The organism is Pseudonocardia sp. DR1-2 (assembly GCF_023717215.1).
Lineage (GTDB): Bacteria > Actinomycetota > Actinomycetes > Mycobacteriales > Pseudonocardiaceae > Pseudonocardia > Pseudonocardia alni.
The window spans coordinates 455,039-911,046 of record NZ_JAMQOF010000001.1 but is presented as its reverse complement, the minus strand read 5'-3'; the positions used below and the strand labels follow the sequence as shown (position 1 = coordinate 911,046).

The following is a 456,008-nucleotide window of genomic DNA, read 5'->3' as shown; positions in this document are numbered from 1 at the left end:
CCGGTGCCGGCCGTGGTGGAGACCGCGATGTGCGGCGGGTTGGCCGGGTTCTCGGACTTGTTGAAGCCCTCGAACTCGTTGACGTTGCGGCCGTCGTGCGCGACCGAGATGCGCGCGCCCTTGCAGGCGTCGTGCGAGGAGCCGCCGCCGATGGAGACGAACGAGTCGCAGTTGTTCTGCTGGTAGAGGCCCACAGCGTCCATGACGTTGTAGTCCTTGGGGTTCGACTCGACCTTGTCGTACAGCACGACCTCGAGGCCGTGGTACTTCATCGACTCGACGATCTTGTGGACGATGTCGGTGCCCCGCAGGCCCGACGTCATGACCAGGGTCTTCTTGAAGCCCAGCTTCAGGGCCTCCGGGCCGATGAGCTCGTGCGACCCCGGACCCATGAGCGCACGGGGGAACGGGTGGAACTCCTTGATGGGGAACGGCTTGAGCAGCTCGTCTACCTGCATGTCAGCCCTTTCTGAGGCAGGTGGATGGGTCGAGACCGCACGCTATGACCCCTGTGGCCGCGGGCACAGGGGTGATCGCCATTACCCCTCGGGAGACCGGGCAGGTTCCCCCTCCGAACGGAGGGGCGCAGGGTGAGGTCGCCCTCGACCCGGTCGCCGGGGAGGACGTGGCAGTAATGCCAATGTATGGCAACAGGGATCGTTCGGCAACAGTTCGCCCGGCCGGTCCGGGGTAGTGTCGGCTCGCCGACGGTTCGTGCCGGCCCGACGACGGGGCGTCACGAGGCAAGAGGGAACCCGGTGGGAATCCGGGACTGCCCCGCAGCGGTGAACGGGAACGACCGCCGTCAACAGCACTGGGAGTGATCCCGGGAAGCGACGGCCAGTAGGTCTGCGCAGTGCGCCCGTGAGTCCGAAGACCTGCCGCCGGTGCGTGCGCCGTCCGGCGTGCGCGGATCCGTGGCCTCGCGGGAGGGCCGGGCGGACGACCGGGCACCGTCGTGCCCGGCGGTCGCAGGCGCCCCGTGCCGGCGACGGGTCCTCCACCGCACTCGCGAGGAGAGAGGGCCGTGAGCATTCCTTCCAGCAGCACCATCGGCAGCACCGTCCTGGGGTACCCCCGGATCGGACCGGACCGGGAGCTCAAGCGGGCGACCGAGGCGTACTGGGCCGGGCGGACCGACGCGTCCGCACTGCGCGACGTCGCCGCCGGGCTGCGCCGCGACACCTGGACCGGGCTGCGTGACGCCGGGCTCGGCTCGGTGCCGGGCAACACGTTCTCGTTCTACGACCACGTCGGAGACACCGCGCTGGCGGTCGGGGCGGTGCCGGAGCGCTTCGCCGGCGTCACCGACCCGCTGGAGCGGCTGTTCGCGATGGCCCGCGGCCGCACCGGCGCCCCCGCCTGCGAGATGACCAAGTGGTTCGACACGAACTACCACTACCTGGTCCCCGAGGTCGGCCCGGACACCCGGCTCGCGCCGGGCAGCCGCAAGGCCCTCGACGAGTTCCGCGAGGCCCTGCGCTGCGGGATCACCACCCGTCCGGTGCTGGTCGGGCCGGTGACCTTCCTGCTGCTGTCCAAGCCGGCCGGCGGTGCACCGGAGGGCTTCCGCCCGCTGCACCTGCTCGGGCCGCTCGTCGAGGTCTACCGCGACCTGCTCGCCGAGCTCGCCGAGGCGGGCGCGGAGTGGGTGCAGCTCGACGAGCCCGCCTTCGCCGCCGACCGGACGCCGGAGGAGGTCACGGCGCTGCGCCGGGCCTACGACCGGCTCGCCTCGGCGACCCGGCGGCCCAAGATCCTCGTCGCGTCGTACTTCGGGGAGCTGGGACCCGCCCTGCCCGCGCTCGCCGCCACGGCCGTCGAGGGGCTGGCGCTCGATCTCGTCGCGGGGGCCGCCGACCTCGATTCCCTCGACCCGGCGGTCCCGGGGCTGGACCGGAAGGTGGTGCTGGCCGGCGTCGTCGACGGGCGCAACGTGTGGCGCACCGACCTGGACCGGGCGCTGGCGACGGCGCAGCGGCTGGTCGGCGTCGCGGGGCGGGTCGAGGTCTCGACGTCGTGCTCGTTGCTGCACGTCCCCTACGACCTGACCGCGGAGACGGCCCTGCCCGGCGACGTCGTCGACATGCTGGCGTTCGCCCGGCAGAAGGTCGCCGAGGTCGTGCTGCTCGGGCGGGCCCTGCACGAGGGCCCCGACGCGGTCGCCGCGGACCTCGACGCCGCACGGGCCGTCCGGGAGCGGGTCGCCGCCACCGCGCGCCGCGACGAGCGGGTGCGGTCCCGGCTCGACGCGCTCGGCCCCGACCACTACCGGCGCGGTCCCGGCGACGTCCGGGCGAAGGTCCAGCGCGAGGCGCTCGGCCTGCCCGTCGTCCCCACGACGACGATCGGCTCCTTCCCGCAGACCGCGCAGATCCGGCGCGACCGGGCCGCGCACCGCTCCGGCACGATCGACACCGGCACCTACACCGAACGGATGCGCCAGGAGATCGTCCGCGTGGTGCGGCTGCAGGAGGACATCGGGCTCGACGTCCTGGTGCACGGTGAGCCCGAGCGCAACGACATGGTCCAGTACTTCGCCGAGAACCTCGACGGCTTCGCCACCACCGACCACGGCTGGGTGCAGTCCTACGGCTCGCGGTGCGTGCGCCCGCCGATCCTGCACTCGGACGTGTCCCGGCCCCGGCCGATCACGGTGGAGTGGGCGCGGTTCGCCCAGTCGCTGTCCGACGCGCTGGTCAAGGGGATGCTGACCGGCCCGGTGACGATCCTGGCCTGGTCGTTCGTGCGTGACGACCAGCCCCTGGGTGACACCGCCCGGCAGGTGGGGCTGGCCCTGCGCGACGAGGCACTCGACCTGGAGGCCGCCGGGATCCGGATCATCCAGGTCGACGAGCCCGCACTGCGGGAGCTGCTGCCCCTGCACGAGCGGGACCGGCCCGCGTACCTGGACTGGGCGGTGGACGCGTTCCGGCTGGCCGTCGGCGCCGTCACCGACGCCACCCAGATCCACACCCACCTCTGCTACTCCGAGTTCGGTGAGGTGGTGGGGGCGATCGACGGGCTCGACGCCGACGTCACCACCGTCGAGGCGGCCCGGTCGCGGATGGAGGTGCTGGCCGACCTCGGGCCGGGTGTCCCGCGCGGGCTCGGCCCGGGCGTCTACGACGTCCACTCGCCCGAGGTGCCCGGCACCGACGAGCTGGTCGACCAGCTCGGTGCGGCGCTGCGCCACATCGGACCGGACCGGCTGTGGGCCAACCCGGACTGCGGGCTGAAGACCCGCGGTGAGGCGGAGACGGTGGCGGCCCTGACCAACCTGGTCGCCGCGGCCCGCCGGGTCCGGGACTCGGCGACGACCGGCTGACCCCGTGTCGCGACGCCCCGCGGCTCCCCGGCCGCGGGGCGTTGCTCACGCCACCGTTGATTGAACAGATGGTCAGATGTAGTCATATGGGGTGATCGCACGAAAGATGGCCGCGCTGCTCGCGGCCGCCGCCCTGGTGCTGACCGGCTGTGGCGCCGGCACCGGCGCCGGCGGCACCGGGACCCCCGACCCGGCCGGTGAGCTGACCGTGGCCCTGCAGTTCCCGCCGCGCGCCGACTACGCCTTCGACGCCGACGACGGCGCCCGGCTGCAGTCCCTCGGCGTCGCCGAGACCCTGACCACGGTCGACGCCGACGCCCGCCCGGCGCCGATGCTCGCGACGGCCTGGGAGCAGCAGGGCAACGCCTGGCGGGTCACCCTGCGCCAGGACGTGCGGTTCCACGACGGCACCCCGCTCACCCCGGACGCCGTCGTCACGGCGCTGCGCTACGTCGCGGGCGTCGAGGCCCCGCCGCGGGCGATCCGGGGCATCGGCTTCGCCGTCACCCCCGACGGCGCCGACGCCGTGCGGATCACCACCACCGAGCCCGACCCGGTGATGCCGCTGCGCCTGTCCAGCGGCAACCTCGGCATCCTCGCGCCCGCCGCCTACGCCGGCGGCGGGGCGCCGGCCTACCTGCGCACCGCGACCGGCCCGTTCGTGCTGGACTCGGTCAGCGGCGCCGACTCCGCGCAGCTGGTCCGCAACGACGACTACTGGGGCGAGCCGGCGGGTGCCGCCCGGGTCACCGTCCGCTACGTCGAGGACCCGCAGGCCCGCGCGCTGGCGATCCAGGCCGGCGACGTCCAGTTCGCCGAGGGGCTGCCGCAGGCCCAGCTGGCGCAGGTCCGCGCCGCCGGCGCCGAGGTCGTCGAGTACCCCAACGCGCGCACCGTGCCGCTGCAGCTCAACCAGTCCGCGACGCCGTTCTCGGACCTGCGGGTCCGCCGGGCCGTCACCGCGGCGCTCGACCGCCCGGTGCTGGCCCAGCAGGTCCTCGCCGGTGGGGCCGCACCCGCGGCCGACCTGTTCGGCGCGGCCGTGCCCTGGGGCGAGACCGCGCCGCCGCCCGGGGCCGACGTCGCCCGCGCCCGGCAGCTGCTCGCCGAGGCCGGCTACACCGAGCAGAACCCGCTGACGGTGCGGCTGTGGACCTTCCCGAACCGGCCCGAGCTGCCCGCGCTGGCGAACGCGATCCAGGCGATGCTCGGTGCCGCCGGGGTGAAGGTCGACATCACCGTCGGGAACTACGAGGCCCAGGAGCCGAAGGTCCTCGCCGGTGACTACGACATGTTCCTCAACTCGCGCAGCTACCTGTCCGACTTCCCGGACGCGGCGAGCACGCTGACCTCGGACTACACCTGCGACGGCAGCTACGCCATCGACCAGTACTGCAACCCCGCCTACGACGCGCTGGTCGACCGGCTCAACTCCACCGAGGACCCGGCGGCCCGCCAGCAGCTGTTCGGAGAGGCCGCCGCGATGCTGACCCGCGACGCCGTCGGCGTCATGGTCGTGCACCCGCGCAACACCGCCGTGCTGCGCGGCGCCACGGGCTTCGTCCCCGACCCGCTGCAGATCCGCCCGGTGCTGCCGCAGCTCTCCCCGACCACGGGGTGATCGGGCTCCTGCTGCGCCGGCTCGCCGTCGTCGGGCCGGTGCTGCTGGCCGCGTCGGTGCTGGTGTTCGCGCTGCCGCGGCTGGTCGGCGTCGACCCGGCGCGGGCGGTCCTGCGGGCCCGCAGCGCCGAGGCGGTGCCGGACCCGGCGACCGAGGCGCGGCTGCGGTCCTCGCTGGGGCTGGACGCGCCGGTCACCGAGCAGTACCTGCGCTGGCTGGGCGGGGTCCTGCGCGGCGACCTCGGCCACGGCTACGTCGCCCGGACCCCGGTCGCCGGGCAGATCGCCGACGCCGCGGCGGTCTCCGGGCTGCTCGCGGTGCTCGCGCTCGCCCTCGCGGCGGTCGTCGGCATCCCCGCCGGGGCCTACGCGGCACGCCGGCCCGGCGGACTGCTCGACCGGTTCCTCGGGCTGGGCACGGTCGCCGGGGTCGCGGTGCCGGAGTTCGTGCTCGCCCCCTGGCTGGTGCTGGTGTTCGCGGTGTGGGCCGGGGCGCTGCCCGCGCTCGGCTGGGGCGACCCCGCCCACCTGGTCCTGCCGGTGCTGACCCTCGCCGCCTACCCGGGGGCCCTGGCCGCGCAGCTCGTCCGCGCCGAGACCGCCGGGGTGCTGGCCCGGCCGCACGTGCTCGTCGCCCGGGCCAAGGGCCTCGGTGCGCACCGGGTCCTGTGGCGGCACGGCGCCCGGCTCGCGACGACGTCGGTGACCGCGCTGGCCGGGATGTTCGTCGCCGGGCTGCTGGGTGGCTCGGTGGTGGTCGAGGTCGTGTTCGGCATCCCGGGGCTGGGGCGGCTGCTGCACCGGGCCGTCGTCGCGCAGGACCTGCCGGTGGTGCAGGCGGGCACGCTGCTCGTCGTCGCGGTCGCGGTGGTCGCGGGGGTGCTGGTGGAGGTGCTGGCGACGGCGCTGGACCCGGTGCTGCGCTCGGCGGGGTCACGGTGAGGCCCCGGGTGCGGACGGGGTGGTGGGTCGCGGCCGGGGTGGCCGCCCTGGCCCTGGCCGCGCCGGCATTCCTGCCCCACCCCGACGCCGTCGACTTCGCCGGGATGCTCGCCGGGCCGTCCGCGGCGCACCCGCTGGGCACCGACCAGCTCGGCCGGGACCTGCTCGCGCGCACCGTCCACGGCGGACGGCTGACCGTCGGGCTGGCGCTGTCCGCGGTGCTGGTCACCGGGGTGTCCGGGGTGGCCGTCGGGTCGCTCGCCGCGGTCGCGGGCCCGGTCGGGCGAGCGGCGATGCGGGTGGTCGACGTCCTGGCCGCGATCCCGGTGGTGCTGTTCGGGCTGCTCGCCGCGGTCGCGCTGGGTCCCGGCGTCGGGTCGCTGCTGGTGGCGGTCACGGTGATCGCCTGGACCCCGTTCGCCCGGCAGGCCTACCTGCTCGCGCTCGCCGAGCGGCAGCGGGAGTACGTGACGGCGGCGGTCGCCCTCGGCGCGGGGCCCGGTCGGGTCCTGACCCGCCACGTCGCGCGGAACCTCGTCCCGCCGCTGGCCGCGCACGCCTGCGTCCGGTTCGCGAGCACCCTGCTCACCGTCTCCGGGCTGTCCTTCCTCGGGCTCGGCGTCCAGCCGCCGACCGCGGAATGGGGCGCGATGGTGGCCGAGGGCCGCGAGTACCTGTTCGGCGCGCCGCAGGTGGTGCTCGTGCCCTCGCTGGCGGTCGTGCTGACGGCCGGGACGGCCCTGTGGTGGGGACGCCGGTGGGAACGGGTGGGTGCCCGGTGAGCTCAGGCCGCGTGGACCTGCCCGCCCGCGGGGTCGAGGGGCCTGCCCAGCTCGGGGAACCAGCGGAACGCCTCCGGCCTGCCCTCCCAGTCGCAGCCGGCGCACTCCGGGCCGTCGTGCGGGTGCTCGTCCACGATGCCTCCCGATCGTTGTTGCCATCACTGTGCAACAGAGCGTGTCGGGGTGTGAACCCTCCGGTCGGAGGGGCAGGGTGAGGGACGTGGGCGACGGGGACGACGTGGACGACGTGGACGACGTGGCCGGGTTGCTGAGCGCGTACCTGGCCGACCCGTACGCGGGCTGGAGCATGGGTGCGCCCGGCGCGATCGCGGAGTTCGTGCGGACCCCCGACGAGCCGGTCGGGTCGTCCGGGCGGGGCACGGTCGTCACCGCGCGCGGCGGGATCCGGATCGAGCCGCACCCGTCGACCCGGCCGCTGGCCTACCGGACGCCCGTCGGCCCGCACGAGCACTGGAACCACGCGGTCGCGCTCTGTCTGCCCGCGCCCGCGGCCCGCGGGGCCGCGCGGACCGCCGTCACCGTGCTCGGGCCCGACCGCTCCGCGCTGCGGCGGGCCGACCGCGACGCCGTGCTCGTCGACCTCGGGCTGGGCACGACCACGGTGGACGCCTGCGTGCGCACGGCCGACCCCGACCTGCTCGGGCTGCTGCACCGTGCCGCGGGCGGCCCGCTCGACGGCGCGCTGACCACCGCGCTGGTCGAGGCGGGCCCGCACCGCGTGTTCACCACCGCGCTCGGCCGGGTCGAGGTGTACGCCGCGATCCCGCCGCCGGAGGGTCGCTCCCCCGACGGGCCGCACACCCACCTGCTCCCGCACGTGCTGCGCGAGGGCCGCACGCACGCGGCGACCGTGCCCGTGCCCGCCGGTCACCTGCCCTGCGCGCACCTCTACCCGGCGCACCCGCTGACCGACCTCACCGGGCGTCCGATCCCGTTCGACCCGACCCGGGCGGCCGCCTTCGACGGGCTGCTGGAGCGGTTCGGGGATCCGGACCAGTGGGCGGTGACCGCCGGGGTGGTCCGGGCGGTCGCGGCGGGGGAGGCGCCCGGGCCGCGTCCGGCGACGGCGCCCGGCCGGGCCGCGCAGGCGGTCGCGCTGCGGGTGCTCGCCGTCGCCGGTGGGGCGGACCCGGCCGTGCTCGACGCCTGGCGCGGCCGGACCGGCGCGGACGGGCTCCTCGACCCGAGCGGCGACCGCAACGCGGGCTGACGGCCCTCAGCCGATCCCGGCGTACCCCGGCCGGCCGGTCGCCCGCCGGTGCTCGACGCCGTCGAGCACCAGTGCGACCTTGTCCAGCACGTGCTCGCGCGGCTCGTTCATGATCGCCTCGACGCCGGGGCGGACCTGCTCGTCGAGCGAGTCGAGGTAGGCCCGGGCGGGGTCGGACAGATCGCCGGGGCCGCCGCCGGGCCCGCGCACCCAGCGGGTCTGGTGGGCGCCGTCGGCGACGATGTCGAGCACGGCGTCGGCCACCCGCACTGCGGCCGACGTCCCGAAACCCGCGCCGTGCAGGGCCGCGACGATCCGCCGCATCCGGTCCCCGGCGACCGCGCTGAGGTCCGCCCCGAGGTCCTGGATCAGGCCGGAGTAGCGGAGCAGCAGGTCGAACGTCAGCGCCGCCTCGGCCTCCAGGAACGCCCGCCAGCCCTGCGTCGTGTCCGGCAGGGCGGTGCGGGCGAACACCAGGGCCACGGCCGCGGCGGCGATCTCCTCCAGGCCGTCGACGTAGCGGTAGAGCGTGCCCGGCGCGACGCCGAGCCGGTCGGCCACCGCCGCGACCGACAGCCGGTCGACACCGACCTCGACGGCCGCCTCGACGATCTCCTCGCGGGTCAGACGGGGCTTGGGTCCCGGACGGTTGCCCGCCCGCGCACCGGAGGTGGGTGTCACTCGACGACCGTACGACGGAGGGGATTGCGAACGCGATTCATGGATAGCTAAGGTTTGCCTTACTGAACGGAGGTGGGCCGTGCTGATCCGATCGACCGTCCTGGTCGTGGCAGGGGTACTCGTGCTCGCGGGATGCGGGGCCGGTGACGGCGGCGCCCCCGTCCGGGGCGCGGCCGCGGACGCCGCGTTCCCGGTGACGGTGGTGCACGGGCAGGGCGAGGCCGTCGTGCCCGCCGCGCCGCAGCGCGTCGTCGTGCTGGGGGCGGGCGACGCGCAGATCGCGAGTGCTCTGGGTGCCCCGGTCGTCGGCGCGGTACGCAACCCCGCGTCGCCGGACGGGTCGTGGCGCGGGGTCGACCCGCCCCTGCCGGCCACGGTGTCCACGCTGGACTCCCTGGAGCCGGACCTGGAGGCCGTCGCCGCGCTGCGGCCGGACCTGATCCTGATGACGACCGCCCAGCCGACGTTCGCCGCGGTCTACCGGCGGATCGCGGACATCGCGCCGACCGTCTCCTACCGGACGGCGCTGCTGCAGGACCCGGGTGAGGACCTGACCCGGATGATCGGCGCCGCGCTCGGCCGTCCGGAGGCGGCCGAGGAACTGATCGCACGCTCGGACGCGCAGCTGACACGGTTCCGGGCCGAGTTGCCCGCCGGGCGCAGCTACGTCTTCGGACAGTACGTCGGCGGGACCGCCTACCTGGTGACGGCCGCGGACGGACCCTCGGTGCGGTTCTTCGACCGCATCGGACTGCGGCTCCCACCCGCGGTCGCCGCGCTGCCGCCGTGGCAGGCCGGCATCTCCCAGCTGCCCGACGAGCAGCTCGGCCTGCTCGACGTCGCCGACGTCGCGCTGATCGGCGTCCCGACCGGGGCCGACGGCGCCGCGCTCACCGCGCGACCGCTGGTCGCCCGCGGACCGCTCGTCCGCGAGGGCCGGCTGCACCTGGTGTCCACCGACGTGGCCGCTCTGCTCCTGACGCCGAACCCGGCGTCCACCCCCGCCCTGATCGAGACCCTGCGTCCGCTGCTGGAGGCATCGTGACCACCCTGACCGACCAGGTCGCCCCGCCGGCGGCCGCACCACCCGATCCGCCGTCCGGTCCCCGGGCCGAGGCGTCGGCGCTGTCCGAGCTGCTGCGCCCGGTCGCCGGCCGGATCCGGGTCGCGCAGGTACTGGCTGCGGTCGGCGCCGTCGCGGGGCTGGTCCCGTTCGTCGCGCTGGCCGGGCTCGCCGACGCGCTGCTCGAGCCCGGGCCGGTGGACCGCGGGGCGGTCACCGGGGCGGTGTGGCTGATCGTCGTCGGTCTGGGGGCCCGCGGCGGGATCACCGGGCTGGCCCTGGCGATCACCCACTTCGCCGACGTCCGGCTGCAGGCGGTGCTGCGCCGCCGGATGACCGCCCACCTGGGACGGGTGCCGCTGGGCTGGTTCTCCGAGCGCACCTCGGGGGTGGTGCGCAAGGCCGCCCAGGACGACGTGCACGACCTGCACCAGGTCGTCGCCCACCATCCCGTCGAGTGGGTCGCGGCCTGGGTGCTGCCGCTCGCCGGTGTCGGCTACCTGGCCTGGCTGGACTGGCGGCTGGCGCTGCTCGCGCTGGTCACGGTGCCGTTCTACGCCGCGGCCTACGCCTGGATGATGCGTGGCTACGCCGCGAAGGTCGAGCAGATGAACGCCGGGAACGCCCGGATCAGCTCCGCGGTCGTCGAGTTCGTGTCCGGCATCGCGGTGGTCAAGACCTTCGGCCAGGCCCGGCGCGCGCACCGCGGCTACGCCGACGCCGCCCGCGACTTCGGCCGCTTCTACGCCGAGTGGGTCGGCCCCATGCTGCGGCTCGAGGCCCTCTCCACGATGGCGATCTCCGCACCCGTCGTGCTGCTCGTGTCGTGTGCGGGGGTGCTGTGGTTCGTCGACGCGGGATGGGTCACCCCGGTCGAGGCGATGACCGGGATCCTGGTCTCGCTGGTCGTCCCGACGACGATCACCGCCCTCGGCTTCGGCGCCGCCAACCGGCGCACCGCTGCCGCGGCCGCGCTGCGCATCCACGACCTGCTCGCCACCCCGGTGCTACCGGTCCCCGCCGCGCCACGCGTCCCGGACGGGCACCGCGTCGAGCTCGACGGCGTCCGGTTCGCCTACCCCGGCGGCCCGGAGGTCCTGCGCGGGATCGACCTCGACGCCCCGGAGGGGACGGTGACCGCGCTGGTCGGGCCGTCCGGTGCGGGCAAGTCCACACTGGCCACGCTCGTCGCCCGGTTCCACGACGTCACCGCGGGTGCGGTGCGGATCGGCGGCGTCGACGTCCGGGAGATCGCGCCCGAGGTGCTGTACCGCCACGTCGGCTTCGTCCTGCAGGACGTGCAGCTGGTGCACGGCACCGTCGCCGACAACGTCCGGCTCGGCAGGCCCGATGCGACGGAGGACGAGCTGCACGCCGCCTGCCGGGCCGCGCGGATCCACGACCGGGTCCTCGCGCTGCCCCGCGGCTACGACTCCGTGGTCGGGCAGGACGCGCTGCTGTCCGGGGGCGAGGCGCAGCGGGTGTCCATCGCCCGCGCGCTGCTCGCCGACACCCCGGTGCTGGTGCTCGACGAGGCGACCGCGTTCGCCGACCCCGAGTCCGAGGCCGAGATCCAGGACGCGCTGTCGGAGCTGGCCCGCGGTCGGACGGTGCTCGTCGTCGCGCATCGGCTCTCGACCGTCGTCGGCGCCGACCGGATCGCCGTGATCGACGGCGGGGTCGTGTGCGAGTCGGGCACGCACGACGCACTGCTGGCCCGCGACGGTCGCTACGCCGCGATGTGGGCCGCCCACCGGGCTGGGGAGGAGCTCTCGTGATCACCGACCTGCTGTTGATCCTCGGTCCCGCCCACCGGCGGCGGCTGTTCGGCTACCTCGCGTGGGTGACCGCGTTCGGCGTGGTCCAGGGGGTTGCGACGGTCCTGCTGGTGCCGTTCCTGGAGGCGCTGCTCGCCGGGGACACCGCGGCCGCGCTCGCCTGGACCGGGGCGCTGCTGGTGGCCGTCGTGGCGGCCTGCGTGCTCTACAACGTCCAGGCCATGGCGGGGTTCGGCGTCGCGCTGGTGGTGCTGACGACACTGCACGAACGGGTCGGCGACCACGTGTCCGCGCTGCCGCTGGGCTGGTTCTCCGCCGAGCGGGTCGGCAGGCTGTCCCGGATCACGACCGGTGGGACGATGACCGTCGCCGGGCTGTTCGCGCACCTGCTCACGCCGCTGGTCGTCGCGGTCGTGACCCCGGCGACGATCGTGCTGGCGATGCTGCTGTTCGACCCGCTGCTCGCGCTGGCGGCGCTGGTCTGCGTGCCGGTGCTCTGGCTCGCGTTCCGGGCGTCGGCGTCCTGGGTGGGGCGCGGTGACGCCCTCGACGACGCGGCCGCGGTCGAGGCGGGCAACCGGGTCGTCGAGTTCGCCCGCACCCAGCGGGTGCTGCGGGCCTTCGGCCGCGGCGCCGCCGGGCACCGGCCGCTGGAGGACGCGATCGACGCCCAGCAGCGGGCCGGCCGCCGGTCGGTGTGGCTGGCGACGGCGGGCATCGTCGCGGGCGGGTTCGCGGTGCAGGTCGCGTTCAGCGCACTGATCCTGACGGGCACCCATCTCGTGCTCGGCGGGTCGCTGGACTCGGTCCGGATGGTCGCGCTGCTCGCGCTGGCCGCCCGGTTCACCGGCCCGCTGGCCGAGGTCGGCGACTACGCGGGCGTCGTCCGGATCGCCCGCAACGACCTGGGCCGGCTGGTCGCGGTGCTGCGCGAGGAGCCGTTGCCCGAGCCGCACTGGTCGGCGCAGCGGCACGAGCGGGGCGCCGTCGAGCTGGACGGGGTCGGCTTCGGCTACGACCCGTCGACGCCGGTGCTGCGCGGGGTCACGCTGCGGGTCGCGCCGCGTGAGACGGTCGCCCTGGTCGGCGCGTCCGGCTCGGGCAAGACCACCGTGACCCGACTGGTCGCGCGGTTCTGGGACGTCGACTCCGGCACCGTCCGGGTCGGAGGGGCCGACGTGCGCGACCAGACCACCGAGGACCTGATGGCCCAGCTCGCGCTGGTCTTCCAGGACGTCTACCTGTTCGACGGGACCCTGGAGGACAACGTCCGCCTCGGCCGCCCGGACGCCTCCGCCGCCGACGTCGCGGAGGCGGCCCGGCTGGCCGGGGTGACCGAGATCGTCGAACGGCTCCCCGACGGCTGGGCCACCCGGGTCGGCGAGGGCGGCACCTCGCTGTCGGGCGGGGAGCGCCAGCGGGTGTCGGTCGCTCGCGCCCTGCTCAAGGACGCCGACATCGTGCTGCTCGACGAGGCCACCGCCGCGCTCGACCCGGAGAACGAGCGGTTCTTCACGGAGTCGATGAGGGTCCTGGCCCGGCGAAGCACCGTGCTGGTGATCGCGCACCGGCTCCCGACGGTCGTCGCGGCGGACCGGATCGTCGTGCTGCACGACGGCGGGATCGCCGAGGCCGGGACGCACGCCGAGCTGCTGGAGCGCGGCGGCCGCTACGCCGCCTTCTGGGAGTCCCGCCGCCGCGCCCGCGGCTGGCGGCTGATCGGATCGGAGACCCCGTGAGCCAGGACCTGCCCGCGTACGCGCTCTGCCGGGTCGTCGGCGTCGAGCCGCTGACACCGCGGATGCGCCGGATCACCCTCGCCTCCGACGACCTGCTCGGTGCCCGGCCGGTCGCACCCGACCAGCAGGTGAAGATCTTCCTCGCCCGCGACGGCGGCGTGCCGGAGATCCCGGCCGCGCCGGAGGACGGCAGCGGCGTCGCGGGCTGGTACGTCCGCTACCTGGCCGTGCCGGAGGAGCGACGGCCGTGGATGCGGTCCTACACGGTGCGGGCGCTGGACCCCGACGCCGGCCGGATGGTGGTCGACTTCGTCCTGCACGGCGACGGCGAGCCCGGCGGCGGGCACGCCGGCCCGGCGAGCCGCTGGGCCGCCCGCGCCGCGATCGGCGACGTCGTCGGGGTGCTGGGGCCGGCCGTCGCCGGGTACCGCAGCCCGGACGGCGAGCCGGTCCGGCTGCTCGTCGGGGACGAGACCGCGCTGCCGGCGATCGCCGCGATCCTCGAGCAGCTGCCGCCGGGGACCCGGGCGGTCGCGGTGGTCGAGGTGGACGGCCCGGCCGAGGAGCAGGAGCTGCCCGGGGCCGACGTGCACTGGGTGCACCGCGGCGGCGGCTCGCTGCCCGACGCGGTGCGCGCGGTCGAGCTGCCCGAGGGGCCGGTGTTCGCCTGGGTCGCCGGGGAGGCCTCGGCGGTGCGGGCGGTCCGCCGGCACCTGGTCGGCGAGCGAGGGCTGGACAGGCGGCGGGTCGCCTTCACCGGGTACTGGCGTCGTGATCTCACCCAGGACGACGCCCCCACCGAGCAGGACATGGCCGACGTGGCCGAGCAGCTGCCCGCGCCGGACGGTGCCGCCTCCGGGTGAGCGAGGACCCCGGGCCGGTCGGCGCGGGCGGCCCTCAGGCCTCCGCGGCCGGTTCGGGCGCACCGGTGGCGGACCACCGCTGCTCGACCCGGCCGAAACGCCACACCGCGATCGCGACCAGCCACGCGACGACGAACAGGCCGACGATGCCGTAGCCGGCGTCGTCGAGCGGGACGTCGGCGATCGCGACGAGCGGCCCGGAGGTGGTGCCGGTCTCCTGGACGAGCACCCCGACGAGCTCGATGGTGCCGATGACCAGTGCGACCGCGACGGACAGCCCGGTGATCGTGATGTTGTAGTAGACCTTGCGCACCGGCCGGGCGAACGCCCAGCCGTAGGCGACGTTCATGAACACCCCGTCCACGGTGTCGAGCAGGCTCATCCCGGCGGCGAAGAGGACCGGCAGGACGAGGACCGCGTAGAACGGCAGTGCGAACGCCGCGGCGCCCCCGGCGAGGACGAGCAGCGTCACCTCGGTCGCGGTGTCGAAGCCGAGGCCGAACAGGAAGCCGATCGGGTAGATGTGCCACGGCCTGCGCACCGCGCGGGTCAGGCCGCCGAGGAAGCGGTTCATGACGCCGCGCTTCGCGAGGTGCTCCTCGAGCTCGGCCTCGTCGTACTCGCCGCGGCGCATCCGGCGGAACACCCCGACGATCCCGACGAGCACACCCAGGTTGACCAGGCCGATGATCCACAGGAAGACGCCGGAGACCGAGGACCCGACGACGCCGGTCACGGCGTGCAGGACCGAGCTGTCGTCGCCGACCTGCCTCGCCAGCGCCCGTACACCCACGCCCAGCAGGAACGTCAGTCCGAACACGACGGTGGAGTGCCCGAGGGAGAACCAGAACCCGACCGACAGGGGCTTGCGACCGCCGTCGGCGAGCAGCTTGCGTGTGGTGTTGTCGATGGCGGCGATGTGGTCGGCGTCGAAGGCGTGCCGCAGCCCGAGGGTGTAGGCGAGCACCCCGATCCCGACGCCGAACACCCCGGTGGCCCCGAGGCTGTAGTGCGCCGGGGCGACGAGGAACACGAGCACCCCGAACCCGGCGAGGTGCAGCAGCGCGACGAACGCGGCCATCCCGGCCAGGGAGCGGCGGTCGTGCCGGTCGAGATCGGCCCGGAAGCGGCGGGCGGGGGCGGAGCGGGGGACGGACATCGGTGGCTCTCCTGGGCTCGGGGGCCGGCCGGCGCGGTCGGTGTCGTGACCCCGTGACGGTGCGCCGTCCACCCCGCGTTGTCATGGCTGTTGCCCGGGAATGGCGACAGAGGTCCGCGTCTGTCGGGTTGATCCCTCCCCGGAAGGTCAGGTCCGCGGGCCGGGCCGGTCACCCGGCCCGGCCCACCCCCTCAGTCCCAGTCCAGCGACCCACCCGTCCGGTACTCGGTCACCCGCGTCTCGAAGAAGTTCTTCTCCTTGCGCAGGTCCATGGCCTCGCTCATCCACGGGAACGGGTTCTCCGGCTCCCCGAACAGCGGGGCGAGCCCGATCTGCTCGGCCCGCCGGTCGGTGATGAACCGCAGGTAGCGCTCGCAGGACTCGGCGGTCAGGCCGAGCATCCCGCGGGGCATGGTGTCGCGGGCGTAGGCGACCTCCAGCTCGCACGCCTCGTGCAGCATCGTCCGGATCTCGGCGGCGAAGTCGGCCGTCCAGAGGTGCGGGTTCTCGATCTTGATCTGGTTGATGCAGTCGATGCCGAAGTTCAGGTGGATCGACTCGTCCCGCAGGATGTACTGGTACTGCTCGGCGATGCCCACCATCTTGTTGCGCCGGCCGAGCGAGAGGATCTGCGCGAACCCGGTATAGAACCACATGCCCTCGAACACCACGTAGAACGCGACGAGGTCACGCAGGAACGCGCGGTCGTTCTCCGGGGTGCCGGTCCGGAAGTCCGGGTCGGACAGGGCCCGGGTCCAGCGCAGCGCCCAGGCGTCCTTCTCGGTGATCGAGGGGACCTCGCGGTACGCGTTGAACAGCGCGCCCTCGTCGAGCCCGAGCGACTCGCACACGTACTGGAACGTGTGGGTGTGCACGGCCTCCTCGAACGACTGCCGCAGCAGGTACTGGCGGCACTCGGGGTTGGTGAGGTGGCGGTACACCGCGAGCACGATGTTGTTCGCGACCAGCGACTCCGCGGTGGCGAAGAACCCGAGGTTGCGGGTGAGCATGAGGCGCTCGTCGTCGGTGAGCCCGCCGGGGGAGCGCCACAGCGCGATGTCGGCCTGCATGGCGACCTCGGTCGGCATCCAGTGGTTGGCGCAGCCGGCCAGGTACTTCTCCCAGGCCCAGGTGTACTTCAGCGGCAGGAGCTGGTTGACGTCGGCGCGCGCGTTGATCATGCGCTTGTCGTCGGCGTCGATCGGGGCGGCGCCGCGGGCGATCTCGCCCAGGCCGCTGGCGTTCTCGGTGCTTCCGGTGGGCTGCAGAGTGGTCACTGGCAGGCCTCGCAGTCGGGGTCGTCGACCGAGCAGGCACGGCCCGGATCGAGGTCGGGGGCGGTGGCGGGCACGGCGGTGATGGGCACGGCGGTGGCCGGGACCGCGGGCACCCCGGCCGTGGGCGACGCGGCGGGGGCGGCGGCCGGGGTGCTCGGCACGCCGGTCAGCCGGCCGTCGGTGCCGGTGAGGGTGGACTTCTCCACCGACGTCGCCGCGCGGGTGCGCAGGTAGTAGGTGGTCTTGAGCCCGGAGCGCCAGGCGAGGCGGTAGAGCTCGTCGAGCGCCCGGCCGCTGGGGGCGGCGAGGTAGAGGTTCAGCGACTGTGCCTGGTCCAGCCACTTCTGCCGGCGCGAGGCGGCGGCCACGAGCCAGCGCGGCTCGATCTCGAACGCGGTCGCGTAGAGCTCCTTCAGGTCGGCGGGGACCCGGTCGATCTCGGCCAGCGACCCGTCGAAGTACTTGAGGTCGGCGACCATCACCTCGTCCCACAGCCCGCGGTCCTTGAGGTCGCGGACCAGGTGCGGGTTGATCACCGTGAAGTCGCCGGACATGTTGGACTTCACGTACAGGTTGAGGTGGATCGGCTCGATCGACTGCCCGACCCCGCAGATGTTCGAGATCGTCGCCGTCGGGGCGATGGCGAGCACGTTGGAGTTGCGCATCCCCTGGGTGCGCACCTTCTCCCGCAGCGCGTCCCAGTCCAGCGTGGACGACCGGTCGACGTCGAGCTCGCCGTCGCCGCGGGCCGCGGCCAGCAGCTCGAGCGAGTCCAGCGGCAGGATCCCGCGGCTCCACAGCGACCCGTCGAAGCTGGCGTAGCGGCCGCGCTCGACCGCCAGGTCCGACGAGGCGGTGATCGCGTGGAACGACAGCGCCTCCGCGCTGCGGTCGGCGAACTGCACCGCCGCGTCGCTGCCGGGCGCGATGCGCCGGGTGAACAGCGCGTCGGAGAAGCCCATGAGGCCCAGGCCGACCGGGCGGTGACGCAGGTTGGACCGGCGGGCCTCGGGAATCGTGTAGAAGTTGATGTCCACGACGTTGTCGAGCATCCGCACCGCGGTGGTCACCGTGCGGCGCAGCTTGTCGGCGTCGAGCCCGTCCGCGGTGACGTGCGCGGCGAGGTTCACCGAGCCCAGGTTGCAGACCGCGACCTCGCCCTCGTCGCCGGCACGGGTGTTGAGGGTGATCTCGGTGCACAGGTTCGACGAGTGAACCACGCCCGCGTGCTGCTGCGGGCTGCGCAGGTTGCACGGGTCCTTGAACGTGATCCACGGGTGCCCGGTCTCGAACAGCATGGTCAGCATCCGCCGCCACAGCTCGACCGCGCGCACCGTGCGGTGCACCCGCACCTCACCGCGCGCCGCGGCCGCCTCGTAGGCGCGGTAGCGCTCGGCGAACGCGGTGCCGTAGAGGTCGTGCAGGTCGGGGACCTCGTCCGGGGAGAACAGGGTCCACTCGCCGTCGGCCTGCACGCGGCGCAGGAACTCGTCGGGCACCCAGTTCGCGGTGTTCATGTCGTGGGTGCGGCGACGGTCGTCGCCGGTGTTCTTGCGCAGGTCGAGGAACTCCTCGATGTCGACGTGCCACGTCTCCAGGTAGGCGCACGCGGCGCCCTTGCGCTTGCCGCCCTGGTTCACCGCGACGGCGGTGTCCCCGGCGATCTTGAGGAACGGCACCACGCCCTGGGAGACGCCGTTCGTGCCCCGGATGTGCGCGCCGAGCCCCCGGACCGGGGTCCAGTCGTTGCCCAGCCCGCCGGAGTACTTCGCCAGCAGCGCGTTGTTGCGGTAGCCGCCGAAGATCGACTCCAGGTCGTCGTCGACGGTGGTGAGGAAGCACGACGACAGCTGGGGGCGGGTGGTGCCCGAGTTGAACAGCGTCGGGGTCGAGGCCATGAAGTCGAAGCTCGACAGCAGCTCGTAGAACTCGACCGCCCGCGCCTCGCGGTCGACCTCGCGGACCGCCAGCCCCATCGCGACCCGCAGGAAGAACGCCTGCGGCAGCTCGAAGCGCACGCCGCGCTCGTGCAGGAAGTAGCGGTCGTAGAGGGTCTGCAGGCCGAGGAAGCCGATCTGCAGGTCGCGCTCGGGGCGGATCGCGGCGGTGACCCGGTCCAGGTCGAAGGTCGCGAGCTCGGGGTCGACCAGGCCGATCGCGATGGCGTGGCGCAGGTAGTCCTTCGTGTAGGCCGCGTACCGCCCGGCCATCGTCGCGTGGTCCGGGGTCTCCCGGGCGCCCGACAGGTGCGACACGGCCTCGGCGCGCAGCCGGTCCAGCAGCAGCCGCGAGGCCACCAGGGAGTACGCGGGCTCGCGCTCGACCAGCGTGCGCGCGGCCAGGACGAGGGCCTGGGCCAGCTCGTCGGCGGTGATGCCGTCGTAGACGGTGCGGTCCAGCTCGGCGAGCACCCTGTCCGGGGTCACGTCCTCGACGCCGGCGCAGGCCTCGTCGAGCACCGCGGCGACGCGGACCCGGTCCAGCGGGGCCCGGCTGCCGTCGGGGTGGGTGACGTGCACGACCGGGGCGTCCGCGGCGGCGGTGTCCCCGCCGTCGTGCGCGCGGGCCCGGGCCTGCTGCTCGCGGTAGAGCACATAGGAGCGGGCGACCTTGTGGTGGCCTCCGCGCATCAGGGCGAGCTCGACCTGGTCCTGGATCTGCTCGACGTGCACGGCGCGCGCCGGGTGCCGGGTCAGCGCCGCGACGACCTGGTCGGTCAGTCCGGCCACGAGGTGGTGCAGCCGCGACGACGCCGCGCCCGAGTCCCCCTCGACCGCCAGGAACGCCTTGGTCGTCGCCACCGAGATCTTCGTGGCGTCGAACCCGGTCTCGGACCCGTCGCGCCGGATGACGCGCAGGGCCGGTGGTGCTGCTGCCGGTGCAGCGGTGGAAGCCGTCACGGGCTCTCTCCTCGCGAGTCGCCGTCCCTCCGGGGGCGGGCGCGGTACGAGGAGGCGGTGGGTCGGCGTGTCGTCGGCGGCCCACCGCACCCTGGCGCCGTCCCACGAGGCCCCGGAGCAGCGCGCGCCGGTCGGCACGCGCACCGGTGGCAGGTCTTCGGACTCACGGGCGCACTGCGCAGACCTACTGGCCGTCGCTTCCCGGGATCACTCCCAGTGCTGTTGACGGCGGTCGTTCCCGTTCACCGCTGCGGGGCAGTCCCGGATTCCCACCGGGTTCCCTCTTGCCTCACCGGCCCGTGCGGACCGGTGAACCACCAGCGCCCCGGACACTACATCTGGGGTTCGGACACGATCGACCCCCCTATCGGTTCCGGTTTCGACGGCCATCGAGTCACGCACGGTGAACGTCGCCGGTCACGGGCCCGGCGGTCCCTTCCGCTCGACGGGTCCGCGCGGATACCGTCGGCCGCACTGTTGCCACCGTTGTGCAGGAGAGTGCGATGACCACCGGAACGGACCTCGACGCCGAGCACTGGCTGCGCCGGTGGGACGCCCAGCAGGAGCGCTACATCCCCGACCGGGAGGAACTGTTCGCGCTGGCGCTCGACGTCGTCGACCGTCTCGCCGGCACCCCCGCCCGGCTGCTCGACCTCGCCTGTGGGCCCGGGTCGTTCGCGGCCCGCGCGGCGGCGCACTGGACCGGGGCCGAGGTGGTCGGCGTCGACGTCGACCCGGTCATGCTGGAGCTGGCCCGGCGGACCACCGGCGAGCGCGTCCACTGGGTCGACGCCGACCTCTCGCGTCCCGGGTGGACCGACGCCGTCGGCGGCGGGCCGTTCGACGCGGCCGTCTCGGCCACCGCCCTGCACTGGCTGCCCGAGCACGCGCTGCCCGGGCTCGCGCAGCGCCTCGCGTCCGTGCTGCGCCCCGGCGGGGTGTTCGTGAACGTCGACACCCTGCTCGCCGACCCCGCCCGGCCGCGCCTGGCCGAGCTGACCCGGACCCTGCGTGTCGAGCGCACCGACCGGGGACTGGCGACCGGTGAGGACTTCCGGACCTGGTGGGACGCGCTCGCCGACGAGCCCGCCCTGGCCGACGGGTTCGCCGAGCGGGAGCGCCGCTTCGCCGACCGGGTCACCGGCGGGTCGTCGCTACCGGCCTGGGAGCAGGCGCTGTCCGGCGCCGGGTTCGCCGAGGTCGGGACGCTCACCCAGACCTTCGACCGGCGGACCCTGGTCGCGATCCGCTGATCACCCGAGCCGGGCGCGCGCGAAGTTCGCCCAGGCGAACGTGTTCGGCCGGGCCGCCTCCAGTCCGGTGAGCCCGGCCGCCACGCCGACGTTCCAGTCCCGCACACCCCACACCAGGGCGCCCGACTCGGCGCGCAGCAGACCGAGGATCCGGGCGAACGCGTCGGTGCGCGCGGCGTCGTCGGTGGTGGCGACAGCGGCGTAGTAGAGGCGGTCGATCTCCGGGCTGCGGTAGCCGGTGAAGTCGTAGGTCGGGGTGCTGGTCAGCATCCGGCGTCCGATGTAGTCCGGGATCGGCAGCGAGCCGGTGCTGTTCTGGGAGAACACGCCCTGCTGCCGGATGGCCCGGAAGTAGCCCGACGACGGCAGCGGCCGTGCCGTGACCCGCAGCCCGACCTCGCCGAGCTGGCGCGCGACGAGTGCGGTGGCGGCGTCGAAGGTCGGGTCGGCGCCGCTGGTCTGCAGCTCGATCGCCGCCCCCTGTGCCCCGGCCTCGGTGACGAGCGCGCGGGCCCGCGCGACGTCCCGCGCCACCGGGCCCACCCCCGCCGGGTGGTAGCGCAGTCCCTGGCCGAACATGTCGTCGCCGACCCGGCCGCGCCCGAGCAGCACGACCCGCACGAGCTCCTCGCGGTCGATGCCCAGCCGCACCGCCTCGCGCAACCGCGGGTCGGAGAACGGTGCCCGGTCCACCCGCATCACCAGGAACTGGCTCGCCGAGGCCGGCGCGGACAGCGCCGAGGCGCGCTGTTCGCCCCCCAGCCGGGCGGCGCCGGTGGGGGTGAGGTCGTGGGCGTAGTGCACCTGGCCGGACAGCAGGGCGCCGATCCGGGCGGCCTCGTCGTCGACGGGCAGGAACTCCAGCTCACGTACGCCGGGCGCGCCGTCCCAGTGGTCCTCCGACGCGGTGTAGACGGTGGACCCGCCCGGGGTGAACGACGCGAGCCGGAACGGCCCGGTCCCGTTCGGACGGTCGAACGACGTCGTCCCGGCCTTGACGATCTCGGTACCGGGCGCGCCCCAGGCCAGCGGGAACAGCGTGTTCGGCCGGGTCAGTACCAGCTCGACCTCGCTCGCCGACACCGCCCGCGAGGCGGCCGCGTCGAGGTCGCGGAACAGGGTCGCGGCGATCGCGGTGGTCGCCGGGTCGGTGATGCGGGCCAGGGTGGCGAGCACGTCGTCGGCGGTGAGCGGGGAGCCGTCGTGGAAGCGGGCCGCGCGCAGCCGGATCCGCCACCGCCGCCCGGTCGCGTCGCTCTCCCAGGACTCGGCCAGCCGCGGCTCGGGGGTCATGTCCTGCGACCACCCGGTGAGGGTGTCGAAGCACGCCTTGGCCCGGGCCTGGTCGACGTAGAGCGGCAGGACGTGCGGGTCCAGCGACTCGCGCGAGCCGCCGGTCGCGAAGGCGACCCGCAGCCGCTCCTCGCCCGTCCCGCCGCCGGAGCAGCCGGTGAGGGCGAGCGCGGCGACGCCGAGCGCGCCGGTCAGCACCCGGCGCCGGGACAGCTCGGGCGGGGTCATCCGGCGGCCCGCCCGGTGTCCGAGGCGCGCAGGCCGGGGGTGAACACGTGCCCGTCGAGGGCGGCCGGGCGGGGCGCCGTACCCGGTCCGCCCGCGCGGACCCAGTCGGCGACGGCGTCGGTCGTCGCAGCGTCCAGGACCGCACGCAGCCACACGGGCCGCGCACCGGCCCGTCGCGCGACCGGGGTGGGTCCGACCACGACGACGTCGGAGTCGGCGCACGGGCCGAGGCACTCGCTGGTCCGCAGCCGCGCGTGGCCCTCGATGCCCCGGGTGAGCCGGTCGAGCAGCCCGTCGTGGTGGGGCCGGTCCAGGCCCGGGTGCTTGCGACCGGAGCCGCAGCAGCATCCCCGGCAGACGGTGACGGCGGACAGCGCAGACATGATCCGACCCTACGCGACATATGACGGATTGTTCAGACGTCAAGGATGACAATCAGGTGAGTGCGGCCACCGCCACGCGGGAACCCTCCGGTCCCACACCCCGGACACCAGGAGATCCCCATGAGCCACCACGTCCTCGAGGCCGCCGGCGTCAGCACCCCGGCCACCGTCGTCGAGAAGCTGCACGACGCCGCCCGCGCGAGCACCGCCTGCGCCTCGGCCATGGTCGCCTCCGGCGGCATGGAGACCGAGGTGCTCCTCGCCCTCGACGCCGCCGACCTCTGTACCGCGGCCGCGAGCGTGCTCGGCCGCCGGACCGGGGACAAGGCGGTCGGCGAGGCCGCCGCGTCGGCCGCCGCGCTCGCCTGCGAGGCCAGCTCGGCCGCCTGCGGCGCGCACGCCGACCACCACGAGCACTGCCGGCTGCACGCCGAGGTCACCCGGGAGACCGCGCAGCTGCTGCGCGAGCACGCGGGCGCCTGAGCGCTCCGGCTCAGCCGGCCGGGACCGGCTGCGGTGCCGCGGCCACCCGGCCGTCGACGAGGGTCACGACCCGGTCCGCCGACGCGACGGCGACCGGGTCGTGGCTGATCAGCAGCACCGCGGTGCCGTCCTCGCGGCAGACGCGCCGCAGCTCGGCGAGCAGCAGCGCGCGGTGCCCGCCGTCCAGCGCCGAGGTGGCCTCGTCGGCCACCAGTACCGCGGGCCCGGCGAGCAGAGCCCGCGCCACCGAGGCGCGCTGGAGCTGACCGCCGGACAGCCCGCCCGGGCGGCGCGCGGCTGTCGCGGCGGGGACCCCGAGCCGCTCCAGCAGCGCGACGGCGGCGGCGCGGGCGTCGGCCGGGGACCGCCCGCGCAGCAGCACGGCCGGCCGGGCGACCTGGTCGAGGACCGGGCGGTGGTCGAGGAACGCGGACCGGCAGTCCTGGTGGACGTACTGCACGGCGCGCCGGTCGCCCGCCGGGTCCCGGCCGCCGACCCGGACGGTCCCCGAGCAGGGGGTCAGCCCGGCCAGGGCCCGGCCGAGCGTCGTCTTGCCCGCCCCCGAGGGCCCGGTCAGCGCGACGAACCCGCCCCGCCCGACGGTGAGGTCCACCGCGGACAGCAGCTGTGCCCCGCCCGCGGCCCGGACCCCCAGACCCGTCACCTCGAGCATCGCCCCGACCGCCGCCGGTGGTGGCGGAGACGCGGTCGGGGCGGGTGCACCGAGCAGCGCGGCGGCCGGGCCGGTGCGCACGACCCGGCCCGCGGCGAGCTCCAGCAGCGTCACCGGGACGGCGGCGGCGAGCCTGCGGACGGCGTCGAGGTCGTGGGTGAGCAGCACGAGCGCCGTGGAGCCGGCGGCCAGCACGGCGAGCCGGTCGAGCACCGCGTCGGTGGTGACCGGGTCCAGTCCGGTGGTCGGCTCGTCGAGGACGACGACGGCCGGCCCGGTCACCAGCGTCTGGGCCAGCGCGACCCGCTGCTGCTGCCCGCCGGAGAGCCGGTGCGGGTGGCGGCGGAGCAGGTGCGGCTCGGCTCCGAGGCCGGCCCGCTCGCAGGCCTCGGTGACCGCCCGGGCCCGGGCGGTCCGGTGCCGTCGACCGCGACCGTGCACGGTCGCGGCGAGCTCGTCGAGGACCGGCCCGACCCGACGCACCGGGTCCAGGACCCGGCCCGGGTGCTGCGGGAGGTGCCCGACCCGCCCGGCGCGGCGCGTCCGCAGCTCCCGCGGGGCGACGCCGAGCAGCTCGGCGGGCCCGATCCGTACCGACCCGTCGAGCGCCACCCCGGTGGCGGCCTCGCCGAGTACCGCCAGCCCGAGCGTCGACTTCCCCGCCCCGGACGGCCCGACGACGGCGAGCACCGCACCCGGCGCGAGGTCGAGGTCGACGCCGTCGAGGAGCACCGTCCCGTCGACGGTGCGTGCGGTCAGCCCGCGGACCGACAGCGCGCTCACACGACCGCCCCCGTCCGGTCCGCGAGCCGGTCCACCAGCACGTTCGTCCCCGCGGCGAGCGCCACGAGCAGACCCGCCGGCACCAGCAGCGCGTACGGAGCGAGGAACAGCGACGCCGCGTTCTGCTCGATCACCACCGCCCAGTCGACGGTGTCCGGTGGCAGCCCGACCCCGAGGAAGCTCGCGCTGGTCAGCACGGTCAGCACGAGCACGCCGCGCGTCCCGGCGTCGACGAGCACCGGCCCGGCGACGAACCGCCCGGTCTCGGCGAGGTGGATCCGCCACCACCGCTCGCCGTTCTGCGTCATCGTCTCCAGCGCCACCCGCCGCGCGGGGGCCCCGGCGGCCCCCCGGACCACCCGGACGACCGCGGGCAGCTGCAGCAGCGCGGTCGCGACCAGCAGCCAGCCGACACCGCGCCGTCCGGTGCCGGCGAGCACCAGCAGCACCAGCAACGACGGCAGGACCAGCAGTACGTCCAGCGTCCGCTGGGTGAGCAGCACCGCCCACCGGCGCCCGGACGCGGCGAGCACCAGCCCCAGCGGGACCCCGGCCGCGTAGGCCAGCACCAGCGTGCCGACGACGAGCGTGACGACGGTGGTGCCACCGGTGAGCGCGAGCGTCAGCACGTCGCGGCCCAGCGCGTCGGTGCCCAGCGGGTGACCCGGCCCGGGCGGGAGCAGCGCGCCGGACCCGCCCGGGACCGGGAGCAGCGGCGCGAGGACGGGCCCGGCCACGGCGCACAGCAGCGGCACCCCGGCGAGCAGCGCGGCGACCGCGGTCGTCACCGGCACCCGGCTCACGGCTCGTCCTCCCGTACCGGGCTCAGCCGTGCGGTCGCCGCGTCGGCCACCAGGTTGACCGTGATGGTGACGAGGGCGGCGAGCAGCGCGTAGCCCTGGATCAGCGGGATGTCGCGGTTCTGCACCGCGTCGACCACCCCGGCCCCCACCCCGGGCAACGCGAACAGCGCCTCGACGACGACGACCCCGCCGAGCGTGCCCTCGACGATCCGGGCGAGCTGCTGCACCGACGGCGCGAGCCCGCCGGGGAGCACGTGGCGCAGCAGCACGTCGCGCTCGGGCAGGCCGAGCCGGCGCAGGTGGGTGACGTGCGGTGCCCGATCGGTCTGCAGCACGCCCTGGCGGATCTGGCGTGACAGCCACCCCAGCTGCGCCGCGACCAGCACGACGACCGGCAGCACCAGCACCGCCGGGCTGAGCAGGGACCCGCCGCCCGCGGTCGCGGGGAGCCAGCCGAGCTGCAGCGAGAAGAGCCCGACCAGCAGCAGCCCGGTCGCGAACTGCGGGGCGGCCTGCAGCGCCGACACCGTCGCCGTGGAGACCCGGTCCACGACGCTGCCCGGCCTGCGTCCCGCCGCGGTGCCGACGGCGACGCCCAGCGGGACCATGACGGCGAGCCCCAGCGCGGCGAGCAGCACGGTGCTCCCGAGCCGGTCCGCCACCTCGTCGACGACGGGCCGCCCGGTCACCAGCGAGGTCTTCAGGTCGCCCGTGACGAGCCCGCCGAGCCAGTCGCCGAGCCGCTCCGCGGCCGGGAGGCCGGTACCCAGCTCGGTGCGCAGCCGTTCCACCTGCTCGTCGGTCGCGTCGGGCCCCAGGACGACCTCGGCCGCGTCGCCGGGCAGCAGCGTCGTCAGCGCGAAGATCGCCACGACGGCGGCGAGCAGCTGGGCGGCCGCGACCGCCACCCGTCCGGCGGGGGACCGTCCGCCCCGGGCGTCGACGACGGGCGGGGCCGCGCCGGTGCTCATCCGGCGGCGGCCTTGTCGAAGCGGCCCCACAGGTGGCTGTTGGGCTTGGCGGCCTCGATCCCGGTGACCCCCGCGGCGACACCGACGTTCCAGTCCGACAGCGCCCACACCAGTGCCCCCGACTCGTCGCGCAGCAGGGTCTGGATCCGGGTGAGGTCCGCCCCGCGGGCGCTCTCGTCGGGGTTCGCGACGGCCTGGGCGTAGAGCCGGTCGACCTCGGTGCTCCGGTAGCCGGTGTAGTTCGAGTTGTCGGCGGACGACAGCCGGCGACGCCCGATGAAGTCGGGGATCGGCAGCGCCCCGGTGCGGGTGAACGACGCGACCCCGGAGGTGCGGACGGTGGTGAAGTAGGTCGGGGCGTCGAGCACCCGCGGGGTCGGGGCCAGGCCGATCTCGCGCAGCTGCTCGGCGACGAGTGTGGCCGCGGGCTGGAAGTTCGGGTCGCTGCCCGAGGTCTGCAGCTCGAACGCCAGCCCCTCGGCCCCGGCCTCGCGCAGCAGTGCCCGGGCGCGCCCGACGTCGCGCGGGGCCGCCGTCGCACCGGCCGGGTAGTACTCCAGGTCCGGCCCGCCGAACAGATCGGCACCGACCTGCCCGGTGTCGAGCAGGATCACCCGGACCAGCGCCTCGCGGTCGATGCCGAGCCGCACGGCCTCCCGCACCCGTGGGTCGGCGAACGGTGGCCGGTCGACCCGCAGGTTGAGGAACTGGGTGGTCGACTGCGGTGCGGCGAGCAGGGTGGCCCGCCCGCCCTGGGCCTCCACCTGGCGGGCACTCGCCGGACGCAGGTCGTGGGCGTAGGCGACCTGGCCGGACAGCAGCGCCCCGAGGCGGGCCTGCTCCTCGTCGATGGGGGTGAGCTCCAGCCCCGGGGCGGGCGGGGCGCCGTCCCAGTAGGCGTCGTTGCGGGTGTAGACGGTGGGGCCGCCGGGGGTGAAGGACACGAACCGGAACGGCCCGGTCCCGACCGGTGTGGCGAACCCGGTGGTGCCCGCCGCGACGATCTCGCTGCCGGGCGCGCCCAGCCAGAGCGGGAAGGTGAAGTCCGGCGCGGTGAGGACGACCTCGACCTCGCGCGGTCCGGCGGCCCGGCTCGCGGTGAGGTCGACCCGGGCGAACAGCGACGCGGCCGAGGCGGTCGTGGCGGGGTCGGCGATGCGCCGGAAGGTGAACAGGACGTCGTCGGCGGTCAGCGGGCGGCCGTCGTGCCAGCGGGTGTCACGCAGCCGGATCCGCCAGCGCGTGCCGGTGGCGTCCGGCTCGACGGACTCGGCCAGCCGGGGCTCGGCGGTCATGTCCTGCGACCACCCGGTGAGCGTGTCGAAGGTGGCCCTGGCCCGGACCTGGTCGACGAACTGCGGGACGACGTGCGGGTCGAGCGACTCGCGGGAGCCGCCGCCGGGGAAGGCGGCGCGCAGCCGCTCGGAACCCCCGCCGGTGCCGCCGCCGCAGGCGGCGAGGGCGGGGACCGCGGCGAGCGCGGCGGCGCCGCCCAGGAAGGTGCGTCGGGTCAGCTCCACGGGTGCTCCTCAGGCGGTGGTGGCGGTGCTGGTCGTGACGGCGCGCGGTTCGAGCCTGCCGGTGCGCTGCATCCAGGCGATGACGGCGGCGCCGACGAGCCCGATCGCGAGCAGGACGGCGAACGGGATCCAGCGGCCGGCGCCGTCGGGATGGCGGTCGAGCAGGTTCCCGACGGCGGTGTTGCTCACCGCCACGACGGCGGCGGAGACGAGGTAGTACCAGCCGTAGTAGGTGCCGGCGAGCTGCTCGCTGCCGACCCGGGGCAGCAGCGCGAGCGAGAACGGGTTGGTCATCGCCATGCCGACGGTGAACACGACCGTGCCCGCGAGGACCGGTGTGACCGCGAGCAGCCCGGCCGCGGTCCACTCCCCGGCGGGCGCGGTCGGCACGAACGGCGCCGCGACACCCAGCGGGACGAACCCGGCGCCCATCAGCACGAGCCCGGCGGACATCGTGCGCCCGTCGGTCCAGCGGGCGCGGCACCACGCGGTGATGCGGACCTGGCCGAGGATGCCGACGAGGGTCGACACGACGAACACCGCGCTGACCGCACCGGCGACGCCGGACACGCGCTGCGCCTCGACCGGCAGCACCAGGTACAGCTGGTTGAACAGGGCGAAGTAGCCGGCCCCGCCGAGCGCGAACAGCAGGAACCGGCCGTTGCCGACGACCTCGCCCCAGCTGCCGAGCAGCCCACGGTCCTGCGGCGGCGCCGGACGGGCGGGCAGGACGAACAGCTGCGCGACGGTCAGGACCGTGAACACGGCGCACGCCACGGCTGCGACGAGGCGGAAGTCCACCGCGAGCAGCGCGGCGCCGAGCAGCGGCCCGAGCAGGGCCCCCGCATGGCCGAACACGTTGAACACGGAGAAGACCTCGGCGCGGCGATCGCCGGCCTCGGCCATCAGGTAGGCGCGCACCGCGGGGTTGAACAGCGCCCCGGCCAGCCCGGTCAGCACCGCGGCGGCGATCAGGCCGGGCAGGGAGTCGGCGACGACGAACAGCCCGAACGCCACGATCCGCAGCGCGCACCCGACGATGATCACCGGACGGCAGCCGATCCGGTCCGCCGCCGAGCCGCCGACCAGGAACATCCCCTGCTGCGACAGGTTGCGCAGGGCGAGGACGAGTCCGATCGTCGCCGCCGCGTAGCCCAGGCTCCCCATGTGGGTGGCCAGGAACGGCAGCACGAGGTAGAAGCCCAGGTTGATGCCGAACTGGTTCACCACGAGCATCCGGCTCGGCGCGGTCAGCTCGCCGAAGGAGCGCAGCACGACGTACCCCCCCCGTCGGTTGATCACCTGAACGGGATCACATACGTCCCTGCGGACACAAGTGCCACTGATGCGCACCTGCCGATCGGATGCAGCGCGGTCAGCCGAGGCGGGCGCGGTGGAACCGGGCCCAGGTACCGGTGTCCGGGCGGGCCGGTCCGACGCCGGACAGGTCCGCGGTGACGCCGACGTGCTCGTCCCCGACCGACCAGGCGGTGGCGTCGGTGCGCAGCAGGAGCTGGGCGCGGCGCAGGGCGTCGGAACGGCGGGCCTCGTCCCGGGCCCCGGCGGCGACCGCGAGCCGCGCCCGCCCCTCGGGGCCGCCCCCCCCCGCGTCCCCCCCCCCCGCGGTCACCCACGACACCCGCCGCGGGATCTCCCGCTACCACTGGACCGGCGACCCGCGGTGGATGCTCTACGAGCAGGACACCGACGGCAACGAGGACTGGCACCTGTACCGGGTCGACCTCGACGCCCCCGGGGAGCCCGCCGTCGACCTCACGCCGATGGCGCCGGGCTCGCGGGTGTTCGGGGTCGAGCCGTCCCACGAGCGGCCCGGCACCGTGCTGGTCTGGATGAACCCCGACCCGATGTCGATCGACATGTTCCGGGTCGACCTCGCGACCGGCGAGGCCACGCTGGAGCTGGCCCAGCCCGGGCTGCGCGAGACCTGGCTGACCGACCGCGAGGGGCGCCCGGCGTTCCACTCGGTCATGACCGCGGCCGGCGACTACGAGATCTCCGCGGTCGACCCCGACGGCGGGCGACGGCTGCTGCACACCGTCGGCGGCCCGGAGCACCCGGTCGGCGTGTACCCGCAGATGGTCACCCCCGACGGCACCGGTCTGCTCCTGGGCCTCCACCAGGACTCCGACGACCTGCGGCTGGTCCGGATCGACCGGGCGACCGGCGAGCAGACCGTGGTGTCCGCGGTCGAGGGGAGGAGCCTGGACACGCTGGGGATGCTCGGCCCCGGCCTGCCGCAGACGCTGCTCACCGACCGCGCCACCGGCGAGGTCGTCGCCGCCCGGTACGTGGGGGAGCGGCCGCACCTGGAGATCCTCGACCCGGAGTTCGTGCCGGTGTTCGAGGCCCTGTCCGCGCTGTCCGACGGCGTGCTGGAGTCGGTCTCCTCCGACGAGTCCGGGCGGCTCTGGATCGCCGGGTACACCCACGACCGCGAGCCGGGCGTGTACCGGCTTTACGACCGTGCGACGGGGCAGAGCCGGGAGCTGTTCCGCGGCCACCCGCACCTCGACCCGGCCGACCTCGCACCGATGGACGCGGTGTCGTTCACCGCCCGCGACGGCCTCCCGCTGCACGGCTTCCTGACCCTGCCCGTCGGCACGACCCGGCAGGACACCGAGCGCCTGCCCCTGGTCCTGGTCGTGCACGGGGGGCCGTGGGCGCACGACACCTGGGGCTACGACCCCGAGGTCCAGTTCCTGGCGAACCGCGGGTACGCCGTGCTGCAGGTCAACTTCCGGGGCTCCACCGGCTACGGCCGCCGCCACCTCACCGCCGCGATCGGCGAGCTCGCGGGCGCGATGCACGACGACCTGATCGACGCCTGCGACTGGGCCGTCGGGCAGGGCTGGGCCGACCCGGACCGGATCGGCATCTACGGCGGCTCCTACGGCGGGTACGCCGCGCTGGTCGGCGTGACCGTCACCCCGGACCGCTTCGCCGCCGCCGTCGACTACGTCGGCATCTCCGACCTTGCCAACTTCATGCGGACCCTGCCCGAGTTCGTCCGGCCGTACCAGGTCAACGCCTGGTACCGCTACGCGGGCGACCCGGACGTGCCGGAGCAGGCGGCCGACCTCGCGGCCCGCTCGCCGATCACGATGGTCGACCGGATCCGCACGCCGCTGCTGGTCGCCCAGGGCGCCAACGACGCCCGGGTCGTGCAGGCCGAGTCGGACAACATCGTGGCCTCGCTGCGCGAGCGCGGGGTGCCGGTGGAGTACCTGCTGGCCACCGACGAGGGGCACGGCTTCGCCAACCCGGAGAACCGGATCCGGCTGTTCCGGGCGATGGAGCGCCACTTCGCCGAGCACCTCGGCGGCTCCGCCTGAGCCCGCCGTTTCGCCGCTCCGGCCCGGGGTAGCCGTCCGGGGACAGGGTGTCGGGCGACACGTCGGCGCACGCCGGCGGGACGGAGTGGACATGGCTAAGCAGGTGGCAGCGGTCTGGGTACCGGTGACCGACATGACGCGGGCGACCGCGTTCTACCGGGACGTCCTCGGCCTGGCCGTGACGATGGAGAGCGACGACTGGACCGAGCTCGACGCCGGCGGCCTCACCATCGGGCTCAACGGCCGGGAGACCGCGGAGACCGCCGACCACGGCGGTGCCGTGATCAGCTTCCACCCGGAGACGTCCATCGAGGAGGCCCTCGACGACCTGAAGCAGCGCGGCGGCCACGTCCAGGGCGACATCAGCGAGCACTCCTGGGGCCGGATCTTCCCGTTCCGCGACACCGAGGGCAACGACCTGCAGTTCTACACGCCGCCCGCGAGCTGACCCGGCCGCTCACGCCGCCAGGTCGGCCTCCAGGGCCTCGGTGAGCAGCGCGACCAGGGCCTCGCGCTGCACGTCGGCCGACGACCCGGACACGTCGTCGGCGCCGTCGAGCGCCGCCGCCGCGAGGCCGGCCTTGGAGTCGATCAGGTCGGCGATCCGGGCGTCGATCGTCTGGGCGGCGAGGATCCGCCACGCGGTCACCGGTTCGGACTGTCCGATCCGGTGGCTGCGGTCGATCGCCTGGGTCTGCTCGGCCGCGGTCCAGGACAGCTCCGCGAGCACGATGTTCGAGGCGACCTGCAGGTTCAGCCCGACCCCTGCCGCGGTCAGCGAGCACACCGCCACCGCGACGCCCGGGTCGTTCACGAACGCGTCGATGTTGCGCTGGCGCACCGACGGCGTCTGGTCGCCGCGGATCGAGGAGTACCGCACGCCCTGCTTGGCGAAGGTCTGCTCGGCGGCGTCCATGACGTCGACGTGCTTGGCGAAGAACACGACCTTGCCCGCGCTGCGCGCGATCTGCACCGCGTAGTCCGCCGCCAGCCCGGCCTTGGCCCGGCCGAGGCGGCGCATCATCGTGAACACGTTGTCCCCGGAGCCCGCCTCCGCGGCGTCCTTCTGTTCCCAGCCCGCGACGTCGCGGACCAGGCCGTGGTCGATGCCCTCGACCATCGGGCCGGACCGGCGGGCGGCGAGCGCGGCGGTGTAGCGGGCGACCATCCGCCGGGCCAGCGCCTTCTCCGCGGCCCGGATGGACCGGCCGGTCGGGCCGTCGATCTCGACGGGCAGGTCCGCGATGCGCCGGGCCGGGATGTCCGCGGCGACGTCGATCTTGCGACGGCGCACGATGCCCATGTCGACGACGCACTGGCGCGCGGCGCGCTCGAACAGCCCGTCGGCCGGGGTCATCCCGGTCGCGGTGAGCCTGTCGAGCAGCTCGGCGCGGGGCTTCGTCGCGTCGATCCAGCCGAGGAACTGCCAGATGGCGAGGAAGTCCTCGACGTCGTTGATCAGCGGGGTGCCGGTCAGCGCCATCAGCAGCGGCCGGGGGATGAACGCCCGGATCTTCTCGGCGATGTCCAGGACGTGCTTGGACCGCTGGGAGGTGCGGTTCTTGATGAAGTGCGCCTCGTCGACGACCATCCCGCGGAACCCGAAGTCGCCCAGCCAGCCGATGTGCCGGTCGAGCACCTCGTAGTTGACGACGACGATGTCGGCGAAGCCGTCGACGGAGTCGCCGTTGCCCTGGATCGCGGTCGCGGCCCGGCGCGGCGCCCACAGCGCGGCCTCGCGTACCCAGTTGGTCTTCACCACGTTCGGCACGACGACCAGCAGCGGGTAGGCGTTCGCGGCCTCGGCCGCGCGCAGTGCCTGCGCGGTCTTGCCCAGGCCGGGCTCGTCGGCGAGCAGGAAGGTGCGGTGGCCGTTCTCCGCGGCGGCGACGAGCTCCGCCTGGTGCGGCATCAGCTCCCGGCCGCCCGGGACCGGGCGGGTCGAGGGCTCGGGCAGCTCCATGCACGCCGGTGCGCCGGCCCCGGCGCGCTCGAAGGAGCGCAGCAGCGGGCCGAGCAGCTCCCAGCCGGTCAGCGGCGTCGGGCGCGGGCCGCTCGGCGGCGCGGCGGAGAAGTCGGGTGCGAGGAACGGGTTCGCCATCTGCCGGGCCACCACGGACTGCGGCACGACCTGCGGCTTCGCCGGGACCAGCGGGACCTCGACGGGCTCCGGTTCCGGCTCGGGCTCGTCGACCTCGATCCCGGCCGAGCGCAGCATCTCCCGCTTGAGCGCGCGCGCCGAGTCGGAGACGACGGCGTCGTCGGCGAGCAGGGCCAGCAGGCCCGCGTCGCGGACCGCGTCCATCGCCAGTGCCTTCGCGATCTCGTCGAGACGCTGCAGGGTCTCGGCCCGCTTCGCGTCGTCGTGCCGGTCGCGGACCCGGGCCCGTTCGTCGCGCAGCAGCAGCGCCACCGTCTGGAACTTGGTGCGGGTGGCCGGGGTGACCCGGCCGGTCCGCAGGGCGGTCCGCACCTCGCGTGCGGCCCCGGTCAGCACCGACATCACGTCGTTGCCGCGCGGGCGGCGACGTCGCTGGGGGGTGCCCTGGCGAGCCCCGGTCCGGGGCCGGCCTCCTCGCGCCACGTACTGCTCCTGTCGACGTCCTGCGGCGCCGGTCCGTGGCCGCGTCCCCGGGGGGCCGCGGCCGGACGTGCTCGACGTGACGAAGGGCCGGATGGCCCCTCCGCACCACGAACCGGCCGGTGGGGGATCGCAGTCACGGAGGTCGGCGGTCCGGCTGCGGGAAGCGCCACAGGCCGTCGACGGTGTCCGGGACCCGCCGTACGACCCGGCTGTGGAACACCCGGGACGGTCGGCAGATCTGATCCGGTTCCCACCCTACCCCGGGCGGGCCCGTACGGCGCGTGACACACCGGTGGCGGACGACACCACCCCCGCTACCGGTCCGGGCCGACCGGTCCCTCGATGCGGAACAGCCGACGCGCGTTGCCCTCGGTGAACAGGTCGCGGTCGGCGGCGGCGAACCCGTCGAGGAACCCCGCGACCTCCGCCCGCGACGGGTGCTGGAAGGGGTGGTCGGTGGAGAACAGCAGCCGGTCGGGCGTCGTCACCGCCAGCGCGTGCCGCAGGTGCGCGGTGTCGAGCATCCCCGAGCAGGTGAGCACGATGTTCTCGCGCACGTACTCGGGTACCGAGCGCTCCAGCCCGGCGACCCGGGCGACGCCGTTCGCGCGGTCGGCCCAGTAGGGCAGCAGCTCGCCCCAGTGTCCGAGTACGACGGTCAGGCCGGGGTGCCGGTCGAACGTGCCGCGGGCGATCAGGCGCAGCACCGCGACGGCGGCCTCCACGTGCCAGCCCCACCCGAACGTCGCGAGCGCCAGGTCGGTGGTGTCGCCGAACCCGGAGTAGGACGCGTCGCGCACGGCGGGCGGCGGGACCTGCGGGTGCACGAACACCGGCAGCGCGCGTGCCGCGGCGACGGCGAACAGGTCGTCGAGGCGGGGGTCGTCGAGCAGGATGTCGCCGCTGCGGCCGTAGACCATCGCCCCGACCAGGCCCAGGTCGGCGGCGCGTTCCAGCTCGGCCGCGACCGCCGACGGGTGCGCGGTGGGCAGGGTCGCCATCGCACGCAGGCGCCGCGGGTGGTCGGCGACGGCCGCGGCGGCGGTGTCGTTGAGCTCGCGGGACAGCGCGACCGCGTCCGCCGGGTCCAGCGGTCCGGTCGACGGCGGGGCGACCGAGAGCACCTGCAGGTCGACGCCCTGGGCGTCCATCGCGGCGAGCCGGCCCGCGCCGAGGTCGTGCAGCTGCGCGAGGTGGTCGCCGATGTCGTTGAGGGCCGTGCTCGGGTCCCGGCGGTGCGGTGGCAGGGCGGCCAGTGCCGCGTCCAGCGCGGGGGAGGTCCAGTGCTCCTCGACGGCGATGATCGACATGGGTGCTCCCGCGGCTGACGGAGGACCGGCCGCGCGACCGCGGCGCCGACGACGATGGTGCCACCGTGGCGGCGGCGGGGGCTCAGCGCCCGGTGGTCCCGCCCGGCGGGTCGACGCTCAGCAGCCGCAGCGCGGAGTCGATCTCCGCGGCGAGCCGGGCCGCGTGGTCGGGGCCGCCGGAGGCCAGGCCACGGGCCTGGGCCACCCGCAGCGCGGCGAGCGCGACCGCGGCGAGGACCGGCGCGTCCCCGGCGGGTGCCCGGTCGGCGATCGCCGCGGCCAGCGCGGACTCCTGCTCCAGGAGGACCGCCATCTGCCGCGCCTGCAACGCCGGGTCGTGGTGGGCCAGGTGGAGTGCGGTCCGGGTGTCCGGGTCCCCGTCGTCGCCGGCGAGCACGCCGAGCGCGGCCTCGCGCACCGCGTCGAGCACCGGCTCGTCAACGGGTCGGGCGCGGAACGCCTCGACCAGGTCGGCGGCCCGGGCACGTACGACGGCGAGGACCGCGTCCTCCTTGCTGGGGAAGTGGTTGAAGAACGTCCGCACCGACACCCCGGCCTCGTCCGCGATCATCTCCACGGTGACGCCGTCGAGGCCGTGACGTTCCGACAGCCGGACCGCGGCGGAGCGCACCCCCTCGCGGGTGGCGAGCTTGCGCCGCGCACGCACACCGGGCGAGGGGGGCCGGTCGGAGGTGTCCATCCCGGGCATCCTGCCCTCCGGCCGGCGAGGCCTCAGCCCCAGGTCACGGGCAGCGCGTGCACACCGAAGATCAGCATCTCGTTGCGCAGCGGCACCTGCCCGGCCTCGACGGCCAGGCGCAGCGCGGGGATCCGGGTGAACAGACGCTCGAAGCCCACCTGCATCTCCACCCGGGCCAGCTGGGAGCCGATGCACTGGTGCACCCCGTGCCCGAACGCGAGGTGCGGGACGCGACGGCGGGACAGGTCCAGCTCGTCACCGGCCTCGACGGTGCGCGGGTCGCGGTTGACCTCCGGCACGGCGACGACCACGGTCGACCCGGCCGGGACGGTGACCCCGCCGACCTCCAGGTTCTCGGTGGCGACCCGGCTCACACCGAGCTGGATGATGCTGAGGTGGCGCAGCAGCTCCTCGACGGCGTCGTCGATGCGGTCGGGGTGCTCGCGGAGGAAGGCCAGCTGCCCGGGGTTGCGCAGCAGGGCGAACGCGCCCAGCCCGAGCATGTTCGCCGTCGTCTCGTGGCCCGCCCCCAGCAGCACGAGCGCGATGTCGACGAGCTGGTTGTCCGGTAGCGGCGGGTCGGTGTCGTGCACGAGCCCGGACAGCAGGTCGTCGGCCGGGTTCTCCTTCTTGTGCGCCACCAGCCCGGCCAGGAAGGTGTACAGCTCGCCCAGGGCGCGGGCCCGGTCGGCGTCGGACGAGGCGGAGCTGAGCCCGACCGTGGTGTTCTCCTGGAACCGGGCCCGGTCGGCGTAGTCGACGCCCAGCAGCTCGCAGATCATCTGCGACGGCAGCGGGAGCGCGTAGGCGGCCACCAGGTCCGCGCCGGGGCCCGCGGCGAGCATCGCGTCGATGTGCTCGTCCGCGATGGCCCGCATCCGCTCGGTCAGTGCCCGCATCCGGCGCACCGTGAACTGGCCCTGCAGGAGGCGCCGGATCCGGGTGTGCTCGGGCGGGTCCATGAAGACGAACATGCCGTCGGTGCGCTCGACGTCGGCCGGCCGGACCGGCTCGCCCCGCTCGGCCGCGGCGGCGAACTCGGCCACCTCGTGCGGCTGCAGGGCGGTGGCGTCCTTGAAGCGGACGCGGTCCGAGCTGAACCGGGTGTCGGCCAGCACCTCGCGGGCCTCCCCGAAACCGAGGACGAGGAACGCGCGTGCCCCGTTGCGGAGCTCGACGGTCTGCACGGCGCCACCACCGCGGCGGGCGGCCAGCCCCGGGGCGGGGTCGAACGGGCATCCGGGAGGCCGTTCGAGCAGGTCCTCGGGCACGATGCTGCGCAGCCCGACCGGCGAGCCGGTCGTGTCGGTCGTCCCGGGCGCGGCGGAGTCACTCGACATGGGTCTCCCTGCGGTGGGTCGGTCGGTCCGTGGAGGGGCGCCGCCGACGCTACCAACTCGTTGCACGGTGTGCAGCGAAATCGGAGCCCGGGTCAGCCGCGCAGGATCCGCGGGATCGCCTGCCGCACCGCGGCGAGGTCGGTGAGGACCTCGACGGCGCCGGCCGCGGTCAGCTCGTCGACACCCGCTCCGCCGGTGCGCACCGCGTAGGCGGGGTGCCCGGCGGCAGCGGCGGCGCGCACGTCCCACTCGGAGTCGCCCAGGACGAACGCGGTCGACCCGGCGACCCGGCGTACCGCCGCCTTGACCAGATCCGGGTCGGGCTTGGTTCGGCGCGCGTCGGACCGGGTGAGGCAGGCGTCGGCGAGGGTGCGTCCGTCGAACAGGTCCAGATAGGCCTCGACGTGCTCGGGATCGCCCGAGCTGGCCAGCACCACCTTCATCCCGAACCCGTCGCGCAGGTCGACGAGCAGCTCCGCCGCCTCGGGCAGGGCGACGACCTCGCCGAGCAGCGGGTCGAACTCCTCCTTCCAGGCGGCGCGGGCGTCGTCGCCGTGGGTGTCCTCGAACCCCTGACCGGCGACGGCGGGGACCAGCTGGTCCCCGCCCATCCCGACCGCACGGTGCAGCCGCCACAGCGGCACCGTGACGTCGAACCGGCGCAGGGCGCGGGACCAGGCGATGGTGTGGTGGTAGTTGGTGTCGACGAGCGTGCCGTCGACGTCGATCACCGCGGTGTCGGGGGTCGTCATCCGCGCGGGGTACCCACGCGCCCGGCGTCCACGCGGCGCCGGCCGGTGAGGTCGGACTCCGCGCGCCGCGCGGGTGTGGTCCGGCGCCCGGCGGGTACCCCGTGCGACACCGAGGACGGGATGTGCGCAGATGCCGCAGGTACGGGTGAAAGCCGTCGGCACCGACGCGGCCACGACCGACCGGGTCGTCCTGCTGGAGGAGACGTCCGGGGCGGGGCGGATCGTCGTCGTCGCGGTGGGGGAGGCCGAGGCGCTGGCCGCGGCGGCCGCGCTGGAGGGGGTGCAGAGCGCCCGCCCCGGTACCCACCGCCTGATCGGCGCCGTGCTGCGCGCCGCGGGCCGCCGCCTGGTCCGGGTCCGCGTGCACACCCTGCGCGACGCGGTGTTCCACGCCGAGCTCGACCTCGACGACGGCACCCGCGTCGACTCGCGCACCAGCGACGCGGTGGTCCTGGCGCTGCTGCTCGGCGCCGACATCGTCGTCGCCGACGCGGTGCTGACCGTGGCCGGGGTCGACCCGTCGACGGTCGTGGTCGAGGGGCTGGGCAGCGGCTCCGGCGAGCTGGAGGCGTTCCGCCGGTTCCTCGACACCGCCACGCCCGACGACTTCGACGGGCCGCCGCGCTGACCCCGGCGGCCACGCTCAGGCGACCGGCCTGCCCGCCCCGCCCGCGCCGACACCCGGCCCGGCCTGCGGGAGGGCCGGCGCACCGGCGTCGCGCAGCAGGTCGGCGAGCCCGCCACGGGCCCGGCCGCGGGTGCGGGCGCTGGTCCGCACCGTCGCGGGCGCACCCGCGACGACCCGGTAGCCGCCGGCCCGCAGCCGGGCGACGAGCCCGTGGTCCTCGCCGCAGGCCAGCGGCGGGAACCCGCCGACCGCGGCCCACGCGTCGGCGCGCACGCCGAGGTTCGCGCCGTACACCGGGTAGTCGGGCGGCGCGGGCTCGCCGGGCGGGCGCGGCAGCCCGGGCACGTCGAGCACCACCCCACCGGCGACGGCGTCGGCGCCGGCCGCGGCCAGCGCCAGGTGTGCGGCGACCCAGCCGGGGGCCACGGTGCCGTCGGCGTCGGTGCCGAGCAGCCAGGTCGTCGCCGGGGCGGCGCCGTCGGCGGCGAGCAGCGCGGCCAGGGTGACGGCGGCGAGCTGACGGACCGCCCCGATCGTGACCGGCCCGGCGACCTCGTGCGGCCGCGGCGCGGACCGGCAGCCGGGCAGCGGGGCCACCCCGGCGGTGGGTTCGAGCACCGTCACCCGCACCCGGTCCGCGGCCGGGTGCGTCGCGGCGGCGGCCCGGGCGAGCGCGGCGGTGGCGTCGGAGCAGCGGTCGGCGACCACGCACAGCGCCCGCGCGGTGAGCCCGGGCGTGTGGTCGAGGGCGGTCAGCACGGACCGGACGCAGGCGGTGATGGTGCCCGCCTCGTCGTGGGCGGGGACGAGCACGCCCGCGGCGGAGGGTGCGGTCCCCGACCGCGCGGTCCGGCTCACCGGCGCCGGACCACGTGCAGGAGGAACTGCTCGTCGGTGTGCTCGACGAGGGTGTCGAAGCGGTCGTCGGCCAGCACCCGCGCGTGCACGGTGGCGGCGTCGGCGGGCGCCTCGGCGGGCCACTGCCGCCAGTGCACCAGCACCAGGTCGCCGCCCGGCACCAGCGCGCCCGCGATGCGGTCGAGCACGGCGCCCACCCGCGCGGCGGGCAGGTAGTAGAGGAACTCGGCGAGGACGACGAGGTCGACGCCGCCGGGGACCGCCCGGTCGTCGTCGACGTCGGCCGCCAGGACCTCGACGCCCGGGGTCCCGCCGAGGGCGTCGGTGGTGGCGGCGACGGCCTCGTCGACCACGTCGGAGGCCACCACCCGGTCGCAGCGCGCCGCCAGGTCACGGGTCAGCTCGCCGAGCCCGCAGGCAGGTTCGGCGGCCAGCGCGTAGCGCTCCCGCGGCAGGCAGGCCAGCAGCACGTCGCGCTTGCGCCGCTCGTAGAACGACGTGCGCACGGCCCAGGGGTCGGCGCCGTCGCGGTAGAGACCGGCGAACAGCTCCGGTGGCGCCCCCGAGGGCGGCGGCTCCCGGAAGTAGACCTCGTGACCGCCGTGGAAGTGGGCGAGCGTCGCCGCGGACAGGACCGCGCGGGTCCCGCCGGGCGGCACGGCGGACTGCGAGGCGTGCGCGGCGATCGCGCGGCGCTTGGCGTCCCGGTCGTCGGCGGACAGCGTCAGCCGGTGGGCGCGGTCCCACGGCACGCCGGGATCGGTCGGCGCGATCCGGGTGCGGGCCCAGATCGGGAACCCGAAACCGTGCGCGGTCACCGGGGCCGCCGCTGGGCAGGCCCGGCCGACCGCGGCGTGGTCGGGGTGCGGGTCGCCCCGCCACGGGCTCGCCCACGCGTCGGCGCCGGCGAGCAGCCCGGTCAGCGGACCGACGAGCCGGTCCTCGTGCAGGGCCGAGTCGGGCAGCCCGAGCCGGTGCACCGTCGCGGGCACGCCCAGCTCGGCCAGCGCCGCGTCGAGCTCGGCGCGGCGGGTGCGGGCCAGCCCGGCCCGGTCGATCGACCCGACCTCGGGCAGGGCGGCCTCACCGTCGCTGGCCAGGACGATCTCGACGGTGCCGCCCGCGGCGACGACCCCGCGCATGAGCCCGGCCGCGCCGAGGGTCTCGTCGTCGGGGTGGGCGCACACCACGACCAGGCGGCCGAACGACGACGGGTCGAGACCGCGCCGGGCGAGGGTCGCGGCCGCGTCCTCCCAGACGTCCGGGGACTGCACGGGCTCCATCAGGTCGCCGGGGTGACCAGGGCGCGCCCGAGGGCGGCGAGGTCGCGTCCGCCGTGGTGCTGGCGCAGGTAGATCTGCAGGTCCGCGAGGCGTGCGGTGAGCAGCGGCGACCCGGCCAGCACGGCGACCCCGGCGATCTCCGGGGCGGCGTCGAGCACGCTCCGGCACGCCCGCTCCACCGCGGCCCGCACGGTGGCCACCGCGTCGTGGTGGGCGGTGGCCGGGTCGGCGTCGATCCGGGCCGCGGTGACGGCGAGCAGGGCGTCCGCGGCGGCGACGGCGGCGTGCACCGCCCCGAGCGCGGCCAGCCGGTGCGGATCCGGGTCGGCCGTGCGCAGCGGCGCCGCGACGTGGTCGACGATCGCGGCCGCCGCGCCCAGCCACACCGCGGCGACCCCGGCGCCGCCGTGGGCGAACCCGGGACGGTCGGTGTAGGCGTCCGGTCCGCCGACCACGGCCTCGGCCGGCAGGGGCACGTCGTGCAGGACGACGTCGTGGGTGTCGCTGGCGGCCATCCCGGCGGCGCGCCAGGCCGTCACCCGTTCCACCTGCGGGGCACGCAGGTCGAGGTCCACGAGCCGGGTGCCGGCTCCGGCCCCGGACCCGGCGACGACGAGTGCCCGGTCGAGCAGGTGGGTGCCCGAGCAGAACCGCACGGTGCCCGACAGACGGAGCCCGTCGTGACCGCCGTCGAGGCGGGCCCCGCCGCCGGACCGCGACGCCCAGACCCCGTAGCCGGCGTCCGGGACGGGGGAGCGGTGGTGGTCGGCGAGGATCGCGACGGCGTCGGCGTGCCCCTCGGCCAGCCGCGCGACCGGCAGGTCGCGTCGTGCGATCCGGGCCAGCCGCGCCCACCGGGTCGCGGTCGCCCCGGAACCGGGCAGCGGGAGGTCGAGCCCACCGCCGGCGACGGCGGCGGCGAACGTGGCCCCGGCTCCGCCCGGGAACGGCTCGGCGGGGCCTGCGGGTGCGGGCACCGGGTCCAGGACGCCGGTGGCGGGCCCGGATCGGCCACCCCGGTGGTCGGCGCCGGGGACGTCGGGTCGGTGGTCGAGGCTCACGGGCTGCCGTATGTCCGGTCCCGGCGGGTCCAAACCCGACCGCGGGGCGGGGGGCTCAGCCGTACAGCCGCCGGTGGGCGAACCGCACCGCGCCGCGGTAGAGCACCCCGGTCGCCCCGGACGCGGCCAGCGCGGCCCGCGCCGCGTTGGCGCCGGGCCCGCCGTGCACCGCGCCGCCCGGGTGCGCCGACGCCCCGGCCAGGAACAGCCCCGGCACCGGGGTGTCGGCGCGGCCCAGGCCCGGCACCGGGCGGAACACCAGCTGCTGGTGCACCGCGGAGGTGCCCGCGGTGATCGCCCCGTCGACGAGGTTGCCGTCGCGGCCCTGCAGGTCCGCGGGCCCGGCGACGGCGCGGGCCCGCACCCGCGACCCGAACCCCGGCGCGTGGTCCTCGACGACCTGCTGCATCCGGTCGGCCCAGCGCAGCACCTCGTCGCGGCCCCAGCCCAGGCCGCGCGGCACGTGGGTGTAGGCCCAGGCGGACTCGGTGCCGGGCGGGGAGCGGGTCGGGTCGGCCGTGGTCATCTGCCCGAACAGCAGGAACGGGTCGCGGGGCAGCCGGCCGGCGGTCAGGTCGGCGGCGTAGCGGCGCAGGCCGTCGACGTCGGCGCCGAGGTGCACGGTGCCCGCCGACCGGGCACCCGGCGCGGTCCAGGGCACCGGCCCGTCGAGCGCCCAGTCCAGCTTGACCGTGGAGAAGTCCCACTCGAACCGGGCGAGGTCGGCGACGAAGCGGGCTGGCAGGTGCTCCTCCCCGACGAGGTCGCGGTAGAGGCGGGGCGCGTCGACGTCGGCGAGCACCGCCCGGCGGGCGAGGACCCGCCGGCCGTCCGCGTCCACGACGCCGCAGGCCCGGCCGGACGGTCCGACCAGGACGGTCCGGATCGGCCGTCCGCAGTCGATCCGCCCGCCGCGGGCCGTCAGCCGGGCGACGAGCGCACCGGTCAGGGCCCCGGCCCCGCCCGCCGGGACCGGAAAGCCGACACGCTGGCCGAGCATCGCCAGCAGCCAGCCGTAGGCGGCGCCCGCCGCGGAGTCCGGCCCGAGGTCGGTGTGCAGGGCGTTGCCCGCCAGCAGCAGCGGGGCGGCCCGGCCCCCGAAGTGCTCCTGGGCCATCCGCGCCACCGGCTGCACCAGCATCCGGGCCAGTCGCAGGGCGTCGCCGGTGCCGAGCGTGCGCAGGAGCCGGGAGGCCGGCCGGACCGGGGGGAACGGGCGGAGCGCGGCGGCGACGACGTCGTCGCCGATCCGGTCCCACTGCGCGACCAGCGCGCGCCAGGCGTCGCCGTCGCCGGGGTGGTCGTCGTCGAGCGCGGCGGCGGTGTCGTCGAGGCGGCGGTGCAGCACCGCGCACCGGCCGTCGGGGGTGGGGTGGGCGAGGACGGTGGGGGCGTGGCGCCACTGCAGCCCGTGCGCGCCGAGGTCGAGCTCGCGCAGCACCGGTGAGGCGGCGCCGAGCGGGTGGAACGCGCTGGCCAGGTCGCTGACGAAGCCCGGCGCGGTGATCTCCGCCGAGCGCACGGCGCCGCCCGGCGCCTCGGCGGCCTCGCAGACCAGGACCTCCCAGCCGGCGTCGGCGAGCAGGTTCGCCGCGACGAGGCCGTTGTGCCCGGCCCCGACCACGACGGCGTCGACCCGTTCGGTCACCCGGTTCCCCCTCCCGTGCCGGCGGCCCGCGCGGGGCGCCGTGCACCGCGCTACCCGGGTCCGCGGGGGTCATGCCCGTCACGATCGGCATCCGCTGCTGGTGGGCGGGTAGCCGCGCCGTCACGCCGGACCGACCGGTGCCGCACCGCCCAGAGGACGAGTATGCCCACCCAGTCCCAGCACCACTCCCACGGCCACGCGGTGTTCCCCTGGCCGCAGCTGCTGGTGGTCGTCGCGGCGTTCCTGCTCCTGCTCTACGGGCTCCTCGGATTCCGCTACAGCGGACTTCCCGGGCTGCCCGCGGCGAGCGGGGAGCTGCTGGGCATCGGGGTGGACCCGCTGCGCGACCTGGTGCACCTCGTCCTCGGCGTGGCCGGGCTGCCGTGCGCCACGCGGCTGCCCTGGGCGCGGGGCTTCGGGGTGGTGCTCATGGTCCTGGGCACCGCCGAGGTCCTGCTCGGGCTCCTGACCGGCGTGCTGCGGCTGGTCCCGGCCGGGCCGTTCGCCACCAACACGGGTTCGGTGCTGGTGGGGGTCCTGCTGCTGGTGCTGGGCGCGGTCGCCGTGTTCGGACGCGCGTTCAGCGACGCCCCGTACGCGGGTCTCCAGCGCGCGGTGGAGGCGGCGGGCCGCCGGGTGACGGGGCTGCGCGACCGCAGCGTGCACGCGGGCACCGACGACGTGGGAACCGAGGACGGGGACCCCGCGGCGTGGACCGACGAGCCGGCCGGTGACGGCGACCGGCCCGGCGGGCGCGGCGCCGCCCGCGGGCCGCGGTGAGGCGGGCGGGGCGGGCGCGCGCTGCCGCGGCCTCAGGCGTCGAAGGGGAGCGTGCACCGCACGACGGCGTCGTACTCGACCAGTCGGTCCATCGCGGCCCGCGTGGTCTCCGGGGCGGCCCGGTCGCGGTGGGCGACGACGAACCGCTGACCACGGGTTCCCGGCGCACCCCGGTCCGCGGCGGAGAAACGCAGGAACGCCTCGGCGACCTCGCGGTAGCGGCGCCGCGTCGCCTCGTCGCCGACCTGTGTCGCGAGCCAGGCGACGTACGGCTCGAGGCGGTTCGTGACGCCGTCGGCTGGGCCGGCCGGGTCCTCGGTGACGGGCTGGGGCTCCATGGCGGTCCTCCGGTGGTGGGGGTGTGACCGCCGACGCCTACCCGCCGGCCGGACGCCCATGCCGGTTTCGCCGGGAGGCGGCCGGGTAGCCGGCGCCCGCACCACCGGCGACACCGAGGAGGACCCCATGCGTGCCCTGACCTGGCACGGCCGCCGCGACGTCCGGGTGGACACCGTCCCCGACCCGGTCGTCGAGCAGCCCGACGACGTGGTCGTGCAGATCACCAGCTCCGGCCTGTGCGGCTCCGACCTGCACCTCTACGAGGTGCTCACCCCGTTCCTGTCGCCCGGCGACGTCCTCGGCCACGAGCCGATGGGTGTGGTGGCCGAGGTGGGGCCCGCCGTCACCGAGCTGTCGGTCGGCGACCGCGTCGTGATCCCGTTCAACGTCAGCTGCGGGCACTGCTGGATGTGCGGGCGCGGCCTGCAGTCCCAGTGCGAGACCACGCAGAACCGCGACCAGGGGACCGGCGCGTCCCTGTTCGGCTACACCGCGCTCTACGGTCAGGTGCCCGGCGGACAGGCCGAGTACCTGCGGGTGCCGTTCGGCAACTCGTTGCCGATCCGGGTGCCCCAGGGGCCGCCGGACGACCGGTTCCTGTTCCTGTCCGACGTGCTGCCGACGGCGTACCAGGCCGTGCAGTACGCCGCGACCCCCGCCGACGGGACGCTGGTGGTGCTGGGGCTCGGACCGATCGGGGACATGTGCACCCGGATCGCCGCCCACCTGGGCGTGCGGCAGGTGGTCGGCGTCGACCTCGTGCCCGAGCGGCTGGCCCGGGTCGAGGCGCGTGGGATCCCGGCGCTGGACCTGAGCCACGGCGACGACGAGGTGCTCGGCGCGATCCGGTCGATGACCAGGGGCCGCGGTGCCGACGCCGTCATCGACGCGGTCGGCATGGAGGCCCACGGGTCCCCGGTCGCGGCCGCCGCACAGAAGGTGGTGGCCGCGATGCCCTCCGGGCTGGGCCGCACGGTCATGGAGACGGCGGGCAGCGACCGCACCGCGGCGCTGGAGCTGGCGATCGGCGCGGTGCGCCGGGGCGGCACGATCTCCCTGTCGGGGGTCTACGGCGGCAGCGCCACCCCGCTGCCGATGCTCACCCTGTTCGACAAGCAGGTGCAGATGCGGATGGGTCAGGCCAACGTGTGGCGGTGGGTCCCGGACCTGCTGCCGCTGCTCGGCGACGACGACCCGCTCGGCGTCGACCACTTCGCCACCCACCGGGTCCCGCTGGAGGAGGCCGCGCAGGCGTACTCGATGTTCCAGGACAAGACCGACGGTGCGGTGAAGGTGCTCTTCACCCCCTGAGCCCGGCACCGCCCCCGACGTCCGGTTCCCCGGGGCACGCTCCGCGCCCCGGGGAACCCGGTCAGCGGGCCTCGTCCTCGCGGTGGTCCTCGGCGAGCGCCTCCGCGCGGGCCTCGGCTCCGGTCCGGCCCGCGTAGCCCTCGTCGCGCCCGGCGACGCGGCCCACGAACTCGCCCGACGCGCCGGTGCCGGTGGTGGACGCCGCGTCGCCGTCCTCCCGGGGAAGGCCGCCGGTCTCGCGGGAGTTGGCCAGGTTCGGGTCGGGCTCGACGTCCTCGGCCGGGCCGCGTCCGCGCAGCCGGTCCACCAGTCGTCCCAGGAAGGAGGTCATACCGGGGGGTACCTCCGCGGGCCGCGTCCACACCCGCCCCGGCCGGGCGGGCGGCGAACGGCCGGGTGTGGAGCGCTCCACTGCTACGGTGACCGCCTCCCCGGATCGGACAAGGAGCACGCCGTGGCCGACGCCGCCCGCCGCCCGGCCCGACGGGCGGGCCGCCGCCCCACCCTCGACGACGTCGCGGCCGCCGCCGGGGTCTCCCGCGCCATGGTGTCGATCGTGCTGCGCGGCGCCCCGGGGTCGCGCCCGGAGACCCGGGAGCGCGTGCTCGCCGCGGCCGAGCGCGTCGGCTACCGGCCCGACACCCGGGCCCGGCTGCTGGCCAGCGGTAGCTCGCGCCAGCTCGGCGTCGTGCTGGGGATGTCCGGGCGCTTCCACGCCGAGCTCCTCGACGGCCTCTACGACGCCGCCGCGGCGTGCGGCTACGAGCTGTTCCTGTCCGCGCTCACCCCCCGCCGCGACGAGCGCACCGCCGTGGAGACGCTGCTCGACCTGCGCTGCGAGGCGGTCATCCTGCTCGGCTCGGGGCTCGACGGCGTCCCTGTCCTGGCCGGTCGGCTGCCGGTCACCGTCGTCGGCTGGCGGGTGCCCGACCCGGGCGTCGATGTCGTCCGGACCTCCGACACGGCCGGGCTGCGGCTGCTCACCGACCACCTGACCGGGCTGGGCCACCGCCGGATCGCCCACGTCGACGGCGGCCCCGGCCCGATCGGCGCCGCGCGCCGGACGGCGTTCCGCACCGCGCTGCGCCGGCACGGCCTGGCCGCGCACGGGCTGGTCGTGCCGGGCGGGGACAGCCTGGAGGCCGGGGTGCGCGCCGCCCGGGAGCTGCTCCGCCTGCCGGCGCTGCCGAGCGCCGTCGTCGGATTCAACGACGACGTCGCCGCCGGGCTCGCCGAGGGGCTCGGGGCGCACGGCGTCCGGGTCCCCGTCGACGTCTCGGTCACCGGCTGGGACGACAGCTCGCTGGCCCGGCTGCCGGAGCAGGGGCTGACGACGTTGCGGCAGGATCCGGTCGAGCTGGCCCGGCTCGCCGTGGAGCGCAGCGTGGCCCGACTGCGCGGCGAGGAGCCGGAGCGTCGCGAGATCGTCCTGGACCCCGAGCTCGTGGTCCGCGGCTCGACGGCGCCCCCGCCCGCGGCCTGACGCCCGGCGCGCGCCCGGTCGGAAGCATTGACGCGGTGCCCTTAGAGCGCTCTAATCGTTGCTATTGGAGCGCTTCAACCACCCGGCTGCGAGGAGGCCCCCATGACGGCGGTCGAGTACGACCCGTTCGACCCGAGCTTCTACACCGACGACCCGTTCGGGACCTACCGGCGGATGCGCGACGAGGAGCCGGTCCACCACAGCGAGCGGTACGGCTGGTACGCCCTGACCCGCTTCGACGACGTCCGCGCCGCCATCACCGACGCCGACACCTTCCTCAGCTTCGAGGGGATGGACATCGACGACTCGCGCCTCGAGCACGTCCCGCCGGGGTCGATCGGGTCGATGGACAACCCGCGCCACGACCAGGTCCGCCGGGTCGTGCAGCCGTTCTTCGTGCCGCGGCGGATCGCCCGCCTCGAGGAGGGGATCCGCGGCGTCGTCCGCGAGCTCGTCGGTTCCTGGGCCGGGCGCGACCGGGTCGACGTCGGCCGTGAGCTGGCCTGGCCGATGCCGTTCGACGTGTTCTTCCACCTCATGGGCTTCCCGAGCCGGGCCGAGGCGGACGACGCCGAGCGCGCCCGCCGCGAGCAGCTCGAGCACTGGAGCCACGAGCTGAAGGACCGGATCCCCGGCACCCCGCACCTGGGTCCGAAGGCGAGGGCCGCCACCCCGAAGGTGCAGCAGTACTTCGTCGACGTGCTGGAGTCCCGTCGCCGGGCCGGCCGTGACGACCTCATCACCTCGATGGTCACCGCCGACGTCGACGGCGAGCCGTTCGTCCCGGGGGAGATCACCCCGACCTCCGAGATCAGCGGCCTGATGATGATCCTCTTCCTGGGCGGGGTCGAGTCCACCGCCGGGCTGGTGACCACGCTGTTCAAGCTGCTCGCCGAGAACCCCGACCAGCTGGCCCTGTTGCGGGCGGACCCGTCTCTGGTCCCGGCCGCGGTCGAGGAGGCGATGCGCTGGGCGACCCCGCTGCAGCTGACCGCCCGCACCACCAGCCGCGAGGTGGACCTGCACGGCGTCACCCTCGCCGCGGGCTCGCGGGTCGTGCTTGTCCCCGGCGCCGCGAACCGCGACGAGCGCCGCTTCACCGACCCCGACCGGTTCGACGTCACCCGTCCACCGGGGCGCCACGTCGGCTTCGGCGAGGGCGTGCACGGCTGCCTCGGCGCGCCGCTGGCCCGGCTGGAGGCGCGGATCGCCCTGGAGGAGGCGCTGCCGCTGCTCGGCGACTTCGCCCTGGACGGGACGCCGCGGTTCTACGCCAGCTCACCCAACATGTACGTCTGGAAGTCGATGCCGCTCGCACTCGCGGCGCCGGTCCCCGACGCCGCGGCCGTGCCGGAGCCGCGCCGCCGCCCGCGGACGGGCGCCGAGGCCGAGACCGAGGCGACGGTCGTGGCCAAGGAGGCCGTCTCCGACGGCGTGGTCGCGCTCGTCCTGCAGGCCGCCGACGGGTCCCCGCTGCCGGCCTGGCAGCCCGGCGCCCACGCCGACCTGCTCTGCGGCGGGGCCGGCGCCCGCCAGTACTCGCTGTGCGGCGACCCGGCCGACACCACCACCTGGCGGCTGGGCGTGCTGCGCGAGGACGCCGGGCGCGGCACGTCGCGGCACGTCCACGACGCGCTCGCGGTGGGCGACACCGTGCGGCTGCGCGGCCCGCGCAACAACTTCTCGCTCGCCTGCTCCCCGCGCTACCTGTTCGTCGCGGGCGGCATCGGGATCACCGCGATCCTGCCGATGGTCGCCGCGGTGGACGCGCTGGGCGCCGACTGGCAGCTCGTCTACGGCGGCCGTCGCCGCGCGTCGATGGCCTTCCTCGACGAGCTCGCCCGCTTCGGTGACCGGGTCGTCGTCGCCCCGCAGGACGAGGTCGGCCTGCTCGACCTCGACACCCTGCTCGGCACCCCGCGCGAGGACACGCTGGTCTACTGCTGCGGCCCCGAACCGCTGCTGGCCGCGGTCGAGCAGCGCTGCGTGGCCTGGCCGGACGGCGCGCTGCACGTGGAGCGGTTCAGCCCGAAGCCGGTCGGCGAGCCGGCCCGGGCGGAGGCGTTCACCGTCGAGCTGGCCCGCACCGGGGTGAGGCTGGAGGTCCCGCCGGAGCGGACGGTGCTCGACGTCGTCGAACGGGCGGGGGTGACGGTGCTGTCGTCGTGCGCCGAGGGGACCTGCGGGACCTGCGAGACCCGGGTCCTCGACGGCGACGTCGACCACCGCGACTCCGTGCTCGACGACGCCGAGCGGGCCGCGGGGGACTGCATGATGATCTGCGTCTCCCGGGCCCGCTCGGCGCGGCTCGTGCTGGACCTGTAGCCCCCCGGTGTCCTCAGCCCAGGTCGACCCAGGCGCGCTTGTCCACCGACTCGGCGACGGCGTCCAGCACCCGGGCCGCGGCCAGCGCGTCGTCGATCGTCGCGCCGCCCGACCGGCCCTCGGCGATCCCGCGCACGAACGCGGCGCACTCGGAGACCTTGAGGTCGTCGAAGCCGGTGGGGTTGCCCGCCCCGGGCTGGAACAGTGCGAAGTCGCCGTCGCCGGGGGCGGCCGCCCAGGTCGTGGCGGGCTGGTCGACGTACGACCCGCCCGCGGCGACCACGAGCTCGCCGGGTCGCCGGAAGTCGAACGACAGGTACCCGCGGGTGCCGTGGATCTCGAAGCCGTAGTCGTTCTGGTCGCCGACGGCGACCCGGCTGGCCTCCAGCGTCACGATCGCCCCGCCGACGGCGCGGCCCAGCACCGAGACGAAGTCGAGGTTCTCGACCTCGCCGGTGGGGGCGTCGGCGGCGGCACGGACGTACTGGCTCGCCCCGGCGGGGGCGACCGGGCGGCGGGGGACGAACCGGTCGCCGTCGGCCACGACCGCACCGAGGTCGCCGACCAGGTGACGGATGAGGTCGACGCCGTGCACCGCGAGGTCGTTGAGGACCCCGGAGCCACCGTGCTCGCGAGTGAACCGCCAGCTCAGCACCCCCGACGGGTCGGCGGCGAAGTCGGTGAGCAGCCGGAACCGGGCGTGCGTGAGCGTGCCGAGGCGGCCGTCGTCGATCAGCCGCCTCGCCCGCGCGACGGCCGGCACCATCCGGTAGTTGAACCCGACGGTCGCCTGCACGCCCGCCGCGCGCACCGCCCCGGCGACGGCGGCGGTGTCGGTGGAGGACAGCCCGACCGGCTTCTCGATCCAGAGGTGTTTGCCCGCCTCGGCGACGGCGACACCGACCTCGCGGTGGGTGCTGTTCGGCGACGCGACGCTCACCGCCGCGATCGAGGGGTCGGCGACCAGCTCTCGCCAGTCGGTGACGGCGCGGGCGAAGCCGTAGCGGGTGACGTGGTCCGCCCCGGCGGCGGCTACCGGGTCCGCGACGGCGACCAGGCGCGGCCGCAGCGGCAGGTCGGTGACGTGGTGCGGCAGCCGGGCGTACGCGCGCGCGTGCAGGTGGCCCATCCACCCCGCGCCGACGACGCCCACCCCGATCTCGCTGGTCATGCGGTTCCCTCCGGTTTGACGGCCAGCACCGGGACCGGGCTGTCCAGCAGCAGTCGCTGCGACACGCTGCCGAGTAGCGCCTTGCTGACCCGGCTGCGCCGGCGCAGCCCGATGACGAGCCGCGCCACGTCTCCGCGCTCGGCGATCTCGTCGAGGACGGCGTCGACCGGGTCCCGGTCGCCGGGGCCGTTGCGTTCCAGCACGGCGGCCGCGGCCGGGAGCGGTCCCAGCGGGTCGAGCGTCAGGTTGACCACGACCAGGTCGGTGCCCAGCCGGTCGGCCTCGGCGGCCCCGGCGGCCAGGGCGGCGGCGCCCTCCGGGCCGGCGGCGACGGCGACGAGCACGCTCATGTGCACTCCGTTCCTGTCGGGCTCACGCGTAGCGGGTACGGAACTCGGCCTCGAGCTGCTCCAGCGACCGTCCGCGGGTCTCCGGGACCACCCGGTACACGAAGACGAGCGCGGCGAGCCCGAGGGCGACGAAGACGAAGAACGAGCTGGCGATGCCGATCGCGGCGACCATCGGCGGGAACAGCAGCGCGACCAGCGCGTTGGCGATCCACAGCACGAACACGCTGATGCCGATGGCCAGGCTGCGGATCTTCAGCGGGAAGATCTCGGACAGGATCAGCCACACGAGCGGGCCGATGGTGCCCTGCATGGAGAACACGAACAGCACGACGAACACCAGGACGAACCAGGCCTTGGCGGTGCCGTCCGGCAGCAGCAGCGCCGACAGCCCGACGAGCAGGTGGAAGGTGGTGGTGAGGGCGAACCCGCCGAGCAGCATCGTGCGGCGGTCGATCCGGTTGATCAGCAGCAGGCCGACGGTGACGCCCAGCACGGAGAACAGTCCGTTGAGGGTGTTCGCGACGACGGCGGCGTTCGCCGAGAAGCCGGCGTCACCCAGCAGCTGGGTGCCGTAGTACATGATCGAGTTGATGCCGGTGGCCTGCTGGAAGATCCCCAACCCGGCGCCGATGAGGATCAGCCGGCGGATCCAGCGCACCCCCAGGTCGGTGGCCCCGCCGGTGCGCGAGGTCCGCTCCTCGTCGGCGAGCCGGTGCACCTCGACCATCTCGGCGCGGGCCCGCTCGTCGGAACGGACCTGGCGCAGCACGGCCAGCGCCTCCTCCTCGCGGCCGCGGGAGACCAGCCAGCGCGGGCTCTCCGGCATCCGCAGCATCCCGACGAACAGCACGATCGCGGGCAGCAGCGCGACCAGCAGCATGACCCGCCAGATCGAGTCGACCTCGCCCCAGACGCTGTAGATGGCCGCGTTCACCACGAACGCGGCGAACTGGCCGGAGACGATCATGACCTCGTTGCGGGTGACGAGACCGCCGCGGCGCTCCACCGGGGCGATCTCGGCGAGGTAGACCGGGACGGTGGCCGACGCGCCGCCGACGGCCAGGCCGAGCACGAACCGGAAGACGGCGAGGACCTGCCAGCTCGGGGCCAGGACGCAGCCGACGGTGCCGACCATGAACACCAGCGCGAGCAGCAGGATGTTGTGCCGCCGGCCGTGCCGGTCGGACAGGGACCCGCCGACGATCGCGCCGACCGCCGCCCCGAAGATCAGGATGCTGACGACGAAGCCCTCGGTGACCGGGGTGAGCCCGAGGTCCCGGCTCATCGGCTCCAGGGCGCCGTTGATGACGCCGGTGTCGTAGCCGAAGAGCAGCCCGCCGAAGGTGGCGACGACCGTGATCAGGCCGAGCCGCGACGAGTGCGGTCCCCGGGTGTCGGGTGGCAGTCCGGCGGGGGCGCCGGTCGCTCCGTGCGTGGTCATGGTTCCTCCACGTCGAGGGTGCGCGGCCGGGCCCGGGCAGGTCGGGACCCCGGACGGCCGCGGACGGTGTCCGGTACACCGGCGCCGGGTGGCCGCGGGCGGCCACCCGGCGGGTGGGGTCAGGTGTTGGTCGGGAAGCCGAGGTTCAGCCCGGCGTGGCTGGGGTCGAGCCAGCGGGTGGTGACGACCTTGCCGCGGGTGAAGAAGTGCACGCCCTCGGTGCCGTGGGCGTGGGTGTCGCCGAACAGCGAGTTCTTCCAGCCGCCGAAGCTGTAGTAGGCCATCGGGACGGGGACCGGCACGTTGATGCCGATCATGCCGACCTCTACCTCGTTCTGGAAGCGGCGGGCGGCGCCGCCGTCGTTGGTGAACAGGGCCGTGCCGTTGCCGTAGGGGTTGGCGTTGATCAGCTCGACGGCCTCGGTGTAGGTCTCGACCCGCACGACCGACAGCACCGGGCCGAAGATCTCGTCGGTGTAGACGCTCATGTCCGGGGTGACGTGGTCGAGCAGGGTGGGGCCGACGAAGAAGCCCGACCCGTCGGCGTCGAACTCGCCCTGCCTGCCGTCGACGACGACGACGGCGCCCTCGGACTCACCGGCGTCGATGTAGCCCGACACCCGCTCCTGGGCGGCGCGGGTGACCAGCGGGCCCATGTCGCAGGAGCGGCGGCCGTCGCCGGTGCGCAGGGCGCGGGCCCGATCGGCGATCTTCGAGACCAGGGTGTCGGCGATGTCGCCGACGGCCACGAGCGCGGACACGGCCATGCAGCGCTCGCCCGCGGAGCCGAACCCGGCGTTGACCGCCTGGTCGGCGGCGAGGTCGAGGTCGGCGTCGGGCAGCACGACCATGTGGTTCTTCGCCCCGCCGAGCGCCTGGACGCGCTTGCCGTGCGCGGTGCCGGTCTCGTAGACGTAGCGGGCGATCGGGGTGGAGCCGACGAAGCTGACGGACTTGACGTCCGGGCTGGTCAGGAGCGCGTCGACGGCGGTCTTGTCGCCGTTGAGGACGTTGAACACGCCGTCGGGCAGGCCGGCCTCGGACCACAGCTCGGCGATCCACAGCGCGGCGGAGGGGACCTTCTCCGAGGGCTTGAGCACCACGGTGTTGCCGGTGGCGATCGCGACCGGGAAGAACCACATCGGGACCATCGCCGGGAAGTTGAACGGGCTTATGATCCCGACGACGCCCAGCGGCTGGCGGACCGAGTGCACGTCGACGCCGGTGGAGGCGTTCTCGGTCGCCGAGCCCTTGAGCAGGTGCGGCATCCCGCAGGCGAACTCGACGACCTCCTGGCCGCGCGCGACCTCGCCGGCGGCGTCGGAGAGCACCTTGCCGTGCTCGGCGGTGATCAGCGCGGCCAGCTCCGGTGCGCGGGCGTCGAGCAGCTCGCGGAACCGGAACAGGATCTGGGTGCGCTTGGTGAGCGAGGTGTCGCGCCAGGCCGGGAACGCGGCCTTCGCGGCGGCGATCACCGCGGCTGCCTCGTCGGCGCTCGCGAGGGGCAGGTGCGCGGTGACCTCGCCGGTGGCCGGGTCGGTGACCTCCGACGTCCGCCCGGAGGTGCCCTCGACCCGCGCTCCCGCGACCCAGTGGTGGAGCGTCTTCTGCAGCGTGCTCGTCATGGTCCTCTTCTCCCTCAGCTGCTCGGGCGCAGGAACGGGCGCTGCGTCGCCTTGTGCTCGTCGTAGACGGTGCGGGCGGCTCGGGTGGAGTCGAGACCGCTCACCTCCGACACCGGGACATCCCACCAGGACCGCGAGTCCGGCGCTCCGACGAGCGGGTCGGTCTCGACGTGGATCACGGTGGAGTCCTCGGCGGCCTTGGCGGTCTTGACCGCGTCGGCGAACTCGCCGGGGGTGGCGACCCGCAGCACACGCAGGCCGAAGCTCTCCGCGTTCGCCGCGAGGTCCAGCGGCAGGACGTCGCCGTCGAGCCGGCCCGAGCGCGCCGAGCGGTAGCGGTAGCGGGTGCCGAACCGCTGGGAGCCCAGCGACTCCGACAGCGCACCGATCGAGGCGAACCCGTGGTTCTGCACCAGCACGGTGATGATCTTGATGTCCTCCTGGACGGCGGTGGCCAGCTCGGTCGCCATCATCAGGTAGGAGCCGTCGCCGACCAGGACGAACACGTCCCGGTCCGGGCAGGCCAGCCGGACGCCGAGCCCGCCGGCGACCTCGTAGCCCATGCAGGAGTAGCCGTACTCGACGTGGTAGCCCTTCGCGTCCCGGGTCTGCCACAGCTTGTGCAGGTCACCGGGCATCGACCCGGCCGCGCACACCACGACGTCGCGCGGGTCGGACAGGTCGTTGACCATCCCGATGACCTCGCCCTGGGTCAGCAGCCCGCCGGCGCCGGCCGCCGGGACCGCCGGGTGGTAGGCGGTGTCGACGGTCGCGGTCCACGCGGCGTCGAGCCGGGTGTACTCCGCGACGTAGTCCTCGTCCACGCGGTGGCCGGCCAGCAGGGCGGTCAGCTCGGTGAGGGTCTCCCGGGCGTCGGCGACGACCGACACCCCGGAGTGTTTGACCGCGTCGATGGGCGCCACGTTGACGTTGACGAACCGGACGTCGGGGTGCGCGAAGGCGGTGCGGCTCGCGGTGGTGAAGTCCGAGTACCGGGTCCCGACACCGATGACCAGGTCGGCGTCACGGGCGATCGCATTGGCCGCGGTGGTGCCGGTCGACCCGATCGCGCCGAGGCACTGCGGGTGGTCCCAGACCAGCGTGCCCTTGCCGGCCTGGCTCTGCCCGACCGGGATCCCGGTGGCCGCGCAGAACGCGGCCAGCGCCGCGGTGGCGCCGCTGTAGTGCACCCCGCCCCCGGCGACGACGACCGGCCGCTCCGCCGAGCGGATCAGCTCCGCGGCGCGCTCCACGGCCCAGGTCTCCGGGCGGGGCCGGGCCACGTGCCAGGTGCGCTCGGCGAACAGCTCCACCGGCCAGTCGTGTGCCCGGGCCTGGACGTCCTGCGGGAGGCAGACGGTGACCGCGCCGGTCGCGGCGGGGTCGGTGAGCACCCGCATCGCCGACAGCAGAGCGGCGGGCAGCTGCTCCGGGCGCCAGACCCGGTCGAAGTAGGCCGAGACGGGCCGGAACGCGTCGTTGACGGTGACGTCGCCGGCGTCGGGGCGTTCCAGCTCCTGCAGCAGCGGCGACGCCGCTCGGTCGGCGAAGGTGTCGGCGGGCAGCAGCAGCACCGGCAGCCGGTTGATCGTGGCGAGCGCGGCGCCGGTGACCATGTTGGTCGCGCCGGGCCCGACGGACGAGGACACCGCCCACGTCCGGAGCCGGTCGCTCGCCCGGGCGTAGGCGACGGCGGTGTGCACCATCGCCTGCTCGTTGCGGCCCAGCACGTAGGGCAGCAGGTCCGGCTCGGTCAGCTCGGCCTGCAGCAGCGCCTGGCCCAGCCCCGCGACGTTGCCGTGGCCGAAGATGCCGAAGCAGCCCTCGAACAGCTTCTGCCGCACGCCGTCGCGCTCGCTGTACTGCGCGCCCAGGAACCGCACGGTCGCCTGGGCGACGGTCAGCCGGACGGTCCCCCCGGTCGCAGCGCTCATGTCAGTGGCCTCCGTGTCCGGTGAGACGGGGATCGACGGCCTGATCCGCCCACGTGCCGCGGACCCAGGCCTGGTCGGGGTGGTCGGTGATCCGCCAGGCGCGTTCCTCGCCGGGGCCGGCCATCACGTTGAGGTAGTACATGTCGTGCCCGGGCGCCGCGGCGCACGGCCCGTGCCAGCCCCACGGGATGAGCACGGTGTCGCGGTCGTGGATCTCGACGGTGATGTCGATGTCGTGTCCGGGGGAGCTGGACGTGCGGTGGAACCCGAGACCGGGCTGGCCGGCCGGACCGGGTGCGACCTCGAAGTAGTAGATCTCCTCGAGCTCGCACTCGTGCGCGGTCGTCTCGTCGTGCTTGTGCGCGGGGTAGCTCGACCAGTTGCCGCCCGGGGTGACCACCTCGACGCAGATGGCCGACGCGGCCTCGAACACCCCGGCCGCGCCGAAGTTGCGCACCTGCCGGGACGACTGCCCGGCGCCCCGCAGCTCGACCGGCACGTCGTCGCGGGGGCCGTACCGGAACGGCAGCGCGACCTCGGTGCGGGCGCCGCAGAGGGCGAATCGGCCACCGCCCGCGGAGGCGACGGTGACCGACGAGCCCACCGGGAGGTAGGCGAAGTCGGTCGGGCCCTCGAACACCCCGGCCCGGCCGGCGAGCTCGTGGGTCGTGCCGTCGCAGGTCACCGTCGCCGACCCGGACAGCGGCACCAGGAACATCTCCTCCCCGCCGGTCCCCACGACCCGCGACCCGCCCGGGTCGAGCGCGAGGATGCGCAGCGAGGAGTGCTCCCATCCCGCGGACCCCTGGGTGATCTCGAGCTCCCAGCCGTCGCCGGGGGAGCTGCCGGCGGGGCGGACGTAGCCGGTCACGCCGCCTTCACCTCCTGCGGGCGCACCAGCGACACCGCGGTGTCGACGGCCGCGGCCACGTCGCCGTCCTCGGGATACAACAGTGCGCGGCCGACGATCAGCCCGCGCACCGACGGCAGCTCCAGGGCCGCCTTCCAGGACGCGTAGGTCTCCTCGGGACGGGTGGTCGGATCACCGCCCAGCAGCAGGGTGGGCAGCGTCGTCGACTCCATCACCCGCTCCATCTCCTCGACCACGGGCAGCTTCATCCAGGTGTAGGCGCTGGACGCGCCGAGGCCCTGTGCGATGTGCACCGAGCGGATGACGGCCTCGGGGGACAGGTCGTTGACCACGCGGCCGTCGATGCGGCGCGACAGGAACGGCTCCACCATCGCGACCAGCCCGGCCCGGTTGGCCTCGCTGACGACCTCGGCGCAGGTCTCCAGGGTCCGGACGCTGGCCGGATCGGCCAGGTCGATCCGGGTCAGCATCTTGATGGCCTCGAAGCCGGCGTCGACGGTCCCGCGCACGTCGTAGCCGGTGAGCCGGTCGTCGAGCTCGAAGCTCGCGCCCTGCAGGCCGCCGCGGTTCATCGACGACACCACGACCTTGCCCTCCAGCGCACCCAGGAGAAGGAGGTCCTCGAGGATGTCGGCGGTGGCCAGCACGCCGTCGACGCCCGGGCGGGCCAGCGCGGTCCGCAGCCGGTCGAGCAGCTCCGGGCGGCTCGCCATCGCGTCCGCCCGGCCACGGGCGGCCAGCGCGCCGCGGGCCGGGTGGTCGGCGGCGACGATCATCAGCCGGCCGTCGGCGGGGACGAACGGACGGCGCCGTCGTGCCGCCAGCAGGGCGGGGATGCGCTCGGGCGCCGAGGCCCGGATCTCGCGGACCTCGTCGTAGTCGCGCGCGAAGCTCACGACGCCTCCTTCTGGTTCGGGTCGCCGCCGGCGAGCAGGACGTCGATCTCCGCGGCGGTGGGCATGGCGGTGGAGCACTCCAGGCGGGATGCGACGATCGCGCCCGCCGCGTTCGCCCGGGCCAGCACCGTCTCCAGCGGCCAGCCGGCGAGCAGGCCGTGCGCGAGCGAGCCGCCGAAGCTGTCGCCGGCACCGAGGCCGTTGTAGGGGGTGATCGGGATCGGAGGGCTCACGACGCGCTCGGTGCGCGACTTCGCGAGCACCCCCTCCGCGCCCTGCTTGACGACCGCCAGCCCGACGCCCGCGTCGAGCAGCGCGTCGGCCGCCCGTTCCGGGTCGGTCTCGCCGACCGCGACCGCGCACTCCTCGCGGTTGCCGACGGCCACGGTGACCTGGCCGAGGATCTTCTGCACCTGCTCGGTCGCTGCGGCGGGGGAGTCCCAGAACATCGGCCGGTAGTCCAGGTCGAGCACCGTCGGCCCGCTGCTCGCGGCCCGGGCGGCGAGCGCCTCGTGGTGCGCCGAGCGCGAGGGCTCCTCGGACAGCCCGGACACGCTGAGCCAGAACAGCCCGGCCGCGGCGATCGCGTCCCGGTCGAGGTCGGCGGGGGAGACCTGCAGGTCCGGGGCGGAGGGCCTGCGGTAGAAGTACAGCGGGAAGTCGTCCGGCGGGAGGATCTCGCAGAACGTCACCGGCGTCGGGAACGCGGAGTTCGTCACGACGTGCCGGTCGTCCACGCCCAGCCGGTTTAGCTCGCGACGCACGTAGCGGCCGAACGGGTCGTCACCGACCCCGGTGACGATCGCGGCACGCCGCCCGAGCCGGGCCGCGGCCACCGCGACGTTGGCGGTGGTGCCGCCGAGGAACTTCCCGAACGAGGTGACGTCCTCCAGACCGACACCGACCTGCAGCGGATAGATGTCCACCCCGGCGCGGCCGAAGGTGAGGATCTCAGCGGGGGCGTTCATGGTCCTCGGTGACCTCTCGTGGGCGGTGTGCGGCGGAACGGGCGACAAGGAGAACGGTAGGCCGCGTGCCCGCCGCGGTCAACAGTTTGTACAGACATAAGGACAAGCGAACCTGGGCCGGTAGAGTGGTGGACATGGCCACCCGCTCCGACGCCGTCCAGGTCGACGTCCGCCTCGACCGGACGAGTCCGGTGCCGCTCTACCACCAGCTCTCGCAGGCCATCGAGGCCGCGATCGACAACGGCGACCTGCGCCCCGGGGACCGGCTCGAGAACGAGCTGTCGCTCACCGAGCGCCTCGGGCTGGCCCGGCCGACCGCGCGCCAGGCGATCCAGGAGCTCGTCCGCAAGGGGCTGCTGGTGCGCCGCCGCGGTCTCGGCACCCAGGTGGTGCGCCCGGCCATCCACCGCGACGCCCGGCTGACCAGCCTCTACAGCGACCTCGCCTCGGGCGGGCGCGAGCCCGACACCCGGCTGCTCTCGCACGACACGACCACACCGACGGCGGCCGGCATCGACCTGGGCGACGTCATGGCGCCGGACGCGCCGCTGCACGTCGTCCGCCGGCTGCGGTGGGCCGACGGCGAGCCGCTGGCGATCATGACCAACTACGTGCCGGCCCGCTTCGAGCTCGACGACGTCGCCCTGGCGGGGCGCAGCCTCTACGACCTGCTCCGTGAGCAGGGGGCCCAGATCGCGATCGCGCACCAGACGATCGGGGCCCGCCTCGCCGACGCCGAGGAGGCGGGACTGCTGGAGCAGCCCCGCCCGCTGGCGTGCGTCACCGCCGAGCTGATCGTCTACGACGACGCCGGCGCCCTGGTCGAGGTCGGGCGGCACCTCTACCGCTCCGACCGCTACACCGTGCAGACCTCCCTGGTGGTCTGAGCACGGACCGTGCGGTGCTCCGGCCGCTCTCAGCGGCCGAGGGCCGTGCGCAGGTTCTGCACGCTGGTGTGCACATCGCCCGCCGGGCCGACGCCGGTGGGCGGGCCGTGCAGGATGGTGTCCTGCTCCAGGACGTGCCAGCCGTCGTAGCCGTGGGCGTCGAGGGTGGTGAGCACCCCCTCCAGGTCGACGTCGCCCTCGCCGAGCGGGCGGTACATGCCCGCGCCCACGGCCTCGGTGTAGGTCAGACGGCCGTCCTGCACCTGGCGGGCCAGGCCGAGGTCGACGTCCTTGAGATGGGTGTGCGCGACCCGTCCGGGGGCCTGGCGGGTCAGCTCTGCGGGGTCGGTGCCGCCGATGAGCAGGTGCCCGGTGTCCAGGCACAGCGCGATCGACGAGCCCTCCAGGACGCGCGCGACGTCGTCGCCGGTCTCGACCATCGTCCCGACGTGCGGGTGCAGCACGGCGACGACGCCGCGGGTCGCGGCGTACTCCGCGATCCGGTCCAGATGGGACAGCAGCAGTGCCCAGCCCGCGCCGTCGAGCTCGGGGCGCGAGTCGTAGCCGGTGCCGCCGGAGTCGGCGGACAGCACCAGGGTGCCGGCGTGCGCGGCGTCGTAGCCGGCGAGCAGCGCCTCGACGCCGGGCAGCGGGTCGTGGCCGGGCACGTGCAGCAGGGTCGGGGTGAACCCGCCGACGGCGGACAGGCCGTGGGCCTCCAGGGTCGCGGCCTTGGCGGCGGGCGCGGCGGGCAGGAAGCCGTCCGGGCCGAACTCGGTGGCCGACAGCCCGACCTCGCGCATCTCGGTGAGCACGCGCTCCGGATCGAGCTGGAAGCCCCAGCCCGGGACCTCGCAGACGCCCCAGGAGATGGGGGCGCCGGCGATCCGGGGACCGGTGGGACCGTTCATCGGACGACCTCGGAGAGGCGCACGGTGCGCCGGGACTGCAGCGATGCGGTGGCGGCCTCGGCGATCCAGCCCGCGGCCATGGCGTCGGCGACGGTGCACGGTGAGGGCGTGGTCCCGGCGACGAGCTCGGTGAATGCGGTCAGCTCGGCGCGGAAGGCGGGGGCGAGCCGGTCCATGAAGAACGCGTGCGGGGTGCCGCCGGGGAAGGTGACGCCCGGCTCGACCGAGCGCAGCGGCAGCCCGGCGTCGAGGCCGACGGCGACCGAGTCGGCGTCGCCGTGCAGCTCCAGGCGTACGTCGTAGCCGCGCGGGTTGTGGCGGGAGTTGGAGACCACGGCGTGGCTGCCGTCGTCGAGGGTCAGGATCGCCTGCGAGGTCGAGGCGTCGCCGATCTCGGCGAACACCGGATCGCCGTGGGTGTCGCCGGTGGCGTACACCTCGACGACCTCGCGGCCGGTGACCCAGCGGATCGCGTCGAAGTCGTGCACCGAGCAGTCGCGGAAGATCCCGCCGGAGACGCGCAGGTACTCGGCGGGCGGCGGGGCGGGGTCCAGGGTCGTGGCCCGGACCGTGTGCACCCGCCCCAGCTCACCGCCCGCGACGGCGGCCCGCGCGGCGGCGTAGCCGGCGTCGAAGCGGCGCGGGTAGCCGATCTGCACCCGATCGTCGCGGCCGGCCAGCTTGGCGGCGAGCGCGACGGCGTCGTCGATCCGGCCGGCCAGGGGCTTCTCGCAGAACACCGGCAGCCCGGCCTCGACCGCGGCGAGCAGCAGCTCCGGGTGCGCCGGGGTGGCGGCGGCGATGACGACCCCGTCGACGCCGGAGGCGAGCAGCTCCTCCGGCGAGCCCGCGGTGCGGGCGCCGACCTGCGCGGCGACGGCATCGGTGACGTCCGGGCGGGCGTCGTTGACGACCAGGGTGTCGACGGTGTCCAGCCCGGCCAGGGTCCGCGCGTGGAACGCGCCGATCCGGCCGAGGCCGATGAGTCCGATTCTCATGAGGTGTCCTTCGGGTCGTTCGTGGTCGGGTCGGTCGCGTGGCTCAGTCGTGGGCGCCGACGACCTGCTGGTCCCAGTCCAGGACGGAGCCGGTGACCACGCCGGAGCGGTCCGAGAGCAGGAAGACGACGGCCTCGGCCGCGTCCTGGGGTGCGGCGAGGCGGCCCATCGGGAGCCGGGCCGCGGCGCGCTCGCGCCAGTCGTCGCCCGCGCCGTGGAAGCGGCGCTGGGTGGCGTCCTCGCCCTCGGTGTCGGTCCAGCCGATGGCCAGGCCGTTGATCCGGATGCGGTCGAAGCGGTGCGCGTGCGCGGCGTTGCGGATCAGCCCGGCGAGCCCGGCCTTCGCCGCGACGTAGGGCGCGAGCACGGGGGCCCCGCCGTGTGCGGCCTCGGACACGATCGCGACGACGGTGCCCGGGGTGCCGCGGCGCACCATGTCGGCGACGGCGGCCTGCATCAGGAAGAACGGGCCGCGCAGGTTGACCGCGACGTGGGCGTCGAACAGGTCGGGCGTGGTGTCGAGCAGGGTGCCGCGGTCGGTCAGCCCGGCCGCGGTGACCAGGCAGTCGACCCGCCCGAACTCCGCGACGGTGGTGTCGACGGCGGCACGGCAGGCCTGTGGGTCGGCGACGTCACCGGGCACGGCCAGTGCGCGTACGCCCTGCTCGCCGAGCTCGGCGACGAGCTTCTCGCCCGGCTCCGGGCGGCGGCCGGTGACCACGACGCCCGCGGCACCCTCGCGGGCCGCGGTGCGGGCGCAGGCGGCGCCGACGCCGGTGGTGCCGCCGGCGACGAGCACGACCCGGCCGTCGAGCAGCCCGCTCACGAGTACACCCCGCGGCGGCGGGCGACCTGCCCGGCCAGCACGTCGTCGAGCCGCTCGGGGGTCCAGCCCTCGCGGACCGCGCGCAGCAGGACGTCGGCGGGCGAGGGCGGGGCGAGCTTGTCGACCGGCGGGTCGGCGTCGAGGTCGGTGGGGAAGGCGTAGCCCTCGGCGGCCGCGGCGACGGCGTTGGCGAGGAGGTCGTCGGCGACCCCGGCGGACCGCATCGCGGTGAGCGCGCCGAACACGGCGCGGGCGACGACGCCGCGGTCGACGCTCTCCATCGCCCGGCCGAACGCCGAGGAGACCTGCAGGAGGTTCGCCGTCCGCCGGACGTCGGCGGAGCGGTTGTGCCCGGCGCCGTGCAGGAGCGCGGGGTTGAAGAACACGGCATCGCCGCGGGACAGCGGCAGCTGCACGTGGTGCTCGGCGAAGTAGGCGCGGAAGTCCTCGCGGTCGGCGACGAGGTAGCCGTGCGGGAAGGTCTGCGAGCCGGGCAGGTACATCGTCGGTCCGGTATCGACCGGCATGTCGGTGTGCGCGACGGCGCCCTGCAGGGTCAGCGCGGGGGACAGACGGTGGACGTGCGCGGGGTAGCGGGCGGCGCCGCCGGCGTCCATGAATCCGAGGTGGTAGTCGCGGTGCGGGCTCTGCGCGGCCCCGCCCGGGTTGACCACGTTGACCTGGGAGGTCACCTGGTAGCCCGGACCGAGCCAGGCCTCGCAGACCAGCGCGGTCGCGGGGTTGGCGTAGTAGGCGGTGAACGCGGCGGGCGCGCGCACCGCGAGCTTCTCCAGGGCGTTCCAGATCCGGTCGTTGGCGCCCGCGGTCGCGAAGTGGTCGCCGACCGTCGCGCCGGACGCGCGCTGCTCGGAGACGATCGCCTCGAACTCGGCGGTGACGGGGTCGAGCTCGGCAGCGGGGAACGCCCCGGCCAGCACGACGACGCCCGGCCCGTCGGCCAGCGCCCCGGCGAGCTCGGCCTGCACGGCGCGACGCCCCGCGGGGCCGGTGGCGGCCTCGGCGACGAGCGCGGCGGCGTCGTAGACCGGGACGCCCTGGTCGATGTGCCGTGCGCGGGGGAGCGCCGCCGGATCGGCCGGGCGCTCGACGTGGGCCCGGAGGTCCTCGACACGGGCGTCGGCCGGGTCGAGCCAGGCGGCAGGGGTGGGGGTGACGGTGCGGGTCATACCGCTCTCCTCGGGCTCCGCGGTGAGCTACCGGTGGGCGCTTTAAAGCGCTTTAATGGTCCAAGTCTGCGACGCGAGGGAGATCATGTCAAGACAAAGTCCGGGGGTGGGGCGTCCGCGGCTGGCCGACGTCGCCGCACGGGTCGGGTTGTCCCCGGCGTCGGTGTCGCTGGTGCTCCGTGGCGCCCCGGGACCCAGCCCGGCGACCCGTGCGCGGGTGCTGGCCGCGGCCGACGCGCTCGGCTACCGGCCCGACCGCGCGGCGAGCATGCTCGCGAGCCGGCGCAGCGGCACCGTCGGCGTCGTGCTGGACATCCGTTCGACCTACCACGCCGAGCTGGTGGAGGAGCTGCTGGCCCTCGCCGAGCGGCGTGGCCGCGACCTGCTGCTGGGCGCCCGTTCCCCGGCCCGTGACGAGCGCCGCGCAGTCGAGTCCCTCGTCGACTCCCGCTGCGAGGCGTTGGTACTGCTCGGCAGCGACGCCCCGGCGGACCGGCTCGCCGAGCTGGGCGCGACGCTGCCGGTGGTGGCGGTCGGGCGGCGGCTGCCCGGTGCCGGGGTCGACGTCGTCCGGGTGCCCGACGACGACGGTGCCGCCGAGCAGACCCGGCACCTGCTCGACCTGGGACACCGCGAGGTCGTGCACGTCGACGGCGGCGCGGGCTCGATCGCCGCGGAGCGCCGCGACGGCTACCGGGCGGCGATGCGTGCCGCCGGGCTGCCCGGTCGGGTGGTGGCCGGCGGGCACGGCGAGGCCGACGGCGCCCGTGCGGCCCGCACCCTGCTGGCGGGGGAGTCCCTGCCGACCGCGGTCGCGGTGTTCAACGACCGCTGCGCGGTCGGCCTGCTCGACATCCTGGCCCGGGCCGGGGTCGACGTGCCCGCCATGGTGTCGGTGGCCGGCTACGACGACAGCCCGCTGTCCCGGCTCGCGCACGTGGACCTGACCACGGTCAGCCAGGACGTCCCGGGCACCGCCGAGCACGTGCTCGACCTGCTGGCCGAGCGGCTCGACGGCGGCCGGGACGCCGCGCGCGAGGTCGTCCTCGCACCGCGGCTGCTGCCCCGCGCCAGCACCGCCCCACCCCGGAGCTGAGCACGGCGGACGGGCCGCCCGCGCGTTCCGCGGAACGCGGTCGGGGCCGAGAGGACCGGCCCGGGGCGGCGGTCCCGTGCCCTCAGTGCACGGGCGCCGGCAGGCGCGGGTGCGGTGCCATCCCGGCGGCCGCGTAGGCGGCGTCGATCAGCTCCGCGTTGGCGACGGCGTCGTCGAGGTCCAGCGGGAACGGCACCCCCTCGCGCAGATGCGCCCGCAGAGCCTCCAGCTGGTAGAGGTAGGTCGGCCGGGTGCCGAGGTGCTCGGTGCGGGTGGTGCCGTCGACGGTGACCTCCACCCGGTCGTCGCGGGTGGGCAGGCCGAAGTTGCGGGCCAGGACCTCGCCGCGGTCGCCGACCACCCGGGCCGGCAGCGCGAACCCGTCGGCCTCCATGTCGCAGCGCGCCCGGCCGGTCGCCCCGCAGGGGAACTCCAGGTCCGCGGCGAGGCGGGCGTCGACGCCGGGCGAGCGCTGCGTCGCCTCCGCGGCGGTCACCCGCGGCTCGCCGCCCAGGACGGCGCGTCCGAGCGTGCGCTGCACGTGCAGGGCGTAGCAGCCGATGTCCATCACCGCGCCGCCGGCGAGGTCGGCCGACCAGCGCGGGTCGTCGTCGGCGGGGGCGGGCATCTCGAAGGTCGTCTCGACCCGGCGCACGGTGCCGATCTCGCCGGACGCGGCGATCTCCACGAGCCGGCGGAGCACCGGGTGGTGCACGTGGTGGAAACCCTCGACGACGACCACCCCGGCCGCCCGCGCCGCGGCGGCGACCTCGCGGGCCTCCTCGGCGTTGGCGGCGAACGGCTTCTCGCTCAGCACGTGCTTGCCGGCTGCGATCGCGGCCAGGTTCCACGGCCCGTGCAGCGCGTTGGCCAGCGGGTTGTAGACGACCTCGACGCACGCGTCGGCGAGCACGGCGCCGTAGTCGTCGTGCACCCGCTCGACGCCGTGCTCGGCGGCGAAGGCCTCGGCGCGCCCGCGGTCCCGTGCCGCGACGGCGACGAGCCGGTCACCGGTGACGGCCGCGGGGTCGACCAGCGCCTCGCGGGCGATCCGGGCTGCCCCCAGGATCCCGATGCGCAGCGGCTCCATCAGCGCTTCAGCTCGTGGGCGAGCTCGGCGAGCTCCTGGCCGCCCGCCATCTCGGCGGTCAGCTCCTCGAGGGTGACCTCGGAGCGCTTGCGGTCGAGCACCCGGCGACCGAGTTTCAGGATGATGAAGTGGTCGCCGACCATGTAGGCGTGGTGCGGGTTGTGGGTGATGAACACGACGCCCAGGCCCGCCGCGCGGGCGGCGGCGGTGTACTTGAGCACCACACCGGACTGCTTGACGCCCAGCGCCGCGGTCGGCTCGTCGAGGATGAGCACCCGGGCGCCGAAGTACACGGCGCGCGCGATCGCGACGCACTGGCGCTGGCCGCCGGACAGCGTGCCGATCGGCTGGTTGATGTCCTTGACGTGGATGCCCATCTTGCGCAGCTCGGTGTCGGCGATCTCGCGCATCCCGGTGATGTCGAGCGGGGCCAGGGGATAGTTGCCCTTGCGCAGCTCGGAGCCGAGGAAGAAGTTGCGCCAGACCTCCATCAGCCCGACGACGGCGAGGTCCTGGTAGACCGTCGCGATGCCGAGGTCCAGCGATTGGCGCGGCGAGGAGAACGTGGTGTCGCGCCCGTGCACGGTCAGGGTGCCCTCGGAGTGCGGGTGCAGCCCGGACATGATCTTGATGAGGGTGGACTTGCCGGCGCCGTTGTCCCCCAGCACGCAGGTGACCTCGCCGGCGTTGACGGTCAGGTCGATGCCCTCGAGGGCGCGGATGGCGCCGTAGGTCTTGCCCACCCCGCGCATCCGCACCAGGGGCTCGCCCGCGCGCAGGTCGGAGGCGGCGTTCTCGGTGATCGTGTCGGTCATCTCGGGCTCACTTCCGCGTCGTCGCGTAGTTCTTGATGTAGAGGTTCAGCACGACCGCGAGCAGCAGCATCGCGCCGAGGAAGGCGTAGAACCAGTTGGGGTCGAAGCCCGCGAACACGATGCCCTGGGTGGTCATGCCGAGGATGAACGCGCCGATCGCGGCGCCGATCGCGGAGCCGAAGCCACCGGTCAGCAGGCAGCCCCCGACGACCGCCGCGACGATGTAGATGAGCTCGTTGCCGACACCGAGGCCGGACTGCACGGAGCTGAAGTTGAACAGGATGTGCATTCCGAGGATCCAGCCGACGAAGCCGACGCCCATGAACAGGCCGATCTTGACCTTCTTCACCGGGACGCCGACGGCACGGGCGGACGGGGCGTTGCCGCCGACCGCGAAGATCCAGTTCCCGAGACGGGTGCGGAACAGGATCCAGGAGGCGACCGCGGCCAGCCCGAGCCACCACAGCACGGTGACCTTGACCGTCATGAAGCCCAGCGGGATGTCCGAGGCGAAGATCGCGTGCGCGGAGGCGAAGCCGTCCAGCTCGGAGGCGTTGTCGGTGGCCACCGTGCCGGTCACGGCCTTGGTGACACCGATGTTCGCGCCGCGCAGGACGAAGAACATCGACAGCGTGATCAGGAAGCTCGGGATGCCGGTGGTGACCACCAGCCAGCCGTTGATGAAGCCCACCAGCAGCGCCGCCACCAGGCTGAGCACCACGCCGACCCACATGTTCAACGAGAGCTGGTAGGTGAACAGCGCCGCGGTCAGCGCCGAGGTGGTGACCCCGACCCCGGACGACAGGTCGAACTCGCCGCCGATCATCAGCAGCGCCACGCCGACGGCAACGATCCCGATCGTCGAGGCGGCGTAGAGCACGGTCGCGAACGAGTCCAGCGTGCGGAACGGCTCGGCGATCGCGAAGAAGAACACGAAGATCACGACGGCGGCGATGATCGTCCCGAACTCGGGGCGGGTGAACAGCCTGGCCGAGAGCGAGCGGGACTGCGGTGCCGCGGGCGCCGGTTCGGCCGCGGGCGGGGTCGGGGTGGACGCGCCGGCCTCGCCGGCGGCGGTGGGTGTGCTCATGGGAGGCTCCTGGTCGAGGCGGACGTCCGGGGGCCGCCGGTGCGCGGGCCGCCCCCGGACGCGCCGGGTCAGCGCTTGTTGGCCTGGGTGTAGGGCAGGATCTGGCCGATGTTCGAGCTGTCCACCAGCGACGGGCCGGTGAGCACGGGCTTGCCGCCGCCGAGGTCGTTGCCGTTGGACAGGTTCAGCCACAGCGACTCGACGGCCATGTAGCCCTGGACGTAGGGCTGCTGGTCGACCGAGAAGAGGATCTTCCCGTCCTGGATGGCCTTGGCCGCGTCCTGGTTGAGGTCGAAGGTCGCGATCTTCGCGGTCGAGCCGGTGCCCTCCTGGGCCTGCATCGCGGCCAGCGCGATCGGGGCGCCGAGCGTGACGATGTCGGTGATCGACTTGTCCTCGGAGAGCTTGGCGTTCAGCGTCTGCTGCACCGACGGCAGGTCGGCGCCGTTGACCTGGATGTTCTCGGTGTTCGGATACGCCTTCTTGACGCCCTCGCAGCGGGTCTCCAGCGCGACCGAGCCCTGGGCCTGGATCACGCAGAGGACCTTGCCGCCGGGGTTGGTCTGGGCGAGTTTCTGGCCGACGGTCTGGCCGGCCAGGCTCTCGTCGGACCCGAAGTACATCTTCGCGCCGGCGGCCTTGTACTGGTCGATGCCCTGGTTGAAGGCGACGACGGGGATGCCCGCGTCGGCGGCCTTCTTGGCGACCGGGACGACGGCGTCGGCGGAGGAGAGGGTGACGGCGATTCCGTTCACCTTGGAGTCGATGGCGTTCTGGACGAGTGTGGCCTGCTCCGGGCCCTGCTCGTTGTTCGAGTACTTCAGGTCGATGCCGTGGGTGGCGGCGGCGTCCTCGGCCCCGGCGCGGATCTTGTCCCAGAAGGTGTCGCCCGCCTGCTCGTGGGTGATCATCGCGATCGTGTAGCGCTGTCCCTGGGTCGCCGCGGCGTCGTTCTGCGCGCCTCCCTGGCTGCTGCAGGCCGTCAGTCCGAGGACCAGCGACGCTGCGGCCAGTCCGGCGCCGATCTTCCGAATACTCCTCATCGAGCATCTCTCTCTGTGATCGCGACGCGGGTCGACCGGTCGCGGCGAGTGTGGCGGTCTCCCCCGAGGGCCCCGATGTCGGAGGGTGATGCGGACCACGCATAGATGTACGCTCACCGCTCTGTCTCGTCAATGGTTTGTCAGGACAAACTGACGCCCTCATCAGAAATGGGGAGTGCCGTGCCCGACCCGGTCGGCGTCCGCGTGGATCGCGGCAGCCCGGTGCCGCTGTACTTCCAGGTCGCGAGCCGGCTGCGGGCGATGGTGGAGTCCGGCGAGCTGCCCGCAGGGTCCCGCCTGCCCGGCGAGGCCGAGCTCGTCGGGTGCACCGGGGCGACCCGTCCGACGCTGCGCCGGGCGGTGTCCTACCTGGTGGAGCAGGGTGTGCTGGCGCGCAAGCGCGGCGCCGGCACCCGGGTGCTGCCGCCCCCGACGGCACGGCCCGCCGACCTGACGAGCCTGCACGACGACCTGCTGCGCGCCGGCCGGACGCCGGCGACGGTGCTGCGGCGCTGCACCACCGGGCCGGTCGACGACGGCGTCGCGCGTGCCCTCGGGGTACCGCCCGGCACTGTCGCCGCCCGCATCGAACGGCTGCGCCTGGCCGACGGCGAGCCGCTGGCCCTGCTGACCAACGTCGTGCCGGTGTCGGTCCTCGCACCGCGCGTGGAGGACCTCGTGGCGCACGGGCTCTACGCGCTGCTGCGCGCCGCCGGTCACGCTCCGCGACGGGCCCGACAGGTCGTCGGGGCCCGGGCGGCGACCGCGGACGAGGGGTCCGCGCTCGACGAGCGGCCCGGCGCGCCGCTGCTGACGTCGGTGCGCACCGCCTGGGACGACTCCGGGCACGCCGTCGAGTACGGCACGCACCTGTACCGGCCGAGCCGCTATGCCATCGAGGTCACGCTGCCCGCCGGGGCTGTCGCGCCGGCTCCGGTCTGACGGCCGTTCAGCGCGCGGGGCCGGTCGTGCCCCGCACCACCAGGTGCGGATCCAGCACCAACTCCACCGGCCCGGCCGACGGATCGTCGAGCCGGGCGCGGACGGCGTCGACCGCGCCCCGGGCCAGTGCGGCCGTGTCCTGGCGGACCGTCGTGAGGTCGACGTGCGCGAGCCGCGACACCCGGTCGTCGTTGTAGCCGGCGACCGACATCCGCCCGGGGACCTCGACCCCGGACCGGCGCAGCGTGTCCAGCAGCCCGATCGCGCACCGGTCGTTCCCGGCGACGACCGCCGTCGGCGGCGCGGGGTCGCCGGGCCCGCCGGCCAGCAGGCGGTGCGCGGCGGCGATGCCGGCCTCCTCGTCGTAGGCGCCGGGCAGGACGCGCACCTCGTCGGCGAGCCCGGCGGCGGTCATCGCGGCGGTGTAGCCGTCGCGGCGGGCCGCGGCGTTGGCGCCCGGGCCGCCGTCGACATGGGTGATCCGGCGGTGACCGGCGGCGATCAGGTGCTCGGTGACGGCGCGCAGGCCTGCCTCGTCGTCGGTGTGTGCGCTGTCCACCCCGCGCACCCCGCGCCCGACGACGACGAGTGCGGTCCGCCGGGCCAGTGCGGTCAGCTCCGCGTCCGGGGCCTCGGGGCCGAGCAGGACCAGCGCCTCGCAGCGGTGGGCGAGCAGCTCGTCGACCGCGGTCCGCTCGTCGTGTCCGGGGGTGCGGGCGCTGAGCAGCACGCCGTAGCCGTGGCGGCCGGCCTCGGCGTAGAGGCACTCGATCAGCGCCGCCTCGAACGGCTCGCCCACCGTGGTGAGCACGCCGATGGTGCGGCTGCGCCCGCGGGCGAGCAGCCGTGCGGCGCTGTCGGGGGTGTAGCCCAGCTCGGCGGCGGCGGCGCGCACCCGGGTCCGGGTCGCCTCAGAGGCTCCGGGGCGGTCGCGGAACACGATCGACACCAGGGCGCGCGATACCCCGGCGCGCGCGGCGACATCGGCCATCGTCGGCCGCCGCCGCGGCGCGGCCGAGCCGGGCGCGTCGACCGGGTCGGTGTCGGGCACGGGGCCTCCCGTTCGGACCGGGCGCCGGATCTTTGTCTTGACATAGTCGGCAACGCATCGGATAGTTCCCGCCGGAGCGTACTAGCGCGCTCTAGTGGACCGCCGGTGGTGACCCCGCCGGCCACCCGACGATCGGGAGAGACAGCGTGGTTACCCCTTCCAGGATCACCGTCGGTTCGGCACCGGACTCGTGGGGCGTGTGGTTCCCGTCCGACCCCGAGCAGACGACCGCGGACCGCTTCCTGCGCGAGGTGTCCGGCGCCGGGTACGACTGGATCGAGCTCGGCCCCTACGGCTTCCTGCCCACCGACCCGTCCGAGCTGGCCGACGCGCTGACCACCCACGGACTGCGCGTCTCGGCCGGGACCGTGTTCGAGCACCTGCACCGGCCGGACTCCTGGGAGGACGTCTGGAAGCAGGTCACCGACGTCGCCGCGCTGACCCGGGCGGTCGGCGGCGGGCACATCATCGTCATCCCCGAGCCGTGGCGCGACCACAGGACCGGTGGCGTGCTGGAGAGCTCCGAGCTGACCGCCGAGCAGTGGCGCGCGCTCACCACCGGCATGGACGAGCTGGGCCGGCGCATCCTCGACGAGTACGGCCTGCACGTGCAGTTCCACAGCCACGCCGACTCCCACGTGGGTCACCAGCGCGACATCGAGCGGTTCCTCGCCGACACCGACCCCCGGTACGTGAACCTCTGCCTCGACACCGGGCACGTGTCCTACTACCGCGGGGACAACGTCGACCTGATCCGCCGCCACCCCGACCGCATCGGCTACCTGCACCTCAAGCAGGTCGACCCGGCCGTGCTGGACCAGGTCGAGGCCGAGGACCTCACCTTCCCCGAGGCCGTGCGCCGCGGCGTCATGTGCGAGCCCCCGCACGGTGTGCCCGCGATGGAGCCGCTGCTCGAGGCCGTCGCCGCGCTCGGCCGCGACCTCTACGCGATCGTCGAGCAGGACATGTATCCCTGCGCGCCCGACGCGCCGCTGCCGATCGCCCGGCGCACCCACGCCTACCTCGCCGGCTGCGGGAACCGCGCCGTCGAGATCGGCACCCCGCGGGTCTGAGCCGGCCGGCTCGACCCCCGCCCGCACCGAGCAAGGAGGCTCACCATGTCCGAGCTGCGCGTCGCCGTGATCGGCGTCGGCAAGATGGGCGCGTTCCACGTGGACTCGCTCGCCCACCGTGTCCGGGGTGCCCGGGTCACCGTCGTCAGCGATGCCGACGCCGACCGGGCCTCCGAGGTCGCCGCCGCCGTGGGCGCGCGGGTCGAGACCGACCCGCTCGCCGCCGTCGCGGCGGACGACGTCGACGCCGTCGTCCTGGCCAGCCCCGGGTCCGCCCACGAGAAGCAGGTGCTCGCCTGCCTGGAGGCCGGCAGGCCGGTGCTCTGCGAGAAGCCGCTGACGATGGACGAGCCGAGCGCGCTCGCCGTCGTCCGCGCCGAGGCCGCGACCGGCCGCCGGCTGGTCCAGGTCGGGTTCATGCGCCGGTTCGACCCCGAGTACGCCGCGCTGCGGGAGCTGGTGGTCTCCGGTGAGATCGGCGAGGCGCTGATGCTGCACTGCGTGCACCGCAACCCGGCCGTGCCCGACACCTTCACCTCGGTGTTCGCGATGGCCGACTCGGTCGTGCACGAGGTCGACTGCACCCGGTTCCTGCTCGGTGAGGAGATCACCGCGGTCACCGCGCTGAAGCCCCGTGCCACCGGGTCCTCGCCCGAGGGCAACGCCGACCCGATGCTGGTGCTGTTCGAGACCGGGTCCGGCCGCCTGGTCGACGTCGAGTCCTTCGTCCGCACCGGGGTCGCCTACGAGGTCCGCACCGAGCTCGTCGCCGAGCGCGGCCAGGCCACCATCGGGCTGGACCAGAACCTCGTCCTGCGTTCCGCGGGACGCTGGGGCGGGTCCATCGCGCCGGACTTCGTCGTCCGCTTCGGGCAGGCCTACGACACCCAGATGCAGGCTTTCGTCGACGCCGCCGCGCAGGGCACCGTGACCGGCCCCGGCGCGTGGGACGGCTACGCCGCCGTCGCCGTCTGCGCCGCCGGCGTCGAGGCCGTCATCACCGGCCGTCGAGTCGAGGTACGGCTGGGGGAGCGGCCGTGAAGCTCGCCCTCGACCCCCAGATGTTCTACGCGACCCACTCGGTGCTGGAGCTGCCCGACGTCGTCGCGCGAGCCGGGTACTCCTGGATGGAGCTCTCGCCCAAGGACGACTTCGTCCCGTTCTTCCGGTACCCGCGGGCCGACGATGCCACCGTCGCGGCCCTGCGCAAGCGGGCCGCCGACGCCGGCGTCGGGATCGCCTCGGTGCTGCCCGTGCTGCGCTGGTCCGGGCCCGGTGAGGACGAGCGGCAGGCCGCGGTCCGGGCGTGGAAACGGGCCATCCGGATGACCGTGGACCTCGGCGTGGACGTCATGAACTCCGAGTTCAACGGCCGCCCCGAGTCCCCGGAGCACGCGGAGAGCCAGTTCCTGCGTTCGTTCGAGGAGCTCGCCCCGATGTTCGAGCGCGAGGGCGTGACCCTGGTGCTCGAGCCGCACCCGGACGACTTCATCGAGGACGGCCACGCCGCGGTGAACCTGGTCCGCGGACTCAACGCGGACTGGGTGAGGTTCCTGTACTGCACGCCGCACACCTTCCACCAGGGCAACGACCCGGCGGGCATCATCGGCGCGGCGGGGGACCGCCTCGCCTACGTCCACCTCGCCGACACGCTCGACCACACCGCGTCGCACGGGCTGCGCTACATCGTCAACCCGCCCGGCTCGACCGTCCGCGTGCACCAGCACGCCGAGATGGGCCGCGGCGAGGTCGACTTCGACGCCGTGTTCGCCGCCCTGGCGGCGAACGGGTTCGACGGCGTGGTGTCCAGCTGCGTCTTCGGCTGGGAGGAGCAGGCCACCGAGATCAGCGTGCGGCAGCGGGAGAAGGCCGTCGCGCTGGTCGAGAAGCACTACGGCGCCGACCGCCGCCCGGCCACCCGCTGAGAGGTCCGGCCGGGGGCGAGCCCGTGCTCCAGCGGCAGCCCCCGGTCGGCGACGACGTCCTTCATGACCAGCGTCGAGGACAGCCGCTGCACCCCGGGCAGGGTGGTGAGGCGCTCGTCGTAGAGCCGCTGGAACGCGGGCAGGTCCCGGGTGATGATCCGCAGCAGGTAGTCCGGGTCGCCGAACAGCCGCTGGGCGGCGACGACCTGCTCGATGTCCTCGACGGCCGACTCGAACGCCTGCACCGTGTCCTGCACGGCTTCGTGCATGGTCACGAACACCAGGGCGTCGAAGCCCAGGCCGAGCCGGTGCGCGTCGAGGTGGGCGCGGTAGCCCGCGATCGCCCCGGAGGACTCCAGGGCACGCAGCCTGCGGTGGCACGGCGACACCGACAGCCGCACCCGTTCGGCCAGCTCGGTGACGGTCAGCCGGCCGTCGGCCTGCAGTTCCGCAAGAATCTTCCGGTCGATCGCGTCCACGGAGAGAATTCTTGCACCACCCGGGGCGTGCGGTGGAATCATCGGGAACACCTGTCGGCGCATCCTGCCTAGCGTCGGGGCATGCCGATCGGAAGCGTGCTGGGGTTCTCCGGCCTGTCGTTGCTGCTGGTCCTCACACCCGGTGCGGACTGGGCGTACATGATCCGCGCGGGGCTGCGCGGGCGGACGGTGCTGCCGTCGCTGGCGGGTCTGCTCAGCGGGCACCTGGCGCTCGCCGCGCTCGTCGCGGCGGGGATCGCGGCGGTCGTCGCGCGCCGGCCAGAGGTCCTCACCGTGCTCACCGCCGTCGGTGCCGCGTACCTGCTGGTGCTCGGCGCGACGACGCTGCTCCGCCCGGCCGGCCCCGCCGCCGCGGCCGTGGACCGCGGCGGGTCCGGGCTCGGCGACCTGGTCCGCGGCGCCGGGGTCAGCGGGCTCAACCCGAAGGCGTTGCTGCTGTTCCTGGCGCTGCTGCCGCAGTTCACCGACCCGGCCGCCGCGGTCCCCGTCGGCGGGCAGATCCTCCTGCTCGGCCTCGTGCACGTGCTGGGCTGCGCCCTCGTCTACACCGGCGTGGGCGTCGGCGCCCGCACCGTCCTGGCCGCGCGGCCCGCCGCGGCGCGCGTCGTGTCCCGGGTCGCGGGCGCCGCGATGGTGACCCTCGGCGCCGTCCTGCTGGCGTCTCAGCTCATTACGGTGTAATCCTGTAATCATCGATGCAGGAGGTGCGCGATGACAGGACGAGGACGTGGACGGGGCGGCTGGCAGCAGGCCGACCTCCCCCCGGCCGACGACGCCGCGGCGTGGTTCACCGGACGGCTGCCCGACGGGTGGTTCACCGGCGCGCCGGAGGTGACGGTCGACCGGGACGAGATCGTCGTGGTGGGGGAGCTGCCCTCGCCGGGCGGCGACCACCCCGACACCGATGCGGGACGGGCGGACGCCGCGGCCGCCGAGACCGGGCGGATCTCGCGGTTCCGCGAGGAGACCCGGGACCGGCGGATCGAGATCGCCCGCGAGGCCGAGAGCCGCTACCGGCGCAAGGTCGCCTGGGGCGCGCGGATCGGCGGGACGCGCGAGCTGTTCACGACGATCTCGGTGCCGGTGATGACCCGGCTGCGCCAGCCCGAGCGGGCGGTGCTCGACACCCTCGTCGACGCCGGCGTGGCCCGGTCCCGGTCGGACGCGCTGGCCTGGTCGGTGCGGCTGGTCGGGCGGCACGCCGACGAGTGGCTGACCGAGCTGCGCGAGGCGATGGGACGGGTGGAGGAGCTGCGCTCCCGGGGCCCGGAGTGACCCCGCGCTGAGACGGTCGGCCGCTGCCGCTCGCCCGGACGTCGCGGCGGCTGCGGCCGTCCGTCGCAGCTGCGGGGCCGCCCGTCCCCTCGACCCGTCCCGTCGCGTGTGAGGGCGGTGCCGGCGGGACACGTCCCGGTCATGTCGATCCTCGCGTGCGCACACCGGGCCCTGACCCGCCGTGCGCGGCCGGGCCGGGCGTCGGACCTGTGCTACTCGTGCATGCGCCCGGTGCAGTTCTGCGCCTGCCCGCCCCGCACCGCCTGCTGAGACCCGGCCGGTCTCACCCGACCCGCAGCACGTCACGCCGCGGGTCGAACTCCACTGCGCCCGTCGCGTGCAGCTCGCGCAGCCAGCCCGCCATGGGCCACCACCCCCAGCGGTCGTGGAACAGCCGGGCGTTGCCGACGATCTCGGCGATCCGGGCCGGGTCGGTCCGGGCCGGCGGATGGTGCTGGTGGTACGCGTGCGCCCCGCCCACCCACACCAGCTCCAGCCCGCAGGAGAGCGCGAAGTCGGTGTCCTCGCCGCCGTAGCCGGCGTAGTCCTCGCAGAACCCGCCGCCGGCCCGCCACGCGTCGGCGGTGACGGCGAACGACAGCGACCAGAACAGCTCCCGGCGCGGCTCGGCGACCAGCGCCCCGTCGGCCGGCGCCGGGCGCGCCGGGTGCGGGTCGGTGTGGTGGTGCAGGTCCCGCTCCGGCAGCACCCCCGCCGGCAGGTAGGTGACCGGTCCGCACAGCAGTGCGTCCGGGCGTCGTGCCGCGGCGCGGAGGTAGCCGTCGACCAGGCCGTCCCCGGGCAGGCAGTCGACGTCGAGGAACACCAGCAGCGTCGCCCCGCCGGCGAGCGCGGCGCCCGCCCCGGCGTTGCGCGCCGCCGCCAGCGGCAACGGCCCCGGCGCGGGCACGGTGAGCACCCGGGTCGGCGGGCCCGCACCGTCGGTGGCGGGCTCGGCACCCATCCCGACGACGACGTGGGTCACCGGCGGTCCCGCGGCGAGCACCCGGCGCTGGCGGGCGAGGTGGCCGGCGCGGCCGCGGACCACGGTGACCACGGCGACCCGCGCTCCGGGCGCGCTCACCCGGCGATCCCGTCGAGCACCGCGGCCGCGCGTTCCGCGGCCCGCCCGTCGGACCAGCGCGACCAGCCCGCCCCGCCGCGGGACACCGCCTCGTCGAGCACCCCGGGCCAGTCGGCCGGTGCGGGCCAGCGGTCGCGGACCGTGGCGAGCCCGGCCGCCCGCAGCACCGCGCCCGTGGCGACCTGCTCGCCGTAGGGACGCTCGGCCGGGACGATGACGGCGGCGCGGCGGGCGGCGGCGATCTCGGCGACGACGTTCTGCCCGGCGTGCCCGACGACGACGTCGGCGTCCTGCAGCTCGGCCCACACCTCGCCCGTCCACCCGGCGCAGGCGAGGTTCGGCGGGGCGTCGCGCAGCGCGCCGGTCAGGCCGCCGGCGACCCGCCAGGTCCAGTCGGGGGTGGCGGACGCCGCGGCGGCGAGTGCGGCCGGGTCGGCGCCGCCGTCGCCGCCGCCGGTCAGGACCAGCACCCGGCGACGGCCCGGACCCGGGCGGGCGGTGCGGTCGTCGTAGCGGGACAGGCCGCCCAGGTGCACCGTCCGGCCGCTCAGCTCCGGGCGCCACGGCCGCGGCGGGTCGGCGGGCCACGGCGCGAGCAGGACCTCCGCCAGGTCGTAGGCGGTGCGGTGCGCCCGGTCGAGCCGTTCCCCGGGCTGCGCGACGACGGCGACCGGCACCCCGTGCAGCCGGGCCAGCAGCGCGATCTCCACCGACACGTCGGCGACGAGCAGCCGGGCCGGGCCCGCGGCGAGCAGCGCCGAGACCGCGGCGGTCCGGGCGCGCAGACCGTCGTGGTGGCGGGGCACCCAGTGCAGCGTCCCGCCCGCGGTCACGTCGGCCGTGTCGGCCGTGTCGGCCGTGTCGCCGTCGCCGGTGTCGCCGCCGCCGGTGTCGAGGGGCAGCTCGTGCCAGGCGCCGGGCCAGCCGTGCGGGGCGGGCCGGGACCCGACCCCGACGACCGGGGTGCGGCAGTGCGCGGCGATCGCGGCGGCGCGGTGGGCGTGCCCGCTGCCGTGGTGGTGCACGTAGTAGACGATCGTGCCGGCCGTGGCGCCCGGGCCGGTGCCGCCGGTCATGCCGCGGCCAGGGCCCGGTAGAGCCGCTCGTAGCCGTCGATCATGACCTCGGCCGAGCAGGTCGCCTCGGCGTGCCGGCGGGCGTCGGTGCGCGAGAGCAGCGACGCCGCGCGGATCGCCTCGGCCAGCCCCTCGACGTCGCCGGGCTCGGCCAGCACCCCGCTGAGCGGATCGACGATCTCGGGCAGCGCCCCCCGGGCGAACCCGGCGATCGGGGTGCCGCACGCCAGCGCCTCGGCGACGACCAGGCCGTAGGGCTCGTCCCAGCACGGCGACACCACGGCGACGGTCGCGTCCCCGACCAGGCGGGCCAGCGCCCGGTGGTCGAGGTGGCCGACGTAGTCGACGCCGTCACCGAGCAGCGGGGCGACGCAGGAGTCGAAGAACGCCCGGTCCGGGCACGGCCCGGCCAGGCGCAGCCCGGTCCCGGCCAGCCGCGCCGCCCGGATCGCCTCCACCGGGCCCTTCTCAGGGACGACGCGGCCCGACCACACCGGGACCCCACCGCCCGGCCCGTACTCCCAGGCCGCGGTGTCGACCCCGTTGCGGACCACCGTCGCGCGGGCACCGGTCGGCGCCCAGGCGCGCGCGGTGTGCGCGCTGACCGCGGCGAACCGCAGCCGCTGCGGGTCGCCGAGCCGCACCGCGGACTCCATCCACGGCGTCGGCGGGGTGTGCAGCGTGGTCAGGACGGGGGCGTCGAGGGTGTCGGCCAGCGCCAGCGGCAGGTAGTGCAGGGAGTTGTTGTGCACCACGTCGTAGCGGCCGCGTTCGCGCGAGAGCGCCAGCAGCAGCTCCAGGTAGGAGTGGTGCTCGGCGAGGAACCACTCCGGCGGCATGCCGACGTCGCTGCGGGCGGCACCCGAGATCGGGGGCAGCACCGCCATCTCCCGCACCCGCAGTCCGGGGTCGGAACCGGGCGCGCCGAAGACGGTCACGTCGTGACCGCGGCGTCGCAGCCGGGACGCGAGCCCGGCGGTGTGCGCCTCGAGCCCTCCCGGGAACGGTTCACGGATCGGGTAGCGGGCGGAGGCGATGAGGGCGATCCGGGCGGTCACCGGTGGAAGGCGGGCGGGGTCATGGGTCGACACGCTCCGAGGCTCGTAGGGCGGAACCGTGCGAGCTGGCGGCTGAACCCGGACGTTCCACCGATCATGCGGTGCCCCGGGCCCCCCCACAACTCGACCTTGGGCCCCCGGCCCGGCTACAGCCCCAGCAGCTCCAGCGTGTCGGCGTGCCGGGCCAGCCCGGCGTCCACCCATCCGGGGTGCGTGGCGTACCAGGCCCGTTGCGCGGCGGCGACCTCGTCCTCGCCGATCGCCCGGTCGGAGACGCACCAGTGCGGGCGCGGCGGCGTGTCCAGCCCGAGCGCGTCGACGACGTCGGCGCGCAGCGGGGACCGGATCCCGCCGAGCAGGGTGCGTCCGGGGTCACACACGACGCCCGGCATCCCGGCGGCGTCGAGGATCCGCCCGGCGAGCAGCATCAGCACCCCGTTGCCGGGGTGGTTGAGGGTGTGCGCGGCCGCCGCCCCGAACCCGGCGATCGCGTCGGACACCCCGGCGTCGGTGTCCCGGGCCTCCCGCCGGGCGAGCTCGGCGATCCCGCGGCGGCCCACCTCGCGCAACGCCTCCGGCGTCGGCGGCGGCCCCGGCTCGCGTCCCGCGGCGGCCGCGAGGGCCCGCAGGTCGTGGTAGGGCACCCCCGGCGGGACGGCGGCCGGGTCGGCCGCGTGGCGCACGATCGCCGACCACGGGTGCAGCGCGGGATGGCGGATCACCGGCCAGCGCACGACGACCGCCCCCGGCGCCAGCCCGGCGGCGACCTGGGCGGTGCCCAGGGGCAGGTCGCGGTAGTCGTCGCGGACCGGCTGGGACGCCAGCAGCCGGGTCCGGGACAGCAGCCGGCGCAGGTGGGGCAGGTCGTCGGCGGTGAGCTCGTGCACCGGCGGGATGCGCACGGGGGTGACCGGCAGGCCGTCGACGCCGGCGAGCAGCACCCGGACCGACTCGGCCTGGCAGTTGCCCCACACCAGGGCGAGCGGTCCCGGCGGCGGGGCCTCGAGGCCGTAGAGGACGCCGTAGTGGCGGCGGCGCGGATCGGTCACCCGGTCATCGTGACCCGTGCGGTTGATCCGCGCCCGGACGGGCATCCCGGGGGACCCGAGGAGAGGAGCCGTCGCGTGCGCGTGGCGTCCGTGCCCACCGCCCATCCCTACGTGGCGTCGCTGCACCACCCCGAGGTGGTCCGGCTCCCGGACCCGCCGGTCCCGGGTGCCCGTCCGGGGGTGTGGTGGCCCTCGCCGTGGCTCGACGCCGACCATCTGCGCGCGCACGCCGCGGACGTCGACCTGCTGCACGTGCACTTCGGCTTCGACGACCGCACCCCCGACCAGCTCCGCGCACTCGTCGCGGCACTGGGGGAGACGGGTGTCCCGCTGGTGCTGACCGTGCACGACCTGCGCAACCCGCACCACGCCGACCCCGCGCCGCACGCCGCGGCCCTCGACGTGCTGGTACCGGCCGCCGCCGGGCTCGTCACGCTGACCCCGGGGGCCGCCGCGCGGATCCGGGAACGCTGGGGGCGCGAGGCGCTGGTGCTGGGGCACCCGGCCGTCGTCGGGCCGGAGTGGCTGCGCCGTCCCCGGCCCCGCCGCGCCGACGGGTTCGTCGTCGGTCTGCACGCCAAGAGCCACCGCACCAACGCCGACCCGGTCGGGGTGGCCCGCGCGCTCGCCGCGACCGCCCCGCCCGACGTCCGGCTGCGGGTCGACGCGCACGACGACGCGCGTGGCCGCGCCGTGGCGCACGCGCTGCGTGACGAGCCCCGCCTCGAGCTGCGGGTGCACCCCCCGTTCGACGACGACGCCCTCCACACCTACCTCCAGGAGCTCGACGTGTCGGTGCTCCCGTACCGGTGGGGGACCCATTCCGGCTGGCTGGAGGCCTGCCACGACCTCGGCACGACCGCGCTGGTGCCCGACGTCGGACACTTCCGGGAGCAGGCGCCCTGCCTGACCTACACCCTCACCGACGACGGCCCCGACCGCGCCTCGCTCGGCGCCGCCGTCGCACTGGCGCACCGGACCCGTCCGGCCTGGCGGGCCGACCCCGTCGACCGGGAACGGCGCCGCGCCGAGGTCGCCGACGCCCACGCCCGCGAGTACCGCCGCGTCCTGGCCGGGGTGGCGCGGTGACCGTCACCGTGCGGGTCGTCGCGCCCGGGGCGTCCGGCCACGGCGTGGTCCGGCACGCCGCCGCCGTCGCCGCCGCGGTGGTCGCCGACGGCGTGGTCCCGGTCGGTTCCGGCCAGGCCGACCTCACCCACGCCCAGTTCACCGACGCACTGTGGGGTGCCGGGGTCGCCGCGGCCGCCGACGCCTTCGTCGCGCAGGCGGAGGTCCTGCCACGGCCGCTCGTCGTGACCCTGCACGACCTGCCCGGCGCCGACCCCGACCCGGCCCGCGACGTCCGCCGGTCCGACGGCTACCGGCGCGTGGTCGCCGTCGCCGACGCGGTCGTCGTGTCCGCGGGGCACGAGGCCGACAAGGCCCGCGCGCTCGGCGCGGCCGACCCGGTGACCGTGGCGCTGCCGCTGCCGGTCGTCGTGCCCGCCGAGCAGGCCCCGGGCTGGGCGGGGCGCCCCACGCTCGGCGTGCTCGGGTTCGTCTACCCCGGCAAGGGGCACGAGGCCGTGATCGACGCGGCGGCGGCGCACCCGGACCGGCCCGCGGTCGTCGCCGCGGGGGCGGTGTCCGACGGGCACGACGAGCTCGCCCGGTCCCTCGCCGGGTACGCCCGGTCCCGCGGGGTGGACTGGATCCTCACCGGACACCTGGAGCCGGCGGCGCTCGCCGCGGCCGCGGCGGCGGTCACCGTCCCGGTCGCGCCGAGCCGCACCGTCAGTGCCAGCGGCTCGCTGCTGGCGTGGCTGGCCCACGGCCGCTACCCGCTGGCCGCGGCCGGTGCCTACGCCCACGAGGTCGACGCCGCGGCCCCGGGCGCGGTGGCGCTCTACGACGACGACACCCGCCGCGACGCCCTCGTCGCCGACGCCCTGACCCGGCCCGGCGCGACCCGCGGCCCGGTCCCGGACTGGCCGGACGCCGGGGCCGGGCACGCCGCCCTCTACCGGAGGATGGTCGCCCGGTGAGCGTGCCGGGGAACCGCTGGGACCTGCTCGCGCCGCACATCGGGCCGCCGCCGTCGGTGGGGGTGGTGGTGTGCCACTACCGGCAGCCCGCACAGCTGGCCCGGACCGTCGCCGCGCTGCAGACGCAGACCCGACCGCCGGTGTCGGTGGTCGTCGCCGACGACGGGTCCCCGGAGCCGCCCGACCCGGCCGCGCTCGCGGGGCCGGTCCCGGTGCGGGTGGTGACCCAGGACGACCGCGGGTTCCGCGCCGCCGCCGCGCGCAACCGCGGCGCCGCGCAGGTCGAGGGTGACGTCCTGGTGTTCCTCGACGCCGACACCGTCCCCGGGCCCGGCTTCGTCGCAGCGCTCACCGCGCGGATCGCGGCCTGCCCGGACGTGCTCGCCGTCGGGCGTCGCCGGCACGCGGACCTGTCCGGCACCGCCCCCGGCGACGACCCGGCCGCCGCGCCGCAGCTGCCCGACCCGGCCTGGCTCGCCGACGGCTACCGCCGCACCCGCGACCTGCTCGACGCGTCGGGCACGGACTGGCAGCTGGTCATCAGCGCCGTGCTCGCCCTGCACCGCAGCCTGTTCGACGACCTCGGCGGCTTCGACGAGCGCTACGTCGGCTACGGCGGCGAGGACTGGGACCTGGCCTACCGGGCCTGGAACAACGGTGCGCTGCTCGTCCACGAACCGGATGCGGTGGCCTGGCACGACGGCCCCGACTGGGGCGGCCGCCCGGAGGACCACGACGCCGCCGGCGGTGGCAAGGACGGCGAACGCATCCGGATCGCCGCGCTCGTCCCCGACCCCGGCGTGCGCGGCGCACCGCTGCCCGGCGCGGTTCCGGACGTGCTCGCCACCGTCGACGGGGACGCGCACGGGTGGGAGCTGGTGGAGATCGTCGACGCGGTGCTGAACCAGACCCATCGCGACGTCCGGGTCCGGCTGCCCGGCGGCGACCCGCGGCTCGACGAGCTCTACCGCGGCGTCGCCGACACCGGCCCGTGGAGCCCCGACCGGCTGCGCCGCGCCCGGGCCCGGCTGCACGTCCACGCGCCGCTCCCGCCCGACGCGCTGGCCCGTGCCATGGACCTGCTCACCGGCCACGACCTCGGCCGCGTCGGGATCGCCGGTCCGGACGGGCGGACCCTGGCCGTACTCGTCTCCACCCGGGCGGCGGGCCGGGCCCGGCGCGGGCGGGTCGACGACGCCGTCGCCCAGCACCGGGAGGGCGTCGCGACTCTGCTCGCCGGGATGCCGTAGCCCTACGGAGGCCCGACCGCCCCGGATGGCCCTAGCCTCGCCGGCATGACCGCACCCGCTGCCTCCCCGGTCCGCGGGGCCCGCCGCGCGATGATCGTCGCGGTGGTCGCCTCGCTGCTCGTCGCCTCGCTCTGCGGGATCGTCGCCCTGCTCGGCGGTGGCTTCGGTGACCTGCAGGCCCGGATCGTCGCGACCACCCTGATCGTCGCCGCGTTCGGCACCTCGGCGCTCTGCCACCTCGCCGTCGTCACCCGCGCCGTACGGGCCCTCGGGTTCGCCGGACTGGCGGCGAGCGTCGGCGCCGCGGGAGCCGCGCTGTGGCTGGTCTGGGGCGGCGACGGGCTCCTCGAGGGCGACGGCGACGGCTCGGTGCTGAAGAGCCTGCTGGTGGCGACGATCGTCGCGATCAGCCTGGCACACGCGAACCTGCTCCTCCTGCTCGCCGAGCGGCGCCGCACCGTGATCCGTGCGGGCCTCGGGCTGACGCTGGCCGCGATCGCCGTCGTCGCGACGATGCTGGCGCTGCCGGTGATCACCGACGGCGAGGTCGGCGACAGCGAGTGGTACTGGCGCTGGTTCGGCGTCGCGGGGATCGTCGACGCGCTCGGCACCATCGCCCTGCCGGTGCTGGCCCTGGTCCTGCGCGGCCGGGGGCACGAGCCCGCCGCCACCGGGACCCGGCCCGCGTCCGACGGGAACACGGCCACGCGGGCACCGGCCCACGGCACCGCGTCGGCCGGTGCGCGGGCCGACGCGGCGGATCCGGCGGCACCCCCGGCCGCGGTGACGGGTTCCGACGGCGCCGGGGGCGACGGTGTCGGCAGCCCGAGCACGACGTCGGACGTGGCGCCGGTCCGGATCGTGCTCGACCTGCCCGCGGACCTGGTCGCCCGGCTCGACGCCGCCGCGGACGGGCAGGCGCGGGACGCCGCGGCGCTGCGCGTCCTGCGGAACGCCCTCGTCCAGGGCTGACCCGCCGGATCCACGCCGGTTCCGGTGCACCGCACCGCACCGCACCGCGGCCCCGGCGCGTCGCCGGTGCCGGTCAGGCCGGGGTGTCCCTGCCGCGGTCACCGTCGTCGGCCCGGTCCAGCCGCGCCCGCCGCTCCTGCTCCCGGCGGCTGTACGCGGCCTGGCGGACCGCGCCGTCGTCGGCGAACCCGGAACCCAGTGCCCCGGCGACCGTCCCCATGGACGTCGACAGCCAGGCGATCATGATCCAGTCGTCCGGACCGGACTCGCGCATCAGGGTCGAGGCGAGGTAGTCCGGCGGGATGACGAGGACCGCCGCGACCAGGGCCAGGACGAACAGCAGCGCGAACATCACCAGCACCCCGCACGCCACGGTGATCACCGTCGAGAGGTTCGACAGCAGCATCTCCTCGCGCAGCGAGCGGTGTCGCCGCGACTCCCACAGCCGGTTGTCGAGGATCAGCCACGCGGTCATCCCGACCAGGGCGATCAGCATGACCGTCACCTGCCGGGCGGTCCCGAGCGCGGTCGCCAGCTCCCAGATGTTGGAGTAGAAGATCCCGAACGCCGCCCCGGCCGCTGCCGCGGCGATGGCGGGGGACAGGCTCGGCACCAGCCGCCACGGACGGTTCGCGCGGACCATCCCGGCCAGCAGCCGGACCCGCCCGCGGAGCCCGGTCAGCGCGAGGCGGATGTCGATGTCGTCCTCCACCCCGCCGCTGCCGGCATCGGAGTCGTCCGCGCGCCCCCGGTCGCGGTCGCGGTCCTGGTGGCGGTGGTCGCCGTCGGTTCCGGCGCGGGTCCCCGGGTCGATCCGGGTCAGTGCCCCCGCATGACCGGTGTCCGGCGCTCCGCTCCCCTCGGCGCCCGCGCGGTCGGGGCGCACCAGGTGCCCGGTCACGAGACGGACCACCGTGTCGCGGCACCGCCGGTACTGGTTGATCGCGCCCAGCGCGGGCAGCGACACCAGGCCCACCCGGTGCCCGGTCCCGCCGTCGGCGACGACCGGGTCCGCCCCGGAGCGGCGCGGCAGGTCGGTGAGCAGCACGACGGCGTCGGCGCCGTCCCGCTCGCGCACCCGGTCGCCGATGTCGAGGGCGGGCAGCGCGCCGCGCTCGTCCAGGACGATCGGCTCGTCGGCGAGGCGGACCTCCCAGCGGGCGTCGTCGTGCTCCTCGAGCGCGGCGGGCAGGTCGCGGACGAGCCGGTGGGCGAGCTCGGTCGGCAGCCCGGGGTCGGCGACGAGGTCGAGCACGGTGGTACGGGTCGCGTCGGTCACGGCGCGCGAGGCTAGTTGCCGTCGGTCGCGGTCGGGTGGTGGGCGGTCGGGCGGTGCGGTCTCCCGCTCGAACGTGTGCTCGTACCGGTGCGGAGGAGGGGCCCGACTGCCCGGGGCGGGTCGGGAGGGGGACGGGGCTGTGGGGCCGCCACCGCCACCGATGGTGCCGGTCAGGACCCGGCGCGCAACCACCCCGCGGCGATCGAGGCCAGCGGCTCCAGCTCCTTGTACTCCGCCACCTCCGGCGGCAGCGTCTCCAGGACCGACGTGAGGCGCTCGCGCCAGGCCGGTACCCGCGCGACCTCGTCGAGCGGCAGCAGGCGGACATCGATCAGGAACAGCACCGCGCCGGTCAGCGGCAGCCGCACCAGGTGCTGCACCTCGGTGCGCAGGTGGATCTGCCGGCCGGGGTCGGTGAGGTCGAGCCGGGTCCGGGCGGGCTGCCACAGCGGGGCGGCGTCGAGGGAGAGGTCACGGCGGTCGTCGGGCTGCAGCCCCCAGTTCAGACGGCGGTAGGCCTCACCGGGGTGCAGGTGCAGCAGGAAGCGTTCGGCGCGCTCGAACACCCCGCCGGGACCGTTGCCGGGGACCGGGCCGTGCAGCTCCCGGAAGCTCATGCCGGCGTCGAACCCGAGCGACCAGACCGAGGCGAACGCGACGGCACCGGCGTCGAGCCACAGCGCGTCGTCGCGGGCGCCGAGCACCACCACGTCCTCCGCGACGAGCCGGGACACCCAGCGCAACGGGTGCTCGGGCAGGGTGGCGTCGTCGCCGAACACGAACTCCTGGTCGGTGCCGGTGGCCGCGTCACGGAACCGCCAACCGCCCGTTCCGCCGGTCCGGCCGGGGGCGCGGGTCAGGGTGCAGGTGCCGGGTTGCTCGGCGGCGAGGCGCCCGAGCAGGTACAGGCAGGCGTCCCAGCAGGACGCGCGGGCGTGCGGCGCGGCGACGAAGCGCGCGGGTCCACGGTCCAGGATCGACGCGCGCTCGGCGGCGACGGCGGGACGGTCCGGGCCGTCGTGCACGATCCGCGCGCCCCAGGAGCCGGCCTCGGTACGGCGCTCCACCCCGGCCGGCTCGACGTTCGCGCTGATCCGGTAGGTCGGGTGCGGCAGCGGGAACGGGTAGTCGTCGACGCCGGTCACAGGTCCAGCTCCAGTGCCGTCCCGGCGGCGCGGGACACGCAGAGCGCCATCCGGTCGGCGCGCTCGTCGGCGGTCAGGACCATGTCGCGGTGCTCCACCCGGCCGTCGACGACGGGTGTCACGCACTCGCCGCAGACCCCGCGCCGGCACATCGCGGGCGCGGCGACCCCGGCGCGGTGCACGGCGTCGAGCAGGGTCTCGCGGGCACCGACCTCGACCGTGCGGCCGCTGCGGCGCAGCACCGCACGGAACGGGGTACCGGGCCCGGGCCCGGGGACGAACGCCTCGGCGTGGACGCGGGCGTCGACCCAGTGCGCGGCGCGGGCGGTCCGCGCGGCCGCGGCGATCAGACCGGGCGGGCCGCAGGTGTGGACGTGGCTGCCGAACGGGGCCGTGGTCAGCAGCCGCTCCAGCGCGGCGTGGGCCTCGACGCGACCGGTGGCCTCGACCAGCCGGTCCCCGCAGAGCGCGCGCAGCTCGTCGCGATGTGGCGCGGGACCGGGGCGGTGGACGGTGAGCACCGTGAACGGGTTACCCCAGAACGCGTGCCAGCGGGCGTGGGACAGGACCGCGGTCACCCCGATCCCGCCCGCGACGAGCAGGTGGTGGCGTGCGGTGTCGACCGGCGGGAACGAGCTGCGCGGCGTCGTCGCCACGACCGCGTCGCCCGGGACGAGACCGTGCGCCCACACCGAGCCGCCGCGGGAGTCCGGACGCCGCGCGACCGAGACGTGCCAGCGGTCGGGTGCGGGGGACGGCGCGGTCAGCGAGTAGGAGTTCCAGCGGCCCGGCGCCCACTCGACGCCGATGTGGCCGCCGGGCGGGGCCGCGGGCAGCGGCCCGGTCCCCGGTGCGGCGGCGAGCTCCAGGGAACGGACGCCGGGCGCGGCGTCGGTGACCGCGGCGACCCGCAGGTGCACGGCGGGCCGGGTCACGGCGCCCGCTCCGGGGTGGGCGCGCCGAGGAACGCCGCGAGCCGGCGCGAGTGGTGCCCGGCGACGTGCAGCACGAGCCGGCAGCCGGGGCAGGCCACGGCGTCCCCGACGTCGGCGTGCACGACGACGCGGTGGTGGCAGTGTCCGCAGTGCACCGTCCGGTCCCGGGTGGAGCCGGTGATGTCGGTCGGGACCAGGACGAGCTCCTCGTCGAGGGCGCCCCGGTGCAGCGCCGCGGCGCGCACGGCCTGCACGACGGTCTCGGGGCCGGTGACCAGGATCCGGGTGCCGGTGACCAGCGTCGCGAGCTCCCGGTCCAGCAGGCCCGCCGCGTCCCCGCCGACGGGCAGCCGGACCAGGCGGTCGGCGGGACCGAGGTCGGGATCCGGCGCGGACCCGGCGACGACGACCAGGTGCGGCGCGTCGCCGCGGCCGGCCGGGCCGGCGTAGCGCGGCACCGTGGTCCGGCTCGGTGCGACGTGCGCGGACGGGGCGGCCGCGCCGGTGCGCAGCGGGCGGAGGGGATCGGCCATGACGGACGCGATGCTACGAGCGTCGGGTGAACGGCGGACGGCGCCCAGCGAATGCGCGGGTCGCCATTTCTGGTGAAACTGGCGGGGAGTCGGTGACGATCTCGGCGCCGGCGCGATGCACTGCGTGAAGCGCCCGCACGCCGGAGAGGGGGACGTCATGGACGGCACGTCGTACCGCCCGCGGCACGCCCTGCGTGAGACCCCGCCCACGATCGCCGTCCCGGCGCAGCGGGGCGCCCCGCGGGGCGAGGCCCTGACCCGGCCGGACGTCGACGGCCACCGCCCCGCCGCACCGCAGCAGGAGGTGTCCGCCCACCGGATCGCCGTCCCGCAGCCCCGCCCGATGCCGCCGACCACCGCGCCGCGGCACGGCACCGCGCCCTGGTGGGCGGCCGTCCCCGCACCCCGCGACGGAGCGGACCCCGCGCCGCCCGCCCCGGCCCCGGAGCGGCCCTGGTTCACCCCGGCCCCGGTCGTCGTCGAGCCCGCCGCCGGGCCCGGCGCCGACGGGAGGCTGCCCGGCTTCCCGGCCACGCTGCTGCCGCGCCGCCGTCGTCCGCTCGCGGTCGGCGCGGGCCTGGCCGCCGGGATCGCCGGGATGCTCGTCGTGTTCGCGGTGGTCGTCGGCGCCGCGGGTGCGGCGGGCCGCGGGATCGACGACGCCGCCACCGCGACGGCCGCGGTCGGCGACTGGCGCGCCGCGGGTGGTCAGGTGCACGTCACCGCGATCACCGAGGCCCTGCGCGACATCGCGCGTGCCGGGTCCGGCGGCGGGACCGTCGCGCTGGCCGAGGCCTGCCGCGACCTGCGCGACGAGGTCGCCTCCGCGCAGGCGTACCCGGCGATCCCGGACGCCGTCGCCCAGGTGTACTGGCGTGACGGGCTCGCCGCGGGCGCCGACGCCGCCCGGCACTGCATCGCGGGCGCCTCCCTCGGTGACCCCGGGCTGCTCGGCGACGCCGCCCAGGAGCTCAACGGGATGAGCACGCAGCTGGGCGCCGTCGCGGACCGGCTCACCCTGCTGTCGGGCGGCTGACCCCGCGGGCACCGCGGACCGTGCGCATCCACCCCACGACCCGCATGATCACGCCATGACCACCATCGCGATCGTCGGTGCCGGACCGGGACTCGGCGCGGCGACGGCCCGGCGCTTCGGGCACGAGGGGTTCGACGTCGCCCTGATCGGACGGCGCCGCGACCGCGCCGAGGCGCTGGCCGCCGGACTGGCCGACGACGGCGTCGCCGCGCACCCCTTCACCGCCGACGCCCGTGACCCCGCCGCCCTCGCCGCGACGCTGGAGCGGGTCGCGGAGACCGTCGGCCCGGTCGAGGTGCTGCAGTACAGCCCCGCACCGCAGAAGGACTTCCTGCGGCCGCTGCTCGAGACCACCCCGGCCGACCTCGTCGGACCGGTCGAGATGTCGGTGTACGGCCCGGTCGCGGCCGTGCACCAGGTGCTGCCCGGGATGCGCGCGCTGGGCCGCGGCACGGTGCTGTTCGTCAACGGCGGCAGCGGGGCCCGGCCGTCGTCGCGGGTGGCGGGCACCTCCATCGCCTTCGCCGGGCTCGGCGCGTTCGCGGCGATGCTGCACGACGAGCTCGCCGGCGACGGCGTGCACGTCGCCCAGCTGATCGTCCCCGGCGCGATCGAGCCCGGGCACCCCCGCAAGGACCCCGCCGCACTCGCCGCGACCCTGTGGGCGCTGCACCGCGACCGGCCCGCCGGGTTCCGCCATCTCGCCGACGACCTCTGAGCGCTCCCCGACGGGTGTGGTGTGGGCGTTGCGGCGGGCACCGGGGCTCCTGCGCCGCTAGGGTTCCCGCCGCAGGTCGACCGGTACGAACGGAGTGGGTCATGGATTCGGGGTCGCAACCGGCCGCGCGCGCCGAGAACCGTGGGGCGCGGCGGGACCCGGCGGGGGGCGGGCTGCTGAGCCCGTCGCCGACGGCCCCGGCCGCCAGCCGCGGCACCGTCATCGGCAACGGGCTCACCTGGCTGGCGGCGTGGAGCCTGCGGGTCGCGCTGATCGCCGTCGGACTGGTGATCGTCGGCTACGTCATCGGCATGCTGTGGGTCGTCGCCTGGCCCGTCGTGCTCGCGATCCTGCTGGCCACCGTCCTGCGTCCGCCCGCGGCGCTGCTCATCAGGTGGCGGGTCCCGGCCGCGGCGGCCTCGGCGATCGTGCTGCTCGTCGGCATCGCCGCGGTGACCGGGCTGTTCGTGAGCATCGCGCCGTCGATCGCCGGGCAGACCCAGCAGATCACCTCCGGGGTGATCGCGGCGCTCGGGCAGATCCAGCAGTGGGTGTCCGGGCCGCCGCTGAACCTCGGCGACAGCCAGATCGGTGACATCGTCGACCAGGTCACCCGGCAGCTGCAGCAGAGCGCCACCGCCATCGCCGGCGGCGTCCTGACCGGGGTGTCCACCCTGGCGTCCGGGCTGATCTCGCTGGTGCTGGCGCTGGTGCTGACGTTCTTCTTCGTGAAGGACGGGCCCCGGTTCCTGCCGTGGCTGACCTCGATCACCGGGCGCAGCGCGGGCGGGCACATCGCCGAGGTACTGCGCCGGATGTGGGACGTCCTCGGCGGCTTCATCCGCGTCCAGGCACTGGTGAGCCTCATCGACGCCGTGTTCATCGGCATCGGCCTGGTGCTGCTGGGCATCCCGCTGGCGCTGCCGCTCGCCGTGCTGACCTTCATCGGCGGGTTTATCCCGATCGTCGGTGCGGTCGTCGCGGGCTCGCTGGCCGTGCTCATCGCGCTGGTCACGCAGGGCTTCGGCACCGCGGTCGCGGTGGCGGTGCTGGTCGTGGCGGTGCAGCAGATCGAGGGCAACGTGCTGCAGCCCTTCCTGCAGGGGCAGAGCCTCAAGCTGCACGGTGCCGTCGTGCTGCTGGCGGTGACGGCGGGCGGGTCGCTCGCCGGGATCGCCGGTGCGTTCCTCGCGGTGCCGGTCGCGGCCGTCGTCGCGGTCCTGCTGCGCTACCTCGGTGAGCAGATCGACCTGCGGGACCGCCGGTTCGCCGGTGTGGACGACGTCGCCGCGGGCACCCCCGTCACCGCCGCCAACGGCACGGCCCCGGCCTCCGCCGCAAGCGGCACCGAGACCGGCACCGGCACGACGACCGGGACCGGGGACGGGAGCGAGACCGTCGGGGGCGGCGCCGTGCCCGCCCCACCGGACTCCGCCCGTCAGGACGGCGGCTGACCGACCCGCCCGGGCAGCCGGTCGGTCCCCAGCATCCGGTCCATCATCCGGAACCGCAGCACCACCCACATCAGGGCGAACCAGCAGACCAGGACCGGCAGCACCACCAGGAACACCGGCCGCGCCGCGCCGGTGAGCCCGAAGTACGACGACAGCGCCGGGGTCCCGACCACGCCCGCGAACACCACGGTCAGGCCCAGCACCAGCCAGGCCGGGCGACGGTCGGACACCGGCGCCGTCCACGCGGCGAGGAACCGGTGCGGCGGCAGCAGGAACAGGATCAGCACGAACGACGCCAGCCCCACGAACGTCGACAGCCCGGTCTGGGCGCCGAGCGTCGCGGCCGCACCGGCGAAGTCGGCGTCGGTGCCGTAGGTCAGCCCGGTGTAGCTCTGGAACTGCTCGATCACCTGCGCCGGGGTCTGTCCGCTGGTGAAGCCCTGCAGGATGCCCTGGTAGAGCACCGTGTAGACGACCGTCCCCGCCGCCGCGGTCACCACCGACGCCGGCACCACGAAGCGGGCGAGGTTGCTCAGCAGGTCCGGGTCCGGCTCGGACGGCGTCGCCCACAGCGTCAGGAACAGCGTGGGCACACCCACGGTCAGCAGCGTCAGCCCGACCTGGGTGGGGGAGTAGGGGAACCCGAGCCCGAGCATGGTCACGGCCATGATCACCAGGCCCTGGGTGGCGACCCGGGTGAGGAACACGTACATCGACACGGCGATGCCGTCGATGATCCGGCGGCCCTCGGTGCGCGCCGGCAGCAGCGCGGCGAACGAGTCGTCGACGAGCACGATGTCGGCGACGTCGCGGGTCACCGCCGAGCCGCTGCGCATCGCGACGCCGACGTGGGCCCGCTTGAGGGCACGCGCGTCGTTCACCCCGTCACCGAGCATCGCGACGTGCGCACCGCCCCGGCGCAGGCTCGCGACGACCCGCTCCTTCTGCTCCGGGGTGACCCGCCCGAACACCGTGGTCCGGGCGACGAGCGCGTCGAGCGCGGCCCGGCCCCCGGCGGAGTCGTCGAGCTCCTCGATCTCGGGCCCGGCGACCGCCTCGCCCACGTCGAGCCCGGCCTTCGCCGCGAGGGCGGCGACGGTGCGCGGGTCGTCGCCCGAGAGCACCTTCACCGCGACCCCGTCCGCGGCGAACCGCTCCAGGGCGTCGGCGACGCCGGGGCGCAGCTCGTCGGACAGCACCACCAGCGCCACCGGCTCCAGGCCGGGCAGGGCGGGACGGCCGTCGTCGTCGCGCAGCCCGGCGCCCGCCCGCGCGGCCCGGGCCAGCAGCAGCACCCGCAGCCCGGCTGCGGCGCGGGCCTCCACCCGGTCGGCGACGGCGTCCGGGTCACCCAGATGCGGCGCGAGCGCGTCCGGGGCGCCGAGCACGAACGCCTCCCCGCCGGTGGTGACCTGCCCGGACCAGCGCAGCGACGAGGTGAACGCGACCTCGTCGCGCAGCTCCCACGGCGTGCCGGGCAGCGCCGCGGCGAGCGCGGCGGAGGTGAGGTTCGGGTCGGCCACCGTCGCCGCGAACCGCGCGAGCACCGGCCCCGGGTCGGTCTCGTCGAGCGGGTCGAGCCCGTCCAGGCGCAGCGCGCCGGTGGTCAGGGTGCCGGTCTTGTCGGTGCAGACGACGTCGACGTGGGTGACCGCCTCCACCGCGTTGACCTGCTGCACCAGCGCACCGCGCCCGGCCAGCCGGGCCGCGCCGCGGGTGTAGGCGACGGCGATCAGGAAGAACAGGCCGTAGGGGACCAGCCCGGACAGCACCGCGGTGATCTGCACGACCCGCAGCAGCGAGAACCCCTCCAGGAACGCCTGGGCCAGGATCGCGCCGCTCATCAGCACGACCAGCACCATGGTCAGCCGGACGACGAAGTCGATGCGCCGCTGCAGCGGTGTCGCCTCGGTGGTGTCCGCGCGGGCCTGCAGCGTCAGCCGGCCGGCGTAGCTGTCGGCGCCGACGGCGGACGCGCGCTGGCGGGCGGTCCCGGCGACGCAGTGGCTGCCCGAGCGCAGCAGGTCGCCGGGGGTCCTGACGACCGGGTCGGACTCGCCGGTGAGCAGCGACTCGTCGGCCTCGGCCCGCCCGGTCAGCACCGGCCCGTCGACGACGACCTGCTCGCCCGCCCGCACCACCAGCACGTCCCCGGCGACGACGTCGGCGGCCGGCACCCGCTGCTCGGCCCCGTCCCGCACGACGGTGACCTCCGCGGCGTCGAGCAGCTGCAGCCGGTCCAGCTTCCGCTTGGCCCGCATCTCCTGCACCGCCCCGACGACGGCGTTGACCAGGCCGAGCCCGACGCTGGTCAGGGCGTCGCCGTAGCGGCCCAGCACCAGCAGGACCAGGCCGATCGCGAACAGGATCGTGTTGTAGGAGGAGAAGACGTTGGTGCGCAGGATCCGCCCGTAGCCGCGCGTCCCCGCGGTCACCGGCGCGTTCGTCCGGCCCGCCCGGCGCGCCGCGGCGACCTGCGCCGCACTCAGCCCCTGGTCGGCCGCCGCCTCCACGATCCCGGCCGCCACGCCGTCCCCTCCCCGCCGTCGGTCCCGTGCGTGGCGATCATGACAGGCCCCGATGTGTGCCGACTGTGCGTGGGCTGAGGGCTCACCAGCGTTCCAGGCCCCCGCGCTTGACGAGCTGGGCGGCGATCACGTTGCGCTGGATCTCGTTCGTGCCCTCCCCGACGATCATCAGCGGGGCGTCGCGGAAGTACCGCTCGACGTCGAACTCGGTCGAGTAGCCGTAGCCGCCGTGGATGCGCACCGCGTCGAGGGCGACCTCCATGGCGGTCTCGGAGGCGAACAGCTTCGCCATGCCCGCCTCCATGTCGCACCGCTGCCCGGACTCGTACCGCCGGGCGGCGTGCAGGATCAGGGTCCGTGCGGCGGTGATCTTCGTGGCCATGTCGGCGAGGTGGTTGCCGACCGACTGGTGCTGCCAGATCGGCTTGCCGAACGACTCGCGTTCCCGGGCGTAGGCCAGGGAGTCGGCCAGCGCGGCGTCGGCGACGCCGAGTGCGCGCGCGGCGACCTGGATCCGGCCGGTCTCCAGGCCCTTCATCATCTGGGCGAAGCCGCGGCCCTCGGTACCGCCGAGGACCGCGTCGGCGGGCACCCGCATGTCGTCGAAGGACAGCTCGCAGGACTCGACGCCCTTGTACCCGAGCTTGGGCAGGTCACGGGAGACGGTGAGCCCGGGTCCGTGCTCGACCAGCAGCACCGAGATGCCGCGGTGGCGCGGTTCGGCAGCCGGGTCGGTCTTGCACAGCAGCGCGATCAGCCCCGAGCGCCGCGAGTTGGTGATCCAGGTCTTGGACCCGTTGATCACGTAGTGGTCGCCGTCGCGGCGGGCGTGGGTGGTCATGGCCTGCAGGTCCGAGCCGCCGCCGGGCTCGGTCAGGGCCATCGTCGCGCGCAGCTCACCGGTCGCCATCCGCGGCAGGTACCGGTCCTGCTGCTCGCGGGTGCCGAAGGCGACCAGCAGCTTCGCGACGACGGTGTGCCCGCCCATCGCGCCGGCCAGGCTCATCCAGCCACGGGCCAGCTCGGCGGTGACCAGGGCGTAGCAGGGCATCGACACCGGGGCCTCGCCCCACGGCTCGGGAACGGCGAGCCCGAAGATCCCGAGCTGCTTCATCTGCTCGATGAGCTTCTCGGGATAGGTGTTCGCGTGCTCCAGTTCCCGCACCACCGGGCGGACGTCCCGGTCGACGAAGTCGCGCACCGTCTCCACGACGGCCTGTTCCTCGGTGGTCAGTTCCTCCGCGCCCGCTCCCATGTGTGTGAGCATCGGTCATCGGCGGGGCCGGCGCGAGACCGGGAGACCCGTCGTGCGCGACGGAACATCGGCGGTGCCCGCACCGTTGTAGCCGTCGAGACCCGATACAGGGAGGTTCAAGCCTGATGACCGAGACCGCGATCCTCGCCGGTGGGTGTTTCTGGGGTGTCCAGGAGCTGCTCCGCGAGCGCCCGGGCGTCGTGTCCACCCGGGTCGGCTACTCCGGCGACCCGAACACCCCGAACGCGACCTACCGGCGCCACGGCGACCACGCCGAGGCCGTCGAGATCGTCTTCGACCCGGAGCGGATCTCCTACCGCGAGATCCTGGAGTTCTTCTTCCAGATCCACGACCCGTCGACGAAGGACCGGCAGGGCAACGACATCGGCCGCAGCTACCGCTCCGCGATCTTCTACACGAGCGAGGAGCAGAAGGCGGTCGCCCTGGACACCATCGCCGACGTCGACGCGTCCGGCCTCTGGCCGGGCCGCGCGAGCACCGACGTCGAGCCGGCCGGTGACTTCTGGGAGGCCGAGCCGGAGCACCAGGACTACCTGCAGAAGTTCCCCTACGGCTACACCTGCCACTTCCCGCGCCCGAACTGGGTGCTGCCGCGGCGGGCGGCCAGCACGAGCTGACCCACCACCGCTCCCACCACATCCGGACCGGCCCGCGACCCGACGTCGCGGGCCGGTCCGGCGTGGTCTGCGCCGGACGGGGCTAACGACCGGCTCGCGGACGGCGAGGTCGCCGGGGACGGACGCGGGTCGCCCGCGTCGCTCCTCCGCACAGATCGGATCCCCGCCGATGACCCAGCCCCATCACCCGTCGGACCCGCACCGGCTCCACCCCGCCGGTCCGCAGCCGGTCGGACCCCCGCCCGCCGGTGACGCCGGGTACGGCGCACCCGCCGGGTACGGAGCTCCGGGGCCGCAGGCCCACCCGGCGCCCGGTCCCCACAGCGGCCCGGGCACGGGACTCGACCCGTGGCGCCCCGGCGAGCTCGCGGCGCCGCCGCACGCCCCGGTCGGGCTGGCGATGAAGCGCCGCAACCCGGTCGCGGTGTGGCTCGGCCTGCCGCTGATCACCCTCGGCATCTACGGGCTCGTCTGGTACTACAGGATCCACCGCGAGATGGCGGAGTTCGACCCGCGCCGCCAGGTGCCCGTGGCCGGGCCGCTGCTGGTGCTGCTGTTCCTGGGCTGGACGGTCGTGGCGCCGCTCGTGTCGTTCTACAACACGGGGCAGCGGATCGCCGACAGCCAGCGCTCCGCGGGCCTGCCCGTCACCTGCAGCCCGGTCGTCGGACTGCTGCTGTGCTTCGTGTTCGGCCTGCAGACCCTCTACTACCAGATCGAGCTGAACCGGGTGGTCGACGCCTACCGGGCGCCCGAGGGCACCCGGATCGTCCTGCCGGGCTGACCCGCGGACCGGGTCGGTGCGGCTCAGGCCCGGCCGTGGGCCTCCGCGCGGTGCCTGCGTTCCACCGACCCGTTCACGACCTGCACCTTGTCCCCGACCTGCAGGGTGTCGAAGAACCGCTGCGCGTCGCGGGCGCCGAGCTTGACGCAGCCCGCCGACTCGCGGCTGAGGTCGCCGCCGTGGAAGGCGATCCCGCCGTCGGCGAAGAACACCGACCACGGCATCCGCGCCGGGCGGCCGTCCGGGCCGGGGAACTCGCCGCTGCGGTGGTCGGCCTCCTTGCGGTACACCCGGAACGAGTGCCCGACCGGGGTGGCCTTCCCCTCGCCCCCGGTGGTGACCCGGAACGGTCCGCCGGTGACCTTCCCGTCGCGGACGAGCCACGCCTGCCGCGTCTCCAGGTCCACGCACGCCCGCACCGACGCCGCGCACGGTGTCCCGGGGACGGCGGGCTCGGCGTGGGCCTGTGTGGCGACCCGGCTCTGCTCCGGGTCGGCGGTGGCGATCGCGGTGCCACCCAGCCCCACCCCGGCCACGAGCACGAGCCCGGTCACCAGAACGCCACGACGGCGACGGAGCCGCTCGGTCCGGGACATGCCCACCTCCACGTCACAGATCACCCACCCGGGTGACATCGGGGCAGACGCCCGTCGGAGTGCCGCGGTTGCCCGGGCGCGCCCCGCGGCGGCGAATGGGCTGCGGTGCACGGCGAACGGGTGGGTGGCGGGCCCGGCGGCGGATCGTTGCGCGGCCGACCGCCCGGGTACGGAAGGGGACCGCACGGCGTCCGGTGGGCGTGATCTCCGTCCCGGGGGATGTCACGGGGCGATAACGGGGGTAGTCCTCGGTGATCGCCCCCTCACCCGCGGTGGTGGGGAGGATCCGTCGTGACCGACCCCAGGAGGAACGATGCGCGCAGCCGACCCGCCGGGCTCCGAGCCGGGACCCGCTGACCGGCTCCGTCGTCGGGCGTCCCGTCGCGAGGACCTGCTCGCGGTGGTGCTCGGGCTGCTCGCCGCCTGCGGGCTGGTCGTGGCGTGGCTCGCCGGTGCCGCGGCCCACGGGTCGGTCCTGGAGCGGGGCGCGGTCGAGGCCCGCGAGCGCGTGCCGGTCGCGGCGACGGTCACCGCGCGGGCGAGCGCGGTGGGCGACCTGCAGACCGGCCAGCAGTCGCTCACGCTGAGCTGGACCGGCCCCGACGGGCTGCCGCACTCGGGCGGCAGCACGCTGCCCGGCGTCCACGACGTCGGTGACCGGGTGCCGGCCTGGGTCGGCACCGACGGCCGGCTGGCGCCGCCGCCGTCGACCCCCGCCGACGCCGTCACGGTGGCCGTCGCCGCCGGGTTCCTCACCGCCGTGGTGTGGGCCGCCGTGGTGTGGGTCGCCGGGCGGCTGGTCTTCGCCTGGAACGGGCGTGCGTTCGCCCGTGCCTGGGCGGAGGACTGGGCGGCTGTCGAACCCGCGTGGTCGGGCCGTCGCACCCCCTGAGCCGGGCGCCCGGGCCGGCCGGTCGGGCCGGGGTCAGAACATCAGCCGCCGCACCCGCTCGGGGTGGATCACCAGCCGCACCTGGTCCTCGGCGAGGATCGCCGCGAGGTCCGCGGCGCGCGCGGGGTCGTCGAGGTCCCAGTAGCGCTGCGCCAGCCGCTGCGCCAGCGCGTGTGCCCCGTCGGTCTCGACGGTCGTGGAGCCGTCGACCGCGACCCAGCGCTCGCGTTCCCCGACCGGCGCGGCGACGACCAGCGAGGCCCGCGGGTCCCTGCGCCTGCGGCGGATGTGCAGCGACTCCGGCCCGGTGAACAGCTGCACGGTGCCGTCGTCGGTCGCCTCGAACCAGACCGGGCGGGGCTGCGGCGGCACCGGGCCGCCCGCGACGCTCAGGAAGCCGTGCAGCGGGCGGGCGAGGAAGACGCGGTCGTCGTCGGTGAGAGCGGTGCGGCTGTCGGTGGTGGGGGTGTCGGTGGTGGGCATGGGTCCACGACACCACCTCGGCGCGGACGACGACATGGGTGAGACGCCGGAACTCCTGTCCGGTCGTCTAACCTCGGTGCGGTGGACCCCTTCGGTGACCTGGTCCGCGGGCTGCGGTCGCACGGCTCGCTGTTCGGCAGCACCACCCTGACCCCGCCCTGGTCGCTGCACTTCGTCGACGGCGCACCGCTGACCCTGTGCGCCATGCTGACCGGCGCGGGGTGGATCCTCGTCCCCGGCGCCGACCCGGTGCGGCTGGCCGCGGGGGAGACCGCCGTCGTGCGCGGCCCGGCCGGTTTCCACGTGGTCGACGAGGTCGGCACCCCGGCCGAGCCGATCGTCTGCGGCGTGGACTGCGCGACGCCCGACCAGGGCGGCACCCGCCACCGGCTCGGCTGGCACGACCCGGCGCCGGCGCCGGGCAGCGACGCGAGCACCCTGATCACCGGGGCCTCCCCGGCCGGGGGCGAGGTCGGCGCCCGGCTGCTCGACTCGCTCCCGCCGGTCCTGCGGGTCGGTGCCGGCGGCAGCGGGGACACGGTGCTCGACCACGTGGCCGCCGAGGTCGCCGTCGACGCCCCCGGTCAGCAGGTTGTGCTCGACCGGCTCCTGGACTGGCTGCTGGTCTGCACCCTGCGCGAGTGGTTCGACCGGCCCGGCGGAAGCCGTCCGCGGTGGTGGACGGCCCAGCACGACCCGGTGGTCGGGCGGGCGCTGCGGCTCCTGCACGCCGACCCCGCCGCGGCCTGGACCGTCGCCGGGCTCGCCGCCGCCACCGGTGTGTCCCGGGCGACCCTGGCCAAGCGGTTCACCGACCGGGTGGGCGAGCCGCCGCTGACCTACCTCACCGGCTGGCGGATGACCCTGGCGGCGGACCTGCTGCTCGCCGAGCCCGGCGCGACGCTGGCCGGGATCGCGCGCCGGGTCGGGTACGCCGACCCGTTCGGCTTCAGCGCGGCCTTCACCCGGGTCCGCGGCGTCACCCCGAGCGCGTTCCGCCGGGGTGAGCGGCAGCGCGCACGGCACGGTGACCGGGTGGATGCTCCGGACGGGGTGAGCGGCTAGCCTGCGGCGCCGTGACGACCCCGCCGACGGTCCGGCTGGCCAACCTCGACCTCAACCTGCTCGTCTCGCTGCGCGAGCTGCTGCGCGAACGCAACGTCACCCGCGCCGCCGCCCGCATCGGCATCTCCCAGCCCGCCGCCAGCGCGGCCCTGTCCCGGCTGCGCCGTCACTTCGACGACGACCTGCTGTCCCGCCACCCCGGCGGCTACGTCCTCACCCCGCTCGCCGCCCAGCTCGTCGAGCAGGTCGAGGGCGTCTGCTCGGCCGCCGAGCGGCTGTTCGGCACCGGCCACGGCTTCGACCCGTCGAGCGCCCGGCGCGGGTTCACCCTGCTCGTCGCCGACTACACCGTCGCCGTGCTCGGGCCCGCGCTGTCCGCGGCGGCGGCCCGGCGCGCCCCCGGCGTCGAGCTGCGGCTGCGGCTGGTCCGCGAGTCCTTCTCCGCCGACATCGGCGAGACGATACGGCTCATCGACGGCCTCATCGCCCCGCCCGCCGCCCGCTTCGAACGGCCCGAGCTGCGCTCCACCGCCCTGTTCGACGACCGCTGGGTCTGCGTCGTCGACGCCGGCAACCCGGTCGCCGCCGGGCCGGACCCGACCCTGGACCTCGACGAGCTCGCCGCAATGCCCTGGGTGGTGCCGTTCGCCCCGGACCGCGGCATGTCGGCGGCCGCGCCGATGACCCGCCAGCTCGCCCGGCTCGGGGTCGAACCCGACATCAGGGTGCGGGTGGAGAGCTACCTGTCGGTGCCCTACCTGGTCGCCGGGACCGACCGCGTCGCGCTGCTGCAGGAGCGGCTCGCCCGCCAGGTCGCCGACCGCCTCGGGCTGGTCGTGCTGCCCTGCCCGGGCGATCCCGGACCGATCCGCGAGCGTCTCTGGTGGCACACCGACCTCGACCCGGACCCGGCCCACCGGTGGCTCCGCGAGCTCATCGTCGAACTGTCGGCCACCCTGTAGAGCTGCGACTATTCGTCCGGTCGATGGTCCGGCAGGCGAACGTTCTATTTCCGGGGCGGCGCGCGCCGTTCCTAGTGTGTGAGCCATGCCTCACCCGCTGACGCCCCTGCCGGTCCACACCGTGATCCGGGACGCCCCACTGCGCGCCGGCGACCCCGCCGAGCACGCGGTGACCGCCGACGTCTGCGTCGTCGGCTCCGGCATCGCCGGGCTCTCCGCCGCCGTCGAGTCCGCCCGCCTCGGCCGCGACGTCGTCCTCGTCGACGCCGCCCCCGTCCTCGGCGGGCAGATGGTCAACTCGCTGATCGGGCTGTTCTGCGGGGTCTACGGCAACGGCCCCGAGTTCCGGCAGCTGACCCACGGCCTGTTCGACACCATGTTCGCCGACCTCGAGGCCGGCGGGGACCTGTTCCGCCGCACCGGCCACACCCTCACCGTCGGCTACGACGAGGTGCGCCTCGGCCGCTGGGTCGAGGACACCGTCCGTGCCCACGGCATCCGGGTCCTCACCAACGCCACCCTCACCGGCGTCGAGCGTGACGGCGACCGTGTCCTCGGCGCCCGCTTCGCCACCCGCTACGGCGCCGTCGACGTCACCGCGGCCGGGTTCGTCGACGCCAGCGGCGACGCCGCGCTCGCCTGGGCCGCGGGCCTGGAGTGCCGGCTGCCCGACCGGGAGATCTACGGCAGCCAGCAGCTCGTCGTCGAGCACCTGGACACCAGTGCCGCACCGGAGCCCGGCGAGCTCGCGGCCCGGGTCGCGGCCAAGGCCGACCAGTACGGCCTGCTCCGTCGCGACGGCCTCGCCTTCTACTTCCCCGGCCGCGACACCGCGGTGCTCAACATGACCCACATCGAGGCGCCGCTGGACCCGATCGCCGCCGCCGAGGCCCAGCTGGAGGGCAAGGCGCAGGCCGACCGGGTCGTCGAGTTCCTGCGCGCGGAGTTCCCCGAGGTGTTCGGCAAGGCCACGGTGCGCTCCTACGGGCTGCCCGGCCGCCGCCAGACCCGCTGGATCGCCGCCGCCCACCAGCTCACCGTCGAGGAGGTGCGCGCCGGGGTCCGCTTCGACGACGCCGTCGCCCGCACCGCCTGGCCGATCGAGCTGCACGACAGCCCCGACGGCTACGTCTGGGAGACCTTCGACGCCGACCACCTGCACTACGTGCCGCTGCGCTCGATGCTGCCGCCCGCCGCGTCGAACCTGGTCGCCGCGGGCCGTTGCATCGACGGCGACGCCGCGGCGCTGTCGAGCGTGCGCGTCATGGGGCCGTGCGCGGCGATGGGCCACGCGGCCGCGCACGCCCTCGACCTCGCCGGACCGCAGGGCAGCCTGCACGACGTGCCCTCCGACGCCCTGACCGACCGGATCCGGGAGAACGTCGGGGACTGACCCGTCCCACCGCCACCACCACGAGGAGACAGGCAACGATGCCCGGAGGCGCCCCGTGATACTCACCGACGACGACCGCAGGATGCTCGACGGGGCCGAGGGGCCCGCCGTCGCCGCCGCGATGGACCTGCTCACCCGCTACGCCGAGGCACTGGACGCCGAGCGGCTCTGCTCGGTCCGCAACGTGGCCGGGACCGCCACCCAGCCCTCCCCGCTCAAGGCCCGCCTCGTCGCCGAGGGCGGCTGGGACCGCGCCTTCTCGGTGATCAACCTCGACAGCGACGAGACCCACGAGATCCCGCCGATGGCGGTGCCCACCTGCCAGCTCCAGCAGGGCTTCGGCGCCGACGCGGCGGCCGTCGCGCCGTACCCGGCGCAGTTCGTGGAGCTGCAGGCCGACGCGGAGACCTTCTACGGCCGGCGCGGCGTCTCCATCCTCGCCACCTGCACGCCGTACCAGGTCGGGAACCTCCCGGTCCGCGGCGAGCACTGCGCCTGGATGGAGTCCTCCGCGGTGGTCTACGCCAACTCGGTGCTCGGCGCCCGCACGAACTGCGAGGGCACCGCGTCGACCGGCGCGGCCGGCCTCACCGGGCGCGTCCCGTGCTGGGGCAACCACCACGACGAGCACCGGCGCGGCACCCACCTGGTCCGGGTCGACACCCCGGTCGGCGGGTTCCTCGACTGGGGCCTGCTCGGCTACTTCACCGGTGACGTCGTGCAGGAGGCCCGCCCGGTCGTCACCGGTGACCTCGCCCTGCCCGACCTCACCGACCTCAAGCACTTCGGCGCCGCGGCCGCCTCCTCCGGCGGGGTCGAGATGTACCACGTCCCCGGCGTCACCCCCGAGGCCCCGACGGTCGAGGCCGCGTTCGGCGGCGGTGTCCCGGCCGACGCGGTCGTCTACGGCGCCGCCGAGCGGGCCGCCACCTACGCCCGGCTCAACGACCAGGGCACGAGCACGCAGGTCGACTTCGTCCTGCTCGGCTGCCCGCACGCCTCGCTCGACCAGATCCGCGACGTCGCCCGGCTCCTCGACGGCCGCAGGCTGCACGACGGCACCTCGCTGTGGATCATGGCGCCGCGGGCGCTGGCCGCGGTGGCCGAGCGCAGCGGCTACACCGCCGTCATCGAGGCCGCCGGCGCGAAGGTCCTCACCGACTCCTGCCCGGCGATGTCCCGCCTGGCCCCGCCCGGGACCCGGGTGTTCGCCACCGACTCTGCCAAGCAGGCCCACTACCTGCCGGCGATCCTCGGGATCGAGGCGTGGTTCGGCACCACCGAGGACTGCGTGCAGGCCGCGGTCACCGGCCGCTGGTCGGGTGAGCTGCGATGACCGCGACGGTCGGGACCGTCCTGCGCGGACGGACCGTGGTGCCCGGCGTGGTCACCGGCGAGGCGCTGGTGTCGCCCGAGACCATCTCCGGCTGGGGCGGCATCGACCCGGCGACCGGCACGATCGTCGAGGCCCGGCACGCCCTGCAGGGCGTCTGCTTCACCGGGAAGATCCTCGTGTTCCCCGGCGCCAAGGGGTCCTCGGGCTGGTCGGCGTTCTTCCAGAGCACCCGGCTGCTCGGCACCGCCCCGCTCGGGATGGTCTTCACGGTCACCACGACGAAGGCCGCGCTCGGCGCCGTCGTCACCCGCGTCCCCGCCCTGGCCGACCTCGACGCCGACCCGGTGCAGGTGCTGCGCACCGGCGACCGCATCCGGCTCGACGCCACCGCGGGCACGGTCGAGCTGCTGGCCAGGGCGGGGGAGGGGACGTGAGGCTCGCCGTGCTGCCCGCCGACGAGCTCGCCCCCGGCGAGCACCGCGTCGTGCGGGTCGGCACCCGCTCGATCGGCGTCTTCCGGGTCGGCGACGACTACTACGCCCTCGCCGACCACTGCCCGCACCAGGGCGGCCCGCTGTGCCGCGGCTCCGTCGCCGGGGCCCCGGTGGCGACCGGTCCCTCGGACGTGCGGCTCGACGAGGGCCACGTGCTCGTCGCCTGCCCCTGGCACGGCTGGGAGTACGACGTGCGCACCGGCCTCTCCTACCAGCCCGGCGACGCGCCCGCCCGCAGCCTCCCGGCGTCGGTCGAGCCGGGTCCGCCGGGCATGACACCCGGTCCGTACACCGCCGAGACCTTCGAGGTGACCGTCGAGGACCGCTGGGTGGTCGTCGACACCGGCCGCCGTCCCACCACCGAGGAGGCGTCATGACCAGCACCGCACCCGTCACCGGCCGGGCCCCCGCCCGGCGTCGCGCCCGGACCCCGATCGTCGACGCCGACATCCACCCGGTCGTCACCGCCGACCGGCTCGCGGCCGCGCTGCCCGAGCCCTGGCGGCGCCGGTTCCTGCGCTTCGGGCTGCGCGGCGCGCCGCCGCCCGCGGTCTACCCCCGGGTCCGGCACGGCGGCATGCGCCGCGACTCCCATCCCGAGGCGGGCCCGCCCGGCAGCGCCGTCCGGCCCCCGGGCAGTGACCTGGACCTGATGCGCAGCCAGCTGCTCGACCCCTACGACGTCGTCGCCGGGGTGCTCATCCCGATGCAGGGCCACACCGCGGGCGCCGAGGAGCCCGCGTTCGCGGCTGCGCTGTGCCGCGCGTACAACGACGTGCTGGTCACCGACTGGCTCGACCCCGAGCCGCGGCTGCGGGCCAGCATCTGCATCCCGCACGAGTCGCCGGCGGAGGCCGTCGCCGAGATCGAGCGCCGCGCCGCGGACCCGCGGTTCGTGCAGGTCCTGTTCCCCAGCGGCACGTTCCTGCCGTGGTCGGACGCCAAGTACCGGCCGATCTACGCCGTGGCCGCCGCGCACGGGCTGCCGGTGGCGATCCACCTCGGCGGCACCGAGGGCCACCGCGGGGACGGCTGGCCGTCGTTCTACCTGGAGCAGCACGCGTGGTACGGCAACGCCGTCGCCGTCGCGCTGACCGGGCTGGTCGCCGGCGGCGTCCTCGAGGCGGTGCCGGACCTGCAGTTCGTGCTCGTCGAGGGCGGGGTGTCCTGGCTGCCGTCGCTGCTCTGGGGGCTCGACGACGCCTGGGAGCTGTGCCGCGACGACGTCCCGTGGCTGACCCGCCCGCCGTCGGAGGTCGTGCGCGAGCGGGTGTGGTTCACCACCCAGCCGATCGACGAGCCGCCGGTGCCCGCGCACCTGGCGACGACCTGGGAGCAGACCGGGATGACCGACCGGATCCTGTTCTCCTCCGACTACCCGCACTGGGACTTCGACGATCCGATCACCGCGCTGCGGGTGCTGCCCGCAGCGCTGCGCCGGCCGATGGCGGCCGCCAACGCCGCCCGCCTCTACGGCCTGACCCTGCCCGGGAGCGAGGCATGAGCGCCGACCCGCCCGAGGAGTTCTTCGACGCCGACACCCACGTCGCGCCGGCGTCGTTCGCCGACCTCGCGGAACTGCTCAGCCCGTACTGGCGCGACTACGCGGCGGGCGCCGCCCTGCGCGCCGACCCCGTCCAGGGTGGCGCCTACCCGCCCGCTTTGGTCGACGGGCCCGCCCCGCACGACGTCGCGGCCCTGCGTGCCGCGGTCCTCGACGCGCCCGCACCCGGGGGCGGCCGGGTCGGTACGGCGGTCCTGACCTGCACCACCGCGTTCGACGTCAGCCGCAACCACGCCTTCGAGGCCGCCCTGTGCCGGGCGGTGAACACCTGGACCGCGCAGCGGTTCCTCGACCACGAGCCCCGCGCCCGCGGCTCGGTCGCGGTGCCGCTCGGCGACCCGGCCGCGGCCGTCGCCGAGATCGAGCGCTGGGCGGACGACCCGCGCTTCGTGCAGGTGCTGCTCCCGGTGCGCGGACACGACCTGCGCTGGGGGCACCCGGTGTTCCGGCCGGTCCTCGCCGCGGCCGCCGCGGCCGGGCTGGTCGTCACCCTGCACGCCTGGGGCCGGGTCGGCAGCGCCCCGACCACGACCGGGTTCACCCACACCTACCTGCAGGACTACCTGTCCCACGGGCAGGTCGCCCAGTCCCAGCTGGTGTCGCTGGTCGCCGAGGGCGCCCTCGGCGCTCTGCCGGGGCTGCGGGTGACCGTCGCCGAGTGCGGCTCGTCCTGGCTGCCGCCGCTGCTGTGGCGCCTGGACAAGGAGTGGCGCGGCATCCGCCGCGAGGTGCCGTGGGTGGACCGGATGCCGTCGGAGTACGTCCGCGGGCAGGTCCGGTTCACCACCGCGCCGGTCCACCTGCCGCGCGACCCCGGCGAGCTGCACGACGCCCTGGACGTCCTGGGCGCCGCCGGGCTCCTGCTCTACGCGGGTGACCACCCGCACCGCCACGGCGACGGGGTGGCCCGTCTCCTCGCCGCCCTCGACCCCGCCGCCCGGGCCGCGGTCACCCACCACAACGCCGCTGCGTGGTACCGCGGCACGGACACCGTCGCCGCACCCGCGCCGTCCCTCGCGTCGACCCAGCACGCACCGGAGGTCCCCCGATGACCCGCACGACGACCCGGCTCGCCGCGGTCCTGCTCGCCGCCTGCCTCGTCCTCGCCGGATGCGGCGCGGGCGGCGGTGAGGACGGCCGCGACCGCATCACCTTCCTCAACATCCTGCCGATGGAGTCGCTCGGCTACGCCGCCGAGATGATCGCCGACACCAAGGGCTTCTTCGCCGCCCACGGTCTCGACGTGACCTTCGAGGCCACCCAGGGCTCGGCGCCGGCCATCCAGACCCTGCTCGCCGGGTCCGCGGAGATCTCCCGGATCGGCGACATCGAGACGATGGTCGCCGCGGGCGAGCGCGGCGCACCGCTGGTCGCGATCGGCGGCGTGGTGCACAACGGGCCGCTGCGTCTGGTCTCCTCGCAGCGGGCGCCGGTCACCGACGCCGCGCAGCTGCGCGGCAAGCTGGTCGGGACGCCGTCGGAGGGCGGCACCAGCTCGATCACCCTCGACCTCGTCGCCGGGTCGGCCGGGATCGCCCCCGCCGAGCTGCGCCGCCAGGTCGTCGGGCTCAGCCCCGGCGTGTTCGACCTGGTGAACACCGGCCGCGTCGACGCGTTCATCGTCTCGCTCGACACCGCGATGCTGCTGCAGGCGACCCGGCCCGAAGCCGTCGTCTACGACCCCAACGACGCCATCTCCGCCGGGTCGCAGATCTACGCCACCTCGAAGGCCACCGCCACCGACCCCCAGGAGCAGGACAAGCTGCGCCGCTACCTCGCGGCGATCGCCGACGCCACCGCGTTCATCACCGCCGACGAGGGAGGCGGCTTCGCTGAGACGATGCAGCTCATCGGCTCGAAGTACCAGGTCTCGGCGCTGGACCGGCCCGAGGTCGCCCGCGCCGCGCTCGCCTCCTATGTCGACGGCTACGCGGCGGGCCAGGGCCCGACCGGCATCTCCCCGCAGCGCTGGCAGGCCACCTACGACGAGGTGTCCTCGGTCGGTCAGGTCCCCGCCGGCCTGGACCCGGCGCAGTGGCTCGACGCCGGCCTCAACGGCACGGAGGGCGCCCGATGAGCACCCCGACGACACGACGGTCCCCGGCAGCGGAGCAGGAGACGAGCATGACCCAGGAGACAGCGACCCAGGCGACGGCGACCCGTTCCGGGGTGCACGCGGCCCCGACCGGGGGCGCGGTCGGCCTGCGGGTGTCCGGTGTGGACAAGGTGTACCCGACCCGGCGTGGGGAGGTGCGCGCACTGTCCGGGATCGACCTGGACGTCGCCCGCGGCGAGTTCGTCTCGCTGGTCGGGCGCTCGGGCTGCGGCAAGACGACGCTGCTGCGGATCCTGTCCGGCCTGCTCGCCCCGTCCGCGGGGCTGGTCGAGGCGGGCGGACGGCCCGCGTGGGCCGCCGGCCGTCGTGACGACGCGGTCTTCGCCGAGTTCGGCCTGGTGTTCCAGGAGGCGAACCTGTTCCCGTGGTTCACGATCACCGACAACGTCGCGCTGCCGCTCAAGCTGCGGGGGGTGCCGCGTGCCGAGCGTCGCGCCCGGGCCGCCGAGCTGTGCGCCACGGTCGGGCTCGGCGGGTTCGAGGACTCCTACCCGCGGGAGCTGTCCGGCGGCATGCGCCAGCGGGCCGCGATCGCCCGCGCCCTGGCCTGCGACCCGTCGGTGCTGCTGATGGACGAGCCGTTCGGTGCGCTGGACGCCCTGACCCGCGACCGGATGAACCTGGAGCTGCAGCAGATCCACGCGGTCTCCGGCGCCACCGTCGTGTTCGTGACCCACTCGATCCCCGAGGCGGTGTTCCTGGCCGACCGGGTCGTGCTGCTGACCCCGCGCCCGGGACGCATCCGGTCGATCACCACGATCGACCTGCCCCGGCCGCGGTCCGCGGCGACCGAGACGACACCGGAGTTCGGCGCGCTGGTCGCCGGGCTGCGCACCGAGCTGGACCGGGAGGACTGAACCGATGACCACGACCGAACGGCCCGCTCCGGCGACCGACCCCGCCACCCCCGTCACCGACCCCGGCGGCCCCGAGAAGGAGTCGCCCTGGCTGCGGCGCCTGCCGTGGATCTCCGGGCCGGTGCTCCTGCTGCTGCTCGTGGGGGCCTGGCAGTTCACCGTCTCGGTGGTCGGGGTCTCGGAGTTCATCCTGCCCGCACCGGCCGCCGTCGTCGGCGCGCTGGGGGAGCTGCTGGCCGACCCGGCGATCTGGGGCCACATCGGCGTGACGCTGCTCGAGGTCCTCGTCGGGTTCGGCGCCGCGCTCGTCGCCGGTGTGTGCGTCGGCGCACTGCTCGGGCGGATCGAGTGGCTGCGCCGCGCGGTGCAGCCCGCCCTGGTCGCGCTGCAGGTGGTGCCCAAGGTGGCGTTCGTGCCGATCTTCGTGATCTGGTTCGGCTTCGGCCCCACCTCGAAGATCATCATGGCCGGGCTGCTCGCGTTCTTCCCGATCATGCTCAACGTGATGCTCGGGGTGCGCTCGGTCGAGCGCGGGCACCGCGACGTCATGACCGGGCTGGGCGCCTCGCGCTGGGCGACGTTCCGGAACCTGGAGCTGCCCGCGACCCTGCCGTACGTGTTCGCCGGCGCCGAGGTCGCGATCGTGTTCTCGGTGATCGGCGCGATCGTCGGTGAGTACCTGGGCGGCAGCGCCGGGCTCGGCTACCTGGTGGTGTCGAGCCTCAACGCCCTCGACGCGCCCCGTCTGTTCGCGGTGATCGTGCTGCTCGCGGTGCTGGGGTCACTGCTCTACCTGATGGTGACCACCGCGAAACGCCTGGTCATCCCGTGGCACGAGTCGGTGAACACCGGGGTCTGAGCCGCAGCGCCCGCACGCCGACGCCGCCGGGGTCACGCCCCGGCGGCGTCGCGGGCCCAGCCGGTCAGCAGCGGTACGACGACGTCGAGTGCGGCCGGCTCGCGGGCCCACCCGACGTGCGGGCGTGCCGCGGGCACGTCGAGCCGGTGGCGGGTCACCGTGGCCGCGCCGAACATGCCCAGCAGCGCGTCGACCGAGGCGGGCGGGGCGAGCCCGTCGCGCTCGAACCCGATCCCGAGGACCGGCAGGTGCACCGCGGCGATCGACGGGGTGTGGTCGACCCGCGGCGTGCCGAACGCGAGCCGCCCGGTGCGGGCCCACCGGCCCCAGTCGCGCATCTGCCCGCGGGCCTCCCGCCCGGCGAAGCCGACCCGGTCGCCCGGGAAGTGCCCGATCAGCATCGCCGCGGCCACGACGGCCTGGGTCCGCAGCAGGTGGGCCGGCCCCCAGACCCGCCAGTCGACGCTGCCCGACCCGACGAGGGCGACACCGTCGACGCGGTCGGGGTGCCGTGCGGCGTACGCGGTGGCGAGGTGCCCGCCGAGGCTGTGCCCGACGACGAACACCGGCGCGCCGGGCCGCTCGGTGTGCACCGCCTCGACGGCGGCGGCGAGGTCGCCGACGAGGTCGTCGTAGCCGAAGTCGTGGCGGCGCCCGGGCGGGGGAGCGGGGCGTGCCTGGTGCCCGCGCAGCTCGGTGACCGCGGCGGCGACGCCGGCGTCGGCCAGCGCCCCCAGCAGCGGGGTGTAGAACGACGCCCGCATCCCCATCGCGGGCACGACCAGCAGCACGGGCGCACCGGGGTCGGGCACCGGGTGCAGGGTCAGCTCCAGCGGTGCCGGGGCCGGGCGGTCCAGGACGGTGGTGACGGGCACGCCGGTGATCCTCTCCCGGCCGCCCGCCGGGTCAGGCCGGGGCCCCCGCCAGGGCGCGCAGGCCGGCGTCGAACACGGCCATGGCCTCGTCCACCAGCTGGGTCAGCGACGGCGAGCGCGGGTCCGTGCCGTGGTCGCCCAGCCAGTGCTGCACCGCGACGCGCAGCCCGGTCACCGCGGCGGCCGCGGCGAGGGTCGGGTAGAGGTCGCGGGCCGGGTCGGACCCGGTCCGGGCGACGACGGCGTCGGCCAGCGCCCGCTCCTGGGCGGCGAACGCGGCCATCTGGTGCGCGACGATCGTCGGGTGCCCCCGCAGCGCCCGCAGTGCCTGCACCCGGTCGAGGTAGCCGGGGTCGGTGACCACGGCGCGCAGCGCGTGCCGCAGCGACTCGGTGACCGGCTCGTCGTCGGGGCGGGCGGCGAACGCGGTCAGCAGGGTGTCCGCCGACGACGCGTAGCCCGCGACGACCGCCTCCTCCTTCGAGGTGAAGTAGTTGAAGAAGGTGCGGGGCGCGACGTCGGCGGCGTCGGCGATCTGCTCGACGGTCACCGCGTCCGGGCCGTGCGTGCTGCACAGCCGCAGTGCGGCGCCGGCGAGCGCGGCCCGGGTGGCGGCCTTCTTGCGCTCGCGACGCCCGGGGGCGGCCTGCTCAGCCACGGTCGGCCCCCGTCCGCTCGCGCTCGGGCGCCTCGATGACCGAGACGAGCTCGTGCCGGCCCGGATGTCCGTCGGCGGTGCGTGTGGTGCCGTCGGCGGGTGTGCCGGCCGACAGGTCGACGTCGAGTCGGAGCCCGTCCGCGCCGACGGTCACCCGGCGCGCGGCCGGACGGCCCTCCCAGCGGTACACGGTGGACACGATGCCGGTGGCGACGCAGATCCGGTAGTGCCCGTCGGCGTCGGCGCGGGTGCGGCCGAGCTCGTCGCCGGTGCTGTCGAGGACGGTCAGCACGGCGCCGCCCGCCGGGGCGCCGTCGGCCCGCACGAACCCGTGCAGCACCGGACCGGTCGGCGGGGCCGGGGTGGTGGCCGGGGCACCGGCCGCAGGGTCGGCGGGCTTGGCGATGTCGAGGGTGTCGCGCAGCGGGACCTCGCGCAGGGCCAGGATCGCCAGCAGGGCCAGGAAGGCCAGCGGCGCGGCCACCAGGAAGATCATCGAGGTGGCGTGGCCGTAGGACTCCATGACGATCGAGCGCACCGGCTCGGGCAGGTCGGCCAGGTGCGGCACCTGCCCGCCGCCGACGGCCGCCCCGCCGTCGACGCCGGCGTCGGCCAGCCCGGCCGCGGTCCGGGACCCGACCACGGAGGCGAGCAGCGCGCCCAGCCCCGCGACGCCGGCCGAGCCGCCGAGCGAGCGGAAGAACGTCACCGTGGAGCTCGCGGCGCCCATGTGCCGCAGCGCGACGGTGTTCTGCACGGCGAGCACGAGGTTCTGCTGCGTGGTGCCGACGCCGATGCCGACCAGTGCCATCGCGACCGCGACCAGCCAGTACGGCGCGGTCGAGGAGATGACCGCCGCCCCGAGCGCCAGGCCCGCGGTCAGCGAGACCGCGCCGCCGACGAGGTAGCGCTTCCAGACGCCGGTGCGGGTGATCAGCTGGCCGGCCACGTTCGACGCGCCGAACATGCCGACGATCATGGGCAGGGTGAGCAGTCCGGCCTCGGTGGCGCTGGCGCCCCGGGCGAGCTGGAAGTACTGGGACAGGAAGATGGTGGAGCCGAACATCGCGACGCCGACGAACAGGCTCGCGACGGTGGCGAGCACGACGGTGCGGTCGCGGAACAGGAACGGCGGCACGACCGGGTCCTTGGCCCGTCGCTCGACGACGATCGCGCCCACCAGCAGCACCAGGCCGGCGCCGATCAGGCCGAACGAGGTCGGCGAGGCCCAGCCGAACTGCTTGCCGGCCAGCGAGGTCCACAGCAGCAGCGCCGACACCGCGGCGGCGATGAGGGTGGCGCCCAGGTAGTCGATGCTGGGGCGCTCGCCGTCGGCGCGGACGGGGGTGGGCACGTTCAGGGTGCGCTGCAGCACGAGCAGTGAGAGCGCGGCCAGCGGGACGCCGACGAAGAAGCACCAGCGCCAGCCCAGCGGGGAGTCGACGATGATGCCGCCGAGCAGCGGACCTCCGACGACGGCGATCGACATGATCCCCGAGAGGTAGCCCATGTAGCGGCCGCGCTCGCGCGGGGTGATGATCGCCGCGATCACGACCTGGGTCAGCGCCTGCAGCCCGCCCATGCCGAGGCCCTGCAGCACCCGGAAGCCGATGAGCTGCCCGGTGGAGACCGCCAGCCCGCAGAGCAGCGAGCCGATCAGGAAGATCCCGATCGCGGCCTGGACCAGCAGCTTCTTGGAGTAGAGGTCGGCGAGCTTGCCCCAGATCGGGGTCGAGGCCGTCATCGCCAGCAGTGACGCCGAGACCACCCACGTGTACTCGGCCTGGGTCCCGCCGAGGTCGCCCAGGATCCGGGGCAGCGCGTTCGACACGATCGTGCTGGACAGCACGCCGACGAACAGCGCCATCAGCAGGCCGGTCAGGGGGAGCAGTACGTCGCGGCGGTGGGCCGCGGCCTCCTCGGGGGTGCGCACGGGGCGGGTAGTTGACGTCACGCAACGAGTCTGGCCCAAAGATGCAGACTGTGCAACTTTGCCGAACGTGCGTCGGCGCACACCGTGCACCGATGCGGCGCGGCGGCCGGCTCAGCCGCGGCGGGGGAGCACGACGGTGACGGTGCTGCCCCGGTCCGGCGCGCTGCGGACCTCCAGGGTCCCGCCGGCGTCGGCCACCGCGCGGCGGACGAGCAGCAGCCCGATGTGGCCGGGCGCCGGGCCGCGGGCGGGGTCGAAACCGGTGCCGTCGTCGGTCACGGTGAGCCGGGCCCGGCCGGCCGCGACGTGCAGGCCGACCTCGACGGTGCGGGCACGGGCGTGCGCGCGGGCGTTGCGCAGCAGCTCCGAGGCGACGCGGTGCAGCAGGACCGCGCCGCGGTCGTCGAGTGTCCCGGCGGGGTCCCCGGTCGTGACGACTGCCGCGGGCGGGTCGCCGCCGGCGGCGAGCGCGGCCAGCGCGGCGGGCAGACCGGCGGCGTCGACGTCGGCCGGGTGCAGGGCGTCGAGCACCGACCGGATCCGGACGACGCCGTCGCCGACCGTGGCCCGGGCCCGGTCCAGCAGCTCGGGCCGGGCCGGGGCGAGGTCGAGCATCAGCCCGGCGCCGGCCAGGGTCGGCAGCACGTCGTCGTGCAGGCGGCGGGCCAGGTCGCGGCGGGCGAGCTCGCCGGCGGCCAGCCCGTACAGGGCGGCGTCGCGGCGCTCGGTCCGCTCGCGCTCGCGCCGCCGCGCCAGCGCCACCGACAGCGGCAGGACCGCGGCCGCGACGAGCAGCATCCCGGCCACCGCGGGTGGCAGCAGCAGCCCCACGGCGTGCGCGGTGGCCCCGTCGACGTCGACCGGGACGTAGACCTCCAGCCGGGCCGGGCGCCCGGCACCGTCGGTGAAACCGAGGAAGACCTCGCGGAGCCCGTCGCCGTGCTCGTAGCGGTGCTCGCCGTCGTCGGGGACGGGGAGCACCACCGCGGCGCCGCCGTCGAGCCGGGCGGCGAGGACGGGATCGAACCGGCGGGTCAGACCCTCGATGCGGGCCTCGTCGGAGAACACCAGCCGCGCCGTCGGGCCCTCGACCAGCCACACCTTGACCCGGCTGACCATCCCGGTCGCCCGGAACGGCGCGAGGTCCGCCAGCAGCCGTTCGCGCCCGGCGGTCCCGGCGGTGGCGAGGTCGCGGTCGGCCAGGCCGACGACGACGGCCGTCGCCACCCGTCGCGACACCTCCTCGGCGCGCCGCTCGGCCTCGGCGTGGGCCAGCCACCAGACCCCGGCGGCGACCAGCGCACACACCAGCGCGACCGCGGCGGCGGTGACGACCGCGTGCCGCGCCAGGGTGCGGGCCAGCAGCCGCCGGTCCGGACCGGCGACGACGTCCGGGCCCGCGGTACCGGGTGCGCTCACGGCACGGGCTGCCCGGCGGCCCGGGGGACCGGCTCGCCCCCGGGGTCCAGGGCGACGAGCCCGAGCCGCTCGGCGGCGACGACGGCCTCCAGCTGCGAGCGGGCGCCGAGCTTGCCGAGCAGCGCGCGGACGTGGTCGCGCACGGTGTGCGGCGACAGCCGGTGCGCCGCGGCGATCCGGGTGACGTCGTGGCCCCCGGCCAGCCCGCGCAGCACGTCGAGCTCGCGTGGGGTCAGCCGCGGCAGGGTCGCCCCGGTCGCTTCGGACGCCGCGGCGGACGGGTGCGCGGTGCCGCCCGCGGCGACCGTCCGCACGGCGGCGACGATCCCCGCCAGCGGGGTCTGCTTGCCCAGGAACCCGGCCGCGCCCGCCTCGAGGGCCTCGCGGGCCGGACCGGGCCGCGGGTGCGCGGTGAGCACCAGGGCGCGGGCCCCGGCGGCGTGGACGTCGCCGAGCAGGGTCAGGCCGCCCCCGGGCAGGCGCACGTCGAGGACCACGACCTGCGGCGCCCGCCGGGGGTCCCCGCCGGCCAGGGCGGCCCGGGCGGCCGCCGCGTCGTGCGCGACGCCGACGACCTCCGCGTCACCGTGGACGGCGAGGCCGAGCGCGAGCAGGTCGGTGTACGACCGGTGGTCGTCGACCAGCAGCACCCGCAGCACCTGCGCGCACCCCCTCAATTCTCGGGAGATCAGGACGTCCTCGCCAGAGGTTAGCCTCCCCTCGCTCGAAAAGGGACCGACCCGGCGAACCGGGCGGATCCCCCATGCACCCCGGAGGACCACGTGACCCCATCGACGACCCGACCGACCCGGCGCGGCGTGCTCACCGGCACCGTCCTGGCCGCCGCCCTGCTCGTGGCCGGCTGCGGCGGTGCCCCGGCCGACCCGGCCCCGGCGGCGGGCGACGGGCCGCGCACCCTGACCCTGTACTCGGGGCGGGAGGAGGACCTGGTCGGCCCGCTGCTGGCGCAGTTCCAGCAGCAGTCGGGGATCACCGTCGACACCCGCTACGGCTCGACCACCGAGCTCGCCGCGCAGCTCGCCGAGGAGGGCGCCGCGACCCCCGCCCAGGTGTTCCTCTCCCAGGACGCCGGCGCGCTGGGCGCGCTGGCCGGGGCGGGCGCCTTCGCGCCGCTGCCCGAGGAGGTGCGCGGCGCGGTCACCGCGCCCTACACCGCCACCGACGGCACCTGGACCGGGCTGACCGGCCGGGTCCGGGTCGCGGCCTACAACACCCGGGTGCCCGAGGCCGAGGTCCCCGCCGACGTCACCGAGCTCACCGACCCGCGCTGGCGCGGCCGGGTCGGCATCGCCCCGACCAACGCCTCGTTCCAGGCCTTCGTCACCGCGCTGCGCGTCCAGGAGGGCGACGACGCCGCCCGCGCGTTCCTGGAGGGACTGCGCGCCAACGAGGTACAGGTCTTCCCGCGCAACACCGCGATCCTGGAGGCCGTGGACAGCGGCGTCGTCGACGTCGGGCTCATCAACCACTACTACGTCGCCGCCGCCGAGACCCCGCCCGCGAACACCGCGCTGAAGTTCGGCGCGCCCGGCACCGCCAGCGCGCTGGTGAACGTCACCGGCGCCGGGGTCCTCGCCGGGGCCGCGGAGTCCACCGAGGCCCGGGAGCTGCTCCGGTTCCTGGTGTCGCCGCAGGCCCAGGAGTACTTCGCCCGCGAGACCGGCGAGTACCCGCTGGTGGCGGGCGTCGCCGGGCCCGCGGGGATGCCCGCGCTGGCCGACCTGCGGGCGCCGCGGCTCGACCTGGCCGACCTGGAGGACCTCGACGGCACGACGCAGCTCATGACACAGGTCGGGCTGCTCTGACCGTGCTGCTGCGCCGGTCCCCGCCCCGCACCGCGCCGGCCGGCCCGCCGGCCCCGGTGCGGCGCCGGCGACGACCACCCCGTGCCCTGCTGGGCGCGGCGGTGGTCGTCGCCGCGTGCGCCGCGCTGCCCCTGGTGTGGCTCGTCGTCCGGGTCGCGGGCGCCGACCCCGGGCGGGTCGCCGCGCTGCTCGCGCGCGAACGGACGCTCACCCTGGCGCTGAACTCGGCGGTGCTGGTCGCCGTCGTCGGCGCCGGCTGCCTGCTGCTGGGCCTCGCCACCGCGACGGCGCTGGTCCGCGTGCGGCTGCCCCGACCCGGGCTGTGGTGGGTGCTGGCCGCGCTGCCGCTGGCCGTGCCGTCCTACCTGCTCGCGTTCGCGGTGCTCGCGGTCCGGCCCGAGGCCCGCGGTCTCGGCCCGCTGGCCGTCGTGCTGGTGCTGGCCTGCACGCCGTACGTGACGCTGCCCGCGGCCGCCGCCCTGCGCGCCGCCGACACCGGGCCGGAGGACGCCGCCCGCACCCTCGGCCTCGGCCCGGTGAGCGCGTTCTGCCGGGTCACGCTTCCGCAGGCGCTGCCCGCCGCGCTGGCCGGGACGCTGCTCGCGGCGCTGTACACCCTCGCCGACTTCGGGGCGCCCGCGCTGCTGCGCTACGAGTCGTTCACCTGGGCGGTGCAGGCCGCCTACGAGGGGACCGTCGACCGGACCGGCGCGGCGGTGACCGCGCTGGTCCTGGCCGCCGCGACGCTCGGCCTGGTCGCGGCCGAGCGGGCCGCCCGGCGCCGCTTCACCGGGGCCAGGGCGGGCACCGCGCCGACCGCGGCCGCACCGGTGCGGCTGCGCCCGGCCGCCGGCGCCGCGGTCGTCGCCGGTCTGGGCGCGGTCGCGGCGGTGACGCTGGTCGGGCCGCCCGCCGTGCTGGTCGGCCGGGTCGTCGCCGCCGGCGGGGTGGACGCCGACCTGCCGCGGCTGGCCGTCGCGGCGGGGTGGACGCTGCTGCTGTCCGGCGCGGCCGCGCTGCTGGCGGTGGCGATGGCGCTGCCGGTCGGGGTGCTCGCGGCCCGGTACCGGTCCCGCGCGGTCGCCGCGACCGAGTCGGTGGCCTACCTCGGGCAGGGGCTGCCGGGGGTCGTCGTCGGGCTGGCCCTGGTGTTCCTGTCCCTCGTGCTGGTCCCGGCGCTCTACCAGACCGCGGCGGTGCTGGTGTTCGGGTACGCGATCCTGTTCCTGCCCAAGGCGCTCGGTGCGACCCGCGCGGCGGTCGAGCGGGTGCCGGTCGAGGCCGAGGAGGTCGCCCGCACCCTCGGCCGGACGCCGTGGTCGACCTGGTGGTCGGTGACGGCGCCGCAGGCCGCGCCCGGGGTGGCCGCCGGCGGGCTGCTCGTGGCGGTGACGGCGATGAAGGAGCTCCCGGCGACGCTCATGCTGCGCCCGACCGGGATCGACACCCTGGCCACCCGGTTGTGGTCGCAGACCTCGCTCGGGGCCTTCGGCGCGGCCGCCCCCGCGGCGCTGGCGCTGCTGCTGCTGGCGTGCGTCCCCGCGGCGCTGCTGGTCCGGGCCACCGCGGGCGGGCCGGGAGGAGAGCGATGAGGACCGGGTTGTCGGTGCGCGGGGTGCGGGCGGGCTACGGCCGGGACCCGGTGCTGCACGGGATCGACCTCGACGTCGCGCCGGGTGAGCTGGTGTCGGTGCTCGGCGCGTCGGGCAGCGGGAAGACGACGCTGCTGCGGGTGGTCGCCGGGCTGCACCGGCCCGCGGCCGGGACGGTGCACCTCGACGGCGACGACGTCACCGCCGTCGCGCCGGAGCGGCGCCGGGTCGGGCTCGTCCCGCAGGAGGGGGCGCTGTTCGCGCACCTGACCGTGGCCGGCAACGTCGGGTTCGGGCTGCGTCGCGGGCCCGGCCGGCGCCCGGCCGCCGCCGCGCGCGGGCGCGTCGCGGAGCTGCTGGCGCTGGTCGGCCTGACCGCCGAGGCCGACCGGCTGCCACACGCCCTGTCCGGCGGGGAGCGCCGCCGGGTCGCCCTGGCCCGGGCACTTGCGCCGGACCCCCGGGTGGTGCTGCTCGACGAGCCGTTCTCCGCGCTCGACGCCGGGCTGCGCGAGCAGGTCCGCGGGGAGGTCGTCGCGGCGCTGCGGGCCGCGGACGCCACCGGGGTGCTCATCACCCACGACCGGCGGGAGGCGCTGGCGGTCAGCGACCGCGTCGCCGTTCTGCACGACGGCCGCCTGGAGCAGACCGCACCGCCGCGCGAGCTCTACGCCGCCCCCGCCTCGGCCCGGGTCGCCGGCTTCGTCGGCGACGCGGTGCTGCTGCCCGCCCGGGTGGCGGACGGCACGGTCACGACCGCGCTGGGCGCCGCACCCTGCCGCACCGCGGACGTCCCGGCGGCACCGCTGGTGGCGGTGCTGCGCCCCGAGGAGCTGGAGCTGGCCGGCGCCGACGGTCCCGGCGCGCCCGCCCGGGTCGGCACCGTCGACTTCGTCGGCGACGCCGTGCTGGTCACCGTGCTGCTCGACGGACGGGTCCCGGACCGGGGCACCGTGGTGCGGGTGCGGGCCGGGACGGACCGGGTGCCGCACCCCGGCGACCGGTGCCGCGTGCGGTCGCGGGGTGCCGTGCACGTCGTGCCCGCCGTCCCGGGACCCCGCTGAGCGGGACCCCGGGGCCGGGCTCAGGCGGCGGCCGGCTCGTCCGGCCGGGCGGCCAGCTTCGCCAGCCGCTTCTCGGTCGGCCAGCGGACGTTCCACGCCCACCCGAGCTTCTCGAACAGCCGGATCGTCCCGGCCGAGATGTCGATCTCGCCGCGGCCGACGCCGTGCCGGGCCGAGGTGGGGTCGGCGTGGTGCAGGTTGTGCCAGGACTCGCCCATGCTCGGGACGGCGAGCAGCCAGACGTTGGTGGAGCGGTCCCGGGCCCGGTACGGCCGCTCACCGACGAGGTGGCAGATCGAGTTGGTCGACCACGCGACGTGGTGCGACACCGCGACCCGGACCAGCCCGGCCCAGAAGAACGCGGTGAACGCGCCCCACCAGGACCAGGTCAGCAGGCCGCCGACGACGCCGGGCCCGAACACGGAAAGGATCGTCAGGACGGTGAAGCCGCGGTGGACCCGGTCGATGTCGGGGTCGGCGAGCAGGTCCGGGGCGAAGCGGCGCTGGTCGGTCAGCGACCGGTCGAAGATCCAGCCCATGTGGGCGTGCCAGAAGCCGCGGACCAGCGCGGCGGGGGAGGTGCCGTAGCGCCACGGCGAGTGCGGGTCGCCCTCGGCGTCGGCGTAGGCGTGGTGACGGCGGTGGTCGGCCACCCAGTGCCGGACCGGCCCCTGGACGGCGAGGCTGCCCGCGACGGCGAGCGCGATCCTCAGGGGCCGGTTCGCGGTGAACGACCCGTGGGTGAAGTAGCGGTGGAAACCGACGGTCACCCCCAGCATGGACACGACGTAGAGGCCGAGTGCGAGGCCGGCGTCGAGCCAGGTCAGACCCCAGCCCCATGCGAGCGGGACCGCGGCGACGAGCGCGACCGCCGGGACGATCGCGAACGCGTAGACGAACAGGTGCGGAACGGGATGCCGGAGCCGGTCGGAGAAGTCGGAGCGCGGCGCGGGCCGGGTGTCGGTCACACCCCCCGATGGTTCCGGCTCGCACCAGAACGGACAGTGGGGACAGCCCCCCTCACGCACCGTGAGTGGGGACTCCTCAGGCCGTGGCGGGCTGGGCGGCCTCCCGCAGCAGCGGCTTCACGCGCTCGCCGAACTTGGTGACGCCGTCGACGAAGTCGGGCCAGGTGAGCAGCGCCCCGTCGATGCCGGTGGTCGCGGCGATCTCGTCGAGCTGGGCCGCGACCCGCTCGTAGGAGCCCTTCACCACCGGCAGTGACAGGAACGCCATGTTCCCCTCCGAGGCGGGGCGCTCCAGCGACGCCAGCAGCTGGGCCGAGGTGCCGTCCGGGTTGGTGTCCAGCGACGCCCCGGTGGTCATGTAGCTGATGGCCTCGAGGTCGGCGTTCTCGACGATGTGCGCGCACAGCCGGTCGGCCTCGTCGTCGGTCTCCTCGGCGATGATGCAGTACAGCGCGTAGGTGCCGACGTCGCGGCCCGCCTCGTCGCCGAGCCGGCGCACCCCGGCGGCGATGTCCCCGACCTTCGAGCGCTCGGCCATGATGAAGTTCCGGTCGCCGTGCTCGGCGGTGAACGCCTGGCCCGCCGGCGACTGGCCCGCGCAGACGATCGTCGGGGTGTGCAGCGGCTTGGGGCGCATGTCGGCGTCGTCGAAGGAGAAGAACTCGCCGGAGAAGGTCGCGGTCCCCTCGCTCCACAGCGCGCGCAGCGCCCGGACGTACTCGGCGGCGTAGGCGTAGCGGCGTTCGAAGTACTCGTCGCCGGGCCACAGCCCCATCTGCGTGTACTCGGGCTTGTTCCAGCCGGTCACGATGTTGAGCCCGCAGCGTCCGCCGGAGATCTCGTCGATCGTCGCGACCATCCGGGCGGCCATGATCGGGTGGGTGGCCAGCGTGGTCACCGACGGGTAGAGCCCGATCCGCTCGGTCACCGCGGCGAGCCCGCCGAACAGGGTGAACGACTCCAGGCACTCGCCCCAGAAGTCGCTCGGCCCGCCCGCCCCGCGGTGCTTCATCATCGAGAGCACGAAGTCGAGGCCCTGGCGCTCGGCCTCCTGGGTGATCGCCACGTTGTGGGCGAAGCTCGGCCGGTACTGCGGGCTGCCGGTGGACAGGATGTAGCCGTTGGTCGCGTTCGGGATGAAGACGCCGTAGTGCACTCAGACCTCCGGGGTGGACAGCTGTGTGACGGTGCTGGGCAGGTCGGCGACGTCGGCGTACTTGGCGTCGAGGTCGGCCAGGTTGCGGGCGTGGACGCCGGCGTCGCGGTCGGCGCAGGCGTCGTCGACGACGACCGGGCGGAACCCGGCGGCGAGCGCGTCGGTGGCGGTGGCGCGGACGCAGCCCGACGTCGACACCCCCGTGACGACGACGGTGTCGACCCCGCGGGCCCGCAGCGTCGCGGCGAGCGAGGTCCCGGCGAAGGCGGACGCGTGCTGCTTGGCCAGCAGCGCCTCGCCCGGCGCCGGGTCGAGGACGAGCCGGCCCCAGTCCCCGGGGGCGCCCTCGGCGAAGCAGGACAGGGCGGGGACCTTCGCGGCGAAGAACCCGGCGTCGGCGAGGTCGGCGGCGTAGCGCACGACGGTCCAGACGACCGGGTGCCCGCCCGCGCGGGCCGCGGCGACCACGGCGTCGCAGCCGCCGGTGACGCGCTCCGCGGTGGCGGCGTCCCCGAGGAAGAAGGGCCCGTCCGGCTCGGTGTAGGCGGCCACGAGGTCCACCACGACGACGGCCGGTGCCGCGCCCCAGCCGACCCGGCCCGAGAACGGCGCACCGTGCGGTCCCGCCCCGGCCCCGGTCACCGGCGGTCCCCGGTCATCACGGCGCGGGCGTTGGCGATGTGGCTGACCATCACCGCGGAGGCCCAGCCGCCGTCGCCGGCGCGCAGTGCGGCGACGATCTCGGCGTGGTGGGCGAGGCTGCGGGCCAGCGACGCCGCGTCGTAGGTGTGGAAGGTGCGCAGCACGACCGGGGCGTGCACGACGCCGGCCAGCGCGGAGGCGAGCGCGGGGGTGTCGGCGATCTCGAGCAGCCGGGCGTGGAACCGCCGGTTCAGGGCGACCAGGGCGTCGAGGTCCTGCCCGGGGCCGGGGCCGCCGACGGCGAGCATGCGGCCGGCGAGGTCGTCGAGCTCGTCGAGGTCGGCGGCGGTCGCGCGGGCGGCGGCCAGCGCGGTGGCCCGCGGCTCCAGCGCGGTGCGGACCCCGAAGATGTCGTCGAGGTCGGCCTCGGAGAACGTGGCGACCCGCGCACCGCGGTGCGGGTGCAGCTCGACCAGCCCCTCCGCGGCGAGCCGGGACAGCGCCTCGCGGACCGGGGTGCGCGACACCCCGAGGCGGTCGGCGAGCTCGACCTCGCCCAGGTGGGCGCCCGCGGCCAGCGCGCCGGTGAGGATCTCCTCGCGCAGCGCAGCCTGGGCGCGCTCGGAGGCGCGCCGGGGGGTCGTGTCGACCATCGTCACCTCCGGCGTCGGGCTGTATGCAACCTACGAGTGCCGCCGGTCACGCACAAGGCTCCACCTGTTGTTACGTCCGGATGACGGGCAGAGTGGACGACACACGTGTACACAATCCAGCTCGACGAAGGGACCCCGCCGTGGCCGACCTCCTCAGCCGACCCGGGAACCGCCGGGCGCGCCTGCGTGCCCTGCTCGACGCCGGCACCCCGGTGCTCGCCCCCGGCGCCTACGACGCGCTGTCCGCGCGGCTGGTCGAGCAGGCCGGGTTCGACGTCGTCTACATGACCGGGTTCGGGACGACGGCCGGGCTCCTCGGCCGGCCCGACGTCGGCCTGCTCGGGGGTGCGGAGATGGCCGCGCATGCGGGCAGGCTGGCCGACGCCGTCGACCTGCCGCTGATCGCCGACGCGGACACCGGCTACGGCAATCCGCTCAACGTCATCCGCACGGTCCGCGACTACGAGCGGGCCGGGGTCGCCGCGCTGCACCTGGAGGACCAGGTCATGCCCAAGCGGTGCGGGCACCTCGCGGGCAAGCAGGTGGTGCCCGCCGCGGAGATGGCCGCGAAGGTGCGGGCCGCCGTCGACGCCCGCACCGACCCGGACCTGCTGGTGATCGCGCGGACCGACGCCGCCGCCGTCGACGGGCTGGACGCGGCGATCGACCGGGCCCGCCGGTTCGCCGACGCCGGCGCCGACCTGCTGTTCGTGGAGGCGCCGACGTCCGAGCGCGACATCGAGACCGTCGCGACCGCGCTGGCCGGGCACCGGCTGGTGTTCAACTGGGCCGAGGGCGGCCGCACCCCGCCGCTGTCGCGCGACCGGCTCGCCGAGCTCGGGTTCGCCCTGGTCCTGTTCCCCGTGGGCACCCTGCTCGCGGCGACGGCCGGGATGCGGGAGCTGCTGGAGCGGCTGCGGGCCGAGGGCACCCCGGCGTCGCTGATCGACCGGCTCGGCGGCCTCGACGCGTTCGCCGAGCTCGCCGGGATCGGGGAGGTCCGTGAGCTGGAGCAGCGTTACCGCGCGGAGGGGGAGTGAGAGTTCCCGGTCGCCCCGCGCCGTACACGTCCCGCTACGGAAGGGTTGGCGATACACGGTCAGGAGTGGCGGGTCGATATGTCGTCCACCACACTCAGGAGAGATGACCTTGCCGACCTGCGGACGTCGACCGGAACGGGCGGGCGGGCAGGGTCCCGGAATCGCCCCAGGCGGTGGATCGTGCAGCAGAACACTCCCCGGCTCCGCATCTGCGAACGATGCTGGTCGTCGGTCGCGGACGGCTCGGTCTGTCGGATCTTCCGGCACTCCGACCCCGCGACCCCGCTGGAGAGGCCCGCCTTCTCCTACCGGCACCTCGACGGTGACCCGGCGTGCAGCGGGGCGCAGCAGCCCGAGCTGGAGACGGGGTGGGCCGCGTGAGCGCACCCCCCGTGCCGGGACGCGCGCTGCGCCCGGTCCCCGCGCCGGTGCCCGCCGCCCGGACCGCGTTGTCGCCGGTCGACCCGCTGCCGGTGTCGTCGGGTGACCTGGAGCGGCTGCGCGAGAACCTCGGACGCGTGCTGGCCGGTCTGCGCTGGCCCGCCCACCGCTGGCAGGTCCTCGCCGAGGCCGAGGCGTGGGGGGTGAGCGGCGTGGTCCGCCAGCAGCTCCTCCCGCTGCCCGACGGGCGGTACCCGTCGTTCGAGGCCGTCGTCGAGGTGCTCACGGCCGCGGCGCGTGGCCGGCTGCGCCCGGTGCCGGTCCGGCCCGCGATCGGCGCGGACCGGCTGCACCCCGCCGAGCGGGCCGGTGTCCCGCCGCGCGTGCCGCGTGCCCACGGCAGGCCCGCACCCGCGCCGGGGCACCGCCCGGCCTGACCTCCGACGGGGCCGTGCGACCGCCCCGGACGGTGGTGGGTGGGGCCGAGTCGGCCGGGGTCGGCGGTCCCGAATCCGCCGGCCCCGGCCGGGGCGACCACCCGTCCGCTCCCCAGCGACGGGTGGTGGGTCCTCGGGGTGCGTGGCCCGCGACGAGGCGGGTGCGTGCCGGTGGCTCACGCGAGGTGATGTATATCACGCGGAACGGCCGGATTGGTCCGGTTTCCCCGAACCGGGCGACGGTATCGATCAAGCCCTCCGTGCGCGTGTAGACCCCGGAGCACCGGGAAGGCCGCGCGTATCCGGGCCCGGGCGGGCCCGGCGCGGCGAGGAGGCGGACGTGGCGGGGCAGACGGCGATCGGACTGGCGGTCGAGACGGCGGGACCGGGGGTGCGGCTGGTCCGGGTGTCCGGGCGGCTGGACCGTGCGGGGGTGGAGGCGCTGGCGCGGATGCTCGACGCGCAGGCGCGGTGCGGCCGGACCCCGGGTCACGTCGTCGTCGACCTCTCCGGGGTCAACGCCTTCGACGGGCCCGCCACCGAGCGGCTCGGTGCGGTCGTCGCCCGCTCGCGTGCCGACGGCGTGCGGCTGCACCTGGCCGGGTGCGGCGGCCGGGCGGAGCTGCTGCCGCTGCGCGCCCGCCAGGTCCTGCAGCGCTGCAGCGCCTTCCCCTCCGCCGAGGTCGCCGTCCGGACGCTGACCGCGGCCCGTGCCGACACCGCCGGTGGAACCGGGACCGTGCCCGGGCCGCGCCGGGCCGGCGACGACCGCACGGGTGGCAGGCCGGTCTCGGCCGGTACCTGACCCCGACCGGCCCCGGGCCGTCAGCCCGCCGCGTCGAGGGCGCGGCGCACGGCGGCCGCGCCGTCCTCGTCGAGCTCGCCCCAGCACCGCAGCCGGGACAGCCCGCCGTCGGGGAACACGTCCAGACGCAGGTGGGTGGCCGGTGCGGCGCCGGGCAGCAGGAAACGGTGCCGGGTGTCGGGCTGCACCCGCTCGCGGTCGCGCAGCACGGTCCACGACCCGCCGGTGCGCTCGTCGCGGGTGCTGATCGAGACCCAGCCCGGCGCGTTCCCGACGAACCAGGTCGTGTCGACCTCCACGTGCCGCGGGACCCCGCCCGCGGCGAGCGCGAACTCGACCCAGTCGTTGCCGCCGTCGCGGCGCCGCGCGTTCTCCCAGCCCTCGCCCATGTGCCGCGCCTTCCCGGGCAGCAGCAGGTTGCCGGGGGAGGAGTAGAACTCGTCGGAGCAGCCGGTGACGTGCCCGCCGTTCTCCGCCGCGAGCAGGTCCACGGTGCCCTCGAGGAACCGCGGGTCGGGCAGCACCCGGCCGAGCACCCGGAACCGGGCGATCCCGCCGTCCGGGTGCATGATCAGCCGCAGGTGGGTGGCCCGGCGGGTGTCGGTCACCGGATAGACGTTGGCGGTGTGCCCGGCGCACGCCGAGCGCGGCACGATCTCGTGCCAGGGCGCCTTCTCCAGCTCGTCGGGGGAGGGGTGGCCGTCGACGGCGGTCGCCTCGACGGCGATCTCCGGCGGGTAGTTGCCCTTGAACCAGGAGGTGTCGACGACGACGTGGTCCACCACGCCCGGCGCGCCCAGGCGGACCAGGGCCCAGTCGTGGCCGGGCTCGCGGCGGCGCCGGGTCTCCCAGCCGTCGTAGACCTTGCCCTTCAGACCGAACTCGTCGGGGTCGAAGCGCGGCGGGGCGGCGGTGATGAGGTTCTCGCGCTGGGCGAAGAACTCGTCGTTCGCGGCGACGACCGAGCCGCCGAGCGCGCGGGAGGCGAGGTCGATGAGCGAGGGGTCGGTCACGGTCTGCTCCTGATCATCGGGCGGGTGGGGGACGGGTGGTCGGTGGCGATCCGGGCGCCGAGCAGACGCAGCAGCTCGGCGGCGCGGTCGACCGCGTCGCGGTGGTCGAGGGCGGTGTCGGTGAGGGCGTAGGTCGCGACGAAACCCGCGGCCCGCAGTGCGGCCGGGCCGAGGGTCACCTGCCCGGCGACGGCGACGACCGGGGTCCCGGCCGCGCGGGCGGCGGCGGCGACCCCGGCCGGGGCCTTGCCGTGCAGGGTCTGGGCGTCCAGCCTGCCCTCCCCGGTGACGACGAGACCGGCGCCGGCCAGCTCGTCGCCGAAGCCGGTCAGCTCCAGGACCGTACCGACACCGGGTGCGACGCGCGCCCCGCAGACGGCGGTCAGCGCGAGCCCCGCCCCGCCCGCGGCACCGGCGCCGCGCGCCGCGGCGAGCGCGTCGGCGTCGGTGCCGGTGGCGGCGGCGAGCACCCGTACCCAGCGGGCCAGCGCGTCGTCGAGCGCGGCGACCCCGGCGGCGTCGGCGCCCTTCTGCGGGCCGTAGACGGCCGCGGCGCCGTGCGGGCCGAGCAGCGGGTTGTCGACGTCGGCGGCGAGCCGGACCCGCACGGCCGGGTCCCGCAGCCGTGGGTGCAGCCCGGCCAGGTCGAGCCGGTCGGCCCGGGCCAGCGCCGCGCCGCCCCGCCCGACCTCGGCGCCACCGGCGTCCAGGACCCGGGCGCCGAGCCCGCGCAGCAGCCCGGCGCCGCCGTCGGTGGTGGCACTGCCCCCGAGCCCGACGACGACGTCGGTGCACCCGGCGTCGAGCACCGCGGCGAGCACGGTGCCGAGCCCCTCGGTGCCCGCGCCGCCCGGGGCGCGCTCCCCGCCGGGCAGGACCGCGAGCCCGGCCGTCGAGGCCAGCTCCACCAGCGCGGACACGCCGTCGCGGGCCCAGACGGCCGTCAGCGGAGCCCCGGTGGGGCCGGTCGTGGCGGTCGTGACCGGCTCCCACCCGGCGGCGAGAGCCGCGGCGACGGTGCCCTCGCCGCCGTCGGCGACCGGGCAGCGGCGCACCGGACGGCCCGGGTCGACGTCGGCGATCCCGGCCGCGAGCGCGTCGGCGACGGCGGCGGCGTCCAGCGAGCCCTTGAACTTGTCCGGGGCCAGCAGGATCGCGCTCACCGGCGGTGGGCCAGCGCGGTGGGGGCGTCGGCGGGGGTCTCGGCGAGGTCCTCGAACTCGGTGACGGCGTCGATCTCGGTGCCCATCGCGATGTTCGTGACCCGCTCCAGCACCACTTCGACCACGACGGGCACCTTGTGCTCCGAGGCCAGCTGCGACGCCCGGCGCAGGGTCGTGGCGATCTCGTCGGGCTCGGTGACCCGCAGCCCCACGCAGCCCAGCCCCTCCGCGACGCGGACGTGGTCGACGCCGTAGCCCTTGGGCAGCCCGGTCAGCTCCTCGTCGGCGTGCATGTTGTCGAAGGCCAGGGAGACCTGGAAGTCCATGTCGAACGCGCGCTGTGCCTGCCGGATCAGGCCCAGGTAGGAGTTGTTGACCACGACGTGCACATAGGGCAGTCCGAACTGGGCGCCGACCGCGAGCTCCTCCAGCATGAACTGGAAGTCGTAGTCGCCCGAGAGCGCGACGACCGGGGTCGACGGGTCGGCGACGACGGCGCCCAGCGCGGCCGGGATGGTCCAGCCGAGCGGTCCGGCCTGACCGCAGTTGACCCAGTGCCGGGGCCGGTAGACGTGCAGGAACTGGCCGGCCGCGATCTGGGACAGCCCGATCGTCGTCACGTAGCGGGTCTCCGGGCCGAAGACCCGGTTCATCTCCTGGTACACCCGCTGCGGCTTGATGGGGACGCAGCCGAAGTCGGTGCGCCGCAGCAGCGTCGCCTTCCGCTCGCGGCACGACTCCGCCCACGCGCTGCGGTCCGGCAGCGTCCCGGCGTCGCGGCGGCGGCGGGCCTCGGCCAGCAGGACGCGCAGCGCGGCCCCGGCGTCGGAGACCACGCCGTAGTCGGGGGCGAACACCCGCCCGATCTGGGTGGGCTCGATGTCGACGTGCACGAACCGGCGCCCGCGCCGGTAGGTGTCCAGCCCACCGGTGTGCCGGTTGGCCCAGCGGTTCCCGATCCCGACGACGACGTCGGAGGCCAGGAAGGTGGCGTTGCCGTAGCGGTGCGCGGTCTGCAGCCCGACCATCCCCGCGGCGAGCGGGTGGTCGTCGGGGATCGTGCCCCAGCCCATCAGGGTCGGCACGACCGGGACGCCGAGGATCTCGGCCAGCTCGACGAGCTCGGCGGAGGCGTCGGCGTTGACGATGCCGCCGCCCGCGACGATCAGCGGCCGTTCGCCCTCGGCGAGCAGGTCCAGCACCCGCGACGCCTGCGGGCCGGTCATCGCGGGGCGGTGCACCGGCAGCGGGGCGTAGGTGTCGGGGTCGAAGTCGATGACGGTCTGCTGCACGTCGATCGGCAGGTCGATCAGCACGGGACCGGGCCGGCCGGACCGCATGAGGTGGAACGCCTGGGCGAACGCGCCCGGCACCTGCGCGGCCTCGCGCACGGTCATCGCCATCTTGGTGACCGGTGCCGCGATGGCCGCGATGTCGACGGCCTGGAAGTCCTCCTTGTGCAGCCGCGCGACCGGCGCCTGCCCGGTGATCGCCAGGATCGGGATCGAGTCCGCCGACGCCGAGTACAGCCCGGTCACCATGTCGGTGCCCGCCGGGCCGGAGGTGCCGATGCAGACGCCGATGTTCCCCGGGCGCGCGCGGGTGAAGCCCTCGGCCATGTGCGAGGCGCCCTCGACGTGGCGGGCCAGGACGTGGCCGATCGTGCCGCGGGCGCGCATCGCGGCGTAGAAGGGGTTGATCGCCGCACCCGGCACGCCGAACGCCTGCGTGGCACCCTCGGCCTCCAGGATGCGGACGGCGGCCTCGGCCGCGGTCATCCGGGTCATGACGACTCCCCGTTCAGGCGGCGGACGGTGCGGTGCAGGGCGGAGTGGTCGAGGCCGCCGTCCCCGGCGGCCCGGGTGGCGGCGACGAGCTGGGCGACGAGCGCGGCCACCGGGGCGACCACCCCGGCCTCGCGGGCGGAGTCGGCAACGATGCCCATGTCCTTGTGGTGCAGGTCGATCCGGAAGCCGGGGGCGTAGTCCCCGGCCAGCATCTTCGGGGCCTTCTGGTCGAGGACCTTCGAGCCGGCGAGCCCGCCGCCGAGCACACGGACGGCGGCGTCGAGGTCGGCGCCGTGCGCGCGCAGGAACTCGATCGCCTCGGCGAGCAGGGCGATGTTCCCGGCGACGATCAGCTGGTTCGCGGCCTTGACGGTCTGCCCGGCCCCGGACGGGCCGACGTGCACGACGGTGCTCCCGACGACGTCGAGCAGCGGGCGGGCGGCGGCCACGTCGGCCTCCTCCCCGCCGACCATGATCGACAGGGCGGCGTTCTCGGCGCCCGCCTGGCCGCCGGAGACCGGGGCGTCGAGCATCCGCAGGCCGCGCTCGGCCGCGCGGGCGGCGAGGTCACGGGCGACGTCGGGGCGGATCGTGGAGAAGTCCACCACCAGGGTGCCGGGCTCCGCGGTGTCGAACACGCCGCCGTCGCGCGTGCAGACGTCGACGACGTCGGGGGAGTCGGGCAGCATCAGCGCGACCACGTCGGCGCCGGTCACCGCCTCGGTGACCGTCGCGGCGGCCCGGCCTCCGTCGGCGGCGAGGGCCTCGGCCTTCCCCGTGCTTCGGTTGTGGCCGACGACGTCGTGCCCGGCTTTCACGAGGTGGCGGGCCATCGGGCCGCCCATGATCCCGAGGCCGACGAAGGCGATGGTGCTCATGCGGGGGCTCCTTCCCTGGTCAGCCAGCCGAACGGGTCGGCGGTGACGGGCTTGTACTCGAGGCTGACCGGGCCGTCGTAGCCGGCGGCGGCGACCCGGGCGAGCAGGTCGGCGATCGGCAGGTCCCCGGTGCCGGGTTCGCCGCGGCCGGGGGCGTCGGCGATCTGGACGTGGCCGATCCGGTCGGCGTGGCGGTCGATCGCGGCCGCGGGGTCGTCGCCGTTCACGGCGAGGTGGTAGACGTCGAGCAGCAGCCGCAGGTGCGGCGACCCGACCCGGTCGAGCACGGCGACGGCGTCGTCGGCGGTCTTCAGGGGGTAGGCGCCGACGCCGCTGACCGGTTCGAGCAGCGCGACGGCGCCGATGCGGGCGGCCGCGTCGGCGGCCAGTGCGAGGCTGCGGACGGCGGTCTCGTCCTGGACGCGCGGGTCCAGGTCGTCGCGCCGGTTGCCGTGGAGGGCGTTGAAGCCGAGCGTGCCGAGCCGCTCGCCGATGCCGACGGCGACGGCGACGTTGTCGGCGAACTCGCTCGCGCGGGCCGGGTCGGACAGGATGCCGCGCTCGCCCGCGGGCATGTCGCCCGCGGTGAAGTTGAGCCCGGTGAGGGTGACGCCGGCGTCGGCGACGGCGGTGACGAAGGCGTCGACCTCGTGGTCGCCGGGCACGGAGTCGGTGAACGGCCACCAGAACTCGACGGCGTCGAAGCCGGCCGCCGCGGCGGCCGCGGGCCGGTCGAGCAGCGGCAGGTCGGGGAACACGATGGAGCAGTTGACGGTGTAGCGCACTTCAGGGGCCTCCTCGGTCCTCAGGCGGGCTCGGGCAGTCCCCGGTAGGCCCGCCACCCGCCGTGGGCGGTGATGTCGGTGAGCTCGTCGCGCTGGCGCTCCAGCACACCGGGCCGCAGCCCGACGGCGAGGACGTCGCGGCCGTCGTCGAGCTCGATGACGGTGAGCTCGAGCTCCGGCGGCTCGTCGGGGAGGAAGTCGGTGCGGATCGCCGAGAGCGGGACGTCGTAGATCTCCCCGGCCAGCGGCACGCCCCCGGAGGGGTCCTCCAGCAGGGCCGGGAACTGGTCGCGTACCGAGTACATGCGGTAGTGCGGAGCGGTCCGGACCCCGCCCAGGAACGGGTGGGCGGACACGTTGTGGTGGAGCCGGCCGCCGCGCATCGCGTCACCGGAACAGAAGAGGGCAGTCACCGGAGCCTCCGATCATTCCGCAATGCGGAAAAGTGATTCCGTTGTGCGGTGTGAATCGGACCACGGCATCGGGGGGCTGTCAAGCATCGTCGTCGGCGGCGACCCCTTGACGCTTGCGTGACCGGCGCCATAGCGTGATTCCGCAACGTAAGAGATTCGTTTCACATCGCGGAAATCAGCGCGTTACGTTGGACGCGCCACGACGTGGGAACCGAGGTGGCCCCGATGACGGGACCCGGAACGAGCGACCGATCCGCAGCAGCGCCGACCGGTGAGCGGGTGGCCGCCGTGCCCGTCACGCAGGACGGCGCCGACGCACCGAGCCCCCGGCTCTACAACCGCGACCTCGCGCCGACCACCGTCGAGGGACGGTCGTGGAAGGCCTACAACATCTTCACCCTGTGGGCCGTCGACGTGCACAGCCTGGGCAACTACGGCTTCGCGCTCGGCCTGTTCGCGCTCGGCCTCGGCGCCTGGCAGATCCTGGTCTCGCTCGGCATCGGCGCGCTGGTGCTGTTCGTGCTGCTCACCGTCGCCGGGTACATGGGCTACCGCACCGGGCTGCCGTTCCCGGTGATGAGCCGGATCGCCTTCGGCGTGCGCGGTGCCCAGCTCCCGGCCCTGGTGCGGGGCGCGGTCGCGATCGCCTGGTTCGGCATCCAGACCTATCTCGCCACCCGGGTGCTCGTCGTGATGGTCCTGGCCGTGGCGCCGTCGGCCGGTGCGCTGGAGCAGGTGTCGTTCCTGGGGCTGTCGGTGCTGGGCTGGATCTGCTTCGTCGTCCTGTGGGTCGTGCAGGTGGCGATCCTGCTGCGCGGCATGGACGGCATCCGCCGCTACGAGGCCGTCGCCGGCCCGATCGTGCTGGTGACCCTCGCCGTGCTCGCGGGCTGGGTGCTGTGGCAGACCGGTGGTGACATCGCGCTGTCGGTGCCCGAGCCGCTGACCGGCGGGGCGATGTGGGTGCAGATCCTCGCCGGGGCGTCGCTGTGGACGGCGATCTACGGCACCTTCGTCCTCAACTTCTGCGACTTCACCCGCGGCGCGGTGTCCACCGGAGCGGTCCGGCGTGGCAGCTTCTGGGGGATCCTGCCGAACACCCTGTTCTTCGGTGTCGTCGTCGTGGTGCTGGCGGGCGGCCAGCTGCGGATCGGCGGCCAGGTGATCTCCAGCCCGGCCGACGTCGTCAACACCATCCCCAACACCCCGCTGCTGCTGGTCGCCTCCGCGGCGCTGCTGATCCTGACGATCGCGGTCAACCTGATGGCGAACTTCGTGGCCCCCTGCTACGCCCTGTCGAACCTGTTTCCGCGGGTGCTCGACTTCCGCCGGGCCGGGGTGGTGAGCGCGCTGATCGGGCTGATCATCCTGCCCTGGAACCTGTACGACTCCCCGGTGGTGATCACCTACTTCCTGGGTGTGCTCGGTGCGCTGCTCGGCCCGCTGTTCGGGATCGTGATGGCCGACTACTGGCTGGTGCGGCGCGGACGCATCGACGTCCCCGCGCTCTACACCGAGGCGAGCACCGGCGCCTACCACTACCGCGGCGGGGTCAACCGGCGCGCGGTCGCGGTGTTCGTGCCCTCCGCGGTGGTCGCCGTCGCCGTCGGGTTCGTCCCCGCGCTGGAGCCCGTCGCGCCGTTCAGCTGGTTCCTCGGCGCCGGGATCGCGGCGCTGCTGACCGTGCTCGTCGCCCCGCGCGGACGGACCCACCACGCGGTCTCCGGGGAGTCGCTGGCCGTCGCACCGACCGGGGGGCACTGATGCGCGTCGTCGTCGTCAACGTCAACACCACCGCGTCGGTGACGGAGGCCATCGCCGCCTCCGCCCGCTCCGTCGCGGCGCCGGGCACCGAGATCGTCGGGCTGACGCCCCGGTTCGGCGCCGAGTCGGTCGAGGGCAACCTGGAGAGCTACCTGGCCGCGGTCGGGGTCGCCGACGCCGTCGCGCGCTACGCCGCCTCCGGCGAGCGGTTCGACGCGGTGATCCAGGCAGGCTACGGCGAGCACGGCCGTGAGGGCCTGCAGGAGATGCTCGACGTGCCCGTCGTCGACATCACCGAGGCCGCCGCGACCACCGCGATGTACCTCGGCCACCGCTACTCGGTGGTGACCACCCTGGACCGCACCGTGCCGCTGATCTCCGACCGCCTGCTGCTGGCCGGCCTGGACCGGCGCTGCGCCTCGGTGCGCGCCTCCGGGCTCGCGGTGCTGGAGCTCGAGCAGGACCCGGACCGCGCGGTCGCCGCGATCGTCGAGCAGGCCCGGGCCGCGGTCGAGCAGGACCACGCCGAGGTGATCTGCCTCGGCTGCGGCGGCATGGCCGGGCTGGATGCGAAGGTGCGCGCGGAGACCGGGGTGCCCGTCGTCGACGGGGTGCAGGCCGCGGTCACCGTCGCCGAGTCGCTGGTCCGGCTCGGCCTGACCACCTCGACGAGCCGCACCTACGCGGCGCCCCGTACCAAGAAGATCACCGGATTCCCCCTGGAGATGTCATGACCAGCTACGACCTGGTGGTCCGCGGGAAGCGGATCATGACCACGGCGGGCGAGCAGCCCCGCGAGATCGGCGTGACCGGCGGGCGGATCGTCGCCATCGAGCCGCTCGGCAACGGCCTCGACGGGGCCCGGGTGATCGACCTCGCCGACGACGAGGTGCTGCTGCCCGGCCTCGTCGACACCCACGTGCACGTCAACGAGCCCGGCCGCACCGAGTGGGAGGGCTTCGCCTCGGCGACCCGGGCCGCCGCGGCGGGCGGGGTCACCACGATCGTCGACATGCCGCTGAACTCGATCCCGCCGACCGTCGACGTCGCGGCACTGGAGGTGAAGCGCAAGGTCGCCGAGCACCAGGCGTTCGTCGACGTCGGGTTCTGGGGCGGCGCCGTGCCCGGCAACCTCGGTGACCTGCGCGGCCTGCACGACGAGGGCGTCTTCGGGTTCAAGTGCTTCCTGCTGCACTCCGGCGTCGACGAGTTCCCGCCGCTCGACGCCGACGAGATGGAACGCGACATGGCCGAGCTGGCCACCTTCGACGCCGTCATGATCGTGCACGCCGAGGACTCCCGGGCCATCGAGAAGGCCCCCACCCCGCACGGCGCGAAGTACGACACCTTCCTGCGCTCGCGTCCGCGCGGCGCGGAGAACCTGGCGATCGCCGAGGTCATCGAGCGGGCCCGCTGGACCGGGGCACGCGCGCACGTGCTGCACGTGTCCTCCTCCGACGCGCTCCCGATGATCGCGACCGCGCGGCGCGACGGCGTCCGGATCACCGCCGAGACCTGCCCGCACTACCTCACGCTGTTCGCCGAGGAGATCCCCGACGGCGCCACCACGCACAAGTGCTGCCCGCCGATCCGCGAGGCGTCGAACCGGGAACTGCTGTGGGAGGGGCTGCTCGACGGGACGATCGACTGCATCGTCAGCGACCACTCGCCCAGCACCGCCGAGCTGAAGCTGCTCGACTCCGGGGACTTCGGGCTCGCCTGGGGCGGGGTGTCGTCGCTGCAGCTGGGGCTGTCGCTGGTGTGGAGCGAGGCCCGCCGGCGCGGCATCGGGCTCGCGCAGGTGGTCCAGTGGATGGCGTCGAAGCCCGCCGACCTGGTCGGGCTGCGCTCCAAGGGCCGGATCGCGCTCGGCTACGACGCCGACCTCGCCGTCTTCGCCCCCGACGCCGCCTTCGTCGTCGACCCGGACCGGCTGCACCACAAGAACAAGGTGAGTGCCTACGCCGGCCGGTCGCTGTCCGGCGTGGTCCGGCGCACCGTCCTGGGCGGTCGCGACGTCGACGTGTCCGGTGAGCCGCACGGCAGGCTGCTGCGCCGCGGCTCGGTGGAGCGGATGACGGGTGCACCCGGCGCCCCGGACGGCACCGAGGTCCCGGCCGCACCGCCCGAGCAGGGCTAGACTTCCGTCATGCGGAAGAACGATCCCGACAGTCGCGTCGGTGCCGCCGCGGACGTCGCCGCGGCGGCACCGGCCCGCTCGGGGACCGTGCAGTCCGTGGAACGGGCCGTGGACCTGCTGGAGGCGATGGCCGACGCGGGTGGCACGGTCAGCCTGTCCCACCTCGCGGCCACCTCCGGGCTCCCGCTGCCGACCATCCACCGGCTCGTCCGGACCCTGGCCGGGCGCGGCTACGTCCGCCAGCAGTCCTCGCGCGAGTACGCCCTCGGCCCCCGCCTGGTGCGCCTCGGCGACACCGCCGGACGCCTGGTGGGCATGTGGGCGCGCCCGCGGCTCGCCGGCCTGGTCGACGACCTGGGGGAGAGCGCCAACCTGGCGCTGCTGGAGGGGAACCAGGTCGTCTACGTCGCCCAGGAGCCCGGCCGTCACTCGATGCGGATGTTCACCGAGGTCGGGCGACGGGTGTCGCCGCACTGCACCGCCGTCGGGAAGGCGCTGCTGTCCCGGATGCCGGTCGAGCGGGCGCGGGAGGTGCTGCGGCACACCGACTTCGTGCGGCACACCGACAACACGATCACCTCGCCCGAGGAGTACTTCGCCGAGCTCGACAAGGTCCGTGCCGCCGGGTACGCCGTCGACGAGGGCGAGCAGGAGCTGGGGGTGCGGTGCGTGGCCGTCGCGCTCGACGGGCCGCTGCCCGCCGCGGTGTCCATCTCCGGCCCGACGACCCGGATGACCGACGCGCTCCTCGACTCCGCCGTGCCGAAGCTGCGGTCCGTGGCCGACGCGCTGGTGGCCGAGCTGGCCCGGCAGGACGCCGCAGGGGTCTGAGGCCGGGCCTCCTGTCGGCGTCGGCCACACCGCGGCCGACGCCGTCGGACTCCGACGGGCCCGACCATGATCGGAGATCCGGAAGGGATCGGTGCCACTGCCGGCACCGATCCCTTCCGAGTCCTCGATCACCACGGGGATGCGGTTCGCGATCGCCACCGGAACGGAGCGAACGGGCCCGGCCGGGGCGCCGCGGCCGGATGCTCCGGCGATGACCGAGAGCCCGGACAGCGGCCACGACATCCCCTCCGCCGGTCCCTCCGGCGTGGCCGGAGGGCTCGCCGCGTTGCTGGTCCGGCAGGCCGGCGTCATCAGCCGGGCCCAGGCCATCGCCTGCGGTATGTCGGGGCGCACCGTCGCCCGCCGGGCGTCGACCGGGGCATGGTGCGTGATACACCCCGGGGTCTACCTGGTCGCCGGGCACCGACCGGGACACGAGAGCAGGGTCCGAGCGGCGGCGCTCTGGGCGGGTCCGCGGGCGACGTTGAGCGGACCCGCAGCCGCGTTCTGGCACCGGATGCTCGACGAGCCACCCGGCACGATCGGGTTCACGGTCCCGCGCACGATGCACCGGGTCCCCGCCCCCGGGGTGACGCTGCGGAGGCGGGTCCTGGACCCGGCCGACCGGACGGTCCTGCACGGCGTCGCGGTGACGACGCCGACGTGCACCGTGCTCGAGACCGCCCCGGTGGCGGGACCTCGCTTCCTCGACCGCGCCCTGCAACGTCACGTCGGCTTCGCCGAGCTGCACGCGGCCTACTGCCGGCACATGGGTGCCCGCGGGAACCGGGGGATGGGGGAGCTCCTCGTCGCATGCGCCGACCGTGCCGACTCGGTGGCCGAGCGCCGGATGATGCGGTTGCTCCGGGAGGCGGGTGTGACCGGGTGGGTGCACGGCCACCGGTTCGGCCCGTGGACGCTGGACCTGGCGTTCCCGGAGCGCAGGCTGGCGATCGAGGTCGACGGCTGGGCCTGGCACGTGGACGCCGAGCGCTTCGCCGCGGACCGGCGCAAGGGCAACGCGCTCGGCACCGCGGGGTGGGTCCTGCTGCGGTTCACCTGGGCGGACCTGACCGGAGCACCGGAGCTCGTCGTGCGCCGTGTCCGTGAGGTCCTGGCCGCCGCAGCGTGACCGGCCCCTGACCGGCAGCGGTGATCGTCGTCCCGGAAGGGATCCGTGCCACGGACGGCACCGGACCCTTCCGGAACGACGATCATGCCGCGGCGCTCAGTCGTCCCTGACCTGGGTGCCCGGCTTCGCCGTGACCGGCTCGTAGGACTCGGGGCCCAGCACCTCGCCCGAGGCCAGGATCCGGATCTCCCCGGTCTGCACCAGCACCGGCGGGCCCGCCGCGACGACCGACGGCGCCGACGGCCGGCCGGGGGCGAACACGTTGAAGAACAGGTTGAGCAGCACCGCGACGATCGCCGCCGAGCTGATGCCGGAGTGGAAGATCGTCGCGAACCAGTCCGGGAAGTTCGCCCAGAAGTCCGGCGAGACCACCGGGACCAGGCCGAACGCCACCGACGCCGCGACGATCACCATGTTGTTGGTCCCGCGGTACTCGACGGCGGCGAGTGTCCGGATCCCGCTGGCGGCGACCGTGCCGAACAGCACGATGCCCGCCCCGCCGAGCACCGGCTGCGGGATCGCCGAGAACACCGCGGACGCCATCGGGGAGAGCCCCAGGACGAGCAGGAGCAACCCCCCGGCGGCGACGGCGAACCGGCTCCGGATCCCGGTCAGCGCGACGAGCCCGACGTTCTGGGCGAACGCCGTCGCCGGGAAGGAGTTGAACACCGGCGCGACCACCGAGGCAGCCATGTCGGCGCGCAGCCCGTCGCCGACCCGGCGGGCGTCGACCCGGGTCTCGACGACCTCGCCGACCGCGAGGATGTCGGCGGTGGTCTCCACCATGATCACCAGGACCACGATGACCATCGAGACGGTCGCCCCGACCGTGAACAGCGGGGTGCCGAAGGCGAACGGCGCGGGCAGCGCGGCGACGCTCGCCCCGCCGACGCCGGAGAAGTCGCTCAGCCCGGCCACCAGTGCGACGACGGTCCCGACCAGCAGCCCGAGCAGCACCGACAGCCGCGAGAGCACCGCGATCTTCCCGGCGACGACCACCACCAGGAAGGTGAACCCGGCCAGCGCGATCGAGGGCAGGGCGGCGAACTCGGGGTTGGGCACCGTCGCCCCGCCCACGGTGACGGTCTCCCGGCCGGTGATCCAGCCGGTCGCCACCGGCATCAGCGACAGCCCGATCACGGTGATGATCGACCCGGTCACCACCGGCGGGAACAGCCGTACCACCCGGGCGAAGAACGGGGTGATGAGAAGCCCGACCGCGGCCGCGACGATCACCGCGCCGTAGACGGTGCGCAGGCCGTCGGTGCCGTCGTCGCCGACGATCGCGATCATCGTCGACACCGACGCGAACGAGGTGCCCTGCACCAGCGGCAGCTGCGATCCGAAGAACGGTAGGCCGAGGGTCTGCAGCAGGGTGGCGAGCCCGCTGACGAACAGCCCGGAGGCGACGAGCACGGCGCTCTGCGCGGGGGTGAGCCCGGCCGCACCGCCGATGATGATCGGTACCGCGATCACGCCCCCGAACATCGCGAGGATGTGCTGGACGCCGTAGCCGAGCGTCGGCCCGATGCCGAGCCGTTCGTCCTCCGGACGTACTGCCTGTTCCGTGCTCATGGCGGATCCCCTCGGTGGGAGTGGCGGGTCAGACGGAGGACGGCACGTCGGTCCACGCCTCCGGCGCCGGGGTCACGCCGTCGCGGACGACGGTGCCCTCGATCAGGCCGTAGGGGCGGTCGGCGGCGTGGAAGACCTCGTTCGGGTTCTTGAGCCCGAACGGCGACAGGTCGGACAGGAAGTGGTGCTTGTTGGGCATCGCGAACCGGATCTCGGCGACGCCGTCGCAGGCCTCGATCGCGGCCCGGCCCATCTCGTAGAGCGACTGCTGCAGCGCGAGCGAGTGGGTGGTGGCGAACGCCGACAGCATCGCCGCGCCGATCGCGTCGTAGGCGCCGTTGAAGTCGATCCCGGCGGCGACGGCCTCGGGCAGGTAGCGCCAGCGCGCGGTCACCGAGGTGGCGAGGATGCGGTCGTCGGTCTCGACCAGGGTGGTGTAGCGGTCGCGCGGGAAGCCGTGGAACTCGCTGCCGGTGGACTTCAGCACGGTCAGGTCCTTCAGCCCGGCGGTGACGTGGGTGGCGCCGCCGGTCTTCTGCACCGTCGCCAGCCGGGTGGCCCGGCCCTTCCGGACGAACGAGTGGTCGTGCCCGGCGCCGTCGACGACGATCCGCTCCCACTCGTACAGCTCGGCCTGCCAGAGCCCGCCGGTGATCCAGTCGAACTCGCCGGTGAAGTGGTCGCCGAGCAGCAGCAGGAACTCCTCGGGCGAGGTGATCCCGTGCTCGGAGGCGAAGGCGTACACCACGTTCTTCTGGGTGTCGGTGGCGACGACCTTGGAGTTGTCGCCGGTCAGGTAGCTGCTCTCCAGGGCGGCGCCGCGCAGCTGGCTGGTCACGTTGAGGTCGGTGATCTCGTGCCGGGCGGTGTCGCGCACGACCCGCACTACGCGGACCTCCGCCTTGCCGTACTTGTTGTCGCCGAGGTGGACCGAGACGGACATGATCAGCTCCCGAGGTAGGTGGAGTAGGAGTAGGGCGACAGCAGCAGCGGGACGTGGTGGTGGCGGTCGGTGCGCTCCGGGCGGAACGCGATCGACACCTCCGGGAAGAACGGGCTCGGCGTCGTGAACGTGATCCGGTGCAGCACCCCCGCGGTGAGCGTGGCGGACTCCGGGGCGCGCCAGCGACCGTCGTCGTCGGTGGTGCCCGACGCCAGCACGGTCCCGTCCGCGCCGGTCAGGGTGACCGGGACGCCGGTGGCCGGGCGGCCCGCCGCGGCGTCGAGGACGTGGGTGGAGAAGCTGCTCATGCCAGCACCTGCCGCATCCGCAGGGCGGTGATCTCGGCCAGCTGACCGGCGGCCTCGGCGCGCTCGGCGGCCGGGTCGTTGCCCAGCCTGCGCTCCAGCTCGGCGAGGATCTGCCCGGCGTCGCGGCCGGCGGCCCGGATCAGGAAGACGTGGCCGAAGCGCTGCTCGTAGGCGGCGTTGCCGGCGGCGAGCCGGGCGGCGGTGTCCGCACCGGTGTCCACACCGGACTGTTCGGAACGGGAGAACGCGGCGCCGTCGGAATGGGCGCCGCCGGGGCGCTCGCCGATGCGGGGGTGCCCGGCCAGCGCGGCGTCGATCTCGGCGCTGTCCAGGGCGAGGACCGCCTTCTCCGCCGCGGCGACGGCGTCGTCGACGCTGCCGTAGGGGCGACCGGCCAGCAGCCGGTCCGCCCACCCCGGCGAGGTGGCGCAGGCACGCAGGGCCGGGCGCAGCTCGTCGGGTGGGGCGGTGTTGAGTCGGTCGAGGGTCAGGTCGTCCGGCATGGGTCCTGCTTCCGTACTGGTCCGTGAAGTTTCACGATGCGGAATCGTGGTTCCGAAGTGTCATCAGTGTTGGTTTCGCGACGGCAGGGTGTCAAGGGTCACCCGGCCGAACGGCCCTGCCGGAGCACGCGGGACCGGCGGACCATCCCCGGTCATGGCCACCGAGACGCTCACCACCGGCTGGGAGCCGGACAGCCCGGTCGGCGACAGCCTCGCGCGCCGGTTTGTGCACGCCTACGCCGACCGGACCACCGCCATGGCGGCCCGGTCCGGCGGGCGGGCGCGACGGGTGGCCGGTGCCGTCCTGGCCGACCCCGGGTCCCCGTTCGGCTACGACAACGCGGTCGTCCTGACCGCCCCGCCGGGCCCCGGCGACCTGCGCCGGGTGCTCGACGACGCGGCCGGGTTCTTCCCGCCGCACCGCTGGTGGGTGCTGCTCTCGCTGTTCGCGCTGCCCGACCTGGGCGGGTACGGGCTGGTGCGGGTCGGCCATCCGCCGCTGATGTTCCGCCCGCCGGGACCGCTGCCGCCGCCCCCGCCGGGCCTGCGGATCCGGACGGTGCCCGACGCCGACCCGGCCGACTTCGAGCGCGTCCTGGTCGCCGGCTACGGCCTCGCCGAGGTGGGGCGGCCGGCCGTCGCGGACCCGCGGTCCGCGGACCTGCTGCACCTGGTCGTCGGGTACGCCGGGGACGAGCCGGTCGCGACGGCCGGGGCGGGCGTGCACCACGGCGTGGTCGAGGTCGACTGGGTGTCGGTGCTGCCGGAGCACCGGGGCCGCGGGTTCGGCGGGGCGGTCACCGCGGCCGTCTGCGCGGCCGCGCCCGGGCTGCCGTCGCTGCTGATCTCCAGCGACGACGGCCACCCGGTCTACCGCCGGCTGGGTTTCTGGGACCTGTTCCGCACGACGATGTGGGAACACCCGCCCTCCTGACCGGTCGCCCAGCGTCCCCGCCCGCCCTCGCCCGTCGCCACCGTCGTCACGGGGCCGCCGTCCGCCCCGGCCACCCCGTCCACCACGGTGGCCGGTCCGGCGCGGGGACGCACCCGTCGTGCCCGGATCGTCACGCAGTCGTCCCGGCCGGTCCGCCGGCCGTCACGCGGCGCCCGGATCGTCCGGGGCCGGTGTCACGCAGTCGTCACCCGACGGCAACCGGCGCCGTCGTTGCGGAACGCAGCATTCCTCAGCGGTGGTCCTCCGACCCGGCCACCGTGGGGGCATCGATGACGCAGGAGATGGACCGGACCGCGGCGGCGCCGGCGGGAGCCGCGCGCGAGACGCTGGAGGACTACACGCTGCGGTTCGCGCCGCGCAGCTACCGCCGGTGGTCGCCCGGCGTCGTCGGGGTGACCGCGCTCGGCGGGATCGCCTACCTCGCCGACTTCGCGATCGGCGCGAACATCGGCATCGCCTACGGCACGGTCAACGCCCTGTGGGGCATCGCCGTGTTCGCGTTGGTGATCATCGCGACCGGGCTGCCGCTGGCGTACTACGCGGCCCGCTACAACCTGGACCTGGACCTGATCACCCGCGGCAGCGGCTTCGGCTACTACGGCTCGATCCTGACCAACGTCATCTTCGCGACCTTCACCTTCATCTTCTTCGCCCTCGAGGGCTCGATCATGGCCCAGGGGCTCGAGCTGGGCCTGGGGCTGCCGCTGTGGGCGGGCTACGCCGTGTCCACGGTGATCATCTTCCCGCTGGTCGTGTACGGGATGTCGCTGCTGTCCACGCTGCAGGTGTGGACGACGCCGCTGTGGCTGGTCCTGATGGTGCTGCCCTTCGGCTACCTGCTCCTTGCGCACCCGGACTCGGTGTCGACGTTCCTGGCCTACCAGGGCGAGGACGGCGCGGGCGCCCCGAGTCTCGGCTCGGTCATGCTCGCCGCCGGGGTGTGCCTGTCGCTGATCGCCCAGATCGCCGAGCAGATCGACTACCTGCGGTTCATGCCACCCAGGACCCCGGAGAACGCCCGCCGCTGGTGGGCCGCGACGCTGCTCGCCGGACCGGGCTGGGTGCTGTTCGGGGCGGCGAAGCAGGTCGTCGGGCTGTTCCTCGCCGTCTACCTGATCGCGAACCTGGCCGACGGCGCGACGGTGGCCAACGAGCCGGTGCACCAGTTCCTGGCCATCTACCAGGAGCTCATGCCCGCGTGGCTGGCCATCACCCTGGCCGTGGTGCTCGTCGTCATCAGCCAGATCAAGATCAACGTCACCAACGCCTACTCCGGCTCGCTGGCCTGGACCAACTCCTTCACCCGGGTCACCGGCACCTACCCCGGGCGGCTGGTGTTCCTCGGCGTCAACCTGGTGATCGCGCTCGTGCTGATGGAGGCGAACATGTTCGACTTCCTCAACGCGATCCTCGGGTTCTACGCCAACATGGGCATCGCCTGGATCGTCGTGGTCGCCACCGACATCGTGGTGAACAAGTACCTGCTCGGCATCTCGCCGAAGGTCCCGGAGTTCCGCCGCGGCATGCTGTACGCGGTCAACCCGGTCGGGTTCGGCTCGGTGGTCGTCGCGGGCGGGCTGTCCATCGCGGCGTTCTTCGGGCTGCTGGGCCAGGCGATCGCCCCGTTCTCGCCGCTGGTCGCGATCGTGCTCGGGGTGGTGCTGCCCCCGGTGATCGCGCTGGCCACCCGGGGCCGCTGGTACCTGCGCCGCACCGACGACGGCATCGACCTGCCGATGCTCGACGAGCACGGCAACCCCTCGGCCGTCACCGTGCCGTGCCACGTGTGCGGTCAGGACCTGGAACGACCGGACATGGCGGCCTGCCCCGCGCACGACGCCTACGTGTGCTCGCTGTGCCTGAGCACCGACCGGACGGGCGAGCACCTGCTCCCGGCCCAGGTGTGACCGCCACCGGTGGGGGGAGCGGCACCCGGCCCCTCACCGGTGCCGGTCACCCGACGGCTCAGGAGGCGGCGCGGACCGCCTCGGCGAGGCGGCGGGCGGCGGTGACGGCGTCGTGCGCGACGGCCGTCGCGAGCGCCCCGCGTCCCGGCAGCGGGGACAGGCTCCAGCCGTCCCCGCAGGTCGCGGGGACCTGCTCGCGGGCGGGCCCGACCAGGACCTCGGTGCCCAGGACCCGGTGCCCGGCGAGGTGGGCGGGGGAGGCGTCGAGCAGCGGGTCGCCGATCTCCTGGGTCTGCACCAGCAGCGGCCGGCCGGGCGCGGGACCGTTCCCGGCGGCACTGCACTCGGTGACCCGGACGGTCCCGCGGCAGCGGCCCGGCCGCTCCCCGGTGCGGCCGGCGACCAGCAGGTCCCGGGCGCGCAACGCGGCGGTCGGGGCGAGCACCACGTCGAGCACGGTCTCGTGGTGGGCCCGCCCGGTCACCACGGTCGGCTCCGGCAGGTAGGTCAGCGACCCGCCGTCGCCGACGCTGCAGCGCAGCACGGTCCGGCTCGGCCGGGCCGCGCGGTCGGCACTGCGGCCACCCGGCAGGGCGACGGCCGCGGCGACCCCGGTCAGGGTCAGGTGCGCCCCCGCGCCGACGGTCACGGTGAGGGTGACGTCGTCGCCGGCCAGCGGGGTCGAGGCCGACCCCACCAGGTGCACGACGGCGTCGGACCGGCTCGCAGCGGTGACGCCACGACGGGGGACCAGGGCCAGCGGGGACTGCGCCCGCAGCGTCGTGACGACCGACCGGCCCTCCCGCGCGACGACCACGAGCTCCGCGCAGGCCAGCACCTCAGACGCTCGCCCGGACCGCGGCGACCTGCTCGAGGACCCAGGCACCGACGTCGCCGGCGCCCGGGTCCTCGACCAGCGACTGCGCGATCACCGGCAGCTCCCCGCGGATGCGTGCGGCGTCGCCGGTCATGACCCCGAGGTCGGCGCCGACCAGCGGCGCCAGGTCGGTCTTGTTGATCACGAGCAGGTCCGCGGTGGTGACGCCGGGGCCGCCCTTGCGGGGCACCTTGTCCCCGCCCGCGACGTCGACGACGAAGATCTGCCGGTCGACCAGGCCGCGGGAGAACACCGCGGTGAGGTTGTCCCCGCCGGACTCCACGAGCACCAGGTCCAGGTCGCCGAAGCGCTCCTCCAGCAGCTCGACGGCGTCGAGGTTGGCGGTGATGTCGTCGCGGATCGCGGTGTGCGGGCAGCAGCCGGTCTGCACGGCCTCGACCCGCTCCGGCGGCAGCACGGCGTTGCGGCGCAGGAAGTCCGCGTCCTCGGTGGTGTAGATGTCGTTGGTGACCACGGCCAGGCGGACCCGCTCGCCGAGGCTGCGGGCCAGCGCCGCGACCAGCGCGGTCTTGCCCGACCCGACCGGGCCGCCGATGCCGATCCGCACCGCGCGGCCGCCGGCCGGGGCCGGGTCGTGGTGGTCGTGGTCGGTGACCGTCGGGTCGAAGCTGATCACATGACCGTGGCCGTGCCCGGTCTGCCCGGTCGGCGGGCTCTGTTCAGGAGGCAAAGAGACGCACCCTCTCGCGGTGGTGGTGGACGTGGGACTCGGCCATGAGGTCGAGGACCGGCGCGCCGGGCGCCGGGAGGTCGGCGGGGTCGCCCGCCGCGAGGGCCGCGGCCTCGTCGACGACGACGGCCAGGTCGTCGTCCAGGGCGACGAGCGCGGCGTTGACGGCGAACGGGTCCAGCCCGAGCAGCCGGACCGCCGCCGACGCGGGCCCGGAGACGGCGAGGTAGCCGACGCAGCGGGCCGCGGCGGACGGGGACTCGCCGGCGACGCCGACGACGACGCCGACGAGCAGCGGGTGGTGCGGCCGCCGGTCGACCGCGACGAGCGTGTCGAGCTCCGGCGACGGCCACGCCGCCCGCGCCGCCCGCAGGGCTGCCTTCCCCTGCACCCGCGACGCCTCGCGCTGCGCGAGCGACGGCGTGCGCGCGTCGAGTGCCGCGTCCAGCGCCCCGAGCCGGTCCCGGCCCGCGGGGTGCGCGGCGGCCGCGGCGACGCAGGCCGCGACCCGGCCCGCGGTGCGCAGCCGCCCGCGCAGGAACGCGTGCAGCGACGCGACGTCGGTGACCAGCCCCCGCTCGGCGGCCTCCTCCAGCCCGCCGGAGTGCACGTGCCCGCCCCCGGGGAACCGGGCGTCGGCGAGCACCAGCGACGCGAGACCCGCCATCAGAACAGGAAGTACCGCTGCGCCATCGGCAGCTCGCTCACCGGCGCGGGCTCGACGACGGCGCCGTCGATCGTCACCTCGAACGAGTCCGGGTCGACGCGCACGTCCGGGGTGGCGTCGTTGCGCAGCATCCCGGCCTTGCGCACCGAGCGGGTGTCGGCCACCGGCACCGCGGGCGTCGCCAGCCCGAGCCGCTCGGGAACGGCCGCCTCCAGCGCGGACGGCGCCATGAAGGTGAGCGAGCCTAGCGCGGCGGGGGTGTGGGCGTAGCCGAACATCGGGCGTCCGTAGACCGGGCCGGGTGTGGGGATGGAGGCGTTCGCGTCGCCCATCTGCGCCCACACCGCGAAGCCGCCCTTGAGGACGACCTCCGGCCGCACCCCGAAGAACTTCGGCTCCCACAGCACCAGGTCGGCGAGCTTGCCGACCTCGACCGACCCGATGTGCTCGGCGGCGCCGTGGGCGAGTGCGGGGTTGATCGTGTACTTCGCGACGTAGCGCTGCGCACGCAGGTTGTCCGCCCGCTCGGAGTCACCGGGCAGCGGGCCGCGGGCGGCCTTCATGACGTGTGCGGTCTGCCAGGTCCGGATGACGACCTCGCCGATCCGGCCCATCGCCTGCGAGTCGCTCGACATCATCGAGATCGCGCCCAGGTCGTGCAGCACGTCCTCGGCGGCGATCGTCGTCGGGCGGATGCGGGACTCGGCGAAGGCCAGGTCCTCGGGCACCGACGGGTTCAGGTGGTGGCACACCATCAGCATGTCGAGGTGCTCGTCGAGGGTGTTGACGGTGTGCGGGCGGGTCGGGTTGGTCGACGACGGCAGCACGTGCGAGGTGCCGACGACCTCGATGATGTCCGGGGCGTGCCCGCCGCCGGCGCCCTCGGTGTGGAAGGCGTTGATCGAGCGGCCGTCGATCGCGGCCAGGGTGGACTGCAGGAACCCCGCCTCGTTGAGGGTGTCGGTGTGGATCGCGGCCTGCACGCCGGTCTCCTCGCACACCCGCAGACAGGCGTCGATCGCCGACGGGGTGGTGCCCCAGTCCTCGTGCAGCTTGAACCCGCCCGCCCCGGCGCGCAGCTGCTCGTGCAGCGCCTCGGCCGAGACCGTGTTGCCCTTGCCCATCAGCAGCAGGTTCACCGGCTGGTGGTCCATCGCCTGCAGCATCCGGCCGATGTTCCAGGGGCCGGGCGTGACGGTGGTGGCCTTCGACCCGTCGACCGGGCCGGTGCCGCCGCCGAACAGCGTCGTGACCCCGGACGCGAGCGCGGTCTCGACCAGCTGCGGGCAGATGAAGTGCACGTGCGCGTCGATCGCACCGGCGGTGAGGATGCGCCCGTTGCCCGCCAGCACCTCGGTGCCGGGCCCGATCACCAGCGCCGGGTCGACCCCGTCCATCGTGTCGGGGTTGCCGGCCTTGCCGATGCCGACGATCCGGCCGTCCTTCACCCCGACGTCGGCCTTCACCACGCCCCAGTGGTCGAGCACGACGGCGCCGGTGATCACCAGGTCCGGGCAGTCCGCGGCCAGGACGGCCGCCTGCCCCATCGACTCCCGGATCACCTTGCCGCCGCCGAACATGACCTCGTCACCGGACGCCGGGCCGCGCGAGCGGTCCTCGGTGACCTCGATCAGCAGGTTCGTGTCGGCGAGCCGGACCCGGTCCCCGACGGTCGGGCCGTACAGGTCGGCGTAGCGCGCGCGGTCGATGTTCACTGCTCGTAGCTCCGCTCGTCGAGGGCACCGGCCCGCTCGGGACGCAGGCCGGGGACCCGGCGCGCCCCGGCGATCGGCACCAGCGTCACCTCGCGCTCCACCCCGGGCTCGAACCGCACCGACGTCCCGGCGGGGACGTCGAGCCGGTGTCCCCACGCGGCGTCGCGGTCGAAGGACAGGCCGGGGTTCGCGGCGGCGAAGTGGTAGTGCGACCCGACCTGCACCGGGCGGTCCGCGGCGTCGACCACGGTCAGCGTCAGCCGGGGGCGGCCGGGGTGCAGCTCGACCGGCTCGGTGCCGACGAGGATCTCGCCGGGGATCACGCGATCGGCCCGTGGACGGTGACGAGCTTCGTGCCGTCCGGGAAGGTGGCCTCCACCTGCACCGAGTCGAGCATCTCCGGGACGCCGTCGAGGACGTCGTCGCGGGTCAGGACCTCACGGCCGCTGCTCATCAGCTCGCTGACGGTGCGGCCGTCGCGGGCGCCCTCCAGGACGTGCTCGGTGATCAGCGCGACCGACTCCGGGTAGTTCATCCGCAGACCCCGCTCGCGACGCCTGCGGGCGACGTCGGCGGCGACGTGGACGAGGAGCTTGTCGCGCTCGCTCGGACTGAGGTGCATGCCCCGCATTGTGTCCGGTCCCGGGTTGCGACGGGATTGCCGGGAGGTTCCGAACGGTGTCCCGCCGGGGGCCCGATGTCCGGGTCGACTGTCGGAACCTACGAAAGCCCCGCGACGAGCGGCCCGGGGTTCGTCGGAGACGGCGGTGCCGGGCGGTCCCGGCCCGGGCGCATGGTGATGCAGGTCGCAATCCGGCCCCCTCCGCGCGCCCTGCCCCGTCACACCCTCCGGCTCCCATCGAGGTCACCGATGCGCCTGCGCCGATCCACCGGCCGAACCACCGATCCCGCCCACCCCGTCCACCCGGTCGACCGGGTGCCGCCCGCCGGACGGCTCGCCGTCTACGGCATGCAGCACGTGCTGGCGTTCTACGCCGGTGCCGTCGTCGTGCCGATCCTGCTCGCCAACGCCATCGGTCTCGACGAGCGCCAGCTCATCCACCTGATCAACGCCGACCTGTTCACCTGCGGCATCGCCTCGATCCTGCAGTCGGTCGGGATCGGCCGGATCGGGGTGCGGCTGCCGCTGCTGCAGGGCGTCACGTTCACCGCGGTCTCGCCGATGATCGCGATCGGGCTGGCCGCGGGTGGTGGCACCGCCGGGCTCACCACCATCTACGGCGCGGTGATCGTCGCCGGGCTGGTGACCTTCCTCGCCGCGCCCTACGTCGCGCGGCTGCTGCGGTTCTTCCCGCCGGTCGTCACCGGCACGGTGATCACCGTGATCGGGCTGGCGCTGCTGCCGGTCGCCGCGACCGACGCCGTCGGCGGCGCGAACGCCCCCGACCCCGGCAACCCGCTGTACCTCGGGCTCGCCCTCGGCACGCTCGCGGTGATCGTGCTGATCCAGCGGCTGTTCCGCGGCTTCCTCGCCACCGTCGCCGTGCTCGCCGGGCTCGTGCTCGGGACGCTGGCCGCGGTGCCGTTCGGCCTGGTCGACCTGTCCGCGGTGGGGGAGTCGGACTGGGTCGGGGTCACCACGCCGTTCCACTTCGGCTGGCCGCAGTTCTCGATCGCCGCGATCCTGTCGATGATCGTCGTCATGATGATCACCGCGGTCGAGACGACCGGTGACGTGATCGCCACCGGCGAGATCGTGGACAAGAAGGTCGGACCGGACGACGTCGCCCGCGCCCTGCGCGCCGACGGCGCCGCCACCACCCTGGGCGGTGTCCTGAACTCCTTCCCCTACACCTGCTTCGCCGAGAACGTCGGCCTCGTCCGGCTCACCCGGGTCTCCAGCCGCTGGGTGGTCGCCGCCGCGGGCGGTTTCATGATCCTCATCGGGCTGGTGCCGAAGGCCGGGGCGCTGGTCGCGGCCGTGCCGCACCCGGTGCTGGGCGGGGCGGCGCTGGCGATGTTCGCGACCGTCGCCGTCGTCGGGATCCAGACGTTGTCGCGGGTCGACTTCCGCGACCACCGCAACGTCGTCGTGGTCGGGTCCGGGCTCGGGGTCGCGCTGTTCGTGACGGTGCAGCCGGACGTGGCGCAGGCCCTGCCGCAGTGGGCGGGCATCGTGCTCGGCTCCGGGATCACCGCGGGCAGCGTCGTCGCGATCGGGCTCAACCTGCTGTTCTTCCACACCGGGCGCCGCCGCGGCGCCGCCCCCGCGACGGCCGGCGGGGACACCGTGACCTTCGACCGGCTCGCCGCCGCCGACGCCGGGGAGTTCGCCGCGGTCCTCGGACGGCTGTTCGAGGGCCCGACCGCGGTGCCCGGGAGGGTGCACGCCCGCGGCCCCTTCGCCGACGCCACGGCGCTGCGCGCCGCGGTGCAGGACGAGCTGTTCGCCGCGCCGCCCGAGGAGCAGCGGGCGCTGATGGGCCACTACCCCGATCTGGGCGGCCTGGTGGGCACCGGCTCCGCCGCGCCGGCGTCCGCCCGCGACGGGGGCACCGCGACCACGGGCGCCGGCGCGGCGGCACTGCGCGACCGGGCCGGTCTGGCCCTGCTCGACGGCGACGACCGCGCCGAGCTCGGCCGGCTCGCCGCGGCCTACCGGGAGCGGTTCGGCTTCCCGCTGATCGTGTGCCTGCGCGACGCCGGGGACCGCGGCGCCCTGCTCGCGACCGCGCGGCGCCGGCTCACCCACCCGCCGGCGCAGGAGCACGCGGCCGCGCTCGTCGCCGTCGCGACCGTCGCCGGGCACCGCTTCGACGACCTCGTGTCCGGCTGAGCGTCCGGCCGGGCCGCCCGGCCGGCGCGGGACGTCCGCGCCGGCGCCGGAACGCAGCCGGGAGCCGGGCCGGTGCCGCCGCCCCGCCGGTGCCCGCCGCTGAGCCGCCGTCAGCGCGAGCGCAGCGCCAGGTAGAGGTCGACGCGGTCGGCGAACGACGACGGGTCGCGCCCGGTCAGCTCCGCCACCCGGCCGATCCGGTACCGGACGGTGTTGACGTGCAGGTGCAGCCGGGCCGCGGTCCGGTTCCACGACCCGGACTCGTCGAGGAAGACCTCCAGGGTCTCCAGCAGCCCGGTGCCCGACCGCGCGTCGTGGTCGAGCACCGGGCCGAGGACCTGGGCGGCGAAGCCGCGCCGCACGTCGTCGGGGACCCCGGCCAGCAGCGCGACGTGCGAGGTGATCTCCCCGGCCCGCACCGAGGTCACCGGGCCGGACCGGCCCGCCGCCAGCCCCGCGGCGTGCCCGGCCTCGGCGAGCGCACCGGACAGCGCGTCCGCCGCCGACGGCCGCGACACCCCGGCCGAGAGCCGTCCGCCGGCCAGGCCCGGTCCGAGCCGGTGCACCGCGGCGAGCACCTGCTCCACCGGGTCCGGGGCGTCCCGGGCCCCGGGCACCGCGACGACGGCGACCGCGTCGCCGCCCTGCACGCCGACCGCGGCCGGGCCGGTGCCGACCAGCGCGTCGAGCAGCACGGTGTGCGCGGTGTCGGCCGGGTCCGCGACGCCCGAGGCGCGCAGCACGACCACGGCGAGGGTCCCGTCCGGCTCGACCCCGGCCTGGCGCAGCCGCACCCGGGTCTCGGGGCGGTCCCCGGTGTCGGCGGCGATCCGGGCCAGCGCGTCGTCGGCGATCGGGCGGGCCACCGCAGCACCCTCCCGGCGCCGGGACCGGTCCAGCGCGGCGATCGCGGCCAGCTCGCCGACGGCGTCGACGGCGTCGGTCCCCGCCTGCGCCGTGCCCGGCGGCAGCTGCGCCGCGACCAGCCAGCCGGTGGCCCGGGCCGTCCCCGGTGCCGCGGGCACCACCAGGTGCGCCGCACCCGCCGGGCCGGCCGGGACGGTCACCGGCAACCGGCCCGCGGTCAGGAACCCGGCGACGACGGCGTCGCGCTCGGCCTCGGGCAGGGCCGGACCGGCGAGCAGGCCGCCCGCCGCGGTCAGCACCCGGCAGACCAGGCCGGTGCCCGCCGACACCGCCGCGGCGAGGTCGGCCAGCTCCGCGCCGCCGGCGAACGCGGCGAGCAGCCGCCGGTGCCGGCCCAGGGTGTGGGCGAGCCGGTCCCCGCGGGCCGCGGACAGCGCCCCGATCACCGCCTCGGTCACCGCGCCGAACGACACGTCCACCGGCACCGCGACCAGCACGAGGTCGTGGCGGCGGCAGGCGTCGACGACGTCGGCCGGGATGTCGCCGAACACGGCCTCCCCGGCCACCAGCGCCGCCGCCCCGGACCGCGCGACCGCCGCGACGAACCGCTCCGAGTCCGCGGGCGTCCGCCGCCACACCAGGCCGGACACGACCAGCTCACCGCCGCCCAGGTAGCGCGACGGGTCGGGCAGGTCGGTCGGGTACACCCAGCGCACGGACCGGTCCAGGTCGGCCGCCGAGCCGTGCAGGACCCGCAGCCGCAGCTCCGGGCGAGCGACGAGCTCCGAGAGCAGCATGGGAGAAACCTACAACTCGGTGCGCCGCGGGGGACCCCGATTCGTCACGGCGGTGCCTTCTCCCGGTGACCGGCGCGCGGTGCACTGGGTCCATGCAGCAGCCGAGCGCCGGCCGGACCGCACACCGGATCGCCATCGAGGGTGCCCACGTCGTCACCGTCACCGGGGAGGAGCTCCCCGGCGGGCACGTCGTCGTCGAGGGGGAACGGATCGCGGGCGTCGGGCCCGGTCCCGCCCCGGCGGGGTCCTACGACCGCCGGGTCGACGCCCGCGGCTGCCTGCTCACCCCGGGCCTGGTCAACACCCACCACCACCTCTACCAGTGGGTGACCCGCGGGCTCGCCGTCGACCACACGCTGTTCGAGTGGCTGACCACGCTGTACCCGGTGTGGGCGGGCATCGACGAGCACGCCGTGCACACCGGCGCCACCGGCGCGCTGTCCGCGCTCGCGTTGTCGGGCTGCACCACCACGACCGACCACCACTACGTCTTCCCCCGCGAGGGCGGGGACGTGCTCGGCGCCGAGATCCGCGCCGCACAGCAGGTGGGGCTGCGGTTCCACCCGACCCGCGGCTCGATGGACCTCGGGCGCAGCGCGGGTGGGCTGCCGCCGGACCACGTCGTCTCCGACCGCGACGAGATCCTCGCCGCCTCCGCCGACGCCGTCGCCCGCTGGCACGACCCGTCGCCGGGGTCGATGCTGCGGATCGCGCTGGCCCCCTGCTCGCCGTTCTCGGTGACGCCGGAGCTGATGCGCGAGTCCGCGACGCTGGCCCGCGAGCTCGGGGTGCGGCTGCACACCCACCTCGCCGAGACCGACGACGAGGAGGCGTACTGCCGGGAGCGCTTCGGTGCCACCCCCACCGAGTACGTCGCCGACCTGGGCTGGACCGGGCCCGACGTGTGGTTCGCCCACACCGTGCACCTCGACGACGACGCGGTGAAGACGATCGGTGCGACCGGCACCGGCGTCGCGCACTGCCCCACCTCCAACGGCCGTCTCGGCGCGGGCATCGCGCGGGTCCGCGACCTCGTCGACGCGGGCGCGCGGGTCGGGATCGGCGTCGACGGCGCCGCCTCCAACGAGGGCACACACCTGCTGGAGGACGTCAAGCACGCCGTCCTGTTCGCCCGTGCCGCGGGCGGCCCCCGTGCCCTGTCGGTGCGCGAGGCCCTGGAGCTCGGCACGCTCGGCGGTGCCCGGGTGCTCGGTCGCGAGGACGAGATCGGGTCGATCGAGACCGGCAAGCTCGCCGACCTCGCCCTGTGGCGGCTCGACGGGTTCCGGCACCGCGACGTCGCCGACCCGGTCGCCGCACTCGTCCTGGGCACCCCGCCGCCGCTGGAGCTGCTGCTCGTGCACGGGCGCCCGGTCGTCGAACGGGACACCGTGCTCACTGTCGACACCGACGCCGTCGCCGCCGAGTGCGCCGCCGTGCACCGCGCCCTCGTGGCCAAGGCCGGGTGAGCGGATGGACCTGCACACCGTCACCGGGTTCCGGCGCGCCCGCGAGCGCGCCGACCTGGCGCTGGCTCCGGGGGAGCGGATCCTCGCCGGCGGGACGTGGCTGTTCTCCGAGCCGCAGCCCGGCGTCACCGGCCTGGTCGACCTCACCACGATGGGCTGGGAGCCCCTCTCCGACCTGCCCGACGGCGGCCTGTCGGTCGCCGCGACCTGCCCGATCGCCGACCTCGCCGCGTACGGCGAGCGCACCGGCACCCCGCTGTTCGCCGAGTGCGCGCACGCCCTTCTCGCGTCGTGGAAGATCTGGCACACCGCGACCGTCGGCGGGAACGTGTGCCGCGCCTACGCCGCCGCCGGGATGGTCGCGCTCGCCGCGACGCTCGACGGGCTCGCCGTCGTCTGGACCCCCGACGGCGAGGAGTACCGCGTCCCGGTCGCATCGCTCGTCACCGGCAACGGCACCACCGCGCTGCGCCCCGGCGAGGTCCTGCGCGCGGTCGAGCTGCCCGGCGCCGCACTCCGCGCCCGCACCGCCTTCCGCAAGATCGCACTCGCCGAGTTCGGCCGCTCCGGCGCCGTGCTCACCGGGCGGGTCGACACCGCACCCGACGGCGGCGCCGCCACGTTCGTGATCACCGCCGCGACCGAGGCGCCCACCGTCCTGCGCTACCCGGCCGGCGTGCCCGACGCGGACCGGTTGCGCGCCGACGTCGACGCCGTCGACGGCTGGTACACCGACCCGCTCGGTTCCGCGGACTGGCGCCACGGTGTCAGCGCGGTGCTGCTGGAGCAGATCCGGGAGGAGCTGTCGTGAAACTGCACGTCAACGACACCGAGCTGGAGGCGGAGCCCGCCCCGGGGCAGTGCACCCGCACGTTCCTGCGCGAGCACGGGCACCTCGAGGTGAAGAAGGGGTGCGACGCCGGGGACTGCGGCGCCTGCACCGTCCTGCTCGACGACCGGCCCGTGCACTCGTGCCTGATCCCCGCCCAGCGCCTCGACGGCGCGCGGGTCACCACCGTCGCCGGGCTGGCCGGGCCGGACGGGGAGCTGCACCCGGTCCAGGCCGCGTTCGTCGAGAAGTTCGGGTTCCAGTGCGGGTTCTGCACGGCCGGCCAGATCGTCACCGCCACCGCGCTCACCCCCGACGACCTCGACGACCTGCCGCGGCGGATGAAGGGCAACCTGTGCCGCTGCACCGGCTACCGCAGCATCCGGGAGGCGATCGAGACCGGCGTCCGTGGCGGCTGCACCCCGCGCGCCCCGGGCGGGACCACCGGCACCGTCGGCTGCTCGGCGCGGCCCCCGGCCGCGGAGCGCATCGTCACCGGCAGCGAGCCGTTCACCTTCGACACCGACCTCACCGGGGCTCTGCACCTGCGGATCCTCGGCTCCCCGCACGCCCACGCCCGCATCCGGTCGATCGACACCACCGCGGCCGCAGCCGCACCGGGCGTCGCGCTGGTGCTGACCCACCACGACGTGCCGGACCTGCGCTACTCCACCGCCCGGCACGAGCACCGCACCGACGACCCCGACGACACCCGGATGCTCGACGACGTCGTCCGCCACGTCGGGCAGCGGGTCGCCGCCGTCGTCGCGCAGACCCCGGCGCAGGCCGAGGCGGCCTGCGCGCTGGTCGCCGTCGACTACGAGGTGCTGCCCGCCGTGCTCGACCCGGAGGCGGCGCGGCGGCCCGGTGCGTCGTCGGTGCACCCGGACCGGACGCCTGCCGACCGCGTCGACGACGCCGGGCGCAACGTCGTGCTCGCCCTGCACGGCGGGCACGGCGGCGACGTCGACGCCGCACTGCGCGCCTCCGCGCACACCGTCACCGGCACCTGGCGCACCAGCCGGGTCTCCCACGCCCAGCTGGAGTGCCACGGCGCGATCGGCTCGCTCGACGACGACGGCAGGCTCGTCGTGCGGTCGGGCACCCAGGTCCCGTTCCTCACCCGCGGCGAGCTCGCCCGCGTCCTCGGACTCGACCCGGACCGGGTCCGGGTGCACACCGCGCGGGTCGGTGGCGGGTTCGGCGGCAAGCAGGAGATGTTCGCCGAGGACCTCGTCGGGCTCGCCGTGCTGCGGACCGGGCGTACCGTCGTCCACGAGTTCACCCGGTCCGAGGAGTTCACCCGCACCGCGCTGCGCCACCCGATGCGGGTCGCGGTCACCCTCGGCGCCGACGACGACGGCCGCCTCACCGCGATGAAGCTCGACGTCCTGTCCGACACCGGCGCCTACGGCAACCACTCCCGCGGGGTGCTGTTCCACTCCGTCGCCGAGTCGGTCAGCGTCTACAACTGCCCGGTCAAGCACCTCGACGCCGAGGTCGTCTACACCCACAACGTGCCCAGCGGCGCGTTCCGCGGCTACGGCCTGGGCCAGGTGATGTTCGCCGTCGAGTCCGCGATGGACGAGCTCGCGATCGCGACCGGCCTCGACCCGTTCGAGCTGCGCCGGCGCAACATGGTGCGCGCCGGGGACCCGCTGCACGTCGCCCACCACGGCGAGCCGGAGCACGACCTGCACTGGACCAGCTACGGCATGGACCAGTGCCTCGACCTCGTCCGGGACGCCCTGGCCGACGGCACCGGCGACCCGGTCCCCGACGGCCCGTCATGGCGGGTCGGCGAGGGGGTCGCCCTGGGCATGATGACGACGATGGCCCCGTTCGGGCACGCCGCCACCACCACGGTGACCTTGCTGCCCGGCGGGCGCTACCGGCTCGGCGCCGGCACCGTCGAGTTCGGCAACGGCACCACGACCACGCACCGCCAGGTCGTCGCGACCGTGCTCGGCACGACCCCGGACCGCGTCGACGCCCACCACGGCGACACCGACGCCTGCGGCTACGACACCGGGGCGTTCGCCTCGGCGGGCACCACCGTCGCGGGCAAGGCACTGCACGCCGCGGCGACCGCGCTGCGGGAGCGGATCCTCACCGTGACCGGCGGCGGGGAGCTGCACGCGGCCGGGGTCACGGCGCCCGGCGGCGAGTGGACGCTCGACGACGTGCTGGCCGCCGCGTCCTCGCCCGGGGGGCTGGCGGCCACGGGGGAGGAGCCCGGCACCGCGCGGGCGATCACCGCGAACTGCCACGGCGTGCGCGTCGCGGTGGACACCGCCACCGGCGAGGTCCGGGTGCTGCGCTCGGTGCAGGCCGTCGACGCCGGCACCGTCCTGAACCCCGAGCAGCTGCGCGGGCAGGTCGAGGGCGGCGCCGCGATGGGGCTGGGCAGCGCGCTCTACGAGGAGGTGTACGTGGGGGAGTCCGGGGAGGTCCTCAACCCGGTGTTCCGCACCTACCGGGTGCCGCAGATGGCGGACGTCCCGGACACCGAGGTGCGGTACGCCCGCACCCACGACGCGCTCGGCACCTACGGCGCGAAGTCGATGAGCGAGGCGCCCTACAACCCGGTCGCGCCCGCGGTCGCGAACGCGATCCGCCGGGCGCTGGGGGTGCGGCCGTACCACCAGCCGTTCAGCCGTGACCGGGTGTGGCGGCTCGCGGCCGGTGGTACGGCGCCCTGAGCCGCATGGTCAGCCGCGGCGGCGCGCGTGCTCCAGCAGCGCCGTCGCGGTGAGCCGCCCCAGCTCGTTCGCGGCGAGGGGGCTGTCGCCGGTGATGACGTTGCGGTCGGTGGTGCAGCGACCGGTCATGTCGTCGTTGACCACACGGACGCCCTCGTCCTGGAGGGCCTTGCCGAGCAGCCAGGGCATCTCGCCGGGCAGGTAGCCGATGTCGATGTTGGCACCGGCGTCGAGGGCGTCGGGGAACACGCACATCTCGTAGCCCTCGAACACCGACCGGCCGCGGCCGATGCGGGTGGAGAGGAACGCGGCGGGCCCGTGGCACAGCGACACCACGAGCCGGTCGGTGCGCATCGCCCACTCCAGGGTGTCGCGGACGTCGGTGGAGAACGGCAGCCCGGACAGCGCGCCGTGCCCGCCGGGGACGAACACCGCGAGGTAGTCCGAGTCCTCGCCCAGCTCGCGCTCGACGACCTCGGCCAGCGACTTCGGGGCCCGCCACTGCGCGAGCAGCGTGTCGCGGGCGCTGCCGACCGCCTCGTCCTCGCCGGGGTAGGCCCACCACTCGAACTTCGCCGGATTGCCGGTGAGCGTCGCGATCTCGACGCCGAACCCGGCCTCCAGGACGTGGTGCAGGGGGAGCAGGGTCTCCACCGGGTGGTTGCCGGTGGAGAAGAAGGTGCCATTGCCCATGCGCAGGTAGCGCTCGTCGGTGGCCAGCACGAGCACCTTCCAGCGTCCGCCGGACCAGGCGTTCCGCTCGGTGGCGAGACCGTCGAAGTCGGTCCTCGGCGCGGTGTAGGCGTCCAGCGAGTACGGCGACGGGAAGTACGCCTCGTGCTCCGCCGGGTCCGCGGTCGGGTCCTTGCTGAGCGTGCTGTCGGACATCGGGGTGCCTCCGGGTCGTTCGTGCGGTGCCCGCACGGCGTACCCCCGCCCGGTGTCGGCGAACCGCGCCGCCGTGCGTTCACCAACTTGTCCATACAGGGTGGTGGACGGGCCGGCGAGGTGGTGCGACCGTCGCGGGCATGGCAGCTCCCGTGACGACCGCCCGCTACGCCCGTTGGGACGGTGTCGGCGCCCCGTTCCGCCTGGTCACGACCGCGCTCGGCGAGCCGGGGCCGGGTGAGGTCCTGGTGGCGGTCGACCTGGCGACGGTGTGCGGTTCGGACCTGCACACGACCCGCGGCCACCGCTCGTCGCCGGTGCCGGGGGTGCTCGGGCACGAGCAGGTCGGGCGGGTCGTCGCGACGGCGCCGGGCCTGCGCCACGTCGACGGCGCGCCGGTCCGGACCGGCGACCGGATCGTCTTCTCGGTCGCCGCGTCCTGCGGGGAGTGCCGCCGCTGCCGTCGCGGGATCCCCCAGAAGTGCACCGACCTGCACAAGTACGGCCACGCCCCGCTGGACGAGGCCCGCCCGCTGACCGGCGGTTTCGCCACCCACTGCCTGCTCACCCCGGGCACGGCGACGGTGGTCGTCCCCGACGCGGTGCCCGACGAGGTCGCCGCACCCGCCTCGTGCGCGACGGCCACGGTCGCCGCGGTCCTCGACGCCGCCGGCTCGCCGGGCCCGGGAGCGCGAGTGCTGGTGACGGGTGCGGGCATGCTCGGTGTGACCGCGGCGGCGATGGCCTCCCGCGCGGGCGCCGAGGTCGTGGTCGCCGACCCGCACGCCGACCGCCGCGACCGGGCCCGCCGCTTCGGCGCCGCGGACACGGTCGGGACCCCGCCGGAGCGGGCGTTCGACGTAGCGCTGGAGCTGTCCGGTGCACCCGCCGCCGTGCGCGCCTGCCTCGACGCGCTCGACGTCGGCGGCACCGCCGTCCTCGCCGGGTCGGTCTCGCCCGGCCCCGCGGTGGGACTCGACCCGGAACGCCTGGTCCGCGGGCTGCACACGGTCGTCGGCGTGCACAACTACGCCCCCCGTCACCTCGCCGCCGCGGTCGCGTTCCTCGTCGCGGAGCACACGCGGTTCCCGTTCGCCGAGCTGACCGGTGGCCCGTGGTCCCTCGACGCGCTCGACGACGCCTTCGCCGCCGCCGGGGCGCCGGGTGCGGAGCCGCGCCAGGCCGTGCGTCCCTGACGTCGCTCCCGGTCGCCGGGCGCGGGCCGGGCCATCGCACGAACCGATGCGGCAGTGCGGTCCTTCTCCCGGATCCGGAGGGGATGTGTGTCGATCCGCTTACCCGGTAAGCGAGTTCAGGACAGGGGCACCTCCGGGCGGCGGCGACGGTGGCGGTGCGACTCCCGGCCCGGGCCCCGCCGTCGCCGGCGGGAGCGCGTCGCCGCCCACCCGCGGGTCAACCCGCTCCCGCCCGCTCACTCCCGCGCGAACCCACCCCGCCCGCTGCGGGTGTTCGTCACCGTCACGGTCGCGACGTCCGGGCGGTAGCGGTCCTCCGACCACTCGAGGGCGTCCCCGGCGGAGTCCCAGGTCAGCCGCCGTTCGCGGAGCAGGGGGTGTCCGACCTCGACGTCGAGCAGGGACGCGTCGAGCTCGTCGGCGGCGACGGCGTCGAAGGTGTGCCGGGCCGCGTGCAGGTCGACGCCCTGGCCGGTGAGCAGGGCGTAGATCGACCCGGCGTTGAGGTCGGCATCGAGCAGGGCGCGCCCGACCTTCTCCACGTAGGTCATCCGCTCCAGCATCGCGGGACGGTCGTCGAGCAGGCGCAGCCGGATCAGCTGGACCGCGTAGTCCTCGGGCTCCAGGCCCAGCGCCGCCGCGACCGCGGGCGACGGGTGCCGCAGCGCGATCTCGTGCAGGCGCTGGCCCGGGACGTGGCCGGTCAGCTCCGCACGCCGGGTGAAGGACAGGAACGACTCGAACGGCTGGGCGGGTACCGCGTCGAGCACCACCGGGCGCCGGCCCTGCCCGCCGCCGATCAGGCCCTCGTCGCGCAGGGCGGCCAGGGCCTGGCGGACGGGGCCGCGCGACGCCGAGAACTCCCGGCACAGCTCGGCCTCGGACGGCAGCGCCTCCCCGACACCGATCGCGCCGCTGCGGATCCGGGTGCGCAGCTCGTCGGCCAGCGTGCGGTGCAACGGGGTCCCCACGGATGGTGACTCTACAAGCGACAGGCGGCTGAGCACGACGTCCAGAGGTCGGGCAGGTGAACGGATGCCGACTTGTATCGACAAGTCATTGCGGTCCGGGACATCCGGCTGGCACCGTCGCCGCCGTGACCCGGACGAGTGACCTCCTGATCGTCGGGGCCGGCGTCGTCGGCCTCGCCCACGCCGTCGAGGCCGTCGAGCGCGGCCTGGACGTGACCGTGCTCGAGCGCGACGAGCACGCCGTCGGGGCCACGGTGCGCAACTTCGGCCACGGCTGCCTCACCGCCCAGACCGGCGACGCGCTGGAGTTCGCCACCCGCGGCCGCGGCACCTGGTTGCGACTGGGTGCCGCGGCCGGGTTCGGCGTCGCCGAGTGCGGCACCGTGGTCGTCGCCCGGTCGGCCGAGGAGCGCGCCGCGCTCGAGGAGCTCGCGGCCACCCGGGGTGACGACGTCGAGCTGCTCGACCCGGCGCAGGTCGTCGACCGGGTCCCGGTCGCCCAGGACGGCCTGCACGGCGGGGCGTTCCTGCCGCGCGACCTGCGGGTCGAGCAGCGCCGGGCGGCCGGGGCGATCGCGGTGTGGCTCGCGGCCCGGCCCGGTGCCGAGATCCACTTCGGCTGCCCGGTACACGGCATCGACGGGGCCGGCGCCGGGTCCGGTGAGACCGGGGCGGGCGGGATCGGGGACGCGAGCGGTGACGGCCCGGTGGTCGTCCGCACCGGGCGTGGGGAGTTCCGGGCCCACCGGGTCCTCCTCTGCGTCGGTCACGACCTGGACCGCCTCGTCCCCGGCCTCGCCGACGACGCGGGCCTGCGGCGCTGCGTCCTGCAGATGCTGCAGGTCCGCCCGCACACCCCGCTCACGATCGGCCCGGCCGTGCTCACCGGCAGCTCGATGCTGCGCTACCCGGCCCTGTCGGGCACCGCGGGCGCCGCAGCGCTGCGCGAGCGCTGGCGCACCGAGCGCCCGGACCTGCTCGACGCGGGCGTCAACCACATGCTCACCCAGCTGCCCGGCGGCGACCTCGTCGTCGGCGACACCCACCACTACGACCGCACGCCCGAGCCCTGGACCGACGAGACCCTCGACGACCTGCTGCTCGCCGAGACCCGGGCGCTGCTCGGGACCGGCGTCGACGTCGTCCGCCGCTGGCGGGGCGTCTACGCCGACGCCCCCGGCGAGTTCCTGATCCGCCCGGTCGCACCGGCGACGACCGCCGTCGCGGTCACCTCCGGCATCGGCATGACCACCGCGTTCGGCCTCGCACCGGCCGTGCTCGACCGCGTCCTCTGAAACGGGAGACCCCCCATGCGCCGCCCCCGCCTGCTCGTCGTCGCCGCACTGGCCGCGAGCCTCGCCCTCACCGCCTGCTCCGGCCCGTCCGGCCCCGCCGCCGCCGAGTCGCCCACCTGCCCCAATGGGCAGATCCGGATGGGCATCGAACCCTTCGAGGACCCGGCGAAGCTCGTGCCCGCCGCGGAGATCCTCGGCGACGCCCTCGAACGCCGGCTGAGCTGCCCGGTCCGGGTTCAGGTCACCGACGACTACGCGGCCGAGGTCCTCGCCATGCGCAACGACCGCCTGGAGATCGGGATCTTCGGCCCGCTCGGCTACGTCTTCGCCTCCGAGCGCGCCGGGGCCGAACCGGTCGCCTCGTTCGGCACCGCGACCGGTGAGCTGTCCGCCTACACCGCCGGGATCTGGGTGCCGCGCGGTTCCGACGTCACCACGGTGGCCCAGCTGCGCGGCCGCACCCTCGCCCTGGGGTCGGTCGGCTCCACCTCCGGCGACGCCCTCCCCCGCAAGGCGCTCCTCGACGCCGGGCTCGCCCCCGCCGACGTCCGGGTCGACTACGCCGGCGGCCACCCCGAGGCGCTGCTCGCGCTGACCAACGGCACCGTCGACGCCGCCGAGATCAACTCCCAGCAGCTGGCCTCGGCCACCGCGTCGGGGACGTTCGACCCGGCCGGGTTCCGCCGGGTCTGGACCTCCGCGCCGATCCCCAACGACCCGGTGACCGTGCGCGGCAACCTCGACCCGGCCTTCAAGGCCGCCGTCACCGACGCCCTGCTGAACCTCGACCCGCAGGCGGTGGGGGAGATCGGCGCGCTGCTCGACGTCACCCCGCCCGGGAAGCTCGTCCCGGTCACCCGCGACACCTACGCACCGCTGTTCGAGCTGGCCCGCACGCTCGGCCTGACCGAGAAGGACGTCCAGTGAGCGCGCTGCTGGCGGTCCGCGGCGCCCGGGTGCGCTACGGCGACCGCGAGGTCCTCCCCGGCGTCGACGTCGACGTCCACGCCGGGGAGCTGCTCGCCGTCCTTGGCGCCAACGGATCGGGCAAGTCGACGCTGCTGCGCGCCGCCGCCGGGCTGACCCCGCACCTCGGCCGGGTGCTCGTCGACGGCAGGCCGCGCGGACGACTCGACGTCGCCCTGGTCTTCCAGCGGATCCACCTCGTCACCCGGCGCACCGTGCTCGACAACGTCTGCGCCGGCGCTCTGGGACGGCTCCCGCTGCGGTCCTCGCTGGTCCCGGCCCTGTTCCCGCGGGAGCTGCGGGAGGAGGCGATGGGCTGCCTGGACCGCGTCGGCCTCGCCGACCGCGCCCACGACCGCGCCGGGTCGCTGTCCGGCGGGCAGCAGCAGCGGGTCGCCGTCGCCCGCGCGCTGTGCCAGCGCGCCCGGGTCCTGCTCGCCGACGAGCCGGTGTCCGCGCTCGACCCGGCCGCCGCCGAGCAGGTGCTCGGCCTGCTCGCCGCGCTCGCCCACACCGAGCACCTCGCCGTGCTCGCCGTCCTGCACCAGCCCGACCTCGCCGCCCGGCACGCCGACCGCGTCGTCGGGCTGCGGTCCGGGCACGTCGTCCTCGACGGACCACCCGGCGGCGACGTCCGCGCGCTCTACCCCGACACCGCCGACCAACGTGAGCCGGCGGCCGCCCTGGAGGCCGCACCGTGACCACCACCGAACCGGACGTCCGCCGCGTGCCCGTCCCGCCGCGGCGCCGCGACCCGCGCACCCTCGCCCTGGCCGCGACGGTCGTCGTCGTGCTGCTCGTCGTGCACGTCATCGCCTGGCGCACCACCGAGATGTCGTTCGCGACGCTGCTCGGCGGCGCCGACGGCATGGCCGAGTTCCTCACCGAGGCGATCCCGCCCGACCTGTCCTGGGCGGTCCTGGGGCCGAGCCTGCAGGGGGCCCTGGTCACCCTGTGGATCGGGCTGCTGGGCACCACCCTGTCGATCCCGTTCGCTCTGGCGCTCGCCCTGGCCGCCGCGCGCGGCACCGCCCCCGGGCCGGTCACCTACCAGGCCGCCCGTGGCCTGCTGTCGTTCCTGCGTGCCGTGCCCGACGTCGTGTTCGCACTGGTCTTCGTCACCGCGGTCGGGCTCGGCCCGTTCCCCGGGGTGCTCGCGCTGGTCCTGCACAACATCGGCGTGATGGGAAAGCTCTGGGCCGAGACCGTCGAGGACGCCGACCCCGGCCCGCCCACCGCGCTGCGCTCCGCGGGCGCCGGACGGCTGCAGGTCGCCGTGCACGCGCTGCTGCCGTCGGTCACCCCGCAGCTGGTGGGGCTGCTGCTCTACCGCTTCGACGTCAACGTCCGCTCGTCGCTGGTGCTCGGCCTGGTCGGCGCCGGCGGCATCGGGTTCCTCATCAACCAGTCCATCCAGCTGTTCCGGTTCGACGAGATGCTCACCCACATCCTCGTCGTACTGGTGCTGATCGTCGCGGTCGACCAGCTGTCCGCGCTGGTCCGCCGCCGTCTCGGGAGTGACACGTGATCCGCCTCGCCGCACTGGACATCGCCGGGACCACCGTCGACGAGGGGGGAGCGGTCTACCGGGTCCTCGCCGACGTCGTCGCCCGCGCCGGGCATCCGGCCGACGACGTCGCGATCCGCCGCTGGATGGGGGCCGACAAGCGCGAGGCCCTCGGCGCGCTCACCGGCGTCCGCGACGCCCGCGCCGTCGAGGGCCTGCACGACGCCTTCGTCGCCCGCCTCGCCGACGCCTACGCCGCGTCCCCGCCGCGTCCCCTGCCCGGGGTCCCCGAGGCGCTGGCCGCGCTGCGCGCGGCCGGGATCGCGGTGGTGCTGACCACCGGGTTCGACCGGCAGGTCACCGACCCGCTGCTGGCCGCGCTCCCCGGGCGCTTCACCGGGCAGCTCGACGCCGTGGTCTGTGCCGAGGAGGTCGCGGCCGGACGGCCCGACCCGGCGATGATCCGGCGCGCGATGGCGCTGACCGGGGTCGCCGACCCGGCGGCGGTCCTGACAGCGGGGGACACCGTGCTCGACGTCGAGGCCGGCCGCAACGCCCGGGCCGGGCGGGTCGTCGCGGTGCTCACCGGGGCGCAGGGCCGCGCCGAGCTCCGCGCGGCGGGGCCGACCGACGTCGTCGACGGGGTCGCGGTGCTCCCCGGTCTGCTCGGGGACACCCGGCGGGCGGGCTGAGCGGGACGGGTCAGAAGTCGTGGCCCGCCTCCGGCGGCGCCCCGGTGAGCCGCCGCAGGTGCACCCGGCGCGCGAGCCGGATCACCGGGCGGATCATCAGCTCGATCGAGCCGATGAGGAACAGCCAGGTCCCCGCGTAGGTGGTGGCCTCGTGGAAGAACAGCACGCTGCCGATCACGAACCACAGCGCGACCAGGATGTCGTTGACGATGCTGAGCACCTCGTACCGCTGCCGGACGACGAGCTCCTCGCGCCCGATGGTGAACGTCAGCGGCCGGTCGTGCGCGGTCTGTCCCATGAGCCGCCGGGTACCCCGCCGACCGGCCGGTCGCACGCGGGGGAAGGGTGAGCACGTGCACACGACCCCGCAGCGCCGGCTCGGTACCGGCGACGCCGTCGTCCTCGGTGTCGGCTCCATGCTCGGTGCGGGGGTGTTCGCGGTGTTCGGGCCCGCCGCGGCGATCGCCGGGACCGCGCTGCTCCCGGCGCTGCTGGTGGCCGGGGCGATCGCGACGGCGAACGCGATGTCCTCGGCCTGGCTCGCCGCCCGGTACCCGGAGTCCGGGGGCGCCTACGTGTACGGGCGTCGCAGGCTGGGGGAGACGTGGGGGTTCCTCGCCGGGTGGGCGTTCGTCACCGGCAAGACCGCCTCGTGCGCCGCGATGGCCCTGACGCTGGGCTCCTACGCGTGGCCGGAGCACGCCCGCGCGGTCGCGGCGGCGGCCGTCGTCGCGATGGTGGCGGTCAACCTGCGCGGCATCACCCGCACCGCGCTCGTCACCCGGCTGCTGGTCGTGTGCACCGTCGCCGTGCTGGCCGCGGTGGTCGTCGCCGCGTTCTCCCGGCCGGCCGTCGTCTCCCCGTTCGACGGCTGGGCCGGCGCCGGTCCGCTCGCGGTGCTGCAGGCGGCCGGGCTGCTGTTCTTCGCCTTCGCCGGGTACGCCCGCATCGCCACCCTCGGTGAGGAGGTGCGCGACCCCGCCCGCACCATCCCGCGGGCGATCCCGCTCGCGCTCGGCCTGGTGCTGGTGGTCTACGCCGTCGTCGCGGTCGCGGCGCTGCGGGCCGCCGGTCCGGACGCACTGGCGGCCTCCGCTGCGCCGCTGGCCACCGCGGCCGGGGACCCGACGGCGCCGCTCGTCCGGGTCGGGGGTGCCCTCGCCTCGGCCGGGGTGCTGCTGGCACTGGTCGCCGGGGTGGGCCGCACCGTGCTGGCGATGGCGCGCGACCGGGAGCTGCCGGGCGCGCTGGCCGCGGTGCACCCGCGGTTCGCGGTGCCGCACCGCGCCGAGCTGGCCACCGGCGCCGTCGTGCTGCTGCTGGTCCTGACCGCCGCCCCGGTCACCGCGATCGGTCTGTCCGGGTTCGCGGTGCTGCTGTACTACGCGGTCGCGAACGCCGCGGCGCTGACCCTGCACCGCGACCGGCCGTGGCGACGGGCGCTGTCGGGGTCCGGGCTGCTCGGCTGCGTGCTGCTGGCGGTGCTGCTGCCCCCGGTGTCGGTGCTCACCGGGGCGGTGGTCCTGGCGGCCGGGACGGCGGTGCGGGCCGTGGTCCGGACCGGGCGCGACCGGGGGTCGCGGCCGCCGACGGGGTGCGGCCGGTCGGACCCCACCGGGCCCTGAGCCCGGCGACCCGGCCTCGCCCGGGAGCGGCGGACCACGCCGGCGCTCAGCAGGGGCGGTGCCCGTCGGTCCCGTCGCGCAGGACGCCGAGGATCCGGGTCAGCTCGCGACGGTCGGCATCGGACAGCCGGGCGAACAGGGCCTCGGCGCCGTCGGCCCGAGCGGCCCGCACGGCCTGCGTCGTCGCCGCGCCCTTGTCCGTGACCCGCACCAGCACCGCCCGCCGGTCCGCAGGGTCGGTGGCCCGCTCGACCATCCCGAGCCCGGCCAGTGCGTCGACGACCTCGGTCGCCGAGCGCGGGGTGATGCGCAGGTGCCCGGCCAGTGCGCCCGGGCGCATCTCGCCGTGACGGACGAGCGTGCCGAGCGCCCGGGCCTGCGACGGCGTCAGGCCCCAGCCCGCCAGCCGCTCGGCCGAGGCGTGGCGCAGCGAGCGCGCCACCGACCAGAACGTGTCGACGAGGTCGCTGCGCGAGGTCCTGGTCTGGTCCCGGTCCGGCACGGGAACAGACTAGCAAGCGATGCTGTTGCTGCCTCATAGTGAGGTAACCACAGCATCGTGAGGAGCACTCCTTGGACCCCCGACCCCCGAACCGGCCCGGCCGGCCCGACACCCGTACCTCCTCCCCGGAGGAGAAGGAACAGGCCCGCGCGGTCTCGCTGCGGCGCATCGGCGCCCTGTTCGCCCCGCACCGGGGCCCGCTCTCGGTCGTCGTCGCGACGATCGTCGCCTCGTCGATCGTCGGGATGGCCTCGCCGTTCCTGCTGCGCGAGGTCATCGACGTGGCGCTGCCGCAGCGCGACGTCGCCCTGCTCGCCTGGCTCGCCGGCGGGATGGTCGCGGTCGCCGCGGTCACCGCCGCACTCGGCGTCGCCCAGACCTGGATCTCCACCCGCATCGGCCAGGAGGTCATGCACGGGCTGCGCACCGGCGTCTTCGCCCACCTGCAGCGCCAGAGCTTGGCCTTCTTCACCCGCACCCGCACCGGTGAGGTGCAGTCGCGCATCACCAACGACATCGGCGGCATGCAGTCGGTGGTCACGAACACCGCGACCTCGGTCGCGTCCAACCTGACCACCACCGTCGCGACCCTGGTCGCCATGCTCGCACTGTCCTGGCAGCTCACCCTGGTCTCGCTCGTCGTGCTGCCCCCGGCGATCCTGCTGACCCGCCGGGTCGCCCGCACCCGCCGCGCGATCACCGCCGCCCAGCAGCGGGAGCTGGCCGACCTCAACGTCACCGTCGAGGAGAGCCTGTCCGTCGACGGCGTCGCCCTGTCCAAGACCCTCGGCAGCGGACCGGAGCTGACCCGGCGGTTCACCGACTCCTCGTCGCGCCTGATCGGGCTGGAGCTGCGCTCCCAGCTCGCCGGACGCTGGACGATGGCCGTCACCCAGGTCGTGTTCGCCGCCGTCCCGGCGGTCATCTACCTCGCCGCCGGCCTGCCCTTCGCGGCCGGGACGATGAGCATCGGCACCCTGGTCGCGTTCACCGCGCTGCAGGGCGGGCTGTTCCGGCCGGTCATGGGGCTGCTGAGCGTCGGGGTCCAGATCGTGGCGTCGCTGGCGCTGTTCGCCCGGATCTTCGAGTACCTGGACCTGACCGTCGACGTCGTGGAGCCCGAGCACCCGGTCGCGGTGGACCACGACCGCGTCCGCGGGCACGTGCGCCTCGAGGGCGTCACCTTCGCCTACCCGGGCAGCGACGCCGCCGCCGTCGCCGGGATCGACCTCGACGTCCCGGCCGGGACCACCCTGGCGCTGGTCGGCGAGACCGGCTCCGGCAAGACCACCCTGGCGGGGCTGGTCGCGCGGCTGCACGACCCGACCGCGGGCCGGGTCACCATCGACGGCGTGGACCTGCGGGACATGGCCGCCGCCGACCTCACCCGGATCGTCGGCGTCGTCGGGCAGGACACCTACCTGCTGCACGCCACCGTGCGGGAGAACCTGCGCCACGCCCGTCCGGACGCCACCGACGCCGAGATCGAGGCCGCCGCGCGCGCCGCACAGGTCCACGACCTGATCACCGGCCTGCCGGACGGCTACGACACCGTCGTCGGGTCGCGCGGGCACCGCTTCTCCGGCGGGGAGAAGCAGCGCATCGCCATCGCCCGGACGCTGCTGCGCGACCCGAAGGTGCTGGTCCTCGACGAGGCCACCAGCGCGCTGGACACCCGCACCGAGCGGGCCGTGCAGGCCGCGTTCGACGCGCTGGCCCACGGCCGCACGACGATCACCATCGCGCACCGGCTGTCGACGGTGCGCGACGCCGACCGGATCGCCGTCGTCGACCACGGCCGGATCGTCGAGTCCGGCAGCCACGACGAGCTGCTCGCCGACGCGGGCCGCTACGCCGCGCTGGCTGTCGCGTGAGACCGGTGCCGGCGTCCTGAGCCGGACGACCCGCCCGCGCGCCCGGTCAGGACGTGGTCCGGGTGTGGCCTCCCGGACCCTTCGGCCCTACCGGCGTCCCGGACGCCGTCCTACCGTGGACGTCCCGAGCCACAGGGACGGCGGAGGCCCGCTATGACCGGAACGATCGCGGACCGACTGGCCGCCGGAGCGGCCCCGCGGTTCTTCGGGCGGCGGCGCGAGATCGCCGCCCTGGACGCGTTCCTGGCACCGTCGGAACCCGCGTCGCTGGTCGCGTTCGTCCACGGTCCGGGTGGGATCGGCAAGTCGACGCTGCTCGGACGCTTCGTGGACCGTGCCGCGGTCGCCGGGGTGGCGGCCGTCGTCCTGGACGGGCGGGACGTGGAGCCGACCCCGCGGGGATTCCGGCGGGCGATGGCGACCGCGCTCGGGATCCGGCAGGTCGACCCGGGCACGGCGGACATCGTCGGGGTGCTCCGGGAGCACGTCCGGACGGTGCTGGTCGTCGACACCTACGAGGTGCTCGGTCTGCTCGACGGCTGGCTGCGCACCCGGTTCCTACCGGCACTGCCGACCTCGGTCGTGACCGTGATCGCCGGACGAGATCGACCTGCGGCCGCGTGGCACACCGCGGCCGGCTGGACGGGTCTGGTCGCCGAGATCCGGCTCGACGCCCTGGACGAGGCGGACGCGTCGGCGATGCTGCGCCACCGTGGACTCGACGGCCCCGCGGCGCGGCGGCTCAACGCCTTCGCCCGGGGCCACCCGCTCGCCCTGGAGCTGGGGGCGGCGGTCGCTCGTGCGGGTGCGGACGGCACGGCCGTGCTGCCGGAGCTGCTGGACGCCTTCCTCGGAGGGCTGCCCGCGGCCACCGTCACCGCGGTGGAGGCGGCCTCGACCGTCCGCCGTGTCACCGAGCCGGTCCTGCGGGCGATGGTCGGCGACGAGCACGCGGGAGCCGCGTTCGGTGCGTTGCGCGCCCTGCCGATCACCGAGGTCGCACAGGACGGCCTGCTCCTGCACGATGTCGTGCGGGACACCGTGGGGCGGGAGCTCGCCCTGCGCGACCCCGACGCCCGCCGCGAGTACCGGCAGCGTGCGGTCCGCCACTACGCCGCCCGACCGGCACCCCCGGGCGGGCGGCTGTGGCAGTACACCGCGGACCTGATGTTCCTGATCGAGAACCCGGTGGTCCGCGACGCCTGCTTCCCGAGCGCACGACCCGAGCACTCGGTGGAGCCGGCGCGCGCCCACGACGGGCCCGCGGTGCTGGCGATCGCGGCCCGGCACGAGACACCGGATGGCGTGCGGGCGCTGACCCGCTGGTGGGACCGGCACCCCGAGACGTTCGCCGTGGCCCGGGGCGCGGACGGCGCGGTGGCCGCCTTCGTGCAGATCGTCGAGCTGGCAGCGGCCGCCCCGGACGTGCTGGCCGCCGACCCGGTGACCCGCCCCTGGCGCGAGCACCTCCTGGCGAGTCCGCCGGGACCGGACGACCGGGTACTGCTGATGCGGAGGTGGCTCGGCCGCGACTCCGGCGAGCTGCGGTCGGCGGCGGTCTCGGCCTGCTGGCTGGACGTCAAGCGCGTCTACGTGGAGCTGCGTCCGCGCCTGCGGCGGTTGTACTCCACGGTCGTCGACCTCGCCGAGCTCGGGCCGGTGTTCCTGCCCCTCGGTTTCGCCCCGGTCGGTGACCCGGTGGTCGTCGAGGGGGTGGCCCACCAGGCGGTCGTCCTGGACTTCGGTCCGCGCAGCGTCGACGGCTGGCTGGCCGGACTCGTCGAGGCCGAGACCGAGGCCGGGACGCAGGCCCCGGCCGCGGGACTGTCACCCCGCGAGACGCAGGTGCTGCGGCTCGTCGCGGGCGGGTGCTCCAACCGCGCGATCGGGTCGACCCTGCACATCAGCGAGCGCACGGCGAGCCGTCACGTGTCGAACCTGCTCCTGAAGCTGGGCGTCCGTACGCGGACCGAGGCGGCGCGGATCGCGGCCGAGCGCGGCATCACCGGCGGTTGAGCCGAACGGGCTGGGCCGGTCACGCCACCGGGATCGGCGCGACCGGCCGACGAGCCAGGGGCGTCCGGAAGCCGAGCATGGTCGCCGTGCAGACCTTCCTCATCACCCACCGGCTCCGCGACCTGACCGCCGACGGCTACCGCGCGTTCTGCGGCGAGCTGGCCCCGGCCCTCGCCGAGACCCCGGGCCTGCTGGCCACGATCTGGCTCGGGAACCCCGGAGACGGCACCCACGGCTCGGTACATCTCTTCGCCCACGCCGGGGCCGCGGACGCGTTCGTCGAGTCCCGGCTGTTCCGGACCCTGGTGCTGTGTCCCCATCTCGCCGACCTCGTGGTGCAGCGGTTCACCGTCGACGAGGCCGCCACCCGGCGGACCCAGCCCGGCCTGGGGATCGTCCCCGCCCGCGCCGTGACGCTCTGGCCGACCATGTCGCCGGCCGGGTGCGACACGGCCGTCGCGGGAGCGCGGAGGTGACGGCGACGGATCCCGCGGAGGCCGTCGCGGCACGGTTGTTCGACGCCTCGCTGGCGACCATGGACATCCTCGCGGTGGCCCTGGGCGACCGGCTGGGCCTCTACCGGTGCCTGGCCGGGACCGGCGGCCTGACGGCCGCCGAGCTGGCCGCGAAGAGCGGCACGGCTCCGCGCTGGGTCCGCGAATGGCTCGAACAGCAGGCCGCCACCGGACTGCTCCGGGTGCGCACCGGACCCGGACCGACCCCGGAGGACGACCCGCAGCTCCGCCGCTACGAGCCCGCAGCGGGGGTCGACGAGGTCCTGACCGAGGCCGACGGTCTCCGATTCCTGGCGCCGCTGGCCCGCCAGCTGGCGGCCGCGGCGCGGTCGTTACCGGCTGTCGCGGACTGCGCCCGTGACGGAGGGGGAGTGCCCTGGGCCGAGTACGGGGCCGACATGCGCGAGTCCGAGGCGGACCTCAACCGGCCGGCCTACCTGCGGCTGCTGGCACAGGACTGGCTGCCGGTGGTACCCGGCGTCGTGGAGCGCCTGCGGTCGGACCCCCCGGCCCGGATCGCCGACGTCGGCTGCGGAGCGGGCTGGGCGGCGATCGGCATGGCTCGCGCCTTTCCACGGGTTCTCGTCGACGCCTACGACGTCGACCCCGAGTCGGTGCGGCTCGCCCGGGCCAACGTCGCCGCCCACGGTCTGGCCGACCGGATCACGGTCCACGAGTGCGACATCGCCCGCGCCGTGGGCGACGGGACGTGCGCGCTGGTGACGGCGTTCGAGTGCCTGCACGACCTGCCGCACCCGGTGGCGGCGCTGCGGGCCGTGCGGCGCCTCGCCGGTCCGGGCGGAACGGTCCTGGTCGGGGACCTGCGGACCGCCGACCGGTTCACCGCCCCCGCCGGCGACGTCGACCGCCTCGGATACGGCTTCAGCGTCCTGGTGTGCCTCCCCGACAGCCTCAGCAGCCGGGACTCGGCGGCGACCGGGGCGGTCATGCGGATGGACACGCTGCGGAGCTACGCCGGGGCGGCGGGATTCGCCGACGTCGAGATCCTGCCGATCGACCACGAGCTCTGGCGGTTCCACCGTCTGGTCCCGCCCTCCTGAGCTGCGTCGCCCGAGGACGACCGTCCGTGCTCAGCCCAGCCCGGGCGCGGTGACGACCTCGACCAGCCGCGGCCCGTCGGCAGCGAACGCGTCCTTCAGCGCGGCCGCCGCCGACGCGGCGTCGGACACCGACACCGCCGGGACGCCGTAGCCCTCGGAGATCTTCACGAAGTCCAGGCCGGGGACGTCCAGGCCCGGTGTCTCCCCGGTGCCCAGCAGCCCCGCGAAGCCGCGCAGCGCACCGTAGGTGCCGTTGCGCAGGATCACGAAGACCACCGGCACCCGGTACTGCGCCGCCGTCCACAGCGCGGTGATGCCGTAGTTGGCCGACCCGTCGCCGACGAGTGCGACCACCCGGCGCGCCTCGCCGTGGGCCAGCTGCGCCCCGACGGCGGCGGGCAGCCCGAACCCCAGCCCGCCGGAGGCGGGGAACAGGTAGCTGCCCGGCTCGGTGAGATCGGCCTGGGCGACGAAGTCGTCGATGGTCGAGGTGGACTCGCAGACGTGCACGGTCCCGGCCGGGGCCGCGTCGCGGACCAGCGCGAACAGCTGCTGCGGCGGCACGTGGTCCTCGGCGCCCTGCGGTGCGGGCGGCCCGGACCGGGGCGGCAGCGGCTCCCGCCCGGAGGCGGGCACCCGTCCGGCGAGCGCGGCCAGCGCCGGGCCGACCGGGCCGACCCACGCCTCGCCCATCGGGGCCCGCGCGGCCTCGGCCGGGTCCGCGGTCAGGTGCAGCAGCCGGGTGCCCGCCGGCAGCAGGTCACCGGGGACCCACTGGTGGTAACGGAACACCGGCGCGCCCGCGACGAGCACGACGTCGTGCCCGGCCAGCCGGTCGGACACGTCGCGCACCGAGGCCGGGAGGATCCCGCGGAACGCCGGGTGCCGGGTCGGGAACGGGCACCGCGACGCCGACGGTGCGATCCAGACCGGGCAGGCGAGCCGCTCGGCGAGGGCGACGGCGTGGTCGTTGGCCCGGTCCGCGTCGACCTGCGGGCCCAGCACCAGCACCGGGTTCGCCGCCCCGGCCAGCGCCCCGGCCAGCTCGGAGAGCGCCACCTCGCCGAGCTCGGCGGCGGCGGTCGCACGCCGGGACGGCAGGTGCGCGGCGTCCGGGCCCGCCTCGCGGGACCAGTCGTCGTAGGGGATCGAGAGGTAGACCGGCCCCCGGGGGGCCAGCAGCGCGGTGTGCACCGCCTGGGACAGCGCACGCGGCACGTCCTGGGCCGACGCGGGCTCGGCGGCGTACTTGACCAGCGGGCGTGGCAGCGCGGCCGCGTCCACGTTGGTCAGCATGACCTCCTGGCCGACGGTGGACCGCACCTGCTGGCCCGCGGTCAGCACGAGCGGGGAGTGGGAGTAGACGGCGTTGGTGAGCGCGCCCATCGCGTTGCCCGACCCGGACGCCGCGTGCAGGTTGACCAGCGCCGGGCCGCCGGTGGCCAGGGCGTAGCCGTCGGCCATGCCCAGTACGGCACCCTCGTGCAGGCCGAGCACGTAGCGCACCCCGTCGGGCATCGCCGCGAGGAAGGGCAGCTCGTTCGAGCCGGGGTTGCCGAACACGGTGTCGATGCCGTGGGCGGTCAGCACCTGCCAGCCGGCCTCGCCGACGGTCGTCATGGGGCTCCTCGGGTCGCGGGACCCCACCGTAGGTGCCCTCAGCGGTGTGCGGCGACCCGCTCGGCCCGGGCGCCGCGGCGCACGTGGGCGACGACCAGCGGCCGTACGGCCAGCGCGGCGGCGGCCAGGACCAGGGTGACGGCGGTGGGTGCCAGCGGCACGGAGACGATCGTGGCGACGGCCAGCAGCACCATGAGCACACCGGCGAGCACGACCGTGCGCACCTCGGTCGACCGCGACTGCGGAGCGGCTCGGAACATGGCGTCCACCTCCTGATCGGCGCCCGGGCCCCCTGCTCGCTCCGTGCGCCCCGAACACCGGAGTTCGGTCCGGCTAACTCTACTCCTCGGCGCGCCTGAACAACAGCGTCGGGTCGCCGGGGAACCCGTGATCACTTATCGTGTACGCAGCGTCACACCTGTCGGGGGGCCGTCGGGGACGCCGCGACGGGGGTGACGTGTGACCGCACGGGTACGGGATCCCCGCCGGCACGTGCTGACCGTGCCGGTCAGCGACGAGCAGCTCGCCGAGGACGTCGCCGCGTTCCTGGCCGAGGGGCTCACGGCGGGGGAGCGGGTCGCCTACTTCGACGACGACACCGCCGGGCTGGTGCTGTCCCGCCTGGCCGACGACGGCGTCGACGTGACCGGCCCGCTGCGGTCCGGGCAGTTCCAGCTCGTCCCGGGCGACTTCACCCGCGCCGCCCTGCACGCCCCGCTCGACGAGCTCACCGGGGTGATGGAGCAGAACATCACCTCCGCCCTCGACGACGGCTGGGCCGGGCTGCGCTTCAGCGGCCAGATGGACCACGGGTTGCGCCGGCCCGGGGGACAGGTGCTCGACGAGTACGACCGCAGGCTCGACGACGCCGTCCGCGACCACCCGCTGCGCGCGCTGTGCGTCTACGACCACCTGCGCTACCCCGACGAGCTCATCGCGACGATGCGCAGCCTGCACCCCGCCGAGCTGACCGCCGCCCCGCTCTACGACGACAGCCTGCTGCGCGTCACCGAGATCGGCCCGGCCCGGGTCCGGCTGGCCGGCGAGGTCGACCACGCCAACCGGCCCCAGGTCCGCCGGGTGCTGGCCAGGCTGATCGACCAGGTCGTGCGCGGCGACGTCGGCGAGGGGACGCTGACCGCGGACCTGTCCGCGCTGCGGTTCGTCGACGTCGCCGGTGCGGTCAGCCTCGTGCACGCCGCCGACGAGCTCCCGGTCAGCGTGCGGCTGCGGCTGGTGAACCTGCGCCCCGGTGTGGCCCGGCTGCTCGAACGCTGCGGTGCGGGGTTCGCCCCGCAGCTGGAGATGAGCACCCGCGAGCGGCACGTCCTCTGCCCCGCCGACGCGCTGGGCCTCGCCGGGGGTGCGGCGGAGTGACCGGGCTGGTGCACGCCCTGTGCCGGCACGGCGGCGACGACGACCTGACCGACCGGCTCGCCGACACCGTGCTCGACGCGCTCGCCGCGGGCGGGTCGGTGGCGACCCTGCTCCGCCCGGTCACCGAGGTCGCGCTGCGCGGCCGGGTCGCCGAGGCCCTCGGCGCGGACGCCGTCGCCGGGCTGCTGCGGCTGCGCCGCGACTGCGGGCCCGACGGCCCGTCGGGCCAGACCGAGGCGGCGCGGCTGGCCCGGGTCCTGCGCGCCCGCCACCGGGCTGTCGCGGGGCCCGTGACCGTCGTCGTCGAGCACTCCGCGGACCTCGACGACCCGCGCGGCGCCTACTGGGGCGAGGTCGAGGCGGCCGCGGCGCTCGCCCTGGCCGACCTGCCGCTGCGGCTGCTCTGCTTCTTCCCGGCCGACCTGCCCGGGCCCCTCGCCGAGGTCGTGCGGCGCGCGCACCCCTTCGTCCTCGACGACGGCAGACCCGTCCCGACCGGCGTCGACGCCGACCCGCGCCGGCTGCTCGACGGCCTCGGCGCCCCGGTGCCCGCCGAGCTCGGCGCCCCCGCACGGGAGTTCCGCTTCGACGCCACGCAGCTGCGCGACGTGCGCCGCGCCGTCGACGGGGCACTGCGCGGCCAGGGGTTCCCCGACAGCCGCGCGGAGGACGTCACCGTCGCGGTGAACGAGGTCGCCACCAACGCCGTCCACCACGGGACGCACACGGCGCGGCTCATGCTGTGGACGCCCGAGCAGGATGTCGTCTGCGAGATCCACGACGGCGGACGGCTCGCCGACCCGCTGCCCGGCCTGGCCCCGCCGGACCCGGGCCGCGCGCACGGGCGCGGGATCTGGATCGCCCGCCAGCTCTGCGACCTGCTGCACGTCTGGGGCGACGACGCGGGCACCCACGTCCGCATCCGCGCCGCCGCCTGAGCCCACCCGGGCCCGGGGGTCTCAGCGCGTGTCGAGCGCGTGGAAGGACTCCACCAGGCGACCGGACGGGAACCCGGCCCGCTTCGCCAGCGACCCGGACCACTGCCCGATCATGTCCTCCAGGCCGGTCATGTGCGCGGTCTGGCTCGCGTGCGCGCGCAGCGCCGCGAGCTTCACGTCGATCGTGTCGGTGATGTCGACGTGTCGTGCCCCCTCGGGGTCGTCGGCCGGGGCCGGACCCAGGACCCACACCTCGCCGACCGTGTGTGCCTCGTACCCGGCCTCGGCCAGCTCGGGGAAGGCGTAGGGGTTGCGTGCGTCGGGGTAGACCGCGCACAGGGCCGCCTCGCCGGTCGCGGTGTGGTCGGGGTGGCTGCCGTACATGCTGCGCAGGTCGCGCACCGGCTGCGGGACGACGACCCGGTCCGGCCGGACCTGCCGGATCACCCGGGCCAGGTCCCGGCGCAGCTCCAGGGTGACGGTCAGCCGCCCGTCGGGGTGGCCGAGGAACACCAGGTCGGTGACGCCGGCCTCGGCGGCCGCGGCGGTCTGCTCGGCCCGGCGGATGCCCGCGATGTCGCTGCGCGGCACGGCCGGGTCGAAGCCGCCCGCGTCGCCGTCGGTCACCAGGCAGTAGGTCACCGCGACCCCGGCCGCGGTCCACACCGCGACGGTGCCGCTGCAGGAGAAGTCGATGTCGTCGGGGTGCGCGGCGATCACCAGCACGCGGTCCACCCCGGTGTGCGCGCGGTCGTCGGTCGCCGTGCGCTCGTCCTCGGTCGCAGTCACCCGGCCATCCTGGGTCACGCGCCGGAGGCGGTCGTCAGCAGGACCCCCGCCACGGACCCGGCCGACCACACGAGCGCACGGACCAGGTTGACCCGCAGCAGCCGACGCAGGTCCCCCGGGTGCGCGGCCGGGTCGAGCCGGCCGTGCAGCGACACCGCGGGCAGCGTCACCGCGACACCCGCGGCGGCCGCCACCGCGGCCACCCACACCAGCGGCTCGCCGGGCGCGAGGATCAGCAGCGCCGCCGTCGCGAGCCCCTGCGCGACCCACGGCGGACCGACGACGAGCGTGATCGCCCGGCTGTGCGCGGCGTGGTAGCGGGCCCACGACCCGGCCGGGACCAGCGCGAAGGCCGGGTAGACCACCATCTGCACGGTCCAGGCGATCCCGGCCAGCAGCACGGTCGCGACGGTCTGGACGAGGGCGGCGATCAGCACCGCCCGATTCTCGGGTGAACCGGCGCCGCGCGCGTGCCAGGCTGCCGGGGTGATCACCACCGCGATCGGGCCCGAGCTGCTGCACGGCGTCCTCGACGCCGTCGACGGCGAACGGGGCCTGCTCCCGCAGCGGCTGCCCGCCCCCGCCCGCGCCCGCAACACCGACCCGCAGCTGGCCGGTGCGCAGAGCCAGCCGTCCGGGGTGCGTGTCGTGTTCCGCACCGCCGCGCGGACCGTCGAGCTGGAGACCCTGCGCACCCGGATCGGTCTCGTCGGTGCCCCGCTGCGGCCCGACGGCGCCTACGACCTGATCGTCGACGGCCGGCCGGCGGGCAGCGCCACGACCTCCGGCGGGAAGCTCCTGATGACCGATCCGGCGACGGGGGAGGTCGCGGTCACCGACGGCCCACCCGGTCCGGTGCGGTTCACCCTGCCCGGCCGCGACGCGCTCGTGGAGATCTGGCTGCCGCACAACGAGATCACCGAGGTCGTCGCGCTGCGTACCGACGCGCCGGTCGCCGTCGTCCCGACCGGTGGGCGCCCGGTGTGGCTGCACCACGGCAGCTCGATCAGCCAGGGCAGCAACGCCGCGGGGCCCAGCACCACCTGGCCCGCGCTCGCCGCACGCACCGCCGGGGTCGAGCTGGTCAACCTGGGGTTCTCCGGCAGCGCGATGCTGGACCCGTTCGTCGCCCGCACGCTGCGCGACGCCCCCGCCGCCATGATCAGCGTCAAGATCGGGATCAACGTCGTCAACGCCGACCTGATGCGCCGGCGGGCGTTCGCCCCCGCCGTGCACGGGTTCCTCGACACGATCCGCGACGGGCACCCCGACACACCGCTGCTGGTGGTGTCCCCGGTGCTGTGCCCGATCCACGAGCACACCCCGGGCCCGGGCGCGCCGGAGGTCGTCGACGGGCGGCTGCGGTTCCGCGCGACCGGCGACCCGGCCGAGGTGGCGGCGGGGAAGCTGACGCTGTCGGTGATCCGCGAGGAGCTCGCCCGGGTCGTGGCCGGCCGCACCCCGCAGGACCCGGCGCTGTCCCACCTCGACGGCCGTGAGCTCTACGGGGACGCCGACGCGGCCGAGCTGCCGCTGCCCGACCGGCTGCACCCGTGTCCCGAGGCGCACCGGCGGATGGGGGAGCGGTTCGCCCGGCTGGTGTTCGGTGCGGGGGGTGCGTTCCACGCCGCGGGCCCGCGTGACCGGTGACCGGCCACGGGGCCCGCGGGCGCGGGGTCAGTTGCCGTCCTGGTCCAGCTGCCCCTGGAGGCGGTCCTCGAAGTCCTGCTGGCACTGCGCGATGGCGGACTGGTCGGTGCCCGCCTGCTGCACGCAGCTGACGTACTCGTCCCCGCCGACCTGGCTGAACACGCTGAGACCGAAGGCGACGACGGCGATCGCGATGACGATGCCGACCAGGCCGAGCACGAGCCCGGTGATCGCGACCCCGCGGTTGGTGGCGGCGCCCTTGGACGCCCGGCTGATCCCGACGATGCCGAGCGCGACCGCGACGACACCGAACAGGGCGCCGACCAGGAAGAACCCGAGCAGCACGGCGAGGATGCCGAGCACCAGCGCGGCGATCCCGATGCCGTTGCGCGGCGGGGTCGTGGGCGCCCCGCCCTGCGGCCACCCCGGCGGCCCGGCGGGCGGACGGTCCGGGTAGGCGGCCGGGTCGTGGCCCTGCGCGCCGTAGGGCTGCTGTCCGTACTGCTGCTGACCGTAGGGCTGCTGCCCGTACTGCTGGCCGGTGGGCTGCTCGCCGTACTGCGGCTGCTGACCGTAGGGCTGCTGCCCGTACGGCTGACCGGGCTGTTCGCCGTACTGCTGCCCGCCGTAGGGCTGGTTCTGCTGCGTCGGCTGGTCCAGGTTGTGCGGGTCCTGCGGGTCCCCGGGGCGACCCGGGTACGGGGGTGGGCTGCTCACGCTCGTCCTCTCCTCACCGACGCACCGGGTGGTTCCCGGTGCCGGCGGTGCCGTCCGGCGGAGTCGCCGTGACCGTCGTCGCCGTCGTGTCCGGTTCGATGATCCCCAGGTGCCCGGGCTCGGTCCAGGCAAAACACCCATGGGACGGCACAGGGGCCCCGGTCGTGGTGGGATCGGTGCCCGTGAGCGGTATCGACGAGATCGAGGAGTGGACCCGGGCGCAACGCCGGGTCATCGACCTGGTGCGGGACCTGCCGCCCGAGCGCGCGGAGCTGACGGTCCCGTCCTGCCCGGACTGGTCGGTGCGCGACCTGTTCTCGCACATGGTCGGCCTGGGCGCGGACGTGGTGCGTGGCGACGAGCCCGACGACCACAACGAGGAGTGGACGGACCGGCAGGTGCGGGCGCGGCGGGACCACGACGTGGCGGCACTCGTCGCGGAGTGGGAGTCGCTGACCGGCCCGCTGCGCGACTGGATGGCGGCCCACAACACCCGCCCGCTCGGCGACGTGATCATCCACGAGCAGGACCTGCGCGGTGCCCTGCGCGAGCCCGGCGGGCAGCACACCCCCGGCCTCTACGCGGTCATGGACACGTTCCTGGGCCGGTTCGCCGGCGCGGTCGGTGACCGGGCGCCGATCGCCCTGGTCGGTGACGGCCGCCGCTGGGTGTCCGCGGGCGACGAGGCGGGGGCCGCGGTCGTCGTGCGGGCCCCGGACTTCGAGCTGGCCCGTGCCCTGGTCACCCGCCGGTCGGCGGCGCAGCTGCGGGCCTGGACCGAGCGCGGCGACGTCGAGCCCTATCTGGACGCGTTCGCCCTGCTCGGGCCGCTGCCCGGCACCGACCTCACGGAGTCCTGACCGCGGTCGTCACCGGATTGTCAGCACCGTCGACGTGACACGGTCCTGACAGTGGGTCCAGACTGGGCGGGTGAGCGTGCACCCCACCCACCCCGTCCCCGCCCTCGACGACGCGCTGACCGGGCGCGCCGTCGAGCGCGTCCGCCGCTGGACCGAGCGCACCGGTACCGCACCGTCGTCGGGCTCCGGCCGCGGAGCGGACCCGACGCAGCGGCTGGCCGCGCTGATGCACGACCCCGCCGGGGTCGACTTCACGCTGCGCTTCGTCGACCGCGTCGCCCGCCCCGCCGACGACCGGGTCGCGGCCCGTGAGCTGGCCCGGCTCGCCGGGGCGGGCGCATCACTGCCCGCGTTCGTCACCGGCACCGACCGGTTGCTGCTGCGGGCCGGCGGCCGGCTGGCGACGGCGCTGCCGCACGTCGTCGTGCCCGCGGCGCGGTCGCGGCTGCGCAGCCTGGTCGGGCACCTGATCGTCGACGCGGGCGGGCGCGGCCTGGACCGCCGCCTTGCCGCGGCCCGGCGCGACGGGCACCGGCTGAACCTCAACCTGCTCGGCGAGGCGGTCCTCGGCCACGACGAGGCGGACCGGCGCCTCGCCCGCACGATCGCGCTGCTGCGCCGGCCGGGCGTCGACCACGTGTCGGTGAAGGCGTCCTCGGTCGTCGCCCAGCTCGTGCCGTGGGACCTCGAGGGCAGCCGCGACCTGCTCGTGGACCGGCTGCTGCCGCTCTACCGGGCCGCCCGCGAGCACGGCGTGTTCGTGAACCTCGACATGGAGGAGTACAAGGACCTCCACCTCACCGTCGCGCTGTTCACCACGCTGCTGGCGCGCCCGGAGTTCCACGACCTGCCCGCCGGGATCGTCCTGCAGGCCTACCTGCCCGACTCCGTCGCCGCGCTCGACGAGCTCGGGGAGTTCGCCGCCCGCCGTGCCGCCGCGGGCGGGGCGCCGATCAAGGTGCGCCTGGTCAAGGGCGCGAACCTGGCGATGGAACGGGTCGACGCCGAGCTGCACGACTGGCCGCAGGCGCCCTACGCCACCAAGGCCGAGGTCGACGCCAACTACGTACGGCTCCTCGACCGCGGCATCGGCGGCCCGCACGCCGACGGGATGCGCCTAGGCGTCGCGTCGCACCACCTGCACCACGTCGCGCTCGCCCTGGAGCTGGCCGACGCCCGCGGTGCCCGGGCCCAGCTGGACCTGGAGATGCTGCAGGGCATGGCCCCGGCGTTCGCCGACGCCGTCGCGGGCGACCTGCCGGAGTCCGGGCCGGGCTCGCAGCTGGTGCTCTACACCCCCGTCGTGCACCGCGGCGACTTCGACACCGCCGTGTCGTACCTGGTCCGGCGACTGGAGGAGAACGCCTCGCCGGAGGGCTACCTGTACACGCTGTTCGCCCCCGGATCGGGCGGTCCGGCGACCTACCAGGAGCGGTTCCTCGCCTCGGTGCGCGACCGCGACGCCGTCGCCGACACCCCGCGCCGCACCCAGGACCGCACCGTGTCCGCACCCGTCGGGACCGACGGCCCGCTGCCCGGGGACCCGGTGCCGGCCGGATTCCGCGCCGAGCCCGACACCGACCCGTCACTGCCCGCGAACCGGGAGTGGGCCCGTCGCGCCGCGACGACCGCCGTCGCCCGGACCGAGGTCCCCGTCGTCACCGACCCGGCCGCGGTCGACGCCGCGGTCGAGCGCGCCCGCACCTGCGGCTGGCGCGACGTCCCCGCCGCGGAGCGGGCCGCGACGCTGCACCGCGCCGCCCGCGCGCTGGCCGCCGCCCGCGGAACGCTGCTGTCGGTGATGCTGCACGAGGCGGGCAAGACCGTCGCCGAGGCCGACCCCGAGATCTCCGAGGCCGTCGACTTCGCCGCCTACTACGCCGAGCGCGCCGCCGAGCTCGACGGCGCCCCGTTCGCCCCGGACCGGGTCGTGGTCGTGACCCCGCCCTGGAACTTCCCGGTCGCGATCCCGCTCGGCGGCTGCCTCGCCGCGCTCGCCGCGGGCGCCCCGGTGCTGCTCAAGCCCGCCCCGCAGGTCCGCGAGTGCGCCGAGGCCGGCGTGGCCGCGCTGCACCGCGGCGGGATCCCGCGCGAGGCACTGCAGCTGCTGCCCACCGACGAGGCCGACGCCGGACGCCGGCTCGTCACCCACCCCGGGGTCGACCGCGTCGTGCTCACCGGCTCGTCGGAGACCGCCGCGCTGTTCCGGTCCTGGCGGCCCGACCTGAACCTCGTCGCCGAGACCAGCGGCAAGAACGCACTGGTCATCACCCCCGCCGCCGACCCGGACCTCGCCGTCGCCGACCTCGTGCGCTCGGCGTTCGGGCACGCCGGGCAGAAGTGCTCCGCGGCGTCGCTGGCCATCCTCGTCGGCCCCGCCGCGACCGGCTCGGCCACCGGGAGGCGGCTGCGCCGCCAGCTCGTCGACGCCGTCACCACCCTGCGCGTCGGCCCGGGAACCGACCTCGCGACGACCATGGGCCCGCTCATCGAGGCGCCCTCGGCGAAGCTGCACCGGGCGCTCACCACGCTGGAGCCGGGGGAGCGATGGCTGGTGCGCCCGCGCCGGGTCTCGGAGACGGTGTGGACACCGGGCGTGCGGGCCTGGGTGTCGCCGGGCAGCTGGTTCCACCGCACCGAGTGCTTCGGCCCGGTGCTCGGCCTGATGGCAGCCCGCGACCTCGACGAGGCGATCGCCTGGCAGAACGACACCGGCTTCGGCCTCACCGGCGGCATCCACTCCCTGGACTCCGACGAGATCGCGCACTGGCTCGACCGCGTCGAGGTCGGAAACGCCTACGTCAACCGGCACATCACCGGCGCGATCGTGCAGCGCCAGTCCTTCGGCGGCTGGAAGGGCTCGGTGCTCGGCCCGGGCGCCAAGCCCGGCGGACCCAACTACGTCGCCCAGTTCGGTACCTGGCACGACGGCGACCTCCCCGGGCCGGGACCGACGTCCGGCCCGGCCGCGGACCGCGTCCTGGCCGCGGCGGCCGACCTCGACCCGGCCGCCCGCGACCGCCTCGCCCGCGCCGCCGCCTCCGACGCCCGCGCGTGGGACACCGAGTTCGGGATCGAGCACGACCCGACCGGGCTGGCCGCGGAGTCCAACGTGTTCCGCTACCGGCCCGCCCCGTCGGCGACGCTGTGGTGCGGCGCCGGTGCCGCCCGCGCCGACGTCCTGCGGGTGCTGCTCGCCGCGGCCACCGCGGGGGTCCCGGTCCGGCTGCACGGGCCGGGGGTCCCGCCGGGCGAGGTCCCGGGCGGGGTGCACGGCGGCGACGGGCTCGTCCCCGTCGCGGGCGAGCGGATCCGGGCCCTGGGCACCGTGCCCGACGGTCTGCGGGCGGCCGCCGCCCAGGTGGGCGCGTCGGTCGTGGACACCCCGGTGGTGCTGGACGGACGCCGGGAGATGCCGTCCGTGCTGCGGGAGCAGGCGGTCAGCCGCACCCGGCACCGGTTCGGCCACCTCGAACGGTGAGCGATGGCGGACGCACCGTCGCCGTGGTTACGGTGCGTCCATGGTGGTGCGTGCCCGCGATGTCATGACCGAACGCGTCGTCACGATCTGGGCGGACGCACCGCTGGCCCGGGCGCAGGAGCGGATGGCGGAGTCCCGGTTCTCCGCCCTGCCCGTGGTCGACCGGCGGTTCTCCCTGGTCGGGGTGATCTCGCTGGTCGACGTGCTGCGCCACCGCGACGACCCGCACGCCGTCGTCGGCGACGCGATGACCGAGCAGGTCGTGTCGGTGCTCCCGACGACGAACGTCTCGATCGTCGCGCACCGCATGCGGGTCTACGGCGAGCTGCGGCTGGTGCCCGTCGTCGACAAGGGCATCCTGGTCGGTGTGATCACCCGCAGCGACCTGCTGCGGCACCGGCACTCCGGTGGGCGGCTGCGCCGCACCGCCCGCCGGATCGGCGGTGTCGTGCCGGTGGCGCCGCTGCCGGAGGCGATGGCGCCGCGCGGTGCGGGCCGGATCGGCGGCCGGCCGACGTCGTCGCTGCGGGTCGCGGACGTGATGACCGACGGCGGGCTGGTCGCGATCCCGCCGGAGCTGGCCCTCGACGAGACCGCCGAGGTCCTGCTGTCCTACCGGTTCACCGCGGTCCCGGTCGTCGACGACCGCGACCACCTGCTGGGCATCGTCTCCGAGGCCGACCTCATGCACGGCTCCCTCGACGGCGGCCGGCGGCTGCGGGCCCGCACCGTCTCGGAGGTGATGACCCGCGACGTCGAGGTCGTGCACCCGGGCGACCCGCTCACCGACGCCGAGGACCTGCTGTCCCGGCGCGGGTTCCGGGTCGTCCCGGTCGTCGACGCCGAGGACGTGCTGGTCGGGTTGCTCAGCCGCAGCGACCTGCTCTGACCCGCGGTCAGGCCCCCGGGACCGGGGCGGCGGGAGCGGCCGGTGCCCGGACCGCGTCGCACTCCTGGGCGGCCTTCGCGACCAGCAGCGAGAACGCCACCGGGTCCTCCAGCGACTGCCCCGGCAGCGCCCCGAAGTCGAGGTACTTCTGCAGGCAGGCGAACTGGGCGGCCTGGTCGGCGGGGCTCAGCGGCGGCTCGGCGGGCGGCGCGGGCTGCGCCGACGCGGTCCCGGCGGTGACGGCGGCCAGGGCGAGTGCGGCGGCGACGGCGCCCGCCGCGGTGGTGGCGGCACGCAGGGCGGTCCTCACGATGTGCTCGCTTCCTGCGCCGGTGGCCGGCGCGGTCGGGGTCCTACCGCCCTCCGCGTGACGTCCCGGCCGAGCCCGGCGTCCGCGGTGGCACGATCCTGCGGCCCCGGCGGCACCCGGCGCGCCCCGACGGGCACGGGTCGACCCGGAGGTGTGACCCCCGGTCGGGTCAGCGCAGACCGTAGGGCCGCATCCGCCGGGCCAGCGCGGAGTGTTCGGCAGCGCGTTCCGCGGGACCGTCCGGCGGGCCGAGCGCCGAGGCGGTGTCACCGATCCCGTACAGGACACGGTGGGTCAGGAGCGCGACGGCGGTCTCGTACCAGTCCTCCGGTGGTGCGGGCGGGCCCGAGCCCAGTGCCGTCGTGAACCACGGCGGGAGCCGGTGCCCCGCGTCGACGGCGGCGACGAGCCGCTCCCGCAGCCGTCCGGTCAGCGCGGTCCCGGCGTCGCGGCCCTCGGCGACGACGGTGCCGTCCCGCAGCTCCCGCTCCGCGTCAGCGTCCAGCTCGGTCCGGGCGCGGTCCGCGGCCGCGCGGACGTCGCCCTCGGCCGCGCGGACGGTGTCGAGGCGGTCCCGGGCGGCCCGGAACCGGCCGGCGAGGGCGGCGGTCCCGTCCGTCCCGTCGGCGACGGCGCGGCTGGCGTCGAGCACCGCTCGGACCGCCGCGGCGCGCTCGCGCTCCCACCGCTCCGGGCCCGCGGCGTCGTGCCGTCGTGCGGCGCGGTCGGCGTCGCCGAGCCGGGCGCGGTCGTGTTCCCGGCCGCGCAGGACCGTCGCGGCCAGCTCCCGGTCGGCGCCGGTGGGGGTGAGATCGGCGTCCGGGACGCCGGTCGCGACCCGCATCCGGTCGTCGAGCCGGACGAGCTCGCCGTGCAGCCGCTCGATCCGCCCGGCCTGGTCGGCGACGGTCGTGGTGAGCTCGTCGACCCGGGCCGCGGCGTCCTTCGCGGCGCGCACCGACCGGCGGCGCACCGCCTCCAGGGCCGCACCCAGCTCCTCGACCTCGCGGGCCAGCGTCCCCAGTCTCCGCTCGTGCCGCTCGACCTGCTGGACCTGCCGCCCCTGGCCGTCGCGCAGGGCCGCGAGGTCCTTGCGGGTGGGACGGTGGGTCAGTTCGCCCTCGATCCGGTCCAGTCTGCGGCCGGTGTCGGCCGTGGTGTCGCGCGGGCTCACCGCACACCGCCGCGGGCGGTGACGGTCCCGGCCAGCAGGAGCAGAGCGACCACCGCGGCCGCCGCCGGCACGAACCGCACCGGGCCCGGGGCCCCGATCGCGACGGCGAGCAGCCCCGCGGTCCCGGCCGCGGCGACGACCGGTGCGAGCACGGCGCGCCGCCGGTGCCCGCCGGCCCCGGACCGCAGGTGCAGCACCAGGGTCCCGCCCGCGAGCAGCAGCCCACCGGCACCGGCCCCGACCTCCGCGGGCCCCACCCCGCCGACGACGAGCAGCACCACCAGGACCAGCACCACCGCGGCCGCGAGGCCCGACGCCGCGACCACGACGACCCGGGTGCTGCGCCGGTGGGCGGCGTCCTCCCCGAGGGCGGCAGCGGCCTCGTCGTCGGCCAGCGCCTGCTCGGTCAGCTCCAGCATCCGCGCCAGGTCCTCCGCCGCGGGCTCCGCCCCGGCCGGGAGCCGTGTGTGCAGCTCCCGGAGCCGCTCGCGGGCGGAAGCGGCGGCCGGCGGGGAGTCCTCCGTGGTGGGCATGTACACATCGTCGCCGGGCGCGGCCGCACCGGGACCGCACGTACCCAGAACTGACGATCCACTGTGTGCGGCCGGCGCCGTGGGACCCTTCCGCGGTGAGCCCCCACGACCACACCCCCGCCCGCGAGCTGCTCTGCACCTGGTCCCGCCGGATGGTCCGCGACGGACTCGTCGTCGGCACCTCGGGGAACCTGTCGCTGCGCACCGGGGACCTGATCGCGGTCACCCCGTCCGGTGTGGACTACGAGACGATGACCGCCGCGGACGTCGTGCTCGTCGATGCGGAGGGCACGGTCGTCGACGGCACCCGGGAGCCGACCAGCGAACTCGCGCTGCACGTGGCCGCGCAGGCCCGGCCCGGCACCGTCGCGGTGGTCCACACGCACTCCCCGGCGGCGGTCGCGCTGTCGACGCTGTCCGACCACGTCCCGGCCGTGCACTACCAGCTCGCGATGTTCGGCGACGGCGTGCGGGTGTCGGAGTACGCGCCGTTCGGCAGCCGTGAGCTGGTCGTGAACGCGCTCGCGGCGCTGGGGGAGTCCACCGCCGTCGTCCTGGGCCACCACGGCACGCTCGTGCTCGGCGACACCCTCGGCGCCGCCTACGACGGCGCCCGCCAGCTGGAGTGGCTCTGCGACGTCTGGCTGCGCGCCCGCGCCGTCGGCGAGCCGCGGCTGCTGCCCGACGCCGAGATCAGCGCGGTGCGAGGGCGGTTCGCGGCCCAGTGGTCGAAGGTGCGGGCGACGAGCCCGGTCCCCACGCCCGCTCCTCGGTGACGATCGCGGTCACCAGGTCGAACGGCGTCACGTCGAACGCCGGGTTGTAGACCGGGGTCCCGGGCAGGGTGAGCAGGGTGCCGCCGTGCTCACGGACCTCCTCGGCCCCCCGCTGCTCGACGACGATGTCGGCCCCGGTCGGGGTGTGCGGGTCGATCGTCTCTTCCGGCGCGACCACCACGAACGGGATCCCGGACCGGGCCGCGGCGCAGGCCAGCATGTAGGTCCCGATCTTGTTCGCGACGTCGCCGTTGGCCGCGATCCGGTCGGCACCGACGAACACCGCGTCGACCAGCCCGGACGCGATCGCCGCGGGACCGGCCGAGTCGACGCACAGCCGGTGCGGCGCCCCGGCCGCGGCGAGCTCCCAGACGGTCAGCCGCGCGCCCTGCAGCAGCGGGCGCGTCTCGCACGCCAGCACCTCGGCCAGTGCGCCGCGCTCGTGCAGCCGCAGGACCGCCCCCAGCGCGGTGCCGCCGTCGCCGGTGGCCAGGGGGCCGGTGTTGCACACCGTCAGCGCCCGCAGCGGGCGGTCCGCGCACAGCTCCTGCGCCAGGTCCGCGGCCCGGGCGGTCGCCGCGGCGTTGACCCGCGCGGCCTCCGCGGCGACGGCGCGGGCCTGCGCGAGCACCGCGGCCGGGCCGTCGTCGAGCGACTCCAGGGCCCGGGCCACGCCCAGCCCCAGCGGGACGGCGGTGGGCCGGGCGACGGCGATCCGCCCGGCCGCGGCCCGCACCGCGGCGACGGCGACCGGCGTCGCCGTGCCGTGCAGGTGCGCGGCCAGCGCGACCCCGAAGGCGCCGGTGATGCCCAGGCTCGGGGCACCGCGCACGGCCAGCGACCGGATCGCCTCTATCAGCTCGTCGACGGTGCGCAGGTACAGGTGCTCGGTCGCGCCGGGCAGTGCGCGCTGGTCGAGCAGGACCACCGCCGGGCCGCCCTCGTCGTCGCCGGCCCAGTCCACGATCCGCATCGGCCCGTACCCTCCCCGGTCGTCCGCCCTCGGGTGACCGGGGTGAACCTACCCCGGCGCCGCGGGCGGCCGGGCCGACTGCGGTCCCGGTCACGGGCGGGTGCTCAGCGTCCGGGCGGGGCCACCCGGTAGACCGCACCGGCGTCGTCGTCGGTCACGTAGACCGCGCCGTCCGGCCCGGCGACGGCCGCGACCGGCCTGCCCCAGCGCGCTCCGGACGGGTCCTGGAACCCGCCGACCAGCGTCTGCTGCGCGCCGAGGCGCCCGTCCCGCCAGGGGAAGAACGACACCTCGGGGGCCCTCGGCGGGTCGGCGTTCCAGGAGCCGTGCACCCCGGCCAGGGCCCCGGCCGCGTACGGCGCGGGCAGCACCCCGTCGGTGAACGACAGCCCCAGCGGTGCCGAGTGCGCCGGGAAGGACTGCTCCACGGGGGCCAGCGCCGCACAGTCCATCGCGCGCCCGCCGGGGTTCAGCTCGGCGTCGGCGACCAGACCGACGTCGGTGAAGTCCTGCGCGGAGCCGGCGACGCCCGGGTCGGTGTCCGGGTCCGGGTTGCAGAACGGCCAGCCCAGCTCGCGGCCCGGGGTGAGCCGGGCCAGCGGCTCGGCCGGATGGTCGGTGACGTAGGCGTCGACGACCTTCCCGAACGACGAGGCGCCGGCGTCGCCGTAGGGTCGGTCGTAGGGGTAGGGCACGTTGTCGCGGCCGTTGACCGCGGTCCAGACCGAGCCGTCGGGCGCGGTGGCCAGCCCGGTGCCGTTGCGGACACCGGTCGCGAACGGCGCGGCGGGCCCGCCGGTGGGCGGCATCCGCAGGATCGACGCGCGCGGGGGAGTGGCGTCCCGGTCGGCGACCGAGATGTTGCCGGTCGACCCGACCGAGACGTAGACCGCGCCGTCCGGGCCGACGGTGACCGACTTCAGCTCGTGGCCGTAGGCGCCGCGCAGGTCGGGGGAGTTGGCATCGGGCAGGCCGGGGACGACGACCCGCCGCCCGGTCGCCGCGCCGCGGGCCCAGGCGTACGCCGACACCTGGTTCGACTCGGCGACGTAGAGGGTGCCGCCGTCCGGGGAGAACGCGAGCCCGTGCGGCTGGGTGAGCCCGTCGAGCAGCGGCCGCTGCTCACCGGTGCGCGACAGTGCCAGCACCCGGCCGTCGTCGGGCACCGAGACGAGCAGCTCGCCGTCCGGGGTCCAGACGGCCAGCCGGGCGTTCGGGACGCGGGCGAGGACCGACACCGTCCACCCGGCCGGAACGAGCGCCTCGCGGGGCTCGTCGAACGGGGCGGTCGCGGCCCCGGGCGGCACCGACACCGTGACCGGCACGAGGTCCGCGCCCGCCGCGGCGACCGGGGCCTCGGCGCCGGACAGCGCGTTGGTCACCGGGTTGGGGCCGGTGCCGCAGGCGGCGAGCAGGGGGAGCGTGACCAGGGCGGCCAGCCAGGGGGCGATCCGCATGAACCCGACGCTACGGCCGCAACCGGCCCGTCGCGCGGCGGGGGCGCGCAGCCGTCAGGATCGTCGTCGATGCGCCTGACACTGCACGCCCGCGGACCGCAGCCCGCCGACGAGGTCTGGGAGCGCTACTCCGTGCCCGCCCGCTGGCCGGAGTGGGCGCCCTACATCCTCGGTGTCGACACCGCGGCGGACCGGATACGCCCCGGGGTGACCGGGCAGGTCCGCGGCCCGCTCGGCGTCACGGTGTCGTTCGCGGTCACCGAGGTCGACGAGCGCGCCCGCACCTGGGCCTGGGACGTCGCCCTCGGCGGCAGTGCCTCCCCGCTGAACCGGGTGCGGCTGAGCCTGGACCACGGCGTGCGGCCGTCCGGGGCCGGTACCCGGACCTGGCTGACCGTGTACGGCCCGCCCGCCGTGGTCCTGCCCTACCTGGTGCCGGCGCGGCTGTCGCTGGAGATGCTGGTCCGCCGCCCCGCCCGGGCGAGGTGATCGCACGCCAGCGTCGCGAACGCGCCGGGCACCTCGATCTGGGGCATGTGTCCCACCCGGCCGAACACGTGCGTCGTGACCTGCGGGAGCCGGCCCGCCGCGCGCAGCTGGGCCGCGGGCAGGATCAGGTCCCGCTCACCCCACACGACCAGGGTCGGCTTCGGGGCGCGGGCGAACGCGTCGAGCAGCGCGCGCCGCCAGCCCGGCCGGACCCCGCGGACGGTGCCCAGCTCGGCCGCGACCTCGGCGAAGGTCCGGGCGAACTCCGGCCGCCGCGCGATCTCCACGGCGCGGGCGACCCGCTCGTCGGTGACCAGGGAGCCGTCGACGAACAGGGACCGCTCCGAGCGTCGCGCCGCTCTGGCGTCCAGGTGGCCGAGCAGGAACCGGCCCAGCAGCGGCACCCCGATGACCCGCAGCGCCGGGGTCACCTCGGCACCGAACCCGGCGGGGTCGGCCAGCACCAGGGAGACGACCCGCTCGGGGTGCCGGGTGGAGATCAGCAGCGCGACGGCGCCGCCGAGCGAGTTGCCCATGACGTGCGCCGGGCGGGACTCGCCGAGCGCGTCGAGGGTGGCGAGCGCGGTGTCGGCGAGCTTCTCCAGCGTCGCCGGGCCGGGCACCCGGTCGGAGTGGCCGAACCCGGCCAGGTCGAGCGCGACCACCCGGTACCGGGACAGGAACTCGTGCTGCGGGTCCCAGTCCTCCAGGCTGCGGCCGATCCCGTGCAGCAGCAGGACCGGCTCACCGGCGGGGTCGCCGGTCTCGCGGACCCGGATCCGGGTGCCGCCGACGTCGACGAAGCGGGTCTGCGGGAGGGTCATCGCGTGCGCGCCGCCTTCGCGTTCCCGGAGGCGCCCACCAGCTTCGCGAAGATCCGGATGCTGTTCGCCGGGGCGAGCCGGGCCAGCAGGTCCGGGACCTTCGCGCTGATCCCGATGAGCAGCCGCGGGCGGCGCTTCGCGATCGCGTCGACGATCAGCTCGGCGGCCTTCTCCGCGGGGAAGGTCAGCAGCTTCTCGAAGTCCTTCTTGCCGCGCTCGGCCTCCTCGGCCGGGATGTTGACCCCGACCCGGGCGCCGGCGGCGATCCCGGTCCTGATGCCGCCCGGGTGCACCGTGGTGACGGTGGTGCCGACCTGGGCGAGCTCGGCGCGCAGCGCCTCGGAGAAGCCGCGGATCGCGAACTTCGACGACGAGTACGCCGACTGCCCGGGCGGGGCGATCAGCCCGAACAGGCTGGACACGTTGACCACGTGCGCGCCGGGCCGTGCGGTCAGTGCGGGCAGCAGGGCGTGGGTCAGCCGCACCGGCGCGCGGAAGTTGACGTCCATGACCCAGTCGAACTCGTCGAGGGTCAGCCGGGCGAAGTCCCCGCCGAGCGCGACGCCGGCGTTGTTGACCAGCAGCCTGATCTCCGGGTGACCGGCGAGGATCCGGCTCGACAGCGCGTCGACGGCGTCGCGGTCGGCCAGGTCGACGGTCTCGGTGGTCACCGACAGGCCGGGATGCTTCGCGCGGATCGCCGACGCGACGGTGCCGAGCCGGTCGCCGTCGCGGTCGACGAGCACGAGGTCGCTGCCGCGCTCGGCGAGCAGTCGGGCCACGTGCTCGCCCATGCCACCGGCGGCACCGGTGACGACGGCGGTGCCCTCGGCGAAGCGGAACGGTGAGCGGGCCATCAGGAGGCCACCTCCTGCTGTGCGGTCGCCGGGGTGGCGGCCCTGTCCGCGGCGATGCCGGACGCGGTCGGGGTGGGGACGCGGGCGTCGCGGGCCCCCAGCGCCGAGGCGGGGGTGAGGATCATGTCCCGCTTGAGGTCGGCGCGGCCGAGCCCGACGGCGTCGAGGAAGAAGTTCTGGTGCAGCCGCCACGGGTCCTTGCGGCCCTGGCGCGGGAACAGGTGCTCCGAGCGCTTCACGTAGTTCGACTCGATGTCGAGCAGCGGCCGGTCCGGGGACGCGGTCGGCGCCGGCGTGGCGACGGCGATCCGCTCGCGGTCCATCAGCGCGAGCAGCTTGGGCACGTAGCGGGCGACGAGGTCGGCGCGCAGCGTCCAGGACGCGTTGATGTAGCCGATGCAGAACGCCAGGTTCGGCAGGCCCGACAGCATCAGACCGCGGTAGGTGACGGTCTTGCCGATGTCGACCTGCTCGCCGTCGACGTGGATCGTGATGCCGCCCAGCGGGCTCAGCGACAGGCCGGTCGCCGAGACGATCACGTCGGCCTCCAGCTCCTCGCCCGACCGGAGCCGGATGCCCTTCTCGGTGATCCGCTCGATGTGGTCGGTGACGACCGAGGCCTCACCCCGGTTGATCGACTTGTAGAAGTCGCCCTCCGGGATGACGCACAGGCGCTGGTCCCACGGGTCGTAGCTCGGGGTGAAGTGCTGGTCCACGTAGGACTCGTCCTTCAGGAACTTCAGGGCGAGGCCGCGCAGCACCTTCTTCACACGCTCCGGGCGGCGCCGCGCGAGCTGGTAGAACGCCTGGGTCAGCGTCACGTACTGCAGGCGCAGGATCGCGTGCGCGACCTTCGCGGGCAGGAAGCGGCGCAGCTGGTCGGCGACCGGGTCCTTGCTGGGCAGCACCGTCAGGTACGACGGCGAGCGCTGCAGCATCGTGACGTGCCCGGCCTTCGCGGCCAGCGAGGGGATCAGCGTGACGGCGGTGGCGCCGGACCCGATGACGACGACCTTCTTGCCGGTGTAGTCGAGGTCCTCCGGCCAGAACTGCGGGTGCACCCAGGTGCCGGCGAAGTCCTCCCGGCCCGGGAACTCCGGCTGGAAGCCCTTGTCGTAGTCGTAGTAGCCCGAGCACATGAACAGGAACGAGCAGGTGTAGCGCTTCGGGCCCTGCGCGGTGGTGGTGTCCACCGTCCAGCGCGCGGTGGCCGAGTCCCAGGACGCACCGACGACCTTCGTGCCGAAGCGGATCCGCTCGGTCACGCCGTACTCGCGGGCGGTCTCGGTGATGTAGCGGCGGATGTCGGCGCCGTCGGCGATCGACTTCGGCTCGCGCCACGGCCGGAACGGGTAGGCCAGGGTGAACATGTCCGAGTCCGAGCGGATGCCCGGGTAGCGGAACAGGTCCCAGGTGCCGCCGATGTTCTCGCGGCCCTCGAGGATCGCGTAGTCCTTGCCGGGCAGCTCCTGGTGCAGCCGGGCCGCGGCGCCGATGCCGGAGAGCCCGGCTCCGACGATGATCACGTCGCGGTGCTCGACGGCGGTGCTGTCCGGAGCGGGCGTCGTGTCGGCCTGCGTCATGTGGTCCTCCTCATCGGGCGCGTCCGCGCTGACTACCTCTTCGACCGAGATCCAGTCTGCCCCAAACCTACCCGGAGTAACTTGACCCGGCGCGACAACAACTTACCCTCGTACGACATGGGCACCGGATCACTCACCCGGGCGAGGGCGTTGCGGGGGCTCGTCGCGCTGGTCGGCGAGCTGGGCGGCGACGGAGCGGAGCTGTTCGCGCGGTTCCGCATCCCGATCGACGCCGTCGAGGGGGCCGACCCGGACGCGCTGGTCCCGACCCGGTCGGTGGCCCGGGTGCTGGAGACCGCGGCCGCCGAGCTCGGGTGCGGCGACCTGGGCCTGCGCCTCGCGCAGCGGCAGGGCCCGGAGATCCTCGGGCCGCTCGCCGTCGCCGTCCAGAACTCGGCGACCCTCGGCGACGCGCTCGACTGCGCCTCGCGCTACCTCTACGTGCACAGCCCGGCACTGACGATCGGCGCCGTCGCCGACCCGGAGGGCGTCGCCGGGGTGACCGGGCTGGAGTACGGCAGCACCGACCCGCTCCCGCCGCAGGTCGCCGACCTGGGGGTGGGGGTGCTGCACCGGATCGTCGGGCTGCTGTCGGGCGGGCCCTACGGGCTGCGGTCGGTGCACCTGCCGCACACCGCTCCCGCCGACGCCGACCGCTTCCGGGAGTTCTTCGGCGCCGAGGTCCGCTTCGACCGGCCCGCCGCCGTGCTGCGGGTGCCCGCCGACCTCGTGCGACGCCCGCTGGCCGGCGGCGACGAGACCGTGCGCGCCATCGCCATCGAGTACCTGGAGACCCACTTCGACCGGCCCGGGCGCACCGTCACCGACCGGGTGCGCGCCGCCGTCGACCGGTCGCTGGCGTCGGGCCCGGTGCGGATCGGCTCCGTCGCCCGGCTGCTGCGGGTCCACCCCCGCACGCTGCAGCGTCACCTCGCGGTGGAGGGGACGACGTTCGAGCAGGTCGTCGACGACGCCCGCCGGGACACCGCCGAGCGCCTGATCCTGCGGACCGACCTGCCGTTCACCCAGGTCGCGGCGATGATCGGGCTGGCGGAGCAGTCGGCGCTGTCCCGTGCGTCGAGGCGCTGGTTCGGGACGCCTCCGCGAGAGCTGCGCAAGGCCGGGCCGGCCGGGCTGCCGGTGGGCTGACGACTCCGCGGGCCCTGCCGCGTCCACCGGTCCGGCCGTGCCCCACCCGCTCCCGCGCCCGGACCGCCAACCACATCCAGAATGACTCTTACCTACATCCGAAATATCGGATACCGTCGAGCCATGCCCATCCCGTCCCGTGCCGCCGGAACCGACCGCATGCTGTTGCGCGACCAGGCGTTCCGGACGCTGCGTGCGGCGATCGTCGACGGCACGCTCGAACCGGGGGAGCGCCTCAACGACGCCGAGCTGTGCGAGTGGCTCGGCGTCTCCCGCACCCCCGTGCGCGAGGCGATCGCCCGGCTCGAGCAGATCGGGCTGGTCAGCGTCCGCCCCGGCAGCTCGACCACGGTGAGTGCGCTCGACGTGCGCGCCACCGTCGAGGCGCAGGCGGTGGCGGCCGCGATGCACGAGCTCGCCGCCCGCGAGGCGGTGCCCGTGCTGACCCCGGCCGACCTCGACGCGATGGTCGCGGCCAACGACGCCTTCGCCGCGGCACTGGCCGCCGGTGAGGTCGACGCGGCGATCGCCGCCGACGACGCGTTCCACGGCGTGCTGGTCGTCCGGTGCGGCAACCGGCGGGTGACCAGCGTGCTCGACGACGTCACGCCGCTGCTGCGGCGGATGGAGCGGTCGCGGTTCGCGTCGCTGACCGGCCGATCCTCGGTCGCCCAGCACGCCGCGATCGTCGAGCTCGCCCGCGCGGGGGACGCCGACGGCGCCGCCCACGCGAACCGCGACAACTGGCTGACGCTGCGTCCCTGAGCGGACGCGGCACCCGGAGCCCACCCACCCCGACCAGGTCAGGAGACCGACGTGTCACTGGACGACTTCGCACGCCACCCGCTGCTGTTCGGCCCGAGCCCGGTCCACCCGCTGGACCGGATGACCGCCCACCTCGGCGGGGCCTCGATCTGGGCCAAGCGCGAGGACTGCAACTCCGGGCTGGCCTACGGCGGCAACAAGACCCGCAAGCTCGAGTACATCGTCCCCGACGCGCTCGCCGCCGGGGCGGACACGCTCGTCTCGATCGGCGGCTACCAGTCCAACCACACCCGCCAGGTCGCCGCCGTCGCGGCGAAGCTCGGGCTCAAGGCCCGGCTGGTGCAGGAGAAGTGGGTCGACTGGCCGGACGCGGTCAACGACAAGGTCGGCAACATCCTGCTGTCCCGGATCATGGGCGCCGACGTGCGGCTCGACCCGGCCGGGTTCGACATCGGCATCCGCGACTCCTGGGAGCGGGCCATGGAGGAGGTCCGGGCCGCGGGTGGCACGCCCTACGGCATCCCGGCCGGCGCCTCCGAGCACCCGCTGGGCGGGCTGGGCTTCGCCAACTGGGCCCGGGAGGTCGCACAGCAGGAGGCCGAGCTGGGCGTCTTCTTCGACACGATCGTCGTCTGCTCGGTCACCGGGTCCACCCACGCGGGGATGATCGCCGGGTTCGCCGAGCAGGACCGGCCGCGCCGGGTGATCGGCATCGACGCCTCCGCGACCATCGAGAAGACCCGTGACCAGGTCGGGCGGATCGCGCGCAGCACCGCGAAGCTCATCGGGCTGGACCGCGAGCTGCGCGCCGACGAGATCTCGGTGCTGGAGGGCTGGGCCGGCGACCTCTACGGCATCCCCGTGCAGTCCACGATCGACGCGATCCGGCTCACCGGCGAGCTCGAAGGCATGATCATCGACCCGGTCTACGAGGGGAAGTCGATGGCCGGGCTGATCGACCTGGTCACCTCCGGCGAGATCGGGCCGAACTCGACCGTGCTCTACGCCCACCTCGGCGGGCAGCCGGCGCTCAACGCCTACGCGGGCGCGTTCTGAGCGCCGCCGGGACCGGCCCGTGAGCACCGTGGGCGGCGAGACGCAGCGGGCGGCCCGGCGGACGCGCGACGGCCCGCCCGGCGCCGCTCCGCCCGGCGCCGACGGTCCTACCGGGCGCGCAGCGCGTAGCGGCGCTCGGCGTAGTCGAGGTCGTCGCGCCACAGCCGGGTGGCGGCCGCGGCCATCGCCGGGCGGATCGCCGGGGCGAGCTTCGAGGCGACGGAGAACCCGGGCCGGTCCGACCCGGCGACGACGGCCTCGATCACCGCGGTCCGGGGCCGCCCGTCGCGGTCGGTGCCGCGCGGGGTCGCGTGGGTCTCGACGACCGAGCCGACGCCCTCGCCCTCCACGATGCGCATCACGACCGTCCGCGGCTCCGGGCACACGAACTCCGCCCGCACCGGGACGCCGAGCCCCGGACCGACCTTGAAGGTGACGGTGACCAGGAAGCGGTCGTCGGACTCGTCGACGTCGGTGACGGCGGGCGCGGAGTCCACCGTCAGCTTCTGGAACGAGTACGGGTGGAACCAGGCGCCGTGCCACGGGTCGAGCCGGTTGGCGACGATGTCCTCGGGCTCGCACACCCCGACCAGGGTGGTCACGGCGTCGAGGACCGCGCCGGCCGGGCGGGCCGGGACGACCGGGGCGTCGGTCGGCTCCTCACCGCCGACGTCGTCGAGCCGCGCCCAGACGAGCACCCCGTCGTCGTGGACGGGGTGCACCGCCCAGCCGGGGCCGGACCGGGCGCCCAGGCGCAGCCCGTGCCAGCGGCACACCAGCTCGCCGCAGTCGACGGCCGCCAGCGCCATCGGCGCACCGAGGTGCGGGCAGGCGCCGGGACCCACGCGCACCGTCCCGTCCTCCTCCCGCCACGCGACGAGCTCGACCCCGCCGATGCACACGCCGAGCGGACGGTCGCCGCGGATCTCCCGGCTCGCGGCGACCACGAACCAGTTCCCCGACGGGCGCGCCTGCGCCCGCTCCAGTGCGGCCGAGATCAGCTTCGGGTCCGCGCCGGCGTAGGTCGGCTTCTGCGCCGCCCACTTCTGCGACGGCAGCGGCTGCAGCGGCCAGTGGGACGGCCAGTGCGCGGTGAGACGGGAGAGCAGGGTCATGACGTGGTGTCCTTCGACGGGTGTCAGGTGCGCATCGCGTACTCGGCGGCGCGCCGCAGCGGACCGAGGCGGCCGCTGGTGGGGACGGTCTCGAGGGGGTGGCCGGCCAGGCCCCAGCCGGCGAGCAGCCGGTTCGCCGCCTGCCAGCCGGTGCTCGCGGCGCGCTCCATGAGCGCGACCGGCAGGTCGATCCGGATGCCGTCGCCGGCCAGCACCAGGCCGTCCACGGGAGTGGCGACGGTGGGCCGCCGCGCGAAGTCGCCGACGCCGAACATCGGGCAGTCCGCCCGCCACTGCACGAGCTCGCCGACCACCCCGGCGCCGGCGGTCTCCGGGTAGAGCTCGTGCAGCCGGGCGACCGAGCGCCGGCGCAGGTCGGCGGTCCAGGTGTCGTCGTCGACGCCCGGGGGCGGAGCCGCGGAGTAGGCGTGCAGCTCCACGACGGACCCGCCGTGCCGGGCGGCCCAGCCCGCGGCGTCCCGCTCGTAGCGGTCCAGCACGGAGACGTTGTCGAGCGGGTCGAGCCCGCCGGTGCCGAGGAACGGCGGCCGGGTCGCGTCGACGGGCCGGTCGAGCCAGAGCCGTTGCACGAGGAACGGCGGGGCGCTGCCCAGCGCGGCGACGTCGTCGCGCCACCGGGCGAGCGCGTCCGGACCGTCGACGGCCGACGCGGGGTCGCCCAGGCCGGGGGAGGCGGCGACGATGTCGCGCAGCCCCCGCACGTCGGTGGCCAGCACGACCGCGTCCGCCTCGCTGCCGCCGCCGTCGCGATGATTCACGTGGAACCGTCCACTGCCGACACCGTCCACCGGGGACCGCTCCACCGAGGACACCGCGACCCCGGTCCGGAACGTGACACCGCGGGTGGTCAGGTAGTGGCGCAGCGGCTCCCACAGCGCGGTGTCGAAGCCGGCGTCGGGCACGTCGAACATCAGGCCCTCGGAGGAGCCGAGGAAGTAGATGTGGAACATCGTCGCGAGCTCGGCGGCCGACATCGTCGAGGGCGGCGCGAAGAAGCTGCGGGAGAACACCTCGAACGCCAGGTGCCGGGCCGCGGGCGGGAAGTTGATCGACTCGACGAAGCTCTGCGCGTCGAGGTGGTCGATCGCCTCGTAGATGCCGGGCACGCTGACCGCGGCCAGCGGCGCGGCGGCGCGGGCGTCGAGCCGCAGCAGGTCCGACGGGCGGAACGTAGGGCTGCGCAGCGCGAACAGCACGGCGTTCCACGGGGGCGTGCGCGGCAACCCGCGGAAGGTGTCCCGGCGCCCCTGGGCGTCGACGAGCGGGTAGTCCTCCAGCGGCACCAGCCGCTCCAGTCCGGGGTCGCCGCGGCGCAGCAGGGCGCGCAGGTTGTAGTACTGCCGGAAGAACGCGTGGAAGCCGCGGCTCATCGACACCGGCGTGCCGTCGGGCAGGGTCTCCGACCAGCCACCGACCCGGCCGCCGAGGTAGGGCTCGCGTTCCAGCACCTCGACGACGACGCCGCGCTCGGCCAGCCCGGTCGCCGCGGCCAGCCCGGCGATCCCGCCCCCGACGACGACCGCCCGCGGCCGCCGCCCCAGCTGCCCGGCGTCGCCGAGGCCACCGGCGGGCTCGTGGCGGACGCGGCGCGGGTCGGTCGGGCGGGCGGTCACGACCGCGTCCCGAGCACGGTGTGCACGACGCCGTTCTGCCAGCCGGTCATGGTCTCGGAGTGCACGGCGTCGAACCCGGCGGCGCGCACCCGGTCGCGCAGGCGGCCGATGCCGTCGAAGGTGTTCACGCTGCGCCACAGGTGCCGGTACAGCGCGGTCTCGCCGGTCGTCATCCGGCCGAGCGGCACGATGATCCCCCAGCAGACCGCGTGCCAGGACAGCCGGGCGCGGGGGGAGTCGGCGACCGAGTACTCGTGCAGTGCGAGCACCCCGCCCGGGCGCAGCAGGTCGTGGAAACGGCGCAGCTGGGCGTCCGGGTCGTCGAGGTTGCGCAGCAGGTAGGCGGCGAGGATCCCGTCGAACGGGCCCTCGACCCCGTTCTCGGCGAGGGCCTCGGCGGTCGAGTGCACGAACCGCACCGACGCCGGCCACGGCTTGGTGCGGGCGCGCTCGAGCATCCCGGCCGAGGCGTCGACGGCGACGATCTCGGCGCGCGGGGCGACACCGAGCAGCGCCGCGGTGGAGGCCCCGGTGCCGCAGCCCGCGTCGAGCAGACGCAGCCCGGCGCCGTCACGGGGGAGCCGCATCCGGGCCGCGGAGGCGCGCAGGTGGTCGTGGTAGCCGGGGTTCATCCCGACCAGGCGGTCGTAGTCGGCCGCGCCGTCGTCGAAGTGCGAGGGGACCTGCTCGCGGGGCAGGCCCGCACGGCCGACGGTTCCGGGGCGGGTGGGACGGGACGGGGAACGGTCGACCATGTCCGCGAGCCTAGGACCGCCGGCGTCGCACGGCGCGTCGGGTCGCATCGTGTTGCACCGCAGCCACTCGCGGGGGCCGACCCCGGTCAGGAGACCCGGTCGGCGCAGCGCACGGCCATCGCGCGCAGCACCGCGGCGACGTCGTCGCCGAGCACCCCGTCGGCGACCGCGCCGTCGACCAGCCGCAGTGCACCCTGGACCCGGGTGGCGATGAGCTCCTCGATGCGGCGGCGGGCCCCGGTCGACTCGATCGCCACCCGCGCCGCGGCGACGTCGACCGGGCCGTCGGCCTCGTCCGAGCCGTGCAGCAGCGCGTCGAGGGCGCCCCGGGTGGCCGGTCCGGCGACCTCGCGGGCCAGCACGACCAGGCTGGTGGCCTTGCGCTCGGCCAGGTCGTCGCCCGCGGACTTGCCGGTGGCGTCGGTACCGAACACGCCCAGCACGTCGTCGCGCATCTGGAAGGCCTCGCCGACCATCGTCCCGTAGTCGCCGAGCGCCGCGAGCAGCTCCGGCCCGGCCCCGGCCATCGCGGCGCCGAGCTCCAGCGGGCGCCGGACGGTGTAGTTGCCGGACTTGCGGCGCAGCACGTCCATCACCTCGTCGAGGGTGGGGACGCGGCGGGCCTCGTTGAGCAGGTCGGCGAACTGTCCGACGGCCAGCTCCGAGCGCATCTCGTCGTAGCGCGGCCAGCCGCGCTCGAGCACCGCACGCGGCAGCCCGCTCTCCCGCATCGCCTGCTCGGCCCACACCAGGCACAGGTCGCCCAGCAGCACCGCACCGGACTCGCCGAACCGGTCCGGGCAGCCGGACATGCCCTGGCCGCGGTGCCAGGAGGCGAGCTGGACGTGCACCGTCGGGCGGCCGCGGCGCATCTGCGAACGGTCCATGACGTCGTCCTGGAGCAGGGCGAAGGCGTGCAGCAGCTCCAGCCCGGACACGGCCGCCAGCGCGGCGGGGGAGTCCGGGGCGGCGGCCCGCCAGCCCAGGTAGCCGAACAGCGACCGCAGGTACTTGCCCCGGCCGACGAAGTCGCTCAGGACCCCGGCGACGAAGTCCGCGCCGCGCATCGAGTGCACGTGCTCGGCGCACCGGAGCCGCACGGTCTCGTCGACGTGGGCCCGGACCCGGCCGCGGATCTCCGCGACCCAGTCCGGGTGGGTGGGGACGTGCTCGAGCCGCCGGTCCTGCCCGGTCTCCACGAACATCGCGCGGCCTCCCGTCGGGTCGCCTGGGGTGGTGAGCGGCCGGACGTCGGCGTCCGGACCCGGTCGGGGGCCGAGGGCACAACCCGGGCCGGGTCCTGTCGAGGGTATGGGGGGTGTCGTGATCGCGCGCGCCGAATCGGACGGACCGCCCCGGTCGGGTTCGGACGGAGCGGCCACGTGGTTCGGGTGACCCACGTCACCGGCCGTCCGGGCCGTCAGCCGGTCCGGAGGAACGACCAGGCGGCCAGCCACACCGACCCGGCCACGAGTGCCATCGCCCCGGGCACGTGCACGATCAGGCCCGGGATGTCGCCGAACCACGCCTGGACGAAGGTGAACGCGAAGACCGCCGCGGCGAGGACCGACGGCCACCACGCGCCGGCGGTGACGACACGCAGCCACACCGCGGCCGCCGCGGCGAGCCCGGTGACGACGTGCAGCACGATCGCGCCGGTGCCGTGCGGACCGACGTCGCCGCCGGTGAACAGGCCGGCGGCGGTCACGAACTGCCAGGCCAGGACGACGACCGACGCGGTCGCGAGCACCCGCAGGGCCAGGACGGGGGTGGAGCGGATCACGTCGGGCGCGGCGTGGCGGTGTGGGGCGGACATCCTCGCAGTCTGCCGACAACCGGCCGCAGGTGCACGAACCGGTCGTTCAGGCCATCGCGGGCGCGAGCTCCCGCGCGCCGACGACGGCGGCCCAGGCCGGGAGGAAGTGCCGCACCGGGTCGAGCGCGGGGGAGCCGGTGACCGGGGTGAAGTGGTGGTCCACGAACGCGCGCAGCGCCGCGGAGTGGCCGAGCCGGTCCGGGACGAACGCGACGTCGTCGCGCCACCCGCACTCGCAGGCCGCGCGGTAGGCCACGGCCGGGGCGCGGCGTGCGTCGCTCCAGATACCCGTCGCGCGGCCGTCGGCGGTGTCCGCGCTGACGAACCCCTCGTGGTCGTCCGACCCGGGAATCTCCACCGGTCCGATGTAGAGCACGCGGTGATCATCCCCGGGAGCCGGTGGTGCGCAACCCGCGGCGGGACGGGTGGGCCCTCCGGTTCGTCCGGCGGTCGTCCGACGGCCCCGCGTGGCAGGCTGGACCGGTGGCGGACGACGAGCGGGGTGAGGCGGTGCTGGCCGCCGCGACCGACGCGGCCCGCCGCGAGTTCGGTGGCGAGCTGGTGGCGGCCTACACGCTCGGCAGCCTCGCGCACGGCGGGTTCGCCCCCGCCGTCAGCGACGTCGACCTGGCCCTGGTGCTGCGGGAGACCGGCGGCGGCACGGCCTCGCGGGTGCACGACGTCGTCGCCGCGGCCCGGGACGCGGCCGCGGGCACCGACGGGCTCGCCGAGCGGCTCTCGGTGTTCTGGGCCGACCCGGACACCGTGCGCCACGGGACCGGGCGCCGACCGGCCCGCCTGCCCGCCGTCGACCGGCTCGACCTGCTCGACTCCGGCGTGCTGCGCCACGGCACCGACGTCCGCGACGGGGCCGTCCCGCCCGGCCACGACGAGCTGGTCCGCGGCTCGGCCGGGTTCCTCGTCGAGCGGGTCGACGACGCCTGGCTCGCCGGGGTCGCCGACCCGGCCGCACTGCTGGCCCGCGGGCCGCGCGCGGTCACCAAGACGGTGCTGTTCCCGGTCCGGTTCCTGCACACCCTCACGACCGGGGAGATCGGCCGCAACGACGCCGCCGTCACCTCCTACGACGGCGCCCACCGCGACCTGGCCCGGGCCGCCCTGCGGTGGCGCGACGGGGCGCTCGGCGAGCGGGTGGCGGCCTGGACCCTGCTGACCGACCACCTGGCGGGCCTGTACCGGGAGTGCGTCGACGCCCATCTCGCGGCGCTGCCCGGTGACGACCCCGCCGTCACCGGGCTGCGGGCGCTGCGCGACGCCCTGGCGGTGCTCAGTGCTTCGCGGGCCTCCGTCCCACGAACGCCCCGATCCCGGTGACCGCGCGCCCCACGACCAGGGTGTTGATCTCCTTGGTGCCCTCGTAGGAGTAGAGGGCCTCCGCGTCGTTGAAGAACCGGCCGACCTTGTTCTCCAGCAGGATCCCGTTGCCGCCGAACACCTCCCGGGCCCGGGCGACCGCGTCGCGCAGCATCAGGGTGGCCTGTCGCTTGGCCAGGGCCGCCTGCTCGTCGCGGAAGGTGCCGTCGTCCTGCATCTGGGCGACCCTGACCGCCATGCCGAGCGAGGCGACGACGGCGCCCAGGATCGACACGAGGTGGTCCTGGACCAGCTGGAAGGACGCGATCGGCTGCCCGAACTGGACGCGCTCGACCGCGTAGTCGCGGGCCAGCTCGAAGACTCCCGCCATCGCGCCGACCGCGTTCCAGGCGACGCCGCCACGGGTCACCCGCAGTACCCGGTTCGTGTCGGCGAAGGTCTGTGCGCCGGGCAGCCGGTTCGCCTCCGGGACGCGCACGCCGTCGAAGGTGAGGTCGGCGTTCTGCACGGTGCGCAGCGCGAGCTTGCCCTCCATCTTGGTGGCGGTGAACCCGGGCGTGCCCTTCTCGACGACGAAGCCCTTGACCGAGTCGTCCGCCACGTCGCGGGCCCACACGATCACCAGGTCGGCGAAGGTCCCGTTGCCGATCCAGCGCTTGGCGCCGTCCAGCACCCACTCGTCGCCGTCGCGGCGGGCGGTGGTCTCCAGCCCGCCCGCGACGTCGGATCCGCCGTGCGGCTCGGACAGCGCGAACGCGCCGATCTTCTCCATCCGGCGCATGGCAGGGAGCCAGCGGTCCTTCTGCTCCTGCGACCCGCACAGGTCGATCGAGGTCAGCGCGAGCCCGGCGTGCACGCCGAAGAAGGTCGCCATCGACGGGTCGACGCGGGACAGCTCCATCGACACGAACGAGGTGAGCAGCCGCGAGTAGGCGGGCCGGTCCGGCCACTCCCGCGCCAGCCCGACGACGTCGAGCTCGGCGAACCCCGGGAGCAGATCGTGCGGGAACTCCGCGCGGTCCCAGCAGGCGTCGGCGATCGGGGCGATCTGCTCCTCGGCGAAGGAGCGGACCCGGGAGAGGATCTGCTGCTCCTCGGGGGCGAGCAGGTCGACGTAGCCGAAGAGGTCGGCGGGAAGCGGTGCGGTCATGACTCCTCCATCTCCGACCGGGCGGCGAGCACGGAGGTCTCGGCGCGGTCGCGTGCGGTGGTGAGGGCCTCGCGGCTGGGGCCGTAGGCGTCCTCGGTGGCGGTGCTGATCGCCTCGACGGTGTCCGGGTCGAGGGTGGGGTCCCCCAGGTCGGCCCATCGGCGCGCCATCCCCGGGCCGAGGTGCTCCAGCAGGTGGCGCAGGCCGCCATCGCCGCCGCCGAGGTGGAAGCTCAGGAACGGTCCGCCGGTCGCCCAGCGCGGACCGAGCGCCCCGGTGACCACGCGGTCGAGCTCGGCGGGGGAGACCACACCGTCACGGACGAGGGAGACGGCCTCGCGGAACAGCGCCGACTGCAGCCGGTTGCCGACGAAGCCGTACACCTCCTTGTGGATCTCGACCGGGTCCTTGCCGACCGAGCGCAGGAACTCCGCGGCCCGCGCGACGTTGTCGCGCGCGGTGCGCCTCCCGGCGACGAGCTCCACCAGCGGCAGGACGTGCGGCGGGTTGAACGGGTGCGCGACGAGCAACCGGGCGGCGGCGGCGTCGTCGAGCCGGGCGGCGACGTCGGTGGGCAGGATCCCCGAGGTGGAGCTGAGCAGCAGCGCACCGGCGGGGGCGTGCGCGGCCGCGGTCGCCCAGATGTCCTGCTTCACCTCCAGGCGCTCGGGTCCCTGCTCCTGGACGACGTCGGCACCGGCCACGGCGCGGGCGAGGTCCGGTTCGCAGGCGACCCGCTCGAGCAGGTCCGCCGACCCGAACCGGCGCACACCGGCGTCGACGACCTCGGCCAGGTCCGGCCGCGGGTCGGTGACGACGACGTCGTGTCCGGCCGCGGCCAGCAGCACGGTCCAGGAGACACCGATGGTGCCCGGCACCGATCTCGGTGATCCTCACGATTCCTCCAGGTAGTCGTGCACGGTGGTGATCGGCGCGAGCGTGAGGTCGGTCAACACGTGTGATGCGGAGACGATCTCGCGCACCGGCAGGTCCGCCAGCGGCGCGAGGACGTGGTCGAACAGCTGCAGCCGGGCCGGTCCGGTGAACGCCCGCTTCACGGTCAGGTCGGTGATCCGGGTGCGGACCAGCCGGGCGTCGACCGGTCCGGATCGGCCCGGCACGAGCTTGACCATGAAGGTCGGCACGCCGACCTGCGCGGCGGCCTCCGCCGGATCGAGCTCGGTGTGCTGGTAGGCCATGGTCGCGACGGCCACCGGCAGCGAGCCCTTGTGCAGGGTGCCGACGAGCGCACCGTCCTCGACGCCCAGTCGTGGTGTGCCGAACGCCTTCGGGTAGGCGCTCTGCTCGCGCCCGGCGAAGGTCGCCGGTGCGTTGTCCAGCCACATGCCGTGCAGGTACTCACCGTCCTCGCCGTCGAAGGAGCACGCCAGCGCCTGCCCGGACTCGGTGTAGGGGCCGAACCCGTCGACGTCGCCCATGTGCATGACCTCGAACCGGACTAGCGGCTCCCCGGCCACCAACGGCTCGGGCAGCGCGCGACGGAACGCGTCGGGATCGGTGCGGTAGACGACGTTCAGGTACTCGCGGTCGGTGAACCGGTGCGATCCCGGCGTGAACGCGGGCGCGGTCAGCGGGGTGGTCCCGGCGGCGAGGACGTCGGCGGCCCTCATCGGGCGAGCACCCCGTCGGCGACCAGCGCGGCGATCTCCTCGTCGGTGCGGCCCAGCTCGCGCAGCACGTCGGCGCCGTCGGCGCCCAGCGTGGGGGCCGGGGTGCGCATCCCGCCCGGGGTGGCGGTGAACCGGACCGGGAAGCCGATGGACCGGTAGCGGCCCTCGGTGGGGTGCTCGGCCTCGGTGAGCAGGCCGCCGTCGGTGACGTAGGGGTCGGTCTCGGCGTCGTCGACGGCGAGGACGGGCGCGAACGGGACCGAGTGCTGCGCGCACAGCTGCGCCCACTCGTCGGTGGTGCGCCGGGGGGCCAGCTCGGCGATCAGCGCGTACAGCTCGGGCTGGTGTGCGGCCATCGCGGGGGAGGTGGCGAACCGCTCGTCGGCGGCGAGGTCGTCGCGGCCGGCCGCGGTGAAGAAGTCGGCGATGTTGCGCGGGGTGTAGGGCAGGATGCAGGCCCAGCCGTCCTTCGTCGCGACGGCCTCGTGCCCGGCGGCCATCGACCGGTTGAACCCGGTCGGGCCCTCCGCGGGCACGAAGGTGTGCCCGGACAGGTGCTCCACCAGGTTGAACGCGAGGAGCGTGTCGGTCATCGGCACCTCGACCAGCTGCCCCTCGCCGGTGGCCCGCTGGTGGATCACCGCGGCCAGCGTGGAGTAGGCGATCGTCAGCGCACAGACCTTGTCGGCCAGGATCGTCGGCGCGTAGGAGGGGGTGCCGGTCGCCCGGCGCATCAGGTCCACCATCCCCGACGACGCCTGCACGATCTCGTCGTAGGCGGCGCGGTCGGCGAGCTCGGAGTCGCTGCGGAAGCCCTGCGCGCGGACCTGGACCAGGCGCGGGAAGCGCTCGGCGACCCGCCCGGGGTCGAGTCCGAGCCGGTCCAGCGCACCCGGGCGCATGTTCGTCACGAGGACGTCGGCGGTGTCGAGCAGGTCGTCGAGCACCGCGCGGCCGGCGTCGGTCTTGAGGTCGAGCGCCACCGAACGCTTGTTGCGGTTCACGTTCAGCGCGAGCGCGCCCATCCCGGGGTTGCGCTGCGGCAGGGTGCGGCGGGTCATGTCCCCGGCCGGCGGCTCGATCTTGATCACCTCCGCGCCCAGGTCGCCCAGGATCTGGCAGGCGTACGGGCCCATGACCACCGACGCCAGGTCGATCACCCGCAGCCCGTCCAGTGCGCCACCCATGTCGTGCTCCTTCCGCTCGCTCGCCGTCACGTTCTCCATGAGCATGGCTAACTTTCCTCGCTCCTGCGAGCTAGGCTTACCCATATGCGTAACCACCACCGGACCGTGGACCGGGTGGCCGGTCTGCTGGAGGCCGCCGCCCGCCGTCCCGGCGGCAGCTCCCTGTCGGCGCTGGCCCGCCGCGTCGGCGCCCCGGTGTCCTCGGTGCAGAAGCTCGTCGACGGTCTGGTCGCCACCGGCTACCTCGACGAGCGCGACCGTCGGTACACCCTGGGCCCCGCGCCCTGGATGCTCGCGGCGAGGGCGGGGGAACCACCCGTCCCGGCGATCCCGCACGAGGCGCTCGACCAGCTCGCCCGGCACACCGGGCTGCCGGTGCTGCTCGCCGCCCGGATCGGCGACGACGCCGTCTACCTCGACTGGGCGGGCGCCGACGAGGGATTCGACGTGGCGCTGTCGGCGCGGGTCCGCGCGCCGCTGCCCGACACCGCGGCCGGCCGGGTCCTGCTCGCCCACCTCGGCCAGGCCCAGCGCAAGCGGGTCGCGCTCGCCGCGCACGAGGGCGATCCCGGCGCCGCCGCCGCGCTCCTCGACACCTGCGCCCGGATCCGTGCCGACGGGTTCGAACGCGGCGCGAGCGGCGCCCTGCTGCCCGGGGCGGTCGCCGTCGCGGTCGCGCTGCGCCACGACGGCCGGGTCACCGGTGCGCTCTCGGCCGCCGACCGCGGGAACGGGCCGCTGCCCGCCGGCGTCGCCGAGGCCCTCGCCGACGCCGCGGGGGCCTGGTCGACCTGACCCGGCGCGACGTTTGCCGCCCGGTGTGCCGGGAAGGCGGCGGATGATGCGTACCGACTGGATCCGAACCCTGAACGACAGCGACGGTCCCTTCGCGACCGTCGTGCTCGACGCCACGCACGACACCGCCGACGCCACCGAGCAGTACCGCCTGCGCTGGCGCGAGCTGCGGGAGCGCCTGGCCGACGACGGTGCCGACGAGTCGGCACTCACCGTCCTCGACGAGGCCGTGACAGCCGCCGACGCCCCCGACGGCACGGCCGGGCGGGTCCTCGTCGCCGACGCCGCGCGGGTCCTGCTCGACCGGCACACCGAGTTCCCGCCCGAGCGCGGGACCGCGGCCTGGGGTGCGGTCCCGGACCTGCTGGGCGTGCTCGGCGCGGTGGGGGAGGACGTGGCGACGGTCGTCGTCGCGGTCGATCGGACCGGTGGCCGGGTCCGCGGTGTGGACGGCACGGTCTCCGAGGTGTCGACCGACTCGGGCGGCCCGGTCCACAAGGCGAGCACCGCGGGCCCCGGCGAGGGCACCGCGGACGCCCGGGTCGAGGAGACCTGGAAGCGCAACGCCCAGGCCGTCGCCGAGCAGGTCGAGAAGTCCGTCCGGGCCGGCAACGCGGGCCTGCTCGTCGTCGTCGGGGACGCGGAGTCCCGGTCCCGCCTGCGCGACGAGCTCCCGCCGGCCTCGGCCGGGATCATGGCCGAGATCGAGAACACCGGTGGCACGGTGCCCGAGCAGGTCGACGACACCGTCCGTGCCGCGGCCGACGAGGTCCGCGAGACCCGCCGCGGCGAGGCCCTCTCGAGCTTCGCGACCGCGTCCGGGCGCGGCGACGGGCTCGCTGTCACCGGGCTCGGCGAGGTCACCGGGGCCACCCGCGCGCACGCCGTCGAGACCCTGCTGGTCGACCCGGCCGCGGTGCCCGGCACCGACCTGGTCGCCGGCTCCGACCCGGCCGCGGTGGGGGAGAAGGCCGACGAGCTCGTCGGCGACACCCCGACGCTGTCCGGTCCGGCCGCGAACGTCCTGGTCCGCGCCGCCGCCGCGACCGGTGCGGCCGTCGTGCTGGTCCACCCCGGCGACGACGTCACGCTCACCGACGGCGTCGGCGCCGTCCTGCGCTTCCCGGTCGGCCCCGCCTCCTGACCGCGCCACCGTCGTGCCCCGTCCCCGGCCGGACCGGCCGGGACGGGGCATGATCGGGTCCATGAGCGACCAGCGGATCGAGACCTCGCGCATCGTCGACGCGAGCCCGTCCGAGATCTTCGCCGTGCTCCGTGACCCGCGCGGGCACGTGGCCGTCGACAGCTCCGGGATGCTGATGTCGGCCGAGGGCGGGCCGGTCTCGGCGGCCGGGGACACCTTCGTCGTGCACATGGACCGCGAGTCGCTCGGCGACCGCCCGATGGGCCGCTACGACGTCACCGTGCACATCGCGAGCTACGTGCCCGACCGCGAGATCTCCTGGACCGTCGTGGGTGTCATGCGCCCGCCGGTCGGCCACGTCTACGGCTACCGGCTGGAGCCGGTCGCCGAGGCCGACGGCGGCGGCACCCGGGTCGTCTCGTGGTGCGACTGGTCCGACATCCACCCGCAGTACCGCGACTCCGACCTGTTCCCGGTGATCTCCGCCGCGTCGCTCAAGGCGACCCTGGGCATCCTCGCCCGGACCGTGCAGACCTCCTAGGCAATACTGCGGCGGCCCCGCCGCAGCAGGGCACCGGAGCCGCACGCCCACAGGGCCCACACCACCAGCAGCGGCTGGAACAGCAACCGGGTCGCGCGGGCGCCGTCGCTGTCGAGGCCGAACGCGTCGGTGCCGGTGACGTACTGCGCCACGTTGCCGGGGAACACCAGCACGAACAGCGCCGCCGCGACCAGCCCCGCGTGCGGGCGCAGCCGGGCCGGTGCGAGGAGCACCGCGGCCCCGACCGCGATCTCGACGAGCCCGGACACGAGCACCACCGCGCCGGGCGCGGGCAGGAACGGTGGCACCTGGGCCAGGAACTCGGCCGGGACGAGCAGGTGGGCGACGCCCGCGGCGACCAGGAACGCGCCCAGCAGGAGCCGGGCGGTGGTGCGGACCGCGTGCACGGTGCCTCCGGACGTCATCGATTCTGGGTATCCGCGGCCCCCGGCCGAACCGGGGACGGGACGGGGTGCGGACACCCCGGGACCACCCTTCCACGGAGGCCCCGACATGACCGCTCCCGAGTCCGTCCCGCCACCCGGTGACTACGGCGACGGCCCGGTGTTCCTGCGCGTGCACCGCGTCCGTGCCGCCGGGCACTGGCCGGTACCCGGTTTCGACCGCGAGGTGAACGACCGCGTCCTGGCCGCCGACCCGGACCACGACTGGATCCGCGTCCCGCAGGGCAACAGCCGGTGCGGGCACGCCGACCGCGACCGGCTGGTCGCCGACCACGCGCTCCCCGATGACGCGGTCGAGGTGGTGCGGTTCCGTCCGCCACCCGGCCGCCGACGCTGACGGGCGGTCGCGGTACCGCCGTGGTACCGACCCGCCGTCACCCCGTTGTCGCAGCGGGATACCGGCGACCGGGTCACGGTGCGCGCCGACACTGGGCGCTGCGGGTGAACCGGAGCTGTTTGCGATTGAGGCGCGCAGAGTCGGGGAATCCGGGGTGCACAACAGAACGACACGGACTTCTGCACGGACCGGGCGCTGGGGAGCCTTCCGGTCCGTCGGCCCCGGGTCCGGGGTGCGACCGCTTCGGGGGTGGTCGCACCCCGGACCCGTTCCTCGACATCCCCGACCTGCGGGCGGTCGCGGCGCGCCCGATCCTGCGGGCTCGGATGAACTCCCGACATCGAGCGCTTACCCTGTGGGAATGACCGAGCCCGGAACCGTTGCGCCGCTGGCGCTCGACGAGCAGCTCTGTTTCGCGCTCCACTCCGCGTCCCGTGCGATGACCGGGTGCTACCGCCCGATCCTCGACTCCATCGGCCTGACCTACAGCCAGTACGCGGTTCTGCTCGTGCTGTGGGCCGAGGAGACGGTGCCCCAGCGGGAGCTCGGCGAGCGGATGTTCCTCGACAGCGGCACGTTGTCGCCGATGCTGACCCGGCTGGAGGGTCACGGGCTGGTCACCCGCGCCCGTCGCCCGGACGACGAGCGCACCGTGCAGGTGTCGCTGACCGAGAAGGGCAAGGCGCTGCGCGAGCAGGCCGCGGCCGCGCAGGACCAGGTCATCAAGGCCACCGGCATGTCGATGGACGAGCTGTTCCGCCTCCGCGACGACCTGCAGCGGCTCGCGTCCCGGCTCCGGTCCGCCGAGCCGGAGGCCGCTCCCGCCTGACCGTCGCGCCGCCCCGTCCGACCGCGGCCGGCGTGGATCGTTGCGCGGGTATATGCTTGCCGACAGGCAAACATATGGAGCGTGCATGAGCGGCCTCGACCCCGACGAGCTGGCGCGGCTGCGCACGGACCTGGCCCGGATCGCCCGGGGCCTGGACCGGGCCACCCGCGGCTCCGACCTCACCCGCAGCGCCCTGTCGGTACTCGGCACCGTCGCCGTCCGCGGCCCGATCGGGATGGGGGAGCTCGCCGCCGTCGAGGGCGTCAACCCCACCATGCTGTCGCGTCTGGCGGGCAAGCTGGAGGCCGCCGGGCTGCTCGTCCGCGACACCGACCCCGACGACGGTCGCGCCGTACGCGTCGCGGTCACCGAGGCCGGTGCTGCCGAGCACCGCCGACGCCGCGAGGAACGCACCCGGCTGCTCGCCGCCCACGTCGACGCCCTGACCTCCGACCACACCGCGCGGCTGCGGGCCGCGCTGCCCGCGCTCGACGCGCTCGCCGGGGCCCTGCGGGACGCCCGGTGAGCGCCGGCCCGGACCAGGTGTCCCGCCGGGCGCTCGCCCGCACCTTCGCCGCGCTGTCCGGTCACAACTACCGGCTCTGGATCGGCGGCCAGTCGATCTCGCTGGTCGGTACCTGGATGCAGTCGATCGCCCAGTCCTGGCTGGTGTACGAGCTGACCGGGTCCGCCGCGGTGCTCGGCACCGTCGTCGCCGTGCAGACCGTGCCCACCCTGCTCCTGGGCCCCTACGCCGGGGTGTGGGTGGACCGCCTCGACCGGCGACGGCTGATGGTCGGCCTGCAGACGATGATGGGCCTGCAGGCCGCCGCACTCGCCGTGCTCACCCTCACCGGCACCGTCGCGCTCTGGCACGTCTACGTGCTGGCCGCGGTGCTCGGGCTGAACAAGGCCGTCGAGAACCCGGCCCGGCAGACCTTCGTGCACGAGCTGGTCGGGCCCGGGGACCTGCGCAACGCGGTCACCCTCAACTCGGTCCTGGTCAACGCCGCGCGCGCGGTCGGACCGGCCGTCGCCGGGCTGGTCATCGTCGCGGGCGGGACCGGTATCTGCTTCGCGGTGAACGCGATCAGCTTCGTCGCCGTCGTGACCTCGCTGCTGCGCCTGGACACCTCCGCGCTCATGCCCACCGCTCCGGCGCCCCGGGCGCCCGGGCAGCTGCGTGAGGGGTTCGCCCACGTGCGCGACAACCCCGAGCTACGGGTGCCGCTGGTGATGATGGCGCTGATCGGATGCCTGGCCTACGAGTTCCCGGTGGTGCTGCCGGTGGTGGCCTCGCAGACCTTCGGCGGCGACGCGGCCACCTACGGCTGGCTCACCGGCGCGATGGGCGTCGGGGCGGTCGTCGGGGGGCTCGTCGTCGCCGGGCACGGACGGACCGGGGTGCCGATGCTGGTGCGGACCGCGCTGCTGTTCGGCCTGGTCCTGGGCCTGGCCGCGGTCGCGCCGTCGCTGTGGGTCGCGCTGGTCGCGATGGGGCTGGTCGGGATGGCCAGCGTCGCGTTCATGGCCGGCGGCAACTCGACGCTGCAGCTGGCGTCGGCCCCGCACATGCGGGGCCGGGTGATGGCGCTGTGGTCGGTGGCCTTCCTCGGGTCCACCCCGATCGGCGGTCCGGTCGCCGGCTGGGTCAGCGAGCAGTGGGGCGGTCGCGGCGGGCTCGCCCTGGGTGCGGCGGCCTGCCTGGTCGCGGCCGCGATCGGCCTGCCCACGGCGCGCCGCGCCGCCCGGGCGGAGGCCGCCGGGTGAGCACGCCCGGCCGGCCCGCGGTGCTCGCGGCGGTCGCCGCCGGCGGGGTGGTGGGCGCCGAGGCGCGCTGGCTGCTCGGGCTCGTCGGCCCGCCCGCCCCGTGGACGACGCTGCTCATCAACGTCACCGGCTGCCTGCTGATGGGGGTGCTGATGGTGCTGGTCACCGAGCGGTTCCGGGCCCACCCGCTCGTCCGCCCGGCGCTGGGCGTCGGGGTGCTCGGGGGCTACACCACGTTCTCCACCTACGCCGTCGACGTCGCCGCGCCGGCGTTCGGCTCGCCGGGGTCGACGGCGCTGATGGTCGGCACCCCGGTGCTCGCCGTCGCCGCGACGGCGCTCGGCGCGGCGCTGACCCGCGCGTTCGCCGGGGACGGAGCCCGGTGACGGCGCTGCTCGTCGCCCTCGGTGCGGCCGTCGGGGCGCCGCTGCGCTACCTCGTCGACACCGCGGTGAAGGCACGCACGCCCTCGGCGTTCCCGTGGGGCACCTGGGTGATCAACGTGGCCGGGTCCTTCGTGCTCGGCGGCGTGGTGGCGCTGACCCCGCTGTTCGGGCCGGGGTTCGCCGCGCTGCTCGGCACCGGGTTCTGCGGGGCGTTCACCACCTACAGCACCTTCGGCTGGGAGACGCTGTCGCTGCTCGAACGCGGCCGCACCGCGCTCGCCGTGGGCTACGCGGCGGCGAGCGCGGTCGTCGGCGTCGCGGCCGCACTGGCCGGGCACGCGCTGCTCACCGTCGTCGCCGGCTGAACCGGGTCGGGTCCGGCCGGGTCAGCGGATCCGGCCGCCGGTGGCGATCCGCAGCAGGTCACGGGCGGTGCCGCGGGGTGAGGTGCCCTCCCGCCAGACGGCGCGGAACTCCCGGGTCAGGTCCAGACCGCGGACGTCGACGACGACCAGCGACCCGGCCGCGACGTCGGCGCCGACCACCGCCCGCCCCAGCACCGCGGGGCCCTCACCGGCGCGGACCGCCGCACGCAGGGCGGCGTCCGCGGCGTACTCGCGCCGCGGCGGCACGGGCTCACCGGCACCGGCGGCGTCGAGCACGGCCTCCAGCGCGGGCCGGGCCCCGGCACCCGGCGGACGGGTGAGCAGCGGGGTGCGGGCCAGCTGTGCGGCGTCGACGCCCTCGGACCCGGCCCACGGGTGGCCGGGGGCGACGACGAGCACCAGCGGGTCCGATCCCACCGTCGCCGCGTGCAGGTCCTCCAGCGGGCCGGGCGTGGACACCACACCGACCGCCGCGTCACCGGACCGGACCGCCGCCGCCGGATCCGGCGTGTCGCGCAGCACGACCCGCCCGCCCGGACCGTCGCGCAGCTCGACCAGCCAGGCCTGCAGCAGACACTCCGCCACCACCGGGTTCGCGGCCAGGACGACGGTGTCCTCCCCGGCCGGCTCGTCGCGCAGCGCCGCGACCGCGACGTCCAGGTCGGACGCGGCTGCCAGCAGCGGGCCCGCCCACTCCACGAGCAGGACCCCGCGGGTGGTGAGCCTGCTGGACCGCCGCCCCCGGCGTGCACGTTCGAGCACCGGGCCCCCGGCCTGCTGCTCGGCGGCCCGGATCCGCGCGGACGCGGCCTGCACCGTCAGCCCGAGCCCCTCGGCCGCGGCGGACATGCTCCCGGTGCAGGCGATGTCACGGAGCAGGGCGAGAGCGGTCAGGTCGGGGACGCGTGCGGGTGCGGTGGCCATCGGGACCAGCCTAGGTGGCGGGCGGGGTCACACTCCGAGCAGCCCGCGCAGGTAGGCCGCCTGGCCGGCGTGCTGGAGGTCGTCGCCGACCACGCTGACCAGGCGTTCGCCGAGGGTCACGTTCTCCCCCCAGGTGGGCGGCAGGACGCGGGACAGGTCGTCGTCGGCGAGGCCCGCGAGGTGTCCGACGGTGCGCTCGTGCACCGCCGCGCCGTAGCCGGCCAGCAGGTCCGCGGTCGTGCGCACGGCGTCGACCTGCGACGACGTGTGCCCGAACCCGGTGTCGGCGACGTCGAGGTCCAGTCCGAAGCGTTGCGCCCAGCCCTCGCCGGTCCAGACCTGGTCGGACCCGAACGCCTCGGCGACGTGGTCGTCCTGCACCCGCAGCAGGTGCCACACCAGCCAGCCGATCGGGTTGCCGGGGCCGTCCGCACCCTCCGGGCGGCGGGCGAGGTCGGCCTCGGACAGGCCGTCCACCACCTCGCGCACGAGCTCGTCGATCCGGCCGACGTGGTCGGTCAGCAGTTCCGCGGTCGTCGTCATGGGGCGGGCTTTCCCGTATGCGGGCCCCCGCATGCGGGTTACGGTGGTCGGCGGTGACCGAGAACGTGAGGACCCACAGCGCGCACTGGGGCGTGTTCCACGCCCGCTGGGACGGCAGCAGGCTGCGGGTCCGCCCGCACCCGGGCGACCCGGACCCGTCCCCGGTGCTGGACAACATCCCCGCGGCCGTCGGGCACGCCGCCCGGGTCGCCGCGCCCGCGGTGCGCCGCGGCTGGTGGGACCGCGGCCCGGGCCGTGACCCCGGTCGTGGGCGCGACGGCTACCGCACCGTGTCCTGGGACGCCGTGCTCGACCGGCTCGCCGAGGAGACCCACCGGGTCCGCTCCACCCACGGCGACGAGGCCGTCTACGGCGGCTCCTACGGCTGGGCGTCGGCCGGTCGCTTCCACCACGCCCAGGGCCAGCTGCACCGGTTCCTCGCGCTGACCGGGGGCTACACCCGCTCGGTCAACACCTACTCCGGCGGCGCCGCCGAGGTGGTGCTGCCGCACGTGCTGGGCACCTTCGACGCGGTGACCCGCTACGCGGTGACCTGGGACCAGGTCGCGGCGCACACCGACACCGTCGTCGCGTTCGGCGGGATGGCGCTGAAGAACTCCGCGATCGCCGCGGGCGGGGTCAGCCGGCACGTCGAGCGCGGGGCCATGCGCGCCGCCCGCGACCGGGGCGCGGTGTTCGTGCTGGTCAGCCCGCTGCGTCCGGACCTGCCGGAGGAGGTCGACGCCACCTGGCTGCCGATCCGGCCCGGCACCGACGTCGCGCTGATGCTGGCGCTCATGCACACCGTCGTGGCGGCGGGGCGGGCCGACACCGACTTCCTCGCCTCGCACTGCGACGGCTGGGACCGGCTGCGCGAGTACCTGTTCGCCGCCCCGGCGCGCGACGCCGGATGGGCCGAGGGCGTCACCGGCATCCCCGCGGCGACGATCCGCGAGCTGGCCTGGCGGATCGCGCACGGCCGCACCCTGGTGACCGTCGCGCAGTCGCTGCAGCGCGCCGAGCACGGCGAGCAGCCGGTCTGGGGCGGGACGGCGCTCGCCGCGGTGCTCGGCCAGATCGGCCTGCCCGGCGGCGGCTTCAACTACGGCCTCGGGTCGCTCGGGCACTACGGGCGCCCGCGCAACGCGGTGCCGGTGCCCACGTTCTCCCGGGCGCCGAACCCGGTGACCTCGTTCATCCCGGTCGCGCGGGTCGCGGACATGCTGCTGCACCCGGGGGAGACCTACTCCTACCAGGGCGTCGGGCACACCTACCCGCACGTGCGGATGGCGTGGTGGGCCGGCGGCAACCCGTTCCACCACCACCAGGACCTGCGCCGGATGCGGCGCGCGGTCGCCGAGCTGGACACGTTCGTCGTCCACGACCCGATGTGGACGGCCACCGCGCGGCACGCCGACGTCGTGCTGCCGTCCACGACGACCCTCGAACGCGACGACATCGGCGCCACCAGCTCCGACCCGCTCGTCGTCGCGATGAAGCAGCTGGTGCCCCGGCACGGCGAGGCCCGCGACGACTACGACGTGCTCGCCGACCTGGCCGTGCGGCTCGGGCACGGCGAGGCCTTCACCGAGGGCCGGACGTCGCACGAGTGGCTGGTCCACATGTACGACCGCACCCGCAAGGGCCTGGCCGACCGCGGGCTCGACGCGCCGTCGTTCGAGGAGTTCTGGGAGCGCGGCGAGCTGGAGCTGCCCCAGCGCCCCGACGACGGCGGGGTGCTGGCCCGCTTCCGCGCCGACCCCGTCGCGCACCCGCTGCCGACGGCCTCCGGCCGCGTCCAGGTCGGGTCCGGCCCGATCGCCGCGCTCGGGCTGCCCGACCACCCCGGTCACCCGGCGTGGATCGAGCCGACCGAGGTCCCCGACGACCGGCACCCGTTCTGGCTGGTCTCCAACCAGCCGGCGACCCGGCTGCACTCCCAGCTCGACTTCGGCGCCCACTCGGCCGGGTCGAAACGCTCCGGGCGCGAGGTCGTGCGCATCCACCCCGACGACGCCGCCCGGCTCGGCATCGGCGACGGCGACGTCGTCCGCCTCCACAACGACCGGGGCGCCTGCCTGGCCGCGGCGCGGGTCACCGACGACATCCGGCCCGGCGTGCTCCAGCTGCCGACCGGGGCGTGGTGGGACCCGCGCCCCGACCCGGACCGTCCCGAGCTCGGCGACGACGGCCTCTGCGTGCACGGCAACCCGAACGCCGTGACCCGCGACCGGGGGACGTCGGGCTTCGCGCAGGGGTGCAGCGGTCAGCTGTGCGCGGTCGCGGTGGAGCCGTACCGCCACGAGGCCCCGGAGGTCACCGCGCACACCCCGCCGGTCACACCGGCTTCGCCGTGACCGGCTGGGCCAGGTCCCGCTCGATCTCCTCCAGGCTCCGGCCCTTCGTCTCGGGTAGCAGCCGGGTCGCGTAGACGTAGGCGGCCGCCGTCGTCACCGCGAAGAACAGGAAGTTCCAGCCCGCGCCGAACGCCTCGAGCAGCGACGGGAACAGCAGCGCGACGGTCATGTTGAACAGCCAGTTGAACGTCACACAGAACGCGACCGCGCCGGCGCGGACCCGCAGCGGGAACAGCTCCGGCAGCAGCACCCACTGCACCGGGCCCCAGGAGATCGAGAACGAGGCGATGTAGACGACGATCCCGCCCAGCGTCAGCCCGAGCAGCAGCGGTCCCTGCTCCAGCCCGACCAGGTTGGTGACGGCCAGGACGATCATCGCCAGGCACATGCCGACCGCGCCCCAGCGCAGCAGCGGGCGTCGCCCGGCGCGGTCGATCAGCCACATCCCGGGCAGCGTCATCAGCATGTTCACCGCGCCGATGCCCACGTTGGCGCCGATCGCGCCGGTCGCCCCGAAGCCGACGTCGGTGAGCAGGGTCGGCGCGTAGTAGATGATCGTGTTGATGCCGACGAAGTTCTGGAAGAAGACCAGCAGCATCCCGATGAGGGTCAGCCGCCGCAGCCGCGGGGAGAACAGCGTCCCGATCGCGACCTTCTCGGTGTTCTCCCGCTCGACGCGCACGCTCTCCCGGATCTCCGACAGCTCGGCCTCGGCCGCCTCCGGGGTGCCGCGCAGCCGCTCCAGGACGACCCGCGCGTCCTCCTCGCCGCCGTCGGGCTTCTGCGCGACTAGCCAGCGGGGGCTCTCGGGCTGGGTGTAGATGCCGATGGCGAGGATGACCGCGGGGATCACGCCGAGACCGATCATCCAGCGCCAGTCCCGGGACTCGGCGAAGGCGAAGTCGGTGACGTAGGCCAGGAAGATCCCGACGGTCACCAGCAGCTGCATCAGCGACGTCAGCCGTCCGCGGATGCGGGCCGGGGCCAGCTCGGACAGGTACATCGGCACGACCACCGACACGATGCCGACGCCGACGCCCATCACGAACCGGAACCCGACGAGCATCGCGACGTTCACCCCGAGGGCGGCGCCGAGCGTGCCGATGACGAACACGATCCCGCCGAGCAGGATCAGCAGCCGCCGGCCGAGGGTGTCGGCGAGCTTGCCGGAGACGCCCGCCCCGAGCATCGCGCCGACCAGCAGCCCGGACACCACCGTGCCCTGTTCCAGCGACGACAGCGGGATGTCGTCGGGGATGAACAGGATCGCCCCGGAGATGACGCCCGTGTCGTACCCCCACAGGATTCCGCCGAGTGCCCCGAAGAACCAGATCGCCCACTGCGACGGCCGCTTCGCCGTCTGTGCCCCCGAACCCATCGGCCGATCCTCCGGTGGCCCGTTACGGCCCGCAACAGGAGACGTCAGGCGACGTGTCGTGAGGCGTCCAGCCGGCGGCATGTCGCCGTAGATCGTCTGGAACTATCCGTTCTGGTCGAGCCAGGCCCGGACCTCGGCGGAGTCGGCGCCCAGCGGCGGGGGAGAGCGGCGGTAGGACGGTGGGGTGGCCGACCAGGTGACCGGGTTGCGGACGGTCGGGACGGCGGCGGCGTCGTCGGCCCGGACGACCGGGTCGAGGCCGAGCTCCTCGGCGAGGGCGACACCGCCGTCGACGGTGTTGATCGGGCCGCAGGGCACGCCTGCGGCGGTGATCGCGTCGTACCACTCCTGGGCGGTGCGGGTGGCGAGGCGGGCGCGCAGCCGCTGCTCGATCTCCTCCCGGTGGCCGATCCGGTCGGACATGCTCGCGAAGCGCGGGTCCTCGGCCATGGCCGGGTCGCCGAGGACGGTCGCGAGCTTGCGGAACTGGCCGTCGTTGCCGGCGATGACGATGAGGTCGCCGTCCGCGGTGGGCATCGGCTGGTACGGGAAGACGCTGGGATGGGCGTTGCCCATCCGGCGGCCGACCGCGCCCGCGGCGACGTAGGCCTCGGTCTGGTTGACCAGGGTGGACATCGCGACCGACAGCAGGTTGGTCTCCAGCAGCTGGCCCTGCCCGGTCCGCTCGCGGTGCCGCAGCGCCGCGCCGACCGCGAGTGCGGCGTGGAGCCCGGTCAGGACGTCGAACACCGCGACCCCTGCGCGGAACGGCGGCCCGTCGACGTCGCCGGTCAGGCTCATCAGCCCGGACACCGCCTGGACGAGCAGGTCGTAGCCGGCCAGGTGGGCGCCGCCGCGGGCGCCGAACCCGGTGATCGAGCAGTACACGACCCCCGGGTTGCCGGCCGAGACGCTGTCGTGGTCCAGCCCGAACCGCGCCGCCCCGCCCGGCCGGAAGTTCTCGACGACGACGTCGGCCCGCCGCGCCAGCTCGCGTGCCGCCGCGAGGTCGCCCGGGTCGGTCAGGTCGAGCACCACGGACCGCTTGTTCCGGTTGATCGACAGGTAGTAGGTGGAGATGTCGCCCTGCTCGGGGTCGCTGACCACCGGCGGCTTCCAGGTGCGGGTGTCGTCGCCGCCCGGACCCTCGACCTTGATCACCGTCGCGCCGAGGTCGGCCAGCATCATCGTGGCGTAGGGCCCGGCGAGGACGCGGGAGAAGTCGGCGACCAGAACGCCGTCCAGCGGTCCGCCGGTGGGGTCGTCGCCGAGCGGGGAATGATCCACGTCCCGGCACGCTAGCCGCGTCGCCGCACCGGCGACAGTCGCGACGCGGCTCACGGTGGGTCGGGTGCGAGGTAGGTGTGTCCGGTGGGACTGGTGGTCGTGACCCCGTCCGGGCCACGGGCCACGTGCCAGCCGGGTTGTTCGCGGACGTGGTCGGTGCAGTCGCCGCAGTGGTGAGGCCGTTCGCCGACCTCGGGGGCCGGGCCTCAGCTCCGAGCGGCGTCGCGGGCCACCGCATCGGCGAGCCGCGATGCCACGGCCGAGGCACCGACCGGCTCGGCCTGGGCGTTCACGACCGTCACGTCGTCGCGTCCCGACGTGTAGTGGCGCCCCGTCCAGCGCACCCCATCCGGTGTCCGCAGCTCCCGGACGTTGCCGGTGCCGTAGGTGTCGACGAGCCTCTTCAACCCGATCGCGTCGGCCGTCTCTGGCATCTCGACCGCGGCGACGGCGACCACCACCCGGGCGCCGCCCTCCCGCACCTCGAAGGACGCCCGGCCGACCCCGACACACGGGGTCCCGGCGAAGAAGTCGCGCACGCGTCCATAGGACACGGATGCGCAGTCGGTCCGGACGTCGCCGTCGAGCCGGCGGACCTCCCGCCCCGCGCGGGACAGCCGTCGTGCCGTGCCGTCCTGGCTCCGGTTCTTCGCCCGGACGCTTCGCGGGGCTGATGCGCCGGACCCTGACGAACCGGCCGCGGCCGTCGAACCCGACCCGGCGACCCCGCCGGCCGCGCCGCTGCCCAGGCCTCCGCCGGACACGGCGAGCCACAGGGCCAACAGCAACGCGCCGACGCCCGTGCTCGCCTTCACGAACCGCCCGTCCGGGCCGCGCTCCTTGTGCCGTGCCAACCGTCCCCCACCCGTCGGTCCACGCGGAGTCGTCGCGGGGGGACGGGGCGTTACCTACTCCACGTCCCCGTCGACGTAGAACCACCGCCCGTCCTCCCGGACGAACCGGCTGCGCTCGGCCAGCACCCCGTCCGTCCGATGCGCCCGGAACTCGACGGTCCCGTCGGCGGAGAACATCGTCCCGCCCGAGCGCGCCACGATCTCCAGCCCCGTCCACACCGACCCCGGCTCCAGCCGCAACCGTCGCGGCCGCGTCGACGGGTGCCACGACGCCAGCAGGTACGCACGGTCGCCCCGCACGAAGGCGGTGTAGCGGCTGCGCATCAGCGCCTCCGCCGTGGCGGCGGGGCGCCCGGCGAGCACGGGGGCGCAGCAGGTGTCCTCGGGGCGGCCGGTACCGCAGGGGCAGAGCACGGTCGTCGAGCATGCACCATCCGGCACGTGTGAGGTGCCCGACCGACCCGGAGGGACAGTTGACCACCTCTGCGGACGTGTGGTCGTCTCATCCGTCGCCGTGCCGTGTACCGCAGGAGGATTGCCGACGTGACGGACTTCTACGATGTCTTGCACTCCCGCCGCGACGTCCGCACCGGCTTCCGGCCCGACCCGGTCGACGACGAGGTCCTCACCCGCGTCCTGCAGGCCGCGCACGCCGCCCCGAGCGTCGGGTTCTCCCAGCCCTGGGACTTCGTCCTGGTCCGCGACGCGGGCGTCCGCGAGCGCGTGCACGCCCTCGTCTCCGCCCAGCGCGACCGTTACGCGGCGTCGCTGCCCGCCGCCCGTGCCGAGGCGCTGCGCGCGATCCGGGTGGAGGCGATCCGCGAGACCCCGCTGAACGTCGTCGTGACCGCCGACGCCACCCGCGGCGGCCGGCACACCCTCGGTCGCCACGAACGCCCCGAGATGGGCCCGTACTCCGCCGCGCTCGCGGTGCAGAACCTGTGGCTGGCCGCCCGCGCCGAGGGCCTCGGGGTCGGCTGGGTGTCGTTCTTCGGCGACGACGGTCTCACCGAGCTCGGCGCGCTGCTCGGGCTGCCCGCGCACGTCGAGGTCGTCGCCTACCTGTGCGTCGGGCACGTCGACGCCTTCCCCGACCGGCCCGAGCTGGAGCAGCACGGCTGGGCCCGGCGGCGCCCGCTGGACTGGGCGGTGCACCAGGACACCTGGGGCGCCCGCGGGCTGCCCGGCGCCGCGCCCACCGCCCTGCTGGAGTCCACCGTGGACGCCGTCGCACCGGTCGACGGGGTCGCCCGGGCCGCGGCCCGCGACCGGCTCGACCGGATGACCAAGCCGCGCGGCGCGCTCGGCCGGGTGGAGGACGTGGCCGTCGCGCTCGCCGGGATCGCCGGGGCCGAGGTGCCGCCGGTGCCGTCCCCGGCCGCCGTCGCGATCTTCGCCGGCGACCACGGCGTGCACGCCCAGGGCGTCACCCCGTGGCCGCAGGAGGTCACCGCACAGATGGTCGCGAACTTCACCGCGGGCGGTGCGGTGGTGAACGCGTTCGCCCGCCAGCTCGGGGCGGAGGTCCTCGTCGTCGACGTCGGGGTGGCCGCCGAGCTCGACCCGGTGCCCGGCCTGCTGCCCCGCAAGGTCGCCCGCGGCACCGCCGACATGACCACCGGCCCGGCCATGACCCGCGAGCAGGCCCGCGCCGCGCTCGAGCACGGTATCGAGGTCGCCCGCGACCTGGTCGCCGCCGGGAACCGCTGCCTGCTCACCGGGGACATGGGCATCGCCAACACCACCGCCGCGGCCGCGCTGGTGTGCGCGTTCACCGGCGCCGAGCCGGCCGTCGCGACCGGGCGCGGCACCGGCGTCGACGACGAGACCCTGGCCCGCAAGACCGACGTCGTCCGCCGCGCCCTGGAGCTGCACCGGCCCGACCCGGGCGACCCGCTCGGGGTGCTCGCCGCCGTCGGCGGGCTGGAGCACGCGGGGCTGGCCGGGTTCGTCCTGGGCGCCGCCGCGCTGCGCGTCCCGGTGGTGCTCGACGGCGTCATCGCCGGCTCCGCCGCCCTGGTCGCCGCCGCGTTCACCCCGGACGTCGCCGGCTACTGCCTGGGCGGGCACCGCTCCGCCGAGCCGGGCGGCGCGCTCGCCCTGGACCACCTCGGCCTCGCGCCGCTGCTGGAGCTCGACATGCGCCTCGGCGAGGGCACCGGCGCGCTGCTCGCGCTGCCGGTGCTGCAGGGCGCGGCGCGGGCGATGGCCGACGTCGCCACCTTCGACGCCGCCGGGGTCACGGACAAGACCGGTGGGTGACCCGCTCACCGTCGTCGGGGTCGGCGCCGACGGCTGGGCCGGGCTGCCGGAGACCCACCGCGACGCGCTGCGCGACGCCGAGGTGCTGCTCGGCGGGCCCCGCCAGCTCGACCTGCTGCCCGCCGACGTGGCGGGGGAGCGGCAGGCGTGGCCGTCGCCGCTGGTCCCGGCGCTGCCGGGGATCCTCGACTCCCTCGCCGACCGGCGCGTCGCGGTGCTCGCCTCCGGCGACCCGATGTTCTTCGGGATCGGCGCCACGCTGGCCCGCGTCGCCGGGCCGGACCGGCTGCGGGTGCTGACCCACCCGTCGTCGGTGGCGCTGGCCTGCGCCCGGCTGGGCTGGGGCTCGGAGCACGTGGCGGTGCTGAGCGTCGTCGGCCGCCCGCTCGACGCGCTGCGCCGGGCGCTGGCCGCGGGCGCCCGGCTGGTCGTGCTCTCGGCCGGAGCCGGGTCACCCACCGAGATCGCCGGGCTGCTCTCCGGCGCCGGATGGGGCGGCTCGCGGATGACGGTGCTGGAGCGGCTCGGCGCGCCCGACGAGCGCCGGGTGTCCACCACCGCCGCGGCCTGGCGGGGCGACGCGGACGCGCTGAACGTCGTCGCGCTCGAGTGCGTCCCCGACGCCGGGCTCGTCCCGCCGGGGGAGACGCCCGGCCTGCCCGACGACACCTACGACCACGACGGTCAGCTCACCAAGCGCGAGGTCCGCGCCGTCACCCTCGCCCACCTCGCGCCGCGCGCGGGGGAGCTGCTGTGGGACATCGGCGCCGGGTCCGGGTCGATCGGCATCGAGTGGATGCGGGCGCACCCGCGGTGCCGCGCGATCGCCGTCGAGACCCGCCCCGAGCGCGCCGACCGGGTCGCCGCCAACGCCGCGGCGCTCGGTGTCCCCGGCCTGCGGGTGGTGACCGGTCCCGCGCCGGACGTGCTGACCGGGCTGGAACGGCCCGACGTCGTGTTCGTCGGCGGCGGGCTGACCCGGGAGGGTGTCCTCGACGCCTGTCTGGCCGCGCTGGGCCCGGGCGGTCGCCTGGTCGCCAACGCGGTCACCGTCCAGACCGAGGCGGCCCTGGCCGCCGCCCACGCCGCCCACGGCGGGGACCTTGTACGGGTGCAGGTCGCCCGCGCCGTCCCCGTCGGCGGCTTCCACGGATGGCGCCCCGCCATGCCCGTGACCCTGTGGAGCTGGAGGAACGTGCTGTGAGGACCGAGCTGTGACGGTGCACTTCATCGGGGCCGGACCCGGTGCGGTCGACCTGCTGACGCTGCGGGCCCGCGACCTCATCGCGGCCGCGCCGGTCTGCCTCTACGCGGGCAGCCTGGTGCCGCCGGAGATGCTGGAGATCTGCCCGCCCGGGGCCCGCACCGTCGACACCGCGCTGATGACGCTCGACGAGATCACGGGCGAGATGGTGCGCGCGCACCGGCACGGGCTCGACGTCGCCCGCCTCGCCTCGGGGGACCCGTCGGTGTTCTCGGCGATGGCCGAGCAGATGCGCCGCCTGGAGGCCGAGGGCGTGCCCTACGACGTGTGCCCCGGCGTCCCCGCCTACGCGGCGGCGGCCGCGGCCCTGGGCCGCGAGCTCACCGTCCCCACGGTCGCCCAGACCGTCACCCTCACCCGGATCGCCGCGCGCGCGACCCCGATGCCGGAGAACGAGGGACTCGACAAGCTGGGCGCCGCCGGCGGCACCGTGGTGCTGCACCTGGCCGTGCACCGGATCGCCGAGGTCGTCGACGCCCTGGCCCCCTCCTACGGCGGCGACTGCCCGGCCGCGGTGGTGGCACACGCGTCGCGTGCGCACGAGATCGTGCTGCGGGGGACCCTGGAGCAGATGCCCAAGGCCGTCGACGAGGCCGGGATCCAGCGTACCGCCGTGATCATCGTCGGTGAGGCGCTGGCGGCCCGGCACTTCCCGGACTCGCATCTCTACAGCTCGGACCGCTGCCGGAGCTGAGGCCCGACCGTTCGTCCCCCGCTCGCCGCGCGCAGCCGCGATCTCGCCGCGCAAAGATCATCCGATGCGTCTGCGCATGGCCCACTTGACACACCCGATCGGTGGATCGGATCCGTGTGGGAAGGGGAGAGCCGTGCACATCAGGAGTGTCGTCACCGGGGTCGTGGCCGCGGTCGGGATCGCGCTGGCCGGTGTCGTCGCCGCGCCCACGGCGGCCGCCGCGCCCGCCCCGCCGACCGGGTGCCCGCAGATCGAGGCGATCGCCGTGCGCGCCAGCACCGAGGCCCAGGGCGGCGGGAGCATCGCCGGTCCGCTGGCGTCGTCGATCCAGTCACGGTCGACACAGACCGTCCGGACCCACGACCTGGTCTACCCGGCGACGCTGAGCAACTACGCGAGCAGCGTGCGCCAGGGGGTGTCCGCGCTGCGCAGCCGGCTGTCGTCGACGTCGTCGCAGTGCCCGTCCACCCGGTTCGTGCTGATCGGGTACTCGCAGGGCGCCCAGGTCGTCGGGGACACCCTGGCCGGCGGGGGCGTCCCCGGAGCCGACCGGATCCCGGCGGTGGTGCTGTTCGGCGACCCGACCTTCAACGGCCGTGAGAGCTACAACACCGGCAGCTACTCCGCGGCCCGCAACGGCGTGTTCCCGCGCTCGCGCGGCGCGCTATCGGCCTACGCGTCGTCGATCCGTTCCTACTGCAACGCCACCGACAACTTCTGCCAGAACGGGGCGAGCGGCGCCGGCCACTACCGCTACGCGAGCGACCGCACCGCCGCCACCACGTTCGCCCTGGGGCGGATCGGGGGCTGACCCGGCTCAGTAGTCCTCGTGCCAGGCCCGGCCGTCGCGCTCGATCAGCGCGGTGGCCGAGGCCGGGCCGTGGCTGCCCGCGGTGTAGGGGCGCGGCCGCTGATCGGTGGCCTCCCAGGTCCGCAGGATCGGCTCGGCCCAGCGCCACGCGGCCTCGATCTCGTCGCGGCGCATGAACAGCGTCGGGTTGCCGCGCAGCACGTCCATGAGCAGCCGCTCGTAGGCGTCGGGCAGCCGGTCGCCGAAGGTGCGGGCGAAGCTCAGGTCCAGCGGTGCCGGGATCGGGCGGATCCCGCCGGGGCCGGGCTGCTTGGCCGTCATGTGCAGGCGGACGCCCTCGTCGGGCTGCAGCCGCAGGACGAGCCGGTTGGCCGGGATCTCCTCGCCGAACGCCGGGAAGATCGAGTGCGGGACCGGCTTGAACTGCACCACGATCTCCGACGCGTGCGTCGCCAGTCGCTTGCCGGTGCGCAGGTAGAACGGCACCCCGGCCCAGCGCCAGTTGGCGACCTCGGCGCGCAGGGCCACGAAGGTCTCGGTCGAGGAGCGCTCCCGCTCACGCGGGGTCCCGGCGCGGGACTCGGCCAGCTCGGTGGCGTAGCCGGGCACGGCGGTGCCGTCGACGAGGCCCTCGGCGTACTGCCCGCGCACGGTGTCGCGCACGACGTCGGGACCGTCGAGCGGCCGCAGCGACTGCAGGACCTTGAGCTTCTCGTCGCGCACGCCCTCGCCGTCGATCTTGGCCGGCGGCTCCATCGCGACCAGGCACAGCAGCTGCAGCAGGTGGTTCTGCACCATGTCGCGCAGCGCGCCGGAGCCGTCGTAGTAGTCGGCGCGGTTCCCGACGCCGATCGACTCGGCGACGGTGATCTGCACGTGGTCGATCTGCGAGGCGTTCCACAGCGGCTCGAACAGGGAGTTGCCGAAGCGCAGGACCAGCAGGTTCTGCACCGTCTCCTTCCCGAGGTAGTGGTCGATCCGGTAGATCTGCTCCTCGGCGAAGACCGAGCCGACCTCGTCGTTGATCGCCTGCGCCGAGGCCAGGTCGGTGCCCAGCGGCTTCTCCAGCACGACGCGGGTGCGGTCGTCGACGATGCCGGCGGCCGCGCTGCCGACGCAGATCCGCCCGAACAGCTGCGGGGCGGAGGCGAGGTAGAGCACCCGGGTGCGCCCCGGGGAGGGTGCCCCGATCAGCTCCGACAGCAGCGACCAGTCGTCGTCGGCGACGTCGAGGGTCACGTGGTGCAGCCGGTCCAGGAAGCGGTGGTGCTGCGCGTCGTCGGCGCAGGCGTCGGGTCCGGCCCAGCGCGGCGCGGTGCGCCGCAGCTCGGAGTCGACCTTGTCGCGGTAGCCGGGGTCGTCGAGCCCGGATCGGGACACGGCGACGATGCGGGTGTCGTCGGCGAGCTGGCCGTCGCGGTCGCGGAGGTAGAGCGCGGGCAGCAGCTTGCGCATCGCGAGATCGCCGGTGCCGCCGAACACGACGACGTCGGCGGGGTCCATGACGGGAAGGGGGTGCGGCACGAGCCGTCTCCTCGGTAAGCGAACGGGTTCGGGTCGAGCGGTGCCAGGGCCCGCGTGACGGGGCACTTCCGTACTGTACCGATTCCGTTCCGCTCGCGAAAGGCGGAAGGGTCTCGGTCAGGCCAGCCGGCCCGCGCCGTCCGACGGCGTGCCCGGGAACACGATCGGCTCGGCCCAGCCGCGCTGCGCGAAGGCCTCCCGCACCGAGGCGGTGACCGCGGCCGCCCCGTCGGCCTCGACCAGCGCGATCACGCAGCCGCCGAAGCCGCCGCCGGTCATCCGCGCGCCGGTCGCGCCGCCGTCGCGGGCCGCCTCGACGGCCACGTCGACGTGCGGGACGGTGATCTCGAAGTCGTCGCGCATCGAGGTGTGCGAGGCGTCGAGCAGCGGCCCGATCGCCCGCGGGTCCGCGCCGCCCGACAGCAGCCGCACGGTCTCGACGACCCGGGCGTTCTCGGTCACGATGTGCCGGGCCCGGCGCCGGATCCGCTCGTCGGCGATCCGGGGCAGGTCGTCCGGGCCCGCGTCCCGCAGGGCCGGGACGCCGAGGGCGGCGGCCGCGGCCTCGCAGTCGGCGCGCCGGGCGCCGTACTCGCCCGAGGCGTGCGCGTGCGGCGCCCGGGTGTCGACGACCAGCAGCTCCAGGTCGTGCGCCGGCAGGTCGAACGGGACCAGCTCGACGGTGTCACCGCGGGTGTCGAGGAACACCAGCCGGCCGGCGCGCCCGTGCATCGAGGCCATCTGGTCCATGCCGCCGGTGGGGGCGCCGACGAACTCGTTCTCCGCGCGCCGCGCGATCCGGGCCAGCGTGGTCGGGTCGACGTCGGCCCCGGCGAGCCCGGCGAGCGCGACGCCGACCGCGCACTCCACCGCCGCCGACGACGACAGCCCGGCCCCGACCGGCACGTCGGAGTCCAGCTCCAGCTCCACCTCGCCCACCGGGTAGCCGGCCTCGCGGAACGCCCAGCAGGTTCCGGCCACGTAGGCCGCCCAGCCGGGCACCTCGCCGGGCACCACCGAGGCCGCGGAGAACTCCACCGGGGCGCCCGGCTCCTGCACCGACCGGACCCGGCTGCGGCCCCCGGCCGCGGGTGCCGCGGCGACGACGGCCCGGTGCGGCAGCGCGAAGGGCAGCACGAAGCCGTCGTTGTAGTCGGTGTGCTCGCCGATCAGGTTGACCCGCCCGGGGGCGAACCAGACCCCGGTCGGGGCCGCCCCGTGACGGGTGGTGAAGGCGTCGGCGACGGTGGACATGGCAGCTCCGGACGTACTGGTGCGTGGTCGGTGGCATGGTCGGGACGGATCCCGCGGCGGGTGGCCGGGGGCGCGGGCACGGTAGCCGACCCCTGCGCCGGGTGGCCGGGGCGCCGGGGCACGATGACGGCCGTGCCCGACACCGCCGCCCGCCTCGACACCGCCCTGACCGACCCGGTGGCCTCCGCCCTGCGCGGGCGGCTGGCCGGCTTCGGCGCGACCCGTGGTGCCGCGGTGCGCTTCGACCCGGAGGTGTCGCCGTTCGCGGCGCTCCCGCTCGACGCCGACGGGCACGGCAGCGCCGGGGACTGGGCCGACCTCGCGGCGCTCTGCGCGCCGGGAAGCGAGGTCGTGGTGGTGCGCGCCGCCGCCGGGCCGCCGCGGATCCCGGCGGGCTGGGAGCTGCTGCGCGCGTTCCCCGGGGTGCAGATGGACGGCGTCGCCGTGCCGGGCGCGGCCGCGGACGACCTCGTCGAGCTGGGGCCGTCGGACCGGGCGGAGATGGCGGAGCTGACCGGTCGTACCCGGCCCGGGCCCTGGCTGGCGCGCACCGCCGAGCTGGGCCGCTACCTCGGCGTCCGCCACGACGGCCGGCTGGTCGCGATGGCGGGGGAGCGCATGCGCATCGGCGGCGACGGCGCCGCCGGGGCGACCGAGATCAGCGCTGTCTGCACCGCGCCGGAGTTCCGGGGCCGGGGGCTGGCCCGCCGCCTGGTCGACGCCGTCGCCGCCGGGATCGTCGCCCGCGGCGAGCGCCCGGTGCTGCACGCGGCCGCGGACAACCGCGGCGCGATCCGGCTCTACGAGGCGATGGGGTTCACGCTGTCGCGCACGATGCGGTTCGACCTGCTCCGCGCGCCGCACCGCTGAGCGGCTCAGGCCGACAGGGCGGTGTCGACGGAGCCGGGGGAGAGCACCTCGTCGAGCACCAGGATCGCGCAGCCCATCACGCCCGACCGCCCGCTGAGCAGGCCCGGCTCGATGCGCAGGTTCTGGGTGGCCGCGGCCATCGAGCGCCGGTAGATCGCCTCCCGCACGCCCGCGACGAGTGGGTCGAACGCCCCGACCAGGTCCCCGCCGATCGCGACCAGCGCGGGGTTGACCAGGTTCACCGCGGCGGCGAGGACCTCGCCGAGCCGGCGCCCGGCGATGCGCACCAGCCGCACCGCGTCCGGGTCGCCCTGCTTGACCAGGGCGACGACGTCGGCGATCGCGGTGACCGGCTGCCCGCACTCGGCGAGGTCGCGCACCAGGGCGCGGCCCGAGGCCAGCACCTCCAGGCAGTCGATGTTGCCGCAGCCGCAGCCGATGCCCGGCCCGTCGTGGACCGGGGTGTGCCCGATCTCGCCGGCCGCGCCCCAGGCGCCGCGCTGCAGCACCCCGCCGCAGACGAGCCCGGCGCCGACCCCGGAACCGATCTTGACCATCAGCAGGTCGTCGACGTCGGGGTGGGCGTCGTGCTCGGCCAGGGCCATGACGTTCACGTCGTTGTCGACCAGCACCGGGGCGGGGAAGCGGGCGGTGAGCAGCGGCGGCAGCGCGATCCGCTCCCAGCCGGGCAGCGCGGGGACACCCACCGACCAGCCGCGCGCGCCGTCGACGGTGCCGGGGATCGACAGCCCGATGCCGCGGATCGTGGCGTCGTCGACCCCGGCGGTGAGCAGCAGCTTCTCCAGCCGGATGACCGCCTCGGAGAGCAGGTGCTCCGGCCCGGCGGAGGCGGGGATGTCCACGACCTCCTCGGCGAGCACCGCGCCGGACAGGTCGCACACGGCGGCCTTGGACCGGCTGACGCCGACCGACAGCGCCAGCACGGTGCCGCCCGCGGCGTTGAACTCCAGGCGCGCGGCGGGCCGACCGCCGGTCGCGGCGGCGCCGACCACCTCGGTGACCAGGCCGTCGGCGAGCAGCCGGTCGACGCGTGCGGCGACCGCGGTCCGGGACAGGCCGGTCTCGCGACCGATCTCGGTCCGGGTCCCGGCCACGCCGTCCCGGACCAGCCGGAAGATCTCGCCCGCCGTGGCGGGCGCGCTGGTCGGGGTGCGTCCTCGCATTCGTCCAGTGAACCACAGGGCTTCGACCTGGTGAAACGCTGATCGGGTCTCACTAACGTCTTGTGAGTACATAAGTCAGTCGGTAGAGTGCTTATCGAACGGTTCGCCACGCACCCCACCACCTGGAGATCGACGTACCGTGACCGCTTCCGTGCCGCTGCACCCCGTCGTCGACGCCGTCACCCGGCGGGTCACCGCCCGCTCGGCCACCACCCGCGCCGCCTACCTCGAGCGCATCCGCGCGGCGGCCGCCGCGGGGCCCGCGGCCGGCCCCGGCCGCGCCGACCTCGGCTGCGCCAACCTCGCCCACGCGGTCGCCGCGTGCGGGCCGGACAAGCTGACCCTCACCGCGTCGCCCGCCCGCAACATCGGCATCGTCACCGCCTACAACGACATGCTCTCGGCCCACCAGCCGTTCGAGACCTACCCCGGGCGGATCAAGGCCGCGGCCCGTGCCGCGGGCGGGGTCGCCCAGGTCGCCGGCGGGGTCCCCGCCATGTGCGACGGCATCACCCAGGGCCGCGCCGGCATGGAGCTGTCGCTGTTCTCCCGCGACGTCATCGCCCTGTCCACCGCCGTCGCGCTGAGCCACGACATGTTCGACGCCGCGGTGCTGCTCGGGGTCTGCGACAAGATCGTCCCCGGGCTGGTGATGGGCGCGCTGTCCTTCGGGCACCTGCCGGTGCTGCTCGCACCCGCCGGTCCGATGACCTCGGGCCTGCCGAACAAGGAGAAGGCCCGCGTCCGGCAGGCGTTCGCCGCGGGCGAGGCCGACCGCGCCGAGCTGCTCGAGGCGGAGTCGGCCAGCTACCACGGACCCGGGACCTGCACCTTCTTCGGCACCGCGAACTCCAACCAGCTGCTGATGGAGGTCATGGGCCTGCACCTGCCGGGGTCGTCGTTCGTCAACCCCGGCACCGCGCTGCGCGACGCCCTGACCGACGAGGTCGCCCGCCGCGCGCTCGACGCCGCGGGTGACCCGGACAAGGCGATGGGTGCGGTTGTCGACGAGAAGGCGGTGGTCAACGGGATCGTCGCGCTGCTGGCCACCGGCGGCTCCACCAACCACACGATGCACCTGGTCGCGATGGCCGCCGCCGCGGGCGTGCAGATCACCTGGGACGACTTCTCGGACCTGTCCACCGTCGTGCCGCTGCTGGCCCGGATCTACCCCAACGGCACGGCGGACGTGAACCACTTCCACGCCGCCGGCGGGATGCAGTTGCTCATCCGCGAGCTGCTCGACCACGGCCTGGCCCACGACGACGTCCGCACCGTCGACGGCCCCGGCCTGTCCCGCTACACCCGCGAGCCCTTCCTCGACGGGGACACCCTCGTGTGGCGTGAGGGCGCCACGGAGAGCCTGGACAAGTCGGTGCTGCGCTCGGTCGCCGACCCGTTCTCCCCGGACGGCGGGCTGCGCGTGCTGCACGGCAACCTGGGCCGCTCGGTGGTCAAGACCTCCGCCGTCGAGCCCGACCACCGCGTCGTCGAGGCGCCGGCCGTGGTCTTCGACGACCAGGACGACCTGCTGGCCGCGTTCGCCGCGGGCGAGCTCGACGGGCGGGACCTGGTCGCCGTCGTCCGGTACCAGGGACCGCGCGCCAACGGCATGCCCGAGCTGCACAAGCTGACCCCCGCGCTGGGGCTGCTGCAGGACCGCGGGCACCAGGTCGCGATCGTCACCGACGGCCGCATGTCCGGCGCCTCGGGCAAGGTGCCCGCCGCGCTGCACGTCACCCCGGAGGCCGCGCAGGGCGGACCGCTGCGGAACGTGCGCGACGGCGACCCGGTACGCCTGGACACCCTGAACGGCACCCTGTCCCTGCTGGTCGACGCCGACGAGTTCGACGCCCGCGAGCCCGCCCGGCCCGCCGGCCCGTCCGGTCCGACGACGGGCACCGGACGTGAGCTGTTCGCGGCGTTCCGCGCCGCGGTCGGACCCGCCGACACCGGTGCGACCGTCGTCCTGCCCCACTGAGGGACCGGTCGAGAGACCGTCCCGTCCGAGAGGAACCATGAGCGAGAAGCTGCTGGAGCTGGCCCCCGTCGTCCCCGTCGTCGTGCTGCACGACGCCACGACGGCCGTCCCGCTCGCCCGTGCCCTGGTGGACGGCGGGCTGCCGGTCATCGAGGTGACCCTGCGGACCCCGGCCGCGCTCGAGGCCGTCCGCCGGATCGCGGCCGAGGTGCCCGACGCGGTCGTCGGCACCGGGACCGTCCGCACCCCCGACGACGTGCGTGCCTCGGTCGACGCGGGCGCCCGCTTCCTGGTCAGCCCCGGTGCGACGCCGCGGCTGCTCGACGCGATGGAGGACTCCGGGCTGGACTTCCTCCCCGGCACCGCGACGATCTCGGAGATGATGGCCGTCGCCGAGCGCGGCCACACCGCCTGCAAGTTCTTCCCCGCCGAGGCCGCGGGCGGGCGCCCGTTCCTGGCATCGGTCGCCGGGCCGCTGCCGGACCTGCGGTTCTGCCCGACCGGTGGGATCACCGTCGACTCGGCACCGGGCTACCTGACCCTGCCCAACGTCTCCTGCGTCGGGGGCTCCTGGCTCACCCCGGCCGACGCCGTCGCCGCGGGGGAGTTCGACCGGATCCGCGGTCTCGCCGCGGCCGCCGCCGCGCTGGGCTGACGGCGCGGGACCACGAGCACGGCCCTGGCCGCCGCCACGGCCAGCAGGAGGTAGACCAGGATCAGCGCCCACCCGGCGATGTCGCTCATCGCGTCATCGTGCGCCCGCGGCGACACCGACGGGCCGGGTCCTGACGCGATCCTGACGCCCGGGGACGGCACGAGGGGGCCGCCCCCGGGCGTCCGGCGAGGAGGTGGCGAGCGCCTCGAACGGGCTGACGCGGGGGCCCGGGACCGTTAAGATCCCGTTCCGGTGTGCCGGGAAGTCTGGTCGGCGAGCGCTGCCCCCTGCCCTCCCGACCTCCCCGGAGCCCCGTGAACACCACCCCCGCCCCCCGCCGCCTGTTCTCCCGCGGTTCGTGGGCACAGGCCCGTCGCGTCGCCGACGTGCTGCGCACCGAGACCGTCGGCGGCGTCCTGCTCGTCATCGCGGCCGCGGCGGCGCTGCTGTTCGCCAACTCGCCCTGGCGCGACGCCTACACCGCGCTCGCCGGGTTCACCGTCGGCCCCGCCGCGCTGCATCTGGACCTGTCGCTCGCGACCTGGGCCGCCGACGGCCTGCTGGCGATCTTCTTCTTCGTCGTCGGGCTGGAGCTCAAACGCGAGTTCCTGGCCGGGGACCTGCGCGACCCGCGCACGGCGCTGCTGCCGGTCGCGGCGGCCGTCGGCGGCATGGCGGCGCCCGCACTGATCTATGTCGCGATCAACCTCGCGAACCCCGACGCGCTGGTCGGCTGGGCGATCCCGACCGCCACCGACATCGCGTTCGCGCTCGCGGTGCTCGCCGTCATCGGGACGCACCTGCCCACCGCGCTGCGGACCTTCCTGCTGACCCTCGCCGTCGTCGACGACCTGCTGGCCATCACGATCATCGCGGTCTTCTACACCGACCGGCTGTCGGTGCCCGCCCTGCTCGGCGCCCTCGTCCCGCTGGCGCTGTTCACCCTCGCGGTGCAGCGCGGGATCCGCTCCTGGTGGGTGCTGCTGCCGCTCGCCGCGATCACCTGGGTGCTCGTGCACGAGTCCGGGGTACACGCCACCGTCGCCGGTGTCCTGCTCGGCTTCGCGGTGCCGGTCCTGGGGCGCCGCCGGGTGCACGGGGTGTCGCTGTCGGAGCACTTCGAGCACCGCTGGCGCCCGTTGTCGGCCGGGTTCGCGGTGCCGGTGTTCGCGTTCTTCGCCGCCGGAGTCACGGTGGTCGGCGGCGACGGTGACGGCGGTGGGTTCGGCGCGGCCCTGGTCGACACCGTCACCCTCGGCATCGTCGCCGGCCTGGTGGTCGGCAAGACCGTGGGCGTGCTCGGCTCGACCTGGCTGGTGCAGCGGTTCACCCGGGCCGAGCTGTCCGACGACCTGTCCTGGTGGGACCTGCTCGGTCTCGCCCAGCTCGCCGGGATCGGTTTCACCGTGTCGTTGCTGGTCGGTGAGCTGGCGTTCGGGACCGGCACCCCGCAGGACGACCACGTCAAGATCGGGGTGCTGTGCGGCTCGCTGCTCGCGGCGCTGCTGGCGACGGTGGTCCTGCGCTCCCGCAACGCCCACTACCGGCGTCTCCAGGAGGTCGAGACGCGCGACGACGACGGTGACGGGGTGCCGGACGTCTACCAGGAGGGCGAACCCCGCCGGGACGGCTGAGCGCCGGGTCAGCGGTGGTCGGCGCGGGCCGCGGCGTGCCGCACCGCGGCCGGCGAGAGACCGCGCCGCCCGCGGTCCCAGTCACCGGTGTCCGGGCGCACACACGGCAGGGCGTGCACGAAGCTGCGGGCCGGTCCGCCGTCGGCCGCGGTCCCGCCGTGGGTGCGCATCCGCAGCGGCTCGCGGGTCGGGTCGATCGGGTTGAGGCAGCGCTCGCACAGCGCGTCCCGGATCACGCGGCCCACCGCCCGGCCGGGACGACGGTGCCCGCGGGGACACACGCCGCGACGTGCACGACGGCCTCGCGCCAGGTCACCTCGCCGGCCGCGTCGGCCGACTCGATGTGGGACAACCGGTAGACGCGTTCGGTCGCGGCGTCGACGGGGGCGTAGCAGCGCTCGCAGAGCTGGATCATCGGGCTCGACCTCGCGGCTCTCTCTCGGGATCGGACGGCCAGGATCCACCCACCGGCCGTCGTCCGGACACCGGAACGTGACCGGCGCCGCTGTGTGGTCCGCCCCACCTGACCTGCGGCGTCGTCATCGGTGAGCGGGCGGGCGGTGTCGCGGCGGGGAACGGTGGGGGCCCCGTCCTAGACTCGGCGGTTCCCCGTACCCGACCGCTCCGGGAGTTCCTCCGTGCGCTTCGTGCACGCCGCCGACCTGCACCTCGACAGCCCGCTGCGCGGCCTGTCGCGGCTCGGCGACTCCGGGCTCGCCACGACGCTGCGCGCGGCGACCCGGCGGGCCTGCGAGAACCTCGTCGACGCGGTCGTCGACTCCGGGGCCGAGGCGCTCGTGCTGCCCGGTGACGTCTACGACGGGGACTGGAAGGACTACGCGACCGGCGCGTTCTTCGTCCGGCAGCTCTCGCGGCTGCACGACGAGGGCATCCCGGTGTTCCTCATCAGCGGCAACCACGACGCCGAGTCCGAGATCACCCGCTCGCTGCGGCTGCCGCCCAACACCCACCGGCTCTCGGTGGACGCGCCCGAGACCGTCGTCGACGACGACCTCGGCCTCGCCGTGCACGGCCAGGGCTTCGCCCGCCGCGCGGTGCTGGAGAACCTCGTCCCCGCCTACCCCGACCGGATCCCCGGTCTGGTCAACGTCGGCATGCTGCACACCTCGGTGCAGGGCGACGACCGGCACGACACCTACGCCCCCTGCCGCCCCGAGGACCTGTCCGGCTGCGGCTACGAGTACTTCGCCCTCGGCCACGTGCACGAGCAGCGCGCCGTCTGCGACGGCCCGCACCCGGCCTGGTTCTCCGGGAACCTGCAGGGCCGCCACCCGCAGGAGCGCGGCGCGAAGGGCGCCCTGCTCGTCGACGCGGCCCCCGAGCGGTGGGCGACGGTCACCCCGCTGGTCCTCGACGTCGCCCGCTGGGAGCTCGTCGAGGTCGACATCGCCGGGCTCGGCGGCGCGGACGAGGTCTACGAGGCCGTCGAGTCCGCGCTGCGCGAGCGGTGCGCCGCCGCCGCGCCGCGCACCGTCGTCGCCCAGGTGACGCTGCACGGCGCCGGGCCGGCCGCCGGGGACCTCACCTCGGCCGAGGGGGTCCGCACCGAGCTGGAGCTGCTCGCCGAGCGCTGCGGAGCGGTGCTGGAGAAGGTCCGCAACCGCACCCGCCCGCCCGCCGGGGCGCTCGCCGTCGACCCGGAGCTGACCGCCGCGGTGTCCGCCGCCGCCGCCGGTCTGGCCGCCGACCCGGACCGCATCCGCGAGCTCGCCGCCCCGCTGGAACGCGAGGTCGGCCGCCGGCTGCGCGAGGCGGGCCTGCTGGACCTGCGCGACGACGAGCGCCTCGCCGCGCTGGCCCGCCAGGCCGAGCAGCAGCTGCTGGCCCGGATGGCCGGGTCGTGACCACGACCGCGCGGCTGCGCACGCTGGTCCTGGAGCGCTACGGCGCCTACGAGGGCCGCGAGCTGACCCTCGGCGACGGTCTGACGATCGTGTCCGGACCCAACGAGGCCGGCAAGACCACCCTGCTCGACGCCCTGTCCGACCTGCTGTGGGGGATGCCCCGCCCGGTGCGCCACGCCTACGCCGTCGGCCCGTCGCGGCTGGCCGTCTCGGCCCGGGTCGCCGGTGCGGGTGCCGCGGGTACTGCGGGGGCCGAGACCGTGCTGCGCCGCACCACCCGCGGCCTGCACGACGACACCGGCGCGGTCGCCGACCCGCCCTGGGGCGAGTCCGGTGCCGACGCCCGGCGCCGCTGGCGGGAGGGGTTCGGGCTCGGCCACGAGGAGCTGCGCGAGGGCGGCCGGGCACTGTGCGCGGGGGAGGGGGACCTCGCCGAGCTGGTGTTCACCGCCCGCAGCGGCCGCGACGCCCGCGCCCTGATCGCCGCGCTGGACACCGAGGCCGACGCCCTGTTCAAGGACCACCGGGGCAACCGGTCGGTCGAGGTGCGCGCGGCGTTCGCCCGGTTCACCGAGACCGAGAAGGCCGTGGGGGAGCGGGTGTCGCGGGCCGGTGAGGTGACGGCGCTGGCCGAGGAGATCGCCCGGCTGGAACGCCGCGCCGCGGAGCTGACCCGCACCCGTCGCGGGGCGGCAGGGGCGGCGGAGGCGGCCCGGCAGGCCGTCCGCGGCCAGGAGCCGGCCCGGGAGCTGGCCGCGCTGCGCGCCGAACGCGCCGCACTGTGCGCGACCGGCGCCGCCCTCGACGCGGCCTCGCTGGAGGAGTACACCCGCGCCACCGCCGCGCTGGCCGACGCCGAGACCGCCCGCGACGAGCACCGCGCCACCGCCGACGCACTGCGGGCCCGCCGCGCCGAGCTCGACCTCGACGAGGACCTGCTCGCCGACGCCACCCGGGTCCGCGAGCTGGAGTCCGCCGCCCAGGCCCGCCGCGGCGACGCCGAGCGGGCGGCCCGGCTGCGCGCCGACGCCGCCGAGGCCCACCGCCGTGCCGAGACCGCGCTGGCCGGGCTGGTCGCCGAGGACGGGCGCAGCCCCGCCGACCGGCTCGCCGCCGTCCACCTGCCGGCCGACCGGGCCCGCGACCTCGACGAGCACGCCCGCCGCCTCACCGAGGCGATCGCCGAGCAGGCCCGTGCGGAGCGGCTGCACACCGACGCGCTCGCCGAGGTCCGCGAGGTGGCCGACGTCCCGGGCGGTCTCGACGCCGACCGGGTCGGCCGGGTCGCCGAGGTCCGCCGCGCGATCGAGGCCGAGGGGTCGGCCGCCGCGCTGTGCCGGGCCGCCGTCGCCGACGGCGACGCCGCCCGCAGCCGGCGCGCCGAGGCGCTCGTCGCGGCCGGGTACCGGGGCACCTCCGACGACCCCGCCGTCGACGGTCGCGGTGTGCTGGCCCCGCCGCGCCGCGAGGTCCGGGAGCTGCGGGCCGCACTGCGCACCGCCGAGCAGGACCAGCGCGGCGCCGAGCGGGCCGCCGCGGACGCCGCGGACCGTGCGCACCGCGCCCGGGCCGCCCGCGACGGGGTGGCCGCCGACGGCCGCCCGGTCGGCGCGGACGCGCTCGCCGCGGCCCGCGCCACCCGTGACGCCGCGCTGGAGCAGCTGCTCGCCGCGGGGCCGGGCGGCGCCGCCGCGGCCGCGGGCAGGCTGTCCGCCGCGCTCGCCGGGGCCGACCGGGTCGCCGACGACATGATCGCCTCCGCGGACCGGGTCGCCGAGCTGGCCCACCGGGACGCCGAGCTCGACACCGCCGACGCCGAGGCCGCCCGCACCGCGGCCGCCGCCGCCGCGGCCGGGGAGCGCACCGCCGCCGCGGCCGCTGCCTGGGCGACGCTGTGGCGGGCGCACGGCGTCGCCGTCCCGGACCCGGACGACGCCGACGCCGTCGTCGCCGCGCTGGCCGAGGCCGCCCGCGCCGAGGACGACGCCGCCCGCGCCGACGAGCGCCTGGCCCGGCTGCGCGACCAGGCCGAGGTGCAGGAACGGGCGCTGGGCTCCGCGCTCGCCGCGGCCGGGCGCCCACGCGACGGCGCCCCGCTGGACGTGCTGCTCGTCGCCGCCGCCGACCTCGCGACCGAGGCCGAGCACGCCCGCGACCGGCGGGTGCTGCTGGCCCGGCTGCGCAGCGAGGCCGAACGCGCCGGGGGAGCGGCCGACGCCGCCCGCCACGAACGGGAGCTGGCCACCCAGCGCTGGCGGTTCGCGCTGCGCGGCGCCGGTCTGCCCACCGACCTGGAGCCCGCGGGCTGGGACACCCGCCGCGACACGGTCGCCGACGCCCGCACCGCGGGGGCGCTCGCCCGCCAGGACGACGAACAGGCCCGCCGTCTGGAGCGCGCCGTCGCCGCCCACGGGCGGGCGGTCGTCGCGCTGGTGGAACGGCACCTGGAGCCCGCACCGACCGGTACCGCGTCCGCGGACCGGCTCGGCGAGCTCGCCGACCGCGTCCGCGAGGTCACCAAGGCCGCGGTGTCGGCGGGCCACCTCGACGACGGCATCACCGCCGCCGAGGACGACGCCGCCCGCGCCGCCCGCAGCGCGGCCGCGGCCACCGCGGTGCTGGACCGGCTCGCCGTCGAGCTGGCACTGACCGAGGCCCCGGAGCCGGGCGGGCTGGAGGCCGCGGCGCAGCGCGGCGCGCACGTCGCCGTGCTCGACACCCGCATCGCCGAGCAGGAGCGGCTGCTGGCCGCCGCGGCGCCCGACCTCGACGCGGACGAGCTGGTCGCCGCCGCCCCGGACACCGAGCCCGGTGCGCTGACCGAGGCGCTGGACCGGGCCGAGGCCCACGAGCGCGAGCTCGGGGCCGAGCAGGACGAGGTCCGTGAGCAGCTGGGCGGGCTGCGGGCCCGGCGCCGCGAGCTGGAGGAGGCCGAGGGGGCCGCCGAGCTGTACGCCCGCGCCCAGTCCGAGCTGGCCGGCGTCGCCGACGCCGCGGAGCGCTACCTGGTGCTGCACCTGCAGCGCGAGATCCTGCGTCGCGAGCTGGAGGCCTACGAGCGCAGCCACGCCTCCCCGCTGCTGGTCCGCGCCGGGGTGGTGCTCGAACGCCTCACCGGCGGCCGGTTCGTCGCGCTGCGGCCCCCGGCCGAGGCGGGCGGCGCCGGACGCAGCCTGGTCGCGGTGCGCGCCGACGGCGAGGAGCTCGCCCCGACCCGGCTCTCGGAGGGCACCGCCGACCAGGTGCACCTCGCGCTGCGCCTGGCCGGGATCGAGCAGCTGCAGGCCGACCGGGTCGCCGCCGGGCTGCCGACGGTGCCGGTCGTGTTCGACGACGTCCTCATGACCTTCGACGACGAGCGCGGCGCCGCCGCCGTCGCCGTGCTGGGGGAGCTGGCCGCCACCGCGCAGGTCCTGCTGTTCACCCACCACGAGCACGTCGTCGGGCTCGCCCGTGACGCGGGCGTCCGGTTCACCGTCGCCGAGCTGGGGCCGCCCGCCCCGGTCGAGGTCGTCGGTGACGCCGACACCGCCCGCGCCACCCCGCTGGCCGGCTGAGCGGAGCGATCACGGAGACTCACCGACGTGGACGCGTGCGGTGAACGGTTCGTGATCGTCAGCGGCGACTCCCGGGCCGAGGTCGACGAGGTCGGGGCGGCGCTGGCCGGGTTCTCCCAGGGCGGCCGGGTCCGGGTCGAGCCGCACCCGCCCACGGCCCGCCCGCCGAAGGGTTCCGGCGCGGTGCTCGCGCCCTGGCCGAACCGGGTCCGCGGCGGCGCCTGGACCCACCGCGGGACCCGCAGGCAGCTCGCGTTGACCGAGCCGGACGCCGGCAACGCCATCCACGGCCTGCTGCGGCACGTGCCCTGGACCCCCGTGGAGCGGGCGGGGGACCGGATCACGCTGACCGCCGTCGCGCCGGTGCAGCCCGGCTGGCCGCAGCCGGTACGGGTCACGGTGACCTACGCCGTCGGCCGCGACGGGCTCACCGTCACCACGGTCGTGGAGAACCTCGGGGACGCGCCCGTCCCGTTCGGCCTCGGCTTCCACCCGTACCTGCGGGTCGGTGACGTGCCGACCGACGAGCTGGAGCTGACCCTGTCCGCGCGGACCGAGCTGCCGCTGCGCGACCAGCTCCCGGACGGCCCGGCGCGGCCGCTGGACGGAGCGGTCTCCCGGACCCGGCTCGCCGGGCTGGTCCTGGACAGCGCGTTCGGCGGCTGCACCCCCGGCGACGGCCCGGACGGCGGCGCCGACGGCCGGGTCCGGCACCGCGTCGGGTCCCGGGACGGCGGCGGCACCGAGCTGTGGGCCGACGCGGCGTTCGGCTGGGTGCAGGTCTTCATCCCGTCGGACTTCCCGCGTCAGGGCCCGGACGGAGCCGTGACGCCGTCGCGGGCGATCGCGGTCGAGCCGATGACCTGCCCGCCGGACGCGCTGAACTCGGGCACCGACCTGATCGAGCTCGTCCCCGGCGAGTCGCAGGTCCTGCGCTGGGGTGTCCACGCCACCGGGTGATCCGGATCATCCCCGGAGCGGAATACCGGAGAGGTCGTTGAACGCTCTACCTTCTGTGACTGCCCAGACCGCTTCCCCGGTGCTCCTGCCCCGCCTCGACGAGGCCGGTCGCGCCGCCCTGTTCACCGAGGCCCGCACCGCCAACACCTTCACCGACGAGCCCGTCACCGACGAGACGCTCCGCGCGGTGTGGGACCTGGCCCAGTGGCCGCCGACCGCGGCCAACACCCAGCCGCTGCGCGTGACCTTCGTCCGCAGCGACGAGGGGAAGCAGCGCCTGCTGCCGCTGCTCGCCGAGGGCAACCGGGCCAAGTCCGAGGCCGCCCCGGTCGTCGCGGTCCTGGCCGCGGACCTCGACTTCCACGAGCACTCGGACACCACGTTCCCGGTCAAGCCCGGCTTCCGCGAGGGCCTGGAGTCCCAGGGCCGTGCGGGCCGCGAGCCGATGGCGCGGTTCAACGCCTCGCTGCAGATCGGCTACGTCCTGCTCGCCGCCCGCGCGCACGGCCTCGCCACCGGCCCGATGGCCGGCTTCGACGCCGACGCCGTCACCGAGGAGTTCTTCCCCGGCGGCCGGCACCGCGCGCTGCTCGTGGTCAACCTGGGCCACCCCGGCCCGGACGCCTGGCACCCGCGGCTGCCCCGCCTCGACGCCGCGGACGTGCTCGACTTCGCCTGAGCGCGCCACGACCGCACCGACGGGGGCGTCCGCACAGCGGGCGCCCCGTCGGCGTCGGAGCTCACCCGCAGGTCTGCAGCGCCGTCAGCAGGCTCGACGCCCGGTCGTCGACGTCCTCGGCGCGCATCTCGTTGGTGAGGAAGGAGAACCCGAGCCCCCGCTCGGGCCAGGCACCGTGCCGTCCGCCGCCCGCGCCGGAGTGCCCGAACGCGACCGGCTCGGGTCCGTAGGTCCCGATCGGGTCGGCGAGCTCGAAGCCGAGGCCGAACCGCAGCGGCCGGTCGTTGACCGCATCGGTCCCCTCCGACCAGGTCCGGGTGGCCCGGGCCAGCGCCGCGGCCGGTACCGGGGAGGCCCCCGGTGCCGGGCCCGACGGGCACAGCGCCGCGTAGAACCGGGCCATCGACGGCGCGCTCGCCAGGCCGGCCCCGGCCAGCCCGCCGGACCGGTGGTAGACGCCCGTGTTCGGCAGGTCCGGCTCCTCGAGCAGCATCCGGTACATCCGTTCGACGAGTCGTCGACGCCGCGGGTCGGTGAGGAACGTCGAGATCCGGTAGTCCGGGTCGCGCACGATCCGCGCCGGTCCTGGTGGGGCCGCACCCAGGAACACCCGGGCACCGGGGACCTGCGCGACCAGGTCGCGCACGACCGCACGGGGGTCCCGCCCGGTGACCCGCGCCAGCAGCTCCGCGGTCATCGCCCCGTAGGTCGTCGGGTGGTAGGCGACCGCCGTGCCCGGCTCCCACAGCGGCTCCTGCCGGGCGAGCACCGCGGCGCACGCCCGGTCGTCCCACCGGTCGTCCCCGGCCGGCTCGGGGTCGGGGTACAGCAGCCCGACGGTGTGCGAGAGCACCTGACCGACGGTCACGCGCTCCTTGCCGCCCGCAGCGAACTCCGGCCAGTACCGGGCCACCGGAGCGTCCGGCTCCAGCCGGTCGGACACCGCGGCGCAGGCGGCCGCGGTCAGACCCTTGGTGCCGGAGAACAGCACCGCGACCGTGTCCGCCTCCCAGGGCCGTCCGGTGGCGGGGTCGGCGAGCCCGCCGTGCAGCTCGACGAGCACCTCCCCGTCGCGGACCACCGAGAACGCGACGCCGGCACGGCTCCCGGCGAGCACCGCGGCGAAGGCGTCCGCGACGGCGGAGTACCCGGGCGCGACGGTGCCCCGCATCCCCCCGCTCATCGGACCGCCGCCATCGACGGCGTGTGCGCCAGCAGCTCGCGGGTGTAGTCGTTCGCGGGGTTCGACAGGACCTCCTCGACGGTGCCCTGCTCGACGATCCGGCCGCCCTGCAGCACCGCGATCCGGTCGGCCACCTCGCGGGCCAGGGCGATGTTGTGGGTCACGAACACCATCGCCGTGCCCAGCTCCCGGCGGACCAGGGCGAGCAGGTCCAGGATCGCGGCCTGCACCGACACGTCCAGCGCCGAGGTGACCTCGTCGCACACGAGCACGTCCGGCGCGGTGACCAGGGCCCGCGCGATGGCCGCACGCTGTCGCTCGCCGCCCGAGAGCGACCCCGGGTAGCGCGCCGCGAACGACTCGTCGAGCCGTACCTGGCGCAGCATGTCCAGGACCCGGGCCCGGCGGGTGCCTGCGTCGGCGTCGGTGAGGTGGCGCAGCGGCACCTCCAGCGACCCGGCCAGGGTCCGGCGCGGGTTCAGCGACGCGAACGGGCTCTGGAACACGTACTGCACGCTGCGCAGCTGGGCGTGGGACCGCGGGGTGGCCAGCTCCTCGCCCTTGAGCGTCAGCGTCCCCGCGTCCAGCGGCAGCAGCCCGGACAGCCCGCGGGCCAGTGTGGTCTTCCCCGAGCCGGACTCGCCGAGCAGCATCAGGCACTCGCCCGGCCACAGTTCCAGGTCCACCCCGTCGAGGACGGTGGTCGCGCCGTAGCGCTTCCCGGCGCCGGACACCCGCAGCACCGGCTCGCCGCCCGCGTCGCCGCTCGGGACCGGTGTCCGCTCCACACGCCGGTCCAGGTCGGGCACCGCGGCGATCAGGCCCCGCGTGTACGGGTGCTCGGGGGCGGTGAGCACCCGGGCCACCGGCCCGGTCTCGACGACCTCCCCGGACTGCATGACCGCGACCCGGTCGGCCAGCCCGGCGACGACGGCGAGGTCGTGGGTGATGTAGAGCGCCGCCGTCCCCGAGCGGGTCACCAGCTCCCGCACGGTGTCCAGGACGAGGTCCTGGGTGGTGACGTCGAGGCCGGTCGTCGGCTCGTCGAGCACGACGACGTCGGGCCGGTTCGCGAACGCGGCCGCGATCCCGACCCGCTGCTGCTGCCCGCCCGAGAGCTGGTGCGGGTAGCGGGCCAGGAACGCGTCGTCGTCGGGCAGACCGACCTCGGCGAGGACCTCCCGGACCCGGCCGGTGACGTCGCCGTCCCAGGAGTGCGCCTCCAGCACCTCGGCGACCTGGGTGCCGACCCGCAGCAACGGGTTCAGCGACAGCGCCGGGTCCTGCGGCACGTAGCTGACCAGCCGGCCGCGGACCCCGCGCAGCGTGACCGGGTCGAGCGTGAGCAGGTCCTCGTGGGTCTCGGTGTGGCCGTGGAACGCCATGGTGCCGCCGGTGTGCGCGAGCCCGGTCCGGAAGTGGCCGAGCGCGGCCAGTGCCGCCGTCGTCTTCCCGGAGCCGGACTCGCCGACCAGCGCGAGGATCTCACCCGGGGCGACCGCGTAGTCGACACCGTGCAGCACCTCCCGCCCGCCGGTGGTGGACACGCGCAGGCCCGTGCAGCCGATCGTGGGTGTCGCGGTGGCGGTCATGCGCCCTCCCCGGTGGTGTCGGCCGACTCCTTGGCGAGGGCGTCGGTGATCATGTTGGTGCCGACGGTGAGGACCGCGATGGCCAGCACCGGCAGCAGGACGCCCCAGGGGGCGACGATCAGCGCGATCCGGTTCTCGTTGATCTGCAGACCCCAGTCCGCGGCCGGCGGCTGCACGCCCAGACCGAGGAACGACAGCGAGGCGATGTAGCCGATCGAGTAGGTCAACCGCAGGCCCAGCTCCACCATCAGCGGGCCGGTGATGTTCGGCAGGATCTCGGTGCCGAGGATCCGGCGGCGCGGGACGCCGTACATCCGGGCGGCCAGCACGTAGTCCTGCCCGGCGACCGACAGCGTGGCCTGCCGCGCGACCCGGGCCACCCGGGGGATGTGCGAGATCCCGATGACCAGCACCAGCAGCCAGCCGGACGAGCCGAGCACGGCCACCGCGAGCAGCGCCAGCACCAGCTGCGGGAACGACAGCAGCACGTCGCCGCCCCGCATGATCAGGGTGTCGAGCCGGCCGCCGGAGTACCCGGCGAGCATGCCGGCGACCGCACCGCCGACCAGGCCCAGCGCGGTCGCGGCGAGCGCGTAGAGCAGGACCGGCCCACCACCCGCGAGGAAGCGGGCGACCACGTCGCGCCCGAGGTCGTCGGTGCCGAGGACACCGTCGGAGCTGAACGGGCGGCCGGCGAAGTCGTCGACGCCGAAGCCGGTCAGCAGGGGGCCGAGCGTCGGCCCGAGCAGGGCGACGGCGACGACGACCAGGGTCAGCGCTGCCCCGATCCGGGCCTGGCGGCGCCGGAAGGTGCGCCGGACGAGTCCGGCCGGTGCGGACGCGGCGCCGGCGGTGACGGGGGGACTGGTGACGCTCATCGGGTACCTCCGGCGGTACGGATCCGCGGGTCGGCCAGGATCCCGGCGACGTCGGCGGCCAGGTTGACCACGACGTAGAACGCGGCGATCAGCATCGAGATCGCCTGGACCACCTGCACGTCGCGGTTGTTGACGGCGTCGATCAGCGCCTGCCCGATGCCGGGGTAGCGGAAGAGGAACTCGACCACCACGACGCCGCCGGCCAGCCACGCCAGCTGCAGCGCCAGCACCTGGGCCACCGGCCCGACGGTGTGCGGCACGGCGTGGCGCAGCAGCACCGTGCGTTCGGGGAGGCCCTTGAGCCGGGCCATCTCCACGAACCCGGTGTCGAAGGTCTCCGACAGCGTCGCCCGGGTCATCCGGACGACGTAGGGGATCACGACCAGGGCCAGGGTCAGCACCGGCAGCACGAGCTGCTCGGGCCGGCTCCACACCGGCTCGCCCGGCCGGGCGATCGTGACCGACGGCAGGACCTGCAGCACCGAGGTCGCGAACAGCACCACCAGCAGCACACCGATGACGAACTCGGGAAGGGCGGCCAGCACCAGGCTGCTGCCCGACAGCGCGGAGTCGGTGCGGGTGCCGCGGCGGACCGCGGCCCAGGCGCCCAGCGCCAGCGCGACCGGGGTGGCGACGACCGCGGTCAGCACGAGCAGCACCCCGGACGCCGCGATCCGGCCGCCGAGCAGCTCGGTGACCGGTCCCTGGGTGGCCGCGGAGTAGCCGAGGTCGCCGGTGAGGACGCCGCCCAGCCAGCCGAGGTAGCGCTCCCAGACCGGCCGGTCCAGGCCCAGCTGCTGGGTCAGCGCCGCGACCCGTTCCGGGGTGGCCTGCTGGCCGAGGATGGCGCGCGCCGGGTCGCCGGGCAGCAGCAGCGTCGCCGCGAAGACCAGCAGCGACACCACGAACAGGACCAGGACGCTCACCAGCAGCCGCCGGAGGATCATTCTCGTCACGAGGCTCATGCGCCGACCCATGCCTTCCGGAACTCGTAGCCGGACAGCGACAGCCCGGTGCGGCTGGGCGTGAGCCCGCCGACGTAGCTCTGGTGGGCGTCCACCCGGTTCGGGAAGCCCCAGATGAGGTAGCCGCCGCGGTCGTACTCGATGCGCTGGGCCTGGCGGACCAGCTCGCCGCGCCGGGCCGTGTCCACCTCGGCGCGGGCCCGGCGGACGATCCGGATGTACTCGGCGTCGTCCCAGTGCGTCTCGTTGAACGGCGAGTCCGGGAGCGACGACGACCCGGCCTGCGGCAGGTAGTTGCGGGTGTTCCAGAAGCTCTGCGCGAACTCCCACTGCAGGTACTGGTCGGAGAAGAAGGTGGAGGTGTCCACCCGGCGCAACCCGATGTCGATGCCGGCCGCGCGGGCCTGGGTGACCAGCACCTGCGCCGACTCCACCGAGCCCGCCTGGATCGGCGAGGTCACCAGCTCCAGCGACAGGTTCGGCTTCCCGGCCGCCGCGAGCAGGTCGCGGGCCCGTTCCACGTCCCGGTCGCGGCGCGGGTCGAGGTAGTCCGGGTCGAACCGGCCGTACAGGTCGCCCGCGGGAGCCCCCTGGCCCGACAGCACCTGGCTGAGCATCTCGCCGCGGCCGGTGGCCAGGCGCAGCGCCTGACGCACCCGGACGTCGTCGAACGGCTCGACGTCGACCCGCATCGTGAACGGCAGCCAGCTGCCGGTCTCGGCGGTGAGCAGGGAGATCGAGTCGTAGGCGCCGACGACCTCGGTGAGCGACAGCGGGACCTGGTCGATGGCGTCGACCTGGCCCGACAGCAGCGCGTTGATCCGGGCGTCCTCCTCGCTGAAGTTGATCAGCTCGAGTCGGTCGACCCAGGGCTGGTCGGGACGCCAGTAGCCGTCGTGTCGCACGAACACGCTCTGCTGGCCGGGGGAGAAGGACTGGTACCGGAAGGCCCCGGTGCCGACGGGACGGTCGAGCGAGAAGTCGGCGGGGACGATCCCGACGCTGTACTCGGCCAGGTACTGGTCGAACACCGGCCCGGGCTCGGAGAGCAGGAACCGGACCCGGTCGTCACCGGCGACGACGACGTCGTCGAGGGTCTCCAGCTGGGCGGCACCGGACTTGGGATCGGCCGGGTCGGTGATCCGCCTGAAGGTCGCGACGACGTCGTCGGGGGTCACCGGACGCCCGTCGTGGAAGGTGATGCCGGGCCGGATGACCGCCGTCCAGCTGCGGGCGCCGGGGTCGGGGCGGACGGACGCGGCGACGGCGGGCTGGAGCGTGTAGTCGTCGTCCCACCGCAGCAGCGGCTCGTAGAGGCTGACGACGCGGGCGATGTCCGGGTTGGTGGCGGGGCTGTGCGGGTCGAGGGTGTCCGACGACCCGCCGCCGGTCACCCCCACCCGCAGGACGCCGCCGCGACGGGGGGCTCCGGCCTCACGGGCCGTGGCCGGCCCGCCGCAGCCGGCCAGGACGGCCGCCGCGGCCAGGCCGGCCGCTCCGCCCAGCAGGCGGCGGCGGGAGAACCCGCCGCGTACCGGTGTCGGGCTGATCATGAACGTGTCTCCTCGCAGAGGGCCCCGGTCGTGCCGGGGCCGCGGTCTCGGGCACATCACGTCGAGGGGCGCCGCACCTCCCCCCGGCCGACGGCCGCGATCGACCGGCCCGCGTGCTCGGGCTCGCCGGGCACGTGGAGCGCGTCGAGGGCGGCGGCGACGTCGGCGGGGAACGCCTCGGCCCCGTCGGGGCCGACGTGCAGGCACATCAGCTCCTCGGTCGCCCGCAGCCGCCCCTCGACGTGCAGCTCGTGCCACAGGCGCAGCCGCTTGGCGTCGCGGCCGAGGAGCCGGGTGCGGACCTCGAGCGCGGCGCCGGGACCGACCTCGCGCAGGTACCGGACGTGCGCCTCGACGGTGTACAGCGAACGGCCGGTGGCCTCGCGGTAGCCGGGGTCCATCCCGGCCCGGTCCATCAGCGCGGTCGTCGCGTCGCCGAACACCAGCACGTAGTACGGCTCGGACAGGTGCCCGTTGTAGTCGATCCACTCGGGACGGACGGTGGCGGAGTACCGCAGCGGCTCATCCACCGGTGCCCCCGGCGGCGCGGGCCGCGGCGACCGCACGCCGGACGGCGATGACGGCCCGGTCGCGCTCGGCGACCAGCTCCGCCATCGGCCGCCCACCGGCGGAGACCTCGGCGCCGGCGACCATGTCGTCGCGCAGCTCCCGGGTCAGCTCCGGGGCCTCCAGACGCGTCCACGGTGCCTTCAGCGACGGTCCGAAGTGGTCCAGCATGTGCGCCATCCCGCCCTGGCCACCGGCCAGGTGGAAGGTCAGGCAGGGACCGTGCACCGGCCAGCGCAGCCCCGGGCCGTCGGTGATCGAGCGGTCGATCTCCTCCGGGGTGGCCTCGCCCGCGGCGACCATGTGCAGCGCCTCGCGCCAGATCGCCTCCTGCAGCCGGTTCGCGATGAAGCCGGGCAGCTCCCGCTCCATCTCGATCACCGACTTCCCGATGTGCCGGTAGAAGTCCGCGGCCCGCGAGGCCGCCCAGGCCTCGGTCTTCTCGCCGCCGACGACCTCGACCAGCGGGATCAGGTACGGCGGGTTGAACGGGTGCCCGACGACGAGCCGGCCCGGCTCGGCCGCGGTGGTCGCCATGTCGGTCATCGGGAACCCCGAGGTCGACGACGCCACCACCACGTCCGGCCCGGCCGCCACGGCGGCGTCGGCCAGCTCGGCCAGCAGGGCGCGCTTGAGGTCCAGGTCCTCCGGGGCGCTCTCCTGCACGAAGTCCGCTCCCGCGACGGCCTCGGCCGCGGTCGGGTGCACCGTCAGCGCGTCCCGGTCGGCGCCCTCGGCCAGGCCCAGCTCGGTGAGCGCGGGCCAGGCGGCGTCGACCACCCGGCGCAGCTTCTCCCCGGCGTCCGGGGCGGGGTCCCAGGCCCGGACCCGCAGCCCGCGGGCCAGGAAGTACGCCGCCCAGCCGGCGCCGATCACCCCGGCGCCGATGCAGGCGACGGTCCGGATCTCCGTGACGGGACGCGGCTCAGGCACCGGTGCGCTCCTTCAGGCCGAGGATCTCGCGGGCGCGGTCCGGCGTCGCCACCGAGGCGCCGAGGTTCTGCACGATCTCCACCGCCCGCTCGGTGAGCTGCTCGTTGGTCGCCTTCACCCCGCGCGAGAGGTAGAGGTTGTCCTCCAGCCCGACGCGGGCGTGCCCGCCGGCCAGCACCGACTGGGCCACCCACGGCAGCTGGTCGCGCCCGATCGCGAACGAGGCGAAGTTGGCGCCCTCGGGCAGCAGGTTCACCTCCGCGGCCAGCACGCCCGGGTCGGCCGGGGCGCCGTAGGGGATGCCCATGCACAGCTGGAACAGCGACGGGGCGTCGACGAGGCCCTCCTCGACCAGCACGGTGGCGAACCACAGCTGGCCGGTGTCGAAGATCTCCAGCTCGGGCTTCACGCCGAGCTCCTGGACCCGCTTGGCGCCGGTGCGCAGCATGTCCGGGGTGGAGACGTAGAGCTGGTTGCCCTCGCCGAAGTTGAGCGAGCCGCAGTCCAGCGTGCAGATGTCGGGCAGCAGCTCCTCGACGTGCGGGAGCCGCTCCAGGGCGTTGACCAGGTCGGTGCCGTCGATCGGCTTCAGCGGGTCCTCGGCGTCGATCACCAGGTCACCGCCCATGCCCGCGGTCAGGTTGAGCACGACGTCGACGCCCGAGTCCCGGATCAGGGTCACGGTCTCGCGGTAGAGCTCCACCGCCCGCGACGGGCTGCCGGTCTCCGGGTCGCGCACGTGGATGTGCACCACGGCGGCGCCGGCCCGGGCCGCGGCGATCGCGTCCGCGGCGATCTGTGCCGGGGTGACGGGCACGTGCGGGCTGCGGCCCACCGTGTCCCCGGCCCCGGTCACCGCGCAGGTGATGATGACGTCACGGTTCATCCGTTCTCCGTTCGATCCGTGCGTGCCGGTGCCGCGAGCACGGCCCGGTCGATGAAGGCGGCGAGGTCCGCGCGCATCTGCGCGACGGAGGTGCCGGGGGTACGCGCCATGACCTGGATGCCCAGGCCGTCGACCAGCGCGGTGAGCCGGCGGGCGGCGTCACCGGCGTCGGGGACGAAGACCCCGGTGGCGGCGCCCTCGGCGAGGGTCATGGCGACGGTGCGGAACCAGCGGTCGTAGGCGTCCCAGTACAGCTCGCGCCGGGCCGGGTCGATCGCCGACTCCGCCCACACCTGGATCCAGATCGACCACTCGCGCTCCAGCAGCGCGCCGTCGGGGAGCTGGAGGTCGATCAGCCGCAGCAGCCGGTCGTGCGGGTCGGCGATCGTGTCGAGCTCGGCGACCTGGCGGTCGAAGGCGAGGCGCACGTTGTGCCGCAGCGCGGAGTCGAGCAGCTCCGAGCGGGTGGGGAAGTGGTAGTGGATCGCCGCCGGGCTGGTACCCGCCGCCCGCGCGACGTCGGCGGTGCGGACCCGGTGGTAACCGTGGTCGGCGATCAGTTCCCACGCCGCGTCGAGGATCCGGCCGCGGGTGCCGTGGGTCCCGCCGGGCTCGCGGCCGGGGTCGGGCTCGGCGGCCGCGGCGGCGGCCCCGGTGGGGACCGCGGTCCGGGCGCGCGCTCCGTCGCGGCCGTGCAGCAGCCGGGCCACGGTCTCGCCGGTGACGTCGGCGATGCGGACGAGCTCGTCGGCGGCGAAGCGGCGGCGCCCGGCGAGCGACTTCGACAGCTTGGTCTCCTCCAGCCCGACCGCGGCCGCGAACCGGCGCTGGGTCCAGCCGTCGCGCTCCAGCAGGGCGCGCACCCGCCCGGCCACCGCGTCGTCGGCGGCCCGGGGGGCACGGGGGTCGGTCACCGGGCGACCCTAGGCCGGGACTTGCGATTAGCGCAAGCACCGACTCGGATCGTTGCTGCGCACGAGGTGTTTCGCGGAGGTTTCCGGTTCGTCGACCAGTTCGCGGCAACCGCTCGCGGAAGCGCTTGCGTCGGACACCGTGGGCGGTAGGGTCGGCCTCTCACCCGACGGTGCCGTGGGGCGCCGGGGGACGTGGCGAGGGGGACCATGCGTTCGCTGGACGAGACCGGGATCTGGACCGACGGGATCGAGGGCGTGGAGGTCCCCGGCTACGACCGGGGCGCCGTGGGCCGCGGGATCGTCCACATCGGCGTCGGCGGTTTCCACCGCGCGCACCTCGCGATGTACGTCGACGCGCTGCTCGCGTCCGGCGGGGCGCCGGAGTGGGGCATCTGCGGGGTCGGGGTGCTCGCCGCCGACGACCGGATGCGCGACGTGCTCGCGGCCCAGGACGGGCTGTACACCCTCGTGCTGAAGGAGGCCGACGGGACGCTGACGCCCCGGGTCGTCGGGTCGCTCGTCGACTACCTCTACGCCCCCGACGACCCCGAGGCCGTCATCGAGCGGATCGCGCGCCCCGACACCCGGATCGTGTCGCTGACGATCACCGAGGGCGGCTACGCGATCGACCAGAAGACCGGCGAGTTCGACCCGGACTTCCCCGGCATCCGCGCCGACCTCGACGCGATGGCGGCCGGCTCCGCCCCGACCGGGGCGTTCGGGCTGGTCGTCGAGGCGCTGGCGCGCCGCCGGGAGCGCGGCACCGGCCCGCTCACGATCATGAGCTGCGACAACATGCAGGGCAACGGCGACGTCGCCCGCCGGGTGTTCACCGGCGTCGCCCAGCTCCGCGACGCCGACCTGGGCGCCTGGGTCGCGGAGTCGATCACCTTCCCGAACTCGATGGTCGACCGGATCACCCCGGCCACCGCCGACACCGACCGCGAGGCCCTCGCAGAGCGGTTCGGGCTGCGCGACGGCTGGCCGGTCGTGTGCGAGCCGTTCACCCAGTGGGTGCTCGAGGACCACTTCGCCGCGGGCCGCCCGGAGTTCGAGCGGGTCGGGGTCCAGGTCGTCGACGACGTCGTCCCCTACGAGTTCATGAAGCTGCGCCTGCTCAACGCCACCCACCAGGCGCTGGGCTACCTCGGCTACCTCGCCGGGCACCGCTACGTGCACGAGGTCGCCCAGGACCCGACGTTCGCGTCGTTCCTGCGCGGCTACATGGACGACGAGGCCACGCCGACGCTGCGCCCGGTGCCCGGCATCGACCTCGACGCCTACAAGGACACCCTGCTGGAACGCTTCGCGAACCCGGGCGTCGCTGACACCCTGATGCGGATCAACTACGGCAGCTCCGACCGGATCTCGATCTTCCTGCTGCCGGTGGTGCGCGAGCAGCTCGCCGCGGGCGGGCCGGTCGAGCGGGCCGCGGCCGTCGTCGCCGGGTGGTGCCGCTACGCCGAGGGCGCCGACGAGCAGGGGCGGGAGATCACCCAGCAGGACCGCCTGGCCGAGGAGATGACCGCGCTCGCGCGTGCCGAGCGGGACACCCCGGGGTCGTTCCTGTCCCACCGCGGGGTGTTCGGCGACCTCGGCTCCGACGAGCGGTTCGCCGGTGCGTTCCGCTCGGCGCTGGAGTCGCTGTGGTCCCGCGGCGCCGCGGCGACCGTCGCCGACCTCGCGTGACCGGCAGGGGGAACCGATGAGTTCCCCACACGTCTGCGGTCGTAGCCGATGACCCCTCGCCTCGACCCCGGGAGACCACAGTGGGCACGATCGACGTGCATGAGTTCATCAGCCTCGACGGGGTCGTCTCCGACCCGTCCTGGACCGCGGAGTACGGCTTCACCGACGCGATGGGGGAGGCGATCGGCCGGCTGACCGACGCGGCGATCCTGCTCGGCCGGAACACCTACGAGATGTTCCACCCGGCCTGGTCGGCCCGCGGGCACGACGTCGAGTCCGGGGGCGCGTTCTTCAATGGCGCGCCCAAGCACGTCGTCACCTCCACCCTGGCCGACCCGCTGGAGTGGGAGAACTCCCGGGTGCTCGGCCCGTACGACCCGGCGCGGATCCGGCAGCTCAAGGACGCGACCGACGGCGGCATCTACGTCTCCGGCAGCGTCACCCTGGTCCGTGCGCTGCTCACCGACGGCCTGGTCGACACGCTCAACCTGTTCGTCTACCCGGTGTCGCTCGGGGCCGGGCTGCGACTGTTCGCCGAGGGCGCGCGGGTGCCGTTGCGGCTGCGCGAGTCCGAGGCCTACGAGAACGGCGTGGTCCGGCTGACCTACGGTCCGCCGCTCACCTGAGTCCGGGCGCGCTCAGTCCGGCAGTGCCGCGAAGGCCTCCCGGGCGGCCGCCAGCACGTCGCCGTAGACCCGGCGGGCCGGCGGGCCCGCCGGGTCGGCCAGCCAGCCGGCGACGGCGACCTGCATCACCGCCATCGCAGCCGCCGCGGCGAGCCGGTGGGCCGTCGCGGGGGTGTCGGCGCCGTCGCGTCCGGCGAGCGCCTGCGCGACGGTCTGCTCCACGGTCCGGCCGACGTGGGCGATCCGCGGGTGCAGCTCGGGGTGGGTGCGCAGCAGCTCCATCTGCCCGTGCCAGGTCGGACTGGTCGTCAGCGCCACGGTGACCTCGGCGAGCACCGCCGTCGCCGCCTCGAGCGGGGAGGTCTCGGTCCGGGCGCGGACCTCGGCGGCGAGCTCGTCGAGGGAGGCGGTGTCCCAGTCGAAGAGCACCGCGTCCTTCGACGGGAAGTGGTTGAAGAACGTGCGCGGCGCGACGTCGACGTCGGCGCAGATCTCCTCGACGGTGAACGCGTCCGGGCCCTGGGTGCGCGCGCGTTCCAGGGCCGCGGCGCGCAGCGCCTGGCGGGTCCGCACCTTCTTGCGCTCCCGCAGCCCGTGGCAGCGCGCCTCCTGGTCGCTCAGCATCTCGCCGATCATGCCCGTCCCACCTCTCCCGCTGGTCCCGGCGCGGCTCGCACCCTCGAAACGTGCGGGGAGTGCAGTCGTGCAGTCACTGCAGTGTGCTTGTACATTCGTGAGCACCGCAAACTATTGCATGACGCAAACCCGGACGGAGGACGCGTGTCACAGGAGCAGGTGCAGGAACCGGAGCGCTCGCGGACGGCGAAGGACCTGGCGCTGGCCCTGTGGTTCCCCGCCTTCTTCGTGCTGGGGTTCATGCTGTTCTACCTGCTGCCCTTCCACGCCCCGGCCCCGCACGGCATCCCGGTCGGGGTCGTCGGGCAGCAGGCCGCCGCGACCGTGTCCGCCGAGCTGGCGCAGGCGTCGCCGGGCGGGTTCGACGTCACCCCGGTCGCCGCCGCGGCCGACATCCGGGACGCGATCTTCCACCGCGACGTCGTCGCCGGGTACGACCCGGCCGGCCACACGCTCTACATCGCCCGCGCCGACGGCCTGCAGCTCGTCCAGGTCCTGCAGGGGATCTTCGCGCCGCTGTCCACCGGGTCCGGCGGGCCGCTGCGGGTGGTGGACCTCGCACCGACCGCGCCCGGTGACGGCTTCGGCACGTCGCTGTTCTACATCGCGATGGCCTGCAACATCTCCGGCTACATCGCGGTCATGATGATGATGCAGGCCACCGCGTTGTCGCGGCGCACCAAGCTGACCGCGCTCGCCGGGTTCGGCCTGTTCGCCACCGTGGTGTGCTGGGCGATCGGCACCGCGATCCAGGCGATCCCGTTCCACCCGGCCGTGCTCGTCGTCGGGTTCCTGCTGTCCCAGGCCGTCGCCTGGACGACGTTCGGGCTGGCCCCGTTCGTGCGCCGCGCGCTGCCCGGCGTCGCGATGGGCCTGTTCGTGCTGATGTCGATCCCGTCCTCGGGCGGGGCGATCCCGAAGGAGATGGTGCCGGGCTTCTTCCAGGTCCTGCACCACGTCATGCCGCTCGGGCAGGCGATCGACGCCGCCCGGGGCATCCTCTACTTCGACGCGACCGCGATCACCGTGCCGGTCCTCGGGCTGCTGGCCTGGTGGGCGTTCGGTGCGCTGCTGGTCGCGCTGGGTGCGTGGCGGGACCGGCGCGCCGCCGGGCGCGAGGCCGCGGCCGGGCCGGAGGAGACGGCCGGGGACGCCGAGCGCGAGCGGGAGCACCGGATCGCCGAGGCCGTCGCCGACGAGGCCTCGGTCGGGGGCGCGCACCCGGACGCCCTCGCCGACGCCCGGCTGCTCGCTCACCCGGTCCCGACGCTGATCGGCCGGGTCATCGACGACGCGGGCCGGCCCGTGCCGCGGGCGCGGGTGACCGTCGTCGACCACACCGGCGGGCAGGTCGACGTCGCCGCCGGATCCGAGGACGGCCGGTTCGCCGTCCGCGGCCGCGCCGACGGGTGGGTCACCGTGCTCGTGTCCGCGCCCGGCCACGACCCGGTGTCGGAACGGCTGCGCCTGCACGGTGCGGTGTCGCATCGCAGCGTGGTCCTGCGCCCGGCCGCCGCGCCGGCACCGGGGGAGCCGGTCAGCCGTGCGCCAGCAGCGCTGCCCCGATGATCCCGGCCTCGTTGAGCAGCCCGGCCGGGACGAGCTCGGTGCGGGTCCGCACGTAGGGCGACCACTTCTCGAACTTCTTGCTCACCCCGCCGCCGACCACGATCAGGTCCGGCCACAGCAGGTTCTCGACGTGGGTGAAGTAGCGCTGCAGCCGCCCGCCCCACTCCTCCCAGTCCAGGTCCTCGCGCTCACGGGCGGAGTCGGCGGCGCGCGACTCGGCGTCGAACCCGTCGATCTCCAGGTGCCCGAACTCGGTGTTGGGCACCAGCTTCCCGTGGTTGACCAGCGCCGACCCGATGCCGGTCCCGAGGGTCACGACGAGCACGAGCCCGTGACGAGTGTCGGCGGCCGCGCCGAACTCGGCCTCGGCGACGCCGGCGGCGTCGGCGTCGTTGACCAGCAGCGCGTCCCGGCCGGTGACCCGGCGCAGGACCGCGGCGGCGTCGCAGTCGATCCAGGCCCGGTCCACGTTCGCCGCGGTGCGGGTCACGCCGTGCTGGACGACGGCCGGGAACGTGCAGCCGAAGGAGTCCCGCCAGTCGAACTCGTCGAGGATCTGCTTGACGGTCCCGGCGACCGCCTCCGGTGTGGACGGCTGCGGCGTCGGGATGCGCACCCGGTCCGCGGCCAGCTGGCCCTTGCGCAGGTCCACCGGGGCGCCCTTGATGCCGGAGCCGCCGATGTCGATACCGAACCCGAGTGCGTGCTTGCTGCTCACGCCCCCGATCCTGCCAGGGCCGCCGCGACCACGCCGCGCGCCTCGTCCTGGACGCGCGTCAGGTGCTCCGGCCCGCGGAAGCTCTCGGCGTAGACCTTGTACACGTCCTCGGTGCCCGAGGGGCGGGCGGCGAACCACCCGGCGTCGGTGACGACCTTCAGCCCGCCGATCGCGGCGTCGTTGCCCGGGGCGCGGGTGAGCTTCGCGGTGATCGCGTCCCCGGCGAGCTCGGTGGCGGTCACGGCGTCGGCGTCCAGCTTGGACAGCGCCGCCTTGTCCTCCCGGGAGCAGGCGACGTCGGTGCGTGCGTAGGCGGGGGCGCCGAACCGCTCGGTGAGACGGGTGTAGTGCTCGCTGGGGGTCGACCCGGTGACCGCGATGATCTCCGAGGCCAGCAGGGCGAGCAGCAGGCCGTCCTTGTCGGTGCTCCACGGCGAGCCGTCGCGGCGCAGGAACGACGCGCCCGCGCTCTCCTCGCCGCCGAAGCCGATCTCCCCCGAGCGCAGGCCGGGAACGAACCACTTGAACCCGACGGGCACCTCGACCAGCCTGCGGCCGAGGTCACCGGCGACCCGGTCGATCATCGACGAGCTGACGGCGGTCTTGCCGATCCCGGCGGCCGCGGGCCAGCCGGGGCGGTGGGCGAACAGGTAGCCGATCGCGACGGCGAGGTAGTGGTTCGGGTTCATCAGGCCGCCGTCGGCGGTGACGATGCCGTGCCGGTCGGCGTCGGCGTCGTTGCCGGTGGCGATGGTGAAGGGAGCCGGGTCGGCCTCCATCCGGGCCCGCAGCGACGCCATCGCGTACGGCGAGCTGCAGTCCATCCGGATCTTCCCGTCCCAGTCCAGGGTCATGAACCCGAAGGCCGGGTCGACGTCGGGGTTCACCACGGTCAGGTCCAGGCCCCAGCGCTGCGCGATCACGCCCCAGTAGTCGACCGAGGCACCGCCGAGCGGGTCCGCGCCGATGGTGACGCCGGCGTCGCGGACCGCGGCCATGTCGAGCACCTGGTCGAGCTGGTCGACGTAGGTGCCGAGGTAGTCGTAGCGGTGCGCGGCGGCCGCGTCGAAGCGGGCGCGGCGCACCTCCTTCAGACCGTTCTCGAGCAGCTGGTTGGCCCGGTCGGCGATCCAGGACGTCGCCTCGGTGCCGGCGGGGCCGCCGTCCGGCGGGTTGTACTTGAAGCCGCCGTCGGCGGGCGGGTTGTGCGACGGGGTGACGACCACGCCGTCGGCGAGGTGCCGGACGTCGCGCCCGGCGTTGGTCACGAGGATCGCGTGCGAGATCGCCGGGGTCGGGGTCAGCCCGTCCCGGGAGTCGACGACGACGTCGACGCCGTTGGCGGCGAACACCTCGGCCGCGGTGCGCCAGGCCGGCTCGGACAGCGCGTGGCTGTCGCGCCCGAGGAACAGCGGGCCGTCGGTGCCCTGCGCGGCCCGGTACTCGACGATCGCCTGGCTGGTGGCGGCGATGTGGTCCTCGTTGAAGGTCGCGGTGAACGCCGACCCGCGGTGCCCGGACGTGCCGAACGCGACCCGTTGCACGTCGACCGACGGGTCGGGGTGGGTCGCGGCGTACGCGGCCAGCAGCGCGTCGACGTCGACGAGGTCCTCGGGGCGGGCCGGGGTCCCGGCGCGCTCGTGCACGGTCATGCCGCGATCCTTCCTCCTCGCCGCGGCCCACGCCACCGCCTACGGTCGGGCGGTGTGCGGATCGCGTCGTTGCTCCCGGCCGGGACCGAGATCGCCGGGCGGCTCGGCCTGGCCGCCGACCTGGTCGGCGTCACCTTCGAGTGCGACGACCCGGTGGGCGTCCGGGACCGGGTGCCGGTGGTCGTCGACTCCGCGCTGCCGCCCGCCGCGTCGCCGGGGGAGATCGACGCCGTCGTCCGCGAGCGGGCCGCGGCCGGGCTGCCGCTGTACCAGGTCCACCGCGCCCGGCTCGGCGCCGCCGACCCGGAGCTGATCCTCACCCAGGACCTGTGCGCGGTGTGCGCGCTGCCCGGCTCGACCGTCGCGCAGGTGCAGGACGAGCTGGGGACCCGGGCCCGGGTGTTGTCGCTGGACCCGCACCGGCTGGCCGACGTGCTCGACACGGTGACCGCGGTCGGCGCCGCGGCCGGGGTGCCGGACCGGGCCGCCGCGCTGGTCGCGGGCCTGTCGGCGCGCCTCGACGCCGTCGCCGCCGCCGTGCGGGGCCGCCCGGCGCCGCGGGTGCTGGTGCTGGAGTGGACCGACCCGCCGTTCCTGCCCGGGCACTGGGTGCCCGACCTGGTCACCGCGGCCGGTGGCGTCCCGGTGGCGGCCGCCCCGGGCGGGCGCAGCACCGCCGTCGACCCGGCCGACCTTCCGCCGTGCGACGCCGTGCTGGTCGCGCCGTGCGGCTTCGGCCTCGACGACGCGCTCGCCCAGGCCCGCGCGGCGCTGCCGTGGCTGCCCGCCGGGGTCCCGGTGCACGCGATCGACTCGGCGTCGTTCGTGGTGCGGGCCGGTCCGCGACTGGTCGACGGGGTCGAGGCGATCGCCGGCCTGCTGCACCCCGGTACGGTCCCGGCGCCGCCGCCGGGGAGGGTCGCGCCGGTCCGCTGAGCGGGGCTCAGGCCGCGCCGCCCGGGCCGAGCCGGCGGCCGACCAGACGCGCGATCCACGGCGCGACCAGCAGCATCAGGATCACCCGCAGCACCTGCACCGCGACCACCGAGGTGACGTCCACGCCGGAGGAGATCGCCGTCGCCAGCACCGCGTAGACCCCGCCCGGGGTGGTCGCGAGGTAGCCCTCCAGCGGGGTCATGCCGGTGAAGTACGACAGCAGCAGCCCCAGTCCGGCGCAGAGCGCGACGACGCCCAGGATCAGCGCGGTCGCCAGGGGCAGCACCCGCGCGACGGTGCCGAGCGCGGTCCGGGTGAAGCGCAGCCCGGCCTGCCAGCCGATGACGGCGTAGGCGACGTCGACGAGCGGCAGCGGCACCGACGCGGCGAAGGAGAACCCGGCCAGGCTGATGACCAGCGCCACCACCATGGGTCCGAGCAGCGCCCCGGCGGGGACCCGCGCGAGCTTCCCGAGCGGGACACCGGCGCCCACGCACAGCGCGGTCACCGCGAGCCCGACCCACCACGGCGCGCCGGGGCCGGTGACCGCGGCGGCAGGTGCGCCGGGGGAGGCGCCGTAGACGACCGCGGCGACCACCGGCATCGTCGCGGTGACCAGCCCGACCCGCAGGTACTGGATGACGGCGACGGTGCGCTCGTCGCCGCCCAGCTCGCGGCTGATCGCGACCAGCCCGGACGCGCCGCCCGCGGTCTGCGCGAGCATCCCGGTGAGCGGGGTGACCCCGCGCTGCAGACCCATGAGCAGGCCGGACCCCATGCTGACCAGCAGCGTCGCGAGGCTGATGAGCAGGACCGGCAGCCACTCGGCTGCCACCGCGGCCAGGGTGTCCGGGCGGGCGAGCAGGCCGATGACGACCCCGATGACCGCCTGCGCACCCGACGTCGCCGGGCGGGCGACCCGGGCGGGGCCGAGCCCGGTCAGGGCGAGGACGGTCGCGACCAGCAGCCCGGCGAACAGGGCGGGGGAGGGCACGTCGACCGCGGCGAGCCCGGCGGTCACGAGCACGGTCAGCGCGGCGAGCAGCGGCCAGCGCCACCATCCGGACAGCGACGGGCGGGGGCTCACCGTGTGATCACGACCCGAGCCTAAATGGGACAGGCGTACTGGTGCGCGGTGAGTCGGGACACGATCGTTGTCGAGAGCGAACGATCACGGCTTCCGCCGGAGCGGCCGCCGGGGTAGGACGGACGGGCACGAGGAGGTGCGCCGATGCGAGACACCCCGAGACACGACACCGCCGCGACCACCGGGCTCGGCCCGGTGATCGCCGCACTGACCGCGCCCGGTGGGGAGTTCGAGCTGGTCGACGCCGACGTACGTGGCGCCGCGATGCGGGTCTACCGGCGTGGCCCGCACACCCTGGCCGAGCTGTGGGCGGCGACGGCGGCGTGGCCGGAGCGCACGTTCACCGTCCACCACGGCGAGCGTCGCACCTACGGCGAGCACCGGAGCCTGGTCGCCGACCTGGCCCGCGTGCTCACCGGACGGTTCGGGCTGCGCCCCGGCGACCGGGTCGCGATCGCGATGCGGAACCTGCCGGAGTGGCCGGTCGTCTTCTTCGCCGCGCAGGTCGCGGGGCTGGTCGTCGTACCGCTGAACGCCTGGTGGAGCGCACCCGAGCTGGCGTGGGCGGTGGCCGACTCCGGTGCCGGGCTGGTCGTGGCCGACCCGGAACGGTGCGCCGCCCTGTGCGGTGGGAGCGGCATAGGGGTGCCGGTCGTCCGGGTCCGCGGGGGCGGCGCGCCCGCGCCCGGTCCGGTGACCGGGTGGGAGGACCTCGGGCTGCGCACCGACGGCCCCGGTGACCCGGTCGGGGTCACCGCGCCCGGCCCGGACGACGACGCGACGATCCTCTACACCTCCGGCACCACCGGCCGACCGAAGGGCGCGGTCGGCACCCACCGCAACCACGTGACGAACCTGCTCAACGTCGCGCTGCAGGCCCGCGCCACCGCGCTCGGCTCCGGGGTGGAACCGCCGCCGGGGCAGCAGGGGACGCTGCTGATGTACCCGATGTTCCACATCGCCGGCATCAACGGACTCGTCGGCGCCGTGCTCGGCGGGGCGAAGCTCGCGACCCTGCACCGCTGGGACCCGGCCGCGGCGCGGGCCGTCGTCCGGTCCGAGCGGCTGACCCGCTCCAACGGTGTCCCGTCGACGACGGCGGAGCTGCTCGACGGCGCCGACCCCGCCGACCTCGCGTCGTTGCGGACGGTCGGGATGGGCGGGGCACCCGTGCCGCCCGAGCTCGTCGCACGGATCGGGCGCGACCTCGGCGCCGGGGCCGCGAACGGCTACGGCCTGACCGAGACGACCTCGGCGATCTGCGCGAACACCGGGTCCGAGTACCGGGCCCGTCCCGACTCGGTCGGCCGGCCCGCGCCGGGGGCCCGGCTGCGGGTCGCCGGCCCGGACGGGGAGGCGCTGCGCGACGGCGAGGTCGGCGAGCTGTGGTTCCGTGGCCCGAACGTGGTCCGCGGCTACTGGAACCGGCCCGACGCCGACGCCGAGGCGTTCGTCGACGGCTGGTTCCGCACCGGCGACCTGGGGCACGTGACCGACGGCTGGGTGTACGTCGTGGACCGGTTGAAGGACGTCGTGCTGCGCGGTGGGGAGAACGTGTACTCCGCGCAGGTGGAGGCGGCGATCCACACCGTCGACGGGGTGCTGGAGGTGGCGGTGCTCGGCGTGCCGCACCCGCGCCTGGGCGAGGAGGTCGCCGCACTGGTCCGCGCCCGCCCCGGAGCGGCCCGCGACGACGACGCCGTCCGCGCCGCCGTCGCCGCGCGGGTGGGGGAGTTCGCCGCGCCCGCGCACGTGCGGTGGACCGACGAGCCGCTGCCCAGGACGGCGACCGGGAAGGTCCGCAAGCGGGAGCTGCGCTCGGGGTTCACCGCTCCGGCGTGAGCGTCCTGCGGGCCGCGGCCACGGCCTCCAGCCAGGGACGCGGGTCCGGGGCGCCGGCCGGCGGGACCAGGACGACGGTGTCCGGCCCGGCCGCGGCGTGGCTCCGGACGACCGCCTCCACCTCGGCCCGGTGCTCCGGCAGCGCGACGTAGCCGATGCGCCGGAACCCGTCCGCGGCGCCGCCCGGGCCGCACGCGTCGAGCGAGGACCGGACGTCGGCGGGGGTCAGGCCCGAGTCGAGCAGGACCCCGTCGGCGAGGTCCCCGGCAAGCCGCAGGGTGCGCGGCCCGCGCCCGCCGACCAGCACCGGTGGGACGGTCGTCGGCGGGTGGTCGAGCCGGACCCGCTCCAGGGAGACGTAGCGCCCGGAGCGGGTGACCTCGCGACCGGCGAGCAGGTCCCGTACCGCGGTCGTGTGCTCGGCGAGCAGGGTCAGCGGCGAGGCGACCCGGTTGCCGGCCTGGCCCATCCAGTCGAGCACGCCGTGCCCGAGGACCGGCAGGTAGCGGCCCGGGAACAGCCGGGCGAGCGAGGCGGTCTCCATGGCGACGACCGCCGGGTTCCGCAGCGGCACCGGGAACAGCCCGACCCCGACGGTCAGGGCGTCGGTGCGGGCCAGCGCGACGGCCGCGGTGGCGGTCCCGCCGTGCAGGAAGCAGTCCTCCCACAGCCACAGCTGGTCCAGCCCCGCGGCCTCGACGTCACGGGCCACGCCCGGCAGCTCCTCGGGGGGCAGCTCGGGCCGGAAGACGATGCCGATGTCCATGGCCGTCACCGTGCCACGCGCGGCCGCCGGCGTCGTACGGCTACCGGGCCGGGTCGATGCGGAACACCGGGCAGATGCCGGTCAGGGCACCCAGCGCCTCGGGCGTCGGCTCGGCGACGACTCCGTTCTCGACCATGATCCCGACGCCCTCCGGGGTGACCTGCGGCCACGCCTCCAGCACCGGGCGCGCCTGCTCCGGCGGCACCTCCACCAGCACGACGGACTCCGGGTCGGCGTCGGGACCCGTGCTCAGCGTGGCCCGCCCGCCCGCGGCCCGGACGTTGACGATCCAGTCCGCGCCCGGGAACCCGCCGACGACGAACCGCTGCCCGCCGGTCGCGTAGACCGTCAGCGGCGTGTGCCGGGGTGTGCCGCTGCGCCGGCCGGGGACGGTCAGCACGGGCAGCTCGAACGGCAGCTCGCCACGGTCGCGCCGGGCGAGCAGGTCGTCGTTCAGGTGCTTGATCTGCTGCGGGGCACGGATGTGACGGCGGGGATCGTCGGACACGGGGGCTCCTCGTTCTCGGATCCGGGTCAGGATGCCACGGGCCGACGGGCGGGCGCGGGGTGTCGGAGCGGAGGGGACTCAGTCCGACCGCAGCCCGTCCAGCGCCTCCTCGGCCCGGGCCAGGTCCTCCTCGGCCCGCTCGGCCCGCCCCGCGGCGTCCCGGGCGGCGCGGCCGGCCTCGTCGCGGGCACGGTCGGCGTCCTCGGCGGCGGAGCGGGCGCGGTCCAGCTCGGCGGTCAGCTCGTCCACCCGGCGGTGCGCGTCGTCGCGACGTCCGTCGGCCCGGTCGGCGCGGTCGCGGGCGTCGTCGCGTTCGCGGCCGGCGTCGTGGGCGGCCAGCCGGGCGGTCTCGACGGCCTTCCCGGCCTCGGCGAGCGCCTGCGCGTGCCGTTCGGCCTCGCGTCGCTCCCGCTCCTGCGCGGCGCGGTGCTCGGCCTCCCGCCGGCGGGCGTCGCGCCGTCGCCCGGCGAGCTCCCCGTCGCCGTCCCGGCTCCGGCCGCCCCGCTCCGGTTGCGGGGACCGGTCGCCACGCGGAGCGTCCGCGTCCGCCGTGGAGCCCGCAGCCGCGGACCCCGCCTCCCCGAGCGGCCCGAAGCCGCTGTGCCGCTCGTAGCGCTCCAGCCGCCCCGACCGGACCCGGTCGGCCAGGTCCGGGTCGGCCAGCGCCGACTCCAGCACCCACCGCACGTCGCGCTCCACACCGGGGCCCACCCGGGCCCCCGCGGCGCGGCCGAGGGCCGCGGCCCGGCGGGCCAGCGCCCCGACCAGCCGGTTGCGCTGCGCGGACACCTCCCGCAGGGCCGGGCCGTCGAGGGAGCGCTGGGCGTGGGCGAGCACCGGGGCCAGGGCCAGGAGCCCCTCGACCTCGTCGCGGGCGTCGTCGACCAGCAGGTTCGCCAGCCACGCGGCCCGGGTGGGCCGCCGGGCGGCGGCGATCTCCCGGGCCGCGTCGGTGTCCGCGTCGGCGCGGGCACGGGCGGCGGCGTCGTCGCGTGCGGCGACGAAGTCCTCCGGCGGGACCCGGTACAGCCGGTCCAGCTCCGCGTCCGTGTCCACGCCGGCGGGCCTCAGCTCAGGTTCGCGTGCGTCCCGACCAGGACGGCGCGGCCGACGGTGTGGCTGAACAGGGTGAACGCCAGGAACGTGGGCGTCGCGGTGGCGGGCACGTCCAGCGTGGGCACGTCGACCGCGTGCACCACGAAGTAGTACCGGTGCGGGCCGTGCCCGGGCGGCGGCGCGGCGCCCAGGTAGCGGGCCAGGCTCGCGTCGTTGGGCAGCTGGACCGCGCCCTCGGGGAGGCCGGACCCGGTGTCGTCACCGGCGCCCGACGGCAGCGAGGTCACCGAGGCCGGCACGTCGAACACGGCCCAGTGCCAGAACCCGGCGACGGTCGGGGCGTCCGGGTCGTAGCAGGTGACGGCGTAGGACTGCGTCCCCTCCGGCGCGCCGGACCAGGACAGCTGCGGCGAGACGTCCTCGCCGCCCGCGCCGAAGATGCCGGACAGCTGGGGGGTGGCGAGCGCAGCGCCGTCGTTCACGTCGGTGCTGGTCAGGGTGAACGACGGGACCGGGGGCAGCTCGTCGTAGGGGTTGCGGGGCACGGGGCGGACCTCCTCGGATCGGTGGCGGTGGGTCTCGCCGTGATCCTGGCACGGCGCGTCGGCTGCCGTCCGGCGGCGGGGAGGGCAGGGTGTCGGTCCGTGGAGATGCTGCTCGTGCTCGTCGGGCTGATGGTGGCCGCGGTCGTCCTGGTGGGGGTGGGGGACCGGCTCCGGCTGCCCTGGCCCGCGCTGATGGTGGTCCTCGGCGTGGTCGTCGCGCTGCTGCCCGGACTGCCCGACGCGTTCGTCATCGACCCCGAGCTGATCCTGCCGCTGTTCCTGCCGCCGCTGCTGTTCGCCACGGCGCAGCGCACGTCGTGGGCGCTGTTCCGGGCGCGCCGGCGGACGATCGCGCTGCTCGCCGTCGGCCTGGTGCTGGTCACCGCCACCGCCGTCGCCGGGACGGTCTGGCTGCTCGTGCCGGGGCTCGCACTCACCGCCGCCGTCGCGCTCGGGGCGATGGTCGCCCCACCGGACCCGGTCGCCGTCGAGGCCGTCGCCGGGCAGGTACCGATCCCGCGCCGGGTGGTGGCGGTGCTGCAGAGCGAGGGCCTGTTCAACGACGCCACCGCGCTGGTCGTGTTCCAGGCCGCGGTGCTGGCGACCGTCTCCGGCGACGAGCTGAGCCCGCTCGGGCTGGGCCTGCGGTTCGTGCTCGGCGCCGCCGGCGCGGTCCTCATCGGGCTGGGTGTGGCCTGGCTGGCGCGCCGGGTGCTCGGCAGGCTCACCGACGCCACCGGGCGCAGCGCACTCACCCTGGTCCTGCCGTTCGCCACCTACCTGGCCGCCGACGAGCTCGGCGCCTCCGGGGTGATCGCCGTCGTCGTGCTCGCGCTGCAGCTGCGCGCCGGGGCCGACGCCGACGAGGCCGCCGAGCGGCTCACCCAGTCCTCGCTGTGGAACGTCGTCGAGCTGCTGGTCACCGGGCTCGCGTTCGGCCTGATCGGGCTCGACCTGCGCCAGGTCGTGCTCGCCGCGGGCGACGAGCTGCCGGCGATGCTCGCGCACGCGGCGGTCGTGTGCGTGGTCGTCGTCGCGGTGCGGGTGCTGTGGATGGTCGTCGCCTGGCGGCTGCTGTCCCGCAGCGCCGACGACGCCGCCGCGGCCGGCGCCGCGCCGCTCACCGGACGCGAGGCGGTGCTGCTGTCCTGGTGCGGCATGCGCGGTCTCGCCACGCTCGCCCTCGCGCTGTCGCTGCCGGTGCAGACCGCGTCCGGGGCGCCGTTCCCCGCCCGCGACCAGCTCGTCCTCATCGCGGTGTCGGTGCTGTTCGTGACGCTGCTCGTGCCCGGCTTCACCCTCGGCATGCTGGTCCGCGCCCTCGACATCGACGACGAGGCCGACGCCGAGGAGCGCGCCGAACGCGAGATCGTGCTGCGGGCGCGCCGCGCCGCCGTCGCGACCCTGGAGTTCGAACGCACGGTGCGGGGCCTGCCCGAGGAGGTCGGCACCGCGATGCGGGAGCGGGTCGAGCGGCTGGAACGGGTGCTGTCGGGGGAGACGCCCTCGGAGGAGGAGCGGTCCCGGATCGCGGCGGTGAAGAAGGCCCGCACCGCCTTCGCCGAGGCCCAGGCCTCGGCGCTGGCCGCCGCCCGGACCGAGGTACTGGCCGCGCGGCGTGAGCCCGGTGTCGACCCGCACGCCGTCGACCGGGTGCTGCGCCGCCTCGACCTGCGCACGGTGCTGCTCGACTGAGGACCGGACGTGTCCGCGTCGACGGTCACGCTCACCGCATGACGTGCCCGTTCAGCGCCCGCACCCGATCCCTGTCCGAGCCCGATCCCACGGTTCCCGGAGGGCCGGTCGTGCGCACGGCGCCGGCCGGCGGGGCCGCGGTGTGGGTGGTCACCGACGAAACGCTCGCCCGGCGGGTGCTCACCGACCCGCGGTTCGCGAAGGACCCCGCGCTCGCCCCTCCGGGCGTCACCGACCTCGAACCCTCTGCCACCGAGCGGCTCTCGCTCACCACCGCCGACGGTCCCGGGCACGCCCGGCTGCGTCGCGCGCACGCACCGCTGCTGTCCGCCCGCGCGCTCGCCCGGTACGCCGGGCGCGCCCGCTCCCTCGCCTCCGCCCTCCTCGAGGGCCTCGGCCCCGGTGAGGTCGACCTGACCGAGGACTTCACCACCCGCTACCCGCTGGCCGTCGTGCTCGAGGTCGTGGGTGCCCCGCCCGGGCTCCTCGACGACGCCGTCGCCGCCTGCCGGGCGATGTGGAGTCCCGACCCGGCGGTGGCGGGAGCGGCGTTCGGACGGCTGCAGGCGATCGGCACGGCCGCGGTCACCGACGGGACCGGCGACGGCGTCGCGGCCGGACTGCGTGCCGGCCTGCCCGACCTCACCGACGCCCAGGTCGGCTACCTCGTCTTCGGGCTGGTGTTCGCCGGGCAGCTCACCACCGACGCCGCGCTCGGGTACGTCGTCGCCCACGCCCTGGACTCCGGGCTCGCCGGCCGCACCGCCGAGGAACTCGACGCGCTGGTCGCCGAGGTGCTGCGGGTCCACCCGCCCGCCCCGTTCTCGCTGTGGCGCTTCGCCCGGACCGACACCGACCTCGGCGGTGAGCCGCTGCCCGCCGGGGCACCGGTGCTGGTCGACATCCGGGGGATCGACGCCCGCACGGCCGTCGGGCACCCGCTGACCTTCGGGCACGGCCCGCACTTCTGCGCCGGTGCGCACCTGGCCCGCCTCGAGCTCCGCGCCGTGCTGGAGGTGCTGCGGGACAGGTTCCCCGACGCCCGTCCCGCCGGTCCGGTGACCGGGCTCGTCGAGGTGCACCCTGGCGGACCGGTCGGGGCGCGGCTCGCCGCGTTACCGGTACGGCTGCATCCCGCGCGGTGATCCTTCCCGCATCCCCTCTCCAGCCATCACATGATGAACTGTGCAGGTGTTCGAGCGACGGGTGGTGCGGTCCGCGACCGTGACCGCGGCACTCGCCGTACTGCTGGCGGTCGCGCTCGTGGGCTCGCTCGCGTTCGGCGCCGAGGTCCTCCCCGTCGCGAAGGTCGTCGACGCGGTGCTGCACGACCGGCCCGGCCCCGTCTCGACGATCGTCCGGGACCTGCGGATGCCGCGCTCGCTGCTCGCCGCGATCGTCGGCGCGGGCCTCGCGCTCGCCGGCGCCGGGGTGCAGACCCTCGTGCGCAACCCGCTCGCCGACCCCTACCTGCTCGGGGTGTCCTCCGGCGCGAGCGTCGGCGCCACGGCCGTCATCACCACCGGGGTGCTGGGTGCGCTCGGCACCTGGGCCTTGTTCACCGGCGCACTCCTCGGGGCCCTCGCGGCCGGGGCACTCGTCGGGGCGATCGCCGTCGCCCAGGGCGGGCTCACCCCGATCCGGCTGATCCTCACCGGCACCGTGCTCGGCTCGGCGTTCTCGGCGACGGCGAGCTACCTGGTGTTCCGCTCCGGTGACCCGGCCGCCGCCCAGTCCGTGCTGTTCTGGCTGCTGGGGAGCCTGTCCGGGGCGCAGTGGGACCGGGTCGCGGTGCCCGCGGTGACCGTGGCGCTCCTGCTGGTGCTGCTCGTGGCGTTCAGCGGCTGGCTCGACGCACTCACCGCCGGGCCCGACACCGCGGCCGCACTCGGCGTGCCGGTGACCGCCGCCCGGACCGCGCTGTTCACCGTGTGCGCGGTCGCGGTCGGCGTGCTCGTCGCGGTGTCCGGGGCGATCGGCTTCGTCGGCCTGGTCGTGCCGCACCTGGCCCGGCTGCTCGTCGGGTCCCGGCACCGGGTGCTGCTGCCGGTGACCGCGCTGGGCGGCGCGCTGTTCCTGCTCGTCGTCGACGTCGCCGCCCGGATCGCGGTGCGGCCCACCGAGATGCCGCTGAGCGTGGTCACCGGGCTGATCGGCGCCCCGGTGTTCCTGATCCTGATGGGCCGCCGCCGCTACCGGACCGCCGGGAGCCTGGCGTGAGCCTGCGTGCCGAGGGGCTCACCTGCGTGCTGGGCGGCCGCACCGTCCTGACCGGGATCGACCTCGCCGTCGAGCCGGGGGAGGTGCTCGGCGTCGTCGGGCCCAACGGCAGCGGCAAGTCCACCCTGCTGCGCGCCCTCGCGGGGATCCGCGGGCCCGCCGCGGGGCGCGTACTGCTCGACGGCACCCCGCTGACCGCGCTGCGGGCCCGGCAGCGGGCCCGGCGGATCGCGTTCGTCGGCCAGGAGGAGGACCTGCCGCCCGACCTGTGCGCCGGGGAGGTCGTCGCGCTCGGTCTGGTGCCGCACCGGCCGCCGTGGGCGGGCGGCGACGCGGTCGAGCGGGCCGCGGTCACCGCGGCGCTGGCCGCGGTCGAGCTCGACGGGCTCGCCGACCGCCCGGTCGACCGGCTCTCCGGCGGTGAACGGCGCCGGGTGCTGCTCGCCCGCGGCCTCGCCCAGGACGCCGGTGTCCTGCTGCTCGACGAGCCCACCAACCACCTCGACGTCCGGCACGCACTGGGCCTGCTGGAGCTGGTCCGGTCGCTGCGCCGGACCGTGGTGGTGAGCCTGCACGACCTCGACCTGGCCGACCGCTGGTGCGACCGCCTCGTCGTCCTGCACGACGGCCGGGCCCTCCCGGCCGTGTCCGACCTCGACCCCGACACCGTCTCTCGGGTCTTCGGGGTCGCCGCCGCCCGTGTCACGCATCCGGTGACCGGGCGGTCCCGCCTCGTGTTCGACTCGCTCAGGGAGAGCTCGTGACCCGTCCGCTACGCCTGTCCGCCGTCCTCGCCGCGGGGGTGGTCGCCCTCGCCGCCTGCTCGGCGCCCGCCCCCGCACCCGCCGCAGCCGGTGACCCCGCCGGCACGGTCACCGTGCAGAACTGCGGTGTCCCCGCGCAGTTCCCGGCGCCGGCGCAGCGCCTGTTCGTCAACGACGGCAACATGATCTCGATGGTCCTGGCGCTCGGCGCCCAGGACCGGGTCACCGCGGTGTCGAGCATGCAGCGCGACGCCGACACGCTGCGCCGCCACTACGGTGCCGCCGTCGACGGCCTGGCGCAGGCCGCGCCGGAGTACCCGACGCTGGAGACCGTCCTGGCCCGCGACCCCGACGTGATGGTCGCCGGCTGGAACTACGGCTACGGCGAGGAGAAGAACCTCACCCCGGCCCGGCTGCGGGAGCAGGGCATCGCCCCGTACGTGCTGACCGAGTCCTGCCGCCGGGCCGACGGGCAGAGCGCCCGCGGCATCGTCGACCCCTGGACGGCGCTGCGCGACGACCTGCACAACCTCGGCACCATCACCGGGCACGCCGCCGACGCCGACCGTGTCGTCGCCGACCTCGACATCCGGCTCGACGCGCTGGGGAAGGCGCCGGCGGCCGCGACACCGCCGACGGTGTTCCTGTTCGACAGCGGCACCGACACGCCCTTCTCCAGCGGCCGGTTCGGCGCCCCGCAGGCGATCATGGAGGCGGCCGGGGCGCGCAACGCGCTCTCCGACGTCGACGACACCTGGACCACGGTCTCGTGGGAGCGGGTCGCGACGGCGCAGCCCGCCGCGTTCCTGTTCGTCGACTACCCGCCGCAGACCTTCGCCGAGAAGGTCGCGGTCCTCAGGAGCCGTCCCGACACCCGCGACCTGCCCGCGGTGAGGGAGAACCGGTTCCTGAACCTGCCCTACGCCCTGTGGACCTCGGGCCCGCTCAACGTCGACGCCGCCGAGCAGGTCCGGGCGGCGCTGGAGCGCTGGAACCTGGTGCCCGCCTCCGGCCTGACCCCGGAGTCCGACGACGTGCCCCGCAGCTGAGCGCGGAGGTCCCGGGGGCACGCCGTACGGCGCCCCCGGGACCGGACCGGCCGGTCAGGTGATCGTGATGCCGCCGTCGACGGCCCAGGTCTGGCCGGTGACGTAGCCACCGGCGTCGGAGGCGAGGAACAGCACGGCCGCCGTCAGCTCCTCCGGGTCGCCCTTGCGGCCCATCGGGATCCGCTCGGTCATCCGCTCCAGGTAGCCGTCCTGGTACTGGTCGGTCATCTCGGAGGCGAAGAACCCGGGCGCGACCGCGTTGACCCGGATGCCCCGGCGGCCGGTCCACTGCTGGGCCAGGTCCCGGGTCAGGCCGACGATCGCCGCCTTGGACGCGGAGTAGGCCGCCTGCGGCAGCGACGCGGTGGTGAGCCCGAGGATCGAGGAGATGTTGACGATGCTCGACCCGGGCGCCATGTGGGCGGCGCAGGCCTGCGCCATCCAGTAGGAGCCGTTGAGGTTCACGTCGACGACGCTGGTGAACTGCTCCGGGGTCTCCTTCAGGGCGGGCACCGCGGTGCCGACGCCGGCGTTGTTGACCAGCACGTCGAGCCGGCCGAACTCGTCGACGGCGGCCTGCGCCAGGGCCCGGCAGTCCTCCGGCTCCGCCACGTCGGTGGCGACGGCCACCGCCCGCCGCCCGGCCGCCTCGACCAGCGCCACGGTGTCGGCCAGCTTCTCGGCCCGCCGCGCCCCCAGCACGAGGTCCGCGCCGGCCTCGGCGAGGCCCTTGGCGAAGGCCACGCCCAGGCCGGAGGAGGCGCCGGTGACGACGGCGACCCTGCCGTCCAGTCGGAATCGCTCGATCACGCTCACCCGGCGACCCTAACCCGGATCAGCCGCCGAGCTTCTCCGCGAGCTGCGGGACGAGCCGCTCCAGGGCGAACGGCGCGGACAGGACGGAGTTGTAGGTCATCGCGCCGCGGGTGTCGGCGTCGGGGACGATCATGTCGCCGCGGGCCACGACCGGGACCTGGCGCAGGACCGGGTCGGAGTCGACCTGCTGCTTCGCGGCGCCCTCGTCGGCCAGCATCACCAGGACGTCGCCGTCGAGCAGGCCGGCCTGCTCGGAGGAGACCTCGACGTAGAAGCTCTGCCGATCGTTGCGCTCGGCGATGGCCGGTGGCTGCGCGAAGCCGAGACCGGTCATGAACTGGCCGCGGGCGTCGGCGGCGGTGAAGGCGCCGTACATGCCGTCGAAGGGCAGCACCGTCGCCCCGACCTTCCCGCGGAACTGCGGGTGCGCGGTGACGGCGTCGGCGAACGCGGCGTCGGCGGTCCGGACCAGCTCCTCGCCGCGAGCGGTCTCACCCAGCGCGGTCGCGACGGCGCGCATCTGGTCGGTGCGGCTCACCCCGAACGCGATGGAGCCCGCAGGACGGGCGACGACCGGCGCGATCGCGGTCAGCCGGTCGTAGGCGGCCTGGTCGATGCCCGAGGACAGCGCGATGATCACGTCCGGGCGCAGCGCGGCGATCCGTTCCAGGTTCGGCTCGGGCTCGGTGAGCACCTGCGGCGCCTCACCCCGCACGAGCCCGCGGGCCCACGGGCCCAGCCCGCCGGTCTCCTGGTAGAAGGTGTAGGAGGCGACCGCGACCGGGGTCGTACCCAGGGCGAGGACGGGGTCGGCGTCGGTGACGCCGAGGGCGATGACCCGCTGTGGGCGGGCGGGGATCTCCGCGGTGCCGAAGGCGTTGTCGATGCGGACGGGGAACGCGCCGTCGGCGGTGGACGGGGCGGCCGTCGGGCCGGGACCGCCGGACGTACAGGCGGTGAGCAGGCCCACGAGGGCCAGCAGGGGGATCAGTCGTCGAAGCACATCGGGACAATAACTGAGGCTCACCTAACCCGGAATGTCCGGAAGGTCTCGCGGCGGCGCGTTCGCACCGGCCGACGCGTCGCGGACCGGTGCGAACGCGCGGGGTCAGCCGCGCGGGCGGCGCTTGCGTGCCACGACGGCCCGGTAGAGCAGCGGGTCGCGGCTGGTCGCGAGCCGGTGCCGGTAGACGGTCGCCCCGAGCTCCTCGAGCTCGCCGGACGCCAGCAGCGAGGAGATGAGACCGGCGAACCCGGAGGTGTCGCCGTCGTTCAGGAAGTCGTCCCGCAGGGTGATCGCGACGAAGCCGTCGACCGCGACCATGTCGAACGCGGCGCGGAACGCCGCGGGCGGGATGTCGCCGAAGCCGAGCGCAGCGACGCAGGTCAGGGCGTCGAAACCGCCCGCGGCGATGTTCTCGGTGGTCTCGTCGTCCAGGTCGGTGAGGTCCACGACGTGGTAGTCGTCGTAGACCCCCGGGCGGTCCCGCTCGGCGGCCTCGCGGGCCTCGGGGAGGATGTCGATCCCCACCACCTTGCCGACGCCGCGGGCACGCAGCTCCTCGGCGACGATGCCGTTGCCGGCGCCGACGTCGAGGACACGCAGCCCGGACGGGTCGACGCCGACGGCGTCGAGCTGCTCGGCCAGCGCGCCGGCCACCACGGCCGGGGACTGGCACTGCAGGATGTCGTAGAACAGCTTCTCGTAGAGGCCCGGGATCTTGAAGAGCTCGTCGTAGTCGTGAAAGCGGTACTCGGTCCACCCGTGTCCGAGGTCCAGCACGCAGTACTCCGCGTCCTGCTCGAACGAGGTCGTGGGTTCCGGCAGAGCAAGCCGGTAGGTCGGTTCGGAACGCTCGACGGCCATGAAAATCCTTCCTGGTCGGGAACGGACACCTCGACGCTAGTGCACCCGACGCCTCCGATCGGGGGTGAGCGATGTCGCACGGGCCCCGATGTGACTCGGCGGTAGGTGGTGACACGATCGGCTGCGGGAGACACCCGGAGATCACCGTCGATCAGCGAGGAGAGACATGACCCAGCAGCAGAGGACCGCCGTCGTGACCGGTGGGGCGCGCGGCATCGGGGCCGCCACCGCGATCCGGCTCGCCGCCGACGGGCACAAGGTCGCGGTGCTGGACCTGGAGGAGTCGGCCGCGAAGGCCACCGTCGAGGCCATCGAGTCCGCCGGCGGAACCGCGGCCGCGTTCGGTGCGAACGTCGCCGACGAGCAGGCCGTCGCCGCGGCCGTCGACGCGGTCACCGAGCGCCTCGGCGCCCCGACGGTTCTGATCAACAACGCCGGTATCACCAAGGACAACCTGCTGTTCAAGATGACCGTCGACGACTGGGACGCGGTCATGGGCGTGCACCTGCGCGGTGCGTTCCTGATGACCCGCGCGGTGCAGAAGCACATGGTCGACGCGGCCTGGGGTCGGGTCGTGAACCTCTCCTCGACCTCGGCGCTGGGCAACCGCGGCCAGGCGAACTACTCCGCGGCGAAGGCCGGCATGCAGGGCTTCACCAAGACCCTCGCGATCGAGCTCGGCAAGTTCGGCGTCACCGCGAACTGCATCGCCCCCGGCTTCATCGCCTCGGAGATGACCAAGGCGACCGCCGAGCGCATCGGCGTGGACTGGGAGGAGTTCAAGGCCGCCCGGGCCAAGGAGATCCCGGTGCAGCGCCCCGGCGCGCCCGAGGACATCGCCCAGACCGTGTCGTTCTTCGTCGACGAGCGTTCGTCGTTCGTCAGCGGCCAGGTCATCTACGTGGCCGGTGGCCCGAAGGCCTGACCCACCCACGACGGACGGGCCGGCTCCGCTGCTGCGGTGTCGGCCCGTCCGTCGTCGCAGGGGGGTCAGGAACTGCTGTTCATCGGCACGATCGCCCAGCCGGGGATGTCGTCCTGGCCGGAGACCGGCACGGCGTCCGCGGAGAAGTTGACGAGCAGCACCGAGCCGTCCGCCGCGCGGAAACCACCCAGCGACGAGCCGTCGGTCGCCCGGCCCAGCTCGACGGTGCCCTCACGGAGCCGGGGCACCAGCCAGCGCCACGCCTCGGTCAGCGGGGTCGGCTGGCCGCCGGCCTCGTCGGTCGCGGGGGTCCACAGCGAGGAGTACTCGAGCGAGTTGCTGCCCTCGGGTCCCCACAGCAGCGAGCCCTGGGTGCCGGAGCGGGCCATGGCCTGCAGGGCGGCGATCGTCGAGACCGCGCTGGCGGGGGAGGCGAAGCCGGCCTGGGCGTCGGCGGGGACGTTGGCGTAGAACTCGGCCCACCAGATCGGGAGCTGCGTCCGTTCCTGGATCCAGCGGTCGATCACCGAGAACTTCTCGGCGCCGACGTCGACCGGGGAGATCGCGTCCTGCTGGCCGCGGTTGGTGGTGGAGCCGTCGACGACGATGAAGTCCGCCCCGACGTTGTTCTTCAGCCAGTAGTCCAGGACGTCCAGCGGCCGCTGGTCGAGCGCGCCCCAGGGGCCGCGGATGTCCGAGGCGTCGCCCGAGTCGACCGGGACGCTGCTCATCACCACGTACGGACCCCCGACCTGGACGTCGGGCCGGACGGACTTCACGGCCTGGTAGACCTGGTTGTAGAAGTTCGTGTAGCCCTCGTAGTCCCAGCGGTTCTCGGCCTGGTTGTAGAAGCCCTTGAGCTCGTTCCACACCAGGACGCGGTCGACCTGCGGGTAGCGCTGCACGGCCTCCCTGGCCAGGTTGGCGAAGTCGGCGAAGTGCTCGGGCAGCGGCGCCTTCTCGAGCCGGTCCCAGCGGGTGGCGCCGCTGTCGCGCGGCGCGCCCTTCATCCAGTCCGGGGAGCAGCACAGCGTCAGCATCGCCTTGCCGCCGGTCTCCTCGGTGAGCTGCATCCGGCGGTCCAGCGAGCCCCACTCGAACTCACCGGGCCGGGGCTCGGGGTTCAGCGTGCCGAAGCCCATGAGGTGGTGGTTCTGGTACTCCTGCCCGAGGCTCGACAGGATGTCGACGCCGCGCTGGCGGGCCTGCGCGGGCTCGGTGTCGTCGAGGCTGTCCTGGGTGTGGGTCACCCCGATCTCCATCGGGCCCGGCTGCTTGTCCCAGCGCCAGCCGTTCAGGTCGACGGCCTTCGCGGAGGCCTCCAGCGCCGACGACGGCACGGTGTCACCGGTGGTGGTGTCGCCGCCGGTCCCCGAGGTGCAGGCGGCGAGGGCCAGGACCCCCGCGAGCAGCAGGGCCAGGGCCGGGGTCCGGCGCAGGCCGGGACGGAACCGGGGGGTCCGCGACGGGGACCTCGGTCCGGACGTCGTCGGGGAGGGACGGCGTGACGCTCGCACGGGGTGGTGACCTCACGTTCTGACCGGACGCGGCGCCGGGCGGATGCCGTGGCGCGCGCGGGCTCGTACTGACTCCTGCATTCCTGCGCGGGACGGTGTCCCGGCGAGGTGCTCCCAGCGTGTCAGGGGCCTCCTGTGACCTGACTGAGAGAACCTCGCGAACGCCCGGAGCCGGCCGGGACCCGCTATCGGACGTTCGGAGCAGAGTAGGGCCGCGGTTCGCGAGGGCCGCACGCAGCCCCGCTGCGCAGCCGAACCCTCTTGTCGCGCAGCGTGTACACCCGGTCGGCCCGCGGCAGCACCGCCGGGTCGTGGGTGATGACCAGCACGGCCCGGCCCGCCGCGGCGGCGAGCAGGTCGTCGAGGACGGCGTCGCGGGTGTCCGGGTCGAGGTGCGCGGTGGGCTCGTCGAGCACCAGGACCGCCGGGTCGACGAGCAGTGCGCGGGCCAGCGCGAGCCGCCGGCGCATCCCGCCCGAGAGCCGCGCGCCGTGCGCGCCGACCTCGTCGTCGAGGGCCAGGCCGGCGAGCCCGACCCGGCGCAGGACGTCGGTGAGGTGGGCGTCGTCGGCGTCGGGGGCGGCCAGGCGCAGGTTCTCCCGGACCGTCGAGTCGAACACGTGCGGGTCCGCGGGAACCCCGGAGACCACCGCACGGACCTCGTCGGGCGGGCGCAGGGCCAGGTCGTGCCCGTCGAGCCGGACCGACCCCGCGCGCGGGTCGAGGAACCGGAACAGCACCGCGGCCAGCGTCGACTTGCCCGACCCGCTGGCACCGACCAGCGCCACGACCTCCCCGCGTCCGACGTCGAGGTCCACCCCGTGCAGGACGGTGCGGCCGCGCCCGTCCGGTCCCGGCCCGGGCCAGGCGGCGGTGAGCCCGCGGACCTGCAGGTCACCGCGGCGCGGCAGCGGTCCCGGCCCCGGGTCGCGGTGCACGACGGCGGGTGCGGCGTCGAGCACCGGCACCAGCCGGGCCAGCCCGGCGCGGACCGCGGCGAGCCGCGCCGCGGCGGCCGGGAGCGGCGCGACGATCTCGAACGCGGCCAGCGCGGTCAGCACCAGCACGGCCAGCGGGACCGCGCCCAGGGCGCCGGCGTCGACGGCGGCGACGCCCAGGAGCAGCGTCCCGGCCAGGGTGAGCCCGGCGACCAGGGCGCCGGACCCCGCGCCGAGGCCGAGCAGTGCGGCGTCGCGGCGGGCGGTGCGGGTCAGCTCGGCGTCGGCGTGGGCGACCGCGTCGACGGCGCGGCCGGTCGCGCCGTGGGCCAGCAGCTCCGGACCGCCGTCGAGCAGGTCGACCAGGGCGGTCGCGAGCCGGTCCCGGGCGACGCCGGCGCGCTCGGCGGGCCGCCGCGACAGTGCCGCGGCCAGCGCGGGCACCGCGACCCCGGCGAGCAGCAGCCCGGCGGCGAGCAGCGCCCCGCCGGGGACGTACAGCGCGGTGGCGAGCAGCACCGCACCGGACCCGGCGACCCCGGCCGCGACGACCGGCAGCACCCCGCGCACCACCAGGTCCTGCACCGAGTCGGTGTCGCCGACCAGCCGGGCGACCAGCTCGCCCGACCGGAACCGGCGCACCGGCTCGGTGGCGGCGAGCCGGGCGTAGACGCGGCCGCGCATGTCCGACAGCGCGCGCAGCGCGGCGTCGTGCCCGACCAGCCGCTCGGCGTAGCGGGCCACGCCCCGTCCGACGCCGAGGGCACGGGTCAGCACGACGGCGACCGACAGCGCCGTCACCGACGGGTGCTGCGCGGCGGTGGCGAGCAGCCAGGCGGCCAGCGACAGCAGCCCGGCGCCGCAGGCGGTGGCGAGCGCGCCGAGCAGCGCCCCGCCGACGACGCCGCGCAGCCGGGGCGCCAGCACGCTGCGGGCGAGCGACCAGGGGCTCATCGCGGGCCTCCGGCGGGTGTGGTCGCGACCGGGGTGATCGTGACGGTGCGGTCGGTGTGCTCGGCCCAGCCCGCGTCGTGCGCGACGACGACCGCGGTGCGCCCGCGGAGCAGCTCGGCGGCCGCGGTGCGGACCGCGTCGGCGGAGTCGGGGTCGAGGTGCGCGGTCGGCTCGTCCAGCAGGACCAGCGGGGCGTCGCGCAGGAACGCCCTGGCCAGCGCGACCCGCTGCCGCTCGCCCGACGACAGCTGCGCGCCGCCCTCGCCGAGCACGGTGTCCCAGCCGTACGGCAGCCGGGCGACGACGGCGTCGAGCCCGGCCCGGCGTGCGGCCGCCCGCACGGCGTCGTCGGTGACGCCCGCGTGGTCCCGCCCGGCGCCGAGCCGGACGTTGGCGGCGACGGTGTCGGCGAACAGGTGCGGCTGCTGCGGTACCCAGGCCACCCCGCGGCGCCAGGCGTCGAGGTCCAGGTCCGCGAGGTCGGCGCCGGTGCCGTCGCGCCCGTGCACGGTGACGGTGCCGCCGGTCGGGGCGACCATGCCGAGCAGCACGCCGAGCAGGGTGGACTTCCCGGCCCCGGACGGGCCGCGCAGCAGCACCGTCTCCCCGGGGGCGAGGTCCAGCGACAGCCCGGCGACGGCGTCGGCGTCCGCGCCGGGGTAGCGCACCCGCAGCCCGTCGACGGTCAGGCCGCGGCCCGCCGGGTCGGCCGCCGGCACCGGTGCGGTCCCGCCGGGCGCGCCGCCGGCCGGACGGTCCAGCTCGGCGAACACCTGCCGGGCCGCGGCGACGCCCTCCATGCTGGCGTGGAACCGGGCACCGACCTCGCGCAGCGGCAGGTAGGCCTCCGGGGCCAGGACCAGCACGAACAGCGCGGTGGCGTAGTCGAGGTTCCCGTAGAGCAGCCGCAGCCCGACCTCGACCGCGACCAGGGCGACGGCGAGCGTCGCGAGGACCTCCAGCACGAACGCGGACAGGAACGCGACCCGCAGGGTGCCGGTCATGGCGTGCCGGTGGGCGTCGGTCGTCTCCCGGACCTTGCCCGCGACGACCTGCGCACGGCGGAACAGCGCAAGCGTCGGCAGCCCCTGCACGACGTCGAGGAAGTGCCCGCCGAGACGGGACAGCAGCCGCCACTGGCGGTCGGTGCGGGCCCGGGTGTGCATCCCGACCAGGGCCATGAACAGCGGGATCAGCGGCAGCGTGACGGCGATGACGACCGCGGAGATCCAGTCCGCGTCGGCGACGACGACCAGCACCGCGACCGGGACCAGCACCGCGAGCACCAGCTGGGGCAGGTAGCGGGCGAAGTAGTCGTCGAGGGCGTCGAGGCCGCGGGTGGCCAGGGTGACGATCTCACCGGAGGACCGCCGCGGGTCCGGTGCGGCGAGCGCGAGCCGGCGCACGAGCTGCATCCGCAGCTGGGACTTGGCGCGGGCGGCGCTGCGCAGCGCCGCGGACTCCGCGCCGTAGGACAGCAGCGCCCGCGCCACCGCGACGACGGCGACGCCCCCGACGAGCCAGGCCAGGGTGTCGAGCCCGGCTCCCGGCCCGGTGCGTGCGCCGTCGAGGCCGAACGACGGCGTCGCCCCGGCCACCACCCGCGACACCAGCCAGGCCTGGGCGAGGATCAGCCCGGTCGCGGCGACCCCGCAGACCGCGGCGACGGCCAGGTGCACCCGGACCGCGCTCGCCGTGCGCAGCAGCCGGGGGTCGACCGGCGGGCCGCCCGCGGGCGGCGCCCCGGCGGTGGCGGACGGGGTGGACACGGTCGTCATCGTGGGGCCGGTACCGCGGTGTCACCAGTGTCGGAGGTCCCGGCCGGGGCGACCCGCGCCCCGCCGAGGCGACGGCGGAACACCCAGTAGCTCCAGGACTGGTAGCCGAGCACCAGCGGCAGGAACACGGCCGCGATCCAGGACATGACGCCCAGCGTGTACGGCGCGGACGCCGCGTTCGCGACGGTCAGGGTGTGCGCGGGGTCGGTCGTCGAGGGCAGCAGCGTCGGGTACAGCTGGCCGAACAGCACGACCGACAGCCCGCCGATCGCGAGCGCGGTGGCGGTGAACGCCCACCCCTCGCGGCCGGCCAGCAGCGCCACCCCGGCCGCGGCGAGGGCCGCGCCGGAGACCCAGGCGACCGTGGTGGTCCAGGACGGCTCGCGCAGCGCGATCGTCGCGGCCAGGAACGCGACGGTCACCAGCAGCACCGGGGCCACCGCGCGCAGCGCGAACCGCCGCGCCCGGTACCGCACCGGCCCGTCGGTCTTCAGTGCCAGGAACACCGCGCCGTGCAGCAGGAACAGCGCCGTGGTGACGACGCCGCCGAGCAGCGCGTAGCCGTTCAGGAGGTCCCCGAGCGACGCGGTGACCACGGTGTTCTGCCCGCTGCCCGGGGCACTGAGCACGGTGGGCAGGCCACGGACCAGGTTCGCGAGGACCATGCCCCACACGAACGCCGGCACCAGCGACCCGAGACCGATCAGCAGGTCCCAGCGGGCCTTCCACGGCGCGTCGGAGCGCTTGTGCCGGTACTCCAGCCCGACCCCGCGCACGATGAGGCCCAGCAGGACCAGCAGCACCGGGAGGTAGAGGCCCGACAGCATGGCGGCGTACCAGGCGGGGAACGCGGCGAACATCGCGCCGACGGCGGCGATCAGCCACACCTCGTTGCCGTCCCACACCGGGCCGATCGCGCCGAGGGCGGCCTCGCGGTCGTCCTCCTCGTCGCGGCCCAGGACGCGGACCAGCATCCCGACGCCGAAGTCGAACCCCTCGAGCACCAGGTAGCCGGTCCACAGCACGGCCACGGCCAGGAACCAGATCGTGGGCAGGTCCATCGTCGTCCCTCCGGGGTCAGTAGCTGAACGCCGCGGGGCGGCGCTCGGCGTCGGTGTCGGCGTCGTCGGCGGGGCCGGGCGGGGCCGCGGGGGCGGCGGGTCCGGCGGCGACGTAGCGGAACAGCAGCCGCACCTCGACGACGGCGAGGATCCCGTACAGCGCGGTGAACGCGGCCAGGGAGAACGCGACCTGGCCCAGGCTCACGCCGGGAGACACGCTCTGCGCGGTGAGCAGCTCGCCGTGCACCGTCCAGGGCTGGCGGCCCATCTCGGTCAGCACCCAGCCGGCGATGTTCCCCGCCAGCGCCGCGGGCAGCGCGGCGACCACACCCCGGTAGGCCCACCGCGACAGCCGCCCGGCCGGAGCCGGTGCGCCGTCGCGGGTGAAGCCGGGCAGCCGGCCGCCGCGGGTCAGCCAGAGCCCGGCCGTCGCGACCGCGACCCCGGCCAGGCCGAGGCCCATCATCAGCCGGAACGCCCAGTAGAGGACGGCGATGTTGGGCCGGTAGTCCCCGGGCCCGTAGAGCGCCTCGTACTGCGCCTGCACGTTCTCGATGCCCTGCACCGGACCCCACGGGCTGCCGGTGGCCAGGAAGCTCAGGACACCGGGGATCTGCACGTTGACGTGGTTGCGGCTGCCCTGGACGTCGCCGACGGCGAACAGCGAGAACCCGGCCGACTCCTCGGTCTGCCACAGCGCCTCGGCCGAGGCGAGCTTCATCGGCTCGTAGGTGGCGGCCAGCTTGGCCTGGTGGTCACCGGAGGCGATGACCAGCACCCCGGCCACGAGGGTGACGAGGAACCCGGTGCGCAGGGTCTTCCGGAACAGCGTGTGCTCGCTCGGGTGCGGCGCCCGGTCGCCGGACCGGCTCCAGCGTTCGCGCATCAGCTTCCAGGAGCTCACCGCGGCGACGAACAGCCCCGCGATCAGGAACGCCGCGGCGACGACGTGGGCGTAGGTCGACCAGGCCTGCGGGTTGGTCAGCACGGCGCCGATGTCGGTGAGCCGGGCCCGGCCGGTGGCGCGGTCGACCTCGTAGCCGACCGGGTTCCGCATCCACGCGTTCGCCGCGAGGATGAAGTACGCCGAGAGGTTGGACCCGATCGCCGCGGCCCAGATGCAGGCCAGGTGCACGCCCTTCCGCAGCCGGTCCCACCCGAAGATCCACAGACCGATGAAGGTGGACTCCAGGAAGAAGGCGATGAGCGCCTCCATCGCCAGCGGTGCGCCGAACACGTCGCCGACGAAGGTGGAGTAGGCGCTCCAGTTCATCCCGAACTGGAACTCCTGCACGATCCCGGTGACCACGCCCATCGCGAAGTTGATCAGGAACAGCTTCCCGAAGAATTTCGTGGCGCGGAGGTACTCCTCCCGGCCCGTGCGGAACCAGGCGGTCTGCAGCGACGCGACGATCACCGACAGGCCGATGGTCAGCGGCACGAACAGGAAGTGGTAGATCGTGGTGATCCCGAACTGCCAGCGGGCCAGGTCGAGCGCGTCCATCCGGACCTCCCGAGCGAAGTTCTACGTCCAGTAGTAGTTCTACCGTAAGTAGAAGGTCGGTGGGGGGCCGGGCCCGGTGGCCCTGGACACGCGGGTCGCCGCGGAGGCGCTCAGCCGCCGGTGCGCGGGTCGAAGGCGCCGTGCTCGCGCAGCACGTCGAGCACCTGCGGCAGGTCGGCGAAGGCCCGTTCGACGTCGGCCGGGGCGGCGACGCGATGTGCGTTCGCCTCGATGTAGGCGCGGACCGCGGCGTCGAACCGCTGCGCGCCGACGGCGTCGCGACCCGCGAACAGCGCCGCGGCACCCTGGTCGTAGACGCCGTCGACGAGGTCGGTGAACCCGCCGCGGGAGTCCCAGAACGACATGGGGGCGCCGATCGGGCCCGCGACGTCGCCGGGCCCGAAGCTGCCGATCCGGTACAGGTCGCGCTGGTCGGCCACCAGGGCCTGGGCCCAGGTCGTGAACGCCTCGTCCAGCCACGGGTCGCGGGCCTGGTCGTTGCCGACCAGCGCGTAGAACCAGGAGTGGGCGATCTCGTGCGCGGCCAGCGACGGGCGGGTGGCGTCGTCGACGTCGCCGAACTGCAGGTGGGTCGGGAACTCGACGCCGTCGCTCTGGGTGGGCACGACCGTCAGCCAGAGGTCCGGGTACGGGTAGGGCCCCAGGAGCCGTTCCAGGGCGGGCAGGAAGCGGGCGACCTCGCCCTGCCAGTCCTGCGCGGAGCCGCGGAGCTCACCGCCGCGCCGGGCGCCGGCGCGGCCCGCGGTGGGCAGCGCGACGTGCACCCTCGTGGCGCCGACCGTGGACCCGGTGACCTCGTAGGCGCCGACGGCGACCGCGACGTCGCGGACCGCGTCGGCGGCGAAGGTGCGGGTGAGCCGCCCGCCGCCGGCGTCGCGGGTGCCGGTGGCCGTCCCGACCCCGACGACCTGCTGGTCCGCCGCCGCGGTGACGGCGAGCGAGGCGAGCCGGTAGTCCTCGGCGACGACGGTCTCGCCGGACATCTGCACGGCGGGGGTGCGGACCCAGCCGCGGCCGCGGACCCAGTCCAGCACCGGCAGCGGGCTGCCGAGCCAGGCGGTGCCCGCCGACGGGGAGTACCCGATGCGTTCGGTGGAGTCCTCGCCGAGGGTGAGGGCGAACCCGAGCTGCGCGGTGACGGTGGTGCCCGCGTCGACGCAGGACGGCAGCGGCAGCTCGACGAGCGTGCCGGGTGCGCCGTCCGGGGCGCCCGCCTGCTCGGTGCGCGGGGTGACCGGGGTGCCGTCGACGCTCGCGTCGGTGACCCGGGACGACCCGCCGTCGGAGACGACGGTCGGCCGGTTGGTCCAGAGCCGGAAGACCAGCTCGCAGATCCGGGCGTCGGGGGTGAAGCGGACGGTCTGGCGACCGGTGGCCGAGGACAGGTCCGGGGCGAGGTCCAGCGACGCATCGACGACCGGGCGCTGCGGCCACGGGGCCGCCCGCTCGACCTGCGGCACACCGGCCGCGCAGCCCCCCAGCACGGCCAGGACGACGGCGACGCCGACGAGGGCCCGGCGCCGCCGGGTCAGGTCGATCATGACGGCGAGGCTATCCGTGGTGCCCGCGGGCGGCGACCGGCGTGCGGCGCCGCCCGGCTACGCCACCCGATCGCGGGCCCGGCCGCGGAGCCGGTCCCGGACGGCGTGCGCGGGCGCCGACACGACGGTCTCCAGGGGGCCGCGCCCGACCGCGCGCCGCCAGGCCAGCCCGATCCCGACCGCGACGGCGACCTGCCACAGGTAGCCCTCCCAGGGGCCCAGGTCGTCGAGCGGGGAGTTCATGAACAGGATCGAGCCGACGTAGAGGGTCAGCGTCATCGACCCGGCGGCGGCGAGCGGGCGCAGCAGGTGCCCCAGCAGCGGCCCGGCACCGCGGGCGGTGACCGAGGCCAGGAGCAGGACCGCGCCGAGCACGGCGAGCGCGGACCCGGTGGTCTGGACGACGTCGAGCGGCGTGCCCGAGTGCGGCGCGACGGTCGCGAGCCACCACCACGTCGAGGTGGGGGTGACGCCGTCGGGGTAGCCGGTGACGGCATCGACGATCGTCGGCGCGCTGTCGAGGATCTCCGGCGGGCTCACCGCGGCGATCGCGGCGTACCCGCCGCCCGGGCCGAGCAGCCACATCGACAGCCCGGTGGCCGCCGTCGCCGCGACGACACCGCCGGCCAGCAGCGCCGCCGCCGTGCGCCGGTCCGAGAGCCGCAGCCGGCCGACCACGATCCCGACCGCCATGTAGGCGAGCCAGACCACCGCCGGGTAGGCGCCGGTCAGGGTCAGCTCCGACAGCAGCGCGCCGGGGTCGGTGACGAGGTCGAGCACCGAGGGGTTGCCGAGGTCGGGCACCGGCAGGAACGGGCGCACCAGGTGCGAGAGGACCGGCACCCCGGTACACAGCAGCACCGCGAGCGGCGCGAGTACCCGGGTCGGCAGCGCGACGAGCGGTATCGCGAGCAGGAACGCGACCGCGTAGTAGGGGAGGATGAGCGCCGCGATCGACGGGTCGGTCCAGCTCAGGGCCATTGCCAGCACCATGAGGACACCGGCGCGGGTGGCGAGCATCGCGGCCGTGGCGCGCAGGTCGGGGCCGGTGCGGACCCGGGCGCGCCCGGTCATGAACGCGAACGAGACCCCGGCGAGGACGGCGAACAGCGCCGCGGAGCGGCCGCCGAACACGAGGTAGCTGGGCGTGGGGGTGCCGTCGTCGGTGGCCTCGACGAGGGCGTGCACGGCGATGATGCCGAGCAGCGCGACCCCGCGGGTGGCGTCGACGCCGAGCAGGCGCGAGGTGCGCTCGCGGGGCGGTGCGGGCTCCGGCGCGGCCGGGGGAGCCGGGTCCGGGGCGGGCGTGGCCCGGGTGGTGGCCGGGAGCACGGTGGTGGTCTCCGTGGACTCCGTGGTGTCCGGTGGTGCGGACGCGGTGCGCAGGGTCCGCGCGGGTACCGACGGGGCAGGCGGGGGACCCGCGGTGCGGGGGGCCGGGACGGCGACGGTCCTCCCGGGCGCGGTGCCGGGCGGAGCGGAGGGCCGGCGCGGCCGGCTCGCGGGCCGGGTGGCGGCGTCCGGCCGTCCCTCCGGGGCGCGGTGGGTGCCGGTCCGCCGGGGCACGCCCGGTACGGGGACGAGGGCGGGCACCGGCGGCCGGGGCGGCGCGGGGCGGTCGGTGCCCCGGCGGTGGCTGCCGGGCGGCTGCGGTCGGGTCATGTCAGAACCTCGTCGATGAGCTGGTGCCCCAGGTCGCGGGCGTCGGCCGGGTGCAGCCCGGCATCGGCGAACCAGTCGGGTCCGGCCTCGGGATGCGGGCCGACGACGCCGACCCGGCCGCGCCCGAACGCGGTCACGGCGGCGGCGACGAGCCCGTCGGGGTAGCGGGCGAGGACGGTGCCGGAGTCGAGCAGGAAGTGCGGGCCGTCCTGGAAGAACAGGGTGCGGTCGCGGCCGCGCCAGTCGATCCGGACCAGGGCGTCGCCGTCGTGGCCGACGGTGGCGCCGGGGGAGTCGATCCAGCGGTCGGTGTCGCCGGGCAGCAGGCCGAACCCGGGGGTGGCCCCGGCCAGGTAGCCGCCCAGGCAGAACCCGAGGTAGCGGCCGCCGTCGCCGACCCAGTCGCGCAGCGGGCCGGTCGCGGGCCGCATCGTGCGCCACGCCGCGGACAGGGTGCCGCCGCCGGGCTGGGCGTAGAGCGTCGCGCGGGCGAGGGTGTCCGCGGTGAGCGGGAGCCGTTCGCGCGGGCCGGTGTAGTGCACGTCGAACCCGTGCCGCGAGGACGCCAGAAGCGCCGCCACCGACTCCGCGCACCCCGTCGGCCGCGACGCCGGTCCGCGGTAGACCAGCGCCACCGGGCGGTCGCCGCCGGAGAGGGCGGGGCCGCGGCGGCCGAGCAGCCGCCCGAACAGGCTCACCGCGGGCCCGGCCCGGAGCGGACGGGACGGTGGTCGCGCGGCTGCGGCACCGGAGGCGGGGCCGTCCCCGGTCCCGGCCGGTGCGGCACGGCGGGGAGGGCCGGTGCGGTGGGTCCCGCGGAGCGCGCCGCGGGGATCGGGACGCGTGCGGCAGCGCCTGCTCCGGTGGTCGGTCCGCGTTCCGCGGAACGCGCCCCGCGGTCCGGCCCGCCGTCGCCCGCGCCGGCGCGGTCGTCGGTGTCCGCGGCGGCGCGGCGGTGCCGCGCACGGGGCGTGCTGCCCGGCCCGGCGGGGGCGCGACGGCTGTGCCCGGCGCCGGCGGGCCCGGTCCCGGGGGCACCGGCCGAGCCGGCGGCCCCCGCGCGGTGCCGGCCGGTGCTGCCGCGGCGCGGGGCCTGGCGCCCGGCCAGGACCGAGCGCATCAGCAGCGTGCGGCCCGGGTCGTCGGCCCCCTGCACCCGGGTGAGGACCATCGTGCGCTCCGGGTCGACGGCCGCGACCCGCACGGTCCCGGCCACGGTCCCCGGCGCCGCGGCGGGCAGCACTGCGGGCGGCACGACCGGTGCCGCGTCGGCCGTGGCCGCGTCGGGCACCGCGCGGGCGGTGATGCCCCGGTACCGGGAGCCGGGCGGCAGGTGCTCGCCCTTCATCACCAGCGACAGCGGGTCGAGCCGCGCCCCGGCGCCGACCACGGCGTCGTAGAGCACGATCGCCCGGTCCCCGACCGACGCGCCGTCCGCGACCGACACCGTCGACATCTTCATGACCCGGTCCTCGAACAGGTGGGTCTGCAGCGACACGTCCCGCCCGACGACGGCGTCGTCCCCGATCTCCACCAGGTCGTACTCGGTGAGGTAGGTCGTCGACACGCAGGTCCGGCGTCCGACCCGGGCGCCGAGCAGCCGCAGCATCGGCGGCAGCAACGGGGTCCCGGACAGCATGCTCAGCAGCCCGGGCACCGCGGAGGCCTCGTAGAGCCCGGTCACGAACTCCGAGCGGCGCACGAACCGGCTCCATAGCGGTTCGGTCCGCGGCCGGTAGGTGCCCACGACCAGCCACTTCACCGCTGCGACCAGCAGGACCAGCGCGAGCGCCGAGGCGAGCGCCAGCACCGGTGCCGCGAGCACGACCTGCCACGCGGCGCCGGTGCGGGCCACGTCGGACAGCCCCTGCAGGAACAGGTAGATCGACACCGAGATCGCCGAGGCGGGCAGCGTGGCCCGCAGGAACTCGATGCCGAGCCGCTCGGCGACGCGGCGCCGCGAGGGCGCGAACGTCAGCGACTCCGGGTGGTCCCCGGAGTCCTGGCGCACCGGCAGGTGCATCGCCGGGGACCCCAGCCAGGTGGTGTCGCGCGGCACGCCCGACGCCGGCGGCACCGTCGCGACGCCGACCAGCGACTCGTCGCCGAGCGTCGACCCGGCCGGGACGACGGCGGCGTTCCCGACGAACGCGCGCCGCCCCACCAGCGTCGGACGGCGGACCATCCAGCCGTTGTGGAAGGTCGCGCTGCCCACGCTCGCCATGTCCGCGACGAAGCTGCCCTGGGAGATCGTCAGCATCTCCGGGTCGATGTGCGAGGCGGTGGACACCTCCGCGCCGCGCCCGATCCGGGCGCCGAGCAGCCGCAGCCAGCCGACCGTGTAGAGCGTCGAGTACAGCGAGTTGGTGTAGGTCAGGCTCATCTCGAGGAGCTTGTCGCCGAACCACTTGCGCAGCCCCAGCGCGGAGCGCGCCGGGAAGACCCCGGGCCCGGTGCGGGGCGCGACGGCCCACCGGCCGACGGCCACCAGCACGCACACCGTCACCACGAACACCGGCCCGACCAGGGCGGCGACGAGCAGGGCGGGCCCGTCGCCGAACAGCAGCAGCGACGACCACACCAGCAGCACCGCCGGGACCAGCGCCAGCAGCGACACCAGCTCCAGCGCGACGATCCCGGCCAGCGCGGCCGCCCGCTGCGGCCGCGTCCAGGACGGCGCCGGGCCGCGCTCGGTCAGCTCGGCGACCGCGGCGTCGGCGGCGTCGGGCACCGCGGGGGACCCGGCCCAGTGCTCGGCGGGCGGCACCACCTGGTCCGCGGCGAGCGCGGACTGCTCCCCGACGACGGCGTCCGCACCGACCACCGCACCCGGTTCGACGACCGCGCTGGCACCGACGTGGGCGCCCTCGCCGACCGCGATCGGGGCGACGGTCACCCAGCCGTCGGCCAGCGTCCAGGGCCGCAGCGCGGCGCCGTGGCCGACGGTGGCGCCGTCGCCGATCCGCAGCAGCGCGGGCATCGACACCACCGAGGTGCCCAGGTGCACGTCGCGGCCCACGGTGGCGCCGAGCGTCCGCAGGTAGGCGGAGGCGAGCGGGCCGCCGGACAGCACCGGCAGCGGCGACATCGACAGCAGCAGGTCCGCGGCCCACAGGCGTAGGTGCACCCGTCCCCACATGGGGTACCGGCCGGGTGCGACCCGGGCGGTGAGCGCGCGCACCGCGAGCGGGGCGAGCAGCCAGCGCTGCAGCAGGAAGATCGCGGTGGCGCCGAGGGCGAGCTGGGCCAGCACGTCCGGGGCGACCCGGCCGCCGTGCCAGGCGTACACCCCGGCCGCGGGCAGGGTCATGACCAGCATCAGCACGAACAACGCGGCGCCCTGCGCGGTCCCGGCGGTCGAGTAGCGGCGCCGGGAGTGGCGCAGCGGCTCCGGGCGCGGCGGCGGGGGCACGGAGCCGTCGCCGCCGTCGCCCGACGCGTCGGGGTCCAGTGCCGCGGCCAGGCCACGGACCGTCGGGTGCTCGTACAGGTCGCGCACCGCGGGGGAGCGGCCGACGCCGCGCTCGCGCAGCAGGGTCACCAGCCGGGCGGCGAGCAGCGAGTGCCCGCCGAGCTCGTCGAAGAAGTCGGCGGTGACCGAGACCTGGCCGGCGTCGAGCGCCAGCACCTCGGCGAGCACCGCCCGGACCCCGGTCTCCAGCTCCGTCGACGGCTCGACGTGCGGGCCGTGGGCCACCACGATCCGCGGCCCGGACGGGGCAGGCAGCCGCGGCCGGTCGACCTTGCCGCTGGGCATCATCGGCAGCGTGTCGAGCACCTCGACGTAGCCCGGCACCATGTACTCGGGCAGCCGGGTCCGCAGCAGCTCGTGCAGCGCCGCGCGGTCCACCGGCCCGCCCGGCCCGGTGGCCGGGACGACGTAGACGGTCAGCTCCTCGCCCGTGCCGTCGTCGGTCCTCGCGACCGCGGCCACGGCGCTCTCCACGCCGGCGTGCTCCAGCGCGACGGTCTCGATCTCGCCCAGGTCGACGCGGTGCCCGCGGATCTTGACCTCGTCGTCGGCGCGGCCCAGGTAGACGATCTCGCCGTGGTCGTCGAACCGGGCGAGGTCACCGGTGCGGTAGAGCCGCCCGTCGCCGTTCGCGGGCGCCGCGGGGTGGTGGACGAACCGGTCGGCGGTCTTCTCCGGCAGGTTGACGTAGCCGATGCCGACCCCGGGGCCGCCGATGCAGAGCTCGCCGACCTCACCGCGGGGAACCTCGCGCAGGGCGTCGTCGAGGATCACCGCGGAGTAGGTCGGTACCGGACGCCCGATCGTGACCGGCTTCCCCGGGTGCAGCTCGCCCCAGGTGCAGGTCACGGTGGTCTCGGTGGGGCCGTAGGTGTTGAGCATCCGCCGCCCGGGGCGCGCCCAGCGCTCCACCAGGCCGGCCGGGCAGGCCTCGCCGCCGACGAGCAGGGTGCGCAGCGCGGGCAGCTCCCGCGGGATCGTCGCCAGCAGGGTCGGCACGCAGCACAGCACGGTGACGCCGGTGGCGGCGAGGAAGTCGCCCAGCTCCGCGCCGATCCGGCGCGAGTCCGTCGGCCCGACGACGAGCGTCGCCCCGGCCGCGAAGGTCGGCCAGATCTCTTCGATCGAGAAGTCGAAGGAGATCGTCATGCCCTGGTGGACGCGGTCGTGCGGGCGGATGTCGTAGACGCCGGTGATGACGTGCACGAAGTTGCAGATGCTCGGGTGGGCGATCGCGACGCCCTTGGGGCGCCCGCTGGAGCCCGAGGTGTAGATGATGTAGGCCAGCGGCGCCGGGTCCGGGTCCGGGGCGGCCGGGGCGAGCGGGTGACGGGGGAGCGCGGCGACGGCGTCGACGCAGGTGTCGAGCAGCACCAGCCCGGGCGTGGGCAGCTCGCCCGCCAGGTCCGTGGTGGTGACCAGCAGGTCCAGCCCGGCGTCGTCGCGGATGTAGCCGACCCGGTCCGCCGGGGCCGCCGGGTCGATCGGGACGAACGCGGCGCCGGTCTTGCCGATCGCCAGCAGCACCGCGTAGGTCCGCCAGGTCCGGTGCAGCAGGATCCCGACGCGCCGGCCCGGGCCCGCGCCGAGCCCGGCCAGGTGGCGGGCGAGCTGGTTCGCGCGCGCGTCCAGCTCGGCGTAGGTCAGCTCCAGGCCGCCGTCCTGCAGCGCGACCGCCCACGGGGTCCGGGCGACCGTGGCCTCGAAGAACCGGTGCAGGCGGTCCGGGTGTCGCGCGGGCGCACCGGCCGGGGCCGGGCGCGCCACGGCGACCCCCGCGCGGGGCGGGGACATCGTCACGTGCCGTCATCTCCCTACACGGCGGCGGATTGCTTCCTCCGGTCCGGCGGGGGAGCACCCTGTGGGTTCAGGGGTACGGACCGGTGAGGCCGCCGTGGTCCCCCGTGACATCGCCACGGGGGCGGGGGCCTGTTACGGCGAGCGAGTAAGCGATAGGTGCTCAGTTTTACGGAGTGTGGCCACTCACAGACGGTGTTACCCCAGCCGGGGCCTGCGGGTCCTCCGTCCGGCCCAGTCAGGCGACGGCGAGCGTGCGGCGCAGGAAGTCCACCTGTGCGGTCACGGACCGCTCGAACATCGCGCCGAGATAGATGTCGAAGTGCCCGCACGGCAGCTCCAGGACCTCCGAGCCCGCCCCGGCCCGCGCGGCGACCGCGCGCACCGACGCCGGCGGCGCGATCGAGTCCCGCGCCGCGACGACGACGAGGATCGGTGCCCGCAGCCGCGCCGCCGCCGTCACCGGGCGGTTCAGCGGGATCCGCAGCGCGCCCCGGGCCCGCATGGTGTTGCGGAACCCGGGCCCGGTGATCGAGGAGTAGCCGCTCTCGGCGTCGTGCGAGGTGATCGCCGCGGTCGACCCGGGCGGCCCGAACACCGCGATCCGGTGCGGCGGGCGTCCGAGCAGCCCGGCGGCGGCGTCGCGCAGCCCGTGCCCGGTGAGGCGGGCCAGCTGTCCGGGTCCGGCGTAGCGCAGGATCTCCAGCAGCGCGGCGGTCCCGTCCATCGCCGCACCCTGGGAGATCACCGCGGCGACCTGGCCGTCGCGGGCGGCGACCGGGACGACGTGGCCGCCGGAGTACGAGCTGCCCCACAGCACGATCCGCTCGGGGTCCACGCCGGGCAGCGTGCGGGCGTGCGCGATCGCGGCGTGGTAGTCGGCGCGGTGCCTGCCGTGGTGGACGTCCTGGTCCAGGCGGGGGTCGCCGGTGCCGTCGGAGGCGCCGAACCCGCGGTAGTCGAACACGAGCACCGCGCAGCCCGCGGCGGCGAAACGCTGCGCGAAGGGCAGCAGCCCGGAGTCGCGGGTGGCGCCGAAGCCGTGCGCCATGACCACACAGGGGCGGCCGCGGTCGTTCGCGAGCGCGTCGCCGACCGGGGCGAGGTGCCAGGCCGCACAGCGCAGCCCGCCGCTCGGGAACGACGTCTCGGCGGGGGTGACGGTCATCGTCGGCTCCTGCGGTGCGCGGGCGGGGCTGCGTCATCCTGCCGCACCCCCGCGGCGGGCCGCAGGGTCAGGCCCCGGTCGGACCGAACTGCTCGATCCGGATCGCGTGGTCGGGGACCCCGGCGGCGGCGAGCAGGTCGGCCGCGGCGGCGGCGAAGGCGGGGGAGCCGCACACGAACGCGGTCTCCCCGCCGCGGACCAGCGGGGCCAGGTCGTCGAGGGTGAGCCGGCCCGCCGGGCGGGCCGCGCCGGGTGGGGCGGTCCGGGTGAACACCGCGGTGACCGGGGGACCGGTGAGCTCCTCGCCGTAGAACAGGTCGTCGGGGGTGCGGACCGAGACCAGCATCCGGACCAGGTCGGGACGGCCGGTGGCGCGGGCGTGGCGCAGCATCGCGGCCAGCGGGACCTGACCGGAGCCGCCGCCGACCAGCAGCGCGGGGGAGACCCCGTCCCAGGCGAACCAGCCGCCGACCGGGCCGCGGACCTCCAGCACGTCCCCGACGACGGCGACGTCGTGCAGGAACTCCGACACCTCACCGTCGTCGAGGCGTTCGACGGTCAGCGCGATCTCCGGCCGCCCGTCGGGAGCGGAGGCCACCGAGTAGCTGCGCTGTGCGGTGTAGCCGTCCTCGGCGGTCAGGCGCAGCACGTAGTACTGGCCCGGCAGGTGCGTGGCGGGCTCGGTCAGGCCGAGCCGGAACGTCCGCACCCCCGGGGCCTCGTCGTGCACCGACAGCACGGTCGCGGCCTGCCAGCGCAGGGTCCGGCGGGGGGTGGTGGCCGGGGTGGTGTCCACGGTCAGTCGCCCTGGAAGCGCTGCTCGGACCACGGGTCGCCGCGGTCGTGGTAGCCGTTGCGCTCCCAGAAACCGGGCTCGTCCTCGGCGGTCAGGCGCAGCCCGGCGACCCACTTCGCGCTCTTCCAGAAGTACAGGTGCGGCACCAGCAGCCGCGCCGGGCCGCCGTGCTCGCGGGTCAGCGGCGCACCCTGCGCCTCGAACGCCAGCCACGCCCGGCCGCCGGTGAGGTCGGACAGCGGCATGTTGGTGGTGTAGCCGGAGTGCGAGTGCGCGACGGCGAACCGCGCCTCCGGCAGCGGCCCCGCGGCCTCCAGCAGCGTGTCGACCGCGACCCCGCTCCAGCGCATCCCGAACTTCGACCAGGTAGTGACGCAGTGGATGTCGCCGTCCCAGCGTTCGCGGGGCAGGGCGCGGATCTCGTCCCAGGTCCACTCGACCGGGCGCCGGACGAGGCCGTCGATGCGGAAGGTCCAGCGGGCGGTGTCCAGGGTGGGGGCGCGTTCGGCGGTCAGCACCGGCCACTGGTCGCCGGCGTCGTACTGGCCGGGTGGCAGCCGCCGGTCCCGCGGCCTGCGCCCGACGAATCCTCGGGTCACGGGGGGCATGCCGACCACAATGCACCCCCGCCCCCGGTTGTTCCCACCCGTCTCAGGTCACGAGGTAGGCGTCGTAGGCGACCGCGTCGGCGGTGCGGACCGCGGAGCCGACGAGCACCGCGGTGTTGAGCCAGGCCAGGTCCGGGTCGGCGGTCCGGGCGTCGACGACGACCCGGAAGTAGTAGCGGGCCGGGTCGACCGGCTCCCCGGCGAGCAGTGCGTCGAGGACCGGGGCCGGACCGGTGCGGTAGCCCGCCGTCGCCAGCTGCAGCAGGTGCCCCGACCGCAGCGCCACGGTGTAGCGGGTGTCGATCACGGCGGTGCCGTCGTCGAGCACCCGCTGGCGGTCGGCGCCGCCGCGGAGCACCTCGCCGTGCAGCCCCTCGCCGTCGCGGCCGGGTCCGGAGACCGTGCCGCCGACGATGGGGATCTCCCGCTCCCGGCCGAACGGGGTCCGGCCGACCTCCAGCGGCGGGTCGAGCAGGACGTGGACGCGGGCGACCGGGGTCAGCCCGGGGACGGCGGGTGCGGGTCCGGGAGTCGACACGGCCCCAGACTGGCGTCCGGGGCCGCCCGGGGCTACCCATGAGGACTACCGGCGGGGAACCGCCGGGCGTACGCCGCGATGCCCCCGGACGGTCCCGTTGCGCCAGTCGGGTGCATCACAGGCCGTGCGCGCCTCGCCACAGCGCATGCCCCCGGCGGCACCGGCTCACTAGACTCCGCTGCACTTCGGTGGCGTCGACGACGGCGCCATCCGGCGGGCAACGAGGCCGCCCCGCGGGCCGGTGAGGAGAACAGAGCGGATGACGGACAGTGACCGCAGCGCGGTCGACCGCGCAGCCGGTCCGGAGGGCTCTGCCGTGGACGGTCCGGTGGAGCCCGAGGAGCTGGTCCTGGCCGGCGGCTTCGACCCGGTCACCCGCGACCAGTGGCTGGCCGCCGCGGACGCGGTGGTGCGCAGGTCGGGCCGGATCGGTGAGGACGCCGAGCTCGGTGCCGGGGTCGAGACCCTGACCCGCACCTCACCCGACGGCATCCGTGTCGCGCCGCTCTACGCCGACGAGGACACCACCGACCTGCCGCCCACCGGCGTGCCGGGGTCGTGGCCGTTCACCCGCGGCGCCCGCACCGACGGGCACGTCCCCACCGGCTGGGACATCCGCCAGCGCCACGCCGGCACCGACCCGGCGGCCGTCCGCGAGGCCGTGCTGGCCGACCTGGAGTGCGGCGTCACCTCGGTGTGGCTGCGCGTGGGCGAGGGCGGCGTCGCCGTCGCCGACCTGGCGCGCGCCCTGGAGGGCGTGCACCTGGACCTGGCCGGGGTCGCCCTCGACGCCGGGACCGAGCAGGTCGCCGCCGCGCACGCCTACCTGGACCTGGCCGCGCGCAACGGCGTCGAGGACGCCGAGCTGCTCGGCTCGCTGGGCGTGGACCCGATCGGGCTGCGCGCCCGTGCGGGGTCCGGCCCGGAGGTCGACTCGGTCGTCGAGGTCGCCCGCCGCGTCCACGGCACCTTCGACAAGGTCACCGCGATCACCGTCGACGCGACCGTGATCCGCGAGGCGGGCGGCTCCGACGCCCAGGAGCTGGGCTGGTCCCTGGCGGCGGGCGTGGCCTACCTGCGGGCGCTCGACGCGGCCGGGATCGCCGTCGCCGACGCGGCCCGGCTGCTCGAGTTCCGCTACGCCGCCACCCCCCAGCAGTTCCCGACGATCGCCGCCCTGCGCGCCGGCCGGCGGCTGTGGGCCCGGGTGCTGGAGGCCTCCGGCGTCACCGACGTGCCGCAGACCCAGCACGCCACCGTCCCCGAGGCGCTGTTCACCCGCCGCGACCCGTGGGTCAACATGCTCCGCGGCACCGTCGCCGGGTTCGCCGCGGGCGTCGGCGGGGCCGACGCGGTCACCGTGCCGCCCTTCGACGCCGCCCTCGGCGTCGCCGAGCCGTTCTCCCGCCGCATCGCCCGCAACACCCAGAACCTGCTCGTGGAGGAGTCGCACCTGGCGCGGGTCATCGACCCGGGCGGCGGCTCCTGGTACATCGAGCACCTCACCGACGACCTCGCCCGGCTGGCCTGGGAATTCTTCGTCGAGATCGAGGCCGCGGGCGGCGCCGTCGCCGCCCTCGACTCCGGCCTGGTCGCCGAGCGGGTCGGCGAGGTCCGCGCCCGCCGCGAGGCCGACGTCGCGAAGCGGAGGACGCCGCTCACCGGCGTCTCGGAGTTCCCCGACCTGAACGAGAAGCCGGTCGAGCGCACCCCGCTGCCGCCGGCCGTCGAGCGCGGGGGGCTGCCGCTCTACCGCCCCGCCGAGGCCTACGAGGCCCACCGGGACCGCTCCGACGCGCTGCTGGGCGAGACGGGCTCGCGCCCCACCGCCTTCCTCGCCACCCTCGGCCCGCTCGCGGTCTACACCGCCCGCGCCGGGTTCACCCGCAACCTGCTGGCCGCCGGTGGCGTCGACACCGTCGACGCCGGCCCGACCGACTCCACCGCCGACGTCGTCGAGGCCTACGGCAAGGACGGCACGCCGGTCGTGGTGCTCTGCTCCTCGGACACGGTCTACGACGAGCGGGCCGCCGAGACCGCCGCCGCGCTGCGCGAGGCCGGCGCCGCGCGCATCCTGCTCGCGGGGAAGCCGAAGGACGAGGTGCCCGGCGTCGACGGTCACCTGTTCGCCGGCTGCGACGCCCTCGCCGTCCTCGACGACGTGTACACCCACCTGGAGGGCTCGAAGTGAGCATTCCCGACTTCACCGGCGTGCCGCTCCTGGGCGACACCACCCCCGCGACCACCTGGACCGGCTCCGCCGAGGTCTGGGAGGCGCCGGAGGGGATCGGCGTCAAGCCGCTCTACACCGCCGACGACCTCGCCGGCGTCGACTTCCTGCACACCTATCCGGGCATCACCCCGTACCTGCGCGGGCCGTACCCGACGATGTACACCAACCAGCCGTGGACGGTGCGCCAGTACGCGGGGTTCTCCACCGCCGCGGAGTCCAACGCGTTCTACCGGCGCAACCTCGCGGCCGGGCAGAAGGGCCTGTCGATCGCGTTCGACCTGGCCACCCACCGCGGCTACGACTCCGACCACCCGCGCGTCGCCGGCGACGTCGGGATGGCCGGTGTCGCGATCGACTCGATCCTCGACATGCGCCAGCTGTTCGACGGCATCCCGCTGGACCGGATGTCGGTGTCGATGACGATGAACGGCGCCGTGCTCCCGGTGCTGGCGCTCTACATCGTCGCGGCCGAGGAACAGGGCGTGAGCCCGGAGAAGCTGACCGGAACCATTCAGAACGACATTCTGAAGGAGTTCATGGTCCGCAACACCTACATCTACCCGCCGCAGCCGTCGATGCAGATCATCTCCGACATCTTCAGCTTCACCAGCCGGAGGATGCCGAAGTTCAACTCGATCTCCATCTCCGGCTACCACATCCAGGAGGCGGGGGCGACCAACGACCTGGAGCTCGCCTACACCCTCGCCGACGGCGTGGAGTACCTGCGGGCCGGGGTCGACGCGGGCCTGGACATCGACAAGTTCGCACCGCGGCTGAGCTTCTTCTGGGCGATCGGCATGAACTTCTTCATGGAGGTCGCGAAGATGCGGGCCGCGCGCCTGCTCTGGTCGAAGCTCGTGAACCGCTTCGAGCCGCAGAGCGCCAAGTCGCTGTCGCTGCGGACGCACTCGCAGACCTCCGGCTGGTCGCTGACCGCCCAGGACGTCTACAACAACGTCGTCCGCACCTGCATCGAGGCGATGGCCGCGACCCAGGGCCACACCCAGTCGCTGCACACCAACGCCCTCGACGAGGCCCTCGCGCTGCCGACGGACTTCTCCGCCCGGATCGCCCGCAACACCCAGCTGCTGCTGCAGCAGGAGTCGGGCACCACCGACGTCGTCGACCCGTGGGGCGGCTCGTACTACGTCGAGAAGCTCACCTACGACATCGCGAAGCGGGCGTGGGCGCACATCGACGAGGTGGAGAAGGCGGGCGGCATGGCCCAGGCCATCGACGCCGGCATCCCGAAGATGCGCGTCGAGGAGGCCGCGGCCCGCACCCAGGCCCGGATCGACTCCGGCCGCCAGCCGGTCATCGGCATCAACAAGTACGTCGTCGAGGCCGACGAGCAGATCGACGTGCTCAAGGTCGACAACGCGAACGTGCGCCGCGAGCAGCTCGAGAAGCTCGCCCGGCTGCGTGCCGACCGCGACGACCGCGCCGTCGACGAGGCCCTGCGCGCGCTCACCGGCGCCGCGGAGAAGATCGCCGAGGGCTCGTCGCGCTCCGACGACGAGAACCTGCTCCAGCTGGCCGTGAACGCGGCCCGCGACCAGGCCACGGTCGGCGAGATCTCCGACGCACTCGAGAAGGTCTTCGGGCGCCACGCCGGACAGATCCGCATCATCTCCGGTGTGTACTCCGCCGAGGCCGGGCAGAACCCGGCGATCGACCGCGCCCGCGAGCTCGTCTCCGAGTTCGCCGGCCACGAGGGCCGCCAGCCCCGCATCCTGGTCGCGAAGATGGGCCAGGACGGCCACGACCGCGGCCAGAAGGTCATCTCGACCGCGTTCGCCGACATCGGCTTCGACGTCGACGTCGGGCCGCTGTTCCAGACCCCGGCCGAGGTCGCGAAGCAGGCCGCCGAGTCCGACGTGCACGTGATCGGCGCCAGCTCGCTGGCCGCCGGGCACCTCACGCTGGTCCCGGAGCTGCGCCGCGAGCTCGCCGAGCTGGGGCGCGACGACATCATGGTCGTCGTCGGCGGGGTCATCCCGCCCGCGGACGTGCCGGAGCTGCTGGAGATGGGCGCGGCCGCGGTGTTCCCGCCCGGCACGGTCATCGCCGAGGCCGCGGTCGACCTGCTCGGCAAGCTGGCGGCCGCGCTCGGCCACGACGAGCCGGACACGTCCGCCCCGACCGGCAGCGTCTACGCCGACTGAGCCACCGCCGCCGTCACGGTGGCGTCGTCACGGTGCCGCCGTCACGGTGGCTCGTCATCGTGCCGCCGTCGCCGCGCCCGGTGCGCCCACCCGCGCACCGGGCGCGGTGCCGACCCGCAAGGAGAGTCCCGCCGATGGCCCCTCGCGTCCCCGACCCCGCGGAGCTCGCCCGCGGTGTCCTGGCCGGCGACCGCACCCTGCTCGCCCGGGCGATCACCCTGGTCGAGTCCAGCAGGCCCGACCACCAGCGGGCCGCCCAGGAGCTGCTCCTGGAGCTGACCCCGAAGGCCGGGCACGCGGTGCGGGTCGGCATCTCCGGGGTACCCGGGGTCGGGAAGTCGACCTTCATCGAGGCGATGGGCTCCACGCTCACCTCCCGGGGCCACCGGGTGGCGGTCCTCGCCGTCGACCCGTCGTCCACCCGTACCCGCGGGTCCATCCTGGGTGACAAGACCCGGATGCCGCGCCTGGCCGTCGACCCGCACGCGTTCGTGCGGCCGTCGCCGTCGGCGGGCACGCTCGGCGGGGTCGCCCGCCGCACCCGGGAGACGATGGTCGTCATGGAGGCCGCCGGGTTCGACGTCGTCCTCGTCGAGACCGTCGGGGTCGGCCAGTCCGAGACCGCCGTCGCCGGGATGGTCGACACCTTCCTGTTCCTCACCATCGCCCGCACCGGCGACGCGCTGCAGGGGATCAAGAAGGGCATCCTGGAGCTCGCCGACGTCGTCGCCGTGAACAAGGCCGACGGCCCGCACGAGCGCGACGCCCGCGCCGCGGCCCGCGAGCTCGCCGGCGCGCTGCACATGATGACCCCCACCTCGGCGCACTGGCGCACCCCGGTGCTGTCCTGCTCCGCGCAGACCGGGAAGGGCCTGGACACCGTGTGGGAGAAGGTCACCGCCCACCGCGAGGCACTCGACTCCGGCGGCGAGCTCGCGACCCGGCGCGCCGACCAGCAGGTCGAGTGGATGTGGCAGATGGTGCGCGACCGGCTCATGGACCGGGTGCTGCACGACCCGGCGACGGCCGAGCGGCTCCCGAAGCTCACCGCCGAGGTCCGCGACGGCGGGCTCACCCCCACCCTCGCCGCCCAGCAGATCCTCGACGTCCTGGGCTGAACCACCCGTTTCGGTCCCCGGGCGCACCCCGGGCGGTCGCTAACGTCGGCGACCGTGAACGACCGGATCATCCCCGGGGTGCTCGCGATCGGGCTCGGGTCGGCGCTGGTGCTCGCCGTGCTCGTCCCCGCCGTGGCGCTGACCTACCGCCGCCGTGGCCGCTTCGGGCCCGGCGAGCTGGCCGTCCTCGTCGCCGTCCCGGTGTACGGGCTGGCGGTCCTCGGCTACACCCTGCTCCCGCTGCCCCAGGTCGACGCGGCGTTCTGCGCGGGGCGGACCGCGGCGGACTCGCTGCAGACCCGGCCGTTCGCCTTCGTCGGCGACATCACCCGGATCGCCGCCCGCCAGGACGCGACCGGGGTGCGGGCCTGGCTCGCGAACGCCGCGGTGCAGCAGGTGGTGCTCAACGTGGCGCTGTTCGCGCCGCTGGGCTGGTTCCTGCGCGGGGTGTTCCGCCGCTCGCTGCCGGTCACCGTGGCCGCCGGGCTCGCGGTGTCCCTGCTCGTCGAGGCCACCCAGTACACCGGCAACTGGTTCCTGTTCCCGTGCGCCTACCGGCTCGCCGACGTCGACGACCTGATCGCCAACACCGCGGGCGCGTTGCTCGGCGGTCTCGCCGCGGCCCTGGTGCGGCCCCGCTCGTGGGACGCCGGCGCCGACCCCGACCGGCCGGCCCCGGTGACGGCCGGGCGCCGGCTGCTCGGGGCCCTCTGCGACCTGGCGGCGGTCTGGGTGACCGGGTCCCTGCTCGGCTCGCTGCTGCTCGCCGGGACCGCGCTGACCGGGTACACCGGCGGGCCGCTGCCCGACTGGTTCGACACCGCGAACACCGTCCTCGGGTTCTGGCTGCCGCTGCTGGTGTTCCTGGTGGTGCCGCTGGTGGGGCGCGGCGGCACCGTCGGCCAGCGGGCGGTGCGGCTGCGGCCCGCGCTGCCCGGCGGCGGCGTCCCCGGCCGCGGGCGCCGCCTCGCCCGGGTACTGCTCGGCACCGGAGGGTTCCTGCTGCTGTCCGGGCCGTCCGGCGCGCTCGGCGCGCTCGGGCTGCTGTGGGGGATCGCGGGCCTGGTCGGGCTCCGGCGCAGCACCGGCCACCGCGGGGTGGCCGGCCGGCTCACCGGGCTCACGATGGTCGACGCCCGGGAGCCCGCCCGCACCGCCCCGGCCGACCGTCCCGCTGTGCCCGGCCGTCCCGCAGCGCCCGACCGCTCCGCGGGCTGACGACTCAGGGCCGGGCGTCGACCAGCTTCTCCGCCAGCGCCGACCGCAGGATCGCCTGCTCGGCGGCGAGCATCGTGAAGGTGCACCCCAGCCCCCGGAAGCGGCGCACGTGTGCGGGGGAGTCGCAGTAGATCCCCACCGGTACCCCGGCCCCCGCGCACACCGCGGCGATCCCGGAGACCAGCTCGGCGTGCCGGTCGGACTCCGGGCCGCCGTCGCCCTGGGCGGCGAGCGGGAGCCCGTGCGCCAGCGCCAGGTCCGACGGCCCGACGAACACCGCCGCGACCCCGTCGACGGCCACGATGTCGGCCAGGTTCGCCACGGCCGCGACCGTCTCCACCATCACCACCGTGCGCGGCGGTGCGAACACGTCGCGGCCCCGCCACGAGGGGCGGACCGGCCCGAAGCTGCGGACCCCGTCCGGCGGGTAGCGGCACGCCGCGACCGCCGCAGCGGCCTGCTCGGCGGTGTCGACCAGCGGGACGATCACGCCGTCGGCGCCCCGGTCCAGGGCCCGCCCGATGCCCTCGGCGCCGTGGCCGGGGACCCGCACCAGCGACGGCGTGCCCGTCGCGGACAGGGCCTGCAGCATGCCCAGGACGGTGTCGTCGCCGATCAGGCCGTGCTGGGTGTCGACGCAGACCAGGTCGAACCCGACGGAGCCGGCGATCTCGGCGACGGCGGGGGAGGGCAGCTGGAGCCAGCCACCGACCGCGTCGCCGGTGAACAGTGGATCAGGGGTCATGCCTCGACCGTGCCGCCCCGCCCGCCCGACACGCCAGTCGAGACCGTCGTCTCGTTGTGCGCCGGGCGCCCGTCCGCTGGGATACACAGGTGAGGCTCACCTTCCCTGCCCGTGCCGTGGTCCGTGTCCCGGTCGCCGCGCTGTGCCTGGTCCTGCTCGCCGGCTGCGGCGCCGGCGCCACCGAGACCCCCGTCCCCGCGGGCGGGGACGGGCCGGCGCCCACCGCGCTGCCCGCCGGGCAGGGCTCGCCGGAGCCCGACGGCGTCTTCCCGCGCACCGTCACCCACGAGATGGGCACCACGACGATCCCGGCCGAGCCCCGGCGGATCGTGGTCATCTCCACCGGGCAGCTCGACGGGCTGCTGTCCCTCGGCGTCGTCCCCGTCGGGTCCACCCGGGCCGAGGCGGCCACGATGGTCCCGGCCTACCTCACCGCGGCGTTCCCGCAGCACCGGGCCGCGCTGGCGGCGATGGCCGACGTGGGCCTGCGCACCGACCCGGCGATCGAGGCGGTCGCCGCGGCACGCCCGGACCTGATCCTGGCCAACGTCGCCGGGGCGGCGGACTTCCACCCCCGGCTGTCCGCGATCGCGCCCACCGTGATGACCCGGGGCAACGGGGTGAACTGGCGGACCGACCTGCTGCTCGTCGGGTCCGCGCTGGGCCGGGCCGGTGCCGCGCAGGCACTCGTCGACGACCTCGCCGGGCGGGCCCGCGCGGTCGGCGCGCGGGCCGGATCGGTCGAGGTCTCGCTGCTGCGCATCCAGCCCAGCCGGGTCCGGGTCTTCGGCGTCGGCTCCTTCCCCGGCTCCCTGCTCGCCGCCGCCGGGATCGCCCGGCCGCAGAGCCAGCGCTTCGCCGCCACCTCGCGGGACCTGTCCACCGAGGAGCTCGGTCTGGCCGACGGCGGACGGATCGTCTACGGCGTCCAGGGCGCGGCTCCCGGCGCGCCGCCGCCGGCCCTGCTGACCGAGGGGGTCGGCGCCTCGCTCGGCGCGGTCCGGAACCGGCACATCACCGCCGTCGACGACGACACCTGGTTCCTCAACGCGGGCCCGCAGGCCGCGCGCGTGGTGCTCGACGACCTGGCCGCCGCACTCGGGACGGGGTGAGCCCGCCGCGACGGGTGGGGCGGGGTGCCATCATCACCCCATGTCGTCGCCGTCCGCGCAGCCGGTGTCCCTGCCCGCCCGGCCGGTGGTCGGGGTCCTGCACCCCGGCGCGATGGGCGCCGCGCTCGGATCGGCGCTCAAGGCGCGCGCGGGCGCGGTCATCTGGGCCGACGCCGGGCGCTCGCACGCCACCGCCAAGCGCGCCGAGCTGGCCGACCTGCAGGCGGTCCCGACCGTCGCCGACCTCGCCGCCCGGGCCGACGTCATCGTGTCGATCTGCCCGCCGCACGCCGCGCGGGAGGTGGCGGGCCTGGTGGGCGCCGGGCTGGCCGGGCGCACCGACCGCCCGCTCTACGTCGAGGCCAACGCGGTGTCCCCGGACACCGTCCGCGGCATCGCGACACTGCTCGGCGACCGCGCGACCGTCTGCGACGGCGCCGTCATCGGCCCGCCCGCCTGGACGGCGGGCACCACGACGCTGTGGCTGTCCGGGCCCGGGGCGGACACCGCCGCCACCCTGTTCGAGCCGGGCCCGTTCGACGCCCGGGTGCTCGGCACCGCCGGGACCGACCTGGGCGCCGCGAGCGGGCTGAAGGCCTGCTTCGCGCTGCAGAGCAAGGCGGCACCCGTGCTGTGGCTGGCGCTGGAGGAGGCCGCCGCGGCGTTCGGCGTCACCGGCGCCCTGCACGCCGAGCTGGACCGGGCCGGGGTCGACCACGCCGCCGCGCTGGCCCGCGCCCGCGAGCGGATGGCGGGAAAGGCGTGGCGCTGGGCGGGGGAGATGGACGAGGCGGCCGACGCGTTCGCCGCCGCCGGGGTGCCCGACGGCTTCTCCCGCGCCGCCGCCGAGCTCTACCGGCGCGCCGCCGGGGCGGGCGGGTGAGCCGGGTCCGGCACCGCGACGGCGGCACCGGACCCGGCCGGTCTCACGCCGCGACGCTGCCGTGCGGGTCGATCACGAACTTGCGGGCCACGCCGCCGTCGAACTCCTGGTAGCCGCGCGGGGCGTCGTCCAGCGTGATCGTGGTCGCGTTGACCGCCTTGGCGATCTGCGCCCGGTCGGACAGGATCGCCTGCATCAGCTGCCGGTTGTACTTCTTCACCGGGCACTGGCCGGTGGTGAGGCTGTGCGACTTCGCCCAGCCCAGCCCGATGCGCACGCCGAGGGTGCCCTCCTTCGCCTTGTCGTCGGCGGCACCCGGGTCGCCGGTGACGTAGAGCCCCGGGATGCCGAGCGCGCCGCCGACCCGGGTCACCTCCATGACCGAGTTCAGCACGGTCGCGGGCGCCTCCCCGGCGTCGCGGCCGTGCCCGCGGGCCTCGAACCCGACGGCGTCGACGGCGGCGTCGACCTCGGGCTCGCCGAGCAGCTGCTCGAGCTGCTCGGCCAGGGTGCCGTCGCCGGACAGGTCGACCGTCTCGCAGCCGAAGCTGCGCGCCTGCGCGAGCCGCTCGGGGATCATGTCCCCGACGACGACCGCCGCCGCCCCCAGCAGCTGCGCGGCGTGCGCCGCGGCCAGCCCGACCGGCCCGGCGCCGGCCACGTAGACCGTCGATCCGGTGGTGACCCCGGCGGTCACCGCGCCGTGGTAGCCGGTCGGGAAGATGTCCGACAGCATCGTGAGGTCGAGGATCTTCTCCAACGCCTGGTCGCGGTCGGGGAAGCGCAGCAGGTTGAAGTCGGCGAAGGGCACCATCACGTACTCGGCCTGGCCGCCGATCCAGCCGCCCATGTCGACGTAGCCGTAGGCGGCGCCGGGACGGGCCGGGTTGACGTGCAGGCAGACGCCGGTCTTCCCCTCGTTGCACATCCGGCAGCGCCCGCAGGCGATGTTGAACGGCACCGAGCAGATGTCGCCGACCTTCGCGAACAGCACGTCGTCGCCGACCTCGACGATCTCGCCCGTGATCTCGTGGCCGAGCGACTGCCCGACCGGTGCGGTGGTGCGGCCGCGGACCATGTGCTGGTCGGATCCGCAGATGTTGGTGGTGACGATCTTCAGGATCGCCGCGTGCGGAGCCTTCCGCGCGATGCCGAGCCCGTCGACGACGTCGGTGGGCAGCTCCAGCTTCGGGTAGTCGATCGACTCGACGGCGACCTCGCCGGGTCCCTTGTACACGACGACGCGGTTGTCGGGCATGGTGCGCTCCCCTCCTGCGTGGACGCGCGGACCGCGGTCGCGGCCGCGCGGCGGCGTCGCGGCCACACCGATCCCGCGCCCCCACGGGTCGGGCCGCGCCGCCCGCTGCCGACCCTCCCACCCCGTGCGGACATGCGCACGCGGCGATGCGTGGCGCAGCGGTCCTGTGCCGAAGGTCGGGGCCGGACCGGTCGGGTCCGGGCGGGGGCGGCCGGGACGGGTGATACTGCGCCCATGGCCAGTGACGATCTTCTCGAGCCGCCTGTCCCGGTACTGACCGCGCCGTACCACACCACCGAGCGCGAGGCGCTGCAGAAGCAGGCCCGTGAGTTCGCCGCGACGCGGGTGCTGCCCGTCGCCGACGAGCTGGACCCGCTCAAGGGCGAGATCCCGCGCGACCTGCTCGACGAGATGGGCGAGCTGGGCTACTTCGGCATCACCGTCGACCGTGAGCACGGCGGGCTGGGCCTCGGGGCGTTCGAGTACTGCATGGTCGCCGAGGAGCTGGCCCGGGCGTGGATGAGCGTCGGGTCGATCATCGCCCGCGCGCAGGGCGCCGGGACCGCCGTCACCGACCCGGAGCGCCGTGCGGAGCTGCTGCGCCGGTCGGCCCGCGGGCAGTGGATCGGCGCGATCGCGCTGTCCGAGCCCGACGCCGGGTCCGACCTGGCCGGGGTGGAGACCCGCGCGGTCCGCGACGGCGACGAGTTCGTGATCACCGGGCACAAGCGCTGGACCGGCAACGCCAAGGCCGCCGACTTCATCCAGGTGCTGGTGCGCACCGACGACCCTGCGCCGGGGGAGAAGCGCTCCGCGGGCCTGGCGACGGTCGTCGTGGAGAAGGAGCGCGACACCTTCCCCGCCGGGATCACCGGCCGCCCGATCGACAAGATCGGCTACCACGGCTTCGTCACCTGGGACCTGGAGTTCGACGGCGTGCGGGTGCCGGTCGGCAACCAGCTCGGCGCCGGCGGCGAGGGCTTCGCCGACGCCCAGTCGTGGCTGAACATCGCCCGGGTGCACACCGCCGCGCGGGCGGTCGGGCTCGCCAGGGCCGCCGTCGAGGACTGCGTGCGCTACCTGCAGCGACGCCACCAGTTCGAGCACCCGATCGGCGACTTCCAGGCCGTCCGGTTCACCCTTGCGACGATGGCCGCCCGGGTCGAGCAGGCCCGCGCCTTCTACCAGAACGTGGCGCACCGGCTCGACCTCGGCGAGCCCTGCGAGCGGGAGGCGGCCATGGTCAAGCTGCTGGCCACCGAGATGGCCGCCGAGGTCACCGCGGACGGCATCCAGCTGCACGGCGGCAACGGCTACACCACCGAGCACCAGGTGGAACGGCACTGGCGCGACGCCCGGCTGACCACGATCTTCGAGGGGACCAGCGAGATCCAGCGCAAGATCATCTCCGACCGGCTGCTGCCGCGCAGCCCGCTCGGCTGACGGCGGCGCCGCGGCGTCAGCGGAAGGCCGCCCGCACCGCGCCGAGGGCGTCGGACTCGTCGAGCCCGAGCCGCCGGGCGAGCTCGGCCAGCTCACCGGCCTTGCGCTCCAGCTCGGCGCGTCCGCCGGTGGCCCGCTCGGTGAGCACGGCCCCGCGGCCGCGCCGCAGGTCGACCAGGCCCTCGTCGCGCAGCTGCTGGTAGCCGCGCAGCACGGTGTGCAGGTTGATCCCCAGTGCGCCCGCGACCTCGCGGGCCGGGGGCAGCCGGTCCCCGGCGGTGGCCCGGCCGTCGGCGACCGCCCGGCGGACCGAGGCCGCGACCTGGTCCCCGAGCGGCACCGGCGACGACGGGTCGACCCGGATCAGCACGACGGTGCGGCACCGGCCGCGCCGTGCCCGGCGCGACGGTCGAGCTCGGCGTTGACCAGCCCGGCCGCGGTGGCGGCGTCGGGCACCGTGACGACGAACCGGCGGTCGTCGGTGAGGTCGAGCACCAGCGCCTCCCCGGCCCGCCGGGCGCGGTAGCCGAGCACGGACGGGGACCGGCGCAGCACGCCGTACTCGTTCCAGCCGAAGCGTTCCGGGTCGAGCTGCTCCGACCGCGCGCCGCGGACCTCGGCGAGCGGTGCCTCGGCCAGCGGTCGTCCGAGCAGCGCCTGCCGGACGTGCACCCCGTCGCCGTCGACGCGGACCCGGGCGACGGCGGTCAGTGCGGTCGAGACGACGGCGGCGGCGACGAGCACGACGACCAGCACCGCGCTGCCACCGGCCGGCAGCTGGGCGGCGGCGGCCAGGAGCAGCACCGCCGCGACGACCAGGGTGGGACGGGACAGCACGGTCCGGGCCCACAGGTACCGCTCACCGGGTGCGAGCGGGGTGCGCACCGCGCCGGCCGGGGCGCTGCCGGTCGCCGACGGCCGCGGGGCGTCCGGTCCGGCCAGCAGGTGTCCGATGCCGTAGGCGGCGGCGACCGCCGCCAGGACGCCGGCGGTCCAGGCCCAGCCCGGGACCTGCGGAGCCAGCCGGGTGCCGGGCACCCACCACACGATGACGGCGAAGGCCCAGGCGGTGCCGACGGCGCGGCGCTCCACGTCGGGCCGCCCGGAGCGCAGCCGCAGCAGCGGCAGCCCGATCGCGAGCAGGCCCACGACGACCACCGCGAGGGTGCTCGTGAGCGTCCGGCCGGGCGGCTGGGTGGCCACCAGGGTGGCCAGGCCCGCGACGGTCAGCGCGGTGGCCGGTGCGGTGGCGAGGAGCCGGCGACGGCTCGTGTGCGCGACGGGTGTGGTCATCACGTCCCTCTCGTCGAGTGATCCGAACTTGTTCGCAATGTACTAGAACAATGCTGTCTGCACATCCCCCGGGGACCGGTTAGCGTCACGACCATGGCGCTCGACCCCGCGTTCCGGACCGTGCTCGACACCCTTGCCGGGGCGGGGGCCCTGCCGCTGGTCCGCGACGGCGACCCGGTCGCCACCCGGGCCCACTACCGGTCGCTCGCCCTGGCCCGACGCGGTCCGGGGTTCGTCCCCGAGCAGGTCGGCCGGGTCGACGACGACACCGTCCCCGGCCCGGCGGGCCCGGTGCCGCTGCGGACCTACGTCCCCGAGGGCGACGACGGCGCGGCCGTGGTGCTCTACCTGCACGGCGGCGGGTGGGTCGTCGGGGACCTGGAGACCCACGACCCGGTGTGCCGGCGGGTGGCCACTGCGACCGGAGCGGTCGTCGTCGCGGTGGACTACCGGCTCGCGCCCGAGCACCCGCACCCCGCCCCGCTCGACGACGCCTGGGCCGCGCTGCTCGCCGTCGCGGACCGGTTCCCGGGCCGGCGGCTCGGGCTGGCCGGCGACAGCGCCGGGGCGAGCATGGTCGCCGGGCTGGCACTGCGCTGCCGCGACCGCGGCGGCCCGCGCCCGGCCGCCCAGCTGTTGTTCTACCCGGCGCTCGCGCCGGAGGGGGCGACTCCGTCGCACCGGGAGAACGGCGAGGGCTACTTCCTCACCGCCGCGGACATGCGCTGGTTCTGGGACAGCCTGCTGTCCGGCCCCACCCCGGCCGGCCCCGAGGTCGCGCCGCTGGGGGCCGCCGCGCCCGCCGACCCGTCCGGGCTGGCGCCCGCGGTGGTCGCCACCGCCGAGTTCGACCCGCTGCGCGACGAGGGCCGCGACTGGGCCGTGGCGCTGCGCGCGGGCGGGGTGGAGGTCGTCGAGGTCGACGGACCCGGTCTCATCCACGGCTACGTCGCGTTCCTCGGCGTCGTGCCCGCGGCCGAGCGGATCGCCGGGCAGGCGCTGGCCGCGTTCACCACGCTGCTGCGCCGCTAGCCGGATCGGGTGAACCACGGTGCTCGTGACCTGCACCGACGGGGTCACGTCACACGGACGTGACACGGGCGACACGGTGCGGTAGCCGTCCCACGCCACCCTGTGGCTCCCCGGTCGCGCATCGTGACGACGAGCGCACCGCGGGACGAAACGGACGACAGCGGCGCCCGCGGGCCGCCGCGGCCGCGAGGCGCGGAGGGTGGATGGCACGGTCGGAGATCGGACGCACCGGGGCCCGGTTCGGGGCGCCCCCGTCCCGGCACGCCCCCGACCCGGAGTACCCGCACGGCAGGCCGCCGGACCCGGACCCGGAGCCCGTCGTCGTGGCGGAGGAGCCGGAGCCCGGGCCGGAGAACCTGGTCGGGGTGACCGGGGCCCGGTTCGGCGGGCACTCCGCGAAGCGCACCCGGCTGAGCCGCCGTGAGCGGGCGGCGCGCCGTGCGGCGGCCCGCGCGGAGACGGACGGGCGCCCGGCCGACGACACCGCGGTGGGCGGCACCGGGACCGGTGACCCCGCGGCGGCCGGCACCGGTCGCGGCCCGGAGGGCGACACCGGCACGCCCGGGCCCGCCGACACCGCGCCGCTGCCCGTGGTCGCCGGCCGCCCCGCACCGGGACCGGGGCGTCCGGTCGCGGAGGCGGGCCCCGTGTCCTCCCCGTCCGCGCCCCCGCACGCGACGTCCCCGCACCCGGTGCCCCAGCTCGCCGCGCCGCCGGACGCCGAGCCGCTCCAGGTCCCGGCGTTCGCCACGGTCCGGCCCTACGTCATGACCGGCGGCCGTACCCGGGTCCGCGCCGAGCTGCGGCTGGAGACGCTGGTCTCGGTGCGGCCCGCCCCCGGCCCCGTCCCGCGCGCCGACTCTGTCGAGCGCGCCGCGGTGCTGCGGCTGTGCACCCGGCCCCGGTCGGTGTCGGAGGTCGCGGCGCTCGCCGCGGTGCCGCTGGGCGTCGCCCGGGTGCTCATCGACGACCTCGCCTCCGAGGGGCGCCTGGTGGTGCACGGTGTGTCCTCGGCGGAGGACGGGCCGAGCGTCGCGCTGATGGACCGGGTGCTGGCCGGGCTGCGCCGGCTCTGACCCGCCGGGCCCGCGGGTGCCCTGCGGGGCCCGGCCGCCGGGGCCAGGATGGGGACATGACCGATCCCCGTCCCGTCCGCATCGGACTGCAGCTGCAGCCCCAGCACGCCGACTACGCCGACATCCGCCGCACCGTGGCCGCCGCCGAGGAGGCCGGCGTCGACGTCGTCTTCAACTGGGACCACTTCTTCCCGCTCTACGGCGAGCCCGACGGCAAGCACTTCGAGTGCTGGACCATGCTCGGCGCCTGGGCCGAGGCGACCTCCCGGGTGGAGATCGGCGCCCTGGTGACCTGCAACAGCTACCGCAACCCCGAGCTGCTCGCGGACATGGCCCGCACCGTCGACCACATCTCCGACGGCCGGCTGATCCTGGGCATCGGCTCCGGCTGGTTCCAGCGCGACTACGACGAGTACGGCTACGAGTTCGGCACCGCGGGCGGCCGGCTGAACGACCTGGCCGCGGCCCTGCCCCGCATCCGGAGCCGCTGGTCGGCGCTCAACCCGGCGCCGACCCGCGACATCCCGATCCTCATCGGCGGCGGGGGCGAGAAGAAGACCCTGCGCTACACCGCCGAGCACGCCGGCATCTGGCACGGCTTCGGCGACGTCGACACCGTCACCCGCAAGAGCGGCATCCTCGACGGGCACTGCCGCGACATCGGCCGCGACCCGGCCGAGATCGAACGCTCGGTCGGCGTCGAGGGCGCCCCGGAGGACGACGGCGCCGCCCTCCACGACGCCGGGGTGCGCCTGTTCACCGTCGGCCAGGACGGCCAGGGCGGCTACGACCTGTCCCGGCTGAAGGACTGGATCGCCTGGCGCGACGAGCGCAACGGCTGAGCTCAGAGGGCACGCAGGAACGGGTCCCGGATCAGGTCCGGGACCCGTTCCGCGACGACCGCGGGTGCGTAGTACCAGCCCTGGGCATTGGCGCAGCCGTACTCGCGCAGCCGCGCCGCCTGCTCCCGGGTCTCCACCGCCTCGGCGGTGACCTCCAGGTCCAGCGCGGAGGCCAGCGAGATCAGCGTGCGCAGGATGACGTCGTCGCGCTCGGCGGTCCCGGCCAGGAAGTGCCCGGCCAGCTTGAGCCGGTGCACCGGCAGGTGCCGCAGATAGGCGAGGTTGGAGTAGCCGGTCCCGAAGTCGTCGATGGCGATCCTCACGCCGAGCCGGTCGAGCTCGCGCAGCGTGGCCAGCGGCCGGCCGGGGGAGCCCATCAGGTCGGACTCGGTCAGCTCGACCTGCAGCAGCTCCGGCGGCCAGTCGTGGCGCTCCAGCGTCGCCGCGACGTCGGCGACCAGGTCCGACTCGGTCACCTGCCGGGCGGCGACGTTCACGCTGATCGTCAGCGGCCTGTCCGGGTACGCGTCGGCCCAGACCCGGCCCTGCCGGCACGCCTCGTCGAGGACCCGGCGGCCCAGCGGCACGACCAGCCCGGTCTCCTCGGCGAGCGGGATGAACCGGTCCGGGCCCAGCAGCTGCCCGTCGGGCCGTTGCCAGCGCACCAGCGCCTCGACCCCGATGGTCTGCTCGTCGGCCAGGCGCACCAGGGGCTGGTAGACGACCACGAAGTCGTCGCGGCGCAGGGCCTCGGGCATCTGCGAGGACAGCTCGAAGCGGGCGACGTCGTCGCGGTGGCGGTCGCGGTCGTAGAGCACGTAGCGCCCGCGGCCGGCCCGCTTGGCCGAGTAGAGGGTGGTGTCGGCGGCGGCGATCAGCTCGTCGATGCCCAGCTCGCCGTCGTGGCGCACCACCCCGACGCTCGCCGAGATCACGATGTCGCGGCCGTCGACGCGCACCGGGCGGCGCACGGTCCCCAGCGCGCGGGTCGCGACCTCCTCCAGCTCGGCCCGGTCGGCGGTGCGCGGCACCAGCACGACGAACTCGTCGCCGCCCATCCGCGCGACGAGGTGCCCGCCGGGCTCCAGCGCCCCCCGGAGCCGGTCGGCCAGCACCTGCAGCAGCCGGTCCCCGGCCTGGTGGCCCAGGGTGTCGTTGACGACCTTGAACCCGTCCAGGTCCAGGTAGCAGACCCCCGGGCGGGCACCGGAGGTGCCCGCGTCGATCGCGGCGCCCAGGCGTTCGAAGAACAGCGACCGGTTCGGCAGCCCGGTCAGCGGGTCGTGCGACGCCTGGTGGGCCAGGCTCTCCTGCATCAGCAACTGGTCGGTCACGTCGGACACCACCGCGACGAGCAGCTGCTCCTCACCGCCGACCCCGCCGAGCAGGGTGACCACGGCGTCGATCCACACGTCGCTGTCGTCGGCGCGCCGGACCGGGCGGACCACCCGGAGCCGGTCCAGGGAGCCGTCGAGCAGCCGTGGCCGCTCCGCCCACACCTCCGGCGCCGACTCCCGGGGCACGAAGTCGGTGACCCGCATCCTCAGCAGCTGGGCGGGCGTGTACCCGGTCATGACGGCGGCCGCCTCGTTCACCTCGACGAGCCTCCCGTCCGGCTCGAAGATCACGATCCCGACGGCCGCGGAGTCGACGACGGTCCGCAGCCGCAGGTCCGAGCGGCGGCGGGCCTCCTCGGCGACGCGGCGGGCCTCCAGCGCGGCCCGGGTGACCTGCTCGTGCTCGGCGAGGACCAGGCTGCGGGTCGCCTCGGTGAACCCGCGGGCGAACGCCGCCAGCACGGCCGCGATCCGCCGGACCCGGGCGGCGGTGTCCGCGGCCGGCTCCAGGTGCGCCCCGAGCAGCTCCATCCCGATCTCCAGGCAACCCGGCTGGTGGATCCGCGCCCGCACCAGGTCCCCGCCGGCGGCCGCCGGGAGGACCGGGTCGTACCGCTCCGCCAGCGCGGCCTCCCGCAGCCGCGCCGTCACCCGGTCGAGGACCGGGCGGAGCTCGGTGGCCGGCAGCACCGAGTGCCGGGCCAGCTCCGAGGCCCAGGGACCGGCGAGGTCGGCGGGGTCGGGGAGTGCTGCGGGGACGAGCGCCCGTCCGTGGTCGGCGCGAGCAGCGGCGACGTCGGCCTGCTGCATCCACCGCCCCCGTTCGCTCCGGTGGGAGGGACTTCCCTCATGATCGGTGGACACCGTAACCGATCCGACCCGCCCGGTGGGGCCGACCGGGTTACGTCCACGTCCCGCGACGGGCCGATCGGGTCAGGCCGGCGACCCGTCGGTCACCTCCGTCACCCACACGACGGCCTCACCGGCCTCGTCGGAGGCCGCGAGGTCCACCTCGGCGGTGATCGCCCAATCCCGGTCGCCCGCCGGGTCGTCGAGGACCTGGCGCACCAGCCAGCGGTCGGTCTCCTCGGTGAGGTCGAACAGCTCGGGCCCGCGCGCGTCCGGCCCGAAGCCGATCCGGTCGTGGATCGCGAAGTAGGGGGCCAGGGCGTCCCGCCAGCGGTCGGCGGTCCAGCCGGCGTCGGCGTCGAGGTCGCCCAGCTCGGCGTAGCGGCCCATCGCCGCGAGCTCCACCCGGCGGAACAGCGCATTGCGCACCATGACCCGGAACGCGCGGACGTTGCCGGTGACCCCGGTCGGCGTGGCGACGGCGACCTCGGCCCCCGGCGGCAGCACCTCCCCGTCGGCACCCGCCCCGGCGGCGAGCTTCTCCCACTCGTCGAGCAGCGAGGAGTCGGTCTGGCGGACCAGCTCGCCCAGCCACTCCACGAGGTCGGTGAGCTCCTCGGTGCGGGCGTGCTCGGGCACGGTCTGGCGCAGCGCCCGGTAGGCGTCGGCCAGGTAGCGCAGCACCAGGCCCTCGGAGCGGGCGAGCTGGTAGTGCGAGACGTACTCGGTGAACGTCATCGCCCGCTCGCTCATGTCCCGGACCACCGACTTCGGCGACAGGACGGCGTCGGCGACCCACGGTGCGCCGCGGCGGTAGGTCTCCAGCGCGGCGTGCAGCATCTCGTCGAGGGGCTTGGGGTGGGTGACCTCCTCCAGGCGGGCCATCCGCTCCTCGTACTCGATGCCGTCGGCCTTCATCGCCGCGATCGCCTCGCCGCGGGCCTTGTTCTGCTGGGCGGCGAGGATCTGGCGGGGGTCGTCGAGGGTCGACTCGATCACCGAGAGCACGTCGAGGGCGTAGGTCGGCGACTCCCGGTCGAGGAGCTCGAACACCGCGAGCGCGAACGGCGACAGCGGCTGGTTGAGTGCGAAGTCCAGCTGCAGCTCGTCGACCACCCGCGCCCGTGGACGGGTCGCACCGTCCACGGTGTACTGCTCGACGACGCCGGAGGTGCGCAGCGCCCGGTAGATCGCGATCGCCCGCAGCATGTGCTTCAGCTGCCGCTTGCGGGGCTCGTGGTTGTCGGTGAGCAGGTGCTCCATCGCGGCGTAGGTGTCCCCGCCGCGCGACACCACGTTGAGCAGCATCGCGTGGGTGACCTCGAAGTGGCTGGTCAGCGGCTCCGGACGCGCCTGCTGCAGCTTCTCGAACGAGGTCTCCGACCAGCCGACGAACCCCTCGGGCGGCTGCTTGCGCTGTACCTTGCGGCGCTTCTTCGGGTCGTCGCCCGCCTTGGCCAGTGCCTTGGCGTTCTCGATGTCGTGCTCGGGGGCCTGCGCGACGACGGTGCCGACGGTGTCGTACCCGGCCCGCCCGGCGCGGCCGGCGATCTGGTGGAACTCGCGGGCCTTGAGCGGGCGCACGCGGCGCCCGTCGTACTTGGACAGGGCGGTGAACAGCACCGTGCGGATCGGCACGTTGATGCCGACGCCGAGGGTGTCGGTACCGCAGATGACCTTGAGCAGGCCGGCCTGGGCGAGGGTCTCCACCAGCCGGCGGTAGCGGGGGAGCATGCCGGCGTGGTGCACGCCGATCCCGTGGCGCACGAGGCGGGACAGGGTGCGGCCGAAGCCGGAGGTGAACCGGAACGCCCCGATCGTCTCGGCGATCGCGGCCTTGTCCTCCTTGGAGGTGACGTTGACGCTCATCAGCGCCTGCGCCCGTTCGACGGCGGCCTGCTGGGTGAAGTGCACGACGTAGACCGGCGCCTCACGCGTCGACAGCAGCTCGGTGATCGTCTCGTGCAACGGCTCGACGACGTAGCGGAAGTGCAGCGGCACCGGCCGCTCCACGGAGGTGATCTCCGCGGTCTCCCGCCCGGTGCGCCGGGTCAGGTCCTCCGCGAAGAACGACGTGTCGCCCAGCGTGGCGCTCATCAGCAGGAACTGTGCCTGCGGCAGCTCGACGATCGGCACCTGCCAGGCCCAGCCGCGCGACGGGTCGGCGTAGAAGTGGAACTCGTCCATGATCACCGAGCCGACGTCGGTCCCGGGGCCCTCGCGCAGGGCGAGGTTCGCCAGGATCTCCGCGGTGCAGCAGATGATCGGCGCCTTCTCGTTCACCGCGGCGTCGCCGGTGAGCATGCCGACCTTGTCCGCGCCGAACACCTCGCACAGCGCGAAGAACTTCTCGCTGACCAGCGCCTTGATCGGCGCGGTGTAGAAGCTGCGCTCACCGCGGGCCAGCGCCGCGGCGTGCGCGCCGATCGCGACCAGCGACTTCCCCGAGCCCGTCGGCGTCGAGAGGATCACGTTGGCGCCGGTGACCAGCTCCAGCAGCGCCTCCTCCTGCGCCGGGTACAGCGACAGACCGCGCTCGTCGAACGCCCACTCGGCGAAGGTGTCCACCAGCGCGGCGGGATCCGGGGGGTTCGCGGGGTCGGAGGAGCGCGGCAGCCGGTCGGTGAGCGTCATGATGGGACCGATCGTCGCAGACACCCCCGACACCGGGCGCCGCAGCGCCGAGGTGGCGCCCGCACTCGCCCGTGCGGGGGATAGCGTGGATGCCGTGGTGGGGGGCGGTGCGACGCACGGCGCCGGGCAGGCGCGCGCCGGCGCGGGTCCTGCTGCGCCCATGCCCGACCTCGTCCCGCCGATGCTGCCCGCCGCGGGGGAGCTGACCGACGCGGGCGACCCGGACCGCTGGGCGGTCGAGTTCGCCTGGGAGGGCCACCGCTGTGTGGCCTACGCCCGGCCCGGCCGCGTCCGGCTGCTGTCCTCCACCGCACGCAGCGTGACCGGGTCCTTCCCCGAGCTCGCCGTGCTCGGCGACCAGGCCCCGCCGGGCGGCATGGTGCTCGACGGCACCGTCGTCGCCCTCGACGAGGCGGGCCGCCCGTCGCGCGCCCCGCTGCTGCGCCGCACCGCGACGGTGTCCCCGGACGCGGCCCTGCGGACCGAGGTGCCGGTCGGCTACGTGGTCACCGACCTGCTGTTCTGCGACGGCCGCCGCACCCTCGAGCTGCCCTACCGGCGGCGCCGCGCGGAGCTGGAGGCGCTCGACCTGGCCGGGCCGAAGATCCTGGTCCCGCCCTCGTTCGGGCTCGACGAGGCCGACCTCGTGGTCCGGACCGCGGAGCGCTACGGCCTCGACGGGCTGCACCTCAAGCGGCTCGACCTGCCCTACCAGCCCGGGCGGCGCACCCGGAACTGGCTGCGGGTGCCGCTGCGCCGCCACCGGCAGGTGCTCGTCGCGGGCTGGGTGCCCGCCGGGGGCCCCGGCGGGGGCCGGGAGCGGATCGGTGCCGTGCTGCTGGCGCTGCCCGAGCCCGACGGGCTCCGCTACGTGGGCCGCGTCGGGATCGGCGCCGCCGACGTCGACGCCCGCACCGTACTGCGCGTCCCCGCCACCGGGAGCCCGCCGCTCGGGGTGCCCGACGGGATCGGCGTCGACGCCCGCTGGCTGGCCCCCGGCCTGGTCGCGGCGGTCGAGCACCGGGGCCGGACGGCCGCCGGACGGCTCACCCTGCCGTCCTGGCGCGGTCTGGTGGCGCCCGCCGAGCACGACGACGACCTGGCCGGCGCGATCGACGCGGCACGCCGGGCGGCGTCGGCGGCCCGCCCGACCGTCGCGCTGCGCCGCCCGGGCCGCGGGGCCGGGCAGGCACCCGGGCACGGCCCGGAGACCGTCGTCCTGCCCCGCGCCGGCGGCGCAGCCGCACCGGGCACCCGGCCCGCGTCCGAGGACGGGGACGCCCCGCCGGGCACCCGCGCCCCGGGCCCCGCCGGGGGCGCCGGCACCGCGGACCCCGACCGGCCCGCCGGTGACACGCCACCGGATGAGGGCCGCCCGGCCCGGCCCGGCGCGCACCGTGCCCCGGCCCCCGACGAGACCGTCCGCATCCGGGTCCGCGACGCCGTCCCGCCCGTCCCCGTGGACCCCGCGCCGCCGGCTGCCGCCCCGGACGGCCCCTGGCACGGGCCGCTGTCGCGGCGGCTGGAGCAGCACTTCGTCTACAACACCCTCAACACCATCGCCTCGCTGGTGCGCACCGACCCGCCACGGGCCCGGGAGCTGCTGCTCGGCTTCGCCGACCTGTCCCGGGCCGCGGACCGGGCCGGGGAGCCCTCGATCCGGCTCGACGAGGAGCTCGCCGCCGTGCGGGCGTACCTGCAGATCGAACGGACCCGGTTCGGCGCCCGGCTGACCACCGAGCTCGACGACCCGTCCGGGGCCGGTGTCGACCCGTCGTCGGCGGTGCCGCCGCTGTCGGTGCTCGCCGCGGTCCGCCGCGGGGTGCAGGAGGAGATCGAGCCGCACAGCGCGGGCGGCGCGGTCCACGTGCGGCTGGACCCGGACGCCCCCGGCGGGCCCGCCGCCCGGGTGGAGGTCCATCCGGCGGACCCGGCGGAGCGGTCCGCCCGCGTCCCGCTCGTCCTGTTGGTCCTGCCGCTGGGCGTGCCCGTCGTGTGACACCCGTCGGCGGGGGAGTGGCGTGCACCGCCCGGGGCGACGGACCTTCATCGATCCGGATAGCGTGCGCGCCATGCTGGGGCTGCCCGAGGGCACACGCGCGTGCCTGTTCGACCTGGACGGCGTACTCACCGACACCACGAGCGTCCACGCCGCGGCGTGGAAGCAGATGTTCGACGAGTACCTCCGTTCCCGCGACGGTGACGGGTACACCCCGTTCGACGTCAACGCCGACTACGGTCCGTACGTGGACGGGAAGCCCCGTCTCGAGGGGACCCGCAGCTTCCTCGCCTCGCGCGGGATCGAGCTGCCCGAGGGGTCCCCGGACGACTCCGCGGACACCGGGACCCTGTGGGGCCTGTCGACCCGCAAGAACGACCTCGTGCAGGAGCGGATCCGCACCGACGGCGTCGAGGTCTACCCGGGGTCGCGCCGTTACCTGGAGGCGGTGAAGGACGCCGGGCTCACCACCGCCGTCGTGTCCTCCAGCGCGAACGCGGAGCAGATCCTCCGGGTCACCGGGCTGGAGACCTTCATCGACCACCGCGTCGACGGCGTCACCGCCCGCGAGCGCGGCCTGCCCGGCAAGCCCGCTCCCGACACCTTCCTCGCCGCCGCGGCCGACCTCGGGGTGGACCGGTCCGCCGCGGTCGTGTTCGAGGACGCGCTGGCCGGCGTGCAGGCCGGCCACGCGGGGGACTTCGGCGCCGTCGTCGGCGTCGACCGTCTCGACCAGGCGGACGCGCTGCGTGAGCACGGCGCGGACGTCGTCGTCACCGATCTCGCCGACCTGCTGGAGCGTTCGTGAAGCCCGACCACCTGCCCACCTTCACCGTCGAGCCGTGGGTGGTCCGCGAACCGCGCCTCGACCTGGACGCGATGGGCCAGACCGAGTCGGTCTTCGCGCTGTCCAACGGCCACATCGGGCTGCGCGGCAACCTCGACGAGGGCGAGCCGCACGTCCTGCCCGGCACCTACCTGAACTCGTTCTACGAGGTGCGTCCGCTGCCGTATGCCGAGGGCGGCTACGGCTACCCCGAGTCCGGGCAGACGATCATCAACACGACCAACGGCAAGCTGATCCGGCTGCTGGTCGACGACGAGCCGTTCGACCTGCGCTACGGCACCCTGCACCGGCACGAGCGGGTGCTGGACATGCAGGCCGGCACGCTGAACCGCGAGGTCGAGTGGGAGTCCCCGGCCGGGCGCCGGGTCCGGGTCCGCTCCACCCGCATGGTGTCGCTGACCCAGCGTGCGGTCGCCGCGATCTCCTACGAGGTCGAGCTGGTCAGCAACGGCAACGACGGCAGCGGCGCCGCCGGTGACGCCGCGCTGCTGGTGCTGCAGTCCGAGCTCGTCGCCAACGAGCAGCTGCCCGGCCGCGACGCCGACGACCCGCGCCTGGACACCGCGCTGGACAACGTCCTGGAGCCCGAGCAGTCCCGGGCCGGGGACGCCGGGGCGACCCTGGTGCACCGCACCCGCAAGTCGGAGCTGCGCTGCGGCGCGGCGATGGAGCACGAGGTGTTCGGCCCGGACGGGGTCCAGGTGTCCACCGACGCCAACGAGGACCTCGCCCGCACCACCGTCATCGCCCGGGTCAAGCCCGGCCAGTCGCTGCGCGTGGTCAAGTACCTCGCCTACGGCTGGTCCTCGCGGCGCAGCCTGCCCGCCGTCTACGACCAGGTGCGCGCCGCCATCGCCGCCGCCCGCTACACCGGCTGGGACGGCCTGGTCGCCGAGCAGCGCGACTACCTCGACGACTTCTGGGCCACCGCCGACGTCGAGATCGACGGCGACGCCGAGCTGCAGCAGGCCGTGCGGCTGGCGACCTTCCACATCCTGCAGGCCGGCGCCCGCGCCGAGCGCCGCTGCATCCCGGCCAAGGGGCTGACCGCCGACGGCTACGACGGCCACACCTTCTGGGACACCGAGACGTTCTGCCTGCAGGTGCTGTCCTTCGTCGCCCCGGAGGCCGCGGCGGACGCGCTGCGCTGGCGCAAGTCGATCCTGCCGCTGGCCTTCGAGCGCGCCGAGACCCTCGGTCTCAAGGGCGCGGCGTTCCCGTGGCGCACCATCCGCGGCCACGAGTGCTCCGGCTACTGGCCCGCGGGCACCGCGGCGTTCCACATCAACGCCGACATCGCCGACGCGGTGAAGCGGCACGTGCACGCCACCGGCGACACCAAGTTCGAACTGGAGGTCGGGCTGGAGCTGCTGGTCGCGACCGCGCGGCTGTGGCGCTCGCTGGGCAGCCACGACTCGGCGGGCAACTTCCGCATCGACGGCGTCACCGGTCCCGACGAGTACTCCTCGATCGCGGACAACAACGTCTACACCAACCTGATGGCCCAGCAGAACCTGCGCTACGCCGCCGAGGTCGCCGCGAAGCACCCGCGGTCGGCGTCACGGCTCGGGGTGGACTCCGAGGAGATCGCGTCCTGGCGCGACGCCGCCGGCGCGATGTTCATCCCGTTCGACGAGCGCCTCGGCGTGCACCCGCAGTCCGAGGGCTTCACCGACCACCAGCGGTGGAACTTCGAGGAGACCCCGGCCGAGCGGTACCCGCTGCTGCTGAACTACCCCTACTTCGACCTGTACCGCAAGCAGGTCATCAAGCAGGCCGACCTCGTGCTGGCGATGCAGATCTTCCCGGAGGCGTTCACCGAGGAGCAGAAGCGCCGCAACTTCGCCTACTACGAGGCGATCACGGTGCGGGACTCGTCGCTGTCGGCGTGCACCCAGTCGGTGATGGCCGCCCGCACCGGGCACCTGGAGCTGGCCCACCAGTACCTCGCCGAGGCCGCCCTGGTGGACCTGCAGGACCTGGCGGGCAACACCGACCACGGCATGCACATCGCGTCGATGGCCGGGACCTGGACCGCGGTCGTGCTGGGCTTCGGCGGGATGCGCTGCGAGGCCGACGGGCTGTCGTTCGCCCCGGTCCTCCCGGCGTCGCTGTCGCGGATCTCGTTCGGCCTGAAGTGGCAGGGGCGCCGGATCCGGGTCTCGATCACCCCCGAGGAGACCGAGTACCGGCTCACCGACGGTGCCCCGATGCGGCTGCGCCACCACGGCGAGCCCATCGCGCTCGACGACGAGGGCCCGGCCACCGCGCCGACCCCCACCCCGGAGTGGGTGGAGCCGGTGGAGCAGCCCCACGGACGGGCCCCGCGGGTCCGCGGCTGACCGCGCCGGGCCGGACCGTGCGGGACGGCGGGGGACGGCGGATCCCGCCGCCGTCCCCGCGGCGGTCCGATGCCCGGTCCGTCGTTCACCGGATGGTCGTGCACCACTGGTAGCCTGGTCAGTCGCTCCGTCGGCGACAGGCTCGTCCTGCCACCGCGCGGACGTGTTGTGTACGTCCCCCCGGTGGAGGATCCCCGCGCCGTGCCCGAACCCACTTCCGCTGCCGGCTCCCCGGCTGACGCGGCCGACCCCGCCGCGCCGGTCGACCCGGAGCTGGCCCACGAACAGTCCTACGTGGCCATGCTCTACGAGCAGCTCGAGGACCGCCGTCGCGACACCGCGCGCCGGCTGGCCGACACGCTGCGCGAGGAGACCGTCGGCACCCCGCAGGCCATCACCCAGCGCGACGCCGCCGCGGAGATGCTCACCGACCGGCTCGCCGGTCTGCGTGCCGCCGAGCACGGGCTGGCCTTCGGCCGGCTCGACGCCGACGACGGCGAGATCCGCTACGTCGGCCGCATCGGCCTGCTCGACGAGGACAACGAGTACGAGCCGCTGCTGATGGACTGGCGGGCACCCGCCGCCCGGCCGTTCTACACCGCCACCGCCGCGAACCCCGAGGGGATGCGGCGGCGCAGGCACCTGCGGACCCGGCTGCGGCAGGTCGTCGCGGTCGACGACGAGCCGCTCAACCTGGCCGAGATGACCGAGGCGGAGCGGGCCCGCTCGGGCTCGGGGCTCACCAGCGAGGCCGCGCTGCTGGCGGCGGTGTCCTCGGCCCGCACCGGGCGGATGGGCGACATCGTCGCCACCATCCAGGGCGAGCAGGACCGCATCATCCGGTCGAAGCCGTCCGGGGTGCTGGTCGTGCAGGGCGGGCCCGGCACCGGGAAGACGGCGGTGGCGCTGCACCGCGCGGCCTACCTGCTCTACACCCACCGCGACCGGCTCGCCCGGCGCGGCGTGCTCGTCGTCGGGCCGAACCCGACGTTCCTGCGCTACATCGGCCAGGTCCTGCCCTCGCTGGGGGAGACCAGCGTCGTGCTCGGCACCGTCGCCCAGCTGTTCCCCGGCCTGGACGCGCGACGCACCGAGTCCCCGGCGACGGCCGAGCTGAAGGGCCGCGCCGACATGGCGCCGGTGATCGCCGCCGCGGTGCGCGACCGGCAGCAGCTGCCGCGGACCCCGGTCGAGCTCGTCGTGGAGCAGCAGCGGGTCGTCCTCGACCGGGACACGGTCGCCCAGGCCCGCACCCGGGCCCGGCGCTCCCGCAAGCCGCACAACGAGGCCCGCCGGATCTTCCGCAAGGAGCTGCTGCGGCTGCTCGCCCAGCAGGTCGCCCGCCGCGTCGGCGGCGGCGAGTCCGGCCTGCTGGACCGGCGCGACGTCGACGACATCCGCGACGAGCTCGCCGAGTCCGCCGAGGTCGCGACGCAGCTCGAGGAGCTCTGGCCGACGCTGTCGCCCGAGCAGCTGCTCACCGACCTGTTCGCCGACCGCCGCCGGCTCAACTCGGTGGCCCGGCGGATCCCGGCGCCCGAGCGGGCCCTGCTGGAGCGCGCGGCGCCCGACGCCGACGTGCCCCCGGACCTGCGCTGGACCCCGGCCGACGTCGCCCTGCTCGACGAGGCCGCCGAACTGCTCGGCGACGACGGCGCCGCCCAGGCCGCCGCCGAGGCCGCGGCGCTGCGCGAGGAGGTCGAGTACGCCCAGGGCGTGCTCGACGTGCTCGACCTGGAGGAGGACCTCGACCCCGAGCTGCTGCGCGCCACCGACATCATCGACGCCGACCGGCTCGCCGAGCGCATGCAGGTCTCCCGCTACGACTCCACCGCCGAACGGGCGGCCGCGGACCGCGAGTGGACCTACGGCCACATCATCGTCGACGAGGCGCAGGAGCTGTCGGCGATGGCCTGGCGGATGGTCATGCGTCGCGCCCCCGCCCGGTCGATGACCCTCGTCGGGGACATCGCCCAGACCGGTGACCGCGGCGGCGCGGGCTCGTGGGACGAGGTCCTGTCACCGTTCGTCGCACGCCGCTGGCGCCTGGAGCAGCTGACGGTGAACTACCGGACGCCCTCGGAGATCGCCGACGTCGCCGACGACGTGCTCGCCGAGATCGACGCCTCGCTGCAGCCGCCGTCGTCGGTGCGCTCGACCGGGGTGCCGCCGTGGGCGGCGGCGCTGCCCGCCGGGGCCGACGGCGACCGGGTCCTGGCCGAGCGGGTACGCGCCGAGCGCGACGCCGTCGGGGACGGGCGCACCGTCGTCCTCACGCCGCAGGGCCGCCTGGACCGGGTCCGGGCCGTCCTCGACGCCGCCGGGCTCACGACCCCCGAGCCCGCCGAGGGGGAGTCCGAGCTGGACGCACCGGTCGTCGTGCTGCCGGTCGCGGCGTCGAAGGGCCTCGAGTTCGACGCCGTCGTCGTGGTGGAGCCGCAGGAGATGCTCGACGAGTCCCCGCGCGGGCTCAACGACCTCTACGTCGCGATCACCCGGGCCACCCAGCGGCTCGGGGTGCTCCACTCGGGGGACCTGCCCCCGGTGCTCAAGCGGATCGGGCGGGCCGGCTGAGCCCGGCCCGGCGTTCGGCTCAGCCGGCCCGGTGGAGATCGCGCAGCAGCGCGATCTCCGCCCCGTGGTGGATGGCCTCCCGGTGGATGTGCAGCACCAGCGTCGCGAGCGGCGCGTCGGCGTAGGGACCCTCGGCCGGTCCGCACGGCCGGTCGAGGCCGTCGGCGCCGAGCGCGGCGACCCCGGCGGTCCAGCGGGCGTACTCGGTGTCCAGGGCGTCCAGGGCCGCCGCCGCGCTACCGGGGTAGGCGTAGGAGCCGTAGTCGACGGCCGGCCCGCCGAAGTGGGAGTGCGAGCGCATCGCGAACACCCCGACCAGGAGGTGCCCGAACCGCCACGCGATCGTCGTGACCGGCGGCGGCTCCGGCGTCGGGAACGCGAAGTCGATCACCCAGTCGCCGGACCCGGCGCCCGGCGGGGTCACCGACTCCCCGCGGCGGCGCACGCCCCAGCAGCCGGGAACCGGCTCCCAGTGGTACTCGTCGTCGGTGAGCCCGGCCAGCCGCGGGCGCAGTGCGGTCTCCCAGTGGAACGTCAGCTGCGCGAGCAGCTCGCCGTTCCAGTCGACACCCGTCCTCGTCCCCGTCTCCGTCATGACCCCACAGCCTGGCCCCGATCGCGGACACCGACTGCCCGCGTCCACACCCCCTGTCCGGTCGGCACACCCGTTGCGGCAGGTGTGGACACCGGACAGGGGGTGTGGATCCGGGTCAGCCAGCGAGGCGGACCGGGCGGAAGGCGCGGCTGCGGGCCCGCGTGGCGGCGGCGACCAGGGCACCGGCCAGGCGCAGGTCCTCGGCGTCGCGCTCGGGATGGGACTGGACACCGACGACCCAGGGCGCGTCGGTGCCGGCGGGGCCCGACGGGTCGCTCCACTCCAGCGCCTCGACGACGTCCCCGGCGCGGGCGGACACCCGCAGCCCGGGGGCGACCCGGTCCACCCCCTGGTGGTGGTGGCAGCGCACCGTCACCGGGCCCGGACCCAGGATCTCCGCGACCCGGGTCCCCGGCTCGGTCAGCACCGGCACCGGCGCGTACACCCCCGGTCCGACCGAGTGCGCTCCGGCGACCTGTGCACCCACCACGTCGGGCAGGTGCTGGTGCAGCGTCCCGCCGAGCGCCACGTTGAGCAGCTGCAGCCCGCGGCACACGCCCAGCACCGGGATCCCGCGGCCCAGCGCCCGGTGCAGCGCCGCCACGTCGGCGGCGTCCCGCCCGGTGCGCGGTGTGTCGGTGTGCGCGCCGGCCACCTGCCCGTAGCGGGCCGGGTCGACGTCCTGGCCGCCGGTGAGCAGGAGACCGTCGAGGGCGTCGACGGCCTCCTCGGCGCCGTCGGTCGGGGCGAGCAGCACCGGGACCCCGCCCGCGGCCAGCACCATCTCGACGTAGGTGCGGGGGACCAGCACGACGTCGTCGTCGCGCATGATCCAGTAGTCGGCCCGCTCGCTGTAGCAGCTGATGCCGATCAGCGGGCGCGTCACGAGCCGGCCCCGTGCAGCACGTCGATCACCTGGTCGCCGTAGCGCGCGAGCTTGCCCTCGCCGATCCCGGAGATCGTGCCCAGCGCGGCCCGGTCGGCGGGGGACCGCGTCGCGATCTCGCGCAGCGTCGCGTCGTGGAAGATCACGTAGGCGGGGACGCCCTGCTCCTTCGCCGTCGCCGCCCGCCAGGCCCGGAGCCGCTCGAACACCGGCGCGAGCTCGGCCGGCATCTCCACGGCCGGCTTCGACCCGCCCCGCGACCGCGACGACCGCGCCGCGCGTTCCGGCTCGGAGCGCAGCATGACCTTCTGCTCGCCGCGCATCGCCGCCGGGGACTCGTCGGTGAACCGCAGCGTCGAGTAGTTCCCGCCGACGGTCAGCAAGCCGCGCGCGACGAGCTGGCGCAGGACGTTGCGCCACGCGACGTCGGTCAGCTCGGTCCCGACGCCGAACACCGACAGCTCGTGGTGGCGGTGCTGGTCGACCTTCGGGGTGCGTCTGCCCAGCAGGATGTCGACGACCTGCCCGGCGCCGAACTCCTGGTTGCGCTCCTTCTTCAGCCGCCACACCGTCGACAGCACCTTCTGCGCCGCGACCGTGCCGTCCCACGACGACACCGGCGTCAGGCAGGTGTCGCAGTTCCCGCACCGCTGGGCAGCGGGCTTCTGCCCGAAGTAGCGCAGCAGCTGCGCCCGGCGGCACTCGGTGGTCTCGCACAGCGCGAGCATCGCGTCCAGGTGCTGGGCCAGGCGCCGCTTGTGCGCGGCGTCGCCCTCGCCGTCGTCGATCATCTTGCGCTGCTGGACGACGTCGGCGAGCCCGTAGGCCAGCCACGCCGTCGACGGCTCACCGTCGCGCCCGGCACGCCCGGTCTCCTGGTAGTAGCCCTCCACGGACTTCGGGAGATCGAGGTGGGCGACGAAACGGACGTCGGGCTTGTCGATGCCCATGCCGAACGCGATCGTCGCGCACATGACCAGGCCGTCCTCGCGCAGGAACCGGGACTGGTTCTCCCGGCGCACCGACGCGTCGAGCCCCGCGTGGTACGGCAGTGCCCGGATCCCCTGCGCGGTGAGGAACTCCGCGGTCTGCTCGACCGATCTGCGCGACAGGCAGTAGACGATCCCCGCGTCCCCGGCGTGCTCGGAGCGCAGCAGCTCCAGCAGCTGACGGCGCGGCTCGTTCTTCGCGACGATCCGGTACTGGATGTTGGGCCGGTCGAAGCTCGCGACGAAGGCCTGAGCCCCGGTCAGCTCCAGGCGCTGCGCGATCTCGGTGCGGGTCGCGTCGGTCGCGGTCGCGGTCAGCGCGATCCGCGGGACGTCCGGCCAGAGCTTCGGCAGCTCGGAGAGCAGCAGGTAGTCGGGCCGGAAGTCGTGCCCCCACTGCGCGACGCAGTGCGCCTCGTCGATCGCGAACAGGGCGATCCGGCCGCGTTCGAGCAGCCGCACGGTGGCCTCGACACGCAGCCGCTCCGGGGCGAGGTAGAGCAGGTCCAGCTCGCCCGCGAGGAACTCCTGCTCGGTGAGGCGGCGCTCGTCGGCGTCCTGGGTGGAGTTGAGGAACCCGGCCCGCACCCCGAGCCCGCGCAGCGCGTCGACCTGGTCCTGCATCAGCGCGATCAGCGGCGACACCACGACCCCGGTGCCCGGCCGGGCCAGCGCCGGTACCTGGTAGCAGAGCGACTTGCCGCCACCGGTCGGCATGAGCACCAGCGCGTCCCCGCCGCCGGTGACCTGCTCGACGATCGCCTGCTGGTCGCCGCGGAACGCGTCGTAGCCGAAGACGCGGCGCAGGATCTCGTGCGGGTCGCTGCTGTGCACCCGCTCCGGGGCCGGCTCCGCCTCCGGCTCCCGGCCCGGCCCGGCGGGAGCGGCGGCCCAGGCGTCCTCCGGTGGGGGTTCGTCGCCGTAGTCGTCCTCGGGTTCGGGCGGGAGCGGGATCTCGTCCGGGTCGGAGGCGTCGAACACGTCGTCGATCGTACGAGCCCCGCCGCGTGCGTCCCGCCCGGCACTCACCTCGCGGCACCGCCGGCCGCACCCGGGCGCGGTCGTGGCGTGGTCCCGGTCACCGCCCGGGTGTCGCGGGCGTCGCGGTGCTGCGCCGGACGGCCCCGGGGTGTAGCAAGGCCTGCAGGACCAACGGCGTTCGCACACCGGGCGCCGGGCGATCACGCGAGAAGGACGGATCCGTGGATCTGAAGATCGGGTACAAGGCGTCGGCCGAACAGTTCGGCCCCCGCGACCTCGTCGAGTACGCGGTGCTGGCCGAGGAGCTCGGGCTCGACAGCGTCTGGGCGTCGGACCACTTCCTGCCGTGGCGGCACGAGGGCGGGCACGCCCCGGCCGCGCTGCCCTGGATGGCGGCGGTGGGGGAGCGCACGAAGCGGGTGCAGATCGGCACCTCCGTGCTCACGCCCACGTTCCGCTACAACCCGGCGGTGCTGGCCCAGGAGTTCGCCACGATGGCGCTGCTCACAGGCAACCGCGTCGCGCTCGGCGTCGGCACCGGCGAGGCGCTCAACGAGATCGCGGTGTCCGGGCGGGAGTGGCCCGAGTTCAAGGAGCGCTTCGCCCGGCTGCGCGAGGCCGTGAAGATGATGCGCGCGCTGTGGACCGAGGAGTCGGTCAGCACCGAGGGCGAGTACTACACCTTCGTCGACGCCATGATCTACGACCGGCCCGAGCAGCCGGTGCCGATCTACGTCGCCGCGGGGGGCCCGATGGTCGCCCGGTTCGCAGGCCGGTTCGGCGACGGGTTCATCTGCACCTCCGGCAAGGGCATGGACCTCTACACCGACAAGCTCCTCCCGGGCGTCGAGGAGGGCGCGGGCAAGGCCGACCGCGACGCGGGCGCCATCGACAAGATGATCGAGATCAAGATCAGCTACGACCGGGACCCCGACGCCGCGCGGGAGAACACCCGGTTCTGGGCGCCGCTGTCGCTGACCGCCGACCAGAAGAACTCCGTCGACTCCTCGCAGGAGATGGAGCGCCTGGCCGACGAGCTGCCGATCGAGCAGGTGGTGAAGCGCTGGATCGTCGCGTCGGATCCCGACGAGGCCGTCGAGCAGATCAAGCCCTACCTCGACGCGGGCCTGAACCACCTCGTCGTGCACGGACCGGGGCACGACCAGCGCCGGTTCCTGACGCAGTTCACCGAGGACGTCGCGCCGAAGCTGCGGGCGCTCGCGTGAGCGCCGCGACGAGCGCGCCCGCCGTCACCCGCGACGGGCGGGTGCTGCGCTGCCGGGTCTCCACCGGCCGGCACGGCACCCTCGACGGGCCCGCCATGGCCGAGGTCACCGAGGCGCTGCTGGCGCTCGACCCGGCCGAGACCGGAGCGGTGCTGGTGCACGGCGACGGCGAGAACTTCTGCACCGGCGGTGACGTGCGAGCCTTCGCCGGGGCCGAGGACCGCTACGCCTACGTGCACGGCCTCGCCGACACCTTCCACTCCATGCTGCGCCCGCTGGCCGCGTCGCCGGTGCCCACGGTCGCGGCGGTGCCGGGCTGGGCCGCCGGTGCGGGCATGAGCATCGCGCTGGCCTGCGACCTCGCCGTCGGCGGGACCTCGACCCGGATGCGTCCGGCCTACCCCGGCATCGGGTTCTCCCCGGACGGCGGGATGACCTGGACGCTGCCGCGGCTGATCGGCGCCGCGCGGGCGCGGCGGGTCCTGCTCACCGACGAGGTCCTCGAGGCCGAGACGCTGGCCGAGCTGGGGCTGCTCGCCTCCGTCGTCGACGACGAGCGGGTGGCCGACGAGGCCGCCGCGGTCGCGCACCGGCTCGCCCAGGGACCGACGGCCGCGCTGGGCCGCATCCGCGGGCTCCTGACCGCGACCTGGGACCGGGGACTCGACGAGCAGCTCGCGGCGGAGGCGGACTCCATCGCGACCTGCGCCGCGGGTCCGGAGGGTGCCGAGGGGCTCGCCGCGTTCGGCGAGAAGCGCCTCCCGCAGTTCCACTGACCACCGCACACGACGAGGGGGCGCGGACCGTCCGGTCGCGCCCCCTCGTCGTCGGTGTGGCCGGTCAGCGCCCGCTGGCGGGGCTCCCCGCGACGACCCGGCGTGAGCGCTGCGGGCCGCGGGCGGTGCCGGGCATGCCCACGGCGAAGCGCCGGGCCGGGCGGTGCAGGCCCGGGCCGAGCGGCCAGCCCGCGTCGAGCGGGGCGAGCAGGCGGTCCAGCTCGGAGTCCGGGGTGGCGCCGACGCTGTTGCGGAGCAGCCGCTGGAACTCCTCGTACTCGGCGAGCGCGTCGGCGACCTGACCGCCGGCGAGCAGGGCCTCGACCAGGGCGCGGCGCGACCGCTCGCGGCTCGGCGCGGTGGCGACGGCCCGGCGCGCGACGGCGACGGCGTCGTCGTGCCGGTCGGCGGCGGTGAGCGTGCCGGCCAGCCCTTCCAGGGCGGACAGGCGCAGCTGACGGAACCGTTCGCGCTCCACGGCGATCCACGCCGCGGTCCACGACGGGAGGATGTCGGCCTCCAGCAGCGCGGTCTCCGGCGCGCCGATCTCCCGCACGGTGCGCAGCATGCTGGGCGCGGACAGCCCGCGGATCAACAGCATGGCCTCGGTGAGATCGACGACCACGTCGTCGCCGAGCTGCAGCCGGCCGAGGTGGTCGGCGTCGAGCAGTTCCGGTACGTCGACGCCGGCGACGGCCTCGTCGAGCAGCCGGGCCGCGGGGACGGGACCGACCCCGGGCCACAGCGTCGCGGCGAGCGCCGCGGTCGGCTGCGGCCGCCGGTGGACGGCGAGGTAGGCGACCAGGCGACGGGAGTCGACCGGCAGCGGGACGGCGCGGTCACCCGCGCGCAGCCCGAACGAGCCCAGCACCCGCACGTGCGGGGTGGAGGTGGGAGTGCTCTGCTCACTGGATCGACAGTGATCGTCGGACATGGCCGTTTCCCCGGATCGGTCGTGACGTGCGGCCCGCGATCGGCTCCGCACGGAGCCGGGGCGCGCCGGGCGGGAGGCCTCGGATCGCGGAGCGGGCACGACGGAACCGCACCGACACGGACGGCGGGCGGCGTCTCCGTGTGGTGTCGTGGGACGAGGATAGCCCAGCAGTGCCCACGGTGTGAGATCCGGGTACGGCCGGATTGTGAGATCTGCGTCAGGCCCGGGAGAGCAGCCGGACGTGGGTCCCGTCCGGGGCCCGCCACACGTGGAGGCTGTCGCAGAGCTGCCGGGCGATCCAGGTCCCGCGCCCCCGTGCCTGCGACGGGTGCGGCGGCGCGAGCCCGATCAGCGGCAGCGCGATCGCCCCGCTGTCCTGCACCTCGCAGACCAGCTCCCCGTCGCGCGCCCACACCGACAGCCCCGCCTCCGGGGAGCCGTGCTCGACCGCGTTGGTGGCGACCTCGTTGACCGCCTGCACCATGTCCTCGCCGCGCACGGTGTCGAACCGGCACACCCGGGCGGCCTCCTCGACGGCGTCGCGCACCCGGGACAGCTCGAAGGTGTTGTAGGACAACGTGACGTCCGGCGGTCCGAGCAGGTGTGGCGGCGCGATCGGCAGGGCCGCGAGGACCTCGGCGGGCGGGCGGTGCCGCGGGTTCTCGGTGAGCCCGGACGCGCGCAGCCGCAGCGCGTGGTTGGCCACCGCCGACTCGCCGACCGCGCCGTGCAGCGGCAGCCGGGGGTAGGCGCACACCTGCAGGACCGGCAGCCCCGCGAGGGAGATGTTGAGCGCGGCCTCCAGCTCGACCCAGAACCCGCCGTCGACTCCGTCGAGGTCCGGGTCGTGCGCGCCCACCACGAACACCGGGCGGCCCGAGGAGGTCAGCGCCCGCAGCTCCCGGGCCCGCCAGGCGGCGACGGTCTGTCCGGACTCCCGGGCCGAGCTGGTCAGCGAGGTGAGCCTGCCGAGCTCGACCTCGTCGCCGAGCTCGTCGTGCAGCGCCTGCTCCAGCGGCGCGGGCAGGTCCACCGCGATCCGGGCGCCGGTGTCCCGCGCCGCGGCCCGGGCGGCCGGGGCGACGGCGGCGAGCAGCTCGACCGGGTCGTCGGCGTGCACGAGGGCGTGCCGGAAGCCGGGCGGGCGGGGCGCGGGGTTGACCTTCACCGGAGCTGTCCTCCCGGGTGCACGACCCCGGGGGCCGGCGGACGGTCGTCGAACACGAGCTGGGGGGAGAAGGCCGCGCCGCAGCGTTCGAGCACGCGCAGCACCCGCGGCCGGACCCGGTGCAGCACCAGGCGGTGCGTGGCCGGGAAGCCCTCGGCGGCGTGCACCAGCGCGACCGCGGTGGCGACGTCGACGAACCGCACCGAGGCCAGGTCCAGGCCGATGTCGGTGGAGGCGTCCGCGGACCGCAGCGCGGCGTCCAGTGCCGAGTGCAGCAGCGAGGTGATCTTCGAGCGGTTGCTGTGGTCGACCTCGCCGGCCAGCCGGGCGTGACCGGTACCGAGGCGCACGATCCGGAGCAGGCCGTCGTCGTAGGCGGTGGAGCAGGGGACGTGGTCGCGGTGCAGCGCCCGCATGATGTCGATCTGCTCGGCCGGGAAGTGCTCGGTGTCGTAGGTGCACAGCGCGGTCAGCCCGCCCGCGCTCTCGCGGACCAGCCGGGCCAGCAGGCCGTCGTACTCGGGCAGGGTGCCCGCGGCGCCCGCCTCGAGCACCGAGTGCATCTGGCCGGTCATCCGGGTGCCGTTCCAGCCGAGCTCGCGGGAGCGGGCGACCTCGCCGGACATCCCGGCGTGCACCTCGGACAGCGGGGTGCGGAAGGTGTGCCGGGTCCGCTCGGCGGGCAGGATCTCCAGCTGGCCGCGCCGCAGCGGGTCGTCGACCTCGACGCCGTCCTCGACGAGGCGGCGGAGCAGGACGTCGGCGGCGCCGTCGTCGTCGAAGTAGAGGATGCGCTCGCCCCGGTCGAGACCGTGCGCGACGTAGGCGGCGGCGAGCTCGCCGAGGTGCTCCGTGCTGTCCGGGACCGCGCACACGTGATCGCCGGACGTCAGCGCGTCCGCCAGTTTGATCACGTCTCACCTGCCGCGCGCGCCCCGCCACCGCACGTCGCGGCGCCGGGCACACCCCGTCACGAACTCCTGGACGGATCAACCGTACGGAGGCCCTCGGCGGGGACCGGAGACCTCGGAGCGTATGGGGCGCCGAACCGACGGTGACGCGCGACGAGCGGATCGCCACCGGCGGGCGACCGGGGTCGGCAGACCCGGTCCGACCAGGACCTACGGCCGTTCGGCGCTGCCCGGTGCACGCCGGACGGCGGTCGCACCCGGTGTCCGGGTGGTCGCCGTCCGGCGCGCTGCGGGCGGGTCAGGCGGCCGGGTTGACCGCGACCGAGGTGGTCGCGCTGCCCTGGATGGTCTGCAGGACGACGCAGTACCGCTCGGTCAGCTTCACCAGGGTCGCGACCTTGTCCTCGGCGGCGGGCTCACCGCCGTCGCGGATGTCGACGTCGAAGGACAGGCGGATCTCCCGGAAACCGACCGGGGCGTCCTTCGCGACGCCGAGGGTGCCGCGGAAGTCGAGGTCGCCCTCGGCGCGCACGGCGCCGAGCACCTCGAGCTCCAGCGCGGTGGCCACCGCGCGCAGGGTCACCCCGGCACAGGCCACCAGCGCCTCCAGCAGCATGTCGCCCGAGCACAGCTGGGTGCCGTCGCCGCCGGTGGCCGGGTGCAGGCCCGCCTCGGCCATCGCCTGGCCGGTCGAGACCTTGCACGCCACACCGGAGCCGAGCTCGCCGTCCGCCTTGAGGGTGATGACCGCCGACTCCGGGTCGTCGCGGTACTGCTGCTTGAGGGGGGCCTGGATGTCGCGCAGGGAGATGTTGGTGTCGGTCATGTCCCCATCCTCACCCCGACGGGGCGCCCCGCACATCCCGACCCGACGACTAGGGTGCCCGGTGTGGGCGGGGAGAGCGACACCGGACGGGCGGCAGCGGTGCGCCGCAGCGCCCGCGAGGCCGCCGACTCGGTCCGCGAGGCCCGCGACACCGTCCGGGACACGGTGCGCGACACCGTCCGGGACTCGGTGCACGACACCGTCGGCCCGCCCACCGACGACGACCGGCTCTGGACCGTCCCGAACGCGCTCAGCATGCTGCGCCTGGCCGGGGTACCGCTGTTCCTGTGGCTGATGCTCGGCCCGGAGGCCGACGGCTGGGCCGTCGCGGTGCTGGCGATCGGCGGGTTCACCGACTGGCTCGACGGCAAGCTCGCCCGCGTCCTGGACCAGTTCAGCCGGTTCGGCGCCATGCTCGACCCGGCCGTGGACCGCCTCTACATCCTGGCCGCGCTGGTCGGGCTGGCCGTGCGCGACATCGTGCCGTGGTGGGCGGTGGTCGCCCTGGTGGCCCGCGACGTCGTCCTCGCCGTCTGCGTGTTCGTGCTGCGCCACCGCGGCTACGGCCCCTTCGAGGTCGTCTACCTCGGCAAGGCCGCCACCTTCGTCCTGCTCTACGCCTTCCCGCTGCTCCTGCTCGGCGACGGTCCCTCGCCCGCCGAGGCCGTGGTCGGCGTCGTCGCGAACGCCTTCGCCATCTGGGGCGTGGCCCTCTACCTGTGGTCCGGGCTGCTGTACCTGGTCCAGTTCCGGCTGGCACTGCGGCGCCCGGCGCCGGGCGTCCCGGCCCCGTCGACCCGGTTCGATCACGGCGGCGCCGGGGGATAGGCTCCCCGGCGTGAGCTCGGAGATTCCGTCGGACCTGTCCTACACCGAGGCCCACGAGTGGGTGCGCCGCAGCGGGGACGGGGTGGTCCGGGTCGGCATCACCGACCACGCCCAGTCGCAGCTCGGTGACGTCGTCTTCGTGCAGCTGCCGGCCGTCGGCGACACCCTCGCCGCGGGCGACGCCATGGGCGAGGTCGAGTCGACCAAGTCGGTGTCGGACATCTACGCCCCGGTCGGCGGTGAGGTCGTCGCCGTGAACGACGGGCTGGACGCCGGTCCGGAGCTGGTGAACTCCGCCCCCTACGGCGACGGGTGGATCGTCGAGATCCGCCTGGCCGAGGGGGCCTCGCTCGACGGCCTGCTCGACGCCGAGGCCTACCGCCAGCTGTCCGACGGCGCCTGAGCCGGCCCGCCCGCCGCACCACGCGGCACGGCGCGCCGACCTCCGTATCGCCCCGGCCGCTCCGACCGGTAGGTTCACATCCCCTGGACGTGCCGTCCGGAAGGGACCGGGACACCGGCCCCGCACAGCCCTGACCGCCCGGACGCCGTCCGGGCACCGCATCCGCGAGGAGGAGTCCCCGAGGTGACCACGAACGACCCGCGCGACGTGCCACCGGAGCGCGCACCGGAGACCACGTCGGTCTTCCGGGCGGACTTCCTCGCCGACGTCGAGCAGCCGGCCGCCGAGCCCGCCGTCTCGGGTGTCGACGGGCTTCCCGCCGGGTCGGCGCTGCTCGTCGTCCGGCGCGGTCCGAACGCCGGCTCGCGCTTCCTGCTGGACGTGCCGACCACCAGCGCCGGCCGGCACCCCGACAGCGACATCTTCCTCGACGACGTCACCGTCTCCCGGCGGCACGCGGAGTTCCGCCGCGACGCCGGTGAGTTCGTCGTGGTCGACGTCGGCAGCCTCAACGGCACCTACGTCAACCGCGAGCCGGTCGACACGGCGGTGCTCGCCAACGGCGACGAGGTGCAGATCGGCAAGTTCCGGCTGGTCTTCCTGACCGGGCCCCGCGAGCCCGGCGCCCAGGGCTGACCGCGGGTCCGTGCGGCGGCGCCCCCGGTGCCGCTCACGGACCCCCGCGTACGACCGGCCCGTCGCGGCCGGGGGTGCTCCCGTACCCCCTGGTGCGACGGGCCTTCTGCGTGCACGGGGACCGGCGGGTGTCGAGCCGACACGCCGTGCGCGACGGGCGTGTGACGATCGTCGAACGGACCCCGTCACTCCCCGTCCGGAGGCGCGCGTCGGGGCGGACCGCCGTGTAGCGTCATCAGGTGTCGGTGGCAGTGCGGTGACAACGACACTGAGCCCGTCGGGGTCCGCCGCACGGGCCAGGGCGAGCAAGGCGATCAGGGCGGCCGGGGTGGCGTGTCCACCCGGGTGGCCCGACAGGCCCGACAGGGCCGGGGAGGCGGGCTGATGAGCGAGATGCGCGTCGTGGGCGTCCGGGTCGAACTTCCGGCGAACCAGCCGATCCTGCTGCTGCGGGAGACGAACGGCGACCGATACCTCCCGATCTGGATCGGATCGGTGGAGGCGACGGCGATCGCCCTGGAGCAGCAGGGGGTCAAGCCCGCGCGGCCGCTGACCCACGACCTGCTCAAGGACGTGATCGGGGCACTCGGGCGGCGGCTCGAGCAGGTGCGGGTGACCGACCTGCAGGAGGGCACCTTCTACGCCGAGCTGATCTTCGACGGCGGCGTCACGGTGTCCGCGCGGCCGAGCGACTCGATCGCGCTGGCGCTGCGGACCGGTGTCCCGGTGCACGCCGACGAGAGCGTCCTCGCCGAGGCGGGCCTGGTCATCCCCGACGAGCAGGAGGACGAGGTCGAGAAGTTCCGCGAGTTCCTCGACTCCGTGTCGCCGGAGGACTTCCGCGGGGCCCAGCCGGGCTGACCCGTCCGGGTGACCACCGCCGTCACCCGGCGGTGGAACCGCATGGACCACGGTCCGACCGTTCACCGACGTCACCGACCGTTCGGCGGCTGTACGCCCTCCGTACCCGGCAACCCGGGCGGGTGTCCGGTACGCCCGGGTCGGCGAGCCGCGTTGACCACCTCGGCCACTGGGCCTACCGTCATCACGACTGATGACATCCGTGGAACTCACCCACTACCCAGAGTCACATGGTAGGGGAGGGCCACGGTCCCGACCGAGGGAGACCGCGCGGTGCAGACGCCACCACCCGAGGGGCCGGGTCAGGGAGAGCTGTTCCCGGACCCGCTCGTCGGTGAGGGGCTCGACGGGGTGACCGACCGCCTGGTCGGCTTCCGCGGGCCGACCGCGTGTCAGGTCGTCGGCATCACCTACCGGCAGCTGGACTACTGGGCCCGCACCGGCCTGGTCGTGCCGTCGATCCGCGGCGCCGCCGGATCGGGCAGCCAGCGGCTGTACTCCTTCAAGGACGTCCTCGTCCTCAAGATCGTGAAGCGGCTGCTCGACGCCGGTGTCTCGCTGCAGAACATCCGGATCGCCGTCGAGCACCTGCGCCGGCGCGGGATCCGCGACCTGGCCGGCATCACCCTGTTCTCCGACGGCACCACCGTCTACGAGTGCACCTCCCCGGAGGAGGTCGTCGACCTGCTGCAGGGCGGCCAGGGCGTGTTCGGGATCGCGGTGTCCGGGGCGATGCGCGAGATCTCCGGCGTCATCAAGGACTTCCCGGCCGAGCGGGCCGACGGCGGCACCGTCGACGAGGCCCCCGAGGACGAGCTGGCCCGCCGCCGCGCACGCCGCGCGATCTCCTGACTCCCGCTCCGGCGGGCCTACGCGACGGCGCGGAACGGGTCGTGCTCGGCCAGCAGCTTCTCCATCCGCGCCTGGTCGACCCGGTTGACCACGGTCAGGCTGTCCTGCCGGTCCCGGACGCACTTCGCCAGGGTGAACGCCGAGGTGATCGCGTACAGCACGGCGATGGCGAGGAACGCCTTCACCCACCCGTCGACGGGCAGGTAGACGGTTCCGACGACGACGGCCGCGAGCGACACGCCGAAGGACAGCATCGCCTGCGTGTGGAACGCGGCGGTGGTGGCCGGGGTGGTGTTCGGAGCGCTGGTGTTCGACATGGCAGGAAGTGTGACGAGCCGGCGCAGGCGGCGACGCCGCAGAACTACGCAGGTAGGCTGGCCCGGTAGTCGTCGACGCCGCGCGGGAGAGCCCCGGGGAACGAGCCCGGGCGCCGAAGGAGCAACCCCTTCCCGGAATCTCTCAGGCACACGGACCGCGCGGTCGAGGCGCCTCTGGAAAGCGACGGGCCGCACACGCACGCGGGGCGCCCGTCCGCCGACGGGGAAAGCCGGAAGCCTCCGGTGAATCTCTCAGGCGCCCGGTCTCCGGGTACGGACAGAGGGGAAGGGGCCAGTCGCCCTGCCCCGATCCGCCCGACGACCTCCGGAGGCGCCGTGAGCCCGACGTCCGAGCACCGTCCCACCCTCGCCGAGCTGGAGCGGGGGCTCCCGTTCGCCGAGCGCCACATCGGGCCCCGCCCCGATGACCTGGCCCGGATGCTGGAGGTGCTGGGCGTCGACTCCCTCGACGCGCTCGCCGCCCGCGCGCTGCCCGACACCATCCGCGACGACGCACCGGTCGGTGCCTCGCTGCCCGCGCCGGTCGGCGAGGCCGAGATGCTGGCCGAGCTGCGCGAGCTGGCCGGGCGCAACACCGTCACCGTCCCGATGATCGGCTACGGGTACCACGGCACCCGGACCCCGTCGGTGATCCGCCGGAACGTGCTGGAGAACCCGGCCTGGTACACCGCGTACACGCCGTACCAGCCCGAGATCAGCCAGGGCAGGCTCGAGGCCCTGCTGACCTTCCAGACGATGGTGTCCGACCTGACCGGGCTCCCGGTCGCCGGCGCCTCGTTGCTCGACGAGGCCACCGCCGCCGCCGAGGCGATGACGCTGCTGCGCCGGGCCAACCGCTCGACGAGCCCGCGGTTCGTCGTCGACGCCGACACCGTGGCCCAGACCGTGGACGTGCTGCGCACCCGCGCCGAGCCGCTCGGCATCGAGCTGGTCGTCGCCGACCTCGGCGACGGCGTGCTGCCCGAGGGCGAGTTCTTCGGGATGCTGCTGTCCTACCCGGGCGCGTCGGGCCGGGTCGCCGACCCGTCGGCGCTGGTCGAGGCCGCGCACGGGTGCGGGGCACTCGTCGCCGTCGCGGCGGACCTGCTGGCCCTGACCCTGCTCACCCCGCCCGGGGAGTTCGGCGCGGACGCCGCGGTCGGGTCCACCCAGCGCTTCGGGGTGCCGCTCGGCTTCGGCGGCCCGCACGCGGGTTACCTCTCGGTCGGGCAGCGCCACGCCCGTCAGCTGCCGGGACGCCTGGTCGGGGTCTCCCGCGACGCCGACGGCCACTACGCCCTGCGGCTGGCGCTGCAGACCCGCGAGCAGCACATCCGCCGGGAGAAGGCCACCTCCAACATCTGCACCGCGCAGGTCCTGCTCGCGGTCATGGCCGCCTGCTACGGGGTGCACCACGGCCCGGACGGGCTGCGCGACATCGCCACCCGCACCCACCGGATGGCCGCGGTGCTCGCCGCAGGTCTGCGATCGGGCGGGGTGGAGATCGTCCACGACGCGTTCTTCGACTCCGTGCTCGCCCGCGTCCCCGGCCGCGCCGACGCCGTCGTCGCCGCCGCGCACGACGCCGGGATCGCGCTGCGCCGCGCCTCGGACGACGAGGTCGGCGTCGCCACCTCGGAGATCACCACCGTGGCGCACCTGCACGCGGTGTGGGCGGCGTTCGGCGTCACCGGGGTGGACGTGGCCGCGCTCGACGAGGACACCGCCGACGCGCTGCCCGCGGGCCTGCGCCGCGCGAGCGAGTACCTCACGCACCCGACGTTCCACGAGTTCCGGTCCGAGACCGCGCTGATGCGCTGGCTGCGCCGCCTCGCCGACGCCGACCTCGCGCTGGACCGCACGATGATCCCCCTGGGCTCGTGCACCATGAAGCTCAACGCCGCCGCCGAGATGGAGGCGGTGACCTGGCCGCAGTTCGCCGACCTGCACCCGCTCGCGCCGGAGTCCGACACCGCCGGCACCCGGGAGATGATCGACCAGCTGGAGACCTGGCTGGCCGACCTCACCGGCTACGCCGCGGTGTCGCTGCAGCCCAACGCGGGCAGCCAGGGCGAGCTCGCCGGGCTGCTCGCCATCGCCGCGTACCACCGCAGCCGCGGGGCGACCGACCGCGACGTCTGCCTGATCCCGGCCTCCGCGCACGGCACCAACGCCGCCTCGGCGATCATGGCCGGGCTGCGGGTGGTCGTCGTCGGGACCGCACCGGGTGGCGACGTCGACCTCGACGACCTGCACGCGAAGATCGCCGAGCACGGCGACCGGCTCGCCGCGCTGATGATCACCTACCCGTCGACGCACGGCGTCTACGAGGCCGGGGTCCGCGACGTGTGCGCCGCGGTGCACGACGCCGGCGGCCAGGTCTACGTCGACGGCGCCAACCTCAACGCGCTCGTCGGGGTCGCCCGCCCGGGGGCCTTCGGCGGCGACGTCAGCCACCTCAACCTGCACAAGACCTTCTGCATCCCGCACGGCGGCGGCGGGCCCGGCGTCGGCCCGGTCGCGGTGGCCGAGCACCTGGCGCCGTTCCTGCCCGGGCGCACGCCCCGGTCCGACGGCGGCGTCGGCCCGGTGTCGGCCGCCCGCCACGGCTCGCCCGGCGTCCTGCCGATCTCCTGGGCCTACCTGCGGATGATGGGCCTGGACGGGATGCGCCGCGCCACGCTCACCGCGGTGGCGGCCGCCAACTACGTCGCCACCCGGCTGCGGGAGCACTTCCCGGTGCTCTACGCGGGCGCCGACGGCACGGTCGCCCACGAGTGCATCCTCGACCTGCGCACGCTGACCAAGGAGACCGGGGTGACCGTCGACGACGTCGCCAAGCGGCTCATCGACCACGGCATCCACGCCCCGACCATGTCCTTCCCGGTGGCCGGGACGCTGATGGTCGAGCCCACCGAGTCCGAGGACCTCGCGGAGATCGAGCGGTTCGTCGCCGCGATGGTGTCCATCCGCGGCGAGATCGACCGGGTCGCCGCGGGGGAGTGGCCCGCCGAGGACAACCCGCTGCGGAACGCCCCGCACACCGCGGCCTGCCTGGCCGACGACAAGTGGGACCACCCGTACCCGCGGGAGCTGGCCGCGTACCCGACCGGGGTCACCCCGGGGGTGCACGACCGCAAGGTGTGGCCTCCGGTGCGCCGGATCGACGGCGCCCACGGCGACCGGAACCTGGTCTGCTCCTGCCCGCCGCCGGACGCCTTCGCCTGAGCCGGCACCGGCCCGCCGGGCGAATGTCCGGACAGGGCGGGGATCATGGTGGCGTGTCACGCCGACCGAGTGAGCGCCTCCGGGTCCCCGCCCCCGTCCTGCGGACGCGCGTCGGGTCGAAGCGGGCCGCCACCGACCAGCCCAACGTCACCGGCGACGGCGCGTCGCCGCTGACCGTCCGGTTCTGGCTGCTGCTCGTCGTGACCGGGGTCGCCGCCGGGCTGTCCGGGATCGTCCTGATGGCACTGCTGCACGCGGTGTCGGAGCGGGCCTGGGGGTCCGGGGCGGCGGAGGGGTTCCAGGCGGCGGTCGAGCGGGCCGACGCCTGGGGGCGGGTGTGGCCGCTGCTGGTGGCGGGGCTCGTCGCCGGGGTCGGCGGGTGCCTGCTGCGCCGGTTCGTGCCCGGCCGCACCGACGTCGACGACGCGATCTGGACCGGCGACGCGCGGCTCGGGGTGCGCCGCAGCACCGGCACCGCGGCGCTGTCGGAGATCGTCGTCGGGCTGGGTGCCTCGCTCGGCCGGGAGGCCGCGCCCAAGCTGATGGGCGGGGTGTGGGGCGCGGTCCTGGCCGGCTGGGGCGGGCTGTCGCTCGAGCAGCGACGGCTGCTGGTCGCCTGCGGTGCGGGCGCCGGGCTGGCCTGCGTCTACGACGTGCCGCTGGGCGGGGCGCTGTTCACCGCCGAGGTGCTCGTCGGCACCGTACGGCTGCCGGTGGTGCTGCCCGCGCTGGCCTGCACCGCGACCGCCACCGTCGTCGCCTGGCTGTACCTGCCCGCCGGGCCGGTCTACCCGGGCCTCCCGGTCCCGGCGACGACGCCGTCGCTGCTGGTGTGGGCGGTGCCCGCGGGCGTGCTGATCGGGGTGCTCGCGACCGGCTGGGTCCGGCTGATCGGGTTCGTGTCGCACCACGGGCCTTGGCGGACGTGGTGGCGGATCGCCGCCCCGGTCGTCGCGTTCGGGCTGCTCGGTGTGGCCGGGCTGGCGTTCCCGCAGCTCTACGGCAACGGCGCGGACCTGGCCGAGCAGGCCTTCCTGGGCGGCGGGGCGCTGCTGCTGTTCGCGGCGCTGGCCGTGCTGAAGCCGCTGGTGACGGCGATGTGCCTGGGCAGCGGCGCGTCCGGCGGACTGTTCACCCCGACGCTGTGCACCGGCGCGGTGCTCGGGGCCGCGCTGGGCGGGGCCTGGTCGGCGCTGTGGCCGGGCACCCCGGTCGGCACGTTCGCCCTGGTCGGGGCGGCCGCGATGATCGGGGCCGGGATGCAGGCGCCGCTGGCCGGCCTCGTGCTGGTGCTGGAGCTGACCGGCACCGGGTTCGGGATCGCCGTCCCGCTGGTCGCCGCGACGCTGACGGCGACCGCGGTGGCCCGGTGGCTCGACGGGTACTCGATCTACTCGGCGCGCCTGGCCGCGCAGCCCTCGGCCGACCAGACCACCTGAGGCGGGTCAGGCGGGCAGCGCGGCGCCCGGGGCGCGGTGCGGGAGCCGGTGCGCGAACCCGGTGAGCAGCCCCAGCCCGGCCAGCGCGATCAGGGCGTAGGCGACGAACCCGCCGACGCCGTCCCAGACGGTGTGCAGGGTGACCGCCAGGGCGAACACCAGCAGCGCCCGGGTTGCGGCGCGCCGGGTGCGCCGCTGCGCCGCGTACCACAGCGCCGCCGCGGTGAGCCCGGTCCAGGCCATGTGCGCGGCCGGGCTGAGCACCCCGCGCAGCAGCAGCACGTCGTCGACGGCGCCCAGGTCGCCCTGGGAGCGCACCAGCACGACGAAGCCGTAGCCCATCGTCTCCAGTGCGGCGAAGCCCGCGCCGGACGCGACGCCGACGAGCAGCCCGTCGGCGGGGTGCAGGTGCCGCGCGGTCACCACCAGGACGATCAGCGGCGCGAGGAGCTTGGCGGACTCCTCGATGAGCGCGACGCCCAGCATCGGCAGCGTGCCGAGCGAGCGCATCGCGTCGAACTCCAGCAGCCCGGCGGCGACGACGCCGACGACGCCACCGAGCAGCGCGACGAGCGCGATCGGCCCGGCACCGACCGAGTAGTCCAGCCGCCGTCCCAGCACGAACGCCACGAACGAGGCCGGCGCGACCGCGGCGCCCAGCAGGATCAGCGACGGCACGAGGTTCGGGTTCTGTGTGAGCAGCAGGACGCGGCGCACCGCCTCGAACAGCACGAACCCGACGACGAGCACGAGCACCCAGCCCCAGCGACGCATCCGCGACCTCCCTCGACGACGGCCGCGACGCTAGCGGGACCGCTCAGCCACGGGCGAGCCGGGACCGGCGGTGGGCCGCCATCCGGACCGGGGCGTCCGGCCAGCCGTGACCGTCGTGCGTGCCGGTGCGCTGCACCAGGGCGAGGAACAGCCGTCCGCCGAGCAGCTCGGTGCAGACCTGCAGGTAGTCGCCGTGCGCGTCGCGGTCGTGCAGGACCCCGAGCTCCCGGTAGGCGGCGACGGTGTCCGCGGGCAGGTCGAGCCGGGCGGCCAGGTCGTCGTGGTAGTTGGCGGGCACCGCGAGCAGCGGCACCCCGGCGGCCCGTGCCGCGGCGGCGGTGGCGAGCACGTCGTCGCAGGCCAGGGCCACGTACTGCGGGTCGGCGACGGCCGGGCTCCAGTCCCCGCGACGCAGCACCGACACGGTCAGCGCGAGCCGGAGCCGGCGCCGGGGGTCGGCGAGCGCCCGGCTGCGGACCAGCCCGAACGGGGCCGCGTACTCCCCGTCGCCGACCGGGTCCAGGCCGAGGACGGCACGGTGGAACAGCACCGCCTCGTCGAACGCGTCGTAGGGCTGGGTCAGGCCGACGTGGTCGATCCCGGTGATCCCGGTCCCGGGGGCCGGCGCCTCGTCGACGCCGACGAAGTCGTGCGGCCAGGCGGGGCCGTGCGTGGAGTCCGGGCCCGCGTCGCCGGAGGTGCGGCACAGGAACAGCGCCGTGCCGTCCGGTGCGGGGATCTCGGCGAACTCGGCCTCCCCCGGCCCGGTCGCGCGGGGGACCGGGGAGGCACAGAGCCGGGCGGCCCGGCGCGCGGAGGCGTCCGGGTCGGGGGTCTCGACGGCGATCGCCGCGACCGCACCGGACCCGGTGCCCGCCGCGTTGACGAGCAGCCGGGCACCGCCCTGCTCGAAGCGCTCCACCTGCTTGGTGCGGTGCACCCCGGTACGGCTGAACCCCAGCGCGCGCAGCACCCGGCCCAGCTCCGGGCCCGCGGTCAGCTCGACGAACGCGGTCCCGTCGAGGGACGGCGCCGCGGTGGCGACCGGGTCGGTCCCGGCACCGGCCAGCGCGGTGGCCTCGGCGAGGGCGATCAGCGAGCGGCGGGCGTCGACGGCGGTGCGGACCGGGTCGGACTGTCGGAAGACGTCGTTGAACACCTCCAGCGACAGCGGCCCGGCGTACCCGGCCGCCAGCACCGGGGCGAGGAACGCGGGCAGGTCGAACCCGCCCTGACCGGGGAACAGCCGGTGGTGACGGCTCCAGGACAGCACGTCCATCGACAGCTCCCGGGCGTCGGCGAGCTGCAGGAAGAACAGCTTCCCGCCGGGGACCTCGGCGATCGGGGCCGGGTCCGAGCCGCGGGCCAGGACGTGGAAGGAGTCCAGGCAGAGGCCGAGTGCGGGGTGGTCGGCGGCGCGCACGGCGTCCCATGAGGCGTCCCAGGTGTCGACGTGCCTGCCCCAGGCGAGCGCCTCGTAGGCGATGCGCAGCCCGCGCTCGTGGGCGCGGGCGGCGAGGGTGTGCAGCTGGGCGGCGAGCAGGTCGGCGTCGGCGGCGGGGTCGACGGCGTCGGGGGACACCGAGGAGCACACCAGCACGGTGTCGGCGCCGAGCCCCGCCATGACCTCGAAGGTCGCGTCCGCGCGGCGCAGGTTCGCCGCGAACCGGTCGGGGTCGGTCGAGTCGATGTCGCGCAGCGGCTGGTAGAGGTCCACCGACAGGCCCAGGTCGCGGCAGCGGGCTCCGATCGCCGCCGGGGACCCGGGGTCGGCGAGCAGGTCCGGCGCGAAGATCTCGACGCCGTCGAACCCGGCGGTCGCGGCGGCGGCGAGCTTGTCCTCCAGCGTGCCGGACAGGCAGACCGTGGCCAGGGACAGGCGCGCGGTCCCGGTGGCCGGGGTCGTGGTGGCCGGGGTTGCGGTGGGCACGGTTCCGGTGGGCACGGTCTCAGGCGACACGGGCGGCCTCCTGCTCGGCGGTGATCAGCTCGGCGAGGTGGGCGAGCATCCGTGCCGGGTCCGGTGCGACCCCGGTGAACAGCCGGAACGCCTCCGCGGCCTGGTGCACGGCCATTGCGCCGCCGTCGACGGTGCGGCAGCCCGCGGCGCGCGCCGCACCCAGCAGCGCGGTGTCCAGCGGCCGGTAGACGATCTCGGCGACCCACGGGCGGGTCGCGAGCAGCGCGGGGTCGAACGGCAGGCCGGGGTGCTCGGCCATCCCCACCGGTGTGGCGTGCACGAGGCCGTCGGCGCCGGGGAGCAGCGCGGCCAGCTCCGGCGACGGGTGGCCGGTGGCCTGCGCGCCCGGGGCGAGGTGCGGGGTCACCGACGCGGCGAGCGCGGCGGCGCGGTCCCCGTCGACGTCGACGACCTGCAGGACGCCGACGCCCTCGCGTGCCATGGCGTAGGCGGCCGCGGCGCCGGCGCCCCCGGCACCCAGCAGCACGACCCGGCCCGTCGCGGCGCCGGGCAGCCCGGCCCGCCAGCCGTCGCGGAACCCGGTCCAGTCGGTGTTGTGCCCGGTCATCGACCCGTCCGTGCCGATGACGACGGTGTTGACCGCGCCGATGGCGGCGGCGTCCGGGGCGAGGGCGTCGAGGTGGCCGATCACGCGCTGCTTGCAGGGATGGGTGATGTTGAGTCCCGCGTGGCCCTGGGCGCGGGCCCGGCGGAGCAGGTCGCCGACGGCGTCCGGTGCGACCCCGAGGACGTCGAGGTCGAGGCGCCGGTAGGTCAGGTCCAGGCCGTGCGCGGCGCCCTCGCGCTCGTGCAGGGCGGGCGACAGCGACGGACCGATGCCGGCGCCGATCAGCCCCGTCCGCACCCGTGTGCCGGTTCCGGTGGCGTCGGTGTCGCGCCGGGTCTCGCTGCTGCTCCGCACGGATCCCTCCTCGGATCTATGTACCGTACGGTTAGTTGTACCGGACGGCGGACGGATCGGCCAGGGGAGACGGCCGGCGATCCGTAGAGTCCGGGGACGCCGCCGGGATCCCGGCGGCGCGGACCGGCGGAGGGGGACCGCAGTGGCAGCGGCACCGGAGGACGGCGTCCGGCAGCGCGACGCCGAGCGCACCCGCACCGAGATCCTGGACGAGGCGACCGCGGAGTTCGCCGACCGGGGGCTGGCCGGGGCGCGGGTCGACGAGATCGCCGCGCGCACCCGCACCACCAAGCGGATGCTCTACTACTACTTCGGCTCGAAGCAGGGTCTCTACCTGGCCGTTCTCGAACGGGCCTACGCCGGGATCCGGGCACTGGAGCAGCAGCTGTCGGTGTCGGACCTCAACCCGGCGCGGGCGGTGCGTGCGGTCGCCGAGCTCACCTTCGACCACCACGAGGCGCACCCGGACTTCATCCGGCTGGTGGCGATCGAGAACATCCACCACGCCGAGCACCTGCGCTCCTCCCCGGTGCGCGAGGGGCTGGCCGGGCCCGCGGTCGGAGTGCTGGAACCGATCCTCGCCCGCGGCCGGGAGACCGGCATGTTCCGCGACGACGTCGACGCCTTCGACGTCCACGTGCTGATCAGCTCGTTCTGCGTGTTCCGGGTGGCCAACCGGCACACCGTCTCGGCCATCTTCGGCCGCGACCTGTTGGACCCGGCCCGCCGGGCGCACTACCGCCGCATGGTCGGTGACCTGGTGGTGGAGTACCTGACCGCCCGCGTCGGACAGGACTGACGGGACCGGCGTCCATCCGGCTCTTGACACGCGTCGCGGCGCAACTCACTATTCGGTACGTAACCAGACGGTACATAAGCGAGCGGCTCGCCGCCCGGGAGCCGTCGTCCACACCAGTGCCTGCAACGTCGCACACGCCGGGAGCCACCGTGAGCCAGCAACCGTCCGACGCGCCCACCGCGCCGCAGGCGCAACCGACACGTGCCGCCCTGGCCGCGTGGATCGGCAGCGCCCTGGAGTACTACGACTTCTTCATCTACGGCACCGCCGCGGCGCTGGTGTTCAACAAGGTGTTCTTCCCCGACTCCAGCCCGGTCGCCGGCACGCTGCTGTCGCTGGCCACCTTCGGCTTCGGCTACGTCGCCCGCCCGCTCGGTGCGGTGCTCTTCGGTCACATCGGTGACCGACTGGGGCGCAAGAAGGTGCTGGTCGCGACCCTGATGATGATGGGGGTAGCGACGCTGGCGATCGGCTTCCTGCCCACCTACGGCCAGGTCGGGGTGCTCGCCCCGGCGCTGCTGGTGACCTGCCGGCTGCTGCAGGGCCTGTCCGCGGGCGGTGAGCAGGCCGGCGCGAACTCGATGACGCTGGAGCACTCCCCGCAGGGCCGCCGCGCGTTCTTCACCAGCTTCACCCTGTCCGGCACCCAGGGCGGGCAGATCATCGCGACCGCGGTGTTCCTGCCGATCGCGCTGCTGCCCGAGGACGCGCTGCTGTCCTGGGGCTGGCGGGTGCCGTTCTGGGCGAGCGTGCTGGTGATGGTCGCCGGTGTGCTGATCCGGCGGACGCTGCACGAGACCCCGGTGTTCACCACCGAGGTCGCCGACACCGACGGCGCGCCGAAGGCGAAGGACGAGCTCCCGATCGCGGCGCTGTTCCGCGGCCACTGGCCGAACCTGCTGCGTGTCACCCTCGCCGCGACGGTGGCCTCGGTCAGCACCCTGATGACGGTGTTCGCTCTGTCGTTCGCGGTCAACACCGTCGGCCTGGAGCGCTCGACCATGCTGTGGGTCGTCGTGAGCGCCAACGTCGTCGCCCTCGCCGCCATCCCGCTGTTCGCCGTCCTGGCCGACCGGATCGGGCGGCGCCCGGTGTTCATCGCCGGAGCGCTGGGCAGCGCGGTGCTGCTCGCCGCCTACCTGTGGGCCGTGTCCACCGGGGTGTACCTGCTGGTCTTCGGCGTGGGCATCCTGCTCTCGGGGATCGTCTACAGCGCCGCCAACGGCGTGTGGCCCTCGTTCTACGGCGAGATGTTCCCGGCCAAGGTCCGCCTGACCGGTATGGCCGTCGGCACCCAGATCGGCTTCGCGTTCGGCGGGTTCGCCCCCACCATCGCCGCAGCCCTGGCCGCGAACAGCGTCAGCGGCTGGCTGCCGGTGGCCGTGTTCGGCGGTGTGATCTGCCTGGTGGCGGCGGCGTCGGCCTGGTCGGCCCGGGAGACCGCGCACCTGACCCTCGACGAGATCGAGGCCGGTTTCGAGGCCCGCGACCGGGTCCCGGCCCGCGTCTGACCCGACCGCACCCGTCCCGCAGCGGGCCCCGTGGCGTCACGCCACGGGGCCCGCCGGCGTCCCGGCCGCGGCCGCCAGCACCCCGACGACGTCGCCGGGGTCGGCGGCCCGGTCACCGCGCCACACCGCGTCGGTGCCCAGCCGCACCTGCGCCCCGGTCACCGGCAGCACGTGCACCGGCTCCCCGACGAACGCCTTGTGCGTGGCGCCGGACCCCAGTCCGACCAGTGTGAACGCCTCCCCGGCCGCCACGACGTGGGTGAGGTCGCCCGGGTTGTGGGTGTCGAGCTCGATCCGCCGGTGCACGCCGTGCCGGGCGAGCAGCTCCCCGGTGGCCCGGTAGACCGCCGGGGCCGCGTCGTAGCGGATGGACACGTACGGCAGCTCCGCCAGCTCCTCGAGGCGGACCTCGGTGCGGTCGTCGAAGCCGCGCCCGTGCCCGACGGCGACGGCGGCGGGCCGGGTGTCCACCCGCCGCACGGTCAGCCCGGGGTCCTCGGTCCCGCCGTGCAGGAACGCCAGGTCCAGCTCGCGGCGGGCGACCGCACGGGCCAGCTCCGCGCTGGTCCCGGGCCGGATCCGCACCGCCAGCTCCGGGCGGGCGGCCCGCAGCCGTTCCAGGAAGCCGTCGCGGACCGCCGCGGTCACGTCCGGCGCCATCCCCACCACGACGACCGGGTGCCCGTCCGCGGCGGCCAGCGCGCCGGGCAGCGCCTCGACCCGGGCCACGATGTCGCGGGCCCGCGGCAGCAGCGCCCGTCCGGCCGCGGTGAGCGCCATCCCGCGCGCGGACCGGGTGAACAGCGGCGCGCCGAGCTCCCGCTCCAGGTCGCGGACCCGCCGCGACAACGGCGACGCGGCCAGGTGCAGCCGGGCCGCCGCCCGGGTCAGGTTCAGCTCGTCGGCGACGGCGAGGAAGTACCGCAGATGGAACAGCTCCACGGACCGTGACCCTAGAGGTCACGCCGACCTGCATCCATCGGTCCTGGTCACCGGTCCGGCCGCCGTCCTAGCGTGACCGGCATGGCCTCCCGTCCCGTGCGCATCGCGAACGTCTCCGGCTACCTCGGCGACCGGTACACCGCCGTCGACGAGGCGATGGCCGGTGACCCGGTCGACGTCCTGATGGGCGACTACCTCGCCGAGATCACCCTCGCCGCGCTCGCCGCCGCGGCCGGGCGCGGCGGCCCCGGCTACGTCGCCTACGCCCTGGACCAGCTCACCCCGCACCTGCCCGAGATCGCCCGGCGCGGGATCCGGGTCGTCACGAACGCGGGCGGGTTCGACCCGGCCGGGATGGCGCAGGAACTGCGCGCCCGGATCGCGGCGGCCGGGCTGCCGCTGCGGGTCGCGCACGTCGCCGGGGACGGGGTGTTCGACCGGCTCGCCGACTTCCACACCGACGGCCACGGGCTGGAGCACCTCGACACCGGCGCCCCGCTCAAGGACTGGGGGTCCACCCCGATCACCGCGAACGCCTACCTCGGCGGCTTCGGGATCGCCGCGGCGCTGGCCGCCGGCGCCGACGTCGTCGTGACCGGGCGGGTCACCGACGCCTCGCTCACCGCCGGCCCGGCCGCCTGGTGGCACGGCTGGGGCCCCGACGAGTTCGACGCGCTGGCCGGCGCGGTCACCGCCGGGCACGTCATCGAGTGCGGCGCGCACGCCACCGGCGGCAACTTCTCCGGTTTCCGGTCGGTGCCCGGCATGCTGCGCCCCGGCTTCCCGATCGCCGAGGTCGCCGCCGACGGCTCCTCGGTGATCACCAAGCACGCCCGCGACGGCGGCACCGTCACCGTGGACACCGTCACCGCGCAGCTGCTCTACGAGATCCAGGGCCCCCGCTACCTGAACCCCGACGTCACCGTGCACCTCGACACCGTGCGGCTGAGCCGGGAGGGCCCGGACCGGGTCGCGATCGGCCCCGTCACCGGGTCCCCGCCGCCGCCCACGGCGAAGGTCGCGGTGTTCGCCCCGATCGGCTACGAGATCTCCACGATGCTGTTCTGCACCGCCCCGGACGTCGAGGGCAAGGTGGAGCTGCTGCGCACCCAGCTGCGCGCGGCCCTGGAGGGGCACGTCGACTCCCTGGAGGTCACCCCGCTCGGCGTCGCCGCGGTCGACCCGCCGACCCAGTGGGCGGCGACCGTCCCGATCCGGGTGATCGCGACCGCCCGCGAGAAGGAGCCGCTGCTCCGGTTCGCACCGGCCGTCGGGTCGCTGTACCTGCAGGGCTTCCCCGGCTTCCACCACGACGGGCACGCGCCACGGGCGTCCCAGCCGTGGCCGAGGATCGAGTACTGGCCCGCGCTGCTGGAGTCCGCGCTGCTCGACCACCACGCCGTCCTCGACGACGGCGGCCGGGTCGAGGTCCCGTGCGCCACGCGGACCGCCACCCCGGAGGAGACCGCGCAGCCGGTGCACCCGGAGCCGGACCTGCCCGCACCGACCGGCCCGCGCGCCGAGCTGGGCGACTACGCGTGGGCCCGGGCGGGGGACAAGGGCGGCAACGCCAACGTGGGCGTCTGGTGCCGCGACCACGCGCACTGGGAGTGGCTGCGTGCCACCCTGACCACCGAGCGGGCGGCCGCGCTGCTCCCCGAGGCCCGGGGCCGCATCGTCCGCCACGAGTTCCCGCACCTGCGCGCGGTGCACCTGGTGCTCGTCGGGCTGCTCGGTTCGGGCGGCTCGGCCAACCTGCGCGTGGACCAGATCGGCAAGTCCGTGGGCGAGTACCTGCGGGCCCGGCACGTGGAAGGACCCACCGCATGACCACCACCGGCGCCACGACCGGCGACGCCACCGCCGAGCGCATCCTCGCGAACGTCGCGTCCCCCGCCACCGACGACGCCTTCGACCCCGGCGCGGCCCTCGACGAGCTGCTGGGCTGCGTCGGGATGAGCGGCGCCGACGCCGGCGGGCGGGTCGGTTTCGTCGGCGCCGACCCGGTCGTGCCCAGCGCGCTGCGCCTCGGCGGCGGTGCGGCCGTCGCGCTCGCCGCGAAGTCGGTCGGGATGGCCGCGGTGCACCGCGACCGCGGCGGCGACGGCCAGGACGTCACCGTCGACGTGCGCCGCGCCCCGCACCGGCTGTGCCCGTTCTACGACCGCCGCTGGGAGCTGGTGAACGGCCATCCCGCCGCCAGCCCGGCGATCACCTCGCAGGCGCTCGGGTTCTCCTTCCACCGCACCCGCGACGACCGCTGGGTGATGCCGCTCAACCCGTACCCGGCACTGCGGGCCCGGGCCGAGACCTTCCTCGGGGTGCCCGAGAGCGGCGTCGCCGACGCGGTCGCCCGGTGGGACGCCGCCGAGCTGGAGGCGGCCGCGAGCGACGCCGGCATCGTCATGCCGATGGCCCGCACCCCCGCCGAGTGGCTCGCGACCGAGCAGCACGCGGCGCTGGCCGGCACCCCGCCGATCACCCTGCGCCGCATCGGCGACGCCCCGCCCGAGCCGTTCCCGCGGCGTCGTCGCGCCGACCTGCCGCTGGACGGGCTGCGCGCGCTCGGGATGGGCCACGTCATCGCCGGCGCCGGGACCGGGCGCGCGCTGGCCCTGCACGGCGCGGACGTGCTCAACATCTGGCGCCCCACGGAGTTCGAGCACGACAGCACCTACGTCACCGCGAACGTCGGCGTCCGGTCCGCCACGGTCGACCCGCACGCCGCCGACGGCGCCGCGCTGCTGCGCGGGCTGCTCGCCGACGCCGACGTGTTCTACGCCAACCGCCGCCCCGGCTACCTGGCCCGGCTCGGGCTGTCCGCCGAGGAGGCCGCCGCGGTGCGGCCCGGCATCGTGCACGCCTCGAACACCCTGCACGGGCCGGTCGGGCCGTGGGCGCACCGCGTCGGGTTCGACCAGTCCGCGGGCACCCTCGTCGGGATGATGACCCTGGAGGGCGGCTCGGCCACCGACCCGACGGTGGCGCCCCGGCTCTCACCGATCCTGGTCGTCAACGACTACATCGTGTCCTGGCTGACCGCCGCCGGGGTCGCGGCGGCACTGCGCCGCCGCGCGGTGGAGGGCGGCTCCTGGGCGGTGGAGGTGTCGCTGGCCCGGGCCGCGCTCTGGATGCTGGAGCTCGGGGTCCTCGACCTCGGCTACGCCCGCGAGGTCGCGGGCACCGGCGAGCGCCACGCCTACCCCGCCCCGGAGACGTTCACCGCGCAGACCCCGCTGGGGCACTACCAGGGGGTGACCGACCAGGTCACGATGAGCGCGACGCCGGGGGAGTACCGCACGGTGCTCGTCCCGCGCGGCTCCGGACGCCCGGAGTGGCTGGAGCGCTGAGCCGGGCGCCCGGCCGTCGGGATCCCCGGCCCGCCGTTCAGCGGTCGCGGCGCGGCGGCGGCTCCACCCGGGGGATCGGGCGGGTCACGTCGGCGTCGTCCACGGTTCGATGCACGGTCCGGTCCACGGCGCGGTGCGCGCCCGGGTCCGTGACGGGGCCCGGGACGCGGTCCATGACCCGGGTCGCGGCCCGGTCAGGGGCGTGCTCGGGGGTGTCGTCCGGGGCGGCCGGCGCCGCCGACCCGTCCACCCGCCGCTCGACGGCCATGATCGCCAGGACGACCGCGGCGCCGGCCGCGGCCGGCAGCAGCATCCACCACCAGCCCGGGTCGGGCGCCAGGGCACCGCGGGCGTCGTCCTGCCAGGGCCACAGCGCCCGCAGCGCCCCCAGCAGCACCCCGGTCATGATCACCATCAGGGTGCGGCGGTGGTGCTCCAGCAGCCAGGTCAGCACCGACACGAAGCTCGCGAGCCCCAGCACGGCGCCGAGCCCGAACACCGCGATGTAGGCCAGGTCGAGGTCGCGCACCGCGCGCAGGGTCGGCTCGTAGAGCCCGAACACCAGCAGCAGGAACGACCCGGAGAAGCCCGGCAGCACCAACGCGCACACCGCGACCGCCGCGGCCAGCCCGACCAGCGGCATCGGCGGGCGGCCGTCGCCGACGGCCGGGGGGAGCGCGCTGACCGCGAACGTCGCCACGAACGCGACGACGACCAGCGCCCACTCGCGCGGCCCGCGCAGCCGCCCGGTGATCCGCAGCGGGACCGCCACCGACGCGGCGACCATCCCCAGGAACACCGCCCGGGCGCCGACGGGGTGGTCCTCGATCAGCCCCGGGAGCACCTGCGACGCCGCCAGGACCGCCAGCACCATGCCCAGTGCGACGGGCAGCAGCAGGCCCCAGTCCAGCCGTCGCAGCTCCTCGCGGGGCGCCGCGTCACCGCCCGCCGCCCCCGGGAGCAGCCCCCGGGCCGCGGCGACGAGGTGGGCCCCCTGGGCGATCAGGCGCTCGTAGATCCCGACGACCAGGGCCATGGTCCCGCCGCTGACCCCCGGGATGGTCTCGACCACGCCGATCGCGGCCCCACGGGCCAGATGAATACCGGACATACGCGACAACACGGGACAGGACGGTACCGACCGGGCGACTGTCGGGAACGGACGGGTGAACTCTCGTTCGCATCACGAAGGATCGGGGCAACCGGTTGCGTGCCGATACGTCCGAGGAGACGTACACACCATGACGATCGGGGGACTGACATGGACGGGTACGTCCTGCACCGCACCGCCCGCTGGGCCGTGACCATCGCCGCCTGCGGCGCCGTGCTGGCCGGCTGCGGGGGCGGTGGCGACTGGCCGGCGGCCGCCGGGCCCGGCGGCGCCTCCGCCACCCCGAGTGCCGCCGCGCCGACGACGAGCGCCCCGGTGTCCGACGCCGGGGGCACCGGATCGGCCGGGGGAGCCGGGAACGGTGGCACCCACACCGGCACCGGGGGCGCCGAGGCGGGCGGCGACGAGCGCTGCCACACCTCCGAGCTCGCCGGCTCGGTCGCGGCCGACCCGGGCGGCGGCGCCGCGGGCTCGTCGTACGTGACGCTGACGCTGCGCAACCAGGGCGGCCGCACCTGCTACGTGCGGGGCTTCCCCGGCGTGTCCTACGTCGGCGGCGACGACGGCCACCAGATCGGCCCGGCCGCCGCGATGCAGGGCGGGCACGGTGACCCGGTGCGCCTCGCCCCCGGCGGGACCGCCGGTGCGACACTGCGGGTGGTGAACGTGCGCAACTTCGACGAGGCGGCCTGCCGCCCGACGGCCGTGCGCGGCCTGCGCGTCTACCCGCCCGGCGAGACCGACTCGCTGTTCGTCCCGATGGAGGGCACCGGCTGCGCCGCCACCCCGCCCGGGGACCAGCTGGTGATCCAGGCGTTCACCGCGCGCTGACCCGCGCCCGGGCCCGGTCCGCCGCGGACCGGGCCCGGCGGGGCCCGCGGGTGGCCGCCACGACGGTGGAGGAGAGAGCCCCGCATGACCCCGCACGACCGCCCGGACGCGCCCCGCCGGCGTGGCGACGTCGCCGCGCTCGGTCACCGGCTGCAGGACCTCGACGGAGCCTCGTACCGCTCCTACAAGGGCCTCACCGGCGTCTGGACGGGTGAGGACGGCTACGACCTCGAGATCCGGACGGTGCAGGCCGACCCCTTCGCGCCGCCGTCGCGGCTGCGGGTGACCGTGCCCGCCCGGACCGCGGGACTGCCGCCCGGCCTGTACCGCGGCGCCGTCCGCGCGCGTGCCCTCGGCGGGTTCCTCGCCCGCGCCCTGCGCCGCGCCGTGGAGCACAGCACCCTGCGGGTCGACGCGGGCGGCCAGGAGGTGCTCGACCGCAGTGCGGTCCGCATCCGGCCCGACGGCACGGTCGTCGCCGAGCTGTCGGTCCCGCTGCCCGGCCGTGGGCGCCGGATCGACGGCGGGGCCGCGGCCGCCGCGCTGACGGTCGTGCTGCCCCGCGCGGTGCTCGGCGCGCTGCGCTGGGAGACCGCCGACACCGCCGCGGCCGAGGAGTTCGTGGAGACCGTCGAGGACGCGGGTGCCCTGCGCGACGCGCTGGCCGGTCGTGGCCTGGTCGGGTTCGTCGCCGACGGCGCGGTGCTGCCGCGGGCCTCCGGTGTCGACGACCGGCCGCTGGCCGGCGGGGTGCCGTTCGTCTCCCCGCCGGAGCTGCGGGTGACGCTGGACGTCCCGCACCGCGGCACGGTGACCGGGATGGGCGTCCCCGAGGGGGTCACGCTGATCGTCGGCGGCGGCTACCACGGCAAGTCCACGCTGCTGCGCGCGCTGGAGAGCGGCGTGTACGACCACGTCCCCGGCGACGGCCGTGAGCGCGTCGTCGCCCGTGCCGACACGGTGTCGGTGCGCGCCGAGGACGAGCGCTCGGTGCAGCGCGTCGACGTGTCGGCCTTCGTCACCGGCCTGCCGTCCGGGAACCCCACCGACGACTTCTCGACGGAGTCGGCGTCCGGGTCGACCTCCCAGGCCGCCGCCACGGTCGAGGCGCTGGAGGCCGGTGCCGGCGTGCTGCTGATCGACGAGGACACCGCCGCCACCAACGCCATGATCCGCGACGACCGGATGCGCGCGCTGATCCCGGCCGAGCCGCTGGTCCCGTTCGTCGAGCGGGTCCGGCCGCTGCACCGCGGGCACGGGGTGTCCACCGTGCTCGTCATGGGCGGGTCGGGGGAGTACCTCGACCGCGCCGACACGGTGGTCCTGCTGCAGGACTACGCCGCCTCCGAGGTCACCGGGCGGGCCCGGGAGATCGCCGGGCGGGCGGACGAGGCGGGCGACCCCGCGTTCCCGGCGTTCGCGCGCCGCGAGTTCGACCCCCGCAGCGTGGACGCCTCGGTGCGCGGCCGGCGCCGGGTGACCGCCCGTGGCCGCGGCCGGCTCATCTTCGGCGCCGACGACATCGACCTGTCCGCGATCGCCCAGCTCGCCGACCCCGGCCAGACCACCGGCGTCGGGTACGCCCTGGCCGCCCTCGACCTGCGCGGGGTCACCCTCGCCCACGCCCTGGACCGGCTGGAGGAGGCGGTGCGCCGCGAGGGGCCCGACGCGATCACCCGGGGCGCCCCCGTGGACGTCGCGGTCCCGCGGCGGCACGAGGTCGCGGCCGCCCTGAACCGACTGCGACCGGCGCGTGTGATCCACCTCCACAGAAACGGTCAGATCTGACTGTTACAGTGCGCTCCGAGCACGTGCACCGACGCACCGTCACCGGAGGACCCCATGACCGAGCCTGCCCAGCGGGACCTGAACGGCCGCACCATCGTCATGTCCGGCGGCAGCCGTGGCATCGGCCTCGCGATCCTGCTCGCGGCCGCCCGCCGCGGCGCCAACTCCGTCATCCTGGCCAAGACCGACCAGCCCGACCCGCGGCTGCCCGGCACCGTGCACACCGCGGTCGCCGAGATCGAGCAGGCCGGCGGCAAGGCGGTCGCCGTCGTCGGCGACGTGCGGGTCGAGGAGGACGTGGACCGCGCCGTCGCGACCGCCGTCGAGACCTTCGGCGGCGTCGACATCGTCGTCAACAACGCCAGTGCGCTGAACATGAGCGGCACCGCCGACGTCACGCCCAAGCGCTACGACCTCATGCAGTCGATCAACTCGCGCGGCACCTACCTGCTGACCCGGGCCGCGCTGGACCACCTGAAGGCCTCCGACGACGCGCAGGTCCTCACCCTGTCCCCGCCGATCAACCTCGACCCGAAGTGGCTCGGGGAGTTCCCGCCCTACATGCTCTCCAAGTACGGCATGTCGCTGCTGACCCTGGGCTGGGCGCACGAGTTCGCCGGCGACGGCATCCGGGCCAACTGCCTGTGGCCGCGCACCACCATCGCCACCGCGGCCGTGGTCAACCTGCTCGGCGGCGACGACGCCGGCAGGCGGGCCCGCACCCCGGAGATCATGGCCGACGCCGCCGTGGCGGTCCTGACCGACCCGGCCCGCCCCACCGGGCAGACCTTCATCGACGACGAGGTGCTCGCCGCGCACGGCGTCACCGACCTCGCCCCGTACGGCGACTCCGAGCACAACGACATCGACTTCTTCATCGAGGGCACCGACCCGGCCGACCTCCCGAAGCACTAGTGCCCCGACGGTGACCGGTTGACCCCATCGGGTGACGCCCGGAACCGGCGGGCCAGGGTGCGCGACCCCTCACGACGGCGCGGGCACCCGTCCCGCCACCCCGGACCGACGACGAGGAGCACCCGAGTGCGACACATCGCCACCTTCTGCGGCAGCTGCAACTGCGGATGCCCCGAGCTGTACGTCGACGACGCCGCCGCGCCGGAGAAGCGCATCGTGGTCACCGACGACTTCGGCCAGCGCGTGCAGATGAGCGTGGACCAGTTCGCCGACCTGGTCGCCTCGGCCCGCAACGGCCTGCTGGACGAGCTCGTCGCGAGCTGAGCCGCTACGCGGTCGCGGGGCCGCCGGGGACCTCCCCGGCGGCCCCGTCGTCGTTCCCGGGCCGGTCACCGGCCCCGGCGAGGCGCCCCGCGAGGTCGATCAGCTCCTCGCGCAGCGGCGCCGCCCGCTCGGCGAACCCGGCCTGGGCGCGGGCGTACTCGGCGCGCCCGGCGGGCGTCTCGATCGGCACCGGGTCGAACCCGTGGCCGGACAGGTCGTAGGGGGAGGCCCGCATGTCCAGCTCGCGCACGTCCGCGGCCAGGGCGAAGCAGTCGGCCACGACCTCCGACGGCACCGCCGGGGCGAGCTTGTAGGCCCACTTGTAGAGGTCCATCGTCGCGTGCAGACAGCCCGGCTGCTCCATCTCGACCTGCCGCTCCCGGGTCGGGACGAGCTCGTTGCGCGGGGCCGCGGCGTCGGTGAAGAACCGGTAGGCGTCGTAGTGGGTGCAGCTGATCCGCGCCGACTCGACGACGGCGTCGGTGCCCGCCCGCCCGAGGCGCAGCGGCACCGTGTCGCGGTGCCGGGCGTCGTCGGTGCGGTAGACCATCGCCCACTCGTGCAGGCCGAAGCAGCCCAGCCGCGGCGCCCGGGAGCGGGTGGCGGTGAGCAGCCGGTGCACGAACGCCGCCGTCGTCCGCAGCCGCGCCGGCGCCGCCGCGGGGTCGAACAGCACCGTGCCGTCGGGCCGGGTGACGTGGCCGGGGCGGTCGGCGAGCTCCGCGGCGTCGGCCAGCGCCACCCCGGGACCCGGGTCCCAGCGCTCCAGCTGGGCGGGGCGGTGGGAGTAGTAGGTGAACAGGAAGTCCCACACCGGGTGCGGCTCGCCGCGCCGTCGCCGCTCGCGGTGCGGCACGGTCCACACCGCGACCCGCTCCCGGTGCGCCGCCGCCCGCGCCCGCCACGCGGCGCCGTCGAGGACGGGCACGGCGGTGGTGGGGGCGGAGGGCGTGGGCACGGTGTCCGACGGTACGACCCGCCCCGGTCAGGCCGGGGTGCCGGGGGCGTGGGTGGCGTCGCGGACGCTGCCGACGAACGCCTCGGTGAGGTCCTCCATGGTGACCATGCCGACGGTGGTGTCCTGCCCGTCGACGGCGCGGGCCAGGTGGGCCCGGGCCGCCCGCAGCGTCGCCAGCGCCTCGTCCAGGCGGGCCGATGCCGGGACCGAGGGCAGGCTGCGCACCCGCTGCGGCGGGATCGTCGCCGACTCGGAGTCGGCGAGGTCCAGCACGTCCTTGACGTGGAGGTACCCGGTGAGCCTGCCCTGGGCGCCGCGGATCGGGAAGCGGGAGTACCCGGTCCGCTCCACGGCCTCGGTGAGCGCGGCGACCGTCGTCGACCCGCCGGGGCCCGCGTCGAGGCAGACCAGGTCCTCCAGCGCGACGACGACGTCGGAGACGGTCGCCTCCGCCGAGGACAGGGTCCGCTCGATCCGGGAGCTCTCGGAGTCGTCGAGCAGGCCCTCCCGGCGCGAGTCGCCCAGCATCTCGGCGAGCTCGCCGGTGGTGAACGCGGTCTCCAGCTCGTCGCGCGGGGTCACCCCGACCAGGCGCAGGGTGCCGTTGGCCATCGCGTTGAACAGGTCGATGAACGGGCGGGTGACCCGGGTCCACACCAGGAACGGCGGGACCAGCAGGATCGCCGCGCGTTCGGGGCCGGCGATCGAGATGTTCTTCGGCACCATCTCGCCGAGCATCATGTGCGCGACGACGACGATCATCAGCGACACCGCGAACGCGACCGGGTAGGCGAACGCCTCCGGCACCCCGACGGCGGCGAGCGGCCCGTCGATGAGGTGCGCGACGGCGGGCTCGCCGAGCCGGCCGAGCAGCAGCGAGGCGATGGTGATGCCCAGCTGGGAGGCCGCGAGCATCCGGGACAGGTCGTGCGAGGCGTCGAGCACCCGCCGCGCCCCGGCGGACCCGCCGTCGGCCATGGCCTCCAGGCGGTCCTTGCGGGCGGAGATCAGTGCGAACTCCGCGGCGACGAAGAACGCGTTCACCCCGAGCAGGGCGACGGCGGCGAGCAGTGCGATCAGGTCGTTCACGCCGGCACCGCCCCGTGCGCCGCGGTGCGGTCGGTGGCGCGGTCGGTGGTGCGGCCCACCCGGACCTCGGCGACCCGGTTGCGGTCGCGGCGCAGGACCTCGAGGGTCCACCCGTCGACCTCGACGGCGTCGCCGACGTCGGGGATGCGGCCCAGCCGGGCCACGACCAGCCCGGCGATGGTCTCGTACTCCCCGTGCGGCATCCGGAAGCCGGTGGCCTCGTCGACCTCGTCGTCGCGCATCAGCCCGGACAGTGCCCACACCCCGTCGCCGAGGCGGCGCACCCGGTTCTGCTCGCCGCGGTCGTGCTCGTCGCGGACGTCGCCGACGATCTCCTCCACCAGGTCCTCCATGGTCACCAGGCCCGCGGTGCCGCCGTACTCGTCGACGACGACGGCGGTCTGCAGCCCGGCCGCCCGCAGCCGGGTCATGAGCTCGTCACCGTCCAGCGACGACGGCACGGTCTCGACCGGCCGGGCCAGGTCCCGCACCGCGGTGTCGGCGCGGCGGGCCGGCGGGACCGAGAACGCCTGCTTGACATGCACCAGCCCCAGCGGGACGTCCGGGTCGCCGTCCACGACCGGGAACCGGGAGAACCCGGACCGGCGGGCCAGCGCCACCAGGTCGGTCACGGTGTCGGTGGCGTCGATGGTCTCCACCCGCACGCGCGGGGTCATCAGGTCCTCGGCGACGCGGTCGGTGAAGCGCAGCGAGCGCTCCAGCAGCACCGCGGTGCCCGGGTCGATGCTGCCGCTCTCGGCGCTGGCCCGGACCAGCGAGCTCAGCTCGCCGGGGGAGCGGGCCGAGCGCAGCTCCTCGGCCGGCTCGATGCCGAGGCGGCGCACGATGGCGTTGGCCGCGGTGTTCAGGCCGGTGATGAGCCAGCGGAACGCCGCGGCGAACCCGGCCTGCAGCCACACCACCGAGCGCGCCACCTCCATCGGGTGGGCGATCGCGAGGTTCTTCGGGACCAGCTCGCCGAACACCATCGACAGCACCGTCGCCAGGACCAGCGACAGCACGGTGGCGGTGCCCGAGGCGATCCCGGCGGGCAGCCCGACGGCCTCCAGCACCGGCCGGATCAGCTCGGCGACGGCGGGCTCGGCGATGTAGCCGGTGGCCAGGGTGGTGGCGGTGATGCCGAGCTGGCAGCCCGACAGCTGGAACGACAGGCCGGCGTGCGCCCGCTGCACCGAGCGGGTCCGCCGGTCGTCGCTGCGGGCGACGGCGGCGTCGATGCGGCTGCGCTCGAGCGCGGTGAGGGAGAACTCCGAGGCGACGGAGACGGCGGTTCCCAGGGTGAGCGCGACGACCGCGAGCAGCCCGAGACAGGAGAGCAGGACGGACACGGAGCTCAGGGCCTCCATCAGGGAGAAACGGTGCACGACGATACGGCGGCCGCGCCCGGCCCGCCCGACGGGAGCTGCGAGTGATCTCACGGCGTCCCGACGGTGATCCGGGCCGTGACCGGGGTCTAGGTTGGTCAGCCATGACCACGGCGACGTCGCCCTCCGCACCGCTCCCCGCGCCACCGGGTCCCCCGGACGGCCGCCGGGGGCCGGTGGCCGGGGCCCCGACCGCGGCGCAGCGGTGAGCGCCCCGCAGCCGACGCCCCCGTCGGAGCGCGCGACCCCCGCGGCCGCGGCGCCCCCGCAGTACGGCGGCCGGCGCAGCTCCGGGCTGGCCCGGGGGAGCGCCTCACCGTTCGTGGACTTCGACCGCCGCTCCTGGGCGCAGCTCGCGTCCTCGACCACGGTGCCGCTGTCGGCCCAGGAGCTCGAGCAGCTGCGCAGCTACGGCGACTTCGTCGACCTCGACGAGGTCCGCGAGGTGTACCTGCCGCTGTCGCGGCTGCTCAACCTGCACGTGGAGGAGGGCGGGCGGCTCTACCGGGCCTACCGGCGCTTCCTCGGCTCGGGCGGGGCCCGCACCCCGTTCGTGATCGGGATCGCGGGCTCGGTCGCGGTCGGCAAGTCGACCACCGCGCGGCTGCTGCGCCTGCTGCTGGCCCGCTCCCCGGAGCACCCCGACGTGCAGCTGGTCACCACCGACGGGTTCCTCTACCCCAACGCCGAGCTGCAGGCCCGCGGGCTGATGGAGCGCAAGGGCTTCCCGGAGTCCTACGACCGCCGCAAGCTGCTGCGGTTCGTCTCCGAGATCAAGGGGGGCCGCCCCGAGGTGAGCGCCCCGGTCTACTCGCACCTGGTCTACGACATCGTGCCCGACTCCCAGCTCGTGGTCCGCAGCCCCGACATCCTCATCGTCGAGGGCCTCAACGTGCTCCAGCCCGCGGTCGCGGGCGCGCTGACCGTGTCGGACTTCATCGACTTCTCGGTCTACGTCGACGCCGCCACGGCCGACGTCCGCCGCTGGTACGTGGAGCGGTTCCTGCGGCTGCGCGAGACCGCGTTCCGGGACCCGCAGTCGTTCTTCCGCCGCTACGCCGAGCTCGACCACGACGCGGCCGTGGCCCGGGCCGAGCACATCTGGGCGACGATCAACCAGCCCAACCTGGAGCAGAACGTGCTGCCCACCCGCTCACGGGCCAGCGCGGTGCTGACCAAGGGGCCGAACCACGACGTCACGCGGGTGCGGCTGCGCAAGCTCTGACCAGCGCCGGGACCAGGGCGTCGGCGGCCTCGCCGACCCGGGCCGCGGAGCAGGTCTCGTCGGTGACGTGCGCCAGCTCGGGGTCGCCGGGCCCGTACACCAGCACCGCCGGGTCCCCGAGCGCCCCGACGAGCACCGACGCGTCGGTGAAGTAGGACGCGTACGCCGCCGGCCCGCCGTACCCGAGCGCCGTCGCGGCCGCGGCCGCCCGCGGGTCGGCCGGGTCGGTCGCGACGGCGGGCAGGTCCAGGCGGACCTCGACGTCCGGGACGCCGCGGTGGGGGGTGGCGGCCAGCGCGGCGCGGGCGATCCCGGCGACCTCGTCGCGGGCGGTGGCGGCGTCCAGGCCGGGGACCAGGCGCAGGTCGACCTCCAGCTCGGCGCGGTCGGGCACCAGGTTGGGCGCCACCCCGGCGTGCAGCGTCCCGGGGTTGGCCGTGGCGGCGCCGTGCGTGGCGCTGACGGGCCAGGTGTGGTCGTGCAGCGCCGCCGCGACCCGCCCGAGCGCGACGAGCGCGTTGTCGCCCAGCTCGGGGCGCGACCCGTGGGCGCCGACCCCGTGCTGCACCAGCCGCAGCCACAGCACGCCCTTGTGGCCGTGCAGCACCCGGTTGGCGGTCGGCTCGGCCACCACCAGCAGCGGTGACGGCTCCAGGCCGGTGAGCAGGCGGGCGCCGTCGCCGCCGGTCTCCTCGCCGAAGGTGAACACCAGCTGCAGCGGGGTGGCCGGGTCGCTGCGCAGCGCCGCGACGACGAGCGCCGCGACCCCGGCCTTCATGTCGGTGCTGCCGCGCCCGCGCAGCCGCCCGTCGACGACGTCACCGGCGTGCGGGTCGAACGACCAGCCCGCCGGGTCGGCGGGGACGGTGTCGAGGTGCCCGGTGAGGGTCACCGGCGGGCGGCCGTCGCCGCGGCGCGCCACCAGGTTCGCCCGCGCCGGGTCGGCCGGGTCGGGCTCGGTGCGCACGGTGAAGCCGCCGTCGTCGAGCAGGCCGGCGAGCAGGTCGGCGGCCGCGCGCTCCCCGCCGCCCCGGGTGTCGAGGGCGATCAGCGAGCCGGCGAGGGCGACGGGGTCGGGGGTCTCCATCTCCCCGACCCTTCCACGACCCCGCCGCCTCCGAGGGCCGATGCCATTGCTCATCACTTCTTTGGCAGAATGGGGCGATGAGTGAGGGATCGGGCAGCGAGTCCGGCGGCTCCGGCGGCACCGTGGTGTCGAGCCGCTTCGAGACGAGCGACGACGAGGTGGCCTCCCGGCTGCGGCTGGCCGTGGGCCGGCTGAACCGCCGGATCCGCATCGACGGCTCCGAGTCGCTGCCGCCGCTGCAGCTGTCGACCCTGGTCACCGTCGAGCAGCACGGCCCGCTGCGCCTGTCGGAGCTGGCCCGCCGGGAGGGCGTGACCGCACCGACGATGTCCCGGGTGCTGTCCGCGCTGGACGACCAGGGCATGGTCGAGCGCGCCGCGGACCCGGGCGACGCCCGCGGCGTGCTCATCTCGATCTCCGCCGACGGGCTCGACCGCCTGCGCGAGGTCCGCAGCCAGCGCACCGCGCTGGTCGCCCGCCGGCTCGACCGGCTCGACGCCGCCCAGCGCGCCGCGCTGGAGGCCGCGCTGCCCGCGATCGAGGCCCTGATCGTCGCCGACGAGGACTGAGCGCTGCCGGGTCCCCTCAGGCCTCGGCGCCGTCGACGGTGACCACGACCCGGGAGCCGTCGTCCCGGCTGCCGCCCGCGACGGACCGCAGCCCCGCGACCCGCGCCGACTCCGGCAGCGGGTCGGGGTAGTGCCAGAACAGGTCGGCCAGCCGTGTCCCGCCGGGCAGGTCGGCGTGCTCGTAGTGCGCCTCGCCCTTGTAGGGGCAGCGGGTGCGCAGCCCGCTGGGCGTGGTCGGGACGGCGACGTCGGCGGCGGGCAGGTACCAGCGGTTCGGCAGCCCGGTCTCCGACAGCACCCACGGGTGCTCCGAGCGGGCCAGCACCGTCTCGACGCCGTCGGTCGCGACGTGGGCGACCACGACCTCACGGTGGGTCGGGCGCACGTCGACCCGGGTGTAGGGGTCGGTGAGGTGGGCGAAGACCTGCTCGTCCTCGTCGTACCAGGCGTCGGCGGCGTTCCAGTACACCGCGGCGAGCCCGCGCAGCCAGGGGGCGGCCGCGACGGGCTCGGGGTAGTGCCAGACGGCGTTCTCAGCGGTCCGGTCGCCCACGACGAGCGACCGGTAGGACGCGTCGCCCTTGAACGGGCAGTGCGTGGTGTGGTCGGTGGCGACCAGCACGTCCTGGTCGAGGTCGGCCTCGGGGACGTAGAGCACGGGCAGCAGGTTCGACTCGTGGAGGAGGAACCCGCCGCGGGTGTCGAGCACGGTGCGCCCGGCGAACTCCGCCCGCACCCGCCTCGGGAACGGATGCATGAGCAGCTTGTGCGGCGGGCCGTCGATCGCGTAGTTCACCGTGGTCGGCGCGTACGGCGACAGCGGGCCGTCGGTGCGGGTCAGTCCCATGTGGCCTCACCTCGTGGGTGGTCGTGCGGGTCGGTACCCACACAACCACCCACGGGGAGAACCTGCCACGGGGCCTACAGCGAGAGCTGCACGTCGTAGTCGCCGATCCAGGTGTTGAGGTCGATGATGCGCTCCAGCTGCATCCGGCGGCCCATCGAGTTGGCCTCGTGCCCACCGCCCTCGTCGAGCCGGCGCCGCACCGCCGCCCGGTCCACCAGCGGCGCGACGGGCGCGTCGTCGCCCTGCCCGACGATCTCGGCGACCTGGTCGCGCAGCGACTTCTCGTAGGAGTCGTCCTGGGTGGAGGGGTAGGGGCTCTTGACCCGCTGCACCACCGACTCGGGCAGCAGGTCGGAGGTGGCGTGGCGCAGCAGCGACTTCTCGCGCCCGTCGAAGTTCTTGTGCGCCCACGGCGTGCCGAAGACGTACTCGACGAGGCGGTGGTCGCAGAACGGGACCCGCACCTCGAGCCCGACGGCCATGCTCATCCGGTCCTTGCGGTCCAGCAGCACCGGCAGCCAGCGGGTCAGGTAGAGGTAGCAGATCTCGCGCATCCGGCGCTCGTGCGGGTCGTCGGCGGCCGGGCCGGTCAGCTCCGGCACCTCGGCGAGCGCGGCCCGGTACTGGTCGTCGAGGTAACCGGGGACGTCGAGCTTGTCCCACAGGGCCCGGTCGAACAGCCCGGGGTCGGACTGGTCGGCGTTCATCATCCGCCCGGCCAGCCACGGGAAGGTGTCCGCGGCGACGGTCTCCGGGTCGTGGAAGTCGCGGTAGCCGCCGAACACCTCGTCGGCGGACTCCCCGGACAGCGCGACCGTGGACTCCTTGCGGATCGCGGAGAACAGCAGGTACAGCGACGAGTCCATGTCGCCGATGCCGGCGGGCAGGTCGCGGGCGTGCACCGTGGCCCGGCGCACGGCCGGGTCCATCATGTCCTCGGTGCGCAGCACGATGTCGCGGTGCGAGGTCCCGACGTACTCGGCGACCTCGTGCACGTAGGGGGAGTCGGGGGTGCCGCGCGCGTCGTCGGCGACGAAGTTGTCGGCGTAGCCGACGAAGTCCACCGCGAAGGACCGCACGGTGCCGTCGACGTGCTTCGCGGCCAGCGCGGTGAGCGCCGAGGAGTCCAGCCCGCCCGAGAGCAGCGTGCACAGCGGGACGTCGGCGTAGAGCTGGCGCAGCGCGGTGTCCTCGAGCAGCTCGCGGACGTGGTGCACGGTGGTGTCGACGTCGTCGGTGTGCCCGGTGTCGGTGAGCTCCCAGTAGCGCTCCTCGCGGACGCCGCCGTCCCGCGAGACCCGCACGACGCAGCCGGGCGGGACCTCGCGCATCCCGCGGAACACCGCGTTGGACATGTCGGAGACGAACGCCAGCGCCCGGCGCAGGCCCTCGGCGTCGACGACCCGCTCGGCCTCGGGGTTGGCCAGGATCGCCTTGGGCTCGGAGCCGAACAGCACCCCGTGCGGGGTGGGGTAGTAGTACAGCGGCTTGATGCCCAGGCGGTCACGCACCAGCACCAGCTCGTTCGTGCCGGAGTCCCACAGGGCGTAGGCGAACATGCCGTTGAGCCGGCGGGCGACGTCCCGTGGGTCCTTCGCGCCCCACTCGCGGTGCGCCCGCAGCACGACCTCGGTGTCGCTGGAGGTCCGGAACCGGTGCCCGGCGGCGGCGAGCTGCTCGCGCAGCTCGCGGAAGTTGTAGGTCTCGCCGGAGTAGACCATGTGCAGGGCGGGGGCCCCGCCCTCGTCGAGGGTCATCGGCTGGCGGCCGCCCTCGATGTCGATGACCGCGAGCCTGCGGTGGCACAGCGCCGCCGGACCCTGGGCCCACACGCCCTGCTGGTCCGGTCCGCGGCAGGACATCGTGTCGTTCATCGCCGCGAGGGTGCGGGCGTGCTCGTCCGCCCCCAGGTCGTGTCGGTAGTCGATCCAGCCGCAGATTCCGCACACGGTTGAGCGCCTCCTCGATCTCGTGGCCCGGGCCGCACCGCCCGGTAAGATCGATTGCAACGCTAATGATTGCGGGACGCAACACGTAGGTAACACGACGTGGGCACTCCGTCCGGTAACGGGCGGTTCGTCCAGCGCTTTCGACGACGGGCGTCGCTGATCACACTCGTTCGGCGGAGCATCGTTGCGTGAAGGCGCACGAACCTTTCGATCCGCTTACGTGATTGCGATCGTCAATGTTGCAGTCCGCAACGTGTGTAGCATGCGAATCATGACGGAACGTCCGATTGGCCCGATTGACGACGACGCAACCGTGGCGACCGGCGGTCTCGCCACGGCGACCCAGGACCCGCTGCACTCGCTGGAGAAGCAGATCACGCTGCTGGTCCGCCGCACCATGGAGTCGGTGTGGTCCAACGGCTACGGCGCGAACGACGCCGTGGACCGCTACACCTACCCGGTCCTCATGCTGCTCGACGACGAGGGCGCCCTCTCGCTCACCGCGCTGACCGGCAAGCTGGGCGTCTCCAAGCCCACCGCCAGCCGCCAGGTCTCGCGCCTGTCGCGGGCCGGGCTGGTCGACGTGTCCCCGCACGAGCGCGACCCCCGCTCGGTCAGCGTCACCCTGACCCCGGCCGGCCTCGCCGCCCGGGAGCAGGTCCGCGAGGCCCGCCTGGCGCCGCTGCGCGAGGTCATCGCGCACTGGCCGACCCACGACCGCGACTCCCTGGCCGAGCTGCTCGACCGGTTCAACACCGACCTGGACCTCTTCGTGCGCTGACCCCGCTGCACCCGCCCGCGCGCGCCCCCGTGCACCCGCTGCTCCGCCGGGCCCCACCCGGGTGATGCGATAGTGGGCAGTCCGGGTGGCCGCACCCGGAGCGAGTTCGGGGGTGAGGACGGGCGTGGACGCGCTGGTGGCGCTCGTCGCCGGGGTTCTGGAGGGCATCCGCGGGCTCGGTGTGCCGGACGTGTGCCCGGGGGACTGGGCCTGGTCGGTCACCGCGCTCGGCGTGCTGACGGGGCTGCTGCCCACCGCGGGTGCGGCGCTGGTCGCGCTGCTGCGCCGGGGGATCGGCTCCGGGTCCTCGTCGGGCTACGGCTCGGCCGAGTCCGTGCTGCTGGCCGGGATCGGAGTGCTGTCGGCGGGCCTGCTCCCGCTGGCGGTGTTCGTCGGGGCGGGCGGGGTGTTCAGCCGTGCCACCGCCGGCGTGCCGGCCGTCCCCGGGCTGAGCCCGTCGGCCACCTCGTCGATCCGGGTCGAGACCTGCAGCGTCGTCGGGACCCAGAGCAGCTACCTGGGCCGCGGCACCGTGGCCGGGTCCATCGGCGGGGACGTCGTCACCTCGGTCACCTCCGTCGCCCTGCTCGGCGTCGTGCCGCTGCTCGCGACCGTGCTCGTCGCGGTCCAGGCGCGCACCGCGCTGCGTCGCGGGCCCCGCTGGCCCGCCAAGTTCTTCTGGCTCCCGCTGTTCGCGCTGATCGTGCTGACCGGCGGGGTCCCCGCGGGCACCGCCGAGCACCTGTGGGTCGGCATCCTCGCCGCGAGCCTGGCCGGGGTGCTGATCGTCCCGCTGTTCCCCGCACCGTCGCGGGCGACGGTCGAGCGGATCCGCGCCGGGCGCGACGCGCCGCCGCGCCGCGCCGAGCCACCCGCCGCGGGACGCACCGGTACCGGGTCGTCGCGGGCCGGGCGCGGTGGCGGCGACGGGCTCGCCCCGCAGTCCGGCGCCGCCGCGACGCCCAGCGTCGCCGAGCGGCTCGCCCAGCGCTTCTCCGCCCGCGAGACCCCGGGCACCGCCGGGACGAACGGCACCCGCGGGCCGTCCTCGGTCGAGCAGTCCGCGCCCTACGCCGGGTTCGCCGCCGCGCCCCGCCCGCCGTCCGGGTACGGCGCGCTGCCGCCCGCCGGGTACGCCCCCGGCCCGGCCGGGCGCCCGCCCGCCGGACCGCCGCCGTTCACCGGCCCGGCCGCGCACCCCGCCGCGGGTCCGCTGCGCGGCCCGGTGCCGGGAGCGGCCCGCGGCCCGGCCTCCGGTGCGGGACGGCCCCCGGCGGGGCCACCGCGCCGGCCCACGCTCGTCGCACCCGTGGCGGGCGGTCCGCCGCGGGCGCCCCGGTTCCGGCTGATGCGCCGCCTCGGTGCCGGTGGTTTCGGCGGGGTCTGGCTGGCCCACGACGCCAAGCTCGGCCACACCGTCGCGGTCAAGTCCGCGCACGCCGCGGACCCGGAGACCGAGGAGCGCATCCGCCGGGAGGCCGCCGCGCTCGGCGCGCTGCGCCACCCCTGCTGCGTGCAGATCCACGACCTGCTGCACGCCTCGTCCGACCCGGGCCTGCAGGGCATGGACGGGCTGGTCATCGTCATGCAGTACGTCGACGGCATGTCCCTCGGCCAGCTCGTCGGCGAGCAGGGCCCGGTGGACGACATCTCCGCGGCCCGCATCTGGACCGGCATCGCCGGCGCCCTGCACACCGCGCACCGTGCCGGGGTGCTGCACCGCGACATCAAGCCCGGCAACATCGTCGTCGACCCGCAGGGGCACCCGCACCTGATCGACTTCGGGATCGCGCGCAAGCAGGGCGACTCCACGCTGACCCAGACCGGCTACGTCCTGGGCACGCCGGACTACCTGGCGCCGGAGGCCGCGGCCGGGAAGCCCGCCTCGCCCGCCTCCGACGCCTGGCAGCTCGCGGCGGCGGTGTCGTTCGCGCTGAGCGGGCACCCGCCGCGCGGGGAGTCCGCCGACGCCGTCGCCGGGCTGCGGGCGGCTGCGGCGGGGGCGAAGCTCACCCACCTGCCGAGCCGCACCGCCCACCTGGCGCTGCTCAAGCAGGCGATGCGCACCGAGCCGCACCGGCGCCCGGACCTGCCGACGGTGCAGGGCAAGCTCGACGGCTGGCTGCGCCGCCACGGGCACCGCACCGACGGCCCGGTCACCGCGATGCTGGAGTACCGCCGGGGCTGAGGGCCCCGCCCACGGCGTGGCGCAGGGCCACGCCGGACCGCTCAGAGCCAGGCCTGGACGAACAGCCGCAGGGCCAGGCCGAGGCCCGCGACCGCGATGCCGATCCGGACCAGGCGGGCCGGGAGGCGCCGGGCCACGACCGGGCCGAGCCGGCCGCCGATGAGCAGGCCCAGGGCCAGCGCGGGCACCGCGGCCCATGCGACGTCGCCGAGGACCGCGAACCCGACCGCGGCGACGGCGTTCGCGGCCCAGGTCAGCACGTTCTTTAGCGCGTTGGCCCGCAGCAGGGTCGCGCCCGGCAGCGACAGCGTGAGCGCCAGCATCATCACCCCGGCTGCGGCGCCGAAGTACCCGGCGTAGACGGCGACGCCGAACACCCCCACCGCGACGCCCGGCCCGGGCGGTCGCGGTTCGTCCGCGGGCCGGGGCGGGCGCAGGAGCAGCAGGGCCGCGACCGCGACGAGGAACGGCACGATCCGTTCGAAGCCACCGGCCGGGGTGAGCAGCAGCAGCCCGGCCCCGGCCGCGCCGCCGAGCAGCGCCGGGCCGATCCAGCGGCGCAGCTGCGGCCCGGCGCCGCGCAGCTCCGGGCGGGACCCGGCGACCGCGCCCGCCCCCTGGAACAGCATGCAGACGGTGTTGGTGATGTTCGCCGTCGTCGCGGGGAGCCCGACGGCCAGCAGCGCGGGGTAGGAGAACAACGACGCGAGGCCGGCGACGGCGCCGATCAGGCCGGCCGCGACGCCGGCACCGAACAGCGTGAGCAGCTGCCACGGGGTCACGGGCGGAGCACCTCGTTGTCGATGCACAGGACCCTACCCGCCGCCCGGTGAGGGGCACGACCACGTCACAATGACGCCGATCGGCGCAGCGACCTGCGTCGGAACGGGGGTCACGGTGGTGGGTCCGCGCGAGGCCGGGGTGGGTGCCGCCCTGCTGCTCCTGCTCGCCGGCTGCGGCACCGCGGGCCCCGGCGTCCCCGCCCCGCGCCCGCCCGCCCCGGCCCCCGCGGCCGCGACGACCCCGCCCCCGGCGACCACCGCGTCCGCCCCGGCCGACGACGGCGGCCCGGCCGGTCCGTGCACCGGCGACACCCTCGACGTGTCCGCCACCGCACCCCGCGCCGACGGGCCGGTCACCGCCGCCGACCTGGTGTTCCGCAACACCGGCAGCGCCCCCTGCGTGCTCGACGGCTATCCCGGGGTCGCGTTCGTGGCGGGCAACGAGGGGACCCGCGTCGGGCCGCGGGCCGCGATCGACGGGCCCCGGGCGCGGGTGCGGCTGGCGCCGGGGGCCGCGGCGACGGCGCCGCTGCGGGTCCGGGCGACCACCTCGTACCCGGAGGCGGACTGCGTCCCGGAACAGGCGCGCGGGCTGCGGGTCGCCCCGCCCGGGGGCAGCGGCGGGACCTTCGTACCGCGCCCCGGCCCGGTGTGCTCCGCCGACCCGGCGCCGCCGCAGGCCACGGTGGGGTCGGTCGCCGCCCGGTAGCGATCGGCGGGGAGCCCCGTCAGGCGGGGTCCGTGGTGTGCAGGGCGAACCACAGCTCGGCGCGCACGCCGGGGGAGTCGAGGTCGCGCTCCAGCAGCGCGGCGGCCCGGGTGATGCGGGCCCGCAGGGTGTGGCGGTGCACCCCGAGCCGGGACGCGGCCGGGTCCCACTGCCCGTGGTGGGCCAGCCACTCCCGCAGGGAGGCGACCAGGTCGCCGCGCCGCTCGGTGTCGTGGCGGACGAGCGGGGCCAGCACGGCGTCGGCGAAGGCGGTGGCGTCCTCGGGACGCACCAGCGACGCGAGTCCGCTGCCCGCGAGGTCGGCGAAGCGCAGCACCGCCCGGTCGCGGCGTTCGGCGGCGTCGAGCGCCCGCCCCGCCTCGCGCAGTGCGCGGCCCAGCTCACCGACCGGGGCCGGCGTCGACACCCCGGCCCGCACCCCGCGCACCCGTCCGGCGACCTCCAGCACCGCGGGCACCGAGCCGGCGCCGACGAGCGCGGCCACCTGCCCGTCGAGCTCGGCGTGGAAGGCGACCCCGGGGGCCCGTTCCAGGGCGTCGAGCAGGACGTCCGGCGGCGCACCGGTGGCCCGCCCGCCGAGCGCGACCGCGACCAGGTCCCCGCCGGGCAGCGGGCCCCAGGTCTCGGCGAGCACGTCCTCGGCGCCGCAGCCCGGCAGCGTGGCCAGCGCCCGCAGCACCGCGGTCCGCACGCGGCGCTCGGCCCGCCCGGCCGCGGCGCTGCGCGCGTGGGCGAGGGTCAGCACCGACACCGCCGAGCCGATGAGCTGGCGGTCGACCGGGGTGAAGCGCCGGTCCCGCCCGACGACGAGCACCGCGGGCCCGATCAGGCGCACCGGCTGCAGCACGACCTGCCCGTCCCCGACGGCGACGGTGACGCTGGACGGCCCGGGGTGGTCCCGCACCCGGTCGATCTCGGCGCGGAGCAGGACCGCGCGCCGGGCCGCCCCGGCGGGCGCGGACCGGCGGACCCGCCCGTCGGCCCCGGAGATCAGCGCCCAGGCGCCGAGACGCTCGGTGAGCCGGTCCAGCACCCGGGCGGTGCCGGTGTCCGGGTCGTCCTCGCCCAGGGCGGCGGCGGTGAGCGCCCGCTGCGCCTCGTCGGTGCGGACGACCTCGGCGTAGCGGTCGGCGGCGCGGGCCTCGGCGACGGCCTTGGTCAGCGCCAGGAACGGGGTGCGCTCGGGGATCTCCAGCAGCGCCAGCCCGGCCCGCGCGCAGGCCTCGCGCAGCGCGGGGAGCAGGTCGTCGTGTCCCAGACCGCAGCCGAACCCGAGCCCGGCGAGGCCGTGCGCGACGAGCCGGTCCACGTAGCCGGCCGGGTCGGGCGCCGGTCCGAGCCCGGTGGTCAGCAGCAGTTCGTCGCCGTCGAGATAGGGCGTCGGATCGGACAGTTCGCTCGAATGCACCCACGTGAGCGGTCGATCCTGATCCGCGGACGGACACGCGAGACGCAGTCCGAGACTGCGGCTCGCACACAGCGTGCGCAGCGTCAGCGCCATCGGACCCCCTGCCGGATCGGCGTGTACCGGACATCGAACTGGACAGTCCGGACACTACCGCCCCGGCGTGTTCCGGATCACGCTGTCCGGCACGGACCGCAGTCGTCGTCAGAGGGAGCGTCGTGACCGCCACGCAGGAGACCGGTACCGCTGCGGCACCGTGGGTGGGAACCCGCATGCAGCGCAAGGAGGACCAGGCGCTGCTCACCGGCCGGGCCACCTGGACCGACGACATCGCCCCGCCCGGCACCCTGCACATGGTCGTCGTGCGCAGCCCGGTGCCGCACGCCCGGATCGTCGCGGTCGACACCGCCGCCGCGGCCGCCGTCCCGGGGGTCCGCGCGGTGCTCACCGCCGCCGACGTCGACGACGAGTTCCTCGCCGGCATCCCGTGCGGCTGGCCGGTCACCGAGGACATCCGCATCCCCGACCACCGCCCGCTCGCCCGCGACGAGGTCAACCACGTCGGCGACGGTGTCGCGGTCGTCCTCGCCACCAGCGCCGCGGCCGCCCGCGACGGCGCCGACCTCGTCGACGTCGAGTACGCCGAGCTGCCCGCCGTGGTCGACATGGCCGACGCCCTCGCCGACGGCGCCCCGGTCGTGCACGAGGAGATGGGCACCAACCACTGCTACACCTGGCCGCTGGCCACCGGGGACGTGGACACCGCCTTCGCCGAGGCCGAGGTCGTCGTGTCCGGGCGCTACCTGCAGCAGCGGGTCGTCCCCTCGCCGATGGAGCCGCGTGCGGTGGTGTGCGTGCCGGACCCGGTCGGCGCCGGGTTCACCGTCTACACCGCCACCCAGGTACCGCACTTCGTGCGGGACATCCTCGCCGCGGTCACCGGCATCCCGGACACCCGGATCCGGGTCGTCGCCCCGGACGTCGGCGGCGGGTTCGGCGCGAAGCTCAACGTCTACGCCGAGGAGTTCCTCGCCCTCGTCCTCGCCCGCCGGTTGAGGACCCCGGTGAAGTGGACCGAGACCCGTTCGGAGCACCACCAGGCCACCACGCACGGCCGCGGCCAGATCCAGGACGTCTCCGTCGCCGCCACCCGCGACGGGAAGATCCTCGGGATGAAGGTGGAGCTGCTCGCCGACATGGGCGCCTACCTGCAGCTGCTCACCCCGGGCATCGCCGTGTTCGGCGCGTTCACCTTCTGCGGGCTCTACGACTTCGGGCACTACTCGTTCACCGCGAAGGGCGTGTTCACCAACCTCACCCCGACCGACGCCTACCGCGGCGCCGGCCGGTCGGAGGCCGCCTACGGCCACGAGCGGATCATGGACGACCTGGCCCGCGAGCTCGGCATGGACGCTGCCGAGGTGCGGCTGCGCAACCTGCACCCCAAGTTCCTGGAGCCGCGCACGGTCCCGTCCGGGGTGCAGTACGACTCCGGGGACTACGAGACCTGCATGCGCCGGGCGATGGAGCTGGTCGGCTACGACGAGCTGCGCGCCGAGCAGGCCCGCCGCCGCGAGTCCGGCGACCCGGTGCAGATCGGGATCGGGTTCGGCAACTTCACCGAGTCCGGTGGGCTGTCGCCGTCGAAGGTCGCGGCCGGGGTCCGGCTGCAGTCCGGCGGCTGGGAGCAGGCCACCGTCCGGATGACGACCAGCGGGAAGGTCGAGGTCGTCACCGGCACCTCCCCGCACGGGCAGGGCCACGAGACCGCCTGGTCGCAGATCGTCGCCGACCGCCTCGGTGTGCACCCCGACGACGTCGAGGTCCTGCACGGCGACACCCTGGTCGCGCCGTTCGGGCGCGACACCTACGGCTCGCGCAGCCTCGCCGTCGGCGGCACCGCGGTGCACCTGGCCGCGGGCAAGGTGCTGGACAAGGCGATGCAGATCGCCGCGCACCTGCTGGAGGCCGACGAGAAGGACTTGGAGTTCACCGGCGGCCGGTTCTCGGTGGCGGGGACGGCCGGGCCGTCGGTGACCATCCAGGAGGTGGCGGGCGCGGCGTCGCTGGCGAACGACCTGCCCGAGGGCATGGAGCCCAACCTGACCGCGGACTCGGCGTTCGACCCGCCGAACTTCACCTGGCCGTTCGGGACGCACGTGTGCGTCACCGAGGTCGACACCGAGACCGGGTTCACCCGGATCCGCCGCTACGTCGCCGTCGACGACTGCGGGGTCGTGGTGAACCCGACGATCGTCGAGGGGCAGCTGCACGGCGGTATCGCCCAGGGCATCGGGCAGGCCCTCTACGAGCACGCCACCTTCGACGAGGCCGGCAACCCGACGGCCGGCAACCTGGCGTCCTACGCCGTGCCCGCCGCGACCGACCTGCCGCACTTCGAGCTCGAGCAGCTGGTCACGCCGTCGCCGACGAACCCGATGGGGGTCAAGGGGATCGGCGAGTCCGGCGCGATCGGCTCCTCGCCCGCCGTGGTGAACGCGGTGATCGACGCCGTCGCCCACCTCGGGGTGACCCATGTCGACATGCCGGCGACGCCGCAGGCGGTCTGGCGGGCGATCACCGCCGCGTCCGGCCAGACTGCCTGAACCCACCGGGAGGGAGACCGGACATGGTGGACATCAACTGTGACATGGGCGAGTCGTACTCGATCTACCACTGTGGCGACGACGAGGGCCTGATGCCCTGGGTGACCGTCGCCAACGTGGCGTGCGGCTTCCACGCCTCGGACCCGCGGGTGATGGCCCGGACCGTGGCGCTGGCGCAGCGGCACGGGGTGAAGGTGGGGGCGCACCCGTCGCTGCCCGACCGGGAGGGCTTCGGCCGCCGCGAGATGAGGCTCGACCGCGACGAGCTGACCGCGGGCGTGGTCTACCAGATCGGTGCACTGGCGGGGTTCCTGCGCGCACACGACATGGAGCTCAACCACGTCAAGGTGCACGGCTCGCTCTACGGCATGTCGGCCCGGGACCCGGAGGTGGCCGCCGCGATCGCCGACGCCGCCGACGTCTTCGGTGCCCCGCTGGTCGGCATGGTCGGCACCGCGCACGAGCAGGTCTGGGGTGACCGGCCCGCGGGGTTCGTCGCCGAGTACTACGCCGATCTGGACTACCGCGACGACGGCTCGCTGATCATCACCCGTGAGCACGAGGCGTTCGACCCGGTGCGGTCCGCGGAACGCGCCCTGCGCGCGGTCACCGAGGGGAAGGCGACCTCGGAGAACGGCAAGGAGCTGACCGTGCGCGCCGACTCGGTGTGCGTGCACTCCGACACCCCGAACGCCGTCGAGCTCGCCAAGGCCGTGCACGACGCGCTGAAGCCCCACCTGAGCAGCTGAGAAGGAGTATCCGCAGTGCCCCGACACGAGGTCGTCTCCCCGATTCCCGGCGTGTTCTACCGCCGTCCCGACCCCGGCAGCCCGCCGTTCGCCGAGGACGGCGCCGCCGTCACCGACGACCAGGCGATCGGCCTGGTCGAGGTCATGAAGTCCTTCCACCAGATCCCGGCGGGCGCCACCGGCACCGTCGTCGAGTTCCTGGTCGGCGACGAGGACGAGGTGGACGCCGGCCAGCCCGTGGCGGTGGTGGAGACGGCATGAGGCTGCTCGTCGCGAACCGCGGCGAGATCGCCGTCCGGATCATCCGGGCCGCGCGGGACCTGGGCATCGGCACCGTCGCGGTGCACTCGAAGGCCGACGCCGACGCCCTGCACGTGCGCCTGGCCGACACCGCCGTGGCGATCGGGCCCTCGCCCGCGTCGAAGTCCTACCTGGTCGCCGACGCGATCCTGGCCGCGGCGACCGAGACCGGCGCCGACGCCGTCCACCCCGGCTACGGGTTCCTGTCCGAGCGGGCGTCGTTCGCCGCGGCCGTCGCCGGTGCGGGTCTGACCTTCGTCGGCCCGGACGCGGCGACGATCGAGCGGATGGGCGACAAGGTCGCCGCCCGGGAGGTCGCCCGCGCCGCCGGGGTCCCGACCGTGCCCGGTACCCCCGGCGGGGTCGCCGACGCCGACGCCGCGGTCGCCGCCGCCCAGGAGGTCGGCTACCCGGTGATGCTCAAGGCCGCCGCGGGCGGCGGGGGCCGGGGCATCCGGGTCGTCGCCGACGCCGAGGCGCTGCGCACCGCGTTCGGGCAGGCCTCGACCGAGGCGGAGAAGGCGTTCGGCGACGGCACCATGTACCTGGAGCGGTTCGTCGAGCGTGCCCGGCACGTCGAGGTGCAGGTCCTCGGCGACGGCCGCGACGCCGTCCACCTGTTCGAGCGGGAGTGCTCGCTGCAGCGCCGCAGGCAGAAGGTCGTCGAGGAGGCGGTGTCGCCGGGGATCACCGGGGCGACCCGCGAGGCGATGACGGCCGCGGCGGTCGCGCTGTGCCGCGAGGTCGGCTACACCTCGGCCGGCACCGTGGAGTTCCTCGTCGACGACGAGACGGGCGAGTTCTTCTTCATCGAGATGAACACCCGCATCCAGGTCGAGCACCCCACCACCGAGCTCGTCACCGGCATCGACCTGGTCGCCGAGCAGCTGCGCGTCGCCGCGGGGGAGCCGCTGCGGTTCACCCAGGACGGGATCTCCCGGCGCGGGCACGCGATCGAGTTCCGGGTCTGCGCGGAGGACCCGGAGCGGGACTTCCTGCCCCAGCCGGGTGGCGTCGGGCGGGTCACGCTGCCGTCGGGGCCGTGGGTGCGCTGCGACACCTGGCTGGAGCCGGACGGGACGGTCCCGCCGTACTACGACTCGCTGCTGGCGAAGGTCGTGGTGTGGGGTGCCGACCGGACCGAGGCGCTGGCCCGGTCCCGGCGTGCGCTCGACGAGTTCTCCGTCGCCGGGATCCCGACCACCGCCGGGCTGCTCCGCACCCTGGCCGGGGAGCCGTGGGTCGCCGACGCCGACTTCCACACCGGGACCCTCGAACACTGGCTGGCCGAAGGGAAGGGGACCTCATGAGCGCCCGCTACAGCTGGGGCGGCGACGAGTTCGTGTTCGTCGAGCTGGCCGAGGACATGAGCCTGCAGGCCAACTTCAAGGCCGTCGCGATCACCAACCTGCTCCGCTCCGAACGTCCGGACGGCATCCTGGAGATCTGCCCGGCGAACGCCTCCTACCAGGTGCGCTACGACCCCGACGTGCTCGACCCGCACGCCCTGATGGCGCAGCTGACGGAGCTGGAGACCCGGGTCGGCGACGCGCTCGGGGTCACCCTGGACTGCCGGGTCGTCGAGATCCCGGTGCTCTACCAGGACCCGTGGACCACCGAGACCCTGATGCGGTTCCGCGACCGCCACCAGGACCCCGAGGCCACCGACATCGAGTACGCGGCCCGCATCAACGGCTACGCCGGGGTGGACGAGTTCATCGCCGCGCACTCCGGCTCGCCCTGGTTCACCTCGATGGTCGGCTTCGTCGCCGGCCTGCCGTTCAAGTACCAGATGGTGCCCCGGGACCGGCAGATCGTGGTGCCGAAGTACCTGCGCCCGCGCACCGACACCCCCAAGCAGACCGTCGGCTACGGCGGCTGCTTCTCCTGCATCTACTCGGTGCGCGGGGCCGGGGGCTACCAGATGTTCGGCATCACCCCGGCGCCGATCTACGACCCGACCCAGACCAAGCCCGACTTCACCGAGCACATGGTGTTCATGCGGCCCGGGGACATGGTCAAGTTCCGCGGCATCGACCGCGACGAGTACGACCAGCTCCACGCCGCCGCCGAGGCGGGGGAGTACCGGATCACCGCCCGTCCGGTGGCGTTCGACCTGCAACCGTTCCTCGACGACCCCGACGGCTACAACACGCGCCTGCTGGAGGTGCTCGCGTGACACGCATCGAGGTCCGCAAGCCCGGTCTGTCCACCACCGTGCAGGACGGTGGCCGCTCCGGCTACTACCACCTGGGCATCCCCCCGTCGGGCGCGCTGGACCAGTACTCGCTGACCTGCGCGAACGCTCTGGTCGGGAACCCGGACGGCGCCGCCGCACTGGAGATCGTCTACATGGGCCCGGAGCTGGTGTTCACCGGCCCGGCGACTCTCGCCGTCGCCGGGGCGACGATCGCCCCGAAGGTCAACGGGTCGGCGGTGCCCGTCTGGGAGTCCTTCGACGTCGCCGAGGGCGACGTGCTGTCGTTCGACTACCTGAAGGCGGGCGCACGGGCCTACCTCGCGGTGTCCGGCGGGATCGACGTGCCGGAGAAGCTCGGCAGCCGCGCCACGTACGCGCTCGGCGCCCTGGGCGGGCTCGACGGCCGGCCGCTGGCCGAGGGCGACGTCCTGCCCGTCGGGTCCGGCACCGGCCGGGCCGGGCTCGTCGTGCCCGAGGACCTGCGGCCGTCGCTCGCGAAGGACGTCGAGGTCCGGGTCGTGATGGGGCTCTACGACCACCGGCTCACCGACCGGGGCCGCGCCACCTTCCTCGACACCACGTGGACGCTGACCCCGGTCGCGGACCGGATCGGGTTCCGCTACACCGGCGGGGAGCTGGAGACCGTCGACCGCGAGCCGCCGTTCGGGGCGGGCCAGGACCCGTCGAACATCGTCGACTCGCCCTACCCGGTCGGCTCCATCCAGGTCCCGGGCGGTGTGGAGCCGATCGTGCTGCACCGGGACGCGGTGTCCGGCGGCGGCTACATGATGGTGGCGACGGTGGTCTCCGGGGACCTCGACGTCGTCGCCCAGTCGGCGCCGCGCACCCGCACCCGGTTCGTGGCGGTCGACCTGGAGACGGCGCTGTCGCTGCGGGCCGAGCGCACGGACCGGCTCGCGCGGATGCACAGCGCACTGGAGCGGTGACACCGCTCCCGCTCACCCGTTCGGGCTGGCCCCGCAGCGCCGTCTGGTCCAGACTCGACGCTCGGTGACGCGGGGCGGTACCGGACGTGGGGGAGGACCGAGCGATGAGCGGCAGGCACCGGAGGGCGGCGGGGGCCGGACTGGTCAGGCGGGTCCTGGCCGTGACGGTCCCCGTGGTCGGGGCGATCGCAGTCGCCGCGGCGGTCGTCGTCACCGTGACGCCGGGGGAGCAGCCCGTCGCGGCGCAGGGAGAGCAGGGGGAGCAGACCGGCCCCGGCCCGGCCGCGCCGCTCGCCGCCGGTCCAGCCGTGCCCGGCGGTGGCTCCCCGGCGCGGATGGCCGACCCGGCACCGCTCGCGCAGGCACCGGTGCGGGCGGCCGCCGACGCCGCGGCCGCCGCACCCCGGAGCTCCACGGCGGGGTCGCCCCGGGAGCCGGGGTCGCCGGGTACGGCCACCGGCGGGTCCGGCCCGGTCCGGTCCGGCGGGGGTGGTGGGTCGCGCGCCGCCGCCGCACCGCCGTCGACGACCGGCGGGGCGGACGGCCCCGCTCCGGCGGGCCCGGCCGGCGGCACGGCCGGTGACCGCACCGCGCCCGGACCCCTCGCGGTCGCGCCCGGCACGGGCCCTGCGCCGGCGCCCGGCCAGGTCACCGCTCCGGACGACACCGCCCCGGACGACACCGCCCCGGACGACACCGCCCCGGACGACACGCCCCCGGCCGACGACACCGCACCCGGCGACGACACCGGGTGGTCCGCCCCGTCCCGGCCGACGGTCCCGCGGCCGGTGGTGCCCGCCCCGCGCGTGGCCGTCCCGCCCCAGGCCGCCCCACGGTCCGCCGCGCCGCCGGACGAGGACCCGGCCGGCAGCGGTTCCTCCGGTGTCTCCCCGGGCACCGTCACACCGGCCGACCCGGACACCGGCGCCGCGGACGGGGCGCTGCTCCGGCTGCGCCTGCGGATCGCCGAGACCCCGCCCGTCGACGTCCGGGTGCCCGGACCCGCGCTGTCGCTGCTCGGGGGCTGAGCCCGGCCGCCCGTCCGGGCGGCGCGCAGTTCACCCCACCGGGACGGCCCGCGACGGCGACACACCCGTTCGGTGCATGGCCGTACCGCCGTCCGCCGGTGACGATCACCCCATGCGCACGGCGAGCGGCTCCACCACGTGACCGGCCGGCACCGGATGCCGGGCGGGCCCGGCCCGGCCGGCCCGGACCCCGCCGGGCCCGAGGTGTGGCCGAGCTCCGCTGCCCGCTCCCGGGGCGCGTCCGCGACGGCGCCCGTCGGCCCGTGGGACGCGCCCCGACCGGTCGAGGGCCGGGCCCGGCCGCCGCGGGGCCGCCGGCGTCTCCGCGTGACCCTGGCCGGGGTCGTCCCGGTGGTGCTGGTCGCGTCGGTCACCGTCGCGGGTCTCCTCGGGACCGGGGTCCTCGGCGGGTTCGCTCCGGCGGACCAGCGGGTCGACGACCACGTCCCGGTACCGACCTTCGCGTCCGGCCCGACCGTCGACGACGCCTCGTCGATCCCGATGCCGTCGCGCTGGTACGGCTCCGGCACCGGGATCGCGCCCACCACGGCACCGGTCGCGGCCCGCGAGACGCGCGCGGCCGCCGTCGCCGACGGGGCGGTGCGGGCGGCCACGGCCCGGATCGCCGAGGACCGCCGGATCGCCGAGGAGCGCCGGGCCGCCGAGGCCGCCGCACGGGAGCGTCTGGCCGCGGAGCAGCGCGCGGCGCAGGACCGTGCCGCGCAACGGGCCCGGGAGCAGGCCGACGCGCGCCGTCGCGCCGCCGTCCCCCCGACCGGGGCACCCACGACCCCGCCCGCCCCGACCACCACCCCGGCCCCGCCGACCGGCACCGCGCCCGACGACGCCCGGACCGCCACCCCCGCCCCGACCGGGGACGCCCCGCGCACCGAGGGCGTCGTCTGTCGTGTCGTCCGGTTCGTGATCGTCCCCTGCTGAGGCCCGGCCGGGCGAGGCAGGTTTGAGCCCCTCCGGCTCCGGCTACCGACAGTGCGGGAGGCGATCACGATGAGCGCACGGCACCGACGTCCACGCACCACGCCGGGCCGCCTGGCCCTTCTCGGCACCGTCCCGCTGGTCGGCGGTGCCGGGCTGGCGGCCGCCCTCGTCGGTGGCGCCGCCGGCACGGACCCGGCCCGGGACGTCACCCCCACCGCCGCGGCCGCCGACGGCACGGCGGTCGACGGCACGGCGGTCGACCCGACCGACGCCGTGGCTGTCCCCGGGCGCGGCGAGATCGTGTTGGACGCCGTCGGCGGGGCCCGCGACGCCGCCACCCGCGCGGGCGACGCACGGACCGCGGACCAGGTCAGCACCGTGGCCGCCGAGCTGCGCGACCAGGCACGGTCCCGGGCCGACGCGGCCCGCGCCGCCGGGGACGCCGAGCTCGCCGCCTACCACCGCGAGGAGGCGGCCCGGCAGGACCGGGTCGCGGACACCTCGCGCCCCGTCGTCCCCGACGACCAGACCGGCGACGACGAGCTCGCCGGCACCTCGCCGCTCTGCCGCGCCGCGGACGTCGTCCGGCTCGGCCCGCTCACCGCGGCCGGTCCGCAGTGCGACGAGGACCCGTGGATCGCCGGCCAGGTCGAGGACGCGATGCGCCGCGGCGGTCTCGACCGCCCCGTCGGCTGACCCGGCCTACGGCTCGAGCACTGTCAGTCCCAGCGCCGCGCAGATCGCGCCCGCCTGGGTGGGGGAGACGATCGCCCCGCGCAGCTCGCGCGGGGTGTCGGGGGTGACCTCGCCGAGATCGCAGCCCCGCAGGTCGGCGCCGTCGAGCCGGGTGGACCGCAGCACCGTGCCGCGCAGCCGGCACCGCTCGAACCGGACGTCGCGCAGGTCGGCGCCGGACAGATCGGCCTCGGAGAGGTCGCAGTCGGCGATCCGCAGCCCGCGCATCGCGACGTCGCGCAGGTCGGCCAGCTGCAGCGAGCAGTCGTCCAGGACGAACGACGCCGTCAGCCCACGCAGCCCGCGCAGGACGGTGCCGATCATCCGGCAGCCGGTGAACCGGGTGTCGCCGAGCGTCGCCCCGGCCAGCCGGGCCCCGGACAGGTCGACCCCGCCGAGCACGGCGTCGGTCAGGTCCGCCTCGCGCAGATCGGCCCCGGCCAGCGACGTCCCGGTGATCCGCGCCCGGTCCAGCCGCACGCCGCGCAGATCGGCTCCGGCGAGCGAACCGCCCCGCAGGACCAGCCCGGCGAGGTCGGTCTCCCGCAGGTCGGTCTCGTCCAGGACGGCCGAGCCGACCTCCACGCCGTCCCGGGCCGCCGCGAGCAGGTCCTCCGCCGTCGTCACCGCCGTCACGGGCGACAGCGTGGCACGGTCAGGATGCGGCGGGTGCGTCCGGGCCCACCGGCAGGCAGCGCACCGGGTTCGCATGGGCCGGGTCGAGCGCGTTGAGCACGTGCTGCAGCGTGACCGGGTCGAATGCGACGGCGACGTGCTCGGCGAGGTCGGTGGGGCAGCCGTCCTGCAGGACGATGTTGTGCGCGCCGTCGAGCAGGCCCGAGGTGTAGGGGACGACCAGCTCGTCGTAGCGGGTGAGGATCATCGTGTAGTCGACGCCGTCGGCGCGGGGCCCGCCGTCGGAGTTCATGCGCTGCAGGAAGTCCGAGCCGCGCAGGAACTGGCGGCAGGACGCGCACAGCGGGTCGAGGACGGTGCCGACCGCCGGGCCGAGGCCGAGCTGCTCACCGGTGCGGTTGAGGAACGCCAGCCCGGCGGTGTTCGTGCCGTCCCAGAGCGGGGTCAGGCCGACGTAGCGCCGGACCTTCTCGGCGCCGCCGAGGAACCGGACGTAGTGGTTCGGCATCAGCGAACCCTCGGAGTGGCCGACGATGTCGACCTTCGCGGCACCGGTGGCCCCGCGCACCCGGTCGACGAACGCGGCGAGCTCGGCGGCGCTGTCCTCCATCGGGGCGAGCCCGCCGACCTGGGTCAGCGGCGGCGGGGCCAGGGGGTTGCGGCCGTAGGTCAGGGAGAACACGCAGTAACCGCGCTGGGCCAGCTGCGGGGCCATGTAGGCCCAGTTGGTCCCCTGGTTGGCCGAGAGGCCGTGGACGAGGACGACCGGCTCCGGGTGCGCCTCCGACGGCCGGCAGCCCCAGTCGTTCGACCCGGGTGGGGAGGGGTCCAGCAGGTCCTGCACCGAGGCGACCTGCTCGGGCTCCGGTGCCGCCGCCTGGGCGGGCGGGACCAGCGCGAGGCCGACCGTGCACACCGCGACCGCGATCGAGACGACCGCCGCCCACCTGCGCCGGTCGTTGCCCTGTCCAGCCACCAGCCGCCTCCTCGGATGCCGTCGTCACGAGGATCAACGACGACGGTCACCGGAGGTTGCGCACCGTCACCGGACAGGGCCGTCCGGGGGAGGGGTGACTACTCCGTCCGATCCTGACCGGCGCTCCCGTCCGGCTCCGTGGACCCGTCGTGCCGGGGGACCTGGTCCTGGCGGGGACGTCCGCCGCGGCGCATGTTCCCGTTGGTGGTCCGCCGGGTCGGGTCGACCAGGCGTTTCCACTTGGCCTGGGCCGCCTGACGGCTCGACAGCTGGGCCTGGACGGCGTCGGCGACCTCCTTCCAGGTCATCCCGCCGGCCCGCAGGGTGCGGATCAGGTCGCGCTCGTAGTAGTCGGCCAGCCGGCGCATCTCCTGCACCAGGGCGTACCAGGCGGCCGCCCCGTCGTGGGTGAGGACGCCGTCGGCCGCCCGCTCCTTCATCCCGTCCAGCTGTTCGGTGATGGACTCCCGCTTCCTCGCGATCGAGGGGTCGGCCCGTTCCAGCCAGCGCTGCGCTTCCTCGTACCTCATGATGTCAATGGTTCATTGACGCGTACGCGCGGTCAACCGTTGCGCGACACCGGCGTGTCGCGGGGGAGCGGGCCACGACGACGACCGCGGTGCCGGCGACCGGGCCACGCGCCGGTGGCACCACGGGGGCCCCGGGGTACGGGTCGTCGCCGGAGGAGGCCCAGGAGGCCCAGGAGGCGCTGGGAGCGCCCTGGACGGCCCTGTGCGGGCCGCCGCGGTGGGGGTGGACCATCCGGCGGCCACACACGACCGGGCCGGTCCAGGGCCCGCTGAACCCCCCGGGTGCGGCCGGACGGGGGCGGACCGGGATGCCCTCCACGGCTGTCGAGACCCGCTCGTGGTCCGGATCCCTGCCGTCGGCGCCGTGGCTTCCTCTACGGTCAATGTTTCATTGACGCCTTCTCGTCGTCATCGAAACAGCGACAACAGACCCGCCAGGACCAGACCAGGCCGGCCCGGGGGAGCGTCCGTCAGGTGAGGGGGAGGCTGAAGCCGTCGTGGGTCCGGAGGAACCCGAGGCGCTCGTAGAACCGATGGGCGTCGGTACGGGACCGGTCGGAGGTGAGCTGGACGAGCGCCGCGCCACGTCGACGGGCCTCGTCGACGGCGTACCGGACCATGGTCGCCCCGAGCCCGTCGCCGCGCCGGCCCGCGGCCACCCGGACGGCCTCGATCCGTGCCCGCAGCGCGCCGCGGCGGGCCAGGCCCGGCAGCAGGCTGAGCTGCAGGGTCCCGACGACCGTGTCGTCGTCGGCGACCAGGAGCAGGTGTCGCGGGTCCGCGTCGAGCTCGGCGAACGCGGCGAGGTAGGGCGCCAGGTCCTCCGGGGTCTCCCGGGTGGCGCCGAGCGGGTCGTCGGCCAGCAGCGCGACGACGGACGGCACGTCACGGGCCGTGGCCCGGCGCAGGACGGGTACGGGCACGGCGGGACCTCTCGGCGCGGGACGGCGGGGGAGCGGGCTCCCCGAGTGTCCCGGAGTGATGTCGTGCGGCCGGGCTGGGAGTCCGCCGGGTCAGCGGTCACCATGAGGGGCATGTCCCTCGACACCCGCGACCGGGCCGACGGCACCACCCCCGCCGCCGCGTCCGCTCCCGCTCCGACCGGCGGCGACCCCGTCACGGTCTCGTTCACCCGTCGCGCCGACCCCGGTCACGCCGCGGAGATGACCGCCTGGATCCGCTCCGGTCTGCTCATGGCCGAGGGGTTCCCCGGCTTCCTCGGCGGCGGCTGGGTCCGCAGCCGCGACGGCTCCGACGAGTGGCACATGCTCGCCCGCTTCGACTCCCCGGAGTCGCTCGGGCGCTGGGAGGCCAGCCCGGAGCGCCGCTGGTGGCTCGGGTCCGCACAGGGCCTGGCGGAGATGACCCGGGCCGAGCGCCGCACCGGGATCGAGGGCTGGTTCGACCAGCCCACCGCGGTGGAGGCCGCCGGCCCGCCCCAGGTCACACCGCCGCGCTGGAAGCAGGCGACGACGATCTGGCTCGTCTTCTTCCCGATGAACCTCCTGGCCACGGTGACCCTCGGCGCGCTGCTCGCGGACTGGCCCGTCGTGCCGCGGCTGGCGGTCACGACGATCGTCCTGACCCCGGTCATGGTGTACGTGATGCTGCCCTGGATCACCCGCGTCCTCGGGTGGTGGCTGCAGGGCAGGCGGTTCCGCGACCGGCACCACGTCCCGGTGGGCTGATCACCCCCGGGGGCTCCCCGGATCACACGGAGCGAGGCCGCTACCGTCGTTCGGTGCTCACCTCCGAAGCGACGGTCGCCGCGCCGGCTCCGGTCGACACGCTCCGCGACCGTCGACGCCTGCGCTGGGCGGGCCGGCTCGGCCTCCTGGCGTTCGTGCTCGCCGTCGCGGTGCCCTTCCTGCCCGTGGTGCAGCACACGACCACGATCGTCTGGCCGTCGGTGACGGACGGCACCGCCGACGTCAACGCGCCGCTGGTCGCGCTGCGCCCGGAGACGATGTCCGTGGTCGTCCCCGCCGACGCGATCCGCAGCCTCGACGACCGCACCGACGGCTCCGCCACGGTGCTGTCGACCGTTCCGCCGGAGTCGCCGGAGGGCGCCCGCTCCGGGATGGTCCTGACCGTCGCCGACGGCCAGCTGGCGCTGGTCGACCGCGGCCAGCAGCTCGCCACGGCGCCGCTGCGGGCCGGCCCGTCGGAGGTCCGGATCACCTCCGACGGCACGTCCACCACGATCGACCTTGGCTCCGGCGCGCAGACCTTCGAGGGCGACCTGCGGCCGCAGGTCGTGGGGATCTACTCCGACCTGGACACCGCGCTCGACCCGACGGCCGGTACCGCGGTCCGGGTCACCCCGGACACCCGCTTCGACACCAGCCCGTCGGTGTGGAAGACCGCGGCCACCGTCGTCGCCGTGGTGGCGCTGCTGGGCTCGCTGCTCGCGCTGGCCGGCGTCGACCGGCACCTGGGCCGCAGCCCGCACCGGGCGGGGCGCGACGCCATCGGCGGTCTCGCCGGGCGGTGGCCGCCGCGGCTGCGCCGCTGGTGGTCCCGTGCGAGGCCCCGGCCGATCGACCTGATCGTCACGGTGGTGCTGGTCGGGTGGGCCGCGATCGGGGGCCAGACCTCCGACGACGGGTTCACCCTCGGCATCGTCCGCGACGTCCCCACCTCGGGCTACGTCGGCAACTACTACCGCTGGTACGACGCCGCGGAGGCGCCGTTCGGCTGGTTCTACGACCTCTACGCGCTGTGGGTGCGGGTCTCGGACTCGCTGCTGTGGCTGCGGCTGCCCTCGGTGCTGATGGGGATCATGGCCTGGTGGCTGGTCTCCCGCGGCCTGCTCCCGCGCCTGGGCCGTCAGGCCCGCCGCTCCCGCGCCGCCACCTGGGCCGCGGGCATGGTGTTCCTGGCGTTCTGGATGGCCTACAACTCCGGGCTGCGGCCCGAGCCGGTCGTCGTCGTGTGCTCGCTGCTGGCGCTGGTCTGCGTCGAGCGGGCGCTGGCCCTGCAGCGGCTGCTCCCGGTCGCGCTCGGCCTGTTCGCGGCGTCGATGGCGGTCGGGGCGAACCCGGCCGGGCTGATCGCGATCGCGCCGTTCATCGCCGGTGTGCGTCCGTTGTGGCACCTGCTCGCGGCCCGCATCCGGGCCGTCGGCGCGGTGCCGGTGCTCGCGCCGCTGCTGGCCTCGGGCACCGCGATCCTGATGATCGCCTGGGCGGACCAGAGCTGGGCCGCGGTGATCGACTCCACCCGGCTGCGGTCCGACATCGGACCGGACTGGCCGTGGTACACCGAGATCGCCCAGCGCTACGCGCCGTTGTTCGAGGGGCTCGCGGACGGGTCCATCGCGCGCCGGTTCCCGATCCTGCTGGTCATCCTCTGCCTGCTGGCGTGCGTGGTCGTGCTGATCCGGCGCAACCGCATCCCGGGCGCCGCGCTCGGGCCGGCCCAGCGCCTGATCGGCAGCACCGTGATCGCGCTGCTGATCTTCGCGCTGACCCCGACGAAGTGGACCCACCACTTCGGCGACCTGGTCGGCCTCGGCTCGGGCATGGTGGCGCTCGCCGCGATCGCCACCGGCTCGGACGTCCTGCGCTCGCTGCGCAACCGGCTCGCGTTCCTGTCCGCGGTGTTCCTGGTGGCGGCGCTGTCCGCGGCCGGGCCGAACCTGTGGTGGTACACGAACAACTGGGGCGTGCCGTGGGCCGGCGAGCAGGTCACCGTCGCCGGCTACGAGCTCTCCACGATCCTGCTGCTCGTCGCGCTGCTGCTCGCCGCGGGCGCCGGTGTCGAGCACCTGCGCGGGATCCGCGAGGAGCGTCATCCCGACCAGCTGGCGGGTGTCGAGCGGGCACTGGGCCGGATCCCGCTGCTGGGCCGCTGGGTCCGGGCCCGGGACTGGCGCCGCGACGCGTCGTCGGCGCTGCGGGCGACACGGCGGCTGCGGCTGACCTCGGCACCGCTGGCGGTGCTGTGCGGACTCCTGGTCACGTTCAACGTGTGGTCGATGGTCTCGGCCATCCAGGACCGCTCCGGGACCTGGACGATGGGCGCCGACGCGCTGTCCCACCCGTTCGGCGGGTCCTGCGGGCTCGCCAGCCAGGTGTTCGCCGAGCGCCGCCCCGTCGACGGCGTGCTGCCCCCCGCCCCGGAACCGACCGGGATGGCCGCTCCGGCCCGCTCCGGGCTGCTCCCGACCGTCGCCCCGCCGCCCCCGCCGGGGGAGCCGACCTCGACCCCGGCACCGCTGCCGCCGGGCGTCGTCCCCGCGAACAGCCCCGACGCCCAGCTGCTCGACCCCAACAGCGGGGGCAGCGGCTTCGTCCGCAACGGCATCCCGCCGACCGGCGGCGGGACCGGGGCCTCCGGGTTCGAGTACGTCCTGTCCGGCGGCCTGGGGAGCGACGCGGCGCCCGCGTTCGGCAGCTACCTGCCCCGCGGCGACCGCAACACCGGCACCCTGCGGACCCCCTGGGTGATGCTGACCGCCGAACAGCGCGCCGGCACCACGCCGCTGGTCGTCACCGCGGCCGGGCGCCTGGGCAACGGGAACCGGCTCACCGTCCAGTACGCGACGCGGCTGTCCGACGGGCGGGTCCGCGTGGTCGAGCAGACCACCCTCGACGACGGCCGGGGGGAGGAGATGCCGTGGCGCGAGCTGCGCTTCGACCTGCCCGACACCGCCCGCGCGGCGACCGAGGTCCGGATGGTCGTGCAGGACAACTCGCTCGGCGCCGACGGGTGGCTCGCCGTCGCACCGCTGCGCGCGCCGCAGCTGGCGCCGCTGTCGCAGGTGGTGGGCGACCAGCCGATGTTCCTGGAGTACCCGGTGTCGCTGGCCAGCCCGTGCCTGCACCCGTTCCGCACCTCGGGCGGGATCGCCGAGGTCCCGGCCTACCGGCTGCAGGCCGACGGCAGCCAGATGCGCGGCGACGGCGAGGGCTGGTCGTCCCCGCAGGCCGGCGGCCCGCTGGGCTGGATCACCGTGATCGGCAAGCAGGCGGAGCTGCCCACCTACCTCGAGGGCGACCCGGGCCGGGACTGGGGCAAGGTGCAGGCGATCCAGCCGTACCGGCCGAACGCGGTCGCGCCGACCCTGGAACGTCGCGACGTGGACCGTTCCGGGCTCTACAGCTCCGGTCCGCTGCCGGCGCCGCCGCCGGGCATCCCGTCACCGAGCCGGTGACGACGGGCCCCGGGCCGGACCGGCCCGGGGAGCGGGGTCAGCCGCTGAACTCGACCGCGGGTGCCGCGGCGGAGGGCTGCCTGCGCTCCGCGGGGGCCTCGTCCCCGGTCTCGCTGTCCGGGACGGCCCGCGCCGCCGGCACGGCCTCGGCGGCGGGCTCGCCGGTGACCGGGCCCTGCGGCGTGTCGCCCGCGGCGTCGCCGTCCCGGGCGCGGCGGTGGGCCTCGACGACCTCGGACGGGATACGGCCCCGCTCGGACAGCGTCCAGCCGTTCTCCCGGGCCCAGGCCCGCACCGCGCGGTTGTGCTCGCGGGTCGCGGCGTCCGAGCCGTCCGCACCGCTGCGCCCGGCCGACGGCGCGGACACGCCCGCGTTGCGTCCGGTGCGCGGGGACCCCGCGGCACGCGCGACCCCGACGAACGGGGCGAGCGCGTCCCGCAGCGCCGCGGCGTTGTCCGCGGTCAGGTCGATCTCGAACCGGCGGCCGTCGAGCCCGAAATCGACGGTCTCGTCGGCGTCGCCGCCGGTGATGTCGTCGACCAGCCGGATCGTCTCGACCTTCGCCACTGCAGTTCCTCCCGGTTCGCCGCCCCGGATTCACCCGGGATCTCCGGAAGCATAACGACGGAGGTCCTCCTAATCGTGGGCGCCCGGCCGGGCGGAACGGCGGAAGTCCCGCGCCCGGACCACACTCGGCCTGGTCGGACGCACCTCACGGAGCGTTCCGATAAGGACGGCGAGGCCGATCAGGACAATGACCAGCAGTACTGCGACGACTGCGCTCACGGTGTTCTCCTCGCCGGTCGGTACGCGGCCACCCGCCGCCGGTGAAAGTGCGATGTACCGACGATAGGAGCGTGCCGAATGGGTCGGCGCGGTATTTGAGCAATTCTTGAGCCGTGCCCGCCGGGGGAGGGTCCAGGATGGAGCACGTGCAGATCGACGTCGACGACCTGTCCGGAGCGCAGATCCGGCGGTTCCTGGCAGGGCACCTCTCCGACATGCGCGCCCAGGGTCCGCCGGAGAGCACACACGCGCTGGACCTCGACGGACTCCGCGGGCCCGGTGTGACCGTCTGGGCCGCCCGCGACGACGACGGCACCCTCCTCGGCTGCGGCGCGCTGAGCGAGCTGGCGGCCGGGTCGGTGCCCGAGCACCCGGCAGCGGAGATCAAGTCCATGCGGACGGCCGAGCGGGCCCGCGGTCGCGGCGTCGGCGCCGCGGTGCTGACCCGGCTGCTCGACGCGGCACGCGGGCGGGGGCACCGGGCGGTGTACCTGGAGACGGGCGCGGGGGAGTACTGGGCCCCGGCGCGGCGGCTCTACGAGCGCTTCGGCTTCGTCGTCTGCCCGCCGTTCGCCGACTACCCGGTCGATCCGCTGAGCGTGCACTACCGACGCCTCGTGTGATCCGGCCATCATGTGATCCCGCTCTCGCCCGGATGCCGCACGTGATCTAGAATGCTCTACGAGCCGTAGAACACGGTGCCGACGCCGGACCGTTCGAGGGTCCTCCCACCCGGGCGTCGGGCCCCACCGCGCCGCCTCAGCGCCGGAGGTCCGTCCCGGGACGCGGGGACGGAAATGAGGCCACGGGGATGACGGTCGAAGCCGGTCTGGTCAACGCCGACCTGCGCCGCAAGCGGTCGGTGGACCTGGCACAGCTGATCCACGAGCAGCACGGGGGACCCGTGACAGCGCTGCGCGAGGGCCTGCTGACCTACCCCTACCCGCACCCGGTGGCCGACTGGCACCGCGCGCGGACCGTCGTCCCGGCGATGCGGGGGACCGGTGAGCTGACGCTGGTGGCCTCGACCGCACCGGACCGGAGCTCCCCGGCGACCGGCGTGGGGATCTGGGAGCTCGCCGTCACCGGGTCGGAGCCGCTGGCGCGCGGCGAGGCCGAGGGGTGGGCGCGCGCACTGTTCGGGTACCGCTGCGCGCCGCTGGTGTACCGGCGCCGGACGGGCGGGCTGTTCCACCGCCCGACCGGCGTCGAGTTCGTCGTCTTCCACGGGGTGCACGGCCCGATGCACCCCTCCGACGTCGAGGAGTACGGCGCGAACGCCTGCGCCTGAGCGCTCAGAGCCGGTAGGACCGCAGCCAGACGGTCTGGGCGGCCCGGCGGAGCGCCGAGAGCACGTCCTCGGGCAGGACCTGGTCGGTGTCGGTCAGGACGTAGCCGAGGTCGCCGCCGGTGGACAGCGACTGCCCGACGACGTTGACGCCGGCGTCGGCCAGCAGCCGGTTGATGTCGGCGAGCACACCGGGGGTGCTGGTGTGCAGGTAGGCGGTCCGGAACACCCCGGGCGGGTTCGGGGCGCCGACGTTGGGCAGGTTCACCGACAGGGGAGTGGCACCGAGCTGCACGAAGTCGAGCATCTTGCGCGAGACGAAGGTGCCGATGCCCTCCTGCGCCTCCTGGGTCGACCCGCCGATGTGCGGGGTCAGGATGACGTTGTCCAGGCCGCGCAGCGGTGAGTCGAACTCGTCGCCCTGGGCCTTGGGCTCGACCGGGAACACGTCGACGGCGGCGCCCGCGAGGTGCCCGGACAGGATGTTGTCCCGCAGGGCGTGCTCGTCGGTGACCATGCCGCGCGAGGCGTTGATGAACATCGAGCGGGGCTTCATCCGGGCGAACTGCTCAGCGCCGAACAGGCCGGCGTTGCCGGGGCGGCCGTCGACGTGGATGGAGACGACGTCGGACTCGGCCAGCAGCGCGTCCAGGCTCGGCATCCGCCGGGCGTTGCCGTGGGCGAGCCGGTCGGCGGTGTCGTAGAACACGACCTGCAGGCCGATGGCCTCGGCCATGTTGGACAGCTGGGTGCCGATGTTGCCGTAGCCGACGATGCCCAGGGTGCGGCCGCGGAACTCGTGCGCGCCCTTGGCGGACTTGTCCCAGACGCCCTCGTGCATCCGCTGGGTCTTCTCGGTCAGCCGCCGCGCCAGCACGACGATCTCACCGATGACCAGCTCGACGACGCTGCGCGTGTTCGAGTACGGCGCGTTGAACACGGCGATGCCGCGCTCGGCGGCCGCGGTGAGGTCGACCTGGTTGGTACCGATGCAGAAGCAGCCGACGGCCAGCAGGTCCTTGGCGGCGTCGAGCACCTCGGCGGTGATCGTGGTGTTGGAGCGGATGCCGAGCAGCTGCACGCCGGCGAGCGCGTCGTGCAGCTCGTCGCCGCTGAGCGACCCGGGCCGGGTCTCGACCTCGAAGCCGTCGCGTCGGAACGCCTCGGCGGCGCCGGGGTGGATGTTTTCGAGCAGCAGGACCTTCACGCGTCCAACCTAGGACGCCGGGAGGTCCCGGAGGCACCGGGGCCGGGTGATCCTTGCGGCATGACGCCGTTCGGGGGTAGGAGGGTCACCCCGGGTGCGCAGGCCCGCACCGCTCGAACTGTCATAACGTGCATTATCGGCTCAACGGATCAGTGCGTCCGTCGCCGTGTGAACCGTTCGTCCCCAGTCCTGCTGCATCAGCTGGTCGAGCAACGCCGTCTCCGCTCCGCCCGGGGCGCGTCGCACGCCGGCGAGCACCGGCTCCGACAGGGCCGGCCGGAGCGGCCGCGTCAGGTGCTCCCAGCCGTCGGGTACCGCGGAGAACGGCACCACCGTGACCCCCAGACCTTCTGCGACGAGTCTGACCGCGGTCGAGATCTGTGAGGCCCGACCGACCGTTCGCGGGGCCGGCCCGTGGTCGGCGAACAGACCGGTCAGGTACTCGTCGAGCTTGCTGGCACGGCGGAAACGCACCCATCCCTCACCCGCGAGGTCGTCGAGGGCGATCGGCTCGGCGCGTCGCAGCAACGGATGGTCCGGGGGCAGCACGGCGACGTAGGACTCCTCACCCAGCTCCCGCACGTCGAACAGGCAACCCGGCGGGATCTCGTGCACCAGGACGATGTCGAGCGTGCCCTGCCGGGCGAGTCGCTCCATCTCCGCCGGGTCGGGTTCCTCGTGGATGGTGACCTGCAGGCGCGGATGCCGGCGACGCAGCTCGCCGAGCGCGCGAGGAAGCTGACGAGCCCCGAACCCCAGATAGACGGCGATCACGAGCTCGCCCGACAGGTCACCGTCGGCAGCCCGGGCGGCGATGAAGGCCCGCCGGGAGGCCGTCGTGGCGACCTCCGCCTCGGCCAGGAACGCCCGCCCCGCCACGGTCGGACTCATGCCCTGCGGGGTGCGCGTGAACAGGCGCACCCCGACCTGCTTCTCCAGGGTGCCGATCTGCTGGGACAGCGACGGTTGCGCCATGCCCAGCCGTTCGGCGGCGGCGGTGATGCTGCCCTCCTCGGCCACGGTCAACGCGTACTCGTACTGCCGCAGGTTCACGCCGCACCACCCCGATAGACACACTCTATGGCAAACATAGTGACAGACTGATTGTGCCTATGTCGATCCGGTGTCACCGTTCGGTCCGTGCCTACTGGTCGATCGAACGGAGAAGGAACGGGAATGCGTCTCGACAACAAGGTCGCCCTCGTCACCGGCGGAGGGGCGGGGCTGGGTCATGCGATCGCCGCGCGATTCGCGGCCGAGGGTGCCCACGTGTTCATCACAGGTCGCCGGAAGGACGTACTCGACGACGCGGCCGCGTCGATCGCCGGCAAGGTCACGGCGGTTCCCGCGGACTCCACGTCGGCAGCCGACCTCGCGGATCTCGCCGAGAACATCCGCGGGCAGGCCGGGCGCCTCGACGTCCTCATCGCCAATGCGGGCATGATCGAGCGAGCCGACCTCGGCGAGGTCACCGAGGACCACTTCGACCGCACCTTCGACATCAACGCGCGCGGGACGATGTTCACCGTCCAGACGATGCTGCCGCTCATGCCGGTCGGCGGGTCGATCGTCCTCGTCGGGTCGGTCCAGAGCACCAAGGGTCTTCCCGGGTCGACGACCTACAGCGCCGCGAAAGCGGCGGTGCGGTCCTACGCGCGCATGTGGGCCGCCGAGTTCGGCGGTCGCGGTCTGCGCGTCAACGTGCTGACCCCGGGACCCTTCGACACCTCCATCATCGACGGACAGGCCGAGTACTTCGGCGAGGACCCCACCGAGCTGCGCGCCCGGATGGCGACGCACGTCCCGCTGGGCCGCCTCGGCCGGCCCGACGAGCTCGCCGGTGCGGCCCTGTTCCTCGCCTCGGAGGACAGCACCTTCATGACCGGCGCCGAACTCTGCGTGGACGGCGGCATGGCCCAGGTCTGATCGGTGTCGTGGCAACGAGGAGCGCGCCGACGGCGACGGTCGCCGGCTCGCGACCGTGCCGCCGTGGCGTGCGCGGGCTCAGTTCCCGCGGCCGGTCGCGTCCTGCAGCTCGTCGATCCGCTTCGAGGCCTCTGCCTTGGTCAGCTTCTCCAGGTCCTCCGGGGCGTCCTGCCCGGCCTGCTGCAGCAGCGTCTCCAGGTAGGAACGCTGCGGACCGGTCATCGGCTCGTCGCCGGTCGTCCAGTCCGCGGGGTCCTTCTCGGCCGTCCCGGGGTCGACGGCGTCGGTGCTGTGGTCGTTGGTCATGGGTCGAACGTATCTTCGACCGGCACTCCCCGCACGTCGAGCCGTCCCGGCCCCACCGGAACTGTCATAACGACGAACCGGTCGGTGTCGGTGCCGGTCACTACGCTGCCGCTGTGCCCCTCGACGAGTACCGCCGCCGGCGCGACGCGCGGCGCACGCCCGAGCCGGTGCCCGAGCACGACGCCGGGCCGCCGGGCACCATCGGCGACCGGTTCGTCGTCCAGGAGCACCATGCGACGGCGCTGCACTGGGACCTGCGGCTCGAACGCGACGGCGTCCTGGCGTCGTGGGCGGTCCCCAAGGGACTGCCCGAGGACTCCGAGACCGTCCGGATGGCCGTGCGGACCGAGGACCACCCGCTGGAGTACCTCGAGTTCTCCGGGGAGATCCCGCGCGGCGAGTACGGCGGCGGCGGGATGGCGATCTGGGACCACGGCCGCTACGACACCGAGAAGTGGAACGACCGCGAGATCGCGTTCGTCCTGCACGGCGGGCGCGTCCGCGGCCGCTTCGTGCTGCTGCACCGCAGCTCCGGCGGACGGAAGGACAACTGGCTGCTGCGCCGCACCCGGGACCAGCCCGACGGCATGGACGCCGGGGGTGAGCCGCTCCCCCACGACGTCGTCCTGGCCGTCCCCCGCCCCGCCGACCGGCTGCCCACCGGGGACGGCTGGACGGTCCGCCCGGTCTTCGGTGGCCGCCGGGTGCTGGTGCGGGTGGACGGCGGCCGGCTCTCCCTGCGCCCCGTGGACGACGACGGCCGGGCCGGGGAGCCGTTCGACCCGCCGGGTGCGCTGCGGGGCCTGGGGCCCGCCCTGGGCGCCGGGGGGCACCTGCTCGACGCCGAGCTGACCGGCCGCGGCGAGCTGTGGGTGGCCGACGTCCTGCACACCGGCGGCCGCGACGTCCGGGCGCTGCCCGCCGAGGAGCGTCGCGCGCTGCTGGAGGAGCTGCCGCTGGACGGGCCGCACCGGCGGGCGGCGCCGTCGTACCCGAACGCGGGCGCCCGGCTGCTCGACGCGGTGCGCGACCAGGGCCTGCCCGGGGTGGTCGCCGTCCGGGCCGGATCCGGGTACCCCGAGGGCGCGGCCGACGACTGGCGGGAGGTCCGGGTGGACGGGGCGAGCCGGAGGACGGCACAGCGCGGGGCCGCGCGACGGGAGGGGTACGGGCGGGCGTCGCTGTCCAACCCGGACAAGGTGCTCTACCCCGCCACCGGCACGACCAAGGCCGACGTGCTGGGGCACTACCTGGCCGTCGCCGAGGTGATGGTGCCGCACCTCGACGCCCGGCCGGCGACGCTCAAGCGCTGGCCGGACGGGGTGGAGGGGTCGTCGTTCTTCGAGAAGAACGTGGCCCGGCACGCGCCGGGCTGGCTGCGCACCGCCCGCGTCGGGACGCCCGGCGGCCGGTCGGAGTCCGCGGACTTCGCGGTCCTCGCCGACGCCGAGGGACTGGCCTGGGCGGCGAACCTGGCCGCGCTGGAGCTGCACGTGCCGCAGTGGCGCCTGGGCCCGCGCGACGGACGCCACCCGCCGGACCGCGTGGTGTTCGACCTGGACCCGGGCGAGGGCACGACGATCGTGGAGTGCTGCCGGGTGGCGCTGTGGGTGCGGGACCTGCTCGACGAGCACGGACTCGTGGCGTACCCGTCGACGTCGGGCGGCAAGGGGATGCAGCTCTACCTGCCGGTGCGGGTCACCGATCCGGAGCGGACCAGCGGGTTCGCCCGCGAGGTGGCCGAGCGGCTGGCCGAGGAGCACCGGCGCGAGGTGATCGCGGTGATGACCCGGGCCCGTCGGCGCGGCAAGGTCTTCGTCGACTGGAGTCAGAACAACACCGCCAAGACCACCATCGCCTCGTACTCGCTGCGCGGCCGCGAGCGACCCACCGTCGCGACCCCGGTGACGTGGGCGGAGGTCGAGGGCTGCCGCGAGCCCGCGGACCTCGTGTTCACCCTCGACGACCTGCCGGCCCGGCTGGACACGCACGGGGACCTCATGCGTCCCCTGATCGACACCGAGGGTTTCCGGCTCCCCCGTGGTGGCGTGATCGGGCAGGTGCCAGGCTGACCGCCGTGCACCACCCGTACCTCGACGGTCCGCACCCCCGCGCCTACGCCCACCGTGGCTGGCACATCGGGGAGCTGGCCGGTTGCGAGAACACCGTCGCCGCGTTCACCGCCGCCGCCGACCACGGTCTGCGCTACGTCGAGATGGACGTGCACGCCAGCGCCGACGGGGTGCCGTTCGTGCACCACGACCCGACGCTGGACCGCACCACCGACGGCACCGGCCGGATCGACGCGCGCCCCGCCGCGGAGCTCGACACCGTGCGGGTCACGGGGACACAACGCACCGAGCCGCTGCCGCGGCTGGCCGAGGTGCTCGACGCGGTCCCCGGGGTGCGGGTGACGATCGAGCTGAAGTCGGCCGAGGTCGTCGCGCCGACGTTGGCGGTGCTCGACGCCGCCGACGCCTGGGACCGGGTGTGCCTGGGCTCGTTCTCCGCCCGCTGGCTGGGCGTCGCCCGGACGCTGGCCGGGCCGAGGCTGTGCACGTCGATGGGGCAGGCCGAGGTGGTGGCGCTGCGGGCCCGCGCGTGGGGCGTCCCGGGCCGGCTGCTGCCGGCGTCGGCGGGGGTGTTCGCGCAGGTCCCGCCGATGTTCGGGCCGATCCCGGTGGCGTCGGACCGCCGGTTCGTCGAGGCGGCGCACCGGGCCGGGCACGAGGTGCACGTGTGGACGGTGGACGAGACCGAGCAGATGCGACGGCTGCTGGCCCTCGGGGTGGACGGGTTGCTGTCCGACCGGCCGGACCGGCTGCTCGACGTCGTCGGGAGCTGACCGGGTGGGCGCCTGCGTAGATGATCGGAGGCCGGGTCCCGCGGGCGTCGATACGCTCGCGCCGTGACCGCCTCGACCGCTCCGACCGCAGAGCCGGCCCCGCCCCGCCGATCCCGGCTGTGGGCCTGGGGGCTCTGGGACTGGGGCTCCTCGGGGTTCCAGCACATCGCGCTGACCTTCGTGTTCTCGGTGTACCTGACCGACGCCGTCGGGGCGGACCTGCCGGGCTCGGTCAGTGCGAACAGCTGGCTGGCGTGGTCGACGGCGGCCGCCGGGGTGCTGATCGCGCTGATGGCGCCGGTGGTCGGGCAGAGCGCGGACCGCACGGGGCGTCGGCTGCGGGCGACCGGGGTGTGGACGGCGCTGGTCGTGCTCTGCATGGCCGGGATGTTCTTCGTCCGCGACGACTGGTCCTACCTGTGGCTGGGCCTGCTGCTGCTGGCGCTGGCGTCGATCTTCGCCGAGCTGGCGGCGGTGTCGTACTACGCGCTGATGGCGCAGGTGTCGACGCCGGCGACGGTCGGGCGGGTGTCGGGCTTCGGCTGGGCGCTGGGCTACATCGGCGGGATCGTGCTGCTGCTCGGGGTGTACGTGTTCCTGCTGTCCGGCGACGGCGGGCTGCTCGGTGTCCCCACCGCCGACGGGCTCGACGTGCGGATCGCGGTGCTGGTGGCGGCGGTGTGGTTCGCGGTGTTCGCCGCGCCGATGTTCCTCCTGCTGCCCGAGACGCCGCCGGTGGCGCCGGACGCACCGAAGCTGGGCGTGGCCGGTTCCTACCGCAGGCTGGTGACCGACCTGCGCGCGCTCTACCGGGCCAGCCCGCACACCGTGTACTTCCTCGGGGCGAGCGCGCTCTACCGGGACGGCCTGAACGCGATCTTCGCCTTCGGCGGGGTCCTGGCGGTGACGGTGTACGGGCTGGACCCGGGCCAGGTGCTGATCTTCGGCGTGGCGATCAACGTGGTGTCCGCCGCCGGGGCGCTGCTCGGGGGCAGGCTCGACGACCGGTTCGGCCCGAAGGCGGTCGTGGTCGGCTCGCTGGCCGGGCTGGTCGTGGTCGGGGTGGTGCTGCTGTTCGTGTCCGGGCCGACCATGTTCTGGATCTTCGGTCTGGTGCTGGGGCTGTTCGTGGGGCCGGCGCAGGCGTCGTCGCGGTCGTACCTGCTGCGCGTGTGCCCGGCGCAGCAGGAGGGTCAGCTGTTCGGGCTGTACGCGACGACCGGGCGCGCGGTGTCGTTCCTGGCGCCGGCGCTCATCGGCCTGTTCACCTACGTGTTCGGCTCGGACCGGGCGGGGACGATCGGGATCGTGCTGGTCCTGGTGGCGGGACTGGTCGCGTTGCTGCCGGTGCGCTCCCCCGGCCGTGCACCGGTCCGGTCGGCTGTGTGAACACTCGTCGACGCCCCGGTGAGCACCGTCACACATGGCTGACACGTCACATCGGAGTGTGTAACGGGCGGCGATAGGGAACACTGGTCAATCGGGCGCAGAGCGGGTTACCGCGAGGTAACTCCAGCGGGTCCGTTCTGCCCTGCCGCCGGAATACCGTAGCTCCACGCACGTTACACCCGGTGGCGGAGACGTAACCGTCGAGGTGCTCCCTCGACATCGCGCTACAGGAGGGTGACGCATGGCCGACCGCGTTCTGCGTGGCAGCCGGCTCGGGGCTGTCAGCTACGAGACGGACCGCAATCACGACCTGGCGCCGCGGCAGATGGTCCGTTATGTGTCCGAGTCCGGCTACGAGTTCCAGGTGCCGTTCGCGAACGACGCCGAGGCTCCCGCGACGTGGGAGTCCCCGCAGGGCGGCGTCGGCCGTCGGGTGGACGGGACCGAGCCGGAGCAGAAGAAGCAGAAGCCGCCGCGTACGCACTGGGACATGCTGCTCGAGCGCCGGTCGATCGCCGAGCTCGAGGAGCTGCTCGACGAGCGCCTGGAGCTGCTGCGCGAGCGGCGCGCCGAGATCGCCTGATCCCGGCCGCACCGCAGGCACACACCGGACCACCACCCGGTGACCACGGAGCCCGGATCCCTCAGGGGGTCCGGGCTCCGTCGCGTGCGGGCATGATGACCGGTGATGAACGATCAGCAGATCGGCACCTCCAGCCCCTCCCGCCCCGCCCGGGCGGTCCGCGACCTCGCCGACGACCACGTCCGGCGCCTTGCCGAGCTCGACCCGGTCCTCGCCGGCGACCTCGGCTGGACCGAGCGGCAGGACGAGCTGCCCGACCTCTCCCCCGACGGCACCGCCGCGCTCGTCGCCGCCTGCCGGGAGACCCTGGAGCGACTGGACACCACCACGGGCGCCCGGCAGCCCGCGGACCCCGACGAGCGGCGCTGCGCGCGGCTGCTGCGTGAGCGCCTCGGCGCCCAGCTCGACCACCTGACCTCCGGGGAGCCGTTGCGCGCGGTGCAGGAGCTGTTCGGACCGCCGGCGACCCTGCGGACCGCGTTCACCCTCATGCCGGTCGACGGCGACGAGGACTGGGCCACCGTGGCCGCGCGGATGGCGCGGGTCCCCGAGGCACTCGCCGGGTACCGGGCGTCGCTGGCCGAGGGCCGCCGTCGCGGGCTGTTCGCCGCGCCGCGCCAGGTGGTGCGGGTGACGGAGCAGATCGACGCCTGGAACGGCGACGCGGGCGGCCGTGGCTGGTTCGCCGGGTTCGCCGCGGACGCCTCCGTCGGTGACGCCGTGCGCGCCGACCTGGACCGCGGTGCGCGGGAGGCGACGGCGGCGCTGGGCGAGCTGCGGGACTGGCTGGCCGCGGAGTACCTGCCGGCCGCGGAGGGGACCCCGGACGGCGTGGGCCCCGACCGGTACCGGATCGCGAACCGGTTCTGGAACGGGGCCGACATCGACACCGTCGAGGTCTACGAGTGGGGCTGGTCGGAGTTCCGCCGGATCCGCGAGGAGATGGCCGTCGAGGCCGCGCGGATCGTGCCCGGCGGCAGCGTGCGCGAGGCGATGGAGTTCCTGGAGACCGACGGGGGCTCGACCGGGGTCGTCGTGGGCGGGGAGGCCGCCCGGTCGCACCTGCAGAAGATCATGGACGACACGATCGCCGAGCTCGACGGTGTCCACTTCGACCTGTCCGGCCGGCTGCGGGAGGTCGAGTCCCGGCTGGCGCCGGCGGGCAGCGCGGCGGCGCCGTACTACACACCGCCGGCGCTGGACTTCTCGCGGCCGGGCCGGACCTGGCTGCCCGCGAGCGAGGACGACCGCTACCCGCTCTGGGACCTGATCAGCACCTGGTACCACGAGGGCGTCCCGGGCCACCACCTGCAGCTGGCGTCGTGGGCGGTGCGCAGCCGGGAGCTGTCGACGTTCCAGACGTCGCTGGTGGGTGCGGTGAGCGCGGACGTGGAGGGCTGGGCGCTCTACGCGGAGCGGCTGATGGACGAGCTGGGCCACCACTCCGACCCGGGCTCGCGGCTGGGCTACCTCAACGCCCAGATGCTGCGCGCGGTGCGTGTGGTGATCGATCTGGGCATGCACCTGTCGCTGCCGGTCCCCGACGACTCCCCGGTCGGTGCCGGTCGGCGGTGGACCCCGGAGCTGGGGCGGGAGTTCTTCGGCCGGCACGTCGGCGGCGGGGACGCGATGGCCGACTCGGAGCTGCTGCGCTACCTCGGCGGACCGGCCCAGGCGATCGGCTACAAGCTGGGCGAGCGGGCCTGGCTGACCGGGCGGGAGCGGGCCCGCGCCGCGCACGCCGCCCGCGGGGAGGAGTTCGACCTGGCCGCGTGGCACGCCGCCGCGCTCGCGCAGGGCACGCTGGGTCTCGACGACCTGGTGCCGGAGCTGGCGGCCCTGCCGGCGCGCTCCTGAGCGCACCCGGGGGCGCCGCGCGGCTCAGCCGTGTGCGGCGCCCTCGGTGACCGGCCCCGCGGGGCGCTGGGGGGTGTCGCGGCCGAGCCGGTGCGACAGGCCCCAGCAGGTGACCCGCCACAGCGCCTCGGCGACGATGCCGCCGCTCATCTTGGAGGCACCGCGCTCGCGCTCGGTGAAGGTGATCGGGACCTCGCTGACCCGGAACCCGGCCTGCAGGGCCCGCCAGGCCATGTCCACCTGGAAGCAGTAGCCCTGGGAGGCGACCGAGTCCAGCTGCAGCTGCTCGAGCACGGTGCGCCGGTAGACGCGGTAGCCGCCGGTGATGTCACGCAGCGGCACGCCGAGCGCGAGGCGGGAGTAGAGGTTGCCGCCGCGGGAGAGGACCTCGCGGTGCCAGGGCCAGTTCACGACGCGCCCACCGGGCACGTAGCGGGAGCCGAGGACGACGTCGGCGTCGGCCAGGGCGGCGAGCAGCGCGGGAAGGTCCTCGGGGGCGTGCGAGCCGTCGGCGTCCATCTCGACGACGACCTGGTGCTCGCCGGTCAGCGCGTGCCGGAAGCCGTCGAGGTAGGCGGCGCCGAGGCCGTCCTTGCCGGAGCGGTGCAGGACGCGGACCCGCTCGTCGGCGGCGGCGAGGGCGTCGGCGAGCTCTCCGGTGCCGTCGGGGCTGGCGTCGTCGACGACGAGGACGTCGACGTCGGGCAGCGCGGCGTGCAGCCGCGCGACGGCGGGACCGAGGTTCTCCCGCTCGTCGTAGGTGGGAACCACGACCAGGACCGGGCCCGGCGGTTCGACCATGCTCGTCCTCTCCCCCGCCCGATCGGTGTCGACCGGACGACCCTACCCGTACCGACCGCACCTGCTCGGTCACCGCTCGTCGTGCTGCGGCGGAGCGCGGTCGTGCGGACAGCGTAGTGGAGCGCCGCGACCGCCCGACGCGGCGGCATCGGACGCGGGACCGGACCCGGGGCGGGAGCGGGCGCGGGACGGGGGCTGCGGTCAGCGGGTCCCGGCGAGCAGGTGGGCGTTGCCCAGCGCCTCCAGGACACCGCCGCGGGCCCGGCCGCCGGTGTTCTCGCCGGGGAGGAACCACTCGTAGCCGTAGGCGGCGGCGAAGCCCGCCTCGTCGACCGCGTCCGGGGCGATCTGGCTGGCGTGGGCGAGCATCGCGGCCCGCTTGACGGCGAGCTCGGCCGGGCCGCCCCCGACGGCGACGGCGATCTCGGCGGTGACCCGGCCGTAGCCGACGCCCGCGGCGTGCGCGGCGCCGTGGACGAGGTGCCGGTCACGCGCGGCCAGCGCGAGGTGCTCGCGGTCGACGGTCATCCGGTAGCCGTGGGCGCCGGTGAGCGAGCAGGCGATGGCGCCCGCGGCGTGCGCGGCGCGGTGGTCGGGATGGCCGTAGATGCCGGCGTCGTCGTCGTGCAGGACGGTGCCCGCGCCCTCGGCGTCGACGATCTCGGCGACGGCGCGGCCGAGCGCGACGGGGTCGGCGGCGGCGAGGGCGCGGGGATGGCGCAGGCCGGGGCCGCCGGGCAGGCCGGAGTCGCGGTGCCCGAGCAGCACCAGGCGGTGCACGCCGAGCAGGGCGGCGGCGTCGGTGAGCTCGCGGCGGCGGCGGTCGGGGACGGTCTCGCCGGGTTCCAGGGGGAGGCGGGACTCGCCGAGGTCGCCGCCGGTGGCCATGACGAGCACGACGCGGGCGCCCGCGTCGGCGAGGCGGCGCAGGGTCAGGCCGGTGAAGATCGACTCGTCGTCGGGGTGGGCGTGCAGGGCCAGGACGGTCTGGCCGGAGAGGGTGTGCACCTGGTGATCGCTTCGCGTGCGGGGCCGGGGCGGCCGGTACGGACACGGGTCCGGAGCGGGTCGGTACCCGGGCGGCGCGAGCGGTCCACGGACGGTGAGCCGGGACGGCGGTGTCAGCCGCGCGGGGACGGACCCCGACGACAGCGACACGCGGCGGCGCGCACGGGGCGCGCGGCGGCGGCGGTCGTCGGCTCGATCACGCGGGAGATGATGGCAGGGGCGCCGTCACGGGTCCACACCGGGGCCCCGCGACGGCGCTCACACCGCTCGGTCAGACCGTGTTCCTCGGCATGATCAGCCAGAGGGCGAGGTAGATGACGAACTGCGGGCCGGGCAGCAGGCAGGACAGCACGAACAGGAACCGCACGGTGTTGCGACCCATGCCGAAGCGGTCGGCCAGCCCGGCACACACCCCCGCGATCACCTTCCCGCTACGGGGCCGGACCAGGCGCTGGGACTGGGGCATGCTCACTGCGTTCTCCTTCGTACTGCGGACTCGACCTCACCCACCCTGGCACCACCGGGGCCCGGCGCGCTCGGGGAACACCCGGAGGGTGACCCCGAACGCGCCCCGGGGCCGCTACAGGACGACGAGGTCGCGGGCGGTGGTGTTGAGCCGCTCCACGCCGTCGGCGGTGACGACGACGATGTCCTCGATCCGGGCGCCCCACTTGCCGGCCTGGTAGATCCCGGGCTCGATCGAGAAGGTCATGCCCTCGGTGAGGACGAGGTCGTTGCCGCCGACGATGTAGGGCTCCTCGTGCACGTCGAGGCCGATGCCGTGCCCGGTGCGGTGGATGAAGTGCTCACCGTGCCCGGCGGCGGCGATGTGCTCGCGGGCGGCGGCGTCGATGTCGGCGGCGGTGGCACCGGGCCGGACGGCGGCGACGGCGCGCTCCTGGGCCTCCTGCAGCACCGCGTAGGTCTCCTTGACGTCCGGGCCGGGCTCGCGGCCGACGGCGTAGGTGCGCGTGCAGTCGGAGTTGTAGCCGCCGGGCAGCGGCCCGCCGATGTCGATGACGACGACGTCGCCGGCCTCGATCACGCGGTCGGAGACGTCGTGGTGCGGGCTGGCGCCGTTGGGGCCGGAGCCGACGATGACGAACGCGGCCTCGGTGTGGCCCTCGGCGATGATCGCGGCGGTGATGTCGGCGCCGACCTCGGCCTCGGTGCGGCCGGGGCGCAGGAACTCGCCCATCCGCCGGTGCACCCGGTCGATGGCGGCGCCGGCCTCGCGCAGGCGGTCGATCTCGGCCGGGTCCTTGCGCATGCGGAGCTCGCGCAGCACGGTGCCGCCGAGGTACTGCGGGACGTCGGGGAAGGCGTGGCGCAGGCCGAGGACGTGGCGGGCGGGCATGTCGTCGTCGACCGACATCCGGGTGGGGCCGCCGGCGAGGTCGCTGACCAGCAGGTACGGGTCCTCGCCGTCGGTCCAGGTGACCAGGTCGATGCCGAGCGCCTCCAGCGGCACACCGGCGAACCCGGGCGCCTCCAGCGACGGGACGACGAGCGCGGGCGGCGCCCGGTGCCCGGCGGCCGGGACGATCAGACAGGTCAGGCGCTCGTGCGAGGACCCGTCGAACCCGGTCAGGTAGCGCAGGTCGGTTCCCGGGGTCAGGAACAGCACGTCGGTGCCCTGCTCGGCGGCGTGCTCACCGGCACGGCGCAGCCGGTCGGCGAGCAGCTCGGTGGGGACGGCATCGGTCATGACCGTGAGCGTAGGCGGGCACGGGGGGTACACGACCGCCACCCGGAGCACCGCGGCGTGGGCCGGGCGGAGGCCGGTGGGCGTCCGGACGCGCTGCGTGACCGGACGCCCGCGGAGCCGGGGCGGCGGGTCAGTCGGTGTCGAGCGCGGTGGGGTGCGCGGTGACCGTCCCGGCGAGCTCGACGAGCTTGACGTTGAGGTCCTGGGAGGTGCGGCGGAGCACGTCGAAGGCCTCCTCGGCGGTGAGCCCGCGGCGCGCCATCAGGATGCCCTTGGCCTGGCCGATCACGTCGCGCGAGGCGATCGCCTGGCGCAGCTGGGTCTCCTGGAGCCCGGCGTCGGACACGGCGACGCAGGTGGCCAGGGCCAGCGACGCGTGCGTGGCGAGCAGCATCAGGCGGTCGCGGTCGGCGGAGGTGAACGCCCGGCGGTCGGTGGCGTAGACGTTGAGCGCGCCGGGCAGCCGCGGCGGCTCGGCGTCGGGGATCAGCGAGACCGCCAGCACCGAGTGGAACCCGTGCCCGACGGCGGCGTGGGCGAAGTCGCTCCAGCGGCTCTCGGCGGCGAGGTCGTCGGAGAACGCCAGCGCGGGACCGTCGGCGCGGGCGGCCTCGACACAGGGGCCGCAGCCGCTGGTGTACTGGGCCTCGTCGATCGAGGAAGCGGCGGGGTCGGTCTCGACGGGGGTGTGGAAGCGGCCGTCGTCGTCGCGGAGGGTGACGCTGACCATGTCCGCGCCGGGCACGACCCGGCGGACCGCGGCGACGACCCGGGCGAGGACGTCGGCGACCGAGCCGGAGGCGAGCAGGGCGCCGGTGAGGGCGGCGAACTCGCGGGCGAGCGGGCCGGTGTCGGCCAGGGCGTCCTCGGCGGGGCCACCGCGCTGCTCGGTGACGACGAACAGGTCCCGCTCGGCGGTCCAGTCGTCGCGGCCGGTCACCGCAGCAGGTCCGCTGTTCGTGGTGGTTCCGCTGTTCTCCACACCGGGCATTCTGCACGGTCCGCGCGGGTCCGGCGCCCACCCGGGTACGGCGGCGGTGCCAGACTCGCGGCATGAGTGAGCGCCCGCTGATGCTGCTGGACTCCGCGAGCATGTACTTCCGTGCCTACTTCGGCGTGCCGGAGAGCGTCACCGCCCCGGACGGGACGCCGGTGAACGCGGTGCGCGGGTTCACCGACATGATCGCGCGGCTGGTCACCGAGCACCGCCCGGTGCGGCTGGTGGCCTGCCTCGACCTGGACTGGCGGCCGGCGTTCCGGGTGGACGCGCTGCCGTCGTACAAGGCGCACCGGGTGGAGGCGGGCCGGGCCGGCGACGAGGTGCCGGCCGGGGTGCCCGAGGAGGTGCCGGACACCCTCGCCCCGCAGGTGCCGCTGATCATGGAGGTGCTGGCCGCGGCGGGGATCGCGACCGGCGGGGCCGTGGGCTGCGAGGCCGACGACGTGATCGGGACCCTGGCCCACCGGGAGGCCTCCGACCCGGTGCTGGGGGTTTCCGGGGACCGGGACCTCATGCAGATCGTGCGCGACGCCCCGCCGGTGCGGCTGCTGTACATCGGCCGCGGGCTGAACAAGGCCGAGAACCTGGGCCCGGACGACGTCGCCGAGAAGTTCGGGGTGCCCCGGGAGCGGGCGGGCGCGGCGTACGCGGAGATGGCGATGCTGCGCGGGGACCCCTCCGACGGGCTGCCCGGCGTGCCCGGGGTCGGGGCGAAGACCGCGGCGACGCTGGTGGGCCGGTTCGGCTCGTGGGCGGAGCTGCTGGCCGCGGTCGGCGACGGCGACACCCGGATCGGGGCGGGGCCGCGGGCGAAGCTGGCGGCGGCGCGGGACTACCTCGACGTCGTCGAGCCGGTGGTGCGGGTGCGGACCGACGCCGAGGTCGACCTGAGCCGGGACGACGTGCTCCCGGCGTCGTTCGCCGACCCGGACCGGCTCGACGAGCTGGCACGGCGGTGGGGTCTGGAGTCCTCGGTGGGGCGGCTGCGGAAGGCCCTGGACGCGGCGGCGTCGTCGTGACCTGCCCGGACCACGGGCTGCCGGTCCCGCCGTCGTCGGCGTACGACGAGGTCGTGGCCCGGGAGACCGCGGTGCGCGCGGCGGCGGCCGAGCCGATCACCTCCCCCCACGACGGCGCCCCCGCCGCGGTGCGCGAGGCGGTGGCGGCCGCGGTCGAGGAGCTGCGGGACGAGCTGCTGGCGCTCTCGCACGACCTGCACGCCCACCCGGAGACCGCGTTCTCCGAGCACCGCTCGGTCGCCGCGGTGGCCGCGCTGCTGGCCGGGCACGGGGTCGACGCCGCCGTCGGCGTGCACGGGCTGGACACGGCGCTGCGGGCGACGCTCGGCTCCGGGGACGGCCCGACGGTCGCGGTGCTCGCCGAGTACGACGCGCTGCCCGGCATCGGGCACGCCTGCGGGCACAACGTGATCTGCTCGGCGGCGGTGGGCGCGTTCCTGGCGCTGGCGCGGGTGCTCGCCGCGCACCCGGTGGGCGGCACCGTGGTGCTGCTCGGCACGCCGGCGGAGGAGGGCGGGGGCGGGAAGGAGACGATGGCCCGCGACGGTGCCTTCGACGGCGTCGACGCCGCGGTGATGCTGCACCCGTTCGCCCACGACATCGCCGACCACCCGTTCCTGGGGCGCCGTCAGCTGGAGGTGACCTACCACGGGGTCGCCGCGCACGCCTCGGCCCAGCCGCACCGGGGCCGCAACGCCCTGGACGCGGTCGTCCTGGGCTACCAGGGGATCGCGATGCTGCGTCAGCACATCCCCGACTCCGACCGGGTGCACGGCGTCGTCGTCGACGGCGGGCAGGCACCCAACGTCGTGCCGGAGCGGGCGGCGGCGCGCTACTACCTGCGCTCGCAGCGCCCGGAGACGTTGCGGGACCTGACCACGCGGGTGGAGGCGATCGCCGTCGCGGCGGCGGCGATGACCGGCTGCGGCCACACCCTGGAGTGGGACCCGCGCCCGCCGTACCTGCCGATCCGCCACAACCGGACCCTCGCCGCGCGCTGGGCGGTGCACCAGGCCGGACGGGGGCGCACGGTGTATCCGCGCGGGGTGGTGCCGGAGACCGAGACCGGGTCGACCGACCTGGGCAACGTCTCGTTGCGGGTGCCGTCGATCCATCCGATGATCGCGATCGCGGAGCCGGGCACCGCGCTGCACACCACCGGGTTCGCCGAGGCCGCCGCGAGCGCGGCCGGGGACCGCGCGGTGCTCGACGGCGCCGCCGGGCTGGCGGCGGTGGTGGCCGACCTGCTGTACGACGAGGCGCTGCGCGGGGCGGTCGCGGCGGAGTTCGCCGAGGCGGGCGGCCCGGTGGACGTGCCCGCGTTCTTCGACTGAGCTCAGCCGCCGTGGCCCGGGGTGCGGCGCTCACGCGGCGCGGCGCGGGTGTGGACCTTCTCGCCCTGCGGGCCGAACAGGCTGAGCACCTCGACGGCGCGGTCGCGGTCGGCGGAGCCGAACCAGTGCGGGACGTGGGTGTCGAACTCGGCGGCCTCCCCGGCGCCGAGCACGACGTCGTGCCCGCCGAGGACCAGGCGCAGCCTGCCGTCGAGGACGTAGAGCCACTCGTAGCCCTCGTGCACCCGAGGGTCGGGCTCGTCGCCGCGGAACGGGATGAGCATCTTGAACGCCTGCAGCCCGCCGGGGCGCTCGGTCAGCGGGACGACGGTCATCCCGTTGGCCCGGCGCGGCCGCAGCCGCACCCGCGGGTCGCCGACCGGTGGGGCGGCGACGAGCTCGTCGAGCGGCACCTGGTGGGCGGCCGCGATCGGGAGCAGCAGCTCCAGGGTCGGACGGCGCCCGCCGGACTCGAGGCGCGACAGCGTGCTCACCGAGATGCCGGTGGCCTCCGACAGGTCGGCCAGGGTCATGCCGTGCGCGGTGCGCAGCCCGGCCAGCCGGGGGCCGACGCCGGCCAGGGTGTCCGCGATCGCCTCGTCCACACCGGCAGTTTGCCATCCCGGCAACGACGTTTGCCAGTCTCGCGCCGAGGCGCGCAGGGTGGTGCCATGACCTCCTCTCCCGCAGACCCGTTCGGTGCCGCGTCCGAGCGCCGGGTCGCCGCGCTCGTCGCGGACGACCGGGTGCACGGACTCGTCACCGGCATCACCACCGCCGCTGCGCCCACCACACCCACCACATCCACCGGAGGAGCCACCGTGACCGAGGACCGCTGGTCCGCGGCGTTCTGGGACGCCCACTACGACACCCGTCCGCAGATCTGGAGCGGCGACGCCAACGCCGCCCTCGTCGCCGAGGCCGCGGACCTGCCGCCCGGGCGGGCGCTCGACGTCGGCTGCGGGGAGGGCGGCGACGCGGTGTGGCTCGCCGCGCGGGGCTGGCGGGTGGACGCCGTCGACGTCTCCCCCGTCGCGGTGGAGCGGGCCCGGGCCGCCGTCGAGCGGGCCGGGTGGGCCGACGCGGTCACCCTCACCGCCGCCGACCTGCGCTCCGCCCCGCCCGCCGCCGGCGTCTACGACCTGGTCAACGCCCAGTTCCTGCACCTGCCCCTGGACGTGCGCCGCCCGCTGTACGCCGCGCTCGCCGACGCCGTCGCCCCCGGGGGGACGCTGTTGCTGGTGCTGCACCACCCGCGCGACCTGGCCGCCGGGATCCCGCGCCCGCCGGAGCCGGAGCTGTTCCCCGACGAGCACGAGCTCGCCGGTGCGCTCGACCCGGACCGGTGGGAGGTCCTGGTCGCCGACGCGCGGCCGCGGCCGGTGACGCTGCCCGACGGCAGCACGGTGACCGGCCACGACGCGGTCGTCCGGGCCCGCCGCCGGACCTGAGCGTCCGGGTCGCCGGCGGGGACGCTCAGAAGAACGTGCCGCACCACGGCGCCGGTCCGGGCACCGCGAACAGCGCGTCCGCCCGGACCCGGGCGCCGGGGGTGTGCTCGCGCCAGCGGCCCGCCGCCACCAGCGACGACGGCGACCGGTCGCCGAGGAACGCCGCCGCCAGCGCGTCGACGGTGCACTCCAGGTCCGGATCGGTGCCGGCGGCGGGCTCGGCGGCGCCGTCGGCGAGACGCCAGGTGCCGGTGTCGCCGAGGAACGCGTCGTGCACCCGCAGCACGACCGGTCCGCCGGGGCCCCAGGCGCGGGCCCGCAGCGCGGCGTCCGGGTCGAGCAGGCGCAGCCACAGGTCGTCGCCGCGGCCGGTGACCCGGTGGGCCCGGGAGTCGGTCAGCAGCAGGTCGAGGTCCTCGTCGAGGGGACGTGCCCAGCTCGTCACCGCGCCGGCCAGGTCGAGGCCGGTCAGGAACCGCCACAGCCCGGCGGTCGCGGCGGGCCCGGCGGCCCAGAGCTGCTGCACCCGGACCTCGTCCGTGCCGCCGGTGGCCAGGTCGCCCTCCGCGACGCCCCACACCACGAACCCGTCGTCGACGCCGTCGGTGCCGGTGTGCACCGCCACGCCCTTGTACTCGCCGGCGGGCGGGCCCGCGGGGCGCAGCGCCCGCCGCCACCAGCGCGCGGAGCGGGTCATCCCGCCCGGGCGGTCCGCGGCGAGGCGTTCCTGCAGGCCGGGCAGCAGCCCGGTCGCCTCGTCGGGGTCGAGCATCCGCACCGTGTCCCCGGCCGGGGCCTCCGGGCGCCACGCGGCCCCCGCCGTGACGCGGACCTGGTCGGCGCGGGAGGCGACGCCGTAGCCGTAGCGACCGTAGATGCCGGCCTCCGACGCGCGGAGCACCGCGGCGACGTCGCCGCGGTCGCGGGCCGCGGTCAGCTGGGCGCGCATGAGCGCGGTCAGGCGCCCGGCGCGGGTCCGGTCGGGCCGCACCCCGACGCCGCTGACCGCGGCGGCGGGGACCCGGGCCCCGCCGGGCAGGGTCAGCCGGGTCGGGAAGGAGTACGCCGACCCGACCACCGCACCGGAGGGGTCCGCGACGCCGAGCCAGTGCTCGTCGGGGGCCTGCCCGTGGGCCTCCCACGCGTCGTCGGTGATCGGGCCGTGGTGCAGGGTGCCCAGGAACAGGTCGAACGCGCGGCGCCGGTCGGCGGGGTCGGTCAGGGTCCGGACCGGGTGGGGAGCGACGGCCGGCGGGGCGGGGTGCGGGGCGAACGGGTCATCGGGGCTCACATCCGACGAGCCTCGCGTCCGCGCGCCCCGCGCGCCAGCCGATTACCCGGTCCGCCACCGCGGCCCGGTCAGACCCGCCCGACCTGGTAGTCGCCCTGGTCGCTGGTCACGACGACGGGGACCTCCACCTGCTCGCCGTCGACGACGGCCTGGCAGGTGAACTGCGTACCGGCCGACACCTCGACGTCCTCCGGGCAGGCGATCGCGCCGACCTGCAGGCCGTAGTCCTGGGTGAGGACCTGGTTGACCCCGGCCTGCAGCGCGGTGCGGTCGAGCCGGTCGCTGCCGAGCACGCCCGCCCAGAACAGCGCGCCGACCACGAGTGCGGCCACCACCACGGCGCCGATCCCGGCCAGGACGTAGCGCCGCGTCCGCGACGGGGAGCGGACCGCGTCCCGGGAGACCCAGGGCTCGTCCTCGCCGGGGCCGGGGTTCTGCCACCCGCCCGGCCCGGACCCGCCGTCGGCCGGGACGGCCGCGGTGGTCTGCGCGTCGGCCCAGGGCGACCCGGGCGACGACGCGGGGACGGCGTCGGTCGGCGCTCCGGTCTCGGCGGCCCGGCGACGGGCGCGGCGCCCCGTCGGGACGGCCCATCCGCCGTCGGTGCCGGTGTCGGAGCCGGCCTCGTCGCCCCACAGCGGCTCGCCGCGGGCCGGGTCCCCGGCGCCCCCGTCGTGGGCGGCCCAGCCGCCGGTGTCGCCGCTGTGGCGTCCGCCCGCGGGCGGGACGGCGTCCCAGCCGCCGGTGCCCTGCGCGGGTGCGCCGCCGGCGTCGTGGGCGGCGCCGGGGGCGGCCCAGCCGTCACGGTCGTCGCGGTCGGGGGACCAGGCTCCGGTGGTCTCGGGGTCGGCGCCCCACCCGCCGGGCGGTGGCGTGCCCCAGGCGGGGATCTCCCCGGTCCGCTCCGCGGCATCCTCGGGATGCCGGTCCGGTCCCTGCGGGTTGTTCATCGCCTACTCGTCCGCCCGTCTCTCTCGTCCTGCCGTCGTGACAGCTGGTGCTGCTCGTGACTGCTGGTGCTGTTCGTGACTGCTACTGCATACCGGCCGCGACCACGCCGCGCCGGACCGCACCGGAGGCCCGGTGGGCCGCCTTCCCGACCGCGCTCGACCGCCCGGCGACCCCGGCGATCTGGTCGAGCAGGTCGAGGACCTGCCGGGTCCAGCGTACGAAGTCGCCCGCGGACAGCTCGTGCCCGTTCCGTTCGGCGGCCTCCAGCACCTGTGCCAGGGACTCGCCGCGGGCCCACCGGTGCATCGGCCAGGCGAACGCCAGGTCGGGTGCGCGGGTGCGTTCGGCCTTGTGCCGGCGCTGGTCGGCGTCGAGCTCCTCCCACAGCCGCACGGTCCGCTCCAGCGCGTCGGACACCGGGCCGGTGGGCAGCCGCGGCATCGGTGCGTCGTCGCGGCGGGACTCGTAGACCAGCGCCGAGACCACCGCGGCCAGCTCGTCGGGCTCCAGGCCGTCCCACGCGCCGTGCCGCAGGCACTCGGCGGCCAGCAGGTCCGACTCGCCCCACAGCCGGGCGAGGACCCGGCCGTGCGCGGTGATCTCCTCCTCGCCGGGCTCGGCCTCCCCGGCCGGGACGAGGTAGCCGCGCTCGGCGAGCAGCGCCCGGATCCGGTCGAACGCCCGGGCCAGCGAGTGCGTCGTGGCCCGCACCTTCTGCCGCAGCGTCTCGGTCTCCCGCTCCAGCCTCGCGTGCCGCTCCGCCCAGCGGGCGTGCGCCTCGCGGTCGTCGCAGCCGTGGCAGGGGTGCGCGCGCAGGGCCCGGCGCAGTGTCGACAGCTCCGGGTCGTCCTGCACCCCGGGCCGGCGACGACGCCCGAGGGCGCGCCCCTCCCCCAGCCGGGAGGCGCGCAGCGAGGAGGCCAGGTCCCGGCGGACCTGCGGGGACCGGTGCTCGACCCGCTTCGGCAGCTTGATCCGGCCCAGCACCTCCACCGCGTCCGGGAAGTCCGCCGCCGACAACCGTCCCGCCCAGCGGTCCTCGGTGCACACCAGCGGCCGGACCTCGGCGTCGCGGCCCGCGGCCGACACCGCCCCGATCCCCGGGTCGAGCACCACGGCGATCCCGGCGCGCTTGCCCGAGGGCACCGCGATCACGTCGCCGGGGCGCAGCTCGCGCAGCGACTCCGAGGCCTCGTCCCGGGCGGCGACGGTGTTCTGGCGGCGCAGCGACTTCTCCCGGTCGGCGATGCGCCTGCGCAGGTCGGCGTACTCGGCGAAGTCGCCGAGGTGGCAGCTCATCGCCTCCCGGTAGCCGTCCAGGGCCTCGGTGTTGCGGTCGATCCGCCGGGCCAGCCCGACCACCGAGCGGTCCGCCTGGAACTGCCCGAAGGAGCGTTCCAGCAGCTCGCGGGCGGCGTCGGTGCCCAGGCGCCCGACCAGGTTGACCGACATGTTGTAGACCGGCCGGAACGAGCTGCGCAGCGGGTAGGTGCGGGTGGAGGCCAGCCCGCCGACCTGCTCCGGGTCCATGCCGGGTGCCCACAGCACGACGGCGTGGCCCTCGACGTCGATCCCGCGGCGCCCGGCGCGCCCGGTGAGCTGGGTGTACTCGCCGGGGGTGAGGTCGACGTGGGCCTCGCCGTTGTACTTGACCAGCCGCTCCAGCACGACGGTGCGGGCGGGCATGTTGATGCCCAGCGCCAGGGTCTCGGTGGCGAACACACAGCGCACCAGGCCGGCGACGAACAGCTCCTCGACGGTCTCCTTGAACGCCGGCAGCAGCCCGGCGTGGTGGGCCGCGACGCCGCGTTCGAGGGCCTCGCGCCACTCCCAGTACCCGAGCACGCCGAGGTCGGCCTGCGGCAGGTCGCCGGTGTGCTTCTCGACGATCCGGCGGATCTCGTCGACCTCCTCGGGCACGGTCAGGCGCACCCCGGCCCGCACGCACTGGCCGACCGCGGCGTCGCAGCCGGCGCGGGAGAAGACGAACGTGATCGCGGGCAGCAGCCCCTCGCGGTCGAGCCGGTCGATCACCTGCACCCGCGAGGGCGGCCGGAACCCACCGCGCGACGGCCCGCCCCCGCGCGGCCCCCGCCCGACGACGGCCGTGGAGTCGGTCTTCCCGCCCCGGGTGCGGCCGCGCTGCGGACCACCCCGGCCGCGCGGCCCGCGGTCGCCCGCCCGGTCCGAGCCGCGTGAGGTGGTGAAGTCCCGCCGCGCCATCTCGCGGGTGTAGCGGACCAGCTCCGGGTCGACGACGACCTCCCCGGGCCCGCCGGGGGTGCTCCGCTCACCGAACATGTCGAACAGCCGGTTCCCGACCATCATGTGCTGCCACAGCGGCACCGGGCGGTGCTCGTCGACCACCACGCGGGTGTCGCCGCGGACCTCGACCAGCCAGTCGCCGAACTCCTCGGCGTTGCTGACCGTGGCCGAGAGCCCGACGACCGCGACGTGCTCGGGCAGCTGGAGGATGACCTCCTCCCAGACCGCGCCGCGGAACCGGTCGGCCAGGTAGTGGATCTCGTCCATCACCACGTAGCCGAGGTGGTCCAGCCGCCGGTTCGCCGCCTTGTCGGAGTCGGCGTAGATCATGTTGCGGAGCACCTCGGTGGTCATCACGACCACCTGGGCGTCACCGTTCACCGCGGTGTCACCGGTGAGCAGGCCGACCGCGTCCGCGCCGTAGCGGGCGACCAGGTCGGCGTACTTCTGGTTGGACAGCGCCTTGATCGGCGTGGTGTAGAAGCACTTGCGGCCCTCGGACAGGGCCAGGTGCACGGCGAACTCACCCGCGACGGTCTTGCCGGCGCCGGTGGGCGCACAGAGCAGGACGCCGTGGCCGTCCTCCAGGGCCTCGCACGCCTCGCGCTGGAACGGGTCCAGGTCGAAGGGCATCAGACCGGTGAACTCGGCCAGCCGCGGATAGGCGGCGCGGGCCTTCGCCGCCGCGTACGCGGCGGCCGGGTCGGCGGCGGAACCATTCACGGCCCCAGGCTGTCACACGGCACCGACACCCTGCTCCGTCACAGGGTGAGCCGGGCCACGTGGCACCGCCGGCCTACTCCGGGTGGGCGAACTCCGCCTCGACGATGTCGGGGTTGATCTCCGTGCCGTGGTGCTCACCGCGGCAGATCGCGGCCATCAGGCCGTCCTTCTCGATGTCGAACACGTGCAGCGGCAGGCCGTGGTCGCGGGCCAGGATGAACGCGGTCTGGTCCATCACGGCCAGCCGGCGCGACAGGACCTCGTCGTAGGGCAGGCGCTCGTAGCGGCGCGCGTCGGGGTTGGTGCGCGGGTCGGTGTCGTAGACGCCGTCGGTGCCGTGCTTGGCCACCAGCAGCGCGTCCGCGCCGATCTCCAGGGCGCGCTGCACGCTCGGGTAGTCGGTGGTGATGAACGGCTGCCCGTTGCCGCCGGAGAAGATCAGGATCGCGTCCTTCTCCAGGTGCCGCTTGGCGCGCAGCCGCAGGAACGGCTCGGCGACGGCGTTGATCGGGATCGCCGTCATGACGCGGACGTTCTCCTCACCGCCCGCGGAGAGCTTGCCGCGGAGCAGGAGGCCGTTGATCACGGTGCCGAGCATGCCGATGTTGTCGGCCTCGACGCGGTCGATCCCCCAGGTCTCGGAGCGATTGCCGCGGAACACGTTCCCGCCGCCGACGACGACCGCGACCTGCACCCCCAGCGCACGCATCTGCCGGATCTGGTCGGCGAGGTGGGACAGGGCCTGCGCGGAGAACCCGAAGCCGTCGGCACCGGCCATCGCCTGTCCGCTGAGCTTGATGACCACCCGGTTGTACTTCATCTGTCCCGACCCGCTCCTCAGTGCCGCCCGACCCGATCCGGGGGGCAAGCCTACGGAGCCGTGCCGGACGGGGCCGCGGGGGGATCCGCGGCACCGCCCCGGTCAGGTGATGTCGTCGTAGCGGGGCGGCCCGGGGACGGTCCCGTTCGTCCCGGCACCCCCGGGGCGGCCGTTCCCCGCACCCGCGGTGCCGCCGTCCGGGGCAACGACGGGTGTCCGGGTGGTCGACAACGGCGCGGGGGGTTCGATCCGCGACGGCTCGATCCGGGACGGCCCCTCGATCGGCGACGGCGTGGTGTCCAGCGGCGAGGGCTCGTCCGGGTCCAGGGAGTCCCAGCCCTCGGCGGCGCGACGGCGGGCCCGGCGCCGGTCGGTGATCCGGCAGACCTGGATGGCGCCCTCGAACAGCAGGGTCAGCGCGAACGCCAGCGCCAGCATCGAGATCGGGTCCTGGCCGGGCGTGGCGATCGCGGCGAAGCAGAACAGCCCGAAGATCAGCCCGCGCCGGGAGCGGCGGAGCACGTCGTAGGACACGACCCCGGCCGCGTTGAGCGCGACGACCAGCAGCGGGATCAGGAAGCTGACCCCGAAGATGACGATCAGGTTCACGACCAGCGAGAAGTACGACGTGCCGGTCAGCGCCGTCGTCTGGATCTCGCTACCGATGGTCAGCAGAAAGCCGAGCGCCTGCGGGATGATCAGGTAGGCCAGCACCGCGCCGGCGACGAACAGCACCGCGGCCACCGAGACGAAGCCCAGCGCGTAGCGGCGCTCCTTCTTCAGCAGGCCCGGGGTGATGAAGCCCCACAGCTGGTAGAGCCAGATCGGGCAGGCCAGGATCACCCCGGCCGTCGCCCCGACCTTCAGGCGCAGCATGAACTGGTCGAACGGGGTGGTGCCGAGCAGGGTGCAGGCGTTCGGGTCGGCCGTCAGCGACGCGCGCGCCGAGGGCGGCAGCGAGCAGTACGGCTCCTTGAGCAGCTCACCCAGGCTCGGGAAACCGAAGAACGAGACCTCGAACCAGATGTAGCCGAACACCGTCGTCACCACGATCGCGGCGAGCGAGATGCCGAGCCGGTTGCGCAGCTCGTAGAGGTGCTCGATCAGGGTCATGGTCCCGTCGGGGTTCAGCCTGCGCTTCCGACGGAACGGCGCCTTCACGGGAGGAGGTGCCTCAGGCGGTCGGACCGGCGGGCCGGTCGGTGGCCTGTGCCGGCGGCTGCTGCGGCGTCTGCTGCGGGGCCGGGGCGGTCTGCTGCGGCGCCGGTGCGGCGGCGGGCAGCTCCTGAGCGGGCTTGGGCTCCTCGGCCTGCCGGCTGCGGGCGTCGTCGTCCTTGAGGCCCTTCATCTCGCCCTTGAACACGCGGGCGGACTGACCGACCGACCGCGCCATCTCGGGCAGCTTCTTCGCGCCGAACAGCAGGAGCAGAACGGCGATGATGATCAGCCACTCGTAACCACCGGGCATGGGTCCACCTCGCGTCGATCGGGCCGGGTCGACACCGAGTGTAGACACGGGCGAATCGGTCGCCCGGTCCCCCCGCCCCGGGACGTGGCTCCGGTCACCCGGTGTTCATGCCGTCGTCGTCATCCTGTCGCATTCCCCCTCCCGGGGGCGCCGGAGTGACTCAGGGTGATGCGTCGGCGATCCGGAGGGCCTCGCGGGCCCGTTCGCGCACCGCCGTCGCCAGCTCCGGGGGCTCGACGATACGGGCCGCGCCACCGAGCCCCAGGACGAGGCGGACCAGCCAGTCGTCGTCGGCGAAGCGGAGCAGCACCCGCAGCCGGTCGTCGCCGCCCGCCGCGGCGGGCACCGCGTCCGGCGCGCCGGGCGGCGGGTCGCCCTCGACCAGCTCACCGGCGCCGGTGCGCACCTCGTCGACCGGGTAGTACTCGGCGACCCAGTGCGCGTCCGGGTCGAGCTCCAGGACCGCGTACCGGTGCTCGGCGCGCGGGCTGAACAGCCCGTGCGAGACGTCGACGGGCCGGGCCTCGGGATGGGCGCGGGCCGGTTCGTCGAGCTCCTCGGCCTGCTCCACCCGGTCCAGGCGGAACATCCGCACGTCCTCGGCGCGGCGGCACCACGCCTCCAGGTAGCCGCGCCCGCCGCTGACGACCAGCCGCATGGGGTCGACGTCGCGGCGGGACACCGCGTCACGGCCCGCGGTGAAGTAGACGATGCGCAGCGCGCGCCCGCGGTCGAGCGCCCGGCGCACGACGGCGGTGGTGTCGCGCTCGCCGATCCCGGACTCGACGGTGACCAGACCGCCCGGACCGGCCGCCTCCCCCACCGCGGCCTCGACCTTCGCGATGGCCCGCCCGACGGCGTCGGAGTCGACGACCCCGGCGGTCTGGTGCAGCATCCGCAGCGCCACGAGCAGCGCGGTCGCCTCGGTGGTGGTCAGGCGCAGCGGCCGGGTCAGCCCGGCGTCGAAGACGACGTCGACGGTGTCCCCGGCGAAGGACAGGTCGACCAGGTCACCCGGCCCGTAGCCGGGCAGCCCGCACATCCACAGCAACTCCAGGTCCTTGCGCAGCTGCCGTTCGTCGACGCCGAAGTCCGCGGCGGCCTCGGCGACCGGCACCCCGGGGTGCGCCCGCAGGTAGGGCACCAGCGACAGCAGCCGGGGCAGGCGCTGGGCGACGCCCTGGCGGCTCACGAGCGGGTCCCGAGGGCACCCGCACCGAGCGCGGCCTCCCACAGCTCGCGGACCGCGCGCGCCAGCTCCGGCGGGTCGAGGACGGCGACGTCCGGGCCGTGCCCGGCCAGCCACCGCGCGACGGTGCCCCGGTCGCGCAGGTCCAGCTCGATCTCCACGCCCGGCCGTCCGGCGTGCTCGCGTTGCCCGCGCTCGCGGCCGGCGCGGCGCAGCCCGGCCGCGCGTCCCGCCGCGACCCAGACCCGTGCGGTGCCCGACACCGGCTGCGGGCCCGCCGAGGCACGCACCAGCGCCCGCAGGTCGACACCGTCGGGCACGGTGACCGCGCCCTCCGGTCCGACGGCACGCACCGGGCCCTCGACGCGGGAGAGCCGGAAACAGCGCACGTCGTCGCGGTCGCGGTCGTGGCCCACCAGGTACCAGCGACCCCGGAACGACACCACGCCCCAGGGCTCGACGGTCCGCCGCACCAGCTCCCCGGTGGGGCCGCCGCGGCGGTGGTCGAAGGTGACCACGCGGCCGGTGCGCACCGCGCCCAGCAGCGGCGCGAGGGCCGGCTCACCCGCGGCGGCGCCCGGCCGGATCGCCGCGGCCGGGGTCTCGGCGACCTCGACGCCCGCGGCGCGCAGCTTCACCAGCGCCCCGTGCGCGGCGCCGGCCAGCTCCGGGGAGTCCCACAGGTTCCCGGCCAGCGCGACGACGGTCGCCTCGTCCGGGTCGAGGTGGATCTCGCCGAGCTCGTAGTCGGCCCGGGCGATCCGGTAGCCCTCGACGGTGTCGAACACCGAGTTGTGGCCGGTCTCCAGCGGCACGCCCAGCTCGCGCAGCTCGGCCTTGTCCCGCTCGAACATCCGGAAGAACGCCTCGTCGCCGGCGCCGTCGGCGTAGCCGGGGACGATCGACCGGATCCGCTCCGCGGACAGGTACTGGCGCGTCGACATCAGGCAGAGCACCAGGTTGACCAGTCGCTCGGCGCGGGCGGAGGACACGACGGGCATCGTAGCCAGGCCGGACGGGACGGATCGGGCGCCCCGGGCCGCGGGCACCCGGGACCGCGCCGGGGTGTCTCATCCTGCGACAGGGTCGTTGACGGCGGCGCGTGTACGGAAAAGGCTCGACCCCGGGTGCGGCGCCGCGGCCGTACCGGCACGTGGAGGTGGCGCATGTCCGGTGAGCAGGAGACGTTCAACCCGTGGACCGTGGTGAACCTGGTGTTCCACCACCTGGCCGACCAGGGTCTGCACCCGGTCCTCGGGGAGACCGGGGACCCGGCCGCGGCCGCGACCGGGCTGCTGCGGTCGATGGGGGTCGCCCCGGCGCCGGAGAAGGCGGGTCCGGCCGACCCGGAGGTACAGGACGAGCTGGCCGAGCTGCGCCGCCGCATCATGCCCGGGATCGAGTGACCCGGCACCGGTGATCTAGTTTGCGCTCCGCACCGGACGGACCGGTCCGCGAGGAGGGGCGCCGATGGAGCAGCAGACCGAGCGCGCGATCGTGCAGCGGCAGCTCGAGGAGCTGCACCGTGCGGTCGGGAGCCCCGGCGGGGTCCCCGACGGGCGGGTCGTCGCGTACTACCCGCCGTCGATGGCCGGGCAGGCGCAGCTGTTCGGGCTGGCCGCCACCGACATCGAGGGCACGCAGTGGGAGGTCGGCGACGCCGGGGTCCGCTTCCCGCTGCACTCGATCTCCAAGGTGTTCACCTACGGCCTGGCGCTGGAGGACAACGGCCGTGAGGAGGTCCTGCTGCGGGTCGGGGTCGAGCCCTCCGGCGACCCGTTCAACTCGATCAGCTTCGACGAGGTCAACCACCGCCCGTTCAACCCGATGATCAACGCGGGGGCGCTGGTCGCGGTGAACCTGGTGCACGGCGCCACCAAGGAGGAGAAGGTCGAGCGGCTACTGACCCGGCTGCGGATCTACGCGGGCAACCCCGACCTGGCCGTCGACGACGACGTCCTGGCCGAGCAGCTGGTCTCCAACGACCGCAACGTCGCGCTGTCGTACCTGATGCGCAGCCTGGGGATGCTGCACGGCAACATCGAGGACAACCTGTACATCTACCTGGCGGCCTGCTCGGTGACCGTCACCGCCGCGGAGCTGTCGACGATGGCGGCGACCCTGGCCCGGGGCGGGGCGAACCCGTTCACCGGGGTGCCTGCGCTGCCCCGGACGTACACCCGTGACGTGCTCAGCGTGATGAGCATGTGCGGCATGTACGACGCCGCCGGGCAGTGGGCCTACGAGGTCGGGATCCCGGCCAAGTCGAGCGTGTCCGGGGCGATCCTGGCGGCGATCCCGGACGCGATCGGGGTCGGCGTCTACTCCCCCGGGCTGGACCGGCACGGCAACTCGGTGCGGGGGGTCGCGGTGTGCCGCGAGCTGTCCGACCGGTTCGGGCTGCACGTGTTCGCCGACCCGTCGGAGTCGCGGCTGGGCCGGATCGTGCGCCCGGGCCGGCGGGAGGAGGCGACCGAGATGTACCCCTCCGGCGACGGCTGGCTGCCCGACGGGCTCTAACGATCCGGCGCGGCGGACGAGTCCTCTGCGGGACATCGTCGTCGACACCGGGAGCAGGGCACGCATGGCCACGTTGGACGTCGTCGCGGACCGGGCGCTGCGCCGGGCCGGGGCCATCCGGTTCCACCGCCGCCACCGCGGGGAGGCTGCGGCGCTCCTCGCCGCGATCGAGGCCGAGCGCGGTCCGTCCGCCCCGGCGACGGCCCGGGCGTGCGACGCCTGGGCCGGCGACGTGCTGGGCTGGCGCGGCTACGCCCCCTGGCTGCGGGTCTACGCCGCGGTGGCCGGGGAGTTCCGGGAGGGCTGGATCCCCGACAACTACTACGGCCGGGTCGTGCTCCCCGCCGTGCAGGGGCCCTACGGCGAGGTCTCGAAGCTCAAGCCGCTGTCGCGGCGGCTGCTGCGGTCCGACCTGATCGCCGACGTCGCCTACTGGGTCAACGGCGGCCTCTACGACCGCGACCTGCGCCACCTCGACCGCGCCGGGCTCGCGTCGGTGCTGTTCGCCGGTTCGGACCGGGCGGTGTTCAAGTCCGACGACTCGATCCAGGGCGCCGGGGTGCGGGTGCTGCACCGGTCGGGGTTCGACCCCGCCGAGCTCGGCGGGCTGCCGTCGGGGGTGTTCCAGAGCTGGGTCGACCAGCACCCGCTGCTCGCGGGGTTCACCCCGGGCTCGGTGGCGACGATGCGGGTCACCACCGTCGTGACCGACGACGGCGTCGCCTCGGTCCGGGCCGCCTACCTGCGGTTCGGGCGCGCCGCCGACACCCACGTGCGCTCCGCCAGCCACGTGCGCGTCGCCGTGGACACCACGACCGGCCGGCTCGCCGACCACGGCCTGACCCCGCGCTGGACGCGCGTCGACGCCCACCCCGACTCCGGCGCGGGGTTCACGGGGACCACCGTGCCGGGCTTCGACGGGTGCGTCGCCGCGGTGCTGCAGCTGCACCGGGGGATGCCGTTCGCGCGCTGCGTCGGGTGGGACCTGACCGTCGACGCCGACGAGCGGCCCGTCGTACTGGAGTGGAACGCCGGGCACAACGACATCAAGTTCTCCGAGGCCACCCAGGGTCCCTGCTTCGCGGACATGGGCTGGGAGCGGCTGTGGCGACCCGCGGCCCGGATCCCGGCCCCGCGGCGGCCCGGGCCGTAGGTCCGGTGACCGGACGCCCCGGTGGCGTCGCCGAGCCGGGCCCGGGGATTCCGGGTGCGCCCGGCCCGCGGGGTCCGGCACCCTGCGGGGCATGGACACCTACCGGCGACCGGACGTGCCGGCCGCCGTGTTCCACGACGCCACCGGCGCGGTCGTCCCGTACGGGAGCCGCTGGGGTCCGGACGGCCCGCCGGAGGACAGCTACTCGGTGGTGACCCACTCCGAGCGGTTCCGGCCGCTGCACACCGTCGCCGACGCCGTCGCCGCGCACCTGGCCGCCCGCTACGACGTCGATGTCGAGCACGAGGGCGACCCCGCCGGGGACACCCCGGGCGCGGTCCGGGTGACGACGCTGCGCCCGCGCGCCCCGGACGCGGCCACGGTGACGCTGGTCCGGACGGGCTTCCCGGGCGTCGTGGTCCGGGCCGGGCACCTGCTGTCCGCGCACCTGCCGCCGTGCGGGTGCGACGCCTGTGACGACACCTGGGAGCAGGTCGCCGACGAGCTCGAGCACACCGTCGCGGCGGTCGTCGCCGGGACGTTCCGGGAGTGGTGCACCCGTCGCGACGGCGTCACGTGGGCCGGGCACGCGCTCGGGCCGCACCGCGGCAGGTCGTCGTCCGGGGAGACCGTCGCCGACACCGCGTCCGACGGCCGTGGGGCGACCGCGTGCGCCGGCCCGGGTGACGCTCCGGTCGTGTGGGCGCCCTGGCCGCTGCGCCACGCCTGAGCCGCGCGCTCGCTACGGTGCGACCGGACACCCCCGACGAAAGGGACACCGATGGTCGCGCAGGCCGAACGCGAACTGGTCCAGCAGCAGTTCGAGGACCTCCGCAGCACCTGCACCGCCGGCAGCGGCATCCTGCTGCCCGGCGAGGAGGTCGTCAGCTACTACCCGCCGGAGATGGAGGCCCGCGCCGAGGAGTTCGGCCTGGCCGGCACGAACGTCGACGGCACGCAGTGGCAGGTCGGCGACTGCGACGTCCGCTTCCCGCTGCACTCGATCTCCAAGGTCTTCACCTACGGTGTCGCCCTGGAGGACAACGGGCTGACCGAGACGCTGCGCCGGGTGGGGGTCGAGCCGTCCGGGGACCCGTTCAACTCGATCACCTTCGACCAGGCGGGCAACCGCCCGTTCAACCCGATGATCAACGCCGGGGCGCTGGTCGCGGCGAACCTGGTGCAGGGCGCCACGAAGGAGGAGCGGGCGGCGCGGCTGCTGGAGCGCAACCGGCTGTTCACCGGCAACCCGTCGCTGGAGATCGACCAGGACGTGCTGGACGAGCAGCTGGTCTCCAACGACCGCAACCTCGGGCTCTGCTACCTGATGCGCAGCCTGGGCATGCTGCACGGCGACATCGACGACACCCTCTACGTCTACCTCGCCGCCTGCTCGATCACGGTGACCGCGCCGGAGCTGTCGGCGATGGGCGCCACCCTGGCCCACGGCGGGGTCAACCCGCTGACCGGCGAGCGCGCACTGCCGAGCGAGCACCTGCGCACCGTGGTCAGCGTGATGAGCATGTGCGGCATGTACGACGCCGCCGGCGAGTGGGCGCACGACGTCGGCATCCCGGCCAAGAGCGGGGTGTCCGGCGGGATCATGGGGGTGCTGCCGCGCTGGTTCGGGCTCGGCGTGTACTCCCCCGGCCTGGACCGGCACGGCAACTCGGTGCGCGGCGTCGCGGTCTGCCGGGAGCTGTCGTCGCGGTTCGGGCTGCACGTGTTCGCCGACCCGCAGGAGTCGCGGTTCGGCCGGATCGCCCAGCCCGACTGAGCCGTACCCCGGGGTGGGTGTCCACCCACCCCGGGGCCGAGGTCAGAGCGAGGCGATCAGGCGGTCCACCCGCTCGTCGACGGCGCGGAACGGGTCCTTGCACAGCACGGTGCGCTGGGCCTGGTCGTTCAGCTTCAGGTGCACCCAGTCGACGGTGAAGTCCCGTCCGGCCGCCTGCGCGGCGGCGATGAAGTCCCCGCGCAGCTTGGCCCGGGTCGACTGCGGCGGGGTGTCCTTGGCCGCCTCGATCTCGCCGTCGTCGGTGACCCGGTCGACCAGCGCCTTGCGCTGCAGCATGTCGAACAGGCCGCGGCCACGGCGGACGTCGTGGTAGGCCAGGTCCAGCTGGGCGACGCGGGCGCTGGACAGCTCCAGGTCGTGCTTGGCCCGGTAGCGCTCCACCAGCCGGTGCTTGATCGCCCAGTCGATCTCCCGGTCGATCTTCGACAGGTCCTGGGACTCGACGGCGTCGAGGGTGCGGCCCCACAGCTCGACCACGCGCGCCATCGCCGGGTCCGGGTGCCCGGTCGCCTCCAGGTACTCCACGGCGCGGGCGTGGTACTCGCGCTGGATGTCCAGCGCGGAGGCCTCCCGGCCGCCGGCCATCCGCACCGGGCGGCGCCCGGTGAGGTCGTGGCTGATCTCGCGGATCGCGCGGATCGGGTTGTCCAGGGTGAAGTCCCGGAACTGGACGCCGGCCTCGATCATCTCCAGCACCAGGGTGGCCGACCCGACCTTGAGCAGGGTCGTCACCTCGGACATGTTCGAGTCGCCGACGATCACGTGCAGCCGCCGGTAGCGCTCGGCGTCGGCGTGCGGCTCGTCGCGGGTGTTGATGATCGGCCGGGACCGGGTCGTCGCCGAGGAGACGCCCTCCCAGATGTGCTCGGCCCGCTGGGACAGGCAGTACACGGCGCCGCGCGGGGTCTGCAGGACCTTCCCGGCACCGCAGATGAGCTGGCGGGTGACCAGGAACGGCAGGAGCACGTCGGCGATCCGGGAGAACTCGCCCTGCCGCGCGACGAGGTAGTTCTCGTGGCAGCCGTAGGAGTTCCCCGCGGAGTCGGTGTTGTTCTTGAACAGGTAGATGTCCCCGCCGATGCCCTCGTCGACCAGGCGCCGCTCGGCGTCGACGAGGAGGTCCTCGAGGATCCGTTCACCGGCCTTGTCGTGCGACACGAGCTGGGTCAGCGAGTCGCACTCCGCCGTGGCGTACTCGGGGTGCGACCCGACGTCGAGGTAGAGACGGGCACCGTTGCGGAGGAAGACGTTGGAGGACCGGCCCCACGACACCACCCGGCGGAAGAGGTAGCGCGCCACCTCGTCCGGGGACAGTCGGCGCTGCCCGTGGAAGGTGCACGTGACACCGAACTCCGTCTCGACCCCGAAGATCCGACGCTGCATGCCGTTCAGGGTAGGCGCCCGACCCCCTCTACTGTCACGACTGTGAGTGGATGGTTCGAACGCGTCGCCCGCAGGTCCCGTCGTCTGGACCGCGGGGTGGACTCGGTCTCCCGGGCCGACCGGGCGGTGACCGACTACATCGCGAGCCGTCCGCCGAGCCGGGTGGACACCTCGCTGCGCCGGCTCACCCGCACCGCCGACCACAGCGTGCTGTGGTTCAGCATCGCGGCGCTGATGGCGGTGCGCCGCGGCGCCGGGCGCAAGGCGGCGATGCGCGGGATCGCCTCCATCGCGCTGACCAGCCTCACCGCGAACGCGCTGCTCAAGCCGTTGCTGCCGCGCCGGCGGCCGGCCGCGGCGGAGCTGCCCGTCTACCGGACGGTGGCCGACCCGCCGTCGTCGTCGTCGTTCCCGTCGGGGCACGCCGCCTCGGCCGCGGCGTTCGCGACCGCGGTGGTGATGGAGAACCGACGGGCCGCACCGGTCGTGGTGCCGCTGGCGGCGCTGGTGGGCTGGTCGCGGGTGCACGTGGGCGTGCACTGGACCTCCGACGTGCTCGTCGGGGCGGCGATCGGCACCGGCGTGGCGAAGCTGACGAACCGGTGGTGGCCGGTGCGTCCCAGCGACGAGGCCCGCGCCCGCCCGATCGACACCGTCCCGGTCCTGCCGCAGGGCGAGGGCCTGGTCATCGTCTCGAACCCGTTCTCCGGGCCACCCGACCAGGACGTGTCCGAGGAGGTCCGCGAGCGGCTGCCCGCCGCGCACCACCTCGTCGTCGGTGACGGGGTGAAGGTCGAGGACATGCTGACCGACGCCCTGGACCGGCTCGGCTCCTGGGTGCAGGCGGTCGGCGTCGCGGGCGGGGACGGCACCGTCGCCACCGCCGCCGCGGTCGCGGACCGGCACGGCCTGCCGCTGGTCGTCGTGCCCGGCGGGACCCTGAACCACTTCGCCCGCGACGTCGGTGTCTACGACACCCAGGAGGCCGTCGACGCCACCCAGGCCGGCGAGGCCGTCGCGGTCGACCTGGCCCTGGTCGAGGCCCATCCGGGCCGCCTGGACGACCCCGAGGACGTCTCGGTCACCCGCACCCGCTACTTCATCAACACCGCCTCGATCGGCTCCTACCCGGAGCTGGTGCGGCTGCGCGAGCAGTGGCAGCCGCGCTACGGCAAGTGGCCGGCGTTCGCCGCGGCACTGATCACGGTGCTGCAGCGCTCGGAGAAGATCTCGGTCCGGCTCGGGGACCGCTGGTACAAGGTCTGGTTCCTGTTCGTGGGAAACGGCCCGTACCACCCGCGCGGCGCGGTGCCCGCCTGGCGTCCGACGCTGGACTCGGGCCTGCTCGACGTCCGCTGGCTGCGCGCCGACGTGCGGTTCTCCCGGCTGCGGGTCGTCCTCGCGCTGATCCTGGGGGCCCTGGGGCACAGCCGGGTCTACCACCAGCGGGAGGTGCCGAGCCTCGACGTCGAGCTGCTGGAGCCGAGCATGCTGGCCACCGACGGCGAGGTCGTCGAGGAGGCCGGGCGCTACACCTTCCGGGTCGCCGAGAAGCCGATCCCGGTCTACCGCCGCGACGAGGACCGCTGGACCGGGCGGGACCGCCCGTTCCAGGGTTGAGCGGCGTGCCGACGGGCACCGTGGCGACGGACACCGTGCTGCTGCGGTCGGTGCGGCCGCTGCGGCCCGGCTGCGACGGCCTGGGCGACCCCGTCGACGTGCTCCTGGCCGGGGGCCGGGTGCGCGCCGTGGGCGCCGGGCTCGACCCGGGCGGCGCCGAGGTCGTCGGGTGCGGCGGGCGGGCGCTGCTCCCCGGGCTGTGGGACCACCACGTGCACATGGCGCAGTGGGCGCTGGCCCGCCGCAGGCTCGACGTGTCCGGCGCCCGCTCGGCCGCCGACGCCGCGGCACTCGTCGCGGCCCGGATGGCGACCGCACCGCCCGCCGCCGGTGAGGTGCTGGTCGGGTTCGGGTTCCGCGACGCGCTGTGGCCCGACGAGGCGCACCGTTCGCTGCTCGACCCGGTCACCGGTGACACCGCGGTCGTGCTGGTGTCCGGGGACCTGCACCAGGGGTGGCTCAACGGCGCCGCGCTGGCCCGCTTCGGGCACGGCGGGCACCCGACCGGCCGGATCCGGGAGTCGGAGTTCTTCGCCGTCGTCTCCCCCGCGCTCCAGGACGCACCGACCGAGGTCCTCGACGGGTTCGTCGCCGACGCCGTCGCCGCGGCGTCGGCGCGCGGGGTGGTCGGCGTCGTCGACTTCGAGGCGCCGTGGTCGCTGCCGGACTGGCGGCGCCGGATCGCCGGCGGCACGACCGGACTGCGGGTCGAGGCGTCGGTGTGGCCCGACCGCCTCGACGACGCCCTGGCCACCGGGCTGCGCAGCGGCGACGTCGTCGAGGGCACCGGGGGTCTGCTGACCGCGGGCCCGCTGAAGGTGATCACCGACGGCTCGCTCAACACCCGCACCGCCTACTGCTACGACCCCTACCCCGCGCCGCCGGAGAACCCCCTCGAGCACCCGTGCGGGCTGCTGCTGGTCCCGCCGGCACAGCTGCGGCCGTTGCTGGCCCGGGCGCACGCGGCCGGCCTCACCGCGGCCCTGCACGCCATCGGCGACCACGCCAACACCCTGGTCCTCGACGCGTTCGCCGGGACCGGCGCCCGCGGGCGGGTCGAGCACGCCCAGCTGCTCACCGCCGACGACGTGCCCCGCTTCGCCGGGCTCGACCTGGTCGCGAGCGTGCAGCCCGAGCACGCCCTCGACGACCGCGACGTCGCCGACCGCCTCTGGGCGGGCCGCACCGGCCGGGCGTTCGCGTTCGCGGCGCTGCACCGCGCCGGGGCCCGCCTCGCGCTCGGCTCCGACGCCCCGGTGGCGCCGCTGGACCCGTGGATCGCGCTCGCCGCGGCCGTGCACCGCACCGCCGACGACCGGGACCGCTGGCACCCCGAGCAGGAGATCGACCGGGCGACCGCGCTCGGTGCGTCGTTCGGGGTGGTCGACGGCTCGGCCGCCGCGGTCGCCGTGGGCGCGCCCGCCGACCTCGTGCTGACCGACGCCGACCCGACCTCCTGCGACCCGGCGACGCTGCGGGCCATGCCGGTCGCGGCGACGCTCGTCGGCGGCCGGTTCACCCACCGCGCCGGTGTCTGACCCGGGGGCGCACGAGCGGGTTCGGCTCCCGGGCGGGCCGCTGGACCTGCTGCGTCCCGCCGACCCGGACGCCGTCGCGTTCGACCCGGTCGCCGTCGACGAGGGTGTGGAGGAGCTGCACCCGCCGCACTGGGCGCGGCTGTGGCCGTCCGGGCGGGCGCTGGCGACGGCGCTGGACGACGCCGGTCCCGACCTGCTGGCCGGACGCTCGGTGCTGGAGCTGGGCTGCGGGCTGGGTCTGCCGTCGCTGGTGGCCGCCCGGGCCGGGGCGCACCCGGTGCTGGCGACCGACCGCTCGCCCGCCGCACCGGGCTGGGTGGCGGCGACCGCGCGCCGCGCGGGGCTGCGGGTCGCGACGGCGGTCGCCGCGTTCGACGGCTCCGGCGACGCCCTGACCCGCCGCGGCTGGGACCTGGTCCTGGCCGCCGACGTGCTCTACGGTGCGGCCGCCGCGGACGCGCTCACCGCGCTGCTGCCGCAGGTGACCGGCCCGGACGGGCAGGTGTGGCTGGCCGACCCGGGGCGCCCCGAGGCGCCCCGCTGGCTCGACGCGGCCCGGGAGACCTGGACGGTCACATCCCGCAGGCTGCCGGGCGGGGTGGACCTGCACGTCCTGCGCCGCCCCTGACCGTCCGGCCGGGGGCGGCGCAGGTGCGGATGCCGTCGCACCGACAGGCTGCGATCATGTCCGGTGCGCCGTGCAACGTCCTCCGGAAGGGGTTCCGCCATCCTCCGCCTGCCTCGGGCCGCCGCCTTCGCCGGCCTGGCCGTGACGTTCGCCGTGGTCATGCTCGGGGCGACGATGCCGACCCCGATGTATGCGCTCTACCAGCGCGAGCTCGGGTTCTCACCCACCGTCCAGACCGTGGTCTTCGCGCTCTACGCGGTCGGTGTGCTCGCCGCGCTTCTGGTCACCGGCCGGTGGTCGGACCAGCTGGGGCGGCGACCGGTGCTGCTGGCCGGTGTGGCGCTGTCGCTGGCGTCGAGCCTGGTGTTCCTGGTCGCGGGTCCGGTGTGGGTGCTGCTGGTGGGGCGGCTGCTGTCCGGGTTCTCCGCCGGGATCTTCGCGGGGGCGGCGACCGCCGCGGTCATCGAGGCCGCACCGGAGTCCTGGCGCGAACGCGGGGCCGCGGTCGCGACCGTCGCGAACATCGGCGGGCTCGGGCTGGGCGCGGCGCTCGCCGGGGTGGCCGTGGAGTATCTGCCCGCGCCGCTGCACCTGTCCTTCGCGGTGCACGCGGTCGCCGTCGCGCTGTGCGGGCTCCTCGTGCTGGGCGCCCCGGAGACGGTGACCGACCGGCCCGCGCACCCGGCCCTGCGGCCGCAGGTCCCCGAGGTGCCGCCCGCGGTGCGCGCCGTGTTCGTGCCGGCGGCGACGGCCGGGTTCGCCGGGTTCGCGGTGCTGGGCCTGTTCACCGCGCTGTCCCCACGGATCGTGTCGGACCTGATCGGGATCCCGAACCATGCCGTCGCCGGGGCGATGTCGCTGCTGCTGCTGGGCGCCTCGGTGCTCGCACAGCTCGCGGTCCGCACCGCGCCCACCGAGCGGATCCTCGCCCTGGGCTGTGTGCTGCTGGCGGCCGGTCTCACGCTCGTCGCACTGTCGGTGGCGCAGGGGTCGATGGCCGAGCTGGTGGCCGGCGCGGTGGTCGCCGGGGCCGGTCAGGGCATGACGTTCTCCAAGGGCCTGGCCGCGGTGAACGCGCGGGTGGAGGCCCACCAGCGGGCGGGGACGACGTCGTCGTACTTCGTGGTGGTCTACGTGGCGATCTCGCTGCCGGTCGTCGGGCTGGGGGCGTCGAGCCAGGCGTGGGGGCTGCGGACCGCGGGGATCGCGTTCTGCGTCGCGGCCGCGGTGCTCGCGCTGCTGGCGCTGGCGGCGCTGCTGGTCATCCGGCGGCGCGACGCGCGCGCGTCCGTGTGAGCCTCACCGGTAGCCGGTCGTGTCGGCGGGCAGTCCCGCGTCCTGGACCTCGGTGACGTAGCGCCAGGCGTCGGGCCGGGACCCGTCGACGTCGTCGACTCCGTAGACCCGCCCGAGCTCGCCCGAGGAGGTGGAGCGGCCGTTCCAGCGGTGCCGGTCGGGGTCGGCGGCCAGCGCGGCGATCCCGCGGCCGACGAACCGCGGGCTCTCCGAGATCGCGAAGTGCGGCTCGGTCACGCACGCGTCGCGCCAGGTGTCGGCGGTGACCCCGAACTGCTCCAGCATGATCTCCGAGCGCAGCCAGCCCGGGGTGACCGCGACCGCGGTCCCGCCGTGCCCGCGCAGCTCGTGCGCCCAGGACCGGGCCAGCCGGATGGGCGCGATCTTGGCCAGGTCGTAGAAGACGTTGAGCCGGTAGTGCTCGGCGTTGTAGGCGTCAGTGCCGTCGGTGACCTCGACGACGAGGCCGCCGGGCGTGCGGGAGAGCAGCCCCAGGGCGTGGTGGGCGGTGACGAGGTGGGTCTCGACCGCCAGGCGCAGCGTACGCAGCCCGTTGTCCAGGTCGTGCTCCCAGACCGGGACGTCCCACTCGACCATCATCTCGCCGCCCCAGATGTCGTTGACCAGCACGTCGAGCCGGCCGTGGTCGCGCTCGACCCGCGACACCAGCGCCGCGACGGCGTCGGGGTCGAGGTGGTCGGTGGGCACGGCGATGCCGGTGCCGCCCGCGGCGGTGACGAGGTCGGCGGTGTCCTCGATCGCCTCCGGCCGGTCGTACTCCGACCGGGCCGCGCGGGTACTGCGGCCGGTGCAGTACACGACCGCTCCGGCCGCGCCCAGCTCGACCGCGATCCCCCGCCCGGCGCCGCGCGTCGCGCCCGCCACCAGCGCCACCCTGTCCCTCAGGTCCGTCACACCGGGCAGCCTGCCAGGGACCGAGTTGTTTGTAAACGAGCGTTCGGTTATGTTCATCGGAGCCCACCCGAGCCGACGAGGGGACCGACCACCGGCATGTTCGAGACGACCACCGAGCTCACCGACCTCCAGCGGCTGCTGGACGCCTCCGTCTCCGGAGCCGGGGACCACCTGCGCAGCATCGTCACCCCGGGGGAACGGACGCTGACCGCCGCGCAGCTCGTCCTGGTCGCCACCGGGATCTGCACCCTGGCGCTGGCCACCACCACGCGGCGCGGCGAGCCCCGGGTCAGTGGTGTGGACGGACACTTCCTGCACGGCGCGTGGGTCGTCGGCACCGACCCCGGCGCCGTGAAGGCACGTCACCTCGCGGACCGCCCCGCGGTGAGCGCCGCCCACCTGCGCGGCGACGACCTCGGGATCTTCACGCACGGGACCGCGCACCCGCTCAACCCGGCCGGCGCGCCCGCGCACCCCCGGTGGCCCGCGACCCTCGACCACCTGCAGCGCTGCTACGGACCGGAGGGGTTCGTCTGGGACGAGGTCGTCTTCTACCGGATCGAGCCGACCTGGATGGTCGCCTACAGCCCCGACCCGGCCGGCCTCGCCGGGTCCGCGGCGTCGACGGCGCCGCCCGCCTGAGAGGGTGAGCCGTGCCCCGTCGCAAGCAGGTCCCCGACGCGGACGTCCTCGACGCCGCCCTCGACGTCCTGCACGCCCGCGGGCCGCAGGCGCTCACCTTCGCCGCGCTGGCCGGGGCGAGCGGGCTGGCCCCGGCCACGCTCGTGCAGCGCTTCGGCGGCAAGTCCGACCTGCTGCGCCGAACCCTGCTGCACGCGTGGGACCGGCTCGACCGCGAGACCGCCGGGAGCGGCGCCGAGGCGGAGCGCACGCCGGAGGGCGCCGTCGCGTTCCTGGTCGGGCTGTCGGGGCAGTACGGCGGGATCGACAGCTACGCCGACGCACTGCTGGTCCTGCGCGAGGACCTCCTCGACCCCGACGTCCGACGGCGGGGCGCCGCCTGGCGGCAGGCGCTCACCGACGTCCTCGACGCGTGCCTGGCCGGCACCCCGGGCGCCCCGGACGGCGCCGGCGCGCTGCTGGCGACCCACTGGCAGGGCACCCTGCTGTGGTGGAGCTTCGACCCCCGGCTGCCGGTGGCCGAGCACGTGGAGCGGGAGCTGACCCGGTTCGTGTCCGCGGTGCTCACGCCTCCGGCAGGTTCTGCACGTGCCGGAACCCGAACCGGCCCTTGATGCACAGGTGCCCGTGGGTGACCGAGTGGTCCGCCGGGCTGGTGACGTTGACGATCTCGCCCCGCTGCACGTGCAGCTCCAGGTTGCAGCCGACCCCGCAGAACGAGCAGATCGTCGTCGTGACGGTCTCCTCGTCGGGGTGCCAGTCGCCGGCCTCGCGGCGGTCGTGCTCGGCGACGGACTTCAGCGCCCCGGTCGGGCAGACCCCGATGCAGTTGCCGCAGTAGACGCAGGCCGAGCCGGGCAGCTCGACGTCGTGCTCGGTGGCGATGCGGGCGTCGAACCCGCGGCCCGCGGCGGCGATCGCGAACGTGAACTGGGCGTCGGTCCCGCAGGCGTTGACGCACTTGTAGCACATGATGCACCGCGAGTAGTCCCGCACGTAGAGCTCGTTGTCGATCTTCACGGGCTGGGCGACGGTGGCCCGGGTCGCGCCGTCGGGGGCCCGGTGGTGCCCGGCGTGGCGGCGGTCGCGCTCCCCCGCCGCGGCCGGCGGGGCGGGTGGGCCGTAGCGGCCGGGGTCGACGCCGTAGTCGGTCATCCAGCGCGCCACGTCGGCGCTCGCCTGGGTCATGTCCACCGACGACGCCAGCAGTTCGAGGACCATCCGGCGGCTGTGCCGGACCTTGTCGGTGTCGGTCCGCACCTCCATGCCGTCCTCGCAGCGCCGCGCGCAGGAGGGCACCAGCGCGCGGGAGCCCTCGACCTCGACCACGCAGACCCGGCAGGCGTTGACCGGGTCCATGTTCGGCGCCCAGCACAGGGTGGGGGTGTCGGCCTGGGCGGGCGAGCCCTCGCGGTGCAGGGCGTCGAGGATCGTCGCGTCCTCCGGGACCCGGACCTCGGTCCCGTCCAGGGAGACGGTGACGGTGCGCCGGATCGCGCCGAGCATCACCGGGCCGCCGGCGAGCCGTTCGGCCGGTCCGGGACCGGAGCCCGCCGGGTCGGCGACGGTCACGCCGACCGCGCCGGCCCCGTTCGTGCGGTGCAGGGCGGCGACGCCCTCCCCCGCACCGGGCCCGTCGCCGGGGGTGCCGTCCCCGGACGAGGCGTCCGCCTCGGGCGCGCCGTCGACCTCCCCGGCCCGGGGCGCCCGCGACCCGCCGCCCGGCCCCATCGGACCCTTCCCGCTGGTCGTGGTCATCGACGCCCCCCGTGTCCGTTCGACGAGTGCGACGGCGCCGCGATCAGCCCCAGGTCGAGTGCCGAGGCGACGGCCGACGGCGCGGTCTGCCCGAGCCCGCAGATCGACGCGTCGCGCATGACCCGGGCGAGGTCGTCGAGCAGGGCCAGCTCGGTCTCCCGGGACCCGAGCGGGGCACCGCGTTCCAGCCGGGCCAGCGCCTCCTCCTGGCGCACCGTCCCGACCCGGCACGGCACGCACTGCCCGCAGGACTCGTCGCGGAAGAAGGCCGCGATCCGGCGGAGGGTGCCGGTGAGGTCGGCACGGTCGTCGAACACGAGCACGACGCCGGACCCGAGGGTGGCGCCGATGTCGCGGGCCCCCTCCAGGGTGAGGGGCACGTCGAGGTCCTGCGGGAGGACGAAACCGCCCGCGGCGCCGCCCAGCAGCACGGTGCGCAGCGTGCCGCGGGTGCCCCCGGCGAGGTCGAGCAGCTCGCGCAGGGTCGTGCCGAAGTCGACCTCGTACACCCCGGGGGAGCCGACGGCACCGGACACGCAGAACAGCTTCGACCCGGTGGACCGGCCCCCGCCGACCGCGGCGAACGCCCCGCCGCCGATGTTCAGCACCTCCAGCACGTTGTAGAGGGTCTCGACGTTGTTGATCGCGGTCGGCTTCCCGAAGAGCCCGGAGGTCGCCGGGAACGGCGGCTTGTTCCGCGGCTCGCCCCGGTATCCCTCGATCGACTCCAGCAGCGCGGTCTCCTCACCGCAGATGTAGGCGCCCGCCCCGCGGCGCAGGTCGATGTCGAAGGCGAAGCCCTCCCCCATCACGTCGTCGCCGAGATGGCCGCGCGCCCGGGCCGCGGCGATCGCGTCCTGCAGCCGGCGGGTGGCCAGCGGGTACTCACCGCGGACGTAGAGGTGCCCGACGGTGGCGCCGGTGACGTAGCCGGCGATCGTCATGGCCTCGACCAGCCCGAACGGGTCGCCCTCCATGAGCACCCGGTCCTTGAAGGTCCCCGGCTCGGACTCGTCGGCGTTGCAGACGAGGTGGTGCGGGCGCTCCGGGGACTGCGCCACACCCTCCCACTTGACGCCGGTGGGGAACGCGGCGCCGCCGCGCCCGGTGAGCGAGGCGTCCTTGAGCTCGGCGATCACCCGGGTGGCGCCGAGGCGGACCGCGCGGCGCAGGGCCGCGTAGCCGCCGCGGGCGCGGTAGTCGTCGAGCGAGGTGGGGTCGACGACGCCGACCCGGCGCAGCAGCCGAAGGTGCTCCCCGGTCCGGGTCTGCGGGGCCGAGACGGTGGTGTCGGCGAAGGCCCGGTCGGCCTCGGCCGCCTGCTCCCCGGCCGGGTCGGCGGGCGCGTGCGCCGCGGCGAGGACGGCCTGCGGGGTCGCGGGGGCCTGGGACAGGTCGGGCTCGCCCGCGCGCTGGTGCAGCACCGCGGGCGCCCGCTCGCACAGTCCCAGGCAGGGGCTGCGCACCACGCAGGCGCGCCCGCCGTCGAGGTCGCGCTCCAGCGCCGCGACGATCTCCTCGCCGCCGGACGGGCCGCACGCCACGTCGTCGCAGACGTGCACCACCCGCGGCGCGCGCGGCTCCACCGAGAACATCGCGTAGAAGGTGGCGACGCCGTACACCTCGGCCGGCGGGACCTGCAGCGTCCGCGCGACGTGGTTCAGCGACCCCTCCGACAGCCAGCCCGCCGCGTCGTGCACCGCGTGCAGCAGCGGCAGCAGCAGGTGGCGCCGCGAGCGGGCGGCGTGCCCCGCGTGCGCCGACCGGGTCGGCCGGTCCCCGGCGGTGGCGTCCGCGGCGGTGGGGTCGAGCAGCGCGAACGCGGCGTCGATCGTGTCCCGTTCGGCCGCGGTCGGTGCGGCGGTGGAGATGTGGAGATCCATTCACAGCCTCTCGATCCGCACCGCGGTCGCCTTGAACTCCGAGGTGCCCGACTTGGGGTCCCAGGCGTCGTTGGTGAGGCCGTTGACGTCGACCTGCTCGGTGAAGTGCGGGGTGAACGACGCCAGCCCCGGCCGCAGCGACCGGTCGACCCACACCGGCGCCTCGACACTGCCGCGACGGCTGGTGACCCGCACCCGGTCGCCGTCGGTGACGCCGAGCGCGGCGGCGTCGGCCGCGTCGATGCGCAGCGACTCGCGGCGGCGCAGCGGCGAGGCGTAGCCACCGGTCTGCACCCCGGAGTTGTAGGCGTCGAGCAGCCGCACCGTGGTGAGCCGGATCGGGTACTCCTCGGTGAGCTCGTCGGCCGGCGGGACGTGCTCGACCGGGGTGAACGGCGCCGGCGCGCCGCGCTCGTCCGGGTCGTCGGCCCACAGCCGGGTGTGCATCAGCGGGGTGCCCGGGTGGTCCTCGGCGGGGCAGGGCCACTGGATGCCGCCGAGCGCGTCGAGGCGGTCGTAGCTCATGCCGTGGTGCCAGTTCAGCGACACCGAGCGCAGCTCGTCCCACACCTGCTCGGCGGTCGGCTCGCCCCAGTCGTGCCCGAGCCGCTGCGCGACGCCGCAGATGATGTGGGTGTCGGGGCGGGCCAGGCCCGGCGGGTCGAGGGCCTTGCGGACCCGCTGGACGCGGCGCTCGGAGTTGGTGACGGTGCCCTCGTACTCGCACCAGTCCGCGGCCGCGGGCAGCACGACGTCGGCGAGCTCGGCCGTCGCGGTGCGGAAGATGTCCTGGACGACGAGGTGGTCGAGGGAGGACAGCAGGTGCCGGGCGTGGGTGGCGTCGGCCTCGGACTCGGCCGGGTTCTCCCCGATGCAGTACAGCGCGCTCATCTGTCCGGCCTCCATCGCCTCGAACATCTGCGACAGGTGCCGGCCGGGACGGTCGGGGAACTCGACGCCGCCGTAGACGGCGTGGAAACGGGCGTGGGCCTCGGCGTCGCCGACGTCGTAGCCGCCGGGCAGCTTGGCCGGGATGGCACCCATGTCGCCGCCGCCCTGCACGTTGTTCTGCCCGCGCAGCGGCACCAGGCCGGAGCCGTAGCGGCCGACGTGCCCGGTCAGCAGCGCGAGGTTGATCAGGGCGAAGACGTAGTCGGCGGCGTTGTGGTGCTCGGTGATGCCCAGGGTCCAGCAGATCTGGGCGCGGTCGGCGCGGCCGTAGGCGTGCGCCAGCTCCCGGATCGACGACGCCGGTACCCCGGTGATCTCCTCGGCGCGCTCCAGCGTGTACGGCTCCACCGCCGCCCGGTAGTCCTCGAAGCCGGTCGTGGAGCGCTCGACGAACGCGTGGTTCACCAGCCCGGCGTGGATGATCTCGCGGCCGACCGCGTTGGCCAGCGCGATGTCGGTGCCCACGTCGAGCCCGAGCCAGGAGTCCGCCCAGTGCGCGGTGGAGGTGTGGCGCGGGTCGACCGAGAACATCCGGGCGCCCTTGCGGATCCCCTGCAGCACGTGGTGGAAGAAGATCGGGTGCGTCTCGCGGGCGTTACTGCCCCACAGGACGAGGAGGTCGGCGTTCTCCGCCTCGACGTAGGCGGAGGTGCCGCCGCCGGCACCGAACACTGCCGTCAGACCGACGACGCTGGGAGCGTGTCAAGTGCGGTTGCAGCTGTCGACGTTGTTGCTGCCCATCACCGCCCGGGCGAACTTCTGGGCGACGTAGTTCATCTCGTTGGTCGCCTTGGAGCAGCTGAACATGCCGAAGCGGTCCCCCGGGACGGCGGCGAACCCGGCCGCGGCGCGGTCCAGGGCCTCGTCCCAGGACGCCGGGCGCAGCACCCCGTTCTCGCGGACCAGCGGCTCGGTGAGGCGGACGTGGCGGGGCCGGAAGCCCCGGCGCGATCCCTGCGGGCGGGTGGCGGTCATCGTCGGCCTCCGGCGTGGTGGTTCCCTCGGCTCCCGCACCGTAGCAAGGTCGAGACCCGCGTCACACCCCTTCGAGCTCGTCGCCGGTCACCAGCGGGAACCACGGCGGCAGCGGCGCCGTCCCGCCCGCGACGGCCACCGGGCGACCCAGCTCCCCCGCCGTGCGGGCGCGGACGGTGCGGACGCGCCCCCCGTCGTGCAGGCGCACCGCGGGCAGCGGGCGGGCCCGGGCCGCGGCCAGCTCGGCGGGGGTGTTGACGTTGGTCAGCGACGCCAGGTCCGGGTCGAGGCGGGCCAGCACCGGGTCGCTGCGCAGGGTCTGCTCGCCGATCCGGCGCACCGCGACCCGGTCGAACAGCGACGGCGGGCGGCCCTGCCCGGCCGCGGTCAGCCCGTCGATCACGGGGGCGAGCGCGGTGGCGTAGGCGGCGGCGAGCGGCTGGTGGTGCCCGAACGCCTCGGGCAGCGCGACGTCGTGCTCCCCGCGCAGGTCCAGCACGCGGGCGGCGAAGGCGGGGTGCAGCAGCGGCAGGTCGACCGACGCGACGAACGCCGCCTGCGCCCGGCCCGCGACGGCGGCCAGCCCGGCGCCGATCGCGGGCAGCGGGCCGAGCCCGGGGACCGGGTCGTCGACGACCTCGGTGCCCGGCGGCAGCTCCGGCAGCTCCTGCCCGGCGGCGCGCACCACGACCAGCGGCCCGTCCACCGCCCGGCCCAGTACGGCGACGGTGCGGGTCAGCAGCGCCGCCCCGTGCCAGTCCAGCGACGCCTTCGCCGACCCCATCCGCGAGGACGCACCGCCCGCCGGCACGATCCCCGCCCCCGGCCGCCGCCCCCCGTACCCGCGCACGCGGCCGATCCTCCTCCTACCCTGGGGGGTCGACAGCGGGAGGGGATCGGAATGGGACGGCTCACCGTGCGGCGACCGGTGCTGCACCTGAACGCGGACGGCAGCACCCGCTCGCGGCCGGACACTCTCGTGGCCGAGGAACCGCTGGAGCTGCGCGTCGGGGGGAAGGCGCTGTCGGTGACGATGCGCACCCCCGGCCACGACGTGGAGCTCGCGCACGGGTTCCTGCTGACCGAGGGTGTGATCGGCTCCGGGCTGGACCTGGCCGGGGCCCGCTACTGCAACTCCGTCGACGAGCAGGGCCGCAACACCTACAACGTGCTCGACGTGGACCTGGCCGAGGGCGTCGCCCCGCCGGACGCGTCGGTGGAGCGGAACTTCTACACCACCTCGTCGTGCGGGGTGTGCGGGAAGGCCTCGCTGGACGCGGTGAAGCTCAAGACCCGCCACTCCCCGGCCGCGGACCCGCTGCGGATCGGCCGGGAGCTGCTGCTGGAGCTGCCCGACCGGCTGCGCGAGCACCAGAAGGTGTTCGGCTCCACCGGCGGGCTGCACGCCGCCGCCCTGTTCGACGCCGACGGCGGCCTGCTCGCCGCCCGCGAGGACGTGGGCCGGCACAACGCGGTGGACAAGGTGCTGGGCCGGATGGTGATGGACGGCCGGGTGCCCGCCACCGGCACCGTGCTGATGGTGTCGGGGCGGGCGTCGTTCGAGCTGGTGCAGAAGGCCGTGATGGCCGGGGTGCCGATGCTCGCGGCGGTGTCGGCGCCGTCGTCGCTGGCCGTCGAGCTGGCCGAGGAGTCCGGGATGACCCTGGTCGGGTTCCTGCGCGGGCGGACCGGCAACGTCTACACGGGGGCCGAGCGCATCGAGCTCTGACCAGGCGGGTCAGGCCCGCGGGGTGAGCGTGGCCCAGGCCCGTTCGTGGCGGTCCACCACCCGGCGCAGCCGCCCCGTGGTCCCGGCCGGACCGACCAGCGCGGCGACGGTGGCGACGACCAGCGCGCAGCCCGCGACCTGCCACGCGGTCAGGGTCTCCCCGAGCACCAGCATGCCGAGCACCACCGACAGCACCGGGTGCACCAGCAGCAGCGCCCCCGCGGTGCCCGGCGCCAGCCCGGCCGAGCCGCGCCCGATCAGCACCCAGGACACCACCTGCCCGGCCAGCGCCAGCACGATCAGCCAGGCCCAGGTCGTCGCGGGCAGGGCGACCGCGATCCCGCCCCCGGCGACGCCGACGATCCCGCAGGTCACCCCGGCCCCGACGGTCGCCAGCGCGACCGGGGTCACCAGGTGACGCGGACGGCCCCGCGACACCGAGCGGTTCAGGTGCAGGAACCCGGCGTAGGCGATCCCGGCGAGGGTGCCGAGCACCGCGCCGCGCACCGGCTCCGGTCCGCCGACCCCGGCGCCGAGCACCCCGCCGGCCAGCGCGATGCCGCCCAGCAGCAGCGGCGCCGCGTACACCAGCCGGCGCGGGACCCGCTCCCCCGTGACGACCCAGGCGATCAGCGGCAGCGCCAGCACCTGGATGTTGAGCACCACGTTCGCGATCCCGGCGCCCGCGTCGAGCACCGCGCGGGTCCACAGCAGGAAGTCCGCACCCAGGAACACCCCGGACAGCAGGGACCAGCCGACCGTCGCCGGCGGGAGGCCACCGGCGCGGCGGTACTCGGCCAGTGCCCACGGCCCCAGCACGACCAGGGCGAGCACGCACCGCCAGACCGACGCCGTCGCCGGGTCGGCGCCCGCGAGCGCGACGAGGATGCCGGTCCAGGCCAGGACCGAGGCGCCGGCGACGAGAAGGAGGGCGGAGTGCGGATCGGGGGTGGTGCGTGCGTTCACGTGATCCACGATCCCCGCCGGCACCGCAAAGCTCCAATGATTGTTCCTACCCGGTACCGATAAGCTGTGCTGTGTGATCTCCTGGGACCGGCTGCGGGTGTTCGACGCCGTCGCCGAGCACGGTTCGGTCGGCGCCGCCGCGGCCGCGCTGCACATCACCGGGCCCGCGGTGACCCAGCAGCTGCGCAAGCTCGAACGCGAGACCGGCACCCGGCTCGTCGAACCGGACGGGCGGGGGATCCGGCTCACCGCGGCCGGGCACGTGCTGGCCGGGCACGCGGCCACCGCGGCGGCGACCGTCGCCGGCGCCGAGCGCGACCTCGCCGCCCTGCACGACGACGCCGCCGGCCCCCTGCGGATCGGCTCGGTCGCGAGCGCCCTGCGGACCCTGCTGCCCGAGGTCATCGACGGACTGGCCGCCGCGCACCCCCGGCTGGTCCCCACCGTCGACGACGGCGAGGTCGTCGACCTGCTGCCCGCGCTGCAGTCGCGCGACCTGGACGCGGTGCTCATGGAGAGCTGGACCCAGCGTCCGGCCCGGCTGCCCGCGGGGATCCGGGTGACCGCGCTGGCCACCGAGCCCGCGATGCTCGCCGTCCCCGCCGACGACCCGCTCACCGGGCCCGACCCGGTGCCGCTGCGCACCCTGGCCGGGCGGGTGTGGACCTCCGGCCCGGTCGGCACCGAGCCCTACGAGGCGCTGCTGCAGCTGCTGCGCGGCGTCGGGACCGAACCGGACATCCGCTACCGGGTCGGCGACTTCGCCACCCAGCTGGCGCTGGTCCGTGCGCGGCTCGCGATCGCGCTGGTCCCGGGCATGGCGGTGGCGGGGTCCGCGGTCCCCGGCGGCACCGGCCCGGTCCCGGTCACCGCCGACGACGGCGTGCGCCTGCTGCCCTGCCGGCCCGCGGCGGGCCGCTCACTGGTCCTGGCCACCCGCGGGTCCGACGCCGACCTCCCCGCCCTGCGCGCCCTGGTCGACGGCCTGCGCGCCGCGGCGGCTCGCATCATCCCCGCCTGAGTCCCGGGGCCGCAGCCACTCCCTCCGGCCGCCGGGGGGAGTGTGGGTCCGCTCAGGCGAGCATGTCGCGCACCATCGGGATGACCCGGGTGCCGTACAGCTCGACCGCGCGCAGCCGGGCCGACACCGGCTGCGGTCCGACGGTGTAGATCAGGTCGAAGCGCTGGGCGCCCAGCGAGCGGACCGAGTCGGCGATGCGACGGGCCACCGTCTCGGGGGACCCGACGTGCAGCGCACCGCCGGAAACCTCGGCCTCGAACCGGGCGCGGTCCAGCGGCGGCCAGCCGCGCTGGGCGCCGATCCGGTCCATCTGCGCCTTGTACGGGGCGAAGAAGATCTCCTTCGCCTCCTCGTCGGTGTCGGCGACGAAGCCCGGCGAGTGCATGCCCACCGGCTTCGCCGCGTGCCCGAACTGCTCGACGGCGCGGTGGTAGAGGTCGACGTAGGGCGCGAAGCGTCCGGCCGGGCCGCCGATGATGGCGAGCATCAGGCCCAGGTCGTGGCGGGCGGTGCGGACCACCGACTCCGGCGAGCCGCCGACACCGACCCACACGGGCAGCCGGCGGCCGGTCGTCGGGAAGACCTCGACGCCGTCGAGCGCGGCGCGGGTGGCGCCCCGCCAGGTCACCGGCTTCTCGTCGAGGAGCTGCACGAACAGCTCCAGCTTCTCCTCGAACAGCTGCTCGTAGTCGTTCATGGAGTAGCCGAACAGCGGGAAGGACTCGGTGAACGAGCCGCGGCCCACGATGACCTCGGCACGGCCGCCGGACAGCGCGTCGAGGGTGGCGAAGCGCTGGTACACCCGCACCGGGTCGTCCGAGCTGAGCACGGTGACGCCGGAGGACAGCCGGATCCGGGAGGTACGGGTCGCGATCCCGGCGAGCACCGTCTCCGGGGTGGTGATGGCGTACTCGGGGCGGTGGTGCTCCCCCAGCGCGACGACGTCGACGCCGGCCCCGTCGGCCAGCACCACCTCGTCGACGACCTGGCGGATGGCCTGCGGGTGCGACAGCGGCGTGCCGTCGTCGCCCACCGGCACGTCGCCGAAGGTGTCCATGCCGAAGACGATGTCGCTCATCCGCTCCCCCAATATGGTTGATTCTTCAACCATCATGCCACGGAGACGGACCGTGCGTGGACGGGGCCCGGAACGGGGAACCCGGGCACATGCGACGTACCGCGCCCGCGCTGCTGGCCCTGTTCCTGCTCGCGGGGTGCGGCACGGCCGCACCCACCGTCGACCTGGACGACCCGATGGGCACTGCGGGCGACGCGGTCGCCTCGATCGGCACGATCGAGATCCGCGACGCGGCCATCGCACCCGCCGACGACGCCGAGGGCGGGATCGCCCACCCCGCGGGCTCCGACGTCGGGCTGCGCCTCGTCGCGGTCAACAGCGGCGACGCCGCCGACCGGCTGGTCTCGGCGAGCTCCCCGCTGGCCGAGGACGTCGCCGTCGGCGGCGAGCAGGCCCTGCTCGGCGGCGCGACGCTGCTGGTGGGTGACACCGGGTCCACCGCCCCCGCCGGCGCGGCGTCGGTCACCCGGGCCACGGTGACCCTCGACGACCTGCGCCAGGCACTGTCGGTCGGCCCGACCTACCCGGTCACCCTGACCTTCGAGCGCGCCGGGTCGGTCACCCTGGAGCTCCCGGTCGACGACCCGGACCGCGGCTGAACCCGCTCAGCGCTCGCGCGCCCCGAGGCGACGCAGCAGGTTGGCCGCGAACCGGTCCCCAGTCGCGTCCATCGTCGCCTTCATCGTGCGGGTCACCACCGGCGCCGCGAGCCGCGACAGCGGCATGTCGACGTCGACGGTCAGCGAGATCTCCAGATGCGTCGCCGGCGAGCCGTCCGGCTCCGGGTCGGCGTCGCTCAGCGCGTAGTAGCCCTCCGCGCCCGCCCACTCGCTGACCCCGGTGGGCGGCGCATGGGTGAACTCGATCCGCTTGCCCTCGACGAAGGTCATCCGCTCGGTGAACACCGGTTTGATGCCCACCCCGAGCACCGCGATCCGCACCATGTGCCAGCGCCACAGCTCGTAGCCGTCGACGGCCGCGTCCCGCGCGGAGTCGGCGTCGATCCGGTTGAGCAGCGGCGTCAGCGTCGGCAGCACATCGGGATCGGTCAGGACGCGCCAGACGTCGTCTCGCGAGGCCGTCACGACGGCCTCGGACGCGGTGGTCGCGGAGAAGCGGGTCAGGACGCCCCGTCCCCGCCCAGTGCCCCACCGGCGGCCGGGGTGTCGTCCCCGCCCGCCACGTCGGGCTCGGGCTCCTCGGTGCCGCGGTTCGCGGCCGGGAGCAGGTCGGCCAGCGCCGCACCCTCGAGTCGGCGGAAGGTCCGCCGTGGCCGGGTCCGGTCGAGCACCGCGACCTCGAGCGCCTCGGCGCCCAGGACCCGCGGCTGCGCGTTCGCGCCGTTGCCGGGCGACGCCGGGTCCGCGCCCGGCACCTGCAGCCCGCCCAGCGCCACCTCGATCGCCGCGCCCAGCTCCAGGCCGTGCTCGTAGGTCTCGGACAGCTTCTGCGAGATCGGCTCGGTCTGACCGCCCATGACGACGAACCGCGGCTCGTCGGTGATCGACCCGTCGTAGGTGATCCGGTACAGCTGGTCCCCGGCGGCCTCGACGCCCACCTCGGCGACGCAGAGCTCCACCTCGAAGGGCTTCTGCTGCTCCACGAACGCGGTGCCCAGCGCCTGGGCGTAGGCGTTGGCCAGCATCCGGCCGGTCACGTCGCGCCGGTCGTAGGTGAACCCGCGGAAGTCGGCCATCCGGATCCCGCCGGTACGCAGGTTCTCGAACTCGTTGTACCGGCCGACCGCGGCGAAGCCGATCTTGTCGTAGATCTCGGAGACCTTGTGCAGCGCCGTCGACCGGTTCTCCGCGACGAACAGCACGCCACCGGCGTAGGTCAGCACGACCACGCTGCGGCCGCGCGAGATGCCCTTGCGGGCCAGCTCGGAACGGTCGCGCAGCAGCTGGTCGACGGAGGAGTAGAACGGCATCGTCATGGGGAGGCGCTCCAGGCTCGTGCTTCGTGCGGGGAGGGGGTCAGCGGGACGGACCGCCAGGGCGCTCCCGGCGCCCGGCGATCACCTGGTCGACGACGGCGGCGATCTCGGCGTCGTCGCGGCGCACGGCGCCCTCGGCGGTGATGCCGACGACCACCGGGTAGATGCGCCGCACCGTGTCCGGCCCACCGGTGGCGGTGTCGTCGTCCGCGGCGTCGTAGAGCGCCTCGACCGCGGTGCGCACCGCGCCGTCGAGGTCCGCGGCCGGGTCGTGCAGCTTCTTCAGCGACGACTTCGCGAACACCGAGCCGGAACCGACCGCGTGGAAGCCGAGGTTCTCGTCGTACCGGCCGCCGGTCGGGTCGAAGGTGACGATCCGGCCGGCCTGCGCCGGGTCGGCGGCGTCGGTGTCGTAGCCCGCGAACAGCGGGACGACGACGAAGCCCTGCATCGCCGCGCCCAGGTTCTGGCGGACCATGCCGGCGAGCTTGTTGGCCTTGCCGTCGAGCGAGAGCGGGACGCCCTCGAGCTTCTCGTAGTGCTCGAGGTCGACCGAGAACAGCCGGACCATCTCCAGCGCGATCCCCGCGGAGCCGGCGATGCCGACGGCGGAGTGGGTGTCGGTGACGAACACCTTCTCGATGTCGCGCTGGGCGATCACGTTGCCCGCGGTCGCGCGCCGGTCACCGGCGATCACGACGCCGCCGGCGAACAGCAGCGCGACGATCGTGGTGCCGTGCGGGACGCCCAGGGCGTCGGCGGAGGTGCCGGGACCGGCTGTCCGGTCCAGGCCCGCGCCGGGGAGCAGGTGCGGGGCCGCGCCGCCGACGAAGTCGGAGAACGACTGCGACCCGGTCAGGAAGGTGCCGAGCTGACCCGTGTGGTGCCCGGGCACCAGCCCGGAGGTGACCGACGGCCGGAACTCCATCTCTCGGACGTGCCTTTCGTTCGAACTGCGTGCGCCGGTGGTCCCGCTCCCCCACGTCGGCGGGGTCCGCGGCCCTTCCGGCACGGCCGGGCCCGCAGGTGCGGACCCGGCCGGGACGGTACTGCTGGTGCCGGGGTGCGGCAGGGTGAGTGGCCCCGTGGGGCTCACTCACCGCCCTTCTGCACGTAGGACCGCACGAAGTCCTCCGCGTTCTCCTCGAGCACGTCGTCGATCTCGTCGAGGATGGTGTCGACGTCCTCACCGAGCTTCTCGCGGCGCTCCTGACCGGATCCGGACGCGTTCTCCCCGGACTCGTCGTCTCCGTCGCCGCCACCCTGGCGCTTGGTCTGCTCCTGGGACATGACGCCTCCTCCTCGCAGAGTTGCCTGCAGGTTCACCCTACCCACCGGGGGCGACAAAATCGCCTGTTGCGCAGCGGCGTGTGATCCGCTCCCCCGGTGGGCGGGCTCAGGAGGCGGTGAGCTTGTCGACCAGCTCCTCGGCCGTCGACACCGCCTCGAACAGCTCCCCCACGTGCTTGCGGGTCCCGCGGAGCGGCTCCAGCGTCGGGATCCGCACCAGGGACTCGCGGCCCAGGTCGAAGATCACCGAGTCCCAGGACGCGGCGGCGACCTCGACCGGGAACCGGCCCATGCAGGTGCCGCGGAAGTAGGCGCGGGTGTCCTCGGGCGGCTCGGTCATCGCCGCGGCGACCTGCTCCTCGGTGACCAGCCGGCGCATCGACCCGCGGGTGACGAGCCGGTTGTAGAGACCCTTGGCCAGCCGCACGTCGGAGTACTGCAGGTCGACCATCCCGAGCCGGCCCGACGCCCAGGTCAGGCCGTCGCGCTCGCGGTAGGCCTCGAGCAGCTTGAGCTTGGCCGTCCAGTCGAGCCGGTCGGCGGTCAGCATCGGGTCGCGCTCCAGGTCGACCAGCACCGACTCCCACTCCTCGACGACCTCGCGGGTGTCGGGGTCCCACTCCTCGCGGCGCGGGGAGACGGTCTGCTCCATGTGCTCGACCGCGCGGGCCAGGTACTCCTGCTGGATCTGCACCGCGGTGAGGTGTCGGCCGTCGGCCAGCGGGACGGTCCGCTGCAGCGTCGGGTCGTGGCTGATCCGCGAGACGGACTTCACCGGCTCGGCCAGGCGCAGGTCCTCGAACGAGCGCCCCTTCTCGATCATGTCGAGGACCAGGGCGGTGGTGCCGACCTTGAGCAGCGTCGAGATCTCGGACAGGTTCGCGTCGCCGATGATGACGTGGAGGCGGCGGTACTTGTCGGCGTCGGCGTGCGGCTCGTCGCGGGTGTTGATGATGCCGCGCTTGAGCGTGGTCTCCAGTCCGACCTCGACCTCGACGTAGTCCGAGCGCTGGGCGATCTGGTAGCCGGCCTCGTCACCCTGCTGGCCGAGACCGACCCGGCCGGCGCCGCAGACGACCTGACGGGTCACGAAGAACGGGGTGAGGCCGGTGACGATCGACGGGAACGTCGTCGTCCGGGCCATCAGGTAGTTCTCGTGGGAGCCGTAGCTGGCGCCCTTGCCGTCGACGTTGTTCTTGTAGAGCTGCATCCGCGGCGCGCCCGGCACGGTGGCCGCGCGGTTCGCCGCCTCCAGCATGATGCGCTCGCCGGCCTTGTCCCAGGTCACGATGTCGCGCGGGGACAGGACCTCGGGAGTGGAGTACTCCGGGTGGGCGTGGTCGACGTAGAACCGGGCGCCGTTGGTGAGGATGACGTTCGCCGCGCCGAGGTCGTCGAGGTCGGTGTCGAGCTGCGGCGCCAGCGACGGCGCCGACAGGTCGAACCCCCGGGCGTCGCGCAGCGGCGACTCCACCTCGTAGTCCCAGCGCGCCCGGCGGTTGCGGGGCACGTCCGCCGCGGCGGCGTAGGCCAGCACCACCTGCGTCGAGGTGACGACGGGGTTCGCGGTGGGGTCACCGGGCACGGCGATGCCGTACTCCACCTCGGTGCCCATGATCCGGCGGGCCGTCACGACCGGCCCCCTGCGCGAGAGTGCATTGCACGAGACTAACCGTCCGCGCCCCCACCCGGGGTGCACCGCGGCCCGGCGGGATCATCGTGGCGTGACCGATCCCGCACGTGAGCGCCTGACCGTCTTCGACGCCGGGGGCACGCCCACCGGCGTCGCCGAGCGCGGCGAGGTCTACGCGCGCTCGCTGTGGCACGCCACGACGGCGGTCCTGCTCCGCTCCGCCGACGGCACGCGGGTCTACGTGCACCGTCGCACCGACACCAAGCTGGTCATGGCCGGGATGTGGGACTGCCTCGCCGGCGGGGTCCTCGACGAGGGCGAGACCCCCGACGCGTGCGCCGCCCGCGAGCTGGGCGAGGAGCTCGGCGTCACCGGCGTGCCGCTGGAGAAGCTGGCCGTGGTCGCCTTCGACGCCGCCGCGCTGGGTGTCGACACCGGGCCCGGCACCGGCCCGGACGGTCTGCGGGCCCACGTGCACGTCTACCGCGCCTTCTCCGACGGCCCGGTGACCCACCAGCCCTCGGAGGTGGCCGAGGGCGGCTGGTGGACCCTCGACGAGCTGGCGGCCCGGATCGGCGCGCCGGACCGGGCCTGGGTCCCCGACGGCCTGTACGTCACCCGCCTGCTGCTGGCCGACCTCGTCCGTTAAGGTCCTCGGGCCAGCGCGTTTACCAGTGGGTAACATACGTCACCCACATCGGTACCTGAATCGGTCGACACCGGGCGGGTCGCGCGACGCCACCCCGGGAAGGGCCCAGCGTGGAGCCTCCCCCGACGCCCACCACGCCCACCACGCGACAGTTCCAGGAGTCACCCATGGTCAGCATCTCGGTCTCGGCCCGTTCCCTCGCCGCCGCCAGGCTGATCGATCCCGACGTCAACACCGCCGCCGTGCAGGCCGCGGTGGAGGCGGCACTGGCCGCCGAGCGCCACGAGCAGCGCGCCGCCGCGGGCTCCACCACGCGTCGCGAGCACACCGCCCGCCGGGAGCCGGACTCCCGCCGGTCCTGACCCTCCCCGCCCCGCCGGCGGGTCCCCGTGCACCCGGAGGCGGGCCGGACAGCGCGACGGGCCCGCATCCCGGGTGGGACGCGGGCCCGTCGCGGCCGTGATCAGAAGTTGATCATGTGGCCGGCCAGGCCGTGGATCGCCTCCTGCAGGCACTCCGACAGGGTCGGGTGCGCGTGCACGTTGCGCGCCATCTCGTGGACGGTCAGGTCCCACTTCTGGGCCAGGGTCAGCTCGGGCAGCAGCTCGGTCGCCTCGGCGCCGATGATGTGCCCGCCCAGCAGCTCGCCGTAGGTGTCGTCGGCGATCAGCTTGACGAAGCCGGCGGGCTCGGCCATGCCGTGCGCCTTGCCGTTCGCGGTGAACGGGAAGGTCGCGGTGTTGACCTTCCAGCCCTTCTCGTCGGCCAGCTCGCGGGCCTCGGCCTCGGTGTAGCCGAACGACGCCACCTGCGGGTTGCAGAAGGTCGCGCGCGGCATCATCTTGTAGTTCAGCTCCTGGGTCTCGGCGCCCGCCAGGGTCTCGGCGGCGACGATGCCCTGCGCCTCGGCGACGTGGGCGAGCATGAGCTTCGCGGTGACGTCACCGATCGCGTAGACGTGCTCCACGCTGGTGCGCATGTAGTCGTCGATCTCGATGGCGCCGCGCTCGGTGAGGTTCACGCCGAGCTTGTCGAGGCCGTAGCCGTCGACCCGCGGGGCGAAGCCGATCGCCTGCACGACCTTGTCCGCGCGCAGCTCCTCGCTGCCCTTGGACGAGGAGACCGAGACGGTGACACCCTTGCCGTCGTCGGTGATGGACTCGACCTTGGTGGAGGTCCGCACCGTCACGCCGAGCTTCTTGTAGGCCTTGAGCAGCTCCTTGGACACGTCCGCGTCCTCGAGCGGGAGCAGCCGGTCCAGGTACTCGACGATGGTGACGTCGACGCCGTAGTTGGCCAGCACGAACGCGAACTCGACGCCGATCGCACCGGCGCCGGCGATGATCACGCTCTCCGGCAGCTCACGGGTGAGGATCTGCTCCTCGTAGGTCACGACGCGGTCCGACAGCTCGGTGCCCGGCAGCAGCTTGACGGTGGAGCCCGCGGCGATGATCACGTCGTCGTAGGTGACGGTCTCGTTGCCGCCCTTCGACAGCTCGACCTCGATCTCGCCCGGCTTGGTGAACCGGCCGAACCCGTCGAACTCGGTGATCTTGTTCTTCTTCATCAGGAAGTGCACGCCCTTGACGCGCCCGTCCGCGACCGAGCGGCTGCGGTCGAAGGCGGCGCCGAAGTCGAGCGACACCTCACCGGACAGACCGAAGGTCTTCTGCTCCTTGGTGACGATGTGGGCGATCTCGGCGTTGCGCAGCAGCGCCTTGGAGGGGATGCAGCCCACGTTGAGACAGACACCGCCCCAGTACTTCTCCTCGATCACCGCCACACTGCGGCCGAGCTGGGCGGCACGGATGGCCGCCACGTATCCACCGGGTCCGGCTCCGAGTACGACGACGTCGAAATGAGGCATGTGCCCAGCCTAGGACGCCTGGGCCGGGTCCGGGCCGTCCGGTCCCGAGTCCCGGGTCACGGGCCACTCCCCGCCACCGGACAGGTGCGCGACGACCGCCTCGCACGCCTCGCGCAGCCCGGCCTGCTGGGCAGGGGTCAGCCCGTCGAACACCGCCTCGCGGACGCTCTCGACGTGGTCCGGGGCCGCACCGGCCAGCACCTCGAAGCCGCGGTCGGTCAGCCGGGCCAGCTGGCCGCGGCGGTCGGTGGGACAGGACCGCCGCTCGATCCAGCCCGCCTCCTCCATCCGGGCCACCGCGTGCGACACCCGGCTGCGCGAGGACAGCGCGGAGTCCGCGAGGACGCTCATCCGCAGAGTGCGGTCCGGCGCCTCGGACAGGCGGACCAGGATCTCGTAGTACGCCTGGGGCATCCCCGCCCCGGCCTGCAGGCGTCGCTCCACCTTCTCCGAGACCAGCCGCTGCGCGGCCAGGAAGGCGCGCCAGGTGCGCTGCTCCTCGTCGTCCAGCCAGCGTGTGTGACTCATAGCACCCTCCGAAACATTGGGGCGTGGCATTCGTTGCACCTAGTATCGCTCTCAACAAGTGAGAGTTCAACTATCTCGAGGAGTCACCAGCATGACCACTGCCACCACCATCCCCGGCTACGTCGTCGGCACCTGGGACATCGACCCGGTGCACTCCGACGTGGCGTTCGTCGTCCGTCACATGATGGTCAGCAAGGTCCGTGGCCGCTTCGAGAAGGTCTCCGGCGAGCTCGTGACCGCGGAGCGGCTCGAGGACTCCACCGTCACCGCCACCATCGACGCCTCCTCGATCACCACCGGCAACGACCAGCGCGACGGCCACATCCGCTCCGCCGACTTCTTCGAGGTCGAGAAGTACCCGGAGTGGACCTTCCGGTCCACCGGGATCGCCGCGAAGGGCGAGGACTACGTGCTCACCGGCGACCTGACCCTCAAGGGCGTCACCAAGCCCGTCGAGCTGGACCTCGAGCTGAACGGCTTCGGCCCCGACGCGTGGGGCGGCACCCGCGCCGGGTTCACCGCCAAGACCACCATCAAGCGGTCGGAGTTCGGTGTCGACATCGAGCTGCCGATGGACGGCGGCGGCGTCGTCGTCAGCGAGAAGGTCGGCGTCGAGCTGGAGATCCAGGCGGTCCTGCGCGCCTCCTGACCCCGCACCCGCGGCCACGGCCCCGGACCGGCGACGCCGGTACCGGGGCCGTGCCGCGTCCGTAGGCTGGTGCCGTGCGCAGCTACGCCGAGACGGCCCCCGCCGGACCGCTGCGCGCGGTCGTCGAGGTGTCCTGGCGGGCGCACGCCGGTACTGCGCCGCACGTCCAGCGGGTCCTCCCCGACGGCTGCATGGACCTGCTCCTGTCCGGCGGCCGGGCGGTCGTCGCGGGTCCCGACACCACGGCGCACCTCGCCGGCTCGCCCGCGGGCGGCGTGACCACCGGCCTGCGCTTCCGCCCCGGCGCCCTCCCGGCCCTGCTGGGCATCCCGGCCGACGCGCTGCGCGACCGCCGGGTCCCGCTCGCCGACGTGCTCGACCCCGGCCGGCGACGGCTGCTCCGGCCCACCCCCGCCGACGACGGCGACGGCGACACCGCATGGCTCGCCCGGCTGGCCCTCGCCCTGCAGGCGGCGGCGGTGGACGACCGGACGCCCGCCCCGCTCCCCCGTCCCGCGCTGCGCGCCCTGGCCGGGGGCATGCCCGCCGCGGAGCTGGCCGACCGGCTCGGCGTCACCGGACGCACCCTGCACCGCCGCTGCGTCGCCACCCTCGGGTACGGACCGGCCGTCGCACGGCGGGTGCTGCGCTTCCGGGCCGCGGCCGCGCTGCTGTACGACGGCGTCCCCCCGGCCGCGGTCGCCGCCCGCACCGGCTACGCCGACCAGCCCCACCTGTCCCGCGAGGTCCGGGCCCTGGCCGGGGTGTCCCCCGGTGCCCTCCCGGTCGCCGCCCGGCCGGGCTCCTAGGCCCGGTCCCCCGTGCCGGGAGGGGCGACCGGTGCCGCCCACCGCGCGTGCGCCGGCAGGGGCGGCCGTACCGACGCCCCGGTCAGCAGCCCGGCGAACGCGGACGCGGCCGGGACGGGGCGACGTCCGCGCGGGAGCACCAGCGCGATCCGCCGCCGGACGACCGGATCGGCGAGCGGGACCGCGGCCAGTCCGGCGAAACCGGTGAGCGGCACCACCAGCCCGGGCACGGCCGTCACGCCGAGGCCGGCCGCGACGAGCCCCGCGACCGCGGCGATGTTGCGGGCCGCGACGCCGCGCCCGGGGCGGCTGCCCGACTCGGCCAGCGCCCGGTCCACGTGCTGGCGGATGCTCGTGGACGCGTCGAAGTCGACGAACTCCTCGCCGTCGAGGTCGGTCCAGCGCAGCTCCGGGCGCCCGGCGAGCGGGTGACCGGGAGGCAGCAGGGCGCAGAACCGGTCGGCGGCCACCGGGGTGACCAGGAGGTCCTCGGGGGCCCGGCCGTGCACCACGGTGACGGCGAGGTCGGCCCGGCCGGAACGCACCCGCTCGGTGACCTCGTCGGCGAGGGCGTCGGAGATCTCCGGGCGGACCCCCGGGCGGCGGCGCAGGAACGCCGACACCACCCCCGGGAGCAGGATCGCCGCGAGCGACGGCAGCGTCGCGATCCGCACGGTGCCCGCCTGCCCGTCCAGGACGTGCTCGACGTGGCGCAGCTCCGCCGCGACCCCGTCGAGGGCCCGGCGCGCGGCCGCGACGACCGCCGCGCCGGCCGGGGTCGGCTCCAGGCGGCGGGTGGTCCGCTCGAACAGCCGCGCCCCGAGAAGCCGCTCGACCTCCGCGACCGTGCGGCTCAGCGAGGGCTGCGCAGTCCGCAGCACGGCCGCGGCCGCGGTGAATCCCCCCGCGTCGTGCACCGCGACCACCGTCCTGAGCTGCTGCAACGTCAGATCCATGTCGCCACCGCATCAGTCGATCCGGATTCGGTCTTTGACGATCATAGGTTCCGGCCCGCACCGTACATCCGGGCCGATGCCGGCCCGGACGCCGACGAGGAGGTCGACGATGCTCGCCGCGATCGGATTCCTGACCATCGCCGTGTTCCTGGCGGCCGTGCTGTCCGGGCGGGTGTCGGTGCTGCTGGCCCTGACCGTCGTCCCGGCCGCCGCCGCCGTCGCCGCCGGGCTGGGCGGCGGGCTGGGCGAGTACGTCGCGACCGGTCTGGAGACCGTCGCCCCGGTCGCCATCATGATCACCTTCGCGATCCTGTACTTCAGCCTGATGCTCGACACCGGGCTGTTCGACCCGGCGATCCGCCGGGTGGTCCGGTGGGCGGGCGGGGACCCGTTGAAGATCTGCGTCGGCACGGCCGCGCTGACCGTGCTCGTCGCCCTCGACGGTGACGGCGCCTCCACCTTCCTGATCATGGTGAGCGCCATGCTGCCCCTCTACGACCGGCTCGGGATGCGCCGGATCGTGCTGGCGGCGCTGGTGTGCCTCGGGGCCGGGGTGATGAACATGATCCCGTGGGGCGGCCCGACGGCGCGGGCGATGGCCGCGCTCGACCTCACCGCCTCCGACGTGTTCGTGCCGCTGCTGCCCGCCATGGCCGCCGGCATCGCCTGGGTGCTGCTCGCGGCCTGGGTCATCGGCCGCCGCGAACGCGCCCGCCTCGGCGTCGTCGCGCTGCCCGAGCCCGCCGACGCACCCGGGGCCGCCGGGGCGCCCGCCGTGCGGTCGCGGGCCGACCGGGTCCGGTTCGTGGTCAACGTCGTGCTCACCCTGACCCTGGTCGTCGTGCTGCTCCTGCAGCTGGCCGACCTGCCGGTGGTGTTCCTCTGCGCCTTCGTCGTCGCACTGCTGGTCAACCGGCCGACCTGGGACGGCCAGCGCGCGCTGTTCGAGAAGCACGGCCACAACGTCGTGCTGGTGACAGCGATGATCTTCGCGGCGGGCGTGTTCACCGGCGTCCTCGGCGGCACCGGGATGATCACCGCGATGGCGCAGTCGCTGGTCGGGCTCGTCCCCGAGGGCGCGGGCGGCGTGCTCCCCGTCGCGGTGGCACTGACCTCGATGCCGCTCAGCCTGGTGTTCACCCCGGACGCGTACTACTTCGGCGTCCTGCCGGTGCTGGCGGAGACCTCGGCCGCGCTGGGAGGCGACCCCGCGGAGGTCGCCCGGGCCGCGATCCTGGGCCAGATGACCACCGGGTTCCCGCTCAGCCCGCTCACCGCCTCGACCTTCATCCTGCTCGGGCTCACCGCCGTCGAGCTGGGCCGCCACCAGCGGTTCGTCTTCGGGTGGGCGTTCGGCACCACCGCCGTCATGACCGTCGTCGCGCTGCTCACCGGCGCCCTGAGCCTCTGAGGAGAGACCCCGATGCCCTCGGCCACCACCCGGATCGGCAGCGGTGCAGGCTTCGCCGGTGATCGCATCGGGCCCGCGGTCGACCTGGCCCGCCGCGGCGCGCTCGACGACCTCGTCCTGGAGTGCCTCGCCGAGCGCACCATCGCCCTCGGCCACCGCCGGCGCCTCGCCGACCCGGCCACCGGGTACGACCCCCGGCTCGGGCAGCGGCTGACCGCGCTGCTGCCGGACCTGCTCGCGGGCGGGGTCCGGCTGCTCACCAACATGGGGGCGGCCAACCCACCGGCGGCCGGTCGTGTCGTGCGCGAGCACCTCGACCGCCTCGGGTCGGCCGCGCCGGTGGCCGTCGTGACCGGCGACGACGTGCTCGACGTGGTCGACCCGGCGGCGCGCGCGGCCGAGGACGGCGTCCCCCTGCACGAGCACGGCGAGCTCGTGTCGGCCAACGCCTACCTCGGCGCCGACGCGATCGCGCCCGCGCTGGACACCGGCGCCGCGGTCGTCGTCACCGGGCGGGTGGCGGACCCCTCGCTGTTCCTCGCACCGCTGGCGCACCGGCTCGGGTGGGATCTCGACCACCCGGACGAGGCCGCCGCGGGCACCCTGGTGGGACATCTGCTGGAGTGCGCCGGACAGCTGACCGGCGGGTACGCCGCCGACCCCGGGCACCTCGACGTCCCCCGGCTCGCCGATCTCGGGTTCCCGTTCGCCGACGTCGCCGCCGACGGGACCGCGCGCTACGGCAAGCTCGACGGCACCGGCGGCCGACTCGACCGGCACACGGTCCGCGAGCAGCTGCTCTACGAGGTGACCGACCCGACCGGCTACCGCACCCCCGACGTCGTCCTGGATCTGCGCGGCGTGTCCGTGGACGACGACGGCCCCGACCGGGTCCGCGTCGCCGGCGCCACCGGCCGGGCCCGCCCGGACGAGCTCAAGGTCAGCGTCGGCTACCGGGCCGGGCACCGGGTCGAGGCCGGGATCTCCTACGTGGGCCCGAACGCCGCGGCCCGGGCCCGGCTGGCCGCCGACGTCGTCGCCGAGCGGGTCCGCGGCCTCGCCGTCGCCCCCCGGATCGAGGTCCGCGGCGGCGACACCGACGCGCGGCTGCGGGTCGCGGCGCTGCACCCCGACCCGGACGTGCTCGACGTCCTCGCCCACGAGGTGGAGGCGCTCTACACCAACGGCCCGGCGGGCGGGGGCGGTGTGCGCACCCGGCTCGACGAGGTCGTCGGTGTGCTGTCCACCCTCGTCCCCCGCGCGGCCGTCGTCCCGCGGGTCACCGTCCTGGAGGCCGGCTGTGCTGCTGCATGAGATCGCGCACTGCCGCGCGGGGGACAAGGGGACGGTGGCGACGCTGACCGTGGTCCCGTACGACGACGCGTCCTACCCGCTGCTCGTGGCCGTGCTGACGCCGCAGCTGGTGCGGGCGGGCCTGGACCGCTGGGTCGGCGGCGAGGTCACCCGCCACGAGCTGCCCCGGGTGAGCTGCCTGCAGTTCGTCTGCACCGGGATCCGCGGCGGCGGGGTCACCGTGTCGACCGAGCTGGACACGCACGGCAAGTCGTTGTCGTCGCGGCTGCTGGCACTGGCGCTCCCGCCGCCGCCCGGCCCGCGGTGAGCGGGGTCCGCGCCGCGGGTCAGGCCCATGCGAACAGGTCCAGCGACGAGCCGTCGGGGTCGGCGACGGTGGCGTAGCGCTGCCCCCACGGCGCGTCGAACGGGTCCAGCACCGAGGCGTGACCGGCCGCGGTGATCCGGCGCCAGGCGTCGTCGACGGCCGCGGCGGTCGGCAGCCGGAACGCCAGCCCGACCCGTCCGTGGCCGTCCGGGGCGACGCCCGGGTGGAAGCCCTCCACCATCGACTGCAGGTCCAGGGCCAGACGCACGCCGCCGCGCAGCGTGGTCTCCACGTGCGCCTCGGTCTCGGAGCCCTCGGGGAACTCCAGCCCCAGCAGGCGGTAGAAGGCCAGCGAGCGGGTCATGTCGGTGACCACGATGCCGATCATGTCGAGCTCGGCGCCGAACGAGGTGTCCATGCCCACGACGCTAGGCCGCGGGCGGCCCGGCGTCGTGAACGGATCGGACAGCGCTCAGCGCTTCCCGCGGAAGCGGCGCAGCATGTCCTGCGCCCGCTGCCGGTTGCGCGGATCGCTCGCCATCCGCTTGGCCTGGTCGCTGTAGCGACGCCCCTGTGGGCTCTTCAGGAATGCGCTGATGCGCCCGATGATGCCGGCCATGACGACCTCCGTGGTGGCGGGCCGCGACACGGACGTGCACGGCTCCGTGCACAGGATGCCCGTTTCGTCCGGACATCATTCCACCGGGTGACGATCCCCGGACACACGGCGGGCCCCGCCGCAGGATGCGGCGGGGCCCGTGCGCGCGGAGCGCGCCTACAGGTACTGGCCGGTGTTCGACGCGGTGTCGATCGCACGGCCGGTGGCGTCGTTCTTGCCGGTGACCAGGGTGCGGATGTAGACGATCCGCTCCCCCTTCTTGCCCGAGATCCGCGCCCAGTCGTCGGGGTTGGTCGTGTTCGGGAGGTCCTCGTTCTCGGCGAACTCGTCGACGATCGCGTCCAGCAGGTGCTGGACCCGCAGCCCCGGCTGGCCGGACTCGAGCACCGCCTTGATCGCGGACTTCTTCCCGCGGTCGACGATGTTCTGGATCATCGCGCCGGAGTTGAAGTCCTTGAAGTAGAGGGTCTCCTTGTCCCCGTTGGCGTAGGTGACCTCGAGGAAGCGGTTCTCCTCGGACTCGTCGTACATCCGCTCGACGATCCGCTGGATCATCGCGGTGGTGCACGCCGTGCGGTCGCCGCCGAACTCGGCCAGGTCGTCCTCGTGGATGGGCAGGGTGTCGGTGATGTACTTGGAGAAGATGTCGATCGCGCCCTCGGCGTCCGGGCGCTCGATCTTGATCTTCACGTCGAGCCGGCCCGGCCGCAGGATCGCCGGGTCGATCATGTCCTCACGGTTCGAGGCACCGATGACGATGACGTTCTCCAGGCCCTCGACGCCGTCGATCTCGGCGAGGAGCTGGGGGACGATCGTCGTCTCCACGTCGGAGGACACACCCGAGCCACGGGTCCGGAAGATCGAGTCCATCTCGTCGAAGAACACGATCACCGGGGTGCCGGCGCTCGCCTTCTCCCGCGCGCGCTGGAAGATCAGCCGGATGTGCCGCTCGGTCTCGCCGACGAACTTGTTGAGCAGCTCGGGGCCCTTGATGTTGAGGAAGAACGCGCGCCCCTCGTCCGGGTCGTCGCCCCGCTGCTTGGCGATCTTCTTCGCCAGCGAGTTCGCGACGGCCTTCGCGATGAGCGTCTTCCCGCAGCCGGGCGGCCCGTAGAGCAGCACGCCCTTGGGCGGGCGCAGCTCGTACTGGGTGAACAGCTCGGTGTGCAGGAACGGCAGCTCGACCGCGTCCTGGATCTGCTCGATCTGCCGGGACAGGCCGCCGATGTCGGAGTAGGCGATGTCCGGGACCTCCTCGAGCACGAGGTCCTCGACCTCGGCCTTGGCGACCCGTTCGTAGGCGTAGCCCGCCCGCGAGTCGACCATGACCGAGTCGCCGGACTTGAGCGGGCTGGTGCCCTCCTCCTGTCCGAGCTCGAACAGCGGCGCCGCCAGCCAGACGACCCGCTCCTCGTCGGAGTGGCCGACGACCAGGCCGCGACCGGCCGAGCCGTCCTCACCCGGACGGGAGATGATCTCCCGCAGCGAGTAGAGGTCACCGACCTGCTCGAAGCCCATGGCCTCGACCACGGTGAGCGCCTCGTTGAGCCGGACGGACTGGCCGCTGCGCAGCGTCTCGCCCTCGACCGCCGGGGACACGGGGACCCGCATCCGGCGGCCGGAGGTGAAGACGTCGACCGTGTCGTCGTCGTACCGGCCGAGGAAGACCCCGTAGCCGGACGGCGGCTGCGCGAGCCGGTCGACCTCCTCGCGGAGCGCGACCAGCTGGCCGCGGGCCTCCTTGAGGGTCTCGGTCAGCTTCTCGTTCCGAGCGTTGAGCGCGGAGAGCCGGCTCGTGGTCTCGGCGAGCCGCTGTTCCAGCACTCGGGCGTGCCGGGGCGTCTCGGTCAGCCGTTGACGCAGCGTGGAGATCTCGTGCTCGAGATGACGGATGTGCTCGGCGGCCTCAGCGGGGCTGAGGTCGCGGTCAGACTGGAAACCCTGGTTGCCGGGACCGTCGTCGTAGGGGTGGTTCACGGCAGCCTCCCTCCGTGTTCCGTCTCACCACGGTACCCGTGACGGGTGACCGCGACGGTGCGTCGAACCGGTGATCCGGGCCTCAGCCGGTCGGCACCATGTGGTCACTCTGCGGCTTCACGGGCGTCACCGCCACGTCCACACGGAGGGTAGTTCGTAACGTTCTCGTTCCGCGCTCCGGCGCGTCGCGGCCGCGATCCGGTCGAAACCGGACAGAACGCACAGGTCAGCGGCCGGTCGGCCGGC

The 456,008-nt window shown here is 75.4% G+C and carries 422 protein-coding genes and 3 riboswitches (2 of these 425 running past the window's edge); of the genes, 200 read left to right on the top strand and 222 right to left on the bottom strand.

Annotated elements, in window-relative coordinates:
* On the bottom strand, positions 1-458 hold the 5' end (the start) of the coding sequence (mdo, locus tag ND486_RS04235; RefSeq protein WP_062398219.1) for an NDMA-dependent methanol dehydrogenase. The gene continues 835 nt to the left of window position 1, outside the view; only the first 458 of its 1,293 coding nucleotides appear in the window; the start codon lies at positions 456-458; the stop codon falls past the left edge of the window.
* Between the two features lie 233 nt (positions 459-691).
* Positions 692-901: riboswitch (cobalamin riboswitch) on the top strand.
* A gap of 126 nt (positions 902-1,027) precedes the next feature.
* Between mdo and metE the strand changes: the two genes are divergently transcribed.
* The 4 genes from metE to ND486_RS04215 all read left to right on the top strand — a co-directional run bounded on the left by metE (position 1,028) and on the right by ND486_RS04215 (position 6,672).
* Positions 1,028-3,328, top strand: coding sequence for a 5-methyltetrahydropteroyltriglutamate--homocysteine S-methyltransferase (gene metE / locus ND486_RS04230; RefSeq protein ID WP_251782912.1), 2,301 nt, complete (start codon positions 1,028-1,030; stop codon positions 3,326-3,328).
* 91 nt (positions 3,329-3,419) lie between these two features.
* The gene (locus ND486_RS04225) at positions 3,420-4,949 is read left to right on the top strand and encodes an ABC transporter substrate-binding protein (protein WP_251782911.1); all 1,530 of its coding nucleotides are present in this window, start codon (positions 3,420-3,422) and stop codon (positions 4,947-4,949) included.
* A complete protein-coding gene (locus ND486_RS04220) occupies positions 4,946-5,890 on the top strand; it encodes an ABC transporter permease (RefSeq protein WP_251782910.1) in 945 nt (314 codons plus the stop codon). The genes ND486_RS04225 and ND486_RS04220 overlap by 4 nt, the downstream gene beginning before the upstream one ends.
* Before the next feature lie 8 nt (positions 5,891-5,898).
* Complete coding sequence (locus ND486_RS04215; RefSeq protein WP_251782909.1) at positions 5,899-6,672, top strand: ABC transporter permease; 774 nt, start codon at positions 5,899-5,901, stop codon at positions 6,670-6,672.
* Positions 6,673-6,674: 2 nt separating this feature from the next.
* Here the strand turns inward: ND486_RS04215 and ND486_RS28815 are convergent, their stop codons facing one another.
* On the bottom strand, positions 6,675-6,806 hold the full coding sequence (locus tag ND486_RS28815; RefSeq protein ID WP_255624188.1) for a hypothetical protein: 132 nt from the start codon (positions 6,804-6,806) through the stop codon (positions 6,675-6,677).
* A gap of 86 nt (positions 6,807-6,892) precedes the next feature.
* Between ND486_RS28815 and ND486_RS04210 the strand changes: the two genes are divergently transcribed.
* A complete protein-coding gene (locus tag ND486_RS04210; protein WP_251782908.1) occupies positions 6,893-7,903 on the top strand; it encodes a hypothetical protein in 1,011 nt (336 codons plus the stop codon).
* A gap of 6 nt (positions 7,904-7,909) precedes the next feature.
* Here ND486_RS04210 and ND486_RS04205 read toward each other — a convergent pair whose 3' ends face one another.
* Positions 7,910-8,584, bottom strand: a complete 675-nt coding sequence (locus tag ND486_RS04205; protein ID WP_251782907.1) for a TetR/AcrR family transcriptional regulator — start codon at positions 8,582-8,584, stop codon at positions 7,910-7,912.
* A gap of 79 nt (positions 8,585-8,663) precedes the next feature.
* Between ND486_RS04205 and ND486_RS04200 the strand changes: the two genes are divergently transcribed.
* The 4 genes from ND486_RS04200 to ND486_RS04185 are packed head-to-tail and all read left to right on the top strand — an operon-like array spanning position 8,664 to position 14,027.
* Entirely contained in the window at positions 8,664-9,629 is a 966-nt protein-coding gene (locus tag ND486_RS04200) for an ABC transporter substrate-binding protein (RefSeq protein WP_251782906.1), read from the top strand.
* A complete protein-coding gene (locus tag ND486_RS04195) occupies positions 9,626-11,425 on the top strand; it encodes an ABC transporter ATP-binding protein (RefSeq protein WP_251782905.1) in 1,800 nt (599 codons plus the stop codon). Before ND486_RS04200 ends, ND486_RS04195 begins: the two co-directional genes overlap by 4 nt.
* A complete protein-coding gene (locus ND486_RS04190) occupies positions 11,422-13,164 on the top strand; it encodes an ABC transporter ATP-binding protein (RefSeq protein ID WP_251782904.1) in 1,743 nt (580 codons plus the stop codon). The genes ND486_RS04195 and ND486_RS04190 overlap by 4 nt, the downstream gene beginning before the upstream one ends.
* Positions 13,161-14,027 carry a siderophore-interacting protein gene (locus ND486_RS04185; RefSeq protein ID WP_251782903.1) on the top strand — a complete coding sequence of 289 codons (867 nt, stop codon included), beginning with the start codon at positions 13,161-13,163 and terminating at the stop codon, positions 14,025-14,027. The genes ND486_RS04190 and ND486_RS04185 overlap by 4 nt, the downstream gene beginning before the upstream one ends.
* A 34-nt stretch (positions 14,028-14,061) precedes the next feature.
* Here ND486_RS04185 and ND486_RS04180 read toward each other — a convergent pair whose 3' ends face one another.
* From ND486_RS04180 to ND486_RS04170, 3 genes are all read right to left on the bottom strand, one after another.
* On the bottom strand, positions 14,062-15,186 hold the full coding sequence (locus tag ND486_RS04180) for a HoxN/HupN/NixA family nickel/cobalt transporter (protein ID WP_251782902.1): 1,125 nt from the start codon (positions 15,184-15,186) through the stop codon (positions 14,062-14,064).
* Between the two features lie 191 nt (positions 15,187-15,377).
* The gene (locus ND486_RS04175; protein ID WP_251783010.1) at positions 15,378-16,454 is read right to left on the bottom strand and encodes a ribonucleotide-diphosphate reductase subunit beta; all 1,077 of its coding nucleotides are present in this window, start codon (positions 16,452-16,454) and stop codon (positions 15,378-15,380) included.
* A 5-nt stretch (positions 16,455-16,459) separates the two neighbouring features.
* Positions 16,460-19,363 carry a ribonucleoside-diphosphate reductase subunit alpha gene (locus ND486_RS04170; protein ID WP_251782901.1) on the bottom strand — a complete coding sequence of 968 codons (2,904 nt, stop codon included), beginning with the start codon at positions 19,361-19,363 and terminating at the stop codon, positions 16,460-16,462.
* Positions 19,364-19,493: 130 nt separating this feature from the next.
* Positions 19,494-19,697: riboswitch (cobalamin riboswitch) on the bottom strand.
* A gap of 169 nt (positions 19,698-19,866) precedes the next feature.
* Here ND486_RS04170 and ND486_RS04165 point away from each other — a divergent pair.
* Complete coding sequence (locus tag ND486_RS04165) at positions 19,867-20,616, top strand: trans-aconitate 2-methyltransferase (RefSeq protein ID WP_251782900.1); 750 nt, start codon at positions 19,867-19,869, stop codon at positions 20,614-20,616.
* Here ND486_RS04165 and ND486_RS04160 read toward each other — a convergent pair whose 3' ends face one another.
* Together ND486_RS04160 and ND486_RS04155 are read right to left on the bottom strand one after the other, a co-directional pair.
* Positions 20,617-22,137: an ABC transporter substrate-binding protein gene (locus ND486_RS04160; protein WP_251782899.1), complete on the bottom strand. Its 1,521-nt coding sequence runs from the start codon at positions 22,135-22,137 to the stop codon at positions 20,617-20,619.
* Positions 22,134-22,520 (bottom strand): hypothetical protein, encoded by a 387-nt coding sequence (locus ND486_RS04155; RefSeq protein ID WP_251782898.1) that lies wholly within the window; start codon positions 22,518-22,520, stop codon positions 22,134-22,136. Before ND486_RS04155 ends, ND486_RS04160 begins: the two co-directional genes overlap by 4 nt.
* Positions 22,521-22,640: 120 nt before the next feature.
* Between ND486_RS04155 and ND486_RS04150 the strand changes: the two genes are divergently transcribed.
* Positions 22,641-23,003, top strand: a complete 363-nt coding sequence (locus ND486_RS04150; protein ID WP_073576628.1) for a hypothetical protein — start codon at positions 22,641-22,643, stop codon at positions 23,001-23,003.
* A gap of 10 nt (positions 23,004-23,013) precedes the next feature.
* Here ND486_RS04150 and ND486_RS04145 read toward each other — a convergent pair whose 3' ends face one another.
* The 6 genes from ND486_RS04145 to ND486_RS04120 form a co-directional block, all read right to left on the bottom strand.
* Positions 23,014-24,459 carry an ABC transporter ATP-binding protein gene (locus ND486_RS04145; protein WP_251782897.1) on the bottom strand — a complete coding sequence of 482 codons (1,446 nt, stop codon included), beginning with the start codon at positions 24,457-24,459 and terminating at the stop codon, positions 23,014-23,016.
* Positions 24,456-25,262: an ABC transporter permease subunit gene (locus tag ND486_RS04140; RefSeq protein WP_251782896.1), complete on the bottom strand. Its 807-nt coding sequence runs from the start codon at positions 25,260-25,262 to the stop codon at positions 24,456-24,458. The genes ND486_RS04145 and ND486_RS04140 overlap by 4 nt, the downstream gene beginning before the upstream one ends.
* A complete protein-coding gene (locus tag ND486_RS04135) occupies positions 25,259-26,233 on the bottom strand; it encodes an ABC transporter permease (protein ID WP_251782895.1) in 975 nt (324 codons plus the stop codon). Before ND486_RS04135 ends, ND486_RS04140 begins: the two co-directional genes overlap by 4 nt.
* Positions 26,230-27,753, bottom strand: a complete 1,524-nt coding sequence (locus ND486_RS04130) for an ABC transporter substrate-binding protein (RefSeq protein ID WP_251782894.1) — start codon at positions 27,751-27,753, stop codon at positions 26,230-26,232. The genes ND486_RS04135 and ND486_RS04130 overlap by 4 nt, the downstream gene beginning before the upstream one ends.
* A gap of 9 nt (positions 27,754-27,762) precedes the next feature.
* On the bottom strand, positions 27,763-29,028 hold the full coding sequence (locus ND486_RS04125; protein WP_251782893.1) for an MFS transporter: 1,266 nt from the start codon (positions 29,026-29,028) through the stop codon (positions 27,763-27,765).
* 100 nt (positions 29,029-29,128) lie between these two features.
* Complete coding sequence (locus ND486_RS04120; protein ID WP_251782892.1) at positions 29,129-29,383, bottom strand: hypothetical protein; 255 nt, start codon at positions 29,381-29,383, stop codon at positions 29,129-29,131.
* 55 nt (positions 29,384-29,438) lie between these two features.
* Here ND486_RS04120 and ND486_RS04115 point away from each other — a divergent pair, with 55 nt between their 5' ends.
* Together ND486_RS04115 and ND486_RS04110 are read left to right on the top strand one after the other, a co-directional pair.
* On the top strand, positions 29,439-31,106 hold the full coding sequence (locus ND486_RS04115) for an alpha/beta fold hydrolase (RefSeq protein WP_251782891.1): 1,668 nt from the start codon (positions 29,439-29,441) through the stop codon (positions 31,104-31,106).
* A 91-nt stretch (positions 31,107-31,197) separates the two neighbouring features.
* On the top strand, positions 31,198-31,554 hold the full coding sequence (locus ND486_RS04110; RefSeq protein ID WP_251782890.1) for a VOC family protein: 357 nt from the start codon (positions 31,198-31,200) through the stop codon (positions 31,552-31,554).
* Between the two features lie 9 nt (positions 31,555-31,563).
* Here the strand turns inward: ND486_RS04110 and ND486_RS04105 are convergent, their stop codons facing one another.
* From ND486_RS04105 to ND486_RS04085, 5 genes are all read right to left on the bottom strand, one after another.
* Positions 31,564-33,690, bottom strand: coding sequence for a DEAD/DEAH box helicase (locus ND486_RS04105; protein ID WP_251782889.1), 2,127 nt, complete (start codon positions 33,688-33,690; stop codon positions 31,564-31,566).
* A gap of 314 nt (positions 33,691-34,004) precedes the next feature.
* Positions 34,005-35,000 carry an amidohydrolase family protein gene (locus ND486_RS04100; RefSeq protein WP_251782888.1) on the bottom strand — a complete coding sequence of 332 codons (996 nt, stop codon included), beginning with the start codon at positions 34,998-35,000 and terminating at the stop codon, positions 34,005-34,007.
* Between the two features lie 82 nt (positions 35,001-35,082).
* The gene (locus ND486_RS04095; RefSeq protein ID WP_251782887.1) at positions 35,083-35,700 is read right to left on the bottom strand and encodes a TetR/AcrR family transcriptional regulator; all 618 of its coding nucleotides are present in this window, start codon (positions 35,698-35,700) and stop codon (positions 35,083-35,085) included.
* A gap of 32 nt (positions 35,701-35,732) precedes the next feature.
* Positions 35,733-37,040: a cytochrome P450 gene (locus ND486_RS04090; RefSeq protein WP_251782886.1), complete on the bottom strand. Its 1,308-nt coding sequence runs from the start codon at positions 37,038-37,040 to the stop codon at positions 35,733-35,735.
* Positions 37,041-37,132: 92 nt separating this feature from the next.
* Positions 37,133-37,792 carry an HAD family hydrolase gene (locus tag ND486_RS04085; RefSeq protein ID WP_251782885.1) on the bottom strand — a complete coding sequence of 220 codons (660 nt, stop codon included), beginning with the start codon at positions 37,790-37,792 and terminating at the stop codon, positions 37,133-37,135.
* A gap of 130 nt (positions 37,793-37,922) precedes the next feature.
* On the opposite strand from ND486_RS04085, the gene ND486_RS04080 reads away from it, so the two are divergent.
* A complete protein-coding gene (locus ND486_RS04080) occupies positions 37,923-38,420 on the top strand; it encodes a bifunctional nuclease domain-containing protein (protein ID WP_251782884.1) in 498 nt (165 codons plus the stop codon).
* Positions 38,421-38,435: 15 nt separating this feature from the next.
* Here ND486_RS04080 and ND486_RS04075 read toward each other — a convergent pair whose 3' ends face one another.
* Genes ND486_RS04075 through ND486_RS04060 form a run of 4 tightly spaced genes read right to left on the bottom strand, consistent with a single transcriptional unit; the run spans position 38,436 to position 43,270 of the window.
* Complete coding sequence (locus tag ND486_RS04075; RefSeq protein ID WP_251782883.1) at positions 38,436-39,278, bottom strand: glycosyltransferase family 2 protein; 843 nt, start codon at positions 39,276-39,278, stop codon at positions 38,436-38,438.
* Entirely contained in the window at positions 39,275-40,561 is a 1,287-nt protein-coding gene (locus ND486_RS04070; protein ID WP_251782882.1) for a bifunctional PIG-L family deacetylase/class I SAM-dependent methyltransferase, read from the bottom strand. The genes ND486_RS04075 and ND486_RS04070 overlap by 4 nt, the downstream gene beginning before the upstream one ends.
* Entirely contained in the window at positions 40,561-41,622 is a 1,062-nt protein-coding gene (locus ND486_RS04065) for an acyl-CoA dehydrogenase (RefSeq protein ID WP_251782881.1), read from the bottom strand. Before ND486_RS04065 ends, ND486_RS04070 begins: the two co-directional genes overlap by 1 nt.
* A 55-nt stretch (positions 41,623-41,677) precedes the next feature.
* Positions 41,678-43,270 carry an NAD(P)/FAD-dependent oxidoreductase gene (locus ND486_RS04060; RefSeq protein ID WP_251782880.1) on the bottom strand — a complete coding sequence of 531 codons (1,593 nt, stop codon included), beginning with the start codon at positions 43,268-43,270 and terminating at the stop codon, positions 41,678-41,680.
* A 162-nt stretch (positions 43,271-43,432) separates the two neighbouring features.
* Between ND486_RS04060 and ND486_RS04055 the strand changes: the two genes are divergently transcribed.
* A complete protein-coding gene (locus ND486_RS04055; protein WP_226365329.1) occupies positions 43,433-44,050 on the top strand; it encodes a DUF4383 domain-containing protein in 618 nt (205 codons plus the stop codon).
* 32 nt (positions 44,051-44,082) lie between these two features.
* On the opposite strand, the gene ND486_RS04050 is transcribed toward ND486_RS04055, so the two are convergent.
* Entirely contained in the window at positions 44,083-44,388 is a 306-nt protein-coding gene (locus ND486_RS04050) for a hypothetical protein (protein WP_179760015.1), read from the bottom strand.
* 127 nt (positions 44,389-44,515) lie between these two features.
* Between ND486_RS04050 and ND486_RS04045 the strand changes: the two genes are divergently transcribed.
* On the top strand, positions 44,516-45,700 hold the full coding sequence (locus ND486_RS04045; RefSeq protein ID WP_251782879.1) for an alcohol dehydrogenase catalytic domain-containing protein: 1,185 nt from the start codon (positions 44,516-44,518) through the stop codon (positions 45,698-45,700).
* Positions 45,701-45,761: 61 nt separating this feature from the next.
* Here ND486_RS04045 and ND486_RS04040 read toward each other — a convergent pair whose 3' ends face one another.
* Positions 45,762-46,031, bottom strand: coding sequence for a hypothetical protein (locus ND486_RS04040; protein ID WP_178374918.1), 270 nt, complete (start codon positions 46,029-46,031; stop codon positions 45,762-45,764).
* A gap of 123 nt (positions 46,032-46,154) precedes the next feature.
* On the opposite strand from ND486_RS04040, the gene ND486_RS04035 reads away from it, so the two are divergent.
* The gene (locus ND486_RS04035; RefSeq protein WP_251782878.1) at positions 46,155-47,183 is read left to right on the top strand and encodes a LacI family DNA-binding transcriptional regulator; all 1,029 of its coding nucleotides are present in this window, start codon (positions 46,155-46,157) and stop codon (positions 47,181-47,183) included.
* Positions 47,184-47,285: 102 nt separating this feature from the next.
* A complete protein-coding gene (locus tag ND486_RS04030) occupies positions 47,286-49,508 on the top strand; it encodes a cytochrome P450 (RefSeq protein WP_251782877.1) in 2,223 nt (740 codons plus the stop codon).
* Between the two features lie 13 nt (positions 49,509-49,521).
* On the opposite strand, the gene ND486_RS04025 is transcribed toward ND486_RS04030, so the two are convergent.
* From ND486_RS04025 to iolC, 8 genes are all read right to left on the bottom strand, one after another.
* Complete coding sequence (locus ND486_RS04025) at positions 49,522-50,679, bottom strand: Gfo/Idh/MocA family protein (protein WP_251782876.1); 1,158 nt, start codon at positions 50,677-50,679, stop codon at positions 49,522-49,524.
* Positions 50,676-51,029 carry a universal stress protein gene (locus ND486_RS04020; RefSeq protein ID WP_251782875.1) on the bottom strand — a complete coding sequence of 118 codons (354 nt, stop codon included), beginning with the start codon at positions 51,027-51,029 and terminating at the stop codon, positions 50,676-50,678. Before ND486_RS04020 ends, ND486_RS04025 begins: the two co-directional genes overlap by 4 nt.
* 22 nt (positions 51,030-51,051) lie before the next feature.
* Positions 51,052-52,470, bottom strand: a complete 1,419-nt coding sequence (locus ND486_RS04015; RefSeq protein ID WP_251782874.1) for a sugar porter family MFS transporter — start codon at positions 52,468-52,470, stop codon at positions 51,052-51,054.
* A 119-nt stretch (positions 52,471-52,589) separates the two neighbouring features.
* Entirely contained in the window at positions 52,590-54,095 is a 1,506-nt protein-coding gene (locus tag ND486_RS04010) for a CoA-acylating methylmalonate-semialdehyde dehydrogenase (RefSeq protein WP_251782873.1), read from the bottom strand.
* A 14-nt stretch (positions 54,096-54,109) separates the two neighbouring features.
* Complete coding sequence (gene iolD, locus ND486_RS04005; protein ID WP_251782872.1) at positions 54,110-56,029, bottom strand: 3D-(3,5/4)-trihydroxycyclohexane-1,2-dione acylhydrolase (decyclizing); 1,920 nt, start codon at positions 56,027-56,029, stop codon at positions 54,110-54,112.
* Between the two features lies 1 nt (position 56,030).
* Positions 56,031-56,900: a 5-deoxy-glucuronate isomerase gene (gene iolB, locus ND486_RS04000; RefSeq protein WP_251782871.1), complete on the bottom strand. Its 870-nt coding sequence runs from the start codon at positions 56,898-56,900 to the stop codon at positions 56,031-56,033.
* The gene (locus tag ND486_RS03995) at positions 56,897-57,796 is read right to left on the bottom strand and encodes a class I fructose-bisphosphate aldolase (RefSeq protein ID WP_374231372.1); all 900 of its coding nucleotides are present in this window, start codon (positions 57,794-57,796) and stop codon (positions 56,897-56,899) included. Before ND486_RS03995 ends, iolB begins: the two co-directional genes overlap by 4 nt.
* A complete protein-coding gene (gene iolC, locus ND486_RS03990) occupies positions 57,793-58,764 on the bottom strand; it encodes a 5-dehydro-2-deoxygluconokinase (protein ID WP_251782870.1) in 972 nt (323 codons plus the stop codon). Before iolC ends, ND486_RS03995 begins: the two co-directional genes overlap by 4 nt.
* A gap of 134 nt (positions 58,765-58,898) precedes the next feature.
* On the opposite strand from iolC, the gene ND486_RS03985 reads away from it, so the two are divergent.
* A complete protein-coding gene (locus ND486_RS03985; protein ID WP_062402928.1) occupies positions 58,899-59,651 on the top strand; it encodes a GntR family transcriptional regulator in 753 nt (250 codons plus the stop codon).
* Between the two features lie 29 nt (positions 59,652-59,680).
* Here ND486_RS03985 and ND486_RS03980 read toward each other — a convergent pair whose 3' ends face one another.
* From ND486_RS03980 to ND486_RS03965, 4 genes are read right to left on the bottom strand one after another with little or no spacing between them, the layout of a single operon-like run.
* The gene (locus ND486_RS03980) at positions 59,681-60,562 is read right to left on the bottom strand and encodes a sugar phosphate isomerase/epimerase (protein WP_251782869.1); all 882 of its coding nucleotides are present in this window, start codon (positions 60,560-60,562) and stop codon (positions 59,681-59,683) included.
* Complete coding sequence (locus ND486_RS03975) at positions 60,559-61,560, bottom strand: Gfo/Idh/MocA family oxidoreductase (RefSeq protein WP_251782868.1); 1,002 nt, start codon at positions 61,558-61,560, stop codon at positions 60,559-60,561. Before ND486_RS03975 ends, ND486_RS03980 begins: the two co-directional genes overlap by 4 nt.
* Positions 61,561-61,603: 43 nt before the next feature.
* Complete coding sequence (locus ND486_RS03970; RefSeq protein ID WP_251782867.1) at positions 61,604-62,386, bottom strand: SDR family oxidoreductase; 783 nt, start codon at positions 62,384-62,386, stop codon at positions 61,604-61,606.
* Positions 62,383-63,573, bottom strand: coding sequence for a phytanoyl-CoA dioxygenase family protein (locus ND486_RS03965; RefSeq protein WP_251782866.1), 1,191 nt, complete (start codon positions 63,571-63,573; stop codon positions 62,383-62,385). Before ND486_RS03965 ends, ND486_RS03970 begins: the two co-directional genes overlap by 4 nt.
* A 106-nt stretch (positions 63,574-63,679) precedes the next feature.
* On the opposite strand from ND486_RS03965, the gene ND486_RS03960 reads away from it, so the two are divergent.
* A complete protein-coding gene (locus ND486_RS03960) occupies positions 63,680-64,669 on the top strand; it encodes a LacI family DNA-binding transcriptional regulator (protein ID WP_251782865.1) in 990 nt (329 codons plus the stop codon).
* A gap of 82 nt (positions 64,670-64,751) precedes the next feature.
* On the opposite strand, the gene ND486_RS03955 is transcribed toward ND486_RS03960, so the two are convergent.
* From ND486_RS03955 to ND486_RS03940, 4 genes are all read right to left on the bottom strand, one after another.
* Positions 64,752-65,759 carry a Gfo/Idh/MocA family protein gene (locus tag ND486_RS03955; RefSeq protein ID WP_251782864.1) on the bottom strand — a complete coding sequence of 336 codons (1,008 nt, stop codon included), beginning with the start codon at positions 65,757-65,759 and terminating at the stop codon, positions 64,752-64,754.
* Positions 65,759-66,574: an ATP-binding cassette domain-containing protein gene (locus tag ND486_RS03950; RefSeq protein WP_251782863.1), complete on the bottom strand. Its 816-nt coding sequence runs from the start codon at positions 66,572-66,574 to the stop codon at positions 65,759-65,761. Before ND486_RS03950 ends, ND486_RS03955 begins: the two co-directional genes overlap by 1 nt.
* 7 nt (positions 66,575-66,581) lie before the next feature.
* Entirely contained in the window at positions 66,582-67,664 is a 1,083-nt protein-coding gene (locus ND486_RS03945; protein ID WP_251782862.1) for an ABC transporter permease, read from the bottom strand.
* A gap of 68 nt (positions 67,665-67,732) precedes the next feature.
* Complete coding sequence (locus ND486_RS03940; RefSeq protein WP_251782861.1) at positions 67,733-68,707, bottom strand: substrate-binding domain-containing protein; 975 nt, start codon at positions 68,705-68,707, stop codon at positions 67,733-67,735.
* 180 nt (positions 68,708-68,887) lie between these two features.
* Here ND486_RS03940 and ND486_RS03935 point away from each other — a divergent pair, with 180 nt between their 5' ends.
* Positions 68,888-69,649 (top strand): GntR family transcriptional regulator, encoded by a 762-nt coding sequence (locus ND486_RS03935; RefSeq protein ID WP_251782860.1) that lies wholly within the window; start codon positions 68,888-68,890, stop codon positions 69,647-69,649.
* A gap of 7 nt (positions 69,650-69,656) precedes the next feature.
* Here the strand turns inward: ND486_RS03935 and ND486_RS03930 are convergent, their stop codons facing one another.
* Positions 69,657-70,700, bottom strand: coding sequence for a LacI family DNA-binding transcriptional regulator (locus ND486_RS03930; RefSeq protein ID WP_251782859.1), 1,044 nt, complete (start codon positions 70,698-70,700; stop codon positions 69,657-69,659).
* A 197-nt stretch (positions 70,701-70,897) separates the two neighbouring features.
* On the opposite strand from ND486_RS03930, the gene ND486_RS03925 reads away from it, so the two are divergent.
* From ND486_RS03925 to ND486_RS03915, 3 genes are read left to right on the top strand one after another with little or no spacing between them, the layout of a single operon-like run.
* Positions 70,898-71,773 (top strand): sugar phosphate isomerase/epimerase, encoded by an 876-nt coding sequence (locus ND486_RS03925; protein ID WP_251782858.1) that lies wholly within the window; start codon positions 70,898-70,900, stop codon positions 71,771-71,773.
* Between the two features lie 45 nt (positions 71,774-71,818).
* Complete coding sequence (locus ND486_RS03920; protein WP_251782857.1) at positions 71,819-72,814, top strand: Gfo/Idh/MocA family protein; 996 nt, start codon at positions 71,819-71,821, stop codon at positions 72,812-72,814.
* Positions 72,811-73,698 (top strand): sugar phosphate isomerase/epimerase, encoded by an 888-nt coding sequence (locus tag ND486_RS03915; RefSeq protein ID WP_251782856.1) that lies wholly within the window; start codon positions 72,811-72,813, stop codon positions 73,696-73,698. Before ND486_RS03920 ends, ND486_RS03915 begins: the two co-directional genes overlap by 4 nt.
* Here ND486_RS03915 and ND486_RS03910 read toward each other — a convergent pair.
* Positions 73,665-74,177 (bottom strand): Lrp/AsnC family transcriptional regulator, encoded by a 513-nt coding sequence (locus ND486_RS03910; protein WP_251782855.1) that lies wholly within the window; start codon positions 74,175-74,177, stop codon positions 73,665-73,667. The two genes, ND486_RS03915 and ND486_RS03910, sit on opposite strands and share 34 nt — an antisense overlap.
* Positions 74,178-74,258: 81 nt before the next feature.
* On the opposite strand from ND486_RS03910, the gene ND486_RS03905 reads away from it, so the two are divergent.
* The gene (locus ND486_RS03905) at positions 74,259-74,879 is read left to right on the top strand and encodes a LysE family translocator (protein WP_251782854.1); all 621 of its coding nucleotides are present in this window, start codon (positions 74,259-74,261) and stop codon (positions 74,877-74,879) included.
* Positions 74,880-74,909: 30 nt separating this feature from the next.
* Entirely contained in the window at positions 74,910-75,473 is a 564-nt protein-coding gene (locus ND486_RS03900; protein WP_208823552.1) for a hypothetical protein, read from the top strand.
* Positions 75,474-75,756: 283 nt separating this feature from the next.
* Here ND486_RS03900 and ND486_RS03895 read toward each other — a convergent pair whose 3' ends face one another.
* The 4 genes from ND486_RS03895 to ND486_RS03880 all read right to left on the bottom strand — a co-directional run bounded on the left by ND486_RS03895 (position 75,757) and on the right by ND486_RS03880 (position 79,740).
* Entirely contained in the window at positions 75,757-76,557 is an 801-nt protein-coding gene (locus tag ND486_RS03895) for a glycosyltransferase family 2 protein (protein ID WP_251782853.1), read from the bottom strand.
* Positions 76,554-77,633: a glycosyltransferase gene (locus ND486_RS03890; protein ID WP_251782852.1), complete on the bottom strand. Its 1,080-nt coding sequence runs from the start codon at positions 77,631-77,633 to the stop codon at positions 76,554-76,556. Before ND486_RS03890 ends, ND486_RS03895 begins: the two co-directional genes overlap by 4 nt.
* Complete coding sequence (locus tag ND486_RS03885; RefSeq protein WP_251782851.1) at positions 77,630-78,691, bottom strand: glycosyltransferase; 1,062 nt, start codon at positions 78,689-78,691, stop codon at positions 77,630-77,632. The genes ND486_RS03890 and ND486_RS03885 overlap by 4 nt, the downstream gene beginning before the upstream one ends.
* Before the next feature lie 146 nt (positions 78,692-78,837).
* Complete coding sequence (locus tag ND486_RS03880) at positions 78,838-79,740, bottom strand: WcbI family polysaccharide biosynthesis putative acetyltransferase (RefSeq protein WP_224402647.1); 903 nt, start codon at positions 79,738-79,740, stop codon at positions 78,838-78,840.
* 75 nt (positions 79,741-79,815) lie between these two features.
* Between ND486_RS03880 and ND486_RS03875 the strand changes: the two genes are divergently transcribed.
* The 4 genes from ND486_RS03875 to ND486_RS03860 are packed head-to-tail and all read left to right on the top strand — an operon-like array spanning position 79,816 to position 84,007.
* Positions 79,816-80,829: a glycosyltransferase family 1 protein gene (locus ND486_RS03875; protein WP_251782850.1), complete on the top strand. Its 1,014-nt coding sequence runs from the start codon at positions 79,816-79,818 to the stop codon at positions 80,827-80,829.
* Positions 80,826-81,785: a hypothetical protein gene (locus ND486_RS03870; protein ID WP_251782849.1), complete on the top strand. Its 960-nt coding sequence runs from the start codon at positions 80,826-80,828 to the stop codon at positions 81,783-81,785. The genes ND486_RS03875 and ND486_RS03870 overlap by 4 nt, the downstream gene beginning before the upstream one ends.
* Positions 81,782-83,035, top strand: coding sequence for a glycosyltransferase (locus tag ND486_RS03865; protein ID WP_251782848.1), 1,254 nt, complete (start codon positions 81,782-81,784; stop codon positions 83,033-83,035). Before ND486_RS03870 ends, ND486_RS03865 begins: the two co-directional genes overlap by 4 nt.
* 45 nt (positions 83,036-83,080) lie before the next feature.
* Positions 83,081-84,007: a hypothetical protein gene (locus tag ND486_RS03860; protein WP_251782847.1), complete on the top strand. Its 927-nt coding sequence runs from the start codon at positions 83,081-83,083 to the stop codon at positions 84,005-84,007.
* A 73-nt stretch (positions 84,008-84,080) separates the two neighbouring features.
* Here ND486_RS03860 and ND486_RS03855 read toward each other — a convergent pair whose 3' ends face one another.
* The 4 genes from ND486_RS03855 to ND486_RS03840 form a co-directional block, all read right to left on the bottom strand.
* Positions 84,081-85,286 carry a hypothetical protein gene (locus tag ND486_RS03855; RefSeq protein WP_251782846.1) on the bottom strand — a complete coding sequence of 402 codons (1,206 nt, stop codon included), beginning with the start codon at positions 85,284-85,286 and terminating at the stop codon, positions 84,081-84,083.
* Positions 85,287-85,456: 170 nt separating this feature from the next.
* Positions 85,457-86,431 (bottom strand): heme-dependent oxidative N-demethylase subunit alpha family protein, encoded by a 975-nt coding sequence (locus ND486_RS03850; RefSeq protein ID WP_251782845.1) that lies wholly within the window; start codon positions 86,429-86,431, stop codon positions 85,457-85,459.
* Positions 86,428-87,366, bottom strand: coding sequence for a PDR/VanB family oxidoreductase (locus ND486_RS03845; RefSeq protein WP_251782844.1), 939 nt, complete (start codon positions 87,364-87,366; stop codon positions 86,428-86,430). The genes ND486_RS03850 and ND486_RS03845 overlap by 4 nt, the downstream gene beginning before the upstream one ends.
* Entirely contained in the window at positions 87,363-87,899 is a 537-nt protein-coding gene (locus tag ND486_RS03840; RefSeq protein ID WP_251782843.1) for a dimethylamine monooxygenase subunit DmmA family protein, read from the bottom strand. The genes ND486_RS03845 and ND486_RS03840 overlap by 4 nt, the downstream gene beginning before the upstream one ends.
* A gap of 157 nt (positions 87,900-88,056) precedes the next feature.
* On the opposite strand from ND486_RS03840, the gene ND486_RS03835 reads away from it, so the two are divergent.
* The 3 genes from ND486_RS03835 to ND486_RS03825 all read left to right on the top strand — a co-directional run bounded on the left by ND486_RS03835 (position 88,057) and on the right by ND486_RS03825 (position 91,107).
* Entirely contained in the window at positions 88,057-88,935 is an 879-nt protein-coding gene (locus ND486_RS03835) for a hypothetical protein (protein WP_251782842.1), read from the top strand.
* Between the two features lie 55 nt (positions 88,936-88,990).
* Entirely contained in the window at positions 88,991-89,653 is a 663-nt protein-coding gene (locus ND486_RS03830) for an SDR family NAD(P)-dependent oxidoreductase (RefSeq protein WP_251782841.1), read from the top strand.
* Between the two features lie 101 nt (positions 89,654-89,754).
* Positions 89,755-91,107 carry an AI-2E family transporter gene (locus ND486_RS03825; RefSeq protein WP_251782840.1) on the top strand — a complete coding sequence of 451 codons (1,353 nt, stop codon included), beginning with the start codon at positions 89,755-89,757 and terminating at the stop codon, positions 91,105-91,107.
* Here ND486_RS03825 and ND486_RS03820 read toward each other — a convergent pair.
* Together ND486_RS03820 and ND486_RS03815 are read right to left on the bottom strand one after the other, a co-directional pair.
* Entirely contained in the window at positions 91,092-93,635 is a 2,544-nt protein-coding gene (locus ND486_RS03820) for an HAD-IC family P-type ATPase (protein ID WP_251782839.1), read from the bottom strand. The two genes, ND486_RS03825 and ND486_RS03820, sit on opposite strands and share 16 nt — an antisense overlap.
* Positions 93,636-93,717: 82 nt before the next feature.
* Positions 93,718-94,890 (bottom strand): acyl-CoA dehydrogenase family protein, encoded by a 1,173-nt coding sequence (locus ND486_RS03815; RefSeq protein WP_251782838.1) that lies wholly within the window; start codon positions 94,888-94,890, stop codon positions 93,718-93,720.
* Positions 94,891-95,015: 125 nt separating this feature from the next.
* Here ND486_RS03815 and msrA point away from each other — a divergent pair, with 125 nt between their 5' ends.
* Together msrA and ND486_RS03805 are read left to right on the top strand one after the other, a co-directional pair.
* Positions 95,016-95,528 carry a peptide-methionine (S)-S-oxide reductase MsrA gene (gene msrA / locus ND486_RS03810; RefSeq protein ID WP_073575069.1) on the top strand — a complete coding sequence of 171 codons (513 nt, stop codon included), beginning with the start codon at positions 95,016-95,018 and terminating at the stop codon, positions 95,526-95,528.
* A gap of 169 nt (positions 95,529-95,697) precedes the next feature.
* Positions 95,698-96,312: a DUF4234 domain-containing protein gene (locus ND486_RS03805; RefSeq protein ID WP_251782837.1), complete on the top strand. Its 615-nt coding sequence runs from the start codon at positions 95,698-95,700 to the stop codon at positions 96,310-96,312.
* 23 nt (positions 96,313-96,335) lie between these two features.
* On the opposite strand, the gene ND486_RS03800 is transcribed toward ND486_RS03805, so the two are convergent.
* Positions 96,336-96,908 carry a L,D-transpeptidase gene (locus ND486_RS03800; protein ID WP_251782836.1) on the bottom strand — a complete coding sequence of 191 codons (573 nt, stop codon included), beginning with the start codon at positions 96,906-96,908 and terminating at the stop codon, positions 96,336-96,338.
* Positions 96,909-97,221: 313 nt separating this feature from the next.
* On the opposite strand from ND486_RS03800, the gene ND486_RS03795 reads away from it, so the two are divergent.
* Positions 97,222-97,800: a hypothetical protein gene (locus ND486_RS03795; protein ID WP_251782835.1), complete on the top strand. Its 579-nt coding sequence runs from the start codon at positions 97,222-97,224 to the stop codon at positions 97,798-97,800.
* A 33-nt stretch (positions 97,801-97,833) separates the two neighbouring features.
* Here ND486_RS03795 and ND486_RS03790 read toward each other — a convergent pair whose 3' ends face one another.
* Positions 97,834-98,283, bottom strand: a complete 450-nt coding sequence (locus tag ND486_RS03790; protein WP_251782834.1) for a pyridoxamine 5'-phosphate oxidase family protein — start codon at positions 98,281-98,283, stop codon at positions 97,834-97,836.
* An 81-nt stretch (positions 98,284-98,364) separates the two neighbouring features.
* Between ND486_RS03790 and ND486_RS03785 the strand changes: the two genes are divergently transcribed.
* From ND486_RS03785 to ND486_RS03735, 11 genes are all read left to right on the top strand, one after another.
* A complete protein-coding gene (locus ND486_RS03785) occupies positions 98,365-99,348 on the top strand; it encodes an AraC family transcriptional regulator (protein ID WP_251782833.1) in 984 nt (327 codons plus the stop codon).
* A gap of 11 nt (positions 99,349-99,359) precedes the next feature.
* The gene (locus ND486_RS03780; RefSeq protein ID WP_251782832.1) at positions 99,360-100,310 is read left to right on the top strand and encodes a LysR family transcriptional regulator; all 951 of its coding nucleotides are present in this window, start codon (positions 99,360-99,362) and stop codon (positions 100,308-100,310) included.
* Between the two features lie 85 nt (positions 100,311-100,395).
* A complete protein-coding gene (locus ND486_RS03775; RefSeq protein ID WP_251782831.1) occupies positions 100,396-101,703 on the top strand; it encodes an FAD-dependent oxidoreductase in 1,308 nt (435 codons plus the stop codon).
* 55 nt (positions 101,704-101,758) lie between these two features.
* On the top strand, positions 101,759-103,039 hold the full coding sequence (locus tag ND486_RS03770) for an aconitase X catalytic domain-containing protein (protein WP_251782830.1): 1,281 nt from the start codon (positions 101,759-101,761) through the stop codon (positions 103,037-103,039).
* Positions 103,036-103,473, top strand: a complete 438-nt coding sequence (locus tag ND486_RS03765; protein ID WP_062394624.1) for an aconitase X swivel domain-containing protein — start codon at positions 103,036-103,038, stop codon at positions 103,471-103,473. Before ND486_RS03770 ends, ND486_RS03765 begins: the two co-directional genes overlap by 4 nt.
* Positions 103,470-103,910, top strand: a complete 441-nt coding sequence (locus ND486_RS03760) for a Rieske (2Fe-2S) protein (RefSeq protein WP_062394627.1) — start codon at positions 103,470-103,472, stop codon at positions 103,908-103,910. Before ND486_RS03765 ends, ND486_RS03760 begins: the two co-directional genes overlap by 4 nt.
* Positions 103,907-105,037, top strand: a complete 1,131-nt coding sequence (locus ND486_RS03755) for an amidohydrolase family protein (protein ID WP_251782829.1) — start codon at positions 103,907-103,909, stop codon at positions 105,035-105,037. The genes ND486_RS03760 and ND486_RS03755 overlap by 4 nt, the downstream gene beginning before the upstream one ends.
* On the top strand, positions 105,034-106,149 hold the full coding sequence (locus tag ND486_RS03750) for an amidohydrolase family protein (protein WP_251782828.1): 1,116 nt from the start codon (positions 105,034-105,036) through the stop codon (positions 106,147-106,149). Before ND486_RS03755 ends, ND486_RS03750 begins: the two co-directional genes overlap by 4 nt.
* Positions 106,146-107,174: an ABC transporter substrate-binding protein gene (locus ND486_RS03745; protein WP_251782827.1), complete on the top strand. Its 1,029-nt coding sequence runs from the start codon at positions 106,146-106,148 to the stop codon at positions 107,172-107,174. Before ND486_RS03750 ends, ND486_RS03745 begins: the two co-directional genes overlap by 4 nt.
* Before the next feature lie 47 nt (positions 107,175-107,221).
* Positions 107,222-108,070 (top strand): ABC transporter ATP-binding protein, encoded by an 849-nt coding sequence (locus ND486_RS03740; protein ID WP_083474055.1) that lies wholly within the window; start codon positions 107,222-107,224, stop codon positions 108,068-108,070.
* A gap of 4 nt (positions 108,071-108,074) precedes the next feature.
* Complete coding sequence (locus ND486_RS03735) at positions 108,075-108,929, top strand: ABC transporter permease (protein ID WP_083474056.1); 855 nt, start codon at positions 108,075-108,077, stop codon at positions 108,927-108,929.
* Positions 108,930-108,961: 32 nt separating this feature from the next.
* Here ND486_RS03735 and ND486_RS03730 read toward each other — a convergent pair whose 3' ends face one another.
* The 5 genes from ND486_RS03730 to ND486_RS03710 all read right to left on the bottom strand — a co-directional run bounded on the left by ND486_RS03730 (position 108,962) and on the right by ND486_RS03710 (position 114,473).
* Positions 108,962-109,804: an alpha/beta fold hydrolase gene (locus tag ND486_RS03730; protein WP_251782826.1), complete on the bottom strand. Its 843-nt coding sequence runs from the start codon at positions 109,802-109,804 to the stop codon at positions 108,962-108,964.
* Positions 109,805-109,835: 31 nt separating this feature from the next.
* On the bottom strand, positions 109,836-110,462 hold the full coding sequence (locus ND486_RS03725; protein ID WP_062394636.1) for a TetR/AcrR family transcriptional regulator: 627 nt from the start codon (positions 110,460-110,462) through the stop codon (positions 109,836-109,838).
* Positions 110,455-112,416 carry an MFS transporter gene (locus ND486_RS03720; RefSeq protein WP_251782825.1) on the bottom strand — a complete coding sequence of 654 codons (1,962 nt, stop codon included), beginning with the start codon at positions 112,414-112,416 and terminating at the stop codon, positions 110,455-110,457. The genes ND486_RS03725 and ND486_RS03720 overlap by 8 nt, the downstream gene beginning before the upstream one ends.
* 90 nt (positions 112,417-112,506) lie before the next feature.
* Positions 112,507-113,814: an ATP-binding protein gene (locus tag ND486_RS29545; RefSeq protein ID WP_251782824.1), complete on the bottom strand. Its 1,308-nt coding sequence runs from the start codon at positions 113,812-113,814 to the stop codon at positions 112,507-112,509.
* Positions 113,811-114,473, bottom strand: a complete 663-nt coding sequence (locus tag ND486_RS03710; RefSeq protein WP_251782823.1) for a response regulator transcription factor — start codon at positions 114,471-114,473, stop codon at positions 113,811-113,813. The genes ND486_RS29545 and ND486_RS03710 overlap by 4 nt, the downstream gene beginning before the upstream one ends.
* A gap of 123 nt (positions 114,474-114,596) precedes the next feature.
* On the opposite strand from ND486_RS03710, the gene ND486_RS03705 reads away from it, so the two are divergent.
* The 3 genes from ND486_RS03705 to ND486_RS03695 are packed head-to-tail and all read left to right on the top strand — an operon-like array spanning position 114,597 to position 118,296.
* Positions 114,597-115,640, top strand: coding sequence for an extracellular solute-binding protein (locus ND486_RS03705; protein WP_251782822.1), 1,044 nt, complete (start codon positions 114,597-114,599; stop codon positions 115,638-115,640).
* Between the two features lie 2 nt (positions 115,641-115,642).
* Complete coding sequence (locus tag ND486_RS03700) at positions 115,643-117,232, top strand: ABC transporter permease subunit (RefSeq protein WP_251782821.1); 1,590 nt, start codon at positions 115,643-115,645, stop codon at positions 117,230-117,232.
* On the top strand, positions 117,229-118,296 hold the full coding sequence (locus ND486_RS03695; protein ID WP_251782820.1) for an ABC transporter ATP-binding protein: 1,068 nt from the start codon (positions 117,229-117,231) through the stop codon (positions 118,294-118,296). The genes ND486_RS03700 and ND486_RS03695 overlap by 4 nt, the downstream gene beginning before the upstream one ends.
* A gap of 20 nt (positions 118,297-118,316) precedes the next feature.
* On the opposite strand, the gene ND486_RS03690 is transcribed toward ND486_RS03695, so the two are convergent.
* From ND486_RS03690 to ND486_RS03675, 4 genes are all read right to left on the bottom strand, one after another.
* Positions 118,317-119,264 (bottom strand): acyl-CoA desaturase, encoded by a 948-nt coding sequence (locus ND486_RS03690; protein ID WP_374231371.1) that lies wholly within the window; start codon positions 119,262-119,264, stop codon positions 118,317-118,319.
* 76 nt (positions 119,265-119,340) lie between these two features.
* The gene (locus ND486_RS03685; RefSeq protein ID WP_208823614.1) at positions 119,341-120,420 is read right to left on the bottom strand and encodes an LLM class flavin-dependent oxidoreductase; all 1,080 of its coding nucleotides are present in this window, start codon (positions 120,418-120,420) and stop codon (positions 119,341-119,343) included.
* Positions 120,421-121,062, bottom strand: coding sequence for an isochorismatase family protein (locus tag ND486_RS03680; RefSeq protein ID WP_251782819.1), 642 nt, complete (start codon positions 121,060-121,062; stop codon positions 120,421-120,423).
* Positions 121,059-121,715 carry a GntR family transcriptional regulator gene (locus ND486_RS03675; RefSeq protein WP_062402948.1) on the bottom strand — a complete coding sequence of 219 codons (657 nt, stop codon included), beginning with the start codon at positions 121,713-121,715 and terminating at the stop codon, positions 121,059-121,061. Before ND486_RS03675 ends, ND486_RS03680 begins: the two co-directional genes overlap by 4 nt.
* Positions 121,716-121,855: 140 nt before the next feature.
* Between ND486_RS03675 and ND486_RS03670 the strand changes: the two genes are divergently transcribed.
* The 4 genes from ND486_RS03670 (at position 121,856) to ND486_RS03655 (ending at position 124,378) form a co-directional block, all read left to right on the top strand.
* The gene (locus ND486_RS03670) at positions 121,856-122,755 is read left to right on the top strand and encodes an oxaloacetate decarboxylase (protein WP_100877903.1); all 900 of its coding nucleotides are present in this window, start codon (positions 121,856-121,858) and stop codon (positions 122,753-122,755) included.
* Positions 122,756-122,935: 180 nt separating this feature from the next.
* Positions 122,936-123,136 carry a hypothetical protein gene (locus ND486_RS03665; RefSeq protein ID WP_062394657.1) on the top strand — a complete coding sequence of 67 codons (201 nt, stop codon included), beginning with the start codon at positions 122,936-122,938 and terminating at the stop codon, positions 123,134-123,136.
* The gene (locus ND486_RS03660; protein ID WP_251782818.1) at positions 123,133-123,573 is read left to right on the top strand and encodes a hypothetical protein; all 441 of its coding nucleotides are present in this window, start codon (positions 123,133-123,135) and stop codon (positions 123,571-123,573) included. The genes ND486_RS03665 and ND486_RS03660 overlap by 4 nt, the downstream gene beginning before the upstream one ends.
* 340 nt (positions 123,574-123,913) lie before the next feature.
* Positions 123,914-124,378, top strand: a complete 465-nt coding sequence (locus tag ND486_RS03655) for a sodium-independent anion transporter (RefSeq protein ID WP_167379054.1) — start codon at positions 123,914-123,916, stop codon at positions 124,376-124,378.
* A 20-nt stretch (positions 124,379-124,398) separates the two neighbouring features.
* Here the strand turns inward: ND486_RS03655 and alc are convergent, their stop codons facing one another.
* The 6 genes from alc to ND486_RS03625 are packed head-to-tail and all read right to left on the bottom strand — an operon-like array spanning position 124,399 to position 130,417.
* A complete protein-coding gene (gene alc / locus ND486_RS03650) occupies positions 124,399-125,391 on the bottom strand; it encodes an allantoicase (protein WP_251782817.1) in 993 nt (330 codons plus the stop codon).
* The gene (locus tag ND486_RS03645; protein ID WP_251782816.1) at positions 125,388-126,554 is read right to left on the bottom strand and encodes a glycerate kinase; all 1,167 of its coding nucleotides are present in this window, start codon (positions 126,552-126,554) and stop codon (positions 125,388-125,390) included. The genes alc and ND486_RS03645 overlap by 4 nt, the downstream gene beginning before the upstream one ends.
* Entirely contained in the window at positions 126,551-128,341 is a 1,791-nt protein-coding gene (gene gcl, locus ND486_RS03640) for a glyoxylate carboligase (RefSeq protein ID WP_251782815.1), read from the bottom strand. Before gcl ends, ND486_RS03645 begins: the two co-directional genes overlap by 4 nt.
* Positions 128,338-129,219, bottom strand: a complete 882-nt coding sequence (locus ND486_RS03635) for an NAD(P)-dependent oxidoreductase (protein WP_251782814.1) — start codon at positions 129,217-129,219, stop codon at positions 128,338-128,340. The genes gcl and ND486_RS03635 overlap by 4 nt, the downstream gene beginning before the upstream one ends.
* Positions 129,216-130,004: a TIM barrel protein gene (locus ND486_RS03630; RefSeq protein WP_251782813.1), complete on the bottom strand. Its 789-nt coding sequence runs from the start codon at positions 130,002-130,004 to the stop codon at positions 129,216-129,218. Before ND486_RS03630 ends, ND486_RS03635 begins: the two co-directional genes overlap by 4 nt.
* A 20-nt stretch (positions 130,005-130,024) precedes the next feature.
* On the bottom strand, positions 130,025-130,417 hold the full coding sequence (locus ND486_RS03625; RefSeq protein WP_208825226.1) for an amidase: 393 nt from the start codon (positions 130,415-130,417) through the stop codon (positions 130,025-130,027).
* 288 nt (positions 130,418-130,705) lie between these two features.
* On the opposite strand from ND486_RS03625, the gene ND486_RS03620 reads away from it, so the two are divergent.
* From ND486_RS03620 to ND486_RS03600, 5 genes are all read left to right on the top strand, one after another.
* On the top strand, positions 130,706-132,181 hold the full coding sequence (locus ND486_RS03620; protein ID WP_251782812.1) for an NCS1 family nucleobase:cation symporter-1: 1,476 nt from the start codon (positions 130,706-130,708) through the stop codon (positions 132,179-132,181).
* The gene (locus tag ND486_RS03615) at positions 132,181-132,915 is read left to right on the top strand and encodes an aspartate/glutamate racemase family protein (protein WP_251782811.1); all 735 of its coding nucleotides are present in this window, start codon (positions 132,181-132,183) and stop codon (positions 132,913-132,915) included. The genes ND486_RS03620 and ND486_RS03615 overlap by 1 nt, the downstream gene beginning before the upstream one ends.
* The gene (allB, locus tag ND486_RS03610; RefSeq protein ID WP_251782810.1) at positions 132,912-134,321 is read left to right on the top strand and encodes an allantoinase AllB; all 1,410 of its coding nucleotides are present in this window, start codon (positions 132,912-132,914) and stop codon (positions 134,319-134,321) included. The genes ND486_RS03615 and allB overlap by 4 nt, the downstream gene beginning before the upstream one ends.
* A gap of 9 nt (positions 134,322-134,330) precedes the next feature.
* Complete coding sequence (locus ND486_RS03605; protein WP_208825233.1) at positions 134,331-135,152, top strand: IclR family transcriptional regulator; 822 nt, start codon at positions 134,331-134,333, stop codon at positions 135,150-135,152.
* Positions 135,153-135,363: 211 nt separating this feature from the next.
* Entirely contained in the window at positions 135,364-136,284 is a 921-nt protein-coding gene (locus ND486_RS03600; protein ID WP_251782809.1) for a type IV toxin-antitoxin system AbiEi family antitoxin domain-containing protein, read from the top strand.
* 96 nt (positions 136,285-136,380) lie between these two features.
* Here ND486_RS03600 and ND486_RS03595 read toward each other — a convergent pair whose 3' ends face one another.
* Genes ND486_RS03595 through uraD form a run of 4 tightly spaced genes read right to left on the bottom strand, consistent with a single transcriptional unit; the run spans position 136,381 to position 139,613 of the window.
* Positions 136,381-137,859, bottom strand: coding sequence for a nucleobase:cation symporter-2 family protein (locus ND486_RS03595; RefSeq protein WP_208825237.1), 1,479 nt, complete (start codon positions 137,857-137,859; stop codon positions 136,381-136,383).
* A gap of 28 nt (positions 137,860-137,887) precedes the next feature.
* Positions 137,888-138,802 carry a factor-independent urate hydroxylase gene (gene pucL / locus ND486_RS03590; protein WP_251782808.1) on the bottom strand — a complete coding sequence of 305 codons (915 nt, stop codon included), beginning with the start codon at positions 138,800-138,802 and terminating at the stop codon, positions 137,888-137,890.
* Positions 138,803-138,804: 2 nt separating this feature from the next.
* Complete coding sequence (locus tag ND486_RS03585; protein ID WP_251782807.1) at positions 138,805-139,110, bottom strand: hydroxyisourate hydrolase; 306 nt, start codon at positions 139,108-139,110, stop codon at positions 138,805-138,807.
* Entirely contained in the window at positions 139,107-139,613 is a 507-nt protein-coding gene (uraD, locus tag ND486_RS03580) for a 2-oxo-4-hydroxy-4-carboxy-5-ureidoimidazoline decarboxylase (protein WP_251782806.1), read from the bottom strand. The genes ND486_RS03585 and uraD overlap by 4 nt, the downstream gene beginning before the upstream one ends.
* 154 nt (positions 139,614-139,767) lie before the next feature.
* Between uraD and ND486_RS03575 the strand changes: the two genes are divergently transcribed.
* Both ND486_RS03575 and ND486_RS03570 read left to right on the top strand, forming a co-directional pair.
* Positions 139,768-140,547, top strand: a complete 780-nt coding sequence (locus ND486_RS03575; RefSeq protein ID WP_251782805.1) for a GNAT family N-acetyltransferase — start codon at positions 139,768-139,770, stop codon at positions 140,545-140,547.
* Between the two features lie 290 nt (positions 140,548-140,837).
* Complete coding sequence (locus ND486_RS03570) at positions 140,838-142,475, top strand: cytosine permease (RefSeq protein ID WP_251782804.1); 1,638 nt, start codon at positions 140,838-140,840, stop codon at positions 142,473-142,475.
* A gap of 58 nt (positions 142,476-142,533) precedes the next feature.
* Here the strand turns inward: ND486_RS03570 and ND486_RS03565 are convergent, their stop codons facing one another.
* The 6 genes from ND486_RS03565 to ND486_RS03540 are packed head-to-tail and all read right to left on the bottom strand — an operon-like array spanning position 142,534 to position 147,047.
* Positions 142,534-143,313, bottom strand: coding sequence for an urease accessory protein UreD (locus tag ND486_RS03565; protein ID WP_251782803.1), 780 nt, complete (start codon positions 143,311-143,313; stop codon positions 142,534-142,536).
* Position 143,314: 1 nt separating this feature from the next.
* Positions 143,315-144,043, bottom strand: a complete 729-nt coding sequence (gene ureG, locus ND486_RS03560) for an urease accessory protein UreG (protein ID WP_251782802.1) — start codon at positions 144,041-144,043, stop codon at positions 143,315-143,317.
* Entirely contained in the window at positions 144,033-144,710 is a 678-nt protein-coding gene (locus tag ND486_RS03555) for an urease accessory protein UreF (protein ID WP_251782801.1), read from the bottom strand. Before ND486_RS03555 ends, ureG begins: the two co-directional genes overlap by 11 nt.
* Positions 144,710-146,425, bottom strand: a complete 1,716-nt coding sequence (locus ND486_RS03550) for an urease subunit alpha (protein WP_251782800.1) — start codon at positions 146,423-146,425, stop codon at positions 144,710-144,712. The genes ND486_RS03555 and ND486_RS03550 overlap by 1 nt, the downstream gene beginning before the upstream one ends.
* Complete coding sequence (locus ND486_RS03545) at positions 146,422-146,748, bottom strand: urease subunit beta (protein ID WP_251782799.1); 327 nt, start codon at positions 146,746-146,748, stop codon at positions 146,422-146,424. The genes ND486_RS03550 and ND486_RS03545 overlap by 4 nt, the downstream gene beginning before the upstream one ends.
* Complete coding sequence (locus ND486_RS03540) at positions 146,745-147,047, bottom strand: urease subunit gamma (RefSeq protein WP_020622559.1); 303 nt, start codon at positions 147,045-147,047, stop codon at positions 146,745-146,747. Before ND486_RS03540 ends, ND486_RS03545 begins: the two co-directional genes overlap by 4 nt.
* A 249-nt stretch (positions 147,048-147,296) precedes the next feature.
* Here ND486_RS03540 and ND486_RS03535 point away from each other — a divergent pair, with 249 nt between their 5' ends.
* Positions 147,297-149,222 carry a solute carrier family 23 protein gene (locus tag ND486_RS03535; RefSeq protein WP_251782798.1) on the top strand — a complete coding sequence of 642 codons (1,926 nt, stop codon included), beginning with the start codon at positions 147,297-147,299 and terminating at the stop codon, positions 149,220-149,222.
* 110 nt (positions 149,223-149,332) lie between these two features.
* Here the strand turns inward: ND486_RS03535 and ND486_RS03530 are convergent, their stop codons facing one another.
* Positions 149,333-150,886, bottom strand: coding sequence for a PucR family transcriptional regulator (locus ND486_RS03530; RefSeq protein WP_251782797.1), 1,554 nt, complete (start codon positions 150,884-150,886; stop codon positions 149,333-149,335).
* Between the two features lie 92 nt (positions 150,887-150,978).
* Between ND486_RS03530 and ND486_RS03525 the strand changes: the two genes are divergently transcribed.
* From ND486_RS03525 to ND486_RS03515, 3 genes are read left to right on the top strand one after another with little or no spacing between them, the layout of a single operon-like run.
* Positions 150,979-152,355, top strand: a complete 1,377-nt coding sequence (locus tag ND486_RS03525) for an 8-oxoguanine deaminase (protein ID WP_251782796.1) — start codon at positions 150,979-150,981, stop codon at positions 152,353-152,355.
* Between the two features lie 4 nt (positions 152,356-152,359).
* Complete coding sequence (locus ND486_RS03520) at positions 152,360-153,166, top strand: FAD binding domain-containing protein (protein ID WP_251782795.1); 807 nt, start codon at positions 152,360-152,362, stop codon at positions 153,164-153,166.
* On the top strand, positions 153,163-155,886 hold the full coding sequence (locus tag ND486_RS03515; protein WP_251782794.1) for a molybdopterin-dependent oxidoreductase: 2,724 nt from the start codon (positions 153,163-153,165) through the stop codon (positions 155,884-155,886). The genes ND486_RS03520 and ND486_RS03515 overlap by 4 nt, the downstream gene beginning before the upstream one ends.
* Positions 155,887-155,895: 9 nt before the next feature.
* On the opposite strand, the gene hchA is transcribed toward ND486_RS03515, so the two are convergent.
* The gene (gene hchA, locus ND486_RS03510; RefSeq protein ID WP_251782793.1) at positions 155,896-156,774 is read right to left on the bottom strand and encodes a glyoxalase III HchA; all 879 of its coding nucleotides are present in this window, start codon (positions 156,772-156,774) and stop codon (positions 155,896-155,898) included.
* 140 nt (positions 156,775-156,914) lie between these two features.
* Here hchA and ND486_RS03505 point away from each other — a divergent pair, with 140 nt between their 5' ends.
* Complete coding sequence (locus ND486_RS03505) at positions 156,915-157,970, top strand: alcohol dehydrogenase catalytic domain-containing protein (protein ID WP_251782792.1); 1,056 nt, start codon at positions 156,915-156,917, stop codon at positions 157,968-157,970.
* Positions 157,971-158,206: 236 nt separating this feature from the next.
* Here ND486_RS03505 and ND486_RS03500 read toward each other — a convergent pair whose 3' ends face one another.
* Positions 158,207-158,941 (bottom strand): GntR family transcriptional regulator, encoded by a 735-nt coding sequence (locus tag ND486_RS03500; RefSeq protein WP_202968498.1) that lies wholly within the window; start codon positions 158,939-158,941, stop codon positions 158,207-158,209.
* 125 nt (positions 158,942-159,066) lie between these two features.
* On the opposite strand from ND486_RS03500, the gene ND486_RS03495 reads away from it, so the two are divergent.
* The 5 genes from ND486_RS03495 to ND486_RS03475 are packed head-to-tail and all read left to right on the top strand — an operon-like array spanning position 159,067 to position 163,401.
* Positions 159,067-160,236 carry a TIGR03364 family FAD-dependent oxidoreductase gene (locus ND486_RS03495; RefSeq protein ID WP_251782791.1) on the top strand — a complete coding sequence of 390 codons (1,170 nt, stop codon included), beginning with the start codon at positions 159,067-159,069 and terminating at the stop codon, positions 160,234-160,236.
* 15 nt (positions 160,237-160,251) lie between these two features.
* A complete protein-coding gene (locus ND486_RS03490; RefSeq protein WP_251782790.1) occupies positions 160,252-161,163 on the top strand; it encodes a phosphate/phosphite/phosphonate ABC transporter substrate-binding protein in 912 nt (303 codons plus the stop codon).
* Complete coding sequence (locus ND486_RS03485) at positions 161,160-161,903, top strand: phosphonate ABC transporter ATP-binding protein (RefSeq protein ID WP_251782789.1); 744 nt, start codon at positions 161,160-161,162, stop codon at positions 161,901-161,903. The genes ND486_RS03490 and ND486_RS03485 overlap by 4 nt, the downstream gene beginning before the upstream one ends.
* Complete coding sequence (gene phnE, locus ND486_RS03480) at positions 161,900-162,730, top strand: phosphonate ABC transporter, permease protein PhnE (protein ID WP_251782788.1); 831 nt, start codon at positions 161,900-161,902, stop codon at positions 162,728-162,730. The genes ND486_RS03485 and phnE overlap by 4 nt, the downstream gene beginning before the upstream one ends.
* Positions 162,727-163,401, top strand: coding sequence for a phosphonatase-like hydrolase (locus ND486_RS03475; protein WP_073575018.1), 675 nt, complete (start codon positions 162,727-162,729; stop codon positions 163,399-163,401). Before phnE ends, ND486_RS03475 begins: the two co-directional genes overlap by 4 nt.
* Before the next feature lie 10 nt (positions 163,402-163,411).
* On the opposite strand, the gene ND486_RS03470 is transcribed toward ND486_RS03475, so the two are convergent.
* Positions 163,412-163,699 (bottom strand): YrhK family protein, encoded by a 288-nt coding sequence (locus ND486_RS03470; RefSeq protein WP_251782787.1) that lies wholly within the window; start codon positions 163,697-163,699, stop codon positions 163,412-163,414.
* Positions 163,700-163,754: 55 nt separating this feature from the next.
* On the opposite strand from ND486_RS03470, the gene ND486_RS03465 reads away from it, so the two are divergent.
* On the top strand, positions 163,755-165,026 hold the full coding sequence (locus ND486_RS03465) for an APC family permease (protein WP_308215799.1): 1,272 nt from the start codon (positions 163,755-163,757) through the stop codon (positions 165,024-165,026).
* A gap of 46 nt (positions 165,027-165,072) precedes the next feature.
* Here the strand turns inward: ND486_RS03465 and ND486_RS29540 are convergent, their stop codons facing one another.
* Positions 165,073-165,528: a MarR family winged helix-turn-helix transcriptional regulator gene (locus ND486_RS29540; RefSeq protein ID WP_062394714.1), complete on the bottom strand. Its 456-nt coding sequence runs from the start codon at positions 165,526-165,528 to the stop codon at positions 165,073-165,075.
* Positions 165,529-165,599: 71 nt separating this feature from the next.
* On the opposite strand from ND486_RS29540, the gene ND486_RS03455 reads away from it, so the two are divergent.
* From ND486_RS03455 to ND486_RS29535, 4 genes are all read left to right on the top strand, one after another.
* Entirely contained in the window at positions 165,600-167,402 is a 1,803-nt protein-coding gene (locus ND486_RS03455; RefSeq protein WP_285898085.1) for an ABC transporter ATP-binding protein, read from the top strand.
* Positions 167,403-167,555: 153 nt separating this feature from the next.
* A complete protein-coding gene (locus tag ND486_RS03450; protein WP_251782786.1) occupies positions 167,556-169,418 on the top strand; it encodes a LuxR family transcriptional regulator in 1,863 nt (620 codons plus the stop codon).
* A 77-nt stretch (positions 169,419-169,495) separates the two neighbouring features.
* The gene (locus ND486_RS03445; protein ID WP_251782785.1) at positions 169,496-169,894 is read left to right on the top strand and encodes a YdhR family protein; all 399 of its coding nucleotides are present in this window, start codon (positions 169,496-169,498) and stop codon (positions 169,892-169,894) included.
* Positions 169,891-170,994 carry a class I SAM-dependent methyltransferase gene (locus ND486_RS29535; RefSeq protein ID WP_251782784.1) on the top strand — a complete coding sequence of 368 codons (1,104 nt, stop codon included), beginning with the start codon at positions 169,891-169,893 and terminating at the stop codon, positions 170,992-170,994. The genes ND486_RS03445 and ND486_RS29535 overlap by 4 nt, the downstream gene beginning before the upstream one ends.
* Positions 170,995-171,024: 30 nt before the next feature.
* On the opposite strand, the gene mdlC is transcribed toward ND486_RS29535, so the two are convergent.
* Both mdlC and ND486_RS03430 read right to left on the bottom strand, forming a co-directional pair.
* The gene (gene mdlC / locus ND486_RS03435) at positions 171,025-172,614 is read right to left on the bottom strand and encodes a benzoylformate decarboxylase (RefSeq protein ID WP_251782783.1); all 1,590 of its coding nucleotides are present in this window, start codon (positions 172,612-172,614) and stop codon (positions 171,025-171,027) included.
* A gap of 38 nt (positions 172,615-172,652) precedes the next feature.
* Positions 172,653-172,874, bottom strand: a complete 222-nt coding sequence (locus ND486_RS03430; protein WP_208825571.1) for a hypothetical protein — start codon at positions 172,872-172,874, stop codon at positions 172,653-172,655.
* Positions 172,875-173,073: 199 nt separating this feature from the next.
* Between ND486_RS03430 and ND486_RS03425 the strand changes: the two genes are divergently transcribed.
* Positions 173,074-173,991, top strand: coding sequence for an MEDS domain-containing protein (locus tag ND486_RS03425; protein ID WP_251782782.1), 918 nt, complete (start codon positions 173,074-173,076; stop codon positions 173,989-173,991).
* Positions 173,988-174,929: an ATP-binding protein gene (locus ND486_RS03420; protein WP_251782781.1), complete on the top strand. Its 942-nt coding sequence runs from the start codon at positions 173,988-173,990 to the stop codon at positions 174,927-174,929. Before ND486_RS03425 ends, ND486_RS03420 begins: the two co-directional genes overlap by 4 nt.
* Before the next feature lie 21 nt (positions 174,930-174,950).
* Here ND486_RS03420 and ND486_RS03415 read toward each other — a convergent pair whose 3' ends face one another.
* Positions 174,951-175,718 carry a PIG-L deacetylase family protein gene (locus tag ND486_RS03415; protein ID WP_251782780.1) on the bottom strand — a complete coding sequence of 256 codons (768 nt, stop codon included), beginning with the start codon at positions 175,716-175,718 and terminating at the stop codon, positions 174,951-174,953.
* 14 nt (positions 175,719-175,732) lie between these two features.
* On the bottom strand, positions 175,733-176,155 hold the full coding sequence (locus tag ND486_RS03410) for a hypothetical protein (protein WP_251782779.1): 423 nt from the start codon (positions 176,153-176,155) through the stop codon (positions 175,733-175,735).
* A gap of 49 nt (positions 176,156-176,204) precedes the next feature.
* Between ND486_RS03410 and ND486_RS03405 the strand changes: the two genes are divergently transcribed.
* Positions 176,205-177,368 carry an SGNH/GDSL hydrolase family protein gene (locus ND486_RS03405; protein WP_251782778.1) on the top strand — a complete coding sequence of 388 codons (1,164 nt, stop codon included), beginning with the start codon at positions 176,205-176,207 and terminating at the stop codon, positions 177,366-177,368.
* 27 nt (positions 177,369-177,395) lie between these two features.
* On the opposite strand, the gene ND486_RS03400 is transcribed toward ND486_RS03405, so the two are convergent.
* Positions 177,396-178,085, bottom strand: coding sequence for a DUF4190 domain-containing protein (locus ND486_RS03400; RefSeq protein ID WP_251782777.1), 690 nt, complete (start codon positions 178,083-178,085; stop codon positions 177,396-177,398).
* 182 nt (positions 178,086-178,267) lie between these two features.
* Between ND486_RS03400 and ND486_RS03395 the strand changes: the two genes are divergently transcribed.
* From ND486_RS03395 to ND486_RS03385, 3 genes are all read left to right on the top strand, one after another.
* Positions 178,268-178,945, top strand: a complete 678-nt coding sequence (locus ND486_RS03395; protein WP_251782776.1) for a maleylpyruvate isomerase family mycothiol-dependent enzyme — start codon at positions 178,268-178,270, stop codon at positions 178,943-178,945.
* Positions 178,946-179,015: 70 nt separating this feature from the next.
* On the top strand, positions 179,016-182,426 hold the full coding sequence (locus ND486_RS03390) for a bifunctional proline dehydrogenase/L-glutamate gamma-semialdehyde dehydrogenase (protein WP_251782775.1): 3,411 nt from the start codon (positions 179,016-179,018) through the stop codon (positions 182,424-182,426).
* Between the two features lie 40 nt (positions 182,427-182,466).
* Entirely contained in the window at positions 182,467-183,315 is an 849-nt protein-coding gene (locus ND486_RS03385) for an HPP family protein (RefSeq protein WP_251782774.1), read from the top strand.
* Between the two features lie 7 nt (positions 183,316-183,322).
* Here ND486_RS03385 and ND486_RS03380 read toward each other — a convergent pair whose 3' ends face one another.
* The 3 genes from ND486_RS03380 to ND486_RS03370 all read right to left on the bottom strand — a co-directional run bounded on the left by ND486_RS03380 (position 183,323) and on the right by ND486_RS03370 (position 185,332).
* Entirely contained in the window at positions 183,323-183,625 is a 303-nt protein-coding gene (locus ND486_RS03380; protein WP_251782773.1) for a hypothetical protein, read from the bottom strand.
* Positions 183,626-183,794: 169 nt separating this feature from the next.
* Complete coding sequence (locus ND486_RS03375) at positions 183,795-184,799, bottom strand: hypothetical protein (protein ID WP_251782772.1); 1,005 nt, start codon at positions 184,797-184,799, stop codon at positions 183,795-183,797.
* Positions 184,796-185,332: a hypothetical protein gene (locus tag ND486_RS03370; RefSeq protein ID WP_251782771.1), complete on the bottom strand. Its 537-nt coding sequence runs from the start codon at positions 185,330-185,332 to the stop codon at positions 184,796-184,798. Before ND486_RS03370 ends, ND486_RS03375 begins: the two co-directional genes overlap by 4 nt.
* A gap of 95 nt (positions 185,333-185,427) precedes the next feature.
* On the opposite strand from ND486_RS03370, the gene ND486_RS03365 reads away from it, so the two are divergent.
* Entirely contained in the window at positions 185,428-186,108 is a 681-nt protein-coding gene (locus tag ND486_RS03365) for a class II aldolase/adducin family protein (protein ID WP_308215798.1), read from the top strand.
* On the opposite strand, the gene mtnA is transcribed toward ND486_RS03365, so the two are convergent.
* Entirely contained in the window at positions 186,026-187,081 is a 1,056-nt protein-coding gene (gene mtnA / locus ND486_RS03360; protein ID WP_251782770.1) for an S-methyl-5-thioribose-1-phosphate isomerase, read from the bottom strand. The two genes, ND486_RS03365 and mtnA, sit on opposite strands and share 83 nt — an antisense overlap.
* Before the next feature lie 104 nt (positions 187,082-187,185).
* The gene (locus ND486_RS03355; protein WP_073575002.1) at positions 187,186-188,538 is read right to left on the bottom strand and encodes a sorbosone dehydrogenase family protein; all 1,353 of its coding nucleotides are present in this window, start codon (positions 188,536-188,538) and stop codon (positions 187,186-187,188) included.
* 69 nt (positions 188,539-188,607) lie between these two features.
* On the opposite strand from ND486_RS03355, the gene ND486_RS03350 reads away from it, so the two are divergent.
* A complete protein-coding gene (locus tag ND486_RS03350; RefSeq protein ID WP_251782769.1) occupies positions 188,608-189,027 on the top strand; it encodes an SRPBCC family protein in 420 nt (139 codons plus the stop codon).
* On the opposite strand, the gene ND486_RS03345 is transcribed toward ND486_RS03350, so the two are convergent.
* The 3 genes from ND486_RS03345 to ND486_RS03335 are packed head-to-tail and all read right to left on the bottom strand — an operon-like array spanning position 188,964 to position 192,291.
* Entirely contained in the window at positions 188,964-189,851 is an 888-nt protein-coding gene (locus ND486_RS03345) for an alpha/beta fold hydrolase (RefSeq protein ID WP_251782768.1), read from the bottom strand. The genes ND486_RS03350 and ND486_RS03345 overlap by 64 nt on opposite strands.
* Positions 189,848-190,708 carry an SDR family oxidoreductase gene (locus ND486_RS03340; protein WP_224402586.1) on the bottom strand — a complete coding sequence of 287 codons (861 nt, stop codon included), beginning with the start codon at positions 190,706-190,708 and terminating at the stop codon, positions 189,848-189,850. The genes ND486_RS03345 and ND486_RS03340 overlap by 4 nt, the downstream gene beginning before the upstream one ends.
* Complete coding sequence (locus ND486_RS03335; protein ID WP_251782767.1) at positions 190,708-192,291, bottom strand: NAD(P)/FAD-dependent oxidoreductase; 1,584 nt, start codon at positions 192,289-192,291, stop codon at positions 190,708-190,710. Before ND486_RS03335 ends, ND486_RS03340 begins: the two co-directional genes overlap by 1 nt.
* A gap of 117 nt (positions 192,292-192,408) precedes the next feature.
* Here ND486_RS03335 and ND486_RS03330 point away from each other — a divergent pair, with 117 nt between their 5' ends.
* The 3 genes from ND486_RS03330 to ND486_RS03320 all read left to right on the top strand — a co-directional run bounded on the left by ND486_RS03330 (position 192,409) and on the right by ND486_RS03320 (position 195,261).
* Positions 192,409-193,440: an AraC family transcriptional regulator gene (locus tag ND486_RS03330; protein WP_179759946.1), complete on the top strand. Its 1,032-nt coding sequence runs from the start codon at positions 192,409-192,411 to the stop codon at positions 193,438-193,440.
* Positions 193,441-193,563: 123 nt separating this feature from the next.
* Positions 193,564-194,205, top strand: coding sequence for a GntR family transcriptional regulator (locus ND486_RS03325; protein WP_251782766.1), 642 nt, complete (start codon positions 193,564-193,566; stop codon positions 194,203-194,205).
* A gap of 51 nt (positions 194,206-194,256) precedes the next feature.
* Positions 194,257-195,261 carry a 1-aminocyclopropane-1-carboxylate deaminase gene (locus tag ND486_RS03320; protein WP_251782765.1) on the top strand — a complete coding sequence of 335 codons (1,005 nt, stop codon included), beginning with the start codon at positions 194,257-194,259 and terminating at the stop codon, positions 195,259-195,261.
* A 107-nt stretch (positions 195,262-195,368) separates the two neighbouring features.
* Here the strand turns inward: ND486_RS03320 and ND486_RS03315 are convergent, their stop codons facing one another.
* The 6 genes from ND486_RS03315 to ND486_RS03290 form a co-directional block, all read right to left on the bottom strand.
* The gene (locus ND486_RS03315; RefSeq protein WP_251782764.1) at positions 195,369-196,376 is read right to left on the bottom strand and encodes a DUF5914 domain-containing protein; all 1,008 of its coding nucleotides are present in this window, start codon (positions 196,374-196,376) and stop codon (positions 195,369-195,371) included.
* Positions 196,377-196,399: 23 nt separating this feature from the next.
* Positions 196,400-198,010 (bottom strand): FAD-dependent oxidoreductase, encoded by a 1,611-nt coding sequence (locus ND486_RS03310; RefSeq protein ID WP_251782763.1) that lies wholly within the window; start codon positions 198,008-198,010, stop codon positions 196,400-196,402.
* A complete protein-coding gene (locus ND486_RS03305; RefSeq protein ID WP_224402583.1) occupies positions 198,007-198,765 on the bottom strand; it encodes a class I SAM-dependent methyltransferase in 759 nt (252 codons plus the stop codon). Before ND486_RS03305 ends, ND486_RS03310 begins: the two co-directional genes overlap by 4 nt.
* A gap of 86 nt (positions 198,766-198,851) precedes the next feature.
* The gene (locus tag ND486_RS03300) at positions 198,852-199,970 is read right to left on the bottom strand and encodes a polyprenyl synthetase family protein (RefSeq protein ID WP_251782762.1); all 1,119 of its coding nucleotides are present in this window, start codon (positions 199,968-199,970) and stop codon (positions 198,852-198,854) included.
* Between the two features lie 215 nt (positions 199,971-200,185).
* On the bottom strand, positions 200,186-200,581 hold the full coding sequence (locus tag ND486_RS03295) for a hypothetical protein (protein WP_251782761.1): 396 nt from the start codon (positions 200,579-200,581) through the stop codon (positions 200,186-200,188).
* Between the two features lie 46 nt (positions 200,582-200,627).
* On the bottom strand, positions 200,628-200,957 hold the full coding sequence (locus tag ND486_RS03290) for a hypothetical protein (protein ID WP_251782760.1): 330 nt from the start codon (positions 200,955-200,957) through the stop codon (positions 200,628-200,630).
* Between the two features lie 107 nt (positions 200,958-201,064).
* On the opposite strand from ND486_RS03290, the gene ND486_RS03285 reads away from it, so the two are divergent.
* Positions 201,065-201,916: a hypothetical protein gene (locus ND486_RS03285; RefSeq protein ID WP_251782759.1), complete on the top strand. Its 852-nt coding sequence runs from the start codon at positions 201,065-201,067 to the stop codon at positions 201,914-201,916.
* Here the strand turns inward: ND486_RS03285 and ND486_RS03280 are convergent.
* The 4 genes from ND486_RS03280 to ND486_RS03265 are packed head-to-tail and all read right to left on the bottom strand — an operon-like array spanning position 201,870 to position 205,884.
* Positions 201,870-203,066, bottom strand: coding sequence for an acyl-CoA dehydrogenase family protein (locus ND486_RS03280; protein ID WP_251782758.1), 1,197 nt, complete (start codon positions 203,064-203,066; stop codon positions 201,870-201,872). The two genes, ND486_RS03285 and ND486_RS03280, sit on opposite strands and share 47 nt — an antisense overlap.
* Positions 203,063-203,944: a 3-hydroxyacyl-CoA dehydrogenase NAD-binding domain-containing protein gene (locus ND486_RS03275; protein WP_251782757.1), complete on the bottom strand. Its 882-nt coding sequence runs from the start codon at positions 203,942-203,944 to the stop codon at positions 203,063-203,065. The genes ND486_RS03280 and ND486_RS03275 overlap by 4 nt, the downstream gene beginning before the upstream one ends.
* A gap of 15 nt (positions 203,945-203,959) precedes the next feature.
* Positions 203,960-204,697 carry an acetoacetate decarboxylase gene (locus ND486_RS03270; protein ID WP_208825417.1) on the bottom strand — a complete coding sequence of 246 codons (738 nt, stop codon included), beginning with the start codon at positions 204,695-204,697 and terminating at the stop codon, positions 203,960-203,962.
* On the bottom strand, positions 204,694-205,884 hold the full coding sequence (locus tag ND486_RS03265; protein ID WP_251783004.1) for a CaiB/BaiF CoA-transferase family protein: 1,191 nt from the start codon (positions 205,882-205,884) through the stop codon (positions 204,694-204,696). The genes ND486_RS03270 and ND486_RS03265 overlap by 4 nt, the downstream gene beginning before the upstream one ends.
* 84 nt (positions 205,885-205,968) lie before the next feature.
* On the opposite strand from ND486_RS03265, the gene ND486_RS03260 reads away from it, so the two are divergent.
* The 3 genes from ND486_RS03260 (at position 205,969) to ND486_RS03250 (ending at position 208,364) form a co-directional block, all read left to right on the top strand.
* Positions 205,969-206,679: an IclR family transcriptional regulator gene (locus ND486_RS03260; protein WP_208825419.1), complete on the top strand. Its 711-nt coding sequence runs from the start codon at positions 205,969-205,971 to the stop codon at positions 206,677-206,679.
* A 46-nt stretch (positions 206,680-206,725) separates the two neighbouring features.
* A complete protein-coding gene (locus ND486_RS03255) occupies positions 206,726-207,823 on the top strand; it encodes a hypothetical protein (RefSeq protein ID WP_251782756.1) in 1,098 nt (365 codons plus the stop codon).
* Between the two features lie 61 nt (positions 207,824-207,884).
* Positions 207,885-208,364: an SRPBCC family protein gene (locus tag ND486_RS03250; RefSeq protein ID WP_251782755.1), complete on the top strand. Its 480-nt coding sequence runs from the start codon at positions 207,885-207,887 to the stop codon at positions 208,362-208,364.
* On the opposite strand, the gene ND486_RS03245 is transcribed toward ND486_RS03250, so the two are convergent.
* Entirely contained in the window at positions 208,361-208,789 is a 429-nt protein-coding gene (locus ND486_RS03245; protein ID WP_251782754.1) for a hypothetical protein, read from the bottom strand. The two genes, ND486_RS03250 and ND486_RS03245, sit on opposite strands and share 4 nt — an antisense overlap.
* 88 nt (positions 208,790-208,877) lie before the next feature.
* Here ND486_RS03245 and ND486_RS03240 point away from each other — a divergent pair, with 88 nt between their 5' ends.
* The 6 genes from ND486_RS03240 to crcB all read left to right on the top strand — a co-directional run bounded on the left by ND486_RS03240 (position 208,878) and on the right by crcB (position 212,515).
* Complete coding sequence (locus ND486_RS03240; protein ID WP_251782753.1) at positions 208,878-209,165, top strand: hypothetical protein; 288 nt, start codon at positions 208,878-208,880, stop codon at positions 209,163-209,165.
* 361 nt (positions 209,166-209,526) lie between these two features.
* Positions 209,527-209,994, top strand: a complete 468-nt coding sequence (locus ND486_RS03235; protein WP_062394777.1) for a MarR family winged helix-turn-helix transcriptional regulator — start codon at positions 209,527-209,529, stop codon at positions 209,992-209,994.
* A gap of 85 nt (positions 209,995-210,079) precedes the next feature.
* Positions 210,080-210,520, top strand: a complete 441-nt coding sequence (locus tag ND486_RS03230) for a MarR family winged helix-turn-helix transcriptional regulator (RefSeq protein ID WP_062394780.1) — start codon at positions 210,080-210,082, stop codon at positions 210,518-210,520.
* Positions 210,517-211,764: an MFS transporter gene (locus tag ND486_RS03225; RefSeq protein ID WP_251782752.1), complete on the top strand. Its 1,248-nt coding sequence runs from the start codon at positions 210,517-210,519 to the stop codon at positions 211,762-211,764. The genes ND486_RS03230 and ND486_RS03225 overlap by 4 nt, the downstream gene beginning before the upstream one ends.
* Complete coding sequence (locus ND486_RS03220; RefSeq protein ID WP_251782751.1) at positions 211,761-212,150, top strand: CrcB family protein; 390 nt, start codon at positions 211,761-211,763, stop codon at positions 212,148-212,150. The genes ND486_RS03225 and ND486_RS03220 overlap by 4 nt, the downstream gene beginning before the upstream one ends.
* A complete protein-coding gene (crcB, locus tag ND486_RS03215) occupies positions 212,147-212,515 on the top strand; it encodes a fluoride efflux transporter CrcB (RefSeq protein WP_208825434.1) in 369 nt (122 codons plus the stop codon). The genes ND486_RS03220 and crcB overlap by 4 nt, the downstream gene beginning before the upstream one ends.
* Before the next feature lie 21 nt (positions 212,516-212,536).
* On the opposite strand, the gene ND486_RS03210 is transcribed toward crcB, so the two are convergent.
* Together ND486_RS03210 and ND486_RS03205 are read right to left on the bottom strand one after the other, a co-directional pair.
* Positions 212,537-213,460, bottom strand: coding sequence for a LysR family transcriptional regulator (locus ND486_RS03210; RefSeq protein ID WP_251782750.1), 924 nt, complete (start codon positions 213,458-213,460; stop codon positions 212,537-212,539).
* A gap of 27 nt (positions 213,461-213,487) precedes the next feature.
* A complete protein-coding gene (locus ND486_RS03205) occupies positions 213,488-214,003 on the bottom strand; it encodes a DUF664 domain-containing protein (RefSeq protein WP_178372899.1) in 516 nt (171 codons plus the stop codon).
* A gap of 53 nt (positions 214,004-214,056) precedes the next feature.
* On the opposite strand from ND486_RS03205, the gene ND486_RS03200 reads away from it, so the two are divergent.
* Positions 214,057-216,360: a molybdopterin-dependent oxidoreductase gene (locus ND486_RS03200; RefSeq protein WP_251782749.1), complete on the top strand. Its 2,304-nt coding sequence runs from the start codon at positions 214,057-214,059 to the stop codon at positions 216,358-216,360.
* Here ND486_RS03200 and ND486_RS03195 read toward each other — a convergent pair.
* From ND486_RS03195 to ND486_RS03180, 4 genes are all read right to left on the bottom strand, one after another.
* The gene (locus ND486_RS03195) at positions 216,341-217,738 is read right to left on the bottom strand and encodes a sugar porter family MFS transporter (protein ID WP_251782748.1); all 1,398 of its coding nucleotides are present in this window, start codon (positions 217,736-217,738) and stop codon (positions 216,341-216,343) included. The genes ND486_RS03200 and ND486_RS03195 overlap by 20 nt on opposite strands.
* A 102-nt stretch (positions 217,739-217,840) precedes the next feature.
* Positions 217,841-219,025 carry a CoA transferase gene (locus ND486_RS03190; RefSeq protein WP_251782747.1) on the bottom strand — a complete coding sequence of 395 codons (1,185 nt, stop codon included), beginning with the start codon at positions 219,023-219,025 and terminating at the stop codon, positions 217,841-217,843.
* 206 nt (positions 219,026-219,231) lie between these two features.
* A complete protein-coding gene (locus ND486_RS03185; protein ID WP_251782746.1) occupies positions 219,232-219,564 on the bottom strand; it encodes a hypothetical protein in 333 nt (110 codons plus the stop codon).
* A 369-nt stretch (positions 219,565-219,933) separates the two neighbouring features.
* On the bottom strand, positions 219,934-220,293 hold the full coding sequence (locus ND486_RS03180) for a YchJ family metal-binding protein (protein WP_224402566.1): 360 nt from the start codon (positions 220,291-220,293) through the stop codon (positions 219,934-219,936).
* Between the two features lie 129 nt (positions 220,294-220,422).
* Between ND486_RS03180 and cobT the strand changes: the two genes are divergently transcribed.
* The 4 genes from cobT to ND486_RS03155 all read left to right on the top strand — a co-directional run bounded on the left by cobT (position 220,423) and on the right by ND486_RS03155 (position 224,910).
* On the top strand, positions 220,423-222,141 hold the full coding sequence (cobT, locus tag ND486_RS29530; protein ID WP_308215797.1) for a nicotinate-nucleotide--dimethylbenzimidazole phosphoribosyltransferase: 1,719 nt from the start codon (positions 220,423-220,425) through the stop codon (positions 222,139-222,141).
* Positions 222,134-223,345, top strand: a complete 1,212-nt coding sequence (cbiE, locus tag ND486_RS03165; protein ID WP_251782745.1) for a precorrin-6y C5,15-methyltransferase (decarboxylating) subunit CbiE — start codon at positions 222,134-222,136, stop codon at positions 223,343-223,345. Before cobT ends, cbiE begins: the two co-directional genes overlap by 8 nt.
* A gap of 10 nt (positions 223,346-223,355) precedes the next feature.
* Positions 223,356-224,099 carry a precorrin-4 C(11)-methyltransferase gene (gene cobM, locus ND486_RS03160; protein WP_208825452.1) on the top strand — a complete coding sequence of 248 codons (744 nt, stop codon included), beginning with the start codon at positions 223,356-223,358 and terminating at the stop codon, positions 224,097-224,099.
* Positions 224,100-224,232: 133 nt separating this feature from the next.
* Positions 224,233-224,910, top strand: coding sequence for a cutinase family protein (locus ND486_RS03155; RefSeq protein WP_251782744.1), 678 nt, complete (start codon positions 224,233-224,235; stop codon positions 224,908-224,910).
* Between the two features lie 6 nt (positions 224,911-224,916).
* Here the strand turns inward: ND486_RS03155 and zwf are convergent, their stop codons facing one another.
* Both zwf and galK read right to left on the bottom strand, forming a co-directional pair.
* The gene (gene zwf, locus ND486_RS03150; protein WP_251782743.1) at positions 224,917-226,434 is read right to left on the bottom strand and encodes a glucose-6-phosphate dehydrogenase; all 1,518 of its coding nucleotides are present in this window, start codon (positions 226,432-226,434) and stop codon (positions 224,917-224,919) included.
* Between the two features lie 117 nt (positions 226,435-226,551).
* Positions 226,552-227,688, bottom strand: coding sequence for a galactokinase (gene galK / locus ND486_RS03145; RefSeq protein ID WP_251782742.1), 1,137 nt, complete (start codon positions 227,686-227,688; stop codon positions 226,552-226,554).
* A 132-nt stretch (positions 227,689-227,820) separates the two neighbouring features.
* On the opposite strand from galK, the gene ND486_RS03140 reads away from it, so the two are divergent.
* Positions 227,821-228,558 carry a GNAT family N-acetyltransferase gene (locus ND486_RS03140; protein WP_251782741.1) on the top strand — a complete coding sequence of 246 codons (738 nt, stop codon included), beginning with the start codon at positions 227,821-227,823 and terminating at the stop codon, positions 228,556-228,558.
* 5 nt (positions 228,559-228,563) lie between these two features.
* Here the strand turns inward: ND486_RS03140 and ND486_RS03135 are convergent, their stop codons facing one another.
* Positions 228,564-229,742 (bottom strand): ROK family transcriptional regulator, encoded by a 1,179-nt coding sequence (locus ND486_RS03135; RefSeq protein WP_100877827.1) that lies wholly within the window; start codon positions 229,740-229,742, stop codon positions 228,564-228,566.
* Positions 229,743-229,881: 139 nt separating this feature from the next.
* Between ND486_RS03135 and edd the strand changes: the two genes are divergently transcribed.
* The 3 genes from edd (at position 229,882) to nhaA (ending at position 234,012) form a co-directional block, all read left to right on the top strand.
* On the top strand, positions 229,882-231,723 hold the full coding sequence (gene edd, locus ND486_RS03130) for a phosphogluconate dehydratase (protein WP_251782740.1): 1,842 nt from the start codon (positions 229,882-229,884) through the stop codon (positions 231,721-231,723).
* 37 nt (positions 231,724-231,760) lie between these two features.
* Positions 231,761-232,378, top strand: coding sequence for a bifunctional 4-hydroxy-2-oxoglutarate aldolase/2-dehydro-3-deoxy-phosphogluconate aldolase (eda, locus tag ND486_RS03125; RefSeq protein ID WP_251782739.1), 618 nt, complete (start codon positions 231,761-231,763; stop codon positions 232,376-232,378).
* A 314-nt stretch (positions 232,379-232,692) separates the two neighbouring features.
* Positions 232,693-234,012 (top strand): Na+/H+ antiporter NhaA, encoded by a 1,320-nt coding sequence (gene nhaA, locus ND486_RS03120; protein ID WP_251782738.1) that lies wholly within the window; start codon positions 232,693-232,695, stop codon positions 234,010-234,012.
* A gap of 8 nt (positions 234,013-234,020) precedes the next feature.
* Here nhaA and ND486_RS03115 read toward each other — a convergent pair whose 3' ends face one another.
* Positions 234,021-234,248 carry a hypothetical protein gene (locus ND486_RS03115; protein WP_179759914.1) on the bottom strand — a complete coding sequence of 76 codons (228 nt, stop codon included), beginning with the start codon at positions 234,246-234,248 and terminating at the stop codon, positions 234,021-234,023.
* Positions 234,245-234,427, bottom strand: coding sequence for a hypothetical protein (locus ND486_RS03110; protein WP_062394822.1), 183 nt, complete (start codon positions 234,425-234,427; stop codon positions 234,245-234,247). The genes ND486_RS03115 and ND486_RS03110 overlap by 4 nt, the downstream gene beginning before the upstream one ends.
* A gap of 223 nt (positions 234,428-234,650) precedes the next feature.
* On the opposite strand from ND486_RS03110, the gene ND486_RS03105 reads away from it, so the two are divergent.
* From ND486_RS03105 to ND486_RS03090, 4 genes are all read left to right on the top strand, one after another.
* Positions 234,651-235,877 carry a DNA repair exonuclease gene (locus ND486_RS03105; protein WP_251782737.1) on the top strand — a complete coding sequence of 409 codons (1,227 nt, stop codon included), beginning with the start codon at positions 234,651-234,653 and terminating at the stop codon, positions 235,875-235,877.
* Positions 235,874-239,434 carry an AAA family ATPase gene (locus ND486_RS03100; protein ID WP_251782736.1) on the top strand — a complete coding sequence of 1,187 codons (3,561 nt, stop codon included), beginning with the start codon at positions 235,874-235,876 and terminating at the stop codon, positions 239,432-239,434. The genes ND486_RS03105 and ND486_RS03100 overlap by 4 nt, the downstream gene beginning before the upstream one ends.
* Positions 239,435-239,461: 27 nt before the next feature.
* Positions 239,462-240,394: an aldose 1-epimerase family protein gene (locus tag ND486_RS03095; RefSeq protein ID WP_251782735.1), complete on the top strand. Its 933-nt coding sequence runs from the start codon at positions 239,462-239,464 to the stop codon at positions 240,392-240,394.
* Between the two features lie 79 nt (positions 240,395-240,473).
* Positions 240,474-241,073 carry a malonic semialdehyde reductase gene (locus ND486_RS03090; RefSeq protein WP_251782734.1) on the top strand — a complete coding sequence of 200 codons (600 nt, stop codon included), beginning with the start codon at positions 240,474-240,476 and terminating at the stop codon, positions 241,071-241,073.
* Positions 241,074-241,134: 61 nt separating this feature from the next.
* On the opposite strand, the gene ND486_RS03085 is transcribed toward ND486_RS03090, so the two are convergent.
* The 9 genes from ND486_RS03085 to ND486_RS03045 are packed head-to-tail and all read right to left on the bottom strand — an operon-like array spanning position 241,135 to position 250,544.
* The gene (locus ND486_RS03085) at positions 241,135-242,244 is read right to left on the bottom strand and encodes a serine hydrolase domain-containing protein (protein WP_251782733.1); all 1,110 of its coding nucleotides are present in this window, start codon (positions 242,242-242,244) and stop codon (positions 241,135-241,137) included.
* Between the two features lie 8 nt (positions 242,245-242,252).
* Complete coding sequence (locus ND486_RS03080) at positions 242,253-243,848, bottom strand: ABC transporter ATP-binding protein (protein ID WP_224402556.1); 1,596 nt, start codon at positions 243,846-243,848, stop codon at positions 242,253-242,255.
* Positions 243,845-244,726, bottom strand: coding sequence for an ABC transporter permease (locus ND486_RS03075; protein WP_251782732.1), 882 nt, complete (start codon positions 244,724-244,726; stop codon positions 243,845-243,847). Before ND486_RS03075 ends, ND486_RS03080 begins: the two co-directional genes overlap by 4 nt.
* A complete protein-coding gene (locus ND486_RS03070) occupies positions 244,723-245,682 on the bottom strand; it encodes an ABC transporter permease (protein WP_251783002.1) in 960 nt (319 codons plus the stop codon). Before ND486_RS03070 ends, ND486_RS03075 begins: the two co-directional genes overlap by 4 nt.
* A gap of 5 nt (positions 245,683-245,687) precedes the next feature.
* Positions 245,688-247,244: an ABC transporter substrate-binding protein gene (locus ND486_RS03065; protein ID WP_251782731.1), complete on the bottom strand. Its 1,557-nt coding sequence runs from the start codon at positions 247,242-247,244 to the stop codon at positions 245,688-245,690.
* Between the two features lie 56 nt (positions 247,245-247,300).
* Positions 247,301-247,774, bottom strand: coding sequence for a thioesterase family protein (locus ND486_RS03060; protein ID WP_251782730.1), 474 nt, complete (start codon positions 247,772-247,774; stop codon positions 247,301-247,303).
* Positions 247,767-248,744 carry a 3-hydroxyacyl-CoA dehydrogenase NAD-binding domain-containing protein gene (locus tag ND486_RS03055; RefSeq protein WP_251782729.1) on the bottom strand — a complete coding sequence of 326 codons (978 nt, stop codon included), beginning with the start codon at positions 248,742-248,744 and terminating at the stop codon, positions 247,767-247,769. The genes ND486_RS03060 and ND486_RS03055 overlap by 8 nt, the downstream gene beginning before the upstream one ends.
* On the bottom strand, positions 248,737-249,630 hold the full coding sequence (locus ND486_RS03050; RefSeq protein ID WP_251782728.1) for a 3-keto-5-aminohexanoate cleavage protein: 894 nt from the start codon (positions 249,628-249,630) through the stop codon (positions 248,737-248,739). Before ND486_RS03050 ends, ND486_RS03055 begins: the two co-directional genes overlap by 8 nt.
* Complete coding sequence (locus tag ND486_RS03045; protein ID WP_251782727.1) at positions 249,627-250,544, bottom strand: TetR/AcrR family transcriptional regulator; 918 nt, start codon at positions 250,542-250,544, stop codon at positions 249,627-249,629. The genes ND486_RS03050 and ND486_RS03045 overlap by 4 nt, the downstream gene beginning before the upstream one ends.
* A 207-nt stretch (positions 250,545-250,751) precedes the next feature.
* On the opposite strand from ND486_RS03045, the gene ND486_RS03040 reads away from it, so the two are divergent.
* Positions 250,752-252,233, top strand: a complete 1,482-nt coding sequence (locus ND486_RS03040; RefSeq protein ID WP_251782726.1) for a mannitol dehydrogenase family protein — start codon at positions 250,752-250,754, stop codon at positions 252,231-252,233.
* A gap of 80 nt (positions 252,234-252,313) precedes the next feature.
* Positions 252,314-252,859: a dihydrofolate reductase family protein gene (locus ND486_RS03035; RefSeq protein WP_251782725.1), complete on the top strand. Its 546-nt coding sequence runs from the start codon at positions 252,314-252,316 to the stop codon at positions 252,857-252,859.
* A gap of 12 nt (positions 252,860-252,871) precedes the next feature.
* On the opposite strand, the gene ND486_RS03030 is transcribed toward ND486_RS03035, so the two are convergent.
* The gene (locus ND486_RS03030; protein WP_251782724.1) at positions 252,872-253,495 is read right to left on the bottom strand and encodes a TetR/AcrR family transcriptional regulator; all 624 of its coding nucleotides are present in this window, start codon (positions 253,493-253,495) and stop codon (positions 252,872-252,874) included.
* A 144-nt stretch (positions 253,496-253,639) separates the two neighbouring features.
* Between ND486_RS03030 and ND486_RS29525 the strand changes: the two genes are divergently transcribed.
* Positions 253,640-255,064, top strand: coding sequence for a carboxypeptidase regulatory-like domain-containing protein (locus ND486_RS29525; protein WP_251782723.1), 1,425 nt, complete (start codon positions 253,640-253,642; stop codon positions 255,062-255,064).
* Here ND486_RS29525 and ppgK read toward each other — a convergent pair.
* Both ppgK and pgm read right to left on the bottom strand, forming a co-directional pair.
* Complete coding sequence (ppgK, locus tag ND486_RS03020) at positions 255,033-255,782, bottom strand: polyphosphate--glucose phosphotransferase (RefSeq protein ID WP_251782722.1); 750 nt, start codon at positions 255,780-255,782, stop codon at positions 255,033-255,035. The two genes, ND486_RS29525 and ppgK, sit on opposite strands and share 32 nt — an antisense overlap.
* Positions 255,779-257,434 carry a phosphoglucomutase (alpha-D-glucose-1,6-bisphosphate-dependent) gene (pgm, locus tag ND486_RS03015; protein WP_251782721.1) on the bottom strand — a complete coding sequence of 552 codons (1,656 nt, stop codon included), beginning with the start codon at positions 257,432-257,434 and terminating at the stop codon, positions 255,779-255,781. Before pgm ends, ppgK begins: the two co-directional genes overlap by 4 nt.
* Before the next feature lie 54 nt (positions 257,435-257,488).
* Here pgm and ND486_RS03010 point away from each other — a divergent pair, with 54 nt between their 5' ends.
* On the top strand, positions 257,489-258,370 hold the full coding sequence (locus ND486_RS03010; protein ID WP_251782720.1) for an ABC transporter substrate-binding protein: 882 nt from the start codon (positions 257,489-257,491) through the stop codon (positions 258,368-258,370).
* A gap of 7 nt (positions 258,371-258,377) precedes the next feature.
* Here the strand turns inward: ND486_RS03010 and ND486_RS03005 are convergent, their stop codons facing one another.
* Entirely contained in the window at positions 258,378-259,457 is a 1,080-nt protein-coding gene (locus ND486_RS03005) for an AbrB family transcriptional regulator (protein WP_251782719.1), read from the bottom strand.
* Between the two features lie 144 nt (positions 259,458-259,601).
* Here ND486_RS03005 and ND486_RS03000 point away from each other — a divergent pair, with 144 nt between their 5' ends.
* A complete protein-coding gene (locus ND486_RS03000) occupies positions 259,602-261,299 on the top strand; it encodes a class I adenylate-forming enzyme family protein (protein ID WP_251782718.1) in 1,698 nt (565 codons plus the stop codon).
* Here the strand turns inward: ND486_RS03000 and ND486_RS02995 are convergent.
* From ND486_RS02995 to ND486_RS02980, 4 genes are all read right to left on the bottom strand, one after another.
* Positions 261,283-262,065 (bottom strand): LLM class flavin-dependent oxidoreductase, encoded by a 783-nt coding sequence (locus tag ND486_RS02995; protein ID WP_251782717.1) that lies wholly within the window; start codon positions 262,063-262,065, stop codon positions 261,283-261,285. The genes ND486_RS03000 and ND486_RS02995 overlap by 17 nt on opposite strands.
* A gap of 40 nt (positions 262,066-262,105) precedes the next feature.
* Positions 262,106-262,573 (bottom strand): nitroreductase/quinone reductase family protein, encoded by a 468-nt coding sequence (locus ND486_RS02990; protein WP_251782716.1) that lies wholly within the window; start codon positions 262,571-262,573, stop codon positions 262,106-262,108.
* Positions 262,574-262,651: 78 nt separating this feature from the next.
* A complete protein-coding gene (locus ND486_RS02985) occupies positions 262,652-263,629 on the bottom strand; it encodes a hypothetical protein (protein WP_251782714.1) in 978 nt (325 codons plus the stop codon).
* An 11-nt stretch (positions 263,630-263,640) separates the two neighbouring features.
* The gene (locus ND486_RS02980) at positions 263,641-264,174 is read right to left on the bottom strand and encodes a YbhB/YbcL family Raf kinase inhibitor-like protein (protein ID WP_062394868.1); all 534 of its coding nucleotides are present in this window, start codon (positions 264,172-264,174) and stop codon (positions 263,641-263,643) included.
* Positions 264,175-264,279: 105 nt separating this feature from the next.
* On the opposite strand from ND486_RS02980, the gene ND486_RS02975 reads away from it, so the two are divergent.
* The 5 genes from ND486_RS02975 (at position 264,280) to ND486_RS02955 (ending at position 269,902) form a co-directional block, all read left to right on the top strand.
* Complete coding sequence (locus tag ND486_RS02975) at positions 264,280-265,869, top strand: Na+/H+ antiporter (RefSeq protein ID WP_251783001.1); 1,590 nt, start codon at positions 264,280-264,282, stop codon at positions 265,867-265,869.
* Between the two features lie 110 nt (positions 265,870-265,979).
* Positions 265,980-267,014 carry a cytochrome P450 gene (locus tag ND486_RS02970; RefSeq protein ID WP_251782713.1) on the top strand — a complete coding sequence of 345 codons (1,035 nt, stop codon included), beginning with the start codon at positions 265,980-265,982 and terminating at the stop codon, positions 267,012-267,014.
* Between the two features lie 46 nt (positions 267,015-267,060).
* Positions 267,061-268,089: an iron ABC transporter permease gene (locus ND486_RS02965; protein ID WP_251782711.1), complete on the top strand. Its 1,029-nt coding sequence runs from the start codon at positions 267,061-267,063 to the stop codon at positions 268,087-268,089.
* A complete protein-coding gene (locus tag ND486_RS02960; RefSeq protein WP_251782709.1) occupies positions 268,086-268,853 on the top strand; it encodes an ABC transporter ATP-binding protein in 768 nt (255 codons plus the stop codon). Before ND486_RS02965 ends, ND486_RS02960 begins: the two co-directional genes overlap by 4 nt.
* Positions 268,850-269,902 carry an ABC transporter substrate-binding protein gene (locus tag ND486_RS02955; protein ID WP_251782707.1) on the top strand — a complete coding sequence of 351 codons (1,053 nt, stop codon included), beginning with the start codon at positions 268,850-268,852 and terminating at the stop codon, positions 269,900-269,902. Before ND486_RS02960 ends, ND486_RS02955 begins: the two co-directional genes overlap by 4 nt.
* A 54-nt stretch (positions 269,903-269,956) precedes the next feature.
* Here the strand turns inward: ND486_RS02955 and ND486_RS02950 are convergent, their stop codons facing one another.
* The 3 genes from ND486_RS02950 to ND486_RS02940 form a co-directional block, all read right to left on the bottom strand.
* Complete coding sequence (locus ND486_RS02950; RefSeq protein WP_226365196.1) at positions 269,957-270,718, bottom strand: glucose 1-dehydrogenase; 762 nt, start codon at positions 270,716-270,718, stop codon at positions 269,957-269,959.
* A gap of 19 nt (positions 270,719-270,737) precedes the next feature.
* The gene (locus ND486_RS02945) at positions 270,738-271,553 is read right to left on the bottom strand and encodes an iron-siderophore ABC transporter substrate-binding protein (protein ID WP_374231378.1); all 816 of its coding nucleotides are present in this window, start codon (positions 271,551-271,553) and stop codon (positions 270,738-270,740) included.
* Between the two features lie 273 nt (positions 271,554-271,826).
* Positions 271,827-272,585: a class I SAM-dependent methyltransferase gene (locus ND486_RS02940; protein WP_251782698.1), complete on the bottom strand. Its 759-nt coding sequence runs from the start codon at positions 272,583-272,585 to the stop codon at positions 271,827-271,829.
* A gap of 166 nt (positions 272,586-272,751) precedes the next feature.
* On the opposite strand from ND486_RS02940, the gene fabG reads away from it, so the two are divergent.
* Positions 272,752-273,510, top strand: a complete 759-nt coding sequence (gene fabG, locus ND486_RS02935) for a 3-oxoacyl-ACP reductase FabG (RefSeq protein WP_178373846.1) — start codon at positions 272,752-272,754, stop codon at positions 273,508-273,510.
* 65 nt (positions 273,511-273,575) lie between these two features.
* Here the strand turns inward: fabG and ND486_RS02930 are convergent, their stop codons facing one another.
* The 13 genes from ND486_RS02930 to ND486_RS02870 form a co-directional block, all read right to left on the bottom strand.
* Positions 273,576-275,027 carry a hypothetical protein gene (locus ND486_RS02930; protein ID WP_251782696.1) on the bottom strand — a complete coding sequence of 484 codons (1,452 nt, stop codon included), beginning with the start codon at positions 275,025-275,027 and terminating at the stop codon, positions 273,576-273,578.
* A 185-nt stretch (positions 275,028-275,212) separates the two neighbouring features.
* Positions 275,213-276,919: a thiol reductant ABC exporter subunit CydC gene (gene cydC / locus ND486_RS02925; RefSeq protein ID WP_251782695.1), complete on the bottom strand. Its 1,707-nt coding sequence runs from the start codon at positions 276,917-276,919 to the stop codon at positions 275,213-275,215.
* Positions 276,916-278,688, bottom strand: a complete 1,773-nt coding sequence (cydD, locus tag ND486_RS02920) for a thiol reductant ABC exporter subunit CydD (protein ID WP_251782693.1) — start codon at positions 278,686-278,688, stop codon at positions 276,916-276,918. The genes cydC and cydD overlap by 4 nt, the downstream gene beginning before the upstream one ends.
* A 5-nt stretch (positions 278,689-278,693) precedes the next feature.
* Positions 278,694-279,758 carry a cytochrome d ubiquinol oxidase subunit II gene (cydB, locus tag ND486_RS02915; protein WP_251782692.1) on the bottom strand — a complete coding sequence of 355 codons (1,065 nt, stop codon included), beginning with the start codon at positions 279,756-279,758 and terminating at the stop codon, positions 278,694-278,696.
* Between the two features lie 16 nt (positions 279,759-279,774).
* Positions 279,775-281,262 carry a cytochrome ubiquinol oxidase subunit I gene (locus tag ND486_RS02910; protein ID WP_251782690.1) on the bottom strand — a complete coding sequence of 496 codons (1,488 nt, stop codon included), beginning with the start codon at positions 281,260-281,262 and terminating at the stop codon, positions 279,775-279,777.
* A gap of 110 nt (positions 281,263-281,372) precedes the next feature.
* Positions 281,373-282,824 (bottom strand): M1 family aminopeptidase, encoded by a 1,452-nt coding sequence (locus ND486_RS02905; protein WP_251782689.1) that lies wholly within the window; start codon positions 282,822-282,824, stop codon positions 281,373-281,375.
* Between the two features lie 57 nt (positions 282,825-282,881).
* Positions 282,882-284,486 (bottom strand): heparan-alpha-glucosaminide N-acetyltransferase domain-containing protein, encoded by a 1,605-nt coding sequence (locus ND486_RS02900; protein ID WP_251782687.1) that lies wholly within the window; start codon positions 284,484-284,486, stop codon positions 282,882-282,884.
* On the bottom strand, positions 284,483-285,184 hold the full coding sequence (locus ND486_RS02895) for a BPL-N domain-containing protein (protein ID WP_251782680.1): 702 nt from the start codon (positions 285,182-285,184) through the stop codon (positions 284,483-284,485). The genes ND486_RS02900 and ND486_RS02895 overlap by 4 nt, the downstream gene beginning before the upstream one ends.
* Positions 285,181-289,752: a Pls/PosA family non-ribosomal peptide synthetase gene (locus ND486_RS02890; protein WP_285898214.1), complete on the bottom strand. Its 4,572-nt coding sequence runs from the start codon at positions 289,750-289,752 to the stop codon at positions 285,181-285,183. Before ND486_RS02890 ends, ND486_RS02895 begins: the two co-directional genes overlap by 4 nt.
* A 241-nt stretch (positions 289,753-289,993) precedes the next feature.
* The gene (locus ND486_RS02885; protein ID WP_062394901.1) at positions 289,994-290,923 is read right to left on the bottom strand and encodes an alpha/beta hydrolase; all 930 of its coding nucleotides are present in this window, start codon (positions 290,921-290,923) and stop codon (positions 289,994-289,996) included.
* A 67-nt stretch (positions 290,924-290,990) separates the two neighbouring features.
* Positions 290,991-291,719: an FAD-binding oxidoreductase gene (locus ND486_RS28785; protein WP_308215796.1), complete on the bottom strand. Its 729-nt coding sequence runs from the start codon at positions 291,717-291,719 to the stop codon at positions 290,991-290,993.
* A gap of 2 nt (positions 291,720-291,721) precedes the next feature.
* The gene (locus tag ND486_RS02875) at positions 291,722-292,327 is read right to left on the bottom strand and encodes a sulfite oxidase-like oxidoreductase (protein ID WP_178373839.1); all 606 of its coding nucleotides are present in this window, start codon (positions 292,325-292,327) and stop codon (positions 291,722-291,724) included.
* A gap of 43 nt (positions 292,328-292,370) precedes the next feature.
* A complete protein-coding gene (locus tag ND486_RS02870; protein ID WP_073574920.1) occupies positions 292,371-292,865 on the bottom strand; it encodes a DUF3237 domain-containing protein in 495 nt (164 codons plus the stop codon).
* A gap of 259 nt (positions 292,866-293,124) precedes the next feature.
* Here ND486_RS02870 and ND486_RS02865 point away from each other — a divergent pair, with 259 nt between their 5' ends.
* From ND486_RS02865 to ND486_RS02850, 4 genes are all read left to right on the top strand, one after another.
* Entirely contained in the window at positions 293,125-295,056 is a 1,932-nt protein-coding gene (locus tag ND486_RS02865) for a methylmalonyl-CoA mutase family protein (RefSeq protein ID WP_251782678.1), read from the top strand.
* Positions 295,053-297,263: a methylmalonyl-CoA mutase gene (gene scpA / locus ND486_RS02860; RefSeq protein WP_251782676.1), complete on the top strand. Its 2,211-nt coding sequence runs from the start codon at positions 295,053-295,055 to the stop codon at positions 297,261-297,263. Before ND486_RS02865 ends, scpA begins: the two co-directional genes overlap by 4 nt.
* A 134-nt stretch (positions 297,264-297,397) precedes the next feature.
* Positions 297,398-298,381 carry a methylmalonyl Co-A mutase-associated GTPase MeaB gene (gene meaB / locus ND486_RS02855; protein ID WP_251782668.1) on the top strand — a complete coding sequence of 328 codons (984 nt, stop codon included), beginning with the start codon at positions 297,398-297,400 and terminating at the stop codon, positions 298,379-298,381.
* A 54-nt stretch (positions 298,382-298,435) separates the two neighbouring features.
* The gene (locus tag ND486_RS02850; protein ID WP_251782666.1) at positions 298,436-299,599 is read left to right on the top strand and encodes a VanZ family protein; all 1,164 of its coding nucleotides are present in this window, start codon (positions 298,436-298,438) and stop codon (positions 299,597-299,599) included.
* Positions 299,600-299,603: 4 nt separating this feature from the next.
* Here the strand turns inward: ND486_RS02850 and ND486_RS02845 are convergent, their stop codons facing one another.
* Entirely contained in the window at positions 299,604-300,344 is a 741-nt protein-coding gene (locus tag ND486_RS02845; protein WP_251782664.1) for an HpcH/HpaI aldolase/citrate lyase family protein, read from the bottom strand.
* A gap of 89 nt (positions 300,345-300,433) precedes the next feature.
* On the opposite strand from ND486_RS02845, the gene ND486_RS02840 reads away from it, so the two are divergent.
* A complete protein-coding gene (locus ND486_RS02840; RefSeq protein ID WP_251782662.1) occupies positions 300,434-301,456 on the top strand; it encodes an ABC transporter substrate-binding protein in 1,023 nt (340 codons plus the stop codon).
* A 40-nt stretch (positions 301,457-301,496) separates the two neighbouring features.
* Positions 301,497-302,339, top strand: a complete 843-nt coding sequence (locus ND486_RS02835; protein WP_251782660.1) for an NAD(P)-dependent oxidoreductase — start codon at positions 301,497-301,499, stop codon at positions 302,337-302,339.
* 43 nt (positions 302,340-302,382) lie between these two features.
* Here ND486_RS02835 and fdhA read toward each other — a convergent pair whose 3' ends face one another.
* Positions 302,383-303,597 (bottom strand): formaldehyde dehydrogenase, glutathione-independent, encoded by a 1,215-nt coding sequence (gene fdhA / locus ND486_RS02830; protein WP_251782658.1) that lies wholly within the window; start codon positions 303,595-303,597, stop codon positions 302,383-302,385.
* 234 nt (positions 303,598-303,831) lie between these two features.
* Here fdhA and ND486_RS02825 point away from each other — a divergent pair, with 234 nt between their 5' ends.
* Positions 303,832-305,040 carry an acyl-CoA dehydrogenase family protein gene (locus ND486_RS02825; RefSeq protein WP_251782656.1) on the top strand — a complete coding sequence of 403 codons (1,209 nt, stop codon included), beginning with the start codon at positions 303,832-303,834 and terminating at the stop codon, positions 305,038-305,040.
* 16 nt (positions 305,041-305,056) lie between these two features.
* Here ND486_RS02825 and ND486_RS02820 read toward each other — a convergent pair whose 3' ends face one another.
* Positions 305,057-305,410: a GntR family transcriptional regulator gene (locus ND486_RS02820; RefSeq protein ID WP_251782654.1), complete on the bottom strand. Its 354-nt coding sequence runs from the start codon at positions 305,408-305,410 to the stop codon at positions 305,057-305,059.
* Positions 305,404-306,333: a hypothetical protein gene (locus ND486_RS02815; RefSeq protein ID WP_251782646.1), complete on the bottom strand. Its 930-nt coding sequence runs from the start codon at positions 306,331-306,333 to the stop codon at positions 305,404-305,406. Before ND486_RS02815 ends, ND486_RS02820 begins: the two co-directional genes overlap by 7 nt.
* A 93-nt stretch (positions 306,334-306,426) precedes the next feature.
* On the opposite strand from ND486_RS02815, the gene ND486_RS02810 reads away from it, so the two are divergent.
* From ND486_RS02810 to ND486_RS02800, 3 genes are all read left to right on the top strand, one after another.
* The gene (locus ND486_RS02810; protein WP_251782644.1) at positions 306,427-307,365 is read left to right on the top strand and encodes an alpha/beta hydrolase; all 939 of its coding nucleotides are present in this window, start codon (positions 306,427-306,429) and stop codon (positions 307,363-307,365) included.
* Between the two features lie 203 nt (positions 307,366-307,568).
* Positions 307,569-308,441 (top strand): DUF742 domain-containing protein, encoded by an 873-nt coding sequence (locus tag ND486_RS02805; protein ID WP_251782642.1) that lies wholly within the window; start codon positions 307,569-307,571, stop codon positions 308,439-308,441.
* A 56-nt stretch (positions 308,442-308,497) separates the two neighbouring features.
* Complete coding sequence (locus ND486_RS02800) at positions 308,498-309,283, top strand: LLM class F420-dependent oxidoreductase (protein ID WP_251782634.1); 786 nt, start codon at positions 308,498-308,500, stop codon at positions 309,281-309,283.
* Positions 309,284-309,285: 2 nt separating this feature from the next.
* On the opposite strand, the gene ND486_RS02795 is transcribed toward ND486_RS02800, so the two are convergent.
* Entirely contained in the window at positions 309,286-311,430 is a 2,145-nt protein-coding gene (locus ND486_RS02795) for a bifunctional diguanylate cyclase/phosphodiesterase (protein ID WP_251782632.1), read from the bottom strand.
* 123 nt (positions 311,431-311,553) lie between these two features.
* On the bottom strand, positions 311,554-314,103 hold the full coding sequence (locus ND486_RS02790) for an RNA helicase (RefSeq protein WP_251782630.1): 2,550 nt from the start codon (positions 314,101-314,103) through the stop codon (positions 311,554-311,556).
* A gap of 160 nt (positions 314,104-314,263) precedes the next feature.
* Between ND486_RS02790 and ND486_RS02785 the strand changes: the two genes are divergently transcribed.
* The 4 genes from ND486_RS02785 (at position 314,264) to ND486_RS02770 (ending at position 321,865) form a co-directional block, all read left to right on the top strand.
* Positions 314,264-316,102 carry a histidine kinase gene (locus ND486_RS02785; RefSeq protein ID WP_251782628.1) on the top strand — a complete coding sequence of 613 codons (1,839 nt, stop codon included), beginning with the start codon at positions 314,264-314,266 and terminating at the stop codon, positions 316,100-316,102.
* Positions 316,103-316,175: 73 nt separating this feature from the next.
* Positions 316,176-316,910 carry a beta-phosphoglucomutase family hydrolase gene (locus ND486_RS02780; RefSeq protein WP_251782627.1) on the top strand — a complete coding sequence of 245 codons (735 nt, stop codon included), beginning with the start codon at positions 316,176-316,178 and terminating at the stop codon, positions 316,908-316,910.
* The gene (locus ND486_RS02775; RefSeq protein ID WP_208820309.1) at positions 316,907-319,291 is read left to right on the top strand and encodes a glycoside hydrolase family 65 protein; all 2,385 of its coding nucleotides are present in this window, start codon (positions 316,907-316,909) and stop codon (positions 319,289-319,291) included. The genes ND486_RS02780 and ND486_RS02775 overlap by 4 nt, the downstream gene beginning before the upstream one ends.
* A 300-nt stretch (positions 319,292-319,591) precedes the next feature.
* The gene (locus tag ND486_RS02770) at positions 319,592-321,865 is read left to right on the top strand and encodes an ATP-binding domain-containing protein (protein ID WP_251783000.1); all 2,274 of its coding nucleotides are present in this window, start codon (positions 319,592-319,594) and stop codon (positions 321,863-321,865) included.
* A 19-nt stretch (positions 321,866-321,884) separates the two neighbouring features.
* Here ND486_RS02770 and ND486_RS02765 read toward each other — a convergent pair whose 3' ends face one another.
* The 3 genes from ND486_RS02765 to recQ form a co-directional block, all read right to left on the bottom strand.
* On the bottom strand, positions 321,885-322,460 hold the full coding sequence (locus ND486_RS02765; protein ID WP_251782625.1) for a DinB family protein: 576 nt from the start codon (positions 322,458-322,460) through the stop codon (positions 321,885-321,887).
* A 115-nt stretch (positions 322,461-322,575) separates the two neighbouring features.
* Positions 322,576-323,346, bottom strand: coding sequence for a gamma-glutamyl-gamma-aminobutyrate hydrolase family protein (locus ND486_RS02760; protein WP_251782623.1), 771 nt, complete (start codon positions 323,344-323,346; stop codon positions 322,576-322,578).
* The gene (gene recQ, locus ND486_RS02755) at positions 323,343-325,169 is read right to left on the bottom strand and encodes a DNA helicase RecQ (RefSeq protein ID WP_251782999.1); all 1,827 of its coding nucleotides are present in this window, start codon (positions 325,167-325,169) and stop codon (positions 323,343-323,345) included. The genes ND486_RS02760 and recQ overlap by 4 nt, the downstream gene beginning before the upstream one ends.
* A gap of 368 nt (positions 325,170-325,537) precedes the next feature.
* Between recQ and fgd the strand changes: the two genes are divergently transcribed.
* Together fgd and ND486_RS02745 are read left to right on the top strand one after the other, a co-directional pair.
* Positions 325,538-326,542 (top strand): glucose-6-phosphate dehydrogenase (coenzyme-F420), encoded by a 1,005-nt coding sequence (gene fgd, locus ND486_RS02750; RefSeq protein ID WP_208820313.1) that lies wholly within the window; start codon positions 325,538-325,540, stop codon positions 326,540-326,542.
* On the top strand, positions 326,539-327,318 hold the full coding sequence (locus ND486_RS02745) for an enoyl-CoA hydratase/isomerase family protein (protein ID WP_251782622.1): 780 nt from the start codon (positions 326,539-326,541) through the stop codon (positions 327,316-327,318). Before fgd ends, ND486_RS02745 begins: the two co-directional genes overlap by 4 nt.
* Before the next feature lie 64 nt (positions 327,319-327,382).
* Here ND486_RS02745 and ND486_RS02740 read toward each other — a convergent pair whose 3' ends face one another.
* The 4 genes from ND486_RS02740 to ND486_RS02725 all read right to left on the bottom strand — a co-directional run bounded on the left by ND486_RS02740 (position 327,383) and on the right by ND486_RS02725 (position 331,157).
* On the bottom strand, positions 327,383-328,252 hold the full coding sequence (locus ND486_RS02740) for a BTAD domain-containing putative transcriptional regulator (protein ID WP_251782620.1): 870 nt from the start codon (positions 328,250-328,252) through the stop codon (positions 327,383-327,385).
* A gap of 217 nt (positions 328,253-328,469) precedes the next feature.
* Positions 328,470-329,420, bottom strand: a complete 951-nt coding sequence (locus tag ND486_RS29520) for an ATP-binding protein (protein ID WP_251782618.1) — start codon at positions 329,418-329,420, stop codon at positions 328,470-328,472.
* Positions 329,417-330,334: an MEDS domain-containing protein gene (locus ND486_RS02730; protein WP_251782616.1), complete on the bottom strand. Its 918-nt coding sequence runs from the start codon at positions 330,332-330,334 to the stop codon at positions 329,417-329,419. The genes ND486_RS29520 and ND486_RS02730 overlap by 4 nt, the downstream gene beginning before the upstream one ends.
* A gap of 295 nt (positions 330,335-330,629) precedes the next feature.
* On the bottom strand, positions 330,630-331,157 hold the full coding sequence (locus ND486_RS02725; RefSeq protein ID WP_251782614.1) for an OsmC family protein: 528 nt from the start codon (positions 331,155-331,157) through the stop codon (positions 330,630-330,632).
* Between the two features lie 189 nt (positions 331,158-331,346).
* Between ND486_RS02725 and ND486_RS02720 the strand changes: the two genes are divergently transcribed.
* From ND486_RS02720 to ND486_RS02700, 5 genes are all read left to right on the top strand, one after another.
* A complete protein-coding gene (locus tag ND486_RS02720; protein ID WP_308215805.1) occupies positions 331,347-331,985 on the top strand; it encodes a CDP-alcohol phosphatidyltransferase family protein in 639 nt (212 codons plus the stop codon).
* Positions 331,986-331,995: 10 nt separating this feature from the next.
* Positions 331,996-332,388, top strand: coding sequence for a glycine cleavage system protein GcvH (gene gcvH, locus ND486_RS02715; RefSeq protein ID WP_062394959.1), 393 nt, complete (start codon positions 331,996-331,998; stop codon positions 332,386-332,388).
* 183 nt (positions 332,389-332,571) lie between these two features.
* Positions 332,572-333,024, top strand: coding sequence for a glycogen accumulation regulator GarA (gene garA / locus ND486_RS02710; RefSeq protein ID WP_062394962.1), 453 nt, complete (start codon positions 332,572-332,574; stop codon positions 333,022-333,024).
* Positions 333,025-333,408: 384 nt separating this feature from the next.
* Positions 333,409-333,885, top strand: a complete 477-nt coding sequence (locus ND486_RS02705; RefSeq protein WP_010224693.1) for a bifunctional nuclease family protein — start codon at positions 333,409-333,411, stop codon at positions 333,883-333,885.
* 273 nt (positions 333,886-334,158) lie between these two features.
* Complete coding sequence (locus ND486_RS02700) at positions 334,159-334,737, top strand: MerR family transcriptional regulator (RefSeq protein WP_208623102.1); 579 nt, start codon at positions 334,159-334,161, stop codon at positions 334,735-334,737.
* A gap of 17 nt (positions 334,738-334,754) precedes the next feature.
* On the opposite strand, the gene ND486_RS02695 is transcribed toward ND486_RS02700, so the two are convergent.
* Positions 334,755-335,054 (bottom strand): YiaA/YiaB family inner membrane protein, encoded by a 300-nt coding sequence (locus tag ND486_RS02695; protein ID WP_062394965.1) that lies wholly within the window; start codon positions 335,052-335,054, stop codon positions 334,755-334,757.
* 73 nt (positions 335,055-335,127) lie between these two features.
* Positions 335,128-335,222, top strand: a riboswitch (glycine riboswitch).
* 168 nt (positions 335,223-335,390) lie between these two features.
* Here ND486_RS02695 and gcvP point away from each other — a divergent pair.
* Complete coding sequence (gene gcvP / locus ND486_RS02690; RefSeq protein WP_251782610.1) at positions 335,391-338,282, top strand: aminomethyl-transferring glycine dehydrogenase; 2,892 nt, start codon at positions 335,391-335,393, stop codon at positions 338,280-338,282.
* 53 nt (positions 338,283-338,335) lie between these two features.
* On the top strand, positions 338,336-339,721 hold the full coding sequence (locus ND486_RS02685) for a chloride channel protein (RefSeq protein ID WP_251782609.1): 1,386 nt from the start codon (positions 338,336-338,338) through the stop codon (positions 339,719-339,721).
* A 6-nt stretch (positions 339,722-339,727) separates the two neighbouring features.
* Here the strand turns inward: ND486_RS02685 and ND486_RS02680 are convergent, their stop codons facing one another.
* Genes ND486_RS02680 through ND486_RS02670 form a run of 3 tightly spaced genes read right to left on the bottom strand, consistent with a single transcriptional unit; the run spans position 339,728 to position 343,377 of the window.
* The gene (locus ND486_RS02680; protein ID WP_251782607.1) at positions 339,728-340,495 is read right to left on the bottom strand and encodes a PrsW family glutamic-type intramembrane protease; all 768 of its coding nucleotides are present in this window, start codon (positions 340,493-340,495) and stop codon (positions 339,728-339,730) included.
* A gap of 43 nt (positions 340,496-340,538) precedes the next feature.
* Positions 340,539-342,440, bottom strand: coding sequence for a TIM barrel protein (locus tag ND486_RS02675; RefSeq protein WP_374231370.1), 1,902 nt, complete (start codon positions 342,438-342,440; stop codon positions 340,539-340,541).
* Positions 342,441-342,444: 4 nt separating this feature from the next.
* Entirely contained in the window at positions 342,445-343,377 is a 933-nt protein-coding gene (locus ND486_RS02670; RefSeq protein ID WP_308215795.1) for a shikimate dehydrogenase, read from the bottom strand.
* A gap of 142 nt (positions 343,378-343,519) precedes the next feature.
* Between ND486_RS02670 and ND486_RS02665 the strand changes: the two genes are divergently transcribed.
* Both ND486_RS02665 and ND486_RS02660 read left to right on the top strand, forming a co-directional pair.
* Positions 343,520-344,176: a TetR family transcriptional regulator gene (locus ND486_RS02665; RefSeq protein ID WP_062394969.1), complete on the top strand. Its 657-nt coding sequence runs from the start codon at positions 343,520-343,522 to the stop codon at positions 344,174-344,176.
* 149 nt (positions 344,177-344,325) lie between these two features.
* Positions 344,326-345,687 (top strand): MFS transporter, encoded by a 1,362-nt coding sequence (locus tag ND486_RS02660; RefSeq protein ID WP_251782606.1) that lies wholly within the window; start codon positions 344,326-344,328, stop codon positions 345,685-345,687.
* 36 nt (positions 345,688-345,723) lie between these two features.
* Here ND486_RS02660 and ND486_RS02655 read toward each other — a convergent pair whose 3' ends face one another.
* On the bottom strand, positions 345,724-346,629 hold the full coding sequence (locus tag ND486_RS02655; protein ID WP_251782604.1) for a LysR family transcriptional regulator: 906 nt from the start codon (positions 346,627-346,629) through the stop codon (positions 345,724-345,726).
* Positions 346,630-346,710: 81 nt separating this feature from the next.
* Between ND486_RS02655 and ND486_RS02650 the strand changes: the two genes are divergently transcribed.
* Both ND486_RS02650 and ND486_RS02645 read left to right on the top strand, forming a co-directional pair.
* Positions 346,711-348,459 carry an acyclic terpene utilization AtuA family protein gene (locus ND486_RS02650; RefSeq protein WP_251782602.1) on the top strand — a complete coding sequence of 583 codons (1,749 nt, stop codon included), beginning with the start codon at positions 346,711-346,713 and terminating at the stop codon, positions 348,457-348,459.
* Positions 348,456-349,979, top strand: coding sequence for a CoA transferase (locus ND486_RS02645; RefSeq protein ID WP_251782600.1), 1,524 nt, complete (start codon positions 348,456-348,458; stop codon positions 349,977-349,979). The genes ND486_RS02650 and ND486_RS02645 overlap by 4 nt, the downstream gene beginning before the upstream one ends.
* A 37-nt stretch (positions 349,980-350,016) precedes the next feature.
* Here the strand turns inward: ND486_RS02645 and ND486_RS02640 are convergent, their stop codons facing one another.
* The gene (locus ND486_RS02640) at positions 350,017-351,102 is read right to left on the bottom strand and encodes a DUF368 domain-containing protein (RefSeq protein WP_251782597.1); all 1,086 of its coding nucleotides are present in this window, start codon (positions 351,100-351,102) and stop codon (positions 350,017-350,019) included.
* 138 nt (positions 351,103-351,240) lie between these two features.
* On the opposite strand from ND486_RS02640, the gene ND486_RS02635 reads away from it, so the two are divergent.
* The 4 genes from ND486_RS02635 to ND486_RS02620 all read left to right on the top strand — a co-directional run bounded on the left by ND486_RS02635 (position 351,241) and on the right by ND486_RS02620 (position 354,948).
* Positions 351,241-351,921, top strand: a complete 681-nt coding sequence (locus tag ND486_RS02635; protein ID WP_251782595.1) for a DUF4232 domain-containing protein — start codon at positions 351,241-351,243, stop codon at positions 351,919-351,921.
* Between the two features lie 84 nt (positions 351,922-352,005).
* On the top strand, positions 352,006-353,709 hold the full coding sequence (locus ND486_RS02630) for an ABC-ATPase domain-containing protein (protein WP_251782592.1): 1,704 nt from the start codon (positions 352,006-352,008) through the stop codon (positions 353,707-353,709).
* A gap of 54 nt (positions 353,710-353,763) precedes the next feature.
* A complete protein-coding gene (locus ND486_RS02625; protein ID WP_251782590.1) occupies positions 353,764-354,624 on the top strand; it encodes an NAD(P)-dependent oxidoreductase in 861 nt (286 codons plus the stop codon).
* A 126-nt stretch (positions 354,625-354,750) separates the two neighbouring features.
* Positions 354,751-354,948: a hypothetical protein gene (locus ND486_RS02620; protein ID WP_208820333.1), complete on the top strand. Its 198-nt coding sequence runs from the start codon at positions 354,751-354,753 to the stop codon at positions 354,946-354,948.
* 4 nt (positions 354,949-354,952) lie between these two features.
* Here the strand turns inward: ND486_RS02620 and ND486_RS02615 are convergent, their stop codons facing one another.
* From ND486_RS02615 to ND486_RS02605, 3 genes are read right to left on the bottom strand one after another with little or no spacing between them, the layout of a single operon-like run.
* Positions 354,953-355,906, bottom strand: a complete 954-nt coding sequence (locus ND486_RS02615) for a 3-methyladenine DNA glycosylase (protein WP_374231368.1) — start codon at positions 355,904-355,906, stop codon at positions 354,953-354,955.
* Positions 355,907-355,933: 27 nt separating this feature from the next.
* Entirely contained in the window at positions 355,934-356,995 is a 1,062-nt protein-coding gene (locus ND486_RS02610) for a hemolysin family protein (RefSeq protein ID WP_251782588.1), read from the bottom strand.
* Complete coding sequence (locus ND486_RS02605; protein WP_251782586.1) at positions 356,992-358,362, bottom strand: hemolysin family protein; 1,371 nt, start codon at positions 358,360-358,362, stop codon at positions 356,992-356,994. Before ND486_RS02605 ends, ND486_RS02610 begins: the two co-directional genes overlap by 4 nt.
* 313 nt (positions 358,363-358,675) lie before the next feature.
* Between ND486_RS02605 and coaA the strand changes: the two genes are divergently transcribed.
* A complete protein-coding gene (gene coaA, locus ND486_RS02600) occupies positions 358,676-359,605 on the top strand; it encodes a type I pantothenate kinase (RefSeq protein WP_208820371.1) in 930 nt (309 codons plus the stop codon).
* On the opposite strand, the gene ND486_RS02595 is transcribed toward coaA, so the two are convergent.
* Entirely contained in the window at positions 359,577-360,692 is a 1,116-nt protein-coding gene (locus tag ND486_RS02595) for a M20/M25/M40 family metallo-hydrolase (RefSeq protein ID WP_251782584.1), read from the bottom strand. The genes coaA and ND486_RS02595 overlap by 29 nt on opposite strands.
* Positions 360,693-360,769: 77 nt before the next feature.
* On the opposite strand from ND486_RS02595, the gene ND486_RS02590 reads away from it, so the two are divergent.
* Positions 360,770-361,261, top strand: a complete 492-nt coding sequence (locus ND486_RS02590; RefSeq protein ID WP_100877766.1) for a MarR family winged helix-turn-helix transcriptional regulator — start codon at positions 360,770-360,772, stop codon at positions 361,259-361,261.
* Between the two features lie 16 nt (positions 361,262-361,277).
* Here the strand turns inward: ND486_RS02590 and ND486_RS02585 are convergent, their stop codons facing one another.
* Both ND486_RS02585 and asnB read right to left on the bottom strand, forming a co-directional pair.
* On the bottom strand, positions 361,278-362,108 hold the full coding sequence (locus tag ND486_RS02585; protein ID WP_251782582.1) for a DUF427 domain-containing protein: 831 nt from the start codon (positions 362,106-362,108) through the stop codon (positions 361,278-361,280).
* Positions 362,109-362,182: 74 nt separating this feature from the next.
* Complete coding sequence (gene asnB, locus ND486_RS02580; protein ID WP_251782581.1) at positions 362,183-364,057, bottom strand: asparagine synthase (glutamine-hydrolyzing); 1,875 nt, start codon at positions 364,055-364,057, stop codon at positions 362,183-362,185.
* A 313-nt stretch (positions 364,058-364,370) separates the two neighbouring features.
* On the opposite strand from asnB, the gene ND486_RS02575 reads away from it, so the two are divergent.
* A complete protein-coding gene (locus tag ND486_RS02575; protein ID WP_062394998.1) occupies positions 364,371-364,838 on the top strand; it encodes a MarR family winged helix-turn-helix transcriptional regulator in 468 nt (155 codons plus the stop codon).
* A gap of 124 nt (positions 364,839-364,962) precedes the next feature.
* The gene (locus tag ND486_RS02570) at positions 364,963-367,026 is read left to right on the top strand and encodes a serine/threonine protein kinase (RefSeq protein WP_251782579.1); all 2,064 of its coding nucleotides are present in this window, start codon (positions 364,963-364,965) and stop codon (positions 367,024-367,026) included.
* Positions 367,027-367,067: 41 nt separating this feature from the next.
* Here ND486_RS02570 and ND486_RS02565 read toward each other — a convergent pair whose 3' ends face one another.
* Positions 367,068-367,808: a sulfite exporter TauE/SafE family protein gene (locus ND486_RS02565; protein ID WP_251782577.1), complete on the bottom strand. Its 741-nt coding sequence runs from the start codon at positions 367,806-367,808 to the stop codon at positions 367,068-367,070.
* Between the two features lie 115 nt (positions 367,809-367,923).
* Here ND486_RS02565 and ND486_RS02560 point away from each other — a divergent pair, with 115 nt between their 5' ends.
* Positions 367,924-368,517 carry a DUF4232 domain-containing protein gene (locus ND486_RS02560; RefSeq protein ID WP_251782576.1) on the top strand — a complete coding sequence of 198 codons (594 nt, stop codon included), beginning with the start codon at positions 367,924-367,926 and terminating at the stop codon, positions 368,515-368,517.
* A 19-nt stretch (positions 368,518-368,536) separates the two neighbouring features.
* Here ND486_RS02560 and ND486_RS02555 read toward each other — a convergent pair whose 3' ends face one another.
* The gene (locus tag ND486_RS02555) at positions 368,537-370,039 is read right to left on the bottom strand and encodes a PucR family transcriptional regulator (protein ID WP_285898074.1); all 1,503 of its coding nucleotides are present in this window, start codon (positions 370,037-370,039) and stop codon (positions 368,537-368,539) included.
* A 176-nt stretch (positions 370,040-370,215) separates the two neighbouring features.
* On the opposite strand from ND486_RS02555, the gene ND486_RS02550 reads away from it, so the two are divergent.
* The 9 genes from ND486_RS02550 to ND486_RS02510 all read left to right on the top strand — a co-directional run bounded on the left by ND486_RS02550 (position 370,216) and on the right by ND486_RS02510 (position 379,408).
* Positions 370,216-372,549: a molybdopterin cofactor-binding domain-containing protein gene (locus ND486_RS02550; RefSeq protein ID WP_285898197.1), complete on the top strand. Its 2,334-nt coding sequence runs from the start codon at positions 370,216-370,218 to the stop codon at positions 372,547-372,549.
* A gap of 23 nt (positions 372,550-372,572) precedes the next feature.
* Complete coding sequence (pxpA, locus tag ND486_RS02545; RefSeq protein WP_251782573.1) at positions 372,573-373,298, top strand: 5-oxoprolinase subunit PxpA; 726 nt, start codon at positions 372,573-372,575, stop codon at positions 373,296-373,298.
* Positions 373,299-373,313: 15 nt separating this feature from the next.
* Positions 373,314-373,559, top strand: coding sequence for an acetyl-CoA carboxylase (locus tag ND486_RS02540; RefSeq protein ID WP_020625095.1), 246 nt, complete (start codon positions 373,314-373,316; stop codon positions 373,557-373,559).
* Complete coding sequence (locus ND486_RS02535; RefSeq protein ID WP_251782572.1) at positions 373,556-374,908, top strand: acetyl/propionyl/methylcrotonyl-CoA carboxylase subunit alpha; 1,353 nt, start codon at positions 373,556-373,558, stop codon at positions 374,906-374,908. The genes ND486_RS02540 and ND486_RS02535 overlap by 4 nt, the downstream gene beginning before the upstream one ends.
* A complete protein-coding gene (locus ND486_RS02530) occupies positions 374,905-375,777 on the top strand; it encodes an allophanate hydrolase subunit 1 (protein ID WP_251782571.1) in 873 nt (290 codons plus the stop codon). Before ND486_RS02535 ends, ND486_RS02530 begins: the two co-directional genes overlap by 4 nt.
* Entirely contained in the window at positions 375,774-376,745 is a 972-nt protein-coding gene (locus ND486_RS02525) for a biotin-dependent carboxyltransferase family protein (RefSeq protein WP_251782570.1), read from the top strand. The genes ND486_RS02530 and ND486_RS02525 overlap by 4 nt, the downstream gene beginning before the upstream one ends.
* A gap of 161 nt (positions 376,746-376,906) precedes the next feature.
* A complete protein-coding gene (locus ND486_RS02520; protein WP_251782568.1) occupies positions 376,907-377,773 on the top strand; it encodes a hypothetical protein in 867 nt (288 codons plus the stop codon).
* Positions 377,774-378,100: 327 nt separating this feature from the next.
* Positions 378,101-378,712 (top strand): hypothetical protein, encoded by a 612-nt coding sequence (locus ND486_RS02515; RefSeq protein WP_251782566.1) that lies wholly within the window; start codon positions 378,101-378,103, stop codon positions 378,710-378,712.
* Positions 378,713-378,781: 69 nt separating this feature from the next.
* Complete coding sequence (locus ND486_RS02510; protein ID WP_251782564.1) at positions 378,782-379,408, top strand: hypothetical protein; 627 nt, start codon at positions 378,782-378,784, stop codon at positions 379,406-379,408.
* Between the two features lie 6 nt (positions 379,409-379,414).
* On the opposite strand, the gene ND486_RS02505 is transcribed toward ND486_RS02510, so the two are convergent.
* The 4 genes from ND486_RS02505 to ND486_RS02490 form a co-directional block, all read right to left on the bottom strand.
* On the bottom strand, positions 379,415-380,083 hold the full coding sequence (locus ND486_RS02505) for a pentapeptide repeat-containing protein (protein ID WP_157818222.1): 669 nt from the start codon (positions 380,081-380,083) through the stop codon (positions 379,415-379,417).
* A 19-nt stretch (positions 380,084-380,102) separates the two neighbouring features.
* Positions 380,103-381,059 carry a triacylglycerol lipase gene (locus ND486_RS02500; RefSeq protein ID WP_251782562.1) on the bottom strand — a complete coding sequence of 319 codons (957 nt, stop codon included), beginning with the start codon at positions 381,057-381,059 and terminating at the stop codon, positions 380,103-380,105.
* Positions 381,060-381,157: 98 nt separating this feature from the next.
* The gene (locus ND486_RS02495; RefSeq protein ID WP_251782560.1) at positions 381,158-381,589 is read right to left on the bottom strand and encodes a hypothetical protein; all 432 of its coding nucleotides are present in this window, start codon (positions 381,587-381,589) and stop codon (positions 381,158-381,160) included.
* A 470-nt stretch (positions 381,590-382,059) separates the two neighbouring features.
* Positions 382,060-382,512 (bottom strand): GNAT family N-acetyltransferase, encoded by a 453-nt coding sequence (locus ND486_RS02490; RefSeq protein WP_251782558.1) that lies wholly within the window; start codon positions 382,510-382,512, stop codon positions 382,060-382,062.
* 111 nt (positions 382,513-382,623) lie between these two features.
* Here ND486_RS02490 and ND486_RS02485 point away from each other — a divergent pair, with 111 nt between their 5' ends.
* Together ND486_RS02485 and ND486_RS02480 are read left to right on the top strand one after the other, a co-directional pair.
* The gene (locus tag ND486_RS02485; RefSeq protein ID WP_251782556.1) at positions 382,624-383,277 is read left to right on the top strand and encodes an antibiotic biosynthesis monooxygenase; all 654 of its coding nucleotides are present in this window, start codon (positions 382,624-382,626) and stop codon (positions 383,275-383,277) included.
* A gap of 53 nt (positions 383,278-383,330) precedes the next feature.
* A complete protein-coding gene (locus ND486_RS02480; protein ID WP_251782554.1) occupies positions 383,331-386,747 on the top strand; it encodes an arabinosyltransferase domain-containing protein in 3,417 nt (1,138 codons plus the stop codon).
* A gap of 37 nt (positions 386,748-386,784) precedes the next feature.
* Here ND486_RS02480 and ND486_RS02475 read toward each other — a convergent pair whose 3' ends face one another.
* On the bottom strand, positions 386,785-387,315 hold the full coding sequence (locus tag ND486_RS02475) for an Lsr2 family protein (protein WP_308215794.1): 531 nt from the start codon (positions 387,313-387,315) through the stop codon (positions 386,785-386,787).
* 356 nt (positions 387,316-387,671) lie between these two features.
* Here ND486_RS02475 and ND486_RS02470 point away from each other — a divergent pair, with 356 nt between their 5' ends.
* Together ND486_RS02470 and ND486_RS02465 are read left to right on the top strand one after the other, a co-directional pair.
* Positions 387,672-388,157, top strand: coding sequence for a GNAT family N-acetyltransferase (locus ND486_RS02470; protein WP_251782552.1), 486 nt, complete (start codon positions 387,672-387,674; stop codon positions 388,155-388,157).
* Between the two features lie 188 nt (positions 388,158-388,345).
* Positions 388,346-388,825, top strand: a complete 480-nt coding sequence (locus ND486_RS02465) for a hypothetical protein (RefSeq protein WP_062395039.1) — start codon at positions 388,346-388,348, stop codon at positions 388,823-388,825.
* Between the two features lie 4 nt (positions 388,826-388,829).
* Here ND486_RS02465 and serA read toward each other — a convergent pair whose 3' ends face one another.
* Positions 388,830-390,029, bottom strand: coding sequence for a phosphoglycerate dehydrogenase (serA, locus tag ND486_RS02460; RefSeq protein ID WP_062395041.1), 1,200 nt, complete (start codon positions 390,027-390,029; stop codon positions 388,830-388,832).
* Between the two features lie 141 nt (positions 390,030-390,170).
* Positions 390,171-391,082 carry a LysR family transcriptional regulator gene (locus ND486_RS02455; protein ID WP_251782550.1) on the bottom strand — a complete coding sequence of 304 codons (912 nt, stop codon included), beginning with the start codon at positions 391,080-391,082 and terminating at the stop codon, positions 390,171-390,173.
* A 123-nt stretch (positions 391,083-391,205) separates the two neighbouring features.
* Between ND486_RS02455 and ND486_RS02450 the strand changes: the two genes are divergently transcribed.
* Positions 391,206-391,955, top strand: a complete 750-nt coding sequence (locus ND486_RS02450; RefSeq protein ID WP_251782547.1) for an SDR family NAD(P)-dependent oxidoreductase — start codon at positions 391,206-391,208, stop codon at positions 391,953-391,955.
* Between the two features lie 78 nt (positions 391,956-392,033).
* Here the strand turns inward: ND486_RS02450 and ND486_RS02445 are convergent, their stop codons facing one another.
* On the bottom strand, positions 392,034-392,261 hold the full coding sequence (locus ND486_RS02445) for a DUF3072 domain-containing protein (RefSeq protein WP_251782545.1): 228 nt from the start codon (positions 392,259-392,261) through the stop codon (positions 392,034-392,036).
* A gap of 113 nt (positions 392,262-392,374) precedes the next feature.
* Here ND486_RS02445 and ligD point away from each other — a divergent pair, with 113 nt between their 5' ends.
* From ligD to ND486_RS02415, 5 genes are all read left to right on the top strand, one after another.
* The gene (gene ligD, locus ND486_RS29515) at positions 392,375-394,333 is read left to right on the top strand and encodes a non-homologous end-joining DNA ligase (RefSeq protein ID WP_308215793.1); all 1,959 of its coding nucleotides are present in this window, start codon (positions 392,375-392,377) and stop codon (positions 394,331-394,333) included.
* Positions 394,334-394,338: 5 nt separating this feature from the next.
* On the top strand, positions 394,339-395,106 hold the full coding sequence (locus ND486_RS02430) for a glycerophosphodiester phosphodiesterase family protein (RefSeq protein ID WP_251782543.1): 768 nt from the start codon (positions 394,339-394,341) through the stop codon (positions 395,104-395,106).
* A gap of 63 nt (positions 395,107-395,169) precedes the next feature.
* On the top strand, positions 395,170-396,495 hold the full coding sequence (locus ND486_RS02425) for an MFS transporter (protein ID WP_251782541.1): 1,326 nt from the start codon (positions 395,170-395,172) through the stop codon (positions 396,493-396,495).
* A gap of 241 nt (positions 396,496-396,736) precedes the next feature.
* The gene (locus ND486_RS02420; protein WP_020627709.1) at positions 396,737-397,078 is read left to right on the top strand and encodes an RNA polymerase-binding protein RbpA; all 342 of its coding nucleotides are present in this window, start codon (positions 396,737-396,739) and stop codon (positions 397,076-397,078) included.
* Positions 397,079-397,183: 105 nt separating this feature from the next.
* The gene (locus ND486_RS02415) at positions 397,184-398,935 is read left to right on the top strand and encodes a DUF885 domain-containing protein (protein ID WP_251782539.1); all 1,752 of its coding nucleotides are present in this window, start codon (positions 397,184-397,186) and stop codon (positions 398,933-398,935) included.
* Between the two features lie 24 nt (positions 398,936-398,959).
* Here ND486_RS02415 and ND486_RS02410 read toward each other — a convergent pair whose 3' ends face one another.
* From ND486_RS02410 to ND486_RS02390, 5 genes are all read right to left on the bottom strand, one after another.
* Positions 398,960-399,736 carry a polyprenol monophosphomannose synthase gene (locus tag ND486_RS02410; RefSeq protein WP_208825076.1) on the bottom strand — a complete coding sequence of 259 codons (777 nt, stop codon included), beginning with the start codon at positions 399,734-399,736 and terminating at the stop codon, positions 398,960-398,962.
* A 201-nt stretch (positions 399,737-399,937) separates the two neighbouring features.
* A complete protein-coding gene (locus tag ND486_RS02405) occupies positions 399,938-400,744 on the bottom strand; it encodes a PIG-L deacetylase family protein (protein ID WP_224402491.1) in 807 nt (268 codons plus the stop codon).
* A gap of 271 nt (positions 400,745-401,015) precedes the next feature.
* Positions 401,016-401,210, bottom strand: coding sequence for a PspC domain-containing protein (locus ND486_RS02400; protein ID WP_251782994.1), 195 nt, complete (start codon positions 401,208-401,210; stop codon positions 401,016-401,018).
* A 114-nt stretch (positions 401,211-401,324) separates the two neighbouring features.
* On the bottom strand, positions 401,325-402,452 hold the full coding sequence (locus tag ND486_RS02395; RefSeq protein WP_251782537.1) for a Xaa-Pro peptidase family protein: 1,128 nt from the start codon (positions 402,450-402,452) through the stop codon (positions 401,325-401,327).
* A gap of 130 nt (positions 402,453-402,582) precedes the next feature.
* Positions 402,583-403,434: a GAF and ANTAR domain-containing protein gene (locus ND486_RS02390; RefSeq protein WP_374231367.1), complete on the bottom strand. Its 852-nt coding sequence runs from the start codon at positions 403,432-403,434 to the stop codon at positions 402,583-402,585.
* A 71-nt stretch (positions 403,435-403,505) separates the two neighbouring features.
* Here ND486_RS02390 and ND486_RS02385 point away from each other — a divergent pair, with 71 nt between their 5' ends.
* Positions 403,506-404,471, top strand: a complete 966-nt coding sequence (locus ND486_RS02385; RefSeq protein ID WP_224402490.1) for a 5'-3' exonuclease — start codon at positions 403,506-403,508, stop codon at positions 404,469-404,471.
* On the top strand, positions 404,468-405,805 hold the full coding sequence (locus ND486_RS02380; RefSeq protein WP_374231366.1) for a M20 family metallopeptidase: 1,338 nt from the start codon (positions 404,468-404,470) through the stop codon (positions 405,803-405,805). Before ND486_RS02385 ends, ND486_RS02380 begins: the two co-directional genes overlap by 4 nt.
* 2 nt (positions 405,806-405,807) lie before the next feature.
* Here ND486_RS02380 and ND486_RS02375 read toward each other — a convergent pair whose 3' ends face one another.
* Entirely contained in the window at positions 405,808-406,410 is a 603-nt protein-coding gene (locus tag ND486_RS02375; RefSeq protein ID WP_308215792.1) for an XRE family transcriptional regulator, read from the bottom strand.
* Positions 406,411-406,476: 66 nt separating this feature from the next.
* On the opposite strand from ND486_RS02375, the gene ND486_RS02370 reads away from it, so the two are divergent.
* On the top strand, positions 406,477-407,256 hold the full coding sequence (locus tag ND486_RS02370) for a cyclopropane-fatty-acyl-phospholipid synthase family protein (RefSeq protein WP_251782535.1): 780 nt from the start codon (positions 406,477-406,479) through the stop codon (positions 407,254-407,256).
* 25 nt (positions 407,257-407,281) lie between these two features.
* On the opposite strand, the gene ND486_RS02365 is transcribed toward ND486_RS02370, so the two are convergent.
* The 8 genes from ND486_RS02365 to ND486_RS02330 form a co-directional block, all read right to left on the bottom strand.
* Entirely contained in the window at positions 407,282-408,547 is a 1,266-nt protein-coding gene (locus tag ND486_RS02365; protein ID WP_251782533.1) for a GNAT family N-acetyltransferase, read from the bottom strand.
* A 68-nt stretch (positions 408,548-408,615) separates the two neighbouring features.
* The gene (locus ND486_RS28775; RefSeq protein WP_285898072.1) at positions 408,616-409,497 is read right to left on the bottom strand and encodes a DUF4333 domain-containing protein; all 882 of its coding nucleotides are present in this window, start codon (positions 409,495-409,497) and stop codon (positions 408,616-408,618) included.
* Between the two features lie 82 nt (positions 409,498-409,579).
* A complete protein-coding gene (locus tag ND486_RS02355) occupies positions 409,580-412,486 on the bottom strand; it encodes an RNA helicase (RefSeq protein WP_251782531.1) in 2,907 nt (968 codons plus the stop codon).
* 73 nt (positions 412,487-412,559) lie between these two features.
* A complete protein-coding gene (pyrH, locus tag ND486_RS02350; protein ID WP_062395067.1) occupies positions 412,560-413,306 on the bottom strand; it encodes a UMP kinase in 747 nt (248 codons plus the stop codon).
* A gap of 102 nt (positions 413,307-413,408) precedes the next feature.
* The gene (tatC, locus tag ND486_RS02345) at positions 413,409-414,419 is read right to left on the bottom strand and encodes a twin-arginine translocase subunit TatC (RefSeq protein WP_374231377.1); all 1,011 of its coding nucleotides are present in this window, start codon (positions 414,417-414,419) and stop codon (positions 413,409-413,411) included.
* 61 nt (positions 414,420-414,480) lie between these two features.
* The gene (tatA, locus tag ND486_RS02340; protein WP_073574847.1) at positions 414,481-414,774 is read right to left on the bottom strand and encodes a Sec-independent protein translocase subunit TatA; all 294 of its coding nucleotides are present in this window, start codon (positions 414,772-414,774) and stop codon (positions 414,481-414,483) included.
* Between the two features lie 160 nt (positions 414,775-414,934).
* A complete protein-coding gene (locus ND486_RS02335; protein ID WP_251782529.1) occupies positions 414,935-415,966 on the bottom strand; it encodes a YafY family protein in 1,032 nt (343 codons plus the stop codon).
* On the bottom strand, positions 415,963-416,955 hold the full coding sequence (locus ND486_RS02330) for a YafY family protein (protein ID WP_251782527.1): 993 nt from the start codon (positions 416,953-416,955) through the stop codon (positions 415,963-415,965). Before ND486_RS02330 ends, ND486_RS02335 begins: the two co-directional genes overlap by 4 nt.
* 174 nt (positions 416,956-417,129) lie before the next feature.
* Here ND486_RS02330 and ND486_RS02325 point away from each other — a divergent pair, with 174 nt between their 5' ends.
* From ND486_RS02325 to glsA (ND486_RS02305), 5 genes are all read left to right on the top strand, one after another.
* Positions 417,130-417,369, top strand: a complete 240-nt coding sequence (locus tag ND486_RS02325; protein WP_208823721.1) for a hypothetical protein — start codon at positions 417,130-417,132, stop codon at positions 417,367-417,369.
* Between the two features lie 64 nt (positions 417,370-417,433).
* On the top strand, positions 417,434-418,483 hold the full coding sequence (gene glsA / locus ND486_RS02320) for a glutaminase A (RefSeq protein ID WP_251782525.1): 1,050 nt from the start codon (positions 417,434-417,436) through the stop codon (positions 418,481-418,483).
* 64 nt (positions 418,484-418,547) lie between these two features.
* Positions 418,548-419,636, top strand: a complete 1,089-nt coding sequence (locus ND486_RS02315; protein ID WP_285898069.1) for a sugar-transfer associated ATP-grasp domain-containing protein — start codon at positions 418,548-418,550, stop codon at positions 419,634-419,636.
* A 91-nt stretch (positions 419,637-419,727) separates the two neighbouring features.
* The gene (locus ND486_RS02310) at positions 419,728-420,366 is read left to right on the top strand and encodes a DUF6226 family protein (protein ID WP_251782523.1); all 639 of its coding nucleotides are present in this window, start codon (positions 419,728-419,730) and stop codon (positions 420,364-420,366) included.
* A gap of 51 nt (positions 420,367-420,417) precedes the next feature.
* On the top strand, positions 420,418-421,413 hold the full coding sequence (gene glsA / locus ND486_RS02305; protein WP_251782521.1) for a glutaminase A: 996 nt from the start codon (positions 420,418-420,420) through the stop codon (positions 421,411-421,413).
* 42 nt (positions 421,414-421,455) lie between these two features.
* Here glsA (ND486_RS02305) and pafA read toward each other — a convergent pair whose 3' ends face one another.
* Entirely contained in the window at positions 421,456-422,817 is a 1,362-nt protein-coding gene (gene pafA / locus ND486_RS02300) for a Pup--protein ligase (protein WP_062395087.1), read from the bottom strand.
* Between the two features lie 42 nt (positions 422,818-422,859).
* On the opposite strand from pafA, the gene ND486_RS02295 reads away from it, so the two are divergent.
* From ND486_RS02295 to ND486_RS02280, 4 genes are all read left to right on the top strand, one after another.
* A complete protein-coding gene (locus ND486_RS02295) occupies positions 422,860-424,437 on the top strand; it encodes a phosphatase PAP2 family protein (protein ID WP_251782519.1) in 1,578 nt (525 codons plus the stop codon).
* A 5-nt stretch (positions 424,438-424,442) separates the two neighbouring features.
* On the top strand, positions 424,443-425,975 hold the full coding sequence (locus tag ND486_RS02290; protein WP_251782517.1) for an amidohydrolase family protein: 1,533 nt from the start codon (positions 424,443-424,445) through the stop codon (positions 425,973-425,975).
* Positions 425,968-426,603, top strand: coding sequence for a methyltransferase domain-containing protein (locus ND486_RS02285; RefSeq protein WP_251782515.1), 636 nt, complete (start codon positions 425,968-425,970; stop codon positions 426,601-426,603). Before ND486_RS02290 ends, ND486_RS02285 begins: the two co-directional genes overlap by 8 nt.
* 63 nt (positions 426,604-426,666) lie before the next feature.
* Positions 426,667-427,899: an MFS transporter gene (locus tag ND486_RS02280; RefSeq protein ID WP_308215791.1), complete on the top strand. Its 1,233-nt coding sequence runs from the start codon at positions 426,667-426,669 to the stop codon at positions 427,897-427,899.
* Between the two features lie 3 nt (positions 427,900-427,902).
* Here ND486_RS02280 and ND486_RS02275 read toward each other — a convergent pair whose 3' ends face one another.
* Entirely contained in the window at positions 427,903-428,805 is a 903-nt protein-coding gene (locus ND486_RS02275) for an SDR family oxidoreductase (protein ID WP_251782989.1), read from the bottom strand.
* A 105-nt stretch (positions 428,806-428,910) separates the two neighbouring features.
* Between ND486_RS02275 and ND486_RS02270 the strand changes: the two genes are divergently transcribed.
* Positions 428,911-429,456 (top strand): pyridoxamine 5'-phosphate oxidase family protein, encoded by a 546-nt coding sequence (locus ND486_RS02270; RefSeq protein ID WP_251782511.1) that lies wholly within the window; start codon positions 428,911-428,913, stop codon positions 429,454-429,456.
* A gap of 11 nt (positions 429,457-429,467) precedes the next feature.
* Positions 429,468-430,070 (top strand): TetR family transcriptional regulator, encoded by a 603-nt coding sequence (locus tag ND486_RS02265; protein WP_251782509.1) that lies wholly within the window; start codon positions 429,468-429,470, stop codon positions 430,068-430,070.
* Here ND486_RS02265 and ND486_RS02260 read toward each other — a convergent pair.
* From ND486_RS02260 to ND486_RS02245, 4 genes are all read right to left on the bottom strand, one after another.
* Positions 430,021-431,214 (bottom strand): 2Fe-2S iron-sulfur cluster-binding protein, encoded by a 1,194-nt coding sequence (locus ND486_RS02260; RefSeq protein WP_251782508.1) that lies wholly within the window; start codon positions 431,212-431,214, stop codon positions 430,021-430,023. The two genes, ND486_RS02265 and ND486_RS02260, sit on opposite strands and share 50 nt — an antisense overlap.
* Positions 431,211-433,097, bottom strand: coding sequence for an NAD(P)H-dependent oxidoreductase subunit E (locus ND486_RS02255; protein WP_251782507.1), 1,887 nt, complete (start codon positions 433,095-433,097; stop codon positions 431,211-431,213). The genes ND486_RS02260 and ND486_RS02255 overlap by 4 nt, the downstream gene beginning before the upstream one ends.
* The gene (locus ND486_RS02250) at positions 433,098-435,023 is read right to left on the bottom strand and encodes a molybdopterin oxidoreductase family protein (protein ID WP_251782505.1); all 1,926 of its coding nucleotides are present in this window, start codon (positions 435,021-435,023) and stop codon (positions 433,098-433,100) included.
* Positions 435,024-435,084: 61 nt separating this feature from the next.
* Positions 435,085-435,873, bottom strand: coding sequence for an NTP transferase domain-containing protein (locus ND486_RS02245; RefSeq protein ID WP_251782504.1), 789 nt, complete (start codon positions 435,871-435,873; stop codon positions 435,085-435,087).
* Between the two features lie 51 nt (positions 435,874-435,924).
* On the opposite strand from ND486_RS02245, the gene fdhD reads away from it, so the two are divergent.
* The gene (fdhD, locus tag ND486_RS02240) at positions 435,925-436,752 is read left to right on the top strand and encodes a formate dehydrogenase accessory sulfurtransferase FdhD (protein WP_062395101.1); all 828 of its coding nucleotides are present in this window, start codon (positions 435,925-435,927) and stop codon (positions 436,750-436,752) included.
* Between the two features lie 9 nt (positions 436,753-436,761).
* On the opposite strand, the gene ND486_RS02235 is transcribed toward fdhD, so the two are convergent.
* Positions 436,762-437,718 (bottom strand): DMT family transporter, encoded by a 957-nt coding sequence (locus ND486_RS02235; protein ID WP_251782503.1) that lies wholly within the window; start codon positions 437,716-437,718, stop codon positions 436,762-436,764.
* Between the two features lie 73 nt (positions 437,719-437,791).
* Between ND486_RS02235 and ND486_RS02230 the strand changes: the two genes are divergently transcribed.
* Positions 437,792-438,739 (top strand): LysR family transcriptional regulator, encoded by a 948-nt coding sequence (locus tag ND486_RS02230; protein WP_062395109.1) that lies wholly within the window; start codon positions 437,792-437,794, stop codon positions 438,737-438,739.
* Positions 438,740-438,791: 52 nt separating this feature from the next.
* Here the strand turns inward: ND486_RS02230 and ND486_RS02225 are convergent, their stop codons facing one another.
* A complete protein-coding gene (locus tag ND486_RS02225; RefSeq protein WP_251782501.1) occupies positions 438,792-439,817 on the bottom strand; it encodes an LLM class flavin-dependent oxidoreductase in 1,026 nt (341 codons plus the stop codon).
* Positions 439,818-439,906: 89 nt separating this feature from the next.
* Between ND486_RS02225 and ND486_RS02220 the strand changes: the two genes are divergently transcribed.
* Positions 439,907-440,416, top strand: coding sequence for a copper chaperone PCu(A)C (locus ND486_RS02220; RefSeq protein ID WP_251782500.1), 510 nt, complete (start codon positions 439,907-439,909; stop codon positions 440,414-440,416).
* A gap of 6 nt (positions 440,417-440,422) precedes the next feature.
* Here ND486_RS02220 and ND486_RS02215 read toward each other — a convergent pair whose 3' ends face one another.
* The 5 genes from ND486_RS02215 to dop form a co-directional block, all read right to left on the bottom strand.
* Positions 440,423-440,941, bottom strand: coding sequence for an SRPBCC family protein (locus ND486_RS02215; protein WP_374107506.1), 519 nt, complete (start codon positions 440,939-440,941; stop codon positions 440,423-440,425).
* Positions 440,938-441,753 (bottom strand): proteasome subunit alpha, encoded by an 816-nt coding sequence (prcA, locus tag ND486_RS02210; RefSeq protein ID WP_062395119.1) that lies wholly within the window; start codon positions 441,751-441,753, stop codon positions 440,938-440,940. The genes ND486_RS02215 and prcA overlap by 4 nt, the downstream gene beginning before the upstream one ends.
* A 40-nt stretch (positions 441,754-441,793) precedes the next feature.
* On the bottom strand, positions 441,794-442,681 hold the full coding sequence (prcB, locus tag ND486_RS02205) for a proteasome subunit beta (protein WP_083474099.1): 888 nt from the start codon (positions 442,679-442,681) through the stop codon (positions 441,794-441,796).
* A 164-nt stretch (positions 442,682-442,845) separates the two neighbouring features.
* On the bottom strand, positions 442,846-443,043 hold the full coding sequence (locus ND486_RS02200) for a ubiquitin-like protein Pup (protein ID WP_020626587.1): 198 nt from the start codon (positions 443,041-443,043) through the stop codon (positions 442,846-442,848).
* A gap of 106 nt (positions 443,044-443,149) precedes the next feature.
* Positions 443,150-444,658, bottom strand: coding sequence for a depupylase/deamidase Dop (gene dop, locus ND486_RS02195; protein ID WP_178373948.1), 1,509 nt, complete (start codon positions 444,656-444,658; stop codon positions 443,150-443,152).
* A 109-nt stretch (positions 444,659-444,767) separates the two neighbouring features.
* Between dop and ND486_RS02190 the strand changes: the two genes are divergently transcribed.
* Both ND486_RS02190 and ND486_RS02185 read left to right on the top strand, forming a co-directional pair.
* The gene (locus tag ND486_RS02190) at positions 444,768-445,325 is read left to right on the top strand and encodes an NUDIX domain-containing protein (protein ID WP_062395122.1); all 558 of its coding nucleotides are present in this window, start codon (positions 444,768-444,770) and stop codon (positions 445,323-445,325) included.
* A 167-nt stretch (positions 445,326-445,492) separates the two neighbouring features.
* On the top strand, positions 445,493-445,687 hold the full coding sequence (locus ND486_RS02185) for a hypothetical protein (protein WP_062395124.1): 195 nt from the start codon (positions 445,493-445,495) through the stop codon (positions 445,685-445,687).
* A 101-nt stretch (positions 445,688-445,788) separates the two neighbouring features.
* Here ND486_RS02185 and lpdA read toward each other — a convergent pair whose 3' ends face one another.
* Both lpdA and ND486_RS02175 read right to left on the bottom strand, forming a co-directional pair.
* Complete coding sequence (gene lpdA, locus ND486_RS02180; RefSeq protein WP_251782498.1) at positions 445,789-447,192, bottom strand: dihydrolipoyl dehydrogenase; 1,404 nt, start codon at positions 447,190-447,192, stop codon at positions 445,789-445,791.
* A 9-nt stretch (positions 447,193-447,201) separates the two neighbouring features.
* On the bottom strand, positions 447,202-447,720 hold the full coding sequence (locus ND486_RS02175) for a MarR family winged helix-turn-helix transcriptional regulator (protein WP_062395129.1): 519 nt from the start codon (positions 447,718-447,720) through the stop codon (positions 447,202-447,204).
* Positions 447,721-447,811: 91 nt separating this feature from the next.
* On the opposite strand from ND486_RS02175, the gene ND486_RS02170 reads away from it, so the two are divergent.
* Positions 447,812-448,369 (top strand): YceI family protein, encoded by a 558-nt coding sequence (locus tag ND486_RS02170; protein ID WP_251782497.1) that lies wholly within the window; start codon positions 447,812-447,814, stop codon positions 448,367-448,369.
* Between the two features lie 74 nt (positions 448,370-448,443).
* A complete protein-coding gene (locus ND486_RS29510; RefSeq protein WP_251782496.1) occupies positions 448,444-449,178 on the top strand; it encodes a helix-turn-helix domain-containing protein in 735 nt (244 codons plus the stop codon).
* Here ND486_RS29510 and ND486_RS02160 read toward each other — a convergent pair.
* Complete coding sequence (locus tag ND486_RS02160; protein WP_251782495.1) at positions 449,175-450,134, bottom strand: LysR family transcriptional regulator; 960 nt, start codon at positions 450,132-450,134, stop codon at positions 449,175-449,177. The genes ND486_RS29510 and ND486_RS02160 overlap by 4 nt on opposite strands.
* A 109-nt stretch (positions 450,135-450,243) precedes the next feature.
* On the opposite strand from ND486_RS02160, the gene ND486_RS02155 reads away from it, so the two are divergent.
* Genes ND486_RS02155 through ND486_RS02145 form a run of 3 tightly spaced genes read left to right on the top strand, consistent with a single transcriptional unit; the run spans position 450,244 to position 453,166 of the window.
* A complete protein-coding gene (locus tag ND486_RS02155) occupies positions 450,244-451,545 on the top strand; it encodes a CitMHS family transporter (RefSeq protein WP_208823755.1) in 1,302 nt (433 codons plus the stop codon).
* Positions 451,546-451,557: 12 nt separating this feature from the next.
* A complete protein-coding gene (locus ND486_RS02150; RefSeq protein ID WP_251782494.1) occupies positions 451,558-452,859 on the top strand; it encodes an acyclic terpene utilization AtuA family protein in 1,302 nt (433 codons plus the stop codon).
* On the top strand, positions 452,846-453,166 hold the full coding sequence (locus tag ND486_RS02145) for a hypothetical protein (RefSeq protein WP_251782493.1): 321 nt from the start codon (positions 452,846-452,848) through the stop codon (positions 453,164-453,166). The genes ND486_RS02150 and ND486_RS02145 overlap by 14 nt, the downstream gene beginning before the upstream one ends.
* Before the next feature lie 19 nt (positions 453,167-453,185).
* On the opposite strand, the gene ND486_RS02140 is transcribed toward ND486_RS02145, so the two are convergent.
* The 4 genes from ND486_RS02140 to ND486_RS02125 form a co-directional block, all read right to left on the bottom strand.
* Positions 453,186-453,584, bottom strand: a complete 399-nt coding sequence (locus ND486_RS02140; protein ID WP_251782492.1) for a VOC family protein — start codon at positions 453,582-453,584, stop codon at positions 453,186-453,188.
* A gap of 54 nt (positions 453,585-453,638) precedes the next feature.
* Positions 453,639-453,785, bottom strand: coding sequence for a hypothetical protein (locus ND486_RS02135; RefSeq protein ID WP_168172083.1), 147 nt, complete (start codon positions 453,783-453,785; stop codon positions 453,639-453,641).
* A 156-nt stretch (positions 453,786-453,941) separates the two neighbouring features.
* A complete protein-coding gene (gene arc, locus ND486_RS02130) occupies positions 453,942-455,762 on the bottom strand; it encodes a proteasome ATPase (protein ID WP_178373760.1) in 1,821 nt (606 codons plus the stop codon).
* A 226-nt stretch (positions 455,763-455,988) separates the two neighbouring features.
* Positions 455,989-456,008: the final stretch of a tRNA (adenine-N1)-methyltransferase gene (locus ND486_RS02125; RefSeq protein WP_251782491.1), read on the bottom strand. It continues 985 nt past the right edge of the window; the window shows 20 of its 1,005 coding nt (coding positions 986-1,005); its start codon lies off the right edge, out of view; the stop codon is at positions 455,989-455,991.

Coding starts and splice junctions, on each gene's coding strand:
- ND486_RS02450 (WP_251782547.1), top strand. CDS start 391,206: ATGCGTCTCGACAACAAGGTCGCCCTCGTCACCGGCGGAGGGGCGGGG.
- ND486_RS03830 (WP_251782841.1), top strand. CDS start 88,991: ATGACCACCATCGCGATCGTCGGTGCCGGACCGGGACTCGGCGCGGCG.
- ND486_RS02680 (WP_251782607.1), bottom strand. CDS start 340,495: ATGCGTCGCTGGGGCTGGGTGCTCGTGCTCGTCGTCGGGTTCGTGCTG.
- ND486_RS02310 (WP_251782523.1), top strand. CDS start 419,728: ATGGACACCTACCGGCGACCGGACGTGCCGGCCGCCGTGTTCCACGAC.
- ND486_RS03000 (WP_251782718.1), top strand. CDS start 259,602: ATGCGAGACACCCCGAGACACGACACCGCCGCGACCACCGGGCTCGGC.
- ND486_RS02785 (WP_251782628.1), top strand. CDS start 314,264: ATGCCCGACCTCGTCCCGCCGATGCTGCCCGCCGCGGGGGAGCTGACC.
- cydC (WP_251782695.1), bottom strand. CDS start 276,919: ATGAGCCCCTGGTCGCTCGCCCGCAGCGTGCTGGCGCCCCGGCTGCGC.
- ND486_RS02415 (WP_251782539.1), top strand. CDS start 397,184: ATGAACGATCAGCAGATCGGCACCTCCAGCCCCTCCCGCCCCGCCCGG.
- ND486_RS03535 (WP_251782798.1), top strand. CDS start 147,297: ATGCGCCTGCGCCGATCCACCGGCCGAACCACCGATCCCGCCCACCCC.
- ND486_RS02260 (WP_251782508.1), bottom strand. CDS start 431,214: ATGACCACGACCAGCGGGAAGGGTCCGATGGGGCCGGGCGGCGGGTCG.
- ND486_RS03860 (WP_251782847.1), top strand. CDS start 83,081: ATGACCGCACCCGCTGCCTCCCCGGTCCGCGGGGCCCGCCGCGCGATG.
- ND486_RS03085 (WP_251782733.1), bottom strand. CDS start 242,244: ATGCGGGGCACCGTCGCGCCCGGGTACTCCGCCGTCGCGGACGCCTTC.
- ND486_RS03065 (WP_251782731.1), bottom strand. CDS start 247,244: ATGATCAGCCCGACACCGGTACGCGGCGGGTTCTCCCGCCGCCGCCTG.
- fdhD (WP_062395101.1), top strand. CDS start 435,925: ATGGGACGGCTCACCGTGCGGCGACCGGTGCTGCACCTGAACGCGGAC.
- ND486_RS04085 (WP_251782885.1), bottom strand. CDS start 37,792: ATGACGACCCCCGACACCGCGGTGATCGACGTCGACGGCACGCTCGTC.
- ND486_RS03945 (WP_251782862.1), bottom strand. CDS start 67,664: ATGAGCACACCCACCGCCGCCGGCGAGGCCGGCGCGTCCACCCCGACC.
- ND486_RS03345 (WP_251782768.1), bottom strand. CDS start 189,851: ATGACCCTCCCGCAGACCCGCTTCGTCGACGTCGGCGGCACCCGGATC.
- tatC (WP_374231377.1), bottom strand. CDS start 414,419: ATGACCCTGATCGAGCACCTCTACGAGCTGCGCAACCGGCTCGGCATC.
- ND486_RS02150 (WP_251782494.1), top strand. CDS start 451,558: ATGCCCTCGGCCACCACCCGGATCGGCAGCGGTGCAGGCTTCGCCGGT.
- ND486_RS03540 (WP_020622559.1), bottom strand. CDS start 147,047: ATGCACCTCAGTCCGAGCGAGCGCGACAAGCTCCTCGTCCACGTCGCC.
- ND486_RS03775 (WP_251782831.1), top strand. CDS start 100,396: ATGCCTCACCCGCTGACGCCCCTGCCGGTCCACACCGTGATCCGGGAC.
- ND486_RS02885 (WP_062394901.1), bottom strand. CDS start 290,923: ATGACCGTCACCCCCGCCGAGACGTCGTTCCCGAGCGGCGGGCTGCGC.
- ND486_RS03040 (WP_251782726.1), top strand. CDS start 250,752: ATGCGTTCGCTGGACGAGACCGGGATCTGGACCGACGGGATCGAGGGC.
- ND486_RS02530 (WP_251782571.1), top strand. CDS start 374,905: ATGAGCGCCCGCTACAGCTGGGGCGGCGACGAGTTCGTGTTCGTCGAG.
- mtnA (WP_251782770.1), bottom strand. CDS start 187,081: ATGCGGATCGTGGACTGGGCCGGCGACGACGAGGGCGGCCCGGCGGTG.
- ND486_RS02905 (WP_251782689.1), bottom strand. CDS start 282,824: ATGATCGACCTGACCCGGCGGCGCCGGGCCCTCGTCGGCGTCGCCGTC.
- ND486_RS03490 (WP_251782790.1), top strand. CDS start 160,252: ATGCGCCGCCCCCGCCTGCTCGTCGTCGCCGCACTGGCCGCGAGCCTC.
- ND486_RS02910 (WP_251782690.1), bottom strand. CDS start 281,262: ATGGACGCGCTCGACCTGGCCCGCTGGCAGTTCGGGATCACCACGATC.
- tatA (WP_073574847.1), bottom strand. CDS start 414,774: ATGCCCGGTGGTTACGAGTGGCTGATCATCATCGCCGTTCTGCTCCTG.
- hchA (WP_251782793.1), bottom strand. CDS start 156,774: ATGTCCGACAGCACGCTCAGCAAGGACCCGACCGCGGACCCGGCGGAG.
- ND486_RS03110 (WP_062394822.1), bottom strand. CDS start 234,427: ATGATCCAGCTCTGCGAGCGCTGCTACGCCCCCGTCGACGCCGCGACC.
- ND486_RS04180 (WP_251782902.1), bottom strand. CDS start 15,186: ATGTCCGTCCCCCGCTCCGCCCCCGCCCGCCGCTTCCGGGCCGATCTC.
- ND486_RS03530 (WP_251782797.1), bottom strand. CDS start 150,886: ATGCTGCTCTCGGAGCTCGTCGCTCGCCCGGAGCTGCGGCTGCGGGTC.
- ND486_RS03030 (WP_251782724.1), bottom strand. CDS start 253,495: ATGATCGGCGAGATGCTGAGCGACCAGGAGGCGCGCTGCCACGGGCTG.
- ND486_RS03575 (WP_251782805.1), top strand. CDS start 139,768: ATGGCCACCGAGACGCTCACCACCGGCTGGGAGCCGGACAGCCCGGTC.
- ND486_RS02800 (WP_251782634.1), top strand. CDS start 308,498: ATGACCGATCCCCGTCCCGTCCGCATCGGACTGCAGCTGCAGCCCCAG.
- ND486_RS03740 (WP_083474055.1), top strand. CDS start 107,222: ATGACCCAGGAGACAGCGACCCAGGCGACGGCGACCCGTTCCGGGGTG.
- ND486_RS03050 (WP_251782728.1), bottom strand. CDS start 249,630: ATGAACCGTGACGTCATCATCACCTGCGCGGTGACCGGGGCCGGGGAC.
- ND486_RS04115 (WP_251782891.1), top strand. CDS start 29,439: ATGCTCTACGAGCAGGACACCGACGGCAACGAGGACTGGCACCTGTAC.
- ND486_RS02795 (WP_251782632.1), bottom strand. CDS start 311,430: ATGCAGCAGGCCGACGTCGCCGCTGCTCGCGCCGACCACGGACGGGCG.
- ND486_RS02225 (WP_251782501.1), bottom strand. CDS start 439,817: ATGAGCGACATCGTCTTCGGCATGGACACCTTCGGCGACGTGCCGGTG.
- ND486_RS03980 (WP_251782869.1), bottom strand. CDS start 60,562: ATGAACGGTCCCACCGGTCCCCGGATCGCCGGCGCCCCCATCTCCTGG.
- ND486_RS04015 (WP_251782874.1), bottom strand. CDS start 52,470: ATGACCACGCACGGAGCGACCGGCGCCCCCGCCGGACTGCCACCCGAC.
- ND486_RS03385 (WP_251782774.1), top strand. CDS start 182,467: ATGGTGGTGCGTGCCCGCGATGTCATGACCGAACGCGTCGTCACGATC.
- ND486_RS03450 (WP_251782786.1), top strand. CDS start 167,556: ATGACCGGAACGATCGCGGACCGACTGGCCGCCGGAGCGGCCCCGCGG.
- ND486_RS02995 (WP_251782717.1), bottom strand. CDS start 262,065: ATGGACATCGGCATCGTCTTCCGGCCCGAGCTGCCCCCCGAGGAGCTG.
- prcB (WP_083474099.1), bottom strand. CDS start 442,681: ATGGAGTTCCGGCCGTCGGTCACCTCCGGGCTGGTGCCCGGGCACCAC.
- ND486_RS04055 (WP_226365329.1), top strand. CDS start 43,433: ATGCCCACCCAGTCCCAGCACCACTCCCACGGCCACGCGGTGTTCCCC.
- ND486_RS03270 (WP_208825417.1), bottom strand. CDS start 204,697: ATGAGGGCCGCCGACGTCCTCGCCGCCGGGACCACCCCGCTGACCGCG.
- pxpA (WP_251782573.1), top strand. CDS start 372,573: ATGGTGGACATCAACTGTGACATGGGCGAGTCGTACTCGATCTACCAC.
- iolD (WP_251782872.1), bottom strand. CDS start 56,029: ATGAGCGCTGCGACCGGGGGGACCGTCCGGCTGACCGTCGCCCAGGCG.
- ND486_RS03835 (WP_251782842.1), top strand. CDS start 88,057: ATGGACGGCACGTCGTACCGCCCGCGGCACGCCCTGCGTGAGACCCCG.
- ND486_RS02550 (WP_285898197.1), top strand. CDS start 370,216: ATGCAGCGCAAGGAGGACCAGGCGCTGCTCACCGGCCGGGCCACCTGG.
- ND486_RS03265 (WP_251783004.1), bottom strand. CDS start 205,884: ATGGGTGGCGCACTGGACGGGCTGCGGGTGATCGACCTGGCGTCGGTG.
- ND486_RS02555 (WP_285898074.1), bottom strand. CDS start 370,039: ATGGCGCTGACGCTGCGCACGCTGTGTGCGAGCCGCAGTCTCGGACTG.
- ND486_RS03315 (WP_251782764.1), bottom strand. CDS start 196,376: ATGACCCTGCTCTCCCGTCTCACCGCGCACTGGCCGTCCCACTGGCCG.
- ND486_RS03135 (WP_100877827.1), bottom strand. CDS start 229,742: ATGCGAGGACGCACCCCGACCAGCGCGCCCGCCACGGCGGGCGAGATC.
- ND486_RS02940 (WP_251782698.1), bottom strand. CDS start 272,585: ATGGCCGTCGAGCGTTCCGAACCGACCTACCGGCTTGCTCTGCCGGAA.
- meaB (WP_251782668.1), top strand. CDS start 297,398: ATGGCCCCTCGCGTCCCCGACCCCGCGGAGCTCGCCCGCGGTGTCCTG.
- ND486_RS03210 (WP_251782750.1), bottom strand. CDS start 213,460: ATGGCCACCGCACCCGCACGCGTCCCCGACCTGACCGCTCTCGCCCTG.
- ND486_RS03605 (WP_208825233.1), top strand. CDS start 134,331: ATGCGGAAGAACGATCCCGACAGTCGCGTCGGTGCCGCCGCGGACGTC.
- ND486_RS04135 (WP_251782895.1), bottom strand. CDS start 26,233: ATGAGCACCGGCGCGGCCCCGCCCGTCGTCGACGCCCGGGGCGGACGG.
- ND486_RS04040 (WP_178374918.1), bottom strand. CDS start 46,031: ATGACCTCCTTCCTGGGACGACTGGTGGACCGGCTGCGCGGACGCGGC.
- ND486_RS03955 (WP_251782864.1), bottom strand. CDS start 65,759: ATGGAGCCGCTGCGCATCGGGATCCTGGGGGCAGCCCGGATCGCCCGC.
- ND486_RS03615 (WP_251782811.1), top strand. CDS start 132,181: ATGCGCGTCGTCGTCGTCAACGTCAACACCACCGCGTCGGTGACGGAG.
- ND486_RS03340 (WP_224402586.1), bottom strand. CDS start 190,708: ATGGCCCGCTCACCGTTCCGCTTCGCCGAGGGCACCGCCGTCGTCACC.
- ND486_RS02370 (WP_251782535.1), top strand. CDS start 406,477: ATGACCTCCTCTCCCGCAGACCCGTTCGGTGCCGCGTCCGAGCGCCGG.
- ND486_RS02705 (WP_010224693.1), top strand. CDS start 333,409: ATGAGCGAGATGCGCGTCGTGGGCGTCCGGGTCGAACTTCCGGCGAAC.
- ND486_RS02845 (WP_251782664.1), bottom strand. CDS start 300,344: ATGACCCCTGATCCACTGTTCACCGGCGACGCGGTCGGTGGCTGGCTC.
- ND486_RS03790 (WP_251782834.1), bottom strand. CDS start 98,283: ATGCCCACCACCGACACCCCCACCACCGACAGCCGCACCGCTCTCACC.
- pucL (WP_251782808.1), bottom strand. CDS start 138,802: ATGTCCGTCTCGGTCCACCTCGGCGACAACAAGTACGGCAAGGCGGAG.
- ND486_RS02595 (WP_251782584.1), bottom strand. CDS start 360,692: ATGGAGACCCCCGACCCCGTCGCCCTCGCCGGCTCGCTGATCGCCCTC.
- ND486_RS03445 (WP_251782785.1), top strand. CDS start 169,496: ATGGTCGCCGTGCAGACCTTCCTCATCACCCACCGGCTCCGCGACCTG.
- ND486_RS03750 (WP_251782828.1), top strand. CDS start 105,034: ATGAGCGCCGACCCGCCCGAGGAGTTCTTCGACGCCGACACCCACGTC.
- ND486_RS02650 (WP_251782602.1), top strand. CDS start 346,711: ATGGCCTCCCGTCCCGTGCGCATCGCGAACGTCTCCGGCTACCTCGGC.
- ND486_RS03295 (WP_251782761.1), bottom strand. CDS start 200,581: ATGTCCGCCCCACACCGCCACGCCGCGCCCGACGTGATCCGCTCCACC.
- ND486_RS03975 (WP_251782868.1), bottom strand. CDS start 61,560: ATGAGAATCGGACTCATCGGCCTCGGCCGGATCGGCGCGTTCCACGCG.
- ND486_RS04110 (WP_251782890.1), top strand. CDS start 31,198: ATGGCTAAGCAGGTGGCAGCGGTCTGGGTACCGGTGACCGACATGACG.
- ND486_RS03280 (WP_251782758.1), bottom strand. CDS start 203,066: ATGACCGCACCGCTTCCCGCCGACCTCTTCGGCTACGTCGACCTGCTC.
- ND486_RS02630 (WP_251782592.1), top strand. CDS start 352,006: ATGACCCCGCACGACCGCCCGGACGCGCCCCGCCGGCGTGGCGACGTC.
- ND486_RS02590 (WP_100877766.1), top strand. CDS start 360,770: ATGAGTGAGGGATCGGGCAGCGAGTCCGGCGGCTCCGGCGGCACCGTG.
- ND486_RS03695 (WP_251782820.1), top strand. CDS start 117,229: ATGAGGACCGGGTTGTCGGTGCGCGGGGTGCGGGCGGGCTACGGCCGG.
- ND486_RS03250 (WP_251782755.1), top strand. CDS start 207,885: ATGAGCGACCAGCGGATCGAGACCTCGCGCATCGTCGACGCGAGCCCG.
- ND486_RS03940 (WP_251782861.1), bottom strand. CDS start 68,707: ATGAGGAGTATTCGGAAGATCGGCGCCGGACTGGCCGCAGCGTCGCTG.
- ND486_RS03300 (WP_251782762.1), bottom strand. CDS start 199,970: ATGTTCGTGGAGACCGGGCAGGACCGGCGGCTCGAGCACGTCCCCACC.
- ND486_RS02255 (WP_251782507.1), bottom strand. CDS start 433,097: ATGGATCTCCACATCTCCACCGCCGCACCGACCGCGGCCGAACGGGAC.
- ND486_RS04080 (WP_251782884.1), top strand. CDS start 37,923: ATGCCGCAGGTACGGGTGAAAGCCGTCGGCACCGACGCGGCCACGACC.
- msrA (WP_073575069.1), top strand. CDS start 95,016: ATGACCGAGACCGCGATCCTCGCCGGTGGGTGTTTCTGGGGTGTCCAG.
- ND486_RS02445 (WP_251782545.1), bottom strand. CDS start 392,261: ATGACCAACGACCACAGCACCGACGCCGTCGACCCCGGGACGGCCGAG.
- ND486_RS03325 (WP_251782766.1), top strand. CDS start 193,564: ATGCCCATCCCGTCCCGTGCCGCCGGAACCGACCGCATGCTGTTGCGC.
- ND486_RS03920 (WP_251782857.1), top strand. CDS start 71,819: ATGTCCGAGCTGCGCGTCGCCGTGATCGGCGTCGGCAAGATGGGCGCG.
- ND486_RS03470 (WP_251782787.1), bottom strand. CDS start 163,699: ATGGGACAGACCGCGCACGACCGGCCGCTGACGTTCACCATCGGGCGC.
- glsA (WP_251782525.1), top strand. CDS start 417,434: ATGGAGCAGCAGACCGAGCGCGCGATCGTGCAGCGGCAGCTCGAGGAG.
- allB (WP_251782810.1), top strand. CDS start 132,912: ATGACCAGCTACGACCTGGTGGTCCGCGGGAAGCGGATCATGACCACG.
- ND486_RS03505 (WP_251782792.1), top strand. CDS start 156,915: ATGGCAGCTCCCGTGACGACCGCCCGCTACGCCCGTTGGGACGGTGTC.
- ND486_RS02780 (WP_251782627.1), top strand. CDS start 316,176: ATGCTGGGGCTGCCCGAGGGCACACGCGCGTGCCTGTTCGACCTGGAC.
- ND486_RS02585 (WP_251782582.1), bottom strand. CDS start 362,108: ATGGGACTGACCCGCACCGACGGCCCGCTGTCGCCGTACGCGCCGACC.
- ND486_RS02510 (WP_251782564.1), top strand. CDS start 378,782: ATGAGCGCACGGCACCGACGTCCACGCACCACGCCGGGCCGCCTGGCC.
- ND486_RS02835 (WP_251782660.1), top strand. CDS start 301,497: ATGTCGTCGCCGTCCGCGCAGCCGGTGTCCCTGCCCGCCCGGCCGGTG.
- fdhA (WP_251782658.1), bottom strand. CDS start 303,597: ATGCCCGACAACCGCGTCGTCGTGTACAAGGGACCCGGCGAGGTCGCC.
- ND486_RS04030 (WP_251782877.1), top strand. CDS start 47,286: ATGACGGCGGTCGAGTACGACCCGTTCGACCCGAGCTTCTACACCGAC.
- ND486_RS03260 (WP_208825419.1), top strand. CDS start 205,969: ATGCGTAACCACCACCGGACCGTGGACCGGGTGGCCGGTCTGCTGGAG.
- ND486_RS02220 (WP_251782500.1), top strand. CDS start 439,907: ATGCGACGTACCGCGCCCGCGCTGCTGGCCCTGTTCCTGCTCGCGGGG.
- ND486_RS02175 (WP_062395129.1), bottom strand. CDS start 447,720: ATGAGTCACACACGCTGGCTGGACGACGAGGAGCAGCGCACCTGGCGC.
- ND486_RS02890 (WP_285898214.1), bottom strand. CDS start 289,752: ATGTCCCCGCCCCGCGCGGGGGTCGCCGTGGCGCGCCCGGCCCCGGCC.
- ND486_RS03585 (WP_251782807.1), bottom strand. CDS start 139,110: ATGAGCAGCTTCTCCACCCACGTCCTCGACGCCGCGGCGGGCCGCCCG.
- ND486_RS02400 (WP_251782994.1), bottom strand. CDS start 401,210: ATGCCCCAGTCCCAGCGCCTGGTCCGGCCCCGTAGCGGGAAGGTGATC.
- ND486_RS03305 (WP_224402583.1), bottom strand. CDS start 198,765: ATGGTCGACCGTTCCCCGTCCCGTCCCACCCGCCCCGGAACCGTCGGC.
- ND486_RS03805 (WP_251782837.1), top strand. CDS start 95,698: ATGACCCAGCCCCATCACCCGTCGGACCCGCACCGGCTCCACCCCGCC.
- ND486_RS03795 (WP_251782835.1), top strand. CDS start 97,222: ATGCGCGCAGCCGACCCGCCGGGCTCCGAGCCGGGACCCGCTGACCGG.
- ND486_RS04050 (WP_179760015.1), bottom strand. CDS start 44,388: ATGGAGCCCCAGCCCGTCACCGAGGACCCGGCCGGCCCAGCCGACGGC.
- ND486_RS03950 (WP_251782863.1), bottom strand. CDS start 66,574: ATGACCGACACGATCACCGAGAACGCCGCCTCCGACCTGCGCGCGGGC.
- fabG (WP_178373846.1), top strand. CDS start 272,752: ATGACCCAGCAGCAGAGGACCGCCGTCGTGACCGGTGGGGCGCGCGGC.
- ND486_RS02645 (WP_251782600.1), top strand. CDS start 348,456: ATGACCACCACCGGCGCCACGACCGGCGACGCCACCGCCGAGCGCATC.
- ND486_RS02470 (WP_251782552.1), top strand. CDS start 387,672: ATGGAGCACGTGCAGATCGACGTCGACGACCTGTCCGGAGCGCAGATC.
- ND486_RS02535 (WP_251782572.1), top strand. CDS start 373,556: ATGAGGCTGCTCGTCGCGAACCGCGGCGAGATCGCCGTCCGGATCATC.
- ND486_RS02135 (WP_168172083.1), bottom strand. CDS start 453,785: ATGGCCGGCATCATCGGGCGCATCAGCGCATTCCTGAAGAGCCCACAG.
- ND486_RS03745 (WP_251782827.1), top strand. CDS start 106,146: ATGACCCGCACGACGACCCGGCTCGCCGCGGTCCTGCTCGCCGCCTGC.
- ND486_RS03900 (WP_208823552.1), top strand. CDS start 74,910: ATGACAGGACGAGGACGTGGACGGGGCGGCTGGCAGCAGGCCGACCTC.
- ND486_RS02815 (WP_251782646.1), bottom strand. CDS start 306,333: ATGACCACACCCGTCGCGCACACGAGCCGTCGCCGGCTCCTCGCCACC.
- ND486_RS04155 (WP_251782898.1), bottom strand. CDS start 22,520: ATGTCTGCGCTGTCCGCCGTCACCGTCTGCCGGGGATGCTGCTGCGGC.
- ND486_RS04020 (WP_251782875.1), bottom strand. CDS start 51,029: ATGAGCGTGCTCGTCGCCGTCGCCGCCGGCCCGGAGGGCGCCGCCGCC.
- mdlC (WP_251782783.1), bottom strand. CDS start 172,614: ATGACGACCGTCGGCGAGGCCGGCTGGCAGGTGCTGACCGCCCACGGC.
- ND486_RS03525 (WP_251782796.1), top strand. CDS start 150,979: ATGCAGCAGCCGAGCGCCGGCCGGACCGCACACCGGATCGCCATCGAG.
- ND486_RS03635 (WP_251782814.1), bottom strand. CDS start 129,219: ATGAGCACCATCGCCTTCGTCGGCCTCGGGATCATGGGCGGCCCGATG.
- ND486_RS02770 (WP_251783000.1), top strand. CDS start 319,592: ATGCTCTACGAGCAGCTCGAGGACCGCCGTCGCGACACCGCGCGCCGG.
- ND486_RS04095 (WP_251782887.1), bottom strand. CDS start 35,700: ATGGACACCTCCGACCGGCCCCCCTCGCCCGGTGTGCGTGCGCGGCGC.
- ND486_RS03600 (WP_251782809.1), top strand. CDS start 135,364: ATGACCGAGAGCCCGGACAGCGGCCACGACATCCCCTCCGCCGGTCCC.
- ND486_RS03235 (WP_062394777.1), top strand. CDS start 209,527: ATGACCGAGCCCGGAACCGTTGCGCCGCTGGCGCTCGACGAGCAGCTC.
- ND486_RS03335 (WP_251782767.1), bottom strand. CDS start 192,291: ATGACGCAGGCCGACACGACGCCCGCTCCGGACAGCACCGCCGTCGAG.
- ND486_RS02810 (WP_251782644.1), top strand. CDS start 306,427: ATGGCGCTCGACCCCGCGTTCCGGACCGTGCTCGACACCCTTGCCGGG.
- ND486_RS02270 (WP_251782511.1), top strand. CDS start 428,911: ATGTTCGAGACGACCACCGAGCTCACCGACCTCCAGCGGCTGCTGGAC.
- ND486_RS03890 (WP_251782852.1), bottom strand. CDS start 77,633: ATGACCGGCGGCACCGGCCCGGGCGCCACGGCCGGCACGATCGTCTAC.
- ND486_RS03350 (WP_251782769.1), top strand. CDS start 188,608: ATGCGCCTGACACTGCACGCCCGCGGACCGCAGCCCGCCGACGAGGTC.
- pyrH (WP_062395067.1), bottom strand. CDS start 413,306: ATGAAGTACAACCGGGTGGTCATCAAGCTCAGCGGACAGGCGATGGCC.
- ND486_RS03965 (WP_251782866.1), bottom strand. CDS start 63,573: ATGACCCGCACCGTCACCCCCACCCCTGCCGCCTGGCTCGACCCGGCC.
- ND486_RS03755 (WP_251782829.1), top strand. CDS start 103,907: ATGACCAGCACCGCACCCGTCACCGGCCGGGCCCCCGCCCGGCGTCGC.
- ND486_RS03245 (WP_251782754.1), bottom strand. CDS start 208,789: ATGACGTCCGGAGGCACCGTGCACGCGGTCCGCACCACCGCCCGGCTC.
- ND486_RS03735 (WP_083474056.1), top strand. CDS start 108,075: ATGACCACGACCGAACGGCCCGCTCCGGCGACCGACCCCGCCACCCCC.
- dop (WP_178373948.1), bottom strand. CDS start 444,658: ATGGGCACCGAGGTGGAGTACGGCATCGCCGTGCCCGGTGACCCCACC.
- ND486_RS03370 (WP_251782771.1), bottom strand. CDS start 185,332: ATGCCCACCACGGAGGACTCCCCGCCGGCCGCCGCTTCCGCCCGCGAG.
- ND486_RS03985 (WP_062402928.1), top strand. CDS start 58,899: ATGGCCACCCGCTCCGACGCCGTCCAGGTCGACGTCCGCCTCGACCGG.
- ND486_RS03195 (WP_251782748.1), bottom strand. CDS start 217,738: ATGGGTTCGGGGGCACAGACGGCGAAGCGGCCGTCGCAGTGGGCGATC.
- ND486_RS28775 (WP_285898072.1), bottom strand. CDS start 409,497: ATGAACAACCCGCAGGGACCGGACCGGCATCCCGAGGATGCCGCGGAG.
- glsA (WP_251782521.1), top strand. CDS start 420,418: ATGGTCGCGCAGGCCGAACGCGAACTGGTCCAGCAGCAGTTCGAGGAC.
- ND486_RS03825 (WP_251782840.1), top strand. CDS start 89,755: ATGGATTCGGGGTCGCAACCGGCCGCGCGCGCCGAGAACCGTGGGGCG.
- ND486_RS02875 (WP_178373839.1), bottom strand. CDS start 292,327: ATGCCCCCCGTGACCCGAGGATTCGTCGGGCGCAGGCCGCGGGACCGG.
- lpdA (WP_251782498.1), bottom strand. CDS start 447,192: ATGCCTCATTTCGACGTCGTCGTACTCGGAGCCGGACCCGGTGGATAC.
- ND486_RS04165 (WP_251782900.1), top strand. CDS start 19,867: ATGACCACCGGAACGGACCTCGACGCCGAGCACTGGCTGCGCCGGTGG.
- ND486_RS03570 (WP_251782804.1), top strand. CDS start 140,838: ATGACGCAGGAGATGGACCGGACCGCGGCGGCGCCGGCGGGAGCCGCG.
- ND486_RS04070 (WP_251782882.1), bottom strand. CDS start 40,561: ATGGAGCCCGTGCAGTCCCCGGACGTCTGGGAGGACGCGGCCGCGACC.
- iolC (WP_251782870.1), bottom strand. CDS start 58,764: ATGAACGCCCCCGCTGAGATCCTCACCTTCGGCCGCGCCGGGGTGGAC.
- ND486_RS02465 (WP_062395039.1), top strand. CDS start 388,346: ATGACGGTCGAAGCCGGTCTGGTCAACGCCGACCTGCGCCGCAAGCGG.
- ND486_RS02420 (WP_020627709.1), top strand. CDS start 396,737: ATGGCCGACCGCGTTCTGCGTGGCAGCCGGCTCGGGGCTGTCAGCTAC.
- ND486_RS02900 (WP_251782687.1), bottom strand. CDS start 284,486: ATGACCCGACCGCAGCCGCCCGGCAGCCACCGCCGGGGCACCGACCGC.
- ND486_RS02200 (WP_020626587.1), bottom strand. CDS start 443,043: ATGTCCCAGGAGCAGACCAAGCGCCAGGGTGGCGGCGACGGAGACGAC.
- galK (WP_251782742.1), bottom strand. CDS start 227,688: ATGTCCACCGTCGCCGACGCCTTCACCACCCGTCACGGGGCGGCCCCG.
- ND486_RS02695 (WP_062394965.1), bottom strand. CDS start 335,054: ATGTCGAACACCAGCGCTCCGAACACCACCCCGGCCACCACCGCCGCG.
- ND486_RS04160 (WP_251782899.1), bottom strand. CDS start 22,137: ATGACCCCGCCCGAGCTGTCCCGGCGCCGGGTGCTGACCGGCGCGCTC.
- ND486_RS02625 (WP_251782590.1), top strand. CDS start 353,764: ATGACCGAGCCTGCCCAGCGGGACCTGAACGGCCGCACCATCGTCATG.
- ND486_RS04100 (WP_251782888.1), bottom strand. CDS start 35,000: ATGTCGATCATCGCCGTCGAGGAGCACTGGACCTCCCCCGCGCTGGAC.
- eda (WP_251782739.1), top strand. CDS start 231,761: ATGAGCGAGAAGCTGCTGGAGCTGGCCCCCGTCGTCCCCGTCGTCGTG.
- pafA (WP_062395087.1), bottom strand. CDS start 422,817: ATGCAGCGTCGGATCTTCGGGGTCGAGACGGAGTTCGGTGTCACGTGC.
- ND486_RS04010 (WP_251782873.1), bottom strand. CDS start 54,095: ATGACGAGCACGCTGCAGAAGACGCTCCACCACTGGGTCGCGGGAGCG.
- cydB (WP_251782692.1), bottom strand. CDS start 279,758: ATGGACCTGCCCACGATCTGGTTCCTGGCCGTGGCCGTGCTGTGGACC.
- ND486_RS02170 (WP_251782497.1), top strand. CDS start 447,812: ATGACCACTGCCACCACCATCCCCGGCTACGTCGTCGGCACCTGGGAC.
- ND486_RS04045 (WP_251782879.1), top strand. CDS start 44,516: ATGCGTGCCCTGACCTGGCACGGCCGCCGCGACGTCCGGGTGGACACC.
- ND486_RS03430 (WP_208825571.1), bottom strand. CDS start 172,874: ATGTTCCGAGCCGCTCCGCAGTCGCGGTCGACCGAGGTGCGCACGGTC.
- ND486_RS02315 (WP_285898069.1), top strand. CDS start 418,548: ATGGCCACGTTGGACGTCGTCGCGGACCGGGCGCTGCGCCGGGCCGGG.
- ND486_RS02825 (WP_251782656.1), top strand. CDS start 303,832: ATGGCCAGTGACGATCTTCTCGAGCCGCCTGTCCCGGTACTGACCGCG.
- ND486_RS03080 (WP_224402556.1), bottom strand. CDS start 243,848: ATGACCGCCACCGCGACACCCACGATCGGCTGCACGGGCCTGCGCGTG.
- ND486_RS04090 (WP_251782886.1), bottom strand. CDS start 37,040: ATGTCGAGTGACTCCGCCGCGCCCGGGACGACCGACACGACCGGCTCG.
- ND486_RS03840 (WP_251782843.1), bottom strand. CDS start 87,899: ATGGCCGATCCCCTCCGCCCGCTGCGCACCGGCGCGGCCGCCCCGTCC.
- ND486_RS02160 (WP_251782495.1), bottom strand. CDS start 450,134: ATGGATCTGACGTTGCAGCAGCTCAGGACGGTGGTCGCGGTGCACGAC.
- ND486_RS02155 (WP_208823755.1), top strand. CDS start 450,244: ATGCTCGCCGCGATCGGATTCCTGACCATCGCCGTGTTCCTGGCGGCC.
- gcl (WP_251782815.1), bottom strand. CDS start 128,341: ATGACCCGGATGACCGCGGCCGAGGCCGCCGTCCGCATCCTGGAGGCC.
- ND486_RS02725 (WP_251782614.1), bottom strand. CDS start 331,157: ATGACCGACACCAACATCTCCCTGCGCGACATCCAGGCCCCCCTCAAG.
- ND486_RS02765 (WP_251782625.1), bottom strand. CDS start 322,460: ATGACGGAGACGGGGACGAGGACGGGTGTCGACTGGAACGGCGAGCTG.
- ND486_RS02740 (WP_251782620.1), bottom strand. CDS start 328,252: ATGTCCGACGATCACTGTCGATCCAGTGAGCAGAGCACTCCCACCTCC.
- ND486_RS02325 (WP_208823721.1), top strand. CDS start 417,130: ATGTCCGGTGAGCAGGAGACGTTCAACCCGTGGACCGTGGTGAACCTG.
- ND486_RS03205 (WP_178372899.1), bottom strand. CDS start 214,003: ATGACGACGACCGCGGAACTGCTGACCGACCACGTCGGCCGGATCGAC.
- ND486_RS02185 (WP_062395124.1), top strand. CDS start 445,493: ATGGTCAGCATCTCGGTCTCGGCCCGTTCCCTCGCCGCCGCCAGGCTG.
- ND486_RS03555 (WP_251782801.1), bottom strand. CDS start 144,710: ATGGCGGGTCTCGCGTCGCTGGTGCTCGCCGACGCCCGGTTCCCCGGG.
- ND486_RS03240 (WP_251782753.1), top strand. CDS start 208,878: ATGACCGCTCCCGAGTCCGTCCCGCCACCCGGTGACTACGGCGACGGC.
- uraD (WP_251782806.1), bottom strand. CDS start 139,613: ATGCCGGACGACCTGACCCTCGACCGACTCAACACCGCCCCACCCGAC.
- ND486_RS03595 (WP_208825237.1), bottom strand. CDS start 137,859: ATGAGCACGGAACAGGCAGTACGTCCGGAGGACGAACGGCTCGGCATC.
- ND486_RS03800 (WP_251782836.1), bottom strand. CDS start 96,908: ATGTCCCGGACCGAGCGGCTCCGTCGCCGTCGTGGCGTTCTGGTGACC.
- ND486_RS02140 (WP_251782492.1), bottom strand. CDS start 453,584: ATGGACACCTCGTTCGGCGCCGAGCTCGACATGATCGGCATCGTGGTC.
- ND486_RS02805 (WP_251782642.1), top strand. CDS start 307,569: ATGGCACGGTCGGAGATCGGACGCACCGGGGCCCGGTTCGGGGCGCCC.
- ND486_RS03815 (WP_251782838.1), bottom strand. CDS start 94,890: ATGGGAGCGGGCGCGGAGGAACTGACCACCGAGGAACAGGCCGTCGTG.
- ND486_RS03905 (WP_251782854.1), top strand. CDS start 74,259: ATGCCGATCGGAAGCGTGCTGGGGTTCTCCGGCCTGTCGTTGCTGCTG.
- ND486_RS03255 (WP_251782756.1), top strand. CDS start 206,726: ATGCGTACCGACTGGATCCGAACCCTGAACGACAGCGACGGTCCCTTC.
- ND486_RS02635 (WP_251782595.1), top strand. CDS start 351,241: ATGGACGGGTACGTCCTGCACCGCACCGCCCGCTGGGCCGTGACCATC.
- ND486_RS02975 (WP_251783001.1), top strand. CDS start 264,280: ATGCTGCTCGTGCTCGTCGGGCTGATGGTGGCCGCGGTCGTCCTGGTG.
- ND486_RS02485 (WP_251782556.1), top strand. CDS start 382,624: ATGTCCCTCGACACCCGCGACCGGGCCGACGGCACCACCCCCGCCGCC.
- ND486_RS03765 (WP_062394624.1), top strand. CDS start 103,036: ATGACCGCGACGGTCGGGACCGTCCTGCGCGGACGGACCGTGGTGCCC.
- ND486_RS03230 (WP_062394780.1), top strand. CDS start 210,080: ATGAGCGGCCTCGACCCCGACGAGCTGGCGCGGCTGCGCACGGACCTG.
- ND486_RS04025 (WP_251782876.1), bottom strand. CDS start 50,679: ATGACCAGCGAGATCGGGGTGGGCGTCGTCGGCGCGGGGTGGATGGGC.
- ND486_RS02790 (WP_251782630.1), bottom strand. CDS start 314,103: ATGACGCTCACCGACCGGCTGCCGCGCTCCTCCGACCCCGCGAACCCC.
- ND486_RS03520 (WP_251782795.1), top strand. CDS start 152,360: ATGGACCTGCACACCGTCACCGGGTTCCGGCGCGCCCGCGAGCGCGCC.
- ND486_RS02605 (WP_251782586.1), bottom strand. CDS start 358,362: ATGGAGGCCCTGAGCTCCGTGTCCGTCCTGCTCTCCTGTCTCGGGCTG.
- ND486_RS04150 (WP_073576628.1), top strand. CDS start 22,641: ATGAGCCACCACGTCCTCGAGGCCGCCGGCGTCAGCACCCCGGCCACC.
- ND486_RS02495 (WP_251782560.1), bottom strand. CDS start 381,589: ATGAGGTACGAGGAAGCGCAGCGCTGGCTGGAACGGGCCGACCCCTCG.
- pgm (WP_251782721.1), bottom strand. CDS start 257,434: ATGACCGTGCACGAGCGCGCCGGGACCCCGGCCCGCCCCGAGGACCTC.
- ND486_RS03330 (WP_179759946.1), top strand. CDS start 192,409: ATGGGCACCGGATCACTCACCCGGGCGAGGGCGTTGCGGGGGCTCGTC.
- ND486_RS02395 (WP_251782537.1), bottom strand. CDS start 402,452: ATGACCGATGCCGTCCCCACCGAGCTGCTCGCCGACCGGCTGCGCCGT.
- ND486_RS03675 (WP_062402948.1), bottom strand. CDS start 121,715: ATGGTCGACACGACCCCCCGGCGCGCCTCCGAGCGCGCCCAGGCTGCG.
- prcA (WP_062395119.1), bottom strand. CDS start 441,753: ATGACGATGCCGTTCTACTCCTCCGTCGACCAGCTGCTGCGCGACCGT.
- ND486_RS03075 (WP_251782732.1), bottom strand. CDS start 244,726: ATGAGCGTCACCAGTCCCCCCGTCACCGCCGGCGCCGCGTCCGCACCG.
- ND486_RS02865 (WP_251782678.1), top strand. CDS start 293,125: ATGACGGACAGTGACCGCAGCGCGGTCGACCGCGCAGCCGGTCCGGAG.
- ND486_RS03355 (WP_073575002.1), bottom strand. CDS start 188,538: ATGCGGATCGCCCCCTGGCTGGCCGCCCTGGTCACGCTCCCCCTGCTC.
- ND486_RS02410 (WP_208825076.1), bottom strand. CDS start 399,736: ATGGTCGAACCGCCGGGCCCGGTCCTGGTCGTGGTTCCCACCTACGAC.
- ND486_RS02385 (WP_224402490.1), top strand. CDS start 403,506: ATGAGTGAGCGCCCGCTGATGCTGCTGGACTCCGCGAGCATGTACTTC.